379 protein-coding genes, 14 tRNA genes, 3 rRNA genes and 19 pseudogenes (2 of these 415 running past the window's edge) are annotated in these 461,373 nt (G+C 41.6%); 201 read left to right on the top strand and 214 right to left on the bottom strand.

The window, feature by feature from the left end:
* From MSWH1_RS04170 to cdhA, 7 genes are all read right to left on the bottom strand, one after another.
* Positions 1 to 234, bottom strand: the 5' end (the start) of a protein-coding gene (locus MSWH1_RS04170; RefSeq protein ID WP_048126362.1) for a 60S ribosomal export protein NMD3. Its footprint begins 831 nt before the window's first position; the window shows 234 of its 1,065 coding nt (coding positions 1-234); the start codon lies at positions 232 to 234; the stop codon falls past the left edge of the window.
* Positions 235 to 488: 254 nt separating this feature from the next.
* Entirely contained in the window at positions 489 to 1,895 is a 1,407-nt protein-coding gene (gene acsC, locus MSWH1_RS04175; RefSeq protein WP_048126366.1) for an acetyl-CoA decarbonylase/synthase complex subunit gamma, read from the bottom strand.
* 3 nt (positions 1,896 to 1,898) lie between these two features.
* The gene (gene cdhD / locus MSWH1_RS04180; protein ID WP_048126369.1) at positions 1,899 to 3,209 is read right to left on the bottom strand and encodes a CO dehydrogenase/acetyl-CoA synthase subunit delta; all 1,311 of its coding nucleotides are present in this window, start codon (positions 3,207 to 3,209) and stop codon (positions 1,899 to 1,901) included.
* A 247-nt stretch (positions 3,210 to 3,456) separates the two neighbouring features.
* On the bottom strand, positions 3,457 to 4,218 hold the full coding sequence (locus MSWH1_RS04185; protein WP_048126371.1) for a carbon monoxide dehydrogenase accessory protein CooC: 762 nt from the start codon (positions 4,216 to 4,218) through the stop codon (positions 3,457 to 3,459).
* A 56-nt stretch (positions 4,219 to 4,274) separates the two neighbouring features.
* Positions 4,275 to 5,684 (bottom strand): CO dehydrogenase/CO-methylating acetyl-CoA synthase complex subunit beta, encoded by a 1,410-nt coding sequence (cdhC, locus tag MSWH1_RS04190; protein WP_048126375.1) that lies wholly within the window; start codon positions 5,682 to 5,684, stop codon positions 4,275 to 4,277.
* Positions 5,685 to 5,708: 24 nt separating this feature from the next.
* Positions 5,709 to 6,221, bottom strand: coding sequence for a CO dehydrogenase/acetyl-CoA synthase complex subunit epsilon (gene cdhB, locus MSWH1_RS04195; RefSeq protein ID WP_048126376.1), 513 nt, complete (start codon positions 6,219 to 6,221; stop codon positions 5,709 to 5,711).
* A 2-nt stretch (positions 6,222 to 6,223) separates the two neighbouring features.
* Positions 6,224 to 8,644, bottom strand: coding sequence for a CO dehydrogenase/acetyl-CoA synthase complex subunit alpha (cdhA, locus tag MSWH1_RS04200; protein WP_048126378.1), 2,421 nt, complete (start codon positions 8,642 to 8,644; stop codon positions 6,224 to 6,226).
* 1,347 nt (positions 8,645 to 9,991) lie between these two features.
* Here cdhA and MSWH1_RS04205 point away from each other — a divergent pair.
* The 3 genes from MSWH1_RS04205 to MSWH1_RS04215 all read left to right on the top strand — a co-directional run bounded on the left by MSWH1_RS04205 (position 9,992) and on the right by MSWH1_RS04215 (position 12,121).
* Entirely contained in the window at positions 9,992 to 10,660 is a 669-nt protein-coding gene (locus MSWH1_RS04205) for a rhomboid family intramembrane serine protease (RefSeq protein ID WP_048126381.1), read from the top strand.
* A gap of 119 nt (positions 10,661 to 10,779) precedes the next feature.
* A complete protein-coding gene (locus tag MSWH1_RS04210) occupies positions 10,780 to 11,085 on the top strand; it encodes a hypothetical protein (RefSeq protein WP_231591899.1) in 306 nt (101 codons plus the stop codon).
* Positions 11,086 to 11,536: 451 nt separating this feature from the next.
* Positions 11,537 to 12,121, top strand: coding sequence for a TIGR00288 family NYN domain-containing protein (locus MSWH1_RS04215; protein WP_048126385.1), 585 nt, complete (start codon positions 11,537 to 11,539; stop codon positions 12,119 to 12,121).
* Between the two features lie 57 nt (positions 12,122 to 12,178).
* Here the strand turns inward: MSWH1_RS04215 and MSWH1_RS04220 are convergent, their stop codons facing one another.
* The 6 genes from MSWH1_RS04220 to MSWH1_RS04245 all read right to left on the bottom strand — a co-directional run bounded on the left by MSWH1_RS04220 (position 12,179) and on the right by MSWH1_RS04245 (position 17,745).
* Complete coding sequence (locus MSWH1_RS04220) at positions 12,179 to 13,156, bottom strand: methanogenesis marker 12 protein (protein WP_048126387.1); 978 nt, start codon at positions 13,154 to 13,156, stop codon at positions 12,179 to 12,181.
* Between the two features lie 23 nt (positions 13,157 to 13,179).
* The gene (locus MSWH1_RS04225) at positions 13,180 to 13,533 is read right to left on the bottom strand and encodes a DUF2103 domain-containing protein (RefSeq protein ID WP_048126389.1); all 354 of its coding nucleotides are present in this window, start codon (positions 13,531 to 13,533) and stop codon (positions 13,180 to 13,182) included.
* Positions 13,534 to 13,895: 362 nt separating this feature from the next.
* The gene (locus tag MSWH1_RS04230; protein ID WP_048130219.1) at positions 13,896 to 14,333 is read right to left on the bottom strand and encodes an ACT domain-containing protein; all 438 of its coding nucleotides are present in this window, start codon (positions 14,331 to 14,333) and stop codon (positions 13,896 to 13,898) included.
* 107 nt (positions 14,334 to 14,440) lie between these two features.
* Complete coding sequence (locus tag MSWH1_RS04235) at positions 14,441 to 15,745, bottom strand: phenylacetate--CoA ligase family protein (protein ID WP_048126390.1); 1,305 nt, start codon at positions 15,743 to 15,745, stop codon at positions 14,441 to 14,443.
* 518 nt (positions 15,746 to 16,263) lie between these two features.
* Positions 16,264 to 17,268: a bifunctional oligoribonuclease/PAP phosphatase NrnA gene (locus MSWH1_RS04240; protein ID WP_048130220.1), complete on the bottom strand. Its 1,005-nt coding sequence runs from the start codon at positions 17,266 to 17,268 to the stop codon at positions 16,264 to 16,266.
* Positions 17,269 to 17,391: 123 nt separating this feature from the next.
* Positions 17,392 to 17,745, bottom strand: coding sequence for a prefoldin subunit beta (locus MSWH1_RS04245; protein ID WP_048126392.1), 354 nt, complete (start codon positions 17,743 to 17,745; stop codon positions 17,392 to 17,394).
* 447 nt (positions 17,746 to 18,192) lie between these two features.
* Between MSWH1_RS04245 and MSWH1_RS04250 the strand changes: the two genes are divergently transcribed.
* From MSWH1_RS04250 to MSWH1_RS04290, 8 genes are all read left to right on the top strand, one after another.
* Positions 18,193 to 19,278 carry a M42 family metallopeptidase gene (locus MSWH1_RS04250; protein WP_048126395.1) on the top strand — a complete coding sequence of 362 codons (1,086 nt, stop codon included), beginning with the start codon at positions 18,193 to 18,195 and terminating at the stop codon, positions 19,276 to 19,278.
* A 631-nt stretch (positions 19,279 to 19,909) separates the two neighbouring features.
* Positions 19,910 to 21,058: a GNAT family N-acetyltransferase gene (locus MSWH1_RS04255; RefSeq protein ID WP_048126397.1), complete on the top strand. Its 1,149-nt coding sequence runs from the start codon at positions 19,910 to 19,912 to the stop codon at positions 21,056 to 21,058.
* A gap of 553 nt (positions 21,059 to 21,611) precedes the next feature.
* Entirely contained in the window at positions 21,612 to 23,102 is a 1,491-nt protein-coding gene (locus MSWH1_RS04260) for a (R)-citramalate synthase (protein WP_197074059.1), read from the top strand.
* Positions 23,103 to 23,335: 233 nt separating this feature from the next.
* The gene (locus MSWH1_RS04265) at positions 23,336 to 25,030 is read left to right on the top strand and encodes an acetolactate synthase large subunit (protein ID WP_048126401.1); all 1,695 of its coding nucleotides are present in this window, start codon (positions 23,336 to 23,338) and stop codon (positions 25,028 to 25,030) included.
* A complete protein-coding gene (gene ilvN, locus MSWH1_RS04270; protein WP_048126404.1) occupies positions 25,030 to 25,515 on the top strand; it encodes an acetolactate synthase small subunit in 486 nt (161 codons plus the stop codon). Before MSWH1_RS04265 ends, ilvN begins: the two co-directional genes overlap by 1 nt.
* A gap of 348 nt (positions 25,516 to 25,863) precedes the next feature.
* Positions 25,864 to 26,871 carry a ketol-acid reductoisomerase gene (ilvC, locus tag MSWH1_RS04275; RefSeq protein WP_048126406.1) on the top strand — a complete coding sequence of 336 codons (1,008 nt, stop codon included), beginning with the start codon at positions 25,864 to 25,866 and terminating at the stop codon, positions 26,869 to 26,871.
* A 433-nt stretch (positions 26,872 to 27,304) separates the two neighbouring features.
* A complete protein-coding gene (locus tag MSWH1_RS04285) occupies positions 27,305 to 27,847 on the top strand; it encodes a nitroreductase (RefSeq protein ID WP_048126409.1) in 543 nt (180 codons plus the stop codon).
* A 208-nt stretch (positions 27,848 to 28,055) separates the two neighbouring features.
* Positions 28,056 to 28,127 (top strand) — tRNA-Arg (locus tag MSWH1_RS04290).
* 498 nt (positions 28,128 to 28,625) lie between these two features.
* Here MSWH1_RS04290 and gltA read toward each other — a convergent pair.
* Entirely contained in the window at positions 28,626 to 30,035 is a 1,410-nt protein-coding gene (gltA, locus tag MSWH1_RS04295) for an NADPH-dependent glutamate synthase (RefSeq protein WP_048126411.1), read from the bottom strand.
* A 17-nt stretch (positions 30,036 to 30,052) separates the two neighbouring features.
* A complete protein-coding gene (locus tag MSWH1_RS04300; RefSeq protein WP_048126413.1) occupies positions 30,053 to 30,898 on the bottom strand; it encodes a sulfide/dihydroorotate dehydrogenase-like FAD/NAD-binding protein in 846 nt (281 codons plus the stop codon).
* Between the two features lie 626 nt (positions 30,899 to 31,524).
* On the opposite strand from MSWH1_RS04300, the gene MSWH1_RS18795 reads away from it, so the two are divergent.
* A complete protein-coding gene (locus MSWH1_RS18795; protein WP_156148068.1) occupies positions 31,525 to 31,698 on the top strand; it encodes a hypothetical protein in 174 nt (57 codons plus the stop codon).
* A gap of 43 nt (positions 31,699 to 31,741) precedes the next feature.
* Here MSWH1_RS18795 and MSWH1_RS18800 read toward each other — a convergent pair whose 3' ends face one another.
* Entirely contained in the window at positions 31,742 to 31,921 is a 180-nt protein-coding gene (locus MSWH1_RS18800) for a hypothetical protein (protein ID WP_197074023.1), read from the bottom strand.
* A gap of 14 nt (positions 31,922 to 31,935) precedes the next feature.
* On the opposite strand from MSWH1_RS18800, the gene MSWH1_RS04310 reads away from it, so the two are divergent.
* The 4 genes from MSWH1_RS04310 to MSWH1_RS04325 all read left to right on the top strand — a co-directional run bounded on the left by MSWH1_RS04310 (position 31,936) and on the right by MSWH1_RS04325 (position 36,268).
* The gene (locus MSWH1_RS04310; protein WP_048130221.1) at positions 31,936 to 32,382 is read left to right on the top strand and encodes a helix-turn-helix transcriptional regulator; all 447 of its coding nucleotides are present in this window, start codon (positions 31,936 to 31,938) and stop codon (positions 32,380 to 32,382) included.
* On the top strand, positions 32,383 to 33,132 hold the full coding sequence (locus MSWH1_RS04315) for an arsenite methyltransferase (protein WP_048126417.1): 750 nt from the start codon (positions 32,383 to 32,385) through the stop codon (positions 33,130 to 33,132).
* A 381-nt stretch (positions 33,133 to 33,513) separates the two neighbouring features.
* Positions 33,514 to 34,428 (top strand): NosD domain-containing protein, encoded by a 915-nt coding sequence (locus tag MSWH1_RS04320; RefSeq protein ID WP_197074616.1) that lies wholly within the window; start codon positions 33,514 to 33,516, stop codon positions 34,426 to 34,428.
* Positions 34,429 to 34,900: 472 nt separating this feature from the next.
* Positions 34,901 to 36,268 (top strand): mannose-1-phosphate guanylyltransferase/mannose-6-phosphate isomerase, encoded by a 1,368-nt coding sequence (locus tag MSWH1_RS04325; protein ID WP_048126424.1) that lies wholly within the window; start codon positions 34,901 to 34,903, stop codon positions 36,266 to 36,268.
* A 196-nt stretch (positions 36,269 to 36,464) separates the two neighbouring features.
* Here MSWH1_RS04325 and MSWH1_RS04330 read toward each other — a convergent pair whose 3' ends face one another.
* From MSWH1_RS04330 to MSWH1_RS04355, 6 genes are all read right to left on the bottom strand, one after another.
* The gene (locus MSWH1_RS04330) at positions 36,465 to 37,937 is read right to left on the bottom strand and encodes a flippase (RefSeq protein ID WP_048126426.1); all 1,473 of its coding nucleotides are present in this window, start codon (positions 37,935 to 37,937) and stop codon (positions 36,465 to 36,467) included.
* A gap of 372 nt (positions 37,938 to 38,309) precedes the next feature.
* Positions 38,310 to 39,593, bottom strand: a complete 1,284-nt coding sequence (locus tag MSWH1_RS04335) for a glycosyltransferase (protein ID WP_048126428.1) — start codon at positions 39,591 to 39,593, stop codon at positions 38,310 to 38,312.
* Between the two features lie 282 nt (positions 39,594 to 39,875).
* Positions 39,876 to 41,165 (bottom strand): RNA-guided endonuclease IscB, encoded by a 1,290-nt coding sequence (iscB, locus tag MSWH1_RS04340; protein ID WP_048126432.1) that lies wholly within the window; start codon positions 41,163 to 41,165, stop codon positions 39,876 to 39,878.
* Positions 41,166 to 41,537: 372 nt separating this feature from the next.
* On the bottom strand, positions 41,538 to 42,662 hold the full coding sequence (locus MSWH1_RS04345) for a glycosyltransferase family 4 protein (protein WP_197074617.1): 1,125 nt from the start codon (positions 42,660 to 42,662) through the stop codon (positions 41,538 to 41,540).
* 203 nt (positions 42,663 to 42,865) lie between these two features.
* Entirely contained in the window at positions 42,866 to 43,849 is a 984-nt protein-coding gene (locus MSWH1_RS04350; protein WP_048126440.1) for a glycosyltransferase, read from the bottom strand.
* The gene (locus tag MSWH1_RS04355; RefSeq protein WP_048126441.1) at positions 43,846 to 44,967 is read right to left on the bottom strand and encodes a glycosyltransferase; all 1,122 of its coding nucleotides are present in this window, start codon (positions 44,965 to 44,967) and stop codon (positions 43,846 to 43,848) included. Before MSWH1_RS04355 ends, MSWH1_RS04350 begins: the two co-directional genes overlap by 4 nt.
* Positions 44,968 to 45,701: 734 nt before the next feature.
* Here MSWH1_RS04355 and MSWH1_RS04360 point away from each other — a divergent pair.
* From MSWH1_RS04360 to MSWH1_RS04385, 6 genes are all read left to right on the top strand, one after another.
* Positions 45,702 to 48,224 carry an oligosaccharyl transferase, archaeosortase A system-associated gene (locus MSWH1_RS04360; RefSeq protein ID WP_048126443.1) on the top strand — a complete coding sequence of 841 codons (2,523 nt, stop codon included), beginning with the start codon at positions 45,702 to 45,704 and terminating at the stop codon, positions 48,222 to 48,224.
* Positions 48,225 to 48,403: 179 nt separating this feature from the next.
* A complete protein-coding gene (gene hacB, locus MSWH1_RS04365; RefSeq protein WP_048126445.1) occupies positions 48,404 to 48,901 on the top strand; it encodes a homoaconitase small subunit in 498 nt (165 codons plus the stop codon).
* A gap of 182 nt (positions 48,902 to 49,083) precedes the next feature.
* Positions 49,084 to 49,953: a hypothetical protein gene (locus MSWH1_RS04370; RefSeq protein WP_048126446.1), complete on the top strand. Its 870-nt coding sequence runs from the start codon at positions 49,084 to 49,086 to the stop codon at positions 49,951 to 49,953.
* Positions 49,954 to 50,208: 255 nt separating this feature from the next.
* On the top strand, positions 50,209 to 50,769 hold the full coding sequence (locus MSWH1_RS04375) for a manganese efflux pump MntP family protein (protein WP_048126449.1): 561 nt from the start codon (positions 50,209 to 50,211) through the stop codon (positions 50,767 to 50,769).
* A gap of 110 nt (positions 50,770 to 50,879) precedes the next feature.
* On the top strand, positions 50,880 to 51,875 hold the full coding sequence (locus tag MSWH1_RS04380; protein ID WP_048126451.1) for an isocitrate/isopropylmalate dehydrogenase family protein: 996 nt from the start codon (positions 50,880 to 50,882) through the stop codon (positions 51,873 to 51,875).
* An 87-nt stretch (positions 51,876 to 51,962) separates the two neighbouring features.
* The gene (locus MSWH1_RS04385) at positions 51,963 to 52,616 is read left to right on the top strand and encodes a cyclase family protein (RefSeq protein ID WP_231585583.1); all 654 of its coding nucleotides are present in this window, start codon (positions 51,963 to 51,965) and stop codon (positions 52,614 to 52,616) included.
* 103 nt (positions 52,617 to 52,719) lie between these two features.
* Here MSWH1_RS04385 and MSWH1_RS19570 read toward each other — a convergent pair whose 3' ends face one another.
* The 5 genes and pseudogenes from MSWH1_RS19570 to MSWH1_RS04400 all read right to left on the bottom strand — a co-directional run bounded on the left by MSWH1_RS19570 (position 52,720) and on the right by MSWH1_RS04400 (position 55,491).
* A complete protein-coding gene (locus tag MSWH1_RS19570) occupies positions 52,720 to 52,827 on the bottom strand; it encodes a C2H2-type zinc finger protein (protein WP_197074025.1) in 108 nt (35 codons plus the stop codon).
* Positions 52,828 to 52,833: 6 nt separating this feature from the next.
* Positions 52,834 to 53,088 carry a hypothetical protein gene (locus tag MSWH1_RS04390; RefSeq protein WP_048126453.1) on the bottom strand — a complete coding sequence of 85 codons (255 nt, stop codon included), beginning with the start codon at positions 53,086 to 53,088 and terminating at the stop codon, positions 52,834 to 52,836.
* A 41-nt stretch (positions 53,089 to 53,129) separates the two neighbouring features.
* Positions 53,130 to 53,243, bottom strand: a pseudogene (locus MSWH1_RS18805) (IS5/IS1182 family transposase); the annotation flags it as partial.
* 148 nt (positions 53,244 to 53,391) lie between these two features.
* Positions 53,392 to 54,246 carry a metallophosphoesterase gene (locus MSWH1_RS04395; protein ID WP_048126455.1) on the bottom strand — a complete coding sequence of 285 codons (855 nt, stop codon included), beginning with the start codon at positions 54,244 to 54,246 and terminating at the stop codon, positions 53,392 to 53,394.
* Between the two features lie 1,005 nt (positions 54,247 to 55,251).
* Positions 55,252 to 55,491 carry a transcriptional regulator gene (locus MSWH1_RS04400; RefSeq protein ID WP_048126458.1) on the bottom strand — a complete coding sequence of 80 codons (240 nt, stop codon included), beginning with the start codon at positions 55,489 to 55,491 and terminating at the stop codon, positions 55,252 to 55,254.
* Positions 55,492 to 55,930: 439 nt separating this feature from the next.
* On the opposite strand from MSWH1_RS04400, the gene yciH reads away from it, so the two are divergent.
* The 3 genes from yciH to MSWH1_RS04420 all read left to right on the top strand — a co-directional run bounded on the left by yciH (position 55,931) and on the right by MSWH1_RS04420 (position 58,081).
* On the top strand, positions 55,931 to 56,239 hold the full coding sequence (yciH, locus tag MSWH1_RS04410; RefSeq protein WP_011032808.1) for a stress response translation initiation inhibitor YciH: 309 nt from the start codon (positions 55,931 to 55,933) through the stop codon (positions 56,237 to 56,239).
* A 253-nt stretch (positions 56,240 to 56,492) separates the two neighbouring features.
* Positions 56,493 to 56,858 carry a transcriptional regulator gene (locus tag MSWH1_RS04415; RefSeq protein ID WP_048126462.1) on the top strand — a complete coding sequence of 122 codons (366 nt, stop codon included), beginning with the start codon at positions 56,493 to 56,495 and terminating at the stop codon, positions 56,856 to 56,858.
* Positions 56,855 to 58,081, top strand: a complete 1,227-nt coding sequence (locus MSWH1_RS04420) for an Nre family DNA repair protein (protein WP_048126464.1) — start codon at positions 56,855 to 56,857, stop codon at positions 58,079 to 58,081. Before MSWH1_RS04415 ends, MSWH1_RS04420 begins: the two co-directional genes overlap by 4 nt.
* A gap of 179 nt (positions 58,082 to 58,260) precedes the next feature.
* On the opposite strand, the gene purC is transcribed toward MSWH1_RS04420, so the two are convergent.
* Positions 58,261 to 58,974 (bottom strand): phosphoribosylaminoimidazolesuccinocarboxamide synthase, encoded by a 714-nt coding sequence (gene purC, locus MSWH1_RS04425; RefSeq protein ID WP_048126466.1) that lies wholly within the window; start codon positions 58,972 to 58,974, stop codon positions 58,261 to 58,263.
* Positions 58,975 to 59,457: 483 nt separating this feature from the next.
* Here purC and MSWH1_RS04430 point away from each other — a divergent pair, with 483 nt between their 5' ends.
* From MSWH1_RS04430 to MSWH1_RS04440, 3 genes are all read left to right on the top strand, one after another.
* Positions 59,458 to 60,744 carry an ATP-binding protein gene (locus MSWH1_RS04430; RefSeq protein WP_048126468.1) on the top strand — a complete coding sequence of 429 codons (1,287 nt, stop codon included), beginning with the start codon at positions 59,458 to 59,460 and terminating at the stop codon, positions 60,742 to 60,744.
* Positions 60,741 to 61,481 (top strand): MBL fold metallo-hydrolase, encoded by a 741-nt coding sequence (locus MSWH1_RS04435; protein ID WP_048126470.1) that lies wholly within the window; start codon positions 60,741 to 60,743, stop codon positions 61,479 to 61,481. The genes MSWH1_RS04430 and MSWH1_RS04435 overlap by 4 nt, the downstream gene beginning before the upstream one ends.
* Before the next feature lie 193 nt (positions 61,482 to 61,674).
* The gene (locus MSWH1_RS04440) at positions 61,675 to 63,111 is read left to right on the top strand and encodes a deoxyribodipyrimidine photo-lyase (protein ID WP_048130223.1); all 1,437 of its coding nucleotides are present in this window, start codon (positions 61,675 to 61,677) and stop codon (positions 63,109 to 63,111) included.
* Here MSWH1_RS04440 and MSWH1_RS18810 read toward each other — a convergent pair.
* From MSWH1_RS18810 to MSWH1_RS04450, 3 genes and pseudogenes are all read right to left on the bottom strand, one after another.
* Positions 63,112 to 63,375 (bottom strand): annotated as a pseudogene (locus tag MSWH1_RS18810) (IS110 family transposase); the annotation flags it as partial.
* A gap of 263 nt (positions 63,376 to 63,638) precedes the next feature.
* Positions 63,639 to 64,691 (bottom strand): ACR3 family arsenite efflux transporter, encoded by a 1,053-nt coding sequence (gene arsB, locus MSWH1_RS04445; protein ID WP_048126472.1) that lies wholly within the window; start codon positions 64,689 to 64,691, stop codon positions 63,639 to 63,641.
* Positions 64,684 to 65,571, bottom strand: a complete 888-nt coding sequence (locus MSWH1_RS04450; RefSeq protein ID WP_048126478.1) for a universal stress protein — start codon at positions 65,569 to 65,571, stop codon at positions 64,684 to 64,686. Before MSWH1_RS04450 ends, arsB begins: the two co-directional genes overlap by 8 nt.
* Positions 65,572 to 66,074: 503 nt before the next feature.
* Between MSWH1_RS04450 and MSWH1_RS18815 the strand changes: the two genes are divergently transcribed.
* From MSWH1_RS18815 to MSWH1_RS20720, 3 genes are all read left to right on the top strand, one after another.
* A complete protein-coding gene (locus MSWH1_RS18815) occupies positions 66,075 to 66,215 on the top strand; it encodes a hypothetical protein (protein ID WP_156148070.1) in 141 nt (46 codons plus the stop codon).
* A gap of 146 nt (positions 66,216 to 66,361) precedes the next feature.
* Positions 66,362 to 66,583, top strand: coding sequence for a hypothetical protein (locus MSWH1_RS17375; protein ID WP_052723127.1), 222 nt, complete (start codon positions 66,362 to 66,364; stop codon positions 66,581 to 66,583).
* Between the two features lie 438 nt (positions 66,584 to 67,021).
* Entirely contained in the window at positions 67,022 to 67,162 is a 141-nt protein-coding gene (locus MSWH1_RS20720) for a DUF1566 domain-containing protein (protein WP_082088029.1), read from the top strand.
* A gap of 91 nt (positions 67,163 to 67,253) precedes the next feature.
* Here MSWH1_RS20720 and MSWH1_RS04460 read toward each other — a convergent pair whose 3' ends face one another.
* The 4 genes from MSWH1_RS04460 to MSWH1_RS04475 form a co-directional block, all read right to left on the bottom strand.
* The gene (locus MSWH1_RS04460; RefSeq protein WP_048126480.1) at positions 67,254 to 67,574 is read right to left on the bottom strand and encodes a DUF6951 family protein; all 321 of its coding nucleotides are present in this window, start codon (positions 67,572 to 67,574) and stop codon (positions 67,254 to 67,256) included.
* A 154-nt stretch (positions 67,575 to 67,728) separates the two neighbouring features.
* Positions 67,729 to 68,112 (bottom strand): putative zinc-binding protein, encoded by a 384-nt coding sequence (locus MSWH1_RS04465; protein ID WP_048130224.1) that lies wholly within the window; start codon positions 68,110 to 68,112, stop codon positions 67,729 to 67,731.
* Between the two features lie 85 nt (positions 68,113 to 68,197).
* Positions 68,198 to 68,431, bottom strand: a complete 234-nt coding sequence (locus MSWH1_RS04470; RefSeq protein WP_048126482.1) for a thioredoxin family protein — start codon at positions 68,429 to 68,431, stop codon at positions 68,198 to 68,200.
* 119 nt (positions 68,432 to 68,550) lie between these two features.
* Positions 68,551 to 69,522 (bottom strand): permease, encoded by a 972-nt coding sequence (locus MSWH1_RS04475; RefSeq protein ID WP_048126484.1) that lies wholly within the window; start codon positions 69,520 to 69,522, stop codon positions 68,551 to 68,553.
* A 240-nt stretch (positions 69,523 to 69,762) separates the two neighbouring features.
* Here MSWH1_RS04475 and MSWH1_RS17885 point away from each other — a divergent pair, with 240 nt between their 5' ends.
* The 3 genes and pseudogenes from MSWH1_RS17885 (at position 69,763) to MSWH1_RS04500 (ending at position 73,280) form a co-directional block, all read left to right on the top strand.
* Complete coding sequence (locus MSWH1_RS17885) at positions 69,763 to 69,960, top strand: transposase (RefSeq protein WP_082088030.1); 198 nt, start codon at positions 69,763 to 69,765, stop codon at positions 69,958 to 69,960.
* 148 nt (positions 69,961 to 70,108) lie between these two features.
* A pseudogene (locus MSWH1_RS17890) lies at positions 70,109 to 70,935 on the top strand (IS1 family transposase); the annotation flags it as partial.
* Positions 70,936 to 71,765: 830 nt separating this feature from the next.
* Entirely contained in the window at positions 71,766 to 73,280 is a 1,515-nt protein-coding gene (locus MSWH1_RS04500) for a right-handed parallel beta-helix repeat-containing protein (RefSeq protein ID WP_231591955.1), read from the top strand.
* A 201-nt stretch (positions 73,281 to 73,481) separates the two neighbouring features.
* Here MSWH1_RS04500 and MSWH1_RS04505 read toward each other — a convergent pair.
* Positions 73,482 to 74,589 (bottom strand): annotated as a pseudogene (locus MSWH1_RS04505) (RNA-guided endonuclease TnpB family protein).
* A 28-nt stretch (positions 74,590 to 74,617) separates the two neighbouring features.
* Here MSWH1_RS04505 and tnpA (MSWH1_RS04510) point away from each other — a divergent pair.
* Complete coding sequence (gene tnpA / locus MSWH1_RS04510; RefSeq protein WP_048126491.1) at positions 74,618 to 75,031, top strand: IS200/IS605 family transposase; 414 nt, start codon at positions 74,618 to 74,620, stop codon at positions 75,029 to 75,031.
* Positions 75,032 to 76,032: 1,001 nt separating this feature from the next.
* Positions 76,033 to 76,617, top strand: a complete 585-nt coding sequence (locus MSWH1_RS04515) for a metal-dependent hydrolase (protein ID WP_048126493.1) — start codon at positions 76,033 to 76,035, stop codon at positions 76,615 to 76,617.
* Positions 76,618 to 76,720: 103 nt separating this feature from the next.
* On the opposite strand, the gene MSWH1_RS04520 is transcribed toward MSWH1_RS04515, so the two are convergent.
* The 5 genes and pseudogenes from MSWH1_RS04520 to MSWH1_RS04540 form a co-directional block, all read right to left on the bottom strand.
* Positions 76,721 to 77,245, bottom strand: coding sequence for an acyltransferase (locus MSWH1_RS04520; protein WP_048126495.1), 525 nt, complete (start codon positions 77,243 to 77,245; stop codon positions 76,721 to 76,723).
* 95 nt (positions 77,246 to 77,340) lie between these two features.
* A pseudogene (locus tag MSWH1_RS04525) lies at positions 77,341 to 77,550 on the bottom strand ((Fe-S)-binding protein); the annotation flags it as partial.
* A gap of 304 nt (positions 77,551 to 77,854) precedes the next feature.
* Positions 77,855 to 78,457, bottom strand: a complete 603-nt coding sequence (locus MSWH1_RS04530) for an indolepyruvate oxidoreductase subunit beta (protein ID WP_048126499.1) — start codon at positions 78,455 to 78,457, stop codon at positions 77,855 to 77,857.
* Positions 78,454 to 80,256 carry an indolepyruvate ferredoxin oxidoreductase subunit alpha gene (gene iorA / locus MSWH1_RS04535; RefSeq protein ID WP_048126501.1) on the bottom strand — a complete coding sequence of 601 codons (1,803 nt, stop codon included), beginning with the start codon at positions 80,254 to 80,256 and terminating at the stop codon, positions 78,454 to 78,456. Before iorA ends, MSWH1_RS04530 begins: the two co-directional genes overlap by 4 nt.
* Before the next feature lie 590 nt (positions 80,257 to 80,846).
* Positions 80,847 to 81,638 (bottom strand): zeta toxin family protein, encoded by a 792-nt coding sequence (locus MSWH1_RS04540; protein ID WP_048126502.1) that lies wholly within the window; start codon positions 81,636 to 81,638, stop codon positions 80,847 to 80,849.
* 613 nt (positions 81,639 to 82,251) lie between these two features.
* On the opposite strand from MSWH1_RS04540, the gene MSWH1_RS04545 reads away from it, so the two are divergent.
* The 16 genes from MSWH1_RS04545 to MSWH1_RS04620 all read left to right on the top strand — a co-directional run bounded on the left by MSWH1_RS04545 (position 82,252) and on the right by MSWH1_RS04620 (position 102,933).
* Entirely contained in the window at positions 82,252 to 82,521 is a 270-nt protein-coding gene (locus MSWH1_RS04545; protein ID WP_048126504.1) for a DUF2551 domain-containing protein, read from the top strand.
* A gap of 568 nt (positions 82,522 to 83,089) precedes the next feature.
* Entirely contained in the window at positions 83,090 to 83,629 is a 540-nt protein-coding gene (locus MSWH1_RS04550) for a hypothetical protein (protein ID WP_048126506.1), read from the top strand.
* 644 nt (positions 83,630 to 84,273) lie between these two features.
* Positions 84,274 to 84,819, top strand: a complete 546-nt coding sequence (locus tag MSWH1_RS04555) for a hypothetical protein (RefSeq protein WP_052722582.1) — start codon at positions 84,274 to 84,276, stop codon at positions 84,817 to 84,819.
* A 551-nt stretch (positions 84,820 to 85,370) separates the two neighbouring features.
* Positions 85,371 to 85,922 carry a TasA family protein gene (locus MSWH1_RS04560; protein ID WP_048126508.1) on the top strand — a complete coding sequence of 184 codons (552 nt, stop codon included), beginning with the start codon at positions 85,371 to 85,373 and terminating at the stop codon, positions 85,920 to 85,922.
* Between the two features lie 91 nt (positions 85,923 to 86,013).
* The gene (locus MSWH1_RS04565) at positions 86,014 to 86,661 is read left to right on the top strand and encodes a TasA family protein (RefSeq protein ID WP_048126510.1); all 648 of its coding nucleotides are present in this window, start codon (positions 86,014 to 86,016) and stop codon (positions 86,659 to 86,661) included.
* Positions 86,662 to 86,936: 275 nt separating this feature from the next.
* Positions 86,937 to 87,638 (top strand): TasA family protein, encoded by a 702-nt coding sequence (locus MSWH1_RS04570; protein ID WP_048126513.1) that lies wholly within the window; start codon positions 86,937 to 86,939, stop codon positions 87,636 to 87,638.
* A gap of 197 nt (positions 87,639 to 87,835) precedes the next feature.
* Entirely contained in the window at positions 87,836 to 88,327 is a 492-nt protein-coding gene (locus tag MSWH1_RS04575) for a signal peptidase I (RefSeq protein WP_052722584.1), read from the top strand.
* 777 nt (positions 88,328 to 89,104) lie between these two features.
* The gene (locus tag MSWH1_RS04580) at positions 89,105 to 93,154 is read left to right on the top strand and encodes a PKD domain-containing protein (RefSeq protein WP_082088031.1); all 4,050 of its coding nucleotides are present in this window, start codon (positions 89,105 to 89,107) and stop codon (positions 93,152 to 93,154) included.
* 15 nt (positions 93,155 to 93,169) lie between these two features.
* Positions 93,170 to 94,294 carry a signal peptidase I gene (locus tag MSWH1_RS17390; protein WP_052723130.1) on the top strand — a complete coding sequence of 375 codons (1,125 nt, stop codon included), beginning with the start codon at positions 93,170 to 93,172 and terminating at the stop codon, positions 94,292 to 94,294.
* A 436-nt stretch (positions 94,295 to 94,730) separates the two neighbouring features.
* Positions 94,731 to 95,714 (top strand): DUF5305 domain-containing protein, encoded by a 984-nt coding sequence (locus MSWH1_RS04590; protein ID WP_197074618.1) that lies wholly within the window; start codon positions 94,731 to 94,733, stop codon positions 95,712 to 95,714.
* 758 nt (positions 95,715 to 96,472) lie between these two features.
* Positions 96,473 to 97,369 (top strand): polyprenyl diphosphate synthase, encoded by an 897-nt coding sequence (gene uppS / locus MSWH1_RS04595; protein ID WP_197074060.1) that lies wholly within the window; start codon positions 96,473 to 96,475, stop codon positions 97,367 to 97,369.
* Between the two features lie 823 nt (positions 97,370 to 98,192).
* Complete coding sequence (locus tag MSWH1_RS17395) at positions 98,193 to 98,708, top strand: rhodanese-like domain-containing protein (RefSeq protein WP_052723131.1); 516 nt, start codon at positions 98,193 to 98,195, stop codon at positions 98,706 to 98,708.
* 21 nt (positions 98,709 to 98,729) lie between these two features.
* A complete protein-coding gene (locus MSWH1_RS04605) occupies positions 98,730 to 100,823 on the top strand; it encodes a thioredoxin domain-containing protein (RefSeq protein ID WP_048126518.1) in 2,094 nt (697 codons plus the stop codon).
* 166 nt (positions 100,824 to 100,989) lie between these two features.
* The gene (locus MSWH1_RS04610) at positions 100,990 to 101,223 is read left to right on the top strand and encodes a cytochrome b5 domain-containing protein (RefSeq protein WP_048126521.1); all 234 of its coding nucleotides are present in this window, start codon (positions 100,990 to 100,992) and stop codon (positions 101,221 to 101,223) included.
* Positions 101,224 to 101,308: 85 nt separating this feature from the next.
* Positions 101,309 to 101,830 (top strand): pyridoxamine 5'-phosphate oxidase family protein, encoded by a 522-nt coding sequence (locus MSWH1_RS04615; RefSeq protein ID WP_052722593.1) that lies wholly within the window; start codon positions 101,309 to 101,311, stop codon positions 101,828 to 101,830.
* Positions 101,831 to 102,372: 542 nt separating this feature from the next.
* Positions 102,373 to 102,933, top strand: coding sequence for an adenylate kinase family protein (locus tag MSWH1_RS04620; RefSeq protein ID WP_048126523.1), 561 nt, complete (start codon positions 102,373 to 102,375; stop codon positions 102,931 to 102,933).
* Positions 102,934 to 102,956: 23 nt separating this feature from the next.
* Here MSWH1_RS04620 and MSWH1_RS04625 read toward each other — a convergent pair whose 3' ends face one another.
* From MSWH1_RS04625 to mer, 3 genes are all read right to left on the bottom strand, one after another.
* Positions 102,957 to 103,478 (bottom strand): nicotinamide-nucleotide adenylyltransferase, encoded by a 522-nt coding sequence (locus tag MSWH1_RS04625; protein WP_048126525.1) that lies wholly within the window; start codon positions 103,476 to 103,478, stop codon positions 102,957 to 102,959.
* Between the two features lie 65 nt (positions 103,479 to 103,543).
* The gene (gene fpoF / locus MSWH1_RS04630) at positions 103,544 to 104,584 is read right to left on the bottom strand and encodes a F420H2 dehydrogenase subunit FpoF (protein WP_048126527.1); all 1,041 of its coding nucleotides are present in this window, start codon (positions 104,582 to 104,584) and stop codon (positions 103,544 to 103,546) included.
* Positions 104,585 to 104,682: 98 nt separating this feature from the next.
* Positions 104,683 to 105,669 carry a 5,10-methylenetetrahydromethanopterin reductase gene (gene mer, locus MSWH1_RS04635; protein ID WP_048126529.1) on the bottom strand — a complete coding sequence of 329 codons (987 nt, stop codon included), beginning with the start codon at positions 105,667 to 105,669 and terminating at the stop codon, positions 104,683 to 104,685.
* Between the two features lie 950 nt (positions 105,670 to 106,619).
* Between mer and MSWH1_RS04640 the strand changes: the two genes are divergently transcribed.
* The 12 genes from MSWH1_RS04640 to MSWH1_RS18825 all read left to right on the top strand — a co-directional run bounded on the left by MSWH1_RS04640 (position 106,620) and on the right by MSWH1_RS18825 (position 114,030).
* Positions 106,620 to 106,745, top strand: coding sequence for a desulfoferrodoxin FeS4 iron-binding domain-containing protein (locus MSWH1_RS04640; RefSeq protein WP_048126531.1), 126 nt, complete (start codon positions 106,620 to 106,622; stop codon positions 106,743 to 106,745).
* 153 nt (positions 106,746 to 106,898) lie between these two features.
* Positions 106,899 to 107,129 carry a DUF2180 family protein gene (locus MSWH1_RS04645; protein WP_048126533.1) on the top strand — a complete coding sequence of 77 codons (231 nt, stop codon included), beginning with the start codon at positions 106,899 to 106,901 and terminating at the stop codon, positions 107,127 to 107,129.
* 11 nt (positions 107,130 to 107,140) lie between these two features.
* Positions 107,141 to 107,365 (top strand): DUF2180 family protein, encoded by a 225-nt coding sequence (locus MSWH1_RS04650; RefSeq protein ID WP_048126535.1) that lies wholly within the window; start codon positions 107,141 to 107,143, stop codon positions 107,363 to 107,365.
* 106 nt (positions 107,366 to 107,471) lie between these two features.
* Positions 107,472 to 107,819, top strand: a complete 348-nt coding sequence (locus MSWH1_RS04655) for a carboxymuconolactone decarboxylase family protein (protein ID WP_048126538.1) — start codon at positions 107,472 to 107,474, stop codon at positions 107,817 to 107,819.
* 256 nt (positions 107,820 to 108,075) lie between these two features.
* Positions 108,076 to 108,444 (top strand): desulfoferrodoxin family protein, encoded by a 369-nt coding sequence (locus MSWH1_RS04660; protein ID WP_052722595.1) that lies wholly within the window; start codon positions 108,076 to 108,078, stop codon positions 108,442 to 108,444.
* An 86-nt stretch (positions 108,445 to 108,530) separates the two neighbouring features.
* Positions 108,531 to 108,683, top strand: coding sequence for a hypothetical protein (locus tag MSWH1_RS18820; RefSeq protein ID WP_156148072.1), 153 nt, complete (start codon positions 108,531 to 108,533; stop codon positions 108,681 to 108,683).
* Positions 108,684 to 108,707: 24 nt separating this feature from the next.
* Positions 108,708 to 110,090 (top strand): cytochrome c family protein, encoded by a 1,383-nt coding sequence (locus MSWH1_RS04665; protein ID WP_231585584.1) that lies wholly within the window; start codon positions 108,708 to 108,710, stop codon positions 110,088 to 110,090.
* A 129-nt stretch (positions 110,091 to 110,219) separates the two neighbouring features.
* Complete coding sequence (locus MSWH1_RS04670) at positions 110,220 to 110,864, top strand: flavodoxin family protein (RefSeq protein WP_048126542.1); 645 nt, start codon at positions 110,220 to 110,222, stop codon at positions 110,862 to 110,864.
* 230 nt (positions 110,865 to 111,094) lie between these two features.
* Positions 111,095 to 111,730 carry an archaeoflavoprotein AfpA gene (afpA, locus tag MSWH1_RS04675; RefSeq protein ID WP_048126544.1) on the top strand — a complete coding sequence of 212 codons (636 nt, stop codon included), beginning with the start codon at positions 111,095 to 111,097 and terminating at the stop codon, positions 111,728 to 111,730.
* A 53-nt stretch (positions 111,731 to 111,783) separates the two neighbouring features.
* Complete coding sequence (locus MSWH1_RS04680) at positions 111,784 to 112,290, top strand: ferritin family protein (RefSeq protein WP_048126546.1); 507 nt, start codon at positions 111,784 to 111,786, stop codon at positions 112,288 to 112,290.
* Between the two features lie 25 nt (positions 112,291 to 112,315).
* Positions 112,316 to 113,524, top strand: a complete 1,209-nt coding sequence (locus MSWH1_RS04685; protein WP_048126548.1) for an FprA family A-type flavoprotein — start codon at positions 112,316 to 112,318, stop codon at positions 113,522 to 113,524.
* A 362-nt stretch (positions 113,525 to 113,886) separates the two neighbouring features.
* A complete protein-coding gene (locus MSWH1_RS18825) occupies positions 113,887 to 114,030 on the top strand; it encodes a hypothetical protein (RefSeq protein ID WP_156148073.1) in 144 nt (47 codons plus the stop codon).
* Positions 114,031 to 114,513: 483 nt separating this feature from the next.
* Here MSWH1_RS18825 and budA read toward each other — a convergent pair whose 3' ends face one another.
* Positions 114,514 to 115,380 carry an acetolactate decarboxylase gene (gene budA / locus MSWH1_RS04690; RefSeq protein ID WP_048126550.1) on the bottom strand — a complete coding sequence of 289 codons (867 nt, stop codon included), beginning with the start codon at positions 115,378 to 115,380 and terminating at the stop codon, positions 114,514 to 114,516.
* 576 nt (positions 115,381 to 115,956) lie between these two features.
* Between budA and MSWH1_RS17895 the strand changes: the two are divergent.
* Positions 115,957 to 116,578, top strand: a pseudogene (locus MSWH1_RS17895) (helix-turn-helix domain-containing protein); the annotation flags it as partial.
* 96 nt (positions 116,579 to 116,674) lie between these two features.
* Here the strand turns inward: MSWH1_RS17895 and MSWH1_RS04705 are convergent.
* Together MSWH1_RS04705 and MSWH1_RS04710 are read right to left on the bottom strand one after the other, a co-directional pair.
* Positions 116,675 to 117,133: a MarR family winged helix-turn-helix transcriptional regulator gene (locus MSWH1_RS04705; RefSeq protein WP_048126554.1), complete on the bottom strand. Its 459-nt coding sequence runs from the start codon at positions 117,131 to 117,133 to the stop codon at positions 116,675 to 116,677.
* Between the two features lie 308 nt (positions 117,134 to 117,441).
* Complete coding sequence (locus tag MSWH1_RS04710; RefSeq protein WP_048126556.1) at positions 117,442 to 118,905, bottom strand: MATE family efflux transporter; 1,464 nt, start codon at positions 118,903 to 118,905, stop codon at positions 117,442 to 117,444.
* Positions 118,906 to 119,559: 654 nt separating this feature from the next.
* On the opposite strand from MSWH1_RS04710, the gene MSWH1_RS04715 reads away from it, so the two are divergent.
* Complete coding sequence (locus MSWH1_RS04715; RefSeq protein ID WP_255350509.1) at positions 119,560 to 121,332, top strand: KUP/HAK/KT family potassium transporter; 1,773 nt, start codon at positions 119,560 to 119,562, stop codon at positions 121,330 to 121,332.
* Positions 121,333 to 122,144: 812 nt separating this feature from the next.
* On the top strand, positions 122,145 to 122,522 hold the full coding sequence (locus tag MSWH1_RS04720; protein ID WP_231585585.1) for a rhodanese-like domain-containing protein: 378 nt from the start codon (positions 122,145 to 122,147) through the stop codon (positions 122,520 to 122,522).
* Positions 122,523 to 122,733: 211 nt separating this feature from the next.
* Here the strand turns inward: MSWH1_RS04720 and MSWH1_RS04725 are convergent, their stop codons facing one another.
* Positions 122,734 to 124,005, bottom strand: a complete 1,272-nt coding sequence (locus MSWH1_RS04725; RefSeq protein ID WP_048126562.1) for an ATP-grasp domain-containing protein — start codon at positions 124,003 to 124,005, stop codon at positions 122,734 to 122,736.
* Between the two features lie 356 nt (positions 124,006 to 124,361).
* On the opposite strand from MSWH1_RS04725, the gene MSWH1_RS04730 reads away from it, so the two are divergent.
* Positions 124,362 to 125,357 carry a hypothetical protein gene (locus MSWH1_RS04730; protein WP_048126564.1) on the top strand — a complete coding sequence of 332 codons (996 nt, stop codon included), beginning with the start codon at positions 124,362 to 124,364 and terminating at the stop codon, positions 125,355 to 125,357.
* Between the two features lie 75 nt (positions 125,358 to 125,432).
* On the opposite strand, the gene MSWH1_RS04735 is transcribed toward MSWH1_RS04730, so the two are convergent.
* Positions 125,433 to 126,104 carry a PGF-pre-PGF domain-containing protein gene (locus MSWH1_RS04735; RefSeq protein WP_048126566.1) on the bottom strand — a complete coding sequence of 224 codons (672 nt, stop codon included), beginning with the start codon at positions 126,102 to 126,104 and terminating at the stop codon, positions 125,433 to 125,435.
* Positions 126,070 to 126,357, bottom strand: coding sequence for a hypothetical protein (locus MSWH1_RS04740; RefSeq protein WP_048126568.1), 288 nt, complete (start codon positions 126,355 to 126,357; stop codon positions 126,070 to 126,072). Before MSWH1_RS04740 ends, MSWH1_RS04735 begins: the two co-directional genes overlap by 35 nt.
* 948 nt (positions 126,358 to 127,305) lie before the next feature.
* Here MSWH1_RS04740 and MSWH1_RS04745 point away from each other — a divergent pair.
* Complete coding sequence (locus MSWH1_RS04745) at positions 127,306 to 128,412, top strand: hypothetical protein (protein WP_231585586.1); 1,107 nt, start codon at positions 127,306 to 127,308, stop codon at positions 128,410 to 128,412.
* Between the two features lie 292 nt (positions 128,413 to 128,704).
* Positions 128,705 to 129,103 carry a DUF356 domain-containing protein gene (locus MSWH1_RS04750; protein ID WP_048126572.1) on the top strand — a complete coding sequence of 133 codons (399 nt, stop codon included), beginning with the start codon at positions 128,705 to 128,707 and terminating at the stop codon, positions 129,101 to 129,103.
* 109 nt (positions 129,104 to 129,212) lie between these two features.
* Here the strand turns inward: MSWH1_RS04750 and MSWH1_RS04755 are convergent, their stop codons facing one another.
* The 5 genes from MSWH1_RS04755 to MSWH1_RS20465 form a co-directional block, all read right to left on the bottom strand.
* Positions 129,213 to 130,463, bottom strand: a complete 1,251-nt coding sequence (locus tag MSWH1_RS04755) for an ABC transporter permease (protein ID WP_048126574.1) — start codon at positions 130,461 to 130,463, stop codon at positions 129,213 to 129,215.
* 39 nt (positions 130,464 to 130,502) lie between these two features.
* On the bottom strand, positions 130,503 to 131,873 hold the full coding sequence (locus tag MSWH1_RS04760; protein WP_048126576.1) for a COG1361 S-layer family protein: 1,371 nt from the start codon (positions 131,871 to 131,873) through the stop codon (positions 130,503 to 130,505).
* A 53-nt stretch (positions 131,874 to 131,926) separates the two neighbouring features.
* On the bottom strand, positions 131,927 to 132,580 hold the full coding sequence (locus tag MSWH1_RS04765; RefSeq protein WP_231585707.1) for an ABC transporter ATP-binding protein: 654 nt from the start codon (positions 132,578 to 132,580) through the stop codon (positions 131,927 to 131,929).
* 643 nt (positions 132,581 to 133,223) lie between these two features.
* Positions 133,224 to 133,943 (bottom strand): class I SAM-dependent methyltransferase, encoded by a 720-nt coding sequence (locus MSWH1_RS04770; RefSeq protein WP_369798560.1) that lies wholly within the window; start codon positions 133,941 to 133,943, stop codon positions 133,224 to 133,226.
* A 317-nt stretch (positions 133,944 to 134,260) separates the two neighbouring features.
* Positions 134,261 to 134,389, bottom strand: coding sequence for a hypothetical protein (locus MSWH1_RS20465; protein ID WP_255350485.1), 129 nt, complete (start codon positions 134,387 to 134,389; stop codon positions 134,261 to 134,263).
* A gap of 158 nt (positions 134,390 to 134,547) precedes the next feature.
* Between MSWH1_RS20465 and MSWH1_RS18835 the strand changes: the two genes are divergently transcribed.
* A complete protein-coding gene (locus MSWH1_RS18835) occupies positions 134,548 to 134,706 on the top strand; it encodes a hypothetical protein (protein WP_156148074.1) in 159 nt (52 codons plus the stop codon).
* Positions 134,707 to 134,742: 36 nt separating this feature from the next.
* On the opposite strand, the gene MSWH1_RS04775 is transcribed toward MSWH1_RS18835, so the two are convergent.
* Entirely contained in the window at positions 134,743 to 135,156 is a 414-nt protein-coding gene (locus MSWH1_RS04775; RefSeq protein WP_048126582.1) for a MarR family transcriptional regulator, read from the bottom strand.
* Positions 135,157 to 135,316: 160 nt separating this feature from the next.
* Between MSWH1_RS04775 and MSWH1_RS04780 the strand changes: the two genes are divergently transcribed.
* Together MSWH1_RS04780 and MSWH1_RS04785 are read left to right on the top strand one after the other, a co-directional pair.
* Positions 135,317 to 135,859 carry a flavodoxin family protein gene (locus MSWH1_RS04780; protein WP_048126583.1) on the top strand — a complete coding sequence of 181 codons (543 nt, stop codon included), beginning with the start codon at positions 135,317 to 135,319 and terminating at the stop codon, positions 135,857 to 135,859.
* Between the two features lie 40 nt (positions 135,860 to 135,899).
* Positions 135,900 to 137,255 (top strand): MFS transporter, encoded by a 1,356-nt coding sequence (locus MSWH1_RS04785; protein ID WP_052723133.1) that lies wholly within the window; start codon positions 135,900 to 135,902, stop codon positions 137,253 to 137,255.
* Between the two features lie 29 nt (positions 137,256 to 137,284).
* Here the strand turns inward: MSWH1_RS04785 and MSWH1_RS04790 are convergent, their stop codons facing one another.
* The gene (locus MSWH1_RS04790) at positions 137,285 to 137,716 is read right to left on the bottom strand and encodes a MarR family winged helix-turn-helix transcriptional regulator (protein WP_048126584.1); all 432 of its coding nucleotides are present in this window, start codon (positions 137,714 to 137,716) and stop codon (positions 137,285 to 137,287) included.
* 198 nt (positions 137,717 to 137,914) lie between these two features.
* Here MSWH1_RS04790 and MSWH1_RS04795 point away from each other — a divergent pair, with 198 nt between their 5' ends.
* Positions 137,915 to 138,595 (top strand): hypothetical protein, encoded by a 681-nt coding sequence (locus MSWH1_RS04795; protein WP_231591900.1) that lies wholly within the window; start codon positions 137,915 to 137,917, stop codon positions 138,593 to 138,595.
* A 217-nt stretch (positions 138,596 to 138,812) separates the two neighbouring features.
* On the opposite strand, the gene MSWH1_RS04800 is transcribed toward MSWH1_RS04795, so the two are convergent.
* Complete coding sequence (locus MSWH1_RS04800) at positions 138,813 to 140,243, bottom strand: acetate--CoA ligase family protein (protein ID WP_048126585.1); 1,431 nt, start codon at positions 140,241 to 140,243, stop codon at positions 138,813 to 138,815.
* A gap of 212 nt (positions 140,244 to 140,455) precedes the next feature.
* Complete coding sequence (locus tag MSWH1_RS04805) at positions 140,456 to 140,812, bottom strand: helix-turn-helix domain-containing protein (protein WP_048126587.1); 357 nt, start codon at positions 140,810 to 140,812, stop codon at positions 140,456 to 140,458.
* A 178-nt stretch (positions 140,813 to 140,990) separates the two neighbouring features.
* On the opposite strand from MSWH1_RS04805, the gene MSWH1_RS04810 reads away from it, so the two are divergent.
* Both MSWH1_RS04810 and tnpC (MSWH1_RS04820) read left to right on the top strand, forming a co-directional pair.
* Complete coding sequence (locus MSWH1_RS04810) at positions 140,991 to 141,662, top strand: NAD(P)/FAD-dependent oxidoreductase (protein WP_048126590.1); 672 nt, start codon at positions 140,991 to 140,993, stop codon at positions 141,660 to 141,662.
* A 156-nt stretch (positions 141,663 to 141,818) separates the two neighbouring features.
* Positions 141,819 to 143,273: pseudogene (tnpC, locus tag MSWH1_RS04820) on the top strand (IS66 family transposase).
* 92 nt (positions 143,274 to 143,365) lie between these two features.
* Here tnpC (MSWH1_RS04820) and MSWH1_RS04825 read toward each other — a convergent pair.
* Positions 143,366 to 143,722 carry a helix-turn-helix domain-containing protein gene (locus tag MSWH1_RS04825; protein ID WP_048126594.1) on the bottom strand — a complete coding sequence of 119 codons (357 nt, stop codon included), beginning with the start codon at positions 143,720 to 143,722 and terminating at the stop codon, positions 143,366 to 143,368.
* A 146-nt stretch (positions 143,723 to 143,868) separates the two neighbouring features.
* On the opposite strand from MSWH1_RS04825, the gene MSWH1_RS04830 reads away from it, so the two are divergent.
* The 5 genes from MSWH1_RS04830 (at position 143,869) to MSWH1_RS04850 (ending at position 146,575) form a co-directional block, all read left to right on the top strand.
* Positions 143,869 to 144,528, top strand: a complete 660-nt coding sequence (locus MSWH1_RS04830; protein ID WP_048126596.1) for an NAD(P)/FAD-dependent oxidoreductase — start codon at positions 143,869 to 143,871, stop codon at positions 144,526 to 144,528.
* Between the two features lie 144 nt (positions 144,529 to 144,672).
* Complete coding sequence (locus MSWH1_RS04835; RefSeq protein WP_048126598.1) at positions 144,673 to 145,011, top strand: cupin domain-containing protein; 339 nt, start codon at positions 144,673 to 144,675, stop codon at positions 145,009 to 145,011.
* 43 nt (positions 145,012 to 145,054) lie between these two features.
* A complete protein-coding gene (locus tag MSWH1_RS04840) occupies positions 145,055 to 145,399 on the top strand; it encodes a CGGC domain-containing protein (protein WP_048126600.1) in 345 nt (114 codons plus the stop codon).
* Between the two features lie 227 nt (positions 145,400 to 145,626).
* Positions 145,627 to 146,088, top strand: coding sequence for a hypothetical protein (locus tag MSWH1_RS04845; RefSeq protein WP_048130234.1), 462 nt, complete (start codon positions 145,627 to 145,629; stop codon positions 146,086 to 146,088).
* A gap of 118 nt (positions 146,089 to 146,206) precedes the next feature.
* Positions 146,207 to 146,575, top strand: a complete 369-nt coding sequence (locus MSWH1_RS04850; protein WP_048126602.1) for an ATP-binding protein — start codon at positions 146,207 to 146,209, stop codon at positions 146,573 to 146,575.
* A gap of 174 nt (positions 146,576 to 146,749) precedes the next feature.
* Here the strand turns inward: MSWH1_RS04850 and MSWH1_RS04855 are convergent, their stop codons facing one another.
* Positions 146,750 to 147,319 (bottom strand): hemerythrin domain-containing protein, encoded by a 570-nt coding sequence (locus MSWH1_RS04855; protein ID WP_048126604.1) that lies wholly within the window; start codon positions 147,317 to 147,319, stop codon positions 146,750 to 146,752.
* A 234-nt stretch (positions 147,320 to 147,553) separates the two neighbouring features.
* Here MSWH1_RS04855 and MSWH1_RS04860 point away from each other — a divergent pair, with 234 nt between their 5' ends.
* The 8 genes from MSWH1_RS04860 (at position 147,554) to MSWH1_RS04895 (ending at position 157,917) form a co-directional block, all read left to right on the top strand.
* Positions 147,554 to 147,916, top strand: a complete 363-nt coding sequence (locus tag MSWH1_RS04860) for a carboxymuconolactone decarboxylase family protein (protein ID WP_048126606.1) — start codon at positions 147,554 to 147,556, stop codon at positions 147,914 to 147,916.
* A 156-nt stretch (positions 147,917 to 148,072) separates the two neighbouring features.
* On the top strand, positions 148,073 to 148,891 hold the full coding sequence (locus MSWH1_RS04865; protein WP_048126609.1) for a TrmB family transcriptional regulator: 819 nt from the start codon (positions 148,073 to 148,075) through the stop codon (positions 148,889 to 148,891).
* Between the two features lie 209 nt (positions 148,892 to 149,100).
* Positions 149,101 to 150,099 carry a prephenate dehydratase gene (gene pheA, locus MSWH1_RS04870; protein ID WP_082088033.1) on the top strand — a complete coding sequence of 333 codons (999 nt, stop codon included), beginning with the start codon at positions 149,101 to 149,103 and terminating at the stop codon, positions 150,097 to 150,099.
* 157 nt (positions 150,100 to 150,256) lie between these two features.
* Positions 150,257 to 151,153 carry a hypothetical protein gene (locus MSWH1_RS04875; protein ID WP_048126611.1) on the top strand — a complete coding sequence of 299 codons (897 nt, stop codon included), beginning with the start codon at positions 150,257 to 150,259 and terminating at the stop codon, positions 151,151 to 151,153.
* Positions 151,154 to 151,491: 338 nt separating this feature from the next.
* Complete coding sequence (locus MSWH1_RS04880) at positions 151,492 to 152,466, top strand: MoxR family ATPase (RefSeq protein ID WP_048126613.1); 975 nt, start codon at positions 151,492 to 151,494, stop codon at positions 152,464 to 152,466.
* 217 nt (positions 152,467 to 152,683) lie between these two features.
* A complete protein-coding gene (locus MSWH1_RS04885) occupies positions 152,684 to 153,565 on the top strand; it encodes a DUF58 domain-containing protein (RefSeq protein WP_048126615.1) in 882 nt (293 codons plus the stop codon).
* 3 nt (positions 153,566 to 153,568) lie between these two features.
* Positions 153,569 to 155,446: a BatA domain-containing protein gene (locus MSWH1_RS04890; RefSeq protein ID WP_048126617.1), complete on the top strand. Its 1,878-nt coding sequence runs from the start codon at positions 153,569 to 153,571 to the stop codon at positions 155,444 to 155,446.
* Positions 155,443 to 157,917: a VWA domain-containing protein gene (locus MSWH1_RS04895; RefSeq protein WP_048126619.1), complete on the top strand. Its 2,475-nt coding sequence runs from the start codon at positions 155,443 to 155,445 to the stop codon at positions 157,915 to 157,917. The genes MSWH1_RS04890 and MSWH1_RS04895 overlap by 4 nt, the downstream gene beginning before the upstream one ends.
* A 223-nt stretch (positions 157,918 to 158,140) precedes the next feature.
* Here MSWH1_RS04895 and MSWH1_RS04900 read toward each other — a convergent pair whose 3' ends face one another.
* From MSWH1_RS04900 to MSWH1_RS04940, 9 genes are all read right to left on the bottom strand, one after another.
* On the bottom strand, positions 158,141 to 158,737 hold the full coding sequence (locus tag MSWH1_RS04900; protein ID WP_048126621.1) for a diacylglycerol/polyprenol kinase family protein: 597 nt from the start codon (positions 158,735 to 158,737) through the stop codon (positions 158,141 to 158,143).
* Between the two features lie 105 nt (positions 158,738 to 158,842).
* Positions 158,843 to 159,898 carry a flippase-like domain-containing protein gene (locus tag MSWH1_RS04905; protein ID WP_048126623.1) on the bottom strand — a complete coding sequence of 352 codons (1,056 nt, stop codon included), beginning with the start codon at positions 159,896 to 159,898 and terminating at the stop codon, positions 158,843 to 158,845.
* Between the two features lie 631 nt (positions 159,899 to 160,529).
* Entirely contained in the window at positions 160,530 to 161,708 is a 1,179-nt protein-coding gene (locus tag MSWH1_RS04910) for a sugar phosphate nucleotidyltransferase (RefSeq protein WP_048126626.1), read from the bottom strand.
* Positions 161,709 to 161,819: 111 nt separating this feature from the next.
* Complete coding sequence (locus MSWH1_RS04915; RefSeq protein WP_048126629.1) at positions 161,820 to 162,218, bottom strand: tRNA synthetase; 399 nt, start codon at positions 162,216 to 162,218, stop codon at positions 161,820 to 161,822.
* A 250-nt stretch (positions 162,219 to 162,468) separates the two neighbouring features.
* Entirely contained in the window at positions 162,469 to 162,963 is a 495-nt protein-coding gene (locus tag MSWH1_RS04920) for a peptidylprolyl isomerase (RefSeq protein WP_048126632.1), read from the bottom strand.
* A 131-nt stretch (positions 162,964 to 163,094) separates the two neighbouring features.
* Entirely contained in the window at positions 163,095 to 163,643 is a 549-nt protein-coding gene (locus tag MSWH1_RS04925) for a peptidylprolyl isomerase (protein ID WP_048126635.1), read from the bottom strand.
* Positions 163,644 to 163,646: 3 nt separating this feature from the next.
* Entirely contained in the window at positions 163,647 to 164,129 is a 483-nt protein-coding gene (locus MSWH1_RS04930; RefSeq protein WP_048126637.1) for a peptidylprolyl isomerase, read from the bottom strand.
* Between the two features lie 193 nt (positions 164,130 to 164,322).
* Positions 164,323 to 164,973 carry an SdpI family protein gene (locus MSWH1_RS04935; RefSeq protein WP_048126639.1) on the bottom strand — a complete coding sequence of 217 codons (651 nt, stop codon included), beginning with the start codon at positions 164,971 to 164,973 and terminating at the stop codon, positions 164,323 to 164,325.
* A gap of 163 nt (positions 164,974 to 165,136) precedes the next feature.
* Complete coding sequence (locus MSWH1_RS04940) at positions 165,137 to 165,706, bottom strand: HdeD family acid-resistance protein (RefSeq protein ID WP_048126642.1); 570 nt, start codon at positions 165,704 to 165,706, stop codon at positions 165,137 to 165,139.
* Between the two features lie 524 nt (positions 165,707 to 166,230).
* On the opposite strand from MSWH1_RS04940, the gene MSWH1_RS04945 reads away from it, so the two are divergent.
* Positions 166,231 to 168,681, top strand: a complete 2,451-nt coding sequence (locus MSWH1_RS04945; protein WP_052723134.1) for a PGF-pre-PGF domain-containing protein — start codon at positions 166,231 to 166,233, stop codon at positions 168,679 to 168,681.
* A gap of 360 nt (positions 168,682 to 169,041) precedes the next feature.
* On the opposite strand, the gene MSWH1_RS04950 is transcribed toward MSWH1_RS04945, so the two are convergent.
* Positions 169,042 to 169,113: transfer RNA gene (locus MSWH1_RS04950), tRNA-Ala, on the bottom strand.
* Positions 169,114 to 169,340: 227 nt separating this feature from the next.
* Between MSWH1_RS04950 and MSWH1_RS04955 the strand changes: the two genes are divergently transcribed.
* Together MSWH1_RS04955 and MSWH1_RS04960 are read left to right on the top strand one after the other, a co-directional pair.
* Positions 169,341 to 169,417, top strand: a tRNA-Ile gene (locus MSWH1_RS04955).
* 62 nt (positions 169,418 to 169,479) lie between these two features.
* A tRNA-Ile gene (locus MSWH1_RS04960) sits at positions 169,480 to 169,553 on the top strand.
* 353 nt (positions 169,554 to 169,906) lie between these two features.
* Here the strand turns inward: MSWH1_RS04960 and MSWH1_RS04965 are convergent.
* A complete protein-coding gene (locus MSWH1_RS04965; protein WP_048126644.1) occupies positions 169,907 to 170,320 on the bottom strand; it encodes a transcriptional regulator in 414 nt (137 codons plus the stop codon).
* Between the two features lie 607 nt (positions 170,321 to 170,927).
* Positions 170,928 to 171,329 carry a transcriptional regulator gene (locus MSWH1_RS04970; protein WP_048126646.1) on the bottom strand — a complete coding sequence of 134 codons (402 nt, stop codon included), beginning with the start codon at positions 171,327 to 171,329 and terminating at the stop codon, positions 170,928 to 170,930.
* Positions 171,330 to 171,950: 621 nt separating this feature from the next.
* On the opposite strand from MSWH1_RS04970, the gene hdrA reads away from it, so the two are divergent.
* From hdrA to hdrB, 3 genes are read left to right on the top strand one after another with little or no spacing between them, the layout of a single operon-like run.
* Positions 171,951 to 174,392, top strand: a complete 2,442-nt coding sequence (gene hdrA / locus MSWH1_RS04975) for a ferredoxin:CoB-CoM heterodisulfide reductase subunit HdrA (protein WP_048126647.1) — start codon at positions 171,951 to 171,953, stop codon at positions 174,390 to 174,392.
* Positions 174,389 to 175,099 carry a ferredoxin:CoB-CoM heterodisulfide reductase subunit HdrC gene (gene hdrC / locus MSWH1_RS04980; protein ID WP_048126649.1) on the top strand — a complete coding sequence of 237 codons (711 nt, stop codon included), beginning with the start codon at positions 174,389 to 174,391 and terminating at the stop codon, positions 175,097 to 175,099. The genes hdrA and hdrC overlap by 4 nt, the downstream gene beginning before the upstream one ends.
* Positions 175,053 to 175,997 (top strand): ferredoxin:CoB-CoM heterodisulfide reductase subunit HdrB, encoded by a 945-nt coding sequence (gene hdrB / locus MSWH1_RS04985; protein WP_048126651.1) that lies wholly within the window; start codon positions 175,053 to 175,055, stop codon positions 175,995 to 175,997. Before hdrC ends, hdrB begins: the two co-directional genes overlap by 47 nt.
* Positions 175,998 to 176,764: 767 nt before the next feature.
* Here hdrB and MSWH1_RS04990 read toward each other — a convergent pair.
* Complete coding sequence (locus MSWH1_RS04990; protein ID WP_048130237.1) at positions 176,765 to 177,361, bottom strand: UPF0228 family protein; 597 nt, start codon at positions 177,359 to 177,361, stop codon at positions 176,765 to 176,767.
* A gap of 111 nt (positions 177,362 to 177,472) precedes the next feature.
* Positions 177,473 to 178,501 (bottom strand): C39 family peptidase, encoded by a 1,029-nt coding sequence (locus MSWH1_RS04995; RefSeq protein WP_231585589.1) that lies wholly within the window; start codon positions 178,499 to 178,501, stop codon positions 177,473 to 177,475.
* Between the two features lie 515 nt (positions 178,502 to 179,016).
* Here MSWH1_RS04995 and MSWH1_RS05000 point away from each other — a divergent pair.
* Positions 179,017 to 179,319: a heterodisulfide reductase-related iron-sulfur binding cluster gene (locus MSWH1_RS05000; protein WP_048126653.1), complete on the top strand. Its 303-nt coding sequence runs from the start codon at positions 179,017 to 179,019 to the stop codon at positions 179,317 to 179,319.
* Positions 179,320 to 179,792: 473 nt separating this feature from the next.
* Here MSWH1_RS05000 and MSWH1_RS05005 read toward each other — a convergent pair whose 3' ends face one another.
* The 4 genes from MSWH1_RS05005 to MSWH1_RS05020 all read right to left on the bottom strand — a co-directional run bounded on the left by MSWH1_RS05005 (position 179,793) and on the right by MSWH1_RS05020 (position 184,675).
* Positions 179,793 to 180,329 (bottom strand): UPF0228 family protein, encoded by a 537-nt coding sequence (locus MSWH1_RS05005; RefSeq protein ID WP_011024107.1) that lies wholly within the window; start codon positions 180,327 to 180,329, stop codon positions 179,793 to 179,795.
* 27 nt (positions 180,330 to 180,356) lie between these two features.
* Positions 180,357 to 181,565, bottom strand: coding sequence for a C39 family peptidase (locus tag MSWH1_RS05010; RefSeq protein WP_197074620.1), 1,209 nt, complete (start codon positions 181,563 to 181,565; stop codon positions 180,357 to 180,359).
* A gap of 1,203 nt (positions 181,566 to 182,768) precedes the next feature.
* Positions 182,769 to 183,371 carry a UPF0228 family protein gene (locus MSWH1_RS05015; protein ID WP_231585590.1) on the bottom strand — a complete coding sequence of 201 codons (603 nt, stop codon included), beginning with the start codon at positions 183,369 to 183,371 and terminating at the stop codon, positions 182,769 to 182,771.
* 101 nt (positions 183,372 to 183,472) lie between these two features.
* Complete coding sequence (locus MSWH1_RS05020) at positions 183,473 to 184,675, bottom strand: C39 family peptidase (RefSeq protein ID WP_048126655.1); 1,203 nt, start codon at positions 184,673 to 184,675, stop codon at positions 183,473 to 183,475.
* 515 nt (positions 184,676 to 185,190) lie between these two features.
* Between MSWH1_RS05020 and MSWH1_RS05025 the strand changes: the two genes are divergently transcribed.
* Positions 185,191 to 185,493, top strand: a complete 303-nt coding sequence (locus MSWH1_RS05025; protein ID WP_048126658.1) for a heterodisulfide reductase-related iron-sulfur binding cluster — start codon at positions 185,191 to 185,193, stop codon at positions 185,491 to 185,493.
* Positions 185,494 to 185,966: 473 nt separating this feature from the next.
* On the opposite strand, the gene MSWH1_RS05030 is transcribed toward MSWH1_RS05025, so the two are convergent.
* Complete coding sequence (locus tag MSWH1_RS05030) at positions 185,967 to 186,503, bottom strand: UPF0228 family protein (RefSeq protein ID WP_011024107.1); 537 nt, start codon at positions 186,501 to 186,503, stop codon at positions 185,967 to 185,969.
* A gap of 412 nt (positions 186,504 to 186,915) precedes the next feature.
* The gene (locus MSWH1_RS05035; protein ID WP_048126661.1) at positions 186,916 to 187,335 is read right to left on the bottom strand and encodes a pyridoxamine 5'-phosphate oxidase family protein; all 420 of its coding nucleotides are present in this window, start codon (positions 187,333 to 187,335) and stop codon (positions 186,916 to 186,918) included.
* 477 nt (positions 187,336 to 187,812) lie between these two features.
* Here MSWH1_RS05035 and MSWH1_RS05040 point away from each other — a divergent pair, with 477 nt between their 5' ends.
* Positions 187,813 to 189,798 (top strand): cation:proton antiporter, encoded by a 1,986-nt coding sequence (locus tag MSWH1_RS05040; protein WP_048126663.1) that lies wholly within the window; start codon positions 187,813 to 187,815, stop codon positions 189,796 to 189,798.
* Positions 189,799 to 190,070: 272 nt separating this feature from the next.
* On the opposite strand, the gene MSWH1_RS05045 is transcribed toward MSWH1_RS05040, so the two are convergent.
* Complete coding sequence (locus MSWH1_RS05045) at positions 190,071 to 190,304, bottom strand: DUF2795 domain-containing protein (RefSeq protein WP_048126665.1); 234 nt, start codon at positions 190,302 to 190,304, stop codon at positions 190,071 to 190,073.
* Positions 190,305 to 191,860: 1,556 nt separating this feature from the next.
* Here MSWH1_RS05045 and nikR point away from each other — a divergent pair.
* Both nikR and hacA read left to right on the top strand, forming a co-directional pair.
* Positions 191,861 to 192,316 carry a nickel-responsive transcriptional regulator NikR gene (nikR, locus tag MSWH1_RS05055; RefSeq protein ID WP_048126669.1) on the top strand — a complete coding sequence of 152 codons (456 nt, stop codon included), beginning with the start codon at positions 191,861 to 191,863 and terminating at the stop codon, positions 192,314 to 192,316.
* 1,060 nt (positions 192,317 to 193,376) lie between these two features.
* Positions 193,377 to 194,609, top strand: a complete 1,233-nt coding sequence (gene hacA / locus MSWH1_RS05060) for a homoaconitase large subunit (RefSeq protein WP_255350511.1) — start codon at positions 193,377 to 193,379, stop codon at positions 194,607 to 194,609.
* A 513-nt stretch (positions 194,610 to 195,122) separates the two neighbouring features.
* Here hacA and MSWH1_RS05065 read toward each other — a convergent pair.
* The 11 genes and pseudogenes from MSWH1_RS05065 to MSWH1_RS05110 all read right to left on the bottom strand — a co-directional run bounded on the left by MSWH1_RS05065 (position 195,123) and on the right by MSWH1_RS05110 (position 206,530).
* Complete coding sequence (locus MSWH1_RS05065; protein WP_048126673.1) at positions 195,123 to 196,007, bottom strand: hypothetical protein; 885 nt, start codon at positions 196,005 to 196,007, stop codon at positions 195,123 to 195,125.
* Between the two features lie 104 nt (positions 196,008 to 196,111).
* A complete protein-coding gene (flaJ, locus tag MSWH1_RS05070; RefSeq protein WP_048126675.1) occupies positions 196,112 to 197,674 on the bottom strand; it encodes an archaellar assembly protein FlaJ in 1,563 nt (520 codons plus the stop codon).
* A gap of 4 nt (positions 197,675 to 197,678) precedes the next feature.
* Positions 197,679 to 199,505, bottom strand: a complete 1,827-nt coding sequence (locus MSWH1_RS05075; RefSeq protein ID WP_048126677.1) for a type II/IV secretion system ATPase subunit — start codon at positions 199,503 to 199,505, stop codon at positions 197,679 to 197,681.
* A 61-nt stretch (positions 199,506 to 199,566) separates the two neighbouring features.
* Positions 199,567 to 200,361 (bottom strand): ATPase domain-containing protein, encoded by a 795-nt coding sequence (locus tag MSWH1_RS05080; protein ID WP_048130240.1) that lies wholly within the window; start codon positions 200,359 to 200,361, stop codon positions 199,567 to 199,569.
* A 102-nt stretch (positions 200,362 to 200,463) separates the two neighbouring features.
* Positions 200,464 to 200,982 carry a hypothetical protein gene (locus MSWH1_RS05085; RefSeq protein WP_231585594.1) on the bottom strand — a complete coding sequence of 173 codons (519 nt, stop codon included), beginning with the start codon at positions 200,980 to 200,982 and terminating at the stop codon, positions 200,464 to 200,466.
* Entirely contained in the window at positions 200,979 to 201,473 is a 495-nt protein-coding gene (locus MSWH1_RS05090) for a hypothetical protein (protein ID WP_048126681.1), read from the bottom strand. The genes MSWH1_RS05085 and MSWH1_RS05090 overlap by 4 nt, the downstream gene beginning before the upstream one ends.
* A gap of 179 nt (positions 201,474 to 201,652) precedes the next feature.
* Positions 201,653 to 202,354 (bottom strand): hypothetical protein, encoded by a 702-nt coding sequence (locus MSWH1_RS05095; protein ID WP_048126683.1) that lies wholly within the window; start codon positions 202,352 to 202,354, stop codon positions 201,653 to 201,655.
* An 83-nt stretch (positions 202,355 to 202,437) separates the two neighbouring features.
* Positions 202,438 to 203,028 (bottom strand): archaellin/type IV pilin N-terminal domain-containing protein, encoded by a 591-nt coding sequence (locus MSWH1_RS05100; RefSeq protein WP_048126685.1) that lies wholly within the window; start codon positions 203,026 to 203,028, stop codon positions 202,438 to 202,440.
* A gap of 295 nt (positions 203,029 to 203,323) precedes the next feature.
* Positions 203,324 to 203,827: pseudogene (locus tag MSWH1_RS17910) on the bottom strand (IS1 family transposase); the annotation flags it as partial.
* A gap of 125 nt (positions 203,828 to 203,952) precedes the next feature.
* A complete protein-coding gene (locus tag MSWH1_RS05105) occupies positions 203,953 to 204,804 on the bottom strand; it encodes a 2-oxoacid:ferredoxin oxidoreductase subunit beta (protein WP_048126687.1) in 852 nt (283 codons plus the stop codon).
* On the bottom strand, positions 204,791 to 206,530 hold the full coding sequence (locus MSWH1_RS05110; protein WP_048126689.1) for a 2-oxoacid:acceptor oxidoreductase subunit alpha: 1,740 nt from the start codon (positions 206,528 to 206,530) through the stop codon (positions 204,791 to 204,793). The genes MSWH1_RS05105 and MSWH1_RS05110 overlap by 14 nt, the downstream gene beginning before the upstream one ends.
* A 535-nt stretch (positions 206,531 to 207,065) precedes the next feature.
* On the opposite strand from MSWH1_RS05110, the gene MSWH1_RS05115 reads away from it, so the two are divergent.
* Complete coding sequence (locus MSWH1_RS05115; protein WP_156148075.1) at positions 207,066 to 207,293, top strand: hypothetical protein; 228 nt, start codon at positions 207,066 to 207,068, stop codon at positions 207,291 to 207,293.
* A 701-nt stretch (positions 207,294 to 207,994) separates the two neighbouring features.
* Here MSWH1_RS05115 and hmgA read toward each other — a convergent pair.
* The 9 genes and pseudogenes from hmgA to MSWH1_RS05155 form a co-directional block, all read right to left on the bottom strand.
* Positions 207,995 to 209,251 carry a hydroxymethylglutaryl-CoA reductase (NADPH) gene (gene hmgA / locus MSWH1_RS05120; RefSeq protein ID WP_048126693.1) on the bottom strand — a complete coding sequence of 419 codons (1,257 nt, stop codon included), beginning with the start codon at positions 209,249 to 209,251 and terminating at the stop codon, positions 207,995 to 207,997.
* 224 nt (positions 209,252 to 209,475) lie between these two features.
* On the bottom strand, positions 209,476 to 209,844 hold the full coding sequence (locus tag MSWH1_RS05125; RefSeq protein ID WP_048126695.1) for a DsrE family protein: 369 nt from the start codon (positions 209,842 to 209,844) through the stop codon (positions 209,476 to 209,478).
* A 183-nt stretch (positions 209,845 to 210,027) separates the two neighbouring features.
* Positions 210,028 to 210,936, bottom strand: a pseudogene (locus MSWH1_RS05130) (IS630 family transposase).
* 1,388 nt (positions 210,937 to 212,324) lie between these two features.
* Entirely contained in the window at positions 212,325 to 214,934 is a 2,610-nt protein-coding gene (locus MSWH1_RS05140) for a valine--tRNA ligase (RefSeq protein WP_048126699.1), read from the bottom strand.
* Positions 214,935 to 215,287: 353 nt separating this feature from the next.
* Positions 215,288 to 215,941, bottom strand: coding sequence for an HAD family hydrolase (locus MSWH1_RS05145; RefSeq protein ID WP_048126701.1), 654 nt, complete (start codon positions 215,939 to 215,941; stop codon positions 215,288 to 215,290).
* A gap of 336 nt (positions 215,942 to 216,277) precedes the next feature.
* On the bottom strand, positions 216,278 to 216,469 hold the full coding sequence (locus tag MSWH1_RS18840) for a transposase (RefSeq protein ID WP_255350486.1): 192 nt from the start codon (positions 216,467 to 216,469) through the stop codon (positions 216,278 to 216,280).
* A gap of 152 nt (positions 216,470 to 216,621) precedes the next feature.
* Positions 216,622 to 216,732 (bottom strand): transposase, encoded by a 111-nt coding sequence (locus MSWH1_RS19865; protein ID WP_369798577.1) that lies wholly within the window; start codon positions 216,730 to 216,732, stop codon positions 216,622 to 216,624.
* Positions 216,729 to 216,818, bottom strand: coding sequence for a transposase (locus MSWH1_RS20730; RefSeq protein ID WP_369798561.1), 90 nt, complete (start codon positions 216,816 to 216,818; stop codon positions 216,729 to 216,731). Before MSWH1_RS20730 ends, MSWH1_RS19865 begins: the two co-directional genes overlap by 4 nt.
* Before the next feature lie 537 nt (positions 216,819 to 217,355).
* Entirely contained in the window at positions 217,356 to 218,120 is a 765-nt protein-coding gene (locus MSWH1_RS05155) for an HAD family hydrolase (protein ID WP_048126705.1), read from the bottom strand.
* Positions 218,121 to 218,235: 115 nt separating this feature from the next.
* Between MSWH1_RS05155 and tnpC (MSWH1_RS05165) the strand changes: the two are divergent.
* Positions 218,236 to 219,691 (top strand): annotated as a pseudogene (gene tnpC, locus MSWH1_RS05165) (IS66 family transposase).
* A 102-nt stretch (positions 219,692 to 219,793) separates the two neighbouring features.
* Here the strand turns inward: tnpC (MSWH1_RS05165) and MSWH1_RS05170 are convergent.
* The 3 genes from MSWH1_RS05170 to MSWH1_RS05175 form a co-directional block, all read right to left on the bottom strand.
* Entirely contained in the window at positions 219,794 to 220,747 is a 954-nt protein-coding gene (locus tag MSWH1_RS05170) for a phosphotransferase (RefSeq protein ID WP_048126707.1), read from the bottom strand.
* Between the two features lie 484 nt (positions 220,748 to 221,231).
* Positions 221,232 to 221,339: a molybdopterin-dependent oxidoreductase gene (locus MSWH1_RS20735; RefSeq protein WP_369798578.1), complete on the bottom strand. Its 108-nt coding sequence runs from the start codon at positions 221,337 to 221,339 to the stop codon at positions 221,232 to 221,234.
* A gap of 407 nt (positions 221,340 to 221,746) precedes the next feature.
* Positions 221,747 to 222,598, bottom strand: a complete 852-nt coding sequence (locus tag MSWH1_RS05175; RefSeq protein ID WP_231585595.1) for a YkgJ family cysteine cluster protein — start codon at positions 222,596 to 222,598, stop codon at positions 221,747 to 221,749.
* A gap of 149 nt (positions 222,599 to 222,747) precedes the next feature.
* On the opposite strand from MSWH1_RS05175, the gene MSWH1_RS05180 reads away from it, so the two are divergent.
* Positions 222,748 to 223,251: an amino acid-binding protein gene (locus MSWH1_RS05180; RefSeq protein WP_048126711.1), complete on the top strand. Its 504-nt coding sequence runs from the start codon at positions 222,748 to 222,750 to the stop codon at positions 223,249 to 223,251.
* A gap of 864 nt (positions 223,252 to 224,115) precedes the next feature.
* On the opposite strand, the gene MSWH1_RS05185 is transcribed toward MSWH1_RS05180, so the two are convergent.
* Positions 224,116 to 224,604: a hypothetical protein gene (locus MSWH1_RS05185; RefSeq protein ID WP_231585596.1), complete on the bottom strand. Its 489-nt coding sequence runs from the start codon at positions 224,602 to 224,604 to the stop codon at positions 224,116 to 224,118.
* Positions 224,605 to 225,287: 683 nt separating this feature from the next.
* Between MSWH1_RS05185 and MSWH1_RS19875 the strand changes: the two genes are divergently transcribed.
* Entirely contained in the window at positions 225,288 to 225,536 is a 249-nt protein-coding gene (locus tag MSWH1_RS19875) for a hypothetical protein (protein WP_052723135.1), read from the top strand.
* 346 nt (positions 225,537 to 225,882) lie between these two features.
* Positions 225,883 to 226,245 (top strand): hypothetical protein, encoded by a 363-nt coding sequence (locus MSWH1_RS05195; RefSeq protein WP_048126715.1) that lies wholly within the window; start codon positions 225,883 to 225,885, stop codon positions 226,243 to 226,245.
* 217 nt (positions 226,246 to 226,462) lie between these two features.
* Here the strand turns inward: MSWH1_RS05195 and MSWH1_RS05200 are convergent, their stop codons facing one another.
* Positions 226,463 to 226,777: a hypothetical protein gene (locus MSWH1_RS05200; protein ID WP_048126717.1), complete on the bottom strand. Its 315-nt coding sequence runs from the start codon at positions 226,775 to 226,777 to the stop codon at positions 226,463 to 226,465.
* Positions 226,778 to 227,289: 512 nt separating this feature from the next.
* Here MSWH1_RS05200 and MSWH1_RS05205 point away from each other — a divergent pair.
* From MSWH1_RS05205 to MSWH1_RS05240, 8 genes are all read left to right on the top strand, one after another.
* A complete protein-coding gene (locus MSWH1_RS05205; protein WP_048126719.1) occupies positions 227,290 to 228,426 on the top strand; it encodes a DUF373 family protein in 1,137 nt (378 codons plus the stop codon).
* 69 nt (positions 228,427 to 228,495) lie between these two features.
* Entirely contained in the window at positions 228,496 to 229,272 is a 777-nt protein-coding gene (mtnP, locus tag MSWH1_RS05210) for an S-methyl-5'-thioadenosine phosphorylase (RefSeq protein ID WP_048126721.1), read from the top strand.
* Positions 229,273 to 229,842: 570 nt separating this feature from the next.
* Positions 229,843 to 232,323, top strand: a complete 2,481-nt coding sequence (locus MSWH1_RS05215) for a DUF5814 domain-containing protein (protein ID WP_048126723.1) — start codon at positions 229,843 to 229,845, stop codon at positions 232,321 to 232,323.
* A 177-nt stretch (positions 232,324 to 232,500) separates the two neighbouring features.
* The gene (locus tag MSWH1_RS05220; RefSeq protein WP_048126725.1) at positions 232,501 to 232,899 is read left to right on the top strand and encodes a DUF3467 domain-containing protein; all 399 of its coding nucleotides are present in this window, start codon (positions 232,501 to 232,503) and stop codon (positions 232,897 to 232,899) included.
* A gap of 319 nt (positions 232,900 to 233,218) precedes the next feature.
* Positions 233,219 to 233,443, top strand: a complete 225-nt coding sequence (locus MSWH1_RS05225; RefSeq protein WP_011034307.1) for an LSM domain-containing protein — start codon at positions 233,219 to 233,221, stop codon at positions 233,441 to 233,443.
* Positions 233,444 to 233,482: 39 nt separating this feature from the next.
* Positions 233,483 to 233,872 carry an Lrp/AsnC family transcriptional regulator gene (locus tag MSWH1_RS05230; protein WP_197074061.1) on the top strand — a complete coding sequence of 130 codons (390 nt, stop codon included), beginning with the start codon at positions 233,483 to 233,485 and terminating at the stop codon, positions 233,870 to 233,872.
* Positions 233,873 to 234,082: 210 nt separating this feature from the next.
* A tRNA-Glu gene (locus MSWH1_RS05235) sits at positions 234,083 to 234,160 on the top strand.
* Between the two features lie 718 nt (positions 234,161 to 234,878).
* Positions 234,879 to 234,956 (top strand) — tRNA-Glu (locus MSWH1_RS05240).
* A 233-nt stretch (positions 234,957 to 235,189) separates the two neighbouring features.
* Here the strand turns inward: MSWH1_RS05240 and MSWH1_RS17930 are convergent.
* Both MSWH1_RS17930 and tnpA (MSWH1_RS05250) read right to left on the bottom strand, forming a co-directional pair.
* The gene (locus MSWH1_RS17930) at positions 235,190 to 236,380 is read right to left on the bottom strand and encodes an ISH3 family transposase (RefSeq protein WP_082088035.1); all 1,191 of its coding nucleotides are present in this window, start codon (positions 236,378 to 236,380) and stop codon (positions 235,190 to 235,192) included.
* Positions 236,381 to 236,752: 372 nt separating this feature from the next.
* Positions 236,753 to 237,166 (bottom strand): IS200/IS605 family transposase, encoded by a 414-nt coding sequence (gene tnpA / locus MSWH1_RS05250; protein ID WP_369798579.1) that lies wholly within the window; start codon positions 237,164 to 237,166, stop codon positions 236,753 to 236,755.
* A 28-nt stretch (positions 237,167 to 237,194) separates the two neighbouring features.
* Between tnpA (MSWH1_RS05250) and tnpB (MSWH1_RS05255) the strand changes: the two genes are divergently transcribed.
* Entirely contained in the window at positions 237,195 to 238,307 is a 1,113-nt protein-coding gene (gene tnpB, locus MSWH1_RS05255) for an IS200/IS605 family element RNA-guided endonuclease TnpB (protein WP_048126732.1), read from the top strand.
* Positions 238,308 to 238,376: 69 nt separating this feature from the next.
* Here tnpB (MSWH1_RS05255) and MSWH1_RS05260 read toward each other — a convergent pair whose 3' ends face one another.
* Positions 238,377 to 239,288 carry a hypothetical protein gene (locus tag MSWH1_RS05260; RefSeq protein ID WP_082088036.1) on the bottom strand — a complete coding sequence of 304 codons (912 nt, stop codon included), beginning with the start codon at positions 239,286 to 239,288 and terminating at the stop codon, positions 238,377 to 238,379.
* Positions 239,289 to 239,671: 383 nt separating this feature from the next.
* Between MSWH1_RS05260 and MSWH1_RS05265 the strand changes: the two genes are divergently transcribed.
* The 3 genes from MSWH1_RS05265 to MSWH1_RS05275 are packed head-to-tail and all read left to right on the top strand — an operon-like array spanning position 239,672 to position 242,526.
* Positions 239,672 to 240,196 carry a tryptophan transporter gene (locus tag MSWH1_RS05265; RefSeq protein WP_048130242.1) on the top strand — a complete coding sequence of 175 codons (525 nt, stop codon included), beginning with the start codon at positions 239,672 to 239,674 and terminating at the stop codon, positions 240,194 to 240,196.
* 3 nt (positions 240,197 to 240,199) lie between these two features.
* Positions 240,200 to 241,744, top strand: a complete 1,545-nt coding sequence (locus MSWH1_RS05270) for an ABC transporter ATP-binding protein (protein ID WP_048126736.1) — start codon at positions 240,200 to 240,202, stop codon at positions 241,742 to 241,744.
* Positions 241,741 to 242,526: an energy-coupling factor transporter transmembrane protein EcfT gene (locus MSWH1_RS05275; RefSeq protein WP_048126738.1), complete on the top strand. Its 786-nt coding sequence runs from the start codon at positions 241,741 to 241,743 to the stop codon at positions 242,524 to 242,526. The genes MSWH1_RS05270 and MSWH1_RS05275 overlap by 4 nt, the downstream gene beginning before the upstream one ends.
* Before the next feature lie 672 nt (positions 242,527 to 243,198).
* Here MSWH1_RS05275 and MSWH1_RS19880 read toward each other — a convergent pair.
* The 16 genes from MSWH1_RS19880 to MSWH1_RS05355 form a co-directional block, all read right to left on the bottom strand.
* Complete coding sequence (locus MSWH1_RS19880; protein WP_052723136.1) at positions 243,199 to 244,833, bottom strand: PGF-pre-PGF domain-containing protein; 1,635 nt, start codon at positions 244,831 to 244,833, stop codon at positions 243,199 to 243,201.
* 1,155 nt (positions 244,834 to 245,988) lie between these two features.
* Complete coding sequence (locus MSWH1_RS05285) at positions 245,989 to 247,641, bottom strand: AMP-binding protein (protein ID WP_048126740.1); 1,653 nt, start codon at positions 247,639 to 247,641, stop codon at positions 245,989 to 245,991.
* A gap of 125 nt (positions 247,642 to 247,766) precedes the next feature.
* On the bottom strand, positions 247,767 to 248,222 hold the full coding sequence (locus MSWH1_RS05290) for a thioesterase family protein (protein WP_048126743.1): 456 nt from the start codon (positions 248,220 to 248,222) through the stop codon (positions 247,767 to 247,769).
* Positions 248,223 to 248,326: 104 nt separating this feature from the next.
* Positions 248,327 to 248,905 carry a helix-turn-helix domain-containing protein gene (locus MSWH1_RS05295; RefSeq protein ID WP_048126745.1) on the bottom strand — a complete coding sequence of 193 codons (579 nt, stop codon included), beginning with the start codon at positions 248,903 to 248,905 and terminating at the stop codon, positions 248,327 to 248,329.
* 1,043 nt (positions 248,906 to 249,948) lie between these two features.
* Positions 249,949 to 250,665: a hypothetical protein gene (locus MSWH1_RS05300; RefSeq protein ID WP_156148077.1), complete on the bottom strand. Its 717-nt coding sequence runs from the start codon at positions 250,663 to 250,665 to the stop codon at positions 249,949 to 249,951.
* 728 nt (positions 250,666 to 251,393) lie between these two features.
* Positions 251,394 to 252,491, bottom strand: a complete 1,098-nt coding sequence (locus MSWH1_RS05305; RefSeq protein WP_048130244.1) for an NADH:flavin oxidoreductase — start codon at positions 252,489 to 252,491, stop codon at positions 251,394 to 251,396.
* Positions 252,492 to 253,016: 525 nt separating this feature from the next.
* Positions 253,017 to 253,730 carry a cytochrome c biogenesis protein gene (locus MSWH1_RS05310; RefSeq protein WP_048130245.1) on the bottom strand — a complete coding sequence of 238 codons (714 nt, stop codon included), beginning with the start codon at positions 253,728 to 253,730 and terminating at the stop codon, positions 253,017 to 253,019.
* 281 nt (positions 253,731 to 254,011) lie between these two features.
* Positions 254,012 to 254,692 carry a heme exporter protein CcmB gene (locus MSWH1_RS05315; RefSeq protein WP_048126749.1) on the bottom strand — a complete coding sequence of 227 codons (681 nt, stop codon included), beginning with the start codon at positions 254,690 to 254,692 and terminating at the stop codon, positions 254,012 to 254,014.
* Between the two features lie 107 nt (positions 254,693 to 254,799).
* On the bottom strand, positions 254,800 to 255,513 hold the full coding sequence (locus MSWH1_RS05320) for an ABC transporter ATP-binding protein (protein ID WP_048126751.1): 714 nt from the start codon (positions 255,511 to 255,513) through the stop codon (positions 254,800 to 254,802).
* A 127-nt stretch (positions 255,514 to 255,640) separates the two neighbouring features.
* Positions 255,641 to 256,207, bottom strand: coding sequence for a peptide-methionine (S)-S-oxide reductase MsrA (msrA, locus tag MSWH1_RS05325; protein ID WP_197074026.1), 567 nt, complete (start codon positions 256,205 to 256,207; stop codon positions 255,641 to 255,643).
* Positions 256,208 to 256,244: 37 nt separating this feature from the next.
* Positions 256,245 to 256,829 (bottom strand): YbhB/YbcL family Raf kinase inhibitor-like protein, encoded by a 585-nt coding sequence (locus MSWH1_RS05330; protein ID WP_048126753.1) that lies wholly within the window; start codon positions 256,827 to 256,829, stop codon positions 256,245 to 256,247.
* Between the two features lie 749 nt (positions 256,830 to 257,578).
* On the bottom strand, positions 257,579 to 257,785 hold the full coding sequence (locus tag MSWH1_RS05335; protein WP_048126755.1) for a hypothetical protein: 207 nt from the start codon (positions 257,783 to 257,785) through the stop codon (positions 257,579 to 257,581).
* 240 nt (positions 257,786 to 258,025) lie between these two features.
* Positions 258,026 to 258,904, bottom strand: a complete 879-nt coding sequence (locus MSWH1_RS05340; RefSeq protein WP_048126758.1) for a DUF362 domain-containing protein — start codon at positions 258,902 to 258,904, stop codon at positions 258,026 to 258,028.
* Between the two features lie 512 nt (positions 258,905 to 259,416).
* The gene (locus tag MSWH1_RS05345) at positions 259,417 to 260,616 is read right to left on the bottom strand and encodes a potassium channel family protein (protein WP_048126759.1); all 1,200 of its coding nucleotides are present in this window, start codon (positions 260,614 to 260,616) and stop codon (positions 259,417 to 259,419) included.
* Positions 260,617 to 260,766: 150 nt separating this feature from the next.
* The gene (locus tag MSWH1_RS05350; protein ID WP_197074027.1) at positions 260,767 to 261,345 is read right to left on the bottom strand and encodes a magnesium transporter; all 579 of its coding nucleotides are present in this window, start codon (positions 261,343 to 261,345) and stop codon (positions 260,767 to 260,769) included.
* Positions 261,342 to 261,968 (bottom strand): magnesium transporter, encoded by a 627-nt coding sequence (locus MSWH1_RS05355; protein WP_048126761.1) that lies wholly within the window; start codon positions 261,966 to 261,968, stop codon positions 261,342 to 261,344. The genes MSWH1_RS05350 and MSWH1_RS05355 overlap by 4 nt, the downstream gene beginning before the upstream one ends.
* A gap of 782 nt (positions 261,969 to 262,750) precedes the next feature.
* Here MSWH1_RS05355 and MSWH1_RS05360 point away from each other — a divergent pair.
* From MSWH1_RS05360 to MSWH1_RS05370, 3 genes are all read left to right on the top strand, one after another.
* On the top strand, positions 262,751 to 263,854 hold the full coding sequence (locus MSWH1_RS05360) for a hypothetical protein (protein ID WP_048126763.1): 1,104 nt from the start codon (positions 262,751 to 262,753) through the stop codon (positions 263,852 to 263,854).
* Positions 263,855 to 264,122: 268 nt separating this feature from the next.
* Positions 264,123 to 264,737 (top strand): hypothetical protein, encoded by a 615-nt coding sequence (locus MSWH1_RS05365; protein WP_231591901.1) that lies wholly within the window; start codon positions 264,123 to 264,125, stop codon positions 264,735 to 264,737.
* Between the two features lie 417 nt (positions 264,738 to 265,154).
* Positions 265,155 to 265,757: a UPF0228 family protein gene (locus MSWH1_RS05370; RefSeq protein ID WP_048130249.1), complete on the top strand. Its 603-nt coding sequence runs from the start codon at positions 265,155 to 265,157 to the stop codon at positions 265,755 to 265,757.
* A 198-nt stretch (positions 265,758 to 265,955) separates the two neighbouring features.
* Here MSWH1_RS05370 and MSWH1_RS19885 read toward each other — a convergent pair.
* From MSWH1_RS19885 to MSWH1_RS05390, 3 genes and pseudogenes are all read right to left on the bottom strand, one after another.
* A pseudogene (locus MSWH1_RS19885) lies at positions 265,956 to 266,460 on the bottom strand (magnesium transporter); the annotation flags it as partial.
* A gap of 1,093 nt (positions 266,461 to 267,553) precedes the next feature.
* A complete protein-coding gene (locus MSWH1_RS05385; protein WP_369798580.1) occupies positions 267,554 to 272,926 on the bottom strand; it encodes a tetratricopeptide repeat protein in 5,373 nt (1,790 codons plus the stop codon).
* A gap of 593 nt (positions 272,927 to 273,519) precedes the next feature.
* Entirely contained in the window at positions 273,520 to 274,044 is a 525-nt protein-coding gene (locus MSWH1_RS05390) for an O-acetyl-ADP-ribose deacetylase (RefSeq protein ID WP_048126770.1), read from the bottom strand.
* A 402-nt stretch (positions 274,045 to 274,446) separates the two neighbouring features.
* On the opposite strand from MSWH1_RS05390, the gene mtaA reads away from it, so the two are divergent.
* Positions 274,447 to 275,466: a methylcobamide:CoM methyltransferase MtaA gene (mtaA, locus tag MSWH1_RS05395; protein ID WP_048126772.1), complete on the top strand. Its 1,020-nt coding sequence runs from the start codon at positions 274,447 to 274,449 to the stop codon at positions 275,464 to 275,466.
* A gap of 236 nt (positions 275,467 to 275,702) precedes the next feature.
* On the opposite strand, the gene mtaB is transcribed toward mtaA, so the two are convergent.
* Both mtaB and mtaC read right to left on the bottom strand, forming a co-directional pair.
* Positions 275,703 to 277,088, bottom strand: a complete 1,386-nt coding sequence (gene mtaB / locus MSWH1_RS05400) for a methanol--corrinoid protein co-methyltransferase MtaB (protein ID WP_048126773.1) — start codon at positions 277,086 to 277,088, stop codon at positions 275,703 to 275,705.
* A gap of 13 nt (positions 277,089 to 277,101) precedes the next feature.
* Positions 277,102 to 277,884, bottom strand: a complete 783-nt coding sequence (mtaC, locus tag MSWH1_RS05405) for a methanol--corrinoid protein MtaC (RefSeq protein WP_048126775.1) — start codon at positions 277,882 to 277,884, stop codon at positions 277,102 to 277,104.
* A 973-nt stretch (positions 277,885 to 278,857) separates the two neighbouring features.
* Between mtaC and MSWH1_RS05410 the strand changes: the two genes are divergently transcribed.
* The 4 genes from MSWH1_RS05410 (at position 278,858) to rrf (ending at position 283,712) form a co-directional block, all read left to right on the top strand.
* A 16S ribosomal RNA gene (locus MSWH1_RS05410) occupies positions 278,858 to 280,335 on the top strand.
* A gap of 84 nt (positions 280,336 to 280,419) precedes the next feature.
* A tRNA-Ala gene (locus tag MSWH1_RS05415) sits at positions 280,420 to 280,492 on the top strand.
* A gap of 119 nt (positions 280,493 to 280,611) precedes the next feature.
* A 23S ribosomal RNA gene (locus tag MSWH1_RS05420) occupies positions 280,612 to 283,516 on the top strand.
* Between the two features lie 74 nt (positions 283,517 to 283,590).
* Positions 283,591 to 283,712, top strand: a 5S ribosomal RNA gene (rrf, locus tag MSWH1_RS05425).
* Together the 16S, 23S and 5S rRNA genes with 1 tRNA gene alongside form the textbook arrangement of a ribosomal RNA operon.
* A gap of 5 nt (positions 283,713 to 283,717) precedes the next feature.
* On the opposite strand, the gene MSWH1_RS05430 is transcribed toward rrf, so the two are convergent.
* Positions 283,718 to 283,966, bottom strand: a complete 249-nt coding sequence (locus MSWH1_RS05430; protein ID WP_048126777.1) for a hypothetical protein — start codon at positions 283,964 to 283,966, stop codon at positions 283,718 to 283,720.
* Positions 283,967 to 284,409: 443 nt separating this feature from the next.
* A complete protein-coding gene (gene cbiZ, locus MSWH1_RS05435; RefSeq protein ID WP_048126780.1) occupies positions 284,410 to 285,012 on the bottom strand; it encodes an adenosylcobinamide amidohydrolase in 603 nt (200 codons plus the stop codon).
* A gap of 230 nt (positions 285,013 to 285,242) precedes the next feature.
* Here cbiZ and MSWH1_RS17945 point away from each other — a divergent pair, with 230 nt between their 5' ends.
* Positions 285,243 to 289,220: a PAS domain S-box protein gene (locus MSWH1_RS17945; protein ID WP_048126783.1), complete on the top strand. Its 3,978-nt coding sequence runs from the start codon at positions 285,243 to 285,245 to the stop codon at positions 289,218 to 289,220.
* 12 nt (positions 289,221 to 289,232) lie between these two features.
* Here the strand turns inward: MSWH1_RS17945 and MSWH1_RS05445 are convergent.
* The 5 genes from MSWH1_RS05445 to MSWH1_RS05465 all read right to left on the bottom strand — a co-directional run bounded on the left by MSWH1_RS05445 (position 289,233) and on the right by MSWH1_RS05465 (position 293,650).
* Positions 289,233 to 289,317: transfer RNA gene (locus MSWH1_RS05445), tRNA-Leu, on the bottom strand.
* A 190-nt stretch (positions 289,318 to 289,507) separates the two neighbouring features.
* Positions 289,508 to 290,416, bottom strand: coding sequence for an ornithine carbamoyltransferase (gene argF / locus MSWH1_RS05450; protein ID WP_048126785.1), 909 nt, complete (start codon positions 290,414 to 290,416; stop codon positions 289,508 to 289,510).
* A gap of 109 nt (positions 290,417 to 290,525) precedes the next feature.
* Positions 290,526 to 291,827, bottom strand: a complete 1,302-nt coding sequence (gene purD, locus MSWH1_RS05455; RefSeq protein WP_048126787.1) for a phosphoribosylamine--glycine ligase — start codon at positions 291,825 to 291,827, stop codon at positions 290,526 to 290,528.
* A 628-nt stretch (positions 291,828 to 292,455) separates the two neighbouring features.
* On the bottom strand, positions 292,456 to 293,019 hold the full coding sequence (pyrE, locus tag MSWH1_RS05460) for an orotate phosphoribosyltransferase (protein ID WP_048126789.1): 564 nt from the start codon (positions 293,017 to 293,019) through the stop codon (positions 292,456 to 292,458).
* 103 nt (positions 293,020 to 293,122) lie between these two features.
* Positions 293,123 to 293,650, bottom strand: coding sequence for a CDP-2,3-bis-(O-geranylgeranyl)-sn-glycerol synthase (locus MSWH1_RS05465; protein WP_048126791.1), 528 nt, complete (start codon positions 293,648 to 293,650; stop codon positions 293,123 to 293,125).
* Positions 293,651 to 293,943: 293 nt separating this feature from the next.
* On the opposite strand from MSWH1_RS05465, the gene MSWH1_RS05470 reads away from it, so the two are divergent.
* The 4 genes from MSWH1_RS05470 (at position 293,944) to MSWH1_RS05485 (ending at position 297,465) form a co-directional block, all read left to right on the top strand.
* Positions 293,944 to 294,963, top strand: a complete 1,020-nt coding sequence (locus tag MSWH1_RS05470; RefSeq protein WP_231591903.1) for a cytochrome c-type biogenesis CcmF C-terminal domain-containing protein — start codon at positions 293,944 to 293,946, stop codon at positions 294,961 to 294,963.
* 24 nt (positions 294,964 to 294,987) lie between these two features.
* Positions 294,988 to 296,049, top strand: coding sequence for a cytochrome c biogenesis protein CcsA (gene ccsA, locus MSWH1_RS05475; protein ID WP_048126793.1), 1,062 nt, complete (start codon positions 294,988 to 294,990; stop codon positions 296,047 to 296,049).
* An 892-nt stretch (positions 296,050 to 296,941) separates the two neighbouring features.
* The gene (locus MSWH1_RS20470) at positions 296,942 to 297,070 is read left to right on the top strand and encodes a hypothetical protein (RefSeq protein WP_255350487.1); all 129 of its coding nucleotides are present in this window, start codon (positions 296,942 to 296,944) and stop codon (positions 297,068 to 297,070) included.
* Positions 297,067 to 297,465: a transcriptional regulator protein gene (locus MSWH1_RS05485; protein ID WP_048126797.1), complete on the top strand. Its 399-nt coding sequence runs from the start codon at positions 297,067 to 297,069 to the stop codon at positions 297,463 to 297,465. The genes MSWH1_RS20470 and MSWH1_RS05485 overlap by 4 nt, the downstream gene beginning before the upstream one ends.
* 96 nt (positions 297,466 to 297,561) lie before the next feature.
* Here MSWH1_RS05485 and MSWH1_RS05490 read toward each other — a convergent pair whose 3' ends face one another.
* The 9 genes from MSWH1_RS05490 to MSWH1_RS05525 form a co-directional block, all read right to left on the bottom strand.
* Positions 297,562 to 297,810: a hypothetical protein gene (locus tag MSWH1_RS05490; RefSeq protein ID WP_048126799.1), complete on the bottom strand. Its 249-nt coding sequence runs from the start codon at positions 297,808 to 297,810 to the stop codon at positions 297,562 to 297,564.
* Positions 297,811 to 298,305: 495 nt separating this feature from the next.
* Positions 298,306 to 298,518, bottom strand: a complete 213-nt coding sequence (locus MSWH1_RS05495) for a MoaD/ThiS family protein (protein ID WP_048126801.1) — start codon at positions 298,516 to 298,518, stop codon at positions 298,306 to 298,308.
* Positions 298,515 to 298,643: a hypothetical protein gene (locus MSWH1_RS20475; protein ID WP_255350488.1), complete on the bottom strand. Its 129-nt coding sequence runs from the start codon at positions 298,641 to 298,643 to the stop codon at positions 298,515 to 298,517. Before MSWH1_RS20475 ends, MSWH1_RS05495 begins: the two co-directional genes overlap by 4 nt.
* A gap of 471 nt (positions 298,644 to 299,114) precedes the next feature.
* A tRNA-Gly gene (locus tag MSWH1_RS05500) sits at positions 299,115 to 299,186 on the bottom strand.
* Between the two features lie 25 nt (positions 299,187 to 299,211).
* Positions 299,212 to 299,286 (bottom strand) — tRNA-Phe (locus tag MSWH1_RS05505).
* A 57-nt stretch (positions 299,287 to 299,343) separates the two neighbouring features.
* Positions 299,344 to 299,417: transfer RNA gene (locus MSWH1_RS05510), tRNA-Val, on the bottom strand.
* Between the two features lie 71 nt (positions 299,418 to 299,488).
* Positions 299,489 to 299,560 (bottom strand) — tRNA-Gly (locus MSWH1_RS05515).
* Between the two features lie 25 nt (positions 299,561 to 299,585).
* A tRNA-Phe gene (locus tag MSWH1_RS05520) sits at positions 299,586 to 299,660 on the bottom strand.
* A gap of 118 nt (positions 299,661 to 299,778) precedes the next feature.
* Positions 299,779 to 299,852, bottom strand: a tRNA-Val gene (locus MSWH1_RS05525).
* Between the two features lie 358 nt (positions 299,853 to 300,210).
* Between MSWH1_RS05525 and MSWH1_RS05530 the strand changes: the two genes are divergently transcribed.
* Positions 300,211 to 301,527, top strand: coding sequence for a methanogenesis marker 16 metalloprotein (locus MSWH1_RS05530; protein ID WP_048126803.1), 1,317 nt, complete (start codon positions 300,211 to 300,213; stop codon positions 301,525 to 301,527).
* Positions 301,528 to 301,911: 384 nt separating this feature from the next.
* Here MSWH1_RS05530 and comE read toward each other — a convergent pair whose 3' ends face one another.
* The 3 genes from comE to MSWH1_RS05545 all read right to left on the bottom strand — a co-directional run bounded on the left by comE (position 301,912) and on the right by MSWH1_RS05545 (position 305,279).
* Positions 301,912 to 303,060, bottom strand: a complete 1,149-nt coding sequence (gene comE / locus MSWH1_RS05535; protein WP_197074028.1) for a sulfopyruvate decarboxylase subunit beta — start codon at positions 303,058 to 303,060, stop codon at positions 301,912 to 301,914.
* A gap of 166 nt (positions 303,061 to 303,226) precedes the next feature.
* Positions 303,227 to 304,477, bottom strand: a complete 1,251-nt coding sequence (locus MSWH1_RS05540) for a cysteate synthase (RefSeq protein ID WP_048130251.1) — start codon at positions 304,475 to 304,477, stop codon at positions 303,227 to 303,229.
* A gap of 337 nt (positions 304,478 to 304,814) precedes the next feature.
* A complete protein-coding gene (locus MSWH1_RS05545; protein WP_048126805.1) occupies positions 304,815 to 305,279 on the bottom strand; it encodes a hypothetical protein in 465 nt (154 codons plus the stop codon).
* Between the two features lie 375 nt (positions 305,280 to 305,654).
* On the opposite strand from MSWH1_RS05545, the gene MSWH1_RS17950 reads away from it, so the two are divergent.
* The gene (locus MSWH1_RS17950) at positions 305,655 to 305,864 is read left to right on the top strand and encodes a zinc ribbon domain-containing protein (protein ID WP_082088038.1); all 210 of its coding nucleotides are present in this window, start codon (positions 305,655 to 305,657) and stop codon (positions 305,862 to 305,864) included.
* A 523-nt stretch (positions 305,865 to 306,387) separates the two neighbouring features.
* On the opposite strand, the gene MSWH1_RS05555 is transcribed toward MSWH1_RS17950, so the two are convergent.
* Positions 306,388 to 307,158 carry a tetratricopeptide repeat protein gene (locus MSWH1_RS05555; protein ID WP_048126809.1) on the bottom strand — a complete coding sequence of 257 codons (771 nt, stop codon included), beginning with the start codon at positions 307,156 to 307,158 and terminating at the stop codon, positions 306,388 to 306,390.
* A gap of 300 nt (positions 307,159 to 307,458) precedes the next feature.
* Here MSWH1_RS05555 and MSWH1_RS05560 point away from each other — a divergent pair, with 300 nt between their 5' ends.
* Positions 307,459 to 307,812, top strand: coding sequence for a hypothetical protein (locus MSWH1_RS05560; RefSeq protein ID WP_231585603.1), 354 nt, complete (start codon positions 307,459 to 307,461; stop codon positions 307,810 to 307,812).
* A 101-nt stretch (positions 307,813 to 307,913) separates the two neighbouring features.
* Here the strand turns inward: MSWH1_RS05560 and MSWH1_RS05565 are convergent, their stop codons facing one another.
* A complete protein-coding gene (locus tag MSWH1_RS05565; RefSeq protein WP_048126812.1) occupies positions 307,914 to 308,678 on the bottom strand; it encodes a tetratricopeptide repeat protein in 765 nt (254 codons plus the stop codon).
* A gap of 450 nt (positions 308,679 to 309,128) precedes the next feature.
* Between MSWH1_RS05565 and lonB the strand changes: the two genes are divergently transcribed.
* From lonB to MSWH1_RS05580, 3 genes are read left to right on the top strand one after another with little or no spacing between them, the layout of a single operon-like run.
* Entirely contained in the window at positions 309,129 to 311,204 is a 2,076-nt protein-coding gene (gene lonB / locus MSWH1_RS05570; protein ID WP_048126814.1) for an ATP-dependent protease LonB, read from the top strand.
* A gap of 2 nt (positions 311,205 to 311,206) precedes the next feature.
* Positions 311,207 to 312,547: a TldD/PmbA family protein gene (locus MSWH1_RS05575; RefSeq protein ID WP_231585604.1), complete on the top strand. Its 1,341-nt coding sequence runs from the start codon at positions 311,207 to 311,209 to the stop codon at positions 312,545 to 312,547.
* 2 nt (positions 312,548 to 312,549) lie between these two features.
* Complete coding sequence (locus MSWH1_RS05580; RefSeq protein WP_048126817.1) at positions 312,550 to 313,860, top strand: TldD/PmbA family protein; 1,311 nt, start codon at positions 312,550 to 312,552, stop codon at positions 313,858 to 313,860.
* Positions 313,861 to 314,386: 526 nt separating this feature from the next.
* Here the strand turns inward: MSWH1_RS05580 and MSWH1_RS05585 are convergent.
* The 4 genes from MSWH1_RS05585 to tnpA (MSWH1_RS05600) all read right to left on the bottom strand — a co-directional run bounded on the left by MSWH1_RS05585 (position 314,387) and on the right by tnpA (MSWH1_RS05600) (position 320,288).
* The gene (locus MSWH1_RS05585) at positions 314,387 to 314,836 is read right to left on the bottom strand and encodes a universal stress protein (RefSeq protein ID WP_048126819.1); all 450 of its coding nucleotides are present in this window, start codon (positions 314,834 to 314,836) and stop codon (positions 314,387 to 314,389) included.
* A 1,400-nt stretch (positions 314,837 to 316,236) separates the two neighbouring features.
* Entirely contained in the window at positions 316,237 to 318,975 is a 2,739-nt protein-coding gene (locus MSWH1_RS05590; RefSeq protein ID WP_048126820.1) for a DEAD/DEAH box helicase, read from the bottom strand.
* Between the two features lie 378 nt (positions 318,976 to 319,353).
* Positions 319,354 to 319,671, bottom strand: a complete 318-nt coding sequence (locus MSWH1_RS05595) for a LemA family protein (RefSeq protein ID WP_231591904.1) — start codon at positions 319,669 to 319,671, stop codon at positions 319,354 to 319,356.
* Positions 319,672 to 319,883: 212 nt separating this feature from the next.
* Complete coding sequence (gene tnpA / locus MSWH1_RS05600; RefSeq protein ID WP_156148078.1) at positions 319,884 to 320,288, bottom strand: IS200/IS605 family transposase; 405 nt, start codon at positions 320,286 to 320,288, stop codon at positions 319,884 to 319,886.
* Positions 320,289 to 320,325: 37 nt separating this feature from the next.
* Between tnpA (MSWH1_RS05600) and tnpB (MSWH1_RS05605) the strand changes: the two are divergent.
* Positions 320,326 to 321,439 (top strand): annotated as a pseudogene (gene tnpB / locus MSWH1_RS05605) (IS200/IS605 family element RNA-guided endonuclease TnpB).
* Between the two features lie 238 nt (positions 321,440 to 321,677).
* Complete coding sequence (locus MSWH1_RS05610) at positions 321,678 to 322,367, top strand: HAD family hydrolase (RefSeq protein WP_231585606.1); 690 nt, start codon at positions 321,678 to 321,680, stop codon at positions 322,365 to 322,367.
* 106 nt (positions 322,368 to 322,473) lie between these two features.
* On the opposite strand, the gene MSWH1_RS05615 is transcribed toward MSWH1_RS05610, so the two are convergent.
* Positions 322,474 to 322,716 carry a hypothetical protein gene (locus tag MSWH1_RS05615; protein ID WP_048126822.1) on the bottom strand — a complete coding sequence of 81 codons (243 nt, stop codon included), beginning with the start codon at positions 322,714 to 322,716 and terminating at the stop codon, positions 322,474 to 322,476.
* A gap of 1,242 nt (positions 322,717 to 323,958) precedes the next feature.
* Complete coding sequence (locus MSWH1_RS05620) at positions 323,959 to 325,056, bottom strand: hypothetical protein (RefSeq protein WP_231591905.1); 1,098 nt, start codon at positions 325,054 to 325,056, stop codon at positions 323,959 to 323,961.
* A gap of 1,595 nt (positions 325,057 to 326,651) precedes the next feature.
* Between MSWH1_RS05620 and MSWH1_RS17955 the strand changes: the two are divergent.
* Positions 326,652 to 327,808, top strand: a pseudogene (locus MSWH1_RS17955) (IS630 family transposase).
* Between the two features lie 65 nt (positions 327,809 to 327,873).
* Here the strand turns inward: MSWH1_RS17955 and MSWH1_RS05635 are convergent.
* Together MSWH1_RS05635 and MSWH1_RS05645 are read right to left on the bottom strand one after the other, a co-directional pair.
* On the bottom strand, positions 327,874 to 328,881 hold the full coding sequence (locus MSWH1_RS05635; protein ID WP_156148080.1) for a hypothetical protein: 1,008 nt from the start codon (positions 328,879 to 328,881) through the stop codon (positions 327,874 to 327,876).
* 803 nt (positions 328,882 to 329,684) lie between these two features.
* Complete coding sequence (locus tag MSWH1_RS05645; protein ID WP_048126831.1) at positions 329,685 to 330,017, bottom strand: hypothetical protein; 333 nt, start codon at positions 330,015 to 330,017, stop codon at positions 329,685 to 329,687.
* 222 nt (positions 330,018 to 330,239) lie between these two features.
* On the opposite strand from MSWH1_RS05645, the gene MSWH1_RS05650 reads away from it, so the two are divergent.
* A complete protein-coding gene (locus MSWH1_RS05650; protein ID WP_231591906.1) occupies positions 330,240 to 331,655 on the top strand; it encodes an ATP-binding protein in 1,416 nt (471 codons plus the stop codon).
* A gap of 562 nt (positions 331,656 to 332,217) precedes the next feature.
* Complete coding sequence (locus MSWH1_RS05655; protein WP_231585610.1) at positions 332,218 to 332,667, top strand: nucleoside deaminase; 450 nt, start codon at positions 332,218 to 332,220, stop codon at positions 332,665 to 332,667.
* 228 nt (positions 332,668 to 332,895) lie between these two features.
* Here MSWH1_RS05655 and MSWH1_RS05660 read toward each other — a convergent pair whose 3' ends face one another.
* Complete coding sequence (locus tag MSWH1_RS05660) at positions 332,896 to 333,324, bottom strand: PKD domain-containing protein (protein ID WP_048126836.1); 429 nt, start codon at positions 333,322 to 333,324, stop codon at positions 332,896 to 332,898.
* 711 nt (positions 333,325 to 334,035) lie between these two features.
* Here MSWH1_RS05660 and MSWH1_RS05665 point away from each other — a divergent pair.
* From MSWH1_RS05665 to MSWH1_RS05680, 4 genes are all read left to right on the top strand, one after another.
* Complete coding sequence (locus tag MSWH1_RS05665; protein WP_048126838.1) at positions 334,036 to 335,244, top strand: DEAD/DEAH box helicase; 1,209 nt, start codon at positions 334,036 to 334,038, stop codon at positions 335,242 to 335,244.
* Positions 335,245 to 336,201: 957 nt separating this feature from the next.
* On the top strand, positions 336,202 to 336,387 hold the full coding sequence (locus tag MSWH1_RS05670) for a hypothetical protein (protein WP_048126839.1): 186 nt from the start codon (positions 336,202 to 336,204) through the stop codon (positions 336,385 to 336,387).
* Positions 336,388 to 336,797: 410 nt separating this feature from the next.
* Positions 336,798 to 337,865, top strand: coding sequence for a hypothetical protein (locus MSWH1_RS05675; RefSeq protein WP_048126841.1), 1,068 nt, complete (start codon positions 336,798 to 336,800; stop codon positions 337,863 to 337,865).
* A 3-nt stretch (positions 337,866 to 337,868) separates the two neighbouring features.
* Positions 337,869 to 338,399 (top strand): hypothetical protein, encoded by a 531-nt coding sequence (locus MSWH1_RS05680; protein ID WP_048126842.1) that lies wholly within the window; start codon positions 337,869 to 337,871, stop codon positions 338,397 to 338,399.
* A 119-nt stretch (positions 338,400 to 338,518) separates the two neighbouring features.
* Here MSWH1_RS05680 and MSWH1_RS05685 read toward each other — a convergent pair whose 3' ends face one another.
* Positions 338,519 to 338,929, bottom strand: a complete 411-nt coding sequence (locus tag MSWH1_RS05685; protein WP_048126844.1) for a hypothetical protein — start codon at positions 338,927 to 338,929, stop codon at positions 338,519 to 338,521.
* 232 nt (positions 338,930 to 339,161) lie between these two features.
* Positions 339,162 to 339,314 (bottom strand): hypothetical protein, encoded by a 153-nt coding sequence (locus MSWH1_RS18845; protein ID WP_156148081.1) that lies wholly within the window; start codon positions 339,312 to 339,314, stop codon positions 339,162 to 339,164.
* Between the two features lie 127 nt (positions 339,315 to 339,441).
* On the opposite strand from MSWH1_RS18845, the gene MSWH1_RS05690 reads away from it, so the two are divergent.
* From MSWH1_RS05690 to uvrB, 5 genes are all read left to right on the top strand, one after another.
* Complete coding sequence (locus MSWH1_RS05690; protein WP_048126846.1) at positions 339,442 to 340,773, top strand: ATP-binding protein; 1,332 nt, start codon at positions 339,442 to 339,444, stop codon at positions 340,771 to 340,773.
* Between the two features lie 1,740 nt (positions 340,774 to 342,513).
* On the top strand, positions 342,514 to 345,390 hold the full coding sequence (uvrA, locus tag MSWH1_RS05695; RefSeq protein WP_048126848.1) for an excinuclease ABC subunit UvrA: 2,877 nt from the start codon (positions 342,514 to 342,516) through the stop codon (positions 345,388 to 345,390).
* Complete coding sequence (locus MSWH1_RS19890; RefSeq protein ID WP_231585611.1) at positions 345,374 to 345,520, top strand: hypothetical protein; 147 nt, start codon at positions 345,374 to 345,376, stop codon at positions 345,518 to 345,520. Before uvrA ends, MSWH1_RS19890 begins: the two co-directional genes overlap by 17 nt.
* 210 nt (positions 345,521 to 345,730) lie before the next feature.
* Positions 345,731 to 347,287, top strand: a complete 1,557-nt coding sequence (gene uvrC, locus MSWH1_RS05700) for an excinuclease ABC subunit UvrC (protein ID WP_048126850.1) — start codon at positions 345,731 to 345,733, stop codon at positions 347,285 to 347,287.
* A 91-nt stretch (positions 347,288 to 347,378) separates the two neighbouring features.
* The gene (gene uvrB, locus MSWH1_RS05705) at positions 347,379 to 349,391 is read left to right on the top strand and encodes an excinuclease ABC subunit UvrB (RefSeq protein ID WP_048126852.1); all 2,013 of its coding nucleotides are present in this window, start codon (positions 347,379 to 347,381) and stop codon (positions 349,389 to 349,391) included.
* 209 nt (positions 349,392 to 349,600) lie between these two features.
* On the opposite strand, the gene MSWH1_RS05710 is transcribed toward uvrB, so the two are convergent.
* The 5 genes from MSWH1_RS05710 to MSWH1_RS05725 all read right to left on the bottom strand — a co-directional run bounded on the left by MSWH1_RS05710 (position 349,601) and on the right by MSWH1_RS05725 (position 353,246).
* On the bottom strand, positions 349,601 to 350,194 hold the full coding sequence (locus tag MSWH1_RS05710) for a flavin reductase family protein (RefSeq protein ID WP_048126854.1): 594 nt from the start codon (positions 350,192 to 350,194) through the stop codon (positions 349,601 to 349,603).
* Positions 350,195 to 350,529: 335 nt separating this feature from the next.
* Entirely contained in the window at positions 350,530 to 350,670 is a 141-nt protein-coding gene (locus MSWH1_RS18850; protein WP_156148082.1) for a hypothetical protein, read from the bottom strand.
* A 68-nt stretch (positions 350,671 to 350,738) separates the two neighbouring features.
* A complete protein-coding gene (locus MSWH1_RS05715; RefSeq protein WP_048126856.1) occupies positions 350,739 to 351,110 on the bottom strand; it encodes a hypothetical protein in 372 nt (123 codons plus the stop codon).
* A 268-nt stretch (positions 351,111 to 351,378) separates the two neighbouring features.
* The gene (locus tag MSWH1_RS05720; RefSeq protein ID WP_369798581.1) at positions 351,379 to 351,630 is read right to left on the bottom strand and encodes a winged helix-turn-helix domain-containing protein; all 252 of its coding nucleotides are present in this window, start codon (positions 351,628 to 351,630) and stop codon (positions 351,379 to 351,381) included.
* A gap of 473 nt (positions 351,631 to 352,103) precedes the next feature.
* On the bottom strand, positions 352,104 to 353,246 hold the full coding sequence (locus MSWH1_RS05725; RefSeq protein ID WP_048126859.1) for a TIGR04083 family peptide-modifying radical SAM enzyme: 1,143 nt from the start codon (positions 353,244 to 353,246) through the stop codon (positions 352,104 to 352,106).
* 462 nt (positions 353,247 to 353,708) lie between these two features.
* Between MSWH1_RS05725 and MSWH1_RS05730 the strand changes: the two genes are divergently transcribed.
* Positions 353,709 to 353,906: a DUF1508 domain-containing protein gene (locus MSWH1_RS05730; RefSeq protein WP_048126861.1), complete on the top strand. Its 198-nt coding sequence runs from the start codon at positions 353,709 to 353,711 to the stop codon at positions 353,904 to 353,906.
* Positions 353,907 to 353,912: 6 nt separating this feature from the next.
* Here the strand turns inward: MSWH1_RS05730 and MSWH1_RS05735 are convergent, their stop codons facing one another.
* Positions 353,913 to 354,320, bottom strand: coding sequence for an inorganic diphosphatase (locus tag MSWH1_RS05735; protein WP_048126863.1), 408 nt, complete (start codon positions 354,318 to 354,320; stop codon positions 353,913 to 353,915).
* A gap of 317 nt (positions 354,321 to 354,637) precedes the next feature.
* On the opposite strand from MSWH1_RS05735, the gene MSWH1_RS05740 reads away from it, so the two are divergent.
* The 4 genes from MSWH1_RS05740 to MSWH1_RS05755 all read left to right on the top strand — a co-directional run bounded on the left by MSWH1_RS05740 (position 354,638) and on the right by MSWH1_RS05755 (position 359,225).
* Positions 354,638 to 355,588 (top strand): class I SAM-dependent methyltransferase family protein, encoded by a 951-nt coding sequence (locus MSWH1_RS05740; RefSeq protein WP_048126865.1) that lies wholly within the window; start codon positions 354,638 to 354,640, stop codon positions 355,586 to 355,588.
* A gap of 84 nt (positions 355,589 to 355,672) precedes the next feature.
* Positions 355,673 to 356,863: a HEAT repeat domain-containing protein gene (locus MSWH1_RS05745; protein WP_048126867.1), complete on the top strand. Its 1,191-nt coding sequence runs from the start codon at positions 355,673 to 355,675 to the stop codon at positions 356,861 to 356,863.
* Positions 356,864 to 357,161: 298 nt separating this feature from the next.
* A complete protein-coding gene (locus tag MSWH1_RS05750; RefSeq protein ID WP_048126868.1) occupies positions 357,162 to 358,154 on the top strand; it encodes a GAF domain-containing protein in 993 nt (330 codons plus the stop codon).
* 630 nt (positions 358,155 to 358,784) lie between these two features.
* A complete protein-coding gene (locus MSWH1_RS05755) occupies positions 358,785 to 359,225 on the top strand; it encodes a pyridoxamine 5'-phosphate oxidase family protein (RefSeq protein ID WP_048126870.1) in 441 nt (146 codons plus the stop codon).
* A gap of 174 nt (positions 359,226 to 359,399) precedes the next feature.
* Here the strand turns inward: MSWH1_RS05755 and MSWH1_RS20480 are convergent, their stop codons facing one another.
* Positions 359,400 to 359,558 carry a fasciclin domain-containing protein gene (locus MSWH1_RS20480; RefSeq protein ID WP_255350513.1) on the bottom strand — a complete coding sequence of 53 codons (159 nt, stop codon included), beginning with the start codon at positions 359,556 to 359,558 and terminating at the stop codon, positions 359,400 to 359,402.
* Positions 359,539 to 359,667, bottom strand: a complete 129-nt coding sequence (locus tag MSWH1_RS20740; protein ID WP_369798563.1) for a hypothetical protein — start codon at positions 359,665 to 359,667, stop codon at positions 359,539 to 359,541. The genes MSWH1_RS20480 and MSWH1_RS20740 overlap by 20 nt, the downstream gene beginning before the upstream one ends.
* Between MSWH1_RS20740 and MSWH1_RS19900 the strand changes: the two genes are divergently transcribed.
* The 4 genes from MSWH1_RS19900 (at position 359,611) to MSWH1_RS05775 (ending at position 363,913) form a co-directional block, all read left to right on the top strand.
* Entirely contained in the window at positions 359,611 to 359,808 is a 198-nt protein-coding gene (locus MSWH1_RS19900; RefSeq protein WP_231591978.1) for a hypothetical protein, read from the top strand. The genes MSWH1_RS20740 and MSWH1_RS19900 overlap by 57 nt on opposite strands.
* A gap of 573 nt (positions 359,809 to 360,381) precedes the next feature.
* Positions 360,382 to 360,786, top strand: coding sequence for a pyridoxamine 5'-phosphate oxidase family protein (locus tag MSWH1_RS05765; RefSeq protein WP_048126871.1), 405 nt, complete (start codon positions 360,382 to 360,384; stop codon positions 360,784 to 360,786).
* A gap of 132 nt (positions 360,787 to 360,918) precedes the next feature.
* On the top strand, positions 360,919 to 361,131 hold the full coding sequence (locus tag MSWH1_RS05770) for a hypothetical protein (protein WP_048126872.1): 213 nt from the start codon (positions 360,919 to 360,921) through the stop codon (positions 361,129 to 361,131).
* 547 nt (positions 361,132 to 361,678) lie between these two features.
* Positions 361,679 to 363,913 carry a CHASE4 domain-containing protein gene (locus MSWH1_RS05775; protein WP_048126874.1) on the top strand — a complete coding sequence of 745 codons (2,235 nt, stop codon included), beginning with the start codon at positions 361,679 to 361,681 and terminating at the stop codon, positions 363,911 to 363,913.
* 74 nt (positions 363,914 to 363,987) lie between these two features.
* On the opposite strand, the gene MSWH1_RS05780 is transcribed toward MSWH1_RS05775, so the two are convergent.
* Positions 363,988 to 364,680 carry a YkgJ family cysteine cluster protein gene (locus MSWH1_RS05780; RefSeq protein ID WP_231591907.1) on the bottom strand — a complete coding sequence of 231 codons (693 nt, stop codon included), beginning with the start codon at positions 364,678 to 364,680 and terminating at the stop codon, positions 363,988 to 363,990.
* A gap of 530 nt (positions 364,681 to 365,210) precedes the next feature.
* Between MSWH1_RS05780 and MSWH1_RS05785 the strand changes: the two genes are divergently transcribed.
* Positions 365,211 to 365,435, top strand: a complete 225-nt coding sequence (locus MSWH1_RS05785) for a hypothetical protein (protein WP_048126878.1) — start codon at positions 365,211 to 365,213, stop codon at positions 365,433 to 365,435.
* A gap of 680 nt (positions 365,436 to 366,115) precedes the next feature.
* On the opposite strand, the gene MSWH1_RS05790 is transcribed toward MSWH1_RS05785, so the two are convergent.
* The 5 genes from MSWH1_RS05790 to MSWH1_RS05810 all read right to left on the bottom strand — a co-directional run bounded on the left by MSWH1_RS05790 (position 366,116) and on the right by MSWH1_RS05810 (position 371,917).
* Entirely contained in the window at positions 366,116 to 367,345 is a 1,230-nt protein-coding gene (locus tag MSWH1_RS05790; RefSeq protein ID WP_048126880.1) for a transglutaminase-like domain-containing protein, read from the bottom strand.
* Positions 367,346 to 367,444: 99 nt separating this feature from the next.
* The gene (locus MSWH1_RS05795) at positions 367,445 to 368,236 is read right to left on the bottom strand and encodes a winged helix-turn-helix domain-containing protein (RefSeq protein WP_048126882.1); all 792 of its coding nucleotides are present in this window, start codon (positions 368,234 to 368,236) and stop codon (positions 367,445 to 367,447) included.
* 93 nt (positions 368,237 to 368,329) lie between these two features.
* Positions 368,330 to 369,577 (bottom strand): ABC transporter permease, encoded by a 1,248-nt coding sequence (locus tag MSWH1_RS05800; RefSeq protein WP_048126885.1) that lies wholly within the window; start codon positions 369,575 to 369,577, stop codon positions 368,330 to 368,332.
* A 28-nt stretch (positions 369,578 to 369,605) separates the two neighbouring features.
* On the bottom strand, positions 369,606 to 371,009 hold the full coding sequence (locus MSWH1_RS05805) for a COG1361 S-layer family protein (protein WP_048126887.1): 1,404 nt from the start codon (positions 371,007 to 371,009) through the stop codon (positions 369,606 to 369,608).
* Between the two features lie 2 nt (positions 371,010 to 371,011).
* Positions 371,012 to 371,917 (bottom strand): ABC transporter ATP-binding protein, encoded by a 906-nt coding sequence (locus tag MSWH1_RS05810; protein ID WP_197074031.1) that lies wholly within the window; start codon positions 371,915 to 371,917, stop codon positions 371,012 to 371,014.
* Positions 371,918 to 373,656: 1,739 nt separating this feature from the next.
* On the opposite strand from MSWH1_RS05810, the gene MSWH1_RS05815 reads away from it, so the two are divergent.
* The 3 genes and pseudogenes from MSWH1_RS05815 (at position 373,657) to MSWH1_RS05820 (ending at position 375,467) form a co-directional block, all read left to right on the top strand.
* Positions 373,657 to 374,001 carry a hypothetical protein gene (locus MSWH1_RS05815; protein ID WP_048126889.1) on the top strand — a complete coding sequence of 115 codons (345 nt, stop codon included), beginning with the start codon at positions 373,657 to 373,659 and terminating at the stop codon, positions 373,999 to 374,001.
* A 505-nt stretch (positions 374,002 to 374,506) separates the two neighbouring features.
* Positions 374,507 to 374,662 (top strand): annotated as a pseudogene (locus MSWH1_RS17960) (DUF1699 family protein); the annotation flags it as partial.
* 397 nt (positions 374,663 to 375,059) lie between these two features.
* Positions 375,060 to 375,467: a DUF1699 family protein gene (locus tag MSWH1_RS05820; RefSeq protein ID WP_048126891.1), complete on the top strand. Its 408-nt coding sequence runs from the start codon at positions 375,060 to 375,062 to the stop codon at positions 375,465 to 375,467.
* A gap of 794 nt (positions 375,468 to 376,261) precedes the next feature.
* On the opposite strand, the gene MSWH1_RS05825 is transcribed toward MSWH1_RS05820, so the two are convergent.
* The 4 genes from MSWH1_RS05825 to MSWH1_RS05840 form a co-directional block, all read right to left on the bottom strand.
* Positions 376,262 to 377,443 carry a MarR family transcriptional regulator gene (locus MSWH1_RS05825; RefSeq protein WP_048126894.1) on the bottom strand — a complete coding sequence of 394 codons (1,182 nt, stop codon included), beginning with the start codon at positions 377,441 to 377,443 and terminating at the stop codon, positions 376,262 to 376,264.
* A gap of 89 nt (positions 377,444 to 377,532) precedes the next feature.
* Positions 377,533 to 378,621: a hypothetical protein gene (locus MSWH1_RS05830; protein WP_048126895.1), complete on the bottom strand. Its 1,089-nt coding sequence runs from the start codon at positions 378,619 to 378,621 to the stop codon at positions 377,533 to 377,535.
* A gap of 172 nt (positions 378,622 to 378,793) precedes the next feature.
* Positions 378,794 to 379,162: a transcriptional regulator gene (locus tag MSWH1_RS05835; protein WP_048126897.1), complete on the bottom strand. Its 369-nt coding sequence runs from the start codon at positions 379,160 to 379,162 to the stop codon at positions 378,794 to 378,796.
* 614 nt (positions 379,163 to 379,776) lie between these two features.
* Complete coding sequence (locus tag MSWH1_RS05840; protein WP_048126899.1) at positions 379,777 to 379,980, bottom strand: hypothetical protein; 204 nt, start codon at positions 379,978 to 379,980, stop codon at positions 379,777 to 379,779.
* 826 nt (positions 379,981 to 380,806) lie between these two features.
* Here MSWH1_RS05840 and MSWH1_RS05845 point away from each other — a divergent pair.
* On the top strand, positions 380,807 to 381,766 hold the full coding sequence (locus MSWH1_RS05845; RefSeq protein WP_048126901.1) for a hypothetical protein: 960 nt from the start codon (positions 380,807 to 380,809) through the stop codon (positions 381,764 to 381,766).
* Between the two features lie 402 nt (positions 381,767 to 382,168).
* Complete coding sequence (locus MSWH1_RS05850) at positions 382,169 to 382,819, top strand: hypothetical protein (RefSeq protein WP_048126902.1); 651 nt, start codon at positions 382,169 to 382,171, stop codon at positions 382,817 to 382,819.
* 375 nt (positions 382,820 to 383,194) lie between these two features.
* On the opposite strand, the gene MSWH1_RS05855 is transcribed toward MSWH1_RS05850, so the two are convergent.
* Together MSWH1_RS05855 and MSWH1_RS05860 are read right to left on the bottom strand one after the other, a co-directional pair.
* Positions 383,195 to 384,568 carry a HEAT repeat domain-containing protein gene (locus tag MSWH1_RS05855; RefSeq protein ID WP_048126904.1) on the bottom strand — a complete coding sequence of 458 codons (1,374 nt, stop codon included), beginning with the start codon at positions 384,566 to 384,568 and terminating at the stop codon, positions 383,195 to 383,197.
* Between the two features lie 396 nt (positions 384,569 to 384,964).
* On the bottom strand, positions 384,965 to 385,663 hold the full coding sequence (locus MSWH1_RS05860) for a hypothetical protein (protein WP_048126906.1): 699 nt from the start codon (positions 385,661 to 385,663) through the stop codon (positions 384,965 to 384,967).
* 208 nt (positions 385,664 to 385,871) lie between these two features.
* Here MSWH1_RS05860 and MSWH1_RS05865 point away from each other — a divergent pair, with 208 nt between their 5' ends.
* Positions 385,872 to 386,615: a carbonic anhydrase gene (locus tag MSWH1_RS05865; protein WP_048126908.1), complete on the top strand. Its 744-nt coding sequence runs from the start codon at positions 385,872 to 385,874 to the stop codon at positions 386,613 to 386,615.
* A 525-nt stretch (positions 386,616 to 387,140) separates the two neighbouring features.
* Here MSWH1_RS05865 and MSWH1_RS17970 read toward each other — a convergent pair.
* Both MSWH1_RS17970 and pncB read right to left on the bottom strand, forming a co-directional pair.
* Positions 387,141 to 387,399, bottom strand: a pseudogene (locus MSWH1_RS17970) (transposase); the annotation flags it as partial.
* Between the two features lie 174 nt (positions 387,400 to 387,573).
* Complete coding sequence (gene pncB / locus MSWH1_RS05870) at positions 387,574 to 388,779, bottom strand: nicotinate phosphoribosyltransferase (protein ID WP_052722611.1); 1,206 nt, start codon at positions 388,777 to 388,779, stop codon at positions 387,574 to 387,576.
* A gap of 289 nt (positions 388,780 to 389,068) precedes the next feature.
* Here pncB and MSWH1_RS05875 point away from each other — a divergent pair, with 289 nt between their 5' ends.
* The 3 genes from MSWH1_RS05875 (at position 389,069) to MSWH1_RS18860 (ending at position 391,173) form a co-directional block, all read left to right on the top strand.
* Complete coding sequence (locus MSWH1_RS05875; RefSeq protein ID WP_048126910.1) at positions 389,069 to 390,253, top strand: PLP-dependent aspartate aminotransferase family protein; 1,185 nt, start codon at positions 389,069 to 389,071, stop codon at positions 390,251 to 390,253.
* A 192-nt stretch (positions 390,254 to 390,445) separates the two neighbouring features.
* Positions 390,446 to 390,946 (top strand): type 1 glutamine amidotransferase domain-containing protein, encoded by a 501-nt coding sequence (locus MSWH1_RS05880; protein ID WP_048126912.1) that lies wholly within the window; start codon positions 390,446 to 390,448, stop codon positions 390,944 to 390,946.
* 89 nt (positions 390,947 to 391,035) lie between these two features.
* Positions 391,036 to 391,173: a hypothetical protein gene (locus MSWH1_RS18860; RefSeq protein ID WP_156148083.1), complete on the top strand. Its 138-nt coding sequence runs from the start codon at positions 391,036 to 391,038 to the stop codon at positions 391,171 to 391,173.
* Between the two features lie 631 nt (positions 391,174 to 391,804).
* Here MSWH1_RS18860 and MSWH1_RS05885 read toward each other — a convergent pair.
* The gene (locus tag MSWH1_RS05885) at positions 391,805 to 392,236 is read right to left on the bottom strand and encodes a metal-dependent hydrolase (protein WP_048126915.1); all 432 of its coding nucleotides are present in this window, start codon (positions 392,234 to 392,236) and stop codon (positions 391,805 to 391,807) included.
* Between the two features lie 408 nt (positions 392,237 to 392,644).
* Between MSWH1_RS05885 and MSWH1_RS05890 the strand changes: the two genes are divergently transcribed.
* On the top strand, positions 392,645 to 393,256 hold the full coding sequence (locus tag MSWH1_RS05890) for an orotate phosphoribosyltransferase-like protein (protein ID WP_048126917.1): 612 nt from the start codon (positions 392,645 to 392,647) through the stop codon (positions 393,254 to 393,256).
* A 321-nt stretch (positions 393,257 to 393,577) separates the two neighbouring features.
* Positions 393,578 to 393,976 (top strand): transcriptional regulator protein, encoded by a 399-nt coding sequence (locus MSWH1_RS05895; protein WP_048126919.1) that lies wholly within the window; start codon positions 393,578 to 393,580, stop codon positions 393,974 to 393,976.
* A gap of 237 nt (positions 393,977 to 394,213) precedes the next feature.
* Here the strand turns inward: MSWH1_RS05895 and MSWH1_RS05900 are convergent, their stop codons facing one another.
* Positions 394,214 to 394,438 carry a hypothetical protein gene (locus tag MSWH1_RS05900; RefSeq protein ID WP_048126922.1) on the bottom strand — a complete coding sequence of 75 codons (225 nt, stop codon included), beginning with the start codon at positions 394,436 to 394,438 and terminating at the stop codon, positions 394,214 to 394,216.
* 912 nt (positions 394,439 to 395,350) lie between these two features.
* On the opposite strand from MSWH1_RS05900, the gene MSWH1_RS05905 reads away from it, so the two are divergent.
* Positions 395,351 to 395,854: a rhodanese-like domain-containing protein gene (locus tag MSWH1_RS05905; RefSeq protein ID WP_048126924.1), complete on the top strand. Its 504-nt coding sequence runs from the start codon at positions 395,351 to 395,353 to the stop codon at positions 395,852 to 395,854.
* A 200-nt stretch (positions 395,855 to 396,054) separates the two neighbouring features.
* Here MSWH1_RS05905 and MSWH1_RS05910 read toward each other — a convergent pair whose 3' ends face one another.
* Both MSWH1_RS05910 and MSWH1_RS05915 read right to left on the bottom strand, forming a co-directional pair.
* Positions 396,055 to 396,237: a hypothetical protein gene (locus tag MSWH1_RS05910; protein WP_048126926.1), complete on the bottom strand. Its 183-nt coding sequence runs from the start codon at positions 396,235 to 396,237 to the stop codon at positions 396,055 to 396,057.
* A gap of 81 nt (positions 396,238 to 396,318) precedes the next feature.
* A complete protein-coding gene (locus MSWH1_RS05915) occupies positions 396,319 to 397,374 on the bottom strand; it encodes a methionine synthase (protein ID WP_048126928.1) in 1,056 nt (351 codons plus the stop codon).
* Positions 397,375 to 397,961: 587 nt separating this feature from the next.
* On the opposite strand from MSWH1_RS05915, the gene MSWH1_RS05920 reads away from it, so the two are divergent.
* From MSWH1_RS05920 to MSWH1_RS05940, 4 genes and pseudogenes are all read left to right on the top strand, one after another.
* On the top strand, positions 397,962 to 398,945 hold the full coding sequence (locus MSWH1_RS05920; protein WP_048126930.1) for a serine/threonine-protein kinase RIO2: 984 nt from the start codon (positions 397,962 to 397,964) through the stop codon (positions 398,943 to 398,945).
* A 639-nt stretch (positions 398,946 to 399,584) separates the two neighbouring features.
* Positions 399,585 to 401,576 carry a DUF460 domain-containing protein gene (locus MSWH1_RS05925; RefSeq protein WP_048126932.1) on the top strand — a complete coding sequence of 664 codons (1,992 nt, stop codon included), beginning with the start codon at positions 399,585 to 399,587 and terminating at the stop codon, positions 401,574 to 401,576.
* A 221-nt stretch (positions 401,577 to 401,797) separates the two neighbouring features.
* Positions 401,798 to 402,577 (top strand): annotated as a pseudogene (locus MSWH1_RS17975) (IS630 family transposase).
* 152 nt (positions 402,578 to 402,729) lie between these two features.
* Entirely contained in the window at positions 402,730 to 404,139 is a 1,410-nt protein-coding gene (locus MSWH1_RS05940) for a right-handed parallel beta-helix repeat-containing protein (RefSeq protein ID WP_048126934.1), read from the top strand.
* Between the two features lie 83 nt (positions 404,140 to 404,222).
* On the opposite strand, the gene MSWH1_RS05945 is transcribed toward MSWH1_RS05940, so the two are convergent.
* Positions 404,223 to 404,768: a ferredoxin domain-containing protein gene (locus MSWH1_RS05945; RefSeq protein ID WP_048126936.1), complete on the bottom strand. Its 546-nt coding sequence runs from the start codon at positions 404,766 to 404,768 to the stop codon at positions 404,223 to 404,225.
* 121 nt (positions 404,769 to 404,889) lie between these two features.
* Positions 404,890 to 406,140, bottom strand: coding sequence for an MBL fold metallo-hydrolase (locus tag MSWH1_RS05950; RefSeq protein WP_048126938.1), 1,251 nt, complete (start codon positions 406,138 to 406,140; stop codon positions 404,890 to 404,892).
* Between the two features lie 440 nt (positions 406,141 to 406,580).
* On the opposite strand from MSWH1_RS05950, the gene MSWH1_RS05955 reads away from it, so the two are divergent.
* Entirely contained in the window at positions 406,581 to 407,033 is a 453-nt protein-coding gene (locus MSWH1_RS05955) for a universal stress protein (RefSeq protein ID WP_048126940.1), read from the top strand.
* Between the two features lie 663 nt (positions 407,034 to 407,696).
* On the opposite strand, the gene tnpB (MSWH1_RS05960) is transcribed toward MSWH1_RS05955, so the two are convergent.
* On the bottom strand, positions 407,697 to 408,809 hold the full coding sequence (gene tnpB, locus MSWH1_RS05960; RefSeq protein ID WP_048126942.1) for an IS200/IS605 family element RNA-guided endonuclease TnpB: 1,113 nt from the start codon (positions 408,807 to 408,809) through the stop codon (positions 407,697 to 407,699).
* Positions 408,810 to 408,837: 28 nt separating this feature from the next.
* On the opposite strand from tnpB (MSWH1_RS05960), the gene tnpA (MSWH1_RS05965) reads away from it, so the two are divergent.
* Positions 408,838 to 409,251: an IS200/IS605 family transposase gene (gene tnpA / locus MSWH1_RS05965; RefSeq protein WP_082088041.1), complete on the top strand. Its 414-nt coding sequence runs from the start codon at positions 408,838 to 408,840 to the stop codon at positions 409,249 to 409,251.
* 165 nt (positions 409,252 to 409,416) lie between these two features.
* Here the strand turns inward: tnpA (MSWH1_RS05965) and MSWH1_RS18865 are convergent, their stop codons facing one another.
* The 6 genes from MSWH1_RS18865 to MSWH1_RS19905 form a co-directional block, all read right to left on the bottom strand.
* Positions 409,417 to 409,581 carry a hypothetical protein gene (locus tag MSWH1_RS18865; protein WP_156148084.1) on the bottom strand — a complete coding sequence of 55 codons (165 nt, stop codon included), beginning with the start codon at positions 409,579 to 409,581 and terminating at the stop codon, positions 409,417 to 409,419.
* Positions 409,582 to 410,192: 611 nt separating this feature from the next.
* On the bottom strand, positions 410,193 to 411,533 hold the full coding sequence (locus tag MSWH1_RS05970) for a hypothetical protein (RefSeq protein WP_048126944.1): 1,341 nt from the start codon (positions 411,531 to 411,533) through the stop codon (positions 410,193 to 410,195).
* 980 nt (positions 411,534 to 412,513) lie between these two features.
* On the bottom strand, positions 412,514 to 414,769 hold the full coding sequence (locus MSWH1_RS05975) for a DNA topoisomerase I (protein WP_048126945.1): 2,256 nt from the start codon (positions 414,767 to 414,769) through the stop codon (positions 412,514 to 412,516).
* A gap of 282 nt (positions 414,770 to 415,051) precedes the next feature.
* Entirely contained in the window at positions 415,052 to 415,531 is a 480-nt protein-coding gene (locus MSWH1_RS05980) for a TIGR00725 family protein (RefSeq protein ID WP_048126947.1), read from the bottom strand.
* Positions 415,532 to 415,797: 266 nt separating this feature from the next.
* Positions 415,798 to 416,319, bottom strand: coding sequence for a DUF367 family protein (locus tag MSWH1_RS05985; protein WP_048126948.1), 522 nt, complete (start codon positions 416,317 to 416,319; stop codon positions 415,798 to 415,800).
* Between the two features lie 849 nt (positions 416,320 to 417,168).
* On the bottom strand, positions 417,169 to 417,447 hold the full coding sequence (locus MSWH1_RS19905) for a hypothetical protein (RefSeq protein WP_052722614.1): 279 nt from the start codon (positions 417,445 to 417,447) through the stop codon (positions 417,169 to 417,171).
* A 128-nt stretch (positions 417,448 to 417,575) separates the two neighbouring features.
* Between MSWH1_RS19905 and MSWH1_RS19910 the strand changes: the two genes are divergently transcribed.
* The 5 genes from MSWH1_RS19910 to MSWH1_RS06010 all read left to right on the top strand — a co-directional run bounded on the left by MSWH1_RS19910 (position 417,576) and on the right by MSWH1_RS06010 (position 422,367).
* On the top strand, positions 417,576 to 418,361 hold the full coding sequence (locus MSWH1_RS19910; protein ID WP_052722618.1) for a NosD domain-containing protein: 786 nt from the start codon (positions 417,576 to 417,578) through the stop codon (positions 418,359 to 418,361).
* 78 nt (positions 418,362 to 418,439) lie between these two features.
* On the top strand, positions 418,440 to 418,739 hold the full coding sequence (locus tag MSWH1_RS05995) for a PGF-pre-PGF domain-containing protein (RefSeq protein WP_048126950.1): 300 nt from the start codon (positions 418,440 to 418,442) through the stop codon (positions 418,737 to 418,739).
* Positions 418,740 to 419,512: 773 nt separating this feature from the next.
* Positions 419,513 to 420,082 (top strand): HdeD family acid-resistance protein, encoded by a 570-nt coding sequence (locus MSWH1_RS06000; protein ID WP_231585615.1) that lies wholly within the window; start codon positions 419,513 to 419,515, stop codon positions 420,080 to 420,082.
* A gap of 37 nt (positions 420,083 to 420,119) precedes the next feature.
* Entirely contained in the window at positions 420,120 to 420,500 is a 381-nt protein-coding gene (locus MSWH1_RS06005) for a hypothetical protein (RefSeq protein ID WP_048126951.1), read from the top strand.
* Positions 420,501 to 420,765: 265 nt separating this feature from the next.
* Positions 420,766 to 422,367, top strand: a complete 1,602-nt coding sequence (locus MSWH1_RS06010) for an MFS transporter (protein ID WP_052722620.1) — start codon at positions 420,766 to 420,768, stop codon at positions 422,365 to 422,367.
* A 728-nt stretch (positions 422,368 to 423,095) separates the two neighbouring features.
* Here MSWH1_RS06010 and MSWH1_RS06015 read toward each other — a convergent pair.
* From MSWH1_RS06015 to MSWH1_RS06045, 6 genes and pseudogenes are all read right to left on the bottom strand, one after another.
* Positions 423,096 to 423,587, bottom strand: coding sequence for a hypothetical protein (locus MSWH1_RS06015; protein WP_048126953.1), 492 nt, complete (start codon positions 423,585 to 423,587; stop codon positions 423,096 to 423,098).
* Between the two features lie 743 nt (positions 423,588 to 424,330).
* Positions 424,331 to 425,218, bottom strand: coding sequence for a hypothetical protein (locus MSWH1_RS06020; RefSeq protein ID WP_048126955.1), 888 nt, complete (start codon positions 425,216 to 425,218; stop codon positions 424,331 to 424,333).
* Positions 425,219 to 425,474: 256 nt separating this feature from the next.
* Positions 425,475 to 426,311: a hypothetical protein gene (locus MSWH1_RS06025; RefSeq protein WP_048126958.1), complete on the bottom strand. Its 837-nt coding sequence runs from the start codon at positions 426,309 to 426,311 to the stop codon at positions 425,475 to 425,477.
* 161 nt (positions 426,312 to 426,472) lie between these two features.
* On the bottom strand, positions 426,473 to 427,309 hold the full coding sequence (locus MSWH1_RS06030; protein ID WP_082088042.1) for a hypothetical protein: 837 nt from the start codon (positions 427,307 to 427,309) through the stop codon (positions 426,473 to 426,475).
* 582 nt (positions 427,310 to 427,891) lie between these two features.
* Positions 427,892 to 429,268, bottom strand: a pseudogene (locus MSWH1_RS17985) (monomethylamine:corrinoid methyltransferase).
* A gap of 19 nt (positions 429,269 to 429,287) precedes the next feature.
* The gene (locus tag MSWH1_RS06045; protein ID WP_048126966.1) at positions 429,288 to 429,941 is read right to left on the bottom strand and encodes a methyltransferase cognate corrinoid protein; all 654 of its coding nucleotides are present in this window, start codon (positions 429,939 to 429,941) and stop codon (positions 429,288 to 429,290) included.
* Between the two features lie 346 nt (positions 429,942 to 430,287).
* On the opposite strand from MSWH1_RS06045, the pseudogene MSWH1_RS18870 reads away from it, so the two are divergent.
* Positions 430,288 to 430,476 (top strand): annotated as a pseudogene (locus MSWH1_RS18870) (IS5/IS1182 family transposase); the annotation flags it as partial.
* Between the two features lie 221 nt (positions 430,477 to 430,697).
* On the opposite strand, the gene MSWH1_RS06055 reads toward MSWH1_RS18870, so the two are convergent.
* The 3 genes from MSWH1_RS06055 to MSWH1_RS06065 all read right to left on the bottom strand — a co-directional run bounded on the left by MSWH1_RS06055 (position 430,698) and on the right by MSWH1_RS06065 (position 433,038).
* Positions 430,698 to 430,934, bottom strand: coding sequence for a hypothetical protein (locus MSWH1_RS06055; protein ID WP_156148085.1), 237 nt, complete (start codon positions 430,932 to 430,934; stop codon positions 430,698 to 430,700).
* A 110-nt stretch (positions 430,935 to 431,044) separates the two neighbouring features.
* A complete protein-coding gene (locus tag MSWH1_RS06060; RefSeq protein WP_048126972.1) occupies positions 431,045 to 431,398 on the bottom strand; it encodes a Rieske (2Fe-2S) protein in 354 nt (117 codons plus the stop codon).
* A gap of 185 nt (positions 431,399 to 431,583) precedes the next feature.
* Positions 431,584 to 433,038 (bottom strand): NAD(P)/FAD-dependent oxidoreductase, encoded by a 1,455-nt coding sequence (locus MSWH1_RS06065; protein WP_048126974.1) that lies wholly within the window; start codon positions 433,036 to 433,038, stop codon positions 431,584 to 431,586.
* A gap of 665 nt (positions 433,039 to 433,703) precedes the next feature.
* Here MSWH1_RS06065 and MSWH1_RS19915 point away from each other — a divergent pair.
* Together MSWH1_RS19915 and MSWH1_RS19920 are read left to right on the top strand one after the other, a co-directional pair.
* On the top strand, positions 433,704 to 433,988 hold the full coding sequence (locus tag MSWH1_RS19915; protein ID WP_231585712.1) for a transposase: 285 nt from the start codon (positions 433,704 to 433,706) through the stop codon (positions 433,986 to 433,988).
* A gap of 163 nt (positions 433,989 to 434,151) precedes the next feature.
* Positions 434,152 to 434,532, top strand: a complete 381-nt coding sequence (locus MSWH1_RS19920) for a zinc ribbon domain-containing protein (RefSeq protein ID WP_052723137.1) — start codon at positions 434,152 to 434,154, stop codon at positions 434,530 to 434,532.
* 74 nt (positions 434,533 to 434,606) lie between these two features.
* Here MSWH1_RS19920 and MSWH1_RS19585 read toward each other — a convergent pair whose 3' ends face one another.
* On the bottom strand, positions 434,607 to 434,768 hold the full coding sequence (locus MSWH1_RS19585) for a hypothetical protein (RefSeq protein WP_197074621.1): 162 nt from the start codon (positions 434,766 to 434,768) through the stop codon (positions 434,607 to 434,609).
* On the opposite strand from MSWH1_RS19585, the gene MSWH1_RS06080 reads away from it, so the two are divergent.
* The 3 genes from MSWH1_RS06080 (at position 434,757) to MSWH1_RS06095 (ending at position 439,301) form a co-directional block, all read left to right on the top strand.
* Positions 434,757 to 435,047 carry a hypothetical protein gene (locus MSWH1_RS06080; protein WP_052722627.1) on the top strand — a complete coding sequence of 97 codons (291 nt, stop codon included), beginning with the start codon at positions 434,757 to 434,759 and terminating at the stop codon, positions 435,045 to 435,047. The two genes, MSWH1_RS19585 and MSWH1_RS06080, sit on opposite strands and share 12 nt — an antisense overlap.
* A 1,960-nt stretch (positions 435,048 to 437,007) precedes the next feature.
* Entirely contained in the window at positions 437,008 to 437,541 is a 534-nt protein-coding gene (locus MSWH1_RS06090) for a 4Fe-4S binding protein (RefSeq protein ID WP_048126978.1), read from the top strand.
* On the top strand, positions 437,538 to 439,301 hold the full coding sequence (locus tag MSWH1_RS06095) for an aldehyde ferredoxin oxidoreductase family protein (protein ID WP_048126980.1): 1,764 nt from the start codon (positions 437,538 to 437,540) through the stop codon (positions 439,299 to 439,301). Before MSWH1_RS06090 ends, MSWH1_RS06095 begins: the two co-directional genes overlap by 4 nt.
* A gap of 82 nt (positions 439,302 to 439,383) precedes the next feature.
* Here MSWH1_RS06095 and MSWH1_RS06100 read toward each other — a convergent pair whose 3' ends face one another.
* The gene (locus MSWH1_RS06100; protein WP_082088043.1) at positions 439,384 to 440,949 is read right to left on the bottom strand and encodes a dicarboxylate/amino acid:cation symporter; all 1,566 of its coding nucleotides are present in this window, start codon (positions 440,947 to 440,949) and stop codon (positions 439,384 to 439,386) included.
* 154 nt (positions 440,950 to 441,103) lie between these two features.
* Between MSWH1_RS06100 and MSWH1_RS06105 the strand changes: the two genes are divergently transcribed.
* From MSWH1_RS06105 to MSWH1_RS06140, 7 genes are all read left to right on the top strand, one after another.
* On the top strand, positions 441,104 to 442,084 hold the full coding sequence (locus MSWH1_RS06105; RefSeq protein ID WP_048126981.1) for a carbon-nitrogen hydrolase family protein: 981 nt from the start codon (positions 441,104 to 441,106) through the stop codon (positions 442,082 to 442,084).
* Between the two features lie 757 nt (positions 442,085 to 442,841).
* Complete coding sequence (locus tag MSWH1_RS06110) at positions 442,842 to 444,245, top strand: glutamate decarboxylase (protein WP_048126983.1); 1,404 nt, start codon at positions 442,842 to 442,844, stop codon at positions 444,243 to 444,245.
* A 291-nt stretch (positions 444,246 to 444,536) separates the two neighbouring features.
* A complete protein-coding gene (locus tag MSWH1_RS06115) occupies positions 444,537 to 446,204 on the top strand; it encodes an adenosylcobalamin-dependent ribonucleoside-diphosphate reductase (protein WP_048126985.1) in 1,668 nt (555 codons plus the stop codon).
* Positions 446,205 to 446,387: 183 nt separating this feature from the next.
* Positions 446,388 to 447,365 (top strand): DMT family transporter, encoded by a 978-nt coding sequence (locus MSWH1_RS06120; RefSeq protein WP_048126987.1) that lies wholly within the window; start codon positions 446,388 to 446,390, stop codon positions 447,363 to 447,365.
* 109 nt (positions 447,366 to 447,474) lie between these two features.
* Positions 447,475 to 448,392: a DMT family transporter gene (locus MSWH1_RS06125; RefSeq protein ID WP_048126989.1), complete on the top strand. Its 918-nt coding sequence runs from the start codon at positions 447,475 to 447,477 to the stop codon at positions 448,390 to 448,392.
* Positions 448,393 to 448,724: 332 nt separating this feature from the next.
* On the top strand, positions 448,725 to 449,408 hold the full coding sequence (locus MSWH1_RS06135) for an ABC transporter ATP-binding protein (RefSeq protein ID WP_048126992.1): 684 nt from the start codon (positions 448,725 to 448,727) through the stop codon (positions 449,406 to 449,408).
* Between the two features lie 10 nt (positions 449,409 to 449,418).
* A complete protein-coding gene (locus tag MSWH1_RS06140; RefSeq protein ID WP_048126994.1) occupies positions 449,419 to 449,874 on the top strand; it encodes a PPC domain-containing DNA-binding protein in 456 nt (151 codons plus the stop codon).
* A 128-nt stretch (positions 449,875 to 450,002) separates the two neighbouring features.
* On the opposite strand, the gene MSWH1_RS06145 is transcribed toward MSWH1_RS06140, so the two are convergent.
* Positions 450,003 to 450,392, bottom strand: a complete 390-nt coding sequence (locus tag MSWH1_RS06145; protein ID WP_048126996.1) for a transcriptional regulator — start codon at positions 450,390 to 450,392, stop codon at positions 450,003 to 450,005.
* 575 nt (positions 450,393 to 450,967) lie between these two features.
* Here MSWH1_RS06145 and eno point away from each other — a divergent pair.
* Both eno and MSWH1_RS06155 read left to right on the top strand, forming a co-directional pair.
* Positions 450,968 to 452,254: a phosphopyruvate hydratase gene (gene eno / locus MSWH1_RS06150; RefSeq protein ID WP_048126998.1), complete on the top strand. Its 1,287-nt coding sequence runs from the start codon at positions 450,968 to 450,970 to the stop codon at positions 452,252 to 452,254.
* A gap of 519 nt (positions 452,255 to 452,773) precedes the next feature.
* Positions 452,774 to 453,883: a hypothetical protein gene (locus MSWH1_RS06155; protein WP_048127000.1), complete on the top strand. Its 1,110-nt coding sequence runs from the start codon at positions 452,774 to 452,776 to the stop codon at positions 453,881 to 453,883.
* A 471-nt stretch (positions 453,884 to 454,354) separates the two neighbouring features.
* Here MSWH1_RS06155 and MSWH1_RS06165 read toward each other — a convergent pair.
* Positions 454,355 to 456,869: pseudogene (locus MSWH1_RS06165) on the bottom strand (DNA topoisomerase).
* A gap of 625 nt (positions 456,870 to 457,494) precedes the next feature.
* On the opposite strand from MSWH1_RS06165, the gene thiC reads away from it, so the two are divergent.
* Entirely contained in the window at positions 457,495 to 458,781 is a 1,287-nt protein-coding gene (gene thiC, locus MSWH1_RS06170) for a phosphomethylpyrimidine synthase (protein WP_048127004.1), read from the top strand.
* 74 nt (positions 458,782 to 458,855) lie between these two features.
* Here thiC and MSWH1_RS19925 read toward each other — a convergent pair whose 3' ends face one another.
* Positions 458,856 to 459,209 carry a phosphatidylglycerol lysyltransferase domain-containing protein gene (locus MSWH1_RS19925; RefSeq protein ID WP_231585617.1) on the bottom strand — a complete coding sequence of 118 codons (354 nt, stop codon included), beginning with the start codon at positions 459,207 to 459,209 and terminating at the stop codon, positions 458,856 to 458,858.
* Complete coding sequence (locus tag MSWH1_RS19930; protein WP_231585618.1) at positions 459,199 to 459,342, bottom strand: hypothetical protein; 144 nt, start codon at positions 459,340 to 459,342, stop codon at positions 459,199 to 459,201. Before MSWH1_RS19930 ends, MSWH1_RS19925 begins: the two co-directional genes overlap by 11 nt.
* 478 nt (positions 459,343 to 459,820) lie before the next feature.
* Between MSWH1_RS19930 and MSWH1_RS06180 the strand changes: the two genes are divergently transcribed.
* The gene (locus tag MSWH1_RS06180; protein WP_231585619.1) at positions 459,821 to 460,177 is read left to right on the top strand and encodes a GNAT family N-acetyltransferase; all 357 of its coding nucleotides are present in this window, start codon (positions 459,821 to 459,823) and stop codon (positions 460,175 to 460,177) included.
* Positions 460,178 to 460,271: 94 nt separating this feature from the next.
* Here MSWH1_RS06180 and MSWH1_RS06185 read toward each other — a convergent pair whose 3' ends face one another.
* Positions 460,272 to 460,673: a DUF3303 domain-containing protein gene (locus MSWH1_RS06185; protein ID WP_231591957.1), complete on the bottom strand. Its 402-nt coding sequence runs from the start codon at positions 460,671 to 460,673 to the stop codon at positions 460,272 to 460,274.
* A gap of 314 nt (positions 460,674 to 460,987) precedes the next feature.
* Between MSWH1_RS06185 and MSWH1_RS06195 the strand changes: the two genes are divergently transcribed.
* A protein-coding gene (locus tag MSWH1_RS06195) for an MBL fold metallo-hydrolase (RefSeq protein ID WP_048127013.1) crosses the window boundary here: on the top strand, positions 460,988 to 461,373 show its 5' end (the start). The gene runs 1,060 nt beyond the window's last position; the window shows 386 of its 1,446 coding nt (coding positions 1-386); its start codon is at positions 460,988 to 460,990; the stop codon falls past the right edge of the window.

The raw sequence follows: 461,373 nt of genomic DNA on the forward strand, positions 1-461,373 counted from the left end.
TTCATTGTGGATAAAAAGGGCATTTTCTACGGCTTTCAGCACCACTTCTTCTATATTGCCGATATTTTCCCAGCGGCTCTTGTGGAAGTACGCTCCACAGCTGGAACAGATCCTTAAGTGGAGTACAAGGGGTAGTTCAATTAGCTTGATGGCTTCAAGGAAACAGTCCCTGCAAACGGAATCAAAAAGTTTATCGCATTCTTTGCCGCATTTCGGGCATGTGATTGAATTCATCTATAATCCTTACTGATAGTCTTCTTGGAATAATAGGTCTCGTGTGTTCAGAAAGTAAAGTCTCTACAGTAATACTGAACAGTCCACCTGTTAAGCACTCTCATGTTATTTAAAAATAGCTGGATCCGCCGTTCAAAAATTTACAAAAAAATTTATCTGACGCATGTATTATGAAGTATCTTATTTTTAAAAAAGAAGAAAATTCCGTGTCATAGAGACACGGATATGTAAGGTTTTCAATTTTACATTCGGATTTATTTGGGTGGCCAGTTCTTCTCGACCCAGCCAGGTATACGGCCTGAGTCCATTGGACCAACCTTTACATTTGCACCGAGTGTATCTTCGAGGTCACCCTGCAGACGGGCTGATAGACCTGGGATGATAAGGGTGTTGTGGTTTGTGTCGGTCTTGAGGTCGAAGCCAGCCTTTTCGAAGGCGTCCTTTACCTTGGCGGAAGTCAGCTGACCACCGGCAACTGCAGCTTCCACACCAATACCATCGGTGTCAACTGCAAGCAGCCAGCATACGATGCCATTTGCTGAGATATCGCTTTCTACTGTGTAGTAGGTAAGGGCGAAGTTGGTGGTGAAGAATACCGGAGAGTCTTTGTCAGGTTCTCCAACCTTGTACATACCTCCGTCCACGGATACAGGAGTTCTCGGGTCGGTGTAGATTGTTTCAGCTAGGTGCATTTCAGGCAGTGCTGCATATGGCTCCAGGCTGTGGAGGATCATAATGTCGCCGTACCTGATTGTGAAGACTGAAGCAATAACGGTTTCCCAGTAGGAGGCGCTGACGGGGTCTGAAATTCCTGCCATCCAGGCTGTGAGCGGGAGAGCCATGATCGGGTATGCGATCTCGGTGTCGCCCATAATGCCTGCTCTCCTGATTTTCAGGAAGTTGGTGAAGGTATCCTTCAGGCCTTTGCCGCTTGGGTAGGTTCCCGGGTCGAGTACAATGTCCTTAATGCCTGCCTCTGCGAAAGTCTTTGCAAGGCTCTTGAGACCATCAAGGTCATTGAAGACTGAAACTACAACAGGCACCTTGTATTCAAGTGCAAGTTCTCCGACTTCTTTCCAGTTGTCCTTGTTTGCAGCGTAGAGCAGTGGGTTTTTGTCCTTTGCAACCTCAAGTCCTGCCTTCAGGACTGCAGGGTTGAAGGAACAGAAAATCATAGGCAAGCCTATTTCCGCTACCTTCTTTACGGCTGCTGCGAACTTTGCCGGGTCGTTGGAAGTGGCTTTTATTGCCACACCGTCGAGAAGCAGGTTCCTTCCTACATAGAACTTCTTGAAGTCCGCGATTTTTTTGACTCTCTCAATAAGGGCATCTTCTTCCATGTTGTCTGAAACATCGAAGAACATCTTTGTCTTATTGAAGAATGTGAGCTTGTGGCGGTACAGTACATCGTCTCCACCGATGTTTGCTGCCTTTTCGCCTACTCCTATGGTAACCTGACGAATCTCAGGGGCAAGTAGCCTGTCAAGTTCTGCCAGCTTCTTTGCGTACTTCTTTTCCTTAACCAGAGGTGGGCAGTCTGATGTCTTGCCGGACCTGTCGATCAGCTTGGAGGCAAATGCCATACATGTAGGTTCACCACATTCTCCACAGTTGGTCTGGGGCAGGTACTTGTAGGCTTCTAATGGGCTGTTTATTTTCATGTTTTACACCTCCGCTCCGATCCAGTTGGTGATGTCAACAGGTTCTGCCTCTATTGAGCCAAAGAGGGTCTGAGTGATCTGCTTCAGGACAGCTACTGATGTTGGGTGCATCATCATAAAGAGGTCATTTCCTGCAATGGCAAGGGACAGACCTGTTACGATTTCCCAGATAGGTCCTCTGTACTCTCTTGGGCCCCAGTCTGTGTCCTGACTCAATGGAGATCCAACCATCCATGATTCACGGGCACCCCATGCGTTGGTGGTCCCTGAAGACATCGGGAAGGTCAGTTCGTCATCACCCATAAGAGCTGCAAGTCTGATGCGCTCCATGTTGGTGTAAGCGTAGTCGAGACCATATCCTAGGGCGGCAGTGGTTGGGTCCATTATGATTCTGTCTCTGGGCACATTGCACTGCTTCATGAGTTTCCTGTTAAGCTCCTTCTGGGCGTTCATGTCCAGCTGTGTCCAGGACAGCACATCGTGGTCGTACTTTAATGCGGCCTCTGCGATTGCGGCATAGTCCAGGTTCAGGCTGGCAGATGCAAGGAGACAGCGTTCGCCTTCCGCAACTTCTGCTGCTTTTGCCAGGACTTCTGGGTCCTTCTGTGGGTTCCCTGATCCACCAATTGCTATTGGCACATCAACGGCCTGGAGGACTTCCTCAACGGTCTTGGCTGCTTCCTTGGCAGGTGTATCCTTAATGAGTGGGTCGGTTGAAATCAGGTGGATGGTGATCATGTCGGCGTTGAACTTTTCAACGTTCTTCTTTGCCCATTCTCCAGGGCTGTCCATGACCTCATCGTAGTTCTCCTTGACAGCTTTTGCAAGCCCTATTCTCATGTCGAACACGTCTATTGTTACCTGGTTCCTGTTCGGCATTGGAGCATCAAAGTAGAATGGAAGGGCTTTTTCGCCACCAACCAGCACTCTCTTGCCACGGCTTCCGCCGTCTGCAGAGGTGTTCCCTATTGGAACTTCCTGGATCTCAGTTGTCCATTCTGCGATGTTTGCAACATCGAACTTTGCAGGAATGAGATCCTTAAGTTTCGGGGCTGCCAGAGCAGGAGAAATTGCTGGAGCAGCTGCTCCTCCAAATCCTACGGGATAACCAAACATGCCTGCAAGTCTTGCAAAGTGCTGTGCAAGTACCGCACTTTCTTGCCCGAGGGCTGCGGCAAGCATGGGGTCGAAGCCGCCTCCGAGTCCACCGAGATCAATCTCAATGTCCCCTTCTATAGTTACACCTTCGAGGGCTTCTACATCCATTCCCACGAACATGTTTGTTATATCTGATAACTTCATTTTCTTTGCCATGTAAACCTCACCGTTTCCGTAATTTTTCCGTTTTTGTGAGTGACTGTATGATTAGGAATATAATACAGAACGTGTTTCCAGATCTTTTTCCCTGATCTAAGAACAGGGACCGGGGCAGGAACTAATCCTGCTCCGTTATTCTGATGATACTTAATACCGTTTCAAGCTCTTAAACTGGATCTGGGTTCCTGCCCTCTTTGTTCGGTCGGTTTTCTGCATAATCCACAGGTTCAAAAGGAAGCTGGGGTCAGATCCCCAGTTTTTGTACTATTTTTTCTATTTCTACTGCAGCAACCGAATCATCCGGGATTTCAAAGAGAGGTATACCTTTTATGTCCATTTCCTCGATTTTCGGATCGAGAGGGATCACACCTATCAGGTTAAGTTTCAGTTCCCCTGCCAGTTTGACAATCTCTTGACGGTTTGCATCTGTAACTTTATTTGCAATAACGTGAATTCTGCCAACATTTGAATCCAGTTCATTTACAAGTTCACGAATCCTTTCGGCAGTCTGAAATCCCCTGCGTGAGGCGTCAGTTACAACAAGAAGATCATCAATATCCCGGAGAATTTTTCGGCTGAAATGCTCAAGCCCGGCTTCCGCATCAATGACAACTAAATCATAATTCACGATTAGTTTGTCCATGATTCCACGGAGGAGGTTGTTTACGTAACAGTAACAACCTGTCCCTTCGGGTCTTCCCATTACCAGCAGGTCATATCCCGGCATCTCTTCAATGACCTCATATACTTTACTTTTAAGAATGGATTCCTTGTTCATATCGGGGTTGTCAGGCCTTGGTTTTTTGATTTCAACCTGCAAGGACTCTTTTGCATCCCCTACGGTTTTTACGTTCTCACAGCCAAGGGTTTCGGGCAGGTTAGTATCTGCATCTGCATCAACTGCCAGTAAAAATTTCCCTTTTTTGGAAAGGTAGCGGATCATAAGAGCCGCTACCGCTGTTTTACCAGTCCCACCTTTTCCCGTTATCGCAATTACTTTTGTCACAGAATACCCCTTTTGGATTGTTTTTCTTTTTTAGGCGATTGCCTGTCGTCACTCAGTTATTTCTTTTCCTTCTTCTCGCTGATGACCAACTTGTCAATGGTGATCTTTGCGTTCTTGAAGGTCAGCTTTATTCCGCCGCCAGAACCACCGGACATCATTGGCATTGCAGGCATCTGGAAACCGGCTGCAGGCATCATCATTGGTGCGGCTGCAACAGCTACTTCCTCTTCTTCTTCCTCTTCTTCTTCCTCTTCTTCTGCAGCTGCCCAGGTGGCAACTACGGGGTGGTTCTTTGCCTCGAGGAAGTCTTTCAGAGATGCGATATCAGTTGCATCGTTCTCAGTTGCGATCTTGTCCTTCAGGTCGGCAGGAATTGCTTCATCGATCTTCGCTTTGAGGCCGGAGGGGAGCCATACTACTCTGTTCCAGCCACCGTCAGCCTGGATGAACTTCGGGGAGTAGAAGTAGTTGACACCAATTCCGAGGAAACCTACGATCTGCTTTCCACCACCTGTCTGACCGGCCATGGTTGAGAATCCGATGCCGTTAGGAGCCATTCCCTGGTATTCTCTGTCTACCCAGCCGATACCGTCGACTTCAGGGATATAGAACCCGACTACTTCAAAGCAACCGCAGGATGTGTGTGGGGAGTCAAAGAAGGAGTGGAGTTTTATCTTGTCGAATTCGCCGCTTGAAAGCTTCTTGGCAATCTCGTTGACACCGGTGTATTCACCTGTAACAGCATCGAGAAGGTCACCCTTGGCAATTTCAAACTGTGGGCCTTCAGGGTCTACTTTTGCTGCTGCACGGCCGTCGAACCAGTTAATTGCACCACAGAGGGAGATCCTGTCCGGGGAAACCACACAGACGTTGGTAGGAGCAAAGGACTGGCAGAGGGTACATCCGTAGAAGACGTCTACATCTTCGTCGTGGAGGTCCTTTGTCCTTGCGTCTCTTGCCTTGAAGATTTCCTTTGCCAATTCCATCTGCTTTTCAACTTCTTCCTTCCCGGTGTAGAAAGTGACCTGCATCTTCTCGATAAAGGGCAGTTCTGTCTTGAAGAGCATCATGACGGCCTTTCCGAAGGGCTCAAAGGAGTCCATCTTTCCAGCTGTGTCCTTGGAAACTCTCATCCAGACATCGTACCTCTGGTTCAGGTGCATAATGCCCTGGCAGTAGTTGATGAAGTCGTGAACACGCCTTTCAACCACAGACTCGAGATCAGGCTCGACAAGTTCTCCACCGATGTTGAAGATCATTGCCCAGGGGTAGGTCTTGCCCTCTTCCATATCCTTGAGATCTGGACCGACAATTGTGACTTTGTCGTCTTCAATTGCATCCATATCTGCTGCCCTTACAAGTTCGAGACCAAGGGATTTTGGACCCCCGAGCTCAACAAACATTCCTTCCTTTCTTACTCTTTCTCCTTCAAACATTGGGGAAATCTCAAATGGAAATTCTGCCATTGTGTTTTCGCCTCCTAAATCAAATTATAATAAGTCAATCAATTCATCCAGTGCAGCAAAGTGTTCTTCCCTGCTTATGTTCCCGAAGGACATTGTTGCGTTCTGGATGTAGTCTTTACCGATTGAAATTGATTTTACTTTGGAAAAGTTCTTAGTTCCGGACAGTACCTGGTTAATATAGTACTTCTTGAATTCCAGGATTATTATGGTGTCGTAGTTGCCTTTTCCGTCAAGTCCGGGCCATGCGGGGTCGGTTAAGTAGAATCCGAGCTGGTGCACATTGATGTATTTGGCATCTACGTCCTTGTCTAGGAATCCATTAAGGGAGCTTCCGGTAGCTGCAATTGGAAGGTTTGCCTTCTTAGCAATCTTAACTGCACGGTCCAGAATTTCTGGTCTAAGAACTCCGGTTCCGACCACAAAAAGTGGCCTCTTTGCCTTGGAGATCATCTTGGCTGCCATGTCAGGGTTGATTGCCTTTGAGGTGGTCACCCCGTAGCTGGTAAAGAGCTTTGTGTTCTTTGTAGTGTCAACCATTTTCAGGCCCCCTTGCAGAGTCTCTTGAGGTTAGTAGGCTGTGCCGAGACGTCGAACTTAATCTTCGGACCGGAGATGATCTTTTTCCTCTTCCAGTCGATTTCCCAGCCATGCTCTTCTTCGAGTTTCTTCATGAGTTCCGCACGCTTGGCGAGTGGCAGGTCGGCTTCGGTCCTGATGAACTTCCACCAGTCTTCGGGCATTCCGCCAATATACTTCTGGTGGAGTTCCATCCAGTGGGTCAGTTTGATAGACCTACCCATACTGTTGTCGGATGGGCGGATGCAGGCCTTTGCCATCATTGGGATTGCTTCTTGCCAGGTCTCTGCGGTGATCAGGAGGAATTCCGGTGCTGGTGGGATTGCCATCTCTTCGCCGCTTCTGGCGTCGTAGACTTTCCACTTCTCATCATCATAGTTCTTTGAGATCAGAGCTCTCCTGTACTTGGAACTGTGGGGACCAAGCACTGCGGGGATACCATAGATGTTACATCCGGTTCCTATGGAAGATGCTTTCTGGGAGAATGCACCCCATGCAAGGCCACAGGCACCAACACGGTTCAGGACATAGTCTGCGATTTCCGCGAGGTTGCCTTCCATGGTTCTGCCACCAAAGATACCGGCGACTTTCTGGGCGGCTCCGGTGATGTGAGCATTCGAGACACAGGATCCAATGTTAACCAGTCCACCAGACTGGAATCCACCGGGGAACCTCTCATAGAGAGTCTGGCCGTTCTCGTCTTTGTACATACCCATGTCCATGGCTCCACATCCGGTACCGACAACGATAAAGTTCCTCTTAAGGAATTCTTCTGCGATGTAGTATACGGATTTGGCTCCATCACCGTAGTTCGGACATCCGATGATTGCGATGATACCTGGGGTGGTACCCATAACCAGGTTCAGACCTTCTGCACGGATTTCCGCATCAGATACCTGACCTCTGCCAGCCCTCATCCAGCCCTTCTCTTCTGCGATAACCTTCTGAGAGGCTTTCTCGATGACGCTAAGGATTGGGATTTCTTTCTTACAGACCTGTTCACAGCGGCGGCATCCGATACACTGGTCGTGGAGATCTACAAGGTAGCTGTAGTCGCCTTCCTTGGCATGCTTCATAGCTTCTGGAATCTCCAGTTCTTCAGGGCAGACCAGGTAGCAAGAGCCACAGTCAGCACACTTGTCGACCCATTCCTTCATCTGCTCATCAGATGCAATTTTCCTTAACCCTGCTGCTTCGCGGAGAGGGTGCATTTCCTGGGTGAGCCTTACGGAGATTTCTCCAAGCTTATCGTAGTCAAGGATCACAGCACCCGGAATTGCTCCTGATTTGAGTTCCTCAATTGTCGCATCGACGTCCTGTTCGTCCCTGTTGGGCAGACCATACATGATCTTGGCGTTGGATGCAATAACGGGAATCCCAAGCTTCTGGGCTTCGGGTACGATGTCTCCACGGACACACTGTTCATCAACAACAATGACATCAGGCAGTCCTGAGCGGATGATCTTGAGTTCCTGAGACATGGAACCGATGACCTTGGTGTATGGAGCTCTCCTGTCAGCTTCCTTGTACCTGGTCAGGTCAATTGCGGTACAGCAGAGTCCGCCGAGTTCCATCTTGCCGGTCAGGTCGTGCTCTTCCATGTAGTCCATCATGTAGGTGACACCACCCACGTTGTGTCCTATAACACAGAGGAACGGCTTTTCCTTGTCAATGGTTCCGACACCCATTTCAATGAGGGGGGCTTCGGGATCAGCTTTCGGGAAGTCAAGAGCTGCGATCTGGACTATATCGGAAATTTCCATTCCTACGTGGTCCAGGCTACCGCTGAAAAGAGCCTTTGAGTCGTAGTCGATCTCTGCAGATTCCTGCCCTGCGTGGACGGTTGCAAGGAGCTGGGTAAGCTGTTCTTCTGTGTGCTCCATTGCAGGCTTGATTTCTCCGAGAGTCATTGGTCTCTGCCCGGTGGTAATCGTGATGTTGGGGGTCAGGACGTCGGATTGTCCAAGCTTGAGGGGTAAGTCTTCTCCGAAGACCTCAATCAGGTGATCAAGCAGGTGGCGACCGTGGGCTGCGTGGCAGGCAGTACCGGTGATCACACGGAGGAAGAATTCCCTGCCGTTGTGGCCTAGCATGTCAATACCACAGGCGCCTCTCTTGTTGTTGGAAAGGTCACATGGGCCGTATGTACAGTAGCAGCACTGGTCACACATAGGGGTGATTACTGGCTCATAACGGTCGAGTAATTTCAGGTTCCAGTCATCCCTGTAGGTTGCAAGACCAGGCCACGCGGATGGGCCCATAGGACCTAGATCTTTTGCTTTCTCGTCAGCAGCCTCCTTTGCTGCTCCGATAACATTATTGATTGTGATCTGAACGGATTCCAGATCTTCTATAGAAAAACTCCCGGTAGTTAGTTTGCTCATGTGAGCTTTACCTCCTTAATTTGTTTAAAGTCGACTTCGCCAATTCGATTGTAATCCTGATAAGCGGCATATTGTTAATGATTATTCATTTTATATCTTACCGTCTGCTTCAAAGTTACAACCGTTTAAATGACGTTTTATGGTAAAACGTTCATAGCTCTCAATTTGGACATTAAACGTTATACCAACGTTTTTTTCAAATAAGAACGTTTTTATAGAGAATATATTCTTGTAAAAGTCGTTTTTAGGGCCTTATTTCTCTTCCAAATCCCTTTTTACGCCCTATGTCTCAAAAAAACCGTTTTTACCAACGATTGGGACCTTAATCTTGAGCAGAGGTCGCTACCGATGGATAATAAACACTAATTAAAAGTCTAAATGTACCAAATCTATATAACATTTTCTAATTTGTAACACCCTATTTCGCAATGGGTAAAATGGAATTTAGTGATACCTTCTTCATAAAAAAATCTTGAAGATCTACTCCGAAAGAAAAGCCCTCAATGCCTGTAGATACTGGTTTTTTTGAATGAGTATTCTTGATTCCCAATAGTTTTTTCCATTGATTTTAATATTTGTTATTATTTTTTTCATTTTTTCATACTAACCACAACTCATTTTAAAGATTCTTCATATCTGATTTTCAAATTTCGCACAAATTAAATTCAAATTATTCCCGATCATCGTTAAATATATTATTCGTAATAATTATTTAGTTTATTATATTTTTTATTCTTATAAATATATCAAAACTTATTTATATCGGTACGTTCTCTAAACCACTTTACATAGTAAACGCTGTAAACCGTTTTCATGATTTTTTCCTGGAAAAGAATATCTATGATTTTCCCACTTGAATATTAATCAATGAATTATTTGATTTAAATAATATGCAATCCAATTTAAATAGGAATTTGAACTTGCTTCTGGAAGCCTAGTACTATTATGTCGTGGAAGTATTGTATCGTGGAAGTATTGTATCGTGGAAGTATTGTATCGTGGAAGTATTGTATCGTGGAAGTATTGTATCGTGGAAGTATCCCGTGAATCTAAAAGGGTTAGGATTCAAGACTGCTTATTTCCAAAGTCGGGGGTTAAAACCATTAATTTGATTTACTGAAATTTGCAGTTAATTACTTTGTTTATCGGGTTTTCAATTTGCTTACCTTTTATTTGTTCTTGAGCTTATGTTTGGGCAATATTCTTGTGTTTGGACAACGTCTTGTGTTTGAATAATATTTCCTTATTCATTTTGAGACATTCTAAGTTGCCTATTATAACTTGCCTTATTATTTAGGTGATTTATTCAATAATTTTATACTGGATTAAAATAGAGAGTAACGGAACATGTTTAACCGTGATACACCATATGAGTCTCGAGGCGGAACAACCGACAGAATCAAAAGTTCTGTTTCTACAAGCCCATCGATGGCAATTATTTTCCTGTGTGTAATTTCTTTCTTTCTGGAAATGGTTCCGGGGGTGGGGTCTCTCTACATCAGTGCTTTTCAGTTTGACCCCGGTTCTATACTGACAAAACCATGGACGCTTGTCACATACATTTTCCTGCACAACGGAATATGGCATCTTTTTTTTAATATGCTTGTACTGTACTTCTTCGGGACTGCGCTTGAGCGAAGGGTAGGGAATAAACAACTCCTGGGGATCTTTTTTACTGCAGGAATTCTATCTGCAATAGGGTACACTTTCTTAAGCCGACCCATTTTCAACATTTACCCCGGTCCTATGATTGGTGCGAGTGGAGCGATTTATGGGGTTTTTGCAGCCCTTACTGTACTCGAGCCAAATATAAAGGTGTATGTTTATTTTATCCCGATGCGTTTAAAACATGCCTTGGTGCTGTTTGCTCTTTTTGATTTTCTGATGGTCAATTCGTCGGATATGATAGCCCACACTGCTCACCTGAGCGGACTCTTCGTAGGGCTCTACATGGGTTTCCGTATGAAGAAAATCCATGAAAAATATATGAGATCGAGGTATGACGGCAGGTGGTGAGTCTGGAAGGAGAGATATTTTCTCAGGACAGGTATTATTATACTAGGCCCGACCCAGGGGAAAAAGTTCCAATTCAGGTTTTAAATTTTAGGAGGGTTTTTGCAGCCTGGTCTCCGCAAATGAAAAATACTCTCTACTTTGAAAAAGCACCTGAAGAGCCTGAAGAAGAAGGTCTAAAAAGAGTAAGGGAAATTATCCTTCTGCAGGTATATGACTGGCTCGCGGGGAAAGAAGGGTTAATAGAGCTTACGGAGCCGGAATTCGAGCAATTTATGAGGGTCTATGAAGCTTTCCTCCAGCATTCAGGGGAAATCCAGTATAGCAGGCAGAAGAAGGGACGAAAAACTGAAAATCGCTTTGAGCTTCTGGAGTCCCCTTACACCATTCGGGAAGTTCGCAAAAGCCCTTTTTCCGATAAATTATAATTATGTAATATATATTATATCCTATGTTAAAACCGTTTCATTTTGAGAGGTTTACTAATATCTCAGGACTTCCCTTTTCCAGGGCAGATCAGGTTTTCAGTCAATCTCTTAGATAAGGCAAAATTAGAACCTTTTATTGTCAAAGTATGCAAATGTTTTACTACAGAAAAGCAATTATTTAGATATAATCAGATTACTACCCGAACTGCCGGGTATCAGGCTTTAAACCTGAAAAACTGTAGTTGTGAAAAACCGTAGTTGTAAACTCATGGCTATTAACATTAAAACTGCGGTCTTTTCAGGGTTTAAGCAAAATCATAGTATCGATCGACATGAGGGGGTCGCTGGAAACTCTACTCCCTCACAGATTAATTCTCCCCGATAATCGGGGTATTAAATATAAAAAGATGCAGGTTGAGTAAAACTGTAAGGATCACAGAGGACATTAATAATGAAGCCTGTAAAAAGTGGACTTGATTCCATTTCTAGATACCTCCGTACTAAGAAAGAAGTCGGCAGAAGGAAGATAGGACTTTTGGTGGATGGGCCGAATATCCTCAGAAAAGAGTTTGATGTAAATCTTGAGGAAATAAGGGACGTTCTGAAGGATTACGGGAATATCAAGATTGGACGTGTTTTCCTGAACCAGTATGCCTCTGACAAGCTTGTCGAGGCTATTGAAAACCATGGCCTTGAGCCTATCATCTGTTCCAGTGATGTGGATGTGCGTCTCGCAGTGGAAGGCATGGAACTGGTCTACAACCCCAACATAGATACCCTTGCAATCGTGACCCGAGATGCGGATTTCAAACCGCTCTTGAACAAAGCAAACGAACACGGGAAAGAGACTATTATCTTCGGGGTTGAGCCAGGATTTTCCACAGCACTTAAGAACTCTGCGGATTATGTCATTCTCATGGACAAAAACCGTATGAGCGGTTATGATGATGATGACGTCAAAGGGGGAAAACTTGACGCATCGGAGCTCGAAGAATATCAGGGAGACGAGTATGAAGAATCTGTGGGAAAAACCTGATTTCTCTCTTTAAAGATAGTTTCTCTCCGATATTTACGGATAGTCTCTTTCCATTCTTTAAGGATAATCAACGTCTACTCCGAGGATCTGTTTTTTTCCGACATAAACGTCCCTTGCTATCTCGGCACAGCCGATTGCAGCGTGCCATTTCCTGAGGCTCCTGCATTCCTTATCCAGGTGTGTGCAAATCTTTTTCTGCACGTACTCTACCTCCCCTATCGAGCCTGCCAGAAAGACCGCTCCGGTAATCCCATAGTCTTTCAGGAGAAGCTGCATTGAAGCGATTTCCATGGCTGCAAAAAGGGCTATTGTATCAAGGGCGAGCAGGGCAGTTTTTTCTCCTTTCTCGGCTGCATTGAGCAGTTCTTTCCTGTCTTTATATGGGGTCCTCTTAAGGGTCCCTGCTTCTATAAAAGCCTGGTTTGCTGTCTGGAGCCCGTCATCAACGTTTCTGATCGCCTGCAGGTCAAGAGGTCCGTGGTGAACTCCCGGAGCAAATATACAGGCGTCAATTGCCCCGATAACCTTTCCCGAAGCAACTGCAAGAGTCACAGTGTTAGAACTTATATCGGAAACTACGAAGTCTTCGTAGCCAAGACACCGGATATGATATGCAATCCCCATCTTTTCCGGGCTTGTGAGATGGGAAAAGACCTTCATTCTCGGATCCACTTTACTCCCTGCGTGAAGGCCGGGAATTGCTATTGCCGGAATTCCGGAGTTTCTGACTGCATCAAATACCCGTGTGCCTCCTCCGGTCTTTTTTCCTGCACCTTCCGTACTTTGAAGGCCTCTTCCTTCAAGTTTTCTTATGTCCTTGATTGCAGAAAAGCCGTCTCCCATGGAGTAGGTCAGAGCAATCATATCGATATCTTCAACCTTGATTCCAAACTCTTTTTCGATGGATACCAGAATTTCTTGTTCTGACATTGCAGCTGCTTCAGCCCTTCCGAGTTCAAAGGTCAGGACCTTTTCACCCTTAATAAGTGCAAAACGCATTGCTGTTGTTCCGTGGTCAACCCCTATGAATACCAAGCAGTAACCTCTCCTTCAACGCCTCATAGGGCATTTTTTAAGATCTCATTTAATTCGTTCATGATTCTGTCCCCTTCATCAGCTGTACCAACCATTGTCACCAGCCTGACTTCCTGGAAACTTCTGCCTTCAGAGAACAATAGCCTGAGGTTCCCTCTGGCGTCAGCGCGCAGGACTTTTCCAGCCAGTTTTCCCCCTGCAACACCTTTTACGGAAATTACGGAAGGAATTACTTTTTTTATTTCGGGGTGCTGGCTTACAAGCTTTATGAGTTTTTTTCCAGCTCTCCCCCCAATAATTGTAGTATGAGATCCGCCAAGTTTACTCTTTGAAAGGTTTTGAGCGTTTTCCTGTAAGCTATTTTTATTTTCTGTCATTTTAGTCAAATTGGCTGACTTTTCTTTTTTGTCGGGCCAATCCCTGTTTACTGTTTTTACTGTTATACGGATTTCCTTTTCTTTATTTCTCAGAAAAGTCTTTCTCTGTTTGCTCTTTTTATATTTATAATATATTCTATTTACACAGTAGGGCTCAGAAAATCTCTGATAAATACTTCCGGCTACAAGTAGCTACTGGTTGCAAAATCCTTCATATAATACAATTGCCACTTAAGCAAGAACCTGTAAAAAGAGAATTTCCGGAATGTTCAGGCACATCAACATAATGTGCCTGGCTATGGATTATTTCCTGGCTTTTTCTTTAAAGCTGCCTTCCCGGAAAATCCGGTGTTCGATCAAAATCAGATCTTTTCAAGTTCTTTCATGCCGATTAGCTTTATATTGTTCTCTTCCAGCTTTTTTATCGCCTTTTCTATCTCGTTTACCCGGACTATAAGAAGGGCTTTCTGTTCCCGGGTGACAAAAGCATAGGCATAATCAAGGTTGATACTGGCTTCTCCGAAAACTTCCGCAATCCGGGACATGCTTCCGGGGACGTCTTCCATTTCGATTCCCAGAACGCTGGTTTCTGAAACCGTGAACCCAGCATCATGGAGTACACTGTGAGCATAGTCTGACCTGTCCACAACCATGCGAATGATTCCGAAGTCTCCAGATTCGGCAATTGTAAACGCCCTGATATTTATGCCGGCGCTTTTCAATTTATTTGCTACACTTGCAAGTCTACCAGGTTTGTTTTCCGCAAAAAGGGAAATTTGTTTTATAACTTTGTCTTCCATTCCAGCACCCATGTCCTTTTATCCCGTATTTTGTTATATTTTTTATTCTTTTTCGGAATTTTGAATTTTTTGACCTTTTAATTTTCAGATTTCTAACTGCAAAAGCTTCAGATCTTTCGCTTATCGATGACTTTCTTTGATTTTCCTTCCGAACGCGGCAGAAAACCGTGTTCCACAAGCTCTACATTTACCGCAAGGTTTAGCACGCTCTTTAAAGCACTTGCGATTTTCTTTTTGAGTGCCATCATGTCCGACATCTTGTCGCTGAAGGCAGACTCATGCATTTCGATCTGGACCGTCATTGAGTCCAGAGGTCCGATCCTGTCCACGATGATCATGAAATGGTTCCCGACTTCAGGGATGTTCATCAAAACCGACTCGACCTGTCCGGGGAAGACATTTATGCCACGCACGATGATCATGTCATCCGAGCGCCCGCTGATACGTGTGATCCTTGGATGGGTCCTGCCGCATTTGCAGGGCTCCGACATTTTTCTGGTAAGGTCCTTGATCTTGTAGCGGATAAGGGGATTTGCTTCTTTTGCAAGGGTGGTGATTACAAGTTCTCCTGTCTCCCCATCAGGCACAGGTTCTCCTGTTTCGGGATCCAGAATCTCTACCAGGAAGAGGTCTCCCCATATATGGATGCCGCACTGCTCCTCACATTCTGTAAAGAGGGGGCCGCTGAGTTCCGAAGTCCCATAGATATCATAGGCTTTAATCCCTGACTCATTTTCTATTCGTTTCTTGAGTTCTTCAGACCAGGGTTCAGCCCCGAAAAATCCCTTCGTTAATTTTGTGTCGTCCCTGATATTGATGCCTTCTTTCCTTGCGACTTCAATCATGTATAGAAAGTAAGAGGGAGTGCAGGCTATAGCTGTCGTGCCAAGGTCTTTCATGAGTTCAAGCTGGCGTTCGGTGTTTCCCGAACTTGTGGGGAGTACGGTTGCTCCTACTTTTTCACTTCCATAGTGGGCACCGAGCCCACCTGTAAAAAGTCCGTACCCGTAGCTTACCTGGAGGATATCATCTTTTCCCACCCCTACGGATGTTAAAGCCCTGGCCAGGGATTCTGCCCAATCATCAATGTCCTTGTGGGTATACCCGACTACCGTTGGTTTGCCCGTGGTGCCCGAAGAAGCATGGAATCGGGCGAGCTTTGAGTTCGGGACGCAAAACATTCCGGTAGGGTATGTATCTCTGAGATCCTGCTTAAAAGTAAAAGGCAACTTTCTGATATCTTCAAGAGTCCGGATGTCTTCCGGGCGAACGCCGTGTTCGTCAAACCTTTTTCTGTAAAAAGGAGAGTTCTCATACACATAATGTACGAGTTTTTTCAGTTTTTCTTCCTGTAATTTTTTCAAGTCCTCTACAGGCATTGTTTCGATTTCAGGATCCCAGTATTCTGGCATTTTTTTCACGCTCTGTGTTCTTTATATTGAGACCTTTTATTTTCAGGCCGCATCTTTCTTGACCTTCTCGTGCGTATATTTTATATAAACCTTAAGCAGGAAACCCCTGAGTCTTTAGCTCAGGGATAATTGACATCCCTTTAAGATCATGCTTTAACGATGGTATCTCTCATTTCAGACCAAATTTTCGTTTCGGAAGATCGAGGCACTATCGGGCGGATACGAACTTCCGGTAGATCTGACAATGTGAGGATTAAGTTGGATTCTCATATTAATAATAGTTGTTGTTATCAAATCAAAAAACAGACATTCTTCAGATTTAATTGAGATAGGTATTTGGAAAAATATGTCTAATTGGAAAAATACACCGAATTGGAAAAATATGTCTAATTGGAAAAATACACCGAATTGGAAAAATATGTCTAATTGGAAAAATACACTGAATTGGAAAAATATGCTGGAAAATAATAACTTTCAGGCAAGGAGAAAAATTATAATTTTCTAACCATTTTTACTATTTATTCATCTTCATTGACTTCAATTTCATCCTCAGAAATCTCTGTTGAGGTTGCTCCAAGGGAATTCTCAAGGATTTTCTTTGTCATGTCCCTGCATTTATGCAGTACTTCTTCCAGATCGGCTATTATATCTATTCCAGCTGCTCCCGAATGTCCGCCTCCTGTACCATTATATTCATTACTGATATCTTCCATCAGCTGGCCAAGGTTGACCCCGACATTTACAGCATCACGTTTAGCTCTCGCACTTACCCTGACACTTTCTCCTTTGGTAGTGCCAACAAAAGCCACATCAGCTCCGATGTTAATAAGCATGGAAGATGCTGAGCCTCCGAAAGAACTCACATGGGAAGAAGCTATAATCATATCTCCTACCCTATCGAGTTCAATCCTGCTTGCTGCTTTCAGGATAGCTATCCGCATTGAAATATCCTGAGGGGTGGCAGCCATCAGGTCAAGCACTTCCCCGTACTCAACTCCGCTAGCTTCAATGATTTTTGCCACTGTTCGGAAAGTATCAACAGATGCGTGCTTGAAATGCCCGGTATCCGTTACGATTCCTGTGAGCATGCCGATTCCTACCCTGCGGTTAATCGGAGCTCCCATTGCTTTTAAAATATCATATACTATCTCTACAGTTGAAGTCGTGTTCCTGTGCAGGTAAAATTCTGCATTCTCGGTAAGGGCAGTGGTTGTATGGTGATCAATTACACAGTAACTGGTCAACTCGATATCGTTTAGCTGCGCTTTTGTTGAAGTGTCAACCACGACAACAAAACCGTAATTCGCAGGGTCTGGCTTATCCACTACCTCTATTTCGAGCCTATCGATCAAAACCGACGCCACACGGTTGCAACCGTCTACGAGCCCGACTGTACCTCCCAGTGCCTCAGCAAGGGCAAAGGCACTGCTAACAGCGTCCGGATCTGCATTCCTGTGACACAAATACAAAATGTTTCGATAGTCAAGGAGTCGGTTAAAAAACTCCGCTTCATCAACTTGCATTGTCCACTCTGGATACCGTTTTTTATAGGTATCGAAATTCCCGGAGTTCCGGGATTTCGGCACAATCTACGTTATAGCTACAGTTCTATCCTGCATATATTTATACATATTAAAAATAAAAAGTTATTGTGCTTTGGGCCCAAGCGCCTGCTGGATCTGTTCCTGAAGCTGTTTGAAGCGGGTAGTGAGCCTTTCTTCCTGCCTGGAAATAGACTGAAGCCTGAGTGAGAGGGTTTCTTCCCTGTCTTTAAGTTTTGAAACGGATTCATCTTTGGTCGTTTTTATTACCAGTTCTCCGACATTACGGTAAATCACCGCGTCGTCAGCCAGTCTTTCTAATTCGTCAAGAGCCATTTTAGACTCTTTCTGCATAGCTTCAATTTGAGATTTCTGCATGGTCAGAGCTTGAACCTGCTGCTGTACCTGCTGAAGCTGTGCTATCTGGTTCTGGATTTGAGGAGGTAATTCTGCAGTCATATAATTTTCACCTGAGTCCTCAATAAACCTGAAGGGATTTTAATGTTTCTGTCCTTACAGCTTCCGAAAATAATCTTCGCCATCAGAAAGTGACTTAAAAGCTTCTGCCAAAAACTTAAACAATAAGTTCAACTTATATAATAACATTCCTACAATTAAATTAATGTGGATGAGGTGCGGTGGCACAAATCGTGGCGGAATGCGTCCTCGGCCAGGAGAAATGCGTTAGGAGAAATGCGTTAAACCTATTGGGACTAAAAACCTCAAAAGTCTTTCAGAATGGATAATCATAAATGGGCATTTATAATATATCATATTAAACAGATTATTTAGAAAACTGAGCGCACGCCAAACTGAACAGTTATTCATCATAATTAATTTGTGCGCATTCAGACTAACACTTCAACCAATATTCAGGATAAACCAGGATTAAGGAGATTTTCTTAAATGGAAGAAAATATGGAAAAAGGCGGAAACCTTGAAGAAATAACATCTTTTCTCGAAAAATTCACAAACGCCCACGGAATTTCCGGCTTTGAAGATGACGTCAGGAAACTGCTTGAAAAAGAGCTTGAACCCTATGTTGACAGTATGCGGGAAGATACCATGGGGAACCTGATTGCTGTTAAAGAGGGAAATGGGCCTTCTATAATGTTGGCTGCCCATATGGACGAAATTGGGTTAATGGTCAGATATATCGATGATAACGGATTCCTGCGCTTTGTCGGGATTGGGGGATGGTTTAACCAGACTCTTCTGAACCAGAGAGTCGTAGTTCACGGCAAAAAGGGCGCTATATCTGGAGTTATAGGTTCCAAACCTCCACATGTGATGAAAGATGAGGATAGGAAAAAGCCCGTGAAACTTGAGGATATGTTTATCGATATAGGAGCAAAAGACAGGGAGGATGCCGGGAATCTAGGAATCGAGATAGGTACCGCAGTTTCAATTGATCGGGAATTTGTGTCCCTGGCAAACGGGAAGGTTACCTCAAAGGCTTTTGATAATCGCGCAGGAGTTGTGATTTTAATCGAAGTCATGAAACAGCTCCACAAACGCAAAATTGAAGCAAATGTTTATGCTGTGGGCACGGTTCAGGAAGAAGTGGGGCTCAAAGGAGCAAAAACGTGTGCTTTTGGGCTCTGTCCGAATGTCGCCCTTGCCCTTGACACCACTATCCCAGGAGATCATCCGGGGATCAACAAGACCGATTCCGCCATGGAACTCGGAAAAGGGCCTGTAATAACTGTGGCAGACGCTTCGGGAAGAGGTCTTATAGCCCATCCCCGGGTTCTCAGATGGCTTCGAGAAACTGCGGATGCAAATGAGATCCCGTATCAACTGGGGGTAGGTTCTGGTGGCACCACCGATGCTACGTCAATACACCTCACAAAAGAAGGTATCCCTACAGGTACGGTTAGCATAGCTACACGCTATATTCACTCTCCTGTAGAGGTTCTGGATACGGCAGATATAGAAACTTGTGTTTCCCTCATTGTAAAGGCAATAGAAAATGTAAAAGCGTACTTCTAAGGCTCCTGAGTTTCTCTAGCTTTGCTCGTTCAAGGCTCCCGAGTTTTCTCTAGCTTTGCTCGTTCAAGGCTCCCGAGTTTTCTCTAGCTTTGCTCGTTCAAGCGGACTATTTCCAGAATTGAAGTGTTTGCGCCAAAACAGCACCAGTGAAGTCGTATCATCAGAGCTGATGCTGTGCAATATTCTTTTTGTACTCACTGTTTATGTACTCACTGTTTAGTAGGATAGGTTCCTGGTTACAATTTTTTTGTGCTCTTCATATTACTTTAAACTTTTTTTCCTCAAACAGATTAAAAAACTGAATGAATTGAAGACTCTGGCCCAAATTCCGGTTATTAATGTAATATTAAAAATCACTGGTGTTACGTCAACCATCATAGATTTTATTATTGAAGATCTGATTCTTCTTGCGAATTCAGAATCCCAATGCTGAAATGCAAAAATCACTATTGATTGAAAATTATTTGAAACGATTTACTATATATAAGTATACCTGGATGTTATACTTAAGGACATTACCAACTGAATTGAATCTTTTCGTTTCATCACCGTAATTACTTAAATCAAAAAAAAAGAAATAATATGTAAAAAAATACAATTGGATAAGATCTTTTAAGGAATTTCCACGGATGTGGAGATAATAATCGAATCTGAAGGAGGTTTTTATATCATTTGCAGGAAGGTAAAAGTCGAAGATGAAGAACAATGGAATAACGTTGTTAAAGAAAGTCTTAACGGGACCTTTTATCATACCTGGGAATGGAAAGAGGTTATAGAAAAAGGGTTAAACTCCGAAGCCTTGTCAGTAGTAGTCAAAGACGAGGAAGAAAATAAATTAATAGGGATATTTCCATTTTTTATAAGAAACCTTTTTGAAGATTACAGAATTAATAAATATTTTCCAAGTATTTCAAAGAACTTTCAAATAGGCTGTTCTCCTCATCATAAATTATATAGTTTTGGAGGTCCCTGTGTCCTCTCCAGTGATACCAATAGTGAAGAGATTTATGAGTTGATGTTTGATTTTATTGATTCGTATAGCAAAAACAAAAAAAGCTTTACTGATCATTTGATATATCCTTATCATAATTGTCTGGATTCGGCGCTAATTCAAAACGGATATACCAAGACAGGAATCAAAAAAACTGCTATAGTAAATATAGATAAGGATCCCACTGAGATATTCAAGGGGTTCAAAAAACAATTCAGTAGAGATATAAAAAAAGCTTCAAGAAAAAAGATCATTATATACGAAAGTCAGAACTATGAAGAAGATATAGACCTTTACTATAATCAATTCCAGAAACTATTAATTGACAGAATTATTGAAAGAACTAAAAATTGTTATAGAAGAGTATCATACGCCCTGGTGCCATATTCGTATTTTGAAAAACTCCGTGACATCCTTTTTCCGAAAAAAATGGCAAGATTATTCTTCGCAGAATACAATGGAGTAAAAGTTGGAGCATTAATAAACTTTTACTATAAAGACACGATATATCTGGGTCACATCTCGGTATTGAGGGGCGAATACAACAGTCTTAACGCTAATAAGCTCTTAATCTGGCACAGCATAGTTGATGGAAGGAAAAACGGCTTCAAAAATCTTGACGTAGCGGGCCTTCACCCTAATGAATCACATGGTCAATATCGGTTTAAAATGGGATTTAACGGTCAGGTCAAAGAGATTGGAGTATACAATAAGTCGTACAGATATAATGGGATTAAACATGCAAAAGCAATTGTTAATGAACTGAGGAAGCAATTGTTAATGAACTGAGGAAGCAATTGTTAATGAACTGAGGAAGCAATTGTTAATGAACTGAGGAAGCAATTGTTAATGAACTGAGGAAGCAATTGTTAATGAACTTAGAAAGGTAATGTAATCATTTTTTCAAATATTGTCCTTTGATTTTTTCATGAAAATAACAGGCATCTCCCCAAAAAGAAAGTGACCTTGTTATCAGTTTTTATTATTCTAATGGGGATTACAACAAGACCCAACTTCCTTTTTTAGATTTTTTATAAATGGAATTATAATTATATGTTTGGCCTGGTCCAAAATAGGTTTTTTGAGTGGTAAGCTTTTAAAATAAATATATTGTTAACTGGAAACTAAAAATACTATGGTCTGCCTATTGGAGAGAGGTTTCAGAGGTTCCTAGTAATTTCGGAACTATTCCGGATAAAATAGGTTTCTGAGATAAATATATGTAATATGTACATTAAAATGAGTTTTGCAAAATAGGACCCAATTATATAATATAACAACAATAACATTTTTTCCTGTTCTGTAAAGCCAATTTTATCCAAATAAAAACCAAAACTGAGGGATTGTATTATTCGAAAATATCCGCTTCCTGGATACTACTTTGAGAGACGGTGAACAAACACCTGGCGTAGCCCTGACCCGAGAGAAGAAACTCTTAATTGCCCGGGCCCTTGATGAGATGAAAGTCTCTGTAATCGAGGCTGGCTCTGCAATTACTTCCGAAGGTGAAAGGAAAGCCATTAAGGCTGTAGCGAACGAAGGGCTTACTGCCGAAATCTGCAGCTACTGCAGAATTGTAAAAATGGATGTTGACCATGCTCTTGAATGCGATGTCGATTCAATCCACCTTGTAGCTCCGGTTTCGGACCTGCACATCAGGACGAAACTCAAAAAGGACCGGGATGCAGTAAGGCAGATCGCAGCTGAAGTCACAGAGTATGCTAAAGACCACGGCCTGATTGTGGAACTGAGTGGAGAAGATGCCTCGCGTGCAGACTTTGAGTTCTTAAAAGCCATTTATGCTGACGGAATAGACGCCGGAGCTGACAGGTTGTGCTTCTGTGATACTGTAGGGCTTCTGGTGCCTGAAAAGACCACCGAAATTTTCCGGGACCTGTCTTCCTCCTTAAAAGTCCCGATAAGCATTCATTGCCACAATGACTTTGGTTTAGCAACTGCAAACACGGTTGCTGCGCTTGCGGCAGGAGCACAGCAGGCACATGTGACAATTAATGGTTTAGGGGAAAGAGCTGGAAATGCTGCTCTTGAAGAAGTTGTAATGAACCTGGAGTGGCTCTATAAATATGATACCGGTATCAAGCATGAGCAGATATATCGAATTTCGAGGCTTGTAAGTCGGCTTACTGGAATTCCCGTGTCCCCTAACAAAGCTCTTGTAGGGGGAAATGCTTTCACTCACGAAGCAGGAATTCATGTGCACGGGCTTCTGGCTGACAAGGCAACTTATGAGCCGATGAGTCCCGAATATATCGGACGGCAGCGCCAGATCGTACTTGGTAAACATGCAGGACGGAGCTCTATTACTCTTGCCCTAAAGGAAACGGGGCTTGAGGCTGATGAGGCTCAGACTGAAGAAATCTTCAACAGAGTTAAGCAGATGGGCGACAATGGGAAACATATAACCGATGCTGACCTGCAGACCATTGCAGAAACCGTGCTTGATATCTACAAGGAACCTCTGGTAAAATTAGAAGAGTTCACCATTGTATCCGGAAACCGGGTAACTCCAACCGCTTCTATAAAGCTCAATGTAAAAGACAAAAATATCATCCAGGCTGGAATCGGAAATGGACCTGTGGATGCTGTGATCAATGCTATCCGAAGAGCTGTAAGTTCCTGTGCCGAAGACATTATTCTTGAAGAGTACCATGTAGACTCAATTACCGGCGGAACTGACGCCCTTGTAGAGGTAAGGGTAAAACTCTCCAAGAACGGAAAGGTAATTACCGCAAGCGGAGCAAGAACGGACATTATAATGGCCTCTGTAGAAGCCGTAATGAACGGGATGAATCGCCTTATTCGGGTAGAGTAAGTCACAAAAGGATGCGGAACTTCAAAAGTTTCTCAGGAGGACTTTTCTGTCCTCTCTTCTTTTTCCTGTTTGAAGAAATTTTTGAAATAGAGGATCCCTGACACTCTTTAAAACCAGAAAGACCCTCATCCATATATAACATGATTGATTATGATGTATTTACTAAATTCATAATGAAAATATGTGAGTGTCCAGTTAGACCAAATCTCAAGAAATAAATAAGGAGATAAATAATGACAACCGGGTCAACAGAAAAAGTTAACGGCGCAAAGGCTCTTATAAAGTGCCTCGAAAAGGAAGGGGTTGACACTCTCTTCGGATACCCCGGAGGGCAGATCATTCCTTTCTACAACGAACTCTATGATTCAGATCTGCGCCACATACTCGTACGCCACGAACAGGCAGCGGCTCATGCTGCGGACGGGTATGCCCGTGCTACTGGAAAGACCGGGGTATGTGTTTCTACTTCAGGCCCCGGAGCAACCAATCTGGTAACAGGTATTGCTACCGCATATATGGACTCAGTTCCAATTGTAGCCTTAACCGGCCAGGTACCAAGATCCCTTATCGGAAACGACGCCTTCCAGGAAGCAGATATTACAGGCATTACTCAGCCAATTACCAAGCACAATTATCTTATACAGGACCCACAGGAAATCCCGAGGATTGTGAAAGAAGCCTTCCACATAGCGTCCACCGGAAGGCCTGGCCCGGTATTGATTGACCTTCCAAAGGATGTACAGAATATAGAGATTGATTTACAATATCCTGACAAGGTACAGCTTAGAGGCTATAAGCCCACTTACAAAGGTAATACTCAGCAGATAAAACGAGCAGCTGAAGAAATTGCAAACTCCTGCAGGCCTATAATCTACGCAGGAGGGGGAGTAATAAGTTCGAACGCGAGTGCAGAACTCGTTGAGCTTGCTGAGACTATCATGGCTCCGGTTACCACCACTCTTATGGGGATAAGCTCTATTCCGACCGAACATCCCCTCTATGTAGGAATGCTGGGGATGCACGGGTGCAAATACGCTAACTATGCAGTTCAGGAGTCTGATCTTATCATTGCTGTGGGAGCAAGGTTTGATGACCGTGTGACCGGTAAAATCGAGTCTTTTGCTCCCAACGCCAGGATTATCCATATTGATGTTGATCCAGCCGAGATCTCCAAGAATGTAATAGTTCATGTCCCTATTGTCGGGGACGCAAAACAGGTACTCAAATCCCTGATTAAATATATCCAGCGCTGTAATTCCGCAGAATGGATTGAAAAGATAAACTATTGGAAGAAGGAATATCCTCTTGGCTACAGTCAGATTTCTCCAGATGTGGTAATGCCTCAGTTTGTTGTCAAGCAGATATCCGAAGCTTGTAAGGACGCAATCATAGTCACTGAAGTTGGGCAGCACCAGATGTGGGCAGCTCAGTTCTTCAAATATAGCACGCCTCGGACCTTCCTTACGTCAGGTGGGCTTGGCACAATGGGATACGGGCTCCCTGCAGCCATGGGGGCCAAGGTTGGAAAGCCGGATAAGACCGTTATCAATATCGCAGGGGATGGCTCTTTCCAGATGAACTCTCAGGAGCTCGCGACTCTGGTTCAGAACGATATTCCGGTTGTTTCCGTGATCCTGAATAACGGTTATCTGGGCATGGTCAGGCAGTGGCAGGAACTCTTCTATGACCGGAGGTATTCCTGTACCTGTATTAAGGGCAGTGTTGACTTCGTAAAGCTTGCCGAAGCCTACGGGGCTCTAGGGCTGCGCGCAGAAAAACCGTCTGAAGTCAGACCTGCAATCGAAGAAGCGGTCAGGTCCGGCAGGCCGGCTATTGTTGACGTGATTGTTGAATGTGAAGCAAATGTCTACCCTATGGTGCCGGCAGGAGCTGCTATTAACGAGATTATTGACACGGAGGAACACTGATGAAACACACGCTTGCAATCCTTGTGGAAAATAAGGCAGGTGTGCTCTCCAGAGTGGCTTCGCTGTTCTCAAGGCGCGGATACAATATCGACAGCCTGGCTGTGGGAGTTACCGAAGACCCTGATATTTCGAGAATCACCATTGTGGTTCATGGGGATGACCATGTGCTCGAACAGGTAACAAAACAGCTCAACAAGCTCATAGATGTTATTAAGGTCTCGGATATCGGAGGCGATGATGCGGTTGAGCGGGAACTTGCCCTTATTAAGGTCACAGCTGATGCGAGCACAAGGGCAGAAATTATCCAGATTGCAAATATCTTCAGAGCCCGGATAGTGGATGTTGCCCCGAAGTCCATGACTGTTGAGGTAACAGGGGACGAAGACAAGATCCAGGCAATCGAGAAACTTCTCCGCCAGTTCGGGATCAAGGAACTGGTCAGGACAGGCAAGATTGCAATTGTGCGTGGGTCAAAGAAGGTTTAAATATTAAGGGCAGGTAAAGAGAGGTGGCTGCTCAATTATTTTTTTCACAGATTGGGGCAACTGGAAGCCTTTTTTATTTAAAAAGGTTTCTTATATACTTTCTGGGTTTCTGGCTTCTCTTTACACTTTAGACGGCTGTACGGGCCCAGAAATGGTAACTTTTTGAAAATCAGTTTAATTTTCAGGGAAATGTGCGTGTTTAAATTAATACACTCCCCGAATATTGCAGGAAATTTTCATTGAATAATTAAGGAATCTAAAATTTAATCAGTAAAATCAATCCGAAGAATTAATTAGTAAAATCAATCTGAAGAATTAATTAGTAAAATCAATCAGGAGAATTTAGTAATGGCAACGATAATTTATGATGACGAAACCACTTTTGATGCACTTAAAGATAAAACAATCGCAGTAATGGGCTACGGAAGCCAGGGCCACGCGCATGCCAGAAATCTGCATGAGTCCGGGCTCAATGTTGTGGTTGGGCTCAGGAAAAGCAGTTCCAGCTGGGCAAAAGCCGAGTCCGACGGCCTGAAGGTTATGACTGTTGAAGACGCTGCAAAAGCTGCAGACGTTATCATGATCCTCCTCCCGGATGAGAAGCAATCATCTGTTTACTATTCTCAGATTGAGCCTAACCTGAAAGCCGGCAATGCCCTTGTTTTTGCCCACGGGTTCAATATCCACTACAACCAGATAGTGCCTCCAAAAGATGTGGACGTCTTCATGGTCGCCCCCAAAGGTCCTGGACACATTGTCAGGAGAACCTATACAGAAGGCATCGGGGTGCCGGGCCTGATTGCTGTCTATCAGGACGCAACCGGAACAGCAAGGGACCTTGCTCTCTCTTATGCCAAGGGTATCGGTGCAACCAGGGCAGGAGTTTACGAAACCACTTTCCGTGAAGAAACCGAAACAGACCTTTTCGGAGAACAGGTCGACCTCTGCGGAGGGCTTTCCGCGCTTATCAAGACAGCTTTTGAGGTGCTTGTGGAAGCCGGGTACCAGCCTGAAATGGCGTACTTCGAAACCTGCCATGAAGTTAAGCTCATTGTGGACCTGATTTACGAAGGTGGTCTTGAGAGAATGTGGCACTCCGTCTCCAACACCGCAGAATACGGCGGTATGACTGTGGGCCCGAGGGTCATCAATGAAGAATCCCGTGAAGCCATGTACGAGGCTCTTGAGAGAATCCAGAATGGCGAGTTTGCAAAGGAATTCGTCCTTGAAGGCATGGTTAACCACCCCGTACTCAAAGCCATGGAACGCCAGGAAAATGAACACCCGCTTGAGATTGTCGGCAAGGAAATCCGGGCAAACATCCCCTGGCTCAACAAGAAGATTGATGACGACTGAGCTTTAAGTTGCTTTTTTTAGTTTCAGGCCAGGCCAGTTAGACAGCCTGGCAACTTATTTTTTCTGGACTTTTTTCTGGACTTTTTTCTGACTGGCGGTCCTTCATTTTCCGCTATTCTGATATCCGGAGCTGGAAGCTTTAAATCCTTCTTTCTCACGCCATGTTGAGTCTTAGCCGGCCTGCCAATCAGATAAAAGTTACCCATAAACGACGCCGTAATTAAGAGGTATATATCCAAAAACAGCTCCAGACCAAGAGAATAATTTCATTTTTCCCAAAATTAATTTATCCCCGAAATTAATTTATGGCTTTTTTTAGGGTTGTATACAGGTAATTGCTGCCTGCTTGCCGGTAACGTTTAATAACTTGATTCCAATCTTTTAACAGAAAGATACTAAATCTGAAATTGAAAATTCAATTAGGAGGGAAAATATGCCAGTAACAGGAGAAAGTAAAGTCATTGATACCATTCTCAACAGAAGGAGTGTCCGGGAGTTTACGGACAAACCCATCAGCAAGGACGAAATTAACATAATCCTGAATGCAGGTCGTTGGGCTCCTTCCGGGTTGAATAACCAGCCCTGGCGCTTTATAGTTGTCCGGGAAAAGGGAACCATTATGCAGCTTTCGGAATGCACTCATTATACGAAAGTGGTTGTGGGCGCACCGCTTCTGATTGCTGTCTATCTGGATACGGAAAATTCTTATTCTCACACTAAAGACGTCCAGGCAATCGGTGCCGCCATCCAGAACATGCTTCTTGCCTGCTGTGAACTCGGCCTGGGCGCGGTCTGGCTGGGGGAGATATTAAAACAGAATGAGAAGGTCAATTCAATTCTTGAGTGCCCCTCAAAACTCGAACTCATGGCTGTGCTGGCTATCGGGGAGCCAGTCCCAAAAGAGAGAACTTCTACACGGAAAGCCCTTTCGGAACTTGTTTTTGAAGACAGATACAGGCAGAAATGGGGAGAATAAGCTCCTGAATTCAAAGTTCCTGAAGTGAACACAAAATTCGGAAATTTTAAATTAACCTGTCGGAAGTTTATTTTGATAAACTTTCTTTAAAATAATATTTATAATATGATTGAGGATTAGATTTATAATCTATTTAGCACTATTACCAGCCAGTTAACTGATCACCGTTTTATATATCAGTTAACCGAACATAATTTTTTCACAATGAAGGTCTGTGGTGTAGCGGATATCATTGGAGCCTCCGGAGCTTCGTACCTGGGTTCGATTCCCAGCAGACCTGTTCCTGTATTTTTCTGCTGAGCTTCTATATATTCATAGTGGACTTTTATTTTGAGTTCATATTCTGGAAGCTTTTCAGAATATATTTATATCTACGGGCATAAAATATAATAAGAGAACTGAAGTAAATATATAAACAATAAAAATTTGGAAGGTTTGCAGCATGGCTCGCGGATTAAATCGTCGTTTTCTACGTGTAGGAAGAAATAGATTATCTATAGTTCAGTTAATTTTTATAGCAATAATATTGTACTTTCTGCTCAGATTCCTGCTTCCACTTGTGTGGACGCTCTTTTTGATTGTAGCTTTGATTGTGCTGTTGAAGATAGTTGTGGGAAGTCTTTGATTTCAAGCCAATCTAGAGTTTTTAATGATGGGTAGTTTACAAATTTGGTAAAAAATGAATATTCTGATGTAAGCTATTTTTTGTGTTGAAAAAATATGGAAAGAAAGAGACACTGAATATATTTTTCAGACCTCTGTTTTTTCCTTTTCTATCTTATTTTTTTCTTAAATACTCATCAATTGCCTTTGCAGCTTTCTTTCCTGCGCCCATTGCACTGATTACGGTCGCTGCGCCTGTTACCACATCTCCACCTGCAAAGACTCCGCATTTGGAGGTTGCTCCGGTTTCGTCATCAGCAACAACAGTGCCCCTCCTGTTCTGTTCAAGGCCTTCTGAGCCTTTGAAAATGATCGGGTTCGGAGAGGTGCCTATAGCGATAACCACAACTTCTGCAGGGACAAGAAATTCCGAGCCTTCTACGGGGGCAGGGCTTCTTCTGCCGGACTTGTCAGGTTCTCCAAGTTCCATTTTTATGCACTCGACGCCTGTAACATTGAACTTTTCGTCTCCAAGGATGCGGACAGGGTTTGTAAGGAACCTGAAGATTATACCTTCTTCTTTGGCGTGCTCAACTTCTTCCCGGCGGGCGGGCATTTCTTCTTCTCCTCGGCGGTAGACTATATTTACTTCTTCTGCGCCTAGGCGGAGAGCAGAGCGGGCGGCATCCATTGCTACGTTTCCACCTCCTACAACCACAACCTGCTTCCCACACCTTACTCTTGTGTCGTATTCAGGGTCATAGGCTTTCATGAGGTTTACACGGGTCAGGAATTCATTTGCGGAATATACGCCGCTTAAGTTTTCCCCTTCGATTCCCATAAAGTTAGGGAGCCCTGCGCCTGTGCCCAAAAAGACCGCATCAAACTCTTCGCAGAGTTCGTCTAAGGTCTTTATCCTGCCAATTACATAATTGGGCTTTACCTCTACCCCAAGCTTTTCGATGTACTCTACTTCCTGCCGCACAATTTCCTTTGGCAGCCTGAACTCGGGGATGCCGTAACTCAGGACTCCTCCGGCTTTGTGCAGAGACTCAAAGATTGTGACTTTGTGGCCAAGTTTTGCGAGGTCTGCTGCGGCAGTAAGGCTTGCAGGCCCGGAACCCACAACTGCTACCTTTTTGCCAGTTGGAGGCATAGTCCCAGGAGCCTTCATGCCTTTTTCGCGCTCATAATCTGCGCAGAAACGCTCAAGCCTTCCGATTGCAACGGGCTGCCCTTTTTTGCCTAGCACACAGAGGGCTTCACACTGGGTCTCCTGGGGGCAGACACGCCCGCAGATGGCAGGGAGAGCGTTTGTGGTTTTTATTTTCTCGATTGCTCCTTCAAAATCTTCCTCACAGACCAGCTTGATAAAGCCAGGGATATCCACATTCACAGGGCAGCCCTCAACACATTTTGGGTCCTTGCAGGAGAGGCATCTGGAAGCTTCGGCAAGGGCATCCTCTTTCGTGTAGCCGAGGGTTACTTCATTAAAGTTCTTCCTGCGCTCGTCAGCAGGCTGCTCTGGCATCGGGGTCCTTTCTTTCTTTGCTTTTTCTGTCTTTTTTTCCTGTAATCCACACATGTTTTATCCCCTCCTTCTCAGTGCAGTCCGCATCTGCATTTCTCTTCGTATTTTTCCACAGCTTCTGCCTCTTCGCCGCGGTACATTGCAAGCCTGTTCATGAGCTGGACAAAGTCTACTTTTCGGGCGTCAAATTCAGGACCGTCAACGCACGTAAACTTCGTTTCTCCGCCGACAGTAACTCTGCAACCTCCGCACATCCCGGTCCCGTCTACCATTATGGAATTAAGACTGACAAGGATTTCCACATCATAGGGGGAAGCAACCCCTGCCCCCACTTTCATCATGATTGGCGGGCCTATAATTACAACCCTTGCAACCTTTTCGCCGCTGTCCAGAATCTTTTTCATGATATCGGTCACAAACCCGTGGTGCCCTTTTGACCCGTCATCGGTTGCTATGTACAGTTCGGAACTGGCTTCCTCCATTTCTTTTTCCAGAATCAGGAGGTCCTTGTTCCGGGCTCCTATAATTGTAATTACCCGGTTGCCTGCACTCGTATAAGCCTTTGCCTGAGGGTAGATTGGGGCAACTCCTACCCCTCCTCCTACAAGAATTACAGTGCCAAGCTGTCTTATGTCGGCAGGGGTTCCGAGGGGCCCGACAAAATCCTCAAGGGAATCGCCTGCAGAAAGCTTTGCAAGCTGTTTTGTGGTCTTGCCCATTTCTTGAAAAATAACAGTAACCGTGCCTGTCTCTCTCTCAAAATCCGCAATTGTAAGAGGAACTCTTTCCCCCCTTTCATCAATCCTGAGGATTATGAACTGTCCGGCTTTCGCAGCCTTTGCCACATCAGGGGCATCTATTACCATTCTGTGCACCGATGGGGCAATCTCTTCCTTTTCCAGTATTCTATATGCCATGAGATCACATTTTCCTGAGTAAAAGCATATCTTCTGAACAAATGATAGGGTAAATTTAAATGTAACTGAGCTTTGTGCAGGTTCCTGTCCTTTTGCCTTTCCGCATGGACGTTCCCCTTATAATGATTAATGGAATATATATTCTCCCAAATAATTTTAATTATTCTACCTGTTTTGCCCTATTTTTTTAGTGAATTTATAAACGCCTGTTTTTTTGACTTCCTATTTAAAAATGAACAACATTTTTTCAGGTTCTTTTGTCCTTTTTACAAAAATTTAATAAATCTGGTGAGTGTAATAAAATTAGGGGTAAATTTCCCAAATTTACTTTATCCGGGAATAGTAGAAAGGAGGATGGAGAGAAAAAGAAGTCAGGGATCTAAAAGAGAACCATCCGGTTCGAAGGCAAATAAAGAAATATTAATCAAGAGATTGTTTGTTCGCCGCGACGGGATCTGGTAATCTGTCTTAAAATCCCATAGATCGAGGATTGTTGAAAATGCAATCTGATGAGGCCTGAAAAACTGGGAATCTTTCAAAGGTTAACCGAGTCCTGGGACATTGGATTGAAACCTGAGGTATAAGTATTATTTTTAAAGGCGTAAACTGATTAGGGGAATTAATCTATGCCAGAACATAAGAAAAAACCTATAGTAAGTTGCGAAAAATACGATGAGGAAGAGAGAAAGGCGCTTATTGAGGAAGAAAAGACAGAAGTAGAAGAAGCTAAAGTTGAGCCTATACACCCCTCTGAACAGAGAGGAGGTAAAAAGAAAGGTCTGCTTGACACGTGCAAATGAGCAGGTCTTTACTTTTATTTTTATTTTTATTTTTTTCTTCTGACTACTCTTTCCCTAAACGCCTTTTAGCTTCAGATCTTCTTTTAGCTTCAGATCTTCTTTTAGTTTCAGATCTTCTTTTAGCTTCAGATCTTCTTTTAGTTTCAGATCTTCTTTTAGCTTCAAATTTATTATTTCTCATCAGGTAAATTTTATCATAAATATTATATGCATATATGCCCATATATCCATATAACAATGCTTGATAGTAAAGTAAAGTTATTTAAAGCTCTCGGAGATGAGACCCGGCTTACTATCCTTTCTTACCTGCTGGAGCATAGTTACTGTGCCTGTGATTTCTCTTCCCTAACGAAAAAGGACCAGACAACGGTTTCAAAGCACCTGAAGGTTCTTGTCGAAGCTGGAATTTTAAAATACGAAAGACAGGGACGAAATATCATCTACAGCATCAAAAACGAGGAGATCGAGTGTTTGCTTGTATCTCTTGGAATCATGGATATAAAGTCCTGCTGTGATGAGCAACAAGTTTCCAGAGTTTGTCATACCGATAAAACTGAAAACAGAATTCACAATATTATTAATGAGAGAACTGATTATCGAGATGAAAACAAAGCTAAGAACAAAACGAAACTAAATCTTGAGATCAAAAATGAAGATGTGAACAATAAGGAACGGGGTAAATGAATGGATGCCGCTGAAAAAAAAGAAGTTATCAAAAAGAAGTATCAGGAAATTGCAACTTTAGGGGGTTCCTGCTGTTCTGGCGGTGGATGCTGCGGGGATTCGAGTTCAGCAGACTTGTCTAAATCTCTTGGCTATTCGGAAGAGGATGTCCAGGCTGTTCCGAATGCAAACCTGGGTCTTGGCTGTGGTAATCCTGCAGCTTTTGCAGAACTGAAACCTGGGGATACTGTCCTGGATCTGGGCTCGGGTGCGGGATTTGATTGTTTCCTTGCTGCACAGAGAGTCGGAAGCTCGGGAAAGGTTATTGGGGTCGATATGACTCCTGAAATGGTTGAAAAAGCTCAGGTTAACGCCCTACAATATGGATATTTAAATGTTGAATTCCGCCAGGGGGATATTGAAGCACTTCCGATTGATGATCGCTCGGTGGATGTTATTATCAGCAACTGTGTGATTAACCTCGCGCCGGATAAAGAAAAGGTTTTCAGGGAAGCTTTCCGGGTGCTGAAGCCAGAAGGCAGGATGTATGTTTCGGATATGGTCCTCCTGGCTGAGCTACCCGAAGATCTTAAAAACAACAAAGACCTGCTTGCAGGCTGTGTTGCCGGAGCTGTGTTAAAAAAGGAGTATCTGGGCCTTTTAAAAAAAGCAGGGTTCTCGGTTAAAACTCTGGCTGAAGATTTGGATATAAGTAAAAGGCAGTATGGAGGTCTTCCAGTCGAAAGCCTGAAATTAAAGGCTTGGATATGAAAAGAATTTAATGGAGACCCGGGTATGAAAATAATTTAATGGGGGGGACTTTGTCGGCAGATTACTCAGAAACTATGATTCAATAAGTATATCCCTCAATCTATTTATATTACTATTCAATTATTATTTTTTAATGTTATGGTATTTTAGATCCGGGATTCTAAGTCTTATCTTCTGAATACAGGGGCCCTCCTGAATATGGGGAACAGGGTGATAGGGGTCGGTCTCTTTGAGGTGATATTACTGAAAATCATAAGATCCGTAAAAATCTGTTTTGCAATAGGTTTTTTACTTTTGTTGCTCAGCTCAGGCTCTGCGGGTGCCAGACGAATCACTGTGGGGAGTGACGGTAATAAGGACTTTCCCTCTATTCAGGAGGCCGTGAATGCAGCCGAGGCTGGAGATACGGTTTATGTGTATAATGGACTTTATACTGAGAACATATATCTTGACAAAGAAATTTCTGTTCGTTCAATCTCTGGAAAGCCTGAAAAAAATATTGTAACTGCAAAAAATCCTCATGATCATGTATTTCATGTAATTGCAAATAACGTAACTATAAGTGGTTTTTCCATAAATGGCGCTAATGATACTCAGAAAGCTGGCATTTATCTGGAGGATACGCATGGAATTATGATAAGCAACAATAATCTTTCCAGTAATCGCCTGGGAATTTATCTCGAATCTTCTGCTACCAATATGTTGAATCTAAATGATGTTTCTGGGAATGAGGTAGGAATTTTCCTGAAATTTTCGAAAGATAATTGGGTTATCAACAACAGGGTGAAAATGAACAGTCTGGATGGCATTTTGCTTGAAGCTTCAGACGAAAACCGTGTTATTGGAAATCTCCTTCATTACAATACCGAGTATGGCTTTATGCTCTCAAATAGCAGTAGAAACCTCATTTATAATAACTTCTTTCAAAACACTGTAAATATCGGTTATGAAGGTATTAACTCAGAGAATACCTGGAATATAACTCGGGAGAGAGGAATAAATATTGCGGGGGGTTCTTATATCGGTGGAAACTATTGGACTGATCCTCAAAGCACAGCCATGTGTGTTATTGAAGATCTGGATGATGATGGATTCTGCGATGCTTCATATGACCTGGGAGAAGGTAATATCGATTATATGCCTCTTATACTTCGCCCTCCACTTTTCCAAAACAATGAACGTTCCCTTACGGTTTCTCTTTTGGGATTTGCCTTATTTGTATTCGCTCTCGGAATATTTATCATAAAAAGAGTAATGGGTTGGGGAGGAAGCGATTTTTACGAAGATAATAAGTGAAATACAGTAAAAACAAGTGAACTACAGTGAACTTTTAAATGGGTAACAAATGGCCCCAGTGAATCGGACTTTGTTAATCGGATTCATTGAACCGGACTTATTGAACCGGATTCATTGAACCGGATTCATTGAACCGGACTTATTGAACCGGACATATTGAACCGGACATATTGAACCGGACATATTGAACCGGACATATTGAACCGGACTTATTGAACCGGACTTATTGAACCCGGAAAACTATAATTTCTCACTTTTTTATTCTCAGCTTCCCCGGGCAAAGTTTATTTAACAACTGTTTTTAATATATTGCTTGAATAATCACTTTTTCAAGTATGTAGTATGTATGATCTGGTTATTTCAACAAAATTGTTTCAAAAATTCCATTACTTCAAAACAGTCCATGCATTTATATTGAGTGGGCTCTACTTAGATCAGATGTATTTTACCAACACCTAAAGGAGATGACAGGATTAAGTCGATAATTCTTGCAGGTGGCTCAGGGACGAGACTCTGGCCTCTCAGCCGGGAAATGTATCCCAAACAATTTTTAAAATTCGGTGAGACCTCACTTTTTCAGGAAACAGTGCTTCGATGTTTTGAGGTTTCAGATATTTCTGAGATTTTTGTGGTAACGAACGAAGCCCAGAAATTTTTCGTGATCGGACAGATCAAGGAAATGGGATACTCAATTCCTCCTGAGAATGTCCTGATCGAGCCCGAAGGCAAGAACACACTTCCTGCAATCTTCTTTGGAATGAAAGAGATTGATAGAAAATTCGGGAATTCAATCGTAGGGGTATTTTCCTCCGATCATGTGCTTGACAGAGCTGCAATGGCAACGATTTCTTCAGCTGAAAAGCTGGCTTCGGATTATCTGGTCACTTTCGGGGTTATTCCTACACTCCCTCATACAGGATACGGTTACATTAAAGCTTCAGAGTCCTGCGAGCCTGGTTACAAGGTTTCGGAATTCCGAGAAAAGCCTGATTTTGAAACCGCACAAATATACATTGAAGAAGGCTGTCTCTGGAATAGCGGGATGTTCCTTTTTGAGACGCAGCTTTTCTTTGAAGAAGTCAAAAAACACGCGCCTTCGGTTTTTGCCTGCTTTGAGAAAGGGGGCAGTATTAATGACATTTATGCATGTGTGGATAAGGTTTCCATTGATTACGGCATAATGGAAAAGTCTGATAGAGTTGCTGTCGTAAAGCTGGACCAGAAATGGAGTGACCTTGGAAACTTTGCGGCAATTTATGACGAGCTGGAAAAGGATTCAGTAGGAAACGTGATCCATGAATGTGACTCCATGCTTCTCAACTCAGACGGCAACCTAGTGTATTCGAAATGTGGCAAAATCGTTTCCCTGATTGATATTAAGGATATGGTTATTGTTGACACGAGTGATGCTCTGTTAATATGTCCCAAATCCAGCAGCCAGAAAGTAAAGGAAATAGTCACCGACCTGAAGGGCAGGAACGATGAAAGAGCATTTATCGGGCAAACAGTCTACCGCCCCTGGGGTTCATATACACTCCTTGATGCTTCTCCCGGTCATAAAATAAAAAATATTACTGTGCTTTCTGATCATAAGTTAAGCCTGCAATTGCACTACCACAGGAGTGAACACTGGGTGGTTGTAAAAGGCATGGCCTGCGTGGAAGTGGATGGAGATCAGTTTTTCCTGAGGCCTGGGGAAAGCACATTTATCAGAGCCGGACAAAAGCACAGGTTATCGAATCCGGGGAAGGTTCCGCTGGAGATTATTGAGGTACAGTTAGGAGAGCTTGTGGACGAAGGGGACATTGTCAGGTTTGATGATGTTTATGGGAGAAGCTGATAAGAGGCTATTAGCATAAACGTTAGTGTCTGGAGAGATGGACTGGTTAAAATAGGAGTAAATTACACGAGCCTGGAATCGTGTGATCCATCCTCCAACTAAACTTTTAACAATGATATTATTGTGTGAAGGCTTTTTTTTTGGAAGTTCTACTCCGCGAATGCGGATGTATTCTTTATATTTTTATTTTACGGGGTTACTGTAATCCTATCTGCTTTCCGATCTGTATTATTTCACTCCGGATATTGGAGTCAAGTTTTAAGAGCAGGAGAACGTACAAAATAGCTCCCAGTATTATTGGGATTAATGTAAGCCATATGTTTGATAAAGGCACTAAAATCCGATAACATCCCACCCCCAGTCCCATTGTTATAGTTGCGATTGCGATATTTTTTATTTCCTGGTATTCAAGTCTAACGTGAATCATACGTTTCAATGCCAGGTATGCGAGTAAAGAGTTCAGGATCATGGTAATAAGAGTTGCAACCGCTGCTCCGAGGATCCCAAGGATCGGAATCAACATGAAATCAAGGGCTATATTTGCAGTTGCTGCTACCGCTGTTACTTTAAATGATTCTTTTGGGTGGTTCAGGGCATTCAGATACATGGTTTGCAGAAACATGAACACATTTACAAGTTGCACTGCCAGTAGCACGTAAAAGGTCTGCGTGCCCCGTGCAAAACCTTCTCCATAAAAGAAATAGAGCATTTTATCCCCGAGTATAATTCCTCCTGCAAAAACAGGTACTGCAAGCAGCAAAGAATATGTTATGCCTTTTGCAAAGGCATTCTCTGCCATTTTTAATTCTCCGTTTGCATTCCAGTTGCTCACTTTTGGGAAGAGTACCGTTTTCATTGCGAGTGTTGTAAAGGTTGCAGCTGTTGTAAATTGAAATGCTACCCTGTATATCCCAACATCGGCGGTTTCTAAAAACTGTCCTATAATTATTGTGTCGGCATAGCTGAATACAAGGCTTCCACTTGAAGCTAAAAAAATCCAGAAGGAATATGAAAATATGCTTTTTAAATGTTCGGTATTAAATCTTTTAAATCTGAGGTCTAAATAATGAAATCCTATTACAGTGGCTGCGATCATTCCAAATATAAAGCCCCCGGCAAGCCCATTTGCCCCGAAGCCCAGGTATACGGCAATCACCTGAAAAACCGTACATCCTGCACTGCTTATAAACCCACAAGTTTGATTTAATCCCACTTTCCCGGAGCCGTAGTTCCCATTTGAAACACTATTCCAGAAAATCCCGATAATTAAAGCTATAAACAGCCATGAATACATTCCTGATTGGTCGACATTTTCAAGGATAGGCCTGGCAAAAAGAAGTATAATTATAGAAACTCCTACAAGAAAGATCCTTAATACAAAAACTGTCGTGAAATATTCATTTTTTTCTCTTCCTTCGCTTATCCTCTTAACTGCTGCTCCTCCCAAACCACCATCCAGGATCAGGGTTAAGGTATTAAAGTAGGCTAAAAAAAGAAAGTATGATCCCAGTACTGATTCTCCAACAGAATGGGCAAAATACATTGTACTTAAAAAACCAATTGCGGTGAGTAATATTGTTGTGGAAAGGGTCACAATGCTCTGGCGACGCAATTGTTCAATTTGCATAATCCTGGTGAAGGATGAACCAATGCTAATAATTTTTACCATTTTTTTATCCTTAATTGAACATTGTTTAGTTAATATATTGCACTTTCCGCAAATGTCCACAAAAATGCCATATATTTCTCAAGAGGGAAATCGCTGAAATGGCAATGTCGCTTAAAATGAACTATATTGGACAAATTGGAAACTAAATTCTACTACTGTGTAAATCTGTGGGATGTAGGTAACATATAAACCAAGATTATTTCTAATAGACACAACAGTTGCCCTTTTTTATATTACTACCTTTTTCTTTGTTATCACTTTTGATTCTTGTATGTTTTCTTTTTAATTCTCTTTTTATGTACTGATGGCTTGTTTTCTGAATAAAAGATCTGATATAATTATTTCTAGTTGTATTGGTTTCAATTATATTTTTTACAGAGCTAGCTTATTATATTTTTTTAAATCATGTGAAAAAATCTCAAAATTTTTTCTTGAATTGTAATTATTTTCCCAATTATCTCTGCTTTTTTTTCTTTTCCTCATCATTTTGTTTGGATTTTCCATCATTTTAGATAATGCTTCCATAATTTCTTCTGGACTTGGATTCTTACTGAGCAGCAAACCTACATCATTAGATACAATTTCTGGGGTGCCACCAACTTCCGTAGCAATGACTGGAATTCCACAGCTTTGAGCTTCCATTATTGAAACCGGAATCCCTTCTAAAGCACTTACGTTTATAAATACGTCAGTACAGTTGTTTTTATAATATGAAAAAATCTCTTCGTTAGGCATATATCCAATGAATTTATGTGTGATGTTCTCCGGTAAAGTTTTATTTGCAATATCTTCTAATTCGAGTTGTAATGGTCCATATCCAATATGAGTCCATTCATATTTTTGGGAACTTTTTGTTTTGCCTAATAATTCAAGGCTTTGAATCAGTAAATCTATACGTTTCACAGGGATAATAGACGAACAGGATACAATTCTAAAAATATTATCTGATGATGGGGATGATAAAAATCCCCTGTCTTTTGTGCCTAGTCTTGAAACCTTAAATAAATTCTCAAAAGAAGGATATTTGGCTAAAATGTATCTCTTTCCATGTTCTGAGATTAAATAGAGTCTATTCAAGTATTTTAAAACTTCTGGGCGGTGGAGTAAATAATTACTTTCACTATAAAGATCTCCACTATGCGCTCTGGCCACGATTTTCATTGTAGGTTTTTTTTGTTTTGCCATTGAAATTCCAGAGGTTGCAAGAGAAAGCCAGTAGGTGTAAAACACAGTCTTTGAAAGATCGATTTTTTGGTATTCTATGTATCTTTCAACCCATTTTTTTATACTCACTGCTCTTCCGAAAAAACCTATTGATGTTTTAATTGTAGATATATTGAGAAACATTTTTGGTTGGTTAACTATCTCTCTGTAAAAATCAATAGATGTGATGGCGTTTGATATCAATGAAATTTTGTTAATTATATCTTTATTGAGGGATGCCTGTTCTTTTAATAATGAATCGTCAATTTCAACGTTCTCTGGAAGTTTTCCTACTCTTTCAACAGAATTGGAATATAATAGAGGGATCAATATCACTTTTTCGAATGTTGCACTTAAGTACGGAATTTCAGGATCTAAAAAAGATTCTGCTATGTCTCCATATGGATAATAAGAAGTAAATAATAACACTATATTATTTTCTTTTTTCTTCATAGTTTTACCGCCATCGCAAGAGTCTGTCTTATTATCTCATCAACAATATTTTTTTCATAAATGATCTTATATGAACTATTTTTGAGATACCTTTATGGTAGGAATCTGATGGGTTGCGAATTTGCTGTATATTTTAAGTCAAATTTTTGTATACTATGGAAGAAATTGATCTTTTGATATTGATTTTTTGACTCAATTACTTATTGAGATTTGTGATCTTACTGAAAAATTGGCATACTGTCATAAATCTCTGAATTAATTAATTTTAAGAAAATATTCATCTTACCTCAGCAGGAAACCCCCTTCCTCGACATTTCCAGCTTGCCGGAAATGGCAGGTGGGGGAGGAATGCGTCATCTGTACCATCTGAACTAATGTTGTACTCCTCGCACTCAGTCTCCTGCATTTTTTCTTAACATTAACACTATCTGAAATTTTGTTTCCGAATATATCTGAGATTGAAAAATACCCGGATGACCGTTTGCCACGAATGAACCCAGTCCCGTTTTCCGTTTTTACAATATCAAATTTCCTGAGCCCAAACAGCTTTCCGGTAGGTATTTTCTTCTCTGATCTCTTCCCTCTCCGCTGCTGATAATCTCCCGCAGGAACGTTTCTTTTTAGAAAAACCGAATCTTCTACCTCTACTTTCTGATCGTCCCTGCAACAGATAGCAACAGCATCAAAGTAATGTGTTTTTAACAGCTTCAAGACCTGCTCTCTCCTGTACTTTGTTTCGTACCCGAAAGTCTCTGCAAAACTCCAGCCGGATTTCCGGATTTGGGATTTGAGGATCCCGATTTCAGTTGCATGTTTTGTTTTTGACTTTTTCCCTGAAAGCTTGAATTCTCCATTGTGCAGGGCTTTGTGACAGGTTTCACAAAGCGTAATCAGGTTTTCCGGAGCATCTGATCCCTTCTGTGACCTGAAAACAATGTGATGGCAATGTAGCCGGGAATCCTTTGACTTTCCCCTGCAATGCTGGCAGGTGTAGCCGTCCCGGTCCAGAACGTAAGCTTTGACATTGTAGAAGCCTTTAAGGTCCCCTTCCTGATACCCAACCCCGGAAACCTCCGGATTTGTTATTTTGTGAATATCAAAGGAAGCAAGCTCTACCTTCCACCTGGTTACTGGAAGCAGGGATTCCACAAACCTCTTTTCCCGGAAATGAGCTTCAAGTTTGCTTTTGATGGAAGGAGCTAATCTCCCTTCTCTCCTTGAATTTCCCCGGTTATCAAATCTTGCAGGTCTATATCTTGTTTTTCTACCTCTTCTGGTTCTCCGGTACATCTTCCGTTGTTCCATCTTTTTCGAAACGTTTTCTCTCAGGTAAATTTCGGATTGATACAACACTTTTCCGTTAGCAATGGCTGCACAGCCCACGACCTTAGAGCCGGTATCCATCCCTGCAATTACAGGTTGAGTATACCCATTGCTTCCGAAAAGTAACTTGATGGTGAATGGAGTATTTCGGACCACTTTTGCCTTGCCTGCTTGCAGTAGCTTTCTGGCTTTTGAAGGTTTACAGGGCATTAGTGGTTTTTTGTTTTGATTGATTACGAAAACTAACATATAGTTTTCCTCCGAAGAGTTATGCGTATCCGAATTGTGGACTCCAACTTCGTGAAGTTGGAGTGTTACAGCGTAGCTGGAACCAGTCAATTCCGGAATCCGACCTCCTCTTGATCTGATATGGAAAGGTTTAACGATGCAAGCACTGTCCCTACCTCTCAGGACTGTTTAACCGGCATCCTTAGAGCCTTAAACTGAGGCGGCATTCAAGGGTAACTATTTCTTTCCTATCGTTTACCGATTTTGTTAACTCCAATCGGTGATCTGGTCAACCAGAGCTTGTTAGACAAGCCCCTTCCTCAAAAACCTGAGCCGTTAGGCGAAGGTTTTAGGGAGGGGTAGTTGACATACTTAAGTTTGGGATCTTACTTTTTAACCGTTTATTGTTTTGTATATTTCAATTAATTGTTTCTCCATCATTTCCCAATTATATTTCTTTTCAACAGCTATTCTGCCATTGATACCCATTTTTTTTGATTCTTGAGGATTCTCTATCAGATATATTATATTTTCAGCAATTTTGTCTTTATCCGTTGGATCCGTCAATAAGCCGCATTTTGCTTCTTTTATTATTTTGCCCATTGCAGGTAAATCACTAGCAATAACTGCTTTACTGCAGGCCATGTATTCAAATAATTTTAAGGGATAAGCAGTTTTTTTGAATCTTTCTGTTGGATACAAAAGCACTGTACCTATTTTTGAGATTCCGATATATTTTGGGATTTCTATGTGAGGAAGGAATCCTAAATATTCAATATTCTTTTCAAGCTTATTTTTTTTAATGTATTCAAAACATTTACTTTTAAATTTATTCGTTTCAAAATTGCCTAGAAGGAGTAATTTTATTGAGGGGTATTTATTTGAGACTTTATTTGTTGCCTCAATGAGGTTAAATATTCCTCTTTCTTCAGCCAACCCACCTATATAAATAATTACATCCTCATCCTTATATTTCTCTTCAATAAAAGGGTCATTATTTCCTTCAAATAGCTGTAATGTAGGTAGATTGATTATTGGATGGACATTTTCATTAAAATTTTTATACCTTTTTGCAATTCCTTCGTCAGCGGTGATAATTGCATCAAAATAGCGGCAGAATAAAGGTTCGATGAAATACAGAAGAAATATAAAAAATACCTTTCTTTGAAGACTCATATCATGCAATTTGTCTACATAATATTCATGAACATCATAAATTACTTTTTTTCTTTTAAAGAATTTTAGATACAAAGCAGCTGGTAAAGATTCAGGTTCGTGGAAATGGTATACATCCGCATTAATGTTTACCGAATTTTTTATCATTTGTCTCAATAACTGTAGGTATTGTTTTGGGTCCACTTTTTTATCGATTCCTATGATTTTAATCCCGTCTACTTCATCTATGGTTTTTTCACTGGTGTGGCCCAAGACACTGACATCATAACCCACTTTTTTAAGGCTTTTTGCTTCTTTATAAAATATCCGGGTATCGAGAGGATTATGGCTTGTTGACAACATACAAATTTTTAACATTATACCCTTGCCTGTATTCTGCAGAATATTTTTTTATATCTTTTAGTGTGAACACCCCACCCGTCAGGTTAACGCCTATCGAGAAAGGGGACTTTCTGTCTTATTGTTAAACTTCCATATCCAAATACGTGGTTTCTTACTCAGTTTTTTCTAATTAATTGTAGTTTCCGAATTCAAGCATACAATTTTCAAAGGATTTGTTCATATATTTCTTTTATTCTCCTGGTATTTGATTCCCAGAAACGATAATCTTCAGGGTTTAATTTTTCTGGCTTTTTATCAAGATTCTCTGAAATGGCATTTTCAAGCTCAGAACTTTTTGCAATCAGCAGATTTTTTCTGTCCTCTTCTTTTGAGATTCCCGAGGCTATTACAAGTCTTCCAAAATTAAGGTATTCATTAAGTTTCCAGACACTTTTATCGGTTGTGTATTTGGTAAGCATGCTTTCCTGGAAAGGGATCAGACATATTTTTGCATTTTGTATTATGCCTGGTATATTTTCATGTGGCTGCCAACCCAGATATTCTATATTTTGTGGTTTTTTTGCTAAATACCACTTTGCAAAAGGTCCATCTCCCACAATTCGAAACTTTTCTTCTGGAAACTTTTTAGCAATGTTCAAAAGGCTCTTTATGCCTTCCCTCTCACATATTCTCCCAAGAAAAGTTATTGCTGTATCTTCCTTCAAATTCTCCTTAGCATTGTTCACAAAACTTTTCCATGGGTAGTTTGGAATTTCATCTATTTCGGTCTGTAAATTTCCGATGTAAGTTTTAACTTTTTCTCCGAGAGGCTTGTTTACTGTAGTAATAAGATCGGCGTTAATTGCTAGTTTTTTCTCAAAGTGTTCAGCTACTATCTTCCCTGCCAGACCTACGTTCATTTGCAGCTCAAGACCCCAGGGTGACCTATAATCATAGATCATTTTCTTGAAAAATTTGCCTTTGAGTTCTGGCAATCTGCTGTATATCACATCAGGTACATTAAAAATATGAATGACATCTGGTTTTTCATTCTTGATTAATTGCTCTGCAAGCCCGGCTATTTTTATCCAGTTTCTACTCTCAAATTTTGGAACTATAACATCGTATCCAAGTTCTTCCAGACTCCCTTTGAACATTTGAAGACGGGTTGTTCTCTCAGGTTGACTGGAAAGTAATAAAACTCTCATATGGCTCTCCTCAAGACCTCTTCGTATTTTCGGGCAAGGACTTCCCAGTCAAAAGTCTTTGCAAGTTCTCTATATTTTTTCTCATTATCCGGAGTCTCCAGAATTCTTTTTGTTTCCCTTATGAACCCTTCCTTATCATCGTAGTAAAATAAGTTATCCCCGAGCATTCTTACAAGGGAAATTGTCCTGCTGGATAAAACAGGCCTTCCGCAAGCAAGGTAATTAAAGACTTTTCCTCCAGCTGCATATTCGTTTTTATCCATTTTTTTCAATGTATTGAGCCCTATATCCATAGCCGAAATATAGGTTCCGAGCTCCTCATAGGGTACAGCCCCTGTAAACCTGATCCTTTCCGAAACTCCTAGCTTGTTTGCCATTTCTTTGATTTTCTCACCGTAATCTGTAAATAATCCCGGACCCACAACCAGAAGCGTTACTTTCAGGTCAGGGAGAGCCTCGACAGCAGTTTCTAGGTCTACCCAGTGCTCAAGGGAACCCACATATCCAATAACATTTCCTTTAAGGTCAAGTGCTTTTTTTGCTTCTTCTTTAGGGATAGGTTTTAAAAGACTGCAATTTACCCCATTTGGGATAACTTCTGCGTCTTCTACTCCTATTTCTGCAAGAAAATCTTTGAGTTCCTGGGTGACAGTTATTACAGAAGCTGCATGTTTCAGATTGTACCTTGTAATCTGCCCTACTCCTTTCTTGACAATTTTCCCAAAAAAAGACTCCGGATAATATACTGATGCAGATTCTTCCAGGTGATCAAGGTAATCAAAAACTACGGGAACATTTAACATATTTATCAAAAACGATGGAAGAATATTTGTGGAGAGTACTACATCTATATCTTTTTCTTTAATTATCTCTCTCATTTTCATAAAGTGCTTTGGCCAATTTAACAAATAATATAGAGAAGGATCTCCCACATCTATAAATTTTGTATCCACAAGTTTGCAAGCTGTTTTTCTTGGCTTGTTATTTTTGAACGCTTTGAGGTTGAAATGCAGAACATACACTTCATGTTTTTCTGCAAGGATATCAAATACGAAATTAAGCCTGTTAGGCACAGGATGTCTGATCCAATCAGTGGTTGGTATCACAAGAATTTTCATGGGATTTTCCTTTCGATTTTATGTATGTTTTACATATCAGACTTAAATTTGGAACACTATTTATATTTTTTCTCATTCTTTACAAAGATATCATATATTATATTAATAATAATTAACTTATATGTTATTCGTGTATTCTTTATTTTTTTATTTGTTATTATTTGGGTAATAGAAAACCTGAGAACAACAACTTTATAAGGTATCTACTCAAAGTGAGTAAAACATTAAAGTTTTAATGCATTATTAGAGAAACCAAGGCCTATTCCAAAAAAAGACAACTTGCTCTGTAAAATAATGGTTGCTATAATTGTATTCTGGATTCGAATATTTCCTAAATACAACGTTTTCCTGTCCAACGGCTTTGTAAGGTTCAATGGGAATGACTCCTGGCACCAAATGCGTGTTGTTGACACTATTATTCTCAACTATTCTGGGTTTTTTTGAAGGAGCCTGTCACTTTTTATAAAACACTTACTTATTTCTACTATTTGTCCGTTATTTAGATATACTATTAAAAAAGTTATTTTAGAGGTTTAGGGTTTCTTAAAGTGTAATTGATCAGGATCATAAACCGTTTCATTTGAATCGATTTGATTTTTCTTCTTACATAACTTATATATTGTATAACTTATATATTACACAAATCTCTATCACATAAAATATATATTATTCAAATCATATATTATTTAGATTATATATTTGATTGCAAAAATGTACTCCTGAAGGAGATTACTATGAGTTCTCAGGATCGTCCTGTATCAACGTTTAAGTCTAAACTAAAATCCAGCTTGCCATATACTCTGGCAGTTGCAATAATTGGTTTTGTAGCTCTATGGATCAGAATACTTCCATCAGATTCGGTGTTCCTATCCAATGGGTTTGTAAGGTTTGGGGGCAACGATCCCTGGTACCATATGCGGACCTTGAATGCTCTCCTTGAAAACTACCCTAACAGGATGTTTTTCAACCCGATGACCAACTACCCTAATGGGAGTTACATCCATTTCGGTCCGCTGTTTGACCAGATGATGGCTATAACCTCTCTGTTCCTGGGAATGGGTAGTCCAAGTCAGGAACTGGTTAATACTGTAGGAGCTTATTTCCCTGCAGTGCTCGGAGCCCTTACGGTCGTTCCTGTTTACTACATCGGAAAGTGTCTCGGTGGACGGAAAACAGGGATATTGGCTGCAATTTTAATCGCCTTTGCCCCGGGACAATTTTTGTCCCGTTCAATGATCGGCTTTACAGACCACCATGTAGCTGAGGCTCTATTCAGTACTTTCTTCATGATGTTTTTCATGCTGGCTTTGATTTCTTCAAAGGAAAAAGGGTTGAGTTTCGAGCATGTAATTACTAAAAATCTCAGTGTCCTGAAAGAGCCTCTGGTATATTCTGTTATGGCCGGTATCATGTATTCGGCTTATCAGCTCTCATGGCCTGGAGCTTCTCTTTTCTTATTAGTCGCTTTAGTTTATGCTGTATTCCAATATATCCTGAATAACTTCCGTAAAGAATCCAGTGACTACCTTGGGTTTACAGGCATAGTCACATTTCTTGTAAGTACAATACTTATACTTCCCTTCGTCCACTCTGATATGGGGTTTTCGATGTATTATTATTCCTGGTTCCATGTTGTCACTGCTTTTGGAGCGATGACTGGCTTTGTGTTCTTGAGTCTCATTGAAAAGGAGTTCAACAGGGGAAATATAAAGGGTTATTATTATCCACTGGTTATATTCGGAATTGTTATTTTGGGACTGCTGGCAGCAAAAATTGCAGTTCCTTCCCTTTATTCACTGGTCATTAATGCTCCAAATACAATTTTCGGTATTAAAACCGGTGGAGCGTCCACAATTGCCGAAGCCTCTTCCATATTTTACGAAGGTGGAGTTTTTACTCTCTCGAGAGCTTTTGGAAATTTCACAATGTCCGGATTCTTTGCGTCTCTCCTCGGAATGTCAATACTGGCTGTAAATATCTTCAGAAAGCCGAAGCCTGAAGAAGTACTGGTTCTTGTCTGGAGTTTTTTAATTTTCCTTACAATCTACGGTCAGAATCGTTTTGCATACTATTACTCCATTAATGTAGCAGTTCTCAGTGCTTATGTAGGAGGCTTGCTGCTTGAACTTGTAAAATGGGACCAGCTTAATGAGAATTTCAAATCCAGTGTGAAATCTCCTGCAGATATCCCTGGATTTTTGAAGTTCGTTAAAATAGAACAGGTGATTGCAGTCCTCGCTATAGCAGTTGTTCTTATCTACCCGGTATACGGCTCTGCAATGCAACTTACAAAAGGCACAGGAGGTCCTGATGGGCCCTGGATTGAAGCCTGTATGTGGCTCCAGTCCTATACTCCGGACCCAGGCATGGATTACAACGCAGTCTACGAAGCCCCTGAGAACGGCGAACTCTTCCAGTATCCGGATACCGCATACGGAGTCATGTCCTGGTGGGATTACGGGCACTGGATTGAAACGATCGGGCACAGGATGCCCAATGCCAATCCTTTCCAGGCTGGAATTGGAGGGCGCAGAGGGAGTATTGAAGATGAAAACCAGCCCGGTTCTTCCACCTTCTTTACAGCCCAATCCGAAGAAGAAGCAACCGCAGTGCTGGAAGCTGTTGACCCTAACCCGGATAAAGCCGGAGCCCGTTATATCGTTTCAGACGTCGAAATGGCAACAAGCAAGTTCTATGCGATGTCAGCCTGGACCCTTGATACTGAAGGATACTACCAGTCTTACTGGACAGGGAGCGGAAATCAGTACCTTCCTTCCACACGTTACTTCAACTCAATGGAGTCAAGGTTGCATATTCTGGACGGAAACGGCCTGAAGCAGTATCGTCTGGTCCACGAAACCTGGGCGTATCAGACGCAGGAAGTCGTGTACAAACAGGTTTACAATCTCCTTTTCGAAGACAGAATCCCCGAAACAGATACGGGTTATGTCAAAATTTTCGAATACGTCAAGGGTGCAAGAATCACAGGAACTGCTTCCCCTAATGAAACAGTCAAAATAAGTACGACAATTCTAACGGGCCAGGGAAGAACCTTTGACTATTCCCAGTCGACAACTTCGGATTCTATGGGCAGGTATGAGTTTACCGTTCCCTATTCAACCGAAGGCCCCATTCCCGGGGAGACCCAGTTCGATACTGCACCTTCAGGTTCTTATGTCGTGAGCTATGGGACTACTATTAAGGAAGTGAGGGTCGGTGAGGAAGCAGTATTAAATGGAGAAGAAGTAAAGGTCTAAAAGTAAGATTTGCATTTCGAAGTAAAGTCTAAAGCAATAAGATGTGCGGTTCAGGTTCTTCTGCACATCTGCTTTTCTTTCAGTTTTTTCTTTCAGTTTTTCTTTACTGTACTTTTTTATTTTACATATCCGCCACTTAGATATACTATTAAAAAAACCTACTTCAAAGGTGATGTGTGATGGAAAACCCTATCATAGGCCGAGTATGGAAATTCGGAAACGATATAGATACTGATGTAATTATCCCGGGAAAATATCTGCGGACAAAGGATATGCAGGTTTTTGCAGTTCATGCGATGGAGGGTATAGACCCTGAGTTCTCAAAAAAGGCAAAACCTGGAGATATTATTGTTGCAGGGGAAAATTTTGGGTGCGGTTCATCAAGGGAACAAGCTCCTCTTGCTATAAAGCACGCGGGAATAGCCTGCGTTGTAGCAAAGTCCTTTGCAAGAATCTTTTTCAGAAATGCGATTAATGTGGGGCTGCCCCTTATGGAAGCTGATGTTGAGTGCCAGGAAGGGGACGAGATCGAAGTTGACCTGCTCAAAGGGGAGGTCAGAGTTTCAGGAAAAGGTGTGTTCAGTGGAAACAAATTGCCTGACTTCCTGCTTGAAATGCTGACCGATGGTGGACTCGTTGCCCATAGAAAAAAAATACAGAGCCAGCAGAAGGAATAATAACTGGTTAAGATAGTAATGGATATTACTGGTTAAATTACTGGTTAAATTACTGGTTAAATTACTGGTTAATATGGTAACTAATATCTTAACTGACTTGATTGAGCAAGATTACTAACAAGAAACAGGATCTGGTCCAGTAAGCCAACCAGATCCAGAAAACATTCAAACAACCGATAACTATGATTTTTCCTGATGAGTACAAGTATGTGGGCGTAACAAAAGCCCTTCCAGAGGGTACGGAAGAACCCATTTATTTCCTTACCGAGTACCTGGTCGAAGAAAGAGAAAATCCCGAAAAAGGCAGCTTTGAGTATGCAGTTTACCATGTGACTAAAAGTGGGGAAGGGTTTCTCAGAAAGGTCGAGAGCCTCGAACTGATCGCCTCTGGAGATGAGGTGGTCAAATATGACAGGGAATTGAACATAAAAGACCGTACCCTTCTGATTGAGACTGCATTGGAGCTCTGCAAAGGGAAGGTGAACACTGTCATTTTTACAGGTGTGGACAGGCATGTCACAATAGTCCATGATCCTGAACCCTCGAACATCCTTGAAATAGAGATCCTTGATGTTGCGCCCCCTGAACCGGCTTGGCTTTTGCAGGTTGTAAGGAGGCTTGAAGCTAGCGGTATTTTCGGGGACCTGCAGATTCGATTTACTGAAAAGATAATTGACCTCAGGCAATTCGAAGGAGAAAATACCGTTTTTCCCTGCAGCTCATCAGGGCTTGAAGGAAAATGCCTGGACTCGGACGTGCTGACCGAAAACGGACACCTTCTTGTAGGGTGTGAGATCTCAAAGACCCTTTTTGAAATGCGTTTTCCGGAACTTGAGTATTCTTTCGTAAATATCTGTCCTTTTAAGTCCGAAATAGTAGTGCCCTCAAAATCCTTTATTACGCGCTGCTGCAGGTCCGAGAAATCAGGGCTTGTCACAATCAATGACTTTGAAGGGGCTGTTGTCCATTGGGGAGCTTCGGAATATCAGGTTTCGGAGGCTGTCAGGAGGCTTGTGAACCGGCTGAGGGAAAAAGAAGCCCGGGATTCCTAAGCTGGATATTCTGGAAGCTTAAAATCTATGTTTCATAAAAGATTATGTATGTTACAGCGTCCTTCAAATGTATTTCGGTAACATTTAATTAAATTTTATTAATTTTTAAGTGGATTTCAGTAACCCTCAGGTATATTGAAATGCCCTTCATCTGCATTGCAGAAACCTTCAACTGCATTACAGCAATCTTTAAGTGTTGCCTAATTTCTTATCCAGGTAAATCCTATCATAAAATGAAAGTGGAGTAACTGTTCGATGTCTTTTTTAACCTATTTCCTCTTAGCGCTCGGGCTTGCAATGGATGCTTTTGCAGTTTCCATGTCCAGTGGTTCAACGATAAGGCCTTTCAGTCTCAATGATGCTCTGAAGCTGGCTATTTTTTTCGGGGGCTTTCAGGCTTTCATGCCGGTGCTGGGCTGGCTTGGGGGAAGTGTAGTAAGTGGGTTTGTTTCAGACTATGCTCCCTGGATTGCTTTTGGGCTTCTTACCTTTATCGGGGGCAAAATGATTTATGAGGTTCTTTACGGAGACCCGGAAGGGAAAGTAAATTCCCTTAACTATTCTGTGCTTTTCTTGCTTGCAGTTGCAACAAGCATAGATGCTCTTGCAGTTGGAATTAGTTTTGCGGTTCTTAAGATACCTATACTTGAACCCGTTATTATCATAGGCTGCGTAACTTTTTTCATGTCTTTTTTCGGGGCGATTCTGGGATACCGAATTGGCCATTTCTTTGAACATGAAGTTGAAGTCCTTGGTGGGCTGATCCTTATAGGACTTGGCGGAAAAATCCTTGCCGAACACCTGCTCTGGATCTGAAAAATCTGTTTTCAGGATCTTAAAACTCTTTTTCTGGATCTGAAATATCGACTTCAGAATCTTAAACAGTTACGCCAGATTCATATACTCCAAGCCATAGATGCAGTACCATGAGACTGGCAGTAATCGAAGGTGACGGGATCGGCAGAGAAGTGATCCCTGCAGCTGTGGAAGTACTGGATGCGTTCGGGCTTGAGCTTGAGAAAGTTTCCCTGGAACTGGGCTATACCAGATGGGAACGAACCGGAACTGCAATGTCAGAAGAAGACATTGAAACCATAAAAGGATGTGATGTGGTCCTTTTTGGGGCAATCACCACGGTTCCGGACCCTAATTACAAAAGTGTGCTTCTCACAATCAGAAAAGAACTTGACCTCTATGCCAATGTGAGGCCTGTAAAACCTATCCCTGGCATAATGGGCGTTACCGGGAGAAATGATTTCGATTTTATTATTGTCAGGGAAAATACCGAAGGGCTGTATTCGGGGATCGAGGAAATAGGTCCTGACTTTTCCTGGACTAAGAGAGTAGTTACCAGAAAAGGCTCTGAGAGGATTGCGGAATACGCCTGCAAGCTTGCAAAGCAGAGAAATAACAAACTTACCATTGTCCACAAATCCAACGTCCTGAAGTCTGACAAGCTCTTTCTTGATGTCTGCCGGCAGGTTGCCAGCTCATATGGGGTGGAATACAGTGATATGCTGGTTGACTCTATGGCTTACAGCCTTATAATGCGCCCCGAAAAATACGATGTTGTGGTCACAACGAACATCTTCGGGGATATTTTGAGTGATATGTGTGCGGCTCTTGTCGGAAGCCTGGGCCTCGTCCCGAGCGCCAACATAGGGGAAAAATACGCCTTCTTCGAGCCTGTGCATGGGAGTGCCCCGGACATCACAGGAAAAGGCATTTCAAATCCATTCGCTGCAATCCTCTGTGTTAAGATGCTGCTGGAATGGATGGGCAACCCCGGAGCTCCGCTCATTGATGAAGCAATAGCCGATGTGCTTCAGAAAAAGATCATAACCCCTGACCTGGGAGGAGTTTCCACAACTGCAGAAGTGGGGCATGCGGTTGCAGAATATGTCAAATATGCATTGAAATAAAGCTGAATAAAGCTATTTCCCTTTCCTTAAGCGGGTATTTTTATACCTTTACATCTATTTTTTTATTATGCAAAGTAACTTGAAGCTTTGCTTAAGATTAAAGGGGGTTTTATTCTGCCAGAGTTTTTTGATGTTTCACTGCCTATTACGGAAGAAATGGTTATATATCCCGGAAATCCGAAGCCTTCGATCCGGAGGTACGCTTCGGTCCCACAGGATAAGGTAAACGAGTCTATTCTAACCCTGGGAAGCCACACAGGCACTCATGTGGATTCAAGGCTACATCTACGAAACGGGAGGGAGGGTACTGCATCTCTGCCTCTTGAGAGTTTTTATGGGAAATGCAGGGTTTTTGACCTGGCTAACGTGGAAGAGGAAATCCACAGACAGGATCTTGAGGGCTTTAATATCGGGGAAGGGGACATAGTCCTCCTCAAGACCAGCAACTCAATGCTGGGGTATATGAAATTCAAAGAGGATTTCGTTCATCTTAAGATGGATGCAGCTGAATATCTTGTCACGGCTGGGGTTAAAACCCTCGGGTTTGACTACCTGAGCGTTAAAAAGTTTGGGGAAGATGATGAGGTGCATGAACTTCTGCTTGATAACATGACTCTATTTGAAGGCCTGAACCTTACCGGTGTGCCTGAAGGAGAATACACCTTTCTGGGCTTGCCCCTTAACATAGATACGGATGGGGCTCCGGCCAGGGTCATACTTGTAAGGGAATTACCCAGATAATGGAATAACCTTTGCTTCCAACCCTATTATCCCCAATTCCATCCTTATCCCTCTCTTTTTCGTTTATAGTTTCAAACTTAAATATTTATACTTTTCATGACCTCTAATGTTTTTCGAGCATGTGCTTTTCATACTCTTCCTTTGTTGCAAAGGTCATCTGGCACACAGCACATTCAAACTTCTTTTTTTCGACTGGCTCTTTTTCCTGCAAGCTTGTTCACCTCCCCATTGCCTCCCATTTCCCTTTTGCGATATACCACTTTGCAAGCCAGAGGGTGTATATTATCCAGGGGTTTCCTGTGACAAGATATGCCGTCCTGTGGTAGGTGTCGTTTTCATATTTTGCCATCCCGCTTTTTCCTGGGACCCAGAGTTTTTCTTCCAGGTGTTGCATTATCCTGACCACACGGGGGTCGTCAGCGGGCAGCAGTTCAAACTCAAAGATCCCGTATACGTTGCTGTCAGCCGTCATGTCTACGATTTTCTGGTCTGTGTCATGGCCTGCGCTCTTTTTTATCCCTTTTTGTCACTAATAAAGAACGCAGTAATTGCTCCTGTCAAAAATACAGCCAAAGAACAGTAATTTTTTATAGAAAGCATCGTATGTCGGTGTAAATTCTCCATATTAGGCAAAAATATAATTTATTTTTAAAAGAAATACTAAATTTAATGTTATTTGAGGGAATAAAATATTTATAGTACTTATTGTTCCATATGATTTTTTAGGTCTCTACTCTAATTAAAGAAGAAACCTCTGGCTGCCTGAACAATCATCTCATAATTGACTTTTAGAGTTACGTTTCCAACCCCTGGTTTTGCTTCTGGCTCTGGTATGCTGCAATTTGCGGATGTTCCTGAGCAGTCCTAGCCTTGTCCCATCAAGTAGATAAACTTCGGCATTTTCAAGTTCAATCCCCCCTGAAGAAAAAACCGGACCCAGAAGATCTTCCTGAGTTGACTCGTTAAAGGGCACGCCTCCGCAGAGCTCATTAAAAGCAGGCATAATAAATATCTCAGGGTCTGCCCAATCACTCTTGTTTTCAAAATCAAGATTTCCAAAGCGAGTTTTCAGGGTTTCCACGTTGAATCTGGTCCTGATCCAGACAGGTTCAACTATAGAATACCCGAAGGTATCGGTAAAACGAACTGTGGGGTGGTTATGGGCAGTAATTACGTGGGGGGTGGCAAGCAGTTCAGGGGCAGGCCAGGTATGCCCGTGAAAGTACCCTACTCCGTCAATGACTTCACCACGTACAGGATGAACCCTTATATCCTTCTGTCTGCTGAAAAGATATTCAATTCCCCCATCATGGTTTCCCGGGAATATCTCCACATGCGCATGTTCTGCAAGCGTTTCTAGAAAGTGCGGAATCTCATCCTTTTCCTGCCAGGAGATCTGAGGGACATTATGCTTTACATCCCCAAGGAGCACTATCCGGTCAGGAGAACACGTTTGTATATATCCCAGAACCCGGTCCAGTCGGGCTTTGATCCGACTCGGTAAATGAATTCCACTCCTGCAGAGATCCCATTCGATTCCGAGGTGGATGTCGGCAATTACCAGTGCAGTTTCCGTGTTCCTGGCGATGAGGGCAGGTTCTTCAAGAATTGGGGTGATTTCAAGGGGCATAATCGACGGATGATCGTTTTTAAGGATTTGAATAAATTAGAATTTGAAGAAATTAGGATTTGAATAAATTATTTTTTTCCTGAAAAGCAAGCTGTTCTTGAAAATGTAGCATAACTTTTCAGACCTGCAACAATATATAGTTTACAATATTTAAATGGTCGGACACTGGTGAATCTTCTTTCTTAACATAGTTGTAATGCGTAAAGTGACTGAACATCGTGCTGAGATCACAAAATTTCCTTACTGTAACTGTATAAACAAAACTGATTTTCCAAAATCAATTCTAAAATGTGGTGTTGGTGTCCAATATACTTAAAAGTTTTAAATGAGGGTCAAGAGTGCGAAATCAGAGGTCCTTTCATGCTGCGACAAGAAGTTATGTTATGGATTGCTTGAATGTTGCCCCTTCCATTTGGGGTAACCCTACCAGAATGTGCAATGAACGTCGAAATAAATTAAGTTTCCGGAACAGATATTCCATTTGAAAAAAAAGACTGCCGCTTGATACAGAAAAGGTTATTGAATGCTTGAGCCTTATGAATCGAGAAATTCACGTACGGTTCGTGCGATAAAAAGTCAAATTGAGGATTGTGAGAAATCACTACTTTGTCCATTCGAAGTATCCCTATCCCAACATGCATTGCTGGTAACGGTTTTGTTTGAAGCTTAGGAAACAACGTGTAGAAGCATTAAACCTGCATATGACAATCTGCTAGGGAAATGGGGCTATGGAGAATCGAAAGGTGAATTACCGTTTGAGGGTTCATAACGTGTAAGTGCGAAAACAGGTTGTTACGCATGACCAAAAGGTACGAGACGTGGCTTGAATGGTCAAACCGACATTCAAGTGAATGGACATTTATGTCTCATCCTACTTAGAAGAGGGAGAGCGAGTAATCGCTCTTTCTTATTCAACAAATAGTAAAATTTCTGAGCAGATGGAAAAGCGGCATAAATGGCTCGAAACTAAAAAAATTAAATTTAATTTGGTAAATCAGTAAAATATTAGATTTGCTGGACCATTTTTTCTACCTTAATTCCGGTTTCGGTCAGGAAGTAAACATCTTCTTTTTTTGTGATCAGCTCTTTTTCTTCCAGTTCCTCGAGAGTCTTTGCTATGGTGGGATATACTACCCGAAGAGTTTTAGAGACACGTTTTCCTTCCATTTCCCCTTTTGAGGCGAGCAGAGAGAGCACTTTTTGCCTCACGTTATTTCCATTTACAAAGCCTATTAACTCGTTCATAGGGTACCTCCAAGATATGTTTAATTTCTCGAGATTTATATCGATATATTTATATAATAAAAGTGCATAAATCTATAATTACGTAGGTTACATAAAATGATGGAGTTCAAGATATATTTAGCTTTTTGCTGGCTGAAAAATGCTTTTTCCGGCAAAAACACAAATTTTAAGGGTTTTATTCTTCAAGGTACGAATTCGGTTTTTACTATCTCTCTATGAGACTATTCACTTTAAATACAAAGAATATAAAAATACAAAACTCTGGTTGGCTTTTTATATTATTGAGAATTTTAGTTTATGGCCGAAATTCAGTATAAAGTGCCTTAAAAACACCATTAGGCTTTAATATCATCATTGATAAGTACTTTATATCTAATCAGTTATTTTCGGATGTAAATTACATATACAATGATTACAAATTTGGAGGACATACCAACAAATGAGCAGCGGAATGTGCCCGGTATGCGGGCTTCCTAAAGAACTTTGCATATGCGAAGAGGTTGCAAAAGAGCAACAGCGAATCACTGTGAAAGTAAACAGAAGGAGATATGGTAAGGAAGTCACTGTTGTAGAAGGTTTTGATGCAAGTGAAATTGACCTTCATGAATTATCCACCTATCTTAAATCCAAATTTGCATGCGGCGGTACAGTAAAAGGAAACACGGTAGAACTTCAAGGCAACCACCTGACCCGCATGAAAGAAGTCCTCATGGAAAAGGGTTTCTCTGCTGAACAAATTAAGAATTAAAATTAAGAATTAAACTCTGAATCCATCCCCCACCGGAACAACCGAACCTGAGAGCCAGAAAGTAAGTTTAGAGATTCGGAGTTGTACGTATCTTTTTGTCAGTTTTTCGACAGCCTATGCTTTCTTCTCAGTTCATTGAAAGGAAAATGAGTTCCTGCTCGGAAAACTATACAAAAAGTGCGTTGTTATATATTTTTAAAATGAATTGTTATAATGTTAGTTATAATGTTATCTATTCAAGTGTTGGTCTCCAATGAAAACAACATGCGAAATTATGGTACAAAAAGTCTTGCCTGCAATCAGGGCTGAACTTTCACGGGCAATGATTTTCGAGCATGGATGTACGCAGCAGGATGTAGCAGATATCCTTGAGCTTTCAAGAGCTGCAGTATCCCAGTACGTGAGCGAAAAACGTGGGGCTGAAGTTGATTTCTCGGAGGAGACCCAGAAAGAAATTCGGAAATTTGCATCAGTACTCTTAAGTGGCGGATTATCATCTCAGGAAAAAGTAGACGGGATGTGCAGCATATGCAGTTTTGTTCAGAAATCCGGCTGGCTGTACAGAAATGCTCCTGAAGCTAAAACATGCATCATCTGTAAGGATATGAACGAAAGGTGAAAGACATACTGTGTATCAAGTGCAAGGGAAAAGGACTTTGTGGGCGCCCCCGCTGCCCAATTCTGGAGAAATTTAAATCCTTGCAATCGATTTCACCTGTTATCTCAGGAGATTCTATATTTGGGGCTTCTCCCCCGGCTCTTTTTGTAGGAAGCTACGGCTACCCCAGGGTTTCGGCAGGCCCCCTGATTCCTCCCTCATCAACGGAAAACGAAGTTTTGCTTCTTGAAGACCCTTCAGCCTGGGGAAACATGCAGATAGAAGATATCATCTCCATGCGCTCCCGTATGGTCAGGGCAAACACGAGCCTGCATATAAAAGATGCACGGAGTAAAGAAAATCCTCTTCTTGCAAAGGCTCAGGAGCTGGCTCTCTCCAGAAAACCAGTAGATACTGAAGCCTGGTTTTTTAAAGCCCCCAAACAGGAACTCAAGTTCGATGCCGTCCTCACACCTATGGGCCCTTCCGGGCTTGTGAAAAACTTTGAACTGACCGAAAACCCGGATGTTCCGAAAAAAGTGGATTACCTTGTCTATGATACCGATGCCCTTGCAAAAGACGCCGTGACTGAACTTTTAAAAAATAACGTTTCTACGGAACACATCACACGCCTTTTTTCTATAGGCCTGCTCGGGAAAGAGCGTAAAATAGTGCCTACCCGCTGGTCCATTACAGCCGTGGACGATATGGCAGGAAAGGAGCTTGCAGACCGTATACTGGATTTCCCGTGGGCTTCAGACATTAAGCTTTTCAGCGGAACACATTTTGGAAACCATTTTGAAGTCCTCATCCTCCCGCGGGCTTATTCCTTTGAACTTATTGAAATCTGGCTCCCAAAAACAGTCTGGTCTGGAGAATCAAGCTGGATAGGAGAGGACAGCGAAGGCGTGGACGGAAAAAAAGGATATTCCCCTCTTGCAGGAGGTTATTATGCAGCAAGACTTCCCGTACTCGAGTATCTGACAGAAATCAAAAGACAGGCTTCGGTCTTTGTGCTGAGGGAAATCACTCCTGATTACTGGGCTCCTCTCGGGGTCTGGGTGGTCAGGGAGGGCATGAGAAATGCTCTAACAAATCCTCCTGAAACCTTTGATTCCCTGGAAGCAGCGGTTTCGAGTCTTGCATGCAGGGTAAAAACCCAAAAATCAGAGTGGACACAGAAGGCAAAGATGCTCTCTGACTTCCGGTTCCAGACAACGCTTGATTCTTTTTTCAAGGTTTAATGGTTAAAAATGAAAATTTAAGCCGCTAAACCGAAGCTGGGTTACAGGCAGAAAGTAAGATCGAAGTAAAAATTAAGAATGAGGGAATAGTCAAGAAAGAAGGTCTCAAAGGCTTTTTTAAGTTTAGTCGAACCTTCAATCTTTTCCAGGCTTATTCGAATCCTCGATCTCTTCCAAACTCATTCAAATATCTCGGGTACAATGCGCCGGGCAACGTCTTCATAAGCTTTGGAAATGTCGCCTTTGTCAAACCTGAAGACATCTTTATCCATGGACTGCCCGGTTTTCTTGTCCCAGAAACGACAGGTGTCGCAGGAAATTTCATCAGCAAGGATAATCTCCCCGTCCCTTCTTCCAAACTCAAGTTTGAAGTCTGGAAGCAGGATTCCTTTTTCGTCGAGATAGGGCACAAGTAACTCGTTGATCCTGAGAGCAAGTTCCCGGAGTGTAGCAAGTTCTTCGCGTGTTGCAACACCAAGCGCAACAGCGATGTCATCATTCAGCATGGGATCTCCGTACTCGTCGCTTTTGAAATCAAAGACAAGAACCGGGAACTCGAAAATAGTACCTTCTTTCATAGGGTATTTCTTTGTAATGGAGCCCGCGGCAATGTTTCTGACAATTACCTCGATCTTTATGATTTCTACTTTCTTTACAAGCATATCGATGTCAGAAAGCATGCTGACAAAATGTGTTTTTATTCCGCTGGCTTCCAGCATCTCAAATATCTTTTTTGAGATCTGGGCATTGTAGTAACCCTTCCTTTCCATCTCGCCTTTCTTTTCTCCGTTGAACGCGGTTAGGCTGTTTCGGAATTCGGCGATAAAGGTGTCGGGATTATCTGTCGCATAGATAGTCTTTGCTTTCCCTGAATAGAGCTGTTCTCTTTTCATGCAGTGGTCCTCTCTAGGGATAATTCTGGATTTCCTTAGATAGAGAGATTTTCCGGAACTATTATTCCGAACAACAGTGATTTTAATATAGGAGTTATTTAATAATGCTTGGGGTATTCCAGAAACGGATAGTATTCTCCGAAACTGTATGTTTCTGGAAATGAGTTGCTTACTTCCAGAATCCGTAATGATACTCCAGGAAACCTGAGACGTTTGCAGATTATAGGGATTTTTTTCCTGAAACATACTCCGGATTTCATGAAGAGATGGAGTAGATGATAAAGTCTTTCTGCTAGATAAAGTTATCACTCGTACTGGCTTTTTATCCTTCTGCAGAGGGTTATCCCATGCTTCGCAAATTATATCATTGAAGAAAATCAATTAATAGGTTTAGCAACTTATGCAAAGAATTAATAACTTATCGCACTTGAGCGCCCACCACTGAATAATGAATTCATCTCAATACGCAACGGGTAAAAAAACATGTCAGGCATTATACTAGACATCGTAGAGCTACTGCTGACCGCAGAGATCTATAACCGCTATCCAGAACTGGATGTGAATGACCTCCCCAAAAATATTCGGAAAAGTTACTGGAACAGCACAGAAAAAACGGTTCCCAAACCCATAATAGCTTCATATGTCAGGATTGAAAAACTATATGGGATCAAAGATATCGAAAAAAGTGTAAAAAATGTACCTTTCATAACCATTGACAGGACTCACTTTGAACTCCGCTTGAGCGCATTTGAACTTGCCGCAGAATGGCTTGAAAAACAGGAAGGTTCTCAGGAGAGGATCGAAAATAATCCTGTCCTCGCGTATTATTTCGGAGAAATCAGGAAGGATGAAGCTACAGACTATGCAGCTGCAAAAGCAAAGATTAGGCCAAAGGAAGTCGACAGGGAATGGATAGAATCTCTTATAGCTGAAATCAAGAAAGAAGACAAGAGCGAAGAAATGCTCAAGCTCGTTGTCATTATCGCTCCTGAAGACGTCAAACAGAAAGTCAGGGACCTTGTGCTCACCGAGGAACAGGAAGACGAAATTGAAAAAATTATGAAAGCCATCAAGCATAGGGAATACCTGCGGGATATCGGGCTGCATGATATAGGAAAACTCCTGTTTGTCGGGCCTCCTGGTACCGGAAAAACCTCTGTTGCCCGTGCACTTTCAGAACAGCTCTCAATTCCCTTTGTCGAGGTCAAGCTCTCAATGATCACAGACCAGTACCTTGGCGAGACTGCAAAAAATATAGACCGCGTTTTCCTGCTTGCAAAAAAACTGAATCCCTGCATTCTTTTCATAGATGAGCTGGACTTTGTTGCAAAAGCCAGGACTTCCGACGAAAACGCTGCAATCAAGAGGGCAGTCAATACTCTCCTGAAAGCTATAGATGAAATCAGTCTGGTAGAGCATGGAGTCCTTTTGATTGCTGCAACAAACCACCCTCGAATGCTTGACAGTGCGGCATGGAGGCGTTTTGATGAAATTGTCCATTTCCCTCTGCCTGACCTGGAGATGCGAAAAAATATCCTGGACATTGTGACTCGGCACATAGAGGGTGACTTTGATACACAAGAGATTGCGGTATTAACAGAAAGTTATTCGGGTTCTGACTTGCGTATGGTTATCAGGGAAGCTGTCCTGAGTGCTCTTCTGGAAGAACGCAAGGTACTCACCCAGGAGGATCTGCTAGAAGCAGTAAAGTCCTTTGATGAAAGGGCAGATCTCAAATCCGATGACTACAAAGGGAAGAATCCTTCATGAAGATAACGCTGCTCGGGACCGGCGACGCTGTTGGTACTCCAAAAATTGGCTGTAAATGCCCTGCATGCGTCGACGCCCATGAAGGTGGAAGAAGCCAACGCCTTCGTTTCTCTATCCTTGTGGAGTCTGATCAGGGTAAATTTCTTATTGATACCAGCCCTGACCTCAGGCAGCAGTTCCTCAGGCAAAGGCTTTCGGGCATAGACGGGGTGATCTGGACACATGGGCATTACGACCACTACGCAGGCTTCGGGGAGTTTTACAGGGTTCAAAATAAAGTTGATGTCTATGGAGTTCGAGAAACACTGGATTACATAGACCAATACGTTTCTTTCCTGAAACCCAGGTACCACTACGTAAAATTCTATGAACCTTTCAAATTGATCGGGCTTGAGTTCACTCTTTTTAAAGTTTCCCACCCACCGGTAGAAACCCCTGCAGGCGTTGTTATCCGTGAGGGGAGTACCAGAGTCGTGGTCACAAGTGATACGAACCCTGAGATTCCTGAAAAAAGCCTGGAGTTTATGAGGAACCCGGATCTTCTTATTGCAGATGCTATCGTTCCTCCGCACATCCATATTAAAAAGCATATGAATTCGGAAGAGGCTATGGAACTTGCTCAAAAGCTCAACGCTAAAGAAGTGGTTCTGACCCACCTCAGCCACCTTTTCCGCCCACATCACATAGAATCAATGTTTTTACCTCTGGGATATGACGGGCAGGTCTTTGAGTTTTAAGCTCTCTTGAATCTGAATTTTGACCTTTTTGAACTGAATTTTAGTTCTTTTAAGAAAGTTTTAACCTTTTGAGCTGGTTTACCACATTGAGGCACTGTTTATTTGATAAAAACAGAACCCCTTTCTGGGCACAATTTCCATTTTTCATTATTCCTATGTTAGTTCTATATATCCCGAAACTCCAAAATTGCTTATGAATCCAAAACGCATCCGGGCTTTCAAACATGGAAAACCAGGAGACGGGCCTGTTGTTTATTGGATGAGCCGCGATCAGAGAGTTAAAGACAACTGGGCTCTGCTCTTTGCGCGGGCAATAGCACAGGAGGCGAATGTCCCTGTAATTGTTATTTTCTGCCTGACTGAAGGGTTTTTGGGGGCAGGAAGAAGGCATTATGAATTCATGCTCAAAGGGCTGCAGGAACTTGAGGAAGCCCTTTCCCGGGAAAAGATTCCTTTTGTCTTTCTGCGAGGAAACCCGGAGCAAAAAATCCCGGAGTTTGTAACAGAGTATGAAGTGGGGGCTCTTGTTACAGATTTCGACCCGCTTCGAGTAAAGGCTGAATGGGTAGAAAAAATTATTCCTGAAATCGAAATCCCATTTTTTGAGGTTGATGCCCACAATGTCGTCCCATGCTGGGAAGCTTCTCCAAAACAGGAGTATGCTGCACATACTTTTCGGCCGAAGTTCTATGGGCACCTCTCCGAGTTTCTGGAGGAATTTCCGGAACTTGAACCGAACTTCGAATCTATTGAAATCCCATCAGGCTACAGTATAGGAGATATTTTATCCGGAACACAGGAAACCGGAATCAAATCCTTGCTTCCTGAGGAAATTTCCGATAAAAATAAGGATCCCCTTTTTGAGCCCGGGCATTTCAAACCCGGGGAAAAAGCTGCAAGAAAGGTGATGGAGAGTTTTCTTGCAGAGAGGCTTGATTCTTACAACACGCTAAGGAACGACCCGACAAAGAACGCGCTCTCAAGCCTTTCCCCTTACCTTCATTTCGGGCAGATCTCGGCGCAGAGGGTTGTGCTTGAGGTGGAAAAAGCAAAAAGTAACCCCGAATCAAAGAAAGCTTTCCTGGACGAGATCCTTGTATGGAAGGAGATTGCGGATAACTTCTGTTATTATAATCCCGGATATGACAGCTTTGAGAGCTTTCCGGATTGGGCAAAGAAGTCACTCAATGCCCACCGGGATGACCGGAGAACGTATATCTACACCCTTGAGGAATTCAGCGCAGGAAAGACGCACGACCCACTCTGGAATGCAAGCCAGATGGAACTGCTCCGTACCGGGAAGATGCACAGCTATATGCGTATGTACTGGGCAAAAAAGATTCTGGAATGGAGCGAGTCTCCAGAAAAAGCCCTTGAAATCGCAATCTTCCTGAATGACAGATATGAACTGGATGGAAGAGACCCCAATGGCTATGCCGGAATTTCCTGGAGTATAGGAGGCGTTCATGACCGGGCCTGGAGGGAGAGAGAAGTGATCGGAAAAATCAGATATATGAGTTATGAGGGCTGCAAAAGGAAATTCGATGTAGATGCCTATATAGCCAGATATCCTGTTGAAAGGGCACCTGAAAAACAACTTGCTTCATTTTTTCGGAACAGCACCTTTTAATGCCTTCATATCTCGTGCATTTCCAACTATAACAGGCAAATGATCTATCAATGATTCATAAATCGGAATCCAAAAGTCACTTGTTGATTTACATGCAACAACATCACTTTTTTTTGATGTCACCCAATTTTTAAGGTTTCAAATCTCTTTATCATTTCTATCGAAACGTTGTTGCTGTTTTTCACCGGATTTATTGAGAATGGTAGCAATGATAAAGTGTTTGTGAATATCTAAACTGCAAGAGTTGTTTATTTCTCCTTCCAATTTACATTACTCCATTATTTCCATGGACAATAGGATTGCCTCAAAGGTAATTTGGCATCCGTGATCAAGGTCATATTTGGGCCTTCGATGGCAATTCACTGGTTAATTTTTCTACGGTTTCAGAGTATCAAAAAGAAGACAACCTTCCTGTCCTGAGGTAATGATGGAGTTCATAACCAAAAAAAGGTAATTGAAAAGGACTTTCATTCATTTGGGCATGTTATTCTAGGAATATCATGTGCGTTTTTCTGATAAGAAACTCTTCAGAACCTGTATTTTTTCCTGTTCCTGTTCATGATTTTCACAAGGGAGAGCATAACAGGCACTTCCACAAGCACTCCCACAACGGTTGCGAGCGCAGCCCCGGATTCCATTCCGAACAGAATTAAGGCTACTGCCACTGCCAGTTCGAAGAAATTACTGGCGCCGATGAATGTTGAAGGTGCAGCTTCCCTGTAGGGAATTTTCAGGTATTTTGCTCCTGCATACCCGATCCCGAAGATCAGGTAAGTCTGCAGCACAAGGGGAATTGCTATCAGGAGAATATGCAGGGGATAATTTATGATGTTGTTTCCCTGGAATATAAAAATCAGGACAAGTGTTATTAAAAGTCCGGCAGGAGTAATCCACTGTGTTTTTTGGATCAATTTGTTTTCAAACCAGGTAATACCTTTTTTTCTTATCACTACCTGCCTTGTCAGCACAGCAAGGCCGAGAGGAATTGCCACATAAAACAGGACCGAGACGAAGATTGTCATGATGGGGACTGGAAAGTCAGTTGTGACCCCGAGGAGAAACTTTCCCAGAGGAGCGAAAAGGACCAGAATAATAAGGTCATTTACTGATACCTGGATCAAAGCATAGTTAATATTGGCTCTTGCAAGGTAAGTCCAGACCAGGACCATAGCTGTGCAGGGAGCAATCCCCAGTAGGATCATGCCTGCAATATACTGTGCCTGGAGGTCCGCAGGGATCAGGGATTCAAAGAGCACCCGCATAAAAAACCATGCAACAAAAGCCATTGTAAAGGGCTTGATCGCCCAGTTTACTAGAATAGTTAAAAGTAAGGGCTTTAAATTTGCCTCAACGTTCAGGATTTCTTCAAAATTAATCTTAAGCATAATGGGATACATCATGATCAGGAGCACGACAGCTACGGGGATTGAGACGTTTGCGATCTCAATCCCTCCAAGGGTGTCCGCAAAACCTGGAAACATGTAACCGATTGCAGTTCCGAGTATGATACAGAACGCAACCCAGACCGAGAGGTATTTGCTGAAGAAATCGAGTTCCCTTTCTCCCTCCTCTTCAGGCATACTCTTCTCCCTCGTCCCACCCTTCTTCTTCGAACTCTTTGCTTGAAGGGATGATCAGTACGGGCTTTGGGGTTTTCCGGAGTACATTTTCTGTCGTGCTTCCGAGCAGGAGGTCCATTAAAGTTCCTTTTCCGCGAGTAGTAAGCATGATCAGGGTGATATCTTCTATGCCGGCGAATTTGACGATCTCATCCGAGGGAATGCCTTCAACGACAATATACTGGCTTTTTATGCCCTCAAGCTGCTCCTTTATTTTCCTCAGTTTTTCTTTTGCCTCTTCCCTCTGTTCGTCCAGCAGGTCCATATTTTTTATGTCATCTATTACATGCAGGAACAGAACTTCTTTTACGACCCCTTTTAATTCCTGAAGTTGTTCTATTGCCTTCATTGCCTCTTTTGAAAAGTCGAGGGGCACAAGAATCCTGGAGAAAGTCGCCCGGCATGCTTTCTCATAAGCTTCCTTTCCTTCCTTCATAGCTTCATACTTCTCAACCAGCAGGATTTTCTTTGAACTGCGGGCTATGTATTCCGTAGTCCTTCCGAGAAGTTTCCCCTTTATGAAGCCTTCAGTTGTGGCTCCCATTATTATCGCATCGACATCTTCCCGGTCTGCAGTCTCCGTAATTGTCCTTTTGACGTCTCCGATCACTACCAGGGTTTCGGTTTCAAGCCCGAGTTCCCTGACAAAATTTGCATATTCCTCAATTCTTGCCTTTGTATTTCGTTCAAACATAGGGGCAAGCCCCTGGCTTTTATGTATGTCCACTACATGCAGCAGGATAACTTTCCTCAAGCCGGCATTTTTAAGTTCCCCTATACAGCTGAGCAAATCTTCCGTTTCGATTGTAAAATCCGCAGGAACAAGTACTGTGCTTATCATCTGTTGTCCGCAGCCCCCTTTCGTTCCATTTCTTTGAAGGTCTTATCTTTCAGTACCCTGTGGCTTTTTGATGACCCCAGTTCATAATTATGTCTTTATCGCTAATAGCTTGATGCACTGAAGTAAAAAAAGAAGGAGTGTTCTAAAGGAATAGTGTTCTAAAGGAATAGTTGTTCTAAAGGAATAGTTGTTCTAAAGGAATAGTTGTTCTAAAGGAATAGTTGTTCTAAAGGAATAGTTGTTCTAAAGGAATAGTTGTTCTAAAGGAATAGTTGTTTCAAAAAAGCGTTCTAAATTGAGTATTATTGCCTTTGATGTAATTGAAAATAGTGTCTACTGAAGGTATTTCTAAGTAAGGGTTTTTGTTTTTGAGATCATTACTTGTGGCGTCTGGAGAGTTTGTAGGGGATGTTGAGGTCTGCAACAATATATTCAGGGTTCCCTGGCAGTTATAATTTGCAGTTTCTCTGGTAAATTGGCAGGGCGATGGGATATATGAGCGGATGGCAGGACGTGCACGGCAGGAGCACAGAGGAGCGATCCAAAAGCAGGTGAAGTATCAGAATATCCTGAGGGTAACGGTCCTCAGGGGGATTCCATCAGGATCGATAACTATGTTTGTCTGGTACGTGGCGGTGATGTAAGTATTTACTGACTTAAGAAAAGACAATAGAGGACTAATATAAAGAACAATTTATTGAAAATTACCTTTGTTGCGATGATGGTAGTTTTCGTCTCACTTTCCGGCTGCACGGAGCAGACGGATATTCAGGAAACGGATACATAGGAAATGGAATCGCCATCTCAGGAAGGGACCACTACCGTTGTAAAGTATACCCTTGTTGACACCGGGCAGACTGCCTGTTATGACGACGAAGGAAACGAAATGGAGTGCCCTGAATCCGGTGAAACATTTTACGGCCAGAATGCCCAGTTTACAGGCAATCTTTTCAGCTACACCGACAACGGCGACAGAACAGTAACGGATGAAGTTACAGGGTTGATGTGGTAGCAGACCCCTGCCAGTGGCAGCATAAGCTGAGAAGAAGCATGAATATTGTGAATCTCTGGAAATAGGCGGATATGACGACTGGCGCATGCCCACTTTGAAATAACTGTATTCCATCAGTAACTTTTCTCAGGGATGGCATTATCTGGATACAGCCGATTTCGATCTCCCTGAGTGAGCGCCAGCAAGGGTGAACAATATTGGGCAGATTACTACGTCTGCACGACAATAGGGGGAGGCACAAAGGCGGTATTTGGTATCAATCATAGCACTGGATATATCAAAGCTTATCCGGCGGAAGTTTCGGGTCCCATGGGAAACTATGTACGGACTGTTCGCGGAAACTTGTATGGTGCGAATGATTTCGTAGACAATGGCGATGGCACGGTCACCGATCGTGCAACGGGGCTGATGTGGCAATAGGCCGATAGTGTCAGTGGTATGGACTGGGAGAACGCACTGGCTTATGCAGAGAATCTGACGTTGGTTGGCTATGAAGATTGGCGTCTGCTCAATGTCAAGGAACTCCAGAGCATCGTCGAAAAACAGGATATTTCAAAATTCTCTCCACCCTTAAGTTGAAAGGATGCCTGAACTGGCGAAAGTGCTGGGATGAAAATTATCTAATTCATAGAGAATGACGAAGAACCATAAAAAGTATGTTTTTATTGCTTTATACTTCGTCAAAATCGATACTGAGGCTTCCTGCTTTTTTTGCAAGGGATTTTGCTATAAAACCGCTTTCTAGCTTGCATAGGTTAAGCACCCCGCAGGGCACCAGGCAGTTTGAACAGCACTTTGCCTCTTTTGCCTTGTCCATCACATAGTTGTCTTTGATGTCCATGGTTTCCATCATGGGAACTTCAAGATGCGAGATTTTCTTTATTTTTTCACATGGAGTTTCGATATCTACAATGATTTTTCCGCCTTTCATGCACCCGCGGAGTTTGTGGGTAAAATCGCATATTGTGGAATTGACAGTAATTTCAGTCATATGATCACCTCAATTCGTTTTTGAATTCAATTTCTTATTATGGGATAATCTGTTAATTAAATCTATTTAGGAATTTAGAAGTTTATATATCAAATATGAAAGATAAAAAAGTGGGCTGTATTTCAATAATCAAAAAGAAAAAATAGGAAAGAGATCATTCGGACTGAAGGATCTCCATAACTTTTGTCAGGACTTCTGCTACTTCTTCGTCCTTGAGATCTTTGTCCTTAGTTTTCTTTATCCCAAGTTCGGAAATCACGATCTTATGATCCACTTTAAAGCCGGCCAATTCCATAGTTTTGGTTGCACATTTTACGGGACAGCCGTTAATGGCTATGATCCGGTCGGAAGCTTCGGCAGACTTCATAAGCCCTGGAGCCCGAGCTCCGATGCCTACTGTACACATCATGTTTCCTAGTCCCTGCTGATCGAGCTCGACTGCGATTTTATTTGAAAGCTGGCCTACATTTGCGGCTCCCGCACAGGGAAAGATTGCCACGTTTGCCGAACCACATGCACATTTTGTTTCTTCTGCCATTTTTTTCACACTACCTTAAATCCGGTTTTAATTTTCAGTTTCAATTTGGGTTTCTATCAGTGTCTCAGATCGCTTTGTATGTCTGTTACTTTGCAATCCATTTTCGGATATCTTTTTCATCCGGGACTTTACCTGCAATTTTAACTTCACCATCAACTACGACAGCTGGGGTGACCATCACGCCGTAGTTCAGGATTGATTCAAAGTCTTCTACTTTAACAACCTCGGCCTTCTTACCGGTTTCAGCCAGGACTTTTTCAATGATTTCTTTCGTTTTCTTGCATTTAGGACATCCGGTTCCAAGAATTTCAATCTTCATTTTTTCACCTCAACTTATTGTATATATGAATTCTTTTTTAAATTCAGTTTTTTCGGGTTTTTAGAGTTTTACGCTGGATTTTTTTGGGTGTTTATGCTAGATTTTCAACGATAAGCAGTTCATAGCAATATGTTGAACAGGTATCCCGTGAAGACGATTGACAACGCCACAATTAAGACAAAGATCCCAATCAGTTCTTTTTTCAGCACCTTTTTAAGGATGATCATTTCTGGCAGGGACACAGCTGTAACCGACATCAGGAATGCCAGGGAAGTCCCTATCGGGAGCCCTTTTCCGATCAGGCTCTCAACTATGGGAATCATGCCCATTACATTTGAGTAGAGGGGGACACCCACAAGTACAGCAATTGGAACTGCAAGCAGATTGTCCTTTCCTGCGTATTTTTGGAGGATGCCTTCGGGAGCATATCCGTGGAAGATGCCTCCTATGGTGACCCCTATGATCACGTAGATCCAGACTCTTCCCACTATGTCTTTAACGCTTTCAAGAGCAAGGTCTGTCCTTTCCTTTATGGTAAGGCTTACCTGTTCGTTAGTCTGTTTACCTACTTTTATATTATAAACGAAATCTTCTACGTACTTTTCCAGTTTCAGGACTCCGATTACATAGCCTCCAAACACACCGAGCACGATACCCGATATCACATAAATTACAGTTGCCTTCAAGCCAAGGGTTGCCCAGAGTACGGCTACAGCAGCTTCGTTTACCAGAGGGGAGGTGATTAGAAAGGAGAAGGTAACTCCAAGGGGCACTCCAGCTTCCACAAACCCGATAAAAAGGGGCACTGAGGAACATGAACAGAATGGAGAGATCGTTCCTATCAAGGAAGCTATCAGGTGGTAGCGGAGCCCTTTCTTGCCTCCGAGTACCTTTCTTGTTTTTTCCGGAGTGATATAGGTCCTGAGGTAGGAGATCGCGAAAATCATCACGGAAAGCAGGATGACTATTTTCAATACGTCGTAGATGATGAAGTTGACACTGGCCGCAAGGTGAGTAGTGGGTGTAATCCCGAAAACCTCGTATGTCAGTTTGTCTGCAATCCATTGCAGAGGATAAAAGATATCAGCCATTTAGAGTTCCTTCTTTTCTATTTTGTTTTTGCTTTTTTGGATACTCAATTTCATTACGTTATATCAATATATGTTGATATGATGTTTATTCGATATAAAGCTATCGCTTCTAATGAAGCTCTTTTCAGGAATACTTGAGTTAGAATCTGAATGCTCAATCCAGCAAAATCTCAAAATAGGCCGGGTTATATATCTTATTCCAGATATTTTCTTAGAGGTTATCTTAAGATTAAATAATCCTTGTACCTCTATTGTTCGTTAGAGTTAAAACGATCTCGAAGAATTCCTTATCCTGGTGATTTATCCGATCGAGAATGGCAACTAATTAAACCTCATTTTCTTAATTCAAGAATGAATCTAGGTAGGAAACGCGTTCATTCTTTTCGAGAAACACTGAATGCAATCTTCTATTTGTTACGTTCTAGTTGTGCCTGGTGAATGTTACTCCAGGAATTCCCACCATGGAAAACTGTTTGCCATTATTTTCGCCTCTGACGACTTAATGGAATTTGGGAACATGTTAATATTTTTAAGGAACGATTATTTTTAAGATTTTTTATCCCAAAATAAGCACATTAACTAAAATAGCATAAACTTAGCTTTAAAAATGTCTATGAAAGGAATGAGCATTCAAGCCATTGCCGACGTTTTTGAGGTACAACCTGCCAGTGTAAAGCTATGGTTGGCCCGTGCAGCTGAACAATGCGATAAAGTAAATGACAATATGATGAAGAATGTGGATGTGTCAAAGGTAGAAATGGATGAACTATGGGTTACAATCCAAAAAAATAGTTTCAAGAATGAAAGATTATGAAGATAATGGTCCCTGGATGTGGGTAGCTTTTGCACCAGGTTGCAGGTTAATAATTTCTTTTGTTATAGGACCAAGAAAACAGTATGTTGCAGACAAGCTGGTCGAGTTAATCGATAGACATCTTTCAGATAAAATTCCTCTTTTTGTCACAGATGAGTTGAACTTTTATAAAGAAGAGCTTTTGAAACAATTTGGAGTTTTTTGAGAGTTTCCAGGAACTGGGAAAAGAGGAAGGCCAAAGAAACCAAAAACCGTTTCTTCTGAGGATTTGAGGTATGCTCAGGTAGTCAAAACAAGAGTAAATAGGGTGTTTGAGAAGGTAGAGAAGAAGATCATTTTGGAGAAGACATTGAACAAAGCGAAATCTCAACAACTTTACTGGAAAGACAAAACCTAACTTTCAGGCAGGATAACAACAGAGTGTCAAGAAAAACAATATGGTTTTCAAAGGTGAAAGAATGGTTAGAATACCAAATGAAGCTCTATTGCACGCATTTTAGCTTTTGTAGAGGGCATGGAGGATTAAGGTATGAAGATGAAAAGGGGTTGAATGCAAAAATACATCTACAAGAGAAGCAGGAATTGCGGATTCAAAATAGACTTTAAAGGAGATGATGAAATTCAGGTGTTTTAAAATATCAATCGGGTAAAGATGGGCCTTCAAAGGGCTGAACTTCAAAATGAAGGTTCTTTGCTTGGATAAAGGGTTTTATTGTATAGAAATGTTTGAATTCCTTCAAGAATACAATATTTCACATATAGTTCCAGTTGTTAAGAAAGGAAAGAAGATGAAACAGATCCTAAAGGGAAACAAAACAAGGTGTGAACAATATGTTATGAAAAACGCAAAGTCATGCAGAATTAGGAATATAGTTAAGCCAAATACATCAACTAAAAATGCTAATATTAGGTACTTCTATACACTGATATCTTTTCTGCTAAAAAATGTATAGTTATACTTTCTGAAAAAACATTTTATAATCTTCAAAAGAGGGCCGCAAGTTATAGATAAGGATAAGTTCAGATTTGATATGTTTATACTATTCATTGAAGGATGGCTGAGACAGAAGTTAAGGGTTAGGATAATGGTGGAGTGTCTTAGGTAAACTAGTGGAGGAGAGATTTTTTGTGAAGTGCTGACACTGTCATTTGAAGGCATTAATTTCAAAAAAGGAACAAGAATTCAGTCTGAGGATAACAAAAGATAATCTATTTTAAACTTAAAATTATATCCTTATTAAACTTAAAATTATATCCTTATTAAACTTAAAATTATATCCTTATTAAACTTAAAATTATATCCTTATTAAACTTAAAATTATATCCTTATTAAACTTAAAATTATATCCTTATTAAACTTAAAATTATATCTTTATGTCCATATTATCTCTCTCTCTAAATTACCGAAAAAACAAGAGGGAAAAAGTTGATGGGAATGAGTGGAGATTATAAAATAAAGACACACATCAAAGATTTAATTTTATCAATCATAATAATTTATTTTATATTAATACCTTCAAAAATTATTCCCAATACACCTGAAGCACCGATTGTATATGTTGATACAGATGGCAGCGGAAATTACAACTGCGATGGGAAAAATGATCACATAGAAATAAATCAAGCTCTTTCATTCGTCAACAGTAACCCTGATTTTACAACCGTTTACCTCAACGGTTCAAACACATACTGGATAAATGGCACGATATATATTGGAAGTAATACAATATTAGAAGGGGACCCGGACGCTGTAATAAAACTCATTAACCATGCGAACTGGGGGATAAAGTATAAAGGATTAATAGAAGCAAAAAACAACAGGGCAAAGAATATTACAATAAGGGGATTTGAAATTGATGGAAATTGCCGAAACCAGTCTGAGGGTATAGGGAACAGTTACTACAATATGATTAATTTAAAAGAAAGTTACAATGTAACTGTTAATGATATGTATCTGCACGACGGACTCGGGGATGGAATAAAAGTATTTCACGATTACTCAAGAGAATACGAAACTGTCCCAACAAACATAAACATATACAACAATAAAATATTTGAGATTGGGCACGATGCAGTGTGGTTAAAGCATTCATCAAATGCATCCATATATAACAATGATATAACCATAAAAGCAGATGCAGCCATCCGATTAACGGAAACAATGCATATCAAAATTTTCAATAATACAATAACATCAAATAATAAAGGATATGCAGGGATAGAGCTGAACAAAAAAATGACTGGTCCTGTAATGGATGACATCGAGATTTACGATAATACAATATATCACATACGTGCATGGGGAATCTGGGTAGTAGGCTATGGAGGATATGAGAGAGATAAAGCCAGAGGGGTCTGGATTCACCATAATACAATCTATGATACTGGAACGTCATCCTCTCTTCATGAAGCAGGCGGAATTGTAGTTCAGGGATTTAACAACACCATAATCGAAAATAATGTAATCGATGGGAATAGAAAATATGGTATTGCGTATGAATTATATCCTCGTTACGGAATCCCAACAGATAAAGGATTTGTGACTATTGTAAGAAACAATATAATTTCAAACACAATTCCAAATCTTCCGGACTCTGGCTCAGGCTGGGGAATCAAAGACTACGATCCTTCAAATCACACATTTATACTCGAAAACAACTGCATATACAATAGTGCTGCAGCAAATTACGAAAATGCCAGTTCTACTACAGACCTGAACGTAAATCCATTGTTTGCAGATGTCTCAAAACGCGATTACCACCTGAAAAGTGCTGCAGGAAGATTTTCGGATGGTCAGTGGGTACTTGACCGGAAAACAAGTCTACTCATAGATGCCGGAAATTCCCTGTCAAAATATAGCAATGAACCTGATCCAAATGGGAACAGGACTAATATTGGAAGATATGGAAACACTGCTGAAGCCTCCAAGAGTGTATCTAAATAATTCTTATTCTCAGGACACTGGCATCAATCTGATTTTACTTTGATTTGTTTTTTCTTAATTTCTCCATTGATCTTACTTTTTCTCAACTTGTTCTACCAATATTGTGAACTACCACTCAGCTAAAGACTGAGTGGCTTCTTGGTTCATTCCTCCCTCTATTGAGGGCAAGTCCCCAAGCTCATCCCCGTAGTCCCTACGGTGTCATAATCCAATTAGATTCTGATCTATGAGAGCGAATTTTTTGATATTGATAGCGGCATTAATGTCTCTATGGTGTTTGGTTTTACAGTCTGGACAAATCCATTCTCTGTCTTTTAGCTGAAGCTCTTTATTGTGGTATCCACACACACTACATAGCTTAGAAGAGGGTTCAAATTGTCCTATTCTCAGGACGGTTTTTCAAACCATTGAGCCTTATATTCCAACTTTGTTACAAAACTACTCCACGCAGAATCACTTATAGCCTGTGCTAAGTGATGATTCTTAACCATGCCTTTAACATTTAGAGTTTCCAGAGCTACAGCTTGGTTTTCGCTAACAAGTCTAAAAGAGAGTTTGTTCTGGAAGTCATTTCTCTGATTTGTTATTTTGTCATGGAGTACAGCAAGTCTTCGTTTAGCTTTTGCCCTGTTCTTAGAGCCTTTCTGTTTCCTTGAGACTCTTTTCTGTAATACTTTGAGCCTTTTAAGAGAGTTTTTCAAGTACTTTGGATTCTCAACCTTTTCTCCTGTTGAAAGGACAGCAAAGTCTTTGATACCTACATCAATTCCTACTGTTGTTGATTCTGTGAAAGCTTCCTTTACTGGAAGTTCTTTTCCATCTTCAACAAGGATACTGATATAGTAATGTCCTTTACATGTCCTTGATACCGTAGCCGTTTTAGGCTCTCCTTCAAACTTCCTGTGAAGAACTGCTTTAATTGGTTCTATTTTAGGAAGCTTGATAGTATTATTTTCAAAGTTTACAGTGTAGTGTTGAGGTACAGGGAAAGACTGTATCGGATCTTTTTGATTTGAACTTTGGAAACCTGTTTTCTCTCTAAAGAATCTAGTGAAAGCGGATTCAACTGCTTAGTCATCCCCTGTAATGATTGAGAGTTAACTTCCCCTAACCACTCATTAGAAGCCTTTAGAGTAGGAATTAATTTGTTTAAGTCAAATCTGGAAATTGATTCCCCTGTCTGCTCATAAGTTTTAATTTTCTGGTCAAGTGCCCAATTATAGACAAATCTACAGCTACCTATATGCTGATTCAATTGAATAGCTTGTGTAGTTGTAGGATAGAGTCTAAATTTGAACGCTTGCATCATACAAAGGCATTATATGTTTTAACAACACATGTACTTTTTGGTAAATACGAAGTATGAAACACGGAATCATAGCAAATTTTTGTTAATGTATCATGTTATTTTTGTTTGCAAATACCGAAAAGTCATACTTGAACCAATTAGCGAAGAACTCAAACAGATTATGATTGACATTTCAAAAGAGTCTAACTTTGAAATCTTTGAAATGGAAACTGACAAAGACCATATTCATTTCTTGATTAAGAGTGAGCCGAAAGTTAGCGTTTTGTCAATTGTCAGAAAATTGAAACAAGAATATACTAACAGGTTATGGAAAACTCAAAAAGAATATATGAAAAAGTATTATTGGGGTGAGAATACGTTATGGAGTGATGGTTATTTTGCGTCTACTATCGGAAATGTTAGTAAAGAGGCGGCAGAATATTACATACGGAATCAGGGTTGAAGTTGACGCTTATATCCCCTGAGCTAAAGACTCAGGGGTTTTACGCTTCTTCATATAAAAATCTCAATCAAACTTGCCTTTCAAAGATATCTAAAAATTTCAATTTTTCCATAAATTTTTGGTATCAAACACCACCTTCTTTTTTTAAATAATAGTCCCCTTTATTTATAATTCAATTTTTGCGTCTATTGATCTCGATTAAAATATACTGTACTTTATATATTTATTTCCTATCCGAAAAGTGGTTGCCTGTTGTAACTTTTACAATATGCAATATACAAAACCGGAATGGATACTCTGATATTATTACTCTGATATTATAGATCTATCGTGGCTTTTCAACATGCATTACTGACTTTTCGGATAGGCTCTATATATAAAAATAAATGTATCCAATAACGAAATCCTCTCTTACGAATACTAAAACAAAAACGATATATACATATACAATTAAAACTTATTTAAGTCCCATAGCAGAGTCCACAAAAATAAGGATTGAAACCAGGTATTTGTGGAAAATTAACTATAAAAAAGTTACTAAACTATCCTTAAAGAACCGTGAACAAAAAGTTAAGGGTTGTTGTCACCAACATAGCAAAAAATAGTGATTGACATAGCAAAAAATAGTGATCGAAAAATGTATGTTGATTAGTGTTTTTTAAGGAAGGTGGAAAAAATGAATTTGAGTGAAATTTACTATTATTGTGTTTCACTTGCTATGATTGTTGGTGTACAAATCGCCTCGGCACTTAATCTGAACATAGATCAAAATTCAAGTGGGAGACTTTCTATTAATTTCCAGTCATCAGATTCTCTCAAAGTAAGTAAAAAATAAGATTCTAATTCCCCAATAAAATCATTAAAAATAATTTTCCTTCAGATAGAATCTAAAATTTTGAGTCAATAGTACTTAATTCTAAATTATATTGGTCAATATATTCAAATAAACTATTTACCCACTCAAAGCGTTTTGGTTGATAAATTCGAAAAAGTGAATTGTTATGCCTTATCCAGTTTCACATGTTCTGTTTTTTGTTTTCTGTGTCAGCGCAGTAGCAGTCTACGCCATTGTCAGATCAATTTTTCGCAGGGAAATTTCGTCCAGGGACTTACCCCAGCTCTTGTTACTCTTATTTGTAGGCAGTCTATGCACACTTTTCCCGGATATTATGATAATTTATAATCTACCCGTAAATGGCACTTTAGAACACTGCTGGATCGGCCCGATTGCAACACATTCATTACTATTCAGTTCTACTGCCCTCCTGTTCGGAACGCTTGTGGGATATCTTGCCTACGGAAAGTTTGGGAAGGCAATATACCTGGGTCTTTTTGCAGAAGCTGCTTTTCTTACACATTTATTACTTGATGATATAGGGGAAGGAGGTACTGAGTATCTATACCCTGTATACAATGGAAAGGTCAGTGTATTTTCATTAATGAATGTAAGTTTTCAGGAGACTGGATTCTTTCATTATCTGATAGCATCTTTTGTATCGGTCTTTTTTGTTTGCTTTGTGATAATGATGGCACTGTTTGCCCTGGATAAACTTGGTTTTGAATTCAAATACAGATCCGAAAAGTGACCTTTCGTTTTCATCATTCATCTCATCAAAAAAGTGACCTTTCGTTTTCATCATTCATCTCATCAAAAAAGTGACCTTTCGTTTTCATCATTCATCTCATCAATCAGGTTTGAAGCTCGCCTACACCATCAAGCTTTTTAACAACTCTAGCAGGGTAACCCAGAGCAAGACTGTTTGGAGAAATATCACGGCTAACTACGGACCCAATTCCTATTATGGAATTTTCTCCAATTTTGACCCCTTGCGTGATTATACAGCCCGGGTTAACAGAAACCCCACTTCCGATTATTATTGGAGCCATGCTTCTCGGATATGCCTGCCTCGTAGTTAAGCTGCCTCTTGTATGGGCAGATAGTATACACCTATCCCCAATTTCAGCGTAATCTCCCACTGTGATCATTTCGGGATGGAGCCTGTCGAAGATCACATCATAGCCGATATACACATTCTCCCCGATGTTTACGCCTCGCATTTTATGCAGTTTTGCTCTCCAGGAAGGGACTGGAGCGCATGAAGCAAGGCGTTCCAGAACCCAGTTCTTAAGGTATTTTATCCCAAAGAGGATCTTATTGCTATGATAATGATCAGCCACTTCACCAAAAGTTACTTTATCTCTGTTAGATATCATCGTGGTGCCTTCCCAATTTTACAGTGAAACCCATATAAATACTTACCACATTTTTTCACCGATAAACACCTCTTTTCTTCGGCCCAGTATCCATTAACCAGTTCGCACATTGCAGCAACTACTACCGGATGAGTGGTGACAGCATTCTCTGGAGGTCTAATAGAAAGAACATCGGGTTTAAGCAATACTCGGTTACCGGGAGATATAATAGTCTCAAGACCGCCTATCAGGTTGAGAGACTCTTTGATTGCATCTTTTGCTTTTGAATAATCACCGCAGCAAACAATAGAAACCCTGGTATTCACAATAATCTATCAGGAGAAAAAATGTCACTTATATCCTTCTCGAGACAACTACAAGAAATTGAATTTTTGCCTTCTTCAAGGGAATATTTTGAGGAGTTTTTCCGGCGTATTCTGTGATATACGCATCAATTCGCATATTTTTCACTTTTACTTCGCCAGTTTGGATATCATATTACTAATTCCCTGTAACGTGTCTAAATTTTCCTGTCCTACATTAATACATTTTTAGAGGGCCTATAGATGACTATAATTATTGAGTTACACATGTGAAAAAAAATAATGGAAAGTATTATCTTTCATCTGTTTAGCTTTCCTCGATTTTTCTCCTTCCCATTTCAAAAGCTCTGATATTAATTTCAACCGTCTTCTGCGGCACAAGTGCCTTCACACTCTCAAGCAGGGCCTCTTTTGGGATGGGCAAGTAGCCAGAGATGGCACCGACCATTGCCACGTTCATTGCAAGCCTGTTCCCGGCTTCGTAAGCCAGTTCGTCTGCATTAAAGGCTTTGACTATATATTTTTCAGAAAGGACGTCAAGGATTTCCTGGACATCAGGGTACTTTGCTATTCCGGAGGTAACAGTCACAGGAATGATTGACTGTGTGTTTACTATAATTACTCCACCGTCCTTCAGGAAATCGAGGTATCGAACTGCTTCCATAGGCTCAAGGGCAAGCATGATGTCTGCGCCTTTCTTAGGGATCATTGACCCAAGGTCAGTTCCCAGCCTTATGTGGTTTACAACCGAGCCTCCGCGCTGTGCCATGCCGTGGGTCTCTGCTGCCCGGATGGGGAGCCCTGTAAAGACTGCGGCTTTTCCGATGATGTCCGAAGCAAGGATTGCGCCCTGCCCCCCGACTCCCGTGATAAGGAGGTCGAGTTTTTTCTCTCCTTCAATCTGGCTCATTTCTTCACCTCCCGGATAGCTTCAAACTTGCAGATCTGCGCACAGACCCCGCATCCGCTACAGAGTGCAGTAATTACAGCGCAATTATTTTCCTCATCAAATTCGATTGCCGGGCAGCCGAATTTGACACACTGCTTGCAGCCTTCACACTTTTCAGGGTCAACTATGTATGGGACCCGCCTGATTCCTGCCCTCTTTACAGAGATCACGCAGGGCTGTTTTGCAATAACCACGGATGTGCCTTCAAAGTCCTTTGCGGCTTTGAAAGCTTCCTGGGTTTCTTCAAGGTTATAGGGATTGACAACTACTACAGATCCGGCTCCCATAGCTCTGCAGAGTTCGGCAAGAGAGACTTCTACAGTGGGTTCTCCGGTAACTGTAAAACCGACTCCGGGATTTGGCTGGTGCCCGGTCATGGCCGTGATTCGATTGTCGAGGATGGTGACCGTAATATTGGCTTTGTTGAAAACCGCATTCAGGAGTGAATTCATGCCAGTATGGAAAAAGGTTGAGTCCCCTATAGAACAGCAGATAGGGCGCTTTTCCCCCGCATGGTAAAGCCCGGAAGCAATGCTTATGCTTGAGCCCATACAGAGCGTGGTCTCAACAGTCCCGCTCTGGATCCCGAGGGTATAACAGCCGATATCACTCGGGTAGACAGCATCCTTTCCAAAGACCTTTCTCATGGAATAGAAGGTTGCCCGGTGAGAGCAACCGGCACAGAGAGCAGGGGGGCGGGGAGCAAGCTCAAGAGAGACCTTCCCCGACTCAGGCTCAACATCCAGGTCAAAAACTTTCTTCAAAGCTTCAAGGAAAGTACTGATGTCCAGTTCTCCTTCTCTCGGGACAAAACCGCCAGTTTTCCCCATGATCGGAATCGGAAGGCCGGCTTCCTGAGCAATCATCTTTACCTGCTCTTCCACAACAGGTTCAAGTTCTTCGAAGACAAGAACAGCGTTTACGGTTTCAAGCAGTTCCAGAACAAGCTTTTTCGGGACAGGATAGGTCCCGATCTTCAGGAAGGAAGCTTCAATTCCCAGTTCCTGCAGGGCCTCTTTTGCATATACAGAAGCAATACCTGCACTTATTACCCCGAAATTTGCATCAGGTTTCAGTTCCAGAGAGTTCCAGGGGGATTCTGCAAGAGCATCTTCAATTGGCTGCTGGATCGAAAGGAGATGGGTATGGCGTATACGGGCGTTTTTTGGAAGCATGACCCAGCGGTCGAGAAGTTTTTCGAAATAAGGAGCGGGTTTGTCTGTCGGGATTTCCCCAAGCTCAATATCGGATTTTCCATGGGAGATCCGGGTTGTAGGGCGGAAGATAACCGGGATTTTAAATTTTTCAGAAAACTCAAAAGCATAAGGAAGCATGTCTTTGGCTTCCTGGGGGGTTGAGGGGTCAAAACAGGGTACAAGGGCAAACTGGGCATAGCGCCTTGTATCCTGCTCGTTCTGGGAAGAGTGACATGAGGGGTCATCGGCTACGATTACGATCAACCCGCCCTTTGTCCCTGCATACGCAAGGGTCATGAAAGGGTCGGCTGCAACATTTAGCCCGACATGCTTCATGGTTACCACCGAGCGCACTCCTGCCCAGGCGGCTCCGACTGCCACTTCCATTGCCACCTTTTCATTCACGGACCATTCGATATAGTAGTCCTGATCTTCACGGGAAGCAAGGGTATCGATAATCTCCGAAGAAGGAGTCCCCGGATAGCCCGCAGCTACCTGTACGCCGCCTTCCAAAAGGCCCCGGGCGATTGCCACGTTTCCAAGCATGTACTCGCGTGTAGTCATTTTACATTCTCCAGCGTTTTAATAATGAAAGTATAACTCCAACAACATTCAGATAGGTCAAACATTTCAAACATCGTTTTTATCAATAAGTCAATGAATAGAAAGTCCAGGAAAGGACAGCTCCGGCAAATAATACCTGCTGTCTGCAAACCACGTAAAACTTTTGCATTATTTAAATAACACGATCAATAATATACTTTCGGATAATTGTTCCGGAATTGAAAGTCAGTCCAATCTTATAAAATAGTTTTTGTTTTGAGCATAAAGGCTTAATAAAGGCAACACAACCGGAAAACGAAAACCCGGAATTATAGTTCTCACCCCCGAAGATGTCGCAAAAATCCTGACAAATGGGCGCATCCGTCTGCTTCAGGTGACCGGGAAAATAAACCAAAGTTCATCAGTGAGCTTGCCCGCCTCCTGACCCGAAGCGTTAATTATGATGCGGTACGGATAACAGTGGACCTGAGCTGTTAATTTGCTCATAGGCTGAGTCCCGGGAAGTGAAAACATCAGAAAATAAAAGAGCTGCCCGTAAAAATTAAAAAGAGTAAAATTAAATGTATTGGTTCACAGACCTGGTCCTTGAATCAATTCAGATCCAGAAACTCCACAAGCTTTCCAATCTCTTCAAGTTCAAGGTCGAATTCTTCGCCTTTCAGGGACGCTTTGAAAAGCCCCCTGTCTGCAGGGATCACTGCGGCAACTTTTGAAGAATCAACAGCCTCCAGCAGGTCTCCTTCAATATCTTCCTCGACCTTGTTCAACACAAAGAAAACCCTGTTTCCAGCCTGTCCCCCGAGTTCCTCGAACTTTCTGGATAGCTTGAGAGATTCGTAGGAGGGGTCAATCACGACTAGGATCGTATCAAAGTCTTTTGCAACTCCCCTTCCGAAATGTTCCACTCCGGCTTCCGTGTCCACGATAACAATGTCGTCTTCTGCGAGGTCAAGGTTTTCCAGGAACTCCCGGGTAAGTACACCCATGGGACAGGCGCAGCCTTCCCCGAACTCGTGGATCTTGCCGATTGCCATGAGCCTTATCTTTCCTTTTTCTTCCACGAACTCCGAAGGCAAGTCGGAAAAACTCCACCTTTCCTCAAAAAAGCGGGACTTCTGCTGGCCTGCGGCAGCTCCCGAAACTGTTAGCCCGCCGAGGGGAGCAGTCTTCGGAACTCTCTGCTTTTGCTTGAAACCCTGTTTTCCCCCGAAGTACTCCATAAGGTCTCTTGGGGCTGCAAGCCCGAGCTGGCCGTGTAGCCCGTAGTTGGACTCATCGGTGTCAAGCACAAGCACGTTCTTTGTTTTTGCCATCTGCTTTGCCAGGAGTGCAGAAATAGTGCTCTTTCCGCTTCCGCCTTTTCCGCATACTGCGATTTTCATATCCAGTTCACCTACTACAGTAATTTATCCGGGAGCTTTTAAAGTTATTTCCCGGAGAAACTGGTCCGTGGTTTCATACTTCTAATTATCCCTTTTCTAATTATCCCCTGCCAGCTTTATGCTTGCAGATTGAACTGGCAGCATTAGTTCTAAATTGTTTCCGCAAATTTCTACTGTAAACTACTTATACCTAAGATCTTATTCTGCAATACTAATGGATCTTCAAGCAGGGCACCATTTCAGTATAGTAACCGACAGTTAACCTTCACCGCATTTCTGTTATTGTGAAGCTGAAGGTTAAAGAGAAAAATTATGAGGTTTTATCCTTTTCTGAATTGATCGGTGGATCTGCATAATATGTCTGTATATCCATAATATACTTCAATATAAATATTTAAAAAAAAGTAATCCTAAAATATATAAACGATAAGGATATAGGGTATTCGATTCTTAGCGCCCCTACTTAAGGGTCGCACCTGTTTGGAAATAAAGACCAGAATAGAATGAATACCGTATTAAATGAATAAAAAGAATAAAAAGAATATAATTCAAATTATCATTAAAACTGAGGTGTCCGAAACTGCAGACTGCGGAAGAAAGGGTAAGAGCGAGATTGATAAAGTATCTCGGCAGGGATGAAAACGGGATACGCAAGGTTGTGCTCAATCTCTTCCTGACCGGAGACAAGTTCACCACCGGTGAAGTTTATGACTACCTTGATAAAGGAAGATTCGAGGTAAGCTACCGGGGGGTGTCAGCCATGGTCGGGCTTATGAATACCAGGCTCGGTATTTTGAGCATAAATGTCACCGGGGATCACAACGTATATTCCCTGAAAGAGAGTTATAAAAACATTGTCGGCTCTGTTCTTGAGAACTATTAACTTTTTATGTTTGAAAGCTGTTTTAAGTTCTAGTTTAAGAGAGTTTGAATAAACTCCCTGAGTCCGGGTGTTTATTTTAAACAGAATAAATCTAACCTCTATCGGAGGTTTTAGAAATCCTCTTAACTATCTTTAATTCTTTTTGTGAAATCTTAAATAGACAGATTATTATATGAGATTGTTTTTTTTTCTACATAGTCTGCATAAATGAAATACTTGTGTGCATGATTATTAGTTGTAAGATTATTATAATACCCCTCTTAAACCCCCTTAATTAGAATACTGCTCTAATCAAGCCCCTTAATTAGAGTATTCGGAAAAACAGGATTTACTATTTACTAAAGAGCTTATCCCATAACTCAGAATTTGCTTCTTAGAGTCCCATCTTTTGACAGGCGATCGAGCATCTGATCTGGAAGCATTTTCTGAAAACCCTTGATTCTCAAGAGTGGAAACTCCTGATTCAAGAGTGAATTATTCCCGGACAAGCTCCAGAATAAAGCACAAATCCTGATTTCTGAGAACATACCGCATTCGAATAGTTTTTCTTATGTTATAGAGGGATACAATGAGCGAGACAGCAAACAGTTCTCTGGAAATCAAAGCAGAGATCCAGAGCAATCAAGCACAGTTATCAAAAAGCGATATTTTCGGAGTCCTCCAGAATGACAGGCGAAGATGCGTCCTGGAAATCCTCCACGGCCAGGGAAATCAGAGTATACGTTCACTTTCTGAAGAAATAGCTCGCCTCGAGTCCGGCGAAGAAGAACCAAAGAGCACCGTCAGAAAGAGCATATACGTCTCCCTGCTCCAGACCCACATCCCAAAAATGGAAAGCCTGGGAGTCGTAAACTACGACAAAGAACAGGACCTTGTGGAACTTCTCCCCGCATCCCACGACTTTGACATCTACATGGAAACCGTCAAGAAAGGCGATATTCCCTGGAGCCATTTCTACGTAGGCCTGAGCGTCCTCGCCCTTGTCGGCAGTGTCACAATTTATCTGAAGCTTTTCGACTGGATTACAAGCTCCCAGTGGATGCTCTTTATAAGTAGCCTTTTCATGTCATCTTCAATAGTCCACATGCGCCACATCCGCAAACTCTGAGTCTATAACATTTTGCTCAAGATTTCCCTCTCTTTTTTCATCCATTTTTTGAGAGATCTCACCGTCGCACGACATCGGTAATTACCCATTAAACTGGCGTTAATCTCTTCAAGCCTCTTTATCTCAAAATTTTCCATGCCTCTCTCTGCGGCAGTCAGTCTGCACCTTTCCTCTTCCTGGTTCGTGTTCCTCTTCTGAAATTAGATTAAAGCATTATTTGAAGATAAAAATCGATATAATGTCTTTTAAAAATTCAAAAGTATCTCATTACTCCTCATCACGCCCCATTAATTGTTTGTTACTACCCCGTAAACCCCATCTGTATCCTGATAGCGTTAATCCCCAATTACCTTCCTGAATTTGCAGTTAATCCGCCAATAACTATCTTAAAAAGACCTCTAAAAAAGTAAGTCAGATTTGCTGAATACCTGGAGTAGAACTGGAAATTCCCCATGTTGGACCTCCAACAGGTTCAGATTTCATTTCCAGCGATCTCATAGCAAAAAGAGTAGGAAAATAACGGAAGACTCCATAAAGAGCCGACTACCCCTGAGCTAACGATTCAGGGGGTTATTGCTGAAAGTTTATGAATCCTGATTTCAGAAAGCGATTCCAGAGTCTAACCTATACTTTAGAGGGATACAATGAGCGAAAGAGAAACCAATTCTCTGGAAATCAAAGAAGATACCCAAAGCGATCAAGCACAATTGACAAAAAGAGATATTTTTGGAGTTCTCCAGAACGACAGGCGAAGATGCGTCCTGGAAATCCTCCACAAGCAGGGGAATCAGAGCATACGCTCTCTTTCCGAAGAAATAGCCCGTCTAGAATCAGGCGAAAAAGAACCAAAGAGCACCGTCAGAAAAAGCATATATGTTTCCCTGCTCCAGACCCACATCCCAAAAATGGAAAGCCTGGGAGTCGTAAACTACGACAGAGAACAGGACCTCGTGGAACTCCTGCCTGCAGCCGGCGACTTTGACATCTACATGGAAACAGTCCCGAAAGGCGATATCCCTTGGAGCTATTTCTACATTGGCCTTAGCGCCCTTGCTGTCGTCGGCAGTTTAACAATCGATCTGGAGCTCGTCAAATTGGTTTCAGACTCCCAGTGGATGCTTTTTATAAGCGGGCTCTTCATGGCATCTTCACTTGCTCACATGCACTATGTCCGCAAACTAGAAGAGTAAACTCTCATTTCACTCTCTATTTCCTCTATTTTCAGGAAATATTTGCCACCGTCGTATGATAACGGTAATCTTCCATTAAGCTGGCGTTAATCCCCCAAATTCCTGTTTTTCTCAAAATTTTCCCCGCCCTTCCCTGCGGCAGTCAGTCTGCATCTCCCCTCTTCCTTGCCCACGCCTTCTTCTGAAATAATATATAAAGGATTCTGATCTGCTTCTATAAATTCATAGTGTACATTCGAAAAAACTCAAAAATATCCCATTACTCCTTATCTCGCCTCATTAATTGTTTGTTACTACCTCTCAAACCCACAGCGTCTTATGATAACGTTAACCTTCAATTACCCACCCGAAATTTCAGTTAATTCACCAATAACTATCTTAAAATGATCCATAGGAAGGGGTAGCTCAGATTTGCTAGATTTAGGGAGTGAAACTGGAATTCAAGATATTGAACCCCCCAGGTTCTTATTCTCATTTCAGTGACCCATTAGCAAAACGAGTGGGAAATTACAGATCAAAATTGGAAAAGATATGGAAAGAGGTATAAAATCATGATTAACAAAAAAATACTATTAAGCGTGCTCACTATCGGTGTGCTCGCTGTTGTGGCAGGTGCCGGAACATGGGCAGCGTTCAGTGACACTGAAACAAGTGAAAACAATACCTTTACAGCCGGAACATTAGATCTTAAAGTGGGTGGAGTAGATGATCCTGATGTTCCGTTCGTAGTTGAAGATGTTTTTCCAGGAGCTACGGGTTCAGCTGATATAGTTCTTTCAAATGCTGGAACAATGCCTGGAGCATTATCCGTAAAAATTGTAAATATTATTGGTGAGGGAGGAGACTTTCCCGAGCCGGAATCGGTAGTTGATCCATCTAACGCTTACAACCTTGATGATGTATTAACTGTTTCAATAAGTGATGGAACAAATACTGTAAGTGGCAAACTTTCAGAACTGACGACTGCACAATCACTTGGAGTTCTTGATGTGGGAACGGGTAAGACTTTTACTGTAACCTATTCTGTCGATTCAAGTGCTGGCAATGAAATTCAGGGAGATAAGGTCACTTTTGATGTTGAAGTAAGTCTCAACCAACAGTGAAGTAAGTCTCAACCAACAGACTACCCCTTAAATGAAATCAAGATCAAATACTGGGGAACAAAACCCCATTATTTTTTAGGAGGCATCGAAAATGAAAGTGATACCTTCAGTTCTGTTAATCTCTTTTGTACTCCTTATGGTTTCTGCAGGTACATGGGCTGCTTACACTGATGTTGAGACGTCTTCAGGAAACACGTTTACTGCAGGAACAATGGATCTGTACATGACAGATAACGGTCCTATTATTGACTCTGAGTGGACACTCACAAACATGATTCCAGGCACGAGTTACAAGCCTGGTGAACTGAACCTGTACAACAAAGGGACAACAGACGCGGATCATGTAGAGATCACATTCTCAACTGTTTGTCGAGATCCTGGATATGATGCAGGGACAAACGAAGAAAGTGATACACTCGATGGTGCCAATGGAATGGACAGTTACTTGAGAGTGGACTCAATGGCATACAGTCCATATGGAGGGAACCCCGAGAGTCTGGTCTTCAATGGGATTTCAAAGGTTTCATCGATTACTGACAAAAATGGAAATGGTTTCATTGACCTCGCAGATCTTAATGGCTTAACGCTTGATGATCTCTTACCTCCGGGACCTAATATGGAAAATCCCAGAGATTTTGACATGCAGGTAAGTTTCGATATAAATGCTCCAAATGATTATCAGGGAGACGAATGCATATTGACAATGCAATTCGAACTGAACCAAAACCCAAGTCAGTAATGGAGTAAAATTAATTAACGGAAAGGGAACAAAAAATGTGGTTCCCCTTTCACTTTTTTATGTGATAACATGAAACTGGCAGATATTTGATAGGATTAGCATTTATTTTTTGCTTTATCTTAAATATGCAGCTGCTGCTCAATGAATTTCATGACTACCGGTGGATATGGGTAACATCCGCGACAATGAACCAAAAAAACAGTTTAGTTCCAAATAAATTGTAGGAACTATGTTCACCGATATACACAATTTATTAAAGGAATAATGGAGGAAAAATGGTTAATAAAAGAATACTTTTGAGTATATTTGTACTTGGTATAGCTGTAACTCTAGCAGGCGCTGGAACATGGGCAGCTTTCCAGGATACTGAAACAAGTACTGGAAATACATTCTCATCCGGAACCCTTGATATGAAGTTATCTAACGATGGCTCAACTTACACCGATGGTGTAACCGCCACCTGGTCATCTCCAAACTTCAAGCCAGGAGATACTTTTGCTAACGAAATCCGTTTTACAAATGTTGGAACAATAAACATTAACCACCTGTATATGTACCCTGAAGACTTGACTAATTCTGGAGGTACTAACAACATACAACTCTCCGATAAAATCTATTTAACGAAGATCAGGGGACATATCACTCGGGACGGCTCAGATCTACAATGGGGAAATAGAGCTAACATTATTGCTAGACTTGTAGGCGATCACAAACGTCCTTTAACTCTTACAGAGTTCTGCGAGTCTAAATATGTTGCATATTATACTCAGCCACTTCTCTTTGGAGTTGTTCCACCCGTCCTCAAAGGTGGAAACCATAAGGACTGGGGCCTCATACTTGAAGGTCAATTTGATCCAGATGCTGATAATGACTATCAGGGAGCTTCTTGTAGTTTCAATCTGAAATGTGTAGGAAGTCAGAATTCACCTACTGAAGGCTACATGCAGATAACTGATGAAGAAATAACTGATGAATAAGTTTGAGAATCTCTGAATACGTTCCAGAATAAAAAGATACCAGAGTTCCAGATTCTGGAACTCTTACGCTTGGAAAGAAACAATGAACCATTTTGGGAAAGTATGTAGTCCTTTTTATTCTACAATAAAAAGGATTATTAATTTTAAAAATATGAAATAAACGTAAAAACCTTTCAGTTTTTTCTAGGCATAATATTATGAAACTAGCAAATATTCTTGCTTTTATTTTTATCTTCGTTGTAGTTGTACCTATTATTGCTACTATGGTTCCTACAGGTCCTATCAAATTTATGACTGTAACCGGCAACAGTATGGAGCCTACTATAACAGAAAGCGATATTGTTGTAGTAAATACTCTGGCAACCCGACCGGATGTAGGAGATATCGTGTCCTTTCGGCATGCTTTTGAGGTAAACGGGGAAAATCAGACATTAATAGTCACGCACAGGGTGGTGAAAGTTGTAGATGAAGGGTATGTAACGCAGGGGGACGCTTATTCCAAGCCTGACGGTTTTATCGTTGCTTCCGAGAATGTGGTAGGAGTTCTGTTTTTTAGGATTCCATACATCGGAGCTCTCGTTCATTTTGCGGGAACTATGATAGGACTTTTAGCACTTGTGATCTTACCTGCGCTCCTACTGATTCATCAGGAAGTACGTGAGATTATCAGGCTCATGAAAGAAAAATAATAAGAACTCGCCCCATCTGGAGATTGCATTTCAGCTTTAAACTCACAGGCTTTTCTGCACCAGTTTTCCGGGTTTGCCTGTGGCAGGAAGCCGGAGGGTATATACTCCTTGAAAAAATATGGTCAACTTCTATAGATAATTTGGATCTCTTTGTCTGTATATTAATATTATATAAGTAAATAGTTTAAATCGGGATCTTATAGAGATTTTACTGGAAATAAATTATGTATTTTCCTTTTAATTCCGCATACTCCGTAAAATTTTTATTTTGATGGATATATTAATTCCAATGGATTTATATACGTGGTACTTCTACCAATTTATGATCTGATATATAATATAATTAATCAAGTGCGAAGACATAAACAAATCCCCTATATATGAAAAACGTAATGAGATCTTCATGATTATGTTTTCAGTAATTTCCCCTACATCTATCTGCATATATCTTACATTCCGGACCGGGCACTTTTGAGCTAATTTGCGGTACAAATAGCCCGTTTTTTTGGGATATATATCTCAAAATAACCATATCGTCAGGTTTATTTCTTCATCCCGGACGGAATTCAAAATCAGGAGGCGGGATGGACAGGTAAAATGGGCATATCTAACTGGAAATCAGAATTTAGATCCGGGATATCAGGACTTACGGAGGTCTCAGGGCCTGGGCATCAGAGGCACAGATTCAGGCATATTAGACATTATGGATAAATATATGAATTAAATAACCGGGGTTTTTCGGGGTTTAAGATAGCAACCATTGGTGGTGGATCAAAAATGAGGGCGTTCAATAAAATATTACTTCTGGGATTGGTGTCGTTCTCTCTTATCTTCATGTGCAGTAATTTCCCCTTATTTACAGGTACTTCTGCTTCTTTCAGCGATACTAAACACACGAGTTCTGAGATCATCGCAGGCGTCTGGAACGCCGAAGCTAGTCTGGTAGGGCTCTCTGAATTCAGCCTTCCAGAAAACGGAGAAGGATTCCGAATTCCCACTTCAGGTGCAATGGGAGATCAGACTTCAATAACCACTTTCACAAATTTCGTAGATATAAATTTTTCAAATAATGTAAGTTCAGCAAACAATCTAACGGATAATTACTCTGCAATAGGAAACGAGACCTTTAACCTTACCAATATCACTTATCTGACAAACATCACTAACCTGACAAACATCACTAACCTGACAAACATCACTAACCTGACAAACATCACTAACCTTACAAGTAGCACTAACCTTACAAGTAGCACTAACCTTACAAGTAGCACTAACCTGACAAACATCACTAACCTTACAAGTAGCACTAACCTGACCGATACCACTAACCTTACAGGTTCTACCAAACTGACCAATAACTCTGAAGTGAACAGAATTGTTTCCCTGGAAGAAGCCAGTAACAGCACAGGCGGCCTGAATCTGGGAACCATATCAAGTTCAAGAGGCAGGTCTGGAAGTTCAAACAAAGATAAGGAAGTAGAGAAAGTCCTCCCTGAAGCAGGCTTCACCAGCAATGTAACGTCCGGGAGTTTACCCCTGACTGTTCAGTTTACCGACCTTTCGGCAAATGCAACAGAATGGAAATGGGACTTTGGAGATGAGGCCAGTTCTACCGAGCAAAATCCAGTGAACACTTATTTTACAGCAGGGACTTATACCGTTACTCTGGAAGCATCCAACGCAAATGGCACGGATTCGGAATCAGCCACAATAAAGGTTATCGAGCAGTATGGAGTGGCAGCTCCTCCTGCTGCAAACTTCACCAGCAATGTAACGTCCGGGAATGTCCCCCTGACGGTCCAGTTTACCGACCTCTCGGAAAACGTAACAGGATGGAATTGGGATTTCGGAGACGGAACTACTTTTACTGAACAGAATCCTGTACATACTTACTCTGTAGCAGGAAATTACAATGCAACTCTTACAGTAAGCAATGCAAATGGTACGGACTCAACGTTTACAAACATAACTGTTTTTGAAGTGCCAGTACTTCCTGCGGCTGTTTTCAATAGCAATGTGAGCAGTGGTTATGCTCCTCTGTCAGTGCAATTTAACGATAGTTCCGAAAACGCAATTGAATGGAACTGGGACTTTGACAATAACGGTATAATAGATTCTACAGAAAGAAACCCGATCAACATATACGCATCTCCGGGAAACTATACAGTTAATCTTACAGTAAACAACGGAAACGGTACAAATTCCACGTTATCTACAATAACTGCCCTTGAGCCATCATTTCCTGCTGCAAACTTCACCAGCAATGTAACGTCCGGGAATGTCCCCCTGACGGTCCAGTTTACCGACCTCTCGGAAAACGTAACAGGATGGAATTGGGATTTCGGAGACGAAACTACTTTTACTGAACAGAATCCTGTGCATACTTACTCTGTAGCAGGAAATTACAATGCAACTCTTACAGTAAGCAATGCAAATGGTACGGACTCAACGTTTACAAACATAACTGTTTTTGAAGTGCCAGTACTTCCTGCGGCTGCTTTCAATAGCAATGTGAGCAGTGGTTATGCTCCTCTGTCAGTGCAATTTAACGATAGTTCCGAAAATGCAATTGAATGGAACTGGGACTTTGACAATAACGGTATAATAGATTCTACAGAAAGAAACCCGATCAACATATACGCATCTCCGGGAAACTATACAGTTAATCTTACAGTAAACAACGGAAATGGTACAAATTCCACGTTATCTACAATAACTGCCCTTGAGCCATCATTTCCTGCTGCAAACTTCACCAGCAATGTAACGTCCGGGAATGTCCCCCTGACGGTCCAGTTTACCGACCTCTCGGAAAATGCAACAGGATGGAATTGGGATTTCGGAGACGGTTCCAACTCTTCCGAACAAAATACAACGCATACTTATACCACAGCAGGGACTTATACCGTTACTCTGAAAGCATCCAATGCAAACAGCATGGATTCAGAATCTGCCACAATCACGGTCCTGGAACAGCCTGAGGTGGTGCTTCCTCCGGTTGCCGGTTTCACCAGCAGTATCACAAGGGGATCTGTTCCCTTTTTTGTGCAATTTACAGACCTTTCGGAAAATCCCGAAGAATGGAACTGGGACTTTGGAGACGGAACCACTTCTTCCGAGCAAAACCCTGCCCATACTTACTCCACAACAGGAGATTACACAGTCATGCTCACGGTAAACAATACGGCTGGAAATGATTCGGAGAAAAAAACTGATTATATAAAAGTGGGAATAGCTTCCTCCATCAAACTGACAGGCATAACACTGGACGGGGAAAACTCTACCGGAGCTACAACAAACTCAGGAGCCTTGACAACAAATCCTGAAGACACCCTGGGACAGATAGCCGTAAGCGATGAAAATGGAATTTTCTTTAACCAGCCGTCTTCTAAAGGGCCTCTTGGAGAAATATCCATACCCCTGCAGCTTGGAATCAATAATTTCTCTCTTGTAGCCGATGGAATTTATCCCGAAAATGAAAACTATGGCGCAGTGTTATTTTTTGACGGGGTCCTGACTCCCCCCCGGATTGCAGTTTACAATTCCAATGGTGGCACCGGGACTTTTTCAGTGCAGCCCGCAGGTACGAATATCACCGGTAGTGCTGAAAACGAGTCCACTCTGGATATAGCTCCCGTTTCATCTTTCTATGTTACTTCAGACAGGACAAAAGTAGAAGTGCTGAGTTTCACAGTCGATTCAAAGAACGGGTTTACGGATGAAGTCACAGGCGAAAATCTCGGTGCAAATGGAATCCCTGATACCGTCGCAAAATTGAGCCTTAAAGTAACTCCTTCCGTCACAGTTCCTCTAGCTTCATTTTCCGCATCCCCTGTTTCCGGAACAGCTCCGCTGAATGTAGCGTTTACCGACAGCAGCTCAGGTTCACCGGCTTCATGGAACTGGGATTTTGGAGACGGAACCGCTTCTTCCGAGCAGAACCCGGTGCACACTTACTCCGCAACAGGAAATTACATCGCAACGCTTACAGTAAGCAATGCAAATGGTACGAATTCGACATTTACGGAAATAACTGTCCTGGAACAGGTGCTTCCCGCCGCAAACTTCAACAGTAATACCACCTCCGGGAATGCTCCCCTAACTATCCAGTTTACCGACCTCTCGGAGAATGCCGAAGAATGGTTCTGGGCCTTTGGAGACGGAGCCAGTTCTTCCGAGCAAAACCCCGTACACACATATTCTGCAGCAGGAAACTACACCGTTTCCCTGGCTGTAGCTAATAAAAACGGCACGAATTCGAAATCTGGCACAATAACGGCATTAGAATCGCCTGTACTCCCTGTAGCGAACTTCAGCAGCAATGCCACGTTTGGGAATGCCCCTCTGACAGTTCAGTTTACCGACCTCTCGGAAAACGCAGCAGAATGGGTCTGGGCCTTTGGAGACGGCTCCAGTTCTTTCGAGCAGAACCCGATGCATACTTACTCTGTAGCAGGAAATTACAATGCAACTCTTACAGTAAGCAATGCAAACGGCACGGATTCAACATTTTCTGCAATAACTGTCCTTGAACCAGTACTTCCTGTAGCTGCTTTCAATAGCAATGTGACCAGTGGTTATGCTCCTCTGTCAGTGCAGTTTACTGATAGTTCCGAAAATACAAATGAATGGAGCTGGGATTTTGGAGACGGAGCCACTTCTTCCGAGCAGAACCCCGCACACACTTACTCTGCAGCAGGAAACTACACCGTTTCCCTGGCTGTAGCCAATGCGGATGGTCAGAGTACGAAAACAGGCCAGATTTCCGTCAATGAAAACCTCGTAGATAGCTCAGGGAATGAAAGTTCTATGGATGATTCCGGAAATTGAAATTCCAGCGCGGAAATGAAAAACATGAAGGAAAAAGAGATTCTTCAGGCAGCAATTGTTCTGATCATTGCGGTTATTCTGGTCAATGCCTTAATTCCGTTCTTTACGGGCTCAAAGATGCCCCTCATAGTATTGAGCGGTAGCATGACTCCAATGATGTTGCCCGGTGATGTGGTTATTGCAAGGTCAGTCGACCCGAATGAGCTTGTGGTAGGAGACGTCCTGGTTTTTCATCCTCCTGAAAATAACGACCCGAATGCCCTTGTAACGCACCGGATAATCTCTTTAGAAGAAGGAAAAGAGCGCATGTTCCAGACTAAGGGAGACGCAAATAACGCGCAGGATGACTTTAAGGTGCCTGCATTTAACGTTGTGGGAAAACTGGATTTTGTCATCCCTTTTGCAGGATATTTGCTCGATGCAGTAAAGCATAATAAAAATATTTTTTTCTTCACCGTCATACTGCCCGCAGGTCTGATCATTCTGGATGAGATCAGGAACATGATTCTGTACAGCAATCCAGTAAAAGCTAGAAAAGTGGAAAAGGAAAGAAAAAAAATTGCTAGGAGAACTTCCTATTTAGTTAAAGGAAAAAAGCTGGCAGTATTAATTGTTATAGCTGGAATTATTTCTACAGGAATAGTTGCGTACAACCTCGGGGAGAATGGGCATCTGGTTCTCGGAAAGGAAAACACAATAAAAAATCCCGGGTCTCTTTCCCGCGTATATGTTATAACGCCTGATGATTATGAGAAAAGAACTGATATCTATTTTTGGTATGGAGTGCTTACCCCGTATAATGAAAGTAAGGCTTATGAAACTCAGTCTTCTGTTCCTGAAGGTGTAATTGCCCCATCTACCTGGACTCAGGTTAATGAAACTAAGGTTATTGCCCCTGAAAATACGCCTGCAACGATCAGTACGGTCCCTTACATTCTGCCGGTCTTCTGGATAATTTCACTTGCGGAAATAAACCATTATCTCCCTGCTATTGTAGAGGTTGGGTTCTATACATTCCTTCCTGCATTGCTGCTGTTTCCTCTGTGGTACAGGAAATCAGTGACTGGGAGAAAGAGAAAGAAGATTAAATTCCGTCGTTTGTTTGCACAATGGAAAAAAAAGGCGCTTCATATGGTCTGAACTTACAGAAGACGCCTTTGAATGATACATGATTTTAAAAATATTTGTTGCCTTTAGAGATCCAACTTTAAAATTAAAAATGATGTTGTCTAATAAATAATTGAAGTTTAGAATGCTTAGGAGTATATACTTCTGGTCTGATTTACTGGGTTAGATTCTGCTATTGAATACACTGTTAACTGTGTCTTTTTTAGCTTATCTGTATACGTTTTCAGCATGATAAATAAGAGGAAAAGTAATGAAAATATTTGAATGTCTGGAAAACTATCAATCATTATTGACAGAATACCGCTGTATAGCATATGAAATAAAAACAGATTAAAAGGGGGTTGAAAAACTGGAGCCTATTTTTCTGAAACTTAAAAATATCTTAATAGACAGGGCGAAAATACTTGCCTTTGTATTCTTATTAATAATGGTTTTTTCCGGATTCTGGATGTATAAATCGTATACTGAACCATTATATGAAGAAGAGAAGGTTCTTTCCTATATGCAGCGTGGAAGTTATTCATATTCGGCTTCTGTGACTAAGCCAAACTCCCTCTACCCGGAAGGAACAAAACTTGAAATGGGAAAGCCTGCCTATTTCTTTACTATATCTCCAACAGAGGATATTTCATTCGTATACAGCCTCGAAGCTGCAGATTCTGCTGACCTGAGCGTGGAAGCTAATACAATGATTGTGGCAAGCTCCAGGAAAGGATCTGGAGAAGAGCAGAAAATATTCTGGAAGAAGAGTTATCAGGTAGGGGATCCAAAAAGCGTTCAACTGAAGAGCGGGAATGTCCTTACCTCTAATTTTACTATAGATGTGCCTGTAATCCGGTCAAAAGCTAAAGGAGTACAGGATCAGCTTGTCTATTCACCTGATTCGGTGTCTTCCTCTGACTCGGGCCCTGACCCGATGATAGAAATTGTTACGACCGTCAATTATAAAGGAAAAATAAACGGAGAAGATGTAACAGGTACAAAAAATTATAAAATTCCTATCAACGTTAGCTCTAATTATTATGAGATGCCTGAAGAACTTGAATTCGTTGAAGAGACGTACAAAAACGTCAGAGTTCAAAAACCCGCATCATTATCAACTATCAAGTTTCCTCTGGCCTTATTCCTGTTAAGCACAGTTCTGGTTGGAGTGCTTATTCCTGTCAGAAAAATGAAAAAAATTGATCCGGAATACATCGAAAAACTGGAAAAAGAGAGTAAAAAATCACCTTTTAAAGAGTTTATCAGCAAAGGCAAGATTCCCGAAAATAGGAATTTTCTTCTGCAGGTTGAGATTTCTTCACTCGAAGACCTCGTAGATGCTGCTGCCGATATGAATGAAAGGGTAATCCATGATGCAAAATCTGGAGAATATTTCATAATTCACAATGGTGTATTGTATATTTTCTTTGATGCACCTTCAGAAGACTAATATTAAAATAGTTCAGGATCGATGCTGGGATTTTAGTTGGAGAGTTATTGTTATGAAACTATCCTGATCTCAGTCTTCTTTATTTCTTTGTTATCAAATCTGGAATATTGCAGAAGACTTAGATTTCCCTCTTATTTTTCTTTGCTGGAATTTATCCTCAACCATTTCCCGTTATTTCCCGCAGAAACTCTTTCCCCTCCACCCCTCCTTCGAACTAATCTCCTTAGGACTTACGCACTTGAAATGAAAAATCATGCACATGCGGACTTGTCAACATTATTTGAGTTTATATAGTTTAGTCTTTCTCGCTCGTGGTATTAAATTCAACTGCGTAAGTCCTACTCCTGTCTGATTATAGCTGGTTCACATGGATGTCCTCTAACTGCATATGATCAGGAAATCCAGGAAAAATTCCTAAATAAAATGATTTTGTATTTTTCTTTGAGAGTAAATCAGTAAAGTATTTCATTAAATAAAATTAATTTAGAAAGAGATCTATTCCCGTGAGAGATGAATTTTCTCTATTATGAGTATGTTCATAGGGGTTATAGAAACTCTCAATATTACACTTTCCAGCAAAAGAGATATTAATTATCCTGAACTAGAGTGAATACTGAACTAGAGTGAATACAGAAATTTGTGTAGTAAAGGATCTACATAGACAAGTTTGGAGCCGACATATCGCAGGGGGAAAACAGATAATTAACCTGAAAATGGTACCGTGGAATACAGGAGCCTTCCGGGCAGGGCTTCGCTTCATGAAAAACCGGACTTTCAGCATGTTCTACCAGAAGTATGAGCAGATGCTTGAAAAGGAGATTTTGAGTTATGACATCCCTGATCACATAGCCGTAATTATGGATGGAAACCGTAGATATGCGGGACAGCTGGGAAAAGCTCGGAGTTTCGGGCATGCCATGGGGGCAGAAGTCACTGAAAAGGTTATTGAGTGGTGCTATGATATCGGAGTAAAACAACTTACACTCTATGCCTTTTCCACGGAAAATTTCCATCGTTCGGAAGAAGAGGTTGATGGACTCTTCAACCTGATCAATGAGAAGTTTCTGAAACTTTATAATGATAAAAGGACCTACGAAAAAGAGATGCAGGTCAGGGCAATAGGGGACAGGACAAAGCTGCCGGCTTTTCTAAATGAGTCCATTGAAAAGATTGAGAAAGCCACCGAACACCATAGAATGTTTAACCTGAATGTGGCTATTGCTTACGGGGGTAGACAAGAAATAATGCAGGCAGTCCGCGATATTGCAGCGTGCGTTTCAAGTGGAAAACTTTCTCTTGAAGAAGTGAATGAAAACATGATCTCAAAACACCTCTACCCTGCTCCGGGAGTGTCCGTCCCGAATGTGGACCTGATCGTCCGTACAGGAGGAGATGAAAGAGTTTCCAACTTCCTGCCATGGCAGGCTAACGGTAGCGAGTGTGCAACTTACTTCTGTGCTCCTTTCTGGCCGGAATTCCGAAAAATCGACCTTCTTCGCTCGATCAGAGTGTATCAGGCCCGAAATGACGAAAAAAAGCTGGAACACTCATACCGTGCCTTAAAAGTTAGAAATTTCCTTAAAGTAGGAAAATATGGGGAAAAAAGCGAAGAACTAGGACAGTTTTTGCCTATAAAAAAGCAGAGAATTTCCTGAAATATTTAATGCCTGTGAAAAACAGGATACCTGAATAGGTGTCAATTACCCCTTCCTGCTACTTTGATCGAGGAAGGGGGTATCCTGCTTAAATGAGATTAACAATTACTCCCCTCTTAACCTGTAAGTTCCCTGATCGCAATAATTTTTTTACTGTATAGATTCCATATCCTTTTTTGTTCTAAGTTTCTCCCTGACCTGACAGCCTGCCGAAAAAAAACAATCTCTAAAACAATCTCTAAAACAATCTCTAAAACAATCTCTAAAACAATCTCTAAAACAATCTCTAAAACAATCTCTAAAACAACCCCTAAAAGTACCGATATATTGATATTCCGGTGACGACTATTTAAATAGGGAATATTTTGGTTATACCTAATTTTTCAGTTCTCCGGACTATCAAATAACCTTGAGAACTTATCACAGATTCGAAATAATAAAAAACACATTAACAGGATAAAGCTATCCGGTAAGGTTATCTGGAAAAGGACAAAATACTGGGTAGCTACTTATTTAGATATGAGGAGTTATAAAATGGGCACTTGTAAGGAGTTAAATCCTTACTCCTGAGGGGCATGTATTTTAAAGATCAAGGGGCTGGATGATGCTACATCTGCCTATCTGGCACATGGTTCTTTCCAGGATTATTTAAAATTGCTGGAAAGGAGAAAGCTGAAACTCATGAAACTGCAGGCACATACAGTTACTCTGGAGATATTTCAGTAGCCTCTACCCTAACATCCTCAAAGGCTGCAAGTATTGCAGTCAAATAGTCAACTATCCGCTAAATCTAAAGATTTAACGGGTTTCAGGCTGAGAGTATATGAATTTTCAATTCGGACATTGCAGAAAAGGCAGGAATTTTAAAATCGCTGAGGAACTGGAAGTCGGGCCTGCAGACTGGGTAAAAAAAATTTTTAAGTTTAAAGACTCCGGTGCCCGTAGTTTTCAAGCTCCCAGAGAAACCATCGAAACCGGCGGCTCAGATGAAGGAAAAGCTGCATCTCAAAAGGGGGTGGGCCTGAAAAAGGAAACTATCTCAGCCTCTGAACTGCAAAAGAAGCTGGAGTCTGGAACTCCTATTCTTATCCTTGATGTCAGAGAGAAAAATGAACTTTCCGGAAAACTGGGACACCTGGAAAACTCGATAAATATCCCTGTTGGAAGCCTGGAAAGTAGGATTTCGGAGCTTAATGATTCCAGAAACAGGGAAATAATAGTTGTATGCCGTTCCGGTATGCGGGCGGAAAGAACTACTGAAATTCTCGCCAGAAATGGTTTTGGGAATGTAAAGGTCCTGAAAGGTGGTATGATTGCCTGGCAGGATCTGAAAAAATGAGGAAAAACAGGAGGGATTGTACTGGGAATAGAACAAAGAAAAGCTAACCGCCTGATTAATGAAAAGAGCCCTTATCTTCTACAGCACGCCTATAATTCTGTGGACTGGTATCCATGGGGAGAAGAGGCTTTTGAAAAAGCCAGAAAAGAAAATAAGCCTGTTTTTCTCTCAATTGGGTATTCCACCTGCCACTGGTGCCATGTGATGGCGCATGAGTCTTTTGAAGACGAAGAGATTGCAAGACTCATGAACGAAACATTTGTTTCTATAAAAGTAGACAGGGAAGAACGGCCGGATATTGACAACATCTACATGACTGTCTGCCAGATTATTCTTGGAAGAGGAGGCTGGCCCCTCAGTATCATTATGACTCCGGGCAAGAAACCTTTTTTTGCAGGGACCTACATTCCGAAAAAGTCACGCTTCAACCAGACAGGAATGCTGGAACTGGTACCCAGGATAAAAGAAATCTGGAATCAGCAACATGAAGATGTACTTGATTCAGCTGAAAAGATTACATCTACCATCCAGAACATGATTGTAGAGTCTGCAGGGGAAGGACTGGGGAAAGAGATAATCGAAGAAGCTTATGAAGAACTGCTGGAGTCATTTGATACCGAGTATGGAGGCTTTGGAGGGGCTCCAAAGTTCCCGACCCCACACAAAATTTCCTTTTTACTCCGCTACTGGAAACGTAGCGGAAACCCTGAAGCCCTCCATATTGCAGAACATACCCTGGACAATATGCGCAGTGGAGGAATCTATGACCATCTGGGCTCGGGTTTTCATCGCTATTCCACGGATAACATGTGGCTTCTGCCTCACTTTGAAAAAATGTTATACGACCAGGCTCTTACCGCAATTGCATACACTGAAGCCTATCAGGTTACCGGAAAAGACCTGTATAAAGAAACAGCAGAGGGAATCCTTGATTACGTTTTGAGGGATCTGACATCTCCGGAAGGCGGTTTTTACTGCGGAGAGGATGCCGATGTTGAAGGAGAAGAAGGAAAGTACTACCTGTGGACCATAGAAGAGGTCAGGAGTATCCTTGGTCCCGATGATTCCGAGCTAATTACTAAAATGTTCAATTTGAAAAGAGGAGGCAACTTTGAAGAAGAAATCAGGGGCAGAAAAACTGAAACAAACCTCTTCTATATGGTTCTCTCTCCTGATTCCCTTGCAACCGAACTTGAGATCCCTGTAGAAGAAGTTGAAAACCGGGTGCAATGCGCCCGAGAGAAACTCCTTGCAGCCAGGTACGAGCGCAAAAGGCCTTCAATGGATGACAAGATTCTGACCGACTGGAACGGGCTTATGATTGCAGCCTTTGCAAAAGGTTTCCAGGTTTTCAGGAAACAAAAATATCTAAAAGCCGCGGAAAAAGCCGCAGATTTTATAATGGAAACCCTTTACAGCCCCGGCAACAGGCTGCTTCACCGTTACAGGGATGGAGCTGCAGGAATTTCCGGAACTTCCGATGACTACGCCTTTCTGATACATGGGCTCCTGGAACTTTATGAGGCGGATTTCCAGCTGCGGTATCTCAAAGCAGCCGTTTCCCTGAACAATGAATTGTTTGAACACTTCTGGGACCCTGTTTCCGGGGGGCTCTATTTCACAGCCAACGATAGTGAGGCTCTTATCTTCAGAAAAAAGGAGTTTACAGATGCAGCAATACCATCCGGAAACTCAGTTGAAATGTTGAACCTTCTGCGCCTCTCAAGGATAATTGCAGATCCTGAACTAGAGGGAACTGCTGACAGGCTCGAACGCGCATTTTCAGATATGATCAAAAAAGCGCCTTCAGGGTACACTCAGTTTCTGTCTTCTCTTGATTTCAGGCTGGGACCTTCATATGAAGTGATTATTTCTGGAAAGCGCGAATCTCCGGATACAGTACATATGCTTGAAGAGCTCTGGAGCCACTTCGTACCTAATAAGGTGCTGGTTTTCAGGCCCGAAGGAGAAAATCCCGAAATTGCAGGCCTTGCAGAATACACAACAGAACAGCTCCCTATTGAGGGAAAGGCAACTGCATACGTCTGCCAGAACTATGAATGCCAGCTTCCTACCACCGAAACCAGCGAGATGTTAAAGATGCTTAATGTTTGAGGTCCGCAATCAGCTGATACAGGCCTCAGGATGAGATTAAAACTCAGATTGGATCAGATAAAAACATATTGAATTAGATAAACACATATTGGATCAGATAAAATCCTATTGGATCGGATAAAAACTCAGATCAGTACTGAAAAGTCAAATAAAGGGGACATTGAAAATGAAAGAGTACACACTTGAAGAACTTTCAGAGTACAACGGAAAGAACGGCAAGGTTTACATCGCATATGCCGGACAGGTATACGACGTATCAGACAGTAATCTGTGGGAAGGCGGCACTCACCAGGGACTTCATGATTCAGGGCAAGAACTCTCGGAAGCAATGGACAACGAAGCGCCCCACGGCCCCGAGGTTTTTAAAGATTGCCCGATTGTCGGAACTTTGAAAAAATGAAAAGGCTATGTGCCGAATGGTTTTGACGAATGGTTTAAAGTTTTCAGGAAAAAGCAGGAAATCGCAATAAGAGGGAATTGTGGGTATGAAAGATGAAATTGCATCCGTTATTCCTCAGGAACTGGAAGAAAAGGCAGGGGATCCCTCTGTTGAGAAGATAGGGTTCGAAAAAAAAGAACTGCTTGAACAACTAAATGAATTTTTTGAATCTCAACCCCTTGCCGTCCTGGCAACTCAAAACGGAACAGCACCTTACGTGAGCCTTGTTGCTTTTGCCTCGGATGAAAAGCCTAAGTATATTCTTTTTTTGATTACGAAAGCAGCCAGGAAATTCTCAAATTTGTCAGCAAATCCTTCAGTTTCCCTGTTGATTGACAATAGAAAGAGCACAATCGGAGATTTTAGGGATGTAATGGCTGTAACAGTGCTCGGGAAGGCGGAGCCCATCGAGGACTTCGAACGCAGCATAATGGAAAGAATCTATCTGATGAAGCATCCATATCTAGTGGATTTTTTGCATTCGCCCACAACGGCTTTTCTGAAAATCCGGGTGGAAAAATACATTGTTGTGACCCATTTCCAGCACGTTGTTGAAGTTTCGGTTTAATATATTTATTCGGATTGAGATATTTATTCGGTTTAATATATTTATTCGGATTGAGATATTTATTCGGATTGAGATTTATAGGAAAAAATGTAAAACCCATGAAATCTTAATTTTATGGGATATAAACGTCAACTTCCTCATCATTATTTTTGTTCATATGTACCATCGTCTAACATTATATTAGATTAAGTTATGTGAATACCACGCAACCTTTTTCCAAGGGTTTACCATCAGGCTCTATAGGTCTTGAATAAATCCACTGTACCAAGTTCGTATTCATGTAAAGCTGAAACGGACGAATGGACAGAACTCAGTAGGGATGGTATAGCCCGAATTAATGCTCATGGAGATGCCGATGTTCTTCTATGAAGTGAAAAGCTGCTAAGTCTTTAGCTTAGGGGTAGTTCACCGATTCTCAATCTCACAAACAGAAGCACGGTACAATACAGCATAGTACAACACAGCGCAGTACAACACAGCATGGCACAGCACCGCTCAACTGGCATTAAGTATAACTGCGATAAACCCTTATCTCCCTCTCCATGCTCATAGGACTCACAGGTACGCCGGGTACGGGAAAAACCTCGGTAAGCAAGTTTCTCGAAAAAAGAAGGCAGTGGAAAGTAATCTACCTTAACGACCTGATAAAAGAAGAACATCTCTACACTGAAGTTGATGAAAAAAGGGATTCAGTAGTCGCGGATATGGAGCTTATCCGAAGCCGCCTTCCTGAGCTTACTGATAAAATGGAAAGAGAATCCGCAAACAAAGTGGTAATTCTTGAAAGCCACCTTGCACACTATATTGCAGATATTATTATCGTACTGAGGGCATACCCGCCGGAACTGAAAAAAAGGCTTGAGAAACGCGGGTATTCCAAAGAAAAGGTAAACGAAAACGCAGAAGCCGAATCAATCGATTTGATTCTGGCGGAAGCTTTCGAATGGTGCGAAAAAGTTTTTGAGGTAAATACAACCGGCAGGGCTGTAGAAGAGACTGCGGGGGATGTGGAGAAAATCATAGACTATCTTCTGAGCGGAAAAGAAGATGAACTGCATGGATACAGCCCAGGCTCCCTTGACTGGATAGATTCGGTGCCCTGAAAGAAAGTAGTGCTAAATAAGCGTTATAGAGAAAAGTTGTTATCGCTTGCAGAAACATTCCTGAGACGGGTTACTCCGTCGATATCTTTGATTGTTTCTACAATAGGTTTTGGGACAAGGTGTTCCCATTTTTCCCCTGCAATCATCCGCCTTCTGATTTCAGTCCCAGAGTACCTTTCCCTGATATAGAGTGGAGACTCCTTAACACAGAACCCGGCTTCCCGGAAGAGCTGGAGGACGAGAGGATTGTTTGAGTACACCACGTCAAAACGAGGAGTTCTGGATGCAACGTGGTGGACCCAGATAGAGTTGTACCTGACATCTTCGATGGGGAGGACGTAATGGCGGATAGGGAGGTTCTCAAGTGCGTTGTAGAGCATCAGCACCCTTTCCCCTGCCGTGAACGGGTCGGTGGCTTCATGGCTTTTCTGAGCACTTCCGATGCCTATGACCAGTTCATCCACCTCTTCGGCAATCCGCGTAATTACAGTATGGTGCCCGAAATGATACGGCTGAAAACGTCCTATATAGAAAGCTCGTATCATCCTGGATTTCACCTCAAATTTGTACTGGTTATCTGTTTGGATATATCTGGATATATCTTCTGGTTTTAGATTGTTTCATTGCGGATTCCATTCTCAAAGCTGAACTTCTCGCAGACTTCAAGGAAATGTTCAGCATTGCCCTTACGCTTCATATCGATGAGTTTTTTTACAAGTTCGAGGCCTGGCTTGGGGTCTTCCATGGTCTCCATATCATCGCGGACCATATCGAAATACTTCTCTCCTACATCGGTTCTTATAAAGACCGAGTTCCATCCGTCAGGAGCCCCGACAGAACCTACTGAGATGTCGGCAAAGACCGAGGTATAATCACAGCAGTGGTGGCAGGGGTTTCGAGCAAACTTGGCCACGTCCTTGATGGGTACGGAGTGGACCTCACCATCATCGGTGTAGACCCAGAACTTGCCCTTGGTGAATTCCATCTTCCGGATGTCTTCGACCTTTACCTTAAGGATTTCAGGGATGATTTTCTCAAGCATGACATCATGATGGAAACTTTCCATACAGAGCAATCCGATAATGAGCACGATCTTTTCGTTTACATTCTCCCGGATCAGATGTGCAGCATGGGCCTGACAGGGCACTCCAATAACTGCAATCCGGTCGTACTTTTCGAAGGCTTCCCTGAGCGCTGCAAGAACGGGATCTGATGTGTACTTTGTCCCTCTTGTCCGTTCTACATCTTCTGCACTCGTCAGCAGGACCACTTCAGGTTCCCACTTCTCATTTCTGGCAATCCCAACTGCACAGTCGATTTTACCCTGCCTGAAAAGAGATTTGAGGATACCACTGGATACTCCTCCGTCCTGGCTGCCGGCATTGTCCTTTGACTTTGCACCAAAGAACTTACGCACGTTTGCAAGCTCGTTGTCGATGAAGCCGTCCACTACCGGACAGACCCGACTACAGGTTAAGCAACCTTCACAAACCTGGTATCCGGCTCCTTTCTCATACAGGCCCAGATCGTTCGGATCTCGAATTTCACCCGCCTTCTTTACGGTAACAGCCCCAATGGGACACACGGCCTCGCATGCCCCACAGGCTGCGCATACGTCAAAGTCAATGACTTCTGCAATCTTTGGTGGCAATCAGTTACCTCCAATGCCTTGATAAGCTTGCCTTATCGGCAAGATGTTTTTAAAAATATAATGAAATATAAAAATGGTTATGCAGGATGTAATAAAAATTACATCTTTGCAATGATCTCTTTGCCTATAAGCTTTATTGCTTTCTCTTTGTCAGGACCGATAGGGGATCCGGCGACAATCTGGGTTACTCCAATTGCTTCGAGGTCCTTAATCCTCTTCATGCAGTCTTCCGGAGTTCCGCAGATGGCAAAGGCTTCGATCATCTGAGGGGTAACAAGCCCGCCCATGAGGGACCCGAAGTCTCCCTTGGCAATGGCTGCACCGATCTGCTTCTTGGCTTCGACCGGAATTTCATGCCTTTCGAGGACAAGGTCAGGGGATCCTGCAACGATAAAGGCAACCACTACTTTTGCAGCATTAATTGCTTTTACCGGGTCTTTGTCAATGGAGAAACAGGCGTATGCTGTAACGTCGACTTCACTGGGGTCACGGCCGGCTTTTTCGGCACCCTTGCGGATCTGTTCCACAGCGACCTCAAAATCCTTCGGGTGAGAAGCGTTGATCAGGACACCATCTGCAATTTCACCGGAAAGTTCGAGCATCTTGGGGCCCTGGGCACCCATATAGATAGGGATTGGTCCAGCTTTGAAAGCAAGCTTTGCGCCTCCGAACTTGACCATTTCGCCGTCCATGGAGACTTTCTGACCTGCAAGGAATCCTCTAATTGCCTGAATTGCTTCTTTTGTGGTTGCGAGAGGCTTTTCCCATGCAATGCCCATAGCATCGAAAGTTGCTTTGTCTCCGGGTCCGAGACCAAGGACTGCTCTACCACCTGAAATCTCTGCAACGGAAGCAATGCTGGATGCTGTAATTGCAGGGTTCCTGGTATAAGAGTTTGTAACACCGGAGCCGATCTTGATGCTGTTGGTGTTCAGAGCGAGAACGGTAAGAGTGGAATATACGTCACGGTTGTTGTAGTGGTCAGTGATCCATACATAGTCGAATCCCTGTTGTTCTGAAAGCTTTGCGTAATATGCGATCTTTAAAGCAGGATCGGCCGGTACAAATTCGATTCCGAACTTCATATTTGGTAACTCCTTTTAACTAATGGGTTAATAGCTAGACGGGCCTGTTTTTCGCCCCACATAAAGATATCTATTTAATTATAATTAACGTCCAGTATAATAGAGGCCAATTTATAATTAACATCCAGTATAATAGAGGTCAATTATAATTTTTAACTACAATTCATATAACAGTATTTAAGAGTCTATATATAATTAACTGTATTAAAGAAAATGTATATAATTATTTTAATAAAAGAATTCCTCAAAATACCCTTGAAAGTGAAGACCTGTTCAAGACCTGACTAATTCAAAGGAAATAATCAAACCTTATAAACCTTTTCCATAATAGGACTTTTTCAAATCATATAGTACTTGCTTACTCAATAGATAAAATCAGGCATGTGCGGCTTTATCAATATTATTGTGATTTATACAGAGGAGTGATATCTGTTTTATTTTTCAGTTCAACTGCGTGGGTCCTGATCAGATATGGTCCTGATCAGATTTCAACCCATAATTAAGGAAAAATAATAAATAGCTAATTTTAAAGAAAGTTATTCTTCAAAAAACAGGAAAAAGTTTATATTATAAAAATGCAAGCTACCGAAATAGTTAGAGTTTTCCATGGTTAGAAAATGATAAATATAGGGGTTAAAGATAACGAAATAGGGAAAAGACAAAGCCTTAAAGCCCGGTAAAAAATGTGTGAGAAAAATAAGACAGAATCGGATTGAAGGGGAAAATTTATTACATTTTAAAAAATCCTTACAATTATATACAAAGAATCGATAATATAGATGGGTGTAGATAAAATCCGGAGTAAGTATCGGAGTAAATGCCGGAAATAATAGGGCAAGTGGAAAATCCGCTTAAAAGTTTTGGTCAACTACCCCTTAAGCTAAAAGACTCAGGATTTTCCTGCTGAGGGTTTAGGAATTTAATATAAAAGACAAGGAGGTGAATTAGCTATGGCTGTATCCAGAAAAGGAGAAAAGTACCGATGTGAAATCTGCGGTAATGAGGTCACCGTAACAGAAGTCGGGGGTGGAACGCTTGTTTGCTGTGGAGAAGATATGATCCTCATAGAGGAATAATTTAAGGGTTATTATAAAGGGTCATTAGAGAGTTAATTTAAGGGTCATTAGAGAGTCAGAAATTCTCTCATATGAGAATTATGAATTCTCAGACCTGAAATTGTTTGGATAAAATTCGAATAAAAACAGGATTTCCTGCTAGGAGGAAAACCGATGAAATGTTATGAGTGCGCCATAGAAGGCAAAGATACGGATGCTGTGGGAATTTGTATTGTATGTGGGAGAGGGGTTTGCAAAGATCATCTTATCCATGAGGAAACCCCGGTCTGGGAGGGGGACTACCCGATAGAGCTGAAGCCCGACCAAGAACATATAAAAAGAATTGTCTGCCTTCCCTGCCATGAAGCCCTGAAGGAGAACTGCCTGTTTAATGAGGTTTGCTGAGGTGGCCAAAAATGCTGAAATGTTACGATTGCCTTGAAGAGAATAAGGATACTGAAGCAGTAGGGGTTTGCATTGTCTGCGGAAAGGGTCTCTGCATGGAACATATAAAACAGGTAGAATTCCCAATGAAAGGAGGAGGATACCCGCTGCCTCACAAGACACTAAAGAAGGGCCTTCCACGGATGCTGTGTAAAGAATGCATTGACAACATTCTTGGAGATGGGTTCTGCGTCTAAAAAAACGGTTGTGCATATCAATATAAGTATTAAGATAAATATTTAATATAAATGTAAATCAATAAAAATTGGTAGTTCTAATAATGGAGTAGAGGAGATTAGAAGAATGACAGAACACAAAGAGATTATAGAAAGTATGGGAGAGAAAATGGGGTTCACCCCTCAAATTCTGGAGACACTTGGAGATCTTGATCCGGAATTCCTGCACAAATACAGAAGATGTGACCACAAAATACTGACAGACGGAGCTCTTCCGGCCAAGATGAAGATCCTTATGGCCCTTGCAGTGGTGGCATCAAAGCAGTGCGAGTCCTGCACTATGTCCCAGATGAAAAGCGCGCTTAAGAACGGGGCTACCAAGGAAGAGATCATGGAGACAATGGAAGTTATCTTCATCACCTCTGGTGCTCCTGCCGTAGCTGCTTGTAGGGATGCTCTCAAAATGCTGAAATAAATGTGAAAGCCACGTTTAAAAGTCAACTACCCCTCCCTAAAGTCTGATGACTTTTAAGGAAGGGGTGTTCCCGCATTCTTTGATGAATATCAAAATTACATTCAAAAATTACATATTAAATTATATTTTAAAATTACATTTATTGGAATTAGAATTGCAGTGGCGCAATCCTCTACAAGTAGCGGGTTATATTTGCACCACTGTTCATAGTTCCTTAAAATTCGATCGAAATAAACCAACAGTGGAGGGAATGAATATGGTGGAAGGAAAGATTAACAAACCGGCGGACCCTAAAAACCTGACAGAAGGAGATAAGAAGCACATCCCGGCAATCTACGTGCCAAAAACCATCGTTGCCGGAAAGCCTTTTGATGTAATTGTTGAGGTGGGACTTATTCCTCACGTGATGGAAGAAAAGCACCATATCGAGTGGATCGAACTCTACCTCAATGACAACAAAATAGGAAAAGTAGAGCTCTCCCTGCGCAAAAACAAGAAAGCTGAAGCTACATTCACAATTGAGGCAGATAAATCCCTGGCAGGAAAGGAAAGCAAACTCCATGCTCTTGAACACTGCAACATTCATGGGACCTGGGAAGAGTTCATGACTATCAAGATGAGCTAAAGAGTAAAACTGACCGGAAACGGGGGAGATAGCTGGATTTTATAGTCCTAAGATAAAGAGAAAAATATGGCGTGTGAAGGGTGAACTTGCAGAGTATACGGAGAAAAAAATCCGTAACCATAAACCTGCACGCCCGGAAAAACAGCAACATCCATAGTTCCCGGAAAGATTATCAGTATAGTAGAGACCATATCTGGGGAAAAAAGGCAAACGTGCATCTGGAAAATCTGAAAACCTGAAGACATAGTCTGGAGGGAACGTCAGTGAAAAGCACGGTACTCATGATTACCATTTTTTTATTTGCAGGATTATGGGCATCCTCTGTCGCGGCAGAGCAAAGCGGACCCAGGAACTTCACATCTGACCAATTTTCGAAATCCGGTCTCTGTTCCAACTGCCACGGGAGCAGTTTCGGGGAATGGGACGGCTCAATGCATTCGAATGCAGACAGTGACTTCTTTTACCAGGCAATGCTTCAGGAATATGGTGTAGCTGCAGAAGCCCAGGGTCTTTCTCCGGAGTTTTGCTCTCGCTGCCATACGCCCATAGGAATGGTTTCGGCTGAAATCCCTCCCCTCGACGGCTCGGACCTGAGTGAGGTTGCAAAAGAAGGAGTCCAGTGTGATTTCTGCCATTCAGTTGTCGAAAGTGAGGGAATTGGAAATGCCCTCTATGTACTTGAGCCTGGAGATGTAAAATGGGGGAACAGAGCCGATGCAGTGTCTCCTTCCCATGAGATAGAGACTCATGAGTTCTACAACGAGTCCGGATACTGTGGTATGTGCCATAATATCTACCATCCGGTAAATAACCTGACTCTCGCAGCCACTTATACCGAATGGGAAGAAAGCTCATATGCTGAAGAAGGGGTGAACTGCCAGGCTTGCCATATGACCCCGGGAATCGTCGGCTTTGAAGAAAACCCCGGAAAAGCTGCCTCAACAGGCCCGAAAAGGGAACATGTGTATACCCATTATTTTGCGGGCGCAAACGCTTTCGTAACAGAGGTTATGGGGGAAGGGAGGCACGAAAAAAGGGCTATAGAGTACCTACAGCATGCTGCATCCCTTAAAGTAACAGCTCCCGATTCGGCAGAACCTGGGGAAAATGTGGAAGTTGAGGTAGAGATTATAAACACAGGGGCAGGGCACAAAATCCCTACCGGCGTTACCGAAGAGCGGGAAATCTGGCTTGAGCTTATTGCACATGACGCTGAAGGGAAGGAAATCTATCACTCAGGGGCTCTTGACAGTGAAGGGAAAATTGACTCTGGAGCAACGGTCTATCACACGGTTTTTGCTGATTCAGAAGGAAACCCCACGGTAAAAGTATGGGAAGCAGAAAGCATTCTTTCTGACAATAGGATAGGCCCTAAATCTTCTGCAGTTGAAAAACATTCCTTTTCAATGCCTCAAAAAGCTTCCAATCCCATCAGTGTAAAGGCAATCCTTCACTACCGATCAGCTTCTCAGGAACATATAGATGAGCTTTTCGGGGAAGGGGCCTATTTGGTGCCTGTGATCGATATGGCAACATACCCTGAGGAGAAAAAAGCCTCCACTCCTGGCTTTGGGGTAACAGGAACGCTTATTACCCTCTCTCTGGTAAGCTTTTATAAAATGTATAAAAAAAGACAAAAGGCCTAAAAGAAGACAAAACGAAAAAATAAGGGTATTTAGATTTATCAGAGCATAAAATTATGTGTCCAAAAGACATACCAACGTATATGTTCAAGTATATGATTAATTTTTTAAAAGGGATGCCGGAGACGGGGCATGCAAGAAACTGAAACCAAACCGATAAAAATTCTGGGAATATCGGGAAGTCCCAGAAATATGGCGACTGATTTTCTGGTCCAGGAAACTTTGAAGATCGCAAAGGAAAAGTACGGGGCAGAAACCGACTATTTCTCTGCCAAAGGGAAAAAGTTAAACTTCTGCATCCACTGCGACTTCTGCGTAAAGAAAAAAGAAGGCTGCATCCACAAAGACGATATTTCGGCTGAACTGTATGAAAAAATGATATGGGCAGATGCCTGGGTCATAGGGACTCCTGTTTATCAGGGAACCGTTAGTGCCCAGACAAAAACGATTATGGACCGTTGCAGAGCCGTTGTTGCCAGAGACCCAAAGGTCTTTTTGAACAAGGTAGGGATGGGAATTGCAGATGGAGGCGACCGAATAGGTGGACAGGAACCGGCTATCCAGACCATTCTGAACTTTTATGTGATCAATGAAATGATCCCTGTTGGAGGAGGCTCTTTCGGAGCAAATCTGGGGGGGACGTTCTGGTCGCGGGATATGGGAGCAGAAGGGGTTTCCGAGGATTCGGAAGGCATGAGGAGCCTTAGAAAAACCCTTAAGAAGCTTATTCAGACAACCCAGCTCGTAAAGAAAGCTAGTGTATCGATTCCAAAATAAATTCCTGATTTAGTGGGAAAGATTAGTGATTGGTAAATAGATTCAAGAGTCAACTTTTGAAAACCTACTTCGGAATCGCAGTGCTAGTTCAGGAGCGGAGCCTGAAATTTAAACGCCGGAAATGCCGAAAGAAGAAACAAGTAAGCAATGAGACGGATAAGCAGTGAGACAAAAAAATCAGTCTAATAAATCATCAGAGATTGGATTGAAACCTTAAGGAAGGTGTTATTTTGGTAGAACCGCTAGGCAAGAAAATTAAACGTATAGCATGGGGAATTACAGGTTCCGGAGACCAGATGATTGAGACCTACAGTATTCTGGTGGACATTAAGAATCGGACAGGTGTTGAAACAATGGTTTTCCTGTCTAAAGAGGGTGAAACCGTAATCAAATGGTATCACCTGTGGGACAAAATCCAGAACGATTTCCCTAACTTCAAAGTAGATGCAGGCCCCAACTCCCCATTTATTGCAGGCCCGCTGCAGATGGGATATTATGATTTCTTGCTCATAGCCCCGGCAACTGCCAATACAGTGGCAAAGATCGTGTACGGGATTGCAGATACCCTTGTTACGAATGCGGTTTCTCAGACCGCAAAAGGAAAAACACCTATTTTCATTCTACCTGTAGACCAGAAAAGGGGAACTGTAAAAACTGCTGCACCCAGCGGGAGAGCATTTGAGCTAAGTATGCGCGAAGTCGATGTTACAAACTCGGAAAAACTTGCGCAGATGGAAAATATAACCGTACTTCCCAGTCCCTATGATATTTATGATATATTTGGGCTTGAACGACCTTCTGAAGATATAACCTTAAAAATAAAAGAACAAAAGAAACGCAAAACCAGGAAGGAAACAGGTAATTAAATAAATTTAGAAGAAAGGGAAATCAGATAAAATAGTCCCGGGGGATAAAAAGTATGAAAAGCGCTTATCAGGACACAATTGAGGAAGTAAGAAATCTTAAAGGAATTGAAGAAGCTATAGCCCTTGCAATTGAGAGGGAAAAAGAAGCAAAGACCTTTTATCTGCAGCAGGCTGCCTTAATGGAAAATCCAAAATTCAAGGAACTTTATGAGGAGCTGGCAGCTGAAGAAGCGAAGCACCTTGGCTACCTCGAAGATTACCGTGATAAAAAAGAACTGCCAAAAATCAGCACTGAAGTATCCAGCGGGCAGTCCTTCAGTCCTGAATTCGATGTTAGTCGAACGAAAGTGGGTGAGATAACTCTTGGAGATGCAGGCATTCTTCTTGCAGCCATGAGGCATGAGAGAAAAAGTGAAGACTTTTATTCTGCAATGGCAAAAAAAGTCGGAGACGAAACTCAGAAAAAATTTTTTGAAATGCTGTCCATGTACGAAAGAGGCCACTACGAGATTATTGACAGTTACCTCGAATATATCACTCAGTTCCGGATGCAGACCTGAAAAAAACTGAGAGGGCTGTGAGGATATGGAAATCGAAAAAACCGATGGAGACGTCGAACTTGCCAGGGGAGTTTACTGGGTAGGAGCAATTGACTGGAACGGTAGGGACTTTCACGGGTTTACCACTCCGGGCGGGACAACTTACAACTCCTACCTTGTTGTTGGGAAAAAGACTGCCCTTATCGATACCGTAAAGGCTCCTTTTGCGGGGGAGATGCTCAGGCGGATTACCCGGATAATCGACCCTTCAAAGCTTGACTACATTGTAGTAAACCATATGGAACTTGACCATGCAGGTTCCCTGGCAGAGCTTAAAAAACAAACCGATGCAAAGATTTTCATTACAAAAAGAGGCGTCGATATCCTTAACGGCTATTTCAGAGACTCAGGCAGTGAGAACTGGGACCTTGAGGTTGTGAAGACCGGCGACCAGCTGGACCTTGGAGGCAAGACCCTCATGTTCCTGGAAGCCACAATGCTTCACTGGCCTGACAGCATGGAAACTTTCCTGAAAGAAGACCGGATCCTCTTCTCAAACGATGGTTTCGGGCAGCATATAGCCACCTCAAAGAGGTATGATTTTGAAGTAGGGGATGTTATCCCGGAAGCTGCCGAGTATTATGCAAACATACTGATGCCGTTTCACATTCCACTGCTTCGCTTTATAGGATTACTGGATAAACTGGGGGTAGAACCCCTGCAGATCGCCCCTTCCCATGGAATCATCTGGAAACAGGACCTCAAAAAAATCCTTGAGGCATACAGGACATGGGCCAACGGGGAAGTAAAGGAAAAAGTGCTTGTAATATACGATACTATGTGGGGAAGCACGGAAATAATGGCAAGTGAGATTGCAGAAGCGGTTCGGGAAGCGGGAGTTGAAGTAAAACTTCTGAATCTTCGGAAAAACACTCGGAACCATATAATGAAAGAAATGCTCGATACAGCCGCCTTTGTAGTGGGCTCCCCAACCCTTAATAACGGGCTCTTTCCAACAGTTGGAGACTTCCTGGTGTACCTCAAAGGACTGCGCCCCCAGAACAAAAAAGCTGTGGCTTTCGGGTCATACGGCTGGGGAGGGGGAGCAGTAAAAACAGTAGAACAGGAATTAAAAGATGCAGGAGTAGAGGTGCTGGAAACTGGATTACAGGTTCGGTACAGACCATATGAAAAAGAACTAGAGAGATGCAGAAAACTAGGGGAGCAGCTTGCGGCTGTTGCAAAAGAGCAGTAAAACAGTCTTCCCATAACTCTTTTATTCTAAACTCTTCTATTCTAAACTCTTCTATTCTAAACTCTTCTATTCTAAATTTTTCTATTCTAAACTCTTCTATTCTAAATTTTTCTATTCTAAACTCTTCTATTCTAAACTCTTCTATTCTAAACTCTTCTATTCTAAACTCTTCTATTCTAAATTTTTTTGACGTATCTTTATCCTCCCGGGAATAATATCAACCTATGTTGAGAGAGTTTCAGGTCTGGTAACCATATCGATTTTGAAACCTCCACCTCCTGGATTCCATCAAAAAATACTTTCACCCTGCTTGGCGGAGCTTAATAAATACTAAAGTAGTTTTTGGGAATAGAGGTGAATACATGGAAGAGATATTCAAAGGACTGGTTGAACGCGCTCAGTACTATGAACAGTTTGAAAGCTTCAGAAACACATACATTTCCGGACAGTTCGGGGAAATACCGGGAATGAACCTGAAGATGAATTTTTCAGTACCGAACATGTAAGACCGGAATTCAGTTAACAGTTGTATCGGGAATAGTAAATTGGGAATAGTAAATTGGGAATAGTGAATTGGGAATAGTGAATTGGGAATAGTGAATTGGGAATAGTGAATTGGGAATAGTGAATTGGGAATAGTAAATTGGGAATAGTAAATCAGAATAGTAAAAGCTGCAAACTCTCTATGAACAGGCGGAATGTTGAGATTCACGTCTCAACAAAAAATCAGACGAAGAAAAAAGAACGAAGAAATAAAAGAAAGTAAACAAACTAACAGACCTAAAAATTTACAAGACAAAATAAAGGCAAAACGGTAATTAAATTAAGAAGAAGTAAAGGGAAATAATATACAAAAATTAAATGGAAGTGGGAAGAGAAACAAAGAAAAAATTAGAAAAAATAAAGAGAATAAAACAAAAATAAAGAGGGAGTGGGGAAAATTTTCCTTCAAAAAGCAAAGAAAAATGTAAAAAAGTGAAAATTAGAGGTCACTTTTCAACCTTTTGCATATCAGCCTGGAGGTCCTGGCTTAAATCCACGTTATAGAAGTCCCCGCTGGTGGGAAGCTCCATGAAGAACGCAATGGTAATGTCAAGGGCAACATCTCCATTTTCCATCTCAAGGTCCAGGACATGCCCGCCTGCGCTTCTATCCGCTGTGATGAAGTGAAGGTGATACCCTGGCACATTTACACCTTTTATATATTCAGGGGCTCTGAACCCTACCAGTGTGCCGCTTATGTTTTCAAATTCGAAGACCGACTGGGTGGATACGGCATCCGCGAGTTTTGGATAGGGTTTTTCCTGTTTTGGTACGCTTCGTGCTTTTATGTAAGAGAAATTCCCGTCAACCCGGACCGCATAAAAAAGGTTTTTCGAAGGCAGGTTCAGGTCAAGGAAGGCTTCAAGTTCGGTAAGGTTTGCAGGCTCCTCAAGTCGAAAATTTTCATCGGCTTCAAAGCAGGTTACAGTGGCAAAGGGAGTTGTCATTTCCCCGGATACGGGATAGGCAATTCCATCTGTTTTTATCTGATAATAATTGCCATCGAGGGCAAGCATTTCCCCTTCAAGCCCGTCAAAAGTCCCTATACCAAAGTCCCCATGGGTTTCAAGTTCCGCAATTGGTAAAATTCCATCATAAACGCCTTGAAGCAGGGCGTCGATTGTTGAGACCTGATAGAGAACGTCAGTTTCACTATTGATAAGATCTGAAGTTGATTCCGCACTGCTTTCAATATTGTTGGGTTTCTCAATATTGCCGGATCTTTCGGAGAAGTCATTGGCAAGATTAGTGCAACCGGAAACAAAAGTAACTGATAAAATAATTAAAACGATCAAAAGACTTTTTTTATTCATGTATGTCCCTCACTGGATTGTTTGTAAAAATTTTGTAATGTAAATTATGAATTTTGTTAGAATACTTAAAGGCAAACTTATAAATAATTATCAAATGTAAAGCAGATTTACTGCATGGAAAAGAGCAAGGACTTATACATATATTTTTCAAACATCGTGTAAAGAGAGCCCAGGAGTTTCTTACTGAGGCCTTATGATAAAGTTTCTATGTCGAATAAGTCAGGAGATTACTCTCCTTTTCTCTTCTAAGAACGGTACATGACATTTTCATATCATACCGCTCAAGCATTTTCAAACCATTTATATATTGGGAGACAGTTATCCTTTTATTTCCTTATGCTGTTGATAGCAATGCTTGTGCACGTAGACGAAATTGTCAATTCTATAAGTTTCTCCATCTGCTATTGGGATTATGGGGTGTAGGTCCTTTTCTTCTGCAATATCAATAAGTTGGTCACAGAAGTGGCATTTATCCTTTTGTTTAGTCCATATCTTCTTAAACTTCCCCGCCAGTGTCATGGTAACTTAATTTTGGGTCATAGTTATAGGCTTTGAATCCCGTCTGTATCTTCATTCATGGCAAAAATAAAACTTGAAGAAGATAAAGTACAGTATCTTCTAGACTTTTTTAAAAAGGGACAGAAAAGTGCACGAGAACTAACAAAAGCACGAATCCTGTTACTTGCCAACAAGAATTAAAAGAACACCGAGATCGTAGAAATATTGAATGTTGGCAGGAATACTGTTGGACGAATCAAGAAAAGGTACTTGGATGAAGGTCTCCAAAGCGCTCTTGAGGATCAAACAAGAACCGGTCAACCTATAAAATACACCGAAAAGCACACTGCTGAAATCATAGCACAAGCATGTACCACACCTTCTGATGGAAGAAAAAGGTGGACATTTGTACTGCCTACTGAAGAACTGAAGATAAAAGAAGGGTTTGAAATAATAAACAAAGAGAGCGTCCGACTTATTCTAAAAAAAGCAAAATTAAACCTTGGTTAAGGCGGATGTGGTGTATTCAAACAATAAATACCGAGTATAGAGAAAGAATGTACAACGTTCTGAAGTTGAAGTCATCCGGCTGGTTACGGATAATCTCAATACCCATAACGAAAAGTCATTCTACGAAACATTAAGCGAAGAGGAAGCAAAACAGATTCTAGAAAAGATAGAATTCCATTACACGCCAAAATTACGAGAAAAATTGCTGATGAAAAAATGTCTATATGTTATGCACCACATTTAAATTGTTATGGTACTAGTATCGTTTTCTGGGTGCTTTTCCTTTTCAGGCACTTTCATCCAGTTTCTTCAGTGTGCTAAGTATTGTTTTCAGGCTTTCCTGATAGGCTACAATATCTTCTTCGACAAGCCGGTTCATAACTTCAGATGCATTTTTTTCGAGCTCCTTTGTGAACCAGTCCCTGTAAGCTTTCCCCTTATCTGTAAGTGAAACCAGGGTCTTTCTTCGGTCTCCAGGATCTCCTTTCCTGTAGACAAGTTTCTCTCTTTCCAGAGCATCGATCATGCTGGTCAGGCTTCCTTTCTGAAGGTCTAGACACTTTCCAAGAGTAGTGGGCATAATCTCACCTGCTGTCCCTATAATCAGGATAACCTTATTCTGATTTTTTTTGAGATTGTATGGATTATTTCCTGCCTGGCGAAAAGTTTCGGCAAAATTTTTATGGAAGAGATGGATCATTTCAAACTGAAGTTTTACCGTTTCTTTTATTCTTTCTTCTTTCATCGGTTATCACAGTGAGGCGCTTTTTTCAGTCATTATTCAGATGATTCAACCTTCTGACTGATTTTTGATGGGTGTTTTCCGGTCTTTATCGGATTTTTCCGAATTTAACTGTTTTTGTTGGGTTCACCGAATCTTATCGAGGTTGACTGGGTTTTTATTTCTATAGTATCATCCGAATCATGACTGTATGTAATCTTACTATTCACTTTTCTTACTGTTCGATTTCAAACTAAAAATAAACAGGTTTTATTTATATTTTATGATTTGATAAACGAAGATATATGCGAGTATCAGGCATCCTGACGTAATCAACATTTTTTCCCGGTTTTTGTAGCACGGATCATGTATCTTAGGTAGATCTGAGCCCATACAAAAGTAACCAGAGAACCGATAACTGTTCCCACAACAAGCCCCCACCATACTCCGGAAAGCCCCCAATCAAGTTCGTAGGCAAAGAGAACAGCAAAGAGGGGAGTCAGAACCAGACTTCTCAGGAGGGTGGCAATAAGGGCGCTTATGCCCTTTCCTGCACCCTGGAAGAGAGAGGCAGAGAGCATTCCGAAGGCAACCGCTGGATAGAAGAGTGTCATAATTTTAAGGAGTCTTGTTAGTTCCGGAGCGATACGGGCGGCAGTTTCAGCCTGGGTGAAAACAGCTGCAATCTGTGGAGCAAATATATATACAGCAATACCTATGGCAGCTTCTACCAGAAAGCCTATTTCTGTTGCATAAATAAGGGTTTGTCGGGCTTTTTTAACATTAAACTCCCCGAAAGCAGCCCCGCTAATCGAGACCACGGAGATTGAAATTCCTATCAAGGGAGCAACCGCAATGCTTGCGACTCTCCAGCCTGTGGCATAGATTGCAACCCCATCGGTGCTGCTGACATTGACAATGATAAGGTTCATGAAGAGGGCGGTCATTGCCAGAGCGACCTGCTCGACCGATGAAGGAATGCCTACCCTGAAGATGTCCAGGACGATGGCCCGGTCGAATTTGAAAGAGTGGAACCTGAATGAAACGTATGTGTCTTTTTTGACAAAAAACCAGTAGAACATCAGCAGGCCTGAGCTGGCAAAAGAAATCACAGTCGCAAGAGCAGCTCCTGCAACCCCAAGCCCCAGGGTATAGATGAAAATGGGGTCAAGCACTATGTTCAGGACAGACCCCAGGATCATGGACTGCATGGCTCGCTTTGAGTCTCCCTCACTCCTGAGAATGGAGTTTGCAACGTTCGTAAAAAAGAACACAAAACTGCCTGCAAAGATGATCCTTGAATAAGCAACTCCGAGTTCTGTAGTCTTCCCGGCTCCGCTGTACATGAAAAGGTCTCTTACAAAGGCAAGGGCGAGAGCGGTAAGAAGAACCGTGAGGATGAACATTATCACAAAGGTGTGCACTGCAACGTTATCCACTCCAGCTTTGTCCCTTGCCCCTATCCGCCGGGAAATCGCAGCTCCTCCGCCAACCCCAAGCCCGCCTGTAAGTGCCATCTGAATTACGAAAAAAGGAAAGGCAAACCCGATCGCAGCAAGGGCATCCGCACCCAGGCCTGCAACCCAGAAGGTGTCGGTCAGGCTGTAGATGGTCTGTACGGACATGGCGACTATGATCGGAATGGAGAGCTTGACCACAGCTTTTTTTGGGTCTCCAAGGAGGATGTCAACTCCTTCGGTTGCTTTCTGATTGGGGGGAAGATGTAGATTTTCCTTCGCAGTGTCCCCTTTATAGTCCTCTACTCCATCTTTTTCCTCTGCCTCTTCTATGCTCATTTTTCCTGCCGTTTTTGAAATTGCACATTTTTTATTCTATCCCATTTTTTATCCTATTCTTCTTTGATCTCTCTGCCTTTAACATTTTCTTATTTTGTGGCGAAATGTTTTTTATTTACCTTTCCATATGCAGGGATAATAAGTATAACCTGAGAGACACATTTTTTGGATCAGAAGAATTAATATCGATTTATCAGCTTTATCACCGGCCAATATCAATTAATTGGCTTGATCACTGTTCAATATCAATTAATTGGCTTGATCACTGTTCAATATCAATTAATTGGCTTGATCACTGTTCAATATCGATATCTCGGGATAATGGGTCAAGATCTTTATATATGAAAAAGTAATTCTCAGCACCATGCATTATTATAATACAATATTTACTTTAAGGTTAATTGAATAAAAAACTGAAAATCATAAGGAAGAGACGAATTTTAAATGAAAATGGGAAATTGGCGAGTTAAAAATTCTGTAAATTCAATTTCTTTTCACTCTTTTCTGGCAGAGTAAAATCATGATTTGTTGCCACAGGATTCAGATTCCTGTAACTTTTCATCTCAAATCATGTTTTTTGCCCAAAAATTTCTGGAACAAATATGGTGATATATTACGTTTTCAAAATCCGATATCAGGGGTATAGTAAATTCTATAGGTCTTGTTTTTGGAGACATAGGAACAAGTCCTATCTATACCCTGACCGTTATATTCCTTCTCACAAGACCTACGGAAGTTCACGTAATAGGAGTTTTATCTTTAATTATCTGGACACTTATCACGCTTGTAACTGTGGAGTATGCCTGGCTTGCCATGAGCCTGGGTAATAAAGGGGAAGGAGGAACAATTGTATTAAAAGAGCTGCTCGTCCCTCTTCTTAAATCCGGTCGAAGTGTAGCTCTAATCACATTGTTAGCCTATATAGGGACCTCTTTTCTTATTGGGGATGGAGTCATTACGCCTGCGATCAGCATCCTGAGTGCCGTTGAAGGCCTGCGGATCATCCCTGAATTTCAAGACATCGGGCAAGAATCTATCATGCTCATTGCCGGAATAATCGCAGTAGCTCTTTTTTCAATCCAGAACAAGGGAACAGAAAAGATTACATGGGTCTTTGGGCCAATAATGATTTTATGGTTCATAGCCATTGCATTTTCAGGTATTGCCTCCATTTTTTATACTCCCGGCGTGCTCAGGGCCATAAATCCTTATTACGCTATCAGATTTCTCATGGATAACGGGCTTACGGGATTTTTTGTATTATCCGAAGTTACCCTCTGTGCCACGGGGGGCGAGGCGTTGTATGCCGATATGGGGCACCTGGGAAGAGAGCCTATTTTGAAAGCCTGGAGATTTGTGTTTGTCGCTCTGGTTTTGAATTATCTCGGACAGGGAGCATTTCTCATCAGAAACCCGGATTCGAGAAATGTATTATTTGAGATGATAAATCAGCAGGCACATCTCGTATATGTTCCATTCCTTATCCTTAGTATCATAGCTACAATCATTGCTTCTCAGGCCATGATCAGCGGTGTGTTTTCAATAGTATATCAGGGGATAACGACTCGAATAATCCCCATGCTAAAGATCGATTATACTTCAGGCGAATTACAGTCCCAGATTTATATTAGTGCAGTAAACTGGCTTCTCCTTATCTCTGTCTTATTTATGATTTTTGAGTTCAGGGACTCTCACAGACTTGCGGCTGCATACGGGCTGGCAGTTACAGGAACCATGTCAATTACAGGTCTGATGATGACTTTAATCTTTTATTTCAAAAAAATGCTGGTCAGGTCTTTTGTATCCCTTCTTGTGACCGGTATCGATGTAGTATTTCTTCTTTCAAACACCTATAAAATTCCGCATGGGGGGTACTGGTCAATTGTCATAGCAGCTGTCGTTTTTGCTCTGATCCTCATATACACTTCCGGTCAAAAAAGGCTTTATGAACTGATGAAGCCCATGAAGATTGATAATTTCCTTGAAAAATATAACCAGGTATATGCCAGTGAAAATAAAATCAGTGGAACTGCCCTTTTCTTTTCCCGGGACATAATTAATATTCCTCAATACATTTCCCACATAATGTTTGAGAACAATATTATTTATGAAGACAATATATTTATTTCAATTGTCAAGTGTGAAAGCCCGTTTGGGGTTAAAAGCTCTTTCACAAACGAACTGGCAAAAGGATTGAGGGTTTTTGAAATCAGTATGGGGTACATGGAAATTATTGATGTCGTACAGATCCTGAAAGACAAAGGCATCCATGAAAAAACAATCTTTTACGGAATAGAAGACATATTTACCAATAACTTGATATGGAAAGTCTTTTCCGTAATAAAGAAACTGTCTCCCTCTTTTGTCCAGTTCTACAGGCTCCCTACTGATAAGCTTCATGGAGTTATGACAAGGTTTGAAATGTGAAATCAGGATGGGTATTTGGACTCAGGATTGAAACTGTGAACTCAGGACTGGGCTTCCCCTGCTCCTTCCTGTTCCTCCCTTAATTGTTTCTTTAAACAGGGGTGAGCAGGATATTCAGGCTGAAAAGCATGAGCGTTGTCTTCATGGTCCTCGTCTTCTGCCTTTAACGTTTTCTTCTTTTAACGCCTCTATTTCTTTCAAATACTTGAATATTTCAAATATCTGAACGGAAATTTTTATGTTTAAAATCAGATGCACGCAGGTAAAAAGGTTAAATCTTGTTGTATAAGTCCCCAAATTTAACAGTAAATGTATTATCTCCAGACAAAAATTCAGTTAACCTGCCCATATATAGAGGAATCATTAAAACATACAATAAGCCTGTTAATCTATAACAAACTATTATTATATGGATCATTTATTCCTAATAATATGTATATTTGAAGTTAGTACATTATTTAATTATTGAAATCCAGATTTTGGGTTCTTGCTTTTTTGTACCAATTTATTATACAATATGACAGATTGCAGCTAATGGGTATTCGCAAATATCTGTATAAAGCAAACAACTGTCACTTCTGGGTACTGCTTCTGAATACGGATTTTAATAATAGTTATTAAGTTGGAACGAATTTACCCAAAAGTTTCAATGTTTAAATTCAGAGAGAACCAGATGCGGGGGAGTTTAACTGAATAAACAATATTTGTCGTACTTTGCTGCAGTTCTTCTGGCCTTCCTGATAATTACACCTGGGATGGCGGCAGCAAGCAAATGCACATACACAAATGTGGGTGCCTGTAATGCTAGAGATATGATCGAAAAAGATGTATTCATTCTGGACGTTCGTACACCGGCTGAATACAATTTGGGGCATATTGAAGGGGCAGTACTGCTACCACTGAAAAATGTACCAGCACAGGACCCTGTTGCGTTACCTCCTGAAGAGCTACTACCAGCAAGAATGAAAGAATTGCCATGTAATAAAAATACAAAAATGCTTGTTTATTGTAAAGTAGGAAAAAGAGGTGCTGAGGCAAGCAGTCTGCTGGTAGATGCCGGTTACAAAAAGGTGTATAACATAGAAGGTGGTATCGACAAATGGATACAGGAAGGATATCCAATTGTAGCTACCTATGACTCATGGAATAATGTGTGGTATCTCTTATTGTCGCCGCAACAAATGTGTTAGCGGTGATAATGAAACAGCTGGAACCACCTTCTAAGCGTTATGACTAAAAAAATATGGAAAAATGTGAAAGAACCAGTTGTTAATGGATGGTATCCTGTCAACTTATATTTAGCGATTCAATGAAAGAGAATCATTGAATCCATTAACTTTTTTTATATTTGTTGCAAAACTGTTCTGACCCTTTATCCGGCATAGCTTGTAGATTTAGTTCTCAACTACAATTGCTAGTTTTCACCCTTACATACTCCTTCAAATCTGTCCTCAAATACCTCTCAATCTCCCCAGGGTTACTGTTCCTTGTTTCAGTAAAGAGGAACGCAAAAACCGGATACTGCCTGTAATCAAGCTTCCGCAGTTCCAGAGGCTTTTCAAAGTGAGATACAAAGCTTTCGTAATCAAACGCTTCAATATCTTCTGTTTCAATCTCATCCGGTTTTTTGGCAATCAAAAGGCAATAGGTAATGTTATCTTTCTCACTCTCCTGAACCTCATTCTTACCTTTCAGGATCTCCTTCCAGTCCGGCTCCATTCCCTCTAAAAAATACCTGTGGACATTGATTCCGTAAGCATAATACGCGATATCGGCAGTACACCACCCCGCAAACCTGATTGGATTCACCTCTATGGGTACTAGCCGGTTGTTTTTGTCCACCCGGAGTTCAATATGCAGCGGAAAATCCCGCAATCCCGGTGGTTCCTGCAGTTTCGCATCCGGCAACTCAGAACTCCGCACCTCATAATCCCACAGCTTTGCAGCTTCATTTATTTGCCGTAGCAGTTTCAGGGCTGCTTCCAGATAGGTCTCAATGGTCTTTTTTGAAGTCACATAGACCTTATCTTCAACATCATTTTCCGCCGGAAACAGGTGCTCCAGGATATTCAGGACCACCGGCTTTCCCTCGCCGTTATAGTAAGCATCCACAGCCAGCTCCGGCCCTTCGATGCAATCTTCAAGCACAAATTTCCCTGAACTGAACACCTGAGCCGGGAACAGCCCTTTGATTGCTTCCATTTCCTGCTTTAAGACTGACAGGGTCTTTTCCCATTCTTCCCCGGTACTGACCTTATAAACCCCCGCACTGAAGAACCCGACTGCCGGTTTGATTATGAAAGGCTTTCTGACGGCTCCGATGTCCAGTTCGTCCAGGCTTTCAAATTTCACTCCCTGATAGGAAAAGTCAGGATAGATGTGTTCAATCAGCTGCCTGAACCTGAACTTATCCTTAAAGAGCCCTATTTTTTCGAGGATACCGGTGAATCCAAGGTTGTCTGCTATCCAGACGAGGGAGATTTCAGAATTACTGTATATTTTGCAGGTTTTCTGGCTTTTGAGGAGTTCTATGAATTCGGCGTCTTCCAGCAGTTTGACCTCCCTGTTGAAACCCAGGCGTTCAGAGGTTTTGTTTTTCAGAACAGGAAGATTCATTTCTATGATGGTGTCCCGTAGAATTTGAGAAACGTATGGCTCGTCAAGTATGATCAACTATCCCATTCCCCTATGTTATTAATTATCAGTTATCTTTCTTCTCTTTTATTAATTATCAGTTATCCTGTTTCCCTTTTATTAATTCTCAGTTGTCATGTTCCCCTTTCATAAATTTTGTTTCTAAGCTTATGTCGATTGGCAGCTTTGTCTGAAACGCCAGGTTTCATTTGCTAATTTTTCAAGAATCTCAGGTTTTTATGCCATTCGGTTTATTAATACGATTATGATGTTTTGTATGAAAAATTATATATCTAATTAATCATAATATTACATATTAACATAAAAATTTATTATTGTGTTACAGATGAATTCGTAATATGGGGAAAACGGGTCAAATTGTAAGGGGTAAATTCATGAAGCAGGGAACAGGAACAAAAAAGACTTCGCCAAAGAAAAAAACCGGTTTGCATGCACATGGGATCAGGGGAATATTATCTTCTGCAGCTTCACCGTTCCCCTATCTTGTCCCGGCGTTTGCTCCGGTTTCGTTTCCTGCTCCTGAGTACCTGTTTTTTTCTCCCGGGCTTCTCCAGCTTGACCTGAACATTTTCCGGGAGCCCGCGATAAAAGCCCTTATTAAAGAACAGAGTGAGGACCTCTACCGACTGATAAAAAAGGTGCACTTTGACGGAAAATATTATCGGGTAAAATGTGTGCATTCCGGAGGATGGGAACACTGCTGGGATCTGGCAGTAAGAATACAGTTTTTCGGAAAGCTGCAGGGGTTAGCCTTCGAGCCGAAGAAGATCGTTTCCAGAAAAGATAAGAAAATAATCTACAGGTCCCTCATTCTGGTAAATCCTCATGAACTGTGGGATGAGGAACTGGTTGAAAGGTTGTGGAACCTTCAGGAGAGAATCGAGTTTCTGATTGCAAAAATCCTCTTTCATGAATGCATCCATGTCCTTATTTTCCTCGGAGAAACTCTGCCCTCGGGTTTCGGGCAGACGGATATTTTCCTTGAATTCAGGAAGATGCTTGAGTTTGCAAACTCGGAGAAACTGTGCCCCGAAAGTTGTAACGTCCAGTCCCGTCTCAGGAATCTGGCTGATCTTTCCCCGGACTTTCCCGAAAGCTCCGAAGAAAAACTGGATAAGGTTCCTGTACTCTATGAGTTCCTGATCCACGAAAAATACAGCATCAAAAAAACCGATCAGGCTTTCGGCCTTTCCTGGAGCAACAGGAAAGTTTCCCGTAACTACGCAAAGATGGCAGCTTTGAAGATGGGTTCCTACCCGGAATCCCGTAAAAAGGATTGGGAAAAGGAAATCTTCAGACTGCACAGGGATCTGAAAGAGCTTTATGACAGGATTGATGATAATCAGGGCTCTGAGCGTGTGAGAGATTGAAATACAAGTGAAAAGAAAAAGTCATGCTAATTTTATATGTTTACGCATGATACCTCATCAAAAAAATAAGGGAAATTAGTTTCCCTTAAGATATGCGAGAATCATTTCAAGTATATGTATTATCTCACTTTTTGTTAGACCATTTGTTTCTTCTGTATTACTATCCGAAGATGTTGGTGTAAGAGTATTATCTACAGTTATTGTTTTGCTTGTAATTGCAAATGTAGAATATTCTGATACTTCAGCTGTAAAGTACACATACGTTGAATCCTGTCCTGTTATTGTAATTGGTACTGCTACCCATTCACCATTATCATACATATTCAGGACAATGGATGATTTATCAAGACCATTTGCTTGAAGCCATGTCTTTTCAACTTTAAAATTAACAGCTGCATCTTCAATATTATTTGCATTATCACTGTCGATCCATATGTTAAATGACTTGTAAATATCACCTGTTGGTTTCTCAACTAAAGATGTATCATCTTTCAGATCTTCGATAACAACTTTTGCATTGCCTGAATCTGTTGTTGATTCAAAATATATATTGTTGACAACTGAATTGTCATTCTTAACATCAACAGTTACCTTCTGGCTATTATCCATGTTTACCTGTGTTGTTTCTACATACTGGATATTAGTCTGTGATGAATCATCTATAATTGTGACATCACCATTATATACAGAAGAATTGTTAGCTGTGATGTAATCATCGTCTGTGTTTACAGATGTAATTATAGTCATCGTCAGAATTGTAAATATCGTTATCTGTTGATATTATTGTAGTATCAACTACAACAGAATCATTTGCAACAATAGTATCTTCTTTTTCAACAGAATTTTCATTAGTGTCATCAGAAACATCAATAACAGTAGTTTCCTCTTCAATAGTCGAATTGTCTCCTGATGAATTTGCCTTCGCCCCTGCAGTAGCGCACGGGAGTACAGCCCCAAAAATAAGGACTGAAACTAATAGTATTGACAGATATTTTTTCATCCTCTATACCTCTTCCAGGGGATTACCTGTAGAATTGTTTTGCAAAATAGGTTTTTAAAAATATTGACTGTTGGTCTCACCAGGAACTAGTTTTCTCCAATAAGTAAGTCCTAGATTTATTGAGCCTATGGTTTAGTTCACTTTCGGCTGGCTTACTGCAGTAAAATTATGTGAATTTTGCCTTCCAATTGCGATATTGTTGAAATCAGGATAATAGCTTCTGTATTTCTCCCGTATTTTCCTTTGTATCATTTGTGAAAACTCACTAAAAGAATGGATTTTAGGGATGGCAATATACTGGCAGTTTATTATAAGTTGAGAAACACTACTTTTCTTGACTCTTTTTCAGGTCTCCAGCTTACCTTAAAAGTATTTTATGTATAGAATTATCCATAACATTATAAAAAAATCGAACTTAAAATTAAAATTGCAATTCTTATCTGTAAAAATTATATTTATTTGAGAAGTAGTGTTTTGAGGGCATAAGGAGCATAGGAGTATAATCGGTGAGATAACTTTTCCAGTGAGAAAGCCTTTTCGTCAGCTATCCTCAAGGGTTATCTTAAAAAGCCGGCTGGAGCTTTATCCTTCCTTGTGCTGCGACTTTTAGCTATCTGGCTTATTCTTATTGTTTTACACTGCTCTCTTTGACGTTAAAACGGGAATAACAGGTCTTCTTTTAAAACGCATGATTCTCAAGTCCGTACCTTCGTTTTATAATATTAAAAAGGTGAGCTCATGAAAATGCGAATTTTTCTAATAACTGTCTTATTTGTTCTATTAGCTGTTTCTTCTCCGGCTTCAGCCGTTGTTCCTGATTTACGAATAGATAATATTTACAATCAAGCGAGTAGTCCAGAAACCTCGTACACTTCTTCTCAGTCCACTGTTTCAAAACCAGATTTGTCTCTAACTGAAAGCAGTAGAATAGGACTTGTTTCCGGAGATGTGGCAGAGTATAAAATCAAGTTAAACGTTGGGCTTGGAGAATATGACAGTATCACTCTTACCAACTATGTGCAGGAGAAAAGTCCCTGGAATACAAAAGCAGATGAAAATCTGGTGATTCTGCCAGGGCATGCTTTGACTGAAAAATTCTATTCCGACATGGCGATATACTATGCTCAGCAGGGGTACAGCGCATATATCCTGGATAGGAGAGAGACAAATATTCCAGCGGATGAAACTGATTTCAGTTTTATGCAGGACTGGACTTTCGATGAATACCTTCAGGACACATACGAAGGCATCAGTGCCTCAAGAAGCCATACAGCTCTCTTAAGCGGTAAATCTGCAGAAAGAATAGAGGTTACGGCAATCGGCCACAGTCACGGAGCACTGCTTCTTACGGCTTATGAGGCAAGTGAGTATGATGATCTACCCGCAGGCTCTGTTGACAGAGCAGTGCCTGTTGATATTATTATCGCATACAATCCCGAAAATTCCGAATTAATACAGGGTCAGGCGCAGGAATTTGCTTCCATTTCCGAAAGTATCGAAAGCGGAGTTTATAATGATAGTAGTATGGCAGGTATGATGTACGTAGCCTACATGGCTTCTACAGAGCCTGAAGGGCACGATTTCAATCTTACATTCACAAACAGGCAGTTTTTCAGGCTCATGGCAAGCCATACATATATTTTTTCCGAATATCCTTATACTCCGGACTATCACTACTGGAGTGGAGATCCCAGTGGCCTCTATTATGTTGATGAAGACAGGTTGCTTAATTTGACTTTAACCGGGGTTGCTGTCCCTCATACGCCAAAGTATCTGGACCAGTATATGGCTGGTCTGATGGGCAATGTAGAGGGTTATGAGATAAATTCTTCCAGAATAGACTCTCCGGTACTTTATGTCGGACTCGGGGGAGGCTTTGGAGATTACGGAGCATGGTGGTACGAAGATGAGGTCGGAGAAACGAATAACAGGGTTACTACTATAAGCTGGAATGACCAGGGGCATGGTAGCCTGTTGATCGATCGCAATTCCTCTGAGTTATGGGCACTCATAGATAACTGGGTGGCTGGAAAACAACCAATAAAAAAGATCTGACCTGAAAGATGAAAATAATCCTGTGTCAAATCAAGAAGGCAGTGCACCCCAAAAAAGGATAATTGATTCGCACCGCCTTTTTGATTGATGTGTTTACCTTCTCTTTTCCAGAAAATATCCTGAACTCTACTAGTATTTAAGTTGAAGCTGTTTATGCAGATGAAATCTTGTCTGAGGCGACCTGTTGAACATTCAAAAACTCATTTTCATTGAAAATCTACTTTTTTGAGTAAAAGTTGGAAAAATGTTATATGGTTTGGGAGTTACTTCACATGTTGTTGGTGTGTAAAAAATGAAATCTTTTGCATTAGTCCGGGCAGATGACCCGGCAAAAGTAAGAATCGCATTACACGATCTGGAAACATACGGAGACATCAAGTTTTCAACGAATCCCAGATGCATTGAAAACGATTATGCTGACGCGCTTCTTGTTAGCGTAATGGGGGTATCTCTGAGGTCAAAATGTAACTCTGCGGCACTTGTGGAGCTGAAAACTAACGCAGGGGCGGCGATTAGCAGGTTGAAGAAGATTCATCCTCCGGCACATGTCGTCATCATCAGTCCGAAACACCAGATATTTGAGGAGATTACAGGTAAGTTCCAGAAGTATCCTGAATTTGACAGGCTGTTCAGCCGGGAAGACTTGAATAAAGCCCAGGGAATACTGGAAACAGGCAAAAATGAAGAGTGAATAACCTGATTTGTAGAAGTCCCGGAAGTCCCTGATTTACCTGATTTACCTTCTGTCTTCCGGGAGATTGAAGCTCCTTTTTATGTTTATCTGTAATCAGGGTTCCCGGTTACTCGTACCTGAGTGCATCCACGGGTTTCAGTTTTGAAGCCCTGTATGCGGGGACTGCTCCCGAAATTACCCCGATCAGGACGGCGAGAGTCAGCCCAAAGATCATCAGGCCCGGGGAAAGAGATATGCTCGTCCCGCTTCCTCCCCTCATTAGAGTCACTCCAAGGAAAGGAAACAGAGCCGAAACAAATCCTCCTAGCATAACTCCAAAGATACCTCCAACAAAGCCGACCATTGCGGAGTTATAGATAAAAATCATAAGAATGTCCCTGTTTTTTGCTCCGATGGCTTTCATCGTGCCTATTTCCTTTGTCTTTTCAAGGACTGCAGTAAACATGGTGTTTGCAATGCCCACCGCTCCTACCAGCAGGGAAACGGCTGCAATTGCTCCAAGGAAAAGGGTAATGGAATCCGTCATCTCTGTAACGGACTCTGCCATTGACTTTGAGGCGGTTACGGAAAAGTCCCTGTCATCTTCCCTCACAATATGGCGGGAGATCATGAGCTTCTTTTCAATTGCTGTAACCACACTGTCTACCATCTCTTCACTCTGGGCTTTTACTGTGATGGAATCAAAGACATCTTCTTCTGCATCTTCGATCATGTAAACTGTGGTATCGATTGGCATGTAGATCTGCCTGTCCTCACTTCCTCCTTCCTCAGCCAGGATTCCGACAATGCGTACGGATTTGCCGTTGATTGTTATCACCTGGTTTATCCCTATGTCCTGGTCATAAATTCCACTGGCAACACCGCTTCCTATGACTGCTACATACTTATCCGAGGGTTTGAGCATTCTTCCTGATTCGGTTTCTAGAGGGGTCATATACTGCCAGACCTGAGGGTCCACCCCTGTGATAGAAAGGGTTGCTGTTTCCCCTGTATACGTTACTTCCTCTCTGCTGGAAATCTCGCCCGCGATGTACGCTATGCCTTCTATACCCTGCAGTGCCGAAATATCATCGTCTGTCAACTCAGTATCAGTCATAGAACCTCCTCCCCCCCAATCACCGTGCCCGGGGCCTGGCATACGCGACTGAGCCCTTGAGTATCCTGGCGAGATGATGATTTTTGTCAGGTCCATGTCGGCAAGCCTGCTCTGCACGTTTGCCTCCATAGCATCCCCGAGGGAGATGATCCCCACCACTGCCCCGACCCCTATGACAATCCCTATGATTGTCAGCCAGCTCCGGAGTTTGCTGTGCAGAAGCATATTCAGAGCCATTTTCAGGTAGGTTGAATTTCTCATAAAATGTCCTTCGGTTTTTGTTTTTCAGTATTCTTACTTTCAGAGTATGTGCTTTTGATCTTCCTGTTTTTCATCTCTGGATTCTTTTCCAATTTTTTCCAGCTTTTTCCTGCGGTACAGGACCACTCCTGCTCCTGCAACTACTATTACCACAATATAGATCAAATATGAGCTAAGGCTGCTATTGAAACCTGTTGCTCTGGATCTACCTCCGGTTCCTGTAGTTCCCGCAGACGCGGTCATCTGAACTGCAACATCTTTATCGACTGTTATTCTTTCTCCCCTGGCATCCGTATATTCGATCCTTACTTTCAGTGACGGATCAGTTCTGGAAGTGGGAGACTCATTCCCCGGGGCAGCAGCGGCTCTTCTCTCTGAGGGTTCAGTATCCTGGTTTGCGGCCTGGGTGCCCATCACATTAAAGGTAGTGATAGTGTAGTCCCCTTTCTCAAGGTTTCCTACGATTGTAGAAGAAGATCCGGTTACTCTGTACCCTTCCTGTTTAGGGACCGAGACTTTTACGGAATACGCCATGTTATTGCCTACATTTGCAACTGAGAGGGAGATCTCCCCTACATCACTTTCGGAAAATGAGACATCGAAGTCTGTTTCTCCTCCGACAAAGAGCCCTGCTGTTGTCTTGATGTTCTTTATATTTGAATCGTAGTCTTCAAAAGTAAGGTTTATATCCAGAGTGTACAACCCAGGGACTGCGTTTACATCTGCCATTACCGAATAAGCAACGGTTACGGAGTCTCCGGGTTCGAGGTACTTAATGTACTTGGTATTGTCCGAATAGACAGGCAGGATCACGCCTTTAGGGTCTTTCCAGGAGATGACCATGTTCTTGAGGGGAGAGTTCCCGGTATTTGTTATAATGAACTCAAGGGGTTCTTCCTTTGCCACATCGATATTTGCCTTGTTTATGGTCACTATCTGGGCGTATTCTTTCCCTCTTACCTCAAGCTTGACAGTTTTTGTGGTGGTGACGGGACTTGATGACGAGCTCCCTCCAGATTTTGCAGTTGTGGTTATGTCTATTTCGTATGTGCCCTCAGAAGCGTTGGAGTCGGTCATGAGCTTGAATTTAAGGACACCTGCACTGTCTTCATCCTGCCTTGCATTCAGGTAAGATATATCTTTTTTAAGCGCTTCTCCTGAAACTTTGCTGAAAGGGTACTCGGGAGTGATTTCGATAACTATGTCTTCAAGGTCGTTGTTCCCCACATTTTGTACGCTGACTGTGAGTTCCACGGGCTCGCCTGGTCTTGCAGCATCAGGGTTCTGGTTGGTAAGGCTTACCTGTATGGATGAGGAGTCTATCAACCTGCTTGCCAGGGCTGTTCCAGCGGTTAGAGGTATGATTAGTAAAAGTAGAATCAGGAGCATTAATATGGAAATTTTTTTCATTTCATTTCCCCTTAATGTTTTTTTCGATGAACGTGCTCGATTAACATATTCGATTAACATGTTCGATTAACATGTTCGATTTTTTCTATCTTTCCGTCTCTGAGATACACGACTCTTGTCGCGTGTTTTACAAGGTCCAGGTCGTGGGTGACAATGATAATTGTCTTTCCTTCCTTTTCATGTAATTTTGCCAGAAAATCCAGAATGTAGTCCCCGGTTTTGCTGTCCAGGTTTCCGGTAGGCTCATCTGCGAGGATTATAGGGGGATTAACGGCAAGGGAACGGGCAATTGCAACTCTCTGCCTCTGTCCGCCTGAGAGCTGGGAGGGGAGGTTTCTTTTCTTATCCGAAAGCCCTACAACTTCGAGCAGGTATTCTCCCCTTTTCTTTGCCTTTTGAGGGTTTTCTTCCTGAAATTCCAGGGGCAAAAGGACGTTTTCCAGCGTGTTCAGTGTTGGGATCAGGTTAAAACTCTGGAAAATGAACCCTATCATCTGTCCTCTTATGCGGGCCAGTTCGGATTCGTCAAGTCTGGAAATGTCCCTTGAGTCTAGAAAGACAGTTCCCTTTGAAGGGATGTCCAGGCAGCCCAGTAGGTTCATCAGTGTACTTTTTCCACTTCCGCTGGGACCCAGAACAACCAGGAACTCTCCCTCGTAGATCTCAAGGTCGATTCCCGCGAGAGCTGCAAAATCAACTTCTCCCATCCGGTAGATTTTCCAGACGTCTGTCAGCTTGATAAGGGGATTTTTTCCTGACCAGGCAGTAACTTCATGAGTATCAGGGAAATTCTCAGTTTCAAAAGAGGTTTCCTGAACAGTGGAATTTAATGTCATTGTTAGTGTCTCTGTTTGCGTCTCTGCAGGATCGGCTTGCATTTCTATTCTTTAAAAAGTTCCAGTAAGCAGGGGTAGTTGACTTCTTATTCAACCTCTTTGACAGCAGTTTTATGTCCGATTTTGTCCCATCTAATTTCACAACACCTTTCTCATTCAAAACATTTTTTGAAGTATTTAATATATTCTGGATGTTTGTTATATATATGTGATGTTTTTTGTCCATCCCCTGTTTTCTTCAACTCTTGCAAACATTTGATTTTTGCAAAAACCAGGGTCAACAGGAAGAATATGGTTTTTGTCTGCTGAAAAAGCGTGAAGAAGGAAAATTGTGCTGTCTTGAATCAGAACACCCTGAAACGAGGCGGCATGGATGCAGAAAGTTTCGGGACTTAATATTAAGTTTACAGGAGAAGAATATTTATGCCTGAATGCTGACTCGTGTAATCTATTTTAATAGACTATCTAAATGGGACTATCTGTCTTTTAGCTCAGTCTGCAAATTGAAACATTGTTATGAAATCTTAGAGAGTATTGCATGATACCTGTATTCATAATACATTGATTTCGCATACTCCATCTGGAAGCCGTTTTTTCTGGCAATTTTTTCAATAATTTGTGGGCTGTACGAATTCCCTATTGTGTCAGCCGGTCTATTTTCCAAAAAAGCTGAGATCTTTTTTAAGCAGCTGGTACATGCTCTGAGAAATATATCCCGGTGTATGAAATTCTGTGAGAACCAGCCTATTTTCCACAAAGAATATAGCTTGGGATCAATTATGTCAAAGAAAGATATTTTTCCGTCCTCATTCAGATATGCGGATGCATTGAGGATGAAATCGTCAACCTGTTCCGGGGTCAGGTACTGCACCACGCCTGCTACAGTTATCTGGTCAAATTTTGTGTCTAACTTCTCCCATACTGTTCTGTTATCCGCAAGGATCAGATCCACATTTTTATATTTATGGTGCCGGACCTTTTTTTCGGCTTCAAAGAGCATGGAGCTGGAGAAATCAACCCCTACTATTTTTTCATAGTGTGGGACATAATATATGAGGAGGTCCCCTGCCCCGCAACCGAAGTCAAGAAGAGTTTTCCTTCCGTTAAGGTGGAATAGCTTCTCTTTTGCTTCTTTAGCAAGGGATTCTTCAGTTGAAAACCTGTGCTCATCTTTCATTTTATCTGAAAAATAATCTTCCCAGGAGAATTTTGATTTTTTAAACACTGTTTCCATGCTAATCATCCTGTTCTTACTATCTTTTCCATTTCCGGGTAATTTCCTGAAGAGAAAACAGAAGATGAGATCAAAGTTAGAAATAATTACAAACGATTCCTTTTTCTTAAGCTTATTAAGAGAAACACATTTAATATTATTAATTTAATTTACTATTATATAGGTTTTGAAATAATCGTTCTGAATAAAAATCCTGTCATCTCTTACTGGAACTGTGTCTTTCTCAATCCTGTCGTCTTTTCGTCCGCCCCGGGATTTGTGTAACCTCTGCGAGATTTTCCGATCCAATCCTTTATTTTTTCAAATTTCGGGCAATTTTAGTTTTTTTTCGGCTCAAATTTTATTTCAGCCTGCCATTTTCCTCCGCAAAGCACGGCTGCCGCTCGGACCACGCTTTCAGGGCTGAAAAATACCGGCATTCCGGTGGCTGTAAAAGCTGAAGCCATTTTCCGGCTGAACTTTCCCCCCGGAGAGCTGATCAGGATAGGTTTTCCACAGTTGTCGGCAAAATCCCGGATTTTTTCTGCAACCCCCCCCTGGTAAGAAGATTCATCCCCAGGCGCGTGTAGTCATTACCAGTCCCAAAAATAAGGTATTCGAGGAATTGACGGACAATTTCCGGTACTATCCGGAATTTGACCGGGTGCTGACCCCGCGGGAGCCTACGGAAGCCCCGAATACTGTTAAGGAAATGGTGGAATCAGGTAAACAGGAAGAAGAAAGCAAAGAATTGGTCGCAGAAAAGCCGGTTCAGAGTGAATAATGGCATGTAATCCGGTTTTGTGGAAACGTTCTCGTTTCACTCAAAAATCCCGGATACATTTTGCCCCATTCTTTCCAGAAAAGCAGCTTGTAACTGTTTTTCTTCTTTACTGAAACCTGACAATACGATGGAATCCCATTTTAGGGCTATTTCCATCATTTTTTCTTCCATACTTCTCCCTTTTTCAGTAACGAATACCCTGTATGCCCTTTTATCTTCCGGGTCCTGCTGCCTGCACACGTAGCCGGCATCTTCCAGCTTTTTTATTGCCCATGCAGCGGTGGCTTTGTCCATTTTATACTTTCTTGCAAGGTCTTCCTGCCTGCCCCCTTCCTTTACCATAAGGGACATCATAAAACTAAACTGTCCGCTGCCAATGCCGTATGGTTCCAGTTCCCTGTCAAGGAAGATCCGCTGATTCCTGTAAATGTACGAAATTATTTTGCCTATCGGTTTTGAAGGGGAAGTTGTCCCTTATGCTTTATTTTTCATCTTTTTGTACATCCACAATTGTTGCATACGCAACTTTTATATACACACTGCCGCGTTAACACCTTTAGTTGCTAGCGCAACAATCTGTGACAATCTTTTGGAAAAAGGAGCAATCTTAATGAAAGTTCTCGGATTGATAGGAAGTCCTCGGATTAAAGGAAACACTGCGAAACTCGTAAAGGAAATCCTTGCAGACGCCTCGGAAAACGGAGCCGAGCCCGTCGTGTATAATCTCGCAAAAATGAATCTTAGTGGCTGCAATGCCTGTTCCGCCTGCCTGAAGAAAGGGACCTGTATCCTTGAAGATGATATGCAGGAACTCTACAGGAAAATAGAGGAAACCGATGTCCTGGTGCTTGGTTCTCCCGTCTACATGAGGGAAATCAGCGCCCAGGCCAAACCTTTTGTGGACCGCTTACATCCCTTTGTCCATGACAGTTCAAAACCCCTGGCCGGAAAGAGGCTCGTGCTCGCATACACCCAGGGCAATCCCAATGTAGATACCTACGGTAAGTATTTTGAGTATATGGAAGGAATATTTTCACATGTGGGGTTCGACGTGAAATGCACAGTTGCCGCGGCCGGGACCATAGGGGTGGACGACATTCTTGAGCAGGAAGAGCTGCTGGTAAAGGCACGGGAGATCGGAAAGAATCTGTAATAAAAGGATCCTTGAAAAACAGAACAATGAGAGTACTATTATGAAAACTAACAAAAAAATCCATCTTTTTATCATCTGCCTGACGGTCTTTTTTGGGATGTCGGCCGGTGCTCTGCTGGGGCCCGTGTTTCCGGAAATGGTAGGACCCCTGCAAACAACAGCGCAAAATATCGGGATGTTGGTTTCGGCCATAACCTTTTCCACAGCACTATTTTCTCTGGTCCTCGGCTCCTTTACGGACCGCATACCGCGCAAAAAGATCCTTATTTTCTGCCTTGTTCTCTATGGATTTACAGGGCTTGCGGCTTATTTTGCAACGGATCTCGAAACCCATCTTGTCCTTCGTTTCCTTCAGGGAATAGGGGTTGCAGGCATGATGCTGGTCTCAATGCTGCTGATAGGGGATCTCTACTCTGGTCCTGAAAGGGTGCATGCTACAAGCAGGGTGGGCATGACAAATGCCATTGGTTCGGTGTTTTCTCCCCTTATAGGAGGCCTGCTTGCCTCACATAGCTGGAACCTGCCCTTCCTTTTCTATACCCTTACCTTGCCCCTGGCTCTATTTGCGGCGGTATGCCTTCCTGAAACAAAGTCCGTAGGGCCGGAGTATAGAGGAAAGGAATGTGGAAATCCGGGCAGAGAAAATGGCAGAGAACAGAACAGAGAAAATGGTAATAATAAGAAAAACGGAACACCGAACAGAGCCCGAAACAAAAAGACTTTTGCGGAACTTTTAAAGCCATTTCTAGACATTAAAATCTTTTACACCATATTCCTGAGTTTTGCGGTTTTTTTCCTGCTCTATGCGCTGGTATTTTATCTGCCTTTCATGCTCAAGGCCGAATTCGGGTATACGTCAAAGGAATCGGGGCTTGCATTAAGCCTTATGGGAATAACGGTTATTCTGATTGCGTCAAGGGTGAAGGTTCTTGCGTTAAGGTATCCTCTGGTTTGCCTAGTAGGCGTAGGTTTCGGCTTTTCGGGCCTTACCGTGGCAATGATAGGCATTGTACACTCAAAAATCATAATCGTTTTTCTTTTGCTTCTCTTCGGCATGGGCTACGGGCTTTCCCAGATCATAGCTGATACCCTGATCCTCCAGATTGCACCGGAGGATTCCAAAGGCCGTATAATATCGGTGTACAATTCCATGAAATACCTGGGACAAACCCTCTCCCCGATTGTATTTGGCTTTGTTCTGGCCAGTTTCGGGCTTGAAACGGTCTTTCTGTTTGCGGGAGCTTTTGGACTGGCAGTAGCGGGCCTGAGCTGGCTTGTAAGGGGCAAATTCAGGGCCGGAAGTGGGCATGAAGAAGTAGGGGAGAATATACGCGAACATAGAAATGTACACGAACAGGAAGATGAAACCGGGTCTTTGTTTGTGGGAGAGAATTAACTTTTGTTGCAGGAATGTAGCTAAGCTTTTCAATCAAAAAGTTCAGTTATATTCTGCTCCATCCTTTCAAAAAGCGCAGTGCTAAGTCTTTTTTCCTCTTCACTGAAACCTGCTAGCACGACATCGTTCCACTTTATGGCTATTTCTTTTATTTTTGCTTCTATGTCCTTTCCTTTTTCAGTTAAAATGATATTGTATGCTCTTTTGTCTTTTGCATCCTGTTTCCTGTAGACATAGCCGGTGTCCTCCAGCTTTTTTATTGCTCGTGCAACGGTGGCTTTGTCCATTTTGTACATTCTGGCAAAGGTCTCCTGTTTTACTCCGTCCTTTAAGTAAAGCGACATCATAAAGCTAAACTGCCCGCTGCCGATGCCGTATGGTTCCAGTTCTTTGTCCAGGAAAATCCGCTGGTACCTGTAAATGTACGAAATTACTTTGCCTATCGGTTCCAGTCTTTCCATTTCAATGTCCTCTTTAAATTGATATTCGGAGATTTTTTGATGTTGAGTGGTCTGGTTGGTTGTATATGCAACAGAGCTACTTTAAGCTACTTCATGCCGGAAAGGTCCGGGGGAATTCTTCAAACCTCTGGTATGTGTATATAGCTGCCAACGCAACCTATCTGTCATCTGTCGCGTAAACAACTATTTGGTGATAATATGGAAAGTAAAATTGCCAGTTCATTCAAGCTTTCTTTTGAGCCGGTGACTGTTCTCTGGAGTGATGAAAAACCCGATGGGACTCTTCAGTTCAAGCCTGGAAAGCATTCCTGTAACCGAGATTCCTTCCAAGTACGTGATCTTCAAACCGTTCCGCGAAGCAGGGGTCTGAGAGGAGATAATAGGCATCTTCTTTTCCGTAAATGCCCTCCAGTTCTCGGGGCTCGTGTGATTTTTCAGGGCTTCGGGGCTGTTGGGAAGCAAGCTGCCCGTTTCCTTACCCAGAAAGGAGCTGTCCTTGTGGGGGTCGCCGATTCCAGGGGTACGGTCCATGACCCGGACGGGCTTGATGTGGATGTCCTGATAAGGTTTAAGAAAGAGGGCAAAAGTGTGCTTGACTATCCCGGAGAGGAAAAGCTTGGCATTGATGCAGTTCTTGCTGTTCCCTGCGATATCTGGATTCTGACAGCCTGCCCTGATGTGATCAATGAGAGTAAAGTCCATCTTCTGAACATTAAACTGGTGGTTGAGGGGGCAAACATTCCTGTCACGGAGGGAGCGGAAAAGAGCCTCTATGAAAAAGGGATTCTTTACGTGCCGGACTTTATAGCAAATGCGGGTGGAGTGATCTGTGCGGCTTCAGAGTACCAGGGGACTACCAGATGTACCGCTTTAGGTTAAATTGAAGAAAAGGTTAGAAGCAATGTAGCACAGTACTGGAAGCTGCAAAAACACAAGGAATCCAGCCACGGGAAGCTGCCGTTGAACTTGCCATGAAAAGAGTTAAGAGGGCTATGAAGTACAGGCGCTGTTCAATTTTTTCGTCCGCCCCGGGATTTGTGTAACCTCTGCGAGATTTTCCGATCCAATCCTTTATTTTTTCAAATTTCGGGCAATTTTAGTTTTTTTTCGGCTCAAATTTTATTTCAGCTTGCCATTTTCCTCCGCAAAGCACGGCTGCCGCTCGGACCACGCTTTCAGGGCTGAAAAATACCGGCATTCCGGTGGCTGTAAAAGCTGAAGCCATTTTCCGGCTGAACTTTCCCCCCGGAGGGCTGATCAGGATAGGTTTTCCGCAGCTTTCGGCAAAATCCCGGATTTTTTCTGCAACCCCTTCGGTAAGAAGAGGTGGGCCCCAGAGCAGGCTGACAATTGCAAGGTCGTATTCTCCCGCGAGAGCCTCCTGTAGGGCAGCAACATAATGTTCATCCCGCACACTGCCTGTGAGGTCTATTGGGTTTTTTACGGAAGCAAAAGCCGGAAGTTTTTCCTTTAGCTTCCCTACAGTAGCTTCGGAAAGTTCAGGGACTTTGAGCCCTGCTTCCTCACAGGAGTCGGCAATGGAAATGCCTATCCCTCCCCCGTCAGTTATTATCAGGATCCTGTTTCCTTCTACAGGGGAATACTTGTTGAGAACTTTGCAGGCATCTTTCAGCTCTTCGTAACTGGCGACCTCTATTATGCCCGTTTTCCGAAAAGCGGCTTCATAAGCTTCATACATCCCGCTAATTGCACCGGTATGGGAACTTGCTGCCCTTGCTCCCGGTTCCCTTTTTCCAACCTTAAGAGCCATCACAGGTTTCCTTTTTACGCAGCTGGAAGCAACTTCAAGGAATCTTCGCCCGTTTCCTACGGACTCAATGTAAAGAGCAACTGTCTTTGTGGCTTCATCCTGTGTAAGAAATTCAAGGCAGTCGCATTCGTCAACATCAACCTTATTCCCATAGCTTACAACCCTTGCAACGCCTGCTCCCTCATTTGCCAGTTCGTCCATAATCATAGCGGCAAAAGATCCACTCTGTGTAAGCACGGAAACTCTACCTTTGGAAGGTCTTTCTATCTTTTCCCCCTCTATGAAAAACGTATCAACTTTTGAGACAGTGTCATATATTCCAAGGCAGTTCGGTCCCATAGCCCTGATACCTTTCTCTTTTAAAAGAGCCCTCAGTTCGTCTTCCATTTTCTTCCCACCGGGCCCCATTTCCCGAAAGCCGGAACTGACAATTATGGCTCCTTTTATATTTTCCACAGGCCCTTTCAAAATTTCAAGAACAGCTTTAGCCGGGACTGCAAAAATAGCAATATCAATCCTGTCTTCAATCTCTCCGGGAGCCGAATAACATTTCAGCCCCTCAATCTCCCTATATCCAGGGTTTACGGGATAAATCTTTCCTTTAAAACCCATTTTCCTGAGGCTTTTCAGAACCGTATGGGAGAGTTTCTCAGGGTTCGGAGACGCTCCTATAAGGGCTATGCTCTCAGGTGTGAAGAAAAAATCCAGGTTTCTTTCAGTGCCAATTTTTACTTTATCTGCTCCCCCATTATTCATTCAAAACCTTCCTGAGCATTTCCTTCTTTTCAGCATGTGATAGGTCTCATTTCACAACAATTTATGACCCGTTTGTATAAAAGAATTCCAATGCCGATGAACCGGGATACTGTCCTTTTTTGAGGTAAGCGAAACCTGAGAATTTTGCTTATCTTCGAAGGGGAAAAGGCTCCTGATTCTATTCCGAAGGGAGGATGGGATGGGTAGTTCACTCAGAGGTCACAGTATTTACAAACAGACCTGTCGCATTCACTGTTATTGAATTTCCACTTTGAACCCCATTTTTTGATTCCCTGGATAACTTTTATGAAGTCTTCTCCACTTTCTGTAAGAAAATATTCTGACTTGGCGGGGACTGTGGAATTGTCCACTTGCTTTACAATAAGACCTTCACTTTCCAGTTCTGTCATCCGGGCGGAAAGGATTCTAGGGGTTACGCCTCCAAGTTTGCGTTTTAGCTCGTTGAAGCCTTTTTCCTTCTTTTCCCCTTTATATAATTCCAGTAAGATATGGATGGTCCAGCGTTTCCCCACGATGTTCATCGTTTTGTAGACGATACAGTTTTTCATAGTATAAACTATGATACTGTCCTTATATAAGCAATATCTTTAAAATACTACTATTAAAAGATGCATGATGGATGTATACATTTATTAAAAGATGCATGATGGATGTATACATTTCCAGAATATTCCTTTATTAATCCCAACAAAGTATAATTATCTACTAAGTTGAGAGGCGATACCTGTGAAAAGTACCATACCTGAAAAGAATGCTATCATCCAGCGCGATGGAGAAACCTATCTAATCGCCCCCAGAACCCCTGGAGGCATTGTTGATCCTGCAACCCTTAGGAAAATTGCGGATGTTGCGGAGAAATACGGGGCTGCAACTCTGAAAATGACCTCTGAACAAAAGATGGCAATCGTAGGCTTAAAAGAAGAAGATATTGACGCCGCCTGGGCAGATCTCGGCATGGACGCCGGGATGGTCGCCGGACCTTTTGTAAAGGGTGTCAAGTTCTGTCTGGGGACAACTTACTGCAGGAAAGGTCAGCAGGATGCCGTAAGCCTCGGGATGAAACTGGAGGCGAGATACAGGGGGAAAAAACTTCCTTACATGATGAAAATGGCTGTTTCCGGCTGCCCGAGTTCCTGCTCCGAACCCGTGATTAAGGACGTAGGGGTGATGGGCACTGCAAAAGGCTACACTCTCATGGTGGGCGGAGCTGCAGGACTGAAACCGAGGCTTGCTGACGTTGTGGCAAAAGGACTCTCCGAAGAAGAAGTCCTGGAAGCTGTTGACAGGATAGTCGAATTTTTCAAAGAATATGGGGAGAACAGGAAAAGGCTAGGAACAATCATAGATGAAATCGGTCTGGAAGAGTTCAAAAAAGAAGTAGGTCTCTGGGAAAAGTAAAAGACCTGTTTTTTCTTCTTTTTCCCTTTATTTTCTTTTCTTACTTGTTTTTATAATTTTTTCTGTAACAATTCAGGTAGCCTTTGAAAGGCTACAATTTTTCCTCTTTTCGAGGAAAAATTGCATATAAATTGAATCCTATTTTGTTTCGTTATTATGCTTACACGTGAAGAGATCCTCGTTATCTATGAAGCTGGTCCTGAAGCTGTAATTTCTGTAATCCAGAGACTTGAAACTATCATAGAAGAACAAGCTATTCGAATTGCTGAACTAGAAGAACGTGTAAGGATTTTAGAATCTCGCTTAAATCAAAATAGCAGAAACAGCAGTAAACCTCCTTCTACTGACTTTTTAGTCAAAGAAAAACCTAATCCCAAGAGTCTCCGGAAAAAGAGTGGGAAGAAACCTGGAGGTCAAGAAGGTCATCCAGGCACAACTCTTGATATGGTTAATGATCCTGATTAGGTAATTGAACATTCTTTGACCTGCTGCAAAGAATGTGGACATACTCTTGAGGATGTTGAAGTTGAAGCTTATGAGAGAAGACAAATTTTTGATATTCCTCCTGTAAATCTAATTGTTACGGAACATCAAAGTCAGATTAAGACCTGTACTCACTGTGGAAAATCAAATAAAGCTTCTTTTCCAGAATCTGTGAAATATCCCGTCCAGTATGGTCCTAATATTTTAGCTTCAGCAATTTACTGTAAAAACTACCAGTTTATTCCCTATAAAAGGATTTTAGAGTTTTTTGATGACGTTATGGGGATAAAAATCTGTTCTGCTACGATAATCAGAGCAGAAAAAGAATGCTTCCGGAATTTAGAGGAGTTTGAAAATGTGAGTCAGGAGAGGTTAATAACTTCTCCTGTAATCCATTGTGATGAAACTGGGATGAAAATTGAAGGAAAAAGGCATTGGCTTCATGTAGCTTCTAATGACAAATACACCTGTTATTTTGCTCACTCAAAAAGAGGATCAGAAGCAATTAATGCCATGGGAATTCTTCCAGAGTTTAAAGGAATAGCAGTTCATGACGGATGGAAACCCTATAACAGTTATGAATGTGATCATGCTCTTTGCAATGCTCATCTCCAGAGAGAACTTACTGGAATTGAGGAGAACTATAAACAGCAATGGGCTAAAGAGATGAATGAACTGTTAACAGAAATGAAAAAGTATACTGATGAGTGTAAAGAGCAGGTCAAAGATCTGGACTTTGAGCAAATTAAAGTGTTAGAAGAAAGGTTCGATGCTGTAGTCATGAAAGGGATTGAAGAAAATCCACCTTCTCTAAACCCTGAAAAACAAGGAAAACGTGGTAAAAATCCAAAAACAAAAGCAAGGAACCTACTTGACAGGTTTATAGAAAACAAAAAACAGATCCTGAGATTCCTCAATGACTTGAGAGTTCCGTTTGAGAATAACCAAGCAGAAAGAGACATAAGGATGATGAAATTACAGCAGAAAATATCAGGAACTTTCAGAACTATACAAGGAGCGGAAGCTTTCTGCAGAATTAGAGCTTATATCTCAACCATTAAAAAGAACGATTTACCTGTTATAGACGGTATTCTCGCGGCGCTCAAAGGAGCGCCGCTATTATTCTGAGAATTTCAGCATTTTGCTGAAAAAACATACTTTTTTATCAGTGGCTGAATAGTTACTTTTTTCTTTACATTTTTTCCTTATGCTTTTTGCCCCTAAACGTCACAGTACTTGCAGATGGCCTTTTCACATTCTTCGTTCTGGAATTTCCACTTTAGTCCCCACCTTTTTATCCCCTGTATGATCTTTATAAAATCCCTTCCGCTTTCTGTAAGGTAATACTCGGATTTTGGGGGATTTGTGGACTCGTCAACAGTCTTCATGATCATGCCTTCTGCTTCAAGTTCGGTTAACCTTTCCGAAAGGATTTTTGGGGTTACGGACCCCAGTTTTCTTTTCAGTTCATTGAAGCGCTTTTCTTTCTTTTCCCCTTTGTGCAGCTCAAGAAGGATATGGATGGTCCATCTTTTTCCTATAATATTCATCGTCTTGTAGACCGTGCAGTCTTTCATAGTATAAACATAGAAACTGTCTGATATATAAGTTAGTATCTCTAATATACTGGTATCCAAAAGATACTATTATAAAATTTAATTTTATATTATATTCTTTTGTGATATATTCCTGTAATAATAAAGATGAGAAGAAAGGATCAACCATGAAAGACAATTTACCTGCAAAAGGCGCAATCGTTCAGAGGGACCGTGAGACATATGCAATAGCCCCCCACATTCCGGGAGGAGTTGTAGATCCGGACACTCTCATAAAAATCGCTGAAGTTGCAAAAAAGTATAGTGCAGCTGCCCTGAAGATGACCTCTGCTCAGAGAATTGCAATCGTAGGCCTTAAAGAAGAAGACCTTGACAATGTCTGGGCTGACCTTGGCATAGAGCCTGGAGCAGCAATAGGGCTTTGCGTAAGAAGTGTTAAGATGTGCCCGGGAACAACTTTTTGCAAGCAAGCTAAACAGGACTCACTGGGTCTGGGCCTCAAACTGGATGAAAAATATCACGGGATGCCCATGCCTTCCAAACTGAAAATGGGAGTTAGTGGCTGCCCGAATTCATGTGCTGAGCCTGCTATCAAGGATATAGGGATAATGGGTACAGCAAAAGGATATAATCTTATGGTTGGAGGCTCTGCCGCTGCATCTCCCAGGCTTGCGGATGTCGTGGCAAAGGCACTTTCTGAAGATGAGGTTCTCGATGCCGTGGACAGAATCATAACATTCTACAAAAATTCCGGTACAAAAAAGAGGCTCGGTAAATTCATTGAGGATACTGGTCTTGATGAATTCAAAAAACAGGTTGGACTCTAAGCCCCTGAGGTTTACAGTTTAGGAGATGTCCTGCTTCACGACTGATTGAATAGATTGGTACTGATCAGGCATATATAAAAACAGAACAAAAATAGAGCAAAAACGGAATAAAAACGCCTAAATGGTCAAAAAGGGGATAACTATATGAAAGTTGTTGAGATGAAATCCTCACCGGAAAAGCCGAACCCTCATAAAGTGAGCGTACGAATGCTCTATGATACGGAACATGCCCAGGCAGTGCACATCGAACTCAAGCCAGGGGAAGCCTTAAAAAAACACATCACGCCTGTGGACGTCTTTTTTTACATTCTCGAAGGAAAAGGCGTCGTTGAAATCGGGGACGAACAGGAAGAAGTCAGCAGGGACATGCTGATCGAAAGCCCTGCAAAGGTCCCTCACCGCCTTCTGAACCCCGGAGATGGCATTTTCAGGGTGCTTGTTGTAAAAGTTCCGAGGCCGACTGAATCTACCCGTTTGCTGTAAAACGTATTATGATTAAAAAAATGTGTACAGGGCTGGGCAAAAATTGACTAAAAAAACAAAATCCATAAAAATAGCGGTAGTTCGCTGTGACATCGTCTCGGAAGCCTGCCCCGGCGTGGGCTGCTTCAAAGCCTTCAATGAGAGGAAGTCCCACTTTGAGGAATACGATGAAGAAGCGCAGATAATTGCCTTCTTTACATGTGGGGGTTGCTCGGGCAGGAGGGTTTACCGTCTGATAAATGCTCTGAAAAAGTATGATCTTGACGTCGTGCACCTCAGTTCCTGCATGCTTATGGGGGACAGTTATCCGAAATGTCCCCATATAGATACCATCAGAAAGACGATTCAGGATGCGGGTATAAAAGTGGTGGAAGGGACACACCACTGAAAACCCCATTAATGCAAACAATACGTGAAAAAAAATGAACTTCTGATTGGTAAAAAACAACCTTCTGATAGAATAAAAACTCAGGTTTTTTTCGAAAATACAAATTGCTAATAGTACAGGTTGCTAGTACAGGTTGCTAATAGTACAGGTTGCTAATAGTACAGGTTGCTAATAGTACAGGTTGCGAATTGCAAGTTGAGATACAGGTTGCAGATATGGGTGATAAAATGGATCATGATACATCTCGGGACCAGGACAAAAATATAGACGAAAACGAAACCTATGAAGGCGCAAATCCTGAGCTTCAGGATCTTTCTCTTCCTACAACCGATAACATGCTATACTCGATTTTGAACTCTTTAAATCAGAATATAGCAAACTTTCACGCTTACCTGAAATTCAAGAACTATATCTCAGATGAGACTTTAAACACGGAGCTCCTGAAAAGAAGCATGGGCATTCACAGGGATTTTTCTGCTCTGTTTTTGCACACCAAAGAAGAACTAGTATTTATCTATCCGGAACTTCTTGAGAAAGCAGAAAGAGTATTGTTCAAAGGGGAAGCAGGCACGGATTTCATAAAGTATACCTGCAAAATGAGCAAGCTAATAGACGATTATAAAACAACGCTCTACAGGGAAGGGTATTTGCCGGATTTCAAATGGCAATTTATGTTAACCGATATTTGATTTCTTTGCCAAATCATCTAGTTCAACGGATCAGCCAGTCCGACAAACCAGATACTTCTACAAATAAAATAATATCTTCCCATAAAAGGAATATGCCTAAAATAAGGGGTTAATTTCCATGGTAAAACGAACAATTATAAAAATTGACGAGGAAAAATGCACAGGCTGCGGGAAATGTGTCGCACCCTGCGCTGAAGGCGCTATTCAAATCATTAACGGGAAAGCAAAAGTAGTATCCGAAGAACTTTGCGACGGCATGGGCTTCTGTATCGGGGTCTGTCCCGAAGGTGCCCTCTCTATTGAAGAAAGGTACACAGTTGAATTTAACAGGGAAAAAGCTGAATCCCAGCCGAAAAAGCAAGATCTCTCAATCCGCTGCTTCGAATGCGGAGCCGGAGAAGACACCCACTACCTCCTCCCCCTCAGACACAACATGGAAAGCCTCTGGGTCTGCACTCGCTGCCTTCCCAAGTTGATCCACGGTTAATTCATGTTTTATCTATTAAGTTTCTTCCCCATAAAATAGTCCTCTTGAGCGTAGCGAAAAGGACCGCGTACTGTCTAAAATTTTAACTCTTTTGAACTCCTGTGGAACAGTAGAGAAGAGCTTGACCTCGAAAAGAGAGTAGAGGAATGAGATGCACCTCTCCTTAAAGGTCACTCATTTTTTAGATTCCTTATCTTCGGGTATCAAGTATATTTCTTTCAGATGGTGAAGCTGTCTGTGGAACTCTTCATGTTTGCCTGCACCTATCTCTTCATTTTCTACAACCTCGAAGGATTCAAGTAACTCCTTCTGCACTTCCGGTGCAAGGCAGACATCAGCCAGAGGGAAAAGGTCATTTTCCTCTTTTTCTGTATGCAGGGTTAAAAGTTGAATATATGCCCTTGCGTCCTCAAGAATTGTCAATTCTTCTTTATCCCATACTTTTTTTGAAACTGCCTCTTCTATTCTGCTGACATGCTCTCTTCCCTGTTTATGTTCCTTTATAAGGGAGTCGATTAACTCTTTTGCTGGAATTCCAGCCTTTTCCATTTCAGGGAAAAGGTAAACCTCTTCTTTTGTGTGATGGCACTTATCCACGAATATTTTCATGAATTCTAAGAGTCCCTCAAGATGCTCCAGTTTAACGTTTCTTCTATACTCTATATCCGTGCACATGCCGTCAAGAATTCTCAGCATGAGTTTGACAGCCTTGTGTTCTTCTTTCAGGTCATCGGTTGGTTTCATTTGCTCTCCACGTTCTTTTACATCTAAATTCAACATCTAAATTCAACATCTAAATCCAACATCGGGATTTATTCAAATACCCGGTTGGTTGCGTTTTTTCTTCCAACCTGCCATTTTTGATAGTTTGTATTTCTGAGGCTCAGGAATAGATAAATAATATGCATATAGATACAATATAGCTAATATAATCTTTGATAAATATAAACAAAAATAGGCAATGGGGGTTTAATTGGAATGAAAGAACACAAAGATCTGGAACACAAAGAGTTACTGGAAAGTATGAGTGAAAAGCTGGGTTTTACCCCGCATATTCTGGAAATCCTTGGCGAACTTGATAGCGAATCTCTGCATAAGTATAACAGGTGCAATAAGAAATTACTATCAGACGGAGCCCTGCCTGCAAAGGTCAAGATTCTGATAGCTCTTGCAGTCGTTGCATCCAAGCAGTGCGAAAGGTGTACTGTTGTACAGATGCAGAGTGCCCTTAAGAATGGCGCCACCAAAGAGGAAATAATGGAAGTTATGGATGTCATATTCATAACCTCAGGCGCACCTGCCGTAGCAGCCTGCAGGGACGCACTGAAATTGCTCAAATAAAACGGAACCATAAGTTGAAATCGTTTCAGGCCAGAAATCTTTTTTTGGTATCCTAAACCAGAAACTTTTTTTCGCATCAGATGTCGGTATTTTCAGGCATCTTATGCACAGGTCTTTTTTCGAAACTGTTTTAAGATATTAAACCCAAATGCTGGCATGCAAAATGAAAGGCTCCTCCAGGACATCGGCCTCAATGCCTATGAAGCAGCTGCTTATCTTTCTTTGTTGAAACTGGGCGTTTCCGAAGCAAGTGCTATCTACAGGGATTCGGAGGTGCCCTATGGGAAAATCTACACTGTTCTTGAGTCCCTGGTTGGAAAAGGATTTGTGGAAGTTCAGGTTTCAAGGCCCAAAAAGTTCAGGGCGGTCGACCCCGAGCTTTCTCTGGATATTATTTTTGAGAGGAGAAAAGCCGAAGTCGAAAGGGAAATGGCGGTTTTAAAAGGCTTCATTGAAGAGGCAAAGCAGGCCCTGAACGCTGTTCCTAACCAGAAACGAAAGGATGAGATCTTCTGGACAACCGCTATCACCGAATCAGAAATTAAAAAATTTGCTGTTTCTATTTATGGAGAAGTAAAAAAATCGATCTGTATCCTTCCTCCTGTTTTCGGAATACCCATTGTTTTCTACCTGCTTCCGGAAATAACAAAGGCTATTGACAAGGGAGTCCGGATCAGATTGATGGTTTCTCCACGTTTCAGGGCTCTTACCTCCATGCTTTCCAATCAGGAGGGAGAAACTCTTGAAAAACTTAAAAAAGGCCTTGATGTCAGGGTGGTCCAGAATTTCAACTCCTGTTTCGGGATTATCGACGACAACGTAGTCGTCCTTTTCCAGCCTCATCCAACGGACAGGGACAGGGTTCTTTCGGTCGTAAAAATTCGGGACATCGGGCTTGCAAAAAATCTCAAAGAGGAATTTGAAATTCTGTGGAACGCGGGAGAGAAGCTCAACTTTCAAGAAAAACTGGAATAAGCAGACAATCGCTCGACTTTCAAGAAAAACTGGAATAAGCAGACAATCCGGGAAATTTCCACCCCGGGAAAAGTTCTTTTTGAGAATAAATTAACTTAAATGCTCAAATTACCCTCTGGAGCAAAACTAATTATTAAAATCCTAATAGTCCTCTTGAGCGAAGCAAAAAGGGCACCGTCCTCCCGAGACGGGACTCGGGTGGCACAGCTATGCCATCAAAACTTATTATTACCATCCCCCCAATTAACCTTCAGATGATCATAGGTGTAATGGGGCCGGAAGGCTCGTATTCGGAGAGGGCTGCAAAGCTCTGGACTCTGGGTAATAACAAGGATGCAGAGTTTCGGTATTTTGCAGATATAGAGGATGCCTTTCTGGCTGTAGTTAAAGGAAAAGCAGACATATCCGTAATCCCAGTAGAAAACTCTATAGAAGGTTCTGTAGGAGTTACCCTTGACCTCCTCCTTGAAAACGAGGCTGTTATAATTGGAGAAATTGTCGTCAAAATCGAGCACTGCCTGCTTTCTAAAGGCGGGCCTGAGAAGATAAAGGTCATCCTCTCCCACCCTCAGGGGCTTGCCCAGTGCAGGCATTTCCTGAAAAGACATTTTCCTGAAGCGGAACTCCGAAGCACGGGCAGCACTTCTCATGCGGCCCGGCTGGCAGGGGAGTTTGAGGAAATGGCAGCAATAGCGTCTCCTGAGGCTGCAGAGCGTTACGGGCTGAAAACCCTGCTTTCAAATATCCAGGACAGAAGGGAAAACTACACCCGTTTTATTGTTGTCCGGGCCGGAAAAAATATTTCCCAGACCATGGGCGTCGAAGGCGTTGAAGGGGAATCGAACTCGATAACCGGCCAGAATTCAGAGCATGGGTTCTATGCTGAACCCGAAACCAGGAGAGAAAAAGTCAGCCCTTCGGCCTGCAAAACATCTCTTATCGTATACCTGGAAAAAGACCGGCCAGGGGCATTATACGAACTTCTGGGAGCTTTTGCAAAAAGAGGCATTAACCTTACAAAAATCGAGTCAAGACCTTCCAAAAAGGAACTCGGAGACTATTACTTCTACATCGACTTTGAAGGGCATACAAGCGATGCACTTATAAAAGATGCCTTAGAAGATATAAAATCAAAAGCCGGTACAAAATTAAAAGCCAATACTTTAAAAGTACTGGGCTCCTATTCAACTTTTAAGAATTCCGGATAAGCATAAGCCTTCAGGGAACGTGTACATTTATATAGTATCTTTATATAGTATCTTTCTGTAATATTTTTCTATAGTATCTTTATATGTCGGTGTGCATCTTTACATAACATTATTAAGTATAATAACGCCGGGATCTCCGGTTGCAGAAGGGAATAAGATGGCTCTGGAGATTGAAAATATCATAAACAAACACGAATCGGCTCTGAAGAAATATAGAGTATTCTATGTTTTCGCAGACCTTCTTGCAACGTTTCTGGTTCTCTATGCCCTTTTTGTGCTCTTCAACATGAGGGATATATTCTTAATGTTTCGCACCTTTGAACCCTATACCGGTGTAAAATACAGTATTCCTGGTTCTGAAATTGTCTTTGAGACCCTGGGACTAATTATTCTTGCCTTTACCCTCTCTCTTATACTCACAGCAGTCAGGTATTACAGGGCTAAAAAGAAAGACGCGATTTCCTTTATTGAAGAAAAATACCCTGTACTCAGGGAAAGGATGAGGACAGCCTATGATAACCGGGATATTGATAACATTATTGTCCGTGACCTTATAGGCGGCGTCATAATCGATTCTAAGCCTGTGAAGTCCTCTGTCTTCCTTAACAGAAAAAAGCTTGCAAAAGATCTCCTGGTAACCATGTTTGCTGTTACAGTTCTGGCATATGTTGCCCATACAGGATATCAGGCACCTGTTGGTCCCCTCGACATGAGTGAAGTGATAGAAACTATTCCTTTCCCGGGTTCGGGTTCGGATCTTGTTTCTGTAGAGGAAAACGGTGGGACTTCAGGAGACCCGCAGAACAATGAAGGACTTTTTGGAGAACCTGCTGTTATCATAGTTGAGGGCAAGGAAGTAGACTTAAAGATACCTCCGGGTGCAGGGCAGGGCTTTATGAGCCAGGAAGACGGAGAACAGAGAGACAATGAATCATTCATTCAGTCGGGTCTATATGACTCGGATCCCATTGCTTCTCAGGCTTATTATGAAAACCTTCCTGAAGAGTACAGGAGTGTTATCCAGAGCTACTTTGAACAACTTGCAGAAGAATAATATGAATAATTCATCTTAATATTATGAATAATTCATCTTAATATTATGAAAAATTTATATTAATATCTTGATAAATTTGTATTAGTGTCATGATAAATTTGTATTAGTTGGACTTACCTGTATCCAGTTTAATAGAAAGTTATTGAAAAGAAGTTTTGAAATTAAAGGCTGTATAGACTATCAGGCTGTATGAACTATCAGGCTGTATGAACTATCAGGCTGTATCCGGAGTAACAGGCTGTTTTTTAAATGACACTCTGTTGCAGGAGCGAATACAGTTCAGCAGGAAGCGGTCATAGGGATCCGCAAAAAACAGCAATTCAAAGGGTGAAGCAGATATGAGTGAGAATAATATCGATCCAGGGGAGGCCGGCACGACCTACCAGAACGCAGGCAGGATTTTTAAAAGTTTCTTTGAAGAGATAGGAAATGTCATAGTGGGTCAGAACAGGGTAGTGGAACAGATCATAATCTCAATTCTCTGTGAAGGACATGCCCTCGTTGAAAGCAATCCCGGGCTTGGAAAAACCCTGATGATCTCCACGATCGCAAAGGCAATGAACCTGAAATTCAGCAGAATTCAGTGTACTCCTGACCTGATGCCTTCTGACATTACAGGGACCAATATGATTGAGGAGAAAGATAATAAAAAAGAATTCAGGTTTGAACCCGGGCCTGTCTTTGCAAACATCGTGCTTGCAGACGAGATCAACCGTGCTTCCCCTAAAACCCAGTCAGCCCTGCTCGAAGCCATGCAGGAAAAACAGGTTACAGTCGGAAATGATACCTTTCTTCTTGAACGCCCCTTTTTTATTCTTGCCACCCAGAACCCCATAGAAATGGAGGGCACATACCCCCTACCCGAAGCCCAGCTAGACCGCTTCCTTTTAAAGATCCTTGTAGACTATCCCTCCTTTGAAGAGGAAATGGAGATCATAAACCGTTATACGAAATCCGAAGTCCCGAAGATCACCAGAGGCCTGGACAAGTCCACACTTCTCGATTTACAGAATCTTACCCGGCAGGTTCCTATCTCCGAAGAACTCAAGCAGCGCGTCCTTTCTATTGTGTCAATGACTCGCAAAGACAAAGAGCACATAGAGTATGGGGCTTCTCCCCGCGCATCCATTGGCATGATCCTTGCAGCAAAGGCAAGAGCCCTGATACAGGGTAGAAACTTCGTGGGCAAAGAGGATATTGATTACATGGCTTACCCGGTTCTCCGCCACAGGCTGATTCTGACCTTCGAAGCCGAAAGAAGCGGGATGACCCCGGATGAAGCCATAGAGGAAATTTTAAAGAAGATTAAATGAAACTTAAATGAAACTTAAATGAAACTTAAATGAAACTTAAATAAAACTTAAATGAAACTTAAATAAAACAGTTAAGCCGATCAGATAATGAAATCTGACAGGCCTGTAATTGAGCAGGTTCTGAAAACCGATCTGCATAATATATAAAACAAAGTTAAAACCCCCAGGGTTTTTTCCAGGTCCGGGCAGAACCGGGCTTTTCGGTTGACGATCAAGAATGACTCGCACAAAACAAAAAATCGAAACGGATTTTTTCAGGCAGCTTGACCGCTTTACCTTTTCGGTCCGGAAAAGGGTATCGACGGTCTATGCCGGAAATCGTCCATCAACCCGAAGCGGACACGGAATCGATACTATCGGGTTCAGGGAGTATGACTCAAGCGACGCTTTGAAAGTTATAGACTGGAAGGCTTATGCGAGGACTGAAAAGCTTTATGTTCGGCAGTTTGAGGAAGAAAAAACTCTTACAACTCATATCCTTCTGGACGCCAGCAAAAGTATGGACTACCCTGAAAAGGGGACCTCGAAGTTCGAGTATTCTGCCATGCTTGCTGCAGGTTTTGCTTACATGGTAACCAAATATAATGACAGGTTTGCCATATCCACTTTTACGGACGAAATTTTCATCAATAAACCCCGCAGGGGCAGAAAAAACCTTATGCGGGCAATCGACCGACTTAGCGAGCTTGAACTGTCTGGCGGGACTTCTATTAGTGAAGCTGTTATGAAGTACAGCCGGGAGATCAAGTCCAGATCCCTTGTAATCCTGATTTCGGACTTCATGCAGGATCCTGAGGCAATAGATACAGCTCTGTACCGGCTCTCCGATCACGACCTTATAGTTATACAGGTGCTTGATCCCACAGAAATAAAACTTCCTCTTCAGGGAAACAGCAAGCTTGTAGACCTTGAAACAGGTGAAGATATAAGGACATATATAAGTGAAAAGTTCAAGGAACGCTATACCCAGAAACTGGACGACCACACTGCAAGGATTAAAAAAACCTGTATGAAGGTCGGAGCCGAGTTCTATACCTTTACAACCGACACTCCTATCTTTTATGCTTTCCATCATACGATCAGGAGAAGGAGACGCTAAAAAATGCCGTTTCAAACCCCCCTTGCTCTTGCTGCTCTCCTGAGTGTCATCCCACTTATAATCATTTACATGCTCCGCCCAAAACCAGCGGTTCTTTCGATTCCTTCCTTAATGTTTGTCCTCAAGCTTGAGAGGGAACGAAAAAAAGTTTATGCTTCACTCACGAAAATCGTGAGAGACCCTCTTTTCCTGATTCAGCTCCTTATGCTGATCCTTCTCTCCATTGGAGCTGCAGGCTATTATTACACCTCAAATGAGCCTCTTAGCGGAGAGCATACCGTAATTATCCTTGATACTTCGGCAAGCATGCAGGTCGAGTCTCGTTTTGAAGACGCGGCTGGAATTGCCGACGGCTATGTGAGCAAGAAAAACAGCATAATCCTTGCTTCCAGCACCCCCCTGCTGGTTCTTGAAGGCGGAAGCGCATCTGCTGCCGGGGAAATATTCAATAAGGTTAAGCCCGGAGCCGGCACTGCCGACCTTTCTGCAGCTATTACTACAGGTATGCGCCTCCTTTCAAACGAAGGGGGAAGAATAATTGTTATCTCCGACTTTACAAACTGGGATGGGGATGACCCTGTAGTTTCCAAGAACCTGGCTGAATCCTACGGGATTGGGGTCAATTTCGTAAAAGTGGGAAAACCTGCAGACAACATAGGAATCATTAATGGCTGGATTGAAGCAGGGGCTGGAGAATACGGCTACACAGGTGTGGTCAAAAACTACAAAGGTGAAAGCCAAATTGTGAAAATAGAAGCAGGAAGAGGGACTTCGGGAAATGCTTCAAAGTCTTTTACCCTGGCTGTTCCTGCAGGCGGCACAAACCAGTTCACACTTGCAAACCTAGGGCCCGGAATTACTACAATCAGTCTCAATGTTAAAGATGACCTGTCTGTTGACGATAAGGCTTACATCTCCATTCCGGATACCTCCGGGCAGCAGGTCCTCTACGTCACGGATAATGGAAAGCTGCCTTCAAAAACAGCACTTTCCCTACTTCCCAATAGCGACCTTAAAATTCAGAAATCGGTACCTTCTTCCCTTGATAATTACTCCCTTGTTGTGCTTGCTCAGAAAGAAACCCCAATTGCCAACGGCTCGGTGGACAGAATCGAAAATTATGTGCGGAACGGAGGGAATGTGGTTTTCATTGCAAGCGAAGCTCTTTCTCCTGAGAAAACCGAGGTTGGCCTTGTTAAGCTCCTGCCTGTAAAACCTATCGGAGTTGAAGAAGCCGAAAACGGGCTTGAGGTTGAAAAAACTCTTCAGAACAGCATTACAAAGGACGTACAAACCGAAGAGATCTCGGTCCGTAAATATATGAACGCAACCGAAAGGACAGGTTCTACAACCCTCGTAGCCACGGAAAATGGTATTCCTATGCTGAGTTACTGGCAGGTAGGTAAAGGAACCATCTTTTACATGGGGCTTTCCGACGAGCTCGGAGATGGAGCCTGGAACAATTTCCATAACCTGCCTGAGTATCCGGTGTTCTGGATTAAGCTGGTTGAATGGCTCGGGGGCATAGGGGAAATTTCAGAATACAACCTTGAAACCGGCACCTTGACCTCTCTTTCAAAGACCGTGGAAATCCGCACACCTTCAAAGACCCTTACCGCAAACCGTTTGCTCTTTGACGAAGTGGGAATCTACGAAATTTCGGGCAAGAAGATTGCAGTCAACCTCTACGATGACCGGGAATCAAATACTACAGTAGACGCCTCGGAACTTATCAGCCGGGCAGTTGCAGAAGATGAGACCAGGCTTGTCCGGGCTGACACTTATACTGCAGAAAACGATATTACCAATTACCTTATAGGAGTCCTGTTCCTGCTTCTGTTGCTTGAAATCCTGATCGTCCGCGGGAGGGGTGAACTGTGAACGTAGCCCTTGAGAGCCCTGAGATGCTCTTACTAATCATTCCCGTGGTTATTGCGGGGTTCTATCTCCTGCGGAAGACAAAAACAAAACTTGTGGAATGGAGAATGCTCGTTGCCTTCCTCCTTGTCCTTGCCCTGGCTGCCCCCTATACAACGGTTACCCAGACTATCAGTGAAGAAAACCCTTCGCTTGTGCTTGTTCAGGACCAGACAGCAAGTATGGGCATTTTCCCTGAAGAAACAGGTACCGACCTGTATCAAGCCCTCACAGCGGACACCCCGACCACCCTCGTGCAGTTAACCGGGGAAAAGACTTCTCTTGGGGATGCTGTGACCCAGTACTCCGGGCTTGGCAATCAGATCGTGCTTGTTACTGATGGAAACAGTAACTCAGGAAAGGATCTTACGGAAGCTCTGAGATTTGCAAAAGACGCAGATACTCCCGTTTATCTTGTCCAGCCCGAGCTTGAGACAAATGACCTCAGTGTCGAGATACTTGGGGACAAAACAGTTGTTGTCAACAACAAGAACGAGGTTGAGATAGTTGTCCGCCAGGCTTCGGAGCAGAGTGTCAGTTATTTCCTTGAAATTTTTGTGGATGGAGAGCTTATCCAGAGCAGGCAGTTCATGCAGGACGCCCGGGATAATACGATTTCGATTACCTTGGAGCCTTTTACCACCCTCGGTGCCCACAATATGAATGTAAGGATCAGTGATGTGTCCGGAGGGGATTTAAACGAAGTTAATAACGAGTTCTACAAGTCCCTTTATGTAATTCCCAAACCGAAACTCACGCTCGTTACCGGGGAGACCGGTTCTCCTCTCGCCAGTGTCCTGAGCAACCTTTACGAAGTTTCGATTGTAAATGGTTATCCTGGAACAAATATTGCAGACAGTAAGGTCCTGGTGCTTGACAACCAGTTCATAGACACTTTTTCCGAGGCTGAGATAAAGGAAATTAAAAATTATGTCAGCAACGGGGGCGGGCTTATTGTCGTAGGAGGAAATCGGGCTTATAACTATGGGAGCTACCTAAATTCTTCCCTTGAAGAAGTCCTGCCTGTAATTTCAAAACCTTCCGAGTATAAAGGAGGGAGAAACCTGGTCCTGCTTCTTGATGTCTCTCCAAGTACAACTGCTCATGGTACTCAGGGCGATATCCTGTCAAATGCCATTAAGATTCTTGAGAATGACAACATGAAAGATGCAAATGTTGGCGTCATAGCATTCGGTAACGCGGCATATGATGTTTCTAACGGGTTTGTGTTCATGGGGCTTCCGCAGAATCTTGCCGTTCTGGAAGAGAAGATCAGGACATTGACCCCTACTAACCAGACTGAGACCTCTCTTGACCAGGGGCTTGGTATAACAAAACAGATGATTGAAGGCAAGGACGGAGAGCTTGATGTTATTATAATCTCTGACGGAGGAATTGAGGACTCTTATGACCAGAGCCTTCAGACTGCACAAACGCTGAAGGATATGGGTGTAAACATGTACTTTATTCACATCCGTTCTTCTGCTCCCTCTCAGATCGACAAGGTCAGAACCTTCTATGCTGAGAAGCTAATGCAGGAGCTGGGGATTGAAGATAACTATGAGCATCTCGATATGGGTGAGAGAACGAATATCGTGTTTGAGGATCTTGTTACGACTCCCGGAGAAGAAGAAGAGGAAAGCGAGGACCCCGGCATCTATCCGCTTCTTGAGTACTCTCCGGACCACTTCATTACGAAGAACGTGAACCTTACTACCGCCAGTATCACAGGATATAACCAGGTTACGCCAAAAGCAGGGGCAGAACGCCTGGTCATTACGGCTACAGGGCAGCCTGTACTCACTACATGGCGCTTTGGGCTCGGGCGTGTTGCAGCCTTTACAACGGATAATGGCGGAAACGAAGCTACTCGCTGGGCGTCTGCTCTTTACAACGGGACAAACAGCAAACTCATCTCAGGCATGGCCAACTGGGCAATTGGAAACCCTCAGGCAGAAGAAGGGGCGGTAGTTGAAGCTCTGGATACCTGGCTTGGTACCCCTTCCGACCTCACCCTGATAATGTACGATGAGGGAGTCCCGCAGCTTAAACTGGACGGAGCCCCGCTTGACCTTGCCCTCACAGGCAGGAACACATATGAAGCAAGCGTCAGCCCGGACAAAATCGGGATTCACGATATTTCCGGTTACCCGCTTGCGGTAAACTACCCGCTTGAGTACCTTGAAGTCGGGTTCAATAATGATATCGAACCTCTTATCCTTGCAACCGGAGGGAAGATTTATACTGAAAAGGAGGCAAGAGCCCTTCTCCTGAAGGATGCGAGGCAGAACTCCGAAAGGGAGTCAAACGATCCCGTGAGCCTGAAAGTGTATGTGCTTCTTGCAGCCCTTGTCCTTTACCTTGGAGAAATCCTTGTCAGGCGCATAAGGGAAATGAGAAGGCTTAAACAATCCCAGGGTGAAACAGGAGCCTGAGTAGATTATTTTTTCTTTTTAGGGAGAGCCGCCAGACAGGCTGGCGGCTGGCTACAAGTCCTGTGTAGCGCACGAGGAAAAAACCTGAGATATCTTCGGTATTCCTGAATAGTATCAACCGGTTAAATCAGGGATCAGTTTTTTCTATTTTTATCTCCGCAGGCGGGAAGATCTCTTCCTCAAAAATCTACATCGTCAGGCGAAGATTTTAGGGAGGGGTAGTTCACAAATGCATCAGTAGAAGCAAGGTCATCTGCCCGAAGAAACCTGAAAAAACTGGTATCACAAGGTTATCATCTATCTTATTTACTGCGGTTTCCGTAAGGGTTGCAAAAAAAGCCATGACGAGGGTCACAAAGGGATCCCCAATTACAATGAGTCCGATAAGCAGATCAATTATAAATTCGGAAGTTGAACCTTCAAGAGACTTATCATTTTTAAAGATTTTTTTGAAAATCCTTTTTTTTCCGTAGAATTTCCCTATCAGGGCTGCAGCCAGGTCTCCGAAGGTGGTCATAAGGATTGCAACATAAGCGATTTCCTTGCTGAAAAGGGAGATTGTTGCAATTGCACCCAGGGCGAAGAAGATGTGCCCTCCACAACTATCGGCTTCATGCTCCCTGTACATCACATGGAAAATGGGAATTTTCATATCCTGTTCGAGGCGGAGGTATTCCAGGACAAGAACAGTTATCAGGAAAAGCATGAGCACCCAGAGGATTGTCTCTTTCCCGTAAAGTTCGTAGATGAGCACTATCAGGACTGAGATAAGATGTACACTTTTTCTAAGGACTTCAAAGATTATTTCTCTGGAAGACATATCATAAAGGTTTAGTGAGAATTTAATATAAAATTATACTGGTCTGCGGTTTTCCTCTGGCATTTTCCTTCTGTACAGAGGTTTTTTCCTGTTCAAGATATTTTCTCAGGTGTTGTGCTGGGGTTCGGCGGTATCTCCTATCATTTTCTTAATAATGTCCATGTCCTTAATCACTTTCAGACTCATGAGCCCCCCTATTAAAAGGTTCATGTGGTATGTCAGGGTTCTCCAGGCAAGCACGGTAATTCCCAGAATGGATGAATCTACGAAAATAGAAAAAATAGAGGCCGCTCCTAATTCAGCAATCCCGCTTGCTCCCGGAGTTGCGGGTATTACCATTATAACAGCCAGGAGCACTTGGGCTGCAAAGGCGGTGAGAATTGAAGGTGTTTGTGAAAGACCCGTAAGGATCAGGACGAGTATTGAAAATTCGACGGTCCAGAAAATAAAAGTACAGGCAATTCCCCAGAAAAGCCCTCTCTTTCCTTCTGTAAAAAAGACCCTTATACTGTCATGAAAATGGTCTATTTCCCTGTCTATCTGTTCCATGAGGTGTGAAACTGCAGCATCTGTCTTTTTTCCAAAAAAAGGGGCAATCTTGCTTGTCAGCCTGTGAGTTACGTATTTTACTTTTTCGGGCTTCCAGATCCCGTAAATAAAGAAAACAAGGAGCACAAAGACAAGGACATTTGCTGTTAATAAAGCTGCATCAAATTCATAATTCGAAAGAATGTCCCCAAGAATGTATAAGGCAAAAGGCAGACAGGAGAAGATGAAGATGGCGTCAAGCAGGCGTTCCCCTACAACGATTGCAGTAGCCTTTCCTATTGGAATTTTGTTCCTGCTCAGGCCGTGGACTCTCAGGAGCTCTCCACCTGCAGAAGAAGGAGTAATTCCTGCTAAAAAAGTACTTGAAATAACTATCTCTGTCATTTTCAGGACACTTATTCGGTATCTTAAGGCTTTGCAGAGAGCCCTGGTCCGCAGCCCCCAGATTAAGTATGAGCTAATGTGAAGGATGGCAGCTGCCAAAATGTACTCCAGCTTTATCCTTCGCAGGGCTTCAACAGTTTCAGAGTTAAAAGTCAAGCCTGTAACCAGGGCAATTGATACTGCGCTGATAACCAGCGATCCGATAAGCCATTTTTTATACCTGGTCATAAATCCTCTGAAGGAAATCCGTTAAATCTTTAGATTTAGTGGGCAGTCGACTGAAATCTCTTAATTTTATTAGTTAGTAGGCGTGTTATCTTATTTAAGGAACCCTTTTTCTCCGATATATGCTAAACGGTACAAAAGAAGTTGGGTGTATCTTGTGAATTGTTATCTCAAGTTACTTGTACTAAAAAATAAGGAACTGGAAATCATCTGTATCAGATATGGTATTTGTCTCCCGGCACACGGTTGAGGTCCGGCATCGGGTTTCCAGCCAGTTTTATTTTTTGTTTTTATCTACTGTACGCAGGCGGGACCAAACGAAGCGTGGCGCGTGGAAAGAAGATTTGAAACGTCATATCGGGGCATTTCAGAATAAATACCAGCCAATTAAAAAAGGGGTGCCGAAATGATAATATTCGAATAAAAATCCGGCAGAGAGCCTGTGGAAAATCGCAAAATCACAAAAAAATTTGGATTAGCGTTGAAAACTCAATTTGAATTTGCAAGAAACCCGTATTTCCAGGCTATGAATAATTTATAATTGGGTCCGGAAAAATCTGGAACATATCTTTTGACCTGAAGTTATGAGTTTTACATGGAATACGGGTTTCGATGCAGATCTCTATGCAGATTTTCAGGAGCCTTCGTTTGTAGTATCATATTTCGAATTGACAACAGTATCCTTTATGCTAGAATTCTTCTCGATCACTACTTCAGGCCAGATCTTTACTCCTGAATGTATGGTAGAATTGTTCCCTATAACGACTTTATGTCCGATTACGGTTCCATTCTCCAGGCTGCATTTTTCTCCTACAGCGGTTTCATCCGCAACTACAGCTCCAGAGATATTGGAGTTTTTACCTATGGATACACCATCAAAAAGGTACGAAGAAAGAATCTTTGCATTATTATCGATAGTACAGTTTGCACCTATCACGCTGTAAGGCCCGATAAGGACGCTATCGCCAATTACAGTGTTTTCCCCTATGACAATGGGCCCGACGAGTGAAGAATTCGAACCTATCGATACATTGTTTCCTATGGATAGGGGGCCTCGTATTCTTGCGTTTCTTGTTGTGAAGTTTCCTTCTATTGTGGTTCCAGGAAGTGCATCGAGCATCCAGCGCTGGGCCTGCCTATAGGCTGCCGAACTCCCTACATCAGTCCATTTTCCCCGGACAAGCATGCCGTTAATTCTCTTATCTGCTGCAAGCAGGGCAGGGAAAAGGTCTTTTGCAAAATCATACTTTTTATTTTCAGGGATCCAGTCGAAAATTTCAGGGTCACAGATGTAAATGCCTGTACTTGCAAGATTGCTGAAAATCTGGCCGGATTTGGGTTTTTCGAGGAAGCGGTGGATCCGGTTATTTATATCCATATCCGCAATCCCGAATTCCCTCGGGTCATCAATGGAAAGGAGTCCTATGGTCACTATCGCATCGTTTGTTTCGTGGAAGCGGTACATCTCCCTCAGGTCGAGGTTAAGGACGTGGTCTCCCCCAAGCACAATAAAAGGCTCATTTTTCAGGTATTTTTCAGCATTTTTTACCCCGCCCGCTGTCCCCATCTTCTCTTTCTCATACACATAATCGATGTGTACTCCGAACATGTGTCCATCTCCGAGCTGTTCCTCTATATGTTCTCCCATATATCCCAAGGTCATAACTATTTCATTGAACCCTTCCCTTGAAAGGTGCTCTATCAGGTGCCTGACTGATGGTTTATTGAGAATCGGTATGCTCGGTTTCGGGTGTTTGAAGGTCAGCGGCCTGAGCCTTGTCCCTGTGCCTCCGCACATGATACATGCTTTCATATTTTCTCCGATGTTGTTCTATGGATATATTGTTAACGATCTGTTCTTCCGATTTTATAGCGCTTATTGATGACGATTATTTCAAGGTAATATCTTCTTGCCTTTCTACTATTATTTCAGAACAATATCCTCTTTTCGTTCCACTTTGATTTCCCTTTTTCCTTCATACTCAGAAACAGTGCCTGTTATGTTGATGAAGTCCCCTTCATTGATTAATTCGTTCAGGACATCAGCACCCGCTGTCTTCGGAATAAATATGCTCAGGACTTCGGAGTTAAAGTTCACTTCTAAAAGCAGGTGGTCTCCGGTATAAGTAAATCGTTTACTTAAAACCTCGGCATCAAGAGATACTTTTTCCCCTACTTCAGATTCGTGGGTGTACTGCAGGGCTTTTCCTTCTGACTGTTGTCCAGCTCCTGCAAGTTCCTGCCCGAAGAACAGGTACGCGGTCGAAAGAGATGACAATGCCATCACGAGCAACACTACCACGACTTTCTCTTCCTTTTCCATCTCCCATCACTTTCCAGTTTTTGGACCCTAAAATTAACTTATAGTGCATTATCTTGAATAAATTTATTTCAAGGATCAACAAGGTGAATTTATTTCAAGGATCAACAAGGTGAATTTATTTCAAGGATCAACAAGGTGAATTTATTTCAAGGATCAACAAGGTGAATTTATTTCAAAGATCAGCTAGATTAATTTATTTCAAAGATCAGCTAGATTAATTTATTTCAATGGTTAACTGTATACATTTATTTCAGGACAAGCTTACATTTCCAGATCCGTTCACAATGGAGACAAGTCTCATCTCAAGGATCAGGGTTTTGCCTGCAAGTTCATGGTTGAAGTCAAGGATTGCGTAAGTTTCCGTGGAATCGATCACTTTAACTTCCCTTCCCCCGGGTGTTATTATTATTTTCCCTGCTTTTGGAGGCTCCTTGAGCTCAAGCCTTGAAAGAGGAATTTTCTGAACCAGATAATCTTTATATTCTCCGTAGGCTTCTTCAGGTGCGATTTTAAGGGTTTTTTCTTCTCCTTCTCGCATTCCAAGAACCCCTGCATCGATACCTTTTATCACCTGACCAGTGTATGCTCTGAAAAAGAAAGGCCCGTATTTTTTTTCTTCACTATATATTCCAGCTTCAAGAGCTTTTTCTTTTAAGGTGGTATCGAATACTGTTCCATTCTCAAGCTTTCCAGTATAATCAATAAGGAGATAATCTCCCTTCTCCACAGTACGAGAGTTCTCCATTATCCTTTCTCCTGATAATTTTTTCTTTACAGTTTTTCTGGCAGTTCTTTATCTTTTTCTGGCTGCCAGTGGGTTCATCTTTTTTAAAAAAATATATGCCGGATTTTAAGCCGGTTTAACTGACTCAAGCCTCATTCTATTGAAATAAGCTTTATATCAAAAATAAGGGTCTTGCCTGCGAGTTCGTGGTTTGGGTCTAAAGTAACATGCGTTTCATTCACATCAATGACTCTGAAAGTGTTCCCGTACATACTGCTGAATGTCTGTCCTACTTCAGGTTTCACTGACAGGTTCAGGTCCTCAAGGGAGATTGTCTGAATTTTAGCTTCATCATATTTTCCGTAAGCTTTTTCGGGGGGAATTGTAAAGGTCTTTTCTTCTCCTATTTTCATTCCTATTACGCCTTCGTCAAAACCCTTGATCAACTGGCCCGAACCAACCTTAAAGGTCAGGGGAACATAGTTTTTCTGTTCTGTGTATATACCTGCCTCTTTTGCGATTTCTTCTATGGAAGTATCAAAAACAGTACCATCTTTTAATTTCCCAGTATAGTCCACCTGAATTGTGTTTCCGGTTTTTACAACATTACCGTCTCCACTGCCCGCGCATCCACTTCCGAAAAGAATGCTCCCAATGAGCAGAACGCATATTATTAAAGTTTCCCTCCTCCCTGCCCTCATTTTTTATTCCTCCATCGAAACAACTTTTATTTTGAATATCAGGGTCTTGCCTGCAAGCTCATGGTTGAAGTCCACAATGAAGTTTTCCTCGCTTACCTCTGTGATAGTGCCTCTGAGCCCTGTTTCTGTGGCCAACTGCATCCCCACTTCCGGGGTAAAATCAACAGCATTACGTGGCAGTTCTCTTGCGTACTCTTCCATATATTCTCCGTACGCTTCCTCGGGAGGGATTTCAAGAGTTTTTTCTTCTCCCATTTTCATTCCGACAACACCCTCGTCAAAGCCTTTAATCATCTGTCCGGCTCCCACGGTGAATGTCAGAGGTTTGTAGTCTCTCATTTCATTGTATATCCCTGCCTCAGTGGCAGCTTCCTTTTCTGATGTATCGAAAACTGTACCATCTTCCAGTTTTCCCACATAATCAACGGAAATAGTATCTCCGTTTTCGACTGGTTTGTTTGAATCTATAATTATATCTTCAGTCATAACGATCAATATGACAAAATGAGAGCATGTTAGATAAAAGTAATGATAAATAAGGCTTTAGAAACCGGTTAAAATGATTCCCGGAAATGGCAAACACAGGAATCTTTATACTTTATTTTTTAAGTTTTGATCAGGAATTTCAATTTATCTAAGCTCCTTTTTTCAGTTCTTTTCTCTTTTTCACTTCCTTATTTTACTCTCTTTCATTTTCTTTAAGTTCCTTTTGATATTCAACATATGAGTAAACAACAGTAAACCCGGCTACAAATATTACAGGTACAAGGATGAAGTAGATTGCAAGTTCCGGAAAAAAAGCCCCGAAGATTGCTACTATTCCTGCTATCTTGAATAGTTTCCCTCCAAGCCTGTTAATTCTTTTCCATACCCTATCGCTGCTGAGAGTCCAGGGAATCCTGATTCCGATGAACCAGTTCCGCTCCGTATTTTCCGTAAGGATTCCTATATAATAAAACAGAAGTCCTATCCCTGTAGGAAGTACGACATTGGGGCTGATCCGAATTCCTGTGTTCCAGAGCAGTGTCTGGAGATGGACTGCAACCATAAACAAAATCAGTATCACTATAAACCCGTCATAACACTTTCTGAATTTTGCGATATTTTCTTTTTTCGGGTCAATTTTCGGAATTACCAGGAACATAATTACAATACCCGTTATCAGTAACGGCATGAAAAAGAGCCCCCAGAGTTTCGACATATAGCCGTCTACTTCTCCCTGTGAGTTCCAGTGAGTTGCCATCTGTTCAGGTACATGCGGATAAAAATAGATTGAAAGGATAAAGGAAAGAAGAACCAGTCCTGTTATTGTTACTGTACCTTTTCGCATGTAAATTCTTTAAATTTTTCAGATATTTAAATGTGGAGTTCTTAAAGGCCTGCAGTGCTAATGGACCGTCTCCTGCCCCGGCACGAAATCTGTCACTGCATCTTACATTGCATCTATAGTCGTGAATGCTTCTCAGTCTTCAAGTTTTCTATTTTTAGAATCTTTATCCAGGATATGAAGTGTTTTTCCCGGATTTCATTCTAAACCCGTCAATCAATGCTGCAACCCCGCCTATTACAAGGGAAATCCCGTATATCCAGGGCAGGACAACGGCACCTGCCAGAGGGTTAACCAGCAGGAGTATCCCAAGGACAATTGTCAGGAGTCCGAGGATTGCCATTCCCAGTCCGTCGCCTTTGAGTGCCCAGATAAGTCTTATTGCCCCGTATATAATACTCCAGATTCCGAGTATGATTACGAAAAACGACAGAATTACAAAGGGGCTGTATGGGTACACAAATACCATAATACCGATAAGGATGCCTATGGTACCAGAGAGCAGTTTCCAGCCCATGTTCTCTCTGTCTATTAGCAGTGAAATGATTGAAATAACTCCTCCCAGAAACCAGAAGATCCCGAGAATCTGAACCAGTGTTATGGTTGTTACTACGGGCGAAAATAACAGAAATAAGCCAATGATGACGGTAATAATTCCTTCCAGTACAACCAGCCACCAGGGGACCTGCAGTACCTCATATCTCACAGCACGGTATTCTACAGCTTCCTGTTCCATATACTTACCTCCAGAGTTGCTTTATATAGTAAATTTGATGCCGTCGGCTACCCCGATAAAAAATTACAGGTATCGAAACGTTATGTCTAGCTGAAGTACGAAGTTTTCTGACTCTTCTGCATACCCCACTCAGGTAGAAGAGTAATCTCTAATCTCTATTATCTATTATATATTGGCCCTTATATAAATCAGCGAGTATTTATTTATTTTCTAATGTTCTGTGCTGTGTGCAGTCACACATAGGTCATGCCTCATAACTGGCAAAATTCTTTTTTGAACGCCCCAGATTATCTAAAAAATCACACATTATTAATAAAAATGTAGGGTAATTTAGTTAATTTTATATCACATTGTCAATTTCGTAAAATAAATTAATCTTAAAACTCAAGAAGTATGACTCAAGATGTTTTTATTCTTTAAATACAGTGTCACAACCATACAATGTATCTTATTCAGTTTAAAAATGGGGATTTGTGATAACTATTGATGTTGAGATGCTAAAATAGTTTGTAGGGGTTTTTCTTGTGTGGCAAATAAAAAGATTATTATTGATTCTATTTACAGTGGCTCTTGCACTTCAGGCTATTGCTGGTAGTGCAGCTGCGACTACATTCTACGTGGACGACGATGGGCCTGGAAATTACACGACAATCCAGGTCGCCTTAACTGATTCGGTTGATGGAGATACGATAATTGTAGAGTCAGGGACTTACTCAGGCAGGATTTCTGTAGAAAAAAGTGTAATTATAAGAGGCTCTTCCGACTATCCCACAATTGTAGATGGTTTTGATATATATGTCCCTGAAGTCCAGGTGGATGGATTCACCATCAAAGACAGAGTTCAGTTTGATGGGGGAGGAGGAGCCTGCAAAATCAAGAATAATAAATTTGATGGATGTGGTATAAGTATTGGCAACAACTATGCCTGTGGAAATCAGATCATAATGAATAACTCCTTCATAGACAGCTCAGTTGGCATATCAACATTTGATAGCATTTCTAACATAATTACTGGAAACACATTCCAAAGCTGTGATACGGGGATATCACTTTTATCTGGTGGTGGTGGTCACGTTATTACCGGAAATACCATAACAAACTGTGATATCGGCATACGTTTAACCGACGAATCTGCTACAATTTATAATAACTATTTTAATAATAAAGTTAACCTGTATGCAGTGGATGAATGGGCAACAAGCTCTCTAAATTCTACCAAAATAAAAGAGACTAACATTATAGATGGTCCTTATATCGGCGGTAACTTCTGGGGTACTCCCGAAGGAGATGGTTTCTCTCAAACCCAGTTAGATGTTAATGGCGATGGTATCGCTGAAAAAGCATACCGGATCAATGAGAAAAATATTGATTATATGCCTCTGGTAACTCCCAGGACCGAGCCTGCACCGGTAGTTCCTGTAGCAAATTTCCAGACAAACATCACCCAGGGACCTGCTCCTCTTGCTGTCCAATTTACCGACATTTCACAGGATACAACATCAAGGACCTGGGATATTAACAATGACGGAATCGAGGACTCAATTGAGGCAAGCTTTGTTCATGTATACACAGTTCCAGGAACTTACACCGTTAATCTGACTGCAATCAATGAAAACGGCACAGCCTCAAAAACTGCTGTCATAACTGTGCTGGAGGAAGAAATTGCTATCATTCCTGTAGCAAACTTCAATATGAATGTTACCAGTGGACCTGCTCCCCTTTCTGTTCTCTTTACTGACCTATCACAGGATACAACATCAAGGACCTGGGATATTAACAATGACGGAATCGAGGACTCAATTGAGGCAAGCTTTGTTCATGTATACACAGTTCCAGGAACTTACACCGTTAATCTGACTGCAATCAATGAAAACGGCACAGCCTCAAAAACTGCTGTCATAACTGTGCTGGAGGAAGAAATTGCTATCATTCCTGTAGCAAACTTCAATATGAATGTTACCAGTGGACCTGCTCCCCTTTCTGTTCTCTTTACTGACCTTTCACAGGATACAACATCAAGGACCTGGGATATTAACAATGACGGAATCGAGGACTCAATTGAGGCAAGCTTTGTTCATGTATACACAGTTCCAGGAACTTACACCGTTAATCTGACTGCAATCAATGAAAACGGCACAGCCTCAAAAACTGCTGTCATAACTGTGCTGGAAAGTAGCTCCAGTGACAATAACAGTTCCAGTGACAGTAGCAGCTCCAGTGGAGGAAGCAGTGGAGGAAGCAGTGGAGGAAGTAGTGGAGGAAGCAGTGGAGGAAGCAGTGGTGGTGGTGGCGGTTCTCCTGAATCTTCAAGAAACATTGAAGTAAAGGAACTTTCCCAGGTCTTCATTACAAACGGAAAAGCTATACAGTTTGACTTCACGAAGAAAGCAACCTGTGTTGTGTATGTGGGTTTTGATTCAAAGAAGACCGTGGGTAAAACCACAACCATTATTGAACAGTTAAAAAATAAATCTACCCTTGTCTCAGGGCTACCTTCGGATGAAGTCTATAAGTTCTTTAACATATGGGTTGGCAACAGCGGGTTTGCAACCTCTAAGAATATCGAAAACCCGGTCATCTGTTTCAAGGTTGAAAAGATCTGGATACAGGATAAAATGATAGACCAGGCTTCTATTGCCCTCAACAGGTACAGTGACGAAAAGTGGGAGCAGCTGTCGGTCAAACTTTCAGGTGAAGATGCAACTTATCTGTACTTCACGGCTAATGTCCCGGGTTTCTCCTCTTTTGCAATAACAGGGACATCAAAAGGTGCCTCTGAAAAAGTGACCGAAAAAGGTACTGCTCTGGAAACTCGGTCCCTGCAGGACGGGGGCAATGAAAGTACAGGTTTGGGCACGGATGCAGAGCAGAGCGAGAGCACAAATTTCTCTGGCTCCCCCCCAGTTTATGGTATAATAGGTATACTCTTTTTAGGCTTGATATGTGCTATCATTTATATACAGCTCCCAAAATAAGAAAATGAAAATGGAGTGCTCCACAGCGTTTCATATTATCCCATTTTTTGTGAGGAAAGGTTGATTATCATTTCAACCAGTAAACCGTTTTTACTTTTGGATTTTCTCTTTTTTCATTTAACGGTGGACAATTACTCTTTTCTCATTGTTTCCTTCATCCATATATGAGTACCAAAAGTTTCCAGGATTTTTTCGTGATCAGAAACTTGATTGATTCTCCAGAAGCCAGGATTCAAAGAATCAAATTTTTAGATCTAGATCGGCTTATATACAAAACAACTTTAAAAAAGGCATTCTATTTTTAAAAAGGAATTGACCTGGTAAAAACGAGATACTTTAGAAATATTAATTATTTTTAAGTGGACCGGTCGGGAATTGAACCCGAGGCCTCTACCATGCCAAGGTAGCGATCTTCCCCTGATCTACCGGCCCATGTAACGTTTTGCTTTGTCAGCACTCCCTCATACACTCAGTATCGTATATAAAACTGTCGCCATAAAGGCTCAGCTTCCTGTAAATAAAATTTAGGGTATGGAGAATTTTGAATATTCGAGCAAAAGTTATAAGTAGTAATTCGAGTATTAGAAGTGTTGTCGGATTGGGATGCTTTCCCTAAAAAAGCCTTTCAACTCCGGTAATTCGAAAAAAACCTGATATATGGGCCCGTAGCTTAGCCTGGTGGAGCGCACGGCTGATAACCGTGAGGTCCTGCGTTCGAATCGCAGCGGGCCCACCACAAATCAACAATCTCTTTTCGGAGAACTTTCAGGTTTTTTAAACTGCATTTACATTCATTTCGGGCCCGTAGCTTAGCCTGGTGGAGCGCACGGCTGATAACCGTGAGGTCCTGCGTTCGAATCGCAGCGGGCCCATATATTTATTCACAACTTTTTTATTCATAACTTTTTTAAAGCTGTTTTCTTCTTTTGTACCATTAATAAACGACTTAATCAGCAAATGACGTTTTATGGGTCAGAAATATTGCAGAAAAGTATTGCAGAAATGTATTGCAGAAAAGTATTGCAGAAAAGTATTGCAGAAATGTATTGCAGAAATGTATTGCAGAAAAGTTATAGAATCTAAAAAGCTGTTGGTAAGGAAAAAAAGTGAGGGTGGGGGAAGTCCCCTTTAAGATAGAACGGCTTCCCGGTAATAGAAGTCCAGGCAATTTGAGGTATGAAATCCTGCACCTGACTTCAGGCCATTCTACTCCCTATCATAAATTTCAGGCAATGTGCTTCAGAAGTTCAATATTTTTCAGCACAAGTCTGCTTTCGGCTATGATTTCTTCTTCGATCTTGCTGACAATGCAGTCCATTGGGACTGTTAGCCTGTATAGCTTGATCGGTCTGCCCTTACCTTTTGATTTCTTTTCTTCCCGGATGTTAATCCAGTTGTTTTCGCGGAGGTACCGCATTGCAACACTGACTTCCGGCTGTCTCAGGCCAGATACCATTTCGATGCTCTGGGAAGAGATTTCCCTTCCTTTTGCAAGGCAGGCAAGGGTAAGAGCAATTGGTCTGTTGATGTTGATCTTTCTAAATAATTCAATCATTTCATATTCGCTTGATCCCATGGATAAGGGAGCCTCATTCATTATGTTAGTAGTTTCTATAGCTAAACCACTTTCATCTACCATTAAATCACCCGAAGAACCATTATAGAGTGAATTAATATAAATATTTACTTATGCTTTGTTTTTAATATATGTTAATTAATAATTATATTTCCAACTGTCTTCTTTGTTAACATTCCTTCTAATCTGGCGAATGATCATGTTTTACTCAATTGTGAAGTAGTTAACCTGTTCGGGACATTCTTCTACATAAACGGTATGAGTACCCTGATTATCCAGTAAATAGCTGATTTAAGCAAAAAGAATGTCAAATTATTCGAGTAGAAATTATTTGAGTTGAAATAATAAGTTGTAGAAATAATAAGTTGTAGAAATAATAAGTTGAAGAAACAATGGATGATTGAAACCTTGAATAATTAACTGAGTGACCTTTGAGGTCTCAATGGATGATTGAGACCTTGAATAATTAACTGAGTGACCTTTGAGGTCTCAAACCTGAACCTGAAAAAAAAGAGAAAGCAAAAAGGATAAGAAATCCTTAATTAAACTGCCCAGTTTGTGGAGAGGTATTCCCCGGTTATATAATCAGATTTTTAATTTGAGAATGAACTTTTTACATATGAAACTGTAGGAATAATCCGCATTAATCTCACCTTTTTTCGCAGATTCTTCAGGAAAGGTTCTTGAGACGTTCTATGTTCTGGAATATGGTCTTGCTCTCAGCAATGACGTTTTCTTCTATTGTGTTAATGATTGTTTCCATCTGGACTGTCAGTTTGTAGAGCTTTACCGGCCTACCCTTGCCCTGGTTCTTTTTTTCTTCTCTCATATCCACCCAGTCATTTTCACGAAGGTAGCGCATTGCAATACTGACTTCTGGCTGTCTCAGACCTGATACCATTTCTATACACTGGGAAGAAATCTCTTCTCCTTTTGAGAGGCATGCAAGAGTTAAAGCGACCGGTCTGTTTATATTAAGCCTCCTCAAAAGCTCGACCATTTCGTACTCAACCTCTCCCATTTTTAAATCATTGTCTTCTGATGTTAGCCCATTATCTGCCACAACTATCATCTGCCGTTTGTACCGGTAGAACGCCTCATATTTGGCTCCGGTATCATGTTTTATCCAGTATCATCAGATCATAGAAATATATTATTTTCAAACGAACAACTTTACGAATTTTTTTATCAATCATTTCAAAGGATAATTTCAAATGGCTGTATTTGAATTTTTATTCCCTTCGCTTAATTTTTCTTCGTTTAATATATCTCTATCTCTTGAAATTTAAAAGCTGAGGAAGTGCCTGACGAATCTGGCATCTCAGTTGGTTTAAATAATAATACTCTCTCCCTATATATAATTATATGCATATAAAATCTTTCTGATAATAAGGGGCCCTAAATTTATTTACAAAATCTATGGGATGGCAGAGTAATGAATAAACCGGGCAATTTGATTTTTTGCAGTTCTTCATCCAGATATATATAGGATTAAAACAATTGATAACATATATTATCCCTAATCTGAGGATTTTTACCAGAGTACAACTGAAACAAATTGGCGTTAAAATCTCTTTTTTCTCTCTGATTTATCCTGATTTTGCTACTATGTCTCATCAAATGTCCTTTTTGGGTTAATTAACCTCCCATTTCCGGCAAACCTTATATACAAATCCCTGAAAGATTTAGAATAATGACTGATGGGACGACTGACAGGCTGGACAAAGCTGCCGTATTTATCTGCCACTGCAGCGGGAACATTTCCGAACACGTTGATATAGATGCTGTAAAAAAAACCCTTAAGGCAGAAGGGGTCTCGGTTTTTGATTATGAGTACCTGTGCTCAAGCCAGGGGCAGTCCCTGATTAAAAATAAGATTATGGAAAGGAATCTGGACAGGGTAGTAATAGGTTCGTGCACTCCTTCCAAGCATGGCACTCTCTTTAAAAAGTGCATTCAGGAAACCGGATTGAACAGGGCAGGGCTTGAAATTGCAAATCTGAGGGAACAGTGTGCCTGGGTGCATCCTGACAGAACAGGAGCTACTGAAAAAGCTCTTTCTCTCCTGCGGGCAAAACTGAAACGCCTGGAAAACATAGAGCTCCTGGAAGAAATTAAAGTGGATATTACTCAGCAGGCCCTTGTTATAGGTGGGGGGATAGCAGGAATTACAGCTGCGCTGAACCTTGCAGATAACGGGATTTCCACCTTCCTTGTTGAAAAAGATTCAAGTATAGGCGGGCAGATGGCGAAAATCGGAAAGATATTCTCTCCTGATAAGCTTGCGGAAGAGTGTGCAATGTGTTCACTCAGCCCGCTGATGAATGAAGTTGCAGCCCATCCGAAAATTACACTTTTGACCTGGACAGAAGTTGAAAGCCTGAGCGGAAGCGCAGGAAACTTTACTGTCAGGTTGAAGAAGAAACCAAGATATGTGAAAGACAGCTGCACAGCATGTGGAAGGTGCAGCCGTGTTTGTCCTACTCTGGTTGAAGATGAGTTCAACTGCGGCTATATGGACAAAAAGGCAATTTCTCTTCGTTTCTCTCAGTCAGTCCCCAAAATCTACTGTATTGATCCCAATTATTGCCTCCAGTTAAAGGGGGAAACCTGCGGAAAATGTGCAGATGCCTGTAAAAACGGAGCAATTGATTTTTCCCAGAAAGAAGAAATTGTTGAACTTAATGTAGGTGCAGTTGTTGTTGCTACCGGGTTTGAGGAGTATGACGCATCCCAGAAACCCCAGTATGGATATGGGATTTTTGAAAATGTGCTGACCCAGATGGAACTTGCCCGAGTCCTCGGCATCAATGGCCCTACAAAAGGGGAACTTTTGAGAATCTCCGATTTCAGTAAAGCTTCTGCATTTACAACTCCTACAGCCTGTACTTCAGGGCGCGAAAGTTCCTCTGACCCTTCCCCTGATCCTTCTTCTGAACCTTTCCCAGGTCCCGAAACGCCTAAAAGAATAGTCATGATCCAGTGCGTGGGCTCAAGGGACGAAAAAGAGGGGGGAAACTGCTACTGCTCCAGATACTGTTGTATGGCGGCTCTGAAACACGCAAGCCTGGTTAAGAAAAAATATCCTGAAGTGGAAATCACAATTTGCTATATTGACATGAGGGCTTTTGGTTTTTACGAAAACTATTACCGTGCAGTTCAGGAAACCGGAGTCAACTTTGTGAGGGGAAGGCCTGCCGAAGTTGTAGAAAAACCGGACAAGAGCCTTGTTGTAAGGATTGAAGATACCCTTGACCAGAAAATGAAGGAACTTCCTGCCGATCTGGTTGTGCTTTCCGCAGCAATGGTGCCTTCTTCCGGGACCAGGAAAATTGCAAGTGTGCTGAACCTGAGCCAGGACGAAAGCGGTTTTATTAAGGAAAGGCACTCCAAATTAAAACCCGTAGACAGTTCCCTTGACGGAATCTTTGTTTGCGGCACTGCCCAGAGTCCTAAAGACGTTACGGATACCATTGCCCAGGCCGGACTTGCAGCTATAAGGGCAAGGGCTTTCATTACGGACAGTCCGAAGGTACTGGATAATGAAATTGCAGTTGTCAACCAGCTGCTTTGCACGCGCTGTGGAGAATGTCTTAAATGCCCCTTCGAGGCTTTCTCCTTGAATGAGAGTGGAAGGGTTGTTCTTGATCCTCTTATCTGCACGGGCTGTGGGTACTGTACCGAGCTCTGCGAGGACGGAGCTGTCCAGATCGCAGGCTTTACGAAACCCCAGCTGAAAGCCGAGATGGAGGGTGTGCTTGAAGAAGGAGATGTGCTTGGTTTTGTAAACAGCGGAATTTCTTCTCTTACCTGTGATAATATCGGTAACAGTGTGCTCACATACCCTTCAAATGTCAAATTGATTAAGGTCCCTACATGTCTGGTAGTGGACAGAGACCTGGTGCTTCATGCTTTTAAGCATGGGGCGTCTTCTGTCCTTTTTGTAGAAGACCCACCTGACAGCCCGAGAGCAGAGATAATATATCCTCTTACTACCAGGCACGTTGAAAAACTCAAAGAAGAACTTGGAGATTCAGGAAACCGGATCTATTTCAAAAAAACCTATGTCCCGAACACAAAAGGGCTTGCAGGAACTTTTACTCGCCTTGCTCGGGAAAGAGAGGTGATCAGATGAAGCCATATGTAAACAAATTCGATACCCCCGAGTGTAAAACTCTTGCAGAGACCGCAAAAAAAAGTATCCGAACCCCTGAATCCATGGGACTGGACCGCTGTATTCAGTGCGGAGCCTGCACTGCTTCCTGTCCTGCAGCCCGGTTTACGGACTACAGCCCCCGGCAGATTGTAAAAAAGGTGATAGAAAACGATCGCAGTGTGCTTGAATCTGAGATGATCTGGTCCTGCTTCTACTGCTATTCCTGCAATTTGCGCTGTCCCAGGAACAACAGCCCTGTAACCATCGTGAAAGTGCTGCGGCAGATGGCTATCAACGAAGGAATCGGGGTTGAAAAGCTTGCCTATTTCCTTGAGATTGGAGAAATCCTTGCAGAAAACGGAGCCAGCAAGGTCCCTGGCGCCGGTGTCAAGAATATGGAAAAAGACCTTGGAGAGCGCTGGATTGGAATTAAAAGGAATCTGGAGCCCATCCGTTCCGAACTGGGGCTCAGTGCCAGGGATGTCAGAAATACCCATGGGGAAGTCCAGGCTATTCTTGAGAGCACGGGTTATTTTGAAAGGGAAAAATGGATTAAATCAAGGATCCAGGAAAACAAAATTCATGGGCCCCTGAAGCCCGACGGGACTAAAAACGAAAAAAAACGGGGAGGCTTCGGCTTTGAAAGCGATAGAGAGTATACCGGACAGCAAGCTCTTACTGTTTAAGAGCTGCATGGTCGGGCAGGAATACCCTGGGATAGAAACCGCCACAGCTTACGTGTTTGACCGGCTCGGGGTAAATTATTGTGTAAACGATGAGCAGTCCTGCTGCACGGGGATCGGGCACTACACCGATGTCTTTGAAGGGCTCACAACAGCAGCCATTGCAGCCCGGAACTTTGCAGTTGCCAGAAGGTGCGGGTATCCCAACATAACCTGTCTCTGTTCAACCTGTTATGCCGTAAATAAGGATGCATGTGAACTCCTTAACAACAACGCTGAGGTCCGGGAAAAAGTCAACTCCATCTTCAGAGAAAAGGGCTTCGATGACCTTATCTATGAAAAGGGCGATATGAACCCGCGGACCAACATCTATCATGCAGTTGAGGTCCTCCTGAGTAAAGTCAGCCGGATCCCTGAAGAGAAGAAATTCGATTTTTCAGGAGTTAAAACAGCTTCTCATCATGCCTGCCATTATTATAAAGTTAAATACCTTGATGTAGTCGGAAACCCCGAAAACCCCCAGCTTATAGATACGGTAGCCGAAGCCTGCGGGGCATCCCCTGTCCGCTGGTACGAAGACCGCTCTCTTACCTGCGGAATGGGCTTTTCTCAGATCCACCTTAATAAAAACACCTCCCTTCAGGTAACCAAAGCCAAACTGGACAGCCTTCAGAAAGTCGGGGTGGAGTTGATGCTTCACATGTGCCCGAACTGCCAGATCCAGTATGACCGCTACCAGCCTGTAATTGAAAAAGAGTTTGGGGTAAAATACGACATGGTACACATGAATATTGCCCAGTTCGTAGCTCTTTCAATGGGAGCAGACCCCTACAAAGTATGCGGTTTCCAGACTCACTCCGTGCCTCTGGAAGGTTTTCTTGAAAAGGCCGGTATAATCTAAAAACCTGATTTAAAGTTTAACCGGTCATCTTTTTTATTTTGATTTTTCCCAATTAATTTTCTGGCTTTGCCGAAATTTGTTTTCTAACTTTAAAATGTATAACAAACAAATCTACCTCAGAAACGTTTATCTAAAGGCTGACTTTTTCCAGATATACAATACAATCATTGGTGTAAGAATCAAAAATAGTCCCAAAACACTACCTACCAGTGAATACCATAAAAATAACAAAAATCACAACGCACAATACTATGAAGCCTATAATAGCTTTAGCTAATTTTTCCATAATCAACCAATCCTTCTACTACTTATTTTAACCTAATTTCTATTGTCAACCTGCCAAAAGCAGGGTATTAAAATATCAGTGGAATAATCGCAATTATTGGAAAAAGAAAGGAGAAAGTACTTTTGAACCCCATAAATTCATCTTAGTGAACTCTTTATAAATTTTCTGACAATTTCATTTAACTATCTGTTTTTCGACTCATTTAGAATCATTAATTATTTCCGAATCTTTGATTGTTAGATACTTTAGCTAGTTACTTTATATCTGAGCATCTGCCCTCACTCAAATTCAGGTCTATTTATATAAGGAAAGTAGCACAACTCAGATTCATAGGAGACGATATTTGTGAAAGTCCCACAACCCCGTGGCAAGGAGGTCACAAAAGGTGCAGGGATTTGCATCCCTTCTCTCGCAGAGAGCCTATAATGTGGTACATAGTGTAAAAATCGAATCGGTGACAGTAGTTTATAATACTGTCAAATCAAGGATAAAGGTAACTTAGCTGTACAGTAAAAATACTTTCATTATTTTCGAGTTCATTTTTCATTTTGACTGCATCTTCCTCCGGAATCCAATACTTGGATCCATCCGGCTTTTCAAAGCGAATATAGCACCAGACAAACTTTTTCACCTGAGTGTCATATTTATTCAGTATCGAAAGAAACTTGTCATCATTGACAGCCTGTTCGGATACCACGATTACGTAAGAATCTCCTTTTCTGATAACATGTGAAGGAGAAGATATAGTCCAATCTTTTTTCTCTTCCTTCATCCCTTCACTTAGTTCGCGTCTTACATCCCTTTCATCTTTGTCTAACATAATGTAGTACTCGTCCGCCATATAATCAATATTGTACTTTATGCTATAGTTCATAGTCAGGTTATAATTTTTAAGAATAGTTTGAACTTCCGAATCGGAAACTCCATCTTCAAATTGAATATATATACCACTTACTCTGAGCTCATCATTAACTTGTGTTTTTTTCATATCTACTGGCGTTTTTATAAATAACCCTGCAATTATTACTAAAATTAGAAAAACAATAGAAACAGCAATTTTTTGGTTAATTCTACTCATACCAATCACCGCAAAAAAAGTGAAGAGTTTTAGCTCTTCACATATATATGACAAGTTTCGGCACCCCAGGTTTCTATATATTGGGTACCTGATCCAACAGGCATTGGATCATTAATCTTCAAATAGTATAAATCCAACACCAGTATCTGAATACCCCCTACAAACCCGAACATGTCCTGGAATCAAACTAACTACAGGTCTATAGTTATTAATTTTGGATTTGAGTTGACTAAAAATTGGAGTCCCATCGTCAAATGTACCAGTTTTCCCTAATCCTCCTTCAAATATGCTTGTTACATAATAATATATTTGGTCGTCAATAACTCCACCTTCATCCATCATTTCATAGATGTGTGTTTGGGTATGATCTACATTATAGTATTTAGCAATCATTTTGCCACTTGCTGCAGCACAGTAATCACTTGCTTCTTGTCCATATAAGGGAACATTAAGTGTTTTACTTGTAACTAACTTTATCACTGAATCATCAATCAGTTTTTGTATCTTGTCCTTAGTAATTGGCACATTGATATCAATTCCCTTATCAGTCGCTTCTTGTTCTATATACTTCGTGAGTTGATCACTTTTCTGCCAGTCTTTTAAGTTCTCCTCTGTTCCATTCTTCAATCTATGTTCATAAATTGACCAAATCCCAGACTCTGTTTCAGTTGCAGGCTCATCTTCCACGATATCAAGAGTATATGCATCTACAAATATCCGATGTTCATATCCTGTCGTTTTGTCCTTTACTACGGTCATTGCTCCTATAGCAGGATAGTCGTATACAACCATCTTAGTTGATTCGATACTTCCATCTGGACATTCATTTTTGGCAATTTCGATTGATTTCTTCATGGCTTCGGTAGCATCAAACGGTTTTGGGTAAAACGAGATTAATTGGACTGAAGCTCCAAGCTGTTTATCGGCCCCTATATAGATTCTACCTATTATGTTGTTATCTTTATACACTGAAAATTGATGATACAATTTTTGACCAGTTGGATCGTAAAGCTCCAATGGTTTGGAATCAATAGACGCCTCTTTCCATTCTTCAAAGTCCGCATCAGCTGCTATAAAACTTATCATGTGTGCATTAGCATGTTTAAAAGCTTCATCAGCAGTTACTTTGTTCTTAATCATTCGTCTAACTCCTAGTTATTTTTTCCCTAGGAGGCAGGATCAAGCAAGCTTAAATATACGCAAAGCTAACATAATCATTGCCTCTTAGGGCAGATTTATGGAGTTCGGGTGAACTTGGAAAGTACTTTTGAACTCCATAAATTACTCTTAGTTAGCTCCTTATAAATTTTCTGTGTAAACTCTCGAACAATTGTTTTTCATACTTATTTTGATCCTGTAATAATTCCTTGACCTTTGATAGTTTGATGATTTGGCCAGATATTATATATATGAGCATATTGCCCCCTTATATATTCAAGAATTTATATACAAACGTCAGAAGCACAATTTACTCTCACATGTGATGATATTTATGAATGCCTAACAGTCTTACGGCAAAAGTATCTATGTTTATGTCATATATGAGCTTGTAGAATATGTGAATCCCCTAAATTTTGACAGGCTTCACTAAAAATTAGATTATCTACATTTTAGACAGATTCTTATGAAATACTGCTCGTACTCTCACCTGCGGAATGGGCTTTTCCCAGATCCACCTTAACAAAAACACCTCCCTTCAGGTAACCAAAGCCAAACTCGACAGCCTTCAGAGAGCCGGGGTGGAGTTGATGCTTCACATGTGCCCGAACTGCCATATCCAGTACGACCGCTATCAGCCTGTAATTGAAAAAGAGTTCGGGGTAGAGTACGACATGGTGCACATGAATATTGCCCAGTTCGTAGCTCTTTCAATGGGAGCAGACCCCTACAAAGTATGCGGTTTCCAGACTCACTCCGTGCCTCTGGAAGGTTTTCTTGAAAAGGCCGGTTTAATATAAAATCCCGTTTTAAAGTTCAACCGGTCATCTTTTTTATTACATCGGGAGTGAAGAGGTCACGGTTTGAAGCGTTTTTAAAAACATGTATCTAAGTTACTGATTATAAATGTAGTCAATAGATACAGTAAAAATACTTTCATTATTTTCAAGCTCGTTGTTAGCTGGCGTTCTAATCTCACTTAGTGGGTTTGTAAACAATCCCAAAAGCGCTACGAGAGTTAGAAATACAATAAAAATAGTGATTACCTTGCCGATTTTACTCATGCCAACACCTATAAAATGAGGGGAGCATAAATCCCACTTATATACGGTTGATTTTTGAATCAGAGACTTCAATTATTTTTATTTCGAACCAGAATCTAAATGCATATACTTTTCCAACGACTTTTGCTTATCCAATCCACTGTAACTTCTTTTTGAACTTCCACTCCCATATTGGCAAGCCAAGCTTCCCAATGACGAAGCTTGGAGTATTACCCTACAATATCATCCAGACCTACAATCAAAACTTTCTCATTTGTTTCGAGTTCATTTTTTATCCTGATTGCATCCCTCTCCAGAATACAATTCTCTCCAACAACCCAGGGCGCTGATCCATCTCCAAACTGGATATAACACACAACAGCCTTTTTCAACTGAAGGTTATTTTTTTCCAGCATTGCGAGAACATTTTCATCTGGAACAAATTCTTCAGATAACATAATTATGTTATAATTTCCTTTTTTGATTTCAACTACAGAAGTCCAGTTTTCATCTTTCCTTAATTCATATATTTTATCTTCATCAACTTCTATGTAGTACATTCCTCGCCCAATATTAGAATTATAGTCTATGGTATAATTCACGGGTATGTCGTAATTTTCAAGAATGGCTTTAACTTCCGCCTCACTAGTTTCATTTTCAAATTGAATAAGTAAACCAGGTGTTTTAACTTCTTGAGATTGCATCATCAGTGCTAAGAAGGTTAGAAGAGCAATAAAAACAACTACTACTTTGCTAATTTTATTCACATCAATCACCGAAAAAAATGAGGAGTTTTAACTCCTCACATATATACGTTTATTTTCAGAACCGAATGCTTCCCAATAAGGTACACAGAAATATATGGGATTAGGATCACCTATACGCAAATATTCATTCGAACCACTTATTTTGTATCCACGACACATTCGAACATGACCTGAAACTCCACTCGCGAAGGGTCCACCATTGTTAATTTCATTCATAGCTCCAGCAAAAGATACAGTGTCTGTACTGAATGAATCAGGTTTATTCATTCCGTTGCTTGAACAATAATAAAGTAACTGATTGGGATAAGTAACCCCATTAGGAGCTACCCCATTCATCATTTCATATATAGTAGTTTGGTGAGGACTTTCATCATTGTAATATTTAGTAAGCATTTTGGCAGTTGCTGGAGCACAGTAGTAACTCGTTATTTGCGCATACACAGTAGCACCAAGATCTACTTCAACATCAGTTCTCGATTTTGTTATATCGGCACTGAGTTTTTTAATATTTTCTTCAGTGACTGCCGCATTAATACTAACCCCCTTATTAACTGCTGCTTGTTCTATAGATTTAGTAAGTTCATCACTTTTTTGCCAGTGTCTGAGGTTGTTGTCTATCCCATTCTTCAATCTCTGTTCATATATTGACCATATTCCGGGTTCAGTTTCAGTTGCAGGTTTATCTTCTACTTTTTCAAGAGTGTATGCATCCACAAATATCCGATGTTCAACTCCTGTAGTCTTGTCCTTTACTATAGTCATTGCTCCTACGATAGGATAATCGTATACAACCATCTGTGTTGATTTGATTTCCCCCTCAGGGTATTCATTTTTAGCGATTTCTCTTGATTTATTCATAGCTGTAGTGGCATCAAAAGGTTTTGGCTCAAATAAAACAAGTTGGACTGTTTGCCCAAGCCTTTTATTTGCAGCAATGTCGATTATACCTATCAGGGTTTTATTTTTTAATACAGAAAATTGATAATACAACTTTTGACCAGTTGGATCGTAGAGCTCCAGTGGTTTGGAATCAATAGATGCTCCTGTCCAGTTTTCAAATCCTGATGTGTTAGTTGCTATAAAACTTATCATGTGTGCATTAGCATGCTTAAAAGCTTCCTCAGCAGTTACAGAATAATCTTTTTCTTCCTGTGCACTTACGGCTGGTATCAATGCCATACCAACCAGCAGAATTAATAAAATTAGCGTTCCGATTCCAATTTTGTTCTTAATCATTCGTCTAACTCCTAGTTATTTTTTCCCTAGGAGGCAGGATCAAGCAAGCTTAAATATACGCAAAGCTAACATAATCATTGCCTCTTAGGGCAGATTTATGGAGTTCGGGTGAACTTGGAAAGTACTTTTGAACTCCATAAATTACTCTTAGTTAGCTCCTTATAAATTTTCTGTGTAAACTCTCGAACAATTGTTTTTCATACTTATTTTGATCCTGTAATAATTCCTTGACCTTTGATAGTTTGATGATTTGGCCAGATATTATATATATGAGCATATTGCCCCCTTATATATTCAAGAATTTATATACAAACATCAGAAGCACAATTTACTCTCACATGTGATGATATTTATGAATGCCTAACAGTCTTACGGCAAAAGTATCTATGTTTATGTCCTATATGAGCTTGTAGAATATGTGAATCCCCTAAATTTTGACAGGCTTCACTAAAAATTAGATTATCTACATTTTAGACAGATTCTTATGAAATACTGCTCGTACTCTCACCTGCGGAATGGGCTTTTCTCAGATCCACCTTAACAAAAACACCTCCCTTCAGGTAACCAAAGCCAAACTCGACAGCCTCCAGCCTTACTTCCGCATTTTTATGCGCATAAATGTCGCATGATGACGATTAATGCACTTAAAATTAAGCACATCAAATGCAAAGTGAAATCTTTAAACCACAATCATCTGACCTCATAAATTTGCGGAAAAGCATATATGCGCCCAAAAAGGCGGAAGTTAGGCTCCAGAGAGCCGGCGTGGAGTTAATGCTCCATATGTGCCCGAACTGCTATTAGTACGACCGCTATCAGCCCGTGCTGCAATACAATCATTGCTGCAATAATCAAAAAATAGAATACGGCGGGTAATTACCTTTTCCCAAGTTTCCATCCTACATACAGGCCGGCCAGGCTTTCCAATAACCCGAAGCCTGGAGTAGAGTTATTTTTGCTCGAATCATTTGCATTTGAGCTATTACCATTATCTGGTTCCGAATTATTGTCCTAATGATTAAATCCAACAGCGTTTATTTATCAGGAGACGATAAGTTCGTTTCTTTAACTCCTTAACTTCCAGTTGCATTGGAAGTTGTCTATGTGTTTTGATAGTCATGTTCAAATAAATAAAAGGTCTACTGGCAACTCCAGTAGGGCAGATTCTGCAGTCACCGTTGCCGTAACAGTAATACTGTCAAATCAAGGATAAAGGTAACTAAGCTGTACAGTAACAATATTCTCTTTTTGTTCAAGCTCGTTTTTTATTCTTATTGCTTCTTCTTCCGGAATCCACCATTTCTTAGATCCCTCATAAAAACGAATTTCGCACCAAACAAACCTTTTCAACTGAAGATCGTATTTGTCCAGCACCTCAAGGAAATTTTTATCATAGGTAGCTTGTTCATATACCGTAATAATATAATAATTTCCTTTTTTGATAGCAGGAACAGACTTAGTCCAATTGTTTTCTTTCCCTAATTCATCTCTTACATCCGTTATTTTATTTTTGTCTACCATTATGTAATATATTTCATCTGTACTATTTGTGTCATATTCCATTCTATAGTCTACAGTCATGTTAGAGTTTTGAAGAATGGTTTTTACTTCCGACTCAGAAATTCCATCTTTAAATTGAATATACAGACCACCTACTTGCGATCCAGGAACTGGAAAAGATGTATTAACTGGTGGTTTCGTATCAACTGTCATTTTTATAAATACTCCTGTAATTATTAAGAGAGTTAGGAAAACAATAAAAAAAGCAATTTTCTTTGAGATTTTATTCATATCAACACCTATCAAAAAGAAGAGAATCTCGATAAACCCCCCTTTTTGGCTAGCTATATCTAAGAGACATAAGTAACCGTTGAAAGCAGAGGTTTATCGAACTTCTCTAAGGAATCTTAGTCCCTCACATATACATGTCTAACTTCTGAACCATAGGTTTCCAATCTAAGTGTACCAACACAAACAGGATATGGATCATTAATAATCAAACGAAGTGTCTCACCAGAATAATAGTATCCCCTGCAAAGTCGACAATGTCCGGAAATAAAACTTAAATAAGGTCTTCCATTGTCAATTTCAGATGTAGTCTCCGAAGCAGTAAAACTCGAATCAATATATGAGCCACGTTTCGATAATCCTGAATATGATCTACAATAATCTTTTGCGTCGGAATCTGAGAGCCCATATGGAATTATCCCGTCTTCCAAGTTATAGATGTAGTCTTGGGTATGAGTTATATCATAGTATTTACCAACCATTTGACAACTTGCTGGAACACAGTAATAACTAGTTAATTGTGCATATAAGGGAACATCAAGTGAATTACTACTTGTTGTAGATTTTATTGTTGCATCGCCACTGAGTTTTTCAATATTTTCTTCAGTGACTGCCGCATTAATATTAACTCCCTTATTCGTCGCTGCTTGTTCAATAGATTTTGTGAGTTGGTCGCTTATATCCCATTCCTTTAAATTCTCATCTACTCCATTCTCCAATCTCATCTCAAACATTGACCGCACTCCAATTTCGGTTTCGGTTGCGGGTTTATCTGGTACCACGTCAAGGGTGTATACATCTACAAATATCCGATGTTCAACGCCTGACTTGTCCTTTACTATGGTCATTGCCCCTATTTTGGGATAGCTATATACAACCATCTTAGTTGATGTGATTTCTCCATCTGGGTAATTTTCTTTGGTAATTTCTATTGATTTATCCATAGCTTCGGTCGCATTATACGGGTATGGATCAAATGCAATGTCGTTAAGTGAATTTCCAAGAGTCTTATTGGCAAAAATGTCAATTGTACCTATCAATTTTTTTTCTTTATATACTGAGAATTGATAAAATAATTTCTCACCATTTATGTCATAAAGCTCCTGTGGATTGGGATCAATAGATGCCCCAGTCCAGTTTTCAAAGCCTGGTGCATCAGCTGCTATAAAACTTATCATGTGCGCATTGGCATGCTTAAAAGCTTCTTCAGCAGTTACAGAATAATTATCCTCTTTCTGTGCACTTACGGCTGGTATCAATGCTATGCCAATCAGCATTATTGCTAAAATTAGCGATCCTATTCCAATTTTGTTCTTAATCATTCGTCTAACTCCTAGTTATTTTTTCCCTAGGAGGCAGGATCAAGCAAGCTTAAATATACGCAAAGCTAACATAATCATTGCCTCTTAGGGCAGAGTTATGGAGTTCGGGTGAACTTGGAAAGTACTTTTGAACTCCATAAATTACTCTTAGTTAGCTCCTTATAAGTTTTCTGTGTAAACTCTCGAACAATTGTTTTTCATACTTATTTTGATCCTGTAATAATTCCTTGACCTTTGATAGTTTGATGATTTGGCCAGAAATTATATATATGAGCATATTGCCTCCTCATATATTCAAGAATTTATATACAAACGTCAGAAGCACAATATACTCTCACATGTGATGATATTTATGAATGCCTAACAGTCTTACGGCAAAAGTATCTGTGTTTATGTCCTATGTGAGCTTGTAGAACATGTGAATCCCCTAAATTTTGACAGGCTTCACTAAAAATTAGATTATCTACATTTTAGACAGATTCTTATGAAATACTGCTCGTACTCTCACCTGCGGAATGGGCTATTCTCAGATCCACCTTAACAAAAATACTTCCCTCCAGGTAACCAAAGCCAAACTCGACAGCCTCCAGAGAGCCGGAGTGGAGTTAATGATCCATATGTGCCCGAACTGCCATATCCAGTACGACCGCTACCAGCCTGTAATTGAAAAAGAGTTCGGGGTAGAGTACGACATGGTGCACATGAATATTGCCCAGTTCGTAGCTCTTTCAATGGGAGCAGACCCCTACAAAGTATGCGGTTTCCAGACTCACTCCGTGCCTCTGGAAGGTTTTCTTGAAAAGGCCGGTTTAATATAAAATCCCGTTTTAAAGTTCAACCGGTCATCTTTTTTATTACATCGGGAGTGAAGAGGTCACGGTTTGAAGCGTTTTTAAAAACATGTATCTAAGTTACTGATTATAAATGTAGTCAATAGATACAGTAAAAATACTTTCATTATTTTCAAGCTCGTTGTTAGCTGGCGTTCTAATCTCACTTAGTGGGTTTGTAAACAATCCCAAAAGCGCTACGAGAGTTAGAAATACAATAAAAATAGTGATTACCTTGCCGATTTTACTCATGCCAACACCTATAAAATGAGGGGAGCATAAATCCCACTTATATACGGTTGATTTTTGAATCAGAGACTTCAATTATTTTTATTTCGAACCAGAATCTAAATGCATATACTTTTCCAACGACTTTTGCTTATCCAATCCACTGTAACTTCTTTTTGAACTTCCACTCCCATATTGGCAAGCCAAGCTTCCCAATGACGAAGCTTGGAGTATTACCCTACAATATCATCCAGACCTACAATCAAAACTTTCTCATTTGTTTCGAGTTCATTTTTTATCCTGATTGCATCCCTCTCCAGAATACAATTCTCTCCAACAACCCAGGGCGCTGATCCATCTCCAAACTGGATATAACACACAACAGCCTTTTTCAACTGAAGGTTATTTTTTTCCAGCATTGCGAGAACATTTTCATCTGGAACAAATTCTTCAGATAACATAATTATGTTATAATTTCCTTTTTTGATTTCAACTACAGAAGTCCAGTTTTCATCTTTCCTTAATTCATATATTTTATCTTCATCAACTTCTATGTAGTACATTCCTCGCCCAATATTAGAATTATAGTCTATGGTATAATTCACGGGTATGTCGTAATTTTCAAGAATGGCTTTAACTTCCGCCTCACTAGTTTCATTTTCAAATTGAATAAGTAAACCAGGTGTTTTAACTTCTTGAGATTGCATCATCAGTGCTAAGAAGGTTAGAAGAGCAATAAAAACAACTACTACTTTGCTAATTTTATTCACATCAATCACCGAAAAAAATGAAGAAGATTCGATAAATCTTATAGACTGGCTGTTTGCATAAAGGATATATAAGCAACCATTGAAACCAGAGATTTATCGAACTCCTCTAAGGAATTTTAAGACTGCTTCACACACACGTTTATTATTTTAGGAGTTCAGCGGGTCACGAATACCCAGTCTTTTAGAGGCTGTCCAACAATTACTACCAATAATAACTGAATTCCTTTTTTTTCGGTTTTAAGGCTTTAAATGCCTCAATTTTTACATATTTATTGCCCAAAAATCGAATTATCGGACAGCCTGTTTAGGGTGGGGTGGCCACATGCAATTTGATTTTGATTTTATCTTTTTTCAGGCGCTTTTATGCAGGACTTACTTTTTTCCGGTTTTTTTTTCTGTAAATTCTGAAAACTCAGATCGATTTCTCCCAGCCCTGTCCCATATCAACGAGAGGCCTAAGCTCAATAATCTCGAAGGTGGCAGTTGCGTATATCATCTTTGCCGCTTCCTCACCGGCCATTTTTGCGATCTGGCTTTTGATCATATCAAGCATTTCTCCTGAAGTCGCAGATTCCTTCATCTTCAGATAAACCCTGATCCCTTTCCATGCCATAATATCTGCTCCTGGTTCCATTATCAGGAACATTGCGTAAGGGTTCTCCTGAAGGTTTGCAAACGTGCGGTTCTTACCTGTTGCAATTACAACGGTCTTTTCATCGGTCATCTGAGGCGAGCCTAAAACAGCCGAATCTACCTTTCCGTCTTTACTCGCTGTGCTGAGAACCCCAATTCTCGGTTGCTTGTTAAAGTAGTCCATCAATTTTGACGTCATATTAAATCCCCTATCACAAACTTATTTTTTCGCTCTTTCCTTTAAAAATTGAATGAGCAGGCCGCTTGATCCGAAAGTACTGCCCGGAAAAGAGCTTTATTGGATATACAAGCTGCGATAAATATGAGTCGTAAGTATTTTTAAAACTTCGCCTGATGAGTGAAAAGTATTTTTAAAATAGGTGAAAGCAAGAAAAGGAGACCGGGGTCGGGGAAAGAGAAGGGGAATAAAGGCCGGAAGGGCGTTTTAGATTTATTTCAAATTCAAACAAAATGTCCATAAATAAAAAGTAAAAGTGGAATACTTCAGAAGCACAATTTTTGTGTTTCCTGTGTTATTTATTCAGCCCTTTAATTTAAAAACTTGCTATAATTGTCTACTTTCCAGCTTGCAGGTTCCTCGAATGGGATTTTCCGGTGGTTGTCAGAATGGCTGTCAGAATAATACTTATATTCTTTATTACTTCTATCTTCATTAATGAAATTTAATCTTTTGACCGATCTGCTGATTATTTTTGGTCTTTCGATCCCTGTTGTTTATATTTTTTTCAGGTTGAAGATATCTCCGCTCGTGGGTTTCTTGATTGCTGGCATCCTTGCGGGGCCGTATGGGCTTGGACTGATTCATGAGACTGAGAATATTGAGGTTATGTCAGAAATCGGAGTTGTCTTGCTGCTCTTTACTATCGGGATAGAGTTCTCCCTGCGCGAGCTCCTGAAAATAAAGAGGATCATACTCCTGGGAGGGGGGCTGCAGATATCTCTTACGGCTGCTGTTGTTTCTCTTCTCTTATGGTGGCTTGGTTATTCTCCTGAGACTGCGGTTTTCATGGGGCTTATTGTAGCGCTTAGCAGTACTGCTATTGTCCTGAAATTGCTGCAGGAAAAAGGGGAGATCTATAGCGCTCACGGGAGGATAGCACTCGGAATTCTTATTTTCCAGGACATAGCTGCGGTTTTGATAATCATCCTTGCCCCGCTGCTTGCAGGAGAGGCGGTGGTCGGAAACGATCTTCTCGAGCTTTTATTCAGGGGGATAGGGCTTGTCCTTCTCACTCTTGTAAGTGCGCGTTACGTAGTTCCTTTTGTCTTATTCAATATGGCAAAAACACGCAATAATGAGCTTTTCCTGCTGAGCGTAGTCGTAATAGGGCTTGCTGTTGCCTGGATAACTTCCATAGCCGGGCTTTCCCTTGCACTCGGGGCTTTTCTGGCAGGGCTTATTATCTCCGAGTCCGAGTACGCTGCACAGGCTCTCGGGACGGTTATTTCTTTCAAGGACATGTTCATGAGCATCTTTTTTATTTCAACCGGGATGATGCTGAACCTTGACCAGATGTTAACTCATCTCCCACTGATTCTTACAGCCACTGCCCTTGTTCTTGTCCTGAAAACCACAGTAAACGCTCTCACCACTTTTCTCATAGGTTTTCCCCTGCATACCATGATCCTGGTTGGGTTTTCCCTGGCTCAGGTAGGAGAATTTTCTCTGGTCACTGCGCAGGTAGGCTTTGAAAATGGGATATTTTCTGAGACAATCTACCAGGAGTTCCTTGCCGTTACTGTGCTTTCTATGGTGGTAACTCCTTTTTTCACGGAACTGGGATACTATTCTGCAGTTTCCAGCCAACAACTTTCCCTTCCCAAAATATTGACAAATAACCGATACAGTTTGCAGGACGGAGGACAGGAAGAAGAGCTTGAGAACCATCTGGTTATAATAGGCTACGGAGTAAGTGGAAAAAATGTTGGAATTGCCGCAAAAAAGGCTTCTATACCCTATATAGTAATCGAGATCAATCCAGAGACTGTCCGGCAGGAAAAACTGAACGGGGTAAACATTATTTATGGGGATGCCGCTCAAAAAGCCGTGCTTGAACATACAGGCATCAAAACTGCCAAATCAATTGTAATAACTGCAGGCAATCCTGTAAGTACCTGGAAAATCATTGAAGTGGCTAACAGACTGAATCCTGACATTCATATTATTGCAAGGACTCACTTTCTGGACACAATTGACAGCTTTTATGCTCTCGGAGCTGATGAGGTTATCTCGGACGAATTTGAGTGTTCTATAGAGCTTTTCTCCAGGGTCCTGAACAAGTACATGGTTCCGGTTAAAGAGATTGAAACCATGAACAATCAACTTCGAGCTGATCATTATATGATGCTGCGTGGCCCTGAAATTCAGAGGAAAAATGTATCCGGACTGTCTCTTGACTTTTCTGGTGTGGAGGTCAAAAGTATAAGGGTTGAAAAACACTCCAAAGCTGCAGAGAAAACTCTTGGAGATCTTGATCTCCGAAATAAGTATGGGGTTACAGTTATTGCAATTTCCCGAAACCACAGGCTTATGTACGATCTGAGAGCTGAGACGAAATTTAGTCCAGACGATATCCTGCTTGTAATCAGTCCTCCAGAACAACTTGAGGAAATAAGGGAACTTTTTGAAAATGGTGCATGACAATACCATTTCTAAGAAAATGGCTTTGAAAGCTTTCACTCCTGGGTTCAGAATCTGTAGGAAAGGAATAAAATGAGAGACAGGGATTGGAAAAGGAAAAGGGTAAAAAGGGAGAAAGGAGACATGGGGTAGAAGGACTGAGCTTCTTCTTGACCGGCCCGGCATGAGAAATATCTGTTTTCCAGGTTCCGCAGGGTGCGTTTAAAAAAGAAATAGAAAAGGATTCATTGTTTATCGGTTACTAAAAAAGTGAAAAAAAGAAGTTATGCTGTTCAGGCGGGGATCCCCATGTAAATTATATGAAGTTCCCTGGCAACATCCTCAGCACTATTATATTGCCTGTCCGAAAGCATGCCAAATTCCTGTAGTATGTCCGGGATTGCTCCAATCTTCCTTGCTTGCCCAATAATGTCGTTCCTTTTTACAGGAAAATCTATATTTTTTAATATCTCTTGAGTTTCCATGGGAAGTTCTGTAATAAATCCGCTTTTACTCTTAGTTTCCATAATATTTCCCCTTTACTTTTGTTTAGTCTACTTTAAATTCCCTGGCAACACCTGCAGCGTTTGTATACTCCTTTTCCAGGATTATTTCTATACCGCAGAATGTCGTCCCTGGCGTTACTATCCTTAGCGCCTAACAACATCTTCCTTTTTTGCAGGAAACTAGATGCCTGTTAAAGCTTTCTGAAGGAAACCTAACTTTTTTGTTAGTATTAATATCAATGATGATCTACTATTTAAATCTTAACACGTTTGTATAAAAATATGCTAAAAATTAATACATTTTTGTATTTTTGTATTAATATATATTTTTTATCAGTACTATTCTATGACAAAATTAACAAAAAAGAAACTAATCGGAATTCTTTTTCCTTATAGATAGACGACCAGCATAGAGTCCTTAGTGTCTCCAATCATTGATCTATTGCGGCGGTCTCTATTGCTAAGGCTTTAAAAACTTATACCGGGGTTCCGGAAAGGGAAGGGGAGGAAAGGAAAAACAGGAGGTAGGGGTAGAAAAAGAAGGAGGATAAAGGAGAAAAGGGTAGAAGGGCATGTTTCAGACTGGAAGTAGTTTTATTAGCAACACAGAGCAATACCCTGGTAGCTTACTTCAGTTTTATTGGGGCTTTTTATCCAGTTTCTTAAAACTGGCTGTGGGTTATCAAGTTTTGCTATGTAATCCTTATCCTTTTGAGAACGGTCCAGAACAGAGAGATAAAGCACCATCATGGTCAGAGTATAATAAACTTCTTTAGGGTGTTTGCTCTGTCAGTAGATGTGACCATATCTCTCAAATTCTTGCCCTGTCCTTGCGCCTGGAATTCCCCACCTGCCTGCACTTACAGGTAAGGAATTCCCGGAGTTGCAAGTTTGTTTATGGATTTAGAAGGCCTTTTCTGTTTTTCGGTCTGTTCGTATAGGCATTTGTATATATGATTATCTCTTATTTAATACTTATCCTCTTTTTCATATAATTTAATGTTATTAATTTGAATTTTTGTATTATTCTCTAAAAGAAAATCCATTTTTGTGGAAAGATGATGTAAGTGCTCATATTCAACTTAACAGCATCATTACCTTAAGTAATTATAATTTTCATAAACCTTCAACAGGAACCCTCTGAGTTTTAGCTCAGGGGTAGTTGACGTAACTCTCAAATCAGGTTCTGGTAACGTCTGTATAAGTTTATTGTACTAAAAACTCTTTTTGCTGATTCGAAAACACTATGATGACTTTTGGCCAGGTTTAGTTTCCCCTTCCTGTAATTTTCTAGAATACGCATTGTATTGTGAGATGGAATAACAGTAACAGAACTCTTGATATACTTTCTTGCCACACACGAAAAGTAGGTATTATGCTGAAGATCTTTTCAAAATAAATCGTTTGATATATTATTTATATATTATTTTTGTTGTTATATTGTTATGGACACTCATCTTCTCGATACCAAACTTTTTTATATTAGTTAGTATGTGAAAAAAACATATATAGTATTATGCATAATTACTAAAGTGTTATCTTACAACTATATTTGAGATCACTTGGTGGGTAATATTATGGAAACAGAACTTATGAGGATAGGGGTTTCCCTTCCCGATACTCTTCTTGGTAAGTTTGATGAGATTATTGAAAACAGAGGGTATTCTTCCCGCTCGGAAGGCATCAGAGATGCCATCAGGAGTTATATTTCCTACTATGAGTGGATGAATGACATTAATGGTCATCTTGTCGGAACAATTGCATTTATTTACAATCACACAAAACGTGGGCTTTCAAATTCCCTGACAGATATTCAGCATCACTACTCTCACCTGATAAAGTCTTCCATGTATGTTTACCTCGACCATGAAGACTGTTTTGAAGTAGTCGTTCTGGAAGGGGAAGGCAAAGAAATAGCAGAGCTTGCTGAAGCTATGATGGCTTTTAAAGGAGTAAAATTCTCAAAACTAATAACTATGGAATCAAACGAAATATCTGACCTTTCCATAGAAAATGTGAATCAATACTTCTGAACACCTGAGGAAACCAAACCTGAAAATAGGTGAAATCCATTTTGATTTTTCAGATTTGACTTTTTGATTGTCCTCCATATTCGGTTGACTTCCAAAATATTACTAAACATTTCTCTAGATAGTGCTGTTCCATACTTCAGGCGGCTGAACCTATCTTCTTTGGCGCACAAAAACTCAAGCATTCTTTCCACTGAAAATAGCTATAAAAACTTCAATATCATGAGGAAAGAGATCACACGGTCAAACCGGCTAATCCTAAAAAAATGAAAATGCAAAGTGATAAAGAAAACTACTATCTAAGTCTAGAGTATCAATCCTGAAAACCCGTATTCCTGCCGAAGGCCGAATAAAAACACCCCATTACATATCCGGGAAACCTTCTAGCAACCTCGCCACAATGTCTGAAGCTGGATTTTGAGTATTTGAACCATCCAAAGCATTTACTTCTAATAAGAATTCTGGAAAGGTCGACGAACTCCCTGGTGGCTACTGTTTTATCTGTTTTAAGTCTTTATTTTGTCTAATTGAGATGAATACAGCCTGAATGCTTCTCCTGAATAAGAGAACATTCTGGCGTTCCCTGAGGAAAACATAGTTATCTCAGGGTCTCCGGAAAAAGTGATGATCCCCGAAAAAATAAAAGAAGCTTACGGAATAGACGTCGATATCCTGGACCATAAAGGAAAAAGAATGATCGTTCCTGAGATTTAAACTCCAAATTTCAAAATCAGGCTAAGATCCTATCATGATCTACGTTTTAGACATTTAATGTTTTTATGCTAACGTTTTTCAGTTTTAATGCGAAGTTTCATAACTCATAAGAAACGAAAATTGAGTGTTTCAAACATATAATTTATTTGACGCAGATAGAGATTTATTTTGGGTCAGAGGGCGTCTAAAAAGTGAAATAACAAGTTATTCAGGGATTAAAAACAAAATTATATATATTTCTTTATAGTGAATTCTGAAACCTGAATTTCTTCACCATACCTATTCATTATTATTTAATTATCGAAAATTACCTTTTGATTATCTGAAAGGAGGCTTACTTTTGGGAACAATCAGCGAGAAAATCTTTTCCCGGGCAGCGGGAACAGAGGCAAAGGCTAACGATTTTGTGCTGGCAGATGTGGATTACGCAATGGCGCATGACGGCACGTCGGTGCTTGCCGTGAACGCTTTTAAGGAAATGGAGCTAAAAAAAGTCTGGGATCCTTCAAGGATCGTAATTCCTTTTGATCATATCGCGCCTGCAAACACCGAGACTTCAGCCACCCTGCAGAAGGAGATCAGGGAATGGGTAAAGGAGCAGGGAATCCCTAACTTCTATGAGGTCGGGGAAGGGATCTGCCACCAGGTCCTTCCAGAAAACGGCTTTGCACTGCCTGGGAAATTGATTGTTGGGGCTGACTCGCATTCTTGCACGTACGGGGCTTTCGGGGCTTTTGCAACAGGGGTGGGAGCTACCGATATGGCTGAAATTTTTGCCACGGGAAAGCTCTGGTTTAAGGTCCCGGAAAGCTTCAGGATGACGGTTGAAGGGAACCTTCCGAAAGGGGTCTATGCAAAGGACCTGACTCTTTACCTAATCGGAAAGACCGGGATTGCTGGTGCGACCTACAAAGCAGTTGAGTTTTACGGGCAGGCTATCAGTGAACTTACGGTTGCCGGCAGGATGACGCTCTGCAATATGGCAATTGAGATGGGTGCAAAGACCGGGATTGTCCCTCCCGATGAAAAGACCTTCGAATTCCTTAAAAACAGGGCAGTTGCGTCTTATGAACCTGTCTATGCTGATCCTGATGCGGCTTATCTGGAAGAGTTTTCTTATGATGCCGGAGATATCGAACCTCAGGTAGCCTGCCCGCATCAGGTGGATAATGTAAAGTCTGTAGGAGAGGTTGAAGGCACTCACATAGACCAGGTCTTTATCGGGACGTGCACGAATGGGAGGCTTGAAGACCTCGAGGTAGCAGCATCAGTCCTGAAAGGAAAAAAGGTTGCCGTCAGGACAATTGTGATTCCTGCCTCCCGCACTACCCTCCTTGCAGCAATCGAAAATGGGACGATGGAAACACTGCTGACAGCCGGGGTGACCCTTGCAACTCCAGGTTGCGGGCCCTGTCTTGGCGCCCATCAGGGCGTTCTCGGGGAAGGAGAGGTCTGTGTTTCAACCGCAAACAGGAACTTCAAAGGCAGGATGGGAAAAGACGGCCTTATTTATCTTGCGTCCCCTGCAACCGCAGCAGCCTCGGCCCTGACAGGCGAAATCACCGATCCGAGGACAGTTTGAACCGACAGTCTTTTAACAATATACAAATTCATCTTAAATCCAGCTAAACAAATTCATCTTAAATCCAGCTAAACAAATTCATCTTAAATCCAGCTAAACAAATTCATCTTAAATCCAGCTAAAATTTATACCATGAATTCTATATTCTTAAGTAGGAGGGAATAGCTATAACTGAAGAACTTAGCCATGATAACCTTTCCCATTTAATTGAGCACTGGATCGAACATAACGAAAGCCACATAAAGAGTTTTAAAGAATGGGCTCAGAAAGCCAAAAAAGATGGTTTTCTCGAAGCCTCCGCAGATATTCTTGAGGCTGCTAACAAGGTCGAGGAAGCAAATGAGCTCCTTAGCAAAGCAAGAGAAGGACTTTTCCATCTCCACAACGAATAACTATAATAGCTAAATGTCCATAACTTTTTCTTCATTATTTATGTGCCGGGCCTGTGCCCGCCACTTTTTTTCTTTTTCTTTTTTGTTTGCCTCTTCTTACCTGCTTTATCTTCTCAAGATTTCACCCTGCATGTTCTGCACGGACCAGAAGTGCCTTTACATTTTTTAACTCAGTAAGCAGCTCTCCAACTTCCGGCTCTTCCAGATCTTTCATAAAGCTTTGTTCCTCTTCTGGGTACAGGTCATCACTGTTCAGCAGCTCTTCGATCAAGTTATTTCCAAAAAGACTCGCTGAAGGGTTATTTTTGTTTTCGGGCTTTGCTTTATCAATGGGGATTGAGCTGGAATTCCCGCTTGAAACTTTATTCTCGCTCATTTTTCCTATTGAGAAAGGATCTGCAACTTCTATTTTTTCTGCATTCTCCAGATAAGTTTTATCTTCCTTTTTTTCACCGGCTCTGCTTTTTGGGTTTGCTTCTTCTGCATTATTTACTACAATAGTTTGGCTGGTGTCAGATATCATATCTTCAGATGTTTTTACTTCAGGTGTTTTCTCTTCAGATTTCTCATCTATTCCCTTAACCTCGATCTCCATCCCACTAACTTTTATCTCTGAAAATCCGGTATCTGCCGTGTGCAAAGAATCATTTTTGGCTTCAAGGGTTCCGGACATTTTTACACGTACTTTTCTGGGAAGTGGGGGGAAAATTTCTTCCCACCAGGGTAATTCTGATATTTCTTCGTTTTTTTCTTCTTCTGCTTTCTGGATTAGATCAATGCGGGTCTCAATCTCTTTTTTTTCTTTTATTAGCTTTATTATTTTTCTCTTAACCGGTTCTCTCTTCTTTGTTAAATAATCCACATTTTCGACACGTTTTTTGATATTTGCATCAGCTGTTCTTGGCTTGAATATTAAAGCCTTTAAGCCACTTACTCTCATACCCTTTAACCCATTTTTTCTCAGTTCTTTTAATCCGTTTGCCCTTAAATATTTTATACTGTTCATCAAACTACCTCCCACAAAGTCTGATTTATTCTGGTTTCAAAACTTTCTTTCGAAACCTTTCTTTATGCTCAACTAATTATATTTTCCTCAACTGAAAACTTCTTTCAGATCTCAAATGTGAATATCCTCGATACAACCGGAGGTATAAGGATCATACAAAATCCTGAAATTCCGGACATCAGGCCCCCATAGAAAAAAAGTTTATAATTTCCTCCGCCTTCCACAATCTTTACTACGAGAGTGTTTGAAATCGTAAGGATAATTATCACGGAAAAAGTGAATTTATATAGTATAGGCACGCTTCCGGCTACACTGAACATGCTCACCCCCATTTCAGATATCCCACTCATCCCCCCTTCCATGTACATATAAGGTTCGCTCATCCTGGATACGAGCCCGCTGAATTTGGAAATAATTTCCGTTATAAAGATCAAAAGTCCAACCATTACAGTATGCAGGATTATGGCAAGTCCCCTGAAACTGGAACTGATTAGCTGTCGTTTCATTCTCAGGAGAACAATTGATAGGCTTGAGGTTGAAACTATGTTTCCTATCTCAGCCGGATCCCCTCCAAGTTCGACTGCGTCGGTAAAGGTCCTCGAACACCTGTTGATAAGTTCGGAGCCTGTTTCTCCTATGAATTTCTCCCAGCAAAGCCTGGATTTAAATCCCATGGAAAGTCCCATGTGCAGTTCTTCAACTCCGGGCTTGAGACAGCCTATGTTTTCCCGATCAAGTTTTTCCATTGCACTATTTATAGTGGTTCCCGTCGCTCCGGCAAGGGTCCCCAATGCCTTTACGAAAGCAGGAAAACTGCTGTCTCTTTCATCGATTTTTCGATCATCAACCATAGCAAGGGTTCCTATCGGAAGAATAAAAAAAGTCACTCCAACCAGAATAAATTCCAGTCTTATCCCGAGCAAAATTAGAGCAGTAAGAAAAACCGAACCGAGAGGAAGCAGAATCCGGCCCAAGAACCTGATCTGCTCCTGTTCCTTTGATTTACAGCTAAGGGTATGTACTTTTTTTTCGGCAGGAGCTGACCTGTATATAATGTAAATGGCAAGTCCACATATTAAAAGAGTTAACAATACTATCAGGGAAGCAAGGGTTTCTATATCTGCGGTATTATAGATCATGACCGAAACAAGGACAGTAGTAACAACAAGAGTTACGGAGACCATCAGGGCAGTATAACCCTCGGTCCATTTTTTTAGAGACTCAACACTTCTTTCGTACTCATTAGAGTAGATCTCTTCCCTTGTGATTTTTTCCTGTTTCAGGAAGTTTTTCTCAGGCTCTCCCGAAGAAAGGATATTTGACATCGTGCCAAATAGGCTTGAAAGATAGGTGTCCTTTAATTTCTGGGAAATATACTTGCAGGCCTTTGCATATTCGTATCCCCACTTTGAGGCAAGAATATGTACCTGCCTGAAATATTTTGAAGCCTCGTACTCCTTCTGGCGCCCGGCGTAATCGAATATTCTGTTTCTTTCAATATCCGCAGTTGAAATAGCTGCCATATACGTTAGCAGGAAAAGCATATCATCGTTGACTCTTTCAGTAATTTTTGTGTTCTTCTGCTTTTGGGCAAGGTTAATATATCCTTCAACTCCCGGTTTTGCAGCATTTGTTTTTAAGCTTGGAGCCATCTGCACACACTTCATGATGTTAACCCCTCTCCTCTAACTGGATCAGTGTGTCGAATAGTTCATAAAAATTGGTAATATTTGCCTGGTGAATTTTTCTCAGGATTCTTGCCCTTATGTCAAGTTCAGAGTAAATCTTTCGTGCCTGGTTTTCTGAAATTCCGAGGCGTGGGGCAATTTTATGTTCCAGAAGGTAAGAGTTGTTTTTTCCTGTGAACTTGAATGTGTCTGTACCAGGGTCCCATTTGAATATATCCATAAAATTGAAAGCCTGATTCACAGAGTCATAGCTTATGATCTCGTTTATGCTCATGACCCTTCTTCCAAGCCCTTTTCCCGGAACGTTTACAGTACTCAGGACAAGAACAACATTCAGGTTATCCACATAATTTTTGGGGACATTTATAGGGTCACCCGTCAGCCTCTGGATAAGTTTCTCTACTGAGGCGGCATGGAACGTGGACATTACAGGGTGTCCTGTTTGCATTGCCTGAAAAGCAATATTTCCTTCAACCCCACGGATTTCTCCTATTATAATCTCATTTGGACGCTGGCGCAGGGATGCTTTTAACAGGTCAAACATAGAGATATCAGACCCGCTACCATCTCTTGTAGTCCTTGTAACCTCCCGGGTCCAGTTTTTATGGGGAACCTGTAGTTCCGGGGTGTCTTCGATAGAAACTATTTTTGAATCAGGTGGAAGAAAAGTAGCCATTGCATTCATCATTGTGGTTTTTCCTGAGGCTGTTTCCCCTGAGACAAAGCAGTTCATTCCTGCCCTGAGCATTATCCACATGTATGCAGCCATCGTGTAGTCAATTGTTCCGAACTCAATAAGTTCGAAGATTGAAATAGGGGTTCTCATAAATTTCCTGATGGTGAAATTGCTCCCTCGCCTCGATACATCTTCCCCGAAAACGATATTAATCCTTGATCCGTCCGGAAGAGCGGTATCGACTATAGGGTTCCTGTAAGTGATTGGTTTTCCTACTTTTTCGGATATCTGTATGACAAAATAATTGAGTTCTTCAATTTCCTCAAATGAGATTGTTGTTTTAAGAGATGAAAATACCTTATGCTCAACAAAGATCCTGCCAAGCCCGCTGCAGCTTATATCTTCTATATTTGAGTCAAGAAGTAAAGGTTCGAGCACTCCCATCCCCATCTTGTCCCTAATCATCAGGTATTTGATTGCATTGAATTCTTCAGGCGTTACGGGAACTTTCTGCAGTTTTCTTGTTCTGAATGCTTTGCCAGCTTCCTTCAAGTTTTCAAAAATACTGGATTTTTCGTTGTTATTTTCGTTCTTCAGGTTTTTTTTTTCTTTACCTGTATTTTTCTTCTTTCCCCCTATTTTTCCTCCCAATGTCCTGTCATTTTCCTTTAAATTTTCTTCTACTTCACAAGTTTTTTCCAGGGTTTTTTCCAGGAGCTTTTTCTTTTCTTCAGGGTCTTTTGTAGTAATATCCTGATCATGTATTACATCAATGAGTAACTTTTCTACTGCCTCAATTCTACTTTCCAGGTTCTGGAAAAGGCAGGGTTCTATGGGAATATAATAGTTTCTTATGTCTTCCTTATCCGGATATATGTGAATGGCAAGCCCTTTCCCGGCAGGATAGATCAGGTTAGGGTGTTTGATGTTTTTCATGGATCTCGAAATCCTTGGATAGAATTCCGGAAATCCTATTTCTTCTGTAGGGAGCCTGCAGATATAATCAAAGACATGGAGGTTTTCTTCCCTACCAATAAACTCCTGCAGTTCTAAGGAGAGGCTTGAGAACATCTCTTCTCTGGAGCGCCCCCTATTTTCCGGTTCAGGCAATGGGTCAAAAGGTAGAGCTTCCATCACAACTCCTCATTCGGTTTTTTTCTCCGATTTCCATCTTTCCGGACACTCTTTCATTTTTTCAAGCTTTAACCTTCGAATAAGGAATTATTTTTAACCCAAATTCACTGTCCACATCAAAACTCAACAGATTTCCTGTAATTTTTCTTGCACCTCTCAGTTTCTGGATTTCCATAGTTTTTACCCACTGATCCCCTACCTGCTCTATTCTGAGCTCAAAAAAGGCACTGCAAACTGACCTTAGCCTGTAAAGCACTGCCTGCGAAAATGCATATTCATGCACGCTAATGAGAATGGTCTTTCCCCTGTCGCACAGCTTTACGCATTCAGTAAAGAAGTTTAACACTGCATTTTCCGAAGCGTTCACCGCAAAGATTGTCAGGGAATCTATAAGGATCAGTTCTTCATCGCATCTTTTTACACATTCCAGAAGTACCTGAAGCAGGCTTTCACTCAACCGGGGATTTTCCTCAACATAGCTTGCATTAATTTCGAATATCTTTGATCTCCCTGTTATGAAGTAATCCGAAATCCCGAGCTTCAAGCTCTCCATCTGGTCAAGAAGTTCTTTTGAGGTCTTTTCCGTCGTTAGAGCAAGAACCTTTTTATCTTCGTTGAGGGCTCCCCATATTATCTGCTGCAAAAAAATAGACTTCCCACTATCTTTTCCTCCTTCGAGAAGGCAGAGTGAGCCTACAGGAACGCCTCCCTCCAGTTTCCTGTCTATTTCCAGGTTTCCGGAAGATATGAACTCCAGTAATACTTTCTCTTTCTCTTTCTCTTTCAGGTCACTGAATACTTCTTCATAGACCAATTCTTTTTCAAATAGTACTCCATTACCCTTGTTTCCTTCCATTTCTCTTTCCACCTTTCTCCGGGATCCCCACAAAATCCCTTAATTTTCCTGTCAGCCTATTTTATCGGAATAGTCTTTGATCACGGAGTCATAACTGAAATGTTATCCTTTGAAATATCGTGAAGCTTTCACTCCATTGGGGACAGTTACCAGAAGCCAGTTTATGCTGGAGTTTTCCGGGGGATCTGAGGCATTCAGTCGGATCTGCAATTTCATTTCCTCTCCCGGATCAAAGACTCCAGGGTTTATCAGGTCAGGAACAATATCTAATTTTGTCCACCTGTTCTCAAAAAGGACTTCGCCTTTCTGGTAAGGAATCCAGGCCGTTTTCATAGTGCCTGCTTTATCTTGATAAGCAACGATTACGTCCATATAAGTAAAATCCTCAATTTTTATCGAACCTGTGTTCTGCAGGGATACCAGAATATCTGCTTTGTCTATAGAGACGCCTGTAATCTCTATTTCTGTTTTTAATATCTCGTTCCTGTTTTCCTGCATCTCAACGACTGAATTAGAGAGTCCGTCTGCCATGTAGAACCCTCCCTTCGAGCAGACATACGATGCCAGGAGGATGGTTGCAACTGAGATCATCGCTGCAATTATTGACCCGAACCCCATCATGACACCGTGAAATAGGTCTCTTCAGAAACCCCGTTGTATGTACTGAACTTGATGAAGTATTTCTTTCCGCTCACAGGCAACTCTACAGGTTTAATTTTTATGCGCAGTGTCTCCCCTTTATCCCAGTTATCGTCCCCATTCTGTTCGATCAGGTAGCTCCAACCCGGAGTCAGATCTCCGTTTTTATCATATGGTATGCGCTCAAAGTTTCCGGTCTCCCCAAAAAAGAGGTCAGATGCAGGAATTATGCCTGAAGATATTTCCTTGCATCCCACATTCTTTATCCAGACATGTATTTCAGTGCCTTCAGCGCTTGTTGCTTCATGCAGAATTTCTATATCTGTCATGATCTGATCTCTCATAGAGTCCGTACGGCTCATTATTGGGTCTCCGGCAGAGATGACTGAGGGGTACACAGCTGAAACAAAAGCAAATGCACAGATAACGGATGCTATTGTCAGAATTGCAGAGCTTATCGATTCCCCACTCAAATTTCGACCCTCGCTTTACTTATCCTTTTTTTCAGATCGGATAAGTTGATATTAATCGGTTGATGGTTGGTTAATTGATTCCATACGAAAAGGATTGAAATTAATTCAGACTAGCCGGATCAGACCCTGGCCAAAGCAGTTAATTTCATCATCATCTTAGTTTTTCCTTATTTTCAAACTCAGTTGAAGACAATCCCTGTTTTCTTCTCTTTTTCTTTCCAGCCCGGAGATGTTTCATAAAGTGGTTGAATACTCTTTCTAGGGTCTTCCGGGTTCAGGATTGCGCTTAACTGTGAAATCACCATGATGTTGTCCTTCATACTAACCCTTTCTTCTACAGTGGGTTCTTCAATTGAAAGGTTTGCAATATTTTCAATAATCCTTTTTGTATCTTCAGGGAGCTGTCCGATAAGAGTATAGAGGGTCAGCAGTTCTTCGAGGTTGCTGTGTCCTATTGTTCTGACAGCATAATCCACCCATCGCATAAGCTCTACAAGCATGAATGTGTCAATTTTTCGGGAACTCTCAGGGCCGGGTATCTGTATTTCTTGTTTCTGAACATTCTGGCCAGAATGTTCCTGGCTAGTCATGGCTAATTTCAGGGACGTTTTGTTATTTTTTGTAGTTTGGTTTCTAGACTCCGAAATTCCTGGAGTGGGCTTGAGTCCATTTCCTCCATCATCAGTCACAAATAGCTGGTTATTTGCAGATTCCTCTTTCTCCGGTACTCCAATCTTCAATGTTTCAAGGCTCGAGATGCCGTAGAAAGGATTTTCATTTTTGTTCACCATATCCCTTATATCCACAAGTAATTCTTTGATTTCCCCTTTAATGATTTTAAGTTCGGTTTCTATTTCGTTCACTCTTTTATCCAGTTCCATACTGACCACCTGAAAACGAAAATGAAATTTTTCCCGTTTTCATAACAGTAAAAAAGGGGGAAGTATCCCTGACGTACTAGGGATTACTTCAGGTTCATGACGTTGTCAATCTGTGGGGGTGTGATTCTGGAGATAGGGACGATTGCACCAACCTTCGGTTTTACTTCAAGCCTGAACTCTCTATTAACCACATCGGTCGTGTTATCTCTCTGCAGCATTGCATCTTCGGGGACCTCAACGGTGATTTGCACTTTTTCGTGCTTCTCCAATATGGTATCCCCATCGTTATCCCCTATAAACTCTTGAGTCCAGGTTGTATTTGCTTTATAAGCAGCGCTATCGGAGTAGGATATAATCAGCATTCCTTCGCTACTGTCAACTCCTATATCCACCGGGGACTGACCTGCAGTTAGTTGAAGAGTCAATATTATCTCGTTCACTTTATTTTCGCTACTTTTTGCTATCACGTCGCCTGCAAGCCCAAAGGAAGACGTTGTCTGTTTTACACCCTCATCAATTGTTGCCTTAGCGGTATCAGAGGTCGTAAACCCAGCCCCGAGGATTACATAAGAGAAAACGGCTGCCACCACCACAAAAGCGGTCAGCACGATTGCGGATTCAAGCCCTGTAAAGGCTTTTTCGTCTTTTCTAAAGATGTTAGAAATCCCTTTCATTCTGTTTTCACTCCATTATTGTTTGAGTGAAGATATATAGAAAAGTCAAAAGTCTCCATTTTCCAGTTCCTGAAATTCTAAATTTTTGGACTGTAGTTTGCTATACGAACTATCTTCTCAGGAGCTGATGCTTATGGTTCCCGGTTAACTGACCCCCCTATAAACATACTCGCAATTTTACAACAGATATTCAATTTTACAACAGATATTATCACTCTTCTAATTTATTAACTTTTGCTAGAATATTCTACAGTTCTTTATATTAATCTTTATTTAATATTTTGATGGCTCATCTTTATCCGATTGATGCTTTTAAACACCTGAATGTCAGCAGTTCCTTTAAAGTCCATTTTGAGTTTACAATTCCTGCCTCTCTTGTAGGTGTACTTTTGCATTCAATCCCTCTTTCATCTTTGTATCTTAATCCTCCATGCCCTCTACAGAAGTTAAAATGCGCGCAATATAATCTCATTTGATATTCTAACCATTCTTTCGCTTTCGAAAACCCTATATTTTTCCTCGAAACTCTGTTGTTATTTTGTCTAAAAGTCAGATTTTGTCTTTCTTTGTTTCTTTGGTTTTCCACTGTTCTCAGTTCTTGGGAACTCTCTCAAAAATCTAAATTGTTTCAAAAGAGCTTCTATATAAAAGTTAAGCTCATCTGTGACAAAAAGAAAAATTTTATCTGAAAGATGTTTATTAACTAACTCAACCAGTTTGTCTGCAATATGCTGTTTTCTTGGACTATTGTAAAGTCAAGTATTGGCCTACAACCTGGTGCAAAGGCTACCCACATCCATAAATCAAAGATATCCGGGTAGAGTATTTTGGGAAAAAAAGTAGAATCTCGGACTGAGTTCAAATAATTGATAGAAAGATTCCCGGACTGAGTTTTATTTATAAAAAAAAAGTAAGTGAGGTTTTTTAATAAAATTTCTCAATCTCATGTTTTACTTCTTCGATTGAAAACTTTTGCCTCACAAGGGGCTCTTTACGAATTGTCGGCACCATTTCTTCCAGGGTTTCCTTATCATTTTTGTAAAATATGCCGTTAGGGATTTTGTCTCCCCATTCAAGAGACCTTTCGAAAGCTTTTACGCGGTCGTAAGGGTCATAGTCATCTTCGAGTTTGTAAACTCTGTCCCGGTACCACCTGAAGGTATTCACTTTATTAAAAGTGACACAGGGCTGAAGAATATCAAGCAGGGAAAAGCCTTTGTGTGTTATGGCAGCCTTCATAAGCTCTTTTAAGTTCTCCTGGTTTCCTGCAAAACCTCTGGCAACGAAACTACAGTCAAGGGAGATTGCCATAGCAAGAGGGTTAAGAGGCTCGGAAGGGACCCCGTAAGGCTGGATTTTTGTATGAGTTCCCCTGGCTGTCGTAGGTGAAGCCTGCCCCTTTGTAAGCCCGTAGATCTGGTTGTCGTGCACTAAAAGTGTTATGTTCGGGTTTTTTCGGATTGCGTGGAGGAAATGATTTCCACCTTCCCCGTAACAGTCCCCATCCCCGGCAACTGCAATCACATGCAGGGAATGGTTGGCAAGTTTTGCAGCCGTGGCAACAGGCAGGGTTCTTCCGTGCAGCCCGTTGAAGGTGTGGCACTTCATGTAGTGGGGTAGTTTTCCACTCTGGCCGATTCCCGAAACCAGCAGGACTTCCCATGGCTCGATTCCAAGTTCGATAAGTGCCTGCTTGACGGTTGAGAGAATCTGGAAGTTTCCGCATCCTGGACACCAGGCAGGTTTCTGGGCTTCATAGTCTTTAGAGGTAGGCATCTACTTCCTCCTTCAGGTTTTCAATGGTAAACGGCCTTCCGTCGTACCTTAAGATCTGGTGGGTAAATTCAAATCCTGTTTCAGCTCTGATGAGCTCTGCAAACTGGCCTGTGGCATTATTTTCTATGGAGATGGCAAGCTTTGCATTCTTGAGAAGTTCTATATAATCAAACCTATCCCTTTTGGAAAGCGGGTAGATCTGGCTGAAATGCATCATGGCAATCTTCCTGTCCTTTGAGAGGATATCCACGACCTCTTTTATCGCACCGTAAGTAGAGCCGTGTCCCACAAGCACTATTTCTGGAGAGGGGTCTCCATACATAAGTGGGGCTTCGATTTCTTCTTTTATCAGCGGCATTTTTTTGAGCAGCCTTTTCTGGACCATTCTGATACGAGTTTCAGAGTCCTCTATAAGGTGTCCTTCTTCATCGTGCTCATCGCTATCTGCCACAACTAGATGTTTTCCTGCTTCTCCGGGAACTGCAAACAGGGAAATCCCTGTATCCGAGTATTTGTAGCGTTTGTACTCCTCTACCCCTTCCAGATCTTTTTCCCTCAACCGGTAATCATTGTAGATCAGGTGCTCAAAGTTGAAGTTTTCAAAGGTCCACTCGGAATCTCCAAGGTACTGGTCGGACTGGATAAATACAGGGATCTGGTATTTCTCTGCAAGTTCGAAAGCCCTGTTAGTGAGATAAAATGCCTGTTTTGGAGTCCCCGGTTCAAAGATAACCCTTGGAAACTCTCCGTGCCCTGCGTATAAAATAAAAAGTAGGTCCGCCTGTTCAGTACGTGTGGGCAACCCAGTAGCTGGCCCAGGGCGCTGAACTTCTGCAATCACAAGAGGAGTTTCGGTCATCCCTGCCAGGGAGAGCCCTTCTACCATCAGGGCAAACCCTCCTCCTGAACTTCCGGTCATTGCCCTTACGCCTGCAAAAGAGGCTCCTATTGCCATGTTAATTGCTGCAATTTCGTCTTCAGCCTGTTCTACAACAAGACCATATTCTTCTGCTTTTGAGGCAAGGTAATTCAGGATCCCTGTCGAAGGCGTCATGGGATATGCAGAATAAAACTTGCAGCCGGACATGAGAGCCCCCATTCCGATTGCCTGAATCCCGTCTATAAGCATGAGTTTTTTTTCTTCCGGCTCCTGGATTTCAACAGCTTCACAGCGGGGGCAATTTGAAAGGACATAGTCATATCCTGCTTTTGCACAGGCTATGTTTTTCTCAATTATTTCGTTCCCTTTTTTCTTGAAAGTGCTTTTAAGGATTTCCTTAAGGCGCTCGAGCCCGAGGTCAAGAATGCCAAGCACCGCCCCGGTAGCTACGGTATTTGCCATGATACTGCTTTTTCCTGCATCAAGGGCTATTTTTTTGAAGGGAACATCTATAAATTCAGGTCCTTCAAATTTCTTCTTGATAGTTTCTGAGTCATACAGTATAAATCCATCGTCTCTTACACTTTTTTTGTGAATTTCGATCGTGTTCAGATCAAGGGCGAGAAGAATGTCGACCATATCCCTGGAGGCTGATACCTTCTGGTCGGAAAAGCGGATCTGGTAAAAGTTATGCCCTCCGCGGACCATGGACATGTAGTCCTGATGTGTAAATACGTGGTATCCTGTTCGGGAAAATATTTTTGCAAGGGCTCCTCCTATGGTCTGCAGCCCCTGCCCGGCCTCTCCCCCTATTCGAAGTGTATAGTCCAGAATCTTAACCTCCATTATTTCTTTATTTTTTCTGATTTTTCAGGCAATTCTTGCATTTCTTAACTGCAAGTTCACATTTCTTAACTGCAAGTTCATATTTCTTAACTGCAAGTTCACATTTCTTAACTGTGAATTTAATACTCTCTAATAGTCACGAGAGCGCATAAACAATAGAGTTTGCAGCCTCTCTAAAATAATTACAGTAAAACAGAAATCCCCCTTGTATCGTTTCCTTTCTTTCCCTATTCTCTCCACCTTTTTAGGCATTTACCCTTTTTAGCCCCTAAGAAGTATTAATATTAAACTTTAAATAATCTTACTTCCGAGCCTTATCAGGAAAATATGTGGTTAATCCGCGATAAAACGTGACATTAAAGTACTAGTAAAATAAGTTCACATATGAATACAAAAGATGAGCAGGACGTTGGGATCAGGTCTCTGGTCAGATGCCTTCCTTAATTTATATGTTGAATATATCCTGCTTATCTGAAATGAAGTCTCTAAGAATAAAATGTTTTTGAAGACTATTTGCGGAGTAGAAGGAGCTAAAATGTTGTCTAAAGATGCAGTAAAAGACTTCTTTGCTAAAGGCCGGGGTGTTTTGCTGGGTTTTTCCCTCATACTTCTTGGAGCTCTTCTGATTACGGTTAACAAAATTCTTGGCTCAATTGCGGTCCTCATCGGAATTATTTTACTCACGCTGAGTGATTATATCTCGGAAAGTGAAGAGGAGGAATTGCCCTGGAACAAGACGGATGAAGATGAGCCAGAAGAGTAAGGCAGGGTTAAAATAGGCTAGATTTGGGGTAAAACGGGATTATTCAGAGCCAATTTAAAGACGGAGCAAATGGGAATCAGATTCAGGAGAGTAAGTTCCTTAAAAAAATGAGATTGGAACTGACTGAAAAGACTGGCTGAATAGAACAGACTGTCGTGAATCAAAAAGTACTCACTGTTAATATAAATATAAGGTTTTTCCAATAAGAATACAGCCTATTAAAGCAATTCCCAGTATCAATATCTCTGTCTGAAGTACAGCGTATAATATGAAAAAGCAAATTATTGAGGTGACCGCACAGGCCAGAATATCCACAGGATTGCTCATGCCTGCCTCCATATCAAGCCTATAAACTCACATCATGATAAGTATTTCTACTTTTGATAAATCTTTAATAATAATTTGATGTATAATATTCAGGAAATAACTCTTCAACTAAAATAGTTGAAATGCTTTTCTGTGGCCTGAATTACTTAAAAGATCACCTTAGTTTTGAAAGGTAGCCTGAAGACCTCAAGAAGTATCCCGAATATCTCGGAGGGAGTCTGAATATCTAAAGTGGTTAAGCAAAGTGAAAAATGTAATCCCCTCCCGACTGCTTTCATTAAGGAGGGGAATTTCTGGCTTCAGTGCAGATTCAGGGTATTTTTTATTTTCCTGAGCGCATTTGGCTGAGTTTCCCTGTATCTTTTTCCGAAGCTTCAGAATTTTCCGCGTCCGAGCTGGGCATGGGCGCGGGCGAGGTGTCCGGCAGCCTGGGCTCCGATGAGGGAAATCTCTCCTGCAAGTACGGCAGAAGCTACAATTTCTGCAAATTTCCGGGAGTTTATTCCAGGAGTATCTCCTGCCCCGGCAACGCCGAGAATATTCAGGCAATCTCTCTGGGTTCCAAGGCCAGTGCCTCCTCCGACTGTACCTACAGGGAGGGCTGGCAGGGTGATAGAACAGTGAATCTCTCCATATTTTGTAAGTTCCATACTCATAATTGCGGTACTGCCTTCGACAACGTGGGCAACATCCTGTCCGCAGGCAAGGTAGACGGCAGCGATAACGTTTGCGGCATGGGCATTAAATCCGATAGCTCCTGCTCTTGCCGAACCAAGAAGGTTTTTACTGTAATTTACCTCAAACATTGACTCTGGAGTACACTTGAGGGTTTCTTTGACTATCTCTTCAGGAATGGTAACTTCGGCAACCACAGTCTTCCCCCTCCCAAGAATGGTACTTATGGACGCAGGTTTTTTGTCGGTGCACATATTTCCCGAAAGGGTAACAGGCTGTGCGCCAAACTCGTCTTCTATGAGGTGCATCACTGCATCTGTGGCTATGGTCACCATATTCATGCCCATTGCATCTTTTGTATCATAGGAAAACCTGAGATATACATACGTTCCAGTCACAAAGGGCTTTACAGAGAGCAGTTTCCCAAACCTTGTAGTCTTTTCAGCAACTTCTTTCATCTGCTCGAAAACTTCAGGACGTTTCACCCAGTCGTAAAATTTTTTGGTTCTTTCAAGGCTCTCAAGCTTAAAGACCGGGGCTCTGGTCATTTCATCTTCAAAAACTCTAACATTTGCCCCCCCTGACTTTGTGATAACTGAGCAGCCGCGGTTTACGCTGGCAACAAGGGCTCCTTCCGTTGTAGCCAGAGGTATATAGTATTCAGAGCCTGCATATTCTCCGTTTACTTTCAGAAGCCCGGCAACCCCAAGAGGAATCTGAACTGCCCCTATCATGTTTTCAATATTCTTCTTTGTTACAGTTTCCACGTCTAAAGAGAAATTCTGGATGTGTTCAAATTCGAGTTTTGCGTACTCCTGAATGGCAAGTCTCCGGATTTTTACGGCTGTTAACGGGTCTGCAAACTCTTCTATCTTACGAAAGGCTATATCCCCGTCAAGAACCTTCTGTAAAAGAAGCTTTTCTTCCTCACCAAGTTCATAATCTTTTAAATACATGAAACCACCAACTGATATTTTTATTTTTACTCTAAATATCTGCATATTAACATATAATTCATTCCTCAAAATAAAAGAAAATAGCCAATATAATATAAATAATATTAAAAGAGAGGTTCATAAAAGACAATCATTAAAAAATGATTCTAAATAATTATTTTGAAAGAGATCTTAAAAGAATATTAACTATTCTTTCAAGTTGATTATTGACTCAACTGTTAAATTCAGAAGTTTATAATCAGCTGGTTTTCCTCGCTGTATGTTAAAAAAAGTTCAGCCACGTCTTTTGAGCAAATAAACTCAATTCCAGGGATTAATTCTTCCTTCTTAAGGCCGATCATATCTGAGGCAAGCTGACAGCATCGGAATTCTATTCCCATCTCGATGCATTCCTGAACAGAGGCATCGTACTTGGGTGACCCTCTCGTTTTATCTTTCTTTGCAAGCAATACTCCCATAGGTCCCCACAGAATAACCAGAACATCGAGCCCTCTACTTCTATAATACTTCGCGAACTTGAGAGTTTCCTGCGGGCTGGTGCTTTCGTACACCATATTTTTTAGTAGCAGTAATACCTTTTCGACTTTTGTCATAAGAACCCCAGGTCTGAACAATACTTTTCTGAAACAGATTACCTGGATGTATATAAAGTTTCACATTGAAACCAAGGGTATATTCATTTTTTTTACTTTATTTAAATAATTCTGTTCATCCCTTTGGAAACTGACCGAATCTCCAGGTCTGTACATAATTTAACTAGTGTCTTAACAATTTAATTATTCTACATAACACTTTGACATTTTCTCATCGGCATTCTTCTTTGTAAATTTCCATTCTATTTTTTTTCTTGTTCGTTTCTCCTCTTCGTCCATGCATCCACTTCATGGGCAAGTTTATCTATGTCACCGATCCTTCTGTCTGTATATTCGATATCCGTCACCGATCCTTCTGTCTGTATATTCGATATCCATCACATTGATCTCAGTTTCTGTGGCGTTAAGCCAGCTTGCATGTTTTGGCGTGTAATGGAATTCTATCTTGTCCAGGATCCGCTTTGCTTCCTCTTCGCTGAATGTTTCGTAGAATGACTTTTCCTTATGGATATTGAGATTACCCGTAACAGTCTGATGACTTCAGCTTCAGAATAGTTTTCGTTAACGAGAATTTTCACGAATTGTGCAAAATCCTTCATAGTTCTTCTTTCAGTGATTTGAGTTACCCCTTTTCCCGCTTTAAACTCTACTGCCATGAATACGTTTGCAGTTCCATTCCCAACATATTCGTAATCACATTTTTCTGGGTTTCCCGGCTTCATTGGAATGGACTTTCTCTTATCTTTAAGAAGTTGTTTTGGTTTCTCGTCAAGGCAGACAAGAGGGTTTTTAGAATCGTAATACTCTTCGTACAGATTAAGAATGTCGTACATACTTTCTCTATTTTACAGGTTGACCGGATTTTGGCTTGTCCATAAGAGCGTTTGGTAGACCTTCTTCAACATACCTTTTCCTTATATTCAAAGTAGTATTTCTGGAAACACCTTATGTTTTCGCTATCTCGATTACTCCTTTTCGCTGGTTTGACAGGAGAATGCGAGCTCAGGTTAGTTCTCTTGCATTTTTATGTCCCTTTTTCACAAAGTCCATAAGGAAACTTACTTCATTATCTTCAAGTTTAATTTGTAGTATGAAAGTATAAAGAGATTCAAAGCTTATTAAAATGACCAATAATTTAATGGTTGAAACACTAGTTCTATTGCAGCTTGAAAACATGTAGTTGCTTTTTAAGTTTCAAAAGGTCTGAGTATTTTCAACTCAAAAAACTTATAAAGTTTCGGGGCGATTATAGAGCTCGAGTTTTTGATATTAGATCACAGAATTATTAGCTTTTTTTATTGTCCAAAATGAATAAATTGTTAACAATAGTTGAAATGTCATTATTTGTAATGGTTTTACTCTCACCTATAAATTTAAATACTTCGTCTAATTATAATTAGAGTTATTTATATAAATAATTAGAGGATTGATTCTAAATACCTTTTAATGATCTTGATTTAGGAAATGTGATGCAAAAAAAACTCTTAAAATATTTGGTTTATAATGGCGATTCAACGGCGAAGGAGATAAGCTTGCTGATAGACAACCATCCGGTAACAGTTTTTTGAGTGTCGAGTGAGTCTTCCCGGGCTATACATTACATCGGCAAAAGTGTAGATAAACTAACCGGTTATTCTAAAATGGAGTTCATTTCCCAAAAATTATCGTGGTCTGATATTATTCTTTCAGAGTGTCCTTCTACCAGATTTGATTCCGTTGTAATGTTCTATGCAGCGCTTCTTATCTTCTCTTTTTCAATGATGCTGGTAAAAAAGTAAAATGCCAGTTAAGAAGTAAAACAAAGGTAATGACTTAAAATACAGATCAATAAATAACTATTCTCTGAAGATTTCAAAAAACCTGATAATTAAGCATCATGTGTAAGTTCCAATTGAAATTTGCCGGAATTACAGGTTAATTGAAATCCTTTCCCACAGCTGGTTCCTGATTAATTGTTTGATCTATTCCGGAGTCCTGGAGGAACTCTTCTAGTTTTTTCTCTCTACGCCGCACCGGGCCTGTGCCAGCCGCCAACCAGATAAAAAGCAATCCGCCAACTAACCCCGCAATTGAGGAAGATAAAATACTAAAGGAATGCACTCCGGTCTTAGGTCAATACTTTCCTTAATCGAGGAATTGATTTTCAATTTAAAGCTAAAGATAGGATATCCACGCCAGCCGCCTGGCGACCATCAAAAAAATAAAAAAGTTAAAAGAAGCAGACAGTTCTCGATTTCCCTGGAAAGACAGCTCTCCTGTGTCGAGCGTGACAAGAACGATTTAAAGCAGTGAATGACGTTGTATAGGTTAGAGATAGTGTAGCTTAGCCCTCCTGAACGAAGCTCACTGCTCTAACCTATAAATTAGTCCTCTTGAACCCAGCGAAAAGGATCGCGACCTGTTGCACTTGCAGTGCAACTCCCAGAAAATCTCCGATTTCCTGAGATCCCAAACCGCAATTCGGGAAGGTAAGCTTCGGCTTACCTGACAATTACGACTACTGCACCTTTTACATCAAGAATGTCTACCTCACGGCCACCGGAGATTACTTCTTTCCGGACTTCAACCGCCTCGGGTTCGAGTTCTATTGCTTCGCCTTTTACAGTAACGGTTATTTTTCCTGAAGCTGCTTGAGCTTCAATTGCAGCAGGGTCTTCTGCCTGAAGAGCTTTCACAACGGCTCCGGCATCTTTCCTGAAGCGTGGTCCTAGGAAGCCCATATTGGGCTTTACTTCCACAGGCACGTACTCAAATGAAGGAGCACCTTCCATAAGCTCTACTTCAGAGTTCGTAGCTCCTGCAATATCCCCTGTATCGATCTTTACATTATAGATCTCTATTTTTTTAAGGGGGGAGTTCAGAGCCATTCCCTTGTCTGATTTATATCTGCGGACCTCACTCGTGATCTCTTTGATCATTTCGCCAGCTGCTTCTGCTTCTTCGCTTATCAGGCTTTCATCAACTGCAGGCCAGGCCTGGATATGTACACTTTCACTGCTGAACCTGGAGTACATCTCTTCTGCAAAGAAAGGTATGAACGGAGCAAGCAGCAGGGAGAGAGTCCTGATTGTTGTGTAAAGTACATACCGGGCTGCTTTCCTACCTTCCGGTTCTTCCCCATAGAGTCTACCTTTCACAAGTTCCAGGTAGTTATCTGCAAGGACTTCCCAGGCAAAGCCCCTTATGGCTTTGAATGTGGAATCAAACTGATATCCGTTAAGCTCGTTTGTGGCAGTGTCCACAAGCCTGTTAAGCTTACTCAGGAGCCACCTGTCAATTGTAAGGAGGGAATCCAGAGGGAAGTTCTCGGCATCTTCAGGCTTAAAGTCCTTTAAGTGTGACATTGAGAATCGGTAGATACTCCACATCTTCTGCAGGAAGCGAGAGGCTGAGACCACATCTTTCCAGTGGAACATAACGTCTGAGCCTGTGGAACCTCCAACAGCACCCCACTGCCTGAAAGCGTCAGCACTGTGCTGTGCTGTCACTTCTTCGGGGGAGATTACGTTTCCGAGAGACTTGCTCATCTTATGCCCATCTGGCCCGAGCACCATCCCGTTGACCACTATAGAATCCCAGGGTTTCTTGTCTTCAAGAGCCAGGCTCCTCAGGATTGTGTAGAAAGCCCAGGTCCTTATAATATCATGCCCCTGAGGGCGGATCTGTGCAGGCAGGCGGAGCTCATGCTCGCTTTCCCAGCCCGATACGTGCAGTGCAGTAATCGAGGAGTCCATCCAGGTGTCCAGCACATCTGTCTCAGGTTCAAATTCGGTTGATCCGCAGGTACAGGCTCTCTTTGGTGCATTTTCGTTGGGGTCGATCGGGAGCCAGCTTTCTTCGGCAATCATAACCTCCCCACACTTTTTGCAGTACCAGATAGGAATCGGGGTTGCAAAGATCCTCTGCCTGGAGATACACCAGTCCCATTCCATTGTGCCTGTCCAGTTCTGGAGCCTGACCTTCATATATTCTGGGTACCAGTTAATCTCATCTGCAGCTTTCAGGATACTTTCAGGGTTAATTTTTACGAACCACTGGGGTTCGGAAAGGATTTCGATAGGCGTGTCGCAGCGCCAGCAGAGCCCTACATTTTGGTCAAGGGGCTTCTGGTCATAAAGGAAACTCCCGGCTTTCAGGTCTACAATTACAGCTTCCCTGCATTCGGCCAGGCTCATTCCCTCATATTTGCCTGCTTTTTTTGTCATCTTCCCCTGTTTATCGATGGCTTTTACCAGAGGCAGTCCATACTTTAACCACCAGCGCACGTCCTGCTTGTCCCCGAAGGTACAGATCATCACAGCTCCTGTCCCAAATTCTGGTTCAACATCTTCGTCTTCAATCAGTGGTACTTTCTGCCCGAAGATTGGCACTGTGAGGGTTTGTCCTACGTATGCTTTGTATCGTTCGTCTTTGGGGTTAACGGCCACGGCAACACAGGCCGCCATCAGTTCTGGCCTTGTGGTTGCGATGTCTACTTTGTCAAAGTGGACGAAGTTGAGTTTCGTTTGCCTGGCATCATACTCTACTTCTGCAAAAGCAATGGCAGTTTCACAGCGAGGGCACCAGTTGACAGGGTGGTCTTCGTGATAAATATGCCCACCGTTGTACATCCTGACAAAGGACTTCTGTGTCTTTACGAAGTATGATGGCTCCATGGTTACGAATTCGTTGCTCCAGTCCACGGAAAAGCCCAGGCGCAGCATTGTTTTGCGCATCTTGTCGATGTTTCCTCCCGTAAGCTCTCTGCACATCCTGCGGAACTCCGCCCTTGAAACCTGGTTTTTCGTAATCCCATGGATCTCTTCAACCTTAACTTCCGTTGGTAGACCGTGGCAGTCCCAGCCCTGAGGGAACATTACATTATATCCCTGCATACGTTTGTATCTGGCGATAAAGTCGATATAACACCAGTTGAGAGCGTTTCCGATGTGGAAATTGCCTGTAGGGTAGGGAGGTGGGGTATCAATAATATACTGAGGGCGGGTATCTTCTCCCCAGTTGAAGTGGTACATGGAGAGGTTCCACTTCTCCATCCACTTTTCCTCAACCTCGTTTGCATTATATTCTTTTGGAATTTCCGATTCTGTCATAAAGACACTCCATGATTGGGAAATAAGTGTAAGAATTTCTTGGGTTTTAGAGTGCTTGCGATTATTTAAATATATCTGGTTTTTGATGTATGGAAATCTCTGACTGTGTAGGAACTGTCAGATTATATGTTTCGTTTTTGTTGATTGCATTTTTTGTCCGGGGAACCTGCTGACCGGAATGAATATATTTATAATTGTTATACAACAGTCAATCTAACGGCAAACAAAAAAGAAGCAAACAAAAAAGAAGCAAACAAAAAGGAAGCAAATGGGAAAACAGCCGTAAAAATTATATAGCTAAATTAAAAGGTACTGTTCTTCTCCTTTACGCTTTCTTTTGTGTTCTCATGCCCTTATGCATATTTCCACGCGCTGTGTATGTGCATTGCATTCATCCCGAGGCTTTGAGGTGGATATATATCGTTTTCCGGGGTGTCACCGATAGAGAGCACTTCCCAGGGTTCAAGCCCAAGACCGTCGAGAGCCATCCTGAAGAGCCGGATGTCAGGCTTCTTGATACGATGGTCTGAAGATATTATTACGAAATTAAAGCGGTCGTACAGGCCCAGGAAACGAAGCTCCTGTTCCGTAAAAACCCTCTGGGCATTGGAAACAATGCATTTAGGGATATTTCTGTATTTTTCAAGCAGGCGCAGACTCTGAGGGTAAGCTTCCAGTTTCTTTAAAGACGCAGTTCTGAAGACCTTGGCTGTTTCAATCCCAAGCCAGAAAGGATCGATTTCTCTAAAGGCATTTTCGGCACAGATCTCAGTAAAAATCTCTTCTATGCGGATATCAGGATGTTGCTGGCCTGAGTTCCCAAGCCTGCCTATAACTTTCCATCTGTATTCTTCCCGGAGCCGGTTGGGTTCTATCCTCACCCCCTGATAGAGTAACCATTTGCTTACCCTTTCGTTTGTTTCCCGGCCTCCTTCATCTGTTTTGATATCGATGAGAGTTTTATAACAGTCAAAGATTAAACCTTTTATTTTTCCGTTCTGGAGCATAGGAATTCTCCATTTATTTTATTGATATTTTCAATTTTTCTATCTCTTTCTTCTTATAATCTAAATACTATTCTTCAATTATATATTCATTTCGTAAATACTCTTATTATATTCAATTTTTTGAAGGCATTTCTTTATATCTATATATTTTGTTTCAGGTCTATACTCAGGGCTAAATTCTTGAAAATGATAGGTTTCGACATTCCGAAGGTACCCTGGCTTTCTAGCGAAAAAAGTAATAGAAAAAGTTGCTCGTAAAGTGTATTCCTACCAGGTGAACTACCCCGCCCTGCTTTCTGATGAAAGCGAGGACGGAGTTTCCTTCGAGTGATTACGTTACTTGGATATTTGCATAATGCAAGTATCCATCTGTAATCCTGTTTGTCGAAGATTATCAGAAAACCTCTGATAGCCTGTCCACAAAGCATTCTGTGATAAGAACCGTTTCATGATGTTGATAGCACTATTTCTATCCCTATCAATTACGTTTCCACAATCACATTTCATAATTCTTTCCCAAAGAGGCATGTCGTGTCTTTTCTTCAGTTGAATTGATTTTTATCTTCTTCGCCAGATGCATATTTGCCCTGGTTCTCCACACATTGCTTCAGTATATCTAAGGTTACTTGTCCTTCTAAGGTTACTTGTCCTTCTAAGGTTACTTGTCCTTTTAAGGTTACTTATCCTGTTGATGTGATAAAATGTGATCTTGACCAGAAAGTATCTTTCCATAACATAGTTTTTACTTCAGGGAAGTTTTTACGAATCTCCCTTGAAGTTATTGTTTTTATGGTGTGATATACTTTGGAATATCAAGCGAAGGTTTTGCTGAAAATAATAAGTGAAAATGGTCTTTGTCACACTCTATATTCAGCACTTCAACATCGAATGTTTCACTTATCTATGGATTTTTGTTTTGAGAAAATCAATTATCAGAGGATTCGTTAGATCTTTTCTCCTATATTTCACACACTGAACGAAAATGATAATGGGATGAATATGTAGAATGGCTCCTAAGATCCATTTTATACTACATAGTTATAACTTTATTGATATAACTATATGTATAAATAATAATACTACTGTTGTTTTGTAGAAGCTGACGGCTTTCATCTCACTTTCCGAAGTAAATTTTTGCATATTCACAATTTTTCCTGCTATCGATTTTCACTAAAACGTGGATTTATTGGACTTTTATGCAGGAGGTAAAGCAGTTATACGGTGTATCATAGAGACAAAAAAATGATATCATTCAATTTTCACCAGGTTCCATTAAAAATCCAAATTAATTTGATTTGTTTCAAAAACGCTATCAGAGAAATTATTGATTTTTGAAAAAATACTGCGGAATGTGGGTTTTATCCCTCACCTGTCGCTTACGCTCCGAGGAAGGGGACTTCCCGCCTTAAAGTTATCAGTCCGTCAACCCGTAATGTTTCCAGGCTTCTTCAATGGTCATTGCCTGCATCCCGAGCTTTCTGGCCGGAAGGATCTCGTTTTCGTAAGAGTCTCCGAGGGATACAACACACTTGGGTTCGAGTTCAAGTTCCATCCTTTTGAGTGCGGTCATAAAAAGCCTGAGGTCAGGTTTCTTGTATCCCACGTCGGAAGAGAAAATAACAAAATCAAAGTAGTCGTAGAGCCCGAGGAATCGGAGTTCCAGTTCGGAAAAAACCCTCTGTCCGTTGGAGATTATGCATTTGGGGATGTTTATGCAGTGTTCAATTAGTTTTATGCTCTGAGGGAAGGGGCGTAGTTTCCTTATAGAAGCTGCCCGAAAAACTCTTGAGGTCTCAATTCCGAGGAGTTTTTCATCAATTTTCCAGATCGAGTTTTCCCTGCAGATCTCGGCAAAGATGTCCTCTACCTTCACCTCGGGGTATATCTCCGTTGAGTCCTCCATCCTTTCTTGCACCTTAAACATGTACGTGTCCCATAGCTTTTCCGGTTTTATTTTTACCCCATGGTAGGCAAGCCATGAGCTTACAGTCTCGTAAGTCTCGATCCTGTGTTCTTCGGTGTGGATGTCGATAAGCGTCTGGTAGCAGTCAAAAATAGCACCCTTTATCTGGCAGCTCTCAAATACATTTTCCCCTGCTTCGGCAGGAGTGCCCAGAAAGGTAATAGTTCCCTCGCTGGTTTTCGATTCATGTTCCCTGGAAATGTTCTTGCCTCCCATATCCCCTTAATGATTGTTTTTAAGTAACAATTCAGGTAGCCTTTGAAAGGCTACAATTTTTCCTCTTTTCGAGGAAAAATTGCATATAAATTGAATCCTATTTTGTTTCGTTATTATGCTTACACGTGAAGAGATCCTCGTTATCTATGAAGCTGGTCCTGAAGCTGTAATTTCTGTAATCCAGAGACTTGAAACTATCATAGAAGAACAAGCTATTCGAATTGCTGAACTAGAAGAACGTGTAAGGATTTTAGAATCTCGCTTAAATCAAAATAGCAGAAACAGCAGTAAACCTCCTTCTACTGACTTTTTAGTCAAAGAAAAACCTAATCCCAAGAGTCTCCGGAAAAAGAGTGGGAAGAAACCTGGAGGTCAAGAAGGTCATCCAGGCACAACTCTTGATATGGTTAATGATCCTGATTAGGTAATTGAACATTCTTTGACCTGCTGCAAAGAATGTGGACATACTCTTGAGGATGTTGAAGTTGAAGCTTATGAGAGAAGACAAATTTTTGATATTCCTCCTGTAAATCTAATTGTTACGGAACATCGAAGTCAGATTAAGACCTGTACTCACTGTGGAAAATCAAATAAAGCTTCTTTTCCAGAATCTGTGAAATATCCCGTCCAGTATGGTCCTAATATTTTAGCTTCAGCAATTTACTGTAAAAACTACCAGTTTATTCCCTATAAAAGGATTTTAGAGTTTTTTGATGACGTTATGGGGATAAAAATCTGTTCTGCTACGATAATCAGAGCAGAAAAAAGAATGCTTCCGGAATTTAGAGGAGTTTGAAAATGTGAGTCAGGAGAGGTTAATAACTTCTCCTGTAATCCATTGTGATGAAACTGGGATGAAAATTGAAGGAAAAAGGCATTGGCTTCATGTAGCTTCTAATGACAAATACACCTGTTATTTTGCTCACTCAAAAAGAGGATCAGAAGCAATTAATGCCATGGGAATTCTTCCAGAGTTTAAAGGAATAGCAGTTCATGACGGATGGAAACCCTATAACAGTTATGAATGTGATCATGCTCTTTGCAATGCTCATCTCCAGAGAGAACTTACTGGAATTGAGGAGAACTATAAACAGCAATGGGCTAAAGAGATGAATGAACTGTTAACAGAAATGAAAAAGTATACTGATGAGTGTAAAGAGCAGGTCAAAGATCTGGACTTTGAGCAAATTAAAGTGTTAGAAGAAAGGTTCGATGCTGTAGTCATGAAAGGGATTGAAGAAAATCCACCTTCTCTAAACCCTGAAAAACAAGGAAAACGTGGTAAAAATCCAAAAACAAAAGCAAGGAACCTACTTGACAGGTTTATAGAAAACAAAAAACAGATCCTGAGATTCCTCAATGACTTGAGAGTTCCGTTTGAGAATAACCAAGCAGAAAGAGACATAAGGATGATGAAATTACAGCAGAAAATATCAGGAACTTTCAGAACTATACAAGGAGCGGAAGCTTTCTGCAGAATTAGAGCTTATATCTCAACCATTAAAAAGAACGATTTACCTGTTATAGACGGTATTCTCGCGGCGCTCAAAGGAGCGCCGCTATTATTCTGAGAATTTCAGCATTTTGCTGAAAAAACATACTTTTTTATCAGTGGCTGAATAGTTACGTTTTTAATTCCCTTAATTTTATCCTCAATCCCTTTAATTTTACCCTTAATTTCCTCTATTAACTGCACTTAAACATTCACGGGCTTCTCTTATCAGGTAATTCCTGTAATTGCTCTGATGAAGCCTTGCCGAGCGAAGCAGCCCTATACTCATGAAAAATGGCAAAATTCTGGTAACGTGGTAAAAGTCTTTTTCTCCGCGGCTGTACTCCCAGAGGAAGTTCCCTATATACGGTTCGGCTTTCCAGCCTCCTCCTTTGTGTAATTCGAACTCGTTCTTAAGTTCCGCAGTAAGAATTCCGAGGTCTCTGACAGGATTTGCCTCATACCAGGAACTCTCAAAATCAAGTGCATAGGGCTTTCCTTTGCAAAAAATATAATTGGAGGGGGTAACATCCCTGTGGATCATACATCCGCATTCCCGGTCGATCCAGGAACTGTACCACCATTCACCAAGGAGTTTGTTGAACGTCTCTCTGGTGTTGTAATCCAGATTCAGGTGGTTCAGCACGTCATGATAGTTCCTGAACTCATTTTCTTTATCATAAGTGTATGACTGTGTATTGTCATGCAATTGCCTGAGCATGTGAGCCACCGCAGCAAGCTTTTCATAAAGGTTCTCTTCACGTTTAAGATACCAGCCCAGAGATTTTCCAGGTATGTGTTCGGTTACGAGGACACAATTAAAATCTTTATTTATTGCAAGAGGCTTTGCAACATTTATTATCAAAGCTGCTTTTTTCAGGTTCCGGTACTCATTCATCATGCCTTTATAAGTGTTGTAAGCTTTCAGCTTCCCTGTGGGTTCGGCAAAAAATTTTGCCATTACGCTGAAGTGTTCCCCTTTGAACTGATACCTGCAGACGGTATGAGAGGAATTATACTTAAAAACGTCTACACGGCATTTTTTATCGCGAATCCGGTGCCCTACAACTTCTTCAACAAGCCAGTCCCTGAATGGATCCCCAGGGTACAAAGTATTAATATGGCTATTTGCCATTTCAAATTACCCCCATTTTTCCAGCCTCAGTCTCTACAACTATATTCTTTATCTCTCAGTTTTCTTTTCCTCTAAACAGACTGCAATGAGATACAGACCATGAAGCGTAACACTCACTATGAGATACAGACCATGAAGCGTAGCACTCACTATATGTAGCTCTCATGAATCATATAACTCATAATTAATGAAATATAGTGGAATAAAAGACAGAATTAATCAAATCCTGTTATAATCAAGTGTAACCAGGGACAGGATTTGATTCCTTGTTTTGAATTTCCAATATTGATAAGAGTATACTATAGCCCGTGTATCTTATATTATTATTGGTGTTTCAATAATTATTATTGGTGTTTCAATACTGACTTTTACTCCTCCTTTCAAAAGCAGATCCACCAACATCAGCTGTGTTATTGTACCCGAGTTCTTCCCAGTACCCTCTGTAAGGTGAGTCGCTGAGTTCGATTCTTACTATTCATTTCGCTCATTTATACCCATATTTGTCTTCAGCTACGAGCTTCAGGGGAAACCCTCCTTCAGGCGGCAGGGTCACATCATTTAGTTTATATGCCAGTATAACGTCGTTTTTCAGCTGATATCTTTTATAAAGGGAGTGGAGTACGCGCCAGTGTTAGATAAAATTTAAGGTGTTTTCCACAAAACCATCAACCTGCAATCTGTAACTCTTCTTGTCAATATACTGGGTGCCTTTGATGGCATTGTTGCGCTGCTGTGCAGTTGGGGTTAACTGTTTCCCCTTATAAGAAAACGTTTCTGTCTAGTTGTCATAACCCCTCGTTCCTCCCTTTTCGGATACACAACCTGAAACGACTATAAAGGCAACTGAAAATATCAGAAGAATGGATCAGTTTCATAAACCCTCAGCAGGAAACCCCTGAGTTTTAGCTAAGGGGAGGAATGCGTAAACTTCCCTGTCCTGCTCTCTGTTAAATTAATATACCTGTCCTGCTCTGTTAATTAATATACTATTCCTATGCCTCAATCGATTATTTTTGTAATTCCTATGCTGTCGTGGATTATATAGGTACATATGTCTTTTTCCAGATTATTTTTTGCAATATCCGGGCCTTCTTTCCCTCTTTCAAAATCCTCGTATTTTTCGTACATGGCAAGCGTATCTTCAAGTTCTGAGATATATCTGGAAAGCAGGATCTCTGCAAGTTTCCTGCTTTCTTCCGCAGAAATGTGATCTCCAAGCCCTTCACATTCGCAGGTATACAGTTTAAGCCCTTCAATGTAAAAAGGATAAGTGCTGCAGAGCATCGGACGTACAGGATATATTCTGCATCTGTTTGTGTCCTTTTCGAGGAAAACACAATCTCCATTCCTTTTTCGCCTGAGCATCCAGCCGTAGGTATGGATATTTCCATCGGAGTCAATATCCTCCTTTGGGAGTTCAAACAGCTGGAAGGATTCTGAGAACACTTCTTCATCTGGTTCTGATATTTCTGGTTGCACGGAAGAACTTTCTTTGTCCCTGTTTTCTTCCTCCTTTTCGGTTTCTTCGGGTTGGCGGGCTTCAGGGATAAGAGGGCCCGCAACTTCAAGTTTTGAAAGCCCCGTATGTTTCTGGATTTTCTCAATCTCCGGGGGAGTCAATACTACCCGGTTGTCCCCAAAAGCCCGTCGGCAGCACTTCCCGCAGTACTGGCAGGAAAAACCTATTTTTTCGATTTCAGATGCAAGCTTTTCAGGGTCAAGCCTGCGAGCCATCTCAATTTCTTTTTTGAGGGAGGCAATAAGAATGAGCTGATATTTTGTTTTTTCGGATTTTTGCTTACTGCTTGAACCTGGAATTTTCATGTACAGGTTCCTGTCCTGCAGGTACATCAAATTAACGCAGGTGGTGATTGATTTTTATAAAATACGTAAAACTCAAAAAATGTATAGAATATTTTTTCCTGGACTCTTTTTTAGGTCCAAGTACGTAACAATCAGTAAAGTATATATTAGGGAACTCATTTTAAACTTAAGTTTATATGTGGCAGAAACTACTCAAAAAGTTTGAAAAATATCCTGCTCAGGCAAAAGTGCTTAAACTAATTTTTGAACGCGGGTTCCAGGTGAACGAGGAAGGAAAAGTAACTTCCGGGTCCATTGAGATCGCACATACTCAGCTTGCAAAGGAAGCAGGAGTGGACCGGCGGGTGGTTGATGCGACCACAAAAACCATTATTTCGGACGAACTTCTAAGCACAATTTTTAAAAGTGTTCATTCTATACCTTTTCTCAGGGACGTTGCTCCTTCCCTTGGTCTGGGAGTGATCATTATTATTCCTGAAGATGCTTCTCATGTTGGAATCCTTGCAGAAGTCGCAGGCCTGATTTCCAGAAATAATGTAAGCATCCGCCAGGCTGTATCCGACGACCCCTACCTGACTGACAACCCCAGGCTTACCATCATTACCGACCACAAAGTCCCAGGAGATCTGGTGGATAAAATCCTTGACCTGCCCTCAGTAAAGGGAGTAAGCATTTACTAAAAAACTCCATTTTTACAAAATCCAAGTTTAATGAAAGCTGGACTGGGATTACAGCTTTTTGAGAGTTCCAGCCAGAAGGGGAAAATGCATACTGGACTGGGATTACAGCTTTTTGAGAGTTCCAGCCAAAAGGGGGAAAAAGTAGAGGTTCAAAAAGTCCCGGCTGCGATTTTTCTAGCTTTTAGTTTTACCACTCGATTCTTAGTCCTAGCCATTTAAAGGGTGGGGGTCTTAACAAGAAAACTTACCTCTGCTCCAGGGTAATTTCACCTTTTGCAGCTTCATAAGAATTGTGGTTTTACTTCAGAGGAGGCAGATATGAAAAGATGAAATGAAGGGGATAGGGGGGTTTACTGGAAAACGAAACTAAAAATCCTCTTTCTCTTTAAGCTTTTTTGAAGATCAAGAAAATACCTTATAGGCCGAACTTTTTTCCGTCCAGCGGCCGATAAACGAGGGGGAAAGGAGTGAATAAGGGAAGATGAACCCCCGCCAAGATGAAAGACCCGCTTGATGTGATTAACGTGTCAAAAATTACGTGTGAAGAGTTGTGTGTCAGAAGTTGGCGGGAGCGCAAACAATACATAAAATACAGTTTTATTATTTAATTTATATTATTTTGCTAATAATTGTAAGTAACAAGGATAAGAACGCATTCACAGAAATGGTCTCAAGAAGTTAAAGATTGTTAACCGGGAGCTAAGGATCCATCGCGAAATAGCATAAGTAACTTTTTAGATTGTACTCAATCATCTTCACAAGCAAGCAACTCAATTAACTTCTAAAATAATTATGTGTCACCTAGGTTATTTCGTAACGAGCCCTAAGGGAATAAGAACCGGGGTAAAGTAACAATTTTAATAATCAGAATTTTTGCTCGAGTTCAATAGTTTTGCTTAAACACCTGATTGTCCGATCCGTGCTTTTATGCAGGATAGCTGTCCCTCCTGCTTCTTCCCATTCGCGGATATTATCGGAGTTGTCATCGATCAGGACCTTGGAGGTTCCAGACTGGAGGGCTTTTTCCGGGCGGAAACAGAGGATTGCATTGTTTGCGTATGGTGTTCCGAGTTCTTTTTTCAGCCAATCTATTTTGCCTTTTCTGGCATTAGCCAGGGCAGTCTTTCTTTCCGGATTGGGGAGGGCAGAAAGGATTGTAGGGTGTAAGCCTGAACTTTTAAGAAAGCCATGAAGTTCCTTGCCTCCTGTCAGCCAGTGCATATCAGACCAGAAATCGGCTCCTGCGGCTGTAATGTGCCTCCAGAAACGTTCCTTATCGGCAGTGTACCAGAACATCATGTGTTCACTTAATCTCTCACATGCGCCTGTAAAATCCGTAAGTACTCCATCCATATCCAGAAAAACCTTCAGCCCTGAATGTTGCCCAAAAAAGGGTAAAACAGATATATTGTCTGGAAGAACGGGGTGAAAACTAAGGGAGTTGCTCTGAACCGGACTGCACTGAACAGGATAACCCTGAAAGGAACCATTTTGAGCCTGGCTACTCTGAACTGGATTACTCGGACTATAATCTACAGGAGTTGAGTTGTTCTTTACGGAACTTTTCCTTGTAAACCTGCGCTGATCAACATAATTGGACATGGCAACCGTTCCTTACCTTTTCTGACGGCAAATAGATTCCTACTTACTATAGGGGGTATTATAATTATATTTACTCTTTCTAAATAATATAATTAACTGAAGGGCTCAAAAATGCTAGTAGTGTAAAAAATGCCAATCGTCACAAAATAAGACTAAATGTTAAGATGGGTAGAAACACGAAAAAGGGAAATAAAACAGAAAGGAGCTATTTAGGGTATAGTTAAGTTTCGGATTTTGTTTCTATGAAGAAGCGTAAAACCCCTGAGTCTTTAGTTGAGTGGTAGTTCACACCCTGTTAACCCAATCCATACTTATTTTGTATCAGGTATTTCCCGGATGAAATAAACGTCCTTTTCCTGGAAGACCTCTCCGAAGAATGCCATTACATAGCCCTGATTATCTATTTTCTGCTCCTCTCAGCCAGAGGTCTGACCATGATTCCCTCGACTCTCCTCCTCCTGGCAGGGTTATTGATCTTCGATCCCGTGGAACTTTTTGCAGTAAACATGGCAGGGATACTGAGCTCTTCTACTATAGTTTGCTATTTCTCAAAATACCTGGGTTTTGACGTATATTTCGAAACAAAATACGGCAAATATATCCGAAAAATAAGGGGTGGGCTAACGGACAAAGAACTTCAATTGTTGGCTGGAGTTTTTTTCCGCTCGTACCGACGGATTTGATTGTGTATGTGGCATCGAGCCTTAGAATACCCATTCTCAAATGTCTGCTGGGAGTCTTCATAGGGGAAGCCGTAATTAATACATTTTACATACTTTCGACAACATTGATCCTTAAGCTTTGAAATTTTTTAATCATGGCAAAAATAAGTAGCAGGATTTTCCTGAATATTTTAGTCCTGCACGAAGCTTATAAAATCACACGAACCAGGTAAGTAATTGCTAAATAACGCTCTTCGTATACCTCTACCCATAGTAAGCGAAAAACTTTATACATATCTTTTTATAGATCTTTTTCCTTATTGTATGCCTCTACCCATAGTAAGCGAAAAGCAAAGGATGAGAGCCAGTGAAAAACCATCAGATCTTCTCCTTACTTCTGATTATTATCAGTATTGTTACTGTCATTTCCGGCTGCATCGGAAGTAATGGAACCGGTTCCGATAAATTCAACGAAACTTCGGAAGAGGAAAGCCAGCAGATTGCCGAAACCTATGTCAGAAACCTGGATTTCTACAGGAAATATAATTTAACCGAACCGATCCTTGTAGAAACCGTGACCCTTCGTTGCCCTTACTGCTGGGAGTTCGTCTACAATTTTGATCTTATTTCTGAAAAAGATCCGGATGTAATCGATACAGCTACAGTGACAGTCACAGTGACTGAAGGTGAGGTTGTCGATGTGGTCTATGCTCAGGGAAGCAGGTACTAACTGGAATTCAAACTAACTTCGTGGACGCTGCATCCTTGAGAAAGCCGAAAATGAGGCTAAAGAAAGAGAATAAAGGAAGAGGTTAAGGGAAAAGGGTGAGGGAAGAGAATAAATAAGGATGAAATAAAGGAAGAGGATCAAAAAGAGAAAGTAAAGACGAAGAAAACCTCTACCTTCTCGTCCACTATCTCATCTGTTTTTTTCTTTTAAATTATCATTAGATTTTTTCCATTAATTTTTTGATATCTGCCTTGATATCCGATGCAAGCTTTTTTGCACTGTCTCCAGTCGTGTCAACCAGCTTTTCAACCCTGTCGGTAGTACTTTTTACCTCGTCTTTTACATCAATGGACTTTATTTCCCCGAATAGTGACTTTATTTCCCCATTTATGCTCTTTTCAAGTTTAGAGGCTTCATTCCCTGTTTTTTTTGCAAGGCTGTCAACATCATCCCCTAGCTTTCCAATTTTTCCCTGAATATCGAAACTTTTTTTACCGGTTTCTTTTGTTTCAGTCTCAACTTCTTTTGTCATATAATCCCCTCTAAATATTCAATAATGATAATAGATTTTTCTCGTGAAGAGAGCTTGTTTTTTAGATACTTATATCTCGGCATCCAGAATTATAACATTATCCTTGGAAGTTAAGGTTTCTTCGGGATTTGTAAAAGAATCCTTTTCGGGTAAAAAGCCAGCAGCCGAAATTTATAAAGCGAAGATATACTTTATATAGAGTTCCTGCTATGTTAAAAGGTTTGATCATTTTACAGAATTTCAAGTAGCTTGTGTGTGCAGTTCACTATATAAACTATAAATTGAAATAGTATGCTTGTAAAGAGTAAGAATATTCAACAAATTCAAAGAGTGTATCAGGCCAGGCATAAATTTCCGGAAAGAAGGGGAAAAAATCCGGCGAATATTATAACCACGGCTTCTGTAATGCATTCCCCGGCAAGCCGATAAGTCAGAAACATGATAAGATACATTTTTCAGTAGAGAACTGGATCTCCGGGACAGAATACCTCCATAAAAATGATAGAGGAGACATGCAGACCTTAGTTATATGCATAGACAGGGATAATGACCTGGGCGAAAAAGCAAAAATGGGAACTCCCATAGTAGGGAGGGAGGCAAATGTTCAGGCAGCAGTTGCACTTGGGATTGCTGACCCTGAGGATTCGGACACAAATACGATTTTCGGAGGGATCCGGATCCTTGACGAGCTTCGGGCAAAAGGAGTTGACGCTGAGATCGTCTCTTTTGCAGGGGATAAGAATGTCGGCGTGATCTCAGACCAGAAGATTGCTGAACAGCTTGAACTCTATCTCCAGATGAACGAAGTAAAGGGAGCAGTCTTTGTTTCGGATGGGGCAGAGGATGAAACTCTTGTCCCTATTGTGCAATCTAGAATGAAAATCGACTCCGTAAAACGTATTGTTGTTATGCAGAGTGAAAACCTGGAAAGCACATATTATATCCTTAAGCACGTCTTCAGTGATCCCAAGATATCTCAAACTTTTTTTGTGCCTATAGGTCTTGCTTTTCTTATCTATGCCATCTTTTTGCTTGCCCGCTATCCCGAAGGGGCAGTTGTGGGAATTCTTGCGGCTGTCGGGCTTTACATGCTGTACAGGGGCTTCGGGCTCGATGATATTGTTGCCCTCGAAAAAGAAAGGCTCTGGGATGCTTTTCTTAAGCAGAAGATGGTTTTCATCAGCTACACTGCTGCCCTGCTTATCAGTCTTGTGGCCACTGTATACGGAGCTATGGAGGTATGGAAACTCTACTCTGCAGAAGGGGTCTGGTATCACGGCACCCTGACACTTATTTCGGTCTTCATCAATGTCTCTGTATGGTGGTACGCAGTAGCCCTCCTTCTTGCGGACCTGGGAAAGATTTTCGATCTCAGGATGGATGGCAGGTCCATATATAGAAATGTCTCCATCTCTCTCTTCGTGATCGCAACCGGCCTGCTTTTCTGGGGAGCAAGCACATACATCCTGGCAGCAGCCTCCATATCGGATGGGATCTTAAGTGATCCTTCCCTTGCACTGCAGTACTTCGTATATTCGATTATAATTGCAATCCTCATTGCACTTGCAGGGATTAAATATTCTATGTCAAACCAGACTCTGGAAAACGAGAAGAGAGTTAAAGGAAGAAGAAATAAGAAAATCGCATGAACTTCTGAGAGACCAATCAGTTGAAAATTAATAAGTTTAGCATTAAAACGCGGGAAAGGAGATCTAAAAATGGAGAAGGCAACTGAAATTGCAGAAATTGCAATACTTGGAGGTGTGGGTTTCAGCTCATACAGGGACTGCGAAAGCCAGCAGGTGAAGACTCCCTATGGAGGGATTACCGCATATATAACCAGTATAAAAGGAAGAAGTGTTGCAATAATTCCCAGACATGCCGAAGAAATCCATGTCCCGCCGCACAGAGTTAACTACAGGGCAAACATCTGGGCTGTCCACTCCCTCGGCGTAAAGCGTGTAATCTCCACAAACTCGGTTGGGTCAATGCGAGGGCATCCAGTGGGCAGTTTTGTCGTGCTTGACGATTTCATTGATTTTACCTGCAAAAGGCCCTCTTCCTTTTATGACGATCAAACTGTTCATGTTGATGTTACTGAGCCATATTGCCCTGAAATAAAGGCAGCTCTTAAGTATGCCCTGGGAAAACATGGACTTTCCTATACCGAGGGAATTTATGCCTGTACTGAAGGTCCCCGTTTTGAGACTCGGGCTGAAATCCGCATGATGAGCAAGTTTGCAGATGTTGTTGGCATGACAGGGGTACCGGAAGTAGTCCTTGCAAAGGAACTCAGCCTTTGTTATGCTTCCCTTGCCATCGTTACAAACCAGGCATGTGGGATGACCACGCAAAAATTAACGGCAGATGAAGTCACAGAAGTTGTCGGGAAGGCACAGGGCTCAATTTTCAAAATTCTCTCGGATGCGATTGGAAATATTCCAGAGACCCGGAACTGCATGTGCAGGTTTACAAAGGAAGGAGCCTGCCTTTAATATTTTTTGATGAGTTGAGAGGAAGTGTCAACTGAAAGAAGGTATCAACTGAAAGAAGGTATCAACTGAAAATATAATACTCTCTCTTCAGCCTAACCTCTTTATTAAACCCTCTGCTGTTAACTGAATTTCTCTGTTTAACCTGATCTCTTTATCCAGCTCAATTTCCTATTTAGTTGAACCTATCTTCCAGCTGAACCGAAAATTATGTGTTCTGAAAATCAGGGTTTTTGTTCTCGTGAAACAAACTCTAACAATTATTATATTATATTTAAGTGATAATATCTAAATACGATAGCTTCTATATATGAAGATACATGTAGATGCTCTGAAGAATGTGCTCAGAAAGGCATACCCTGCAAAAAATCGGGTGGTATGCTCTGGAAAACGTTTTCACTTCGGAAGATTTTCTGAAAACCGTCGCATATTTTCCTCTTTATATTTTCCTCTTTAAGTTTACATGCACATCTCAATATCACATATGCTACTGCAGTTTTAGATGGCAGAGTACTATCATTTTTCGAACGCCAAAGGAAGCTTACTTATATCATTCACATATCAGGATAAACAATGACGCTCTGGGTCCTAAGCTATGCTGAAAAATCAAAAATTATAGTGATGAACATAAAGGACCGGATGAAGCAGCCGCTTTCCGTGGCTGAGCTCCATATAAAGGACAGTTATAAAGGTCCACGTCCTCATAAAATCAGGGTTCTTACCTGCAAAAAAAACGAGGAATTCATTCCTCCCCAGCAGTTCATAGAGCTTTTGCGCAGTGCAAACAGGATTATGCTAGCAGAAGGAGGGGACCCTGCAAATGAAGAGGCTTTTCTTGAAATGCTCAAGGGGTTTCAACTCAGTGCAGATAAGGTAAAGATCTGCAAACACTGCTGGATCAATAAACGTTTTAACTTCGTAAATAGCAAGTCAATCAAGTACCACGACGAGCTCATCTGCGCAGACTGCGCAAAAGAAGAATTGCTGCGGGCAGTTCGTTCAGCAGGCGCACAGTACGGGGAAAAATCGGTTGATTTTCTTGAGCAGGTTCTCTCCAAAACAAGAGACCTTGATCGGACAATCCGTATGTTGAGCCCTGAGAGGCTGGACCCTGAGTTCACGCGTTATGACACCATCCGGACAAAACCCACCGAAGCTACGGTCAGGGTAAAGAACCTCCCCCTTGCAAAGAAGTTCAAGGAAATGCTGCTTCTTAAATCAGAAACCCTGCTTCCGGTGCAGGCTCTGTCTGTAGAAGCCGGGCTTCTGGAAGGAAAAAACCAGTTTGTAGTTTCCGCAACCGCAACCGGGAAAACTCTGATAGGGGAGATGGCAGGGGTCCAGAACCTGCTGGATAAAAAAGGGAAAATGCTTTACCTGGTTCCTCTTGTTGCCCTTGCAAATCAGAAATACGACCAGTTTACGGAACGGTATTCAAAGCTCGGGATCATAACCTCCATAAAGATCGGTGCAATTCTTATAAAGACTTCCCAGCGTGTGAAAATGCATACAAGCCCTAATGCGGACATAATTGTGGGGACCTATGAAGGCGTAGACCACATGCTCCGTTCAGGAAACACTGATTTTCTTGGCAAAATAGGGACTGTTGTTATAGATGAAGTCCATACACTCGAAGACCAGGAAAGAGGACACAGGCTGGACGGGCTTATAGGTAGGCTTCGCTATGTGGCGCCTGAAGCCCAGTTCATTTACCTCTCTGCAACCGTTGCAAACCCTGAAGCCTATGCAAAGAAACTCGGAGCCCGGCTTATCCGCTATGAGCACAGGCCTGTTCCCATAGACAGGCATCTCCTTTTCTGCCAGGAAAACGAAAAGGCAAAACTGATTTCCCAGCTTGCAAAAGAAGAGTATTCAATGTTCTCTTCGAAAAAGCACAGGGGACAGACAATAGTCTTTACGAATTCAAGGAGAAACTGCCATAAGCTTGCAGGAGCTCTTTCAATCCAGGCTTCCCCTTACCACGCGGGGCTTTCGCAGTATGAACGAAAAAAGGTGGAAACCATGTTTGCAAAAGGGGAGCTTCCGGTAGTTGTGACCACTGCTGCCCTTGCAGCCGGAGTGGATTTCCCGGCTTCCCAGGTTATATTCGAATCCCTTGCAATGGGCATAGACTGGATTTCGGTCCAGGAGTTCCTGCAGATGAGCGGAAGGGCAGGTAGACCTGATTATCACGATCGGGGCATTGTCGTGCTCATGCCTGTTCCAGGGAAATCCTATTCGAGCTCACAGTCCGATACTGAAGAAGAGGTTGCAGTCAAGTTACTGCAGGGTGAGATGCTCTCTGCGGGAGTCGATTACGGGGAAGCCGAACAGCTTGAAGAGATTCTTGCATCAGTTGCTGTTACTTCTTCGGTCCAGGATTTAAGGAATATCCATTCCCTTATGTTTGGGAGTTTTGAACTGGATAAACTGGTTTCCCGCCTCCAGAGCTACAGATTCCTTGAGAAAAAGGGAAATAAAGTAGCACTTACTCGATTCGGGAAAATTATTGCAGCCCATTTCTTGCCGGTCTCCAAAGCTTTCTTGATTCGAGACGCCGTGCTTGCGGAAAACAGTTCCCTGAAAATTGTAACCAACCTGGAATTTTTCGATGCTGCATACTTCAAGTATTCAAACCAGATCGGAAGCTCTTTGCATGTGAACATGCCTTCAAGGGTTTTTCAGGGAGCAGCCCTTGATATTGTCTTTGACGGAGACTCTCTGTCCCATCTGGATATCAAAATAAGGGAACTTATGCTGAACTTTGCCTCTGATTTTTTAACCTGCACATGCAGGGACTCACCTTATTGCGGGTGTGCAGAACAGAAATTTTCGGAGAAGATTATCCGGCTGCGTATGGAAGGTATGGACCCTTCTCAGATTATTAAGAGATTTGAGGATAGGTACGGCATTTCAGCGTATCAGGGCGATGTTTTTGGGTATCTGGACAATGCGGTACGCAACCTTGATGCTGTGGAACTGATCGCAAGGGTTCATTCGAAAAAGGAAGTCGCAGAAGAAGCAAAGAAACTTAAGAAGAAAGTCCAGGGTTAAAAAATTCATATAAGTTTTTGCAGACAAGTGATTTATAAGTGATGAAGAGGTAAATATTCCTGTTTCTACCGGGAAAAATAGCCTGCAAGGAATAACCTGTCAGTATTATGGATAACTGGCAAAACCAGATCCCGGATACCGGGGTTCTCACGAGAGCAAAGCACAGAGGTAATTTTTATGGCCGAAGATGTTGGATCCAGGGAAAATATTGAAAGTACAGCTTCCAAAAAAGGGAAAAAAAGTATCACAATTGAGTTTATAAAGCCTGAAGACTTCCGGCAGATATATGCAATAGGAGCTGCAGGCGGGCACAGTCCTTACGATTTCAGGATAGGTTTTTACAATGACACCCCTAAGATGTTCGGGGATGCCTCCGAATCCAGGGTTATCGAAAGGCGTGTTGAAACCGAAGTGATACTTTCTCCGGTTGCAGCTCTTGAACTGAGCCGCTGGCTGACCCAGCACATAAATGAGTATGAATCCGTTTTCGGGCCCATTTCAAGAGCGATCCCGAGAATGACCAAAAAAGAGCCCGCAAAAGTTGACGAAAGCACTGATATTCAGGGTTATATCTAAGTTCAGGTTACTCGTTTTAACCTGTCTTAACTCTTTGAGGTTTGAGAGGCTCTTAAGGCTCTCCTGAGACTCCCGGACATCGATGGTTATATATCTCTGAAAAGGGTATGTAATTTCAGTTTTCTTAAAAGCCGGTGGAGTGACGATTCGGAATGGTTTTTCAGTTGCTGGCAGGATGCAGCTGATAAAGGCAGCAGGCTTATTGTAAATGTGTATAATGCCCTGACATAATTTGCTCTGTGCCGGCTTTGGAATAGGAAGCAGGAACCCGGGAGTACGGGGAACCGAAAATCCAGAATAAATCAGCGAGGGTTTAATTTTGTTCCCAAATAAAAAAGTTCAGAAAATCGTTGGATCGCGGATCCAGGTAGAAATGAAAGGCGACCTTAATTTGCTTGAAGGCACTCTAAAGAGTGTGGACGACTATATGAATCTTCATCTTGTTGATACGATGGAGATTGTAAAAGGGGAAAAAGTCCGTTCCCTTGGTTCTGTAGTGCTTCGGGGCAATAATATCATACTGATCACTCCTGTAGAAGACTGAAACGTCTGAAGAAGGAACCTCATTAGTGTGGAAACAGGCATGGATCTTGAAGAAGAAGCATACAATATAATAAGAAGACATAAAGACGGCGTTTTCCAGAACGTTATCTGGAAAGAGCTGGCTATCGATAGCAGGAAGTGCTCCAGGATCGTAAAAAAGCTTCTGGACAAAGACCTTATTATCCGTGAAGTGGGGGTCTCAAACGGAGCGAGGACATACCTCCTGAAAGCAAAAGAGGAGGTTAAAGAGAAATATGACCTTTTGCTCTCCGGGGACATGTTTTCATCCTGTACTGGCTGTACCGGGGACTGCGAGCCCGAATACTGCGGAAGACTCAGTGAATGGATCGGAAACCTTATGGTGGAAGACACTGAAAAATCTGGAGAAGCCGAAGAAGATATGGATATCGAAGCCGAAGATGAGGAATAAATTAAAGAAAAAATCTGAAAAGAAAAGTTGAAATAAACCAAAAACTTTGATAATGTCTAAAGAGGCCTGAAATATTTTAAGAGATCTGGAATAATCTTAAATAAAGCCTCTTCAGGAATTCTCTGCAACCGATATCTATTTATACTGGAAACCCTTATTGAAGATCCCCTTCGATAAGGGAAATAAAGTTCACTTAAGTACAGCCAAAATGCTCCGGTAGTGTAGTCCGGCCAATCATTCCGGCCTTTCGAGCCGAAGACTCGGGTTCGAATCCCGGCCGGAGCACCATACTTTTATTAATTGCTCGGAAAACTTTTTTATAATTATTTCAATTATTTCCATTTTTCGATTTCTACTTCTCTTACCATTTTTCTTACCTTCTCATTATATATTCTATTTTTCTTTTTGTTGTATCTTTTTACCTTCTCATTATACCCACTTTCCGCAGTATTTTTCGTATATTCATTATTTTTCTTGCTATCGATTTTTGTCCTAACGTGAATTTATCGGATTTCTATGCAGGAGTTAAAAATGGCTATACGGTATGTTCAGAGACCAAAAAACTTAGTATTCAATTTTTATTCAAATTTCAGTTTGGGTATATTAATTGAGAATTTTTGAAAAACGCTATCGGAAAAAATATTGATTTTCAAAAAAATACTGCGGAATGTAGGATTATATATTCTATTTCTCTTTTTGTTGTATCTTTTCCTGTTTCCTTTTCTCTTTACTTTCATTTGACTGTTATCGTATCTTTGTTACTCTAGTTTGATTTGCTACTTCCTCTCTGCTACTGCGCTTCCCTAAGTTTCAGAGCCCTGAAGGGGGTTCTAACTAAATATTTCTCAGCCAGTTATGGAGTGCCTATTAAAGAATTGCAGCCATTGTCCTGGATATAGACCGGATAAACTGTGTCTGATCGGTAAACTGCACAAAAAGCTCGCAGAGAAGGGACAGATTTATATATTACCAGGTATATTGTTGGTTTCGCTGTGAGATACAATGTGCTCCGGTAGTGTAGTCCGGCCAATCATTCCGGCCTTTCGAGCCGAAGACTCGGGTTCGAATCCCGGCCGGAGCACCAAATTCTAACTCCTTTTTCTAATATGTCAGTAGTTCCGATCAGGCTTACTTCCGAATGACAAAAACATATTGATTTTACTTTTTACCCACTCATTTTCAAAATATTTTCTATTACTGGTTAGAGTTTAAAATTCTTAATCTATAATTTCCACTAACAGTTCTCAAAAAATAATTTTTTATCGAGTGATTTTATAGCATAAGCTATTAAGTTAGCAATTTTTAATTCAATACAAGTTATATTGTAGTTAATCGAGTGCGTAGCACTCGATTTCGTTCTTCATTAAACCATCTCAAACATTCCAGTAACACCTTAACTGGAATAAAATTCAGCGATTTTAGCCCATATCTAACAGCTTTGTTTATGTCTTCATTTATTAATGATTTTAGCTCATAAGCTGTAATTTCGATAACTGACTTTAGCATATTTAGAACATTGTACATGATGCATTGAATAACAAAGAACAATACTCTTGCTACTGGTGATTTTGTACATGTTCGTATCTTGAAGTCGTTTTTCACTCTATAGCCAGTTTCTATGTTCCATCTTTTTCGGTATTCTTCAGGAATTGTCTTTTCAAATTTCTCAGTTGATTCTGCCTCTTTGTTTGTAGCAAACAGGATGTACTTTTCCTTTTTATCATCATATATTGCCACAATATTGAAGGAAGGTCCTCCTTGCTTAAATTGATATTCAAAAATTACTGAAGTATTTCCCCATTCTTTTTGATGATTTTTAAGTTCTCTATTGATAACCTGATTTGATTTAGCTGCTATAACAAAATTGACTTTAAGTTCATCTAATTTTGAAATCACAGCTCTATTACAAAATTCCTTGTCAAGGTATGATGTCCCTGTTTTTACACCTATTGCCTTAAGTCTTTCGAATAAAGATTCGATGAATAGAGAATAATTCTTGTTCAAACTATTAATGTCGATTACGTCAAGTGTCAAGTGAGAAGTTCCAATTATATCCAGGGTACAAAACGATTTACCCCACGAACTGCCATTCTTTGGTTTTATGCCCCTAATTCCGGGAGTATTTTTGTCTCCATAAAATGGAACATCATGAAAATCAATAGCTATGTCATGAACAGTGTTTTCAAGTTTCATCATCTTGAAAATCTCAAAATTCATTTTTCTGAAAGCAGAAAGAGTATCTTCAATATTATTGTCTTTGATGTAATTGAAAATAGTATCTGCTGAGGGGATTCTTAAGTCAGGATTTTTGCTTTTGAGGTCATTACTTGCAGATTCAAGAGAGTTTGTAGAAAATGTTGAGGCATGTAATAACACGTTTAAAATGTCCTGACATTCATAATTTGCAGATTCTGGCAAAGTTATTATATCATATTTGCGAAACAATTCAGAGGATACAGCCATCAAGCTGGCTGTATCTATGGCCATGGAGTCGTTTTTGGTTGGCATCACAAACGAATTCCATGGTTCATTAGATCTTTTTTTCGGTAAATCATAAATATTTGATGACTGCCAAATTCAGCATTCGGAACTTGGGTTATTCGGAACTACTGTATGTTTTAAATTCTTTTTCTTATATGTTTCTGTGTGATGTGAAAAGTAGATTTTTGGATATTCCCATTAGAATAGTCTTAAAAATTATTTTTCATTAGAATAAGTTGTGAAGTTAAGTTGTGAAGTTAAAACTATGTCTTAAAAATTGCATTCAATTTTCGCATTCTATTTATATATCTTTTTTTCTCTGCCTGAAATTAACATCCGATTTATATGAAGAAGCGTAAAACCCCTGAGTCTTTAGCTCAGGGGATATAAGCGTCAACTTCAACCCTGATTTCGTATGTAATATTCTGCCGCCTCTTTACTAACATTTCCGATAGTAGACGCAAAATAACCATCACTCCATAACGTATTCTCACCCCAATAATACTTTTTCAGATATTCTTTTTGAGTTTTCCATAACCTGTTAGTATATTCTTGTTTCAATTTTCTGACAATTGACAAAACGCTAACTTTCGGTTCACTCTTGATCAAGAAATGAATATGGTCTTTGTCAGTTTCCATTTCAAGGATTTCAAAGTTAGACTCTTTTGAAATGTCAATCATAATCTGTTTGAGTTCTTTGCTAATTGGTTCAAGTATGACTTTTCGGTATTTGCAAACAAAAATAACATGATACATTAWCAAAAATTTGCTATGATTCCGTGTTTCATACTTCRTATTTAYCAARAAGTAYATRTGTTGTTAAAGCATATWATRCCTTTGTATGATGCAAGCGTTCAAATTTAGACTCTATCCTACAACTACACAAGCTATTCAATTGAATCAGCATATAGGTAGCTGTAGATTTGTCTATAATTGGGCACTTGACCAGAAAATTAAAACTTATGAGCAGACAGGGGAATCAATTTCCAGATTTGACTTAAACAAATTAATTCCTACTCTAAAGGCTTCTAATGAGTGGTTAGGAGAAGTTAACTCTCAATCATTACAGGGGATGACTAAGCAGGTTGAATCCGCTTTCACTAGATTCTTTAGAGAGAAAACAGGGTTTCCAAAGTTCAAATCAAAAAAGAATCCGATGCAGTCTTTTCCTGTACCTCAACACTACACTGTAAACTTTGAAAATAATACTATCAAGCTTCCTAAAATAGAACCAATTAAAGCAGTTCTTCACAGGAAGTTTGAAGGAGAGCCTAAAACGGCTACGGTATCAAGGACATGTAAAGGACATTACTACATCAGTATCCTTGTTGAAGATGGAAAAGAACTTCCAGTAAAGGAAGCTTTTACAGAATCAACAACAGTAGGAATTGATGTAGGTATCAAAGACTTTGCTGTCCTTTCAACAGGAGAAAAGGTTGAGAATCCAAAGTACTTGAAAAACTCTCTTAAAAGGCTCAAAGTATTACAGAAAAGAGTCTCAAGGAAACAGAAAGGCTCTAAGAACAGGGCAAAAGCTAAACGAAGACTTGCTGTACTCCATGACAAAATAACAAATCAGAGAAATGACTTCCAGAACAAACTCTCTTTTAGACTTGTTAGTGAAAACCAAGCTGTAGCTCTGGAAACTCTAAATGTTAAAGGCATGGTTAAGAATCATCACTTAGCACAGGCTATAAGTGATTCTGCGTGGAGTAGTTTTGTAACAAAGTTGGAATATAAGGCTCAATGGTTTGGAAAAACCGTCCTGAGAATAGGACAATTTGAACCCTCTTCTAAGCTATGTAGTGTGTGTGGATACCACAATAAAGAGCTTCAACTAAAAGACAGAGAATGGATTTGTCCAGACTGTAAAACCAAACACCATAGAGACATTAATGCCGCTATCAATATCAAAAAATTCGCTCTCATAGATCAGAATCTAATTGGATTATGACACCGTAGGGACTACGGGGATGAGCTTGGGGACTTGCCCTCAATATTTTGTCTATCAATTACGGTTTAGTCAATTTCTCCTAAGGATACGCTGGTGGAACTCCTTTATTTCCTGAATTCTTTCCAGGTTCTGTTCTTCATCGATGACTCCTGCTGTACTTAGCGATTCCAGTGTCAGCTTCCCTGCGGCACCAGCAGTTTCCATTCCATATTCCAGCGCAAGGATCCGAAGGGTTTCCAGAGCCCACACAGTCTGGACAAGTGCACTTTTAGATCCTTGCTGTGAAAGGTCCTTTCCCAGCTTTTCAAGGGCCCGGATCACATCCTCTACCTGAGATTCGTTTCTTTTTCTTACAGCAGCAATACCCAGTTCCTCAAGGAGGATTGCAGCCCCGACCGCACTATCCTCCAATTCCTGCCCGGCTGAAGAAACCCCTATTTCTCCAAGGAGATTTATGGCAGCAGCCAGGGTTTCAGAGAGATTTTTTTCCATTGCTCTCATGGATAACTGCATAAGATATATCTCGGAAAGGCTTGCCAGAACCTCCATTTTTTCCCTTGAAGAGTTTTTCCCGAAGTTTCCCAGGCATTCAGCTGCATTTCTTGCCACAGCATCCATACTTTTTCCTGCAAACTCCAGGGCAAGATTCCCAAGACCAGAAAGTGCTTTTAATGCAAGAGACTCTCTTTTTTGAGCTACAGCCTCAACAGCTACTTCTCCAAGAGAGTGGACTGAGGCTATGGATGCTATCTCCATTCTTTTTTCGGCGGTCACCCTGCCTATATCCCCCATAGCAATTATCAGAGCTTTTGCATCAAGCTCGTATTCTGCAGTAATATCCAGATGTATCAGATGCACTGCAAAATCCCTCAGGCTGCTAAAAGCATCCACCACCCCTTTAGCGTCTCCATCGTAGGCTTTTCTGAATCCCTCTTCAATCATCCTTATTTCCGCTAGCTCACGTTCCTCCACTGAAGACATGCAACACCCCAGAATAGTCTTTGTTAATCTTATGTTCTGTCTCATGATGAGTTTTCCTATTAGAACCATTTTCTTGTCGGAAACTCTTCATGGCTGTATGAAATTCTTCGGGCTGTGTCTAAAACCGGAGTATTTTATGGACAGATATGGACAGGCGCGGAAAAGAGTGGAAAAGAGCGGAAAAAATTGCAAAAATACTTGATAAAGCGTAAAGTACATATACTAATGTACATTAGTATACTTTGTTGTACTATAATGTAGACTAAGTTTGTTATGTTTAATCAATTTACTATGATTAACTGATTTATGAGATTTAATTGATTTGTAGTATTTATGAACTCAGGAAAGTTCTCCTGAAAAACTGATGTAGGAAGATGATTTTTATGAAATCTCAGGATATTGCTATTGTTGGAATTTTGCTCGCAGTCGGCGCAATCGTGCGCTATTTATCTCTTGTTATACCGGGTCCCATAGTCTCGAATCTCGTAATAGCCTTTTATTGTCTTGCAATTATCCTTGTCATACCCAAATTCACGGAGGTCATAGGGATAGGAATTGTAGCAGGCATCGTATGTGCTCTTCTCAGCCATTCCATTTTCCCACCTGCAAACCTTATCAGCGAACCGATAGGAGCAGTCACATGCCTGTTCACATATAAATCTCTCAGCAATAAGCTATCGGTCTCTCCGGCCATTTCAACCCTGCTAGGTACCCTTTCCAGTGGGACAAGCTTTGTAATCGTTGCAATGCTTCTTATTGCCCCTACAATCGTGTCAAAGTTTGAGACCATGGGAGCTTTTGTAGGTGCTGTAATCCCTATCGTCGTATTAACTGCAATTGCTAACGCAGTCATTGTCCAGATCCTCTATATTCCTGCTTCAAAGGTACTTGCCCGGGGGAAAGCATAAATCATGATCAAACTCAGGAACTTCTCGTATACCTACGGAACAGCAGAAAGCCCTGCGTTAAAAAATATAAATCTGGAAGTCCGGAAAGGAGAACTGCTCCTTGTTACGGGGCACAGTGCAGCCGGAAAAACCACCCTTGCCCTTGCAATGGCAGGCATCCTCCACCACGAAATCGGGGGCAAAATTAAAGGGAGCATCAGCTTCAAAAACAGGGATATTAAAGAATTCGATGGCATGAAGGAATTGAGCCGGCATATAGGGATGGTTTTTGATGATGCGGAGTCTCAGCTGATCTTTACAACCGTTGAAGAAGAAATCCTTTCAGGACTCGAAAACCACGGTCATCCGGAAAAAGAGATTTTAAGCAGGTTAAAAGAGGCAATGGAGTTCTGCGAAATAAGCCATCTAAAAAACAGGGCTCCTCACACACTTTCCGGCGGGCAAAAGCAGAAAGCTGCCCTCGCCGCAACCCTTGCCCTGGATACGGAAGTCCTGATCCTTGACGAAGCTACTGCCGAACTGGACTTGCAGGCAGTCCGAAAGGTATTTTCTGTCCTGAAGAGTTTGAAAGAAGCCGGAAAGACGATTATAATCGTAGATCACAATATCGAGGACTTCCTTGAAATAGGGGACAGGGTCGTGCTTCTTGAGAAAGGGGAAATAAAATCCATAAAAAGCCCCTCGGACTTTACCGCAAGCTCTTCAGAGCTGACTTCTACAAATCTTACAACTTCTATGGATTTTACTTCTACTTCAGCTCTTACAACAAGCCTTTCCATTACAAGAAAAGGCGACCAGCCGATTATTTCTGTAAAGAAACTCACCCAGCGCTATGGAGAAGTCCTTGCGCTTGACAGCGTTGACCTTGATATCTACCCTGGGGAGCTCATTGCCATTCTGGGGGAAAACGGTTCTGGTAAGACTACCCTTGTGAAACATTTCGACGGTCTCCTGCACCCTTACTCCGGAGGGGTGACCGTAAAGGGACTCGATACCTCTACAGTTCCTATAAACGAGCTTGTGAAGCACACTGGTCTGGTTTTCCAGAACCCGGACAACATGCTCTTTGAAGATACCGTTGAAGCCGAAGTCAATTTCGGGCTGAATAATATTGGAGTAAAAGGGCCTGAAGCAACAAGGGCAATCCTCCATTCCCTGGAGCTTGTAAACCTGAGTGAAAAGCAAAAAGTCTTCCCCCGCCACCTGAGCCGAGGAGAAAGGCAGAGACTGGCTGTAGCCTGCGTAATTGCAATGAAGCCTGAATTGATAGTGCTTGACGAGCCCACCACAGGGCTGGATGCCGAAGAGTCCGACAGGATGATGCAGCTCATGCGAAGGCTCCAGCAGGAAGGCCACACAATAGTCATGGTGACTCATAACCTGCAGATCGTAAGAGACCATGTAGAAAGGGTCATTCGTATGGAGTCCGGAAAAATTGTGGAAGATTCGGTCAACAGGAAATTTTCCGGCAAAGAATGTTTCAGTAAAGAATGTGTCAGTAAAGAATGTTTCAGTAAAGAATGTGTTAGAGGAGGCACATGCGCATGAAAGAGATTATGCAGTACATAAACAGGGACAGTTTTTTACACCGCATGAACCCGCTTTCGAAGATCGCTGCAGTAACGGGCATAATAGCCCTTGGCGTATTCACAACAAACCCCGGAGTTCTGGCTGTTATGGTGCTGGGGATTTTTCTGGCTTCCTTAGGAGCCGGGCTCCAGCAGGAACTCCTCAAGCAGCTGAAACTCCTGGTTTTCCTGAGCGTCACCCTGGTCCTGCTCACAGTCTTCACCCTGAAAAGTGGGGAAACGGTCGGTTACTTGATCCCTGCCGGTATCCTTACAGCCGGAGGGCTCTTCCCTGTCACAACCGGCGCCCTGGACTTTGGAACCGTCCTTTCCTTCCGCTTCTTTGCAATGCTTTTTGCCTTCCAGCTTCTGGTGGTCACTACAAAGCCAAGTGACCTCATGAAAGCCCTCCTGGCAATCCACGTCCCTGTGGACTACGTGCTTATGTTCGTAATTGCCCTCCGCTTCATCCCAAGTCTCCAGGTCGAAGGTCAGCGCATCCATGAAGCCCAGCTCGCAAGGGGCTATAACCCCGGTAAAGGCCTCCGCGGAAAAATAATGAGCGTAAAGCCGATCCTGGTACCCCTGGTTGCAAATTCCCTCGGAAGGACCCAGGTGCTCGGCCTGACCATGGACATGCGAGGCTACAGGAGCCGGCAGAGCATAGAGGAAAATCAGCTTACTTGGAATAAGACCGATATAGCAGCTGTGGGCTGTGTGGCTGTTATGGGGCTTGGAGTGGTGCTGGGCGGGTTGATGTAAGTTCGTCCCGATTTCTCGATGAAACATAGAGAAACCTGCAAAATCTGACGAAACCGCAGAACAGAAAGAAACTGCAGAAAATAAGAAAATCATCACAATCCAAAAAAGCGAAAAATTGGGAGCAAAGTCTTCAACTTTGCTTCCTTAAAACCGGAAATCCCAGTAATCCCGTAGTTGAAAGCAAAGCTGTCACCAGCAATACTTTTTTCATGCTTTCTAATATGTCTGAGCCAGCCTATTCGGCTGTTGAAGCTTCAGACGAATAGATATGTTATCCTTTGCCCCCGAAGTTTCTCCGGACATCTCTGCAATGCCGCCCAACCACAGGAAAAAGGATGAAACACAAATCACACAATGGTGAAAAATCAGGAAAGAATCCGCTCATACTAGAATATGAATATATACAATATGTTATATAATCACGAGATATATTTTTTTCAGATAGAATTTCTGAACCAAAAATTATATTAATCTACTTTTGGGTGTTTCCTGATTAACTGTCTGGTTTTATTCTATTCAGAAATTCCTTTAAATGGTATCTTCCATTTTTTACTTTCCAAGCGTTTAGCACTGTTTGAGCTTGCTTTTGACATTCTAAACATCAACGCTACTTACCAAATCCAGAGAAAGGACTAAAAATAATCAAAAAAGAGAAAAATAGGAAGCTAAACCTTAATTTCGCTTCCTTGAAATCAAATAGCCAGCCAGAATTACTGCAGCAAGCATAAACACTGGCAGCAATACTTTTTTCAAGCTTCCTGAATTATTCTCCCTGGTTGCAGAACCGGTAACATCAGATTCTTTCTCACCTGAAGCTTCGGAAACGACCTCGGAATCCTGATCTTCGACAGAATTTGCCAGAGCACGATAAGTGCTTTCTGGATCTTCTTCCGGATAAAGGGCCATTATTGAAAAAGTCGAGAAACCGGGAGTATCTGCTTCATAATAGACATAGTCATCATCTTCACCGGTCTGGCTGGTAGAGAGTTCGTCCCAGTTTCCGTCATCAAACTTCCAGAGTTTGACAGAAGACGAATCAACGTCATTTAATTTAATCCAGGTTTTTTCGACCTTGAAGCCGACAACTGCGTTTTCAATATTATCCGGGCTTGCAGTCCCTTCGTTTCCGACCCAGATATTTGTATTTTCGTAAACTTTCCCGGAGGGCAGTTCCGTTACCAGGGTGGATTTTTCTTTAAGTGTTTCAACAATGGTTGTGGTCTTTCCGGCGGTCTTTTTTGGATCGAATTCAATGTAAGCTATTGAGGTTGCATTTTTTGTGAATACGAATTTAGCATGGTTACCGTTGCTGATAAACTGCTGGGCGAGTTCTTTTACCTCAACATTGCTGGCAGGTTCGGGAGAACCGCCGGTTCCTCCACTGGAACTGGATGAAGATGAACCCGAAGATGAAGAGGTCGTGGAGCTTATAACTTTAAATATCCTTTCTTCTTCGTTATTCTCCTCATTAAACTCGAAGAATTGGTCCTCTGAATCCACAACTACCTTTAAGTCCATGCTTCCCGAATTGGTTGAGATCCAGTTAAATGTGAAGAAAGTTGTCGAACCTGCTTCAAGCCCGGAAACCGGGATAAAAGATATTTCATTTCCATTCAGGTAGCATTTTACATTGCAATTTCCAGATGACGCAAGACCTACATTCGTCAGCGTAACTTTAAATGTCACGTTTTCATTTTCATGGGGATTTTCCGGTTCCCAGGAAATGTCCTCGATTATCAAATCGGGATAGCCGGATATTCCAATCGATTTTTTGTAAACATACCAGCCCTGCTGGTCCACATCATCCGAAATACTGGGATACCTCTCATAATTCCCGGTTGCGTCATTCTTCAATGCCGCCCTGACCAGGAATACAACCTCATCGGAGCCCTTATTCGGCTTGATCTTCAGGTTGAGAGTTTCATTTTTCCCTGTTTCCCAGCCGGATTTTACCAGGCCGACAAAAGGGTATTCCGATGAATCGATTTCTATTCCGTCTTTTCCTTCTATCGAACTTCCGCCTGGATAGAGTTCTACACTGTCCCCGCTCCCTTCCATACTCAAGATTTCCTCATTATTCGGAAACGCGACAATAATATGGCCTTCACTTGATTTTTCTCCGTTATTTTTTGTTGTTACGGAGATAGTAGCGTATTCATTATTGTAGAGTTCTCCCTCTATGTAGACAGCTGCACCAATGGTTTCAGAAACCACGGAATCTATGACGTCTGTTTCGGAAAGGTCGATATCTACATTGGCAAGTTTAACATCTGAGTTTGTTTCAGATGCTGCAGTATTATATGGCATCAACAACAAGAAAAACACCAGCAAGAAACACGATAAATTCTTATATATTTTCATAACTCCTCCCCTCTAAATATCTATCCAAAAGATCCAGTATTAAGAAGATTCTCAATGTTTCATTAGTAAATAATATTCAAACAACCATATAATTTAATGGAAATGTAACTCCTAATTATAATTATGAAACAAAAATTATCTAACTAAAAAAATTATAAAAATATGATTTTTTGAAAAGAAGAGTTGCGAATTAAAACCTTATTCATTTCTACTGAATCAATTTATCTTCCATTAAAAGTTAGATTGACAAAGCAAAAGAAAACTTTCGAAACAGGCTATAAGCGATCAAAAAATTCTATTAGTGTAACGTTTCTATACTGTTATGTGTGAAGTTTGGTCAATGTATCAAAGGACTTATATATCATAGAATAGTAAAATAATTATTAGAAAGATTATCAGGGGTCAATTAAATATCTGGGGAAATTCTATAACTGAAAATATCAATAGTGGATTTTCTGTCTGTACATGCAATATGATCTGTACATGCCATATAGTTGTAATGTACATGCTATATGAGTTGTAATTTGTTTAAAAAAGTTGGGTTTAAAAAAGTTGGGTTTAAAAAAGTTGGGTTTAAAAAAGTTGGTTGAAATAGCAGGTATTGGTGATTGATTGAGAGCCCTTTATTATAATCCCCTGGGCCCTCAATCGTATGAAACCCCCTTTAAAGAATACTCCCACATATTCTTTACACAATTGTAAGAGAAAGCAATAAAGATTTGCTGTTGGTTGTGGTGATTGATTGAGAGCCCTTTATTGTGATCCCCTGGGCTCTCAACCGGATGAAACCCCTATTGATGAATACTCCCCAAGTATTCTATTTACAAACACGCACTAATGTGCTTCTCTTACAATTACAATCCTTCTAATGCTGAAATTCTATATATAATAAATTATGTTAAATATTCAATGATTTATTAATTTTGTTTGCTTATTGACATTTGATCGAGGCATTATTTTCTTATTTGCTGAAAATTTTAGTTAACCTCTAAAACATAGATAACTTCTAATTTTTTAATCCAATTAAAATTTTCAAGCAAGCAAAACATGGACTAAACTAAAAATAAAAAAGAAATCGACCCAAAGGTCGATAGTACTAAATTAGTTGCCGTTTGTCTCCCTATTTTTCAGAAGCTCCACAGCCAGTTCTTTGAGCTTGTATTTCTGGATTTTGCCGCTTGCAGTCAGAGGGTACTCATTTACTATGAAGACATGTTTTGGGACCTTATAGCGTGCGATCTTGCTTATAGCATAGTCCCTGATATCGGCTTCCGTGAGGTCTGCACCTTTTTCGAGAATAACAAAGGCTCCTACTATTTCCCCATATTTCGTATCAGGTATGCCAACCACCTGGGCATCTTTGATACCGGGCATGAAGTGCAGGAACTCTTCAATTTCCCGGGGATAGATATTCTCCCCGCCCCGGATGATCATGTCCTTTATGCGGCCAGTGATTCTGTAGTAACCTTTCTCGTCACAGGTCCCAAGATCCCCGCTGTGCAGCCAGCCCTCTTCATCAATTACTTTTTTTGTTTCTTCCACCATATTGTAGTAACCCTTCATGATATTATATCCACGGCAGCAGAGCTCTCCTACTGTGTTAGTGGGCACTGGCTCATTTGTAGATGGGTCAACTACTCTGACTTCAACGCCAGGGAAGCACTTGCCTACAGTCTCAACTCTGAGTTCCACGGGGTCATCGACAGTTGTCTGGGTCATTCCCGGAGATGCTTCCGTAAGCCCGTAGACGCTGGTGATCTGGTGGCAGTGCATATCTTTTACGACTTTTTTCATGGCTTCCACAGGGCAGGTAGAACCAGCCATGATCCCGGTTCTCAGGGAAGAGAGGTCGAACATATCAAACATGGGGTGGGTGTACTCGGCAATGAACATTGTAGGTACGCCATAAAGTGCGGTACACTTCTCTTTCTGGATTGCAGCAAGCACCAGGAGAGGATCGAAAACCTCAAGCATAACAAGCGTTGCCCTGTGGGTCAGGATAGCCATAACCCCGAGCACGATTCCAAAACAGTGGAAAAGAGGTACGGGTAAGCAGAGCCGTTCTTCGTGAGTGAACTTCTGGCGGTCGCCTATGGAGAGCCCATTGTTCAGGATGTTTTTACTGGTCAACATAACTCCCTTTGGAAAACCGGTCGTTCCTGAAGTATACTGCATGTTGACTACATCATCTCCACTGACACTTTCCATAATCTTCTTGAGTTCGTCATCTGGATAATGGCTGCCAAGGAGCATCAGCTCATTGGTATTGTACATACCCCTGTGCTTTTCCTGCCCAACATAAATTACGCTCTTCAGGAATGGAAAATTTTTACTTCTCAGGCGCCCTCTTTCAGAACTCTTGAGCTCCGGGACCAGCTCGTTAATAATTTCAAGATAATCAACGTTCTTGAAACTATCGATAAGAGCAAGTGCTTTCATATCTGACTGTTTAAGCACATACTCAACTTCATGGCTCTTGTATGCTGTATTTACCGTAACAAGCACTGCTCCTATCTTTGAGGTGGCAAACATGAAGGTAAGCCAGTCAGGGACGTTCTTTGCCCAGATTCCTACATGGTCTCCTTTTTTTATCCCTATCGCAAGTAGCCCTTTTGCAAGGTTGTTTACCCTTTCATTGAATTGGCCATAAGTAAAGCGCAGGTTACGGTCAGGATAAATGATGAATTCGTGGTCAGGGTCTACAGCTACCTGTTTTTCAAAGTATTCTCCAAGAGAATCTTCTGTAAGATGCATGGTTTCAGCCTCATCTTCTGGACTATTACTTTCAGAAACTACTTTCAGAAACTACTTTCTGAAACTTTCGGCTTATGAATGGGGTTTTTATATCCTGGCCAGTCAAAGGCGTTTCTGAAGTATATTTAAATTGAGCAGGGAGAATCCGTATCAGTTTTTGCGTCCTCCGGGGACGCGTCCATTGAAGGGAACATGTGCCTTTTCAGGACCTCGCGGATAGAGTCTGGAAGGGGGAACGCTTTCTGGAGTTTGAAGTCATAATAAACCAGTACCGCCTGGCCTTTGGCCTTGAGTTCCCCTTCCTGCCAGGCTTCATGCCCGACAGTAAAGGAACTGTTCCCGATCTTTGCAATGAAGGTCCTGATCTCCACATCGGATCTGAAATACATCTGCTTCAGAAAATCAAACTCAGTTCTTACAAGAATCAGGTGCCACACATCAGGACTAAGGATAAGGTCCGGGGAGAAAAGCCTGAATATGGAGTTTCTTCCCGTTTCGAACCAGACCGGAAGGACTGTATTATTTATATGCCCGAGACCATCGATGTCTCCAAAGCGCGGACTAACATTTATACTGAACATTTTGGATTCCCTAGCTCGTAATATTGTACTCAATTATCCAATTTTAATCTAAACTTTGCTCGTTGAAGTCAATTCTTACTCTCTTACCCATCCAACTGAGGCTCTTAGAGAGGAGCATAGACTACAGCCATTATTCGTGCATCCTCTTTTCCCGTTGTATGGACGTCATGTGGGACAATTGAATCGTAATAGATGCTGTCTCCGACACTTAGTTTGTGAACATCCTTGCCATAGAAGATTTCAATTTCTCCGGAAAGGACGTAGATGAACTCCTCCCCTTCATGAGAAGAGAGCTTGTGGCTTTCCTCAGGAGAGGAATGGATGTCAATAATAAATGGCTCCATATGGCGGTCTGCTTTGTCCGATGCAAGGGAGTAAAACTCAAGAGCACTCTTCTTTGGTCTCTCGGTTTTTCCGGAAAAACGGACCACGTTTTCGGATAGTCCTGCCTTTACCACTACAGGCCCACTCTGGGGCATGTCGTCTAGAAAAGTCCCGAGACGGACGCCTAAAGCCCGGGCAATCTTTAAAAGAGGGGTTAAGGAGGGAACGAGTGCTCCGTTTTCTAACTGCTGGATTAACTCCACGCTGCTCTGACTGGCTTCAGCCAGTTCTTCAACAGTCATATCCTGGGCTTCTCTAAGATGGCGTATCTTACTGCCGACACGGTTCTCTTCTGACATAATTATGTTTCCTCACACACATTTTTTAGTTAGAGGGCCTGGCAAAAAAATGTAAACCAGAGTCCCTATAAATAGGCTATAAAGCTTATCCCTTTTGTATCTCTCTATTATAAAAAAGTTTTTGAAATGGCGGAACCTACTAAAAAGCATCAGCTATCGAATTCATACTAAAATAATTAGTTAAAAAAGTATTTTAGAAACTTGTCAAATAATATATAAAATTTAGATTATATAAGATATATGGATTTTATATTATATTTAATGTGCGAGTGACTTGGTACCGTGTGCCAAGCATTGTAAGTAGAATTTTATGGGATATTGCAGAGGGATATTTGGTGACTTCGGGCGGCTCAGGTTATAAATAATAAAGGAAAAGAAAAAAGTTCGTACCATGTAAATTTATACCATAAAACTTTTGAAAAGCCGAGGATGATTTTTTGCAGGTATATACCATAAAACTCACTTTCTGCAGTAAAATTTTGTAGATTCACAATTTCTCATGCTATCTATTTTTCAATCAAATACGGATTTATTGGATTTCTGTGCAGGAGTTAAAAACAGCTAGATGGTGTATTCAGAGCCCAAAAAACGATAGTATTCAATTTCACCAAGTCCCAATTTGACCCTCTATTATTTGAATCTGTTTCAAAAACGCTATCAGAAAAAATATTGATTTTCAAAAAAATACTGCGGAATGTAGGTTGTAATCTGCTTTTTTTGTTTTTAGAGCATTTTTGTCAATTTTGGCAAAATCTCACTTGATTAAAAATGAGAAGTAACAGAGTTTGTGCTGTTACTTTTTATATCTCATATAAAGAGGCACCTTTCATTTAGCTAAACGCATATGTTAATAGGTGACCCAATCATATGGCGTTACTGTGACACCAGTCTGATATGGTGGAATTGAGCCTATAGGCCATACCACATAGTGATAACCTTTTGTATAATATTTGTGATACCCAGAATATAGATTTGTAATACCGCTTGCGATTTCTTCTTTAGTATTGAATCCATAATCAGTTGCTGAAGCTATAGGAGTTGTGCTACTGTCCATATATATATGAAGTTACACTTATTTCAGGGATTGTTGTATATTTATTTGGCAACGTCACTTTAGTGTATGACATATAAAGTAGTTCTCCTGCGCTAGTATCCGGTAATTGAACAGATACGCAAGATACTCCATATATGCCACATGAAATTAGATCTTTAGTTGTGACTTCACCGTCTGCAGTATTTGATTCTGAACTATTAATTGCTGTCATTTGTATTTCACTGGATTGTATTTTATCTGGATCTGGCCAAACCATTGGTTCTGTCTCAAGGCGTTCTACAGTATCTTTAGGAAGTACTTCCAATGATCCTGGATATACCTTTTCCATAAATTCTGCAGTTGTGATATTTGTTCCATATACCTCAGCTAAAACTGTACTTGTATTTTCATTTGTAGTGAAGTGGTATGATTTTGAAAGCATATATGGTTTAATCTCAGCAGATACGCAGGAAGGCAGTGTTTCTCCTTTTTTATTTATGTGCACATCAGATGTTTGAGTGAAAGCAACGTCCATTCCAAGATTATTAATTTTACTTATGATTGGATCGATCTGATCAGTGCACTTTGTAACATCATCCCACGAAGATGCTTCGTTTTCTACTACTTGATTGTAATTTTTGATAGATTTTTGAAGCTCATTGTTTAAACTATTAGTTGTTGAGACGTCAATATTTTCTTTTGCTAATACTTGTGGAATAAACAGCAACCACAAAAAACAATGGATATGGTAAATAGAGTAGTTACTTTCATTAATAATACACTAATTTAATTATATGTATATATTTATTTTATCCATTATTTAGAATATTATTTGTTTTTAAAACCTAATTTGTTTATTTATACAATAAATTTTTTAAAAACATTCATTAATCTATTTTTAGGAACATAGAAAAATCTATAAACAATATATCATGATAAGAAACAGTCTGGATGCGCAACTAAAAGATAGTTCTTAAATTTATACAATAGAAATCATAAAAAATTAAACTATCAGTAATATATATACATATTATAATCTTTTTTTTATCGGAAAAAATACATATAGATATATAAGTTGTACAATACATATAGATAATATGAGTAATACATATAGATAGTATGAGTAATACATATAGATAGTATGAGTACAACTGCAAGTTCTGTTACTACAATGACTACTACTTACACAATACCTAGAGAATTACTCATTGTATTGTTCTTTATTTTGATAGCTTATTTTTTCCATTTATTGTTCCTGAAAAAGAAAAAGTGAAGTAATTGGCATTTTTCAGATTTGATAAAAATATTATTAAACTGGAACATTGTAAACAAAAACCAAAAATCAGTTAGAAGAAAAAGGGAAAATTCGAAAAAAGGAAAATAGAAAAAAGAGAAAACTAGAAAAGAGTAAAATCGGGAAAAAGTAAAAAGTAAAAAACTACCGCTTTCCTGAACTCACTGAAACTCGAAATTGCACCTGATCCCTTTTGGATCAAAACAGAGATTGCAGGATACGCACCTTGCCTTTTTAGCCTCTCCTGATTTAAGCTTTAAAACAATGTCAGGTTCACTGATGAACGTCCTGCTCATTGATATAAGGTCTGCAAACCCGTTTGCAAGAAGATCCTCCATAACAGAAAGAGACCTGATGCCACCTACAAGGATTACCGGGATACCCACTGCACTTTTGATCATCTTTGAGTAGTTCTTGAAATATGCCTCTTTTGCAGGAGAATTAATTGCAGTTTTTATGGTTACCCCACCTGCCTCACCTATCCCTCCGCTGACCTCTATTGCACATATACCTGCCTTTTCAAGAATTTTTGCAATTTCCACGCATTCAGGGGAATCGAGTCCCAGCTCTGCCTTCGCTGAGCCAGGTTGGAAACCATCCGTTGCATTCATTTTCACAAGAATCGGAAAATCGTTCCCTACTTCTTCTTTTATGCGCCTTACTATCTCCGTGACTATCCTTGCCCGGTTTTCTACGGAGCCTCCCCATCTATCAGTCCTCCTGTTCGTGTAAGGGGATATAAAGTTGCTTAAGAGGAAACCGTGGGCGCAGTGGAGCTGGACTCCGTCAAAGCCTGCCGCCTTTGCCCTCACAGCCGCCAGGGTAAAAGCCTCAATCATTTCCAGGATTTCCTTTTCGGTCATCTCCCTGGGGACTACTGACGAATGCCCGTTTTTGACCACTGACGGAGCAATCGGAACCGGGTATTCGTCCGAAGTGTCTGCCTGCCGCCCTCCATGTACAATCTGGAGCACAATTCTGCTTTTGTACCTGTGTACCCTTTCGGTTATCTTTCGGTATGGCTCTATGAAGCGGTCATCATAGATGCCCTGCTGCAGATTGTCGCTCTGCCCTCCGGGGAGGACATAAGAATAGCCAGTTATGATCAGCCCTACTTCATTTATTGCAAGTTCTTCATAGAGATCTCCAAGTCTGGAAGTAGGCGTTCCATCCTTTTCTGCCATAAATTCATGGGTTGCGGACCTCACAAAGCGATTCTGGAGTTTCAGGTTACAGACTGTGATCGGATCAAAAATCATGGGAAAAAATAGGGGAGGGAAGGGTAAATAATTATCCCGGATTCCCGGAAAAAAAGGAAGGGAAATTAGTTCAGACACAAAGCTTCCCTTTGATGCACAGGAAAAAAAAGAAAAAGGAAGGAAAAGAAGGGAAGAAAAGGAAATTAAGTCAAGCAATCTCAATCCCTATTTCCATAGGGTATTTCCGGATTATCTATCAGATTAATGCGCAGATGGAGCCATTGTTAAGTTCTAATTTTTCGAATATGCCATTTTCACTGCTTTCTAACAGGCCATCTGTTGAACTTTCATTGTCTGGATCTGTCATATCTCTGTCATTAACTATTGCTTTCGTTGTTAAAATCGGAATATACCGAAAAAGTCACAATTCCCAGCAAAATAAACCCAACAGTAACCAGAATTTTAAAACGCATAATCTTCCCTCTAAAATTAATAAATTACTCTCTATATCTAGTGTGATCTTTATCTACATTGTGCAATTTATGTAACATATTTTGAAAAAAAGAAATATCAGACTGCCAGATATCAGATTTCTGATTCAGCATATCTACGTGCATCAAGTTCCTCTCCCATCCGCTCATTCTGTACTTTTATGGAATAGAGGGTCAGGAAGAGCAGGAAATAAGCTATGAAATTGACAATGAGGGTAAGTTGAAGTGCTGTCCCTTCAAGTCCTCCTCCGCTTCCGCCTGTGTTTCCTCCAAACATAAGGGGATGAGCCGAGCGCCAGAGCCGGATTGAAAAGAAACTCAGGGGCACGGACATGAAGCCTAAAATTCCGAAGACCGCCGAAAGCCGGGCTCTTTTTTCAGGCTCTTCGAGGGCTTTTCTGAGCATCATGTAGGCGAGGTAAACAAGGAAGAGGACTAGGGAGGTGGTCAGCCTGATATCCCAGATCCAGTACCATCCCCAGGCATCCTTTGCCCAGATTGAACCCGTGACAAGCACCAGGAACGCAAAAAGGGTTCCCACTTCAGCAGCCGAGCGGGCGTAGATGTCCCATTTGAGAGATTTATCCCGGAGGTAGAGGATGCTTGCGGCAAATAAAATTACAAAAGCCAGATAGGATATAATTGCTATTGGCATATGGAAGAAGAATATCCTGAAGCTCCCGCTCAGAACCTCTCCTGCTTCGTCCTTAATCGGAGGCAGGTAGAAAAAGATCATATATACCGCAAGAAGCATTACACTGGCAGTTGCAACTGCCAGTACTCCGGTTTTTCTGGAATTTGATGCCATTTTGTTCACGTGTTTTGATAGGTTAAGATAACAATAATTCAATACCGATACTTGTTATTGACTCGATTCACTTCGTTTATTATTGGTTCGATTTACTTCGTTTATTATTGGTTCGATTTACTTCGTTTATTATTGGTTCGATTTACTTCGTTTATTATTGGTTCGATTTTGATCGCTGTCTTGAAGATTCTTCTGTTTTACTATTTTCCTTTTCCCCTCTTTTTTCTTCTCATCCTTCTTTTTTCCGGCCTGAAAAACCTTAGTCAGATCTTAGTCAGACCTCAGTCTGAAACAACATATTCAAAGACAAGATGTGAGATTACAAAGAACACAAGGTCGTAAACTGTAAGCAGCCTAATTTCAGGAATCAGATTCTCGATGCTGTTTCCGGCAAGAACTCCGGCGGTTGCTTCCACTGCAGGAATCAGGACAGGCAGGAGTACGGGCAGGAGAAGGACAGGCAGGAGAAGTTCTCTGGTACGGGTGCCAAGGGTAAGAGCAGAGAGCAGGATCCCGACAGCAATAAACCCGAAAGTCCCGAGGAAGAGGATGAGCAGGAGCAGGAACAGGGTTCCAATTCCCAGGCTGTAATTGAAAAGTATGATAAAGAAGGGCAGAGTTACAGTTTCCATAAGAAATACAATCGCAAGGTTGGAGAGGATTTTTCCGGTATAAATAGCACCCCTGTCTACAGGGCAGAGCATAAGTGCTTCAAGACAGCCATTTTCAGTTTCCATTACGAAGGTCCTGGAAAACCCGAGCATTCCGGCAAAGGTGAAAGCAATCCAGAGTACGCCGGGAGCAAGTTTTTCGACCTTTTCAGTATCCCCGAGAAAATCACCGAAAGAAACGCTGAAGACCACAAGCACGAGAAGCGAGAAAATAAACATTGAATTAAGCATCTGCTTTGTCCGGAACTCGGCTTTAAGGTCTTTTGCAGCGATATAAAAGCTCCGGATCATTTTTTAAACTCCTGTTTCCACGTGATCTATTATTTAATCCTGATTTCAATATTTATCTGTTTATATTTTTTCATTTTTAATTGTGTTTTTGCTCTTGATTTTCTGTATCATGCGAGCATGAAGCCGCATTTTTCTCTGAATTCCTGAAGCCCTGAGAAATTTTCCTTAAATCCATCATATACAAACTTTCCCTTATTCAGGATAAGGACCCTATCGCAGAGGGCAAAGCTCCGTTCAAGGTCGTGGGAAACCATTAATTTTGTGCTCCTCTGGAATTCAGGGCTTTTGAGGAGATTTTCGAATACCAGGGTGGCTCCGGGGTCAAGACCTGTATAGGGTTCGTCCAGAAGGAGAAGGGAAGGCCTGTGAAGCAGAGCCCTTGCAATGGAAAGCCTCTGTTTCATGCCTCTTGAAAAAGTGCTGACCCTTTCGTCCGCTTTTGTTACAAGCCCTACCTCATTTAAAAGCTGTAAAATTCTCTTTTCAAGTTCCTGACCATTTATTCCATACATTTTCCCAAAAAAATGCAGGTTTTCTTTTGCAGTAAGATCTCCATAGAGGTAGGAATCGTGGGAAAGCATCCCTATTTCTTTACGGACTTTTTCCGGTTCTTTAGTTATGTTAAACCCGGCCACGAAAACAGAGCCTCCGGTAGGCTCGATCAGGGTCGAGATCAACTTCAATAGAGTGGTCTTTCCAGCTCCGTTGGGGCCAAAAACAACCGCAAATTCGCCTTTTTTTAGGTCAAGGTCAAGGGCTTTCAGGACAGGAGTTTTCCCGTAAACTTTTGATAGTTCCCTTATGGAGACCGCGTTTTCCATCGGCACTACTTTGAGAATCCCTCTAAATTAATCTTTTTATATGGTTTGTGCTGTATCTGTGTAGCTTTGTACTGGATTAATGACTCCATATTTACACTTTTTTGTCTACGGAGCCTGTCTCCAACAGTTATTTCTTAAAACTCCTTAGTATATTCTGCAAAAACCCCTTCTTTTCAAAGTACTGCTGGTGATAATCTTCTGCCATATAGAAATCAGATACCGGCACTATCTCGGTTACTATAGGATTTTTGAAAGTGCTTGACTTCTCGAGTTCTTCCTTTGAGGCTAGAGCAGTAGCTTTTTGCTCCTCGTTGTGGTAAAAAATCACGGAGCGGTACTGTTTTCCTGCATCAGGTCCCTGTCTGTCCTTTGTGGTCGGGTCATGGACCTTCCAGAAAACATCCAGCAAGTTCTTATAAGATACAACCCCTGGGTTGAAAATGACCCTTACGGCCTCTGCATGCCCAGTATTAAGGGTGCAGACCTGCTCGTAAGTAGGCTTTTCAAACTGCCCTCCGCTGTAGCCAACCGCAGTTGCAATCACGCCTTTAACCTGCCGGAAAGCCTCTTCAATTCCCCAGAAACAGCCTGCAGCAAAGGTTGCTTTTTCCAGGCCTTCTCCTGGATTTTCAAATACATCTGTACTCTCTTCAAGCGTTGCGTTTCTCTGTTCAGCTTTTTTATTACCTTCCACTATTTCCCCCCTCAATCTTCAAGGAAATTTTCTCTGCTCAGGTTTTACCGTATTTTCCCATCAGTTCCCCTTCGGCAATAATGTGCCCTATCATTTCGCTTTCAAGCTCTTTTCTCCCGGCCTCTGCTTTGAGCTCAAGCTGCCTGTTCAGCGCATAAACCCTGAAGAAGTACCTGTGTGTGCCCGAGGAAGGGCATGGACCACCATAGCCGATCTTCCTGAAGTTATTTATTCCCTCTATTCCAGGGATACTATCCTCCTCTATTTTTGCTACCGGCTCAATATTCCAGACGACCCAGTGAGTAAATGGATTCATGGGAGTATCAGGATCGTCCATGATCAGTACCAGACTTTCGGCTTCCTCAGGAATGTTCGCGAATTCCAGAGGCGGATTTATGTTTTCCCCATTACATGTATATTTTCTGGGGATAGTACTGTTAGATTCAAACGCACTGCTAAAAACCTTTATAATCTGGATGTCCATATTCTCATCCTCTTTGCTGGTATCAGAAGATCCTTCATCTGCAGGTGCTTCAACCTGCCTATTTTTTATACATCCCGATATCAGGAGCACCCCTGCAAACAGGAACATTAAAACAACTGCTCTGGCTTTTCTGTTCATGCACAGCACAAGTTCCTGAGATCAGAGTAAATTGCTCAACACTATAATGTTAAAGGAGCATTAAAACAACTGCTCCGGCTTTTCTGTTCATGCACAGCACCAGTTCCTGAGATCAGAGTAAATTGTTTAACACTATAATGTTAAGGCTGAAGAGATATAACCTTAAGGATATTTATAAGAAGAAGCGTAAAACCCATGAAATCTTAATTTCATGGGATATAAGCGTCAACTTCCTCAACATTAAACCTTTTTCCAAGAGTTCGCCATCAGGCTTGATATGTCTTGAATAAATCCACTGTACCAAGTTCGTATTCATGTAAAGCCTAAACGGACGAATGGACAGAACTCAGTAGGGATGGTATAGCCCGAATTAACGTTCATGGAGATGCCGATAGTCTTCTATGAAGTGAGAAGCCGCTAAGTCTTTAGCTTAGGGGTAGTTCACCTCAGAACCCAACTTTAAAACTTGAATTGAGATACCATAATAAATTAATTTGAAATCCGACCTTAAGGTCTGGACCTCTTAAATATAACTTAAATTGACCAGACTTAAATTTCCCGAACTCAACTTCCAGTACGGTTTAAGTCCGTTTTCGGTTTAAGTCCGTTTTTTGGAATTGCCTGGCTGCACCACCGATATTGATGACTCTGGTAACCTGAAAACCCAGGTTTAAAAAATAAACTGCAGCTCAGGAACCATTCTTTAAAGCCGTCGACTGTTAAGGATAAAACTCTGAAAGGCAGCTTATTCAATCTTCAACTTCAAGAGCCTGAATTATATCGTTAACTGTCAACTCTCCTTTACCCACGCGTCGTACAAGTGGATAAATAAAAGAACAGTCATCAATTGCTGCCCAGCGAGCTTCGCCTACACGTCTTATAACGTCGTTCATAATTTTGCCACAATCGGTGCAGTATCTTGCATCACTCTCTATTCCACAAATTTCGCAGTTCATAGAAAACACCTCAATAACTATGGGGCTGTTGAAAATAAATAAATTTTGGTGATCAGTGAGAATAACTGCACAGCCATTGAAAAACGGGAGCTGAAATGATTAGAGCTACCGGAAAATTTCTCTTTTAAGCTGCTCAGGTTTTCACCCTCTGACAGCTCTAATTCTCCCGGAAACGATGGCACTTTCGGAAATCTGACACTTCAGGAGAGCTTTTTCAGATAACATCAGGTAACAGGCAGGTCAGGTAAGGTTGGCAATAATTTCGTTTATCTCCTCTACCCCGGAGCCCTTTACCACGACTTCTTCTTTGCTGCGCGTCCCCAATCCCAATTCCACAGCCTTTTTGATCTGGGGTTGATCCCAGACTGAATTCCCCTGAATTTTCGTAACCGTGCCCAGGGTTTTCAGAAGGGCAAGGCCGACGGTGTCGTTTGCGATCACATCCGGGCTTGCAAGGACAATTCCCGGTTCTCTCAGAGTTCCTATATTCGGGCCGTTGGTCACAAAGCACTTTGTAGCATCCGAGATATAGAAATCAGGCTTATAAACGAGATTGGACTCGGCAATCATGTTTCCGAAGAGCACATCCATCCCCTGTCCGTGAGGGAGTTGCCTCCTGTCCCTGTCTGCAGTTATGCTGATCTGGGACTTAAGGCCCATAGTAAACGTTGCAGTCCAGTGAGTCTTGATTACCGGAAGGGCAATTGAGTAATCTATAGACGACAGAAACTCAGGCACATCAAATCCTCGCGGCCAGGAGTAAGCCTTCCTGGGTTCCACATGTTCGCGTTTCATGTGGTCAAACGTCAGGATTTCATCAACTCCTTCAGCCTCAGCAACTTGCCAGAGCCCCAATTTTTTGAGCACCTCCTCCGTGTTCAGCGAACTCATCGACTTCTCAGCCACGATTATTTTTCCTGGATTGTATCTTTTTACTTCTCTGATAACGCCCCTCAATACCTCAGGGTTTGTCGAACCCGGAGCTGGGTCTGCGGTATTTGCGTTCGGTCGGATCAACACAGTTGCCCTTTCCTTAATTTTGAGCCCGCCTGCAAGCTCCACAGCTATTCTTACGGATTCCAGAGTATCCTCATTTCTAGAAAGTCCAACAATTGCCATAGCAACCTCCATAGAGTAATTGTAACCCGATGTATAAAAATCAGAAATAAAATGAAAAACGAAGACGAAAGAATAATGGAGACAGAAGAAATAAAAAGTAGCATCAAAAAGATTATTTTTTTAGATTGAATTTAATTCCGCCTTGTTTGTTACTTACCTGTAGTTTTTTCTCTTCTTTCACTATTTTTGTAAGACTACTCTCCTGCGTCGAGCGTGACAAAAACGACATAGTACCGTGAATAAGGTTGTATGGGTTCAGAAGGTCTATTATTTAGTCCACTTGAGCGAATCTCCCTGCTAAAACCCATTAAGTAGTTCTTGAGCGCAGCTCTTTACTCTAATCCTTCAAGTATTCCTCTTGAGCACAGCGAAAAGGACCGCGTACTGTTGCGATTACATCGCAATTCCCAGAAAATCTCTGATTTCCTGCGATCCCGAGGCGCAATTCGGGAGGCGCAACTGGGGAGATTCAACTGGGGAAATTCAACTGGGGAGATTCAACTGGGGTAAATTTATTGTCGTAACTTGCACTCGCACATCTCTATGAGTGCCCCTTCTCCAATCCTGGAACCGCGGGCAATAAGCATGTCTCCTGCCTGGACAACAGTATTGCCTTTAGGAGCATAGACCCAGCGTTCAGCCCTCTTGATTGCCATTACATGCAGCCCGGTTTCTGTTTCGAGTCTCAGTTCCGAGAAGGTCTTGCCAACTATTGGAGAACATTTTTCGACCTGCAGCCGGGTGATTACTTCTTCGGAGTTCCGGACTGCAAGGGTAATGATCGGGTGGAGCTCAATATCCCTCAGGACGGTATCTGCAATTCCGTAGGCGGCATCTGAAATCGCTTCCGAGGCACTGGCAAGGTGCAGGATTCCCCTGAGCACGTTTACATCTTCAACGTGTTTTGCAGTTTCAAGTACCCAGTGCTGAAGTTCGTACTTCATGGAATCCATTTCTGACTCAAGGGCACTGACCTCATATGCAATATCTTCGTTATCGAAGAGGATCGCAGAGTAAGCAAGCCCTACTGAGAGTTCAGACATGTTTTTCATGTCCACGATTATGTCCACTGCGTGTTCAAGGTCCTTTAAGGCTGTATCGTGTTCGATTTCTTTCGGAACAAACTTCTTTGTCGTCGCCATTTGAAATAAAAGAGGAACCCCTTCATCGTGCCCTCTGGAGATCAGCACATCTCCCGGACGGATCCGGGTTTCCTTATCAGGGTCATAAATCCAGTCTTCACTTCTGCGGATTGCAATTACCCACATCCCGGTTTCGATATCAAGTTCAAGGTCACCAAGAGTGCGTCCGGTCATTACAGATTCTGCAGCAACGGTTGCCCTGACAATGGTTTCTTCTGCTTCCCTGAGGGCTACCTTCAGCTCCATAGGAATGCCCATATTCATGAGAACGATTTTGGCAATGTCGCCTGCAGCGTTTGCTATATTTTCCGAGGATGCAGCAACCTTCAAAACTCCCAGGAGTTCTTCAGCTTCGTCAACCCTGCGTGTGCTTAACATTGCAGCCATCTTCATATTATAGTCGAGGGTATCCATTTTATCTTCAAGGTTAAGCACCTCTTCTGCGATGTCCTCATCATCATAGACCATTGCAGAATACGCAAGGTCTACCATGAGTTCGGAAGTATCCTTCATCTCAGTCAAAAGGTCTATAAGATTCCTTGGACTGTATCTGAATTCTTTAGGGAACATGGTCTCTGTATCAACTCTACCTTATTGTTAGTGTGTATAAGTATATACCTCATAGTAATTATTAATTTTTGAATTATTCCTAATTGAAAGGCTTATTAAATTAAATATAAATGTTCCTGATAAAAGTGATGCTATTAAGTTGCATCCCATTTATAAAATCTCCAGCAAATGCAGGGCTATGAAGATTCCCATAACCCCCACAAGGTCTCCAAGACTCGCTATAATAGGTATAACAGTATCATCAGGATCTATCCCGAAGCGGTGAGAAGCAAAGGCGATGACAATCGTTGCAGAGTATACAACTGTAAGTTCTATAACAACTGCAATAAGGCTGATTTCTAGCAGGGTAAGGAATGACATCCCAAACCCCATAAATTTACTTGCAATGAAAACCAGCACACTGACGGAAATTGAAGAAACAAAGCCCACAATTGCTGCTGCAGTAACGCTGTTATGTACCACGGGGTTTCTGTAAATCCGGTCCCCAAGTCCCATATGGAAGGCAGATGAGAGTCTGGCTCCCAGCATGCTGCCCGTGTCACCTCCTATCTTGATAAGGGAAGGGATAAGGATCAGGATTGCAGGCATAGAAAGCAGGCTGTTTTCTCTTGTGTTAAGTATCTGCCCTACAATGATCCCTATTACGCAGGTAATCGAAAGTACGGGAAGCCCACGCTGGATAATACCACTTACAGTGTAATAGCTGGTCTGGCTCCCTTTTTTTCTCAAAGCATCATCACCAGTTTTGCTGAAAGAAAAAGCATGAACATAGAAACAATATCCCCGATAGTTGCAATTGAAGGAGTAACAACATTATCGGGATCAAAGCCGAACCTGAACATACCTATGGCAAGCAGGACAGCAACAAAAGAAAGGATTACTCCGGAAGTAAGGGCAGAAATCACACAGATCAGGATTAGCTTAAAAGCTCCCGCACTTTCAAAACCCAGGGCAAGGGTAACAAAATGTCCTAAAAACCCGAGCATGATCGCCATAATAAAACCTAGGAGAAGGGACCCTGAAATGTTATTTGTCAGCTCAGGATTGTTTCTGTCTATGTCAGTGATCAGCCCCATATGAATTGCACTGCCCAGCCTGGAACCAAGGGTTGAGGAAATATTCCCACGTAGCCCGAGCAAGCCAGGATAAATAACAATTAATCCGGGAATCATTTCAAGTTCACTGGTCATTCCTGATAAAATGATCCCTGCAATCACCCCTCCTACAGTCGCCATAAGCTCAAAAGGCAGCGCCTCACGTACTATTGAAGAGACACTCGCATACTCGCTGAGATATCTGTCTATATACTGGGATTCGAAGATATCTTCATCCCTGTGCGACTCGGAGGGCATGCGACTGTATTATACGCTGATAATATTAAAATAATAGCCAACTCTTGAAAATCGGGTTTGTGAAAAATTTTTCGATTTCAAGTCTGTACAAAATAATAGAAATAAACTCAACTTTAGTTATTGAAGGTGGCAATTTACCCGATATTACGAAGAAGTCGGATAAATCCCAATCTTATATTTCACCAAATTTTGAAGTTGTTGTCGTTTTTGCCGTCACTTTGTAATCAATAGAGCAGTTCATGGAAAAATTTCTGAATTTCCAATGAGACAAAGTTTTGATGTAATGAAGTTGGGTGGGTTTTTGGGGGACGCGAAGCCTGCAAACAGTGTAACTCGGAGTTATTTACAGGCTTATGGAGGAAAGCAGGGGTAGAGAACAACAAGCCTTCGTGCGATCTCCTTGCCACGGGTCTGTGGGGCTTTCACAAATATAATTTAAAATGAACCAATATCGTGCCGTGCTACTCTCTTTTTTATATAACTGTTTGAATGCGAATGAAAGGATGCTTATATATATAGTTTCTGACCACGGTCTTTAACAATCAACGTTCGGGGAAAAATTGCAGGCCCAAAACGAGTATTGAAGATAGATTGTTTGAGAATTTACACAGAAAACTTATAAGGAGTTAGATAAGAGGGATTTATGGAGTTCAAAAGTATTTCCCGTACCATACGAACTCCATAAAATACACCCTAAAAGGCAGTGATTATGTTAGTTTTGTCTGTATTTAAGCTTGCCTGATCCTGCCTCCTAAGGGAAAAATAACTTAGGAGTTAGATAAATGATTAAGAACAAAATGGAAATAGGAATACTTATTTTGGCAATGCTGGTTGGTATGGCGTTGATACCACCAGCAATGGCTTCCACCGAAGAACAGCAAACCAACCTAACTAAAGATCCTGTTCAGTTAAAAATTGAGGCTTTGGAAGCTGAGATGGGTGAAGAAGGAATGAAGGAAGTTGCTGATTATCTGGAGCTACAGGCTTCTTTACCAGATGTTGTGAAACAGATGCCATATAGTGGGCTTGCTTTTGCTGCTACAGATCCTGAAAGTCAAGCCATTAAAATGGGATATATTGATAACTTCGATGTTTCTAAGAAGGAAAAAAAGAGGTACAAAGCTGGACTGCAAGACATATGGGATAGGTATCCGAATAATATCACGACGGATGACTATGCTTTCATGAGTGAGTTGGGTCCAATGATTGAAGAAGAAGCTTTAAAGGAATATCTGGTTGTTGGCGTAAGGTGGTATGCAAATTCTCATCAAGATTTTGCTTACTATGCTTGTGACGGGTCTGCTTATGCAAGTTATGCTGAAGATGCAGCTGATGACCCCGATGTTTCTGGCTTTGAGCTTCCGGGATATCGGTACTATAATCATTACTGGGATGCTTATTGGCATGTAGGAGGCGCACCAGGGTGTTGTGATGCTTATGCAGGTGGTGCGCAAATCTGGGCTGATAATGGACGTATGGCGGACGCACATCACGACTTTGGAATTTCCAGTCACTATTTGTCGGATGCTGGCAATCCGTTCCATTCAAAAGGAGCAGTTGATCAGGTTGGGAATTTCGTTGCGAATCTGTTCACCAGTAATAACCATGATTTGTATGAGCAATACATCTCTAATAATTGGGGTTCAGGAGCTAATTTTGGTAGCTATGTCAGTAGCAATACTCAATCTATTACTGTGACTGATCCAGAACAGGCAGTTAAAGATAACGCTGATTATAGTGCTCAGTATTATGACTATATTTGGGATAAGGTGAATAACCATCCTGACACGTTTGGTTCATATTTCTACGTACAGTACTATACTCTCCTATGTGTCCAAAAAACTGCAAAGTATAACCATGGGTTGTATGATTATATTATGACATAATCTGAAATGGGTTTATATTTAAGAAGATGCCTTCAAAGGCATCTCTTTCTTTACTACTATTTTTCCCTATCATGGACAAGAAACAAGTTATTACCGTGGTTCAGTAAGTTGTCAAATTTATGTTTGATTTAGATCCTTCCCAGGAGTGGATAGGTGATGAAATATGAGGACTCGTTACAAAATAATTGTACTATTACTGATCATTTCTGCTGTGTTGCTGTCTATCTGGTGGCAAGAGCAGAAGGAGAGGATATATGAAAGGAATCACATGAGTAGTTATGATTACCGTGTCGAGTTGACTACGGATTCGACTCTGAGCAATGTTACTCTTTACCTTCCGCTCCCGGTGATAAACAACACATCATCCGTAGGCACAGATATCGTAGAGAATCATTTCAATGACTATGATCGTTCATGGAAATATGCTCTTGTGGATACGGAGCACGGACTAATGCTTTCTATAAATAATGAGAAAATAGAGCCAAAATACGCTACCAGAAGTAGAGATTCAAAGAAGATTCTGCATCCAAGTATATTTAGAACAATCTTATTCACTAACCAGACCATAGATACAATGAACCCGCTGGGCAATGAAATGGTTCTTATGCCCAAATACAATCTCACGCAGAATGTCACCAGAAGGCCTTATCCACCGGCATCTGAGATATTTGATTATGAAAGCAATATGTATGCCTGCTATAATGCCTCCTCGAATGCAAACGTCAGCATTTCCATTCGCCTGCACGGAAGTAATGGATGGTGGATCGGAGGATGGCTGTATAACAGTTATTGGGAAGATATGAATATTATGTTGTCCGGACCTCAGGATGGATGGACAACAGTAAATGGTCAACTTTTTGCAGGAGAAGGAACGTACTATTAATATGATACGTCGCCTGTTTTAAGAGGCTTCTTCCTTATTTATTACCTGTTATGCCCTAATCAATCCTAACATTTTACTTGCAGAATGTGACATCTAAGAAAAAGGTCAAATTAACCCTGGTTTGAAAAATAGGGTTTTTTAAAGTTCTTTATGTGTGAATTTTCTGTCTTCCTACAGGTTGAACATCAAAATACCAGTTAATTTGGCTTTTCCGGTTCTTTTATTGGGTCTGTTTCCAAGCTTTGAACCCTAAAAATCATCTAAAGTACCTTACCTAAAGTACCTTATTATGTATGTGTGCTTGATATAGTGCGCATATATTAGTTCCAGAAAAGATGTCTTTTGGAAAGTTGGATTGTCAATCCTATAAAAATGGATTTTGAGGGATTAAACTCCACAACTTCTGAAGTGGTTAATATGAGCAAAATCAATAAGGAAATTGTGATTTTTATTATTTTTCTAACTCTTTTAACGTTTTGGGGGTTATTTGTAAAAACACCGGTAGAGGATACGAAAACACAATATCCTGAATCAAAAGTAGGTGGTATGACTATTCAATTTAAAGATGGAATTTCTGAGTCCGAAGTAAAAGCCATTCTTCAACACTATAACATGACTCGGAACTATAGACTAACATATGACACTAATTATTCCGATATGGATTACTACATAATGGCAGACAAAGATAACTGGAGTGACATCAGAAGCGAACTTGTAACAGAGATGAAAGAGAATAATAAAAAAAATTGGACCCTATCTATACCTGCTCAAGTTATGAAAAAAGAAGATTATTACGTTCTTCCGGTCTCTGAACAAGCAGTAAAGGATGAAAAATTTCTTGCAATACTGGACAAATATAATATTAAAGTGGATAAATTTATCTGGTGTAAGATTCGTTTTCTTTATAGTGATGGTCCCCGGACTTATTGGATTCCGGAAGAGGATGCAATAAAAATAAAAAATGAAATGGAACAAAATGAAAATATTTTTTCGGTCCAGCTTAGTTACCTTTTTCCCTAATTTGACAGAATTGTAACTTATTGTCACATATTTGATTTTTTTCCATAATGTATTTCATCATAGACTTTTTGCACAGTAAGGAACACAAATCTTAGTTTTATGTGATCTCCCTGCCACAAGCCTGCAAAGCGTTAAAAAATCAATATCAGGCAAAATTGAAAGGTTATAGAATTTATAATGATAAACGTGTTGCCCGGATATGAAAAGGTAGCATACAGAGAATTGAAGGATTACTCCGGAAGTAAGAGCTGAAATCACACAGATGAGAATGAGCTTAAAGGCCCCCGCACTTTCAAAACCCAGGGCAAGGGTGACAAAATGCCCTAAAAACCCAAGAAAGATAGCCATTAAAAAACCCAGGAGTAAGGACCCTGAAATATTATTTGTCAGCTCAGGGTGTTCCTGTCGATGGAAGTGATAAGCCCCATATGGATTGCACTGCCGAGCCTTGAGCCGAGGGTCGAGGAAATGTTTCCGCGCAGCCCGAGCACGCCTGGATAAATAACAATCAGGCCGGGATCATCTCAAGTTCGCTGGTCATTCCTGAATAAATGATCTCTGCAATAACTCCCCCTACAGTCGCCATAAGCTCAAAAGGCAGCGCCTCACGTACTATTGAAGAGACACTCGCATACTCGCTGAGATATCTGTCTATATACTGAGATTCGAAGATATCTTCATCCCTGTGCGACTCGGAGGGCATGCGACTGTATTATACGCTGATTATATTAAAATAATGGGGAACTCTCTAAAAGAGAGTTAGTGTAAAATTTCTTTATTACATATGGAGACTTTCTTACAATGGATGATTCAGGTTTCATCTTGATCAGGTTTTTCAAAAAAGGCAGGATACTTCTCTCTTTATAGCTTTTTAGGTTCTTAATTCAATAGTTCTTTTTTAAGCGTTAATTGTGCTTTTTATGTGTTTTTTACAATAACCAGGTCTAAATTTAATAATACCCCTTCTAAGAATAGACTTTGATTGCTAATAGTTACTACACTTTAACTATTATAAACATTTGAATATGGGTTGGGGTAACATGTTCCTATATAGTTTCCCTCCAAATAATTAAACAATCAAATATTACGAATTAATTTCAAATTCATAACAAGTGTGAAAAAAGATTGTTCGATGGAATTGCCAGTAAACTTATAAAGAGTTAGATTTCAGAATTATGTCAACAAATCCGATGCACTCTCTGCAAATATTGTGTTCCAACGTAACTGCGTATATTGAGCCATTTTTTCGGGATAAGCTGTTGAGTTTCTTACAAGAGAATAAACTTACAAGAGAATAAACTTACAAGAGAATAAACTTACAAGAGAATAAACTTACAAGAGAATAAACTTACAAGAGAATAAACTTACAAGAGAATAAACTTACAAGAGAATAAACTTACAAGAGAATAAATTCTTCTGCTAACTATTAGTGTCAACATTGCTGTTCATATTAGAGCCTCAATTACCTGCACATTCTTTGTTTCATTGAGATACTAGTACCTATGACTTCTTCTGCCTGCATTGCTAAAACTCTCGTAAAAGTAATAGTATCGTGTGATGATTGGAAAGGGCATTTTGATGTTTATTAGAAGATCGAATCAGGATATGACCATCGTAAAAAATTTAAAATGCTCTTCTGTTTTTACATACCATGTTGCTTATAGAGGGGTGCGCTGGTATAACTTTCTTTTATCTTTTTGAAGGGCTGCCAGACAAGCTGGCAAAGGCACCTTATAGTGTTTAGAAAAAGGTTTGGAAAGACCCCTTCTCAGAAAGAATCTTCGCCTTTACGAGAATTAACAGGATTTCTCTTCATTTTCAAGGGACTTTAATACCTCAAGTTTTTTCTTCGCATCTGCCATATCCGGGTAGGCATGCAGGATTTCGTCAAAAGCCTTTATCGCTTCCCCGTATCTTTCCATCTTTCCGAGGATAACTCCTCTGTAGTTCATGGACTGGACGTCCTGAGGGTCTATCCTTAGCAGTTTTTCGAAGGCTTTCAGGGCTTCTTCATATTCTCCGGTTTTTGCAAGAGAGATGCCGAGGTATCTGAGGGATTGCTCGTGCCAGGGGTTGATGGCAAGAGCTTCTTTAAAAGCCCTGGCTGCGGTCTCATAGAGTTTCTGTTTGAAGCAGACCACTCCCACGTTGTAGATTGCCTTGATGTTGTCGGGATCTTTTTTAAGTACACCGTCAAAAGATCTGAGGGCTTCCCTGAACTGTTCAAGCATGCAAAAGGCAATTCCTTTGTAGTTCATGGCGTCGTAGTTCTCAGGGGAGATGTCAAGGATGCGGTCAAAGTATCCGAGGGACTCCTGGGCCCTGTTTAGCTTGATGAGGGTCGTGGCTGCGTTATAAAGGGCTTCTTCGTTTTTCGGGTTGAAAAGCGCGGCTTTTTCGAAGGCTTTCAGGGCATCTTTCGGGTTTTCAAGTTCAAGGAGGCAGAGCCCGAGGTAGTTCAGGCTTTCAGGGTCTTCAGGGAACGTTTCAAGCAGCTGTTCAAAGGTCCTGGCAGCTTCTTCATACTCTTCGAGGTTGAAGAGCACAAGAGCCATGTTATAAAGTGCTTCCCTGTGCGCAGGCTCACGTTCAAGAATCAGGTCAAATGCCTGCAGGGCTTTTTTGTAGTCCTGAAGTTCTATACTGGCAATTCCGAGCCTGTAGCAGGCTTCGGTGTAGTCCGGAAAGTCAGGGGCAAAGAGGAGTACCTTTTCAAGGTCTTTTGCAGCTTCTTCGAAGTTCAGGAGCTTGAAACTGGCTACTGCACGGCTGTAAAGGGCATCTGCGTTTTCAGGGTTCTGGACAATGGCTGAATCAAAGGCTTTCCGGGCCTCTTCGTATCTGCACAGCGCAAGAAGAGCAAGCCCTTTCTGTTCAAGGGCAGCTGTAAGGGCAGGGTTGAGTTCCAGAGCCTTCTCAAAAACTTCAACTGCTTCCTTATCCTGGTTAAGCCCCCTCAGGACAAGCCCGGTTAAGTACCACACATCTGCATCCATCGGCTTTTTCTCAAGGACCTTTTCAAAGGTCTCAAAGGCATCCTCATATCTTTCGGTTTTGAGCTGGGCAAGCCCCATTTTAGTCCAGGCGTCTTCTGATTCTGGATCACTTATTTTTGACTCATCAATTTTCGCCCCTTCGTACTGGTTTTCCATCACAGCCTGTTCAAAGGCTTCCAGGGCTTCTCTATAATGTTCCTGTGAAAACAGCACAAGGCCTATCCCATACCATGCTTTCTTAAAGGCCGGGTAAGTCTCAAGTATCTCTGAAAAGACCTCGAAGGCTTCTTCCTGCCTTCCGAGTTCCAGAAGCGTTATCCCTCTGCTGTAAAGAGTTTCTTTTGAAGCTAATCCGGCTCTTGCAAGCTCTTCAAGCGGTAACAGGGCTTCTTCATATTTCCCAAGTCCTATCAAGGCGGATGTAAATTTCTCAAGGAGCTCATGAGAGACCCGAGGGGTTTCTCCGGTGTTTCTTTCGTTTTTTTCTCCTCTACCTTCTTCGGTAGGGTTTTCAGTGGAGAATTCAAGAAGGGAATTTATTGCAGATATGGCTTCCTCTGGCTTCCCGAGTTCAAAAAGGGCAAGAGCTCTTTTTTGCAGGATTTCCGGGTCCTGTACTCCTGCCTTCAAGACAATATCAAAGGCTTCTACAGCTCTTGCATACTCTCCTGTTTCGAAACAAGAAAGCCCTGTATAATAGGGGATGTCAGGCTTCTGGCATCCAAGGTCAAGGGCTTTTTCAAATTCCTGCAGGGTTTCTTTGAAGTTTCCAAGCCTGAAAAGGGAAACAGCCCTTAGATATTGTAGATGTGCTTTTTTTGGGCAGTATTCCAGCGCCGTCTTAAAGGCTTCAGCTGCTTCCTCATACTTTTCTATTTCGAAAAGAGTATATCCTTTCTGGTCGAGGGCGTATATGCAGTCAGGCTTCAGTTTGAGGACAAGGTCAAAGACATCCAGAGCCTCCCGGATTTTTCCAAGGGCTTTTAAGGCAAGTCCCTTTCTGAAAAGGATAGTTTTTCTTCCCGGAGTCTTACTGAGAACCCTTTCAAATATATGCAGGGCTTCCTCGTAATGTCCCTGCTTGAAACAGGCAGTGCTCAGGTGTGCAAGGGCTTCAGTGTTTTCCGGGTCTCTGGCAAGAACTTCCTTAAAGCCTGATTCAGCTTCTTCATATCTTCCGAGCCTTAGCAGGGTAAGGTTCTTTTTGTATATAATGTCCTGGACTTTGCCCGGAGTCGTGTCTGAATTTTCAGGAGCGGTTTTAAGGGCTGCTTCAAGAGCTGACAGGGCATCTTCAAAGTCCCCAAGTTCAAAACAGGAAAGGCCCAGCTGGTAGTATATATCGTGTACATCCCGGAATGCCGGGTCAACTTCAAGGGCTTTTTTGAAAGCTCTGGCAGCTTTTTCATGTTTCCCGAGTTTTGAACAGGACAGCCCTATGAAGTGCCAGCCTTCTGCAAACTTCGGGTCCTGCTCGGTGAGCCTTAAAAAGACTTCAAGTGCCTCGGTGTACTGGCCGAGTTCGAAATGCTCAACCCCGAGCTTGAACTCTGCCTCTTCGAGCTTAAATTTAGTCTCTTCCCTGTCAGGGTCAAGTTCAAGCAGGTTTGAGAGGGCTTCAACTGCTTCTTTATGCCTTCTGAGTTCAAGGAAGCAAATTGCCCTGCTGTTCAGGGCTGAAAGGTTTTTCGGATCTCTTTCCAGCATTGCTTCAAAAGCTTCGAGAGCAGTTTCGTATTGCCCTGATTCAAAGAGGCAGGTTGCCCTGTATTCAAGGGTGCCGGAAAGTTCTGGGTTAAGGCGGAGAGCTGATTCAAAAGCCCTGGCTGCTTCTTCCTGCCTGTGCAGGTTCTGCAGGGTCAGGCCCCTGTAGTACCAGGTAACCCCGGAGTCCGGGCTTTTCTCAAGTACACTTTCAAAAGTTTCCAGGGCAGGGAGGAAGTTTCCTGAAGTCATCTGGGAAAAGCCCTTGAGGGTTCCGGCGTCTTCATAATCGGCGTCCCTTGTAATTACTTCATCAAAGGCTTTTACGGCATCCTCAAAGCGTTCCAGTTTCAGCAGGACAAGCCCTTTTCTGTACCAGGTTTCTTTTGATTCGGGGTTTTCAAACAGGATCTTTTCGAATGCCTGTAGGGCAGTTTCATATTTTCCGAGGTCCATTGCAAGCTTTCCTTTCCTGCACTGGATCTCCAGGTTTTCCGGATTCTTTGCAGCAAGCTTTTCAAAAGTCTCCAGGGCTTTTTCCAGCTCTCCAAGTTCCATCAGGGCAACCCCAAGGCTGTAGGCAAGGTCCGGATATTCGGGATTGAGGGAAACGACTTTTTCAAGGTATTCGAGGGCAGCTTCATTTCTCCCCAGTCTGAGCAGGGATATGCCTCTGTTGTAAAGAGAATCGAGATCTTCCGGGTTTGTTTTGAGGACTTCGTCAAAAGCTTTTTCGGCTTTTTCGTATTCTTCGGAGGCAAAAAGCAGGAGTCCCATATTTTTCCAGGCATCTTCAAAGTCAGGCCTGAGTTTTATTGCTTCTTCGAAGGCTTCCAGGGCTTCTTTGGATTTTCCAAGTTTTCCGAGTACTATTCCTTTCTTGTTCCAGCCCTTCTCAAGATAGGGGTTCAGCCGCAAGCCTTCCTTAAAGGCTTCGAGGGCTTCTTCATAACGTTCCAGGGAATAGAGGACAAAACCTTTGTTCATCCAGCAGATTTCGTCTTCAGGCTTCAGATCTGCGGCATTTTCAAGAGCCTTCAGGGAAGGCTCAAGTTTCCCGTTGTCGAGGAGAATGAGCCCTTTTTGAAGCCACAGGTTATAGTTTTGCGGGTCCTTTTCAAGGCTTTTCGTAAGGGACTCCAGTGCATCTTCGAAGCGTCCGAGCCCTATAAGCACTGTGCCCCTGAACTTCTGGGCTTCGATAAAATCAGGGTCATGTTCAAGCAGGTTGTCAAAGATTTCAAGAGCTTCTTCATATTTTCCTGTCCTGGTAAGCAGGCGCCCCTGCTGGAACCATGCGTCCGTATTGGTTGGGTCAAGTTCCGTAACCCGGGCAAAGGACCGGGCAGCTTCCGTAAAGTTCTGCAGTTTCAAAAGAGCAAGTGCCCTGTTGTACCAGATTTCCTTCATATCAGGATAGGTTTCAAGTACGGAATCAAAGGCTTCTAGGGCTTCTTCGTATGCCTCAAGTTTCATGAGTGCAAAGCACTTATAATTCCAGGCTTCAAAATAAGCCGGGTCCAGTCGGATGGCTTCTTCAAAAGCCTTAATGGCTTCATTAAGCCTGAGCAGTTGCACAAGAGCGAAACCTTTCCTGCACCAGGCTTCTCTGTGTCCGGGGTTGAGCTTCAATACTTTTGAAAAGGTTTTTTCTGCGTCCTCGTACCTCGAAAGTTCGTTTAAAAGGATGGCCTTGTGGTAGAGGACAGCTTCACTTACAGGGAACTTCTTTAAAAAAGCATCGAGGGACTGTAGAGCTTCTTCTTTTTTCCCTAACTTTGCAAGGATAAGACATTTCTGTTCAAGGACATTCGTATCTTTGGGGTTTTTCTGGATAAGGGAATCAAAGCATTCAAGTGCGTTTTCGTATTTTTCAAGCTTTGCAAGAATCAGGCCTTTTGCATAGCAGGCTTCTGAGTTTCCAGGGTTTATTTCAAGTGCACGCCCAAAATTCTCCAGGGCTTCTTCGTACCTGTCTACTTTTCCGGCTACTGTACCCATTGCACACCAGGCGGCTGTATACTCAGGCTTAAGTTCAAGGGCTTTTTCAAAGCAGAGGATTGAAGCTTCAATTCTCTCTATTTCGGCAAAAGCAAGCCCCCTCATATACCAGGTTTCAGGGGTATCCGGGGAAATCTCAAGTGCATTTTCATAGGCTTCAAGTGCTTCTTCAAATCTCTCGAGAATGGCAAGAGAGGTTCCTTTTCTATAGAGGGCGTCGGAGTTCCCGGGTTCAAGCTGCAGGACTTTATTAAATGAATTGAGGGCTTCCTGGGGTTTTTCAGTTTCAAGGAGAGCAAGCCCTTTGTTGAAATGGGCTTCCTTATGATTAGGATTTTTATCCAAAATTTTATTGAATGTATTAATGGCTTTTTCATATTTTTTGCGTTTAACCAGGTCAAGGCCTCTTTGAAAGGCTTCATCGTGAATGATAATTATTCCTCCGATTCCCTTTTTTCGCGGTATAATCCTGCAGGCTCATTTGAGTTTTATGTTAATGTTTTCCTTTTAGTGCGTATTTTTTTCGGGTATGTACACCAATAAACTGCGCCGGTGAATATGCCTCGATAGACTTGCATTGATGAGTATTATGCTGATAAGTTATCTTGATGAGTATTATGCTGATAAGCTATACTGATAAGTATTATGCTGATAAGTTATCTTGATGAGTATTATGCTGATAAGTTATCTTGATGAGTATTATGCTGATAAGCTATACTGATAAGTATTACTGATATGTGTTGCCGATAAATGTTACTGATGGGGATTACTGGTAAATTTTCATTACATTAAATATTTTTATATATGAAATTTTTTTATATTTTTCCTGTATTACAAAGTCCGGTATTCTTTGTTCAGGTAAGTTGTTATCGGTTATTAGGAATTTACTGTCATTGTAATTTTTATTTAGAACCTATTTTTCTAACATACTATATAAATAATCTCCCATAAGTGAATGTGGGAACAAACTTTTAAAATTTGTTTTTTGTGAATTGTTTCTTCGCAGACAGTTTACAGTCTAAAAAAAGGTATATAAATATATTCTAAATTTAAATTATCTTTTAAAGATTCCTCTCAAGGGCTTTTTTGATGCTTTTGCAAGCTTCCTTATTGTAGCAGACAAGCAAAACAATTTCAGGCAGCTCATTTTTTAGAAGAAACTCCTTTACCTGAGAAACTGCAATCCCGGCTGCCCTTTCGGAAGGAAAACTGTATGCTCCTGTGCTTATGGCTGGAAAAGCAATTGTTTTTATTTTATGTTCTCTTGCAAGCTCAAGACTCTTCCTGTAGCAGGAAGCCAGAAGTTCATCTTCTCTTCCCCTTCCTCCCTGCCATACAGGACCAACGGTATGTATAATGTATTTTGCAGGTAGTTTGTATCCTTTTGTAATCTTTGCCTCTCCTGTGGGACAACCGTTAAGTGTTCTACACTCTTCCAGCAGCCTGGGGCCTGCAGCCCCGTGGATAGCTCCGTCTACTCCCCCGCCTCCGAGAAGTGTATTGTTTGCAGCATTAACAATGGCATCAGCTTCTATTTTCACGATATTTCCTTCGAATATCCTTATTCTATCCGAATTTAGTTTCATAATCTCCCAAACAATGATATAGCATAAAACATAGATTATACTAGTCAGTCCGAAAACGGGGATTTCGGTGACCAGCAGGCTCAATTGCCCACTTAAAAAGCTCTAAAATATCTTATATGCCTCTGGGGGTTACCGAGGTAATCCTGCTACGAATTTGATCTGAACGATCACAAAATCTGAAAGATCAAATGTATTATGACTTAAATTAACCAGTATAGTTAAAATTAACCAGTATAGTTAATATTAACCAGTATAGCTAAAATTAACCAGTGGCTAAAACAAACCGAGCCAGAATATTTTTTAGACACATTTCTAATTTCTTAATCCTGGCTAATTTCTTAACCCTGGCTATATAAAGCAAGTGATGTAAATATCTGAATAATTTCAATGGGGAGACTAACTATGAGTAACATGACACTTAAGGAGAGACTTTTAAACACATTAGAAGGAAAGCAAGTTGACAAAGTGCCTGTTTGTTCCGTGACCCAGACAGGGATTGTAGAATTAATGGATGAAGTGGGAGCTCCCTGGCCGGAATCCCACTCTGACTCCGAGCTTATGGCAAAGCTGGCAATCGCCAACCATGAGATCAGTGGGCTTGAAGCTGTAAGGATTCCCTACTGCCTTACTGTTCTGGTCGAAGCCATGGGCTGTGAGATTAACATGGGTACCAAAAACAGGCAGCCCTCTGTTACCGGTCATCCCTACCCTAAAGACCTTGAAGGTGCAGTAATCCCTGCAGACCTCCTGCAGAAAGGCAGAATTCCAACCGTACTTGAAGCAATCAAGATCATCAGGGAAAAAGTAGGTCCTGACGTTCCAATCATCGGCGGAATGGAAGGTCCTATCACAATTGCTTCCGACATTATAAGTGTAAAAACCTTTATGAAATGGTCCATCAAAAAACCTAACCTCTTTGAACAGGCTCTGGACCTCGCAACCGAATCTTCAATCATCTATGCAAACGCAATGGTCGAAGCAGGTGCAGACATTATTGCCATTGCAGATCCCGTTGCCTCTCCTGACCTCATGAGCCCTGACTCCTTCAAGCAGTATCTCCAGCCAAGGCTGCAGAAGTTCTCTGCCGGTGTGAACTCGGTTACAGTCCTGCATATTTGTGGAAACGTGAACGCAATCCTCGACTATATGGCAGACTGCGGCTTTGAAGGTCTCAGCGTTGAAGAAAAAATAGGCAGTGTGAAGAAGGCAAAGGAAGTCATCGGAACCAGAGCAAGGTTGATAGGAAACATCTCCAGTCCTTTCACCCTGCTGCCCGGCCCTGTTGACAAGATCAAAACCGAATCCAAGCAGGCTCTTGCAGACGGTATTGATGTGCTCGCACCGGGCTGTGGAATTGCACCCATGACCCCACTCGAGAACATAAAAGCCATGGTTGCAGCAAGAGACGAATATTACGCTTGAAGAATAAGCTAAAATATTGAATTTTTTTTCAATTTTTAATTTTTATTTTTGGTGCTCTCTTTTTTCTTGGTTGGTATTTATTCTGAGATACCTGTAAATGACGTCTCAAGTTTATTTTTAGAATATCCGCCATGTAGCTGGGGACAACCTATATGCTTCCGGCTAAAATGATTCGGGATACATGAAAAATCCTTAAAAAAGATAAAAAAGAAAAGAAAAAAGAAGAACAACCCCGTTTAGAGGCCGTAGTTCTCCGGCAGGAAGACTTTGACTTCCTTCTTATATTTGTCCAGGCAGTCACTCATGAACTTGTCTTTGTCATCGGTAAGGGCCTCAAAAGCAGCTTTTGAATTTGCAAGGGCTGTGGCTTCGAACCTTGAGAGGGAAAGTTTGCCCTTTGCTCCTTCTTCGACGATTTTGATGGTTTCGAGAGCGGCGTTCTTGGCACGGAGGTATATGTTGTTTCCGTCCTTTGCGATTGCCTGCCCTACTCTGTAGGCGTGCGGGTATGCGAGGACGTAGCCCTGCGGGTCTCTGTATATGTCGGATGCTACGAACATGTCCCTGAGCACCTTCTCGTTGCCTGACTGGAGGGCGACGTTCATGAGGGTGCAGTCATATGACAGGGTTTCTCCCCAGCACTGCACAGTAGTACCGCCGAATTCTCCGTGGTATTCCACGGATTCGTTGGACCAGAGATCACAGCACTGCATAACAATGTTCCCCATAAGGTCTGAGTGGGCACAGGTTGAGGTCTTACCTTCCTGAGCAATCGGAACACCTGAAATGGACTTTACAATTGTATTTTCGTATCCGCAGTCCTTTCCTGGACCAACGGCACCGCATTCGTAACCAACGAGGGTCCTTGCTGCAGAAATTGACCTTGCAATGATTGCAATTGTATGAGCCAGGTTCTTGTCAAGCAGGCCGCCTGCTATGAACATTGCAGTGTTTGCCTGGGCACAGTCCGTGTCACCAGATGCGACAGTTCCGGTCTTCTTTGCAATTGCTGCAATATCTTGCCATATCATCTCCATGTCCATGGAGCCGAGTACGCCAATACCGAAGAGGATACCTGCCATGTCGTTCCTGAGAATGGAGTAGTCAAATACTTCTTTTCCACCCATTGACTCAACGGCAAGCAGATCAGCCCCTGATTCTGCACACTGCTCAAAAGACTCAAGGAAGATTGGGTATTTGTCTCCTCTGAGTTTGAGGAAGTCACGATCTTCACGGATGTCCCCTGGTGTGTGTCTCAGTGCACATTTGATTCCGTATTCGTCGTGGTAGTTCTCCATGATCGTTTTTTGGGCATGGGCAACTTCTGCTCCCCAGGAGGGGTTGTTTGTCATCTGCTGGACGTGTTCGGTTTCAAGCACTACGGATGGAGCTCCTATCTGCACCATCCTTGCCATAATATCGGTTGTGATCCTTTCGTATTCCTTTATGAGTTTTTCCTTGGATGCGCCTGCTTCCGGTCTGGGAGCATAGTTCACTTCAGGGGTTGTGTATCCGGCGCCGATTTCAAGTCCCAGTCCTGCTTTGACGGGCTTGACAGCTTTTCCGAAGACCATATCATCAGCCTTTGCATAAGCCATTTTAGTGAATCTGGTTACTGCCATTTACTCCACCTCCTCAGTGTTTATGGAATTTCTCCCTCAATTTAACGATGTTGTCTCCATGGGCCTTGATGAAATCTGCCATCTTCGGGGCATCAGATGCTTCTTCACCGTACACTCCAAGCTCATACTGGGACACGAAGTCCTGGTTCACAGCGCCGCCTCCACATGCAAAGGGAATCCTGTAGCCTTTCTCCATGAGCTTGTCATTGATCTCCTTAAAGGCATACATGGTTGTGGTCATGAGGGCCGTACCTGTTAGCATCAGAGGGTCTTCCTTTTCCACGGTATCTATGACTTCATCGACAGGAACATCTCTTCCAAGGTCTACTACATCATATCCGTTTGCTCTTAACAGTGCGACCACAATGTTCTTGCCGATGTCGTGCACGTCACCTTCTGCGACGTGGCAGATGATTTTTCCTTTGACTTCAGGCGATTTCCCGGCCTTTTTCTTAAGGAATTCGATACCTTCAAGCATGGCGTCAGCAGACATCATGACGTTTGGCAGGAAAATGACTCCATCATCGTAAAGTTTGGAAACAACACCCATTCCTACCATCAAAGAATCATTGATTAAGGAAATCGGGTCCTTTCCTGAGTCGATAGCTTTCTGCAGCCCTTCTACAACATCATCTTCTTCTCCCTCGAAGATGGCTTTTGCAACAGGGTAACTTGTCGGGTCCTTTGGATAAAGCTCTTCTGCGGCATCTTCTGGTGTCATTTCTTTTTCTAATTGTACGTTGTAACGAACCAGAATGCCACTGGGATCTATATCTATCAAATATTTAACCTCCATTTTAGCATTTGAGGAGCAACCAATCCCTGGTTGTTTACAGGACAAAAGCCGGGTTAAAACTAACAGGTCCCTAAAAAGATCTTAAATAGGTAGATGCCCACTAACTCCCCATTTTTTACATAAAGACAACTAACCGTGATCTAAATAGGTCTATATTATATTCCCAATTTCTTCCCAATTTCTTAAAGGGACTTCTAACTCCCCTGTATTTTAATGTGATTTGGTATATATAAAACTCACTGATCACATTTAAGGTTATCAGACTGAAAACAGGCACTGTCCCCTCCTCTTTGCCACTCTCTTTTGTATTCTTCTTTGTATTCTGTTTTGTCGGACGGTCTGTTTAGCTCAGGAATAGTTGACTTTCTGCTTTATATTTCCAGGATCAATTCTAATCCTCTTAAACTGATTATCTGGGAAAGTTACCAAAAAGTATTTATCCAAGCACTGCATTTAGGAGCTTCCCTGATCAGGAGAGATCAGGCGGCAATAAGCTTGTAGGTTTATGGCAAAATTACTTTTGCAATAAAATCTTTATGCAAGTAAATTGCTTGACAAAAAGCTTTATATACAAGAAACGTCTTGTATGTATCCCTCACACAGCAATTGTGCGAGACTCGCCTGCTACCGATCTTTGGAGATTGGAGCTGCAGTGTCTCTGTGAATTCATGCAAAATTCGTTTTGCGCTGGATTTGCTTTGAAAAACTGCGGGGTGGGAAAAAGCTTATATACAAGAAATACCTTGTATGAATCCCTCACACAGAGTAAATGTGTGGGTTGATATTCAAAATCTCTTTCATCTTTTAATGGAGACAGGAGTTATTTCCTGTCTGACGAGGATTTGTCGGTTCGGTTAATTCTGGGTGATAGATGTTTTTTCAAATATCTATCGCGAAATGAACTAACTGAATTAGATAGTTGTTAGTGCAAGTTTCTGCGACCAAGACCTTTAATTTCAAGTGTGCTATAACAATTCTGGTTGATCCTGCCAGAGGTTACTGCTATCGGTGTTCGTCTAAGCCATGCGAGTCATATGTTCTTCGTGAACATGGCGTACTGCTCAGTAACACGTGGATAACCTGCCCTTGGGTCCGGCATAACCCCGGGAAACTGGGGATAATTCCGGATACCGCATATCTGCTGGAATGCTTTATGCGTCAAATGGATTCGTCTGCCCAAGGATGGATCTGCGGCCTATCAGGTAGTAGTGGGTGTAATGTACCTACTAGCCAACGACGGGTACGGGTTGTGAGAGCAAGAGCCCGGAGATGGATTCTGAGACATGAATCCAGGCCCTACGGGGCGCAGCAGGCGCGAAAACTTTACAATGCGGGAAACCGTGATAAGGGGACACCGAGTGCCAGCATCATATGCTGGCTGTCCGGGTGTTTAAACTACACCTGTTAGCAAGGGCCGGGCAAGACCGGTGCCAGCCGCCGCGGTAACACCGGCGGCCCGAGTGGTGATCGTGATTATTGGGTCTAAAGGGTCCGTAGCCGGTTTGGTCAGTCCTCCGGGAAATCTGATAGCTTAACTATTAGGCTTTCGGGGGATACTGCCAGGCTTGGAACCGGGAGAGGTAAGAGGTACTACAGGGGTAGGAGTGAAATCTTGTAATCCCTGTGGGACCACCTGTGGCGAAGGCGTCTTACCAGAACGGGTTCGACGGTGAGGGACGAAAGCTGGGGGCACGAACCGGATTAGATACCCGGGTAGTCCCAGCCGTAAACGATGCTCGCTAGGTGTCAGGCATGGCGCGACCGTGTCTGGTGCCGCAGGGAAGCCGTGAAGCGAGCCACCTGGGAAGTACGGCCGCAAGGCTGAAACTTAAAGGAATTGGCGGGGGAGCACAACAACGGGTGGAGCCTGCGGTTTAATTGGACTCAACGCCGGACAACTCACCGGGGGCGACAGCAATATGTAGGCCAAGCTGAAGACTTTGCCTGAATCGCTGAGAGGAGGTGCATGGCCGTCGCCAGTTCGTACTGTGAAGCATCCTGTTAAGTCAGGCAACGAGCGAGACCCGTGCCCACTGTTACCAGCATGTCCTCCGGGACGATGGGTACTCTGTGGGGACCGCCGGTGTTAAATCGGAGGAAGGTGCGGGCCACGGTAGGTCAGTATGCCCCGAATCTCCCGGGCTACACGCGGGCTACAATGGATGGGACAATGGGTCCCTCCCCCGAAAGGGGCTGGTAATCTCACAAACCCATCCGTAGTTCGGATCGAGGGCTGTAACTCGCCCTCGTGAAGCTGGAATCCGTAGTAATCGCGTTTCAATATAGCGCGGTGAATACGTCCCTGCTCCTTGCACACACCGCCCGTCAAACCACCCGAGTGAGGTATGGGTGAGGGCACGGACTCTGTGCCGTGTTCGAACCTGAATTTTGCAAGGGGGGTTAAGTCGTAACAAGGTAGCCGTAGGGGAATCTGCGGCTGGATCACCTCCTAAGCTAAAAACACTATCACCCAGATGCCGATAAACCGTACAAATCCTCAAATCTGAGGTCCTTTATGGATCTCTTGTCTCTCTCGGGCTTGTAGATCAGTTGGAAGATCGCTGCCTTTGCAAGGCAGAGGCCCTGGGTTCGAATCCCAGCAAGTCCATTTTTGTGCACCCGATAAGTAGTTTATCGGGGAAGGATGGATAGCCTGCGCGGAACCGCAGGCATATGAAGTCGTGTATAGGTGCTGTATATTGAACGCTAACTGGACCTGGTTAGGTGTAACAGGAGTTATGCTATCAGGTGGATGGCTCGGCTCAAGAGCTGATGAAGGACGTGCCAAGCTGCGATAAGCCCGGGATAGGTGCATGGATCCAATGAACCCGGGATCTCCGAATGGGACCTCTCCATAGTGATCAGTAATGATCGGGAACGCTCCGAATTGAAACATCTCAGTAGGAGCTGGAAAAGAAATCAATTGAGATGCCGCTAGTAACGGCGAGTGAAACCGGCACAGTTCAAACCGAATCCCTTCGGGGAAATGTGGTGTTGTAGGGCTGTTCAAACGTCTTGCGGCAAAACCGAACTTGCCTGGAACGGCAGACCATAGAGTGTGACAGTCACTTAGGTGTAAGCTAACAGACCGGAACATGTCCCTGAGTACCGTGCGTTGGATATCGTGCGGGAATCTGGGGGTCACCAATCTCCAAAACTAAATACTCCTTGAGACCGATAGCGAAATAGTAGGGTGACCGAACGCTGAAAAGTACCCCGAGAAGGGAGGTGCAAAGTGCCTGAAACCTGATAGTGATGGAACGATACGGCATGAAAGGATCTTTGACATGAAGAAATCATCCGCGAGGATGTAGTACGAATGTCACTGCCAGTGTTGTATCTTACGTTTTGAAGAACGGGCCAGGGAGTGTATCTTGGTGGCGATGGCTAACCTTTTATCTGGGCAGCCGAAGCGAAAGCAACATGTGCGCAGCCTTCGGGCGAGGCACGACGTATACAAGTGCGTGGAGTCACCGGGGTACGACCCGAAGCCGGGTGATCTAGGCGTGGGCAGGTTGAAGCGTGGCGAAAGCTACGTGGAGGACCGCAAGCGGTATTGATCTGCAAATCATTCGTGTGACCTGCGTCTCGTAGTGAAATGCTAATCTAACCCGGCATCCGCTGGTTCCTTCCGAAACATGTCGCAGCATGACCTGACTTGAGATCGTCGGTGGAGTAGAGCACTGATTGGCGGTTCCGGGGGAGAAATCCCTCGCCCGCCTGTCAAACTCCAAACCCACCGTCATCTGAGACAGTCGGAGTCCGGACTACTGGGGTAAGCTTGTAGTCCGTAAGGGAGACAACCCAGCCCGTGGTTAAGGTCCCCAAGTGTCGACTAAGTGTTAACGCTAAAGGGCGTCCCAAGCCCAAGACAGCTGGAAGGTTAGCTTAGAAGCAGCTACCCTTCAAAGAGTGCGTAACAGCTCACCAGTCGAGGTTTGGGGCCCCGAAAATTGACGGGGCTCAAGTCGACCACCGATACCACGGAGTACCGCAAGGTAATCTCGTAGGAAGGCGTTGTGTTCGGGCTGAAGCAGGGCTGTAAAGTCCTGTGGACCGTTCACAAACGAAAATCCTGGTAATAGTAGCAGCAAAGCAGGGTGAGAATCCCTGCCGCCGAAGGGGCTAGGTTTCCTCGGCAATGATCGTCAGCCGAGGGTTAGTCGGTCCTAAGACGTACCGTAATTCGAGTACGCCAAAAGGGAAACAGGTTAATATTCCTGTACCATTTAGCACTTAGTTCTGACGTTTCCGGGCAGGCCGAGCGGCGTCGTCGCGCCGTCTAAGCAGCGAACCCCGTGGAGAGCCGTAATGGCGAGAATCGGGCGAATCTGTAATGGCTTAAGTCGGCTGCACCCAGGAACCCGTGAAAAGGACAGCTAAATGTCCGTACCGAGAACTGACACAGGTGCCCCTAGCTGAAAAGGCTAAGGCGTGTCGGAGTAATTCAGTTAAGGGAATTCGGCAAATTAGCTCCGTAACTTCGGGAGAAGGAGTGCCTGCTGTGAAGACAGCAGGTCGCAGTGACCAGGGGGCTCTAACTGTCTAATACCAACATAGGAGATTGCAAACCCGTAAGGGCTAGTACAATCTCTGAATCCTGCTCAGTGCAGGTACCTGAAACCCCGGTTCAACGGGAAGAAGGGCCTGTAAACAGCGGGGGTAACTATGACCCTCTTAAGGTAGCGTAGTACCTTGTCGCTTAATTGGCGACTTGCATGAATGGATCAATGAGAGCCCTACTGTCCCTAACTGGAGTCCGGTGAAGCTTACATTCTAGTGCACAGTCTAGAGACCTCTAGGGGGAAGTGAAGACCCCGTGGAGCTTTACTGCAGCCTGTCGTTGGGTTGTGGTTCTGGATGTACAGAGTAGGTAGGAGGCGTCGAAGCGGGTGCGCCAGCATCTGTGGAGCCACAATTGGGACACTACCCTTCTGGAACTACGACCCTAACTCTGCGAAGAGGACCCCGATAGGTGGGCAGTTTGCCTGGGGCGGGACGCCCTTGAAAAGATATCAAGGGCGCGCAATGGTTGACTCAAGCGGGTCGGAAACTCGCTGAAGAGTGCAAGAGTATAAGTCAGCCTGACGTTATTCAGCAAAGCAGTGGATGACGAGACGAAAGTCGGTTCTAGCGAACTTTTGAGCCTCCTTGGTGGGGGCCAAAAATGACAGAAAAGTTACCCCGGGGATAATTGAGTCGTTGCCGGCAAGAGTACATATCGACCCGGCAGCTTGCTACCTCGATGTCGGTTCTTTCCATCCTGGCCGTGCAGCATCGGCCAAGGGTGAGGTTGTTCGCCTATTAAAGGAGATCGTGAGCTGGGTTTAGACCGTCGTGAGACAGGTCGGTTACTATCTACTAGAGGTGCCAGAGGTCTGCGGGTAAGCTGCTTTTAGTACGAGAGGAACCAAGCAGCGGCGCCACTGGTGTACCGGTTGTCTGACAAGGCATTGCCGGGCAGCTACGCGCTAAGGAATAAGAGCTGAATGCATCTAAGCTCGAAATCTGACCTAAAAAGAGACCTCTCTAAGGATTCCGGTAGAAGACCGGTTTGATAGAAACGGGATGTAAGCACCAAGGCAACGAGGTGTTCAGTCCGCGTTCACTAACTATCCGTTCCTTTCACCTAATTCAGGTCCAGGCGAAATTCAGTATGCAGCACATCTATACATGACTTTTTCCATATCCCATTTATAGGTAGAGTTTGGCGGCCATAGCGGCAGGGCAACTCCTGTACCCATCCCGAACACAGAAGATAAGCCTGTCCACGTTCCTTACTGTACTGAAGTGTGCGAGCCTTCGGGAACTCTGGATCGCTGCCAAACTCACCCTATACTACTTTAACTCTATTCTGAAATTGTTTTTTTGAAATGTTTTTTTGAATTGATTTTTTAAATTGATTTTTTAAATTGATTTTTTGATATTGATTTTTTAAATTGATTTTTTGAATTGATTTTTTAATATTGATTTTTTGAAATGTTTTTACTATGTCACCGGTATCTGTTGAGCTGTACTTATCGATAAAATCAGGCCACTGCTTTAAATTATTATTTTTTAATCCCGGCTCTTCGTTTTCCAATAAGAAAGTTGCGCACCTGTCAGCATCTTAAAGAAGGCTGGTGTTGTAGAAGAAATCAGATTAATTTATGCAGGGTACTTATAATAAGCAGTTTTATAGGAAGAAGTGTAAAACCCATGAAATCTTAATTCTATGGGATATAAACGTCAACGTCCTTTGCATTATTTTTGATGTGTGTTGCCTTCGCATGTACCCTCGTTTAATATTATATTAAATTAAGGGATGTGAAAACCAAGCAACTTTTTCCAAGAGTTTACCATCAGGCTCTATAGGTCTTGAATAAATCCACTTTACCAAGTTCGTATTCATGTAAAGCCAAAACTGACGAATGGACAGAACTCAGTAGGGATGGTATAGCCCGAATTAACGCTCATGGAGATGCCGATAGTTTTCTATGAAGTGAGAAGCCGCTAAGTCTTTAGCTTAGGGGTAGTTCACATGATTTACTCTCCCCTCAGCTCCAGTCCTGCCTTAATTCCTTTTATGACTGTATTTGTGATTTTTTTCCCGAACTCCGTACTTGAGCCTGCATAGGGGATTTCCTGTTTTTTCTCATTTTCTGAGCTAGAATCTGGGCTCGTTTCATAGGCAACAATTACAGCATCCGTATTAGTACCCAAAAAGGTGTATCCTTTTTCAATAAGTGCAAGCCCTTTAGCTTCGGTGGCTGTGATAATCGCTCCCAGGAGGGCTGTCTCGGATAGTCTTATCTTTGAGATTAGAATTATGTTTATGGTTCCTATTTTTGCCCTGAATTCCGAGCCGTTGCTTACGCCAGCGGTTATGAAAGCGGTCAGATAGTCGTCTTCAATTACCTGGAGGTATTTCATTTTGACAGCTGTCAGGAGGCCGAAATTGGCTGCTTCAATTCCATTTATTAGGGCTTCTTCTTTTACGAACTCCTCCGGGTTAGGAGGGTTGAAGGTTCTTGGAACCTGTTTGTTGAAAAGATAGTTTACCCGCGCACGTCCGCCGTTTAAGCCCGTGCTCACGGCTTCAAAATCACCTTCAATGACAATAGTATTATCTTTTACATAGTATCGCATATAGTGATCACGTTTTTTCCAGGGGATAATATGCTTATGGTTCCTATCATGATAATGCTTATTAATTAAATAAAGGACGGCATGTCTGACTTTTCCTCAAAGTTTTTAAATACAACCGAATGCAAACGATTTTTTATTATATGGGGAGTATAAAACTTAAAATATTAATTTATTCCTGATCATTGAAGGTTAGGTATTTTATCGCTTAAAAGAGGGAGACTAAGGGGATAATGACAGCTAAAGTGGATCAATTTCCAGCAATAAACTCGAATCCTGTGTTCAGCGTGGCAAAGGATGGAGTAATTCTTTACTCAAATAAGGCAGGAGAACCCTTGTTGCATGAGTGGGGTGTGAGAGTAGGAGAAAAAGTGCCTCAACATATTGAAATTTTTGTTCAAAGGGCAATATCCCGGGAAGGGATTGAAAAAATAGAAGTTAAAATGGGCGAAAGAGTATACTTTGTTGTTTTTCAGCCCTTGCCCGAACAGGAATGTGTAAACATTTATACATTTGGCATAAGTGACCGTAAAGAACTTGAGGGAAAACTTCGGGAGAGTGATACTCAAGAAAAGGCGAATCTGGAGCTTGCCAACATTATTGATGCTAAAGCAGTCCAGTCTCTCATGAATGATCTTTATAGGCTTGCTCATATCCCTATGGCCCTACTTGATCTTAACGACAATATTCTGGTAAGTGTTGGATGGCAGGAAATTTGTTCCAAATTCCACAGAGTTAATCCTGAAGCCTGCAAGCACTGCTTAGAAAGCGACATAAATCTGTCTACTGGTGTTACTCCGGGAGAATATAAACTGTACAAGTGCAAGAACAATATGTGGAACGTAGTAACACCAATTATTGTGGAAGGACAGCATATAGGCAATATCTTCTCAGGACAGTTCTTTTTTGATAATGAACCTTTAGACCGCGAATTTTTTCGATTTCAAGCTCTAAAATACGGTTTCAATGAGGAAGAATATTTAGCGGTGCTTGAAAAAGTACCTCGGCTGAGCAGAGAAGCTGTGGATACAAGCATGGCCTTCTTTATGACCTTTGCTAATATGATCTCACAGCTAAGCTACAGCAATATCAAACTATCTCAATCTCTGGCGGAACGTGATGCTGTGGTGGATGCATTGCGGGAAAGTGAGAAACGTGAGCGGGATCGCTCAGATGAACTAGCAGTATTACTTGATGCTGTTCCGATCTCCGTTTATATAGCACATGACCCTCAGTCACTTCAAATAACTGGTAACCGACTCTCCTATGAATGGCTCCGAATTCCTGTGGGTACAAACTTGTCCAAATCCGCTCCAGAAGGAGAAAAACCAGAGATTTTTAAGTTATTCAAGGATGGAGTGGAGATCCCGTCTGAAAAAATGCCGTCGCAGATGTCGGCTGCAGGTATAGAGATAAACGACTGTGAGCTGGATATTGTATCTGCTGACGGTAAGGTACGACATGTATTGGGCAACGCCAGACCCTTGCGTGACGAGCAGGGAAACCTGCGGGGGTCAATTTCTGCATTCATAGATATTACCGAGCGTAAAAAAATGGAAAAAGCTCTCAGATTATCAAACATTTACAATCGCAGTCTTATTGAAGCCAGTTTAGATCCTTTAGTAACTATTGGGCGTAATGGTAAGATCACGGATTTAAATGGTGCTACAGAACAGGTTACTGGATATTCCAGAAATGATTTAATTGGGACTGATTTTTCAGACTACTTTACTGAGCCTGAGAAAGCCCTTGCGGGCTATCAGCAGGTATTCATGCATGGTGAGATTCGGGATTATCCTCTTGAAATCCAGCATAAAGATGGACATATAACTCCTGTCTTGTACAATGCTTCAGTTTATAGCGACGAGAATGACGAGGTTATTGGGGTCTTTGCTGCTGCACGTGATATCGCTGCTGTTAAAAAGGCAGAGGAAAAAATTCAGATACTTGCGAATGCTGTGGAGTCATCTAATGATGCAATTATAACCAAGTCTCTTGATGGGATTATCATCAGTTGGAATAATGGGGCAGAGAAAATTTATGGATATCTGTCTGAAGAAGTCCTGGGGAAAAATATATCCACACTTGAACCAGACAATACTAAAGGAGAAATAAAGAATTTAATTGAGAAGATTAAACAGGGAGAAAGGGTTCAGCACTATGAAACGTTACGGATGAAAAAGGATGGAACAATAATAAATGTTTCAGTTACTCTTTCTCCGGTTTTTGACGCGTCTGGAAAGCTTGTGGCTATCTCTACTATCGCCAGAGATATTACTGAAAATAAAAAGGCAGAAGAAGCTATTAGATTATCAAACATTTACAATCGCAGTCTTATTGAAGCCAGTTTAGATCCTTTAGTAACTATTGGGCGTAATGGTAAGATCACGGATTTAAATGGTGCTACAGAACAGGTCACTGGATATTCCAGAAATGATTTAATTGGGACTGATTTTTCAAACTACTTTACTGAGCCTGAGAAAGCCCTTGCGGGCTATCAGCAGGTATTCATGCATGGTGAGATTCGGGATTATCCTCTTGAAATCCAGCATAAAGATGGACATATAACTCCTGTCTTGTACAATGCTTCAGTTTATAGCGACGAGAATGGTGAAGTTATTGGGGTCTTTGCTGCTGCACGTGATATCGCTGAGTGCAAGCGAGTTGAGGGGGCACTACTGGAGAGCGAATCGTGTTTGAGGCTGGCCCAGGTTTCTGCAGGTGCAGGTATATGGGACTGGAATATGTCTACAGAAAAGCTTGAGTGGTCTGAAGAACTATTTCGTCTCTTTGGTTTAGATCCCGGGAAATCTGATGCCAGCTTTGAAGTCTGGAGAAGTGTGCTTCATCCTGACGACAGGCTGATTGCGGAAAGGCGGATTGAAACCGCAATTATCAACCATATTCCGCTCGCGAGCGAGTATAGGATCGTGCTCCCATCGGGTGATGTGCGATGGATCAATGCCCTGGGGAATACGACCTACGGCAGTGAAGGTAAGCCACAACGCATATCAGGCATCTGCATCGACATCACCGAACGCAAAAAAGCAGAAGAAGCTCTAAAAAAGACACATGACAATTTAGAACAACTAGTTGAAGAACGAACAATCGAGCTTGAGAAGGCTTATAAATCTTTGAAAGAAAGTGAAATCGGTCTCGCTGAAGCTCAAAGAATGGCTCATATTGGAAACTGGGAATGGGATACTGCGGCTGGTAAAGTATATTGGTCTGAGGAAATGTATCGTATTTTCAGATGTGACTCTCAAAAATTAGCACCGCCTTATAACGAATTTTTAAATTATGTACATCCAGACGATCGAGACTATGTGGATAGCGCCCTTAAGAAAGCTGTGAAAGGAAAAACTCATAGTATTGAATATAGAATTGTCTTGGCTAATGGGGAAGAGCGTGCGGTCCATATGCAATCTGAAGTTACTTTTGATCCGAATAATCGCCCCATCCGTACGAAAGGAATAATTCAGGATATTACAGAGCGTAAAAAAGCAGAAGAAGCAATGGCAAATATTGAGACTGCCCGTAAAAAGGAAATTCACCACAGGATAAAAAATAACCTGCAGGTAATCTCTTCCCTTCTTGACCTTCAGGCTGATAAGTTCGAGAATCCGAAAGTTATTGAGGCTTTCAGGGAAAGCCAGAACCGGGTTATATCTATGGCTCTCATCCACGAAGAGCTTTATAAAGGAGAAGGAAAAGATACACTGGACTTTTCTACGTACATCAGGGAGTTAGCTGAAAACCTTCTCCAGACTTACAGCCTTAGCAGTAAAAATATCTGCCTGTGCATGGATATGGAAGAAAATATATTTCTTAATATGGATACTGGTGTCCCTTTAGGAATAATTGTCAATGAGCTTGTTTCCAATTCCCTCAAACATGCATTTCCTGGCAAAGACAGGGGAAAAATTCGAATTAAATTACGTAGAGAAAAATATGGAAAGCACAAAAAGGAAGACGATAAGACTACCAGTTTTATTCTGACTGTTTCAGACAATGGTATAGGCATTCCTGAAAATCTCAATATTGAACATATTGATAGTCTTGGCATACAGCTGATAAACGCCCTCGTAGATCAGCTAAATGGCGAACTGGAACTTAAAAGGAACGATGGGACTGAATTTACTATGAAGTTTACAGTAACTGAAAAATATAATCAGGCTCAAGTCGGATTAAAATCACGAGAAAATGGATAAAAAAAATCTGGATGCGAGAGGTGCGATTCGAACGCACGAACTCCTACAAGACTAGGCTCTGAACCTAGCGCCTTTGACCTGGCTGGGCAACTCTCGCACGATGTAGCTTGTGTTACAGCAGCAGATAGTAGCGCTCTTTGTTTTTATACTTTTTCCTTGAAATCCATTTCGGGATATGAAAATCCAGGTTACTTTTCTAATATTTCTGCTTTTGTAATGCAAGAAGACAATAATGTTTTCCTTTCAGATATGGGATTTTAAATGTAAAGGTAGAAATTGATGAAATTTTATCTCATCAATTTCAGGATAAGGGCTTTCTGGGCATGCAGGCGGTTTTCTGCTTCTTCGAAGACTACGGAGTTCGGGCCGTCCATGACCTCATCCGTAATCTCCAGGCCTCGTCTGGCGGGCAGGCAGTGCATGACTATTACATCCGGCTTTGCAACTCCAAGGAGTTCGGTATTGACCTGGAACCTGGTAAAGTCCCTCAGGCGCTTTTCCTGTTCGGCTTCGTCGCCCATGGAGACCCAGACATCAGTATAGATAATGTCTGCGTCCTTTGCGGCAACTTTTGGATCATCTGTGATTGTGAACTTGCCCCCAAGAGCTTTTGCCTGTTCAAGGAACTCGGCTTTGGGCTCATAGCCTTTCGGGCAAGCAACGACAAACTCCATTCCCACAATAGCCGAGCCAAGTAAGGCCGAGTTGCAGACGTTGTTCCCGTCTCCTACCCAGACGAATTTCAGACCTTCGAACTTTTTCTTAAACTCCATGATGGTCATGAAGTCACCCAGGATCTGACAGGGATGTTCCCTATCTGAGAGGGCGTTGATCACGGGTATGGTTGAATATTTTGCAAGCTTCTCCACAGTATCATGGCTCATAACCCTGGCCATGATTCCGTGCAGGTAACCGGAAAGGGTCCTTGCAGTGTCCTCAATGGTCTCGCCTCTTCCTACCTGGATGTCTCTGGAGTTCAGGTAAAGGGCATGTCCCCCGAAATCGCTCATTGCAACCTCAAAGGAAACTCTGGTCCTTGTGGAGGATTTTTCAAAAATCATTCCGAGACTTTTATGCTTCAGGTACTCGGTATATTCTCCTGCCTTACGCTTTGCTTTCAGGTCCGCGGCCGATTCAAGGAGTTCGTAGATCTCCTCCCGGGACAGGTCAGTTATTGAAAGTACATCTCTTTTCATCGTCTCAAACCCCGATTTCTTCTGGCTGAATTTGAACTTTTATACTACTGCAAAGTACTTATTACACACAGTATTTATGCGCGGTACTTCTGCATAACTTTTGAAACAGTCAGTCTCTAAGTTCTTTCATATGGTCAATTCTTTTCTGGATAAGATTGGCAGTGCCTATATCTTTTCGGAAGAAAAGTTTACCTCGAATATTTTCAAGAGCTTTCTGGGCGATTTTCTCTGCAGCCTCTATTGTTTCTGCACACCCGACGACAACAACAGCGCGGGAGCCGGTAGTGTAAATTTTCCCCTCTTTTTCATACACGCTTGCATAGTAGACTGAAGCCTCTCCTATATCTCCTACAACTACTTCGCTGTCTTTTACCGGGTTCTCCGGGTAGCCTGCCGGGACTGCGTACTTACAGACCGTTGCTTTCCTGTTAAACTTTACAGGCAGGTTTTCGAGGGTTCCTTTTACTACAGCAGACATAATTTCTATAAAATCAGTCTCTATAAGAGGGATAACATTCATAGCTTCAGGGTCTCCGAACCGCGCATTGAACTCCACGACTTTTGGGCCGCTGGCAGTCAGAATAAATTGTCCATAAAGAATGCCTTGGTATCCTGTCCCCGTTTCTTCATACAGCGCGGTTACGGTATGCTGCATAATCTGTTTTGCCTTCTCAAGGTCTTCGGAAAGCATGAAAGGGAGGATTTCTCCCGCGTCGGTGTATGAGCCCATGCCGCCCGTATTCGGGCCAAGGTCCCCTTCATAAGCTCTCTTATGGTCCTGCACTGCAGGGAAAAAAGCAAGGTTTTTTCCGTCCACAAAAGCCTGGAGAGTAAATTCTTCTCCTATGAAACGTTCCTCAATAACTACGGACCCTTTTTTCAGAAGCTCGCTTGTATATTCTTTGGCAGCTTTGAGGTCAGGAAGCTGGTCGCCCATTACCTTTACACCTTTCCCGCCTGTAAGCCCGGAGGGCTTGACTGCAACATCGCCCAGTTTTTCAATGAATGCATTTGCAGGAGCTTCTTCCGTGAAAACTTTATAGGCAGGGCAGCCTTCGATTCCGTATTTCTTCATGAAATTCCTTGCCCATGCCTTATCAAACTCAATAACTGCACAGGCTTTTTTAGGGCCTACAACAGGGATCCCGGCTTCCCAGAGGGCATCTGCAACTCCTGCTGCAAGCGGAGCTTCAGGACCCACAAAAACCATATCAATGTTCTTGGCTTTTGCATATTCAACAATTTTTTCAATCTCGGTTTCTTTTTCAAGCAGGAAATCCTCGCAGAGGGCGGCAATTCCGGGGTTTTTCTTTGCCATTACCGCATAAAGGATGGGGTTATGCTTGCTTTTCTTAATTCCTTCGGCAATTGCGTGCTCCCTTCCGCCGCCGCCGATAAGCAAAATCTTCATTTTCATTCTCCTTGTTCAAAAAAAATTATTTTTTAACCTGAAATTTGTTCTTGATATTTGACGAAAAATATGTTGAAGAAAGGGCGATGGACACTGAGGCTCGCAAGACCTTTCATTCGATTTTGAACGTATTTTATTTTTATAAATGATCTTTTTTACCAATAACACAATAAAGGATTCCCTAATTCTCTATTTCTTCTGATAAATATCTTCTCATTGTTAAGCTTCGCCTTCCGAGCTTCGCTTCCCGAGTTTCGCTTCGGGAGCACGAGGTCCTTTTCGCTGCGCTCAAGAGGACTTATTTATGGACACTGATACTGAACTTCGCTTAAGAGATCTTATTTATGGACACTGGTACTGAACTTCGTTTAAGAGATCTTATTTATGGACACTGATACTGAACTTCGTTTAAGAGATCTTATTTATGGACACTGATACTGAACTTCGTTTAAGAGATCTTATTTATGGACACTGATACTGAACTTCGCTTAAGAGATCTTATTTATGGACACTGATACTGAACTTCGTTTAAGAGGACGAATTAAATAATATCTCTGACATGTATAACAGTAATTTAGCATACAGGGTCGTTCATTATAAGGTTCAGGAAAGTGCTCAAGCACTTTCCTTACTTTAAGAGATCACTCGCACTTACCAGGGGTACAAGTTCGGCATCTACTTCTTTGAGTTTTTCCTTTGCTCCTTCTTCCCTGTCCACTACGGTGATTACGTATTTTACACGGGCTCCGGTTTCCCTGACCACCTCAATCGCGTCCCTAACCGAGCCTCCGCTGGTTGTTACGTCTTCGAGCATTACAAGCTTGTCTTCCGGTTTAAGCTCGCCTACGAACCTGCTTTTTGTGCCGTAGTCCTTGACGGATTTCCTTACTATAAGCAGGGGAAGCTCAGTTTCCAGAGAAACTGCGGTTGCGAGAGGTACTCCTCCGAGTTCTACACCTGCAACCGTGTCTACATCCATTTCCCTTACCTTGAGGGCTGCCTGCCTGGCAATAATTTTCAGGGTTTTAGGGTCGGTGCTGGCTTTCTTGATATCGATGTAGTACTTGCTTTTCTTTCCCGAGGCAAGCGTGAAGTCCCCGTAGCGGACAGCTCCGCAGGCTTTGAGGGCTGCGATCAGTTCCTGTTTTTGTGTTTTGAATTCGTTTTCTGTTTCTGGTTTTGATTGACTCATTATCTCACCGGTGTTTGCAGCCTTATTAGCGCTATGAATATTTTTTCAGGTTTTTCCTGTAGTTTTTTCTGAAGTGTTGTAGAAGGGTTTTTCCTAAGAATTTTCACCAGGGTTCTTTCTTTACGCCTATAATGTATCCGATTATGTTTGTTGTAAGATGGAGCAGAGGCGTCATTATGAGGACGGTAAGAATGATTCCGGTGGTGAAATTACTCACGAACCATTCCGGGGCTGCAAGGTATGTGAATACCCAGGCTCCCACAACAAAGTCAAGCTGGTCTACAAGAGGCAGGGACGCTCCCCTTTTCAGGCCCATTCTGCGCTTGAAAAAGCTCTTGAACATATCTCCGAACAGGGCGCCGGAGGCAAGGGCGAGGACAACTTTCAAAGCGCTCGCGTAATCCGGGCCAAAGGCGGGAATTTCAATTCCCATAATCTCAAAACCCTTCATACTCAGCCAGATCTCAATGCATCCTGCAAGAAACCCGCAAAATATGCCTGAAAAGAGTCCTCTATAGGTCTTTCCGTCTCCAAGAATCCTTTTCCCGTCCTTATAAGTCCTTCCTCCGTCAATAGGCTTTCCGCCCCCGAAGACAGCTGCAAAGGGATTGGGAAGGTATGCAGGAATCATCAGCCAGAATGCTTTGATTATCAGCTCTATCGTAGTATCAACTCTCTAATAACTCTCTTATTTCCGGTCCATTCTTTCCTGAGGCAGAAGTTAACTCTTTTCCACATCCTTTTTATTTTTTTGTATGACTTGCTTGCAGAGTGAGCCATAAAATTATTTTCCGCTCTCTTCTCCCTGTATTTTTCAACTTTTTTTAGGTACTTTTAAATAATGGGCTTAAGTAACTATTATCCCTATTTAATTGTATTTATTTTATGAAGTTATATTTTTTATTCATATTTTCAAGGTTTTTTATGAAAAAGTTAAGCGATGTTCTCACAGTCCGCAGCACCATGTTTGCTACTATCTCAGTGCTGGTGCTGCTTGCTGCTCTGTTAGCGATGGGACTTTTAACCCCTTTTATCTTGAGGGTCAGTACAGAAGAAGAAATCCTTCTCGATGCTGCCTATTTTAACCTGCGTGCAGCTCTGCCAACCCTTGCCCTTGTAATGCTGCTGACTCTGTGTCTTCTGATCGGGAGTGCCGGGAAAAAGGAAGCTCTTCTGGTGTTTGGGCTTGGAATTTCAGGTTCCGCACTTTCGGTTGCGTTTTCACCGTTTTCAAGTCTGCCTGTTAATATCTCGTTTCCGCTCCTTTCAGCTGCTCTCTTTGCGGTTATTTACAGGTTGCTTTCTTCGAAGGAAAAGACTCTGAAAGGGACTCTCAGGAGGGCGGGTTCTCATATTATCCACCTGGGGGCAGTCCTGCTCCTCGTTGGCATTGTGTTCAGCACTAACATGAATCTTGAAGATTCTGCTGTGGTTCCTCTGGGAGAAGTGGGCACTTTCAAGTCGATGGGTTATAGCGTTCGTGTTACAAACATCACATCGGGAATTGAAGGGACTCCTTATGGGGGCTATTCTGGCTCGGCTTACGTAAGTACCGTATATTTTGACGTTTACAGGTGGGGCCAACTTTTTGACCGCGGGCAGGTTAGATACATAAGTGACTTCAAATGGGAACAGGCCTACACTGAAACTTATATCCACAGGGGGCTTCTGGAAGAGCTTTTCATTGCTCCCAAATCTGTGGATACAAAATCCCAGACAGTGGAACTTTATGTCCGGAAGGTGCCTTTTATGACTGCTCTCTGGGGTGGGTTTTATCTGATGGTGCTGGGCGTCCTGATGATCTTCCTCTCGGATTCCCTCAAGGGAGAAAAAGGTACTCCTGGAGATGGTCTTCCTGGAAACCGTTTTTATGAAAGAAATTCTCAGGTAAATGAAAGTAAAAATGATAATAGAAAGAAGCGAGTTAGTAAAAAAAACGTATGAGACAGGTGCGTAGATGGTGATCGTATGAATTATGGAATGGGGCTCGTTTGGATAGCGGGAGCTTCCGGACTACTTGCTTTTTTAACTTCCCTGTTTTACTTCTTCAGACAGGACAGGAAATTTATGGTCCTTTCAGAAAAACTGGAACTTGCAGGAGGATTGGGATTAGTACTTGCGATAGTCCTGCTCTCCTACCACCTACTTGGGGTGGACACGGAATACAGTTATGTCTTTCAGCACTCCAGCGCTGACCTTGCCTGGCATTACAGGTTTTCGGCGCTCTGGGCAGGACAGGAAGGGTCATTTTTGATCTGGACAGGTTTTATCTTCATAATGCTTGCAATAACGCGTTTTACGGGCACCGGTAAAATTCTCCGGGAGACAGAGCTCTTTGCCTTTATGAGATCGGTTTCACTCTTTGTAGCCTCCGTATTCCTGTTACTTCTGGCGTTGAAAAACCCTTTCTCAATGTATTATATAACAGGCGCAGGAATACCTGAAGCTACAAATTGGAACCTATTTGTGGAACCTTTCGTTGTTTCTTACGGGCAGGGTATGAATCCTCTGCTCAGGAACTTCTGGATGGCTATACACCCCCCTTTTCTGTTCCTCGGTTATGCAGCCTTCACCCTTCCTTTCGCTGCTGCAATTTCAGGCCTTGTCCTCAAGGACAGCAGGTGGTCCGAGCTTGCAACAGGCTGGATGCGAGTCTCCTGGTTCTTCCTTACGCTTGGAATTGGATTCGGAGCATTCTGGGCATATGAAGTGCTTGGTTGGGGTGCCTGGTACTGGACATGGGACCCTGTAGAAACTTCTTCCCTGATTCCCTGGCTTACGGCAACAGCTTATCTTCATGCGAAGTTCAGGTTCCGTCAGGGAGAGTACGGTTTCATGCTCCCCATGCTTGCACTTGTCTCTTTTATCCTGGTCATTTTCTCGACCTTTGTTACAAGAAGCGGGTTGTGGGTATCTGTGCATTCCTGGCAGGACTTCACAACAGAAGGGATGATTATTGCTGCTTTCCTGTTTATTCTTACAGGTTCAAGCACAGTTCTCCTTGCCAGGAAGTATTTTAGCGAGGAATAAATTAGCTTAGCGAGGTAAATTAGCTTGGCGAGGAATAAATTAGCTTAGCGAGGAATAAATTAGCTTAGCGAGGTAAATTAGCTTGGCGAGGAATAAATTAGCTTAGCGGGGAATAAATTAGCTTAGCGAGGAATAAGTTTCGCTAAAATAGAGGGTGTGGAAAAGCATATTTAACGAACAAAATAAGCTCTGAGGAGTAAGTTGGGGAAGAAGAGTTACATGAAATTTCAGCTTTCTCCAGTTTTTTACTATTTTTTAGTTTTTTTCTCCAATTTTTCTATTTTTTCCATTTTTGCCCCGATTGGATACTTTCAGGAGATCTCTCAGAAGTCGGGAAGTATGCTGCAGATTTATCTGGTTCTTCGTGATAATTATTTGATCTGCGCTAAAGTGAGAATATAAACATTTCTAAATTATCCTTGACGTTTTATTGTCCGGATATCTTCCTTTAATTTCTTTGATCTGTACAATTATAATATTTTTGTTGTGATTCCCTCAGGTTTTTATCTGGATAATAGGATTATTATGCCTCTGATGTTTGATTATTTTTTTACACATGCTAATGTCAGGTGTGGTTGAAAGTTTTTCAATTCCCTTTTAATATATACAACTTTAAATAGTATGAGTACATTATTAATTGTTGGAGATGAATAACCTTCTAATTATATACGTATACAGGTTTAATTGCTGAACCTATACGTCTCTTCCCATCAATTTCATAAAACGGTTCTCTGGTAGTCGGTTATGGAAATATGTTACGTTTGTTTTTGATAACCGATTGTTGGGTTTAAAATGTAAACAATCCGCTAGATTGTGAAAAAACGCTTTTTATTGAATTTAATGTTTTAAAACGAGATAGGTCACCATATAAATATATACGTGGTGTAATACTTTGGAAGTTGTTGTCAGCGTTAATGGCGGTTATGAAAGCTACCTTTCAAGATTTGAATATAATTACCGTGGATATTCTTTAGCTGACAGATTAAATTATAAAAATTGGAATATGAAGGGGTTATCATGAAAGACTATGAAGTAAAAGTGCTGGACGAAAATGACCACATTTTTATTGAAACGTTAAGGAACCTCGGGATGTCAAGAAATGTTGCCACAACTATGGCATATCTTATGAATGTTGACGAAGCTTCATCCCGTGAAATTGAAATCAGTACCGGACTAAGGCAGCCTGAAGTCAGTCTTGCAATGAGATTGATGCGGAATCAGTCCTGGGTCAATGTACGTTCGGAAAAGAAACCCGGTAAAGGGCGCCCGATTAAAATTTATTCTCTCGCAGCTCCTGTTGATGAGATCATAAGCTATTATGAAGATAAAATCTATAAGGAATCTCAGGCAACGATCTCAGCAATTAAAAAACTGAAGGTTATGAGCAAAAAGGTGCCTCTAACTCCCTCTAAGTAAAGGGTCTAAAAAGGGTTAGCTCCATAATGGCTGATTGTCCTTCCTGGAACTCACCATTATGGAAATCAAATCCTTCCATAGTTTATTCATTTAATTTTATATCTTCCAGGTTCTTTTCCCCTTTTTGTTCTTCTTTGGTTTTCTCTTTTCACTTTCCAGGTTTTCCTTTCTGATCTCTTTTTCCTTTCTGATTTTCTTTTCCTTTCTGGTTTCCTTTTCCTTTCTGATCTCTTTTTCCTTTCTGATTTTCTTTTCCTTTCTGGTTTCCTTTTCCTTTCTGATTTCCTTTTCCTTTCTGATTTCCTTTTCCTTTCTGGTTTCCTTTTCCTTTCTGATTCCTTTCAACGTTTTTCTGGAACTTCAGGCATACTCGGGGATTTGGTGCGTGACTCCTCTTCAGCCTCTTTGCTGATTTTTTCCCCCTTTACTCCTTTGCCCTGTCTTTTGTTCAAACCGTCCGGTCGTTTAAAATGTATATGAACAAGTAAATCTGAATTAGAATATCCTTTTAAGTCTGAATTAGAATATCCCTTTAAGTCTGAATTAGAATATCCCTTTAAGTCTGAATTAGAATATCCCTTTAAATCTGAATTAGAACAGCCCTGATAGTCTGAATCAGAATATCCTTTTAAATCTGAATTAGAACAGCCCTGATAGTCTGAATCAGAATATCCTTTTAAATCTGAATTAGAACAGCCCTGAAAGTCTGGGTGAGAATCGCCCTGGATAAGAAGTGCACTGATTATTGAAAAATGCCAGAATAGAAAAGTAACCTTCAGAATCTTTCAATAAGGGGAAAATGAGTTGCAATAAAGAAGTACCCTGCCCTTTGAGGGCAGGTCAGCCACCTGTAACAACTTTAAGAATTGTTAGTCTGTCGGAATTTATAGTCCCATCAAGGGGAACTGCATTCCCTCCGTTTAATACAAGTACTGTTTCCTGATTTATGTCCAGCGTATCAAGCAGGTCTTCGTAGGTAGCGCTCTCAGCTACTTCTACGGTCTGTTCGGAAATCTCTCCAGCTTGAATTGTTATATACACCTTTTTACTCACTCTAATGGTCCACCGCCGCTTACCTGAATTTCGTCTACGATTCCCTTTATTAACTTCTGCTCCAGTTCATATTCTTTTCTGACACCTTTTCGTTCTGCATTTCTTTTCTGGAACTTTCCTGTCATGTTCAAATCTCCTTTACGATATTTCAGGTTTGCAACATAGTGGGTATAATCCCTTCAGACATACTCTATTGTCTTCTCGAGATTTATATCCAATAATTATAATGATTTTTTGTTTTAATTAACTTTGTGGTTAACAATCCTTTGGTTAACATTCTCCAATTTTCAGTTGTCATAACGGCAGTGTACTTTAGTTTCTGAAAAAATGTAGGTGTTAACATTGACTCTGATATCGTTTGAATGATTGACATTATAAGTTTCATATCTCTATTTTAAAATAAAATTTGAGTATATTTGGTCCGAATCTAATTATCATCTGAAAAGATCAGCATTTATGTGAACCCTTCTAAATAATACAATCTGTATGACAATAATTGGAGGTTTGAAGGGGCAAAACTTATAAAGGGCGCATTAATCAAGAAAAAAGTTAAATAATACACAAAAAAGAGGCAGAAAAATCAATTAAAAAAGTTATACACCAGCCGGGATTCGAACCCGGGTTCGAGCGTTGGCAACGCCCGGTGATGACCGCTACACTACTGATGTTCTTTGTTGACGTCCCTTGTTTTTATGGTGCCCAGACCCGGATTCGAACCGGGGACAACTGCCTCTTCAGGGCAGCGCTCTCCCACTGAGCTACCTGGGCAGGTAGATATGGCAGTTGTCAATTAACTTTAATTAACTGCCAGATTAGTGTTTTTAGTGGGCCCGCTGAGATTCGAACTCAGGACCTCCGCCATGTCAAGGCGACGTCATAACCGTCTAGACCACGAGCCCTCTAAGATGTGTGTGTTGTTTTTACCCCTTATTACAAAGAGTATGTTTGAAATAAGGTATTAAAAAAGTTATACACCAGCCGGGATTCGAACCCGGGTTCGAGCGTTGGCAACGCCCGGTGATGACCGCTACACTACTGATGTTCTTTGTTAATGTCCTCTGTTTTTATGGTGCCCAGACCCGGATTCGAACCGGGGACAACTGCCTCTTCAGGGCAGCGCTCTCCCACTGAGCTACCTGGGCAGGTAGACCTTATTTACTAATGAATTGCTCTTTAAGATTAGATCTTTAAAAGAGATGTATTGCTTTTTAGTTTTTTCCTTTCAGGAAATATCTCCTGAAAACTTTGATTGCCTTTTAGTGGGCCCGCTGAGATTCGAACTCAGGACCTCCGCCATGTCAAGGCGACGTCATAACCGTCTAGACCACGAGCCCTCTAAGATGTGTATCGCTTCTGTTTCCCGCACCGAAGTGCAACACCATAGTACGCATCATCATTTATATAAGTTTTGGGTGGTTCGGGCTTTTTCAATTCGAATCAGCCCTTGGAAATTTAATAATTTTACAGATTTTGTAAAAATTTTTATTTCTAGTTCCAGTTTACCGGTTATTAATTGTAGAGTGTCTGTTTTTCATCCCGAACATCTCAATATATTCTTTTTTCTTCCTCGATTTCTTGTTTTCACACAGTTTCCATAAGTTTTACGATATTGGCTCTGGAAAACCTGCTTTCTAAAATAGAATGAACACGCCTCTAAAATAGAATGAATACAATATTTCCGCCGAGAGTAATATGAACGGAGCATCGGATAACACAGAAAAATGTCGGACAATCCCCGAGATCCAGGCAAAAATAGATGCTGGAGAGGCAGTGGTCCTTACAGCTGAGGAAATCAGCTCAAGGGTCAGGGCAGGGGAGGAAATCAGGCTCGAAGATATTGATGTCGTAACTACCGCAACCCGCGGTATTATGAGCGGAACCTATGCAGTTCTCTCTTTCAAAGTTTCCGAACCCGATTCTTTTGTAAAAGCTTCTAAAGTCCTGCTGAACGGAGTACCGGCAGTCGTTGGTCCCTGCCCTAACGAAAGGCTTGGAGTCCTGGACATCATCGTACTCGGGACAGCTCACAGTGAAACAGATCCTCGCTACGGAGGCGGGCACCTTTTCAGGGATATGGTTGAAGGAAAGGACATTACTGTGGACATAACTACAAGTGGAGGAGACCTTTTTTCAGTGGAGATCAGCCTTTCCGGAATCCCCTTTGCGCGGCTTTATGCGACAAGGCACGCCTTCAAAAACTATCGGGCATTCGTAAACCCGGGAAAAGAAGCCATTAAAACCATTTTCCATGCCCTGCCCTTCGAAGGCGAGTTCAGCGAAATGACCTTCTGCGGCTGCGGCAAGTTAAACCCTATTCAAAATGATCCCAAACTCGAGACAATAGGAATCGGGACAAGGGTACTGATAAATGGGGCTGAAGGGTTCGTAACTGGCCAGGGTACTCGCAGTGCTCCAGACAATCCCAACCTTACGGGTTTTGCTGACCTTCATGACATGACTCCTGAATATATGGGAGGGTTTGTAACTTCCGCAGGTCCAGAAATCATCAACACATGGGCTGTTCCCATTCCTGTTCTTTCTCAGAGTATGCTGGAAAATATCCTTAAGCCGGACAACCAGATCCCGCTCAAGCTGGTAGATCTTGCAGGCAGGATCCCTCTTTGCGAGATCACCTACGGGGATGTCTGGGATAACACAGACCTGAATGTAATATACGAACCCGAAAAATGCATTGACTGCAAGGTCTGCTGCGTGGCTGAGGCATGTCCTATGGGTGCAGTAAGCAAAGGAAAAAACGGAGCTGTATATGACCCCGAACTTTGCTTTAACTGCGGGCTCTGCATTTCAAGGTGCAGAGGAGAAGCCTTCAGTGCAAATCTTGGTACTGTCAGCTGTACAACCGGAGGCTGCCTCAGAGATATCAAAGTAACCCTGCGCCAGTCGGACCGCGCCCGGGCGGTAAAAGCCGCGCAGGAACTTAAAGAACAGGTCCTTTCGGGAACATTCAGGCTCAGGGAACCGGTGGAGAAAATAAGCTGGAGAGAATAAAGCTTAGTTGAATAAGGCTTAAGAAAATTAAGCAAAGTCAGCTATTAAAAGTGGTGAGAAGATGCGGTTAAAATAATATTTATCGGGATTTCCGCCTCCTGAAATGTCATGCTCGACAAAGAAGGGCGGTCTTGCAAAAAAGAAACAAATCGAAAATAAACGCCAATGAAAGTGTTCTCTTGATCCTGGGGGTATTTCCTTCAATATTTGTATCTCTTTATTGTGGGGTTGGTTTTTAGGTCGCATTTTATCTGGCTGATGGGGTGGTCCCAGGCCTGTGCAGCGCAGGGAAAGACTAACTAAAAGTTCCTTCTCGAGCTCTGGGATAGATCAATCAGTTAATGAAGGACCACCAAAACCTTTCTTTTAAAATTTTCTTTAAAGTTATTCTGCGCCCAGCGCTTCTTTGAAGCGTTTTGTGACTTCTTCTGGGCTCAGGGGGATGTTGGGAGCTACTGTGTTTCCGGGCTTCAGGATAACATGGATAAAGGAAGTCTGCCTGGCATTAAGGGAATCTTTGTACGCGTATATGAGGTCCTCTTCCGTGTTGACCTTATGAGTGTTCTGGATCCCGCAGGAGTTTGCCAGGATTTCCAGGTCAATGTAGCGCAGCGCACAGGTCTCCTGAGAGCCTGTAGAGCCGTAGGCGCCGTTGTCAAGGGCTACGATGATCAGGTTTTTCGGGGCTTCCTTTCCTATTTCCAGGAGGGCATTAGGGTTCATGAGGAGGCTTCCGTCCCCGTCAAAGACCACAACCTTCCGGTCCGTGCGCAGAGCAAGACCGAGCCCGATGGAGGAGACAAGCCCCATGGACCCGAACATGTAAAAGTTAAGGTCCCGGTCTCTGGCAGCGTAGAGTTCCTTGCAGGGGACTCCGAGATTTGTTACGGTGATTTCTCCGCCCAGTTCGGCTGCCACAGCGGCGATCGCATCGTTCCGGATTATCCGGGGTTCTAGAACTTTCTGTGTCAGGCGGAATTTGCAGATCTTTTCTTTCTTCGGCAGCTCCGGAGACTTCAGGGTTTCCCAGGCACAGCAGTCCGAAGCTTCCCACACTTTAGGAGAGACCAGAGCTATGTGAGGCCTGGAATTTTCAAAGGCGTCTCCGATCACATTTTCAAAGAGGGGAAGCTTTTCAGCATCATCAATTATCGTGTATTTGAGCCCTGCACCTTCCAGGATTGCGGGTAGGTGGACTCCCAGAGGGACCTGTGCTTCTATGGCTTCTTTGTAAACACCGCGCCAGCTTGCCAGGATAGGCAGGGGGATTTTACATGTTACATTCAGGGACTCAAGAGCATTGATCATATTTCCGAGCCCTGTGCTCTGAATAAGCATCATGGGTTTTCCACCTGCAAGGTAGGCCCCGGCACAGATTCCAACCCCGCTTTCTTCTCTGGTCAATTTGATCTCGGGAAAGTTTTCCGAAACCAGGGGAAGCAGGTTTTTGATCCTGTCACAGGGAAGTGTTGCAGCAAGGTCAATACCTGTTTTTTTCATGATTGCTATTACCTCTTCTTCCGGGTTTACCACGTATACACCTCTTACCGCGCATATATATTGAGCTTATTTTTCATTTTCTTGAGCTTATTTTCATTTTTTTGAGTTTATTTTCGCTTTTTTGAGCTTATTTTCGCTTTTTTCTTACAGGTTTTCAGAACTTTGATAAAAGCCCGGAGGGACTCAGATCTTTAGATTTTCAGAGCTTCAGATCTTCAAGTGGAACATCCGAGTCCCGAACAGTAACTTTAGGTTCAATCTGGAAAAGTGTAATGTCTTCCTTCAGCCGCTTGAAACCTCCGCCTGCAATATTCAGGAGAATGGTATCGTCTTTTCCGACATTTCCGGCTTCTACGGCTTTTAACAGGGAGGCAGCCGCAACTGCAGACGGGGGCAGGATATCTATTCCTTCAAGGGTCTCAAAAAGCTTTTTTGCTTCAAGGGCTTCCTCTTTGGTAACTGCATACATTATTCCGTCCGTCTCGACAAGTGCGTCATAGAGCCCGCCTGTTACGGAATAGGGCGGTGCCCGGTTGGTAAGCACAGTTGCGTAGGTATCTTCGATCTGCTTCTTTGCATCTTTCATGTCAATTTCGGGAATGATTTCTCTTCTGCCCGCCTGCCATGCATTATACATGGGAACGAAGGGGAGGTTCTGGGCAAGCTGGAGCTTTGGAAGCCCGGAGCCGAAACGCCCGTCAGCCCTGAGGCGCAACGCAGCTTCCCAGGCTGAGATCCCTCCTGTGCCGCTTCCGACACCCTGGAAGTAGTGGTCAGGCATCTTTCCTATGGTTACAGCTGCGTCCAGCATTACAGTGCCCATTCCTTCCCTCCTGGCAACATTCCTGGCTCCCCCTTCTGGGACCATGCCCGGAAGTTTTGCAATTCTTCCTGCAAGGTTGATAGCATCGGTGTAATCGTTGCCCGGCATCATGCTGATAAGGTGAATGGAATCAGTCGGTTCTTCAGGCAGCCAGAGTTTTGGAATGCCCGAATCAGGAACTACTATATAAACATCTATTCCTGTAAGAGCCGATGTGTGTGCAAATGCCCTCCCCGTATTCCCTGCAGAGGCAAGGACAATGGCTTTTCCCCTGGATTCCTTGAGAAGCTGCATAGTAGGATGGGCTTCGAGTTCTTTGAAACTGCAGGTCTTGGTAAAAGCCCCTTTCTCGGGCCAGTATCCGCTGAACCCTATGTAAAGGTTCGAAAGCCCCAGTTCCCGCGCAAGAGCTTCGCTTTTATACGTGATGGGCCCTGCTTCGGTAGTTAACTCCTCCTGAACCGGAAGCCAGGAATGAAATCTTCCTATTCCAGGCTGGTCTCTGAGCTCAAGCCTTTTTTCAAAATATTCCGCCCGCAAAAGGGAGTCGTCATTCTCACAGGTTAGCCTGTATTCCTGACCGTATTCTCTTCCGCATTTCAGACATTTTAATATGAATCTTCCCATTGCTATCAAAGAAAATTGGGTTTCTTTTGCTAAATATATGTTCCTGAAACCATAACTTAATGACCTTTATGTATTATTTATTAGTATGTTTTGTCTTATTGGGTTAATTGCTTGCAATGAATGGAAGACCGTTGAAATGAAATTAAGTTAAGAATAGAACGCTGAGAATGAATAACAGAAGCAGGAGCGGGCTATAAATTATGCAGAGAAGCCGATGAAAGCATTCAGAGAAACAATCAAGAAAACATTTAAAAGTTTAAGATTAAACTTTTTAGCTATCATTGAAAACTAAAGTATTGGAGTATCTTTAGCTTGTTCCATATTTTACGGATCCTTTTTACGAATCCTCATAAAAAATGTCTAAAGTGCTTTTAGCGTGCTCAATATTCTTCCTTTTACCGTCGGGATAAACAAGGGTAAGCACATCTGGCTGCATTCCTAACTCTCTTGAGTCATGGAGGTAATCTTCATCTTTTTGTCTGGAAATATCATTTACATGAATCAAAGCACTGTTTATCCCTATTCTCTGGATCTCTATGTTGTCAAAATCAAAAAAGATCTCCTCTATTTTAGGCTCAAGATGCTTACTCCCGAACAGGAACATGTAAACCTGGGCGAAGGGACTGAGATTATATTGTATCTGGACATCAGCATCCATCTTATTAAATTCGATCACCATGCTGTCAATATGGATATATTTCCCTTCCCTGAACTGCTCCGTATTAACTCCTGGCGATACTTTTGCAGCCATTAAAGCAGCCGAGATGATCAGGGCGATTGTAATTATAGCTTTTATTTTCATGTGTCTAACGCTGTATAGGTATTCTTTTCTAATATATTTATTTCCTGAAAAGATTTGCTCCCTTAAGGAAAAAGTCCGGTTGATCTTCCGTATGTCCAGTTAAGCTTTTCATCTGAATGTATAATTTCCAATAATCATCCCCTCCAATGATCATCCCATTCAATAATCCGTCCTTTTATTTTTGCATCTTTTTTGTTTTTCCAGATATGGTCTTATCCTAAAATTATCCTAAAATCTTTTTTTCTATCTCTTCGGCACAACCCTGTTTTTTTTTCTTTTCTATCCCATTTCTGCAATAATATTAAATAGTGCAAGAATGAAGCTATTCCATCCTTCAGACTTCAGACTACTGAAATACATAGTGAGGCCAAAAAAATGAGCAAAAATATCAATTTCGTCTGCCCTAAATGCGGGAACACCACTTATGATCTCGGCGAGATCCGCACAACCGGCGGCTTCATCAGCAAAGTCCTCGATGTCCAGAACAAAAAATTCACCCACGTCACCTGTAAGCGCTGCAAATACACCGAATTATATCAGGCCGACAGCAGCATGCTCGGGAACATTTTCGATCTTTTCACATAATAGAAGCATAAGCGAATCGGGAATTTTCAGCGCCCGAGTCCCGTCTCGGGAGGACGGTGTCCTTTTCGCTGCGCTCAAGAGGACTGAATTACTTATAAATTGACCCATACAACCATATTCGCCACATCGGGCCGTTCTTGTCACGCTCGACGCAGGAGAGCGGCTTTTGAATAAAAAGTCTTCAAAAAGTGGTTTATGTTAATATTTTACTTTCCCAATAATAATGATTTTTCCAGCTCATCTTCCCTATGCTAAGGAATGGTAAAAATATAACTTCTAAATTTCAGTTTGGGAATTGAACTCTAGTTCCATTTCCCCCAATAAACATTCTTGGCAACAAAACCCTTGATATTATATCTGTATTGTTCCTAAATCGATTCTTTCTGTCAAATTTCGTTTTCTTCAAATAAATGGGTGTGCTTTGTTAATTCTCATAGGTTACTGAGTTCTAAACGGGTGAAGTGAATCTAAAAACTGTTATTTTTTTGTGGGGCTGGATAATTCCGATTGCAGAAGCTATATTTCATAGCGCTTTGAGCCTTTTCCGCGTGAGGCTGATTTCTTCCCTGAGCTTTTCATTCCCAGGGTCTTTTTTGCTCAGTTTTTTCAGGATTTCAAGCGCTTTTTCGAAGTTTTCTTTTGCCTCTGCTTTTTGCCCTTTTTCTGAAAAGAGAGTTCCAAGGTTGTTGAGGGTCATTGCTTTGTCTGAGAGGTATTCCGGGTTTTTCGGGAAATTTTTGAGGAGGGGAGCGTAGGTTTTGAGGGCTTCTTCGTATTTTTCTTTTGCTTCTTCGGGCTGACCCATTGTGAAAAGCAGTTCTCCGAGGTTGTTCTGGGTGTTTCCGGCGTACATCCTATAGAATTCGTTTTCGGGGTGGAAATCGAGTTGTTTCCGGGAGATTTCGAGGCCAATTTCATAGCACTGCCGGGAAGAGGAGAAGTTGCCTGCTCTCTGGAATATGTTTCCGAGGTTTCCGAGGTTGTTGAGGTTCATGTGGAGGGTATCAATGTATAGTTTGTTTGCCGGTTCTTCTGAGAGGAGTTTTACGCAGGTTTTTAAGGAGAAGGTGTAGGTCTCCTTTGCTTCTTCAAGCCTGCCAAGGGACTGAAGTAGCTGCCCTCTTACTTTTAAGGTATGGAACAGGATAGCTTCGTCTTTTGCTTCATGTGCGGCTTTTTCGGCTTTTCTGAGGGATTCAAGGGCTTCATCGGGCTTGCCTTTCTGCATCAGGTCCAGGGTTTCGTTGAAGCTTTTTACTGCATCTTCTCTTAATTTCTCGGGAGTTTCGGGCATGGTAAAAAAACGGGGTTGTAATGTTTTATAGCTTATGCTTTTTCTTTTCCTGCCCTGCCTTTTCTTTTCCTGCCTTTTTCTTCCAACTCCTTTATCTATTATTAAAAGCTTAATTATAGATGCTCAGTGTCCCATATCTTTCTTTAACTCACGCTTTTTGAGTATTTGCTGCTTATCAGTATCAAATGAAGAATATTTCGGATAGGGGGAACCAGCCTGGAAAGAGGATCAGAGCAGAAAAAAGAGGACGAATTTCAGGGGAAGGGTAGAAGTAAAACTCCCAAAAGCAAGTACGAAAATATGTACCGGATACTCGTGGGTATCTTCCTTGCAGCTGTCTTTTTCTACACCCTTTACATAGGCCAGCTTCTCTGGGGTATCGTTATCGACATCCTGATCCTGAGGCTTTATTTCCTCATGAAGCAGGAACACCGTTATTTCGTTGAGTGTGACCTCAATGAAGAGGAAGCCGGAACCCCTCACGACCCAACGATGAAGCGGAAGGTCCGGCTGGCAAACATCCTGCTCACTTTATTTGCGCTTGGGATTGTCGTCTACGCATATTTTACTTTGCAGTTTATCTGGGGGATTGTAGTTGGGCTGATGATCCTTCTCTATGTTCACATGCTGTTGTTTTCTGAGAAAAACCTGTAATAAACCTGTAATAAACCTGTAATAAACCTGTAATAAACCTGTAATAAACCTGTAATAAACCTGTAATAAACCTGTAATAAACCTGTAATATAATTTAACCTTCAAAGCCCTTCCAGCCTTTCCTTTGTAAGGGTGATGGCTTCTTTGATTTTTTCGTTTTCAGGCTGCTGAGTTAACAGGTTTTCCTGCATTTCGAGGGCTTTTTCCAGGGTCTGTTTTGCAGTTCCGCTTTCTTCGGGTCCCTGCTGTTTGAGGCAACTTCCTAATTGGCTGAGCGCGACTGAAAGTTCTGCCTGATAACCAAGGTTGTCAGGTTTCTCTTTAAATAGCTTTTCGTAGGTTTCGACTGCTTCTTTAAGGATTTCACGGGCTATATCCAGGGAACCGGATTCTGTGAGGAGGGAGCCGTAGTTATTCAGGTTTTCTCCGGCATAAGAGCGGAAAACGACATTTTCCGGGTTTTTTGTGATGAGGTCCGAATATATCTTGCGGGCGAGGGCATAGGATTCGGCAGCCTTGTCCTTTTCTCCTTTCTTCTTGAGGAGGTTTCCCGTATTGCTAAGGGTTGTGCCCATGTAATGCTGGTAATCGGCATTTTCAGGGTTTGCTTCCAGGAGTTCGGAACCTACTTCAAGGGCTCTTTCATAGGTTTCAAGGGCCTGGTCATACTCTTTTGCCGAGTAGAGGATTCCTCCGCGAGTAAAAAGAATATAGTAAAGAGCATCTGTGGATTTCGCCTGCCTTGCAGACTTTTCGGCTTTATCCAGTGTTTCGAGGGCTTTATCCAGTTTGCCTTTCTTGATCTGGGTTACAGCACTGTGAATCTGCTTCAGGAGGAGAAGATTTTTTACCTTGCTTCTGGACATAAGAGAAAAGTCACCTTTGTTTTTTTAAATAGCTGTCGATATCGGTTTACAGGCACTGAATGAATTCTTAGCACAAAGTTCCTGTGAGGAAGATATTTAACTATATATAGGAGATGTAGCATAGGTATGTAAAAAATATCTTAAATATCTCGTGATTAATTCAGTAATTGATTTTCTGATCAAGTTTTCGACTCAAATATCCAGCCAGCAAATAGTATATAATAAAAGGTTTCTATATACTGTATATGTGGTGGCAGGTTAATTTTATATACAGCAAGTTTATTTAATTAGCCAAAGCATGGATGGGGTTACAATAACTTAAGGAGTCTGTTATTGTGGCAGCCATTTTTTCCATTCTCACATTAAATTTGTTATTTTTTCAAAAGCGTCAAGTATATAATCTCGATCAGATAACGTCTATCTAATAACGTTCTAATATGTGAGCTAACCATGGAGTATAATAATAATCAGAACATAGACGGGTCTTCGGAGAATATGAACAGACAAGCTCATGAAGTGAGTGAAGCTGTTTCTACATTAGACATGTCTACGGCCGACCAGGTGGAAAATGAGCCTACTCAGGTCATGGCCGAGTCTGAGTTAAGTGATGAAATAGATGAAGAAGATGAAGATGCCATCGGCTTCCAGTTTGAAGACACTTCTAATATAGAGGTCCCAAAACTCCTTATTGATCAGGTATTGGGGCAGGAACATGCAGTAGAAGTCGTCAGGAAAGCCGCCAGCCAGAGACGGCACATCATGATGATAGGCACTCCCGGAACAGGAAAGTCCCTGCTTGCAAAAGCAATGGCAGAACTTCTTCCTAAAGAAGAGCTCAAGGATATCCTTGTATATCCTAACCTGGAGGACCTTAACAACCCCAAGATAAGGGAAGTTCCCGCCGGGAAGGGTCGAGAAATTGTTATGGCTCACAAGATGGAGGCAAGAAAGAAAGCCCAGGCACGGAACATGCTTATGATGCTCTTTGTTGTGGGTATTATCGTCTATTCTTACTTCGTCGCCCAGCTGCTCTGGGGTATCATTGCAGGCATTATGATTCTCATGTTAACCCGCCAGTTCCTTCCCAAAGAGGAAATGATGATTCCGAAAATGGCGGTTTCAAATTATGACAAGGACCACGCACCCTACATTGATGCAACCGGAGCCCACGCAGGAGCTCTGCTAGGGGATGTCAGGCACGACCCCTTCCAGTCCGGAGGGCTTGAAACCCCTGCACACGACAGAGTAGAAGCCGGAGACATTCACAAAGCCCACAAAGGGGTGCTTTTCATTGACGAAATCAATACTCTCAGGCTTGAGTCCCAGCAGAGTCTCTTGACTGCTCTTCAGGAAAAGGAATACCCTATTACCGGACAGTCTGAAAGGAGTTCGGGAGCTCTTGTTAAAACCGAGCCCGTACCCTGTGACTTCATTATGGTCTCTGCAGGGAACCTGGATGCAGTACAGAAAATGCACCCTGCACTAAGGTCAAGGATAAAAGGCTACGGGTACGAGGTCTACATGAGAGATTCCATGGAAGACAGTCCCGAAAACCGGAAAAAGCTGGTCCGCTTCGTTGCCCAGGAAGTCGTCAGGGACGGACACATCCCTCATTTTGACGAAGGTGCAGTAGAAGATATCATCAGAGAAGCCAGAAGGCGCGCCGGCAGGAAAGGCCACCTTACCCTGAAGCTCCGTGACCTCGGCGGGCTTGTGCGTGTTGCAGGAGATATTGCCCACTCCGAAGGGGCTCCAATCACAACTTCCGAGCATGTACTTGCGGCAAAGAGGATTGCAAGGTCTATTGAACAGCAGCTTGCAGACAGCTACCTTGAACAGCGCAAGGACTACGAGTCTTTCCTCAGGAAAGGTTCTGCTGTGGGCAGAGTCAACGGGCTTGCAGTTATGGGTGGAGATTCAGGAATTGTGCTTCCCATTGTATCCGAAGTCACCCCTGCCCTTTCCGGGGCCGAAGGGCGAATTATTGCAACAGGCAAGCTCAAGACCATTGCAAAAGAAGCGGTGCAGAATGTATCCGCAGTGATCAAGAACATGACCGGCACAGACATTTCCCGCCACGATGTCCACATCCAGTTTGTAGGGACATATGAAGGTGTAGAAGGGGACAGTGCATCGGTTTCCATAGCAACCGCCGTAGTCTCTGCTATTGAAAGGATCCCTGTGGACCAGACTGTCGCAATGACGGGTTCTCTTTCTGTCAGGGGAGATGTCCTGCCTGTTGGTGGGGTCACTTACAAGATAGAAGCAGCTGCTCGGGCGGGTATGAAGAAAGTCATTATACCTAAAGCCAACGAGGCAGATGTTCTTGTCGAAAAAGCATACAGGGATAAGATCCAGATCATTCCTGTTTCCTCTATTGCAGAAGTAATGGAACACAGCCTTGTGGGCCCGAAAAAGAACACAATTATCGAAAAACTCAAGAATATTACAAAACTAAGTTTCGATATCCCGGAAGTATCACCCGCTTCCGTACAGGTTATTAATCTCTTTGGGTGCAGGAACTGATCATGAAAGGCATTATGCAGGACATAAAATTTTATGACTGCAGGGTGATAGAAGGCAGTTCCACTTCTGTCATCCTGGATAACGGAAAGATAGAAGAAATGTCTCGAAACTTCACAAGGGGGGCCGGAGTAAGGGCTCTCTGCGGAGGTTCCTGGGGCTATACGGCTGTTGAAGGGGAAATCGACCTTAAAAAAGGGGTCGATGTTGCCTCAAAACTTTCTTTTTCTATGAATGCGAGCACCCCTAAAGAAGAAGTCGAACTTGCAGCCATAAATTCGCCAGGTGTAAAAGACCTTCCTGAAATCAGGATCGACCCGAGAGACATTGCAATTGAAGAAAAGGTAGACCTTTTGAAGAGTATTGAAGAACATGCAAAGATTGCAGGAGTTCACAGTACAAAGGTAATGTATCTTGAGTCAGAATTTAAAATCCAGTACCGGAGTTCCGAAGGTCTGGAATGTGAATATGAACTTTTGAATGTTGGTTTTGCAGTCTCCGCCGTTGCTTCTGAAAACGGTGTATACCAGGCAGGTAGAGAAAGCCGTTTCGGATACGGTTATGAGCTTTTTGAGAATGAAAACGTCCTCGAGCTTGCCGAAAATGCAGGAAAGACCGCAATTCAGCTCTTGAAGGCTAAAACTCCTAAAGGCGGAGAAATGCCTGTAGTGCTTGACCAGGAGCTGGCGGGAGTATTTGCCCATGAAGCTGTAGGGCATGCTTCGGAAGCCGACCTTGTGCTTGAAGGAGATTCCATTCTTGAAAACAGGATCGGAGAACAGATAGCATCCCCGCTTATTACGATCATCGATGACCCCACTCTGCACGAATTCGGGTATTATCCTTTTGATGCTGAAGGTTCCGAATCAAAAAGGACCGAAATAATCAGGAACGGAGTTTTTAATTCTTATCTCCACTCCCGGGAAACCGCAGCCAAACTCGGGGGAACTCCCGGAAACTGCAGGGCCCAGGGCTATTCCATGCCTGTTGTCAGAATGAGCAATACCTTCATTGACAACGGTGATTCTAAATTTGAAGAGATGCTGGAGGAAGTCCGGAACGGCATGTACCTTGTGGGGTCAAGAGGCGGGCAGGTAAACACCGGAGAAGGCATATTCCAGTTTAATGCCGAAAAAGGATACCTTATAAAGAACGGAGAACTTTCCGGGCTCTTAAGGGATGTCTCCCTTTCAGGGAATACTCTTGAGATCCTGAACCATGTAACCCATGTGGGTAATGACCTGAAAATGACTGCCGGAAGATGTGGAAAAGCCGGGCAGCTTGTACCTGTGTCCGACGGTTCTCCTCATGTTGCAATCTCAAAAGCCCTTGTAGGAGGTGCCTGAAAGTGTACGAGCTTGCAAGAAAAGCCCTGAAAATGGCAGAAGAAGTAGGGGCTGAAGAAGCTGAAATTTATTACGCTGCAAACCATTCAACGGGTATCAATTTCAAAAAGGACGCACTTGAGAACGCTAAAGACCGTTTCTCGGAAGGTCTGGGAATCCGTGCCATTGTAAACGGCGCAGTGGGTTTTGCCAGCACCAATTCTGCACGAGAACTCGAGAACGCCGTAAAGATTGCGGTTGCAGAAGCCAGGGTTAGAGAAAATGATCCTGACTGGATAGCCCTCCCTTCCAACGGGAAATACCCTCAGGTCTCAGGCATCTTCGATAAAAAGGTTGAGGCTCTTGAACTCGAAGAATGCATTGGCTATGCCGTAGAACTCGTTAAAGGGACAAAAGAGATTCCAGGAACGCTCCCGACTTCAGGGGGCTTTACCCGTTCAAAGAGCAGGCGTTTTATCCTGAACACAAACGGAATCGAAATTGAAGAAGAATCCTCAGGAGTTTCCGGTTTTGTTGATGTGATAACCATTGACGGGGAAACCTCTACAGCCTATGACTTTGCTGTTTCCCGTTCTCTTGACATTGACTTCTTTGCTCTCGGGAAAAATGCTTCCGACCTTGCCCTGAAATCCAGGGGAGGAATAAAAATAGAGCAGCAGAAAACCGATGTTATTTTTCATCCATTTGCCTTTTCTGACATCCTCGAAGAAGCCTTTGCTCCTTCTATTGATGCGGACAATGTGCAGAAAGGAAGGTCAGGCCTGATAGATAAAATCGGGGAAGAAATAGCGGTCCCTGAACTGTGCATTTATGACGACGGGCTGGTTGAAGCAGGCATAGATACCTCGGCTTCGGACGATGAAGGTGTTCCTTCACAGCATACCACAGTTATTGAAAACGGTGTGCTTGAAACCTATCTCTATGATAGCTATACCGCAGGAAAAGCCGGTGTGAAAAGCACAGGAAACGGCTCAAGGTCCTCCTATACAAGCCCTCCTTCAGTAGGGCTCAGGAATTTCGTCATCGACTACCCGCAGGAAGATGTTATTGCAAATACTACCTCCGGAGTTTTCGTAAACACGATTATAGGTGCCCATACTGCAAACTCAATCTCCGGGGATTTTTCCGTAGAAGCCAGAAATGCCTTCACAATCAAGGACGGAGTCCTGGATAAGCCTGTAAAATCCCTTATGATTTCGGGTAATGTTTTCGAACTCCTGAAGAACATCACAGGAGCAGGCTTTGACGTCAGGAAAGTCGGAGGTATAATCACACCTTCAATTCGGGTTTCCGGCATGAGTGTAATAGGATAACAGTTTATACTGAAATCCGCTGCTAAGTTTTTTGACCTCAAAGGCTCTATTGTTAAGAACTTTCCCCTGGGATAAGTTCCTGAGGTCAACTTCTTTTTTTTGAAAATTTGATTCGTATTCTTTTTATTCGTGTTCTATGTATTCGGGTCAATTTCTGGTTAATTTCTGGTTAATTTCTGGTTAATTTCTGGTTAATTTCTGGTTAATTTCTGGTTAATTTCTGGTTAATTTCTGGTTAATTTCTGGTTAATTTCTGGTTAATTTCTGGTTAATTTCTGGTTAATTTCTGGTTAATTTCTGGTCAACTTTTTTCCATTTGTTTCAATTGCCTGGGTTCTATAGAGAAATTTTAGAAAACGCCTTTTCATTACTCGTGAAATATCTAGCCTGAACCCGGAAGCCATTTTTGAATCCAAAATAAATATATTACCTTCGCCAGCTTTTCAGGTGGCTCGTCGAAAAAAGAGAACGATTTAAAAAAGATTTGAGTAAATATGAAAAGGGCATTTTTCACGTCTACTTCACTTTATTCTTGGACTTCCCCTCTGACCACGAGTACAGGTGTCTTTGAATGCCTCACCACGTTTTCAGCTACACTCCCGAGCAGGAATCTGTCGAGTCCGGTTTTCCCGAGTGTTCCTATCACAATCATTTCAATGTCGTTCTGTTCCGCAAATTCTACTATTTTATCTGCGGGGTGTCCTACCAGAAGTACAGATTCCACCTCGACTCCTGTAGATTTTGCGGCATCTTCCACAAAAAGCGTAGCTGACTTTCCTTCATTCCTGAAGTGCTCCATTGCAGCCTTTTCCCAGCCAAAGTCCCTGGCAGAATAGGTCGTCGGGACTACCACATATACAGCGTAAAGTTTAGCTCCGCTGAGCCTGGAAATTTCAATCGCCGTATCAACCGCTTTTTTAGCGAGTTGCGAACCGTCGGTTGCAACCATTATTTTTTTATAAGTTTCTTCTCTCATACCAAATCCCTCTTTTTTATTCTCCTATCAATTATTTTCCTCGTGTCCTGTGATCGGCTCTAGCTTTCTGAAGCATTATCTGGCACATATCTCTTATTATAGGTGCATGTGTGCATGTAAGTGTATACTTGCTCCACATTATATGCTATATTAATTTATACTATTCCAATTATTATATATCTCTTATCCATATAATCTTTAGTGACTTATTCCATCTTCTTATATTAGACTTAAAATACGTTTTATTAAATATCTTTAGCAGATATTTTTACCCGTTTAGTTTCCACCCCTGAATGTTTTATTCTTTGACCGGAAATGCCGTTCCTCTGCTTTATAGTCTAATTTCCCTTTTAACATGCCATATCAGGAAAGAATATATTAAATTATAGTGCTTTTTTCTGGATTATGATACAAAAAGGTATTGTCCGTTTTGTGCACCAAAATGCATATATATCAGATCTTCCTCTGTTGTTCCTTGTGAACGGGTTAAGCTCAAAATCAAAGATTATTGCTCATAATCAAATCCAACATATTTTAACCTCCTCCTAAAATCCCCGTTCACTGATTTGCTTTATATATCTTTATTAAGTGAATACAAGTAAACTTTAGTTCAATTTTGTCTATTTCTCTTTTCTTTGAATCACTCTTCATATCTTTTTTAAATATCACCCTATAAAAATATCTTTCTCATGAAATACTTCCCTGTTATGGGCAACCTTTCTTGTCTTGGAAAATTCATATTTCAGTTACCATTTAAATGTAAAATAACTTCTCACCCTGCTGTACTTTCCTTTAAAAAAAATAATATTATATAATACCGCTAAAATAAGGATTATTTACTCTTAAATTTTAACTTTTTGGGTTTTACAATTTGACATTTCTGGTGTGAACTACCCCACCCTGCTTTATGATGAAAGCGAGGACGGAGCTTCCTTCGAGTAATTACGTCACTTCTTGCTTCCTTTTTTACAATGATCTTTTCTGGATTTGATTGTATCTATTTTTGTATTCCAGTATTGATCTGAACGTGGTGTTTTAACTTCAATGAATTTTCCTTGAGTGTTTACTGCTGTTACTATTTTTCGTGATTCCTAAGTCTATTGCTTGATACAAATCGTTATCAACATACTCTATTATAGGATTTTCTTCATATGTTATTGATACAAAGAAATTTCCTTTACCATCTATAGGGACAGGATAGTTTGGACGGATTGGCGTAATGAATATAGAGTGGATGTTTTTCCCGAAGAATCAATGTAATATCAAAAACCAGTGAAAAAGTCAGGGTTAAGAGATAAATTGGAGACAATTGACCAAATCTGACAAAGCAAAGCTTTCTGTTAAAACAAATCCCTTAGCCCTGTTGGTAGATTGAGAACCATTTTCAGGCCTGTGATCTTTCAGTTCATTTTCCTGATAATTAGTTTTTTCACAGCCTTTTTTCCATTCTCTTCGGAAAAGGCTTCGTTTCCTTTATCTTCGGAAATCTCAACCCAAACCCTGAAGTGGTGATCACTGCCTGCTTCGAGATCTCTTATGCAGATTTCAAGGGGTTTCTCCTTTGCAGGCTCCTTTTGCCCTGTGTATTTCTGTCGAATAAGTTTTACTGCAGCCTTTTCTGGGGAAATGGACGAGACGACTCCAATCATTCCTCCGTTCTCGTACGTGACAATGAAGGTCTTTTCCTTTTCCTTCTGCCCTGCTGAAGCTTCCTGTTTTATGGTTTCGCGCCTGAGCTGCCTTCGGACTCTGTCAAGGGCATCTCCAGAATCCTGTTTTTGTGGGTTCTGTCTCAGGGCTCTGGCTTCAGAAAGGTGCTTTTCTTTTTTCTCGGGTGGGATGTAGGGGGCTTTTCCCAGGAGTTCGTGTAGGAGCATGATTGCCGCATGCTTGTCAAGGGGTTCGTTATTGTTCCCGCATTTGGGAGACTGGATACAGCCAGGACAACCGCTTTCGCAGGGGCAACTCTCAATGGCTTTTAAGGTTCCTTCTAGGACCTCTTCGATCAGATCATACCCTTTTTCAGCATATCCCACTCCTCCCCTGTGCCCATCATAGATGAAAATCCCGCTTTTGCCCCCAAAGTCGGGATGGGAGGGAGTTGAAACTCCCCCTACATCGCTCCGGTCCACAAGCAGGTGCAGAGGGTACATGGAAATCATCGCATGCTCAACCGCATGAATCCCGCCCGCAAAGTCAAGTTTATGCATTTCGATAAGTTCTTGCAGCCGGTTTGGGAGCTTAAGCCAGAGGGCAACTGTCTGAAGGATTACTGGAGGCATTTCAAGGTCATGGGTACTCATAGTCTCGTCACTGTGGGTCCGGATTTTCCTGTACCCTACAATAGTGTCCGTTACCTCCACGTCCCCAAGCCCTACCTCCACCTCGGGAGCGTGCTCGAGGGGCTTTACCGCAAAGGTCTCCTGCACCAGGACCGAGGAATCTATCATGGGTTTTGTATAATAGCCGTCGTGTGTCTTTATGGCATGGATCTCCTTTTTCTCGTGGTCGATCCTGTTTATGTAGAAGGGTACTCCTCTGTGCATGTAGACCGCCCCTGGATGGCATTCCCGGAAAGCCAGATTTTCCTCTATGTCTTTTTCGAGAGGAAAACTCTTTTCCCCTTCAAAAGTGAGAAGTGAGTAAGTATTATTATCTATCCCCCGGAGAGAGACGTGTTTATAAGGGAAAGGGTCAGTGGTATACTTCAGGTCGCTGCCTGCAAGCAGCCCCTCGGCTTCCAGAAGCTCAACAACTCTTGAATACCCTTTGCCGAAGTACTTTTCATCGGCTGTCCTGAGAGGGATTTCCTTTGCTGCGCAGAGCAGGTGCCCTGCAAGGATATAGGGGTTTTTGGGGTTGAGCACTGCATTTTCGCTGCTTCTTGCAAAAAAATCGTTCGGGTTTCTCATATAATACTGGTCAAGGGCATTCGTACCGGCTACCATAAGGACAAGACTTTCGTTTCCACTCCTGCCAGCCCTGCCCGCCTGCTGCCTGGAGCTCATGACCGTGCCGGGATAGCCGTCAAGAATACAGGCATCAAGCCCTCCTATATTGATCCCGAGTTCGAGGGCATTTGTAGAAATGACACCCCTGAGTTCTCCTGAATTCATTTTCTTTTCGATCTCTTCCCTCTCCCTGTCAAAATAGCCGCTCCTGTAAGAACAGATAGCAGAAGCGAGACCTCGCTCCCTCAAAAGTTCCCTGCAGCTCTTATACATGCGTTCCACCCCCTGCCTGGATCGCGTAAATGCAAGAGTCTGGAGTCCCGCCTGGACTGCTCGTGTAAAAAGGGTTGAGGTTTCGGAAAAACTGCTCCTCCGGAGTGTGCACCCCCTTCCATTCAGGTAAAGAGGAGGGTTCCAGAACACAAATTTCTGGGGACCGTGTGAAGAGCCGTTGTTCTCAATCACTTTTGCCTCCCTCCCCAGCAGGGTTTCGGTATGCTCTTTCGGGTTTCCTATGGTTGCCGAACAGCAGATAAACTGTGGGGAAGCTCCATAATATTCCGCAACCCTGAGAAGCCTTCTGAGCACGTTTGCCATATTGCTCCCTATGACTCCCCTGTAGTAATGGCTCTCGTCAACAACAATGAATTTGAGGTTCGAGAAAAAGCGTCTCCAGAGATGGTGCCAGGCAAGGAAGCTCATGTTCACCATTTCAGGGTTTGTGAAAACAATATTTGTCTGACCTTCCCTGATTTCCCTTTTCTGGGTTGCAGTCAGGGCACCGGTATAACGGGCTATGCCTGCCCCGGAATTCAGTGCCCCCTCAAATTCCAGAAAGGCTTTCAACTGGTCGTTTACCAGGGCGTTTAAAGGAGAAATGTAAAGGGCAGTAGCTTCAGGGTCCTTCATGATAGTTTCAAAAATAGGAACCATGTACGTAAGGGACTTTCCGCTTGCTGTGCTTGTACAGAGTACTATGTCTTTTCTTTTCCTTATCTTTTCGATCGCCTCAGCCTGATGAGAGTATAATGATTCAATTCCGATGCCTGCAAGAGCAGCTTTTACCTTCGATTCCAGCTCAAGAGGTGCATAAAGGGCATCCATTGCCGGGATTTCCTCTATATGGACTATCTGGTTTTCATAGCGGCTGGAAGCTTTTATTTCATTCAGCAGGCGGGAAATATCCATTTTTAGCGCTCCGTTTTATTTTATTCATAAACCTTAAGCAGGAAACCCGTTAAATCTTCAGATTTAGCGGGTAGTTGACTCTTTTTTTCCAGGTGTGGATGAAGCTTACGCTTTATTCTGGCCGGGTTCCGCAGACTCAAAGGGAATGACGAAGAACAGAAGAGGTGAAAGTTCACATTCAGCTTGTTCCGGAATAATATTAATCTATTGACTGCTTACTACCCGAGCTTTTAAAATTAATCTTTCTTCATTATCCAAACTTTTGAGTAAGAAACTAAAAGATAGAAATTCAGAGAAACTGAGCAGAAACAAACGAAAAACAGTATTTAAAAGCTGATAATTAGTAATTGGTTCAGTAACCTGAACCGGTGTAAGTTGTTAGAACTCAACCTTCGGGACTTCTCTTTCAGCCTGTGTGGCTTCAAACAAATCTTTTTTCTCGAATCCCGTTAGAGATGCAACAATATTCTTAGGAATTGTCTGAATACTGATATTATATTTCATAACGGTATCATTATAAAATTGTCTTGAGTAGGTGATTTTGTTTTCGGTCTCCATGAGGTCTTTCTGGAGCTGCATAAAGTTCTGGTTGGCTTTAAGGTCGGGATAGTTTTCTGCAACTGCGAAAAGGGATTTCAGAGTGGAGAAGAGGTAATTGGATGCCTCCGCAGTTTCATTTACCGTATTTGCAGACATTACTGCAGCCCTGGCTTTCATAATATTTTAAAAAAGAGTTTTCTCGTGGGGTGTATACCCTTTCACGGTTTCTATCAGGTTGGGATAAGGTCATAACGCCTTTTAAGCTGGACTTCGATCTGGGTCCAGGCATTTTCCACCCTGTTTCGCTGCTTTATATGAAGAAGCGTAAAACCCCTGAGTCTTTAGCTCAGGGGATATAAGCGTCAACTTCAACCCTGATTCCGTATGTAGTATTCTGCCGCCTCTTTACTAACATTTCCGATAGTAGACGCAAAATAACCATCACTCCATAACGTATTCTCACCCCAATAATACTTTTTCAGATATTCTTTTTGAGTTTTCCATAACCTGTTAGTATATTCTTGTTTCAATTTTCTGACAATTGACAAAACGCTAACTTTCGGCTCACTCTTGATCAAGAAATGAATATGGTCTTTGTCAGTTTCCATTTCAAGGATTTCAAAGTTAGACTCTTTTGAAATGTCACTCATAATCTGTTTGAGTTCTTCGCTAATTGGTTCAAGTATGACTTTTAGGTATTTGCAAACAAAAATAACATGATACATTAACAAAAATTTGCTATAATTCCGTGTTTCATACTTCGTATTTACCAAAAAGTATGTATGTTGTTAAAGCATATTATGCCTTTGTATGATGCAAGCGTTCAAATTTAGACTCTATCCTACAACTACACAAGCTATTCAATTGAATCAGCATATAGGTAGCTGCAGATTTGTCTATAATTGGGCACTTGACCAGAAAATTAAAACTTATGAGCAGACGGGGGAATCAATTTCCAGATTTGACTTAAACAAATTAATTCCTACTCTAAAGGCTTCTAATGAGTGGTTAGGAGAAGTTAACTCTCAATCATTACAGGGGATGACTAAGCAGGTTGAATCCGCTTTCACTAGATTCTTTAGAGAGAAAACAGGGTTTCCAAAGTTCAAATCAAAAAAGAATCCGATACAGTTTTTCCCTGTACCTCAACACTACACTGTAAACTTTGAAAATAATACTATCAAGCTTCCTAAAATAGAACCCAATTAAAGCAGTTCTTCACAGGAAGTTTGAAGGAGAGCCTAAAACGGCTACGGTATCAAGGACATGTAAAGGACATTACTACATCAGTATCCTTGTTGAAGATGGAAAAGAACTTCCAGTAAAGGAAGCTTTCACAGAATCAACAACAGTAGGAATTGATGTAGGTATCAAAGACTTTGCTGTCCTTTCAACAGGAGAAAAGGTTGAGAATCCAAAGTACTTGAAAAACTCTCTTAAAAGGCTCAAAGTATTACAGAAAAGAGTCTCAAGGAAACAGAAAGGCTCTAAGAACAGGGCAAAAGCTAAACGAAGACTTGCTGTACTCCATGACAAAATAACAAATCAGAGAAATGACTTCCAGAACAAACTCTCTTTTAGACTTGTTAGCGAAAACCAAGCTGTAGCTCTGGAAACTCTAAATGTTAAAGGCATGGTTAAGAATCATCACTTAGCACAGGCTATAAGTGATTCTGCGTGGAGTAGTTTTGTAATAAAGTTGGAATATAAGGCTCAATGGTTTGGAAAAACCGTCCTGAGAATAGGACAATTTGAACCCTCTTCTAAGCTATGTAGTGTGTGTGGATACCACAATAAAGAGCTTCAGCTAAAAGACAGAGAATGGATTTGTCCAGACTGTAAAACCAAACACGATAGAGACATTAATGCCGCTATCAATATCAAAAAATTCGCTCTCATAGATCAGAATCTAATTGGATTATGACACCGTAGGGACTACGGGGATGAGCTTGGGGACTTGCCCTCAATAGAGGGAGGAATGAACCAAGAAACCACTCAGTCTTTAGCTGAGTGGTAGTTCACAAGATCTTTATAAATTATAACGAAGAACAAACCCAGAACTATTAGCAATATTATCAGAATTTCGACTGTCAAGACCAAAACATGGCTATTAAGGCTGAAAGTTACTTTTGGCATTCTGCTTCATCTGACGGAAAGTTTTTTTGGGCAAAGGTGATGATTTAACAACAGGAATGGAAAATATGATTGACAATAAATATAATACCATTATTTTTGATTTTGATTACACATTGGCGGATGCAACTAATGGTATTGTATCAAGTTTTAATTACGCTTTTAACAGGTTAGATATTAAAGGATATGATCGCGAAAGCATAAAAAAGACCGTCGGATTACCGCTGAATGAAGCGTTCATGCAACTGACAAACAAGAAAAACGAAGCCTTAATAAGTCGTTTTAAGGATTCATTCAGAGAAAAGGCCGATGAAGTAATGTCAAAAAATACTGTGCTTTTTGATGACACGATAAGTACATTACAGAGATTAAAGCAGAATGGGTTCAATACAGGAATCGTAACGACAAAATATCATTATAGGATAGTTGAATCTTTAAGCATTCATAATATTTCAAATTTGATAGATGTTATTGTCGGAGGAGAGGATGTAAGGGTCCCAAAGCCGTCTCCTGAAGGGTTATTACTTGCAATTGACAGCCTTAACAAACAACTAAATAATGTGCTATATATTGGAGACAGTCTGGTAGATGCTAAAACGGCCCTGGCGGCAAATGTTGATTTTGCGGCAGTGACCACTGGAACAACAAGCGCAAACGATTTTTCACAATATCCATGTACAAAGATATTAAAGAATTTGTCAGAGATCTTCAAGGACTAGGTCCGGTTCAACTATATTCTGGGGATGTATCAACCGGGCGGCTTCACAAAGAAATTAAAATGAGTAATAAATGGCCATTTTCATGGCCAGAGCTATTGATTGGGAATTACAACAACTCAGAAATTCTGTCTGCGTTCTGAAGCCCTAATAGTACTGCACCCACGCCACGTTCTGACAGGCGTACAAATCCCTTTGAAACACTTTTGTCCACAAGTTTAGCGCGATATAATTCATCGATTGCATTTTTATCTAGCTTTGATTCTTTTTCCCACCCTTCGTTTATACCAAGAATTCCCATTTCATATAGATGCTTAAGTATTTCGCTTTCCATCGATTCTAATATATACATATTTATTAACTCCCCATTTCATAAACCTTCAACAGGAAACCCGTTATATCTTTGAATTTAGCGGGTAGTTGACATTTGCCTTGAACGTGGAAGCTTCAATCTGAGCAAATTTTGGAGGTTTTTTAATATCTTCTGGGAGCATCAAAATTTACCATTAATTCCGTTAACCATTGACTGCAATCAATCTAAAACCCAGAAAATAAGAAAAAGACTTTAATTTTTCTTTCCGCTTTTATTTGTTAGATTTTTTTCCAAATTCTTATCGATTATCAATCCACGCCCAACTATTAAACTTTTTTGAAATATTTTGGCTTTTTGGCTTTTAATTCGCTTTTTTTTATTATTTGAGGTTTTACCAAAAACTGTAAAAATGCTTTAAAATCTAAAAAATACATTTAAAAAGATTGAGGAAAGCCCGAAAGAGCTATGTTCCTTCCCCTTGCCCCCCGGTGCACAGGAACCAGCATCTTCCAGGCAATTCTTATTCACATACCTTACCGATTATTCCTATCGGTTATTCCTCACTCTTTTGATCTATTAACTCCCTTACCCTACATTACAATGTACAATTATCCATTTTGTTATTTTAAATTAATTCTACAAAAAATAGTTTATTAACAAAAGTTACTGCCACATAAAAAATTATAATATGGAACAACAAATTAATATTAATGACGTTTTTTATTATTTTTCTGGAATCTTCACCTACTATTTTGCTTCATATAATACAAAGTACCTTTAGAAAACCCCAACTCTTTCTAATCAGAATCAAAAATACTCAGGATATTTTGCCTGATTTCATGGGAATCAACCCTTTGACTCCAGATTCAGGGCTAAAATCCGGTTTTCTCTTTTGACCGCAAATTGCATCTCAAGTTCTTTCTTTTCATGCGCCACACTCCGCTTGAACCCGCCTGCGTACAGTAACTAAAAATAAAATCATTAACCGTGCCGGGAGTCCCGAAGACGACCCCCGAATATCAATAAGGTAGCCGGAAATAACAAAAAATACGCACACGCCAATGATCTCTGATTTAGCTGATCCATAACTCAGAATTACACCTCTATATTCCAAATTTGGAGCGGAGGCGCGAAGATACCCCATTGCTTGCGGGGGTGCACCAGTGCAAATTTGATTTTTCAGGTTCGGTGTTTAATCTGGAGTTCTCCTGATTTCTCCTTCTTGTCTTACCAGGGTCATACTTGAAGCAATGCTTTACGAGAGTGTATTACCGGTACAAACTATAAAGCTCCATGCTTTAGCTTTTGAGAGAATGTCAAATTATGTACCGAGGCTTCTGCTAAGTCAGTTTCTCCCCGGAAATCATATTTTGTATTGCCTTTAACGAAACCACGGATGAGTCCCGTTTCTGGAGAATACTCGATAAATGAATTGTCTTCCTGGACAGTGCCGATGATTGTAATGTCATCAGAAGTGGAGGTCAGATTATACCGGCCTACCTTTTCATCAGAGACCGTCAGCAATCGGACTTGTTCCTGGGTATCTTCGGTAATCCCGTCACTATTCAGAAAGGTGACGTATTCCTGGGTCACGTTGTATGACATGTTAGTTTTCGCCCACTTAGCCACGTCCTCTGTCAGGGGCAAGGATGAGATTCTGCCATCAGCATAGAGAACATAGGAAATGGTTATATTACGCGTGCTTTCGTTGAGATTGCCCAGGATGAGGTTGTTTTTCTCACAGAGCATAACAATCTCGACTGTACCGTCCTCGGCAACCGTGTCGATGTATCCGGCAAACGATGTAGATGTTGTTTTCCCATGTGGGGTGATTTTTCCAGAAAACACGTTTCCTTCCTGGCTGTCTATCAGGTAAACACTGTTCTGGGCAGTTGTCCACGTCCCGGTGAGATCATAGACCTCCGTTCTGTCATCGGAAATCGTCTTTCCGTTACGAACTGCAAGAGCCGTCTGGACAGTGATAACCCCACCTGAATTGGCAATAGTCTCCGTTGAAAAAACGTCATCTGACTTGATAATTCCGCTTCGGAACAATCTGGTATTCCCGTCATTTCCATAGCTGAAGAAATGCTTACCGTGTTTATCGTCAATAGCAAAGAACAAAGGAGAGTCGGAGCTATCCTCCATGATCGTAAACAGCCGATCATACTGAGTGACGGTGTAAACTTTCCCAGAGTTGTCTGCGGCAAATCCGCCGGACGCAGAATCGTAGGTGATACCTGATACGGTTGTAAAAGCGCCGTTGATATTATATGGTACTTGCTTTAACCCGATATCTGTCGCCGGGTGTCCAGGACTGACAGAACACGCGATGGCTGTTCCTGCAATTAGAAAAAGAATTATTAGGGGAAGACTCAACGCAATTGCTGCCCTGTGAATTGCTTTCATTTCTCATTCCTCGTTATTTTTTCCATTGCATTTACAGGAATTTAATGATTTTAAATGTTGGTGTGTTAAACTGTTTATTGACTTTATAAAGTATATTTTGCTAATCAAAAATAGATAAGAGCTTATTCTAGTGCTCTCTATGAGGCGTTTAAGGAAAGGGTAAAGCAAATATATTGAAAATTTTATTTCAGGACTAAAATGTGGAGAGCTTGTTCATGCCACGGGAAAAAGTAAAAAGGAAGCTAATTTCAATCTATTGTGGAGGATTTGCGTGAGGTGTAGGAGATTTATCAGAGGCTTTTCCTTATGTCGCAGCTTGTGAAGGGAAGAGATTAGAATCCCATCCCTCGCACTAAATTTAGGGGATATAGGTAACTCGAATTTTTTGTACGCATTTGTGTAAGGAATTTGCACAACCGCTAAATTTTCAAAAATTGCCTTAACAAAAAATAACCACATTTATATTAACTTGTTGTATAAAAACGTCGGATTTTTATAAACACCTATAGTATTTCTACACGATAGGAGTTTTAAAAAACTGTTCCATCTAAAATGGCTGTTAATTTTACTTAAAATAGAAAATTCTAATTCCTAATCTTTTTAATAAACTCGGTTCCAAAATATAGTTATTCTTGCATTTCTTGATTGAAAAATTTGAATTCTCAAGAAGAAATCAGTCTCGAATCAAAATTAACATTCGATATCTAAGGACTTCAACCCTAATGCATTATTACAAGGATTGTAATCGGTTAAAAGTTTAATGATTTTTAATTTTACGTTCATCGCTAGAATCTGCACTAAGAGCCTATCCGAAAAGTCAGTAATGCATGTTGAAAAGTCACATAGATCTATAATATCAGAGCATCCATTCCGGTTTTGAATATTGAATATTTAAAAGTTATAGTAGGTAGCTACTTTTCGGATAAGCTCTGTCGAAGTTACAAGAAAACAAATTTATAGTATTGTGTAGAAATATATAGACGGTCAAAAATCAACTCAAGATTCAGAAAAGTGAGGTATTCAAGATGATCATTGGGGTCTCAGAAATACTGTTTATGCTTACTCTGCTGTTGTTTCTTATATTTATAATATTGTTCTTGAAAATAATTTGTAAATCAAAAAAGAATTGACGGTGATCCAATCCCAAAATTTAAAACTTACCTCTTTGGCCTGTCCTTTAAGCAATTAACTAGTGTCTGGGCAGCTTAATTATGCTACTCTTTAGTTATAAAAACGATAACTAAAGAGATGCCTCCATATACATTGTGTTTCAGATTCAATTTGCCATGACACTAGTGCTTCGATTCCAAAGTGAATTCCTTATCTATTAAGAAAATCCATGGTCATTGAATAGATCTAAACCTCAAGTTTTATGAGCCTACTTCGGAATCACAGTACTAGTGCTTCGATTCCAAAGTAAATTCGTTATTCAATGGGAAAATCCATGATCATTGGACAGATTAAAACATCAGGTTTTATGAACCTACTTCGGAATCACAATACTAGTGCTTCGATTCTGAATTATATGCATAAATCATTATATTAGTAAGACTATAAATGTACTTATGCCTCGCATAAGTCTTCGTCCCAAATTATCATTTACTCAACAAGAGTTAGACTATCTGACCAAGTTAAGTCGTTCTAGAAATCAAACTGCAAGCATTGTTGAAAGATCCAAGATTGTACTTTTGAGCTATCAGGGAAAAAACGATACTGAGATCTCCAGAGATTTGAAAGTAGATTACAAAACTGTGAGAGAATGGATAAAAAGAGTTTTGGATCTTGGAGTTAAAGAAGGCTTGGTAGATAAATCAAGAAGTGGAAGACCTCAAGATATTAGTGCTGAATCACGAGCTTGGGTAGTCTCACTTGCTTGTATGAAACCAAAAGATCTTGGTTATCCTCATGAAATATGGACTCAGAGGCTCCTTGTTGAATATATCAGGGAGAATTGTATCAAAGAGAAACATCCTGATTTATCGAAGATAAATCAGGGGACAATTTCAAAGATTCTCAATGCAAGCAAAATAAAACCACATAAGATTAGCTGTTACATTGCTAAAGTTGATCCCGATTTTGATCAAAAAGCAGCCAATGTCCTGAATACATATAGAGAGGCTAAAAGACTAAATGAAAAAAAAGAAAAAAAGAAGAAATTAAAACTGTGATTATTTCTTACGATGAAAAACCAGGTATTCAGGCAATCGGAAATGCTTATCCAGATCTTATGCCAGTAGAAGGGCATTATTCTACAATAGCAAGAGATTATGAGTATAAAAGATATGGGACTCTTTCACTATTAGCTGGAATTGACTTGATATCTGGGATAATTTATTATAAAGTATTTGAACAGCATAGAAGCTGCGAATTCGTTGAATATCTCAAAGGACTTGAGTCAACATACTTAGAAGAAAAAATCATAATTATACTGGATAATCTAAAAATTCATACATCAGAAGAAACTCGGGAATACCTGGCGACGGTTCCTGATAAATTTGAATTTGTTTTCACACCCAAACATGCTTCGTGGCTGAATATCATCGAAAGTTTTTTCAGTAAAATGGTGAGGAGCGTGTTGAGAGGAATAAGAGTAGACTCAATGAATGAATTAAAAGAAAGAATTAGTCAATATATAAACCAGATTAACGAAAAGCAAGTTCTATTTACGTGGAGATATAAAATGGAAGAAATGGATGAAATGCCTGGTGGAATCACAGTCTAAAATGGTGTTAATTAGGAATCAATGCACTAGTTATTCTCGTAAGAATTACACTTAAAATTGAAAAATTAGTAAATCACCTTTCCTTGATGCCATGTTACTCGAGGGGTCCCGCCAATTGCAGGGAATCCAAAGTCAGCGCCAGAAGCAGGTGAAAAAGGAACAAGAGAACTTCCTTTTGTGTGAGCTTCCAGAGCGAAGCAATATAATACAGCATCATAGTCCAAATACGTTGAGCAACTTGCACTGGCGTCATAAGGGCCACCAGTGGCCGTAAGGCCAGTTAAGCTGACTGCATCTTCATCTTCACTAATCTTAACCCATTGGACCTCTTGTGGTCCCACCCATATAAGTTCCCACAGAACAAAGTCTATAGAACAATCGTCAGGATAGAGGCAACCTCCACACCAATCGAAATCAACACCTACGATTGCATTACCTGTGTCTGGAGCAAAAAAATATGTGAACATGTATCCGTCTGCATAATATGAGCCTACAGCTTCACTTCGAGCTGCAATCTTCATATATTCATCGGGGTCAGATGAAGTTGCTTCATGTAATGTAGCCACATTATAACCAACTCCCCATCCATCACTATCAGAATCCATATAAGATACATCTGGATACGTATAGATAGTATTGGTAGTACTTAACAGGTTGATAGTATTGGTAGTACTTGAAAAATTTATGGGGCTTGTATTTTCAGAAAGCGAATTTGTGTCATTAAGGATCTCATAAGGTATTGGAGGTCTTTTATTGCGTAATAAAAATGCATGTTCTCTCTCAACAATCTCTTTTTTCAATTTAATTTGATTATATCGTGGATCATCTGTAATAGACGTTATCGTTTTATTAGCAGCCTCTTGAGTGATTCTCCCATTCTCAACATCATCTTTGAGTTTATTGATTTCCGCTATCATGTCCTGTAACTGAATATTATATTCAGTATCGTTGAACTTACTATTATCACGTAACAAAATTTCTTGATCTCTCTCATCAATTTGCTTTTTCAACTTAACTTGACTATATCGTGGATCATCTATTAGCAGTCTCCTGAGTAATTCTCCCTTGCTCAACTTCGTCATAGAGTTTATTGATTTCCACTATCATATCCCGCAACTGCATGTTATATTCGGTATCATTGAACTGGTCCTCCAAATCCAATGATTCTGCCATACACGTGGGAGTCATTAGCAAACCAAATATCACAAATACAAACAAAATGTATCCCCAAATATTCGAAATACTAATTCTATTAATCTTAATCACCTCAATTTTTCTTGATAAGATAGTGACTCTAAAATTCTGAAAGAATAAGTCTCCTAAACAAAAATTTACAGAGTCGTTTAAAGAATTGCCGTCCTTACATAAGCAAGTTTCTCCTTTGTTAAGAATCTCTGGATAATAATATTCATATTATTATTTAAAAATTCATATTGGTAAACTAAAAATCATATTTTATTATTAATATTCGTAATGAAACTAATTATTTCGGAAGGTTTACAATTCTATTGGGAAAATCAATTTTTTGGACTCAAATGCAAAAGAACTTCAAAATAATACATGTTTGAAGTGAAAGACAAGAGACAGCATCAAGAGAAATTTTATTGAAAAACACTCTAAAAGAGATATTCATTTTATACCTAAATATAATCACTATTGATGCCGTTTTACTATTTTACTGTAAATATTACATTTTACCGGTAAAATTTACAGTTTCTCTTGATGCTGTTTTACTATTTTACTGTAAATTTTACAATTTCTTTTGACACCGGTTTACAATTTTACTGTAAAATTTACAATTTCTCTTGATACCGTTTTACTCTTTTACCTGTGAAATTTACATTTTTTACATTTTACAGTAAAAGTATACACATTTTTACTTTTGACCTGAAACCAAAGATTCCCACTTACTCACCCTTTCCAGTACATGAGCATTAAGACTAAACGGTTTATCTGACTTGGCATTTTGTTTCATATAATGCAAAGTACCTTTAGAAAACCCCAACTGTTTCCAATCAACATAAGAAATATTGAGAATCTTTTGCCTTATGTCATAAGGATCAATTCTCTCAATTTCATATTCAGGCTTAATGAAATCCAGTTTTTCCTTTTTGCTTGTAAGGTAATGAGCTAATTTTATTACCTTAAGAAAGATAAAATAACCCCAGGTGCTTTCTTTTCCCTGGTAATTTACTTTTTTATTCAGCATATTGGAAAACTCATTAACAATCTTCCTGGCTCCTGCAGGCTTTAGATAAAATCGCCTGTAACAATGGCTGAAGAAGAATATGTTTTGGACAACTCTTTCGACCTGGAAATCATATACAACCCCGTTTGCTCCTATCGAAAACGTTTTTTCTGGAAAAGCAGTGGACGAATTTTCTTTGAGCTTTAAATGACTCCAAATCCCAAAAGAATGATTATAAATATAATGATTACAAAAATAATCATTATGCAATTCTACAACCGGCAGAAAGAGCTTGAACTTATGGAACTGCTCGACCAGGGGAAACCCTCTTTTCTTGTCATAACCGGAAAGAGAAGGGTAGGAAAAACCGAGCTGATCAAGCAGTTCACAGGGAACAGGAAAGCACTTTATCTTTTCGTTGACAGCAACAAGAGCATAGACATTCTGATGGACGAGTTCGACCGGCTTTTAAAAGATAAACTGGACCTGCCGGATTACATAAAAGTCGATGAACCGGAGAATTTCCTCAAATTCATCACCTCTTATGACAGGGACCTGATAATAGCGATCGATGAATTCCAGAGGTTCCGGAAAGTGTACCCATCTTTCATTACTCAGCTGCAGCGATACTGGGACATGAAGCCGGACAATTGCAGAGTCTTTCTTATCGTGTCCGGATCTTCAATTGGCATGATAAGAAAAATATTCATTGAGGAACAGGCTCCACTCTTCAAACGTGCCGATGATATTCTGACTATAAAACCCTTTACGGTTCTTGAGACATTTGAGATGCTCGATGGCATGGGTATAAAAGATCCGGAAGAAAAACTGAATCTATACTTCCTTTTCGGAGGGACAGTATATTACTATCGCCTGTTTGAAAAGTATCAGTGCACAGGATTTGATGATGCCCTTGAAAAGCTGATCTTCAGTGAGTTTGCACCGCTTAAAAATGAAGTGAGGGACATTCTGATAGAGGAATTTGGGAAGGAGCACTCCACATATTACGAGATAATCTCAGCGATATCACAGGGAAGATGCTCGATGAGTGAGATCTCAGATATGACACATGTTTCTTCGAGCTCATTGTCATCTTATTTTTACGATCTCATAGACCTGCTGGGAGTAGTGGAACACCGAATACCTGTCATGGACAATCCTGAAAAAAGCAAGAGAGGACGGTATTTCTTAAAGGATAATTTCTTCAGGTTCTATGGACGCTTCGTATATCCTGTGTACAGCCAGTATATGGCAGGCAATTATTCTCCCATGCTGGAAAAGGTCCGGAAGGAATGGCAGAGTTACACAGGCAAGATATTCGAGGATATTGTTCGTGAACTGCTGGTTGAAAAGCTGATCAGCGATTATCCAGAGCTTGGGAGCTGGTGGAACCGGAAGGGGGATGAGATTGATATTCTTGGAGTAGATCACCAGGGAGGAAAAGCCCTGGCAATTGAGGTCAAAAATAAAGAACTGGGTGAGAGCGAGGCCAGAGAGATCCTGGAGTTAACACTCGATAAAACAAAATTAGTAAGAGGAATATCTGGTCAAAAATTGAATGTAGGGATAGTGGCCAGAAAGGTCAAAGGCAGAGAACACCTGGAAGGTGATGGATTCCTTGTATGGGAACTGAAAGAGCTTATTTCGCAATTATTTTGAGTGAAAATGAACTGATAGTCAGGAGACAGGGATACTGAGTAAGGATACCTGACTGTGAAAAAAAACAGTAATTTAAAAAAATTATACATAGGTTTTCTGGATTCTGATCTGCTGTTACAGTTTCAGGTGATCGTCTCAGAAAAATTGTTTAATACTGTAAACTGAATTTCTTCTCTAAAAGCGAAAATATCTACTTTAGCCGGGCATTAGTTCGTCGCTCTTTTGCAGGTCTGCCTTAATTCAGAAAGCAAAGCATACCCTGATTTCATACTTCACTATTTATCCGTTCCATACAATTTTGACTTCTTTTTTATCTTAAAATAAAAGAAAACGATTTAACCATGAGTATTCAATATCTATCTAAAAAATTTCTAATTGCCAATAAGAATTTACTTTAAAATTGTTAACGTATATTGATATGGCAAACATGCAACTAAGCAATATTAAATGTTTTATTGATACCTAAAATAATGCTAGAGTGATTTGAAAAGGAGAGCCTATGAAACACTTCATTACAAAAGATACGCCTGTTACGGAAGAGGTGCTTAATGTCATTGCCCATTTGCCCACGAAAAGTCTTCCTTCAATAGTTGAAGATGAATTCTTCGTTAAACTGAGCGACTGCAATATTATGCATATAGCAGTTTTACTTGCGCAAAAAAGCTATGATGAGGGAGGCTGTCCTATCGGGGGCGTCATCATCGATAACAATACGCGCCGGATTGTCGGCAAAGGGCATAATACGCTTGTGCAGGACAATGACCCTTACAACCACGGGGAAACTTCGGCCATACGTGATGCGGGACGGCAGGACTTCAGCGATACCACAATTTTTACAACACTTAGCCCCTGCGACATTTGTGCCACATTGATATATATGCGTCAATTCGACCGTGTGGTTGTCGGGGATGTTACGAACGCCTCGGGCAATGAACTGAACGGACTTTGCATAAAAAAGGAGCCGATCTCAAAAACTAATATCATGAAAACTAATATCATGTTAACATTATAAACTCAACATTTCTCCACACGTTATTTTGATGCAAGTAAAGGATTAAATTATTTACTTGCATTCTTGAGAATCAACCCATTGACCCCCAGATTCAGTACTAACAAAATCCGGTTTTTTGGAAGATATTTGTTGGGGCAATCATTACAGAGATTAAATACAAACACGATGTTCAAAAATTGGAATAGTAAGTAAAATACTTACTTTTTTAATATTTATTGAACAATAGGTTTACGCTTTAATAATAAGTGTCTTATGAACCCACAACAAACCATTATAACCAGTGCACCTGATAGTCAGACCACTAATATAATAGCCAGTCTTTGGAAACTTGTGTACCGGATTTTTTAGTGCTGGAGTAATTTTTGTTCCTGAGAGAGAAGTTCCATCTCCAAAGTCCCATCTGATATATGTCTCTGTACCTTTTGATAGGTCCTTAAATTGTACCACTCGTGGATCAGTGCTCGAAGCGGCTACTGCTGTATAATCAATGTAATTACCTCCGCCGGTTAGACGTTGTGTTGCTGGAGGAGTTCCTGCACCAAGGGGAGTTTTGTATATAGTAAATGATGCAGAGGCTGCTGTAGACAATAAAGTTAATGCCATTAATACGGTGAAAACAGATAATGTTATTTTCCAGATAGACTTTCTATTTTTCATTTTTATTCTCCTATTTTTTATTCTAAGTTTGATCCGGGAACACTCTTAGTCAAAAATAATGGGGAGAGTTAACATATAAACATACTTATATTCTTGATATTATATGAAAATGGCAATACAACTTTAAAGCTTTATAAAGCTTTATTTTTGGATCTAAAAGATTACAACAATATAAATTAATTAAAAAACGGTCACAATTGTTACAAGTTTAAAAATAAGGATTATGAGGAGGTTATTATATTTATATATATTATGACAGTTGATTGTTTCCAGCAGGAATAGGCGCATATGTGGAACGTCAGCTTTGACCCCTCTAACCTTAAAAACGTATCTTCTTCAAAATGTATGGGAAAAAGTAAATTTCACTCATGTGTGAACTGTCTAAAAATTTATATGTATCTGAAAAACATACCCAAGAACCATATTAAGCTTACAACTATATGATAAAATTGATACATGTTTTGCCGGTTGGAAAATTCTCCATCGAATTTAAAGAAGATACGAATACCAGGTAATCACATCATCAAAATAGGCAAAAGTATAAGGGAGAGATCGCCGTTATAAGCGATTACTAACTTTTAAGCAGTAAATTAATCTTAACTTTTCTGAAGTTGTGTTTATAGCTCTTAATTGTTTTTAAAATATCTTAAATATATGAATATGAAAAAGCAATTAAGTAGCTTTTTCAGACAAATAAGGGAAAGTCTAACTATGAATAATTTTAAAAAACTAGGTCTCAGTAATGCTGTTTTGAAATCAATAGATGAACATGGCTTTGAAAGCCCTACAGCAATACAGGAAAAATCAATTCCCCTAATACTTGCTGGGGAAGATGTTATAGGTGGAGCCGCAACAGGTTCCGGAAAAACACTCTCGTTTGCTTCCGGCATATTGCAAAATTCCGAAAAAGGAAAAGGAATTCAGGCTTTGATCCTGACCCCAACAAGAGAACTGGCGGAGCAGGTGGCAAATTCTTTCAGGAAATTCTCAAAATACGACCCGTTAAATATCGCATCTATCTATGGCGGTGTAGGGATCAATCCACAAATTAAAGAATTAAAAAATGCCGAGGTTGTTGTGGGGACGCCCGGTAGGCTACTCGATCATATCAGCAGAAATACCATCAAACTCAATAATGTGAAAACCCTTGTCATTGATGAGGCAGACCATATGTTTGATCTGGGATTCAAAGTAGATGTAGAAAAAATTATCAAGGAATGTCCTCAAAACAGGCAGACCCTTTTGTTCTCTGCGACCATTACAAAAGATATTGTCCAGCTTTCCCGCAAGTACATGAAAAACCCTGTTCGAGTATCATTAGAATCTTATATCGACCCGCAAAAATTGAATCAGGTCGTTTATAAAGTACAGGATGACATGAAGTTATCTCTGCTCGTGTACCTTCTACAAAATGAGAAGTCAAACCTCGGGATGGTTTTCTGCAACACAAAAAGAAACACTGACAAAGTCGCGAAAAACCTGAGGAAATCAAGTATCAATGCCGTGGCGATTCATGGCGGATTGACACAGAACGAACGAACTCGCATAATGGAAAAGTTCCATTCCGGGAACATAGGTGTCCTTGTATGCACAGATGTAGCCGGAAGAGGACTTGATATAAAGGGTGTTTCCCATGTTTACAATTATGATATTCCCAGGGAGAGTAAACAGTATATTCACAGGATTGGAAGAACCGCACGAGCAGGAACAGAAGGAAAAGCGATAAATATCCTTTCTAAAAATGACCATGCTAATTTCATGAGTGTGCTGAAAGACAATGATGTGAATATTAAGGAACAGGTACTACCTGCTCTGAAGAAAATTGCAATTGTAAGACCAGAAATAAGATTGCCAAAGCCGGTAAATCGGATGAACAACCCCTCCAGAAAAGGTCAGAAATCCAGGCACAAAAACTATTAAACACCTTTCGTCTGTGCATTGAATTATAACTAACCATTGATCGGTTGGCATCGGCAGGAGCAATGGACTGCTCCTGCAAAACCCAGGCACGAGAATAAGAACGACGACCAGTTAGTGCCACTACGATGTCAAAATCTCCAATTTAAAAACCTTAAATGCCTTTTTTACCATCTTTTTATCCTGAAATTGAATTGTCTGACAGCCTGTAAAGGTAAGGGGTATTGGTAAGTAGCCCGGAGGAATTTCACCCCCAGGCCCTTTCAGAACCGGACTTGAGACTCTCACCTCATCCGGCCCCCATTATCCAGCCTTAAGAACCTGTTTTGTCCATTGTTTCCTCCCTTGTTGCTAAGGTTGACCGCAGTTCAAAACCGGATAATACAATCCCTTCGCTCCATGACCATTACAGGCACTTCATCACTACTACGAATTGTTCCGCCCCTGCACATCGATACTTTAGTCCTTGCGGGTCCACCGCTTGGAGTTTTCTCTTAACATCAATGTGCAGGTTCCCAAGTTCCACAGAGAAGCCTGTGCCAGGTTCCTGCCAGCTATATACCGGTCACCGTCTGGTCAATAAACAGGGTATATTCCAGACTCATCCCAGGTTAGTCACGACACCTGGTTTTGATGGCATCATCGCATTTTCGATACGTCAACACTGGTTCAGTTTCATTCAGCTCCCTAGCACGCACCTGACGAAGTCACAGCCTCGCCTTTTCCCATAACGTTCACTACCGTGGCTTTTGACCAAAGCAGCTTATGAGTGGTTTGGAATCACATCCTGTAATGCGAATCCGAGGGGCCAATCCTCATCTCTTCTGTAGCATAGCACATTTCGTGCATCAATAACTCTACATAAATGAGCTTTCTTGGCACACCGTGACCCTCTGCGCTCCCGATGTAACATAAACCGTAGCCTTTGGGCAGTTTATAAGTTCTATCCCTGCACAATCAGTGCTTCCTGTTCCAAACTTCAACGCCAGTGCTACGAGTGGTCGTGTCCCTCTTCTGAAAAGCAACTCTGACGACGATAGTAACTCAGGTGGAGAAGCAGCCACAGCAGCAGAGGACGCAGCAGCAGTGGCAATGGTGGCATTTCTCCTGAATAATACAAGGTTAAATATGAAAAACAACAGATAAAAGGTAAATCCTTTCACCTTCTTTTGTACACTTTTGTGTTCAATAAATCGGTCATGAGGGTCAGTTACTGAAAACCACAAACTGAAAAGTGTTTTTCAAATTCGGGCAAAGAAGGCAGATGTGCCTGTTTTGTCAGATTAAATCAGTAACTTATGAACACAACCCATGGTATTTATCATGATTTATGTTTATAAATACAGTTATATACTATATTGTTTTACTATTGTGTGCATATAATAATATAATACTACATATTTCAGGCCGGGATATTATAGTTTTTTAATGGGGGTCTAAAAGTCCGAAATCCTGAGATTGCCATCGATTGATATGTCTATCCTCGTAACTAAGTCCTGAAAATAAAAAACACCAGAGAAACAAAATTCTCGATGTACTTCAGAAGTGAAAATTAAATGTTACTCAAAGAAAACAAAATAGTAGAAAAAATTTGTGAGATTCCAGTTACACTTGAAGATGTCTCCGAAAGCATTTTTGAAGGTGTAAGTACAAAAAACATTCTGATGCATAGGCTTATCCTTCCTGAGGAAAGCGGTTCAGATTCATATTATCTTTGCGAAGGCCTTTGTAAACCTGTATTTTCAGAACCTGAAATTGTCTATCCGTATATATCGGGAGCATTTTCTGAAAAATTTGCGTGCTCTTCACCTTACCGCTTTATGCTGCCTTATGAGCTTTCCGAGGGGGATAAAAAGAAAGAATACAATGTAGTTCCCCCTGAAGAGCTGGAGACAAGGTTCCCCATGGCTTACAGGAGAATTCTGGAATTCAAAAATCAGTTTCGTCACGATATCTCCCCTCTTAACTCTGCAGACTATAGTATAAAAGGAAATAAACTTCTGGAGTATTTTAACACTCCTAAGATTATTGCAACTGAAGGCTATCATCTGCAGGCTGCATACGATGCTGTTGGGAATTCTGTGTTTGGGGACGGCTGCGGGATTGTTCTCAAAGACCCGAGTAAGTATCCTTATGTTACTGCAGTTTTGAACAGTCCGATTGCCAGGCTCTTTCCTGCGGTGTGTAAGTCTGAAATGATCTTCTCAGATTATACAGCTCCTACAGTCATAAGACGTTTCCCAATCGTATTTCCGGATAACAGGCTAACTGAGACTCTTATAAATACTGTATCCAGTTACCTTGTTTTCCTGAACAGGCAGAAATATGAAACACATTACGGGGTCCCGGACTGGCTTCGGGAACTTGCAGGTTTTTACGAGCAGATTTCAAGCCTTCTGGTCCTGGATACTTACTTCTTAAACGATATTGGTCCACAACTTCTGGATGCCCTTGAAGAAAATATCCATCCCTATGCCGGAGATATGAACTCTGAAGACAGTGGCAGCCTTCTGAATGCACTGTATTATGTAAAACAACAGATTCTTGAAACCTCAGGTTCTGGAAAATTCAAATTTAATATGGACTTGCCTGGAATGCTCAGTTTTCCCTCAGAGGAGAAATGAAAAGTGTTAACTAACGGATTAGTCGGAGTTAGGTTTGATTCCGAACTTCATTTATGTTATCAGTCGCATGATTGTGGTCCTGAAGGATTGGGGGCAGAAGTTGTATCATTTGTAAGGGGACTTCAGAGTGACTCTTTACGAATGAAGATCTTTAAGGAAAATATTAGAAAAGTTGAGTGGGTTGATGAGACAGATAACCCGACTACAGAGCAAGCTGAAAAATTAATCAGAGACCCGGAAATTTTAGAGTCTTTGAAGTATAACGAAGATTGGCATACTCAATTTTCATTTGATCCGATGGCATGTTTTGAGTACGTAATTCTTTTTGGACTGCCAATCATTCCAGAAAATCGAGAGTATTCATTAGGAGAACCTACCGGCTTTATCGCATATGCGTATTTGATAGATTTAAATCGTGATGTCCTTGAATTATATTGTAGTAGGCACAAGATAGGGGAGTTTTCTTTTCAAGCGCTTGTGGACCTGGTAAAAGCTGATTGGGGGAGTATGTCATCCACATGGGAAGATTATTGAACATTTTTTATTTTCTGCTACCCCATTGAAATTAGAAAGCAAAGTAATGCAGTGGGTTGGGCTGTGAGTCAGTAAACAAAAAGGTTAAGGAATTTTAACAAAGAGATATAATGTTAGTTTTATTTTTTGTCTTCTTCATTCCATTCCATTAAAGCCTTCTCAATAGATATCAATGTGAACATAGTAGTATTGAATATCTCGTCCGGGTGTTGTGGCAACCAGTTGATTTCGTCGAGAACGTCTCTTGGGAGCCTAACAAGGTCATTCTGGTCTTCTCCCATTTTCATGAAATATTCAGTATATCGTGAACCGTACCTGCTGTTATCACATGCAGTGATAGAAATATACTGAGTAAATGACCCATCATTCAATATATCTCTTGAATATCTATATTGAATTTCTTCAGCACAATCCGAGTAATCTTTATTCATTCTTCTGATGGTATCTGGAATCGATTCACCATCTTTTTGCAAAGCTTTCAGGTCTGAAAATACACTGTTAGAAAGTCTGAAAGTTTTGTATTGTTTCATACTCTACTCGTATAGTTAAGATGTATAAATAGACTACTACACAAGTATGGTATTTAGCCAATCTTCCCTCTTTTTATCCACCCCATTAACCTCAGACACTCCACTACTTTCCTAACCCTTAATTTCCGTTTCAACCACTTTTCAATGAGAAGTACAAACATAAGAAATATTATCTGCCTGTAACTGATAATTTTAAGGAAAAGTTGGGCACTCCCTGGTTAATTGGTTGGTATTATTCATGAATGCCCGTAAATTGCATTTCCCATCCTTTCTTTCCACGCGCCACGCTTCGCTTGATCCCGCCTGCGTACAGTAGATCAAAAAAATCATTAACCGCGCCGGGAAGTCTGACCCTTCGAATATCAACAAGGTAGCTGGATTCCATATTTATCTCTCGCTACTTACATCTAAAATGTAATTTCATAACTTTATCGTCTATACACGACAAAATAAGCAAATTTTATCGATTATACTAGATAAGTATATAAATAAGAAATTCCTGATTATTCTTTGTGGATACGAGGGAGAAACTGAAAAGTGCCATTATCGAGTGGCAGGGAAGAGTATTACCACCATTGCAGAAACGCAGGTATGAGGCAAACATAGATGCTCCGCATGTAAATGACATAGTGGGTGTGAGGAGATGCGGCAAAACATACTATATGTATCAACTGATATCGGAATTGGTTGAGGGTGGCGTGCCAAAGAGCAATATATTGTACCTGAATCTTGATGATGACCGCTTGCAGCCGTTAAATGGGGATGAACTGCAGCTGCTGGTAGAAACTTTCAGGGAAATTCAGGAGGTATCCGCAGGAGACCGTTTGTATCTTTTCCTTGATGAAATCCAGAACTTCCAGTCATGGGAACGGTGGGTTAAAGGCATCTACGATAGAAAACAGAATGTGAAAATGGTAATAAGCGGCTCGAATGCATCCCTGCTTTCACAGGAGATTTCCACCTTATTAACAGGCAGGCATCTGAGCACCAGGATGTTCCCTTTCAGTTTTGCGGAATTCCTGGATTATCATTCAATAACCTTTGATTTGAAAACACTCCCTTACTCGGAAGACAAGCCGGTTGTCAAGCGCAGATTCAACGAATACCTGGAAAAAGGAGGATTCCCCGAAACCATAGTATATCCGTCAGTGCAGCACCGGGAAACATTACAGTCATATTTTGACGACATCATCTACCGGGATATCATTTCAAGATACAGCATACGCAATCCCCTGATATTCAAGGACCTGGCGCTATTCTGCATATCGAATATTGCAAAACCGCATACCTACAACTCCCTAAGAAGGCTGTTTGCCAGTTATTCCTCCCTCAGCACGGATTCAATAATCAATTATATTGCATACTTAGAGGATGCATTCCTGCTTTTCAGCGTCAGCCATTACGATGAATCGCTAAAACAACAGATGAACAAACCCAGGAAATTATATTGTATCGATACAGGCATGATCAATGCCGTTTCCTTCAAACTGTCCTCCGATACCGGGAGATTATACGAGAACCTTGTTTTCATCCAGCTTTTACGCTCAGGAAGCGAGATCTACTACTGGCAGGATCAGAAGGGCATCGAGGTTGATTTTGTAACAAAGGAAGGACTTGAGCCCTCCCGATTGATACAGGTATGCTCGGATTTGTCCGACCCGAAAACAAAAGAACGCGAAGTGAATGGACTGCTTGCAGGGATGAAGAACTTCAAAATGAAAGAGGGGACTATCATCACATCGGACGTTTTTGACGAGGAGGGTGTTGATGGAAAGAAGATCAGGTATGTGCCTTTATGGTACTGGCTGCTTGAGGGGGATGGTGGGGAGAAGAGTGGTCATTAAGTGCCCGCAACGAAATAACCTAGGTAACGCATAATTATTTTGGGATTTAATAGAGGAGCTTGCTTGTGAAAATGGTTGAGTACAGTCTAAAAAGTTGCCTATGTTATTTCGCGGTGGATCCTAACTCAACAAGAGACTTCGATTTGACTGGATATCTTGAGCATGGTTCAATTACGAGACATAAACACTTGACGAAAATCGGTGTTAAATTCTACTCTTTTATTCTCTGGAAGCAGGTTAATGTTAACTTCCTATTCTTCTTACTACTCTCCTAAAAACCTCAAATCCCACTCCAAGACTCGATTGACTCAAAGCCGCGCCGAATTATAAAAATAGGGTTTTGAGGTTTCAGCCAGTGGTAGAGACAATTTTCCTTCAGGTTTTATCCCATGCGCTCCCTGTTTAATTAGTTTTTATTATTCCTGAATGCCCGTAAATTGCATCTCTCGTTCTTTCTTTTCACGCGTCACACCCCGCCCCGCTTGAACCCGCCTGCGTACAGTAGATAAAAATGAAATCATTATCCGCGCCGGGAAGTCTGACCCCGTAATATCAACTATGTAGCCGGGGACGACCAGAATTTTGGCTTCAGAATAATTCCTGCAGGTCAACAGGAAAGTGAAAGTATTCGATTGAGCCATTTAAAAGGCAAAAATAAAAAAATTGATTAATTCATTACGGGGCGTTTCATCCTCTCAGGAAGGAATTGAAAAAATGATTGGTTGATTGATTGGTTGATTGATTGATTGATTGATTGATTGATTGATTAATACTTTCAGTCCACTATATAACTTCACATAAAACAAGGTTGTTGGACATTCAATGTGGTACCCCACACTCCCGAATAATAACAGGACAAATTAACATATAAATACACTTATTTTCAGGGGATTAAATAATAAGTGTAATACTTATTCAAAGCTATATAAAGCTTTATTTTTTTATTTAAAAGATTATTTCTCTATAATTCAATTAAATAGTCGTTTAAATTGATAAAAGCTTAAAAATAAGGGTGATGAAAAGGTTATATAATTTTGAATTTTAAGACAGTTCTTTATTTCCAGCAAGAATCGACGCATCTGTTGAATGTCAGTTTTGACCCCTTTGCCTTAAAACTTACCCCCTTAAACCTTAACCTGACTCCCGGAATATCAATCATTTAGCTGGGGACGACCAGAATTTTGGCTTCAGAAAAATTCCTGCAGGTTAGCAGGAAAGTGAAAGTATCCGGTTGAGCCGTTTAAAAGGCAAAAATACAAAAATCGATTAATTCATTACGGGACGTTTCATTCTTCCAGGAAGTAATTGAAAAGATGATTGATTAATACTTTCAGTCCGCTATATAACTTTATTAATAAAAAATCGGCGTTTTGCTATATGTGTTGAAAAAATCGGACATATTCCTCAGGGAAGAATTCCGGACAGCTGGCGCGGATCATTTATAACTACTTATTTATAATAATACGTGGAATTATCTGCCTGAACACATTATCTGAAATGTGATGAGAAAAAGTGAAGAGAAAAAGTGAAGAGAAAATGTGAAGAGAAAATGTGAAGAGAAAATGTGAAGAGAAAACGTGAAGAGAAAACGTGAAGAGAAAAAGTGATGAGAAGTTCTTCAAAAATGATTTTGCTTCTTGTTTCAGATTATTTTGATCTTAACCTTAAAAGTCTTAACTCAAAGTTTTTAAATCCTTACTTTACTCATCCAATTAATGAGAAAAACCCGAGAGAAAAAAAATGAAAAATATCATCGTTAAAGGGGCACGGGAACACAACCTGAAAGATATCACTGTGGAGCTCCCGCGGGACAAATTCATCGTTATCACCGGCGTCTCGGGCTCGGGGAAATCTACCCTTGCCTTTGATACTATCTATGCCGAGGGGCAGCGGCGCTATGTGGAGTCCCTCTCTGCTTATGCGCGGCAGTTCCTCGGGCTTATGAACAAGCCGGACGTGGACAGTATTGAAGGACTGTCTCCGGCAATCTCTATAGAGCAGAAAACAACTTCTAAAAACCCCCGGAGTACGGTGGGAACTGTCACTGAAATCTATGACTACCTCAGGCTTCTTTTTGCAAGGGTAGGGACCCCCTATTGTCCTATTCATGACATAAAAATAGAGTCCCAGTCTCCGGAAAGGATCGCGGACAGCCTCAGCAGAGAATGCGAGGGAATGGTTACAATCCTCGCACCCATCGTCCGCCAGAAAAAAGGGACTTACCAGCAGCTTTTCAAGGACCTGAACAGCGAAGGTTTCACGCGGGTCAGGGTAAACGGGGAAATTCACAGGACCGACGACGAGATTACCCTTGACCGCTACAAAAAGCATGATATTGAAGTGGTAATTGACCGCCAGGACCCCACCGAAGACCGGTCAAGGCTTGTTGAAGCCTGCGAAAATGCCCTCAGGAAAGGTGAAGGGCTCTTAATTGCCGTCGATTCCGAAGGAAAAGACCACCTTTATTCTTCAAACATGGCCTGCCCTGTCTGTGGAATGGCTTTTGAGGAACTCCAGCCCAGAATGTTTTCCTTCAATAGTCCCTTCGGGGCATGTGAAGCCTGTAACGGGCTTGGGATTAAGATGGAATTCGATCCTAACCTCATAATTCCTGATAAAAGCCTGTGCATTGCCGACGGAGCCGTTGCTCTTTACAGAAACTACCTTGACGGCTACCGGAGCCAACACCTGGCAGCCGTTGCAAAACATTTCGGTTTTGACATCTTTACCCCTCTTGATACCCTTTCTGAAGAACAATATTCTGCCCTCATGTACGGCTCAGATGATCGGATTCAGTTCAGCATGAGCATGAAAAACGGGGATGCCCAGTGGTCCCATAAAGGCATATGGGAAGGACTTCTTCCACAGTCTGAGAGGCTTTATAACCAGACAAAGTCCGAGTACCGGCGAAAAGAACTCGAGAAGTTCATGCAGGTCCACCCCTGCCCTAAATGTGAAGGCAAGCGTCTGAAAGAAAAGGTCCTTGCAGTTAAGCTCTCCGGAAAGTCAATTGTGGATACAACAGACTTTTCCATTATCCAGTGTATCCGTTTTTTTGAAAACATCACGCTTTCGGAAAAAGAGCAGGAAATCGCAAAACAGGTACTGAAGGAGATTCGTTCCCGGCTTGGTTTCCTTGAGCATGTGGGGCTTGGGTACCTGACCCTTTCCCGTAGTGCAGGCACCCTTTCCGGGGGGGAAGCCCAGAGGATCAGGTTGGCAACCCAGATCGGCTCAAACCTCATGGGAGTGCTCTACGTGCTTGACGAGCCTTCCATAGGGCTGCACCAGAGGGACAACGAGCGGCTTATCCAGACTTTGCAAACCCTCCGGGACCTTGGGAACACTCTCATTGTGGTAGAGCATGACGAGGATACTATCCGGGCTGCGGACTATGTGCTTGATATAGGCCCGGGTGCAGGGATACATGGAGGTTATGTGGTAGCTGAGGGGACGCCCGCAGAAATCGAGAGAAATCCGGGTTCTCTGACAGGCAAGTACCTCTCAGGAGAAAAACAGATTAAACCTCCTGCTCTCCGCCGCCAGAGTGAGGCCTTCGTCCGGTTGAAAGGCTGCCGGGCAAATAACCTGAAGGACATCGATGTGAATATCCCCATAGGGCTTTTCACGGTAATTACCGGGGTTTCGGGTTCCGGGAAATCTACCCTTATCTACGATACTCTTTACAAAGCCCTGATGAAAAAGATCAACAAATCAAATGTAACACCAGGGGAATATGATGAACTTGTTTTTGACTCCGAGCTCGATAAGGTAATTGTTATCGACCAGAGCCCCATAGGCAGGACCCCCCGCTCGAACCCTGTGACCTATACCAAGGTCTTTGATGCAATCAGACAGGCTTTTGCCGAAACAAAGGAAGCCAAAATCCGGGGGTACAAAGCCGGACGCTTTTCTTTCAACGTAAAAGGAGGGCGCTGTGAAGCCTGCCAGGGGGATGGGCTGATCAAGATTGAAATGAACTTCCTGCCCGATGTTTACATTGAGTGTGAGGAATGCAAAGGCACACGTTATAACCGGGAAACCCTCGAGGTAAAATACAGGGGCAAATCGATTTCCGACGTCCTGGACATGACCGTGGAAGAGGCTGCAGAGCATTTTGAAAACGTTCCCGCAATCAAAGGCAAGCTTGATACCCTCACGCGCGTAGGACTTGGGTATATCAAACTCGGGCAGAGTTCAACGACCCTTTCCGGCGGAGAAGCCCAGAGAATAAAGCTTACCCGCGAATTATCTAAAAAGGGTACTGGAAAGACCATTTATCTGCTTGACGAGCCTACAACAGGGCTGCATTTCCATGACGTTAAAAAATTGATTTCAGTCCTGAACAGCCTTGTTGCAAAAGGAAACACTGTGGTTGTTATCGAACACAATCTGGACGTCATCAAGTCTGCAGACCATATAATCGACCTCGGCCCCGAAGGCGGAAATGCAGGTGGGGAGATTGTTGCTACAGGCACGCCTGAAGAAATTGCCCTGATCCCGGAAAGCTATACCGGGCACTTCCTTGCCTCCAGGCTTTCAGCAAGAGGAAGCTCGTATATGGAGTCGGGAACACAGCCTGTTGAGGCAGTTTTTGAGGATGGGGAAGATTTATGAGGCCGATTATGAGGAATTCGAAGGAAATTCTGAAGGGGACTCTGAAGAGAAATCTGAGGAAGAATTTGAAGAAGAGCCTGATGAATTCAAAGACGGAGCAGACAAAGCGTCTGAAGGACAGGCACTTTGAAGAATTTCTGTAAAGATTTCCTCAAAAGGATTTCCACAAAAGAATTTCCACAAAAGAATTTCCACAAAAGAATTTCCACAAAAGAATTTCCACAAAAGAATTTCCACAAAAGAATTTCCACAAAAGAATTTCCACGAAAGGATTCTTGCAAAACTAAAACCTGAACACCGGATTTGAGTAAACTAAACTTGATCGCAACGAGGCCCAAAAATGATTGATCTGGATGCTCTTCCACACCTGCCCGGCTGCTACCTTTTTAAAGATGAAGACGGGGTTGTGCTCTACGTGGGGAAGGCAAAGGACCTTAAAAAAAGAGTGAGCAGCTATTTCCAGAAAAAAGACCACGACCCTAAAACAGCGAGCCTTGTGCAGGCTGCTAGGGGTCTTGACTTCATTGTAACAAATACCGAGGTTGAAGCCCTGCTCCTTGAGAATATCCTGATCAAGAAGCACTGGCCCAGGTACAATATTCTCCTCAAGGACTCGAAGCGATATGCCTGCATCCACCTTACCGGAGATAAATTTCCCAGGATCAGGATTTCTCGGAAGAATACCGGAGAGGGAGAGTTTTTCGGGCCTTTCGTTTCTGCAAAGGAAAGGGACTATATCTTCGAGGTCGTAAGAAAAACCTTCCAGCTCAGGACCTGTAAAAAAATGCCTGTGCGTGCCTGCCTCCGTTATCACATAGGAGTATGCAGCGGACCCTGTATAGGCAACATTTCTATGGAGGAGTACGGAGAGAAGGTAAAAAGGGCGATTTCTGTCCTTAAGGGCAACATCAGGGAACTCATCGAGTCAATGGAAATAGAAATGAAAGAGCTGGCTTCCAGGCAGCGGTTTGAGCAGGCCCTGGAACTCCGGGATGAGATTGCAGCCCTTGAAAGCCTCCAGGAAAAGCAAAATATGGAGAGGCAGAAGAAACATGATGAGGACATCCTGAACTACATTGTCAGGGATGATACTGTTTATCTCATGCTTTTCAAGGTTTACAAAGGGATCCTGGAAGATAAGCAGGATTACATCTTTGCCTTTGGGCAGGAGTTTCTGGAAGAATTTCTGGTACAGTATTATTCCGAGAATGATCCACCTGAGGAACTTATTGTTCCCGAGCCTCTTGAAGAGTCCCTTATAGAATTCCTGGCGCATGTGAAGGGAAAGAAAGTGAAGGTTACGGTTCCGAAGCAGGGAGAGAAAAAAGAACTTCTCGATCTTGTCCTGAAGAATGTTGAAATCGGATTTTTTGGGGACAGAAAAAAAATCGAAGCTCTGCAGAACAAACTCTCCCTCCCAAAACTTCCGAATGTTATCGAATGCTTCGATATCTCCCACCTCTCAGGTACAGCTACGGTCGGCTCTATGGTGCAGTTCAGGGGGGGCAGGCCTGATAAACATAATTACCGGCGCTTCAAAATAGAAAGTGTGGAGGGAATCGATGATTTCGCTTCCATTGCAGAAGTTGTGCGGAGGCGCTATTCCCGCCTGCTTAAAGAAAAACACGACATGCCTGATTTAATTGTTATAGATGGAGGTAAAGGGCAATTATCTTCAGCTTTCCAGGAACTCCGGAAACTGAAGCTCAGGGTTCCGATAATTTCCATTGCCAAGCGGGAAGAAGAAATTTATGTGCCAGGGCTTAAATCCCCTCTCCCCATTAAAAAAGATGAAAAAGCCTCACTCTTTGTCCAGGAAATCCGGGACGAGGCTCACAGGTTTGCAATCAACTACAACCGTCTGCTCAGGCAAAAATCATTGATCCCAAAATCGTAATCATCTGTCTTTGCCAGGCTCCTCAATTAGTGATGTCAATTAGTCTTAACAATTTCAATTATTTTCATTTACAGAAGAAGGTCTTGATTCCATGAAATCTTCCAGCCAGCCACCCGAGGCACTATCCGAAAAAAAGTTCGAAACAATACACGATGCACGGTACTGGGACAGCCCTCAGTTCAAGCTCGTTTCCGATTTTGAGCCGAAGGGATCCCAGCCAGAAGCTATCAGGCAGCTTGTAGAGGGACTGGAAAAGAAAGAAAGATGTCAGACCCTTCTGGGGGTAACCGGGTCCGGAAAGACCTATACGGTCGCAAATGTCATTAACCAGGTCAAAAAGCCGACTCTTGTTATTGCCCATAACAAGACCCTGGCTGCCCAATTATATAATGAGTTCAGGGAGTTCTTTCCTGAAAACCGCGTTGAGTACTTTGTCTCATATTATGACTATTACCAGCCCGAGTCCTATCTTCCTGCCAAAGACCAGTATATTGAAAAAGATGCGCAGATAAACCCTAAGATTGAACAGATGCGCCTCGCAGCCACAGCTTCCCTGATGTCGCGCCAGGACGTGATTGTGGTGGCGTCGGTATCCTGCATCTACGGGCTTGGAAACCCTGAGAATTTCCAGAAGATGGGGTTTGAACTGAAGGTTGGAGATAAGGTTCAGAGAAAGGAAATCCTTGAGAAACTTATCGATATTCAATTTGAAAGAAACGATATGGAACTCATGCCCGGGCGCTTTCGCGTAAAAGGGGACACCATTGATATCATTCCCGGTTACTTCGATGACATCATCCGGGTCGAGCTCTTCGGGGACGAGATAGACAGGATTTCCGAACTGGACAAGCAGACGGGGCAGCGACAAGAAGAGATGGACTATTTTTTCGTCTATCCTGCAAGACATTATGTCATCCCTGAAGAGGAGCAGAAAAGTGCAATCCAGTCCATCCTTGAAGAGCTTGAAGAGCGCCTGCCTGAACTCGGGCTGCTCGAGTCTCACCGGCTGAAGCAGCGCACGCTTTATGACATGGAAATGATAGGGGAAACCGGCAGCTGTAAAGGTATTGAGAACTACTCAAGACACTTTGACCACAGGCAGCCCGGAGAACAGCCTTTCTGCCTGATCGACTATTTCCCTGATGATTTTCTTCTGGTCATTGACGAAAGCCACCAGACCATCCCCCAGCTGCACGGGATGTATAACGGAGACCGCTCACGGAAAAAGAGCCTTATTGATTACGGCTTCAGGCTCCCCAGTGCATTTGATAACAGGCCTCTGAAGTTTGACGAATTTGAAAAGTACATGAAAAACGTGATCTTCGTCTCGGCAACCCCTGCAGACTATGAGCGAGAGCAGTCCTTCCGGATCGTGGAACAGATTATCCGCCCTACCGGCCTTGTTGACCCTGAGGTTGAGGTACGCCCCCTCGAGGGACAGGTCAGGGACGTCATGCAGGAGATCCGAAAAATAGTGGATAGGGGGGACCGTGCCCTCGTGACTACCCTAACCAAAAAGCTCGCCGAGGAACTGACCGATTACCTTGCCAGAAACGAGATCAAAGCCCGCTACTTGCACTCCGATATCAAGACCATCGAAAGGACTGAAATCATTCGTGAACTGCGCCTCGGCAGGTTTGATGTCCTTGTAGGGATCAACCTGCTAAGGGAAGGGCTTGACATCCCCGAAGTGGGCTTCATCGGGATTCTTGATGCAGATAAGGAAGGTTTCCTCAGAGACTCAAAGAGCCTCATCCAGATCATAGGCCGCGCAGCCCGAAACTCGAGTTCGAAGGTCGTCCTCTACGCCGACAAAATGACCGACTCCATCAAAAAAGCTGTCAGCGAAACGGAGCGCCGCCGCAAAATGCAGATCGCCTACAACAAAGAACACGGCATTGTCCCGACAACCATTCGAAAACCGATCAGGGAAAAAGTAGTGGATATTACCGACACAAAGCATATCCCGAAGACCGATATTCCCAACGTGATCATCGGACTGGATACGGAGATGAGGGAAGCTGCCGACAGGCTGGACTTTGAGCGCGCAATCCAGCTCAGGGAGCTGATAAAGAAGCTGGAAAAAGAGGTAAAAACAGTATAAGTGGTTGAGGTGGCTGAGTTTTTTTAATAAGGCAGGCTATCTTTCTTTTTCATAAGAAAGTGAATTTCTCATTTTTCTTAGAGTATGCTCCTTGAATATCTTGGTCACAATGTTTTAGTTTGAGTTTGTTTTATACCGTGTTTTAGTTTGAGCATTTCAGTTATTCTTAACCAAAAAACCAAAATTCAATGCATCTGGCTTGAAATATCTTATTCTCCAACTTCTTTTTCTTTCAAAACCATTTTGGAGTAGTCTGCTGATTTGCCGGTATATCTGGGACAGGTGAAAGTAAGGCCTTTTGATCCGAGAATGCAGGACAGAGGTTTTGCTTTTTCAAAATCCATTCTGCCTTCCTCATCAAAAAAGTTCTCATCAACTTCCAGATTTACGACTTTTCCTATGATGAGGGAGAACTTTTCTCTCAGGATCTCTTCCACGAGGGTACATTCGGCCCAGGCAAGGCATCCCTCAATCCCTGGAGCCATAATTTCCTCCGAGGGATGGGACTTTAGTCCGGCCATTTCGAATTCATCCACTTCCGGGGGGTAATTCTTGGAGCAGACCATGACGACTTCTGCCATCCCGACGGGAGGAATATTTATAACAAATTCTCCTGTTTCCCGGATGTTTGTAAGAGTATCGCGCTTGAGCCAGGAAGCAAGTACTACTTCTTCTAGGGGCCGGAGGATTGGAGTTATATTGGACCAGGGAGCAGCATTTCGGATACCTTTGTTTGAGACAGTGGAAATAAGGGCAACAGGCAGGGAGAAAATTTGTTCTCTTTTACTCGGTTTTAATTTCATTCATTCATTCACCTTGAAACTTTTGAACTTAAAATGTTATTATTTTCTATCTATTTAATACTTTATGTTATTTATTTGAGGCATAATGAGAGGAACGAACTCGTCTCCAAAAACCGTATCCCAGATATATCATCAAAATGGATGTGGAGGATTAGGGAAGTTGCCAACAGGCTGGAACATCTTGCGCATAAACCCGGCTCAAGGAGCTCATAAAAAAGTGGATAATTAGGTAAAGTTGGGAAAGTAAAATAGTACCGAAATTTTTATTTGAGTTCATTTCAAAAATACTTCCAAATCCTCTGAAACAATATTTCAGAATAGAGAGATCCTGATCTTTATTCTCCGTCGTCATCAGAGTCATGGTCTTCGTACTCTTCTCTTTTGTCTTTTACTGAATATCCTGTTTCCTCTGTTTTTCTTGCTTCTTCCCTTTCCTTTTCTGCTTTTATGAACTCCCTTTCGGTTTCGGTTCCCAATTCCGTTTATTGTGATCTTCTAGCGTTATATTTTGAATCGGATCAAATTTGATTCACTTTTAAACCGGTTAAACATAATAAGCTACATAGAAGCGGTAAGCAACCTTAACTTCATCTATTTCCCTGGGCGCCGGTTCAAAATCCGATTGGTCGGTTTTATAGATCTTTTCCCCGAAGTCTTTAAAGGTGACTTCACATTTTATATTTTCGGGAAGTTGGGCCCCAAAGCTGTCGCATTTTCTGCAGATTTCGTGAATAAGAATTTCTGTTTCTTCGGGACTGAAGGTTTTTTTGTTTTCAGGCCTGTAATTTACTTCAACCGTCAGTTCTTCTTTACTGAGCAGATCTGCCCAAAAACCAGAAAGTTCTGCTCCTTCTATCCTGTAGTCCTGAAGTTCGAAACTCCTTGTTATCGTGTTCTTAATCTTGCCCTCTTCCATATGTTTAGTTTAGAAAGTGGATATATATAAACTATTTCAATAAACACTTCATATAACACTGCTAGTCCAGATAAGTACTACACAATACAAATACCAACGAACGCCTATAAGCCACGATAAACTAATAATCAACGACAGACAGTGCATTTGAGCAAGAACGAACAGGTTATTTAACCAACCTGTTTGTTGCATTCATATACCTGTCTCTAAAATCTGTAAACTAGAAAAAAATGTAATACAAAATTATAAAAAACAAATGGAAAGTAGTTTAAAGCTTGATTTCCTTAGCTATTTCCTGGAAAATCTTTCCTTTATCAGTGGTGATGAAAAACCCATTTTCATTCTTGATAAGTTCTTTTTCGCTCAACATTTCCAGATACTTTTTGGCAATGTTAAAGTTAAGATTTACCTCATAAACGATATGAGTTTTCTTTGCCCCATTATTTGCTATTTTTAAAATAGCTACCGCTATATCAGTCCTGCTTCTTCTTTGAATATTAACTCCTCCCCCATGATATATTCAAAAAAAATCTTTGCTAGAATCCCACACTCTAAATATGTCTCAAATTGTGTCTTCTAATCGGTAACAAAGATTCTAATAATTAAATGATTTCCTTTCTATATAATAATGTCTATTTTACATAGCAAAAAATGTTCCTATTTAACTTTGGTACATATTGAATTCTGTTCATGTCTGCATAGCCCTTATATCCATGCGAAGCCCTGTTAAACAAAACCTGTTTAACCTAACATGGGGGATAAAATGGAATACGAGCTCGAAGAAGTCGAGAGAGATTACATAGAATTCAGAAAAGAAATAGGAGAGGAATAACACAGAAAGAGTAAAACACGTATTCTCTTCAAATTGAGTGGAAAGCTCTTACTTTCAACTCAATGAGCTTTTTTCGCTTATGATCTGAGCCAGAGATGGCATCTCAAATGTGTTTTTCTTCCTCTGTTATGGTTTGAAGGCTTACATCTCTTTTGTTATTTTTACGTTCGTTTTAAAATAAGGGACATTATGCCTGACTTGGAGGATTTCATAGACTGCGGCTGAAACATATTTTCCATGCCAGAGGAACCGAACATTTCCTCGTTGACCCGACTGGTTATTTCATCAAATACCATCTTATAGGCAATGCAGTGTGGATCAACACCTTTTATTTCCCCGTCGGTGGGTACTATGGCATTGTAAGGGCACCCGCCTCTGCAGTACCTGATATGGGCGCATTTGCCGCATGCTGTGTCCACATACTCCTTATATTGGTGCATGAGTTTCCAGGCATCGGACTGGGCCAGGTCTGCCATAGTCGGGTGATCATAAACATTGCCCATTACGTACTCTGGCAGGCCTACGAAGCGATAGCATGGGTATATCCCGCCATCAGGGCCCACTGCAAAAGTATCCCCCATACAGTCAACGAAGGTACATACAGTGCCCCGGCCTGTGAACACACCTTTACACATGTTGTCAATGTTCATGACCTCAATACGGCCCATGTTTTCCAGATATTTGTCAAGAAGGTAGATTAGCAGTTTTCCATACTCTTCCGGGTCAAGTGCCCATTTATCGGGGTTGTCGTCCTTTAAAGAAGGCAGGCAGGGGTGCAGTTTAAGGATTAAACCCTTTTCCAGGTAAAAATTGAAAATATCTTCCTTGAACTTTATGGAATGAGAGGTGAATGTGGTGATAAACCTTACATTCAGTCCATGAGCTTTTGCAATCTCATAGCCTCTCATAGTCTTTTCATAATATCCTTTTCCCCTTTGCAGGTCGTTAAGCTCCTGGGGGCCGTCCAGGCTGGAACCAACCGGAATATTGTATTCGGCAAAAATCTGGGCTATCTCCGGAGTAAGCTTCCAGAGATTTGTCTGGATTGCAAAAGCGATTTGTCTGGGGGTTAAACCCTCAACAAGTAAAGGTAAAGCTTCCCGGTAAAAATCCGCGCCGGCCAGGAGCGGCTCCCCTCCATGGAAGGTAAAGGTAACCGAATCTTCCCTGAAATTTTTGAGCCATTCAACTACTTCTTTTATGGTTTCGATGCTCATTATAGGGGATTTCTCCTCGGAACTCCAGCAATAACTACAATTTGCAGGACAGCCAAGGGTAGGGATTAGCATCACGTGGAAAGGCATCTTTAAATCACCTTTTTTTAAGCTTCTTCAAATTATTAGTAGTTTTCTAAAAGTGCCCTTCCCTGATAAATCGGTTATTAGATAGCTCTTTCTGATGGATTTTTACTTACAACTTTCTTTTTAGATTTTTGGCTCTTGTGAACTATCCCTAAGCTAAAGACTTAGCGGCTTCTCACTTTATAGAAGACCATTGGCATATCCATGAGCGTTAATTCGGGATACTTCCTATAAATATTGCTTCATTATTCTTCATCCAGGGAGGGTAATTCAGGGAGTTTTTAAAGTAAAGTTCTTAATTTTTTGCATAGAATATTATTTAAATAAATGAAATCAAATGAATTACAGGATTCGGGAACCCTTCGGGGAATCTCTTGAACCTGAAATTTCAGACATTGATAACAGAGCTTTTGAAATAACAGAGCTTTTGAAAATTGACCATCTAACCAAACAAGGGGGAACTGAATGCCAAAATTTGAAGTATATATTGATGCAGCAAATGAATACCGTTTCAGGTTAAGAGCAAGAAACGGGCAGATCATCACGATAAGCCAGGGGTATAAAAGCAAGGAAGGTTGTTTGAAGGGGATCGAATCCGTGAAAACAAATGCTCCGATTGCGCGAATTGTCGTACTTGAGAAAGAAGAAGCCGAAAATAAATGAGAAAACTCAATGTAACTTCTCAAATACGATTCCTTCAAACCTGCACCTTGTAATTTTTCCCTCGTGTAGGGCATAGAGAAAGGTTTTGAACAGGGCATAAAGCCTGAAATAAAAAGCGAGCAGAGAAGGAGAGTAAAAGCCACTAATATATACTATTTTTTTATCGTCTCGAACGGAGTTATCCAGAAATTTTACCAGGCCGTCAAAACCTTCTCTTTCAAGAGTGTCCCCTCTGGACATGCGGGGACCGAGCACGACCACATCTTCTTCCATACCGTCAGGGCCTTTTGTGCCTTCTATAAAACCATAATTAAAGATGGTGGGAAGGGGAGAAAAAAAAGCTCTTTCATAGCCTTTTTCTGTCTTTTGGTATTTTGAAAAACTGTATTTGGGAGTTTCTATAATTATTTTCATATATAATTTTTCCTGCGTATGCTCAGGATCAGTTTTTATATCTTTTTCGCTTCCTTTTTTTCAGGCTTTGTTTCCTTTTGTAGCTTTCGCAATTTCAATCCTTTTGTTACTCTATATGTTTTGTACTGGCTTTCAACAGAGAAAAAATGAAAATTAATAGTTCTGAAAGAGCAGAGGAGTGAAAGTCAAATAATAAATATCTGTAGAGATAAAATGCCTGAATAGGTGCCTGAATAATTAAGTTTTCGATTAAGTGTCTTGATAAAGAACCTGAGCGGAGGAAGGTCTGTAATTTTATCAGGCAGAGGTATGCTGATATGAGTTTTCGAGATAGAGTAACCCTGCGAGATGCAATGAGAGGAATAGTTGAACCTCCCCTGCTTCCCTTAGTCCCAAAACGCTTTGATTATGTAGGGGATATTGTAGTAGTTTCCATTCCGGAGGAACTTGAGGCTTACAGGGACTCTATTGTTTCAAAGATCCTTTCGATGAGGGGCAATACCAGGGCTGTCCTCAACAAGGTCAGCAAGCTTGAAGGTGAACACAGGGTAGCCAGATTTGAATTTCTCTCCGGTGAATCTGCAGAAACCTTTCACAGAGAAAACGGTTACACATACAGAATGGACGTAAGAAAAGTTTTTTTCAATCCCAGGCTCTACTGGGAAAGGGCACGTGTAGCCTCAAAAGTTCTTCCAGGGGAATCCGTCCTGATCCCTTTTGCAGGTGTGGGCCCCTTTGTGCTCCCTTCCGCAGGAAAAGGAGCAGTGGTCTGTGCAATCGAAATAAACCCCGATGCCTGTGGCTGCCTGAAAGAAAATGTCCGTCTGAACCGACTTGAAAAGCAGGTGACCGTAATTCAGGGAGATGCTGAATTGATTCTTCGCCACGCTGGCTCTTTAAACCCTTATATCGATCTCGGAAATGTGGTTGAAACTGAAAGTGTGGTTTCACCTTCTGGAATTGCCTGTTCTGAATCCGGGAAAATTGACGGATTCCAGATTCCGGAAAAAGGATTTGATAGAGCAATTATGCCAACCCCTTACGGCATGGACCATTTTCTCGGTGAGGTTTCAGGACTTGTAAGAAGAGGGGGGCACATCCATTTCTACACTTTCAAAACCGATTCTCAGATCCCGGAATTGATTGAAGAATACAAAAAAATGGGATTAGAGGTTGAATTTTACAGGCGTTGCGGAAACGTTGCCCCTGGCGTTAGCAGGTGGGTTTTTGACTTGCTTAAAAAAATGTCAAGTTGGGATGTTATATAAATAATATGTATAAATATCTCCTTAAGGTTAATCTAATTCTGGTAGATATTAAATTACCGGTAGACAATAAGTAGGTGGAAAGAAATGCCTGGGAATGTTATATCTCAGCACCCTGTAGATACTGAAGAAAAAGAGGCAATTTCTTTTAGGTCTCTGGAGTTGCTTAAAGATCGGGCAGTAAAAGATAAGGATTATACGGTTAGACGTGAAGCTCTCCTTACACTTGCAAAAAATTTTAGCGACAGCGAAAATATTTTTGAACTTATTAAAGAGAGAGCTGTCAGGGATAGCCATTATTCAGTCCGAAAAAACGCCCTTCAAGAACTAGCAAGGTTATGGAAGGAAAGCCCCGGAACACTTCCCCTTATAATAGAAAGGGCGACAGAAGACTTTAATTATGAGGTCCGGAGGGCTGCCGTAAGAGAACTTGCAGAGAACTGGAAGTATATGCCTGAAATTCTTGATCTTATCAGGGACTGGGCTGAAAACGCAGAAGATAAATTCGTCCGGAGTACAGCTCTTCAGGAACTTTCCAGGTGCTGGGGTAAAAGCTGTTGCAGCCTGGATTTTATAACAGGAAGGGTTGTAAAGGAAAACGATGGTTTTGTCAGGGTTATTGCTGTCCAGAGCATCGCAAAATACTGGAGTAAAGAGCTGGCTGTCTTTCAGCTCGTCAGAGATAAAGCCCTGAACGACGAACACTACTCTGTAAGGAGTGCGGCTTTGCAGGAACTGGCAGAGAAATGGTCCGATAGAGAAGATATCGTTCCTTTTATAAAAGAAAGGGCATTAAAGGATGACCATTATTCTGTAAGGGGAGTTGCAATCCAGGAACTTGCAAACGGCTGGCGAAATGAGCCCGACATCCTGGGATTTATCAGGGACAGGTGCATTCACGACGAAGACAATATGGTCAGGGGAACCGCAGTCAGCCTGCTCGCTTCCTTGTGGCCTGAAGAGCCTGGGACCTTTGAACTGATCCTGGAAAAAGCTGTTTTTGATGAACATTATTCGGTCAGGAAAAATGCCATAGAAGAGCTTGTAAAAGTCTGGCATGAAAAGCCTGAAACTCTCTGCCTTATAAGGGACAGATTGCTAAATGACAGCGATAATTTCGTACGGATTACTGCAGTTCAAGAGCTTGCAAAAATCTGGCATGCTGACCCGGATACTCTTCCTCTGATTAAGGATATAGCTCTTAAAGATAAAGACGAATTCGTAAGAGATGCAGCTGTACGGGAATTAATAGACGGCTGGCAGGACGAAACGGTATAAAAATTGGTAAAGAATCTTGCTTTATATCTCTTTCCTGCCCCTCTTTATTTTCAAAAAGAAGCTTGATTTGAGTTTGACTTATATATTTTTCCCTCGGTTTTTATTTTTTCTTATTAATTGCCATGTTTCGAGATTACATCGTTCTAACCATAATGTGCCTCTGCATCTTGATATTTCTGGAAGTTCAAACCACAATCTTTTTAATTTATTGCGTGTTTCTATTTAGTTGTAGCAAAAAGACTAAATATGTGAAATTTTTTCATGGTTTTCTGTAAAAGGTTCCTGTAAGGAGAATAAGATGGCTAAAGTGGCTTCGAATACGGCTAAAAATGGAAATAGTAGCAGGCAAAAGTCCTGCAAATATCTCAATGAGATGGCTTTATGCAATGCACTTGAGATGGCAAAGGAGTTGATCTCAGTAATAAATAAAGTCCCTGTCACTGTTTTCCTGTGGCGTCCCGAGAAGTACTGGCCTGCAGAGTTTGTTTCTGAGAATATAAAGCAGTTCGGGTATACGGTAGAAGAATTCACATCAGGAAAACTTCTTTATGGGAACATTGTGCACCCTGACGACCTTGAAAGGGTCGAAAGAGAGCTATCAAGAAGGATTGAAGAAGAATACGTTGACTTCTCTCAGGAATACCGGATACTGACAAAGTCCGGAGAAGTACGCTGGGTTGATGAAAGAACCTTTATCGAAGCCGATGAGAACGGGGTCGTAAAGTACCTTAAAGGCATAATCCTTGATATTACCGGACGAAAAAGAAAAGAGAAGTTGCTTTATATCCAGAGGGACCTTGGAATTGCTCTGAGCACTTCAACTCACCTGGATGAGACGCTTGACAGGTTGCTTGATTCATGTCTCCAGATAGATGAAATCAATGCTGGTGGTATCTATCTGATTGATGAAGAGACCGGCGATATGTCTCTTGCTATCCATCGTGGCCTTTCCCCTATCTTTGTCGAGAATGCCTCTAATTTTAGTGCAAGTTCTCCAAATGCCAAGCTCGTTATGATAGGGCAGCCTGTCTATAAGCAGCACATAGACCTTCTTCTAACCTCTAGAGATGAGGCGCTCCGGCAGGAAAAACTCAGGGCTACGGCAATAATTCCTGTAAGGTCCGGAAAAAAGGTTATTGCTGCCTTTTATCTTGCTTCGAGGATAGAGTATGAACTTTCGGATAGCGTGCGCACGGTTATTGAAACCATTGCAACCCAGTTTGGGGTTTTTATTTCCCGTATCCGACTTGAAGAAAAACTAAAAGAATGTGTGAAGAAGCGAAAGTCCTGATTTTTTATTCCAACTGCATTTTATTTGTAGGTTCCGTAATTTATAAGTAAATTTATAGGAAGAAGCGTAAAACCTATGAAATCTTAATTTCATGGGTATAAACGTCAACTTTCTCAACATTATTTTTGATATTCGTTGCTTTCATATGCACCATCGTCTAATATTATATTAGATTAAGATATGTGAAAACCAAGCAACCTTTTTCCAAGGGTTTGCCATCAGGCTCTATAGGTCTTGAATAAACCCACTGTATCAAGTTCGTATTCATGTAAAGCCGAAACTGACGTCATGTAAAGCTTAAACGGACGAATGGACATAACTCAGTAGGGATGGTATAGCCCGAATTAACACTTATGGAGATGCCGATGGTTTTCTATGAAGTGAGAAGCTGCTAAGTCTTTAGCTTAGGGGTAGTTCATAAATATTGCCCATATATTTATAAGTAAAATTTATAAATTTTATCTCCATAAACCGTATGGGGAAATGACTGAAAATATCAGTGGATCATCAGTATATTTTTTCTTTCATAGAATTAATTGAAAAATGTCTAAATATAGTATCTGGAATGGTTTGATGTAAAAGATCTCCTTGTGGGGTCTGACTGAAAGTTACAACATCTGGTGGGGGAATATGACAGAAGATCTTAAAGATAAGATTTGTGAATACCTTGCAACTCACTATTACCTGAACTTCGCAACCTTGAGCCCTCAGGGCAGGCCGATGGCTCATACAATGGCGTATGTTTCCAAAAACGAAATTGTATACCTGGCAACAAATAAAAACACCCGGAAAGTCCAGAATATCATGCAAAATCCGCAGGTAGCATTTACTGTTGATGAGGATGATCCTGACTGGTTTGATATGCAGGCACTTCAGGTAGAAGGCAGGGCATCGATAGTTATCGATGAGCGGGAACTGCGGGAAATCGGTGAGATCATGACAGCCAAATTCCCTATTACTGCAGATATGCCGCCTGATCCGGATACTATCATGATAAAAATAGAACCCGAGGTTGTCTATTATCTGGATTATAGCATTGAGTTCGGGTATAGGGTAAAGGTTGATTTCTGAAACAGGTTGATTTCTGAAACAGGTTGATTTCCGAGAACAATGTAGGCTAAAAAACGACATTTTTTTGTTTTTATTTCTATTTACAGGCCGCTTTTTTTTGAATATTGCCTCAAACGAAGGTCCAGAAACAAAAAAAATAATAAATAAATAAAGATTCTTTTTTCATAAATACGGTTATTCCGGCGGGATCAGCACTTTGTCTATTGCGTGGATTACCCTGTTGTCGGCCTTGATATCGGTCATTGTGACGTTTGCATCCCCAACTTTTACTCCATCGGTTATATTGACCGGGAATTTGCTTCCCTCCAGTGTTTTAATGGATGTCATTTCCATCAATGGATGCCATTCCCACCACATTAGCGGCTATATACATTCCTGAGGCCACATGGTAGGTAAGCACTCTGGTCAGGGTTGCCTTATCTTTAAGCAGGCTGTCGAGCATACCTGCCGGAAGGGCGTTAAAGGCGTCATCGGTAGTGGCAAAGACCGTGAAGGTCCTTTTCCACTGAGGTTTTCCTCAGGCCCTGCAGTTTTTATGGTCGTAATAAGAGTTGTGAAGAAACCGGCATCTTCCGCAGTTTGAACGATGTTCTTATCCGACACTGTTTCGGTTTTATTTTCGCCAGCTATATCTTCTGCTTCTTAAACAATACTTCCAGCTTCCTCAGTTACTTTCTCGACTATTTTACCGACTTAATTTTCCGCTTCCTGTGTAGGGCTTGAACAGCTGGAAAATAATATATATATTAAATGCTATATTCTCATCTACGATAGATGCTAAATTTTATATAAGATTATCTGATCTGAAATCAAAATAAATGTCTTTTTTTAATTTCTGAACCAAAATAAGTGGTAATTTAATATTTAAAACATAATATTGGCATTAATTCTCAAAAAAAGCTTTTTTACCCTATATTTTTCCCGACTCTCAGCTTCTGAATTTATCAGGCACTGTATTTTTACCCATTATCTACCTCTCCAGATCTTTGATATTCTTAAAAATCAATATTATCCTCTTTTTGGTCTAAATAAGAGTTAATTATACTTATTTATTCATGATAGGTTATTAAAGTACACAAATATCTCTTTTGGTACAGAATTCTAACGCTTAAATATATAAATTTGTACTGCAAATAATCTTGCTGGTGAAAATATTATGGTAAAGATAAACGAAGAGATGAAAACTGCTTTTTCAAAAGTAAAGATCTTCCCTGTTGCAACGGCTTCAAAAGATGGCGTTCCTAACGTAGTGCCTATAGGTTTCTGCCAGCTTGTGGATGATGAGACTATCTGGATTGCAGACAACTTTATGGTTAAATCCCTGGCAAACCTGGAAGAAAATCCGAATGTTGCAATTTATGTGTGGGGTCCGGAAACAGGCGGATGCTTCCAGATAAAAGGAAAAGCTACAATTATCAGTTCAGGTGAAAAATTCGATAAAATGAAAGCAATTGTGAATGCTGCAAAGCCAGGTCTTCCTGCAAAAACCCTCATAGAAGTCGGGATAAGCGACGTCTTCCAATGTGCTCCCGGTCCTGAGGCCGGAAAGAAACTTCTCTAACCGGAAATATACCCTGCATAAAAATATTTACCGGTCAAAATAACCATTTATACAGGTATCCTGTCAAATAAGTGCATTAATGAATAATACAGGGTCCCAATCTGAAGAATACAAATAATCGGGAGTGAGGATATGGTTGAAAATAAAGGAAAACCTCCTGTTTTTTGTGAAAAGTTCTGCATAGTCTGTAAAGGTGCAAGAGCAGGCAATAGTGTCTGCAAGTCTATTCAGAACCTTGAACTGAAGATCTTTGGGAAAAATGGCTGTATCTGGGGAGCTGCAAGGACAAAGTATTACGGAGTTACTCCTGATAAAAAACTTCCTGAGAATTCAAAAAACAAGTAAATTCAACAAATATTGAAAGGAGCAGGTACAGGTATAAATGAAATGATTTGAGGAAATTTTGGAAAAATATGTGAGAAAATGAGAGTGGGGGCAGGACAATAAATAAGTGTAGTTGTAAACCTGCTCAGGTTTGGTCTGTATGCCGATACTGGGCTGCTGAAATCTGAAGTCTATAGAAATATTCGGGAACTGGCTACATTTTCCGATGGAATCCTTATTTTCATAAGAACGTTCAGGAATTTCCCTCAGCTCTGGTATGAAAATTATATACCTGAAAGGAAGTACTGAAATTGCAGAGCAGTTCTATTTTAATGTCAGAAAAAGAGTAATCGTAAAATGATTCTGGAGAGAGTTAAGTTTTTGGAAGAGCTTATTTATGTTCTTTCTAATTTTTCCGTGACACTATGGATATAAATAGAAATATCAGTAATATATTTCTCTCTAAATTTATTTACTAAATTTGCTAAATTTTATATAGTTTCTTTTCTTTTTAATATTTTATAATACACTTAACTTTAAGCTCCTTTTTAGTTTCAAGTCTTTAGAGGTGTCTACAATAGATATCAGCAAAAAGGTTCTTATAATAACCCTCTTAATTTTTGCCGTCCTTACGGCTGCGTTTACGTTCACGCACAACATGCAGCTGTCCAATTTTTTGGAGCTTGAGCAGGCTGATACTTTGGAGAATGTAGAACGTGTGCAAAACGCAGTCTCCACCCGACAGGGGTATATTGATTACATTGACCAGGACTGGGCTTGCTGGGATGATACCTACCAGTTTATCGAAGATAGAAACCAGCAGTATATTGATGTGGACCTTCAGAATGAAACGCTTGCAGGGATTAGAGTTAATGTAATGCTTTTTGTTAATGAGTCAGGGAATGTGGTCTATGTAAAATCGGTGGATGTTAATTCTGTAGAAGAAATGCCGGTTCCAGCAGGGCTTCTGAAAATGATCGAGGACGGAACTCTTTTGACAAAAGGAGAAGACGATACTATAAGTGGTATTGTTTTGCTCGATGAAGGCCCCATGTTTATTGCATGTCATCCGATTCTTACGACAAAATACGAAGGACCTTCGAAGGGCACTCTCATTTTCGGGAGGTTTTTTGACAATTACCTCCTTGAATCCTTCAAAGACACTACTCGCTCTTCCCTGTCTATGTACAGGACTGATCGGGAAATGCCTCCCGATTTTCAGGAGGCACTTAATATATTTTCGGAAACTCCTGACACGATCCTTGTGGAACCTCTCAGTGAAGAGAAGGTAGCAGGTTATTTTGAGTTAAGGGATATCTCGGGCCAACCTGCCCTAATCATCAGAGCCGACTTCCCAAGAGAACTCTATTTGCATGGTGAGAAAACCCTAAACTATATGTATTTTTTCCTTTTGCTAACCGGGCTTGTGACAGGGGTCGGAGTTAAATTTGCACTTGATAATCTCTTTGTTTCAAGACTGGTTGAGATTGACAATTTCGTTACAAAAGTCAGGTCGGAAAAAGATCTCTCCAAACGTTTATCCTTGAAAGACAGTGACGAGCTATATCGCCTGTCAAAGGAAATAAACGGAATGTTAAACGAGATCGATCTAGCAGAGCAGGAGTTAAAGGCCCAGGAACGCGAAAAAAAAGTCTTGCTTGATTCACTCAACGAACTTGTTGTTTTTGTGAGCCCTGAAATGAAAATAATATGGGCAAATAAAGCTGCCCTTTCATATATGCAACTGGATCTTGAAAATGCAGTTGGTGTTTATTTAAATGCAATTAAGGTTGTACATGGTCAGGTGGTCGAGTATTCCCGGCTTGAACATGTTTTCGTGACAGGTAAGAAAAAGTCCGGAGAGTTTACTTCAAAAGACGGGAAGATCTGGTTTTTCCAGGCAATTCCTGTGACTGATGAAAATGGAAAGATTATAGGAGTTATGGAAACTCGCAGAGACATTACGGAAAGGAAGAAAGCCGAGCAACTTCTTCAGGAAAAACAGATTGCAGAGGTCGCAAACCGTACGAAGAGCGAATTTCTGGCAAACATGAGTCATGAACTGAGGACCCCTCTTAACTCAATCATAGGGTTTTCCGATCTCCTGTATGAAAATGTTTACGGGGAACTTAATGTAAGACAGCTAAAGGCTGTAAGGAACATCTCCAATAGCGGGAAACACCTTCTTAATCTTATTAACGATATCCTTGATTTATCCAAAGTAGAAGCCGGAAAGCTCGAACTCGATTATAAAGAGTTTGAGCTTGCCAGTGAACTTAATGCAGTCAAAAATATGTTATCCCCTATTGCAGGCAGGAAACATATTAAGGTTGAAATCCAGGTGGATCAAAGCCTTACAACAATCCGTGCTGATGAAGCTCGTTTTGTTCAGATCCTGTACAACCTGCTGGATAATGCTATAAAGTTCTCGCACGAAAATGGACTTGTGAAGATAGAGGCAAGAAAGAAGGGGGATCTGTTAGAAGTGATGGTTAAAGACAATGGAATAGGGATCAATGTTGAGGATCAGAACAAGCTTTTCAAACCTTTCAGTCAGGTAGATTCCTTTTCCTCAAAACAATTCCAGGGGACAGGTCTTGGACTTGCACTTGTTAAACAGCTTGTTAACCTGCATGGGGGATATGTCTGGTTCAGTAGTAAAATAGAGGAAGGAAGTACCTTTATTTTCACACTTCCGATAAACGGAGATAAAAAAACGGAGACAACAGTGAAATCAAACCCCTTAAAGGTGCAGAAACGGCTGAAAACCCGGACTTTTAAGGGGAACTCGAAAATGGATTGAATCGAAGCCAAATTGACTGAAAGCCGTTTGGTAATGCTGATTCATCCTTAAACCATAAATTTTTTAGTTTATGGCTAAAAGGAAAGCTCCTCTATTTCCTGACAGCAATCAGTTCTGGAAAGTGTTATTTTGATCTTATACATTTCTACCTGAGATTTCTCTAAATTAGATGCTTCAACCCTATACGCTTTCACAGGATCTCTCTGGAGGCTTAAAAGTTCTTCCAGAGTAAAAATTGCATACTGATTTTTTCCTTTTCGGCATTTTCTTAACTGGTCATAATCAAAATAAAGGTTATCGTAACTTACCACATGGTTGAACCATTCAATTTGAATTGGAAGACTGGACAAAAGGGGGATTGCAGATTTGAAATAGTTCCTGCAAACTTTGTTTTTTGATAACTGGCACCAGTTATCTATTGTGAAATGTACCTTTCCGGCTTCAACCATAAAAACAACAGGGTAGATTTTACAGATTATAGGTTTGAAATCACGGCATTCGCATACTTCGGTTTCTTTGTTCAAAAAAGGACATAATTCTCCAAGCTTTAATACGTGAACAAGAGTTCCATCGTCCATTTTTAAAATATCCAGATACCTTAGCTTGAATTCGGAAACACTTATACCCATTTTTTTTGCCATATATTCTTTTTCTCCAGGGAGCAGAGTTCCGATTTTATTGTACTCGCAAGCTCCTCCGCAGTTCCTGCAAATATTAATAGTATTCTGGTTACTTCCACTAAATATCTTGTGGAAGTTCTCGTACATATGTATAGGTATCTTTTTAAATCTCAATCTAAAAACCTCGGCCATGTAAAACTGAGTGTATTGGTTACATTTTTATTAAGTTATATTTACACCTATGCCTCCTAAAGCTTATTTTGTCAAGCTTAAATAATGAAATAACAAGTTTTACTTGTAAATAAAAATATTAACAGATTTATAGTTCCCGAAAGAGAAATTGGGTATAAAAAATTTACCAGTCTAACCTAAATTTTTTATGATTTAAACTATATGTAGCAAAAATCTTAATTCTCTTGAAGAAATAGTGTTACTCAGGGACCCAAAATTTAATCTTCTCTAGGCAAACAAAGTTGCCCTCAAAAACGAGGATCTGTTAACGGTTGAGACTAAAAAACTGGCATATTACAGCCCTCAGGCTGCGGATAAGAACATTATCCAGAAACCCCGATACTCTCAGGCTCCCGACTGACGAATCAGGAGTTTACCTCTTCTGAGGGACGAATCAGGAGTTTACCTCTTCTGAGGGAAAGACCTGGCTTCTCAGGTTAAAGCCCATGTGTGGCGGAAACCGGAGATTCTATTGCAATTTTGGAAACTGGGGTAGAAATTACGGTACGGAAGAATATGATAATATTTACGGGGAACTTAATGTAAGACAGCTCAAGGCTATCGTGAATATCTCAGGTAGCGGAAAACACCTGTTGAACCTGATTAATGAGATCCTTGATCTTTCAAAAATAGAAGAAGGAAGCTTTGAACTGCATTACAGCACTTTTTAGCTGACTGAAGTATTTGCTGAAGTTCGGGATGTACTATTCCCATTTGCCGCCAGTAAAGGAATAAAAATAAAGTTTGAAATTGAGAATAGCCTGCCCAGAGTTTTTGCAGATAGGGAGAGAATCATGCAGGTTCTCAGCAACCTGATGACAAATGCAGTCATATTCATGTGTCTTCGGTTAAGAAAGGAACCATAATAAATTGCCCTATTTCTACAACAGTTATCTAAAATTTTAATATAATATGGGCTGGAGCAGAGTATCGATTTTAGGTAAAGAGGGTAAAGTTTGAGATCGATTTATAGTACAAAATCGATAGCTTTCGGGCAAGAAAACTCCTTAACCGATGATCAATGCAGTCATATTTTCAAATGAAAACGGGTGTGTAAGAGTTAAAGCAACACAAAGCAACGACTTTATAAAGATAGTTGTATCTGATGAAGGAATAGATATTGCGGCAGTTGATCATGACAAACTAAGCCTTTCAGCCAGATAGACTCTTCCTCTTCAAAAAAGTATCCGGGAACCGGACTTGGGCTTGCTCTGGTAAAAAAATTGTACAGCTCCACGGTGGCAGCATCTGGTTTGAAAGTGAAGTTGGAAAAGGAGCATCTTCGGTTTTTCTATCCCCATTAGACAGGAATGAATAACTCCCAAAGTTAAAATAAGATAGGTCGGAAATGTCAATACCGACCCGATTGTATTTTTTGATAGCTTTTTGGGATTTTTTTCCAGGACACTGGCGCATTTTTAATCTGCATGCCTAAATCTATGAAATACTCGTTATTGTAGTAATACCAGATTTCCACAGCCGGGTATGTACAATCACTGTACTGGTCATAATCGATATCCGGGGAATCTGCAGGTATCAGTTTTGAGCTTTTGTCATCATAATAAGGCCCGTCAGTAGGGTCCAGAGGGAACCATTCTCCATTCTCGCAAACTTCAACCCAGGCGTGCCCACCGCTAATATCTCCAAAATCGACTTTTCCTATGGCAACCCGCACTGTACTCTCGTCGTATTCTTCTGAAGCTATCAGAAGGGAAGCCAGAGAATTTGCCTGTTCCTCACAGTCACTTGCAGGTTTACCATATACCGGGTTGCCGGAATAAGCAGGAGTTTCTTCCAGAAACTCAGTTGGGGTAAGCCACTTTTCCTCAACATTGTTCAGAGTTTCGTCTGATACCCAGGTCCAGGAGAGGGCAGCATCATAAATCTCGTACTTGTCATCGAGATCATTTTTTTCGAGGTAAGAGTTTACAGCTTCAGCATCCGGGGTGACATATGTCTGATAGTTCGGTGTTGTCTGATAGTTCGGTGTTGTCTGATAGTTCGGTGTTATATCTTCCTGTTGCCGTGCCTGTTCTTCCATGAAATTATTCAATTCTTCTCTGTCAGGGATTCCTTTTCTAACAGGCTTTTCTCTGGCCATGGAAGGAGGTAAATGATCCGGTTTTTCCCTCCTTAAAGTTGGCTGGCGATTTTGCTTCATAGCTGGCTGGTGATTTTGCTTCATAGCTGGCTGGTGATTTTGCTTCATAGCTGGCTGGTGATTTTGCTTCATAGCTGGCTGGCGATTTTGCATCGTATCTACTTCCCCGGCAAGCAGGTTGAATTTCCAGTTCCAGCTTTGAACAGGATTATTTTTATTTTCAATAGTATCTATCAGATTGAAGTACCAGCTTCCCAAAATCTGGCTTTCAATGGATGTAGGGTAAGAAGTAATATTTGCAGTGGTCTCACTGGGAATAACACTCCTGGAAATAGCTTCATAAATACTCGTTATGCAATCGGTTTCCCGGTTAGTTCCGGAATTTCCTGCCCTCAGGTTTTCACAGGTACAGACAGATACAGCCAGTATAAAGACAACCAGCAAAATTATACCATTTTTTTTCATTCTGTTACCTACCATCCGGCTTTTCCCCTTTGTCTTCTTTTTCGATCTTCGGATATTGATTTTTTCTTATTTCTTCATACGAAGTTCATTTTTCCTTTCAGTGGTTTTAGATTTTTACGGGCTTGCAGGGTTCGGTTTAGACAGTTTGGAAACCCCCTCATAATGCCTGTACAATTCTCTTCCCCAACGCAGAGCTCCATCTCCGGAACATATCATGAACTGACTGCTCAGTTTCCCACTATTCAGGAAAAGTTCTGTTGCCATAAACCGGTCTGTTACCACAAAGATAGGCAGGTTCACATTCCTGCTGCAAACAAACAGCTTCGTATTTTCAGCTTCCATAATTTTTTTTGTTTCAGCAGGAAAATTATTGAATAATTTCTCAGCTATAGGCTCTGTCACACATAAAGAGAGCTTCAAGCCTTTTTTTGCAAATTCTGAATAAAGGAACAGGATTTTCGGATGCAAACAGGAGAAAAAAACCGAAATTTCCTCTGACGTTCTTAAATTATCCATAATTTCCTGAGGGATTTCGAACATATGCGCTGTATCAGATTTGATCAGTTCAAACCTGCCCAGCTCTTCTAACCTTCTCAACAAAAAGTCGGGCACAGGGGTAAGGTCCTGTTTCTTCCAGTAATCCATATTTTCTTCAAAGAAAGTCAGTGAATCCAGAAATCTTTTCAGATTATCAACTATCGGTATTGTCATACCCGATAACTTATATTTTCCCTCTTCTTTCTCAAGAAACCCGAAATCTAAAAGTTTTTTTATATGGAACCTTAATGAAACAGAACTTATGTCAAGTAAACTTTCGATCTCTTCAAAATTTCCTGGTTTCTTTTCTATAAGTAAGAGTATATCTCTCCTTTTTTCAGAGAGAATTGCTAGGTCAATAATATTCATTTTATCCCATTTCCGGCCTTCATTCCCTGATTTTTCCCTGGCAAAAAAATTAAGAAAGGTTTGATCCTTTCTTTTAAACTCCTATCTTCCCGGTTATTCGTACCTCAATGCGTCTACTGGCTTTAGTTTCGAAGCCCTGTAAGCCGGGACTACTCCTGAAGCCACACCTATTACGATTGCCAGGATAAGCCCGAAAGCCATCAGGTCAGAAGCAAGGGATATGCCTGAAGAGCTTCCCCCTCCTCTCATCAGGGTCACGCCCAGGTAAGGGAAGAGGGTGGAAACAAAACCTCCAAGAATTACTCCAAGGATACCACCAACAAGACCCACCATTGCAGAGTTAAAGAGGAATATCATAAGAATGTCCTTATTTTTTGCCCCAATGGCTTTCATAGTCCCTATCTCTTTTGTTTTTTCAAGGACAGAAGTAAACATAGTGTTTGCAATACCCACGGCTCCTACAAGGAGGGATACGGCTGCAATTGCTCCGAGGAAGAGGGTCATCGAACTCGTCATTTCGGTAACAGACTCAGCCATGGATTTTGAGGCGCTGACAGAGAAGTCCTGGTTGTCTTCCTGGATAATGCCCCGTGAAATCATGAGCTTCGCCTCGATATCTTCCATCAGTCCGTCCACAAGGTCTTCACTCTTGGCTTTCACCGTGATTGTATCGTAGACATCTTCCTCTGCATCGTCAATCAGGTTTACTGCCGCATCGATTGGCATGTAAATGCTTCTGTCACCCTGGCCTTCTTCTGTAAGGATACCGACAACTCTCACTGATTTTCCGTTGATTGTTATTACTTGATTGATTCCGATTTCCTGGTCATAAGTTTCAGTGGCAACGCTGCTTCCGATGACTGCGACATATTTGTCTGAAGGTTCGAGCAGCCTTCCTGATTGTGTTTCGAGCGTGGTCATGTACTGCCAGACCTGCGGGTCGACTCCTGTGATTGGCATAGTTGCATTTTCCCCTGAATAGATCACAGGTTCGCTGCCGGAAATCTGTCCTGCAATGTACTCTATACCGTCAAGGCCTTGAAGCGCATCAATATCATCATCCGTTAATTCGACATCTGTTGTCGTACCACCTCCTCCTCCACGTTCTCCGGGACCGGGCATGTTTGACGATGCTTTTGTATATCCGGGGGAAATAGTTATCAGAGTCAAGTCCATTTCAGCGAGCCTGCTCTGAACCTGCTCTTCCATAGCGTCCCCGAGGGAGAGGATGCCTACAACAGACCCGATTCCTATAACTATCCCAATAATGGTCAGCCAGCTACGGAGCTTGCTGTGTACAAGCATGTTCAGGCCCATTTTCAGGTAGGTTGAATTTCTCATCTTGCATCCTTCCGTTTTCTATGGATGTTTATTTTTCAGTCTCTTGGAGGTTTACAGTCACATTTCTGTTTCCAGGTTTTTTATCTCCGGATTTTTTCTCTTTCTTTGCCAGTATCTTTTCCTGTATTTTCTTCCGGTACACGAATAATCCACCCGCAAGCACTATTAACGCAATATAGGGCAGATAGAAACTCAGACCGCTGCTACTGCTAGATGTCCTCGGTCCGCCAGGCGCTGCAGAAGATGAGGTCATCTCGAGTTCTACTTCCTTATCTACAGTTATTCTTTCTCCTTTTGCATCCGTGTATTCAATCTGGACTTTCAGAGGATTGTTTTCAGCGGAAGCAGCAGTTAAATTTCCTCCTTCAGCACTTGCTTTTGCTTTACCCGATGTTCCTCGTTCCTGAGCCATTCCTGTATCCTGTGTACTTGTTACATCAAAGGAAGCTATTGTGTAGTCTCCTTTCTCAAGATTTCCTACAATTGTTGAGGAACTTCCCGATACCTTGTAGTTGTCCTGGTCTGGAACCGATACTTTCACTGAGTATGCAATATTGTTTCCTACGTTTGCAACTGAAAGAGAAATCTCTCCAGCATCGCTTTCCGAGAAGGCTACATCGAAGTCGGTCTCTCCCCCTACGAAAACTCCTGCTGTAGTATTGATAATTTGTTCATTGGAGTCATAGTCTTCAAGAACAAGCTTTATGTCAAGAGTGTAAAGTCCCGGATCTGCGTTTACATCTGCCATTACAGAGTAAACAACAGTTACGGATTCCCCTGCATCCAGGTACTTGATATATTTGGTGTTGTCCGAGTATACCGGGAGGATCACGCCGTCACGGTCTGTCCAGGAAACAACCATGTTTTTCAGAGGGGAAGTTCCGGTATTCGTGATGATGAACTCCAGAGTCTCTTCCTTTGCTATGTCAATGTTTGCCTTGTCTATGGTCACAATCTGAGCGTATTCTTTACCCCTTATCTCAAGCTGGATGGTTTTTGTAGTGGTGTATGTAGTTGCCGAAGACCCGGATCCGCTTTTTGAAGTAGTGATGATGTCTATATCATATGTACCGGCAGATGCATTGGAGTCTGTCATTAGCTTGAATTTAAGGATCCCACCCTCGTTGTCATCCTGCCGTGCATTCAGATAGGAGATACCTTTTTTAAGGGATTGGCCGGAAATCTCGGTGAAAGGGTATTCCGGATTGACTGTAACAGTGATGTCTTTTAGATCATTATTTCCTACATTCTGGACGCTAACGGTAAGTTCAACAGGTTCTCCAGGACGGGCAACATCAGGGTTCTGGTTTGTCAGGTTCACCAGCAAGGATGAGGAATCTATATTTCCGTTTGAACCAAGGGCTGTCCCCGCTCCGAGGCATATAATTGCTGAAAGTAGCAATAAGAGCGTGAGTAAAGAAAATCTTTTCATTTTTAGTCCTCCGTTTCGTTTTTCTTGCGATTTTCTATTTTTTCGATTTCTCCATCCCTGATGTATACAACCCTTGTTGCATATTTCACCAGTTCCAGGTCATGGGTTACAATGATAATCGTCTTGCCTTCCTTTGTGTTCAGTCCGTCCAGAAAGTCCAGGATATAGTCTCCCGTTTTCGTGTCCAGGTTTCCTGTAGGCTCATCTGCCAGGATTATGGGCGGGTTAACAGCCAGGGAACGCGCTATGGCAACCCTTTGCCTCTGTCCACCTGATAACTGAGAAGGAAGGTTTTTTCTCTTGTCCGAAAGCCCGACTATATCAAGCAGATATGCAGCCTTTTTACGGGCTAACTGTGCGTCTTCTTCCTGGAATTCCAGGGGCAGGAGTACGTTTTCTTCCGTACTTAGTGTGGGAATAAGGTTAAAACTCTGGAATATGAAGCCAATCATCTGTCCCCGGATGCGGGCAAGTTCGGATTCAGCAAGTTCTGAAATATCACTTGAATTAAGGAAAACCGTGCCTTCTGATGGTATGTCCAGGCACCCCAGCAGGTTCATAAGTGTGCTTTTTCCGCTTCCGCTGGGACCCAGAACAACCAGGAACTCCCCTTCGTAGATCTCCAGATTTATTCCTTTGAGAGCTGCAAACTCGACCTCTCCCATCTGGTAAATTTTCCAGACATCAGTCAGTTTGATAAGTGGTTCTTTCTCGTTCAGGGTGATTCTGGCTGCTTCAGAGTTTTTGATAGAACCACTGGCTGAACTGCTGTAAGGATTGTTTTTTTGATCCTCCCCTGAACCATTCTCGGATTCATCATAGAAACTCGCTGTTCTTTCAAGAGAATCCATAATTTTTGAGGGATTTAACTTTGTTTTAAATGTCCCTATAATCTCTGTAAGTGTCATAAATTACCTCTAAATAGCCAGTCATATCCGAGCTGAATTTTTCAGGCTGAGCTGAATCTTTTCAGGGTAGCTTGAATTTGAGTAACTTGATTTTGATCTTCTTTTTATTCATCCGATTTCTATCTTTTTCACTACTTTTTTCGTGATCATGTTTGATGTTCATAGACAGAGCATCAGGTTGATAGTAGCTCATGATTTTCATGACTTGCTTGAGCATCGCTTATTTAATTTTATAATAATATAATTATGATAATTTTTTGTGATTTAATTTTTTGTGATCCGGCTGGATCTTATAATGTGTCCCAATCAGACCTGATGTGGTTTTATGAGATTTCATAAGTTAATGAGGCACCGGCGAAATGCATAATGCCTCACATAGTGCCTCATCTTCTGGGGTGTAGGGTTTTTGTTGCTTTTTCTTCAATTCTTAAACGGTAACACCCGGGTGTTGTGGAGGTCTCTAATTTTCTGATTGCGAGGTACCTTTTTCAGGTGTTAGTTCCCGTTTACTCCCAATCTGACTGAAGCACCTTTCATACCGGTGCTTTATCAGCTGACTGCTCAGGAGGGATTTAAGGCAGTCAACTCCATCAAGGGCATTTAATAATAAAAGCATACTTAACTGAAAAAAGGAAATATAAGAAATGAATTTATCAATGAAGCTTTTATATGGATTTTTTGGTTAATTTATTCTTTAAACATCCTTTAATATGTAATTATACTCCCTATAAAGGGTTATTATTTGTCAGGATTATTCCAAATCGTACGCCAACCTTTCCTGAGAGCTGTTTTCGATGGAATGAGCCCTGGAGTTCAGATATTGTATTAGTTTCATGGGCATGGAGCGAAGGGATTGTGTTATCTAGTTTTAACCTGCGGTCAACCTTGGCCAAGGGAAGAACCAATGGACAAAACAAGTTCTTAAGGCTGGATAATGGGGCTGGATGAGGTGAGAGGCTCAAATCCGGTTCTGAGAGGGCATGGGGGTGAAATTCCTCCTGGATACTTACCAAGAGAAGAGCTTAAACCCATGAACCATTTTTGCAATCAAAGTTGCGCTGGCGCACCCCGCTGCAAGCAACGGGGTATTTTCGCACCACCGCTCCAAATTCTGTTAAAGGAGACAGTAACCCTAAACAATTTAGTTTGAGTAGAAGTTAACAACCAAAAAAAATGGGATTGATAAATCATATTATCATTAACGGTTACCGGGGAAGTTATCCATCCCCGCAGCAAGCTAGAGGGGTATTCGACTGAAAATAATGTTTAGGAATGATTATTGGGAGAACTGGAACTATAGATCAATTCCCAAAACTGAGATTTTGAAGTTATATTTTTATTATTCCCAGGTATTTATTTTCAACCTACACAAAATAACGAAAAGCCCATTTAAAGGGCTTGATAAGTATTAATTACATTATTTAAGGTTGTATCCATATTTAGACGTCTTATAAATCTTTTTTTATAAATTAAATGTCCTTAAACCCTTTATTTTGGTAAGTAACTTTATTTTTAACAAAATTCATTACAGGGATGTCAGCCAATGACGGTTGATAAGATTATTTGAATGCAGCAGGACTTATACGTTGAACTGAGAAAACTGAAGCATTCTTTAAGCAGTCTAAATAAAAGTAAGATTTGTTTGTGCTTTATTTTGAACCTCACGTGAACAAGTCCTGTGTAGAATAAATCCTCTCAATAAAATTGTATTAAATTGACAAGAATTAGGAGTAGGACCTATGAATAAACAAATATTTGATCGAACAAAAAAGCTCATGTGTATTTTTACGCTGGTCTTTTTTGTAATTTCATTGACAGCTGCGTCGGCAAGCGCACAGTCAAATGATGCTAAAAAATGGAATGAAGAAAAGGCAAAATGGGATAAAGAAAAGACTAGTTGGGAAATACAGAAGAAAAACTGGGACAAAGAGAAGAAACAGTGGGAAAAGAAAGATAAAAAAGGAAGCGATTACAAAAGCTGGTTAAATAATTATAAAAAATGGTTAATCAAATATAATATCTGGGAAGCTAACCACGAGAATTGGAAAATAAAGTACAATGAATGGAAAAATTGCCAGTTCTAAAGTTGACTATTAAAGTACACCTAATTATGGCTGTAAAATAAATTGATTTCCTGATAGGATTTACGCTCTTGAACAAAACAAAGCACGAACTGATTCATCGCGACGCTGTTTGATGTTACATGCTATTGGTTTCTCAGTTCAAGGGTGTAAGTCCTATTTGTTATTTATAATTGTTTCTTGTACATAAATATGCTTCATGACAAAGCTCTATTTAATTTAATTTAATTTAATTATATTAAACTAGTTTATATTATCAATAATTTAATCAGTTTTTAGAAAAAAATATAATATGAAATATAGTAGTAGTGAAGCAAAAATAGAAAATCAGCTTATAATAACAGCTATTATTCCTTTTTTCGCTCTTCTAGATCTATTGATAAAACCTGATCTAAAAAATGTCTCCAAAATGCAATCAAATTAATTTTAGTCAATAAGCTAATTATTTAGAACCTGTATGTGTGATTTATATCAACATATAATTCAAAAAATATCTGGAGAGGGGAATCTGAAAATTAGAATAGTTAGTTCAAGAGAAGAAATCTTTACATAAAATCCTAATGAGTGTATTGTTCACCTGGCATTCAGACCTTCAAACAAGGACATCTTTGGATTGATTGAAACATGTCCGAAAACTGAGGCGATCCAGTTACCTGAATCTTATGTGAATATAGCCAAAATTAATTGAAAAACAAGTGAGTGATATCTATGGAGTACGTAAGTAAAACATGCCCAATTTGTGGGAGTGAATTTGTAGTTCTGAAAACGGTTGAGGAAAAGGCAATCTACTGCACACTTAAATGCCTTTTAGCATCTCAGGAGAAGATTAAGAGAGAGAAAAAATTTCCTCGTTCATGTTTGCATAAGCTATTCTGATTCATCGTAAACAGTATAATTTTTTACATTTTCCTTTAACTTAAAGCAATTATTAATCTAAAGCAGTTAAAAACTAAAGCAATTATTAATCTAAAGCAGTAAAAACTAAAGCAATTATTAATCTAAAGCAGTAAAGACTAAAACCGGTTTAAATTAAGAAATAACTTAACAGTGAGGAGAAACACATGAGAATCAGAGTAGTCAGTTCCAGAGAAGAAATCTTTACACTTTATCCGAATGAGCGTGTTGTTCACCTGGCCTTCAGACCTTCTAACAAGGACATTTTTGGATTGGTTGAAACCTGCCCGAAAATTGAAGTTATTCAACTGCCTAAATCTTACAGGCGCACGGTCTCAAAGTCCATAGAAATGTTCCTTGAGATGCAGAGAATCCAGCTTATCGAAGGAGATGTCTGGGGCCACAGGAAGGATATAAACGAATATTATGGTATTCCATCCTCAGTGATTGAGAAGATCAAAGAACTGAAGATAGAAGGTACACCTGCTGAGAGAATCGAAGAAAAGGTTGCAAAGGAGAGCAAGCTGAACCCTGAAATGATTGCTTACATCATGACAAAAGAAATTCCGGTCTAAATTAAAACAGGATAAGGTATGACTTTTTTAACTCTGCTGGAGATTAGATCTTATAGCTCATCGAGTTCACACCACTTTGATCTAATCTCCAACACATCCTGAGACTTTTTATTATTTTATCTTGAGACTTTTTATTATTTTCTGGTCTTCATATTTTCGCCCTTTTTTATGCAAAACAATAAAATTTTAATTATATCGAAATAAATCTCGATTTATGGGAAAAGGAAACGTCGCAATAGATAAGTCAATGATAAAACGGTATTTGACGGTAAAATAATGATTCCTTTGCCAAAAGTTTTGGTTGGAAATCGATACTATACTATGTTCTCCGCATTATCTCCTATTCATTTTGGTGATTGTGGCAATAAGTTATATGTGTACTCTCACTACATTCGTTTTATTTTATCAAGTCACGGTACTATAGCTCGCAATGTTACATACTGGTTTTGTCCTGTTTGTAAGAAATCTTTTCATGATCAGATTATTGGCATTTTTGGTTCTGCAAGTTATCGCCATGAAAGAAAAAGCCATTTTGGATTTTGAGGTAACTGACCGATTACCATCAGTTGAAGCTCTTATTCCTCTTTTCATACGAATAAAAAACCGATTTCCTGAAGGTAAAATATTATAGATTGTTTCTGATGAAGAGAAAGCTATCATTGGAACTGTAAAGAGGGTGTTCCTTGAAGTAGCTCACTCCTTTTGTATGTTCCATTAATTGAAAAACGTTTGCAAAGAAGGTGGGTTTATATAGATATGATAAAAACAGTAAGGAATGTGAGACCCAGGGAACTTTACCTTCTCTCATCCCGAAGGATCACAACATTCCCACGTCCCCGCTTGAACTTTTCTATCAGCTCTCTTCTTTCCAGGTCTGCAAGCATAAGGCTGACTTTTCCTTCGGAATATTTCAGTTTGCTGCGGAGGTCTTTCTGGGTAATCCGACCTCCCTGGCCCCGGATTATATCCATGATTTCTTGGAGATCTGCCGGAAGAGGGTAGTTCTTTTTGAGAACAGGGGGTTCTGGTTTGGGTTCAGGCGCCCGTGCTGGTTCTTCAGGAGACGTTTCTTTGTCTTCTTCGGTTTCCTGTTTAAGGGTTGCAGATTCTATTTCAGGTATGAGATGCCTTTCTTTGATTTCGGCCTTTTCTTCCTTTTCCCATACTTCAAAATCTGACTCCCTTGAGAGTTGGTTTTCTATGGGTTCTCCAGGGAGTTCCTGTTCAGTTTTCGGCTCAATTCTTTCATCAGGCACTTTTGCTGAAAAGCCGGGTGTGCTTACAGGCACAGAGAGTTTTTCTGTTTTATGTTCTGCTTTTTCTTCCGAAAACCTGTTTTTTTCCAGTTTACTTTTTTCCAGTTTACTTTTTTCCAGTTTACTTTTTTCCAGTTTATAGTTTTCTGTTTTATTATTCTCTATGCTTCTATGTTTCTGGAACGTGTAACCGCCAGCTAAAAGAAGAGAAATTAAAAGGGCTGCAAACAGATAATATCCGGTTGAAGAGGTAGACCCGTTTATTTCACCGGGTTCAGTGATACTTACATTACCAACTCTAGCGTTATCGGCATCCGGGTTGTTAATTTCCTTATCTACCGGGTTTTCGGAAATCACCATTTCTTCAGAACTGTCCATCAGTTCTTCGGAATAAACAGGGAGGAGCAGGAGATCAAACACATAGCTTCCTTCTCCTATAATTTTAACTGTCTTTTCGGCTGAATAGATCAGAGTACTATTTTGATAATAACTGGCTTTAATAAGGTAGTTTCCAGGCTCCAGTTCAAAAGAGTACAGGCCGTATTTAGCCACCATGGACTGAACGGGAGTGGAATTTACTTCAACAACAGAATTTTCCAGGGGTTCGAAAGTGTCCCAGCCGTACACCTCTCCGTGGATTGTAGCTGTGCTGTCTGCCGAGGCAGGTCCTGCAAAAAGCACTGCGGCAGCAACGCAGATAGTGATAACGTTCAGATTCATTTTGATCAGGAAACCCGGATTACGGTTTGGATTCTCTTATCTTTTCGGACTTTATACTTATATCTTTTTCATAACTTTATAGATTCTCTTTAATAAAGTGGATTTTTTTCAATAAAGTTTTTCCTATCCATCCCGGCTTCCGGACCATGTGTACCCACCGCAGCAGTCCGATTCTCCATACGTCCTGGTCTTTCTGGGCTCATTTTTTCTTCAAAAAATGAGTTCACAGCCCATTGTTCTTCTTTTGTTATTCCATCGGCGTCTTCTATGCTGTATGTCCCGTTTCCAAAGAATGCTGCGTATCCTTCTCCATCTGCCTCAACAGTGATATTTTCGCCACTGAGCAATAGCATTTTGCGGGAACCGGAAATTTCCACATCCGCAGACTGTATATGGTAGATGAGCACATTTTCCTGTCGCTCATCTCTAATTTCAAGTGTGTAATCTCCTTCGATTTGGATTGTAGAATCAGGGGAAAGCTCCATTATTGCCATTTCACCTTCCTGCAGGTGCAGATTGAGGTCAAAACGGCCTATCAGGGTAACCCTCCCATCTCCTTCTGCACTGAGCCGGTCCAATTCCTTTAATTCTCCACTTCCGGGCATCAGGCGCTTGAATTCGTCAAATATGTCTTTAAGGACTAGGTTGGCTCTAATCATGCTTTTCTGTGACTGGATTAGATACTCCTTTTCTGAGCTTCCCACTGGTATGCCGTCTTCTGAATCTTTATTCACTCCAGAGCTGCTGTCTTCTTCTCCTGATGAAGATGCTGCAAGGGCTCGGTAATTCTTTGCCTCTTCTACAAGGCAGCGGTATTCTTCAAGCAGGGATTCAAGCCTGCTCACGTCCTTTCCCTGCTCTTTGAGGTACTGAACCCCGGGATCAAGCCTAGAAGATATAAACTCTGCCTTTTCTAGGTTCTCATCTAGCAGGAATTTTGCGTTTTGTAGGGAATGAGCTGATCTCCGACCCTCAGGAGGCATATCCGAAGGTGGATCACGAGGATATATATGCATATCGGGGATTTCATGACCCGGCAATCCATGGGGATCAAAAATGCTACTGTAAATATCTCCAGGAGCCTTATAAGTAGAAGGCTGTGCCTGTGAATCAACACACCCTGAAATTATAATAACTCCTATAAGTATAAGAATCAAGGTTAAAAATTTTATTTTCATGCTGGTCTAAACCTTCCGGTAAACATCACTGGACTCTATATTTTATTTATGTTATTATATTTTAATATTTGCTTTAGCTCCGTAAATTTGCCTCGAAAGCATGCCTGTGGCATTTTCATAACCCGGGCTCACAACAAACCCCCAAAAACTCCGAAACAGCCGAAACATCTGATCATTCCGGACTTTTCAGACTGAGCTGCCGGAGCATCGTTAAAATGAGGGACATATCCGGAATGTTTTTTCCAGGCAGAAGGATAATTACCTGCTCTACTGCCTCATAAATCTTTATTTCTCTTCCTTTCCTGCTCCATTTTACCTGCCTTACCCTTATCAACCTGGCTTCAAGAAGAGAATCCAGGTTGTATTTGAGGGTATTCAGGCGCATTTCAAGTTCATCTGCGATATCTGCTGCAGACATAGATCTCCTGTCAAGCAGCTTGAGGATCCTGATCGAAGTCTCATTAGAGAGAAGCCGGGCAATTTTCCTGGAATCTTCGGAATGCTGCAGGATCAACAATTTTTCCTCCGGGTTTTCAGGCATTTTTTGTCTCCGGTTGTTTCTAAATAATTTGGTCTGAATAACATGATTATTTTTATAACTTCTATAATAGTTTCTTTAAAACGTTTATAAGACTTCTATAATTGTTTCTTTAAAACGTTTATGAGACTTCTATAATAGTTTCTTTAAAACGTTTATGAGCTGTCAGGAATAGCCGAAGCCGTTATTTAGCAGGTATATAGGTCTTGCACATATGGTCTCGATTATTTGCTTCAGCCGAACCTTTCATAATTGCATAGTACGAGATGGTACGGTATGAAAGCGTATGTGAGGATTTATTCTGTGAGGATATTTCTTCTGTAGTTGGTTGGATTGTGTATCATTCGGCATATTCCTGATCATGTTCTGTATCTGAATTTAAAGATAAAAGTATACTTACTTTTCCGGTTCTATTAAATTATTGGGTTTAATAATTACCCTTTAAGAGGGCTTATTTTTACATTTAATGCTTTATAATCCTTAAATATAGCATTTTGAGAGGTAAGGTTTCCTGAAAGTTTTTGAACAATATTATACTTTATTTATAAGCTGCCCTTACATTTGAGAGGTGCATCCTGATTCCTGGGTCATATTATTACAAATCCCTCAAAATAACCTCAGAGAAACGATATCGTGTAAACAGTCGTGTAAACAGGTAATGAATAAAAATCTATACCTGATCCTGCTAATCTGATGAACTCTTCTTTTTTGCCACTTAAAAACTCATTATTTTTTCTGATTTCTCCCCTGGTTTTTCTTTCTTTCTCTCTTTCAGTCTTACCTCTTAATTTCTCTATCTGGCAAATGAAACTAAGTATCATTTAATGATGCCTTTTTTATTTTCGTTTTCATTACACAAATCCAGGGCAAGTGAAAATCTTTGGAAAAAGAGGTGTAGGCTTTGGGAAAGGAGGCGTAATCTCTGGAAAAAAACGGGTAGCTTGTAAAGTTTTATATTTTTCAGTAGCGTTGGGCAGATTTCATGCCTGATTTAGTGGGCAGATCGCCCGTACCGCTGCACCCAAAAATCACTATGTCATGATTAGCCAGGACTATATAATGATTGGTCGTTATTATGTTATAATTAGTCGTAATTATATTATAATTGGTTATTATTATATTATTATTAGTCATAATTGTGTTATGATTGGTCGTTATTGTGCTATGATTGGTCGTTATTGTGCTATTATTGGTCGTTATTGTATTATGATTGGTCAATATTATATATACTTATATTATAATTGGTCAAAATTGTATATACTTGTATTATTATTGGTCAAAATTATATATACTTATATTATTATTGGTCATAACTATATTATGGTTAGCCATGTTATCTCTAACTGTTCAGGTAGCTAATTATTACATACATTTCCCCAATTTAAATATATGGAATTTTAGGGTTTTAATAAGCTTCATGTTGTTTATTTAAGCTTAATTTTACTAATTAAGATTTATAAAAGCTTTTTTTCAAAATTTAATCCATTATTTATCTCTATTTCTGAAAGTAAGCTTATATTTAAGCCAGTTCTTTTATAGAATGTCAACCGGTGAAAAGCCGACTGGCTTGAATTAAACAGAACAAAGTAAACAGAACAAAGTAAACAGAACAACGTAAATTAAAAGAGTAATTGACAGAGGTATACTATGAAGAAACAAGTAGTAAAATCAGTTGCCAGTTTTGCGGTGGTGCTGATGGTCTTAAGCATTATCCCTTATGGTGCTTTTGCTTTAGAAAACGGGGCCAATACAAATCAAAAAAGTGCAACAAATGAAAATGGATTTGGAAAGATGATGCCAGGGGGTATGAGGCATGGGGGTGCAGGGCCCGATGAAACGCGTGGTATGGGGCTCGGTCCTGCTGAAAATATAACCGAAGAAAATTTCGACGATGTTCAGGCTGAAATGCTTAATTCAATTACTGAAAGGATTGCTGAACTTCAAAGCATGTACAGCAACGTAAGTGAGGCTGCAACTGCAGAGGATCTGCAGGCAGTTTTGATCGCAGAAAGGCAGGCAAATGCTGAAAGGGCAGGTCCTGGAGAAAAGAGTGGATCTCCCTTTGAAGTGTACGGACCTCGCTTCTTTGAAATCGAGAACTTAACTGATAAAAACTTTGCTGATGTTCAGACTGAAATGCTTGATTCCCTGCAAAACATGACCGAAAAGCTTGAAGAAATACAGACCAAGCTCACAGAAGCAGGGGATGAAGACAGGGCTGAAGAGCTTGAAGAGAAAATCACTGAGATTCAAAACCTATATGCTGAAATAAGCGGGGCTCCTACGGCTGCAGAACTGAAAGAAATTGTATTTGCTCATCTGCAGACACAGGCAATAGAGTCCTTTGAAAAGGAAATTGAGTCTCTTAACGCCAGGGTTACAGAGGATGGAAACACAAATGATGAACGGTTAGAGGACAGGATTACGGAAATCACTGCCCTGATTGCAGACGTCGAGGGTGCTGAATCCCTTGATGAGCTCAAAGAAATTATGTCCTCTGAAATGAAAGATAAAAAAGGTCCAATGCAGAAAGACGGTCGTGGAAACATGCCAGGACGCCATGGCAGCATGCAGGATAACAGCATGGATAACGGCACCGAGGCCTGATCCTCTGAGATCATCAAAAAAATACCCCCTTTAAAGATCTAGGGTGAGAAACCAATACTGAAAATTTATGTTAGAAGATCAATCCACTAAAATCCATACCAGGGGCAATCAATCCTGAATAAAAATTGAAAAGACTTCCTGAAGGAAGTCCCTCAAAACTACACCAAATATGATACCAGAAACCAATATAAAGGGAATGGATAAATAGAGCATGATACACCTCTCCCCATTCTTTTTCTGGTATCGATTGCCTTCTGGATAACCGGATTGATTTTATTTTCTTTGTTTTTTCAGATTACATATTCCAAAATTACATATTCTAAAATTTTATATTCCAAAATATTCCAAAATTTTATCTTTCAGGGTATTATCCGAATGAAAAATTCATAAGAGGTTATATTCATGAAACTTTTTGATTTGATAAAAATCTTTAACCCGAAAAACATTTCCATTTTTTCGGTTTTACTGATAATGTTTAGCATAGTTCCCAGTTGTGCACTTGCTGTGGAGGAAATTACACAGCCTTCATTCCCGGAAGAAGATTTTGACGTTATGCAGAGCCGAATGATTGAATCAGTCGATAGAATGATAGAAGCACTTGAGAACTCTACAGAAGACCTTGATGCCGATACCCTTGAATTGGTCGAAGAACTGATAAGTGGGCTTACATCGATCAAGGAAGAAATTTCCAATGCCGAAACGACATCTGACCTCCAGATGGTTAGAGAAGAGCTTGATACTCTGCTTGAAGCGGTTCCTGAAGAATTAAAGAACATTTCCGGATTTGGAATGGGTCCAGACTCTGAACAGGCTCAGAATGGAAGTAATGTCCCTCCCCGGGGCGCTGGTAACATGTCCGAAGGACGCTCCGGGATGCCAGAGAGAGCTAATGTAATGAGTGAAAATGCAAGTATGGATAAACAGAGAATGCCTGACAGGGCATCTAATGAGCAGGAAAAAGCAGGTATGGAAGAAGGCAACGATAACGCTCTATCTTCTGAATCCGGTTTCTTTGAAAAGCTTATTAACAGCCTTAAGTCTCTTTTCAGCTGATTCTTTTCAGCTAATACGGAAGGCGGCCTGAAGTTTAGATTATTTTAAAGCTTCAGGAGCAAAAATTGAAAAAATAGTAACTATTCAGCCTGCCAAAATCAGTTGAATGATATCGATTTTGATGAAACCGATATGTCTGATTACTAACCAATGGTTATTGAAAAAACGCAATCAATAGTCAACAATCAAATTAAAATCAATTCCCAGAAATTTGCTTATTGAATCTTAATACAGATGGCTATTGATGTTGTTTTTCCCAGGTTGAATATTTACAAAAAATAGAGCAAAAATAGAACAAAAAGGACCTATTGGGGATAAACTAACCCCCTTCACAAATTCTACGTAACTCCGGGACAGAATAACTGTTCAGGTGCCTTATTCTGAAACCTTGAAGCTTGAAGTTCCGAGGGTTTTTACCTTTTCCAGGGTACTGCCTGATTTTTCAACTTTTTCAAGAGCCCTTGATGCAGCTTTTCTTACGGAAAAGTCAGGATTTTCAAGTGCTCTTGCAAGGCCTGAAACTGCCTCGGGAGTACCTATTTTTTCAAGTGCAGAGATTACAGCTTTATGTATCAAAGCCTCAGGATCCTCTAGGACTTTCAGCAGTTCATGAACAGCTTCCTTTGCCTTCAGGTCTCCAAGTGATGAGGCAGCAGCTTCTTGCACAGTATTTTTTGGATCATGGAGAGCTTTCAAAAGCCCTGGAATAGCTTCTTTTTTGCCTGCCCTACCAAGTCCTAAAGCTGCAGCCTCTCGAACAGAACTGTCAGGGTCATCAAGGGCTTTAACCAGCCCTTCAACAGCTTCAATCGTTCCGATTTTCCCAAGTGAGTTTACTATCATTTTCCTTACAGGACTATCATGGATATCAAGGGCTTTAACAAGACCCAGGGCGGTTTCAGGGTAAACAATCTCAGCAAGTGCATCCGCAGCCCTACTTCTCAAATACCAATCTGCATCATCAAGCTCCTTCAAAAGGGAGGGAACAACTTCAGGTGTGCCCACTTTCCAGAGAGCTTCTATTGAAGCCTTCCTTACTTTTCTGTCAGAAGCGTCCAGCGCTTTTACAAGAACAGGTACTGATCCCGATGCACCTATTATTTTGCAGAGGGCTTCTGATGCCGCCTCCCGTACTGGCTGCCTTGAATCCGTCAGCATTCCCATCAGATTTGTAAGGACATCCGGGTTGCCTCTTTTCCCAAGGGTTTCTACAGCTTGCTGCCTTATCATGTTATCCGGGTCTTCAAGAGCTTTTATAAGCCCGCAGGCTGCTTCATAAGTATTTATTTTTCCAAGGGCCATTATTGCGATTTTTTTAAGGGGAATATCTGAACAACCAAAAGTTTTCGTAAGCCCTGAAACAGCTTCTGGAGATCCAATTGTCATCAGCGCTTTTACAGATTCTTTCTGTACGAACTTGTCCTCATCACTGAACCCCTGAACAATTCCGGAAACTGCCTCTGATGTGCCTATTTTTCCTAGAGCAATTATTGCAGTCTTTTTGACAGGACTTTCAGGGTCATCAAGCATTTTTACCAGATCCTGTACCGCCGCAGGATCATTAATTGTTCCCAGAGCTTCTGCAGCAGCAGTTTTTACCTTCGAACTGGAGTCTTTAAGTGCTTTTATCAGAATGGGGACGATGTCAGGATCTCCGGTTTCCCCAAGCTCTTTTGCGGCAGCTGCCCTGTTCCCCGCGAAAACAGAGCGTTCTACCTTCTTTATCAAATTCTTTTTATTCTCATCCATTTCTTTCCATCCCAATAAGTGTAAAGACTTAGCATAAATCTTAAAAAATGTCAGTCGATTTTTAAAATTTATATATTGTAAGCCTTTAAAAAAATAATTATTTGTTCAATGTTATTATTATATAGTTAATGCTTCAGTGAGTTGCAGTTTTATGTATGTGAACATTTAATTTAGAGCATGAAAATCTAAAAATTCCTTTTTTAATTTTTATGTAGATTATCCCCTAACATACTCTGTTTTTTAATATATTACATTCAAAGATATATGAACCTTTAGATTGTTGATTCTGATTAATTAAAATCTATATATACTATACAGGCTTTCAAATCTGGTTTTCAAAAACAGAAAGATAACTCCGGGAAAGGCTGTCAGTAAAGAAGTAAAGAATTGAAATCATCAATATAGAGAATTTGTAAACGAAGGAAAATAATAGTAAGCTCCGAGTAGAATAAATAAGCTAACTGCAGGCACTGTGATATTGTCATCTATATTTTCTATTCTTTCCACGAATGAGCATACTATTCCTGCAAAGATTCCTGCTATTCCCATTTTTGCGCCGATAATTATGCATACCACGAGCATACCTGCTGTTCCTTCCCAGGCTTTTGTCCTTTTATTATATTTCAGGTTCCTTATTATCCCAGTAATTCCATCCCCATATGCCATGAAAAGCACTGGAATCACTCCAAGCCAGAAAGTCCTGTCAATATACCAGGTAAAAAACACAATCAATCCCCAGCTCAACGTGAAATCCACGTCATAAATATTTTCCGGGTCCTGGAACCAGTACATCCGTCTGTTAAGTTTATGCGGCACATACGTCGCAAGAGCAAGTCCAAAAGCCATAGCAGCTGGCAGGATAGGTTCGTGAGCAACAAAGGGAAGCAGCATTGCCGTCAGCCCTCCTGCTAAAAAATGGATGGCTTTTCTGGAGAAGTATATTGAAGAATTTATCGACCTTCCTTTTTTTATAGCAAATTCGTACATCTTTTTTGAGAGAATAAAGAGGACAAGCAAATTCCAGGCTGCAAGCACCGAAAATACAGGCAGGTCGGAAAATATGAATTTCCAGGGAACTTGAAGTACAGCCTCCATGACATTCTCTATATCTTTTAAATATAAGGCTTTTTGGATTTGATGAAGTTCTGGAAAAATCGGGTTTACTGATAAATTATATTGGATAAGTTTGCACCACCCTTTTTATTATCTAAATATTTTTACTTTTATTTTTTTAACATTTTTTAAATAAAAATAGAAATGCCTAAATAATTTCTAATCTTCACACTGTTATTGGAGGATTTTTATGAAACTAAACAGGATCTTTATGGTACTTCTCCTATCCCTATCCCTGACTCTTGCTGGAAGCGGGTGTGTCTCGCAGGGTGAGGGAGCAGAAGACGGAGAAAGTGTGGACGCAGTGATTGAGAGCGAGACTTCGAACATCCGGGCAAACCCTGTGACTCCCTGGAATCTCGAACCAACCGAACCGGTTATTGATCCAACTGCCTATATTCACCCTCAGGCATCAGTAATAGGTTATGTAACAATAGGCGCAAATGTAATGGTTTCCCCAATGGCTTCGGTCAGGAGCGATGAAGGAATGCCGATTTTTGTAGGGAACGAGACTAATATCCAAGATGGGGTTGTGCTCCATGCTCTTGAGACGATTGATGAGGAAGGCGAACCTGTGGAAAATAACCAGGTTGAGGTTGACGGCAAAAAATACGCAGTTTATGTTGGAGAAAGGGTTTCTCTTGCTCACCAGGCTCAGGTCCACGGCCCTGCTTATGTTGGAAATGACACATTCATTGGCATGCAGGTCTTTGTTTTCAAGGCTAATATAGGAAACAACTGTGTGCTTGAACCGACATCGGCAGCAATTGGTGTAACTATTCCTGACGGCAGATACATCCCTGCAGGTACCGTAGTAACCTCTCAGGCTGAAGCAGATAAGCTTCCCAAAATTACGGATGACTATGCCTACAGGCACACTAATGAAGCTGTAGTATACGTAAATGTCAATCTGGCTGAGGGATACAACGCTTAACAACTCTGCTGTTAAAGTAGAATATTTCACAGAATAATACTATACAGGGGAAGTTTGCAGAGTATATGGAACAGAGAATATACGGAGTATATTGAACAAAAAATATACGGGAGATAAAACTTCAAAAGATGCTAGGAATTTTTAAATAAAAAACCTGTACAGAATCTTTTTTCTTTGCCCGAAACTGCCTTCTTTTTCCTGATTTCGGGCAAGCCCTCTATTTCTCTTTTCACTCCGAGTTGAGCAATCACGTAACATGTGAATTGAAATAAGACTGCAATTTTTGTTTCTCGAATTCAGTTAATGACGTAATATAGACAAATGTTTCTACCCAATATATAACGAATCATTTATAAATATAATTTTGATTTTTTTAAGTTAACAGTGAGGATTCATGAGATAAGCACCCAATGATTTATTTTTGTTGGTGGTCATTGTAATTCTTGTCCTGCCTGTAGAGGCAGTGCCCAATGAACTGTCTGAATACGATAACTTTACAGAAGAATCGGAATTATAGTTCCTGCCTCAATTAATTACACTTTTAATTTGAGGACGGAATGTTTCCATCCATTTCTTTGCAAATGATAATGACTTCTCTATTCTCGTAAACTCATCTCTGATTATATACCTTAGATGTTCTTTTGATTGAATATATCTGGCCGATAATTATATTCCTTAGATGTTCTTTTGATTGAATAAATCTGGCTGATACTTCTCTCTTTATCGATTTCCATATAAACTCTACAGGATTTAGATCTGGTGAATAAGGTGGCAGGAATACAAGTCCACTGGGCCAGATACAGTTAGTGGTTCAGACATTGCTGTTATAAAGCTTGTATCTGCACCTGATATCCCCTGACCTAAAAATAAACAGTGTCAGAGCCTATCCTCCTGAAAGACTTTCTCGGAAGGGAGATTCTTTTCCTTTTCTTCTTTCTGACTTACTTACTTATTTAATTCATTCATCCAGCCCTTTTCTTCCTACGATATAGTTTGCAACCCTCAGGGCGTCCCTTTCTCCGGTTTCTTTTTCGGGAGAGTCGCTTAATTTCACTACAGGGATACCGTTTACACTGTGGAGTTTGATTACCATATTCAGGGGAGGGCTTTCCCGGAAGAAATCCGAATTATTGGTAAGACTTGTGCCTATCCCGAAACTGCAGTTGATTTTGCCCTGGCAGTATTTTTTGAGCCGGATTGCTGCTTCTGCATTGAGGGCATCGCTGAAGACTATTACCTTTTTCATTGGGTCAATGCCTATTTTCCTGTAATGATCTATTACTCTGTCCACAAAAGTGAAAGGGTCTCCGCTGTCGTGCCTGAAGCCATCGTAAATTTTTGACAGCTTCAGGTCCATGTCCTTAAAAAAAGCCTCGGAGCCGAATGTATCAGTAAGGGCAATTCCAAGGTCTCCTTTGTAGACTTCCACCCAGTTTTCAAAAGCGAAGCGATTAGCGTACCTGAGCCCTACAAGAGCAGAAGTGCCCATGACCCATTCGTGGCCGACCGTACCTATAGGCTTTAAGCCGTACTTTTTTGCAAAATAGACATTACTGGTTCCTGTGAGGGTTTTTATTGGCAGGAGGGTTTTCATCACCTGGTCGTGAAGTTCAAAGCTTCTCCGCCTGCGGGTCCCGAATTCAGCAAAAAGGCAGCCGTTTTCCTCAAGAGCTTTTCCGATTTCCAGAATTTTTTCCCCATAGGCTGCAAGTACGGATTCGGATGTACCCGGGTTTTTTGTGTTCCCGTTCCACTCTTTTTCCATAGTTGTGAAGTAGAGTTCGGAAACCACAGCCATAAGGACAATCTCCCACAGAATCGTGCTGTGCCAGGGCCCTTTTATCCGAATATCCAGTTCTTTTTCTCCGGTGAGGCAGACTTTTACTTCCTTGGGTCTGAAACGAAAATTTTTGAGGTATTCAAGATACATGGGTTTAAGAAAAGAGCAGTTTTCATCAAGCCAGTGATACTCGTCTTCTGTCAGCCTTAATCCGGTTATTTCTTCGTCTATGACCCTTCTCAATTCGTCTACAAACTCTTCAGAGAAGCGCTGGGATCCCCGATTGGTAAAACGGTATTCTGCTTCTGCTTTGGGAAATAATTCCAGTACAGCCATTTGCATGGTGAACTTGTAAAGATCATTATCAAGTATGGATTTTATCACGGAAGGTCTTCCTTTAACGTTTTAGGTTGCTTTTGGCGCAACATCCGTAACTTTTTATTAAATTACAGTAAAGTTGAATTACAGTAAAATTGAAGTTTTTTGCTTCACATATATAGCCGGTTGTATTTTTAAAATTTCTGATTTCTGATGTACTCGCATAAAAGCAAGTTTTCTTTATTAAGTCTGGTCAAGCCTTAAACATTTTTCCATTCTTTCCCTCCAAACAAATAATTATCGGAAAGACAGATAACTATTCCGAATATTAATTTTAACAGGAGTTTTTGGGGAAATGGAAAGAAAACTTAAGTTCGCAACTAAATGCGTGCATGCAGGAGAAAAGCCTGACCCTGTCTTCGGGGCGCATACGACTCCTATCTTTCAGACTTCAACCTTTATTTTTGAGGATGTTGAACAGGGCGCTGCTAGATTTGCAGGAGAGAAAGCCGGGTATGTATATGCAAGAATCCCTCCGAACACACCTACACATGCGGTCCTTGCCGAAAAAGTTGCTGTGCTTGAGGGTGGAGAGGCGGGACAGACCTTTGCTTCAGGAATGGCTGCAATAACTGCAGTTGTGCTCACTACCCTTAAACAGGGAGACCACCTGATCTCAACGGATGTAGTGTACGGTTGCACCTACAGCCTCTTTTCAGAAGTCCTGCCCAGGTTCGGGATAGATGTCAGTTTTGTTGATACGTCCGATATAGCAAATGTGAGGGCAGCCTTTAAGCCGGAAACTAAAATGGTCTTTCTGGAATCGCCTGCCAATCCCACAATAACTGTCTGTGACATCAGGGAGATTGCCGGGTTTGCAAGGGCACAGGGCGCCATCTGCGTCGCAGACAACACCTTCGCCACGCCGTATTTCCAGAAACCTCTTCTGCTCGGGGTGGACGTTTCCCTCAGTAGCTGTACAAAATACATAGGTGGGCACGCAGACCTGCTCGGCGGGGTCGTTGTAGGAAGCAGGGATTTCATGAAAAGCCTGGGAAAGGTTGTCGGATATACAGGCGGGATCATGGGCCCGCATGAGGCCTGGCTCTGCATCAGGGGGCTTAAGACCCTGCACATCCGGATGGAAAGACATGCCGAAAACGCCCTGAAGGTTGCGAGCTTCCTTGAGTCCCACCCCGCAGTAGTATGGGTAAGGTATCCCGGGCTTTCAAGCCACCCCCAGCACGAAGTCGCAAAAAAACAGATGAGCGGGTATGGGGGAATGCTCTCTTTTGAGGTCCGGGGCGGAATTGAAGCCGGGCGCAGGTTTATGGACAGCGTCAGGCTCTGTTCCCTTGCAGTCAGCCTCGGGGCAACTGATACCCTTATCCAGCACCCTGCTTCCATGACCCATGCCTGTGTTCCCGGGCATATAAGAAATAAGGTAGGAATTAAAGACGGTCTTGTCAGGCTGTCTGTGGGAATTGAGGACCCTGAGGATATAATTGCAGACCTTGAACAGGCTCTTTCGAAATTTTAATGCCAGGCAGGAAGCGGATTCCACCTGTTTTATTTTTGGAACCCGACAAGGTATATTTGCCGATGGAATGATCTTTCATTACAACATTAAGAGCATAAAACCAGAACTACAATAAAAAACAAAAATTAAGTTAAATCGAAAAACTGGACTACAAGACTAAAACCGCAAATTGAAATCCGGAGGGAATTTCATATGAAAGCACTTGTATTCGGAGCCGATGGTTTTGAAGACCTCGAACTTTTTTACCCTTACCACCGTTTAAAAGAAGAAGGTATTACCACACATGTCGCTTCTATGAAGAAGGGATTGATTACAGGAAAGCATGGGTATGAGATCGATGCCGATATCGCCTTTAAGGATGTAAACCCTGCAGATTATGACATCCTTGTGATATCCGGTGGAAAAGGGCCTGAAAAAATGAGGCTTGACAAAGATGCCCTTGAGATTGTAAAACATTTTTTCAAAGAAAACAAACCCGTTGCTGCAATCTGCCACGGTCCCCAGGTTCTTGTTTCGGCAGGCGTTATAAAAGGCAGGAAGGCCACCTGCTGGCTAGGGATAAGGGATGACATTATAGCTGCAGGCGCGCTTTACGAAGACAATGAGGTTGTAGTGGATGGAAATTTGGTATCATCAAGGAACCCCGGAGACCTTTTTGCTTTTGGAAGGGAAATGATCAAACTGCTGAAATAATGAATATCAAAAATCTGAACCGTCAGGTGAAGATTTTAGGTAGGGGGAATTAACTACTTCAGCAGACATCAAACTATTGAGGTGAACAAATGCCAGCAAGAAAAGTAAAGAATGATAATAAAGAAAAAGAATTAATGAGAAAGCTAGAACCAATAGAAAAGGAAGAAGATACAATAGAGCAAATAGACATAGAAGAGGAGCCGACTGAAAGTAAAAAGCGCAGATAAACGGCATGTTCCTGGATTAAGCTCTGAATATGGACAGCTTGCTTTCCTACAAAATAGTGAAGTTAAGGTTCAAAAAAATACAGAATATATAATCAACAATTAATATTAATCAAAAATGTGTCAATTTCACAAAAGACAACAAATGCAACAATAGGCAAAGCAATAATCTTAACGCCAACGGTCCTTATTCACTTTATTAGCTACTTTTTATATTTACTAAAGAAAACCGAATGAAAACAATAACATTAGACTATACAACCGCCTTAATAAGCTTAATACCACCAATAATATTTTTAGCAGCAATATTTATTTTTCACAAATTATCAAGCAAACCGGTTAAGAGCTCCAAAAAAATTTCTTAATTGGGATAATTGATGGCATTTATGTGTACATCACAGAAAGTGAGTTCGATAAATGTATCATTCTGATTAATGTATCATTCTGATTAATGTATCATTCTGATTAATGTATCATTCTGATTAATGTATCATTCTGATTAATGTATCATTCTGATTAATGTATCATTCTGATTAATGTATCATTCTGATTAATGCATCATTCTGATTAATGTATCATTTTTTTTTTGTGCAGGTGGTCCTTCGACAGGCAAAGCCTTCACAAATGGTCTGCTTTATAACTCTCTAAATGATTTTTTAAAAAGTGTCAATAAGTATTTTAGTCCAGTTTGATGCGGATTTTTGCGGAAACGCCATCCCAGGAGAGGCCAAAATAAAGTTCGAGGTGATGCCCACATCTTATCTTCCATAAGGTGAAAAATAGAACCTGTTGCAAGGGTAAGGACTTTGATATCTCCACTTTTATCATATAAGTATAAACCTGTCAGAAAGAGGGTAAAAGAAAATAACAATGTATGAGCTATTATCCGTCCGTTTGCAATGGTAGAAGAAAAGATAACCATTCCTAGAGGTTTATCTATTAAGTCTGGAAGGAGTGATCCAATGACCAGGTATGTTGGATCTATAATGGTCCTTAATTGTGGTATGAAAAATGCAAATCCGAAAAATACCCCCAACGTGACGCCAATATGTCCAAAAAGAAGCATCAAAATTAAAAGATACTTTAGTTACATATAAATATGGTCTAAAGATCTGTTTCTTGCAGAACTTTTCCAAATGCACAACTTCAAATACCATCTTAGCGACTTTCAGGCTTAAATGTTAGATGCTGGCATAAAATTTACATCTTTAGAGGTTTTGTATCTTAACTGAATCCAGATGAAAAAGATTAAGGATATCATTATCTGGAAAAAGCAATTTATGGACTGCAGAAAAACTTTTGATAATGGGGAAGCCTGCCCCCATCTGCGGCTTTCCTCTTTATAGAAGAGGAAGTTATAAAAGAGTCAATCTTAAATTGAAAAAAGAGATATAGCGCTTGATATTATAATACGGTTTTAATTTAGAGATTCCGGAAATACAGCCGGATAAAAATTTCAGGTGGGAATAGAAGCATGAAGGATATAGAAGATTTAATCCAGAAAGCTGTGGAACTGCAGAATAGCGGGCTTATTACCGCCCAGATTGCCGATGAACTCAACGTTTCAAGGGAAACGGTTACCTGGCTTTTAACCCGTTCAAAAAAAGAAGAAACAACCCCCGCTCCAAAAGATATTTCTGTAAACTGGAGCAGTATAGGGAAAAGTGCTCAACGTCTCCATAATATTTCGCTTGCACTTTGCGACATGGTGCTTGAGACCCTGGAAAAGGCAAATGCCGATGTAGACGTGGTTGTTGGTATTGCTGCCAATGGTATTCCTCTGGCAAGCATGATGGCATATGAACTGGGTGCAGATTTAGCTATTTATCATCGTACAGGACAGGATATAGCTCATGCAGGCAACAGAGGGACCATAAGCAGAAATTTTGGATCCGTTGCCGGTAAAAACTGTGTTATTGTGGATGATGTAGTTACCACCGGTTCAACAAGTATGGAAGTGATTGGGAAGCTGAGAGAAATGGATGCAAAACCAAGAGTTGTAGCGGTACTGGTCGACAAAAAAGGTGCAGATACAATCTCTAATGTTCCAATTCAGTCTCTTGTAAAAATTGTACGTTTGGACTGAAATATACCCGGGGTTCGTTACGAAATATTTTCGGCAACACATAATTATTTTAGAGCTACCTATTCTTATCCCAAACGATAGTTCTGGCCTTTCTTGTGACAAGGTTGCTAGAAGGTTTCTAGGGGATGTTATGTGGTTAACCAATGAATAAAGAAAAAACGCTATTTAGTAGCTTCAAAATGTAAAAACGGCACCTTTTATCATGCAAATGCATATTTTTTGAAAATGTTTATAAGGTATCATCAACTTTAATAAGTAATTATAAGAGCATTCTTTAAGCTGACAAACTATCCATAACACTAGATATATCGAGGAGTCATCATGAAAGATTCTGAAGTAAAAATGTTGGACGAAAACGACCATATTTTTATTAAAGCATTAAGTGATCTCGGGATGTCAAGAAATGCTGCTACAGCCATGGCGTATCTTATGACTGTAAACGAAGCTTCATCCCAGGAAATAGAAATAAGTACTAGATTAAGACAACCTGAAGTCAGTCTTGCAATAAGGCTAATGCACAGCCAATCCTGGATCAGTGTGCGCTCAGAAAAAAAGCCCGGGAAAGGGCGACCAATGAAGATTTATTCTCTGATAGCACCTGTTGACGAGATCATAAGTTATTATGAAGACAAGATTTACAAAGAATCTCAGGCAACAATCTCAGCAATCAAGAAACTGAAAGTAATGAGCAAACAGGTGTCTTTCACTCCCTCAAAATGAAGAATCTCAAACAGGATTAGCTCCATAATGACTGCCAACCCTTTTTGGGAATTCACTATTATGGAAAAAAAACATTTAATATGGACCGCTTAACTTTGGATAACTTCGTTTAGCTTTTCTATCTGTTCATCCTTAATGCGCAACTGGTCCTTAGATAGGCAGGGTCTTCATGCCTGCCTACGATACCTATCCTTATCCCTGAAGTCTGGGATAATCCTTCCACGTATGGTTCCGGGTTTAATAACGAACAGGATTAGAACCGTACCTTGAACCTTTTCGTTCTTCATCTTCTACTTTTATTTTATGCGATACAGTTGAATCAGCCGGTTTTTCGTCTTCTACTTTTATTTTATGCCAGCCACACAAACAGCGAAATTCTTTGCAATACATGATGTGTTTTACAACATGAGCAAAACCTATTATCGCTAATATATAACCCACTATTTTTATTAATTTATGCACAGTTATTCACTCCAAGCTATTATGATACCTTATCATTTATGAAGATACGCAAACAAACAGAAAGCTGTCATTATACAGCAAATGGTGACACTATGACTACAAAAACGTAGAGTATCGACGAGATAACAGAAACGATTTATTTGTCATACAGAAACAATTTATTTGTCATACAGAAACAATTTATTTGTCATACAGAAACTTTCTGTATTTGGAACTTGAGGCTATTAGAAACTGGGAGAGGTCACACCCCTGGGGAGAGTCCATATTAAAATCTTGAAGAAATAAGGCCAGATATTTGAATAATATTTTTTCTACATATATAGCTATGTGAATAGTTGCTTTTTTGTACCTGTCAGGGTTCCTGGCATAAAATACAATATTTGTTGCTAGAATTTTCTGAAAAATAATCTCAGATTTCCCGGTTTTATTGTGGTTTTCAGCTCTTGGTGCTTCTAGGGTCTTCTGATGATGAGGATCTGAGTTTATTCTTATTTTTTATATTAGCAGAAATGATATATTTCTAAATTTATAATTTCAATATGATATTATTTTCGAGATAGTAATCAAAAGTAGAAACGAACATGGCAGAATTAACTGCAAAGTTGTTTCGTGATTACTTTGGTGGCAGTTGGATTGGCAATGTCAAGAAAAACGGTTAGTTTCAACGCGAAGTCGTTCAGGACGATACCAGGCAAGTTGCTATAGCCGGCTGACTGTGACATCAATAGATGGTTCGATCCCCGGTACTACGAATTCAGCGGGTACGGCGAGCTTTAATGGACATATTATGAAAAATAAAATAGTAAGTCAAATAAAAGTAGATTGGGATGAGTTCAAAAAGAAGAGGACAATAGAAATGGTAAAAATTTTGAGTTAAAAATAGAGAAGAATAAATTTAGGTGGAGGAATTAGTTGAATAAACAATACTTGTCAGGTTCTGCAATTCTGATTGCGCTTCTCATAATTGCCCCGGGTATTGCAGGATCAGTACCTGAGATTGATTGTACTGTTTCTGCTGGATACAAAAATGTTACGCCCTGTGTTGCTAGTGAGATACTCGAACAAAAATGTGTGTTTATTCTGGATGTTCGTACCCCCGCTGAATACAAATACGGGCATGTTGAAGGAGCAAAACTGATCCCATTAAAAAATGTGCCGGCATATGATCTTGTTAATTTATCCGATAGTTACCTATTGCCGAATAGAATGGATGAATTTCCAGTGAATAAAAATACAAAAATACTTGTTTTTTGTAAAACAGGAAAAAGAGGTGCTGCTGCAAGCCAGTTGATAGCAGATGCGGGTTACAAAAGAGTATATAACATTCAGAATGGTATCGATTCGTGGGTAAATGCTGGGTATCCCCTTGTATTTGACTCTACAGAATGGACAGTCCGTTATCCTTCAAATCTATGATACAACGCAGGTATTTAAGTTGAATAAATATATTTGCACTGCCCCTGTATTAGCACAAAGGTCGCAGGCGATCCTGCCCAGTTCCGGTGGTGCTGGTACAGGATGTCGTCGAAGAGAGGTCATTTATTGACGCATGGCAAGCATGTTAACTCTGGATTGACTATAGGTCCAGGGAAATCCGGAATTCTTCCAGCCATTCTTCATCCGCTTTCCATATCGAAGTTGTTCTTGATGTAGCCGTGGCTCAGCACGACGTCTTTGCCGATCTCAATGGTTGCCAGGGTCTGGGACAACAGGTTGGGAACCATGTCGACGTGCTTGATGCCCTGGTACGTATCTTCGACGTCCAGGTAGAAAGTCTGCTTGCCTCGGCTGCCTTCCATTTCGCCTTAAACATACCATTGGGTATTTTCCATGCAGTGATTGCCATCTCTGCAATGTTTGCGCCTGTAATTCAAAGAATTTCATGTCCGGTTTGGACCAGAGTTCTTCTTTTCTGCATTAAATTCATTTATACCTTTTGCGGTATTTTCAAGAAGCTTGAAAGCGAGGTCCTGATCAGGCCAGAACGCTAGCCCGCAGTCCGGGCTTGCATACTTTATGCGATCTCCAAGAACGGAAAAAGCCGTTTCAAGCCTCTTTTTTATGACATCCGGAGTCTCGAGCTCAGTTACGATTTTTTGCATGTACTCCTTTTCCTCCCAGGCATTAATTCCATACTTTTCATTGACAATACTTATAAGACTGAAAATATCGGTTCTCGATATTCCGACTCCTATATAAGTATTTGAATTCTCCAGTACTTTTCTGTCCAGAAGATCCAGGTAGGAAGGAGTTGCTGCATACTCAAATCCGATGACATTGATCGGGGTTTCGCATATAAGCTTATATTTCAATGGGGAATACAGGTGAATCTCCACGTCAGTTCCCTGCTGCCGGGCATAATTGGAAGCAACGGTAAGAGCCGATATGATGTCAGCGTCAGAAAATTGAATCTTATCGTTTAATCCCAGGCTGATTTCATCCAGAGCTATAACTTTAATTTTGAAATTTTTTGCTGTTTTAAATGCCTGTTTAATGAATTTCTCAATATCCAGTGCAAGAATATGGTATGCGTCCACAAAAGCTGTTGCCCCGAAAGCTTGAAGATACATATCCGTAGGGCCTGCAATACAAACCCTGGCTTCAATAGTCTTTCCGGTCTCTTTTTTGAATTGTTTTGCGACTGCATCGATTATTTCCAGCTCAAGGATCTTTGCATTTTCTTCTTTTAGCACATAAGGTTCATAACAATTTTTTTCTTCTATGATGATATCCAGGAACTGGCCTATCATATCTCTAAACTGGGGATATGTGGGAACGTGTACTCCCACATCAATTTTTCTCTGGAAAGCTTCCCTTATCATTGAAAAAAGTTTTTCGTCCTCGTCCCGGTTTTCAGCTGCAGCCTTTACCCACTCCCTCGTGACACCCTCAGGTGTGGGAAGGCTGCCTTCATCAATAAAAATAATCTCCTGCATGTCTGGTATATAAGAAAGTTAAAGCTTTATAGATATTGGAATTGCTCTAACGATACAGTACAAGATGGAACCGGAATTTTTTTCATTTCTGTTTCTCCGGGCCCATTATTAATCAGTTGATATTATTCCGGAGTGCCCGAAAATGGAATCTTTTAGTTTTCTCCCTTTTGCACAGGACTTAGCCAGCCCGTCATCAACTAATAAATAACAACAAGCGAACCTACCATGCTATTTAGAGAAACCAATTTTTATGGATAAATGCCCTCACATGACCTGAAAAATGCTTCTCATGATCCCGAATAACTTTTTTCAATACACAATTTATATCAGTGCCTCCGCCAGCTTGCCTGTTCATTTCTACTTGTTAGTGTCTTACAGGTGTCCTTCACAGTGAATGATTTTGTATGGGGCAGAAATATCTATACTTTAAGTCCTCTTGAGTGCAGCGAAAAGGACAGCGTACTGTTGCGATTACATCGCAACTCCCGTAAAATCTCCGATTTCCTGCGATCCCAAAGCGCAATTCGGGCGTGACACAATTCGGGCGATCATTTAAATATCGAAGGGGATATGTATAACAGGATAGGATGATCGACGAAGTGCTAAAGGTTTTCAAAAAAATCGATGCAAAGGATTTCAGGACACTTACAGGCATCGAGACAGGGATGAAACATTTTGAGTGGGTGCCTATAGAGGAATTGAATAAATACACTAAAATGCCTTTTGATAAGCTGGAATACAGGCTGAAGAAGCTTGTCCGGGATAAACTTGTGGTCAGGACCACCCAGCCTTATGAAGGATATCAGATTTATTTTGAGGGCTATGATGCCCTCGCTCTCAATGCCTTTGTGAAAAGGAAAAGCATCAGTGCCATAGGGGATGAAGTAGGGGTAGGTAAGGAGTCCGTCATTTTGGAAGCGATCCGGCAGCCTGAGCTTGCAATAGGGGAGCCTTCTCCGGTCGTAATCAAATTTCACAGGGAAGGCAGGACCAGCTTCAAGCAAATAAAAAGAGTACGTGAACACATTGGGGAAAGAGAACACTTTTCATGGATTTATGCTGCTCGTCTTGCTGCCCAGAGGGAGTATGAGATCATGACAAGGGTGTACCCGCAGGTGTCTATCCCAAAACCCCTGGATCAGAACAGGCATGCAATTGTCATGGAGCTTGCAAAAGGCAGCCTGCTCTCAAAAACAAAGCTTCTTAACGCTGAATGGTATCTCGATGAGATTCTCAGGCAGGTAAAGATAACCTATTCTCTGGGAGTTATCCATGCCGATTTAAGCGAATATAACATCTTTGTATCCGAAGAAGGCGTCCAGCTCATTGACTGGCCTCAATATATAACTCCTGACCATCCCCAAGCTGACGAAATTCTCGAAAGGGATATTTCAAATGTGCTGGTTCATTTTTACCGGAAATATGATATTAAAAGGGAGCTTAAAGAAGTTTTCGAAGAGATCAAAAGTGAAGCAAGCTTAATCGAATCAAGCAGAGATGAAGCAAGCAGAGAAGAAGCAAGCAGAGAAGAAGCAATTACTGAAGAAACAGGTAAAAGGGAGAAGGTCTAAATGAGGGGAATGTCAGCGAAGAAAATAAAGATAAAGAAAATTACAGCTAAGAAGAAGCGTTCGGAAAAGAGAGGAATTCAAAGAAACAGATAAAAGATAAGTAAACTCAGATCGGATAAAGAAAATAAAAATTTCTTATCGTAAAAATTTTTTGTTGCGATAAATATTGGTAGTTCACAACTTGACTTTCCCTCTGAGCAAGCTACAACAATGTCACACGCACCGTGGTCCTCCGAAGACCGCCTTCATCCTACGTTTTTCAACTGTGATTCTCTAATCCTACCAGTCCTTAAATGATGAGGGTGTCTGTCATTTTTATATGTAAATATTATAATTCAGTTCTAACGCTCTCGAAAATGCTCCTTAAATCTATTGGGGCCTATTTTCTTGATATTCCTTAAATTGACTCAATTTTAAGTTTTTAGCTGCAATCTAACCAATGAAATGATTAATTGTGGGAAAAGGCTAATTGAAGGGTATATTTTCTCCCGAGAAAACTCAAAGGCGGGTAAAATTTTAAAAATTGAAGTTAGATGAGGTGAAAAAGCAGGACCTTATAGGCTATTATAGGCTATGTTAATTTTGTAAAATAAAGGTATAAATCAGTTAAATATATATTCAACAAGAGATAATATATAGGTGTTCATGCAAAACAGGATCATCTATGGAATTGATATTGCCCGGGGTTCCCCAAGGGCAAAGGAACTTCCTCGCTATGCTCTGGCTATCCTGAGGGATGGAGAAGTTTTCCATCAGAGTATGCTCCGCCGCCAGAAGATCTTTAATCTGATCCAGATGGACAGACCGGTGATTATAGCCGTTGACAATATTTTCGAGCTTGCGGCTGACAGAACAGAGCTCTTTTCTCTTATGGAACACCTGCCTGATGAGGTTAAACTCGTTCAGGTTACAGGTGGGCTTCATCAGGAACCTCTGGTCAGAATTGCACGGAAGTACGGTTTTTCCTTTGACCCCCAAAACCCTAATGACGAAGCTGAAGTCTGTGCCCGGCTTGCAGATCTGGGGGTAGGGCATGAGGTCTCTCTTTTTGAAGATATTACGAGAATTAAAGTCAGTAGAGCCCGTTCCCTCGGGCGGGGAGGCTGGAGCCAGAACCGGTACAGAAGAAAGGTACACGGAGCGGTGCTTCAGAAAAGTCGGGAGATTGAAAATACCCTCAAGGATCTTTCACGGGAAAAAGGGATTAGATTCGAAGCTGTAAACGTGAAAGGGTTTGGGGGCTATGTCAGATCTGAATTTACAGTCTATGCAAAACGCGGAGAGATTCCAATACATCCAATGGCGAGCAGTGATGCGCAGGTAAGTGTGAGAAGTGTCGAACGCGACAAAATCCGTTATGTTCCCCTGAAACCGAAGAATTCCAGGCGGAAATTCACAATCGTAGGACTCGATCCGGGAACAACCGTGGGCATAGCTATTCTTTCTCTTGATGGAGACCTCCTCTATTTGAAAAGCTCCAGGGGAATAGCTCCTGATGAAGTTGTCAAGCTTATTGCCGAATACGGAAAACCTGCAGTAATTGCAAGCGATGTCACTCCAATACCAGGCTCGGTTGAAAAAATCCGGAGGAGCTTTAATGCAGTCCCTGCAAGCCCTGGAATCGAGGTTTCTGCCGAAGAAAAAATTTCGCTTGGAAAAACCTTCGGCTATTCCAATGACCATGAAAGGGATGCCTTAACTGCAGCCCTTCTCACCTACAGGAGCTACAAGAATATCTTTATGCGGATTGAAAAGAAAGCCCCGGCAAATGCGGACCTCGAATTGATAAAGCTTCATGTAATCCGTGGAGACTCAATAGAAGCTGCGATCGAAAAAGTACGGGCTGTCTCGATTGCTCCTGAAAAGCTGAAGGCAAGGGCTGCTCCTGAAAAACCCGAGGAAAGGGTAGTTGAAGAATCTCTTTTGAAAATGAGAGAGACTGTTCAGAGACAGGGAGAACAGATTCAGAACCTGCAGGATTATGTAGAAGAATTAAAACAGGAACTTATTGCAAAAGACAGGAAAATCTCAAAGCTTGATTCAAGGTTAAAAGGCTTCAAAAAAGAAGCTTACGGTGAAGTCCGGAAATCAAAAGAAATCCAGATAAGGGACAGCACCATAGAGAACCTGAAAAAAGAGCTCAGCAATAAAAATAAAACTGTCAAAGAACTCAGGCGCAGGAGCAACAAACTGCGTAAAATCCGGAAAATGGAAATCCGTGGTGAAGGTATCCCTGTAAAGGTTATTGCAGCTTTTACAAAGGAGTCCATTGCCGAAACACAGGAAAAGTACGGGCTCAAGCCAGGAGATGTGGTTTTCCTTGAAAATCCAAGCGGAGGAGGAGCAGCAACCGCCCAGATCCTTGTAGAAGCTAGAGTTCGGGCAGTGCTCATCCCGGAAGATATATCACATGCAGCAGAAGATACTTTTTTCAAGGGGGACGTGCCGGTCTTAAGGGGTATCCCGCTTGAAAGGGCGGAAGACTTTGCAATGGCAGAACCCGAAACCCTGAAAACCGCAATTGTTGAGTGGGAAAAAGAAGTCGAAATCAAACGCCACAAAGCCAAGGAAGATGAATTGCAAAGCCTCTTTGAAGAATACAGAAGTGAAAGGAGAAGGGGACTTGTTTAAGGCTCTTCTGATCTTTCCCTTATTAGTATCCTCTTCAAATTTCTAAAGCAACTATTATATTGGTTATGGAATAGTTTCCTGTGAATTATCCCTAAGCTAAAGACCTAGCGGCTTCTCACTTCATGGAAGACCGTCGGCATCTCCATGAGCGTTAATTCGGGTTAGTCTCAACCATTTAATTATTGGTCGTCTTTATAAGCTTTGAATCTCTTTATACTTTCATGCTACAGATTAAACTTGAAGATCATGAGGTAAGTTTCCTTATGGACTTTGTGAGAAAAGGACATAAAAACGCAAGGGAACTAACCCGGGCTCGCATCCTCCTCCTGTCAAACCAGCGAAAAGGAGTTATTGAGATAGCGGAAACATTAGGTGTTTCCAGAAATACTACTTTGAATATAAGGAAGAGGTATGTGGAAGAAGGTCTCCCGAACGCTCTTATGGACAAGCCAAGATCCGGTCAGCCTGTAAAATACACCGAAAAACATGTTGCAGAAGTAATCGCTTTAGCTTGTAGCAGTTCTCCTTATGGAAGCAAACGATGGTCGCTGTCTCTGCTTACCGAAGAACTGAGGAAGAAAGAAGGATTTGAAACAATAAGCAAAGAGAGTATCAGGCTTATTTTGAAAAAGGCAAAACTAAGCCCTTATTGAGGCGGATGTGGTGCATTCAGACTATTGATTCTGAATATAGGGAAAGTATGTACGGCATTCTTAATCTGTACGAAGAGGATTGATTCTAAAAACCCTCTTGTCTGCCTTGACGAGAAACCAAAACAACTTCTTAAAGATAAGAGAAAGTCCATTCCAATGAAGCCGGAAAGTCAAGAAAAATATGATTACGAATATGTTGGGAATGGAACTGAACGCCGCAGAAATTGAGATCAATGTGATATGGATATCGAATGTACAGACAGAAGGACCGGTGACATAGATTAACTTTCCCATGAAGTGGATGCATGGACGAAGAGGAGAAACAAACAAGAAAAGAAAATTGAATGAAAATTTACGAAGAAGAATGCCGATGAGAAAATGTCTAAATATTGTGTAGAATAATTAAATTGCCAGGACACTGGTATTTATCAAGCCCGATCAAAAATCCACACTCAAAATATTCTCAAGGCTGAAGTTCATAATTAAAAGTAAGGGATAAAATGAATGAAAAACATCTGAGGTACGTACGGCAAAACAGGAAAAAAATAGGAATTTCCATTGTAATTCTTCTTTTCCTGATCGCACTGGGAATATACATTCTTTATGCTATACAATCTGATTATTCTCTTATACCGTTAAATAAGACTGTGTATGTAGCTGGCGATGGAAGCGGAAACTTCACCTGTGATGGAAGTGACGACCAGGTAGAGATAAATCAAGCTCTGGCATATGTTGCAGAAAATCGACAGTATTCAACCGTTTATTTAAAGGGTCCAAATATATACGATATCTCTGATAGTATTTTAATTGGAAGTAATACGGTCCTTGAGGGGGATTCCACAGCCGTAATTAAACTTAAAGACAAAGCAGGCTGGCCGGTGGGTAAGCCACTGATAACTCAGATTGACAGTGCCGGAATCCATAGAGTCACTATAAAAGGATTTGAAATCAACGGAGATCATGACCATAATCAGGACAAGAAGAAAGGAGATGGGTATTACAATATGATTCATTTCCTAAATTCTAAAAACATACAGGTTCATGACATGTACCTGCATGATGGGCATGGAGACGGGCTGAAAGTAGATAAGGGATCCAACATTCAATTTTACAACAACAAAGTGTATAAATTGGGGCATGACGGTCTTTACGCAATTGAGTGCACGAACGTAGAAGCCTGGAACAACACAATAACTTGCAGGACTAATAGTGGTCTTAGAATATGGAACTCAAACCACATAAAATTCCACGATAATGTGATCGACTCTTTTTACGACTGGAGCGCAGGCGGCCCGGGAATCCTGATCGAGAAATCAACAGGTATCGTGAACGATGTAGAGATCTATAATAATACTATCCATAACACTTATGGACCTGGAATCTGGTTGATAGGTTATGGAGAGTCTTATCCCGAGGAAGAGGCACAGAATGTCCACATTCATCATAATACCTTTTACAACACCGGTACGAACCCCGGTATTGACTGGGTAGGTGGTATAGTAACAAGTGGGTTTTACGATACTCTCATTGAGAATAACGTATTTGATGGTATATATCATGCTGCTATTATCAATATGTACCCTTCAGTTTCTACAGGTACAGGTGACCCTGTTGACCTTTCACCTCAGGGTACAGGATACATAACGGTTATCCGCAACAATATAATTGTAAATACCCAGAAACGCACAAAAGACCCTGATGGGACAGGATACGCAGTGATCAATTATCTCCCTGAAACACATACCTTTGTGCTGGATAATAACTGTTTGTATAATAATGTGGGTGGAAATTATAAAAATGCAAACTCAACCACTGACATATATGTAGCTCCTCTCTTTGTAGATCTTGGTTCACATGATTATCGTCTGAAATCAAATTCTCCCTGTGTCGTTGCCGGGAATCCATCTTAAATTCTTCAAAAAATACTGGAGAAAATGGTAACCTGATAAAGTGTCAAAGTCGGCAACACATTTGAGATGCCGTCTCTGGCTCTTTATTTTCTATCAAAGAAGATATTTTTCCCGGTCACACTCAGAGGGATTCCAAAAGCAACATCTACATCCAGAAGGCCGGAAACCCTCGTTGCTGCACCAATTGAATACATGACCCGGTTATCAATGCAGAAATCTTTGGCTTTTGCAGTAGCTGCTCCCACAGCAATTCCCAGGTCTGCATATTTGAGCATGCAGTTTGGACCTTTAAAATCTGCTTCTACCTTCTGCTGATCCAGCATTTCTGCACAGGTTTTAAATCCACAGGCTCCGCAGTTCAAGCCTGCCACCCCGCTGGCTTTGACTCCTATGAGGACAGCAGCCCCCGCGTTTCTGAGGTTTATGGCATCTCTTTTGAGGAAAGAAAAGCCTTCGCCTTTTCCTTCTGCCAGCTTTTCCATTGCCGAGGCAAGGATTTCAATATCCTCTTTTTCAACAAGGGCAGTTACTATGTCGTCTACTCCTTTGGTTTTCGGGGCAGTCCGCGCAGCCAGAAGGATGCTCTTTGCAAGTGTTTCAAGAACTTCGGATTCAGGATTGAGGATCATGCATGGATTATTGGAATTTAGGGTGCTTAAGCATTTCGAAGCTTCTTGAAAAACTTCATCTTTTACTCATTTTTCTTTCCTTTTTTCTTCTCTTTTTGTTCCTCTATTTTCCTTTCTTCCTTTAAATGCTGAAGGATTCCCCGTTTGCGGGTGCATAAGCTTCTACGCCTATTTCCTCTGAAATCCACTGTGCAAAAGCTTCGGTTCGTTCCCCGTGCATGACAAAAACCCTTTCAGTTCCCTTTTTGCAGAAATCCTTTACGACCTGTTTCAGCTCCTGGTCTCCGCAGTGGGCAGAAAAGTCGTACTGCTCGATTCTGGGCTTGAGAGCAAGGACAGACCCATCGGTTTCGATGACTCCGTGTTTCAGTGCCAACCGGCCGTTTGTACCTTCAACCTGGTAGCCTGTGAGCAGAATTTTTGATTTTGGGTCTTTGTAAAGGCGGCTCAGATAATAAAGTACCGGCCCCCCGTTCAGCATTCCGGCTGTAGTGACAATGACTGAAGGCTCTTTAAGGAGTGATTCCCGCTGTTTTTTTCTTACAGAAATCGCACGTCCGAATGCACTGTCAAGGAGATCCGGATTTCTCAGATAATTTGGAACTTTTTTGAGGATTTTGTACACATCTCTGCCCATCCCGTCCACGTAAGCCCTGATTCCGTGGGCGTCAAGCAGCATCAGGATCTCCTGAGTTCTGCCTATTGCAAAGGCAGGGATAAGGGCAGTGCCTCCTCTCTCCAGGGTCTCATGGACAGATTCTATAAATCGCTCTTCGGTTTCTTTTCGCGGGATATGTTCTTCTCCGAAGTATGTACTTTCAAGCACAAGTGTATCAGCCTCAGGAAACTTTTCTGCACCGGGCACAAGCCTTGTTTCTTTCAAGCTGAAATCTCCTGTGTAAAAGAGACTTTCTCCCAATTCGGATTCCAGATGGATTCCCGAAGCTCCGGGGATATGGCCTGCGTTGTAGAAGCAGGCACGGTACCCATGAGTTTTGAATGGTTCCCCGTAGTCTTTTCTCCAGGTCAGCTGGGTAAGCCTTTGAAGATCATCGGGGTCAAAAGGAGCCACACCTGATAGGGTGGTTTCTGCAAGCTTGAGGGTATCTTTCCCTAAAAGGTTGGTAAATTCTGCGGTAGGGGGGGTCATGAAGACTTCAGGGCTCTGGTACATCAGGTTAGGGACCGCCCCGCAGTGGTCCAGATGCCCGTGGGATATTAGCACGGCTTTCGGCTCCATGCCATTCTGGGGATATTGGGGGATATCTCCAGCCTTTATACCGTAATCGAGCAGAACTTCCCCATTTACAAGCAAACCCGAACGTCCTACTTCCCTGCATCCGCCTTTAAAGCTAAGCTCCAGAATAAACACTCCTTGTGAATTTTTTATATTTTAATTTCTCGAATAAGCTTTTTCAAAAAACCTTTTGAAATAAATCTGGCTTTACAGACCTTATAAGTTTTGATCCGACGGCTAAAAGCTTAAGGTACAGTAACTTGCAGAAACATATGAAATATTATGATTAAATAATAAAAATCCTGAGACACCTGATCAATTGATTGATACTGTACAGCATACCCGGATGACACTTTTCGTATTTAATCTCTTTTATGGAAGATTAGTCTGAATCTGCTCTGAAAATAAGTCATAGAAGCTGTGAGTAACTCTTTTCATAGTTACTCATTTTCGTACTGTCTCACATACTTATATTTATAATCAGGTTAGTACATTATTATAGGGCATTTAGAGTTTACACATAATTTTTTCATGGAAGTTGAATGCGAGTTAAAAGCTGTAATGGAGAACAATACATGACGAGTGATTTTTTCCGAAATATAGTGATTGCAACAGATGGATCCGCGAATACCCGGAGGGCTATTTCTTACGGTATTGAGCTTGCAAAACTTAGCGGAGCTACTGTCCACGCCCTTCACGTAGTAAATACATCTTCTACAATTTCCGAAAATTGGACTGCTGGCAAAGAAATAATATACAAAATTATGATGGGAGATGGGGAGAAAGCAGTATCTGAAGTTAAGGAGATTGGAGAGGAAGCAGGGGTAGAGGTAAGAACAGTTCTTTTAGATGGGTACCCGAGTGATGAAATTATCAATTTTGCAGAATATAATAACGTGGATCTTATAGTAATGGGTACACTTGGAAAAACCGGCCTCGGAAAATTTCTGTTGGGAAGTGTTGCAGAAAAAGTCGTAAGAGGTTCAAAAGTTCCTGTTGTGGTCGTACGGGCTGGAAAACAAAGCTGAAACTTTCTGCTAATTACAACTGTCAATTACAATATACACTATTTTTTGGGTTTCCAATTGCCAACCACTTTAAGAACAGCATTCGATATACCTGCAAAAACAGCAATAACAATTGCCACCTTAAACCAAAATGATCCTCCACTCTTAGACATAACGTAACATATGAGAACCAACTATAAAAAATCAGGTATTATATTGTTGGATAAATACTATATATGCAGGAAAAAAAAGAAAAGAGAACATGGAGGGAATAAATTTTCTCTTTTCTCACAAGAACTGTTTACGATTCAATTATTTAAAAAACTTTTGAGAGTTCTTTTTACATTGTCCTGGTGCTCCGGAAACTCAAAACATAGTTTAAAAACTGGAAAACTCTTTTTTAGCTGGTCGGATAACCTGGAAAAATGTTTACAGTTTCTTCGAAAACTCCGAGAATATGAACGATTTTAGACACTTTTAGATGTTTTTAGGAAAATTTGCACGGAAATTCACAAAGAGTATTTGAGATAATTAAATACAGTGGGGACAGGGAAATGTAAAAGAATTAGTTTGTAGAATTTGAGAAGTGAACTACCACTCAGCTAAAGACTGAGTGGCTTCTTGGTTCATTCCTCCCTCTATTGAGGGCAAGTCCCCAAGCTCATCCCCGTAGTCCCTACGGTGTCATAATCCAATTAGATTCTGATCTATGAGAGCGAATTTTTTGATATTGATAGCGGCATTAATGTCTCTATCGTGTTTGGTTTTACAGTCTGGACAAATCCATTCTCTGTCTTTTAGCTGAAGCTCTTTATTGTGGTATCCACACACACTACATAGCTTAGAAGAGGGTTCAAATTGTCCTATTCTCAGGACGGTTTTTCCAAACCATTGAGCCTTATATTCCAACTTTGTTACAAAACTACTCCACGCAGAATCACTTATAGCCTGTGCTAAGTGATGATTCTTAACCATGCCTTTAACATTTAGAGTTTCCAGAGCTACAGCTTGGTTTTCGCTAACAAGTCTAAAAGAGAGTTTGTTCTGGAAGTCATTTCTCTGATTTGTTATTTTGTCATGGAGTACAGCAAGTCTTCGTTTAGCTTTTGCCCTGTTCTTAGAGCCTTTCTGTTTCCTTGAGACTCTTTTCTGTAATACTTTGAGCCTTTTAAGAGAGTTTTTCAAGTACTTTGGATTCTCAACCTTTTCTCCTGTTGAAAGGACAGCAAAGTCTTTGATACCTACATCAATTCCTACTGTTGTTGATTCTGTGAAAGCTTCCTTTACTGGAAGTTCTTTTCCATCTTCAACAAGGATACTGATGTAGTAATGTCCTTTACATGTCCTTGATACCGTAGCCGTTTTAGGCTCTCCTTCAAACTTCCTGTGAAGAACTGCTTTAATTGGTTCTATTTTAGGAAGCTTGATAGTATTAGTTTCAAAGTTTACAGTGTAGTGTTGAGGTACAGGGAAAGACTGTATCGGATTCTTTTTTGATTTGAACTTTGGAAACCCTGTTTTCTCTCTAAAGAATCTAGTGAAAGCGGATTCAACCTGCTTAGTCATCCCCTGTAATGATTGAGAGTTAACTTCTCCTAACCACTCATTAGAAGCCTTTAGAGTAGGAATTAATTTGTTTAAGTCAAATCTGGAAATTGATTCCCCTGTCTGCTCATAAGTTTTAATTTTCTGGTCAAGTGCCCAATTATAGACAAATCTACAGCTACCTATATGCTGATTCAATTGAATAGCTTGTGTAGTTGTAGGATAGAGTCTAAATTTGAACGCTTGCATCATACAAAGGCATTATATGCTTTAACAACACATGTACTTTTTGGTAAATATGAAGTATGAAACACGGAATCATAGCAAATTTTTGATAATGTATCATGTTATTTTTGTTTGCAAATACCGAAAAGTCATACTTGAACCAATTAGCGAAGAACTCAAACAGATTAGGATTGACATTTCAAAAGAGTCTAACTTTAAAATCCTTGAAATGGAAACTGACAAAGACCATATTCATTTCTTGATCAAGAGTGAGCCGAAAGTTAGCGTTTTGTCAATTGTCAGAAAATTGAAACAAGAATATACTAACAGGTTATGGAAAACTCAAAAAGAATATCTGAAAAAGTATTATTGGGGTGAGAATACGTTATGGAGTGATGGTTATTTTGCGTCTACTATCGGAAATGTTAGTAAAGAGGCGGCAGAATATTACATACGGAATCAGGGTTGAAGTTGACGCTTATATCCCCTGAGCTAAAGACTCAGGGGTTTTACGCTTCTTCATATAAATACAGAAATACACAGAAAACTATTTTTTAATTTTCGGATATTCGAGAATGCAAAAAATGGATTATAGATAAGATGAGAAAAAAGGTCTGATTTAAATATCCTCTTTTTATTTTCCTTTTCCTTTCTTATCTTGTCTCTTATCTTGTTTCTTATCTGGTTCTTTTATTTTGTCTTTTGATTCCTTAACTTCCTCAGCTGGTGTTTTTATTTTGCCGCTCGTTTCCTTATCTCTCTTATCGCGTTTTGCTGCTTTCTGTTTCTTGGTCGCCAAGTTATAAACCTCTGATATTTTTTTTTACAAATTAATAATTATAAAACAGTAAGGTACTATATATAGGTTCATATTTTCTCACTCCAGCCTCTGAGTTTTCCGTATCTTTTTCAAATTGTATGGAAAAAAGTAAGTTTCACATATTTGCTGAAATCACTTTTTAATTTGCATGATTTAGGACGCTTCCACCAGCTTTTCTGTCAGCCCTTCTCAAAAGAGAAAAAGAAGAAAGAGAGATGAGACTTGAATAGAAGTAAAAAGCAGAAGTAGATTTTTATTTGCCTATCCGTTTTTTTTGATTTTTGTTTACAAGACCGCTCTCCTTTGTCGAGCAGATGTACCACGATTTAAAAATTAGTCCTCTTGAGCGCAGCGAAAAGGATCGTGTACTGCAGAGCCGCAACTCTGCTGTGACAAGAATGATTCAATATGGCAAAAAAGGTTGTATGGGTTAGAATTAAAGATTCAGATGTCTGTTTTTTCAGTGACTCAGTTCCAAAATCCAGTGATGGATGTAAATTTAAAAATTCCTGGATTTTGGAACTGAGTCTTCTCAGTTCAACTGCGTAAATTATATCGAAAGTACTGCCTATTCAATGTGTTTTTTGTGTTTAGTTCTCTTCCTCGTTACCGTTACTCTCTGTTTCCTGTCCATTATTTATGGTGCTTCCTGAATTTTCTCCATTATATTCTGTGCTTCCTGAATCTTCTCCATTGTTGATGGTGCTTCCTGAATCTTCTCCATTATATTCTGTGCTTCCTGAATCTTCTCCATTGTTGATGGTGCTTCCTGAATCTTTCCCATTATATTCTGTGCTTCCTGAATCTTCTCCATTGTTGATGGTGCTTCCTGAATCTTCTCCACAAAATTCTGTGTTTCCTGAACAAGGCCCATTGTTAATGGTACCCCCTGCTACTGGCCCCTCGTTAATGGTGCCCCCTGATACTGGTCCATTGTTTATGGTGCTCCCTGCTTCAGGCCCAATATAAATCTCGGCACCTGAATTTGGTCCATTGTTTATGGTGCTCCCCGCTTCTGGCCCAATATAAGTCTCGGTGCCTGCATCCGGTCCATTGTTAATGGTGCTCCCTGCTACTGGCCCATTATAAATCGCAGTGCCTGAATTTTCTCCATAATTTACTGTGTTTCCCGAGTCTTCTCCACAATATTCTGTGTTTCCTGCATCCGGTCCATTATTTATGGTGCTTCCTGAACCTTCTCCATAATATTCTGCGCTTCCTGAATCTTCTCCATTGTTTATGGTGCTTCCTGAACCTTCTCCATAATATTCTGCGTTTCCTGAATCCGGTCCAAATATGGTGCTTCCTGCTCCCTCCCCGGAATTAATGGTGTTTCCTGAATCCTGTCCGTTGTTGATGATGCTCCCTGCGTACTGCCCATTATTTATGGTACTTTCTGATGCGTTAGCTGCGCTTCCTGCGTATTCTCCTGAGTAAAATGAGGTTCCTGCGTATTGTCCTATGTAAATGGTGCTTCCTGCGTACTGCCCATTATTAATTGTGGTTGACGGGTCAGTTTCATTGTTAGTGGTATTTTCTGCGCTTGATTCATTGTTAGCGGCGTTTTCAGTGTCCGAATTACTTTTAACGGTGTCTCCCGGACTCCGGATATTGCGAACAATGATTCTTGGGTTCTGATCACTTGGGTCCAGATCATAGGTAAATGTAACATTGTTAAATACGACATTATTAAATGTGTTACATGAATCAGGCCCATTGATAAATGTGACATTGTTAAACGTGACATTGTTAAATACGTTCCCCGAACCTGCATCTACATATTCAGGGATCTCTGAGTTCTGCTCTGAGCTACTGCTGCTACCTATGTCACTGTTGTTTTCTGCTGCAGCAGTTGACACTAATATCGAGAAAAAGATAATTATGGAAAGACATACTATCTTTTTCATTTTGTCAAATATTTGTTTCCGCATTTGTCCCCACTATCCACTTTTTTTTAATTTAATCTAACTTTACTTATTTTCTCACTTATGTCGTATATTTTTTATGCAAATGTAGTATATAACTGCTGTTTTTATTATAAATAAGCCGATTTGATTTTAAATCAGCGTTATTTAGATATTATCATACGACAAGAGAATAAATAACTTCCTGCCGCCTAAATTTATATTAATACTGTTTAGATAATCTAATAAAAATAACTATGGATAGATATTTATATTAAGATACTAATCTGCTCCTCTAAACTAAATGTAAAATAAAGGATTTAAAGTACTCATTTTTGTTATAAACATCAATATAAAGCTTTTTATACAATAATAAATCCTAATAATTCTATATTTTGAAAAATAACTTTTATTCATCGTTAGAATGATTAATAAAGTTTAATAAATGCTTAATATGTAGACAAATTATATTTATTTCTAACTATGGCATTCAGTTTTGTTATTAGTCATATTAAATTGAATCTTCAAAATAAGGATCAAAAATCTTTGAAATATGAATTTAAGAAATTTTATCTCTAATAAGAGCAAATAACTTCTCTACAAAGTATTTTTTATTAGGAAATAGCTGATTCAACACTTAATTTCCTGGATATGACTCAATAACTCTTAAAAAACAAATTATCTTTTGGAGATCCGATGTAAATACATCTAACTTAATAAATTTTTAACTTAAACATTTGAGGATTAAAATCAAAAATTTGCAGGGCTGTCCTAAATATTATGAAAAAGATAGTTTGAAGTTTCATGCTACTATTTTATAGCAACTTTTATCCTAAAATGTTGCCACTTTTTTGGTTTTTAGGCTTTTTTATAAAATGCAGCGTAAAACCCCTGGGTTTTTAGTCAAGCGGTAGTTTTATAGAAGGTCACAAATTGGCCAAAAGAAATTTATGAGTTATTAAGATGAATTCTAACAAAGAAAGAAAAAAGTTTGAGTGAAGACTGTTTCATAAGTCCTTAACTGTGCTGCCGCATGAGATTTGCCAGTTCTTAATCTTCTTTACGGTAACCTTTATGGTTTTCGCAAGTTCGACAGCGTCAGCTTCCATCAGGGCTTCTATGCTTTTTATTCCTGCTTCCTCGAGTTTTCCTGCAGTTGCTTTTCCAACACCTTCGAGATCTTTAATGGATTTGGGCCTTTCTTTTTTCGGCTTCTTGGCCTGCTCTTCCTGCTGGGTTTTCTGCCATTCGATGAAATTGCACTGAGGGCAGCCAAGGTCCCAGGCCCGTTTTCCCTGATTGATTATGCGGATATGGTGCAACCCGTGAACCTCACAGGACTTGTCGGTGACAATAATCTGGCCACTCTTTGGTAGAGGTAGTGAGAAGGTGCAGTCAGGGTAATTGCTGCAGCCTATGAAACGGCTCCCCCTTTTCGAACGGCGGATCATGAGCTCGTTTCCGCATGAGGGGCAGGTGCCTATGATTTTATCCTCTCTGAGACCTGCCTGCAAGGACTCTATGATATTGTCCCTATTTTTGTCAAGTTCCGAAAAGACCTGCTTGAGCATCTCCCTGGACTCTTCAAGAACTGCATCTTCCTTTATTTTGCCCTCTGCAATCAGGTCCATATTTTCTTCAAGCAGCTTTGTCATGTCCGGTTTTGTAATCGTAGGAGAATACTTCTCAAGGGTGTCCATTACTGCAAAAGAAGTGTTTGTGGGCTGTACTGGGTTTCCGTGGATATATGCCCTGGAATAGAGTTTGCTGATTATTTCGTGGCGGGTGGCTTTTGTACCGAGCCCGAGCTCTTCCATTATATTGATTAGCCTGCCCTGCCCATAGCGTCCTGGGGGCTGGGTTTCTTTATCCAGCATCTCTTTCTTTATTACTTTCAGGGAATCTCCTTCCCTGAGTTCCGGAAACAGCCTGTCTTCAGGGGCATTGTAGGGATAATACCAGCGCCAGCCGTGTTCCAGCAGCCTTGCTCCGTTTGCTCTGAACTCTTCCTCATTTATCTCGATTTTCAGGCGCATGGTCTCCCAGGTGCTCGGCTCGGCAAAGGTTGCAAAAAAGCGCCTGACCACAAGCTCGTAGACCTTCCATTCCTCTTCTTTTAGATTGGTTTTCTTTGCCAGGGACGCAGGATAGATAGGAGGGTGGTCTGTGGTTTCTTTTTTCCCGCGAGTGGGGACAAGTTCGGCTTTCTCAAGCAGGATGTTTGCATACTCCTTAAAAGGCCCTTCCTTAAAAATCTCAATTTGAGCCCTCAAATCCAGAGTATCGGGATAAACAGTATTGTCTGTTCTGGGGTATGAAATATACCCGTTAGTATAAAGGGATTCAGCTATGCGCATGGCATTTGAAGGGCTGAGCCCTATTGAGTTTGCCGCGCTGATAAAGCCCGTAGTATTAAAAGGAGTAGGAGGCTGGTCGATCTTTGTTCCCTTTTCGATTTCCTTTAATTCCGCTTTTTTCCCCAGTTTTTTGAACACCTTTGCAGCTTCCTCTTTGTCCAGGAAGCGGCGGGTTGAGTGCTGGGCGGAAAAGGTTTCTTTTGACGTGGTTTCAAGTTCGGCATGGATCTCCCAGTAAGGAGTCGGGACAAAGATATTCCTCTCTTTTTCCCTGTCAACTATAAGCGAGAGGGTCGGTGACTGCACCCTTCCCACCGAGAGGAACATTTTCCCAAGCCTTCCAGCTGCCAGTGAAATATAACGGGTAAGGGCTGCGCCCCAGACCAGGTCAATTACCTGCCTGGAGTGCCCTGCATCTGCAAGGTTAAAATCAACGTTTGTAGGATCTGCGAATGCTGCATCAATTGCTTTCGGGGTTATTGCACTGTAACGGACCCTGTCAAAAGGGACATCCGGGTTCACCTGCTTTATGATGTTCAGAGCTTCGACTCCTATCAGTTCTCCTTCCCGGTCGTAGTCAGTTCCAATCGTGACCCTGTCTGCCTCTTTCCCCAGGCTCTTTAAGGCAGTCACTATTTTCCGGTTAATTGGAGTTGTTGTTATCTCAGCGTCTACCAGGGCTCTGGCATCAACTTTCTGCCAGTTGTTGTACTCTTTTGGAAAATCTATCCCGACAATATGGCCGGAAAGCCCTATTACTGCAGTTTCCTGCCTGTTTTCGCCGGATCCAATTTCGTACCGGTATACGTCTACTCCGCTGACTCTCTCCTTCTTAGGACTTTTTGGAGCCAGAATCGCAGCTATCCTCCTTGCTGCTATATTTTTTTCCGTTACGATAAGGTGCATTTAAAACTCCGGTATAGCTTTTCTTATATTTTATGGAGGAATACTGGCGTACCCCGAAAATCCTGCCAGTCTGAGTCAAAGCCTGCCTCCTAATTCTTGAAGTTTCCTTTTGTAATATAAATTTATGGATCAAATTTCTAAATATTTTGCCATCCGTAACTATAATCAGGTTCAGGGATTCCTTATTTACCTGTTTTTTCCTTTTTACCTGACTCTTTTACTCATAATTTTTACTTAAAGTTTTCATACCTTTTTTCTCTACCTCTTCTCTCTACCTTTTCTCTATTTTTCTTTCCCTTCTTCAATGAGTCTAAAAGCAAGCTCTACAGCCTCCTGTGGGTTTTTTGCGTTCTCCGTGCCTTCTATTTTCCATCCGGACTCAAGCAATACCACAGGCTTTCCCATCTTCAGGCCGAAAGCTATTTCTGAAAGAGTACCATATTCCCCGGAAACCGCAATAAGAGCATCTGAGGACTGGGATATAAGAGCGTTTCTGGCATGCCCCATTCCGCTGAGAATGGCTATATCTATCCAGGGATTAGCCTCCTCCCGCAGTGTTCCGGGCAAAATTCCCAGGGTTATTCCTTCTTCCTTTTTTGCTCCACAGGCTGCTGCTTCCATTACTCCCCCCAGGCCTCCGCAGAGAAGAACAGCTCCTTTTTTTGCAATCTCTTTTCCCACGGCTTCTGCTAGGGCTCTGGTTTCACTGCTGCAGGTCCCGGCTCCTATTACTCCGATCTGCTTTCTTACTGACGGTTTCACTGTACATAACTCCTTTTAGCCGTTTTAGCCCTTTTATCTGAGATCTGGTCAGGTTGCGCCCCTTTCTTCGAGCGATTCCGAGATAATTTGCTTTCTCTAATTGGATTTATCTTATTGTTTTTCTCTAATTGGTTTTCTCTAATTGGATTTATCTTATTGGTTTTCTCTAATTGGTTTTCTCCAATTGGATTTATCTTATTGTTTTTCTCTAATTGGTTTTCTCCAATTGGATTTATCTTATTGTTTTTCTCTAAATGTAGCCGCCTTCAGATGTAATGGCTCTGCATTTCCACAATTTCAGTGCTGTTTTTTGCGGTTGCATATTCTTCAAGCGGTTCTCTGTTCAGTTCAAGGAAGCTGTGCCCCCAGTTAAACTTGGACATGACTTTTTCAGCCTGCTCTTTGTATCCTAATATGTAAAGAGTTGCTGCAAAGGCCTCTGCAGAGTTGAGTTTAAAAGGCCTTCCAAAGTTCACCGGATTGCCCGCAAGCATGTAAGGAAGAGCCCTGTGTTCCAGGTTCATCTTTTCCAGTTCAGGAAAAACCCTTTCCACTTCTTCCCAGGAGCAGTCAAGCACAATTATTCCCTTCTTAGGGTCATCAGCTGGTGAGAGGGCTTTTTCTGCCATAGGGTCCAGCAAAATCGCTGAATGGGGCAGCCTTGAGATCCTGTCGTAAAGGCGGGCAAGCTCAAAGCGCGCCATCTTTTTTCCTGTGCATTTTTTCGGGTCACACTGCCCGGCATGGTAGATATAAAGGGGAATGTCCCGGCTCTTTGTCGGATTCATTACTGATCCTCTGGGGTGTGGGGCTTATATGTTTTACGTCTTTGCCTCTGCACTCTTTTACTCCCCAATCCTCAAAGCATGTTACATGCCATTTCCTGGTTTCCTCCTTACCCAAATATTCCAGGATTTTTGAATTATTTTTTTAGCCGGGTTTTTCTTAAATCACTGCGCAAAAATTTCGGAATTTATTTATACACCTCACTGTTTTATCCCTATAAATTTTTTCATTTTTGGGCTGTCGTATGCAATTTTTATGTTTCATTCGGTTCCCAGGCAGATTTCAAGCCAGCATGTCCGGGATTTTCCCCATCATCCAGGTCTGATTTTTTTCTTAAACGCCTGAGCGTTTTCATTTCCTTTTACAGGGAGGTACCTGTTAAAAATGCCGATAAATTGTGAAAACAAGTCTGCTGATTGACTATTTGAGAGACCACTTGAGGGAGATTTCTCCGAAAACAATATGAAAAATCTGCTCACACCCTGTTACCCCGATTCCTTCGATTCTTATGAAGGTGGAACGACTCTGATGTCCGTATCTTACCTTGCTCGCTGGAGTGGACATGTTGCTGAAACGGATGATCCTTATGGTCCCCATTCCAGCATCTCTCCCAAAGGCTTCCGGCAGTAAAGCATGTGCAGGAGATATTATTTATTCCGGTCAGGCAGGGGGCTCTGGACAACGATAACATCAAGTGAGCTCTAAAGGAATACGGGGCATTTGCCTCTTCAATATATGTGGATCTTAGCTATTTTGATCCTGATAACAACAGCTATTACTATTCCGGCCAGGATTTTTTGAACCACCTGGTTGCTATTGTCGGCTGGGACGATTCCTTTGACAGAAATAAATTATATCTGGCTGCTCCGGGAGACGGCGCCTTTATTGTAAAGAACTCCTGAGGATCTGACTGGGGAGAAGAAGGTTATTTCTACGTCTCCTATTATGATTCGAAAATAGGCAAGGATAATACCATTTACACCGCAGAGAATCTCGGTGACTGCGATTCCATATACCAGTATGATCCCCTGGGCTGGGTCAGCAGTTTCGGGTATGCCGGTGTATTTATACCGATCCGGTTTCCGGACCTGTAAACCCTGAGGACCCAAAAGCATACGGAAATGGAACATTTACTTATGCAGGTTAGCATACAGTCCGGCTGGACCAGAGAGTTTCACTTGAAGAAGGGCAGAATTTTTCAGTGGTGTTCGGGCTAAGTGCTCCAGAATAGGGATATCCCGTTGCTCTGGAATGCCCGGTGGAGGACTACAGCAGTCAGGTTTCTTCCAATGCCGGGGAAAGCTATGTCAGTTCTGACGGTCTGAGCTGGGTGGACCTCTCTTCTGTCCTTGAAAATTCAAACGCCTGCATAAAAGCGTTTACTGATAGGGATGTAGCTCCGGAAGCTGCTTTTGTAAGGACTGTTACTTTGGGTGCTGCTCCTCTAACAGTCAGTTCAGTGCAGGCAAACTACGCAATTTCGAACTTCGACACAGGGATCTATTTGTATTATTCCGATAACAATATGCTCTACCGGAACATTGCTATTTTAAATAATTGCGGAATCGTTCTCAAAGGGTCCGGGGATAATAAACTTCGCTTTAACGAGATGGGGCACAATGAATATAATTTGGTAATTACAGACTTTATTTCCTTAAACGATATTGATGCGAGCAATAACGTTGACGGCAAGTGTGTCTATTATGTTGTTGGGAAAAGCGACCTGGAAATAAATGCTTCTTCCGGGGCAGGGGTGGTTTTCTGTATTGACTGCCAGAATGTGACTGTCTGCGACCTTGACCTGAAAACTAACTATTTGGGAATTGTCCTTTCTAATACCAGCACTTTCCTTCTTGAAAAAAACACACTTGCAAATAACTACATAGGAATGTACCTCCTGAATTCCAGGGATGGGAAACTAATAAACAACAGTGCGGATTCAAATATAGAGTACGGTTTCCTTTTTGAAAATGCCAGTGAAAATACCATAGAGAACAATACCGCAGATTCCAATTCTATTTACGGGCTCTTTACACAATTATGATGCAGGCATTTATGTTTCCAGCTCGGAAAATACCATAGTTGCAGACAATAATCTTGAAGTTCAGACGCCGCTAGTAAAATGGATAGCGATCTCTCCAATGGATTTGAGATCTCTTTGATTACTGAACTTTCCCAGAACCTGAATCCCCTGGAAGACAGTGAAGAGTTTGAAACCTCTGAAAATATCGATAGATCGGGTGTAAAATTCAGAGTTTCAAAAGCCTGGATTGAAGAAAATAACGTAGATATCTCCACTATTGTCCTGGAAAGATTCCATGAAGAATCCTGGACTTCCTTTGAAACGACGATGACCGGGGAAGACGAAAAATACTACTTCTTCGAGGCTGAAACTCAGGATTCCTCCGGCATGCAACTATGAGAACGGAAATGACCCTGAAGCTATGGGAAAAAAGAATTTTGTACGGGGTTCGCGAGAAGAGGTTCAGGTTGAAAATACTTAACTTCAAACTCTTTTATTTTTCAATTTTGTTTTGATTCTTTTTTCAATTTTGTTTTGATTCTTTTTTCAATTTTGTTTTGATTCTTTTTCCTTTTTTTGAAGGACCTCCCGGCAAGCTGAAGGAGTTCCGGGTAAAAGAGTCTTCTTTGAGAATTAATAATAAGTTATTTTATATCTATTCATTTGTATATAAATATCCATATCACTGCTTCATCATCAGGTGGATATGAAGAGGGGGGAGAGGGGGATTAATCTTGATACTGAAATTGGTCTTGAAATTAACACTGAACTTGAGATCCCTAAAAAATCTTGTCTTTATATTCTGCAGTGATAAATGAATAGTTTATTTCAGCCTGCGTCACGGCGGGGTTTTCAATGATGGAAAAGACAAACTCAATCAGCACCTTTCACAATGAGGTCACCTGGGATTAATGAGGGTAAGCTGTACAGGTGTGAAGTTCATCAATTGACTACCCGGAATGAAGAAATTGCTCTTCTTTGTTGAGAGGGGAGGCGTTCTTCTCTTTGACTCTGGCTATTCCTGAGTGTTCTGGAAATTATCCGGAAACAGGAAGTTCCAACAGGAAGTTCCGTGCTCAGGATAAATGATGTCTCTTTAGCTGTGCCCACAACTGTATTCTGGTAGTGAAAAGTCTCGGTTGAGGTACTAAATATATTGGGGAGATGGATTTATGGAACAACCAATTGAGGTTATTGAACAACCAATTAATGCTGATAGCGAGGTAGGGTATGAAATACTGGAGGCACCCTGGTGGGTAGTTCTTCTGGAAGGGGCTATCGCTATTATTGTTGGTTTATTTCTGTTATACAGACCTGCAGTAACAACTATATTTCTCTTACAGGTCCTGGGTATTTTCTGGGTGGCGGGCGGAATTCTTTCCGTCTTAGGAGCATTAATGTTCTCGGGAAGCAGGTTGTGGAAATTGCTTTCAGGTATCCTGGGCATTATTGCAGGAATCGTTATAATGACGTACCCTCTTCTCAGCCCTTTCGTAGTTCTCACACTTTTTGTTATTTTCATAGGGGTATGGGCTATAATCACCGGTGCTGTAAAACTTGCCTGGGGACTTAAAGGTGGAGGATGGGGGATGGGAATCCTTGGTGTCCTGACCATAATCCTCGGCATACTCCTGCTGACAAACTCTCTGGCAGGAGCCCTGTTTCTCCCGTGGATATTCGGATTTTTCCTTATTGTCGGGGGAATGGGGGCAGTCATCGGAGGACTAAAAATGCGAACCTGATGCCGAATTTTGAGGAAAATAAGAAGGAGATTTGATTATGGAAAGACCTATAGGTGTTACTATTCTGGCCCTAGCGGCTGTAGTTCTGGCGTTTTTAAACGCTATTGTAATGCTCCGGTTTCTTGGATTTTTACCCTTTCTGGGGTCTCTGAACATCCGCATTTTTAACCTCTGGTATGCACTATTGTACGGCCTGCTTGCCTACATATGGATGTGGCTGGCTCAAATGCTCTGGCAGGTAGATCCGCAGGCTTGGATGTTTCTGGCTGTTATTGCGGTATTTAATCTGTGCGTGGATTTTGTGTTGCTGGTTACCGGAGGTTCATGGTATGACATTAACGTTTCAGTTATTCTGAATTCCCTTATTCTCATCTATGTCATGTTGCCGGGGGTGAGAGGGGCATTCGGGCATGATTAAACATATTCTACTGGTAGTAAATGATAATGCTCCCAAAAAATGGAAAAGAGCTTCGGATTTCATTTTCTTCCTTTTTGCCGAGGCTCATCGCGGTATGAAGAAGATCTTAGTCGGTGAGTAACAATAGTAAATCTACCGGTTGATAGTGGTTGATAGTGGTTGATAGTAGATCTGCCGATTTTTTCGGGTAAAACTACTATGAAGAAGCATCTTTTCAAGGGTGCTATCAGGTTGCCCTTATTATTCCAATTCTGAAGTGGTTACTGTGGAAAAGAAGATTGTACTTGTTGCACTCTCGCTTGCAATGTTTGTGCTTGTTATCGATACGACTATTATGAATGTTTCGATTTCGACACTTATCAGTGACTTCAATACGGACGTCACCACCGTCCAGGCTGCCATTACCCTGTATGCACTCATTATGGCTTCCCTGATGATCACCGGGGGAAAAATTGGAGATATTATCGGGAGAAAAAGGGCATTCAGGCTCGGACTGATTATATATGGGGTGGGTTCACTCCTGACTTCAATTAGCCCGACAATAGTTGTACTGTTTTTAGGCTGGTCGATTCTTGAAGGGTTTGGGGCAACTCTTGTTATGCCTGCCATCCAGACGCTCGTGACTTCAAACTACAGCGGGAAGGATCGTGCCCTTGCTTATGGGATAATAGGGGGAATTGTTGCAGGCGCAATTGCCCTCGGGCCTATTATAGGAGGCTGGCTGACAACTGCGTACACCTGGAGGTTTGCTTTTGCCGGAGAGGTGGTGGTTGTGGTCTTTGTCCTGTTTTTAAGCCGGTATATTCTGGACGCATCTCTTGAGACTGGAGAGAAACCAAGGCTGGATATAGTTGGTTCGATACTTTCTGCATTCGGGATGGGGTTTATTGTTTTTGGCGTATTACTGGCAGGGACCTACGGCTGGTGGAAGGCACGTCAGCCCTTTTCCATAGGAGGGATTGAAATTTCCCCGTTCGGTCTTTCTCCTACCCCAGTGTTTATTTTAGCAGGAGGCATTATCCTGCTGATTTTTGTCCTCTGGGAACGTCATGTCATTACTCTGGGGAAGATGCCACTCGTAAGGCTCGACGTGCTCAGGGACCGCGGGGTTACTTCTGGTATTTTTGTCCAGATGGTTCAGACCCTTCTTATTGGAGGTTTCCTGTTCAGTATGGCACTTTTCCTGCAGATCGCCCTGGGCCTCAACGCGATGCAGACAGGTTTTATCTACCTACCCCTTTCCATACCGCTTTTAATTGCTTCGCTTATAGCATCTCGATTATCTTCTCGCATAGCTCCAAAGCGCATCATCCAGGTTGGGTTACTCGTACTTATTGCAGGACTTTTTCTTGTTACTGCAACCATTAATGTGGAGGTAAGTGGGCTCGGTCTGATTATCGGGTTTGCCTTAATAGGCATAGGTGCAGGAGTTATAGCATCCCAGATAATGAATCTCGTCCTTTCCCAGGTAGTTCCTGAAAGGACAAGCGAGACAGCTGCCCTGATGAGCACTTCCCAAAACCTCGGCATGGCTATCGGGACTGCCCTGATGGGCTCCATCATCATTGCGGGCCTGGTAGGGGGATCCATTCCCCTCATCAATGACAGTACCGTTATTCCAGAGGATCTAAAGCCCTCCGTGACATCAGCAGTAGAGGATAATGCCCGTTTTTTGAGCAATGAGGAATTGCAGGCTGTCCTGAAAGATGCCCCTCCTGATCTTGCACAGGAAATCCTGAGGATCAACGAAATCGCCCGCATTCAGGGGATAAAAACTTCTCTCTGGGGGCTGGTGATTTTCGTAATCTTTGGCATAATAGTCTCGATTTTCCTGCCGCCTGAAATCCTGGTCTCTAAAAAAGAATGAAGCCTCAAAAGCACCAAGACGATCCTCGGAAGTTCGACAGGTTTTGAATATTCAATACAAGGAATAATACAGGGAATCAAACTATGGCAACCAGAATTAAAGATGTGAAAACCTGAAAAGATTATTTTGGTTTACGCACTTAATGAACAAAATAAAGCATGAGAAGGATGGGAAGGTTATCATAACTCAGTTTAACCGCGTAAGTTAAAGGAGAGAAAAAATGAAATTCTTTTTTTTGCAATCATTTGCAGCTTCTACAACAAGCCGACAACACAGCTTAATCTAAAAACCCTTTTCCAGTACCAGATCTCGCAGCCCGGAAGCGGTGGCCCGCTGCCAATGTCTAAAGGGAATCTCAATCCATTATCCTGTAAGACTTGAAAGGTGTTCCACACTCAGGGATATCTCCCTCAAGAGTGTTAACGCAGAAAAGTGTCTCCAGATATGAATCACAATTAAAAGCGTGACATGCGGATCGCAATCAGAGATGCGGATACGATCAGCCTTCGGAATTCACCCGAAGTCTCATCAAGCGTGTCCATTGTCAGCGCGCGGATATCCCAAATGAATCCCAGAGCTATCTTCCCTGCGTATTTCTGATACTTTTTTTATTTTCTGGGTTTTTGATTGATTGCAGTCACTTGCTAGTGAAATCGATGGTTAATTTTTGTGATCCCAGAAACTATTAAAAAGTCTCATATATAATCTCAGCTTCGTCCATAGTTAAATTAGAAATCTTCCATAAGGGCTGCGGCATTTATTGCAGCTTTTTCAAGACCTGCATCTACAGCGCACCTTCCAATATCCCCGATTAAAGAAAAAAAATCTTCATTGAAGTCTTTAAATTCATTTTCTGAGTCTATGCAAAAATCATGGAGTTCTTTTAAACAAAACTGGCTTGTAATAGCTTCCTGTTCCATTCCCTGCCTTACAGCTTCTTTTCCCACTTCTTTCAGGGAGACAGCTATCAGCCGAAGAGAAAAAAGAGTTTCCATGTCAGTTGCTTTTTCTCCCAGAGCTTTAAGAGCAAGAGCGGTCTCCAGCACCGCATCACTAATTCCATTTCTTGCCGCTTCCTGCCCGATAAGCCCAAGGGAAGCTGCTGCATTAATAACTCCAGCTGTCATATTTATCTCAGCCGCAGCCAGCCCAAGGGATCTTATGCACTCAATTTTCCCGCATGTTGCCTTCTGCGGGAACTGACCTGCAAAATATCTCATTTCAAGCTCACCCAGTTCATTTCTTGATCCAGAGAAGATGTACCTCTTTTTGAGCCTTAATCACCTCAAGCACGGGTTCAAGCAGAGGGATCTCTTCTATTTAAAGCAAATTTAGCCTCCATTTTTAAGCCGTTATTATAATTTATGATCTCACAGGTTATTACTTTTTCGTATTTTACTGACAATTATTCATATATTTAAAAACAGGGCGGAAAAATAGATAGATAGTAGAAAAATTACCACTTATCGGTTTAAAAAGACATCTGGTTTAAAAATATGTGAACTACCCGCTAAATCTAAAGATTTTACGGGCTTCATGAGTCATCCCTCTGCCTAATGGCGACAGGTCATGCAGGTTCTACCCTGTTTCCCACAGATGAAACAGTTTGAATTGAGTCTCCTTTCGGGTTCCAGTTTTCTCTGGCACTACCCCGAACCTTTCGGGTGATCTGGTCGTGAAGTTTGCCCTGTTAACCAACTTGCGAGAATCGCATTGTGGTGACAGCAAAATACCTCAATCCTTGCTTGGTTTTCTCTTCGGAAATCAGCATAGAGTAATAGACTTCAAAATAAATATAAGTTTGCGGAATCAATACCAGTAGAACGTTAAAACGTTGACGCTTATATTCCATGAAAGTAAGATTTCATGGGTTTTACACTTCTTCCTATAAAATCGCATATGAAATCAGTCAAAAATCAGTCAAAAAGAAAAGAAAAAAATAGTGTTTAAGGGGCTTTTCTGCTTATAGGCTTGAATAAACCTTTTTCTGCAGCTCCTTTATCTCCTGAAGTTTCCCGATGCTTTCACCGGTTTCCCTGACTCCCGGGAATTTAAAACTGTCAAGAGCCATTTCCGTAACAATAGGAGAATTGATAAGGGCTTTTTCTTCAGCTTGTATTTTTAAGGTTTCAAGTGCCCACTGGCTCTGGAGTACAGCCTCATGAAGCTTATTCTTAAAGGAAAGCTTGCCTGCATCTTCAATCGAAAGGGCTACTGAACTCAGTGCCTCATCAAAGTATTTTTCTGCAGCAAGATTACCTATTTCCTCAAGCAGCAGAAGGGTGCTGATAGTTTCGGCCTCAAGGCTTTCTGAGGCTACCTTTTTCCCAACCTCTCCAAGGCAGTTTATTGCGTTAAGTAAAGCTTCTTCCATACCCTGCACTGCAGCAGCAGACCCGATATCCCTTAAGAGCAGGGAAAAGGCAACCATTTCTTCCTGATCTTTCTTCTCAGGAGAGGAATGGTTCCAGATTTCCATCATGGTAGTAGCAGCTACCTTCGAACCTGCTTCAAGTGAACTTGAAGCTGCCGTTCTCCCTAGCTTCCCTGTTTCTACTATCGTCCTGTTCAGAATAGACCCGTATCCTTTTTTTGCTGCTATTCTTGCCAGTTTCCCGAAGGCAAGGACTGAGTTGATCGTGACAAGTTCCATTTTCTCCTGTGCAGCTGCCTGTGCGATATCCGAGATTGAGAGGATAACCCTCCTGGCATCTGCCTCTTCATTTTCAGAGAGGAAACCTTCTGCAATCCCTGTAAGGGAATCCAGAGCCTGGAAAACTTCGTTTTCATTTTTTCCCTCAACTGAAGACAAACCTATGTCGACTGCCTCTGCCTCGTTTAATGTGATCATTCTTTTTGCCCCTCTACTTAATATACAGGATGATATTTCCTGACTTATTCTATGAAATTAGGAGATTATTAGTGTTGCTATTTTGTAATAGAGATACTTCTTTATGAGACTTCCGAGGTTTGAGGCTGTTGGTGAAACTGAACAGTACCTTTTCATGCCAAATAAAAAGCCGCCTTCAAAGTTTCAGGAAAACAGATCTTAGCGTAAAAAGTGAAAAAATATAACTTAAGGCTTGGGCCTGTTCAGTCGAACTTACTCATTCAAAAGATTCGGCTTCGTGTATGTACTCAGAGCCGTTAAAGGTTTCAATAGAAAGTTTTGCTACAAGCATATAACTTACCAGAAACTTTTCTTTTGGCTCAAGCATTATCGTTCCAAGTGCATCAGCAGCCTTTATAACCACATTTTCAAAATTTCTAAAATCGGTATTGGGAAACGGATGTTCAAAAAAAACAGGCATATGCCGGGGAGGACAGTTCTCTTCCCCGTTCTCCATAAGGAAACCCATAGTACTCTGAAGTTCATCAGAGAAAAATTGCTCATCCTTGCCCTGAGGTAGAGACTGAATTATGCCTGATGCAGGAGAAAGAAGACCTTCGTTCTCCGGAACCTTGGCGATTTTTTGCCTTGATGTTTCTTTTCCTATGGCTCCTATTGCAAGAGAAGATACAAGAGATTCTCTTTTCAGCTTGCAAAGGGACGCAGAGTTTGCAATCTCCCCGAGGTAAGCAACTGCAATCTTGACTGCGGTTTCCATCTCCTGTCCAACTGCGGATTTTCCGATTGCACAGAGAGAGTAAATAATACTGAAACCTGTATCGGACATTTTCTGTTCTCTTGCAGCCTCAGCCATCCTTCCCAGAGAAATGAGGGTAATTAAAACCCCAAGTTCCATTTTTTGAACGGCAGCTGCATTTCCAATGTCTCTTATGCTGATTATAGCCCTTTTTGCATCGGGTTCAAGCCCTTTATTTATGTATTTCGTTCCCTGCTCTGTTAAAAAATCTATGGACCTCAGTACACCCAGTTCATCATTTCCCTTAACCGAGCTTAAGCCAAGGTCTATTGCCCTGGCTTCGTTTAAAATGGACATTTGGATTACCCCAGTTTTCTTACATCCGGAAAAAACATCTGGATATCAGACAGTCTTGCCGGTATTCAGGCCTCTTCCTTATAGAAGAAGGTGCTGCGTAGTTCAGGCACTCAAATGAGTTTGTGCCCGGACGGTTCCTTTAAAGGACTCGAAAAAACTCATCAATCAATATCAGGAAACTTTCTCTTTCTTCTCAAATTTTTGTTCAATTTTTCTTCCAGTTTTTCGAGACCTAAATTGTCAAAATGCATGAGGGCTACTTCGGCTATTATAGATGCGCTCACAAGATAGCGGTCCTGGGCATCAAACTTGATGGTTTCAAGGGAATAAGCTGCTTGGAATAGGGCTCTTTCAAGTCCCTGCCTATCGGCAGCCTTCCCAATATCCCCAAGTAAACGGGCACTGGTATCAGCAGTTTCTTTCAGATTCTTCTCAATTGCTCCAGTCCCTATTTCCTGCAACAGAAGTTCGGCGTTTAATGCTGCATCTTCGAAGTTATGGCTTGCCGCAATTTTCCCCGTTTCTCCTAGTAAAGTCACTGTACAATTTGCGGCATCCCCAAGGCTTTGATTTGTTACGCTTTTTCCAATCTCCCCAAGAGCGAAAATGATTGCTATTGTTTCTTTTCTGGTTCTTGTAAAGGCTGCAGTATTTCCCATCTCCCCAAGGCAGGAAGCTGCAATTCTTGCGGGAAACTCCATTTTCTGCCCTCCTGCCGCTTTTCCAATTTCACCAATAGCAAGTGCGATATTGACAACGGCGTTTTCCATCCCCTGCCTGCAAGCCTCTTTTGCAATCGGGGAATAAAGAAGAAGAGCATTTGTAACAACCATTTCCAATCCAGCGAGAGCTGATGCTATTCCTATCTCTTTTATATGTTCGATTAATCTTCTAGTATCACTTTCCAGTCCTTCTTTTGCGTATTTTATTGCAAGTTCTGACAGGTGGGAAAGAATCTCAACTATACTGGCTTCGTCTTTTTCATCTACCGAAGCCAACCCTATCCCTAACGCCTCGTCTTCATCAAGTGGTAGAATCCTTCATACCCCCAGATTCTATCTTAGTTAAATATGGATACGTGGGGATATTAGCTTTGTTATGAAAGAGATAAGTAATCTGAAGAATTCCTCCTCTTTTTCTTTAATGAAAAGAAGAAAATTGTTTGATCCTGTTGGATATTTATAAGGTATATGTTAAAATGAGCCAATCACTCTATGTGGATAGATATAAATAGTAATATACGGTAATATGATACCGGTTGCTTGCGGGTAAATCGAAACCTCATTTCACACACATGAGAATCGAAACGATTACTCTAGAAGGATAGGTTTCATTCCTTCTTCCTGTCCGTTCCTAATGTTGACTCGTGAGCAACTATTCTCTTAATTTGTCTGTTAAAGCTTGAAGATTTAACTGTGTTTCTTTTTAATCCAAATTTGTGTGTCATTTTTCTCTAAATATGTTTATTTAGAAAAAAAATGTTTCGGGATAAATGACTGGGCCGTAAGAAAAAAAAACCGATCCGGGAATAGAACTCCAGGACCTGAATTGCTTAAAGATCAAGTACTTGAACTTTCGGCTTAGAATACAAGTCCGAGGTCTTCGAGCTGCTTTCTTGCAGAGTTGTATACCTGGACGTATTCTTCAGTTGGGGTGATGGTCTTTACGTCGTAGCATTCCTGGAAGGTCTTTCCTGCCGGAGCGCTTGCGTAGTTCTTCTCATAGAGTGGCACGAGCTTGTCTAGAACCTTATTTACCTCTGAGATTTCCATTCCAGCGGTTGCCCTTGCAACTTCTCCCATCATTCTGGCTTCCATACCTGTGGTCTTGTCGGTTACGACACCTTTTGCAGCTGCGACACCTGATAGGATTTCGCGTCCTGATGCGGTGTCAGTAATGGACTGAGCAGAGGCTTCGAGTAGGCACATCTCGGTACATGGTCCTGCACATGGGTAATACTGATTACCTGAGAGCATATTTGTGAACTCGGAAATGGTTGCACATGCCCAGCCTGCAATAGTAAGGGTTTCCCTTGTGTTGGTGGAGCCCCAGCGGATGTGGACAGGACCGTCAAGGTGCCAGCTTGCATTGCTCATGACAAAGGCATTGATGTGGGTTGCAACGTCGACTATTGTGGTTTCTTCAATCCCGCCTGCATATCCTCCGAAGATAGGCATCTGCTCATCCATGATGATATCACTGTTTGCATTGTAGTGGGCAATTACAGAGATTGCATCAAGGTCGATCTTGAGTTCGTTGAGCTGTGAGACTTCGTGGCTATCCGAGCTTATCTGACCACCAACGCAGTCAGAGGATATATTTCCATGAGCAGACAGGGAAGTCTCCGGGCCCTATATGCCCATTCCCGGGCGGCCTGCCATTGCGCATGCCTGTTTTATGAGCCTGGTTTCCGTCTTTGCTGCCAGGATTTCATAGGGGCTTTTTGGAATAGGGGCTTTCCCGCGGATAGAGGTCATGACACCGTCTACAATCGTATCTACTTCCTTTTCCAGAGCGTAGCTCATGTGGACAGGCATGAAGACCTCTTCTGAAATAGGAGAACCAGTGGGTCCGCCCTGGACGATTGGCTTCTTCTTGTCGCCGACTTCTCTCTTGGAAACGCGGACTGCATCCCTGCCGGTCCCGAGAGTGAATTCCTTCTGGACGTTGTTGATTGCGTTCCAGATTTCATCTTCAGTGTACTTTACGATCCTGTGGGTGTCGGTACAGTAGATACCACACTCAAGAAGCATGTCAAATCCTGCCTTGAAGAGCTTTTCCATCATGTCCTTGTCTGTTGGAACAAACTCTCCCTTGAAGTCAAGCCCGTACTTCTGCTTGAGCTCCATTGCCTTCATGGGGATTTTCATAAGGTCCCAGTCGTCCTGAGTGCACTTTTCTCCTACTTTTGCCCTGTCGTAAAATTCGTAGCAATCAAATGATTTTCTGAACGTCATGTTCTTTTGCCTCCCAGGATTATTTCATAACTTCAAGGGCTATCTTTGCAGCTTCTGCAGCATTTTCTGCAGTTGCATCCGCTCCGATTTCCTCGATCCATTTCCTGGATACGGGGGCTCCTCCGAACATGCATTTTACACTGTCTTTGAGGTTTTCTTCTCTGAGTCTGTCCATGAGATCTTTCTGGCCGAGCATGGAGGTGGTCATGAGGGCTGAGCCAACAAGCAGGACCTTTTGTCCTTTGTGTTTTGCAGCCTCTTCTACAACGGTTTCATTAAGGACATCGGTTCCGAGGTCAAGGATCTCAAATCCATTTGCTCCGAGCATGGTGGAAACAAGGCGGTGCCCGATGTCGTGGATGTCTCCTTCTGCAACAAAGGTGATTGCAAGTCCGGTTTCCTCTCCTTCCACTTTGGTTTTCTCAAGTTCAGGAGTGAGGATTTCCATTGCAACGCTCATTGCTTTTGCAGACATCATGATCTGGGGTAGGTAAATCTCGGCGGCTTCGAACTTGTCCCCGATAATCTTCATTCCAACGGAAAGGCCCTTTGTGATAATGTCAATTGCGGGAATTCCTGCAGCCAGGGCTTCCTGGGTTAACTGTGCAATGCCTGTGATGTTTTGAGTTACGATCGCGCTGGTTAGCTTTTCAAAAATCTTGGTATTTGTCATCCCATCATCACTTCTTTCTATTTTTTTGTCCGGTAAAGAGATCTTTTTCTACCTACTGGCAAACGGAATCCTGTTACCTCTTTATTATATATATAATTTTGTCAACAAACTGATCTCTTTTATATAATTGTCTTTTGAAAAAGGGGAAATTTAAGGTTTAATTATTAGGGCCCTCTTAAACTTACTATTTAACTGAAACTTATTTTCCATTTTTTTTTCTGCTAATTAAACCAGATAACAGTTCTCCCAAAAAAAGTACATTTTATTTTTGATCTAAAATCTAATTAGAGCCTTAAAAAACCGTAAATTTTATTGAAAATGACGTAAAATCCGCTTTTGGCGATATATTAAAATCGTACTACTGAGCATGTTTTTTTCCTGTGAAATTTCCTATTCTATCAGAGAATTAAAAGAAAGGGATAGCTTGAGAAATTTTTTAAAAATCAGTTCTGTACCAACTGAAAATGAAATTTATGGTATTCTCAGTAAATATGAACCAAACTTTGCACAGATATACGAGGAATTCTGTCCAAAAGTACTGTTTTTTAGCTGTACTTTTAGTGGGGATAACTGTAAATTATGGCATTAATGAAAAAAAGGAATTACAAGCCTTTTCTGAGTAACGAAGTAAAGAGGAGGCTATTAATTATATATATTTTGTTGTTAAGGGCTATTTGGGGCCCGGGCAAAAAAAACCGTAAAATAAGAGATGTTTTGCAACGAAAAGGAAAAAAATTTGAATTTGATTGCCTTGCCTCACCTGAATAAGAAAATAAACACAATGAATGCCACGATGTTTAGCAGAAAACCAAACACGCTAACTGTAAGTCCTGCCTTTGCGGTTGCGTCCTGACCCTGTTTCAGGCAGGATCTGGCGAGGATGATACCTGCAAGTGCAAAGGGTATTGCAAAGGATGTAAGGAATAAGTTCCCTATCCCAAGCCAGAATGTGAGAGAAAAAATTACACTGATCAGTCCGAATACAAGGCTCAAAATCCCCTTATTCCCCGAAATGCTACTGATTTCGCTCCCTCCTGCATGAAAAATTATACACAATCCATTTAGCAAACCCTTAATTAAGAGAGAAAAGATCAGGTATACGGTTATTCTTCGATTTTTACCCCTATTTTATCTCCCTCAAGTTTCCACTCATACCGCTTCAGTTCCAGTGAGTCGTTCAGACATTTCCCTGTTCTTACGTCAAATCTTCTGCCGTGACAGAGACACGTGAGAGTGAATTCCTCCAGCCTGCCCCTATCCATAGGACATCGGGCGTGAGGGCAGATATTTGTGAAAGCATGGATCTGTCCCTCCGCTTTAAGGAGAAGCACATTTCTTCCCCCTGGTTCAACATGAAGAAGCTTTCCTTCTTTTAGGCTGCTTTCTTCAGCTGCATAAAACCAGGGAGGCTCAAAACCAGAAATCGAGCCTTTTTCAGGTATTTTTTCAGAAGGCATTTCTACCAACCACCAGAGACTGGAATTATGAGATTAAATTTATTCTTGATCCCCTCTTGATCCGGAAGTTCTTTTCAATTCTTTTTTACATCATTAGGCTGGTTGCCCGTATAAGTTTTGCTGAAATCAGAAAGGATCAATAAAGGAAAAACAGAGTATATCAATTTTTAATTTAAATTTTATGTTTAATGGAGATTCCCATCCTCATTGAGTATTTTTAAAAGCTCGATTATCGAGTACGATGCTCTGGTAATTCCCATGCTGCGTTTATCCGTATCTGTGCCTGCAATGTAGAGATTTTTGACAGGAGTCCGGATATCCGCAAATTTTCCGTTAATTGTGACTGCAGCTTTTTCGGGGACCATAATCTGTTCGTGTTGCATGTCGATGTATTTTTCGATATTTGGGAGGGCACGGAAAATAGTGTCATAGGCTCTCTTGAGTTCGTGCTCTTCAGTCTGATCTGCGTCTATTACGAAGGAAAAACCTACCAGTTGTCTGTCCTTCGGGGCGAGGGAAGGGTCATAGTTGCTTATGGGCATTGCCCAGTAGGCAAAGTCTTTAAACCAGATCTCAGAACCTGTATAGTTGAACTCAGGGAGTTCTTCCTTCAAGCCAAGCCAGATGGTCAAGCTTTTTGTATGCACGATTCCTTTAAGTTCTTCTTTATAAGCCGGTGGTAGTTCCTTTACAAGCCTTGGGAGCTCGGTTGCAAAGCCTGTATAAATAACAAGATCGGCTGGATAGATTTCATCAGCTTCCACCCCTGAGATCTTTCCATTCTGCACCAGGATGCTTTTTACTTCGCACTCCTTTTTTATTTCTACTGTGTCGGGAAGAGAGTACAGGATGGCATTCAGCAGGGCTTTCAACCCTTTTCTAGGGTATCCCTGGGAATAATTTACCTTGTTTGTAGCAAGCCTTTCAAGGGATGTGAAGGGCTGGGCGACTCTGTCCACGCGGGCCTGCAGGGAAGCATGTAGATGGTATGGAAGGATCGAAGAGAGAATGGACTCGGTAGACTGACGTTTTTTCGGCTCGATTTTTCCGATCATGGCATCAAACTGTTCCTGCGTAATGCTATCCCTGACAAAACTGCTGCCAGAAAGAATGCGCTGAGCAGAGGTCTCTTTCATTGACTTCCCCGAAAGAAAACCTGAGATCGTGTCCACAAAGTCATATGTGTCTTTGCAAAGATTTCTTGGAAGAAAATCATAAACCGACTGGTCCGAGAGATCTATTCCAAAAGATGAAAGCGTAAGGGCTTTCGTAAGGGCCTGTGAAAGGATAAGCCTGTCCTTTCTCGGAAGCACATCAAAAGTCACGAAGTCTTTCAGGTTCGAAGGGACTTTGGTAAAAGCATTTTCAGTCCTGACATAGTAGTGCCCGTAGTCCTCAAATACAGGCAGGAAATCAAAGTAATTATTAATCAGTCTCGGAAGGGGGCCTTCAATCAGATGGGTTATTGCATGTGCTCCTGTATCCACCTGATATCCATCTACCATGTAGCTGTTGCAGTTTCCCCCAAGATATCGTTCTTTCTCAAGAACAAGGACTTTCTTTCCATGCTTGGAAAGCGTCAGCGCAGCCAGAAGCCCGCTTACGCCAGCCCCGACAACAATTACATCATATTTCTTCATTCCCTAAACTACCTCTATTTATTCTAGCGAATCAAGTTTTCAGTTAAATGCAGTTCGTAAACCCTCAGCAGGAAACCTGTTAAATCTTTAGATTTAGCGAGTAGTTGACATGTGTTGAACATATCTTAACAAAAGTTATGTTCTGAAACTTAACGAAGTACTTTTAATATGGGGTATGTGCGAAATTATTTTATATGTAATTTATGATCCAACAAAGTTGTCTCTAATTTCTTCTTTCTATCTGCAGATAGTATAGAGAAAAAAATAGTATTTATAGTTAATAGTCCACATGATAAAGATTATCAAAATCTTCATTTTTGGAAGAAAAGATACTATGTCAGTACAGCAGAACTCAAGGTGGAAAGCTGAAGTATAATACCGTTATTTTTATAGCATATTTAGTAACGGAATAAATTTACCTTGTAGAAGGAATCCAACGTGAAAATCCACTTCATCCAGCATGTCAAATTTGACTCTAAGGCGTGAAGTCCCCTTCCTCGGAGCGTAAGCGACAGGTGGGGGATGAAAACCGTCAACTTCTACAAAACAACAGTAGCATAATTATTTATATTTATAGTTAACTCGATATAGTGATAACTATGTAGTAAAAACTAGATCGTAGGAGCCATTCTGTGTATTCACTCCATTATCATTTCGTTCAGTGTGTGAAATATAGGAGAAAAGCTCTAACGAACCCTCTAGTTGTTGATTTTCTAAAAACTAAAATCCATAACATAAGTGAAACATTCGATGTTGAAGTGCTGAATATAGAGTGTGACAAAGACCATTTTCACTTATTATTCTCAGCAAAACCTTCGCTTGATATTCCAAAATATATCAAATCTACAATGATGATCCATACAAGGGTAGAGGAAATTTCTTTGTATCAATTACATATGAAGAAAACCTCACAACCGAGTATATTGATAACGATTTGTATCAAACAATAGACTTAGGAATCACGAAAACAGTAACAGCAGTAAACACTCAAGGAAAATTCTTTGAAGTTAAAACACCACGTTCAGATCAATACTGGAATACAAAAATAGATACAATCAAATCCAGAAAAGATCATTGTAAAAAAGGAAGCAATAGGTGGAATAGACTGCACGTATGGCTCAATCAAAGAAAGTAACTGGAAAAAGAAAACGTTCTCATAATAGATCAACTCAGAATCAAGGATATCTTTCTCGTTTCATCGAATTCTTGACCTACAAAGCAGAGCTTACAGGTAAAAAAGTAACAAGAATTGATGAAGCTTATACATCAAAGGAGTGCTGTGTCTGTGGAAAAAGACACGACATGCCTCTTTGGGAAAGAATTATGAATCTTTGGGAAAGAATTATGAAATGTGATTGTGGAAACGTTATTAATAGAGATAGAAATAGTGCTATCAACATCATGAAGCGATTCTTATCACAGAATGCTTTGTGGACAGGCTATCAGAAATTTTCTGATAATCTTCGACAAACAGGATTACAGATGGATACTTGAATCATACTTGAATCACTGCAAATATCCAGGTGACGTAATCACTCGAAGTGACGTAATCACTCGAAGTGATGTAATCACTCGAAGGAAGCTCCGTCCTCGCTTTCATCAGAAAGCAGGGCGGGTAGTTCACGAATAATTACAAGGAGATAGGGTGGTTTCCGGTATCTGCGGGAAAAGAAGACAAATTCAAAATTCCTCTCCTCGAAGGAATCCCTGACGAATTCATGGCGTTTCACTGGTATGGGGACACATTTAACCTGCTGGGAAGGGCAAAGAGGTTCTTTGAAAGCGAAGCCTGCAAAAACCAGGGGTTCATTTCTGAAAATAGGGTAATCGGGTTGCAATTTCATCTGGAAATGAGCAACCAGACGATCAGAAATGTAATTGAAAACTGCAGGGACGAAATCGTTGAGGGAAAATATATCCAGAAAGAACATGAACTGCTGGAAAGGGATTATCTCCTTAAAGTATCCAGACAATTAATGTTCAGGTTGCTGGACAACTTCGTGAACTAATTTTGCATAGGGGGTCTCAGTGGAAGATAAGTATACAAAATTGGGGACAGGCATCAAGAACAGACATCAAGAACAGACATCAAGAACAGACATCAAGAACAGACATCAAGAACAGACATCAAGAACAGACATCAAGAACAGACATCAAGAACAGACATCAAGAACAGACATCAAGAACAGACATCAAGAACAGACATCAAGAACAGACATCAGGAAAACAGAAACATCCTAATATTATTTTGAAAAGGACCTTGAATAGATTCTAATAGCTCCTTCTTTTCGACCACTTCTTCAGCAGAAGTTTTCCAGGGATTCGATCCGCAGGGAGATTTAATACGTACTTTCAGACAAATACGTGCTTTCAGACAAATACGTACTTTCAGACAAATACGTACTTTCAGACAAATACGTACTTTCAGATTGAGGCCCCAAAAAATATCAGGCCATCTCGTTTCTCTTTGTCGGTTTCAGGACAGGCCGGAAATCGTCGTTAAAACGCCATGAGAAGTTAGTGTTATAACAAAAACATGGCGATAATCAGAACTAACATAAACAGTAAACCATACGTGCCAACTATCACATTGTTCTGCTGCATGGGGAACCTTCCATATAAAAATGTGTCAAATATCTACGATAGTGAATTTATAATTATAAAAATCATAATTTACAGTATTAATTATGTAAAATGAGGATAAATAGCTTTCTATTTATGCACATGGATGAACTTTTTTTACATTATCCTCTTATTTACAGGATTAAAATAAGCTATTTTTTTAGCTTTGAGAGCCTGAACTATTTTTGTCTGGAAATGATATCTGGAAATGATATCTGGAAATGATATCTGGAAATGATATCTGGAAATGATATCTGGAAATGATATCTAGAAATGATATCTGGAAATGATATCTGGAAATGATATCTGGAAATGATATCTGGAAATGATATGTCCAAAAAAAGTGACCCCACAATCGAGGAACTGAAATTCCTTTTTCGTCTCCCTCATCGTTCAGGGTCTCTACACGATTACTCTTTTGCGGGTTCACACTCCCGACACTTCCTGTCTTTATACCTTTTCCCAGGCTTTCCAAACCCCTCTTACCACAACGTCTTCTTCTCGGGGTTTTTTTCGGGCCTAGTATAAAGTATATGATGAGTTATGTTCCGCTGTTTTGAGCCAGGGCCATTTTTCTACAACGTCCTCTGCCGGGCCGGCTAATAAGCTGGAACAGTTATCAACCTTTAAGACCCACTGGGAATATCCTGGTAACTCTGGACTTCCTGAGGCCCAGGATGAACTTCGGGCAACGATTGGAACCATAAAGAAAATACCAGGTTCAGCATCTACAACGATTCTTTGCATCTGAGCTTCACGGGAAACAAAATTCAGCATACCCGGAAGAAAGCTTTTCTCCTTCTGATATATTGGATTCTCGCTTCCTTCTGGACTCTCATCCCTTACCCATAGGGTTTTGAGGTCAGATCCAGTACAAGCTGATTAGTGCTAACAAAATAAACAGTACACTGAAAATGCCAATTATCATTTCGTTTTGCTGCATCATTTTGTTGTGCTGTATCATTTTGTTGTGCTGTATCATTTTGTTGTGCTGTATCATTTCATCTTGTTGCATACGAATCTTCCAGACCAAATATCTCCGATAACTATTTGTTTGAGATTCAACAAACCGGAATCCACTATCCTATTTATGTGATCCAACAATAAAGTCTTTTCGATTTACATTCAAGGAATGGTTTTTCAATGCACCCTTAATATATTACATAAGACCTCTCATACCGGAAATCTTGCCATTTTTTAAATTCTCAATAAATCCGGGGTTCGATTGCTGCTGCATTCCAATGCTACATTATATAAACCGGGGGAGCCTATTTTTCGTAAAAAGGAATCCAGGAAAGGGAATCCAGGAAAGGGAATCCAGGAAAGGGAATCCAGAGTGGGAAAGCAATGGCAAAAAGGTTAAAAGTTGCAAACCCGGCCCGGTGCATAGGCTGCTATTCCTGTATGATGGCCTGTGCAAGGACCTGGTACGATACCATATCTTTGAAAAACAGCAGAATTAACATCCAGACCCGCGGCGGAATCGAAACCTCTTATGTTCAAATTGTCTGCCATGCCTGTGTTGACCCTCCGTGTATGAGGGCCTGCCCTGTTGGCGCGCTGACCAAAAGGAAAGGGGGAGGAGTCAATTTCAATAAAGAAATCTGCGACGGCTGTGGAAACTGTATCGAAGCCTGCATAGTTGGGGCAATTCATCTGGATGCGGAAAAAAAAGCAGTAATCTGCAAGCACTGTGGGGTCTGCACAAAATTCTGCCCGCATGATGTACTTGAAATGATTGAGGTCGAAGACAGCGGAGAATTAAAAGTTAAGGATACGAGCCCGGTTGAAGATACAGGTTCTGAAAGCCCTACTGCCTCCCATAAAGAGCTTTATGGGAAAAAAGATCCAGGGGTAAAAGAGCCTGAGGAGGAAAAATGACAACAGAGCAGTACGCTATTCCAGGTCTTAGAAACGTACTTTACATTGACCTGACCAATCTGAGTTATCACATTGAGGAGAGGTCGGACCTCTATGAAAAGTACCTTGGAGGCGTAGGAGTTGCCACGAACCTAATGCTCGAAGAATATAAAGAAGGAACAGACCCTCTTGACCCCGAAATGCCGATAATTTTCAGCACAGGCCCTCTCTCTGGCGTGTACCCTACCTGTACAAAAACCGTTGCACTGTTCCGCTCTCCCCTTAACGGGGAACTCGGAGAGTCTTATGCAGGAGGGCACCTGGCCATGTCCCTGCGTTATTCCGGTTACGAAACAATCGTTATCAAAGGTTCTTCTAGGTATCCTGTGTATGTGACGGTACACGATGATAAGGTTACTTTCAGGGACGCATCTTCCATCTGGAACCTCTCTTCTGCAATTGATGTGGGGCAGGTCCTCCGCAGGGTAGAGCCTGGAGCTGGAAGGCGCAGCATTGTCCGGATAGGTCCTGCAGGAGAGAAAGGAATCACATATGCAAGTGTAAACGTTGACACCTACAGGCACTTTGGGCGCCTCGGGCTCGGTACAGTCTTCGGGGCAAAGAAACTTAAGGCGATATTAGTTGCAGGAAACAGAGAAATTAAAAGTCCTGAGCACGATGCCTACAAAAAGATGTGCAAAACGCTTTACGAAACAATCGTCAAAACAGGGTTGATGGAAAAGTACCACAACCTTGGCACGAGCGAAAACATCCTGGTCTTAAACGAACTCAAAGGTCTTCCAACCCGGAACCTGCAGGCAACCTGCATTGAGGGTGTAGAAAATATCTCAGGGGAGAATTTTGCGGAGAAATACCTGATCCGGCGGGTGTCCTGTGCCGGATGTCCCATAGGCTGCGTTCACGTAGCCATGCTAAAGCGCCCATTCTCAAAAGCCCACGAATATGAAACCCTTAACGTTTCCTACGACTTTGAACTAATCTATGCACTTGGCTCAAATCTGGAAGTTGCAGATCCCGAAGCCGTACTTGAACTTATCGACTTATGCGAAAAAGCCGGGGTAGATATAATCAGCATGGGAGTAGTGCTTGCCTGGGCAACTGAGATGCAGCAGCGTGGGAAAATTTCCACTGAAGAGACTCTGGGGCTCAAACTTTCCTGGGGAGACAAAGCAGCGTACCTTCGGGCAATAGACCTTGTAGTCCAGGCCCCTAACGAATTCTATTCAGCTCTCGGAAAAGGGGTAGATTATGCCTCTAAAAAGTACGGAGGCAAGGAATTCGCGATCCAGCTAGGCGGGCTGGAGATTCCGGGCTATCATACAGGGCTTGGAAACATCCTGGGACTTACTGTAGGCTTCCGGCACTCTCACCTGGATAATGCAGGCTATTCCGCAGACCAGAAAGCATTCAACCAGCCGATTTCTGATGAGAAAATTGTTGATTACATAATCGATGAAGAAGATCGCCGCAGTATCCTGAACTGTATGGTTGCCTGCCTCTTTGCCAGAAACGTCTATACATACGAAAATATGGTTCAGGCTCTTAAATGTATAGGGATAGAAAGAACCGAAGAAGAACTCAAAGAACTTGGGAAGGACATCTTCAGGAAAAAGTATGAATTAAAGAAGAAATTTGGTTTCAGGTTCGAAGACCTCACTCTCCCGAAAAGGTTCTTTGAGACAGCCTCTACCACAGGAAAGCTCGAAGAAGAAAGAGTCAGGAAAGCAATTGAAATGTACAGGGAAAAAAGAGGAGTTTAAGGCCCCTCGAAGCTGCCGCAGCCTGAGTGCTTCAAATCAATTTAAAAGCCTTATATGTTAAAAAAGGGTTTGTCTTAAGGAGTTAGATATTTGAGCTTTCAGACGCTGTAATATCCTTATTTGCCTTAACTTTGTCCTCATTTTTCTCTTCGGGAGCTTTCTCAACTTTTGTTTCAGCTATTTTCTCGACCTTATCGGCCTTTTCTTTAACTTTTCCTCCAACCCAGCGGTCCATAACTTTGCAGGCCACAAGGTCTCCCGCTACATTCACTGCAGTCCTTGTCATGTCAAGAATTCTGTCTACTCCCATTATGAGAGCTATCCCGCTTGTAGGAATCCCTACGCTATTGAGAATCAGGGCAAGGACAATAATTCCCACCCCAGGAATTGAAGGCGTTCCAATGGATGCTGCAACAGCCATGACCATTACGACAAGGAACTGGAAAGGCCCAAGATTTATCCCGAAGACTTCAGCCAGAAAGACTGTAGCTACACCCTGATAAAGCGCAGTTCCATTCATATTTACTGTGGCTCCGAGAGGGATTACAAACTGTGAGATCGAAGCCCTGATCCCTAACTTTTCTTCTGCGGTTTTGATAGATAAGGGCATAACTGCAGCCGAGCTGGAAGTAGAAAAAGCAAGGAGCATAACGTCCCGGATGGCTTTAAGGAACTCAAAGGGGTTATACCTTGCAATAACAGTAACAATAAGGAGATTCAGGCACATAAGGAGTAGCAGGCTTGCAAGCACTGTGCCCACATATACCATCATTCCGAGAAGGGCATCGATGCCCAGTTTGATAGTAAACTTGGTAAGAAGCCCGAAAACTGCAATCGGGGCAAGAGACATGCTCCATTTGACCACTATCATACAGACAGCTTGCAAAGAGTTAAGAAAGTTGACCATTGGAGTTGACTGGTCCTTATTCAGAGATACAAGAGCAACACCTATGATTATTGCAATGATCACAACCTGCAACATTTCTCCATTAGCCATAGCTCCAAGAGGATTCGAAGGGAGGAGACTTCCGATAAGTGATGAGGGAATAGTCAGAATTGAATGATCGAAACTCAAACCAGTTGATTCTACCTGTACTTCACTTCCCATCGCACTTTCAATAAGGTCTCCACTTATATACTGCCCGGGATGGATATAAAGCGCCATTCCAATACCAATAGCAGTTGCAATTGCAGTCGTTATCACAAAATAAATAGCTGTTGAAAGTCCTGTCTTTTTGAGGGCGCTCATGCTCTGGCTTGAAGCCACCCCAAGGATAATGGAGGCAAAAACAAGTGGGACTACAATCATCTTCAGAAGCCCGAGGAAAATATAACCCGGAAGAGCAACCCATTCTCCTATGATTTCCGCAGATGCCGGGTCAATATACCCTCCAAAAGGGCCGAGAAAAAGCCCAAAAAATACTCCGAGCATCATGCTTATGAGGATTTTTAGCCAGAGCTTTTTTTCAAGTAAATCACGAAGCTGATTGCTCATGTTTTTAAGGGAATAATTGCGCCTGAAATCTAGAGGGTAATAAATGCGCGTGATCCCATTAGTGATACCCTGGCGAAGTATTTTCGTTTCCTCTGCGATTTCATGCGTGAATTCCCTTGGGTTCGGGATGTAATGGTGGTCTTTGCTTTTCATGGGGGATCACAATAAAATCGTTAAGGGATTCAAAAGTTTGTTTCATTTTTCAAAAATTTAGTCCAAGCTTCTTTTTAGTTTGTCATTAAATTATATAAAATCTTAGGAAAATATTCAACATTCACTGAGTTGTTGACCCAAAAGGAGCAAGATTATGATTTACCTCACCAGAGTAAAAAAAGATCTCCCGCAACGTGGGAAGGGAATAAGGCTGGCTATTTATCAGGGTGAACGTCCCGTTGGAACACCTGAAGCAGTACAAAGCAATATTGAAAAACTTGAAGAGGTTTCAAAGCAGGCTAAAAAGTATGATGCCCAGCTTATTATCTTTCCAGAATTGTATTTGACTGGTTATGCTCTCAGCCCGGATTTGGTTAAACAATTAGCAGAAGAGGTTAATGGCCCCTCCTTAAGAAAAGTTTCCAAAATAGCCAGAGACAATGATATAGCCATTATCTTCCCTTATCCAGAAAGGGATTCCAGTTCGGGAGAAGTTCATTACTATGATTCTATCGCTTTTATAAATTCTGATGGTTACTTGCTGCAAAATTACCGCAAAACACATCTTTTTGGACAGGCGGAAAAAGATAATTTTTCATCTGGATATACCGAAAAAGGTGACAAAAACCTGTTTCCGGTTGTCAAGGTAGCTGATTTTCCGGTGGGGATTTTAAATTGCTATGAGGCGGAATTTCCAGAGTTGTCGAGAATTCTGGCGCTCAAGGGAGCCAGGTTAGTCATAATTCCCACAGCCGCTGATTACTATTATACATTGTCAGATGGAAATCGTACTCAAGTGCCTTATCCAGATGTTTCAAAAAAACTTATTCCCGCCAATGCCTATTTTAACAAAATATTTATCGCTTATTCCAATCGTTGCGGTTATGAAACAGTTGGTAAAAATTCATGGCAATATAGAGGGAATTCAGTCATATGTGGTCCGAATGGCGATCTTTTATTAGTGGCTAGACCAGAAGAAACCCTTCTAGTCGCAGATATCATCCCCAGTGATTTTGGACCCACTCATCCGGAAGGCGATTATCTTAAAGATCGAAGACCAGAGCTTTATCATGGACTCATTTCAAAAAATGTGGCATTTGGAGAGGGATATGCCTACCCCGATAAATCAACATGACCTACTTTTTAGATATGTTTTATTATTCTCTGGGTTTTTGATTGATTGCAGTCAATTGCCAGTGGAATTCATGGTCAATTTTGGTGATCCCAGGAGATTTTAAAAAGTTTCAGATACCCCTTACACAAAGATTCACACTGCGTTTATGAAATAAAAAAAAATCATAAACTATCTGTTTTATTAAATTCATATTTATCAAATTCATAATTATTTATATTTTAACATCTATTCTATAACTTAAGTTTGGTATATCCTGCTAATTAATACTAATTTCATCATGAAAAGTATCAGAAATCAAAAAATACAGGATATAACTTTGAATAGTACGAAGAAAACAGAAGCGTCAACTACCCCTGAGCTAAAGACTCAGGAACTTGTCTAACAAGCCCTGGTTGACCAGATCACCGATTAGGAGCTTTGGAAAATCGGTAAATTCGGATACATATTACCCTACTTCGGTAGGTGGAGGGTGATTTATTTGCCCTTATTACATTAATAAAAAACTAATTCAATAGAGCAGGACAGGAAAGTTTACGCATTCCTCCCCTTAGCTAAAACTTAGGGGTTTCCTGCTGAGGGTTTATGAAGCTATGTATACATTACAATAGTTATTCCTCTATCCAGTTTGGGCTATAATCTAACAACCATTGCGGGTACATGGGGACCTTAAGCTGGTTAGTTAACTGTTGCATTTTTAACTATAACCCAAAAATCACTAGATTTTGGAACAGAGTCTCAAAAAAGAGGGGGGAGATTTTTGATTTCAGAGAAAAAAGATTTAAAGAAACTCCAGGATTCAAAAAAATGGTATCTTAAGGCTTATAGCAATGTTTATTCTGAGGGGTACTTGCCGAAGTATGAGATTCCTGAGAAAAAAACACCTTCCAATCTATCATACCGCCTTATTCATGATGAACTATGTCTTGACGGGAACCCTACCCTTAATCTTTCCAGCTTTGTGACTACCTGGATGGAACCTGAAGCAGACCGAATAATTCAAGAGAATATCGGGAAGAACCTCATAGACCATTTCCAATATCCACAAACCCAGGTAATCCAGGATCGAATTATCAACATGCTGGGACGCCTGTATAATGCACCTGATGATGCCGATTTTACAGGTACGGGCTGTGTTGGCTCTTCCGAAGCGATAATGCTGGCACTACTGGCTCATAAATGGACATGGAAAAATAGCCTGGAGGCAGAGAAAAAAGCTGTCGATAAACCAAATATCATTTTCGGTGCCGATGCACACGTATGCTGGAACAAGTTTGCGAAATATTTTGACGTTGAACCCAGGATCATACCCATGGAATCCGATCGCTTTACGATTTCCAGGGATACGGTAGAAGAACTGATTGACGAAAACACTATTTGTGTCGGAACGATTCTGGGGACGACATTTACGGGAGAAATCGATCCCATACAGGAAATAAATGAGCTGCTTGTAAGTATCAAAGAGACAAAAGGATGGGATATTCCAATTCATGTGGACGCTGCTAGCGGAGGTTTCGTAATTCCGTTTGTTAGTCCGGATTTTAAATGGGACTTCAGGCTATCCAGTGTGAAATCCATAAATGTCTCAAGCCACAAATACGGGCTTGTATATCCCAGCATGGGATGGCTTATTTTTCGTGAAAAGAGCGACGTTCCCGAGGACCTTATATTTTATGTGAATTATCTTGGGGATGAAACCCCAACTTATTCCCTTAACTTTTCTTCAAGTAGCTCCCTGATGCTTGCACAGTACTATAACTTCCTTCGTTTTGGCAAGGAAGGTTATAAACAAATTATGACTGGTATCATGGAAAACGCCCGTTATCTTGCCAAGTTACTTGAGAACTCAGGCAAATTTGACATGTTGAATTCAGCTGAGTTTTTTCCTGTCGTTACAGTTAAACTGAAGCAACCTGAAAAGTACACAATCTTTGAACTTTCACATAAACTTCGAGAAAGAGGGTGGATCCTTCCTGCATATACTCTACCCAAAAATACAGAATATATTGCTCTTATGCGCGTGGTGGTAAAGGAGAATTTCAGCCAGGAAATGGCAGACATGCTTTTTGATGATATTATGAAAGCTTGTGAAGTCCTTGAGGGAAACAAAAAAGAGAAACACAAACCAGAAAGATCAACTGATGAGGGACATTTTGTTACATAAGCCGAGTTGTACCAGCCGACTTGCAAACTAGAATTTCAGATCAAATTTCAGATCAAATTTCAGATCAAATTTCAGATCAAATTTCAGATCAAATTTCAGATCAAATTTCAGATCAAATTTCAGATCATAATTTCTGAATGTTCATTCGGACACTATGATAAAAAATCCTGACCAATATTGAATATAACTTATTTTTTCGAAAAGTCAACTACCCGCTAAATCTGGAGATTTAACAGATTTCCTGCTGAGGGTTTATGAAGTTTGCTAACTATTCCGGGGAAATTGATTTAGGTGCTGGATACTGAGGAAGGATGGGAAGCTCTGATTGCCGAAGCCCTTAAAGCCAGGTATCTCTGCGAAGGGGAAAAAGGCTGGGAGGGCATCTGTGAGAGGGTGGCAAAGGCAATTGCAACAAACGAAAAAGAATATCTGGAATTCAAAGACCTGATGGTCCGTAAAATTTTTATCCCGAGTTCCCCCACGCTTATGAATGCAGGCACGGAACTCGGCCAGCTTGCTGCTTGTTTTGTAGTTCCTGTGGAGGACAGTGTCGAGGAAATTTTTGCCGCCCTCAAAACCGCCGCCCTCATCCAGAAGACCGGAGGAGGTAGTGGGTTTAACTTTTCAAAGATCCGTCCAAAGGGGTCTCAGGCCCTCTGCGTTGATGGGGTTGCGAGCGGTCCTCTTTCTTTCATGAGGCTCTTTAACGAGGCAACCGAAGTCATCAAGCAGTTCGGCAGGCGCAGAGGCGCAAATATAGGAATTCTTGATGTCTCACATGATGATATCATCCCTTTCATTAGGGCAAAGCACGTTGAAGGGAGCTTCAGGAATTTCAACCTCTCGGTAATGGTCCCTGATGCTTTTTTCAGGCTTGTTGAAGCAGGCAGCACTGAAGAGGTTTGGAACCCCCGGACAGGGATAACGGTTGGGGTCATCTTCTCCGAAATCGTAGAAGGGATCTGGAGAAACGGGGAGCCAGGTGTTCTCTTCTATGACCGTATTAACAGGGATAACTTCACCCCAAAGTTGGGGGCCATCACTGCCACAAACCCCTGCGGAGAAGAGCCTCTCCTGCCCTATGAATCCTGCAATCTGGGCAGCATTAACCTCTCTCTTTTAGTTGCGGAAGGACAAGTCAATTGGGATTCTTTGAGGGAAACAGCCGAAAAAGCTGTCCGTTTTCTGGATAATGAAATTGATGTAAATGTATACCCTGTCCCGGAGATTGCGGAGGCAACCAGAAAGACAAGGAAAATCGGACTTGGAGTTATGGGATTTCACGATATGCTTTTGAAACTGGGACTTTCCTATGATTCAACAGAAGCTGTTGAACTTGCAGAAAAGCTTATGGAGCAGATTAGCTGGGCTGCGGTCCGGGAATCAAGAAAACTTGCGGCAGAAAAAGAACCTTTCCCGGAGTATGAGAGCTCCACCTGGGGATTCCCAATGAGAAACGCCGCATTGACCGCAATCGCCCCTACTGGCACTATCAGCATTCTTGCCGGCGGCTCTGCGGGGATTGAGCCTGTTTTCAGCTGGGTCTACAGGCGGACCCGTACAGTGGGTAAAGAATTCCTGCTCGTCCACCCCTTCTTTGAGGCATATTTCATGCCCAGGCTCTCGGAACCGGATTATAGAGGACTCCTTGAGCATGTCTACACATATGGCACCCTGCAGGACATAAAAGACTCTGAAATGGTGTCTGAAAATGAAAAAAAGCTCTTCAGGTCAGCCCTTGATATTGGCTGGAAGACCCATATTGATGTACAGGCCGCTTTTCAACGCCACTGTCATGCAGGAATCTCAAAGACCATAAACATGCCTGAAGATTCCGGAAAAGAAGATGTTGAGAGCGCTCTGATTTACGCCTGGAAACAGGGATTAAAAGGGCTTACAATCTATAGGACCGGAAGCAGACAGCATGTGGTTCTCAATTTAAAAAAATCTGGTAACTAATTTCGGAAACCGAGTCCGGTAACTTAAAGCTCCCTGGCAGAACAATTTTGGACTATTGGCTTGCCGCTGCAGAATAAAAATACCCTTTGTAATAAATTTCTTATTTTTTTAGTAAGTGTTATACCACTGGAATCGTCATTATCTTACTAAAAATATATATGTATTCATGCCCCCTGAATATATATGCCTGTTGCTGTGACTGCTGCCTCAAAACATCATCTTGAATTAATAACCGCATGTATTATTTATGGTACTGTCGGAATTTTCATGGAATTGCTTAAGGATATGTCTGTAGGATCCATTATCTTTTATAGAGTTCTTTTCGGGCTTTCAGCCATAATATTTTATCTTGCAATTACCGGAAAGCTCGGGCAACTCTCGTTGAAACGAAAAAAAAAGTACCTGCTTCTTCTGGGAATTCTATACGTTTCGCAAATGTTTTCCTACTATTCTGCAATCCGCTACCTTGGAGCTTCTTCTGCCGTTCTTCTCCTGTATACTGACCCTATATACCTGACTTTCCTTGCTCCCGTTCTTCTCGGAGAAAAAAATACTGAAAAAACCATTTTTGCTCTTTTCCTGGGTCTTATAGGCGTTTTCTACGTAACGAGACCTGAAGGCGGTTTTGAACAGCTTGAATTTGGAAGCAACTATCTTAAAGGTGTACTCTTCGGGCTCGTGGGAGGCCTCTTTAGCAGTGGAGTCATAATATCCGTCCGTTTCCTCAGGGATGAGTATAACGGCCTTACCCAGCTTTTCTGGCAGAGTGCGATCAGTCTTGTCTTCCTGTCTCCTTTAGCAGTCACCCTTCCAGGACAGGTGCTCGCTGCAAACTTTCCTATCCTCATGCTCTTCGGAGTCCTTATAACTGGTGTAGGTGCAGTCTTCTATATAAGAGGAGTTGCCGGGGTAAGTGCCATTACAGGCAGCATCCTCACCCTTCTTGAGCCTGTTTCCTGTATCTTTTTTGATTGCATAGTTCTGGGAAACCCCGTTCACAGCGGGATGCTTATAGGTTCCTTCTTTATCCTTGCAGCGGCAGTCGTAGTAAGCCTGGAAAACTCTGATTTTCTGAAGAGATTAATTTTCGGGGAAAAGATGGCACCAAGCAAAAAGTTTTCCTCCTGGAAAAAAGAACTTCTAAGGGTACAGGATAAATAAACACCATCTTCTCTTTTTTTTATAGTTGTGGGGTTCTTGTGCAACATATTTTTTCCATTTTTTTCCAGTTTCCAAAAAATATATATCTCTAGTCTTTTATCCCCAGAATATGCCTACACAGGAAAACTCTTTCAAGCCTTATTCCGAGGTCATAACAGGGAGCATTATCTATGGCACGATCGGAGTTTTTCTGGACAGGGTTCAGGAGATGTCCGTAGGGTCCATTCTATTCTGCAGGCTCTTTTTCGGCTTATGCATGATTTTCTTTTACCTGTTGCTGAGTGGAAGCCTTGAACAGCTCAGGCCCGGCAGGAACAGAAAATATCTACTGCTGCTGGGTTTTCTGAATGCGATAACAGGCATATGCTATTTCTCGGCTATAAGGTACAGTGGAATTTCAGTTGCTGTCCTGCTTCTTTATACGGCTCCTGTATATGTCAATCTGCTTGCTCCTTCAGTCCTTGGCGAAAGAAGTAACAGCAAAAGCCTTCTGCCTCTTTTCCTTTCACTTGCAGGGGTATCACTCATTGCCCGCCCCGGAGAGGTTCTGGTAAGCCTGAGTACAGGATCCGATTTTATGAAAGGCATGTTTTTCGGGCTGCTTTCAGGGCTCTCTTTTGGCGCCACCATAATCACGATTCGCTACCTAAGGCACGAGTATTCAGGGATATCCCAGACTTTCTGGCTGACGGGTATAAGCCTCCTTTTCATGCTGCCGTCTGCACTTTCGACTCCTATCCCTGTCTACTTTAGAAACTTCAGTACTCTGATTCTCTTTGGTTTGACCATTACATTCGCTGCCATCCTCTACCTCAAGGGTATTTCGGGTATCAAGGCGCAGACAGGCAGTATTCTTGCCCTGCTCGAACCCGTATCAGGAATTTTCTTTGATACTGCAGTCCTGAGAAGCCCTCTCTATATCTCGACCTTTCTGGGCTGCGGCTTCATCCTCACAGCGGCTTATCTTGTGAGCAGGAAAGAGACCGGAGACCGAAATCTGTCAGCCGATTTTCAACCAGTACCATGACCGGTTTTATGACAGATTCTATTACCGGCAATATATTAGAGTATTTCAGGAATGTCAGAGTATTTCAGGAATGTCAGAGTATTTCAGGAATGTCAGAGTATTTCAGGAATGTCAGAGTATTTCAGGAATGTCAGAGTATTTCAGGAATGTCAGAGTATTTCAGGAATGTCAGAGTATTTCAGGAATGTCAGAGTGTTTCAGGTCTGGAAATAAGGGTTACTGGAGTACAGCAATACAATTTTAAAGAAGCAATATGTCTTTCTGCCCAAAAGCTCTTTACTTAAGAACTCCTCTATTTTTAACATTAATGTTTTTAAAATGGCAGGAAAAGCATGACAAACGGAAGTCCGATTATAGAGCTTAAGAACCTGACCAAAGTTTACAAAAACGGTGTGGAATTTCGTGCACTCGACAATGCAAACCTGAGAATTAAAAAGGGGGAATTTGTTGCAATTGTAGGGCCTTCTGGTTCAGGTAAAAGCACACTTATGCATCTCATAGGTCTGCTTGACACGCCCAGTTCAGGAACCCTTCTGATAGATGGCAATGACGTGACAAAAATGTCAGATAAGGAGCGTTCTGGGATGAGAAACAGGATACTTGGTTTTGTTTTCCAGTATCACCACCTGCTGCCGGATTTCACTGCTCTGGAAAACGTAATGATGCCGCTCCTTATCGCGGGAAAGAGCAGAGATGAGGCAAAGGATATTGCCGGAAATCTTCTGAAAGAGGTCGGGCTTGAAGATCGGATGGACCACAGGCCAGGAGAACTTTCCGGAGGGCAGAACCAGAGGGTTGCAGTAGCCCGGGCTCTTAGTTGTTCTCCGGCAATCATACTTGGGGATGAGCCTACAGGCAACCTGGATACTAGAGCAGGAGATTTGATCTATGAACTGCTCCGCAAGCTGAACAAGGAATATAACCAGACTTTTATTGTGGTAACCCATAATGAGGACCTGGCCGGAAAAGCCGATAGGGTTATCAGAATTGTAGATGGAAAAATAATGGACCAGTGAGGGGGAAATAATGGAGTACGCAAAAGGAAGGATCGGCAGAGTCTTTACTGTAAGAGTTGACCACGGGGATGACCTTATCCTGGAACTCATTAAAATTGCAGAAATGGAGAAGATTGAGTCGGCTGTGTTTATGCTGCTTGGTGCACTGAAGGAAGGAAAGCTTGTTACAGGCCCTAAAGAAAACAAAAGACCTCCTGAACCCGTTTGGTCTGGTTTTAATGATGCCCATGAGATTCTTGGGATAGGAGATATTTTCCAGGAGAACGGAAAGCCCAAAATTCATCTTCATGCGGGAACAGCCAGAGGAGACAGCATTAAATTGGGGTGCTTGAGAGGCGAAAGTGAAGTTTTTATGGTTGTCGAGGTATTCATTTTCGAGCTGGAAGGAATTTCTGCCAGAAGGGTAATGGATACAGAGCAGGGTTTTGCTCCCGTTAGCTTTATGAATATCCCTGATAAGGAATGACTCTTCGGTAGAGTAGGCGTTAAAATGGCTCAGGAATGGAAATAAGTAAAGCTGAAAACGAATTGTGGGAAATCAGATCTGGCAGATTTCCTTACATTTATTTTTTCGTAAACTTATTTTTCGTGAACTTAATTTTGTTGTATAATCTCCAGTTCCCTTAGCCTTTTGAGTGCGATCAGTTTATCTGTGTTATCTTTTAAAAACTCCTCTTCGAGAGCCTGTACTATCTGTGGAAACGGTACTGTTAACTGGTAGTATTTCACAGGTCTGCCTTTTCCTTTATTCTTTTTCTCGGACCTTTCATCCACCCAGCCTCTATTCCTTAGAGGGCGCATAGCTACACTCACTTCCGGCTGTCTGAGCCCGGAAACAAGTTCGATATGAAGGGATCTGAGTTCCCTGCAGTCTTTTAAACACACGATGGCGGTGGCCTCTGTCCTCGGGAGTCCCAGGCTCTGGAGCATATCAATAATTGAATACTCTTTTTCGGTTAAATTAACTGGAGAATCGTCGGTCATCGAGAATAAATAATACTTTCAGGTTTATATATTTTATGTAGATAAAATTATTTTTTTAATAAATTGAGTATTGTCAGTAAGTAAAAAAGGCATCTAACCCTAGTAATACTTTCTTTTAGGAGTTTTTGTATAAAAGACTGTGGGAATACATCTCAAGAAAAAAATAGTCTCTGTCGTTCTAACCAAAACCTTTAAAGCAAGTGTTTACAGGAATTAAACATCCTTTCAGCAGAAAATAGGCTTTCCAGAGACAAGGGGATAGTTTTTGCCATATAGAATATGGAAGTTTCCAAGGGTTGGAAATTAGCGTTTCTGATGAATAGAATAACCAGCTTTGAGCGCATGGATACCTTTAATTCTTTAAGCGTGAAATAGATAGGTCTTTTAATTCTTTAAGCGTGAAATAGATAAGTCTTTTCGATAAAATACACAGTATAACTCAGGCAAATCGATTCATTTGGACCGGATAAAGAATTAAATACCATTCGGACATGTAACGGTTAGGTTAAGTAAAGTCAAGTTCAAATAACAGAATATATCTATAGATAAATCAGAGATTTAGAAAGGGTGAAATGATGTCGTATATCGGTTTACAGCAGGATTCTGGAGAATATAAGATCCAAAAAATACATGCTCGGGAGATCCTGGATTCAAGGGGAAATCCCACAATTGAAGTTGATGTGTTTACACCGAAGGGATTTGGCAGAGCAAGTGTCCCTTCAGGAGCTTCCACGGGTACGAACGAAGCCCTTGAACTGCGCGATGCAGACCCCAACAGGTATGGTGGAAAGGGAGTTCTGACTGCAGTCAAGAACGTAAATACCATTATCCAGAAGGAATTGCTTGGACTTGATGTGCGAAACCAGCGGGAAATCGATGAGCTGATGATCGAGCTCGACGAAACCGAAAACAAAGCAAACCTTGGAGCCAACTCAATTCTTGGCGTATCCATGGCGGTTGCAAAAGCTGCAGCTGACTCCCTTAACATGCCTCTTTACCGCTACTTCGGCGGTTCAAACGCTTTTACCCTTCCGGTACCCACAATGAATGTCTTGAACGGGGGCAAGCATGCAGGAAATGAACTTGCAATCCAGGAGTTCATGATTCAGCCTAAAGGCGCAGAAACATTCTACGAAGCCCTTCAAATCGGGACAGAGATCTACCAGACCCTCGGGAAGTTTCTGGAGAAAAAATACGGACGCTCTTCTATTAACGTGGGCTATGAAGGCGGGTATGCCCCCAAAATGAGCGAGTCTACAGAAGCTCTTGACGCCCTCGTACACGCAATTGAAGAAGCAGGCTATACCGAGACCGAGGTTACAATAGGGCTTGATGCCGCAGCAACTGAGTTCTATGAAGAGGAATTATACGCAATTGATGGAAAGAAACTGTCTGCTCCGGAACTGCTTGACTACTATGTGGAGCTTGTAAACTCTTACCCCATCCTTTCTATCGAGGACCCCTTCTATGAGGAAGCCTTCGAAGATTTTGAAGCTCTTACCAACGAACTCTGGGACACGATCATTATAGGTGACGACCTTTTTGTCACAAACATCGAAAGGCTCTCAAAAGGCGTGGATATGGGAGCAGCAAATGCCCTTCTCCTCAAAGTAAACCAGATCGGCTCAATCTCCGAAGCCTTTGATGCCGCCAGCATGGCTTCCAGAAACGGCTACACCGTAATCGTAAGTCACCGCTCTGCCGAAACCGAAGACACCACCATCTCAGATCTCTCAGTAGCCATAGGTGCAGAAATGATCAAGACCGGAGCTCCGGCGCGTGGCGAAAGAACTGCAAAATACAACCAGCTACTCAGAATTGAGGAAGATCTCGGTGAAGTTGCACATTACGTGCAGCTCTAACCTTTTTTTTGATTAACTTTTTAACTCTTTTATTTACTTTTTTGAACTTCAGTCAGTTAGTGGAAAACCAGTTGTTACTTCTCCGGGATGGCTTTTCAAGATAAGGGCTGTTTCAGGGCAGTCATGCAGGCATTTAAAGCAAGTATTTTCATATGAAATTCTTTTATAGAAATATTGCTATATTAAATTAGCAGGAATACATTACTACACTGCAAAATCTTACAATTCCCATAATATTTTCTGGCAGCAATTAGCCAGAGGGGAGCTGGGAGAAAAGCTTGAAGAAAAGCTTGAAGAAAAGCTTGAAAAAAAGCTTGAAGAAAAGCTTGAAAAAAAGCTTGAAGAAAAGCTTGAAAAAAGGGGTATGAATCAGGCTTGTTTCCGGGGTATAGAGGGTCTGAATTAGCAGTTTACTTTAGTAGTTTACTTTAGTAGTTTTACTTTAGTAGTTTACTTTAGCAGTCTACTTTAGCAGATCTGACTTAGCATTGCTGAAATTGATCAGGGGGATCTGGCTTCATGGTAGAAACTTCGGATTTAGTGATCTTCTGGGTTGTGGTTATGGCCCGCTTCTTGATACCGCTTTCCATTCCTCGCTACCCTCTCCCCGGCGTACTTGCCTCCCTGATCCTTGATGGCGTGGACCAGACTATCTTCCAGCTGTTTACGAACCTGCCCCTCGAGGGTTACCAGAGCTATGATAAATCTCTTGACATTTATTACCTGACTATCACGTATCTTTCGACCCTGCGCAACTGGTCTAACCTCTACGCCTTTAAACTGGACCGCTTCCTTTTCTACTACCGGCTGGTAGGCGTTGCGATCTTCGAACTCACACAACTGCGCGCTATGCTGCTCGTGTTTCCCAACACCTTCGAATACTTCTTCATCTTCTACGAAGCTATCCGCCTGAAATGGGACCCGAAGGTACTGACGAAAAACAAATTAATAACTGGCGCAGCCCTTATCTGGATTTTCATCAAACTGCCACAGGAATACTGGATCCATGTCGCCCAGATGGACACCACCGACTGGATCAGGGCAAACCCCTCAAACGCCCTCATCCTGGCCGTCTATGCAGTCTTCCTGCTAGGCATGGCTTGGTGGTTGATCCGTGACTTCCCTTCCACCCGCCCGGGCCTGCAAATCGAAGCCATTCCTGTAGCAGCCGCCCCGTTTTTCCCCTTCAGATCGGAAGCAGCGAAAGAACAGCAGGAACACCTCATTAACAAACAGGTGATCGAGAAGATCGCGTTGATCTCTCTCATTACCATTATCTTCGCCCAGATACTTCCGGGCGTGCGGGCAAGCAACCTCCAGCTCGCAACGGGCATGGCTGTCCTCATCATAATAAACACAGCCCTGAGCCACTGGCTGTCCCGGAGCGGGAAGCACTGGAGTTCTATCATAAGGGAATTCATCGTGATGTCCGCAGTAAACATGGGTCTGGTCCTGCTTGCTAACTACTTCCTGCCCAGATATAACGGTTCGATCAACCTGGGAATCACGCTTTTCTTCATCCTGCTCCTGACTCTGAACATTACCCTCTACGACCGCTACTGGCATCTCCATGTGAATAACAATTCGGAAGGCGGGGATTCCGGGGCAGAGGGAGACAAAAATTCTTGAGATCCTCTCATAAATGAAAAGTAATATCAAGAAATGTAAATTATTTTATACAGTTAAACATTCATATATTTTCATAATCATTCATTTTTTTACAACAGGTTCCCATATCTTAAAAATGGCTCACCCGACAAGATAGTCTCTAGATTATGATAATAGATCTCTAAAGTAAAAAGGGAAATTTTTTGTTAAGACTGAATAACAGTTACATATTCGAAAACAAACAAAAAAAATTATATATGAATAGGGCATTTTTAAATACATGGAGACAAAATTCAGAAATAATTTGCTCTCAGCTATTGTATGGCTTATTATCTGGATTGTTGTAAGGGCGTATTTGAATATTTAAGTTCCTTAACTTCATTCTCAGCACAATAAAATTCCGGGAAGCTCCGGAATATGGGTTCTAAGCGAAAATTATGTGTTTTCCGCGCCTTCCATGTTTCCGTATTTTATCTCTTCTTTACTAAGCTTTCATTTGCTCTCTTTCCGTCTGACTGCAGCCGATGGTGCTTTTGAAACCTTACCTGGAACCGGTCTTTCTGTATTTCTTTCTGTATTTCTTGCTGTACTTCTTGCAGTACTTCCAGCTTCCGGTCTCGATGCCGAATCTCCAGAAGTCTTTGCCTTACCTCTGAACTCACTTTTGTGGCCTGTTTTTTTTCCAGTATTTTATGCCTTCCGTGCAGCGCCGGTTTACGCAGAAATCCTCTTCCGGGCTTTCACCCTCTTCTTTTAACCTGAACAGCTTCCAGCCGCATGTCCCACAGGTTTTATCAAGCAGGGTCAGTTTTCCGGTTTTCGGGACTGAATGCGTGTATCCGCAGCGCTTTGTGCAGCCCAGGAAACGGTTGTCTTTAAAAGAGATCAGGAACATGCTCCCGTCACATTGTGGGCAGGGACCTACGGTTTCGGGAGGGTAGCATTCCTTTTCAAGCTCGCATTTGAAGCAGGGGCCAATGCCGACCGCCCAGTTGTATTTGTTGCCTACCTTCAGGACGGCCGCTCCTCCCTTTTTGCATTCTTTGCTCCTGAGCACATTCAGGGCTCCCGTTTTCGGAAGAGGGAACGAGTTTCTGCAGTCAGGATAGCCTGTACAGCCTACAAAACGCCCCGTATCCGTCTGCACAATCTTGAGCACATGCCCACAAGCCTTGCAGGTCCCAATATAGTTTTTCTTGTCTTCAAGGGCAGCTTCGTCCTTGATCGTACCTGCAATGCTTGAAGTCAGCTCCTTTTTGTTTGCTTCAAGCTGGGCATACATTTCCCGGATAAGAGCCGTGCCCTCGGCAAGGGCAGCTTCAAACTCTTTTTTCCCATCTTCTACTTCCTGAATAAGGGCTTCGATCTTTGAGCGAATGTCCGGCCTGACGAGGATTGGCACAGTCAGGGAGAGCCCTTCCATCAGGGTAAAGCCTGTGTCAAGGATCGAGACTGTCTTCCCCTTGGTCTCAAAATACCCTCGCTTCTTGTTTGTTTCTATATGGGATGGAGCTGTTGCTTTTGTTCCTATCCCGTGCTTGTCCATAAGGGTAAGAAGTTCGGCTTCTGTAAGCTTCTTGGGAGGGCTGGTTTTGGACTTGGTGTTTCTCAGCTTTTTTATGCCCACTTTCTCTTTTTCCTCTACAAACGGGAGGAGTTTATCTTTTTTATTTTCAAAAGGATAAACTTCGAGCCAGCCTGCATCTTTAAGCACGGTCCCTGAGGAGTCGAAAGGTTCTTCCTGAACCTGCAGGTGAAGGTGAGTTTTTTCAAAAACAGCTGCAGGCATCAGGTTTGCCAAGAAATGCCTTGCAATAAGGTCATAGACCTCTGCCGCCTGCGGGATATTTACTGCAGCATTGATTTCTCTCCTTGCAGCTGCTCGGATGGGGTGGATAGGGGGGTGGTCGTGTGCGTCTTTTTCCCCGTTTTTTGGCACTATCGGGGCAGAGAGGATTGACTCGGCAAAGGGCTTATACTCGTTCTGCCTTGCAAAATCAAAGACCAGAGACTTAAAATCAAAATCATCTGCGTATTTGTTTGTCTCTGTCCTCGGGTAGCTTGTAAACCCTGCAAGGTAGAGCTGTTCTGCAACTTCAAGGGCAGCTTCCGGACTGATTCCCAGGAATTTTGAAGCCCGCTTCAGATACTCTGTGGTGTTAAGCGGGTTTGGAGGGCTGGTCTTTGTTTCCTTTACCGTTTTCTTTACGACAAGACCTTCTTTTGCCCCTTTTAACCTTTTGAAGATCTCAGATGCTTTTTCTTTGTCGTGGATGTTTCCTGCCCTGTGGATACCCTCAAATTCCCCGCCCTTTGCAACAAAAATTGCAGTAATCTTCCAGAAGTCCTTTGTCTCAAAAGCCCGGATGGTCTTTTCCCGCTCATACACAAAACCGCAGGTGGGCGTCTGGCAGGGCCCTATTGAAAGGATGTCTTTTGTCCTTGCTTTTTCCCTGACCGAAAGCGTGACAAAACGGGTAAAAGCTGCCCCCATCTTCAGGTCAAGGATCTGTCTGGCTTCCGCAGCCATTGCCATGTTGTAGTCAGGGTCTACAGGGTTTTCAAAAGCTTTTTTGACTTCTTTTGGGGAAAGGGCTGAAAAACGTGCCCTTGAGACCGGTACGTTTGTAACCTCCTCTGAAAGAGTCTTGGCCTCAAAACCTATGTTTTCTCCTTCCCTGTCATAGTCGCATGCAAGGATAATTTTGTCTGCCCTTTTTGCCAGGTTTTTCACTGCAGCTGCATACTCTGCCCTTGTTACGAACTTTTCAGGGTAAACTCCAAGGAGGACACCGGGATCAACCTCATTCCATTTGTTATATTTTTCAGGAAAATCATAGCTCATAATGTGCCCGGATAACCCCATCACGAACCACTCTTCTCCTTTCCACTTAAACTCGTAAGCTGGCAGCCCTTCTACTGAGATTTTATCTACTTCCCCATCGCCCAGAATTCTGGCAATCTGGGCCGCTGCCTTATTCTTTTCTGCAAATGTGACAACTGTCATGATGAAAAACCTGAACTCCTGTGATACGGATAAGAAATGAAATGCGGAAAGATCTTTGGGTTTCTTTCTTACAGAGTTTGTTGTTTCTTTCTTACAGGGATTATTTATACGCACTCCCGTAAAACCCCAGATCTTTATAATACAATTCTAATAAAATTCCTGCAGGTGTTTTTCTTCGCTTTTTGCGGCAAACATGTAATAATATACAGGTAAGGTGCACGTAATATAAACATCACATATGTAACGTACAAATATAATGTACAGATAAAAACACAATATGCACATTGGACATCCATGTAATGGATCTACACATGATTTATATATTTCGCCATTTATAGATTATTGGGTGGCTTTCCATAGAATGAAAAGTTATATATCAGTATACTGTTTGTTCTACTTTGTAACCCAGGACCTTAGTGATTAATCCTTATAATCACAGAGATTAATCCTTATAATCACAGAGATTAATCCTTATAATCACAGAGATTAATCCTTATAATCACAGAGATTAATCCTTATAATCACGAGGATCAATCGTTTTAGTTAATCATTATATCTGGATCGTTTTGTACAACTGATATATTCTTATACTTACCCCCATTTCCCCTCATCATACGGAGTAACAATGACGCTGATGGAAGACGCTAAAAAGGGAATCGTCACCCCCTCAATAGAAGCCGTGGCAAAAGCCGAAGGAATCGACCCCGAAATTGTCCGCTCCTGCGTGGCAAAAGGGCTGATAACCATTCCCAGAAACAATAGGCGAGAAACTCTCCCTGTTGGGATTGGCAAATACATGAGCACAAAAATCAATGCCAACATAGGCACATCAAGGGACTGCATCGACATCGATGCCGAAATCGAGAAAGCAAAAGCTGCAGAAGCCTTCGGGGCTCATGCAGTAATGGACCTCTCCACAGGTGGGGACCTGAATGAAATCCGCACCCGTATCATCAAAGCCGTAAACATCCCCGTAGGTACTGTTCCGATCTACCAGGCTGCAGCTTCCCAGAATATTGTCGTGGAAATGACTTCTGACGACATGTTCAACGCTGTCAGAAAGCATGCAGAACAGGGTGTGGACTTTGTAACCGTGCATGCCGGGGTCAACTTAAATTCCCTCGAACGCCTGCGCCAGAGCGATCGGATAATGAACGTGGTCAGCCGCGGAGGCTCTTTTACCCTTGCCTGGATGCTCCACAATGGGGAGGATAATCCCTTCTATGTCGAATTTGACTATCTTCTTGAAATCGCAAAAGAATACGACATGACCCTGAGCCTTGGAGACGGCATGCGCCCGGGCTGTATTGCCGATGCGTCGGACCGCCCCAAATTCATGGAGTTCATAACCCTCGGAGAGCTTGTAAAACGTGCAAGGGCAGTCGATGTCCAGACTTTCGTGGAAGGCCCGGGCCACGTCCCTTTAAACGAGATTGAACTCAGTGTCAGGGGTATGAAAGAGCTCTGCGACGGAGCCCCCCTTTACCTCCTCGGACCCCTTGTTACTGACATCACTCCTGGCTTTGACCACATCACCGGGGCAATCGGGGGTGCAGTTGCCGGGATGTACGGCACGGATTTCCTGTGCATGGTAACTCCTTCCGAACACCTTGCCCTTCCCTCTCTCGAGGATATCAAAGAAGGTCTACTCGTAACAAAGCTTGCAGCCCACACCATCGACCTTATAAAAGAAGGCCAAAGGGAACGCGCCTGGAAACAGGACACAGCCATGGCCTATGCTCGCAGGGACCTTGACTGGGAAAAGCAGTTCGAACTTGCAATCGACGGCGCCCGCGCCCGCAAAATCCGGGACACCCGCAAAACGGAAAGTGATGCCTGTTCCATGTGCGGCGAACTCTGCGCAGTTAAGATTGTAAAGGAAGCCTTCGAGAAAAAGAAGAAAGAAGAATGAAGACGGGAGAGTGAATTCTTTCAATTTTTTTTCTTTTTATTTATTTTTTCCTTCTCTAAAGGACTGGTGGTTCTTTATTTGTCGGTTACTTCTCTGAGGCCGCCGACACCGAGATCGATCTCCCTGTTGATGTACTCCACCTCGCCGATAAGAACCGCTGCAGTTTCCTCATTGATAGTTTTATAGATCCCTTCCTTCAGGAATTCCATCATCTCTCCCTGGTTTTGGGATGTTATCTGTTCGACCGTGTTCAGGCAATTTTTTCGGAACCTGTTGAGATGACTGCGGATTTTGAGGGATTTCTTCCCCGGGAGTTCCACAAGGTCGGAAGCCATGTACACATATTCAAAATTGTTTCGGTCCGGCACCAGCATGAGTCCGGGATCAAGCTCCTGCATCCACTGCGCCGTATCCGGATCAATGAGCACATGGGCTATCGCCGCTCACGTCCAGCGCCAGCCGTATAAGCGCACGCATAAGCGCAGGGTCCCTGGAACCGATTGGTGGGTGGAACCGGGTAATCCCTGCGGTGGTGCAAAAAATAATCCCATTCCCGTTCACGTACGCGTACTGGTACGGTAAAATGGCTCCAGCATATCATATTCGTGAACGTATTGCTACTATGGGTTTGCGGGTAAAGCGCATAATGACGCTCGAAAAAACCCTGTCGGCAAGTGTTACCGGTTTGAAATCTTCTTGACCGAGCATTTTACACAAGACTTTGATTTGGTTTTTAATTTATTTGAATTGACAAAAACCATGTACATTCAGTCAATTACTCTCCAAATAATAAAATTTTACTAAATAATCGTTTATCCATCAGGATTTACATGGATGAGATTGGGATTATATTAATTGATAAATTTTAAAAAAAGAAATATAAATAGAAGGTATAAAAATAGCTGAAACTGAGAAAAAAACCGGTTTAAATATCCGTTTTGCACAAAAAGAAGATGTTTCCCTTATTCTTGAATTTGTCAAAGGCATTGCTGAATTTGAAAAACTCTCCCATCTGGTCAAAGCCACTGAAGAATCTCTGATGGAGTCCATGTTCGGGGAAAGACCCTATGCCGAGGTTTTCTTCGCCGAACTCGAGGGGGAACCTGCGGGATTTACGGTATTTTTCCACAACTTCTCCACTTTTGTAGGAAGGCAGGGACTCTATATTGAAGATATTTTTGTAAAACCAGAGTTCCGAGGAAAGGGGATAGGAAAGGCAATGTTCCTCCACTGTGCAAAGCTTGCGATAGAAAGGAATTGCGGGAGGATGGAGTGGACAGTGCTTGACTGGAACCCTGCAAGGGAATTCTACGAATACTTCGGGGCCGTGCCTGTCGACGGCTGGCACATTTACAGGATGGGCGCGGACAAATTCGAAGACGTGCTTGAAAAATAAGCTTGAAAAATAAATTCGAGAGGGTTGACTTATTTTCCTCTCTTCATTCCCTGCTATTGAAATCCGGCTTTTTCCCTGATTGCGCATCCGGGATTCAGGTTGTGTCTTCTTGCTGGATAAAAGAGTGGTGTTCCAAGCGGTATATTCTTTTTTCAAGGCTCTCTATTTGCGTCAGGATTTCTTTTCCTGAGGCTCCTTTGCCAGGGGCTGCAGCTTCAACCCCCTTTTCTCCGTTTTTTCCTGCAAGTTCCTGGACCATCTGCATGTACTTTTCTGCCTTCATGACCGGGAAGGTCTCAAACCTGCAAAGCCCTATAAATGGAAGGTTTGCAGCTGCAGAAGCCTTCTCGTCGTCAGTCTCATAAATCAGGAACATGCGGTATCCCGTAAGGTCTATCCACTCGTTGATTACTTTCAAGACTTTCGGGTATTCATAATTCATGTAGCAGTTCTTGACCTTTTCGGAGTCTTTCGGCTCCCAGGTGATGATATCCATTAATAACACTTGCCTGACACCCCCAATATTAAAAATAGATCCAAATTCTGTTCAACTGAACCTGAATCCGATTCAAAAATATATTTAGCAAAGTTTAGTATTGTTTCTCTTCAAAAGGGCATAAACTTTCAGGAAGAAATGTTCAGAAAAAAAGGTTCGGAAAAAGACCTGAAACAGGACATATCCTGAAAAATCACGTAATTAACTGGCTAATTTCATCTTCCTGATCTAAAAGATAATCTTTTATGATACGGAGGTAATCTATTTTACAGAATTTTCGGTACATCGCCGACTTGTTGATGGGGGAAAATAGTATGCAAATAACTCCATTTTTTGTGAAAGGCATAGCACACAGTTCGTATATTCTTGCAGGAAAGCAAGGCTGTGCGGTCATTGACCCGCAAAGGGATGTAGATGTCTATATCAAAGAGGCAAAATCCAGGGGCCTGAAAATTACTCACATCCTGGAGACACATCTGCATGCAGATTTTGTCTCCGGACATATGGATCTCGCTGAGCTTACGGGAGCACCTATCTATACCCCTAAAGCTGCTAACTGTGAGTTTGAACATATTGGGCTCGTTGAAGGGAATACGTTCGAAATCGAGGACATGATTGTAAGGATACTGGAAACTCCAGGGCACACTCCTGAACATATCTCCTATGTGGTTTCGGACACTTCCAGAGGTCCTGATCCGGC

The sequence above is a fragment of the Methanosarcina sp. WH1 genome, assembly GCF_000970005.1.
GTDB lineage: Archaea > Halobacteriota > Methanosarcinia > Methanosarcinales > Methanosarcinaceae > Methanosarcina.

Excerpts from the sequence above, each read along its gene's own strand:
- acsC (WP_048126366.1), bottom strand. The coding sequence starts at position 1,895 with ATGAAAATAAACAGCCCATTAGAAGCCTACAAGTACCTGCCCCAGACC.
- cdhD (WP_048126369.1), bottom strand. The coding sequence starts at position 3,209 with ATGGCAAAGAAAATGAAGTTATCAGATATAACAAACATGTTCGTGGGA.
- cdhC (WP_048126375.1), bottom strand. The coding sequence starts at position 5,684 with ATGGCAGAATTTCCATTTGAGATTTCCCCAATGTTTGAAGGAGAAAGA.
- cdhB (WP_048126376.1), bottom strand. The coding sequence starts at position 6,221 with ATGGTTGACACTACAAAGAACACAAAGCTCTTTACCAGCTACGGGGTG.
- cdhA (WP_048126378.1), bottom strand. The coding sequence starts at position 8,644 with ATGAGCAAACTAACTACCGGGAGTTTTTCTATAGAAGATCTGGAATCC.
- MSWH1_RS04205 (WP_048126381.1), top strand. The coding sequence starts at position 9,992 with ATGTTTAACCGTGATACACCATATGAGTCTCGAGGCGGAACAACCGAC.
- MSWH1_RS04210 (WP_231591899.1), top strand. The coding sequence starts at position 10,780 with ATGAAAAATACTCTCTACTTTGAAAAAGCACCTGAAGAGCCTGAAGAA.
- MSWH1_RS04215 (WP_048126385.1), top strand. The coding sequence starts at position 11,537 with ATGAAGCCTGTAAAAAGTGGACTTGATTCCATTTCTAGATACCTCCGT.
- MSWH1_RS04225 (WP_048126389.1), bottom strand. The coding sequence starts at position 13,533 with ATGACAGAAAATAAAAATAGCTTACAGGAAAACGCTCAAAACCTTTCA.
- MSWH1_RS04230 (WP_048130219.1), bottom strand. The coding sequence starts at position 14,333 with ATGGAAGACAAAGTTATAAAACAAATTTCCCTTTTTGCGGAAAACAAA.
- MSWH1_RS04235 (WP_048126390.1), bottom strand. The coding sequence starts at position 15,745 with ATGCCAGAATACTGGGATCCTGAAATCGAAACAATGCCTGTAGAGGAC.
- MSWH1_RS04240 (WP_048130220.1), bottom strand. The coding sequence starts at position 17,268 with ATGCAAGTTGATGAAGCGGAGTTTTTTAACCGACTCCTTGACTATCGA.
- MSWH1_RS04245 (WP_048126392.1), bottom strand. The coding sequence starts at position 17,745 with ATGACTGCAGAATTACCTCCTCAAATCCAGAACCAGATAGCACAGCTT.
- MSWH1_RS04250 (WP_048126395.1), top strand. The coding sequence starts at position 18,193 with ATGGAAGAAAATATGGAAAAAGGCGGAAACCTTGAAGAAATAACATCT.
- MSWH1_RS04265 (WP_048126401.1), top strand. The coding sequence starts at position 23,336 with ATGACAACCGGGTCAACAGAAAAAGTTAACGGCGCAAAGGCTCTTATA.
- ilvN (WP_048126404.1), top strand. The coding sequence starts at position 25,030 with ATGAAACACACGCTTGCAATCCTTGTGGAAAATAAGGCAGGTGTGCTC.
- ilvC (WP_048126406.1), top strand. The coding sequence starts at position 25,864 with ATGGCAACGATAATTTATGATGACGAAACCACTTTTGATGCACTTAAA.
- MSWH1_RS04285 (WP_048126409.1), top strand. The coding sequence starts at position 27,305 with ATGCCAGTAACAGGAGAAAGTAAAGTCATTGATACCATTCTCAACAGA.
- gltA (WP_048126411.1), bottom strand. The coding sequence starts at position 30,035 with ATGTGTGGATTACAGGAAAAAAAGACAGAAAAAGCAAAGAAAGAAAGG.
- MSWH1_RS04300 (WP_048126413.1), bottom strand. The coding sequence starts at position 30,898 with ATGGCATATAGAATACTGGAAAAGGAAGAGATTGCCCCATCGGTGCAC.
- MSWH1_RS18795 (WP_156148068.1), top strand. The coding sequence starts at position 31,525 with ATGCCAGAACATAAGAAAAAACCTATAGTAAGTTGCGAAAAATACGAT.
- MSWH1_RS18800 (WP_197074023.1), bottom strand. The coding sequence starts at position 31,921 with ATGGGCATATATGCATATAATATTTATGATAAAATTTACCTGATGAGA.
- MSWH1_RS04310 (WP_048130221.1), top strand. The coding sequence starts at position 31,936 with ATGCTTGATAGTAAAGTAAAGTTATTTAAAGCTCTCGGAGATGAGACC.
- MSWH1_RS04315 (WP_048126417.1), top strand. The coding sequence starts at position 32,383 with ATGGATGCCGCTGAAAAAAAAGAAGTTATCAAAAAGAAGTATCAGGAA.
- MSWH1_RS04330 (WP_048126426.1), bottom strand. The coding sequence starts at position 37,937 with ATGGTAAAAATTATTAGCATTGGTTCATCCTTCACCAGGATTATGCAA.
- MSWH1_RS04335 (WP_048126428.1), bottom strand. The coding sequence starts at position 39,593 with ATGAAGAAAAAAGAAAATAATATAGTGTTATTATTTACTTCTTATTAT.
- iscB (WP_048126432.1), bottom strand. The coding sequence starts at position 41,165 with ATGTTAGTTTTCGTAATCAATCAAAACAAAAAACCACTAATGCCCTGT.
- MSWH1_RS04345 (WP_197074617.1), bottom strand. The coding sequence starts at position 42,662 with ATGTTGTCAACAAGCCATAATCCTCTCGATACCCGGATATTTTATAAA.
- MSWH1_RS04350 (WP_048126440.1), bottom strand. The coding sequence starts at position 43,849 with ATGAGAGTTTTATTACTTTCCAGTCAACCTGAGAGAACAACCCGTCTT.
- MSWH1_RS04355 (WP_048126441.1), bottom strand. The coding sequence starts at position 44,967 with ATGAAAATTCTTGTGATACCAACCACTGATTGGATCAGACATCCTGTG.
- MSWH1_RS04360 (WP_048126443.1), top strand. The coding sequence starts at position 45,702 with ATGAGTTCTCAGGATCGTCCTGTATCAACGTTTAAGTCTAAACTAAAA.
- hacB (WP_048126445.1), top strand. The coding sequence starts at position 48,404 with ATGGAAAACCCTATCATAGGCCGAGTATGGAAATTCGGAAACGATATA.
- MSWH1_RS04370 (WP_048126446.1), top strand. The coding sequence starts at position 49,084 with ATGATTTTTCCTGATGAGTACAAGTATGTGGGCGTAACAAAAGCCCTT.
- MSWH1_RS04375 (WP_048126449.1), top strand. The coding sequence starts at position 50,209 with ATGTCTTTTTTAACCTATTTCCTCTTAGCGCTCGGGCTTGCAATGGAT.
- MSWH1_RS04380 (WP_048126451.1), top strand. The coding sequence starts at position 50,880 with ATGAGACTGGCAGTAATCGAAGGTGACGGGATCGGCAGAGAAGTGATC.
- MSWH1_RS04390 (WP_048126453.1), bottom strand. The coding sequence starts at position 53,088 with ATGACGGCTGACAGCAACGTATACGGGATCTTTGAGTTTGAACTGCTG.
- MSWH1_RS04395 (WP_048126455.1), bottom strand. The coding sequence starts at position 54,246 with ATGCCCCTTGAAATCACCCCAATTCTTGAAGAACCTGCCCTCATCGCC.
- MSWH1_RS04400 (WP_048126458.1), bottom strand. The coding sequence starts at position 55,491 with ATGAACGAGTTAATAGGCTTTGTAAATGGAAATAACGTGAGGCAAAAA.
- yciH (WP_011032808.1), top strand. The coding sequence starts at position 55,931 with ATGAGCAGCGGAATGTGCCCGGTATGCGGGCTTCCTAAAGAACTTTGC.
- MSWH1_RS04415 (WP_048126462.1), top strand. The coding sequence starts at position 56,493 with ATGAAAACAACATGCGAAATTATGGTACAAAAAGTCTTGCCTGCAATC.
- purC (WP_048126466.1), bottom strand. The coding sequence starts at position 58,974 with ATGAAAAGAGAACAGCTCTATTCAGGGAAAGCAAAGACTATCTATGCG.
- MSWH1_RS04430 (WP_048126468.1), top strand. The coding sequence starts at position 59,458 with ATGTCAGGCATTATACTAGACATCGTAGAGCTACTGCTGACCGCAGAG.
- MSWH1_RS04435 (WP_048126470.1), top strand. The coding sequence starts at position 60,741 with ATGAAGATAACGCTGCTCGGGACCGGCGACGCTGTTGGTACTCCAAAA.
- MSWH1_RS04440 (WP_048130223.1), top strand. The coding sequence starts at position 61,675 with ATGAATCCAAAACGCATCCGGGCTTTCAAACATGGAAAACCAGGAGAC.
- arsB (WP_048126472.1), bottom strand. The coding sequence starts at position 64,691 with ATGCCTGAAGAGGAGGGAGAAAGGGAACTCGATTTCTTCAGCAAATAC.
- MSWH1_RS04450 (WP_048126478.1), bottom strand. The coding sequence starts at position 65,571 with ATGATAAGCACAGTACTTGTTCCTGCGGATTTTACAATCGAAACGGAA.
- MSWH1_RS18815 (WP_156148070.1), top strand. The coding sequence starts at position 66,075 with ATGGCAGGACGTGCACGGCAGGAGCACAGAGGAGCGATCCAAAAGCAG.
- MSWH1_RS17375 (WP_052723127.1), top strand. The coding sequence starts at position 66,362 with ATGGAATCGCCATCTCAGGAAGGGACCACTACCGTTGTAAAGTATACC.
- MSWH1_RS20720 (WP_082088029.1), top strand. The coding sequence starts at position 67,022 with ATGGACTGGGAGAACGCACTGGCTTATGCAGAGAATCTGACGTTGGTT.
- MSWH1_RS04460 (WP_048126480.1), bottom strand. The coding sequence starts at position 67,574 with ATGACTGAAATTACTGTCAATTCCACAATATGCGATTTTACCCACAAA.
- MSWH1_RS04465 (WP_048130224.1), bottom strand. The coding sequence starts at position 68,112 with ATGGCAGAAGAAACAAAATGTGCATGTGGTTCGGCAAACGTGGCAATC.
- MSWH1_RS04470 (WP_048126482.1), bottom strand. The coding sequence starts at position 68,431 with ATGAAGATTGAAATTCTTGGAACCGGATGTCCTAAATGCAAGAAAACG.
- MSWH1_RS04475 (WP_048126484.1), bottom strand. The coding sequence starts at position 69,522 with ATGGCTGATATCTTTTATCCTCTGCAATGGATTGCAGACAAACTGACA.
- MSWH1_RS04500 (WP_231591955.1), top strand. The coding sequence starts at position 71,766 with ATGGGAATGAGTGGAGATTATAAAATAAAGACACACATCAAAGATTTA.
- tnpA (WP_048126491.1), top strand. The coding sequence starts at position 74,618 with ATGTACTTTTTGGTAAATACGAAGTATGAAACACGGAATCATAGCAAA.
- MSWH1_RS04515 (WP_048126493.1), top strand. The coding sequence starts at position 76,033 with ATGCCTTATCCAGTTTCACATGTTCTGTTTTTTGTTTTCTGTGTCAGC.
- MSWH1_RS04520 (WP_048126495.1), bottom strand. The coding sequence starts at position 77,245 with ATGATATCTAACAGAGATAAAGTAACTTTTGGTGAAGTGGCTGATCAT.
- MSWH1_RS04530 (WP_048126499.1), bottom strand. The coding sequence starts at position 78,457 with ATGAGCCAGATTGAAGGAGAGAAAAAACTCGACCTCCTTATCACGGGA.
- iorA (WP_048126501.1), bottom strand. The coding sequence starts at position 80,256 with ATGACTACACGCGAGTACATGCTTGGAAACGTGGCAATCGCCCGGGGC.
- MSWH1_RS04540 (WP_048126502.1), bottom strand. The coding sequence starts at position 81,638 with ATGAAAATCGCAGTATGCGGAAAAGGCGGAAGCGGAAAGAGCACTATT.
- MSWH1_RS04550 (WP_048126506.1), top strand. The coding sequence starts at position 83,090 with ATGAGCGAGACAGCAAACAGTTCTCTGGAAATCAAAGCAGAGATCCAG.
- MSWH1_RS04555 (WP_052722582.1), top strand. The coding sequence starts at position 84,274 with ATGAGCGAAAGAGAAACCAATTCTCTGGAAATCAAAGAAGATACCCAA.
- MSWH1_RS04560 (WP_048126508.1), top strand. The coding sequence starts at position 85,371 with ATGATTAACAAAAAAATACTATTAAGCGTGCTCACTATCGGTGTGCTC.
- MSWH1_RS04565 (WP_048126510.1), top strand. The coding sequence starts at position 86,014 with ATGAAAGTGATACCTTCAGTTCTGTTAATCTCTTTTGTACTCCTTATG.
- MSWH1_RS04570 (WP_048126513.1), top strand. The coding sequence starts at position 86,937 with ATGGTTAATAAAAGAATACTTTTGAGTATATTTGTACTTGGTATAGCT.
- MSWH1_RS04575 (WP_052722584.1), top strand. The coding sequence starts at position 87,836 with ATGAAACTAGCAAATATTCTTGCTTTTATTTTTATCTTCGTTGTAGTT.
- MSWH1_RS04580 (WP_082088031.1), top strand. The coding sequence starts at position 89,105 with ATGAGGGCGTTCAATAAAATATTACTTCTGGGATTGGTGTCGTTCTCT.
- MSWH1_RS17390 (WP_052723130.1), top strand. The coding sequence starts at position 93,170 with ATGAAAAACATGAAGGAAAAAGAGATTCTTCAGGCAGCAATTGTTCTG.
- MSWH1_RS04590 (WP_197074618.1), top strand. The coding sequence starts at position 94,731 with ATGTATAAATCGTATACTGAACCATTATATGAAGAAGAGAAGGTTCTT.
- uppS (WP_197074060.1), top strand. The coding sequence starts at position 96,473 with ATGAAAAACCGGACTTTCAGCATGTTCTACCAGAAGTATGAGCAGATG.
- MSWH1_RS17395 (WP_052723131.1), top strand. The coding sequence starts at position 98,193 with ATGAATTTTCAATTCGGACATTGCAGAAAAGGCAGGAATTTTAAAATC.
- MSWH1_RS04610 (WP_048126521.1), top strand. The coding sequence starts at position 100,990 with ATGAAAGAGTACACACTTGAAGAACTTTCAGAGTACAACGGAAAGAAC.
- MSWH1_RS04615 (WP_052722593.1), top strand. The coding sequence starts at position 101,309 with ATGAAAGATGAAATTGCATCCGTTATTCCTCAGGAACTGGAAGAAAAG.
- MSWH1_RS04620 (WP_048126523.1), top strand. The coding sequence starts at position 102,373 with ATGCTCATAGGACTCACAGGTACGCCGGGTACGGGAAAAACCTCGGTA.
- MSWH1_RS04625 (WP_048126525.1), bottom strand. The coding sequence starts at position 103,478 with ATGATACGAGCTTTCTATATAGGACGTTTTCAGCCGTATCATTTCGGG.
- mer (WP_048126529.1), bottom strand. The coding sequence starts at position 105,669 with ATGAAGTTCGGAATCGAATTTGTACCGGCCGATCCTGCTTTAAAGATC.
- MSWH1_RS04640 (WP_048126531.1), top strand. The coding sequence starts at position 106,620 with ATGGCTGTATCCAGAAAAGGAGAAAAGTACCGATGTGAAATCTGCGGT.
- MSWH1_RS04645 (WP_048126533.1), top strand. The coding sequence starts at position 106,899 with ATGAAATGTTATGAGTGCGCCATAGAAGGCAAAGATACGGATGCTGTG.
- MSWH1_RS04650 (WP_048126535.1), top strand. The coding sequence starts at position 107,141 with ATGCTGAAATGTTACGATTGCCTTGAAGAGAATAAGGATACTGAAGCA.
- MSWH1_RS04655 (WP_048126538.1), top strand. The coding sequence starts at position 107,472 with ATGACAGAACACAAAGAGATTATAGAAAGTATGGGAGAGAAAATGGGG.
- MSWH1_RS04660 (WP_052722595.1), top strand. The coding sequence starts at position 108,076 with ATGGTGGAAGGAAAGATTAACAAACCGGCGGACCCTAAAAACCTGACA.
- MSWH1_RS04670 (WP_048126542.1), top strand. The coding sequence starts at position 110,220 with ATGCAAGAAACTGAAACCAAACCGATAAAAATTCTGGGAATATCGGGA.
- MSWH1_RS04680 (WP_048126546.1), top strand. The coding sequence starts at position 111,784 with ATGAAAAGCGCTTATCAGGACACAATTGAGGAAGTAAGAAATCTTAAA.
- MSWH1_RS04685 (WP_048126548.1), top strand. The coding sequence starts at position 112,316 with ATGGAAATCGAAAAAACCGATGGAGACGTCGAACTTGCCAGGGGAGTT.
- MSWH1_RS18825 (WP_156148073.1), top strand. The coding sequence starts at position 113,887 with ATGGAAGAGATATTCAAAGGACTGGTTGAACGCGCTCAGTACTATGAA.
- budA (WP_048126550.1), bottom strand. The coding sequence starts at position 115,380 with ATGAATAAAAAAAGTCTTTTGATCGTTTTAATTATTTTATCAGTTACT.
- MSWH1_RS04705 (WP_048126554.1), bottom strand. The coding sequence starts at position 117,133 with ATGAAAGAAGAAAGAATAAAAGAAACGGTAAAACTTCAGTTTGAAATG.
- MSWH1_RS04710 (WP_048126556.1), bottom strand. The coding sequence starts at position 118,905 with ATGAGCATAGAAGAGGCAGAGGAAAAAGATGGAGTAGAGGACTATAAA.
- MSWH1_RS04720 (WP_231585585.1), top strand. The coding sequence starts at position 122,145 with ATGATCGAAAAAGATGTATTCATTCTGGACGTTCGTACACCGGCTGAA.
- MSWH1_RS04730 (WP_048126564.1), top strand. The coding sequence starts at position 124,362 with ATGAAGCAGGGAACAGGAACAAAAAAGACTTCGCCAAAGAAAAAAACC.
- MSWH1_RS04735 (WP_048126566.1), bottom strand. The coding sequence starts at position 126,104 with ATGACTATAATTACATCTGTAAACACAGACGATGATTACATCACAGCT.
- MSWH1_RS04740 (WP_048126568.1), bottom strand. The coding sequence starts at position 126,357 with ATGAAAAAATATCTGTCAATACTATTAGTTTCAGTCCTTATTTTTGGG.
- MSWH1_RS04750 (WP_048126572.1), top strand. The coding sequence starts at position 128,705 with ATGAAATCTTTTGCATTAGTCCGGGCAGATGACCCGGCAAAAGTAAGA.
- MSWH1_RS04755 (WP_048126574.1), bottom strand. The coding sequence starts at position 130,463 with ATGAGAAATTCAACCTACCTGAAAATGGCTCTGAATATGCTTCTGCAC.
- MSWH1_RS04760 (WP_048126576.1), bottom strand. The coding sequence starts at position 131,873 with ATGAAAAAAATTTCCATATTAATGCTCCTGATTCTACTTTTACTAATC.
- MSWH1_RS04765 (WP_231585707.1), bottom strand. The coding sequence starts at position 132,580 with ATGGGAGAAGTTGATTTTGCAGCTCTCGCGGGAATCGACCTTGAGATC.
- MSWH1_RS04770 (WP_369798560.1), bottom strand. The coding sequence starts at position 133,943 with ATGGAAACAGTGTTTAAAAAATCAAAATTCTCCTGGGAAGATTATTTT.
- MSWH1_RS20465 (WP_255350485.1), bottom strand. The coding sequence starts at position 134,389 with ATGGCTTCAGCTTTTACAGCCACCGGAATGCCGGTATTTTTCAGCCCT.
- MSWH1_RS04780 (WP_048126583.1), top strand. The coding sequence starts at position 135,317 with ATGAAAGTTCTCGGATTGATAGGAAGTCCTCGGATTAAAGGAAACACT.
- MSWH1_RS04785 (WP_052723133.1), top strand. The coding sequence starts at position 135,900 with ATGAAAACTAACAAAAAAATCCATCTTTTTATCATCTGCCTGACGGTC.
- MSWH1_RS04790 (WP_048126584.1), bottom strand. The coding sequence starts at position 137,716 with ATGGAAAGACTGGAACCGATAGGCAAAGTAATTTCGTACATTTACAGG.
- MSWH1_RS04795 (WP_231591900.1), top strand. The coding sequence starts at position 137,915 with ATGGAAAGTAAAATTGCCAGTTCATTCAAGCTTTCTTTTGAGCCGGTG.
- MSWH1_RS04800 (WP_048126585.1), bottom strand. The coding sequence starts at position 140,243 with ATGAATAATGGGGGAGCAGATAAAGTAAAAATTGGCACTGAAAGAAAC.
- MSWH1_RS04805 (WP_048126587.1), bottom strand. The coding sequence starts at position 140,812 with ATGAAAAACTGTATCGTCTACAAAACGATGAACATCGTGGGGAAACGC.
- MSWH1_RS04825 (WP_048126594.1), bottom strand. The coding sequence starts at position 143,722 with ATGAAAGACTGCACGGTCTACAAGACGATGAATATTATAGGAAAAAGA.
- MSWH1_RS04830 (WP_048126596.1), top strand. The coding sequence starts at position 143,869 with ATGAAAGACAATTTACCTGCAAAAGGCGCAATCGTTCAGAGGGACCGT.
- MSWH1_RS04835 (WP_048126598.1), top strand. The coding sequence starts at position 144,673 with ATGAAAGTTGTTGAGATGAAATCCTCACCGGAAAAGCCGAACCCTCAT.
- MSWH1_RS04845 (WP_048130234.1), top strand. The coding sequence starts at position 145,627 with ATGGATCATGATACATCTCGGGACCAGGACAAAAATATAGACGAAAAC.
- MSWH1_RS04850 (WP_048126602.1), top strand. The coding sequence starts at position 146,207 with ATGGTAAAACGAACAATTATAAAAATTGACGAGGAAAAATGCACAGGC.
- MSWH1_RS04855 (WP_048126604.1), bottom strand. The coding sequence starts at position 147,319 with ATGAAACCAACCGATGACCTGAAAGAAGAACACAAGGCTGTCAAACTC.
- MSWH1_RS04860 (WP_048126606.1), top strand. The coding sequence starts at position 147,554 with ATGAAAGAACACAAAGATCTGGAACACAAAGAGTTACTGGAAAGTATG.
- MSWH1_RS04865 (WP_048126609.1), top strand. The coding sequence starts at position 148,073 with ATGCAAAATGAAAGGCTCCTCCAGGACATCGGCCTCAATGCCTATGAA.
- pheA (WP_082088033.1), top strand. The coding sequence starts at position 149,101 with ATGCCATCAAAACTTATTATTACCATCCCCCCAATTAACCTTCAGATG.
- MSWH1_RS04875 (WP_048126611.1), top strand. The coding sequence starts at position 150,257 with ATGGCTCTGGAGATTGAAAATATCATAAACAAACACGAATCGGCTCTG.
- MSWH1_RS04880 (WP_048126613.1), top strand. The coding sequence starts at position 151,492 with ATGAGTGAGAATAATATCGATCCAGGGGAGGCCGGCACGACCTACCAG.
- MSWH1_RS04885 (WP_048126615.1), top strand. The coding sequence starts at position 152,684 with ATGACTCGCACAAAACAAAAAATCGAAACGGATTTTTTCAGGCAGCTT.
- MSWH1_RS04890 (WP_048126617.1), top strand. The coding sequence starts at position 153,569 with ATGCCGTTTCAAACCCCCCTTGCTCTTGCTGCTCTCCTGAGTGTCATC.
- MSWH1_RS04900 (WP_048126621.1), bottom strand. The coding sequence starts at position 158,737 with ATGTCTTCCAGAGAAATAATCTTTGAAGTCCTTAGAAAAAGTGTACAT.
- MSWH1_RS04905 (WP_048126623.1), bottom strand. The coding sequence starts at position 159,898 with ATGACCAGGTATAAAAAATGGCTTATCGGATCGCTGGTTATCAGCGCA.
- MSWH1_RS04910 (WP_048126626.1), bottom strand. The coding sequence starts at position 161,708 with ATGAAAGCATGTATCATGTGCGGAGGCACAGGGACAAGGCTCAGGCCG.
- MSWH1_RS04915 (WP_048126629.1), bottom strand. The coding sequence starts at position 162,218 with ATGGAAAAGGAAGAGAAAGTCGTGGTAGTGTTGCTCGTGATGGCATTG.
- MSWH1_RS04920 (WP_048126632.1), bottom strand. The coding sequence starts at position 162,963 with ATGGAGAACTCTCGTACTGTGGAGAAGGGAGATTATCTCCTTATTGAT.
- MSWH1_RS04925 (WP_048126635.1), bottom strand. The coding sequence starts at position 163,643 with ATGAGGGCAGGGAGGAGGGAAACTTTAATAATATGCGTTCTGCTCATT.
- MSWH1_RS04930 (WP_048126637.1), bottom strand. The coding sequence starts at position 164,129 with ATGACTGAAGATATAATTATAGATTCAAACAAACCAGTCGAAAACGGA.
- MSWH1_RS04935 (WP_048126639.1), bottom strand. The coding sequence starts at position 164,973 with ATGCGAAAAGGTACAGTAACAATAACAGGACTGGTTCTTCTTTCCTTT.
- MSWH1_RS04940 (WP_048126642.1), bottom strand. The coding sequence starts at position 165,706 with ATGGAACAGGAAGCTGTAGAATACCGTGCTGTGAGATATGAGGTACTG.
- MSWH1_RS04965 (WP_048126644.1), bottom strand. The coding sequence starts at position 170,320 with ATGGTAGATGAAAGTGGTTTAGCTATAGAAACTACTAACATAATGAAT.
- MSWH1_RS04970 (WP_048126646.1), bottom strand. The coding sequence starts at position 171,329 with ATGATAGTTGTGGCAGATAATGGGCTAACATCAGAAGACAATGATTTA.
- hdrA (WP_048126647.1), top strand. The coding sequence starts at position 171,951 with ATGACTGATGGGACGACTGACAGGCTGGACAAAGCTGCCGTATTTATC.
- hdrC (WP_048126649.1), top strand. The coding sequence starts at position 174,389 with ATGAAGCCATATGTAAACAAATTCGATACCCCCGAGTGTAAAACTCTT.
- MSWH1_RS04990 (WP_048130237.1), bottom strand. The coding sequence starts at position 177,361 with ATGAGTAGAATTAACCAAAAAATTGCTGTTTCTATTGTTTTTCTAATT.
- MSWH1_RS04995 (WP_231585589.1), bottom strand. The coding sequence starts at position 178,501 with ATGATTAAGAACAAAGTAACTGCTGATGAAGCTTTTAAACATGCTAAT.
- MSWH1_RS05000 (WP_048126653.1), top strand. The coding sequence starts at position 179,017 with ATGGGCTTTTCCCAGATCCACCTTAACAAAAACACCTCCCTTCAGGTA.
- MSWH1_RS05010 (WP_197074620.1), bottom strand. The coding sequence starts at position 181,565 with ATGATTAAGAACAAAATTGGAATCGGAACGCTAATTTTATTAATTCTG.
- MSWH1_RS05020 (WP_048126655.1), bottom strand. The coding sequence starts at position 184,675 with ATGATTAAGAACAAAATTGGAATAGGATCGCTAATTTTAGCAATAATG.
- MSWH1_RS05025 (WP_048126658.1), top strand. The coding sequence starts at position 185,191 with ATGGGCTATTCTCAGATCCACCTTAACAAAAATACTTCCCTCCAGGTA.
- MSWH1_RS05035 (WP_048126661.1), bottom strand. The coding sequence starts at position 187,335 with ATGACGTCAAAATTGATGGACTACTTTAACAAGCAACCGAGAATTGGG.
- MSWH1_RS05040 (WP_048126663.1), top strand. The coding sequence starts at position 187,813 with ATGAAATTTAATCTTTTGACCGATCTGCTGATTATTTTTGGTCTTTCG.
- MSWH1_RS05045 (WP_048126665.1), bottom strand. The coding sequence starts at position 190,304 with ATGGAAACTAAGAGTAAAAGCGGATTTATTACAGAACTTCCCATGGAA.
- nikR (WP_048126669.1), top strand. The coding sequence starts at position 191,861 with ATGGAAACAGAACTTATGAGGATAGGGGTTTCCCTTCCCGATACTCTT.
- MSWH1_RS05065 (WP_048126673.1), bottom strand. The coding sequence starts at position 196,007 with ATGAACAGTATAAAATATTTAAGGGCAAACGGATTAAAAGAACTGAGA.
- flaJ (WP_048126675.1), bottom strand. The coding sequence starts at position 197,674 with ATGAAGTGTGTGCAGATGGCTCCAAGCTTAAAAACAAATGCTGCAAAA.
- MSWH1_RS05075 (WP_048126677.1), bottom strand. The coding sequence starts at position 199,505 with ATGGAAGCTCTACCTTTTGACCCATTGCCTGAACCGGAAAATAGGGGG.
- MSWH1_RS05080 (WP_048130240.1), bottom strand. The coding sequence starts at position 200,361 with ATGGAAGGAAACAAGGGTAATGGAGTACTATTTGAAAAAGAATTGGTC.
- MSWH1_RS05085 (WP_231585594.1), bottom strand. The coding sequence starts at position 200,982 with ATGATGGGGTTCGGGTCAATAATTGCAGCGATGATCTCAGTTGCAACC.
- MSWH1_RS05095 (WP_048126683.1), bottom strand. The coding sequence starts at position 202,354 with ATGGAACTGGATAAAAGAGTGAACGAAATAGAAACCGAACTTAAAATC.
- MSWH1_RS05100 (WP_048126685.1), bottom strand. The coding sequence starts at position 203,028 with ATGAAAGGGATTTCTAACATCTTTAGAAAAGACGAAAAAGCCTTTACA.
- MSWH1_RS05105 (WP_048126687.1), bottom strand. The coding sequence starts at position 204,804 with ATGCCTACCTCTAAAGACTATGAAGCCCAGAAACCTGCCTGGTGTCCA.
- MSWH1_RS05110 (WP_048126689.1), bottom strand. The coding sequence starts at position 206,530 with ATGGAGGTTAAGATTCTGGACTATACACTTCGAATAGGGGGAGAGGCC.
- MSWH1_RS05115 (WP_156148075.1), top strand. The coding sequence starts at position 207,066 with ATGTTGTCTAAAGATGCAGTAAAAGACTTCTTTGCTAAAGGCCGGGGT.
- hmgA (WP_048126693.1), bottom strand. The coding sequence starts at position 209,251 with ATGTATTTAAAAGATTATGAACTTGGTGAGGAAGAAAAGCTTCTTTTA.
- MSWH1_RS05125 (WP_048126695.1), bottom strand. The coding sequence starts at position 209,844 with ATGACAAAAGTCGAAAAGGTATTACTGCTACTAAAAAATATGGTGTAC.
- MSWH1_RS05140 (WP_048126699.1), bottom strand. The coding sequence starts at position 214,934 with ATGACAGAATCGGAAATTCCAAAAGAATATAATGCAAACGAGGTTGAG.
- MSWH1_RS05145 (WP_048126701.1), bottom strand. The coding sequence starts at position 215,941 with ATGCTCCAGAACGGAAAAATAAAAGGTTTAATCTTTGACTGTTATAAA.
- MSWH1_RS18840 (WP_255350486.1), bottom strand. The coding sequence starts at position 216,469 with ATGCCTCTTTGGGAAAGAATTATGAAATGTGATTGTGGAAACGTAATT.
- MSWH1_RS05155 (WP_048126705.1), bottom strand. The coding sequence starts at position 218,120 with ATGGGAGGCAAGAACATTTCCAGGGAACATGAATCGAAAACCAGCGAG.
- MSWH1_RS05170 (WP_048126707.1), bottom strand. The coding sequence starts at position 220,747 with ATGGCAAATAGCCATATTAATACTTTGTACCCTGGGGATCCATTCAGG.
- MSWH1_RS05175 (WP_231585595.1), bottom strand. The coding sequence starts at position 222,598 with ATGTACCTGCAGGACAGGAACCTGTACATGAAAATTCCAGGTTCAAGC.
- MSWH1_RS05180 (WP_048126711.1), top strand. The coding sequence starts at position 222,748 with ATGTGGCAGAAACTACTCAAAAAGTTTGAAAAATATCCTGCTCAGGCA.
- MSWH1_RS05185 (WP_231585596.1), bottom strand. The coding sequence starts at position 224,604 with ATGGATGGAGTACTTACGGATTTTACAGGCGCATGTGAGAGATTAAGT.
- MSWH1_RS19875 (WP_052723135.1), top strand. The coding sequence starts at position 225,288 with ATGATTCCCTCGACTCTCCTCCTCCTGGCAGGGTTATTGATCTTCGAT.
- MSWH1_RS05200 (WP_048126717.1), bottom strand. The coding sequence starts at position 226,777 with ATGACAAAAGAAGTTGAGACTGAAACAAAAGAAACCGGTAAAAAAAGT.
- MSWH1_RS05205 (WP_048126719.1), top strand. The coding sequence starts at position 227,290 with ATGCAGACCTTAGTTATATGCATAGACAGGGATAATGACCTGGGCGAA.
- mtnP (WP_048126721.1), top strand. The coding sequence starts at position 228,496 with ATGGAGAAGGCAACTGAAATTGCAGAAATTGCAATACTTGGAGGTGTG.
- MSWH1_RS05215 (WP_048126723.1), top strand. The coding sequence starts at position 229,843 with ATGACGCTCTGGGTCCTAAGCTATGCTGAAAAATCAAAAATTATAGTG.
- MSWH1_RS05220 (WP_048126725.1), top strand. The coding sequence starts at position 232,501 with ATGGCCGAAGATGTTGGATCCAGGGAAAATATTGAAAGTACAGCTTCC.
- MSWH1_RS05230 (WP_197074061.1), top strand. The coding sequence starts at position 233,483 with ATGGATCTTGAAGAAGAAGCATACAATATAATAAGAAGACATAAAGAC.
- MSWH1_RS17930 (WP_082088035.1), bottom strand. The coding sequence starts at position 236,380 with ATGCCAACCAAAAACGACTCCATGGCCATAGATACAGCCAGCTTGATG.
- tnpB (WP_048126732.1), top strand. The coding sequence starts at position 237,195 with ATGATGCAAGCGTTCAAATTTAGACTCTATCCTACAACTACACAAGCT.
- MSWH1_RS05260 (WP_082088036.1), bottom strand. The coding sequence starts at position 239,288 with ATGTCTTCAGTGGAGGAACGTGAGCTAGCGGAAATAAGGATGATTGAA.
- MSWH1_RS05265 (WP_048130242.1), top strand. The coding sequence starts at position 239,672 with ATGAAATCTCAGGATATTGCTATTGTTGGAATTTTGCTCGCAGTCGGC.
- MSWH1_RS05270 (WP_048126736.1), top strand. The coding sequence starts at position 240,200 with ATGATCAAACTCAGGAACTTCTCGTATACCTACGGAACAGCAGAAAGC.
- MSWH1_RS05275 (WP_048126738.1), top strand. The coding sequence starts at position 241,741 with ATGAAAGAGATTATGCAGTACATAAACAGGGACAGTTTTTTACACCGC.
- MSWH1_RS19880 (WP_052723136.1), bottom strand. The coding sequence starts at position 244,833 with ATGCCATATAATACTGCAGCATCTGAAACAAACTCAGATGTTAAACTT.
- MSWH1_RS05285 (WP_048126740.1), bottom strand. The coding sequence starts at position 247,641 with ATGCATCTTACAGAAGATTCTCTTGGAGAATACTTTGAAAAACAGGTA.
- MSWH1_RS05290 (WP_048126743.1), bottom strand. The coding sequence starts at position 248,222 with ATGTTCAGTATAAATGTTAGTCCGCGCTTTGGAGACATCGATGGTCTC.
- MSWH1_RS05295 (WP_048126745.1), bottom strand. The coding sequence starts at position 248,905 with ATGTCAGAAGAGAACCGTGTCGGCAGTAAGATACGCCATCTTAGAGAA.
- MSWH1_RS05305 (WP_048130244.1), bottom strand. The coding sequence starts at position 252,491 with ATGATTTTTGATCCGATCACAGTCTGTAACCTGAAACTCCAGAATCGC.
- MSWH1_RS05310 (WP_048130245.1), bottom strand. The coding sequence starts at position 253,730 with ATGGCATCAAATTCCAGAAAAACCGGAGTACTGGCAGTTGCAACTGCC.
- MSWH1_RS05315 (WP_048126749.1), bottom strand. The coding sequence starts at position 254,692 with ATGATCCGGAGCTTTTATATCGCTGCAAAAGACCTTAAAGCCGAGTTC.
- MSWH1_RS05320 (WP_048126751.1), bottom strand. The coding sequence starts at position 255,513 with ATGGAAAACGCGGTCTCCATAAGGGAACTATCAAAAGTTTACGGGAAA.
- MSWH1_RS05330 (WP_048126753.1), bottom strand. The coding sequence starts at position 256,829 with ATGAACAGAAAAGCCAGAGCAGTTGTTTTAATGTTCCTGTTTGCAGGG.
- MSWH1_RS05335 (WP_048126755.1), bottom strand. The coding sequence starts at position 257,785 with ATGAACTGCGAAATTTGTGGAATAGAGAGTGATGCAAGATACTGCACC.
- MSWH1_RS05340 (WP_048126758.1), bottom strand. The coding sequence starts at position 258,904 with ATGGCAATTGTTGGACTTTCTAGAAATGAGGATACTCTGGAATCCGTA.
- MSWH1_RS05345 (WP_048126759.1), bottom strand. The coding sequence starts at position 260,616 with ATGTTCCCTAAAGAATTCAGATACAGTCCAAGGAATCTTATAGACCTT.
- MSWH1_RS05355 (WP_048126761.1), bottom strand. The coding sequence starts at position 261,968 with ATGCCCTCCGAGTCGCACAGGGATGAAGATATCTTCGAATCCCAGTAT.
- MSWH1_RS05360 (WP_048126763.1), top strand. The coding sequence starts at position 262,751 with ATGATTAAGAACAAAATGGAAATAGGAATACTTATTTTGGCAATGCTG.
- MSWH1_RS05365 (WP_231591901.1), top strand. The coding sequence starts at position 264,123 with ATGAGTAGTTATGATTACCGTGTCGAGTTGACTACGGATTCGACTCTG.
- MSWH1_RS05370 (WP_048130249.1), top strand. The coding sequence starts at position 265,155 with ATGAGCAAAATCAATAAGGAAATTGTGATTTTTATTATTTTTCTAACT.
- MSWH1_RS05390 (WP_048126770.1), bottom strand. The coding sequence starts at position 274,044 with ATGAAACTAAATTCGGATAGAATAAGGATATTCGAAGGAAATATCGTG.
- mtaA (WP_048126772.1), top strand. The coding sequence starts at position 274,447 with ATGAGTAACATGACACTTAAGGAGAGACTTTTAAACACATTAGAAGGA.
- mtaB (WP_048126773.1), bottom strand. The coding sequence starts at position 277,088 with ATGGCAGTAACCAGATTCACTAAAATGGCTTATGCAAAGGCTGATGAT.
- mtaC (WP_048126775.1), bottom strand. The coding sequence starts at position 277,884 with ATGGAGGTTAAATATTTGATAGATATAGATCCCAGTGGCATTCTGGTT.
- cbiZ (WP_048126780.1), bottom strand. The coding sequence starts at position 285,012 with ATGCGATACTATGTAAAAGATAATACTATTGTCATTGAAGGTGATTTT.
- MSWH1_RS17945 (WP_048126783.1), top strand. The coding sequence starts at position 285,243 with ATGACAGCTAAAGTGGATCAATTTCCAGCAATAAACTCGAATCCTGTG.
- argF (WP_048126785.1), bottom strand. The coding sequence starts at position 290,416 with ATGAAAAGAGATGTACTTTCAATAACTGACCTGTCCCGGGAGGAGATC.
- purD (WP_048126787.1), bottom strand. The coding sequence starts at position 291,827 with ATGAAGATTTTGCTTATCGGCGGCGGCGGAAGGGAGCACGCAATTGCC.
- pyrE (WP_048126789.1), bottom strand. The coding sequence starts at position 293,019 with ATGAGTCAATCAAAACCAGAAACAGAAAACGAATTCAAAACACAAAAA.
- MSWH1_RS05465 (WP_048126791.1), bottom strand. The coding sequence starts at position 293,650 with ATGATTCCTGCATACCTTCCCAATCCCTTTGCAGCTGTCTTCGGGGGC.
- MSWH1_RS05470 (WP_231591903.1), top strand. The coding sequence starts at position 293,944 with ATGAAAAAGTTAAGCGATGTTCTCACAGTCCGCAGCACCATGTTTGCT.
- ccsA (WP_048126793.1), top strand. The coding sequence starts at position 294,988 with ATGAATTATGGAATGGGGCTCGTTTGGATAGCGGGAGCTTCCGGACTA.
- MSWH1_RS05485 (WP_048126797.1), top strand. The coding sequence starts at position 297,067 with ATGAAAGACTATGAAGTAAAAGTGCTGGACGAAAATGACCACATTTTT.
- MSWH1_RS20475 (WP_255350488.1), bottom strand. The coding sequence starts at position 298,643 with ATGACAGGAAAGTTCCAGAAAAGAAATGCAGAACGAAAAGGTGTCAGA.
- MSWH1_RS05530 (WP_048126803.1), top strand. The coding sequence starts at position 300,211 with ATGAACGGAGCATCGGATAACACAGAAAAATGTCGGACAATCCCCGAG.
- MSWH1_RS05540 (WP_048130251.1), bottom strand. The coding sequence starts at position 304,477 with ATGGGAAGATTCATATTAAAATGTCTGAAATGCGGAAGAGAATACGGT.
- MSWH1_RS05545 (WP_048126805.1), bottom strand. The coding sequence starts at position 305,279 with ATGAAAATAAAAGCTATAATTACAATCGCCCTGATCATCTCGGCTGCT.
- MSWH1_RS17950 (WP_082088038.1), top strand. The coding sequence starts at position 305,655 with ATGAGCAAAAATATCAATTTCGTCTGCCCTAAATGCGGGAACACCACT.
- MSWH1_RS05555 (WP_048126809.1), bottom strand. The coding sequence starts at position 307,158 with ATGCCCGAAACTCCCGAGAAATTAAGAGAAGATGCAGTAAAAAGCTTC.
- MSWH1_RS05560 (WP_231585603.1), top strand. The coding sequence starts at position 307,459 with ATGTACCGGATACTCGTGGGTATCTTCCTTGCAGCTGTCTTTTTCTAC.
- MSWH1_RS05565 (WP_048126812.1), bottom strand. The coding sequence starts at position 308,678 with ATGTCCAGAAGCAAGGTAAAAAATCTTCTCCTCCTGAAGCAGATTCAC.
- lonB (WP_048126814.1), top strand. The coding sequence starts at position 309,129 with ATGGAGTATAATAATAATCAGAACATAGACGGGTCTTCGGAGAATATG.
- MSWH1_RS05575 (WP_231585604.1), top strand. The coding sequence starts at position 311,207 with ATGAAAGGCATTATGCAGGACATAAAATTTTATGACTGCAGGGTGATA.
- MSWH1_RS05585 (WP_048126819.1), bottom strand. The coding sequence starts at position 314,836 with ATGAGAGAAGAAACTTATAAAAAAATAATGGTTGCAACCGACGGTTCG.
- MSWH1_RS05590 (WP_048126820.1), bottom strand. The coding sequence starts at position 318,975 with ATGGATATTTCCCGCCTGCTGAATGAAATAAAAGCTTCCAGCCGCTAT.
- MSWH1_RS05595 (WP_231591904.1), bottom strand. The coding sequence starts at position 319,671 with ATGTCTGCAAATACGGTAAATGAAACTGCGGAGGCATCCAATTACCTC.
- MSWH1_RS05615 (WP_048126822.1), bottom strand. The coding sequence starts at position 322,716 with ATGTATATATTAGAATCGATGGAAAGCGAAATACTTAAGCATCTATAT.
- MSWH1_RS05645 (WP_048126831.1), bottom strand. The coding sequence starts at position 330,017 with ATGCTGAATAAAAAAGTAAATTACCAGGGAAAAGAAAGCACCTGGGGT.
- MSWH1_RS05650 (WP_231591906.1), top strand. The coding sequence starts at position 330,240 with ATGATTACAAAAATAATCATTATGCAATTCTACAACCGGCAGAAAGAG.
- MSWH1_RS05660 (WP_048126836.1), bottom strand. The coding sequence starts at position 333,324 with ATGAAAAATAGAAAGTCTATCTGGAAAATAACATTATCTGTTTTCACC.
- MSWH1_RS05665 (WP_048126838.1), top strand. The coding sequence starts at position 334,036 with ATGAATAATTTTAAAAAACTAGGTCTCAGTAATGCTGTTTTGAAATCA.
- MSWH1_RS05675 (WP_048126841.1), top strand. The coding sequence starts at position 336,798 with ATGTTACTCAAAGAAAACAAAATAGTAGAAAAAATTTGTGAGATTCCA.
- MSWH1_RS05685 (WP_048126844.1), bottom strand. The coding sequence starts at position 338,929 with ATGAAACAATACAAAACTTTCAGACTTTCTAACAGTGTATTTTCAGAC.
- MSWH1_RS18845 (WP_156148081.1), bottom strand. The coding sequence starts at position 339,314 with ATGGAATCCAGCTACCTTGTTGATATTCGAAGGGTCAGACTTCCCGGC.
- uvrA (WP_048126848.1), top strand. The coding sequence starts at position 342,514 with ATGAAAAATATCATCGTTAAAGGGGCACGGGAACACAACCTGAAAGAT.
- MSWH1_RS19890 (WP_231585611.1), top strand. The coding sequence starts at position 345,374 with ATGGGGAAGATTTATGAGGCCGATTATGAGGAATTCGAAGGAAATTCT.
- uvrC (WP_048126850.1), top strand. The coding sequence starts at position 345,731 with ATGATTGATCTGGATGCTCTTCCACACCTGCCCGGCTGCTACCTTTTT.
- uvrB (WP_048126852.1), top strand. The coding sequence starts at position 347,379 with ATGAAATCTTCCAGCCAGCCACCCGAGGCACTATCCGAAAAAAAGTTC.
- MSWH1_RS05710 (WP_048126854.1), bottom strand. The coding sequence starts at position 350,194 with ATGAAATTAAAACCGAGTAAAAGAGAACAAATTTTCTCCCTGCCTGTT.
- MSWH1_RS05715 (WP_048126856.1), bottom strand. The coding sequence starts at position 351,110 with ATGGAAGAGGGCAAGATTAAGAACACGATAACAAGGAGTTTCGAACTT.
- MSWH1_RS05725 (WP_048126859.1), bottom strand. The coding sequence starts at position 353,246 with ATGCCTTTCCACGTGATGCTAATCCCTACCCTTGGCTGTCCTGCAAAT.
- MSWH1_RS05730 (WP_048126861.1), top strand. The coding sequence starts at position 353,709 with ATGCCAAAATTTGAAGTATATATTGATGCAGCAAATGAATACCGTTTC.
- MSWH1_RS05735 (WP_048126863.1), bottom strand. The coding sequence starts at position 354,320 with ATGAAAATAATTATAGAAACTCCCAAATACAGTTTTTCAAAATACCAA.
- MSWH1_RS05740 (WP_048126865.1), top strand. The coding sequence starts at position 354,638 with ATGAGTTTTCGAGATAGAGTAACCCTGCGAGATGCAATGAGAGGAATA.
- MSWH1_RS05745 (WP_048126867.1), top strand. The coding sequence starts at position 355,673 with ATGCCTGGGAATGTTATATCTCAGCACCCTGTAGATACTGAAGAAAAA.
- MSWH1_RS05750 (WP_048126868.1), top strand. The coding sequence starts at position 357,162 with ATGGCTAAAGTGGCTTCGAATACGGCTAAAAATGGAAATAGTAGCAGG.
- MSWH1_RS05755 (WP_048126870.1), top strand. The coding sequence starts at position 358,785 with ATGACAGAAGATCTTAAAGATAAGATTTGTGAATACCTTGCAACTCAC.
- MSWH1_RS20480 (WP_255350513.1), bottom strand. The coding sequence starts at position 359,558 with ATGGAAATGACATCCATTAAAACACTGGAGGGAAGCAAATTCCCGGTC.
- MSWH1_RS19900 (WP_231591978.1), top strand. The coding sequence starts at position 359,611 with ATGGTAGGTAAGCACTCTGGTCAGGGTTGCCTTATCTTTAAGCAGGCT.
- MSWH1_RS20740 (WP_369798563.1), bottom strand. The coding sequence starts at position 359,667 with ATGCTCGACAGCCTGCTTAAAGATAAGGCAACCCTGACCAGAGTGCTT.
- MSWH1_RS05765 (WP_048126871.1), top strand. The coding sequence starts at position 360,382 with ATGGTAAAGATAAACGAAGAGATGAAAACTGCTTTTTCAAAAGTAAAG.
- MSWH1_RS05770 (WP_048126872.1), top strand. The coding sequence starts at position 360,919 with ATGGTTGAAAATAAAGGAAAACCTCCTGTTTTTTGTGAAAAGTTCTGC.
- MSWH1_RS05780 (WP_231591907.1), bottom strand. The coding sequence starts at position 364,680 with ATGTACGAGAACTTCCACAAGATATTTAGTGGAAGTAACCAGAATACT.
- MSWH1_RS05785 (WP_048126878.1), top strand. The coding sequence starts at position 365,211 with ATGTGTGGCGGAAACCGGAGATTCTATTGCAATTTTGGAAACTGGGGT.
- MSWH1_RS05790 (WP_048126880.1), bottom strand. The coding sequence starts at position 367,345 with ATGGTAGGTAACAGAATGAAAAAAAATGGTATAATTTTGCTGGTTGTC.
- MSWH1_RS05795 (WP_048126882.1), bottom strand. The coding sequence starts at position 368,236 with ATGAATATTATTGACCTAGCAATTCTCTCTGAAAAAAGGAGAGATATA.
- MSWH1_RS05800 (WP_048126885.1), bottom strand. The coding sequence starts at position 369,577 with ATGAGAAATTCAACCTACCTGAAAATGGGCCTGAACATGCTTGTACAC.
- MSWH1_RS05805 (WP_048126887.1), bottom strand. The coding sequence starts at position 371,009 with ATGAAAAGATTTTCTTTACTCACGCTCTTATTGCTACTTTCAGCAATT.
- MSWH1_RS05810 (WP_197074031.1), bottom strand. The coding sequence starts at position 371,917 with ATGACACTTACAGAGATTATAGGGACATTTAAAACAAAGTTAAATCCC.
- MSWH1_RS05815 (WP_048126889.1), top strand. The coding sequence starts at position 373,657 with ATGAATAAACAAATATTTGATCGAACAAAAAAGCTCATGTGTATTTTT.
- MSWH1_RS05820 (WP_048126891.1), top strand. The coding sequence starts at position 375,060 with ATGAGAATCAGAGTAGTCAGTTCCAGAGAAGAAATCTTTACACTTTAT.
- MSWH1_RS05825 (WP_048126894.1), bottom strand. The coding sequence starts at position 377,443 with ATGAATCTGAACGTTATCACTATCTGCGTTGCTGCCGCAGTGCTTTTT.
- MSWH1_RS05830 (WP_048126895.1), bottom strand. The coding sequence starts at position 378,621 with ATGAAAATAAAATTTTTAACCTTGATTCTTATACTTATAGGAGTTATT.
- MSWH1_RS05835 (WP_048126897.1), bottom strand. The coding sequence starts at position 379,162 with ATGCCTGAAAACCCGGAGGAAAAATTGTTGATCCTGCAGCATTCCGAA.
- MSWH1_RS05840 (WP_048126899.1), bottom strand. The coding sequence starts at position 379,980 with ATGATACTTAGTTTCATTTGCCAGATAGAGAAATTAAGAGGTAAGACT.
- MSWH1_RS05845 (WP_048126901.1), top strand. The coding sequence starts at position 380,807 with ATGAAGAAACAAGTAGTAAAATCAGTTGCCAGTTTTGCGGTGGTGCTG.
- MSWH1_RS05850 (WP_048126902.1), top strand. The coding sequence starts at position 382,169 with ATGAAACTTTTTGATTTGATAAAAATCTTTAACCCGAAAAACATTTCC.
- MSWH1_RS05855 (WP_048126904.1), bottom strand. The coding sequence starts at position 384,568 with ATGGATGAGAATAAAAAGAATTTGATAAAGAAGGTAGAACGCTCTGTT.
- MSWH1_RS05860 (WP_048126906.1), bottom strand. The coding sequence starts at position 385,663 with ATGGAGGCTGTACTTCAAGTTCCCTGGAAATTCATATTTTCCGACCTG.
- MSWH1_RS05865 (WP_048126908.1), top strand. The coding sequence starts at position 385,872 with ATGAAACTAAACAGGATCTTTATGGTACTTCTCCTATCCCTATCCCTG.
- MSWH1_RS05875 (WP_048126910.1), top strand. The coding sequence starts at position 389,069 with ATGGAAAGAAAACTTAAGTTCGCAACTAAATGCGTGCATGCAGGAGAA.
- MSWH1_RS05880 (WP_048126912.1), top strand. The coding sequence starts at position 390,446 with ATGAAAGCACTTGTATTCGGAGCCGATGGTTTTGAAGACCTCGAACTT.
- MSWH1_RS18860 (WP_156148083.1), top strand. The coding sequence starts at position 391,036 with ATGCCAGCAAGAAAAGTAAAGAATGATAATAAAGAAAAAGAATTAATG.
- MSWH1_RS05885 (WP_048126915.1), bottom strand. The coding sequence starts at position 392,236 with ATGCTTCTTTTTGGACATATTGGCGTCACGTTGGGGGTATTTTTCGGA.
- MSWH1_RS05890 (WP_048126917.1), top strand. The coding sequence starts at position 392,645 with ATGAAGGATATAGAAGATTTAATCCAGAAAGCTGTGGAACTGCAGAAT.
- MSWH1_RS05895 (WP_048126919.1), top strand. The coding sequence starts at position 393,578 with ATGAAAGATTCTGAAGTAAAAATGTTGGACGAAAACGACCATATTTTT.
- MSWH1_RS05910 (WP_048126926.1), bottom strand. The coding sequence starts at position 396,237 with ATGGAAGGCAGCCGAGGCAAGCAGACTTTCTACCTGGACGTCGAAGAT.
- MSWH1_RS05915 (WP_048126928.1), bottom strand. The coding sequence starts at position 397,374 with ATGCAGGAGATTATTTTTATTGATGAAGGCAGCCTTCCCACACCTGAG.
- MSWH1_RS05920 (WP_048126930.1), top strand. The coding sequence starts at position 397,962 with ATGATCGACGAAGTGCTAAAGGTTTTCAAAAAAATCGATGCAAAGGAT.
- MSWH1_RS05940 (WP_048126934.1), top strand. The coding sequence starts at position 402,730 with ATGAATGAAAAACATCTGAGGTACGTACGGCAAAACAGGAAAAAAATA.
- MSWH1_RS05945 (WP_048126936.1), bottom strand. The coding sequence starts at position 404,768 with ATGATCCTCAATCCTGAATCCGAAGTTCTTGAAACACTTGCAAAGAGC.
- MSWH1_RS05955 (WP_048126940.1), top strand. The coding sequence starts at position 406,581 with ATGACGAGTGATTTTTTCCGAAATATAGTGATTGCAACAGATGGATCC.
- tnpB (WP_048126942.1), bottom strand. The coding sequence starts at position 408,809 with ATGATGCAAGCGTTCAAATTTAGACTCTATCCTACAACTACACAAGCT.
- tnpA (WP_082088041.1), top strand. The coding sequence starts at position 408,838 with ATGTACTTTTTGGTAAATATGAAGTATGAAACACGGAATCATAGCAAA.
- MSWH1_RS05970 (WP_048126944.1), bottom strand. The coding sequence starts at position 411,533 with ATGCGGAAACAAATATTTGACAAAATGAAAAAGATAGTATGTCTTTCC.
- MSWH1_RS05975 (WP_048126945.1), bottom strand. The coding sequence starts at position 414,769 with ATGCACCTTATCGTAACGGAAAAAAATATAGCAGCAAGGAGGATAGCT.
- MSWH1_RS05985 (WP_048126948.1), bottom strand. The coding sequence starts at position 416,319 with ATGAATCCGACAAAGAGCCGGGACATTCCCCTTTATATCTACCATGCC.
- MSWH1_RS19905 (WP_052722614.1), bottom strand. The coding sequence starts at position 417,447 with ATGTTCCATTTCCGTATGCTTTTGGGTCCTCAGGGTTTACAGGTCCGG.
- MSWH1_RS05995 (WP_048126950.1), top strand. The coding sequence starts at position 418,440 with ATGGATAGCGATCTCTCCAATGGATTTGAGATCTCTTTGATTACTGAA.
- MSWH1_RS06000 (WP_231585615.1), top strand. The coding sequence starts at position 419,513 with ATGGAACAACCAATTGAGGTTATTGAACAACCAATTAATGCTGATAGC.
- MSWH1_RS06005 (WP_048126951.1), top strand. The coding sequence starts at position 420,120 with ATGGAAAGACCTATAGGTGTTACTATTCTGGCCCTAGCGGCTGTAGTT.
- MSWH1_RS06015 (WP_048126953.1), bottom strand. The coding sequence starts at position 423,587 with ATGAGATATTTTGCAGGTCAGTTCCCGCAGAAGGCAACATGCGGGAAA.
- MSWH1_RS06020 (WP_048126955.1), bottom strand. The coding sequence starts at position 425,218 with ATGATCACATTAAACGAGGCAGAGGCAGTCGACATAGGTTTGTCTTCA.
- MSWH1_RS06025 (WP_048126958.1), bottom strand. The coding sequence starts at position 426,311 with ATGTCCATTTTAAACGAAGCCAGGGCAATAGACCTTGGCTTAAGCTCG.
- MSWH1_RS06045 (WP_048126966.1), bottom strand. The coding sequence starts at position 429,941 with ATGACAAATACCAAGATTTTTGAAAAGCTAACCAGCGCGATCGTAACT.
- MSWH1_RS06060 (WP_048126972.1), bottom strand. The coding sequence starts at position 431,398 with ATGCCTTCTGAAAAAATACCTGAAAAAGGCTCGATTTCTGGTTTTGAG.
- MSWH1_RS06065 (WP_048126974.1), bottom strand. The coding sequence starts at position 433,038 with ATGAAGAAATATGATGTAATTGTTGTCGGGGCTGGCGTAAGCGGGCTT.
- MSWH1_RS19920 (WP_052723137.1), top strand. The coding sequence starts at position 434,152 with ATGGCTCAATCAAAGAAAGTAACTGGAAAAAGAAAACGTTCTCATAAT.
- MSWH1_RS06080 (WP_052722627.1), top strand. The coding sequence starts at position 434,757 with ATGGCGTTTCACTGGTATGGGGACACATTTAACCTGCTGGGAAGGGCA.
- MSWH1_RS06090 (WP_048126978.1), top strand. The coding sequence starts at position 437,008 with ATGGCAAAAAGGTTAAAAGTTGCAAACCCGGCCCGGTGCATAGGCTGC.
- MSWH1_RS06095 (WP_048126980.1), top strand. The coding sequence starts at position 437,538 with ATGACAACAGAGCAGTACGCTATTCCAGGTCTTAGAAACGTACTTTAC.
- MSWH1_RS06100 (WP_082088043.1), bottom strand. The coding sequence starts at position 440,949 with ATGAAAAGCAAAGACCACCATTACATCCCGAACCCAAGGGAATTCACG.
- MSWH1_RS06105 (WP_048126981.1), top strand. The coding sequence starts at position 441,104 with ATGATTTACCTCACCAGAGTAAAAAAAGATCTCCCGCAACGTGGGAAG.
- MSWH1_RS06120 (WP_048126987.1), top strand. The coding sequence starts at position 446,388 with ATGCCTGTTGCTGTGACTGCTGCCTCAAAACATCATCTTGAATTAATA.
- MSWH1_RS06125 (WP_048126989.1), top strand. The coding sequence starts at position 447,475 with ATGCCTACACAGGAAAACTCTTTCAAGCCTTATTCCGAGGTCATAACA.
- MSWH1_RS06135 (WP_048126992.1), top strand. The coding sequence starts at position 448,725 with ATGACAAACGGAAGTCCGATTATAGAGCTTAAGAACCTGACCAAAGTT.
- MSWH1_RS06140 (WP_048126994.1), top strand. The coding sequence starts at position 449,419 with ATGGAGTACGCAAAAGGAAGGATCGGCAGAGTCTTTACTGTAAGAGTT.
- MSWH1_RS06145 (WP_048126996.1), bottom strand. The coding sequence starts at position 450,392 with ATGACCGACGATTCTCCAGTTAATTTAACCGAAAAAGAGTATTCAATT.
- eno (WP_048126998.1), top strand. The coding sequence starts at position 450,968 with ATGTCGTATATCGGTTTACAGCAGGATTCTGGAGAATATAAGATCCAA.
- MSWH1_RS06155 (WP_048127000.1), top strand. The coding sequence starts at position 452,774 with ATGGTAGAAACTTCGGATTTAGTGATCTTCTGGGTTGTGGTTATGGCC.
- thiC (WP_048127004.1), top strand. The coding sequence starts at position 457,495 with ATGACGCTGATGGAAGACGCTAAAAAGGGAATCGTCACCCCCTCAATA.
- MSWH1_RS06180 (WP_231585619.1), top strand. The coding sequence starts at position 459,821 with ATGGAGTCCATGTTCGGGGAAAGACCCTATGCCGAGGTTTTCTTCGCC.
- MSWH1_RS06185 (WP_231591957.1), bottom strand. The coding sequence starts at position 460,673 with ATGGATATCATCACCTGGGAGCCGAAAGACTCCGAAAAGGTCAAGAAC.